This is a genomic window from Mesorhizobium sp. AA22 (assembly GCF_001672375.2).
Classification (GTDB): Bacteria; Pseudomonadota; Alphaproteobacteria; order Rhizobiales; family Rhizobiaceae; genus Mesorhizobium; species Mesorhizobium wenxiniae.
On the sequence record NZ_CP048406.1, the window covers coordinates 739,603 to 1,190,977 of the forward strand.

Consider the following 451,375-nt stretch of genomic DNA (forward strand, 5'->3'; position numbering starts at 1 on the left):
CGCGGCCGAGCAGCGCCAGTTCATCCTGACCTATGTGCAGCCGGGACTGGCCGGTCTGATGGACGGATCGGTGTCGACGCTGGCGCCGATCTTCGCCGCCGCCTTCGCCACGCACGACACGTTCCAGACCTTCCTGGTCGGGCTTGCCGCCTCGATCGGCGCCGGCATCTCGATGGGCTTCACCGAGGTCGCCTCCGACGACGGCAAGCTGTCGGGGCGCGGCTCGCCGGTTAAACGCGGCATTACCACAGGCGTCATGACGGCGCTGGGCGGTCTCGGTCACGCCTTGCCCTACCTCATTCCTTATTTCTGGACCGCGACAATTCTCGCGGTCGTGGTGGTGTTCTTCGAGCTGTGGGCGATCGCCTTTGTGCAGAACCGTTACATGCAGACGCCATTCTGGCGCGCCGCCTTCCAGGTGGTGCTGGGCGGCGCGCTGGTGTTTGCGGCTGGAGTGCTGATCGGGAATGCCTAGAAAGCGCTACCCATTCACCGCCCGGCTGTCCTCAGGCGCCTCGGCGCGTTCGGTCAGGCCGTAGTCGCGCACGACATGGGCGATGCGCAGACGATATCCGGCAAAGATGCCGCCACGGCCGGCCTTCTGCGCCTGCCTATGTTTCTCCGTGTTGCGCCAGGCCTTCACCGCCTCCTCCTCGCGCCAGAACGACAGCGACAGGATGCGGTTCGGGTCGGTGAGGCTCTGAAAGCGCTCGATGGTGAGAAACCCGTCTATGCCGTCGAGCAGCGGACGCAGGTCGGCTGCGAGGCCGAGATAGGCGTCGCGCTTGCCCGCTGCCGGCTCGACTTCGAAGATGACGGCGATCATAGTTTCACCTTTCCTTCAGGCATGATCTCGGTTTGAAAAGTCTGCAACTTCTGGGCATCATGCTTCGGTGCGTGCGGCCCGGACGCGAGTTTCAGAAACGTCCGATCCTCCTTCAGGATGAATCTTTCACGCCGGGCGAATTCGTAATTCGCCCGGCCGATCGGATCGGCGGCAAGCCTGATGCGGTAGGCTTCGTAAGCCGCCAGGCTGTCGATATTGTAAGCGGCGTAGGCGGTGGTGGCCGAGCCCTCATGCGGCGCAAAATAGCCGATCAGATCGGCGCCGCAGCGCGGGATGGCCTCGCCCCAGTTGCGGGCATATTCCTCGAATGCCGCCTTGCCGAACGGGTCGATCTCGTAACGGATGAAGCAGGTGATGGTCATCTTTTGTCTCCTTGCTGGATTTGTTTGCTGCAGCGACAGTTTGAGTGGGGTCGAAACGTTCGGCGGACCGATGTGCTAGGCAATTTCTCTGGTGGTCACGCCTGCCAGAAGCACTTCGCGCATTCGCGCCGAACGTCTTCTGGCATCAGGCCAACATCGCGCAAAAGGTGCTCGTCAATCTCGGCGAGGTCGAGGCGCTGCAGATGGCGGTCGTACCACCGCGCCAGGAGCCGCAGATGCAACCTGCGCAAGATAATGAACGGAAACGGCCGACGGCCGAAGCGCCTGACAAGCACGGTGTGGGAAATGGTTCTTGCGGTCATCGTTGTCTCCTTGATCTCAGCGGAGGATAGTGGTTATCTGACGACAATGCTTCGATGGGGAACGAACTATGCGTGAAGGACCAGATATAGCCCGCATCGCCAGCCTGGTCGGCGATCCGGCGCGAGCAAACATGCTGACCGCGCTAATGGGCGGCACGGCACTGACGGCGAGCGAACTGGCGCTCGAGGCCGGCGTTTCGCTGCCGACTGCCAGCTCGCATCTGTCGAAACTGATGGAGGGCGGGCTGCTGACGCTGGCAAGCCAGGGGCGGCATCGCTACTACGGCCTCGCCGGGCCGCAGGTGGCGGGCATGATCGAGGCGATCACCGGTGTCGCCGCTGCGGTCGGGCCGCAACGGGTGCGGCCGGGTCCGCGTGATGCGGCCATGCGCGCGGCGCGGGTTTGCTACGACCACCTCGCCGGAGAACAGGCAGTGGCGATGCTGGATCGCCTTGTCGGCAAAAAAGTCCTCATCCGCGACGATAAGGAGATCAGGCTGGGGCCGTCAGCCGCCGCGCATTTCGCCGAGATCGGCATCGATGTCGAGAGCAAGGCGCGGCGACCCGTGTGTCGGGCCTGCCTCGACTGGAGCGTGCGGCGCTCGCATCTCGCCGGCACGCTGGGCGCGGCCATTCTCGACAAGATCCTTTTGGAAAAATGGGCACGGCGCGAAAAGGACAGCCGCGCGGTGATCTTTTCGCCGATGGGCAAGCGGGCCTTCGAGACGGTTTTTCTCGGCTGAAAGATGATCAGCCGCCCTTGAGCGGCTTGCCCCGCTTGAAAAAATCCGCCCAGGGATCGGCTTTCGCCAACTGCTTCAGCGTCGTCTTGTCGCGGACCGGAAAGGCGTTCGGCGCCAACCCGGCCTCGATCTCCGCCCAGGTCGCCGGCATCGAGACCGTAGCGCCTTTCTTGGCCCGCGACGAATAGGGTGCCACCGTGGTCGAGCCGCGGCCATTGCGCAGATAGTCGACGAAGATCTTGCCGGTGCGCGCCTTCTTCGATAGCGTCGCTGTATACCGATCAGGGGCGGCCTGCTCGAGGGCGCGGGCGAAATCGTGAGCGAAGTCCTTCACCTCATCCCAATCCGCCGACGGTTTCAGCGGCACGACGACATGATAGCCCTTGCCGCCGGAGGTCTTGACGAAATGCGGCAATGACAGCTCATCGAGCTGGCCCCGGATTTGGAGCGCCGCCGCGCGCACCGCTTTCACGTCGACGCCTTCGTCGGGATCGAGATCGAAGATGATCTGGTCCGGCTTGTCCAGTTCGTCGATGGTGCAGCCCCAGATATGGATCTCGACCACGCCGAGCTGGACTAAGGCAGCGACACCATCGAAATCGCGGATGAACAATATCTCCTCGCCGTCCATCGGATCCTTCATCCTGGCGATTTTTTCGTGCATGCCTGCGGACGCATGCTTTTGGAAGAAGCGTTGGCCGCCGACGCCGTCCGGCGCCCGTACAAGGCTGAGCGGCCGATTGACGACGTATTGTTGCATGCGCGGCCAGACCAAAGCGTAATGATCGAGCAGACCCTGCTTAGAGACCTTCTCCTGCGGCCACAGAAGCTTGTCGGGATGAGAAAGTTTTACGACGGTTTTTGCCCTCCCGGCGGATTTGACAGAGATCTCCCCCTTGCCCCCGGCAGGCTTTGCCTTGGTGTCGGCCTTGCCTGCGGGTGCCTTCGGCTTTTCCTGCACGACTTCCTCCGCCGGTTTGTCCTCGCGCAATCTGGAACGAGGCGTGGCGCATTATACGGTCGACGTCCAGGTACGGAAAGTGAGGCAAAGCCGGGTTGTCCGGCCTTGCCTCGATCGCGAGTGCTATTCCGCGGCCTGAAGGTTGACCTTGGCTTCCGCAATCTCGGTAAGCTTGCGGTCGGTCGCCTGCTCTTCCTTGATGTTGTTGGCCAGGACATTGGCACAGTCGGTGCGGCCAAGCTGCTTGGCCCAGGCGATCAGGGTGCCGTAACGGGTTATCTCGTAGTGCTCGACCGCTTGCGCGGATGCGATCAGGGCGGCGTCGAGAACGTCCTTGTCGTCGATGTCGCCGCTGACTTCATCGGCTTCCTCGAGAATGCCGTCGATAGCCGGACAGTTGACCGTCTTGGCCTTCACGCCATGCAGTTCGAACACCTTCTCGACCCGCTCGATATGGCCTTTGGTCTGGCCGAGGTGCTTCTCCAGGCCGGCTTTCAGCTGCGGATCGGTAGCCTTGTCGATCATCTTCGGCAGCGACTTCTCGATCTGTTTTTCGGCGTAATAGATGTCGCGAAGCGTGTGGACGAAGAGGTCGTCCAGCGTCTTGATGTCTTTCGAAAAGAAACCCATGGCTTTGCCTTTCCATTGTTCTAGCTGTGCGAGGTCCTGGCGGCGGTTCCGCACGGAAGCCGCTGCCTGCTGGGCCGGGTTGGTCCCGGCTTTTAGCGTCAACGTGCGGCTATCGGACGGGTTCCTGGCTTTCCCCGAGCACGCACGGAAATTTCGCGGAGCCGGCCAAAGTTGAAACACAAGCGCGCCGCAGCGACATCCAAACGAAACATATGTGATGCAAAAGTCACACTAGCCGGAATGCCGACGAACTGCATGGAAAGACCCCGAATCAGCCGCATTCCAGCCACGAACCAAGGCCTTTTTGACCAAAGATTAACATCGTGTTCACCGACTATTCACGCCTCGACGCTATGATGCCCGCAATTCGGAAGGGACATCCGAAATCGGGACAGGGACAGGGACAATGAACTTCTTGACGCACCTCATCGGCTACGCTGCCGCCATCCGCGAATTCGTCGCGCCGACCTACCGGCCGGAGCGCTATTACATGCGCGGCCCCGGCCCCGCTTGCGCACGCCGCGGCCACACGCTCGGCATCAGCGCGCACTGATGACGACAATGGAAGGCCGTCACGACAGCCGGATCTGCAGGCCGGCCGCCGATCACCGTGCGACGACCTATCGCGCGGAACGTCCTGGGCTCGCCGACAGGCGGCGTGCGACAACGCCAAGGTTCTGAGATTCTATGGCTTTGAGATTCAGGGGCTTTGATCTCGCCGCCGGCAAGCTTAGTGTCGTTTGACACCAAGCAGCCGGGACTGGCGTGACCGCCCAGCCAGACCATCCTCCCGAAAAGCCAGCCTTCGATGCAAGCCAGCCGCTGATCGTGTTCGACGGCGTCTGCGTGCTGTGCTCTGGCTTTGTGCGCATGGTGGTCAGGCTCGACCGCAAAAGCCGCTTCCGTTTCGCCACGGCGCAGTCGCCGCTCGGCGAAGCGCTGTTCCGAAAATACGGGCTGCGGACGGACAGCTACGAGACCAATCTGGCCCTCATCGACGGTGCCGCCTTCACGCGGCTGGACAGTTTCATTGCCGTGATGGCGGAACTGGGCTGGCCGTGGCGGGCGGCGAGATCTTTACTCCTGCTGCCGCGCCCGCTTCGCGACTGGCTCTACGATCGCGTTGCGAAGAATCGTTACGCGCTGTTCGGCAGGAAAGAGAGCTGCGAGATCCCGTCCGCCGAGTTGAAAGGGCGGCTTATTGGCTAGGCCGGCCACTGCAAGGGTTCTATCCTGCACGACACCGCGGGCGGATCGGCACCCCCCTTTGCCAGAATCATCCGTTATCGCGGCTGGCTCGAAGCTTCGCAAGGCTCCAGCAAGATCGCGTCGCCTGCCGCCCTGGCGAGTTCGCGGCAGCCCTGAATCGTGCACAGCGTCCAGCCTTCACCCGTCGCGCCAGTGGCCGCGAGCACAAGGCGCCGCTGCGGCGCCATCTTGGGTCTATAGACCCACCAACCGTCCCGCAGCAACGAGCCTTCCGGCGGCTCCATGCCGGCGCCCGAGCCCTTGATCCGCGCCTCGGCGATCTGCAAGCCGGAAGGCATCACTTTCCAGTCTTCCTGCCAACGCGTCTTTTCCACCGAATGCGTCCAGGCGAGCGTGAACGCAGCCACAGTGAGCGTCACCGTCTTGCCGGCGGCGAGGATACAGAGGCTCATGCGGTGCCGGTGGCCTGCCGCGCACGCCAGCAATGCCAACCGATCCAGGCGACAGAGAGCGCCCAGCCAGCTTCGTCGGTGACTGGCAGCGCCGCAACCAGCAGCACGCCGGCGGCGAAGGCGACGAGACGTTCCCACCAGGCCATGCGCCGGGCGAGGAACCCGACGGTGGCTGCGCCCCACAGGGCAATGCCCACGCAAGCCTTGGCGACGACATAGGCGACCTCGACGGGATAGCCGAACTGGGCGGCGATCGGGCCGGGGTCCTGCAACATCAGCGCCGGGGTGTAGACCGCCATGAACGGCACGACGAAGCCGGCGACGGCAAGCTTGGTGGCTTGGATGCCGATCTTGAGGCCGCTCTCCTTGGCCATGGGCGCGGCGGCGAAGGCGGCCAGCGCCACCGGCGGTGTGAGGTCGGCCATGATGCCGAAATAGAAGACGAACATATGGCTGACCACCAGCGGCACGCCGAGCGACAGCAATGCCGGTCCGGCCAGCGACGAGGTGATGATGTAGTTGGGGATCGTCGGTATGCCCATGCCGAGCACCAGGCAGGTCAGCATGGTCAGCACCAGTGACAGGAACAGATTGTTCTCGCCGATGGAGATGATCCAGCCGATGAAAGTCGAGGCGATGCCGGTGAGCGTCAAAGTGCCGATGACGACGCCGACGATGGCGCAGGCGATGCCGACCGGCAGCGCGTTCTTTGCTCCCTCGGCAAGCGAATCTACGCATATCTGCAGCGTCTCGCGACCGCCCTTGAAGGTGACGCAGGCGACAATTAGCCCGGCGATCACAAGACTGAGGATATTGACGCCGAATTTCATGAAAGAGGCGGCGGCAAATCCCAACGCCAGCCAGAAGACGATGCGAAAGGCAAGCGGCCCGATCAACGCCGCCAGCGGCGTGCCGAGGATGAGCACGATGGTCAGCGCGAGACCCATGGTGCCGGCAAAGATCGGCGTATAGCCGGCAAACAGCAGATAGATAAGCGCGGCCAGCGGCAGCACCAGCGGCCAATGTCTTCTCACCGCGTCCCACGGATTGGGCAGGTCCGCCTTGGCCATGCCCTGTAGGCCGGCCTTGCCGGCTTCCAGGTACACCTGCCAGAAGCAGGCGCCGAAATAGAGCAGCGCCGGTATGATCGCCGCCTTGACCACCTCGGCATAGGGAATGTTCAGCGTCTCGGCCATGATGAAGGCGACCGCGCCCATCACCGGCGGCATGATCTGGCCGCCCATTGACGAGGTTGCCTCGACGGCGCCGGCGAAAGCCGAACGGAAGCCGAAGCGCTTCATCAGCGGGATGGTGAACTGGCCGGAGGCCACCACATTGGCGACGCCAGAGCCGGAAATGGTGCCCATCAACGCCGAGGACAGAACGCAGACCTGGGCCGGGCCGCCGCGCCACGAGCCGACCAGGCCAAGGGCGAAATCGTTGAACAGTGCGATCATGCCGGCGCGTTCGAGAAAGGCAGCGAAAACGACGAAGATGAAGATATAGGCGGCCGAGACGTAGACCGGCGTGCCGTATATGCCTTCGGTGCCAAACGCGAAGGTGTCGATGAGCTGGGCGAAATCATAGCCGCGATGGATGAAGGGCGGCGGCAGGTGATTGCCGAAGAAAGCGTAGGCGAGAAAGATCAGAGCGATCACGGCAAGCGGCAGCCCCATCAGCCGCCGCGCCGCCTCGAAGACCAGCACGACCAGCACCGTGCCGATGATCAGGTCCGGCGTGGTGAGGAAGCCGGAGCGGCGGATGAGGTCGGTATAGAACACCCAATTATAGAGGCCGGTGGCAAAGCCGAGCACGCCGAGCGTCCAGAAGGCTGCTTTCGCCGGTGTGCTTGTGGCGCGCAGATTGGCGATCAGGGCAAAGCCGAGCAACAGCAAGAAGCCGACATGCATGGCGCGCACCACCTGGCTCGGAAGGCTGCCATAGGCGGCGATGTAGATCTGGAAGATAGAAAAGGCGATGGCGATGAGAAAGGCGGCCTTGCCGGCGATGCCTTCGCCGAAACCCGACGGCAGGCCTTCGACCGGGGCTTCGGCGGTGGGGGAAAGAACGGTCGGGGCGTCGGTCATTGGCGGGGTTCCTGGCGGGGCGTTCCCCTCCCCCTTGAGGGGAGGGTGGACAGCCGCCGAAGGCGGATGGACGGGTGGGGTAACTTCAACTGCCTCGACCTTTGACTGAAAAGGCGGAGTGCGTCGCCGAGGACCCCTCCCGGCCCTGCGGGCCACCCTCCCCCTTGCGGGGCCCTCGAGGGGGAGGGAGTGCCCTACTTCACCAGCCCCTTTTCCTTGTAGTACCGCTCGGCGCCGGGATGCAGCGGCACCGGCATGCCGTCGAGCGCCTTGGCCATGTCGATCGCCTTGGCGGCGGCGTGGGCGGCGGCGAGCTGGTCGAGATTTTCGAACAGCAGCTTGGTCATCTGATAGGCGGTCTCGTCGGAGACGTCGGCATGGGAGATGAGGAAATTACCGACGGCGGCGGTCGCGACATCCTCGGTCTGGCCTTCATAGGTGCCCTTGGGAATGGCTACCGAAAGATAGGGCGAGCCGATCTTGGCGACGTCCTCCGCCGGTACTGCAACGACGTTGATCGGCACCGAGGTGGCGAGGTCGCGGATCGATGCGACGCCGAGGCCGGCCGATTGCAGCGTGGCGTCGAGCTGGCGGTTCTTGATGAGCTCGACCGATTCGGCGAAGGGCAGATACTCGACCCGTCCAAGGTCTTCGTATTTCAGCCCGGCGGCCGCGAAGATGGCGCGGGCGTTGAGCTCGGTGCCGGAGGCCGGCGCGCCGACAGACAGGCTCTTGCCCTTGAGGTCGGCAAGCGTCTTGATGCCGGATTCCTTGCTGGCAACGATCTGGATGTAGTTGGGATAGATGGCGGCGATGCCGCGCAGCTTGTCGAGCTTGCCCGGGTAGCCGGCTTCGGTATTGCCCTCGGCGGCCAGTTTGACGGCATCGCCGAGCGCGAAGGCGATCTCGCCTTTGCCCTGCTGCAGCAGGTTGAGATTCTCGACCGAAGCTTTCGTCGCCTGCACCTGGGTGCGGGCGCCTTCGATGCCCTTCCCGTAGATTTCCGACAGCGCGACACCGAGCGGATAATAGACGCCCGAGGTGCCGCCGGTCAGCACGTTGATGAATTCCTGCGCCTTGGCCGAAACCGCGCCAATGCCCAGCGACAGCGCCAGCGCGCCGGCGGCAACAAACTTCGTCCTGAAATTGAGCATGTGATTTCCTCCCTGAAATATTTGCCACGGCACGACCCGAGGCGAGTTTAGACAGCGGGCGGGAAATGCCAACCCGCAATTGCGCCGATTAGACCAACGGTCGATGCCGCTGGACATGCAGGCTTGCGCGAGATGCCATCCGGGCCGAAAGATTTTTGCAGCGCCTGTCGAATTCGGGCGAGGACGCGCGACATTGGTTCGGCCGGCAACGACGCGGCCTTCGAAACCACGGGAGAAGACCATGCGATACATGCTTTTGATCTACGGAAACGAAGCCGCAATGGCGAATGCGCCACGCGAGAGCACCGAGCAGACCCTCGCGGCTTATGGCGCTTATACCGAAGCGTTGAAGAAATCAGGCGTATGGCTTGCCGGCGACCGGCTGAGACCGACCCGGGCGGCCACCTCTGTACGGATGGCTAACGGCAAGACCAACGTGCTCGACGGCCCGTATGCCGATACCAAGGAGCAACTTGCCGGCTTCTACATGATCGAGGCGGCGGACATCGACACGGCCATCGAATGGGCTGCGCGCTGTCCAGCAGCCAGCACTGGCACGGTCGAGGTGCGACCGATCTGGGAAATGACGGAGTACTTATCTGAGAAATGACCATGTGATGGACAGTCGTCCGGAGATCGCACGGGCGGCGGCGGATGCAGCCGCCCGCCAAAGCTACGGCAAGCTGGTCGCCTATCTGGCCGCGCGCATCCGCGATGTGGCCGGCGCCGAGGACGCGCTGGCCGACGCCTTTGCGGCGGCGCTCGAACGCTGGCCGCAAACCGGCGTGCCTGAGAAGCCGGAAGCCTGGCTGCTGGCGGTGGCACGAAAACGTAGCGTCGACGCGATCCGGCGGCGGCTGACCAGCGAGGCGGGCCGCGACCATCTCAGGTTGATCGCCGAGGAGATCGAGGCCCGCATGGCCGATGAAGACCTGCCGGACGAACGGCTGCGGCTGATGTTTGCCTGCGCCCATCCGGCGATCGAGGCCGGCGTGCGCGCGCCGCTGATTCTGCAAGCCATTCTGGGCTTCGACGCCGCGACGATCGCCTCTGCCTTCCTGGTGTCGCCGGCAACGATGGGCCAGCGTCTGGTGCGCGCCAAAAACCGCATCCGCGAGACCGGCATTCCGTTCCGTGTGCCGGAGCGGGCCGAGCTCGGCGAGCGGCTGGATGCGGTGCTGGAAGCGATCTACGCGGCGTTCGCCGAAGGCTGGTCCGACCCGGCCGGCACCGAAACCCGGCGGCGCAATCTCGCGACCGAAGGCATCTGGCTCGGCCGGCTGGTGGCGTCGTTGATGCCGGATGAGCCGGAAGCGCTCGGCCTGCTGGCGCTGATGCTGTTTGCCGAGGCGCGGCGTGCGGCGCGGCGCAACGCCGCCGGAGACTATGTGCCATTGGCCGAGCAGGAGCTTGCGCTGTGGGACGGCGCCTTGATCGACGAAGCGGAGACGCTGCTCAGGCGCGCCGCGGCCAAGGGCGTTGTCGGTCGCTACCAGCTCGAGGCGGCCGTGCAATCCGCCCATACGACCCGGCGGCTGACCGGCCGGACCGACTGGATTGCGATCAAACATCTCTACGACGCGCTGTCGATGGTTGCCGGCTCGCCAGTGATTTCGATCAACCGCGCGGTGGCCATTGCCGAGGCCGACGGCGCCGCGGCGGGATTGAGTGCACTTGATGAGCTTGGCGACGACAAACGGCTGCATGATTATCAGCCTTATTGGGCCGCGCGCGCGGGCCTTCTGGCCAGGATCGGCAAAACCCGGGAAGCGGCCGCAGCCTATGACCGCGCGATCGGCCTCGAACGCGACCCGGCTGTGCGCCGGTTCCTGCAGGAACGACGGGCGGGGCTCGGCCGCGCGGAAGCAGACTGAGACAAGGCGATCGGTTCAGGCCGGCCACATGGCGTGGGAGGCGTTCAGCTTCCTCATCACCTGATGCTCCCGCAATTTGGCCCACATGCGTTCGATGTTCGGCCAGGCGGTGCGGACTTTTCCGACCTCGGGATGCCAGGCCACCAGCATGACGAGATAGATGTCGGCCAGCGAGAGCTGGTCGCCGACCAGCCAGTCGCGGCCTTCGAGGGCAGCATCGAGAATGGCCAAGCCGCGATCCAATTCCGAGATCGCCGCCTGCTTGACTGCGTCCACGCCGCCGGGATCGGCTGTGTAGCGATGAGCATAGAAGAACCGCAGGTCAGCCTGATAGATGACCGACGACATGAACGTCATCCAGCGCAGGAAGTCGGCGCGGTCAGGCGAGTTCGCTGCCGGCGCCAAGTTCGCTTCCGGGTGGCGCTCGGCAAGCAGGATGCAGATCGCCGCCGATTCGGTCATCGAACTTCCGTCCGGCAAGATCAGGACTGGCACCTGGTTCAAGGGGCTGATGTCGAGGAAGGCCTGGTCGGGCGGGTTCGACTTCGGAACATCGATCTGGTCGAAAGGCGCACCCGCCAGTATCAGCGCCGCCTCGACGACAACGCCGCCGGTATTGGCACGGGTATAGAGCTTGTACATGAAATCCTCCGCCAGCCGGTGCAAGGCCGGCGACGATCTGAACCGGAAGCGCCGCTCCACTCAAGCGAGCAACGGCGGCCACAGTTGTTTTTTCAGCGGTCCAGCACTGCCATCTGGGTCCTCGGCGCACGGCTGGAGCCTGTCGCTCCTTAGGTGGACTAGCGCAACTTTCGAGATTAGCTGAAGCCCACCTATCTCCGTCGAGGGACCTAAGCCCCCAGCCCTTCGAACAGGATCGTCGACAGATAGCGCTCGGCGAAGGACGGGACGACCACCACAAGGTTCTTGCCATTGTTCTCCGGCCGCGAGCCGACGACGATCGCCGCCTGCAGGGCAGCGCCCGACGAGATGCCGACCGGCACGCCTTCGAGGCGCGCGACGAGCCGCGCATTGGCGACCGAATCCTCGTTGGAGACCTTGACGATCTCGTCGTAGATCGTCGTGTCGAGTATCTTCGGCGCGAAGCCGGCGCCGATGCCCTGGATCTTGTGCGGACCGGGCTGGCCGCCCGACAGCACCGGCGAGGTTTCCGGCTCGACGGCGACGACATGCACGGAGGGCTTGCGCTGCTTCAGCACCTGGCCGACGCCGGTGATGGTGCCACCGGTGCCGATGCCGGCCACGAAGATGTCGACCTCGCCATGGGTGTCGTTCCAGATTTCCTCGGCCGTGGTGCGGCGGTGGATCTCCGGGTTGGCCGGATTTTCGAACTGCTGCGGAATAATGGCGTCGGGCAGCGTCGCGGCCAGCTCGTCGGCCTTGGCGATGGCGCCCTTCATGCCTTTCGGCCCTTCGGTCAGCACCAGTTCGGCGCCGAGCAGAGCCAGCATCTTGCGGCGCTCGACCGACATGGTTTCCGGCATCGTCAGGATCAGTTTGTAGCCCTTGGCGGCAGCGGCAAAGGCGAGCGCGATGCCGGTGTTGCCCGAGGTCGGCTCGATCAGCGTCGTCCTGCCGGGTGCAATCCTGCCCGATGCCTCCAGCGCCTCGATCATCGAGACGCCGATGCGGTCCTTGACCGAGGCGATCGGGTTGAAGAATTCGAGCTTGGCCAGCAGACTGGCAACGACGCCCTTTTCATTGGCGAATTTGTCGAGCCGTACCAGCGGCGTGTCGCCGATCGTCTCGGTGATCGAATTGTAGATGCGGCCGCGGCCCGGCGCGTGCGCGGTGGTGGCGGGCTTGTTCATTGGTTTCGCTCCCAAGAGTTAGGCGGGCAAGAGTCAGATGGGCATAAGTCTCGACAAGGCAGGATAAAGCCTTCGGCCGCGCAAGATAGTCTGCTGTTTGAAAATATCCGACTGGAACGCATTCTGAAAACGCCCTCGCCCGGGAAAAGCATTCAGGCGTGGCCAAAACTGGCCTATTGCCGGGCGGCGATCGCAGCCGCCGCCCCGACCATGAAGGTGGCGGCGGTGCGGTTCAGCGCCCTCAGCGCGCGCGGCGACTTCAGAAGCCCGCGCGCCTTGGCCGCCAGCGCCAGATAGGGCACCAGCACCACCAGCAACACGACGAGCGTCAGCGCGACGAGGATGCCGTAGTCGGCGAGCGTAATGGTCTTCAGATCGACGATGGTCGGCGTGATGGCGAGATAGAAGATCATCGTCTTCGGATTGCCGAGCGTGACGGCGAGGCCGGCAATAAAGCTCGACACCAGCCCGCCCCTGCCTTTCTTCGCCGCCACCGTTTCGGGCGCGATGCCGCTCGTCCAAAAGCGCCAGCCGAGGAAAGCGAGATAGGCGACGCCCAGCCATTTGATCGCCAGGAAGGCCATGCCGAAGGTCTGCGCGACGAGCGCGAGGCCGAGCACCACGGCGGTGAGGTAGGTGAGATCGCCGAGCATCAGCCCGAAGGACATGGCGAGCGCCGAGCGAAAGCCGGACCCAAGCGCACGCGCAATAAGCGCGGTGAGCCCCGGGCCGGGGATGGCAGCGGCGATGCCGAGGGCCGCGCTATATGCGAGGAATCCGGTGAGGGTCATGGTTTCGGCCTTAGCGCATGACCCCAAAAAACGGGATCGACCTTTTAGACTGAGCCTTTTAAGACTGGGGCCTTGTCGCACAAAGGTGGGCAGGCGTGTACTCCCTGAGGGAGGGTTTCGATTGCACCAGCGCCGCCGGCCAGGCGAACGCGCCGATCAAGACGGGCTTTGCCGTAAGTGACGCGCCAGCATGGTTTTTCGGGCTCAGTTTCCGGCTGCGTAGAAATCGTCGTCGAGGCGCTTTTCCAGCGCGACGAGATCGGCCGGCAGCGGCAGGCCCATGGCGCGCATCTCCCTCAGCTTTTCGCGCAGTTGTTCCTGCACTTCATGCTGATCCTCGGGCTGGTTGATCATCTGCTCGAGCAATAGGCTGATCTGGGCTTTGAATGATTCCAGCGCCATTTTTTTCTCCTTGAGGTCCCCGAAAGCGTGTCGCGTTTGAAGGGATACGGGCGACGCGCTTTGGTTTTGGGCGACATGTATTACCGCAGCATGCGCGAAATAAGCTGCGCGGTATAGTCGACCATCGGCACGATGCGTGCGTAGTTCAGCCGGGTCGGGCCGATGACGCCGAGCGCGCCGATGACGCGGGCGTCCTTGTCGCGATAGGGCGCCACGACCAGCGACGAGCCCGACAGCGAAAACAGCTTGTTTTCCGAGCCGATGAAGATGCGCACGCCGGAGCCTTCCTCGGCGAGGTCGAGAAGCTGGATCAGCCCGTTCTGCGTCTCCAGATCCTCGAACAAATGCCGCAGCAGCTCGATGTCAGCCTGCGCGGTGACATTTTCCAGCAGGTTGGCGCGGCCGCGCACGATGAGACGCGCCGGCAGGCCGCTCTCGGCGCCCGCCCAGACCGCAAGGCCCTTCTCCACCAGATCCTGCGACAGCGTGTCGAGGGCGGCCTTGGTCTCTTCCTTGATGCGGGCGATCTCGATCCGCGCCTCGGCCAGCGTGCGGCCACGGATGTGGGCATTGAGGAAGTTCGAGGCTTCATGCAATTGCGAGACGGTGATGCCGGCCGGCAGGTCGACGACGCGATTTTCGACGTCGCCGTTCTGCGACACCAGCACGGCCAGCGCCTTGGTCGGCTCGAGTTGGATGAATTCGATGTGCTTGAGCGCCACCTCGTTCTTGGCGGCAAGCACGAGGCCGGCGCCGCGCGACATGCCGGACAGCATCTGGCTGGCCTCGATGAGCATGTGCTCCAGCGTCGCGCCAGAGCCGGAGGCGCGCACCTGCGCCTCGATGGTGCGGCGCTCCTCGTCGGAGAGATCGCCAAGCTCCATGAAAGCATCGACGAAGAAGCGCAGGCCGGCCTGGGTCGGCAGCCGGCCGGCCGAGATATGCGGCGCATAGATCAGGCCGAGATGCTCGAGATCACTCATCACGTTGCGGATGGTGGCGGGCGACAGCGAAGACGGCAGGATACGCGACAGGCTACGTGAGCCGACCGGCTCGCCGTCCTTCAGATAGGAATCGACAATGCGCCGAAAGATGTCGCGCGAGCGCATGTCGAGCGACTGGAGTGCGGGCGACTGGAGTGCGGGCGATTGAAGCGCAGGGGACTGGAGCACTGCCGCCGACTGGGAATTGGGATCGACTGCCTTGGTCATTTCGAGCCAAACACCTCCGGCCCAAAGATATAGACTTCGGCCACGCCGGCGCAACTGGTCCATTTTCCTTTGCGCCTCTCGTCGCGTGCGGCTACAAGCCGGCCACGATTCCGAAAAATAGGATAAAAGCCTGAATGCGCCCTTCCAAACGCCAATTCGACGAAATGCGCGCCATCTCCTTCGAACGCGGCGTCTCCAAGCACGCGGAAGGTTCGTGCCTGGTGAAGTTCGGCGACACGCATGTGCTGTGCACGGCCAGCCTCGAGGAAAAGGTGCCGGGCTGGATGCGCAATTCCGGCAAGGGCTGGGTGACGGCGGAATACGGCATGCTGCCGCGCTCGACCGGCGAGCGCATGCGCCGCGAAGCTTCGGCCGGCAAGCAAGGCGGCCGCACGCTGGAAATCCAGCGGCTGATCGGCCGTTCGCTGCGCGCCGTGGTCGATCTGCAGGCGCTCGGCGAGCAGCAGATCACCGTCGACTGCGACGTGATTCAGGCCGATGGCGGCACGCGCACAGCCTCGATCACCGGCGGTTGGGTGGCGCTTTACGATTGCCTGCGCTGGATGGAAGCCCGGCAGATGGCCAGCGTCGCCAAGGTGCTGAAGGATCATGTCGCGGCTATCTCCTGCGGCATCCATGACGGCCAGCCGGTCATCGATCTCGACTATCTCGAGGATTCCTCGGCCGGCACCGACGCCAACTTCGTCATGACCGGCAAGGGCGGCATCGTCGAGATCCAGGGCACGGCCGAGGGCGAGCCTTTCTCAGAAGAGCAGTTCACGGCGCTAATGGAATTGGCCAAGAAAGGCATCCAGCGACTGGTCAGCCTGCAACAGATGGCTGTAGCTTAACCCTGTCATGACTCCTTCCGCCATCCTCGAATCAGCCCTCTACGTGACCGACCTCAATGCCGCGGAAGAATTCTATTCCGGCGTGCTTGGGCTCGATCTGCTGGGCAAGGTCGACGGCAGGCATCTTTTCTTCCGTTGCGGCGACGGCGTACTGCTCGTCTTCAACGCCGAGGCGACCAAGGTGCCGCCGGCGCCCGATGCCAGGCTGAAAGTGCCGCCGCACGGCGCTGTCGGCGACGGCCATCTCTGCTTTGCAGCAAGCGCGGACGAGATCGTGCGCTGGAGAGCGCATCTGGAAGCGAAGATGATTGCCATCGAAAGCGAGTTCGAATGGCCGCAAGGCGGCCGCTCGATCTATATTCGCGACCCTTCCGGCAATTCGATCGAATTCGCCGAGCCAAGAATCTGGGGCCTCTGATGCATTCGCTTGATGGGCACAGAATTGTCGTAGCCAGCCACAATGCCGGCAAACTGCGCGAGTTCGCCGATCTGATGGCGCCATTCGGCATAGAAGCGAAGTCGGCCAAGGAATACGGCCTGCCGGAGCCGGACGAGACCGGCACCACCTTCGAGGAGAACGCCTATCTCAAGGCTTTTGCCGCCGCCAAGGCGACAGGCCTGCCGGCATTGTCGGACGATTCTGGCCTGTGTGTCGATGCGCTAGGCGGAGCGCCCGGCGTCTATACCGCCAATTGGGCCGAGGCGCCGGACGGGTCCCGCGATTTCGGCATGGCGATGCAGCGGGCGGAAGTGGCGTTGCAGGAAGTCGGCGCGGCCACGCCTGCGCAGCGCAAGGGTCGCTTCGTCGCCGTCATCTGCCTGGCCTTTCCGGACGGCGCGGCCGAATATTTTCGAGGCGAGGTCGAGGGCACACTGGTATGGCCGCCGCGCGGCGAACTCGGCTTCGGCTACGACCCGGTGTTCGTGCCGGACGGTTTCGAAAAGACCTTCGGCGAGATTACCGCAGAGGAAAAACATGGCTGGAAGCCCGGCCAGCCGACGGCATTGTCGCACCGCGCCCGCGCCTTTCAGAAATTCGCGCACGCCAGACTGGATTTGGCACGATCGGGCGTGAAATGACCATGCTGCTCGACCGCAGCCCCGGCTTCGGCGTCTACATCCACTGGCCGTTCTGCGCGGCCAAATGCCCCTATTGCGACTTCAACAGCCATGTCCGCCACCAGCCGGTCGACCAGGAGCGTTTTGCGCGCGCCTTCGAGACCGAGCTTGCGACGATGCGCCACCGCACCGGACCGCGCGAGGTGACCAGCATTTTCCTCGGCGGCGGCACGCCATCGTTGATGAAGCCGGAAACCGTGGCGACGGTGCTGGACGCGGTGGCGAAGAACTGGACGGTGCCCGCCGGCATCGAGGTGACGCTGGAAGCCAACCCCTCCTCGGTCGAGTCCGAGCGCTTTCGGGGCTACCGGGCGGCAGGCGTCAACCGCGTGTCGCTCGGCGTGCAGGCGCTGAACGACAAGGATCTGCGCTTCCTCGGCCGCTTGCACAATGTCCATGAAGCGCTGCATGCGATCGGCCTGGCGCGTGAGATCTTTCCGCGGCTGTCCTTCGACCTGATCTACGCACGGCCCGGCCAGACACCTGAGGCGTGGCAGGCGGAGCTCGAACAGGCTATCGGCCGCGCCGCCGACCATCTGTCGCTCTACCAGCTGACCATCGAGGAAGGCACGCCGTTCCACGCGCTGCATGCGGCCAAGAAATTCGCTATTCCCAACAATGACCATGCCGCCGATCTCTATGCGCTGACGCAGGAGATCACCGCCGCACATGGGCTGCCGGCCTACGAGATTTCCAACCACGCCAGATCAGGCGCCGAAAGCCGGCACAATCTCACCTATTGGCGCTATGGCGAATATGTCGGCGTCGGTCCCGGCGCGCATGGCCGCTTCGTCGAGAATGGCCGCCGCGTGGTGACGATCGCCGAAAGAATGCCGGAAACCTGGGCCAATCTGGTCGAGGCCAAGGGCCATGGCGTCACCGGCGGCGAGACCCTGACGCGCTCGGAAGAGGCCGACGAGTTCCTCTTGATGGGGCTGAGGCTGGCCGAGGGCATCGATCTCTCGCGCTACGAAGCGTTTTCCGGGCGCAGCCTGTCGACGGCGCGGCTATCGATGCTGCAGGGCGAGGGGCTGGTGGCGCCGATCGGCAATGCCCGCCTGCGCGCCACCCCGGCCGGCATGATCGTGCTCGACGCCGTGGTGGCGGACCTGGCGCGGTAAAGCATAGGCCAGGAGCTGAACTGTCACAGACAATTTATCGACTCACGCGCGAGCTTGGCCGCGTTGGGTGTAATCCGGGAAACCAGAGGGCATCTGGGGTGGAAGAACCCGGGAGGCGTTGCGCCGTTTCGCTCGATACTCCGGCGCTGAAATCGACATGGCGAAACCGACAACAATTGCTTTGAAGAAATTGGAAGAAAGCACAGCTCGCGTGTGTCCGGTGGTTGCCCGGCCGAATTCGATAGAAGCACCCCGCCATGCGAACAACCCGAACACCCGGCCACGACCAATAGCGGAACAGAAGCGTGCCGCCGCTACTCCGAGCGCGAGCAGGCCAGCTCGCGTTTGCAGCGCCGGGGCTCGCCGGGGCAGCGGCTTCTGCCGCGATCCAATTACAATTTGCGAGTGATGTGTCGGCAGAGGTTGCCGATCTGGCGTCGCTGAGCGGCCACGAGCCGTGTTGAAGCCGGTGAGAACCGGTAAGCGGCAGCAGAGAGGTATGCTGGCGCTCCCATCTTCCACCTCGTCCTATCGAAACTCAATAATGTAGCCGTGCGAGCTGTTTTGCGGACCCATATCGTCCCACGTGCTCGCCTTGAGGTCGGCCGTGTCGCGGTTGCCGTCCAGATGAGCATAAAACATCGCAAAATCATCACCCTGCTTGTGCTCGTTGGGGTGGTTGGGAAGCCAATTGTTGTAAGTCATTGCCTCGCCGGTCAGCCATCGCCAGCCGCCACGAGGCTCGCGTCCCCCCGGATCCTGCTCAAGGCCGATCCACGGACCCATCTTGTAGGACACATTTCCGTCGAAGCCAGTTTCGAACATCCGGTCATCAGCCTCGAACAGTCCGTAAACAAAGTCGTTCTCCGCCTTTGACGAGATCGACGCCAGATGCGCTTTACACCGCTGGGCAGCAGATTTGGCGGTCTGCCAAGACGAGTGGCGATCGTAAACCGCCACATAGAGGCGGCTCCCAAACTCGCCGTAGATGATTTCTTTGCCCCTGAGGCATTGCGCGGCGCGAATAATGCGCTCATCGGTTTCGAGCCCTTTCAAATCCTCGGGTTCGAAGAGCCGCGCCTCGTCGGCAGATACGACGGAATTCGTGCTCGTGACGCCAACCAGTTCCAGCCTGTTGGCGACGACGCTATTGATATATCCGGTCTCGGTGAGCCCCAGCGCCTTCTGGTATCGAGAGATCGCCCTGCGAGTCTTTTGACCGAAATTCCCGTCCACCGCGCCTATGTCATATCCGAGGTCGGAAAGCGTCAGCTGGATTTCCTTGCGTTGAGACTGCGTCAGCCTCATACGGCTTTCAGCTTCCTGCGGCGACACGAGGCCATCGCCGCCACCTTCGAGCAGGCGCAGCGCAGCGCGCGCGCTGTCGGAGAAAGAGCCGGATTGGTGCTTGGCCAAGTAAAGCTGCCAGCCGCGTGCAGTGGCAATGCGCTCGGCTTTTTCGAAATCTATCCGGGCGAGAAAATCGGATGCGGGGACAGCGGTCGCCGGCGCGCTGGCGTTGAAGTAAAATTCAGCGGCAATGTTCGAGACAATCTGCGGCGATTGGACGTTGTTCGTCTTTATCCGGACATCGCGGATCACACGCTTGAAAGCCGTACCTACCTCTAGCGAAGGGCTGGCCAGATGTTCAACTAAGGCCGTCGTGAAAGGCGAGTTCTCACCGACTCCATCGTAGGCGACCTGGCCAGGCGAAGCGGAGAAGGCGATCATCGTTCCCGAGCCGGTGGAACTCACCGGCGCCAGCCCCTTCAACGCAGCGCCGCGGGTGACGCCTTCGACGCTTGCATTCAGCCGGTCGGCGATCGGATTATTGCGACAGGCATCGACGAAAAGAAGCGAGAGCGAGGCTTTCCGCTCCATAATGCTTATAATGGAATTCAGCGCGATGGCTTCGGCGTCGACATCAAACTCCGACAGCAGCTCGGCATCGAGCCCGAGCAGAAAATTTTCGCCTTTCAGCTGCATCCCGTGGCCAGCGAAGTAGAACAAGGCGGTGTCGGCTGGCCCGATCTTCTTTGAAAAATTAGAGAGTCCTCTCGCGAAACCGGCCCGGTCGACATTGATCAGACTGTCTACCTCGAAGCCGTTTTCCTTCAGGAACGCTGTAAAGGCACGGGCGTCGGCGGCGGCGTTCGCCAACGGCGTTGTCGCCGTGTAGGCAGAATTCCCGACTACCAACGCAAGGCGCTTACCTTCCGCAGCGCTTAGCGGCGCTGAAAGGCCCAGCACCATCAGAAGCAGAAAAAATAGAAATGTCTGAAGATTTCTGAGCCCCATGGCTGCCTCTCTGCCCTAGCAAAGCCTGAGCAGGAAAAGCATTGGTGTCAACATGGGAAGGTGTTAGGCGTGTGAGCTGCGTTTCGAAAATCCAACTGCTGGCGCGCCTATATTAGGCTGAATACCTCGATCAACTCGGCGCGCCCTTTGACCTCATGATAGCCGCAGGACTTGAAATATTGTCTACCTTCGGGCCACTGCTCGACGAACTGGGCGCTGACCAACAGCGGCTTGTCCAGTTTTCGCGTCAATCCCTCAATACGAAAGGCCAAATTGACCGCATCGCCCAGCGCGGTGTTGATGCCTTTGCCCAAAGCGCCGATAGCAACTTCACCCACATGAAGGCCAATGCGGCAGTCGAGTACGATGTCTTGTTGTTCCCTGACCAGTACTCGGGTTGGCGACGTAGCCGCGTCTTCCGCAGCGCGGAGCGCCTGGGCAGCCTGAACCGCAGAGACACAGACATCCGCTGCCGTCCCGTGCCAGTAAGCAAATACACAATCACCAATGAATTTGTCGATTGAGGCACCGTAGTGCTTCAAAATCATATTGCAGTCCATATACCACTCGGCCAGGAGGGCCGCCACCTGTTCCGGGGACAGCCTTGCGCTGATTCCGGTAAACCCCTTCAAATCAGCGACGAACAGGGTGGCCGGCCGGCTCTTGGGGGCTGCCGGGTTGCCCCATTGAGTTTTTGTGTTCGCCGCTTGCGAATCCAGATCGGGGGCAGTCGTGCCCTGTTCGAAAAGAAAAATCGATCTGCCGAACTGGACGCGATCGCCGCTGTGCAGCACACGCGCGGTTGTGAGCGCCACGTCATTCACATAACTGCCATTGGCACTGCCGACGTCAACAACCCAGTAGTTCGCGCCGTCGCGCCGGATCGTTGCATGCTGGCGCGAAACTTCCCCGTCGGCCAGGCGTATGGTGGCATGTTCGCCACGACCAATCAGGTTGAAATCTCCCAGTCTATAGGCCTCGCTGTTGCTCAGTGCGGTTAAAGTTGCCGACATGATCCTCTCCCGTACGCTCAAGCGCGCACGCAGGTGCAATATTAGCACGTTACGAACAGAGGCTGGCGGTCCATCATACAAAAGGCTCAGCGAGCGGAATTGCGGCCCGAGTTACATGGGGAGCGCCGAGCCTTTCAGACGAACAAAGTTTGAACCTCCGTCCGTGTTTAAAATAACGTCCTCTTCGCCTGCAGCCAGAATCGCTTGCGAAGCCCGACCGCGGAGCAGGTGTTTTCTGGCCGCAGGGATATCGAGGTCGCATATGCCAGCACCAACCACGATGCCGACAACCCGTTGACGCACGACCTCGTCTCGTGGGCCGACATCTTCGTGATGGAAAAGGCGCACCGCGCCAAACTGCAGAAGAAATTCAAGGCCAGCCTGAAGAAGGCTCGCGTGATCTGCCTCGACATTGCGGACGACTATGAGTTCATGGACCCAGGTCTGGTGCGTCTGATGGAAGCGCGCGTCTCGAAGCATCTGGGTTGAATGATGTGACCGAGCGTTTCCCCCCACGCTTTAGAGAGAAGTGTCTCGGTCAATCGCGCAGGTTGCGGTAGTCAGGCGTCATGCTTGTGGCGGCGCTTGGCGTGGTCTTTCTCGGCGTCCGCCTCACCGGAGCGAGCCGGCTTGGCATCGGCCTTGTCGCGGCGTGCGCGGTGTTGATCGCTCATCGGGTGTGGGGGCGCTCCGTTGCGGGAGCTTTTCGTTTCAAGGCGGGTGATGAAAATGTCGAAGCGATTGGGCATCGTCTGGTCAGTGCTCCATCGTGCTGCCGGTGCCGGTCGAAGGCTCGATTTTCAGCTTGGTTGCCTTTAAAGGACGACGCTTTCGCGGCTTTTTGGCCAAGCCGGTGCCGGCTTTGGCAGGCTGGCTCTTGTCCTTTTGCGCTGCAAAGCGCTTGCGCCCTGCATAGTAGGGTTCGAAAACGTCCTGTATCTTAAGGCTGTCCATCCTGCTCCTCCCGAGATCAGGCATTAATCCGCCGGGCACGGTTTCGTTCCGTACTGTGGCGAAGGCATGGCGACCGCTTCACTTCGGCACCGGTTTTGCAACCAGGCGTGAGCCGTGCGAAACAGGGCCGAATGCATTCAGTGTCAGAGGACGCTCTGATGGGGGACACCGGTGACCGGCGAGTTGGCAAAACGCAGCTACGTGATCGGCCAGACCGAGATATCGGTCCGGCCGCTCGAGCCGGCGCTCTACCTGGTTGCGACGCCGATCGGCAATCTCGCGGACATCACATTACGCGCGCTTGAGACGCTCGCCGCCGCCGATATCGTCGCCTGCGAGGACACGCGGGTCAGCCGTGTGCTGCTCGACCGCTACGGCATCCGCCGCCGCACGTCAGCCTATCACGAGCACAATGCCGGCGAGGCCGGGCCGAAGCTGATCGCAGCCTTGCTGGCCGGGCAGAGCGTGGCGCTGATCTCGGACGCCGGCACGCCGCTGATCTCCGATCCCGGCTACCGGCTGGTCGGCGAGGCGCTCGACCAGGGCATTCGCGTCGTGCCGATCCCCGGCCCCTCAGCGGCGCTTGCGGGCCTGACGGCGTCCGGCCTGCCCTCCGATGCCTTCCTGTTTGCCGGCTTCCCGCCAGTGAAGACCGGACAGCGGCTGGCGCGGCTGGAAGCGCTGAAAGCCGTGCCGGCGACGCTGATCTTCTTCGAATCGCCGCGTCGGCTGGCTGACACGCTCAGTGCCATGGTCGAGGCGCTGGGCGGCGCCCGCAAAGCTGCGATCGGCCGCGAGTTGACCAAGACCTTCGAGGAGGTGCGGACCGGCACCTTACAGTCGCTCGCCGATCATTACGCGGCCGCCGACACGCCGAGGGGCGAGATCGTCATCTGCGTCGGCCCGTCGGAAGCCACGGCCGACGAGCCTGAAGACATCGACCGGCTGCTGCTTTCGCTTGCCGCCGAGATGCCGGCCTCCAAGGCGGCGGCGGAAGCCGCCAAGATGACCGGCGGCCAGAAGCAGGCGCTTTACCGGCGATTGCTTGAACTCAGGGATACCGGGAAGGACGGCGACACCGGGAAAGACGGCGATGGCTGAACGCCCGGTCGCCAGCCGCCAACGAGCCTATCGGCACGGCCACCGCAGCGAGTGGCTGGCGGCTGCGGCATTGATGGTGAAAGGCTATCGGATCCTGGCGCGCCGCCACCGCACGCGGTTCGGCGAGATTGACCTGATCGCGCGCCGCGGCGACCTGGTGCTGATCGTCGAGGTGAAGGCGCGCCGCACACTGATGGAAGCCATGGAGGCTGTTCGCTACGAATCGGAGCGCCGCATCGAAAGCGCCGCCGATCTCTGGCTGTCGCGCCAGTCCGACTATGGACGATTGTCGGTGCGTTTCGACATGGTCGCGGTGCTGCCGTGGCGCTGGCCGGTGCATGTCGAGAATGTTTTCTACGGGCGAAACTAGACCTACCCCCAGACGAACAGCGCCGCCAGCCCGACGGTGCCGATGACCAGCCGCCACCAGCCGAACAGCGAATAGCCGTGGCGCGAGACGTAGTTGAGCAGGAAGCGCACGACGATAAGCGCCGCGACGAAGGCGGCGATGAAACCGGCGGCGATGACCGGCAGATCTGCGCTGGTCAGCACGTTGCGGTTCTTGAAGAGGTCGAAGGCGAAGGCGCCGACCATTGTCGGCATGGCGAGGAAGAAGGAGAATTCTGCAGCCGCGCGTTTGTCGACGCCCAGAAGCAGCGCGCCGACGATCGTCGAGCCGGAGCGCGACGTGCCGGGGATCAGCGAAAGGCACTGGAACAGTCCGATCTGCAGATAGAGCCTGAGCGGAAACCGCTCGACGTCATGGTAGAGCGGCTTCGGCTTGAAGCGATCCACCCACAGCAGGACCACGCCGCCGATGATCAGCATGATGCAGATCAGCCTCGGCGATTCAAACAGTACCGTCTTGATGAAGCCATGCGCCAGGGCGCCGATGACGGCGGCCGGCAGGAAGGCGACGAGGATGCCGAGGACGAAATGCCGCGTCACCCGATCACGCGGCAGATCGACCAGCATCTGCCATAGACGATGGAAATAGACGCTGAGGATAGCCAGTATGGCGCCGAGCTGGATCAGGATCTCGAATGCCTTGCCGGTCGAATGGAAGCCGAGAAAATGGCCGGCAAGCAGGATATGGCCAGTCGACGAGACCGGAATGAACTCGGTCATGCCCTCGATCATGCCGAGCAGCAGCGCTTCGACGATGGTCTGGCTTTCCATGGAAACCTCGGCGTTCGAGTGAGGGCTTTGAAGAAGGGCTTGCTTGTCATGGCGCGGAACTCCTCCTATAGGTCGCAGCACCCTGACGGCCACCTGAATTCGGGGCGGCCAAGACTTACCGGCGCAGCCGGCGCTTTGCCAGTGCGCTCTATTATCGCGGGACCATGCTGACGCTTTTCCACCACCCGATGTTCGCCACCTGCCGCTTCGTTCGCCTCGCTTTCGGCGAGTATGGCGAGGAGCTGGCGCTGATCGAGGAAAAGCCGTGGATGCGGCGCAAGGAATTCCTGGCGCTGAACCCGGCCGGCACGCTGCCGATCCTGCTTGCCGAGGGCGACGTGCCGATTGTCGGCGCGGTCGTCATCGCGGAATATCTCGACGAGACGCGCGGCGTCTTGAAGCGCGACAAGCGGCTGTTCGCCGAAGACCCGATGGAGCGTGCGGAAATCCGCCGGCTGACCGACTGGTATCTGAACAAGGCCGAGGGCGAGGTTACCCGGCATCTGGTGCGCGAGCGCGTGCTGAAGCCGGTCATGCCGGAAACGGCGGGCGGCGGTTCGCCCGATTCGGCGGCGATCCGCGCCGCGCGCGCCAATATCCGCCAGCACATGAAATACACCAACTGGCTGGCCGGCACCCGCCATTGGCTGGCCGGCAACAAGGTCACCTATGCCGACCTCGCCGCTGCGGCTGCGCTGTCCGTGCTCGACTATCTCGGCGAGATCGACTGGCGCGAACACGCTGCCGCGCGCGAATGGTACGCACGGGTGAAATCACGGCCATCGTTCCGGCCGCTTTTGTCCGACCGGGTGCGCGGCCTGTCGCCGGTGTCACATTATGCGGACCTCGATTTCTAGAGCGCAAAACCTGCGCGCGCTGATCGACCGCGAGGCACGGCGCGCCGGTTTCGATGCTGTTGCCGTCACCACGCCAAATGCCATCCCGCTGGCGCCGGCCCGGCTGGCCGAGTTCGTCGCCGACGGCTTTCAAGGCTCAATGGGCTGGATCGCCGAGACGCTCGAGCGCCGCGGCGAGCCGACAGCACTTTGGCCTGAGGTTCGCTCGATCATCGTGCTGGCCATGAACTACGGCCCCGACCACGACCCGCGCGAGATCCTTGCAAAGCGCGACCGTGGCGCGATCTCGGCCTATGCGCAGAACCGCGACTATCATGACGTCATGAAAGGCCGGCTGAAGGAGATCGCCGGCAAGATCGTTGCGCGCGCCGGCGGCGACGTTAAAGTGTTCGTCGACACCGCCCCGGTGATGGAAAAGCCGCTGGCTGAAGCCGCCGGCCTCGGCTGGCAAGGCAAGCACACCAATCTGGTCAGCCGCGAGCACGGCTCCTGGCTGTTCCTCGGCACCATCTTCACAACGGCCGAGCTTGCGCCCGATACGCCCGAGGACGACCATTGCGGCTCCTGCCGCGCCTGTCTCGACGTCTGCCCGACCGACGCCTTTCCGGCTCCCTACCGGCTCGATGCGCGACGCTGCATCTCCTATCTCACCATCGAGAACAAAGGCCCGATCCCGCATGAGTTCCGGGAAAACATCGGCAACCGCATCTATGGCTGCGACGACTGCCTGGCCGCCTGCCCTTGGAACAAGTTTGCCCAGGTTGCCTCGGAGGCGAAGCTTGTCGCCCGCGCGAATTTGCGCGAACCGCCGCTCGCCGATCTCTTGGAGCTCGACGACGCTGCCTTCCGGTCGTTCTTTAGCGGTTCGCCAATCAAGCGCATCGGTCGCGACCGCTTTGTCCGCAATGTGCTGATCGCTGCCGGCAATTCCGGCGAACCCTCGCTCGGCAACGCGGTGCGTGCACTGCTCGGCGATGCCTCGCCGCTGGTGCGCGGCGCGGCGGTATGGGCGCTGTCACGGCTTGTGCCCGAGACCGAATTTGCCAAACATGCCACCGCTGCAATGAAAGCAGAAAGCGACGAGGCCGTGCAACGCGAATGGCGCCTGGCGCTGGCAAATCAAATCGAGGCGCATGCATGAGCGAGAAGCTGATCTTTATTTTCGGCGCCGGCTATTCAGGCAAGGCATTTGCCCGAGCCAACAAGGATGCCGGCACAATCCTTGGGACCACACGCGCAGCGGATAAATTCGAAGCGCTGCGGCAAGCCGGAATCCAGCCGCTGCTTTTCGATGGCGCGCTGACACCCGAAATCGGCGACGCGCTGAAGAAAACAACCCATCTCGTCGTCTCGGTGGCGCCGGAAGAGGCCGGCGACCCGGTGCTGAATGCGGCGCGCGGGACAATCGCGACAGAGATGCCGGCGCTCGAATGGATCGCCTATCTCTCCACCGTCGGCGTCTACGGCGACCATGGCGGCGGCTGGGTGGACGAGACCGCCGAGTGCCGGCCGCTGTCGAAGCGCTCGATGCTGCGTGTCGCCGCCGAGCGGGACTGGCTGAAACTGGGTCAGGACATCGGCCGGCCGGCGGCGATCCTGCGGCTTTCCGGCATTTACGGGCCGGGCCGCAATGCCCTGGTCAATCTGGAAAACGGCAGCGCGCGGCGGCTGGTCAAGCCGGGCCAAGTGTTCAATCGCATCCATTGCGACGATATTGCCGGCGCGCTCTGGCATCTCGCCGAAGGCAATCGCGGCGGCATCTTCAACGTCACCGACGACCTGCCGGCGCCGCCGCAGGACGTCGTCGCCTATGCCGCGGGGCTGATGGGTGTCACACCGCCGCCCGAAATTCCGTTCGAGACCGCCCAGCTTTCGCCTATGGCGCGGTCCTTCTATGGCGAGAACAAGCGTGTCGCCAACACAGCGATCAAGGCGACCGGCTATCGCTTCCGCTTTCCCGACTACCGGACGGCCTTCGACCATATGTGGACTGACGGCAACTGGCGCGACGGCGAGGCGCGTAGCCCGATGAAGCGGTCGTGATCGAAACCGCGCGCCGGCCGTGATATGATTCGACTTAATTCGCAGAGGGGTTCTGCTTCATGAAAACGTTGAGCCGATTATTGCCCGGTAGAACGCTGCTGCTGACCGCAGCGCTCGCCGTTCTCGCCCTGACGGGGCTTGCAGCGCGACCCGCAGCGGCCGAGGAACTGGCAAAAAACCTGTTCGGCGCCAAAAAACTGCCGGCCGTGGCTGCGCCGCAGTCGATCGGCTTCTATTCCAAGGGCTGCTTTGCCGGCGGCGTCGCCATTCCCCTGGACGGCCCGAAATGGGAGGTTATGCGGCCTTCGCGCAACCGCCGCTGGGGCCATCCGACAATGATCGCGCTGATCGAGAAACTGTCGCGCGACGCCGCGGCCGACGGCTGGCCCGGCCTGCTGGTCGGCGACATTTCACAGCCGCGCGGCGGCCCGATGCTGACCGGCCACGCCTCGCACCAGATCGGCCTCGACGCCGACATCTGGCTGACGCCAATGCCCGACCGCAAGCTTTCGATCGAGCAGCGCGAGAACATGAGCGCCACCTTGCTTGTCGACGAAAAGACCCATCTGGTGAAAGATGCGCTCTGGGTTCCGGCGCATATGCGGCTCCTGAAGCGCGCGGCAAGCTATGTGGAAGTCGAGCGCATCCTGGTCAATCCGGGCATCAAGAAGAAGCTCTGCGACACCGTGAAAAGCGACCGCGCATGGCTGCGCAAGGTCAGGCCGTTCTGGGGCCACGACTATCACTTCCACATTCGCATCGGCTGCCAGCCCGGCTCGCCCAATTGCAAAGCGCAGGAAAACACGGCGCCCGGCGACGGCTGCGACCAGTCGCTGGCATGGTGGTTCACCGAGGAACCGTGGCGTCCCAACAAGAACCCGGATAGACCGAAAGCGCGCGACGTGATGACCATGGCGAGCCTGCCCGCAGCATGTCAGGCGGTGCTCGACGGGCCAGATCCGGCTTCGGCGGAGGCGGTCACCTATTATGGCGACGGCGTGCCGGTCGCGGCTGCACCCGTTCTCACAAAGGCTCCGTCGCCGGCGCGGGCATCCGCAAGCGGCGCGGCAGCGCTCCCGGCCTCGGTCAGCGCCTTCGCGGCAACGCCCGAGATCGGCATTCCGCTGCCGCGGCCGCGGCCGGGGAACTGACCGATATTAGGGAAAGGCGCTTGATCGATCGTCTGGAATCCTGCTCTGCGAAGGCGTTCAACGCAGCAGCGCTCGAAGATCTCGGCATGGATACTAGGGTCTCCGCGACGTCGCTTCGCTCCTGCTCCGCCCTAGGATCCATGCCGATACAGTGGTCGAGGAGTGCAGCGATCCGGGTTGCCCGCAGGCATGCCTTCGTACCCGGTTCGGCCTGACCTGAGGCCGCATCCGACCCCATCCTGCTCCGAATCCTGGCCGCCTCATTTCGAAAACCGATTTCCCTTTCCCGGGTCATGCGCTAGTCAACGAAAGAACGGCGGAACGCCACTTGAACCGGGACGGACGAGAGCATGCCAGGCGACGACGACACAGCGCTGCAGTTTCCGGTCCTGATCGGCGACATTGGCGGCACCAACGCGCGCTTTTCGATGGTGCTCGACGCGAACTCGGAACCAACCGAACCACAGATCGTCCAGACCGCCAATTTCAACACGATCGACGAGGCGATCCAGGCGGCGGTTCTCGACCGCTCGTCGGTCCGGCCCAACTCCGCTGTACTGGCAGTGGCCGGCCCGGTCGACAGCGACGAGATCCCGCTCACCAACTGCCCGTGGATCGTCAAGCCGAGAAAGATGTTTGCCAGCCTCGGCCTCAGCGACGTCGTGGTGCTCAATGATTTCGAGGCGCAGGCGCTGGCCGTGGTGGCGCTCGGCGAAGAGCATATGGAGAAGATCGGCGGCGATGCGCCGGAGCCCAATGTCGGACGGGTTGTGCTCGGTCCCGGAACCGGGCTTGGCGTCGCCGGCCTGGTCCACGCGCTGAACCACTGGATACCGGTGCCCGGGGAGGGGGGACACATGGATATCGGGCCGCGCTCGCCGCGCGATTTCGAGGTCTTTGTGCATATCGAGAAACTCGACGGCCGCATCTCCGGGGAACAGATCCTGTCCGGCCGCGGCCTGGTCAATGCCTATCGGGCGGTCGCCAAGGCGGACGGCAAGCCGGCCCCCTTCACCACGCCGGCCGAGGTCACGGCTGCGGCATTGGCGAAGTCAGATCCAGTGGCCGAGGAAGCGCTGGCGATGTTCGTCACCTGCCTCGGACGCACCGCCGGCGACCTTGCGCTGGTGTTCATGAGCCGCGGCGGCGTCTTCCTGACCGGCGGCATTGCGCAGAAAATCCTGCCGGCGCTGAAAACCGGCAATTTCCGCGCCGCCTTCGAAGACAAGGCGCCGCACAGCGAGCTGATGCGCACCATGCCCGTCTATGTGATCACCCATCCGCTGGCAGCGCTTTCCGGCCTTGCCGCCTATGCCAGGAACCCGTCCCTGTTCGGCGTCCAGACGGCAGGGCGTCGCTGGCGGGCTTAGATGACGACCGAAGCCGCGGCGAAGTTTTGCCGGCCTCTGCCATAGGCAAGCCGCCACTAGGGCGCTAAGAGGATTGCCGAATAATGCATGTCGCGCAAAAGTGTGTAGCGGTTTTGCGATCTCGACATGCATAAAACAACAACCTAAAGCGCGTCGCATGAGGCCGGCCGAACGCGACGCGCTTTAGCCCGGCCGCGGAGCCGAACCGACATCACGGAACGATCCCGACTTGAACCAGTCGCCAAACCACCAAGCCAAAGCCCGGCCCGTCGAGATCGTGGCGGTGATCCGCCGCATCATCGCCGAGAACAGCCGCGACTATCGCTGGTACTATGTTCTGGCCGTTCTGTGCCTGGTGACGGTTGCCGCCACGACCGCCTTCACTGCCTGGATCATGAAGGATGTCGTCGACCAGATCTTCTACGAACAGCGCGGCGATCTCATCGCGCTGATCTGCGTGTCGATCCTGGGCGCCTTCATGCTGCGCGGGCTGGCCACCTACGGCCAGGCCGTGACACTGGCCAGAATCGGCAACAATCTGGTGGCGCGCTACCAGCGCCGCATCTTCGCTCATCTGATGAAGCTTGACATCGGTTTCTTCAACGACACGCGCTCGGGGCGGCTGGCCGCCCAGATCAACGAGAACGTCAACGGCATCCGCGACCTGCTGTCGATGACGCTGACATCCGTGGCGCGCGACGCCGTATCGCTGGTCGCGCTGATCGGGGTCATGATCTGGCAGGATCCGATGCTGTCCCTGATGTCGCTGCTGATCGGGCCGCCGCTGATCTACACCGTCGTCTACCTGACCCGCAGAATAAGGCGCGCCACGCGCGAAGCCGTGCAGATAAACGCGCGGCTGATCGGCGCCATGCAGGAAGCGACGCAAGGCATCGCCATCGTCAAGGCCTTTACGCTGGAGGACGAGCTGTCGCGCCGCATCAGCGGCCTTGTCGACGGTGCCGAGCAGCGGGCAAACCGCATCGCCCGCGTCTCGGAACGATTGACGCCGATCTCCGAAATGCTGGCCGGCTTCGCCGTCGCCGGCGTCATCGCCTATTCCGGCTACCGGGCAGCCGTCGGCGGCCAGCCGCCTGGCGCGGTCTTTGCCTTCATCACCGCATTGCTGCTCGCTTACGATCCGGCCCGGCGGCTGGCGCGCATGCAGGTCGGCATGGAACGGGCGCTGGTCAATGCCCGCATGATCTACGAGCTGCTCGACCTCGAGCCGCAGCAGGGCGACGCGCCCGGAGCGGCCGAAGCGAAGATCCCCAGGGGCGAGGTGCGCTTCAACAACGTGTCGTTCGGCTATGTCGCCGGCGCTCGGGTGCTGCAGGATCTCAGCTTCGTCGCCGCCGCCGGCAAGATGACCGCCATCGTCGGCGCCTCGGGCGCCGGCAAGTCGACGCTGGTGGCGCTTCTGCAGCGTTTCCACGATGTCGAGGCGGGCAGCATCGAGGTCGACGGCCAGGACATTTTAGAGGTGACCAAGCAGTCGCTGCGCCGCTCGATCGCCTATGTCTCGCAGCAGCCCTATCTGTTCGAAGGCAGCATTCGTGACAATATCCGCTACGGGCGGCTGAGCGCCAGCGACGCCGAGATCGAGTTGGCCGCACAACAGGCCGAGGCCGACGGCTTCATCCGCCAGCAGCCGCTAGGCTATGACACCCCTGTCGGTGAAGGCGGCCTGACGCTGTCGGGCGGCCAGCGCCAGCGCCTGTCGATCGCCCGCGCCATCGTGCGGCAGGCGCCGATCCTGCTGCTCGACGAGGCGACCTCGGCGCTCGATAACGAGGCCGAAGCGCGCGTCCAGCAGGCGCTGACCCGGGTTATGCAAGGGCGCACCACCGTCGTCATCGCGCACCGGCTGTCGACCGTGGTCAATGCCGACCACATCATCGTGCTGGAACAGGGCCGGCTGGTCGAACAAGGCACGCATGCCTCGCTGATGGCCGACCCGCACAGCGTATATGCCCGTTTCCACCGGATCCAGGGCAACAAGGGGCTGGGGCTTGTCGATAATGGCAAGCCAATCCAAACTCGGCTGCGGCGCGCGAAGAAAGCGGTTGGGAGAAATTTATGAGCGGTACGGCCACAAACGACCCCCCCGTCAATGAAATGGGCCTGGTGGTGGTCGGCGCCGCCGGCCGGATGGGCCAGGCGCTGATCCGCGCCATCCACGCCATCCCGGGCGCCCGCGTCGCCGGCGCGATCGAGCGGGCCGGCTCGCCGCATCTCGGCAAGGATGCCGGCGAGCTTGCCGGCATCGGCAATATCGGCGTGACGATCGGCGACGATCCGCTGCCGGCCTTCGCCAGGGCCGACGGCGTGCTCGATTTCACCAGCCCGGCAGCGACGGTCGAATTCGCCGGCTATGCGGCGCAGGCGCGCATCGCCCATGTCATTGGCACCACCGGCTGCTCGGCGGACGACAATGCCAGGATCGCCGCGGCGGCGCGCCACGCGACGGTGGTCAAGTCAGGTAATATGAGCCTCGGCGTCAATCTACTGGCGGTGCTGGTGGAGCAGGCGGCGCGCGCCCTCGGTGCCGACGATTTCGATATCGAGATCCTGGAAATGCATCACCGGCACAAGGTCGACGCGCCGTCGGGCACGGCCCTGCTGCTCGGTGAAGCCGCCGCCGCCGGGCGCGGCATCACGCTTGCGGGCAACGATACGCGCGTGCGCGATGGCCATACCGGCGTGCGCAGGACCGGCTCGATCGGCTTCGCCACGCTGCGCGGCGGTTCCGTGGTCGGCGACCACAGTGTCGTGCTGGCCGGCACCGGCGAGCGCATCACGCTTGCCCATCACGCCGAGGACCGGGCGATCTTCGCCCGCGGCGCGGTCAAGGCCGCACTGTGGGCGCGCGGCAGGAAGCCGGGACTGTATTCGATGCGCGACGTGCTCGGACTCGCCTGAGACGATCTGATCCACAAACTGAAGGAGCAAAAATGTCGGGAACTCTCGTGCTCGTGCGCCATGGCCAGAGCGAATGGAACCTGAAGAACCTTTTCACCGGCTGGCGCGACGTCGACCTGACCGAGCTGGGCCACGCCGAGGCCAAGGCGGCGGGCGCCAAGCTGAAGGCGCGCGGCATGAAATTCGACGTCGCCTTCACGTCGTCGCTGATCAGGGCGCAGAAGACCTGCCAGCACATCCTCGACGCGGTCGGCCAGAGCGATCTCGAGACCATCCGCGACCAGGCGCTGAACGAACGCGACTATGGCGACCTCTCCGGCCTCAACAAGGACGACGCGCGCAAGAAATGGGGCGAGGACCAGGTGCATGTCTGGCGCCGCTCCTACGACGTACCGCCGCCGGGCGGCGAAAGCCTGAAGGACACCGGCGCGCGCGTCTGGCCCTATTATCTGCACGACCTGCAGCCGCATGTGTTGCGCGGCGGCACCGTGCTGGTGGCGGCGCACGGCAATTCGCTACGCGCGCTGATCATGGCGCTGGACGGCAAGTCGGGCGAGGAGATCGTCAGACTGGAGCTCGGCACCGGCGTCCCGGTCATCTATAAGCTCAACGCCGATTCCACGGTGGCTTCGAAGGAAGTGCTGGAGGACTGAGTCGGCGAGCGGGTTTCAAAAAAGCGCGTTGACACTCACCCCTTGCCCGCCTAAAGAGCCCGCACCAGCCCAGATGGCGGAATTGGTAGACGCGCACGGTTCAGGTCCGTGTTCCGCAAGGAGTGGAGGTTCGAGTCCTCTTCTGGGCACCAAATTGCTGTTTCGAACTGTTTGACATGGTTCAGAGACCCCTCAGAAAAAGCCCGGCTTTTTGTTGTCTGGTTGTCCGTCGGCGTCCAATGGGGTTCGTTTCGTCCGACATCATCGTATAAACGGTGGCCCTGCTGACCGGGAAGGCTGCCTGATGGCGATGCGCCGGCGCGTTTCGCATTCTTCTGTTGCCAGTCGCCCGCCTGGCTGTGGCGATCAGCCTGGTTCAGAAGCTCCGAGGAAAGTCCGGCCGACCGCAGCTTGCCTCAACCAAGCGCCATCATCGTGATTGGCACATTCGAGTGTTAGCTGTACCATTCCTACGCCGGTCGTCGACGTGGCGTGTTCCGGCGAGGGAGAAATGTCCATGTTACGATCAATTTCGCTTGCAGTTTTCCTGGCGGTCGTTCCTGCGACAGCCTTTGCAAATTCATGCCCGACCACTATGGCCGCGATCGACGCTGCGTTGCCGAGCGCGACGCTAGCCGAGGCCGATAAGACCAAAGTCAAGGAACTGCGCGCCCAGGGCGAGAAATTGCACGCCGCCGGCGATCACGCAGGATCAGAGGCTGCCCTCAACCAAGCAAAGACGATGCTCGGCATATAGCTGCGATCAACGCGGCTTTCCTGGCCGATTTTCTTGGCCGAATGCCGGGCTTTTGTTCGGGTGTCGGCCGCTGAGGATCGCGGCCTTGACCGGTTGGATCAGCCCAGCCCGATGCGCTTGGCACCTAGCCGGAACATGGCCTCGGCGTCCGGCTCGAAGCGGAAGGTGCCGATGAAATCGTCGGCGCAGTAGTTCGGTAGCGTCTTGCGCAGCGCGGCGGAAAAGTTTCGCGCCTCGTCGATCCGCCCCGCCAGCGCAAGGCAGTGGGCGGCGATCGCCAGGATGATGGCATGGGCGTTGGGACGGGCGGCTGCCTTCAGCGCCCATTCGGCAGCCTCGTCGAACTGGCCGAGGCGGACATGCGCCATCGCCCTGGCGCCAAGCATGCCGAACAGCAGCGGATCGAACGGGCTCAGATGGCGCGAGTGATCGGATGAACTGATCGCGGCGTTCGGATCACCCGACTGCGAGTGTACAAACGAAAGCGCGTAGTGGCCGAGCGCGAAGTTCGGGCTGAGGTCCACGGCCCGTTCCAGTTCGAGCAGGGATCCGTCCTGCTCGCCGCGCAGCCACAGAGCCCGGCCCATGGCCCAGTGGGCGGCCGGATTGTGATCGTCGACCAAAAGACTTTGGCCGGCCGCCTCGAACGCGAGCGCGCTTTCCCTGTCGCGGTCTCCCCAGCGCTGAAAAGCGTTTTGCCAATGGGTGAACGACAGGCCGGCATAGGCACGGGCGAAGGTCGGATCCAGCCTCAGGGCCATGTCGAAGAAATGCCGGGCCTGTTCGTTTTCCGTGCGGGTGAAGCGATACATATGCCAGAGGCCGCGATGGTAGGCCTCCCAGGCGTTCAACGAGTTGGGGGCTTTCAGCATGGCGCGGTTGCGCTCGACCATCTCGATCTCGGCCGAGATCGACGAGACGATGCTGTTGCCGATATCGTCGAGGATGGCAAAGATGTCGTCGGGCCTGCGTTGGAACGTCTCGGCCCAAACGATCCTGGCCGTGCGCACCTCGACAAGTTCGACGCTGACCACGACGCGGCCTGCCTGGCTGCGCACCGTGCCGGTGGTCACATAATCGACGTTGAGCCGCCGGCCGGCATCTTCTGGCGCGATGTTTTTTTCCGACAGCGCAAAGACCGAGCCGCGGGCGATGACGAAGAAATCCCTGAGCTTGGCCAAACGGGTGATGATGTCGTGGGTCAGGCCGTCGGCCAACCCGCCGCGAGAGGGGCCGCCGCGAGAGAGGTCGCCGCAAGGGTCGCCGACAGCCGCCTCCTCGACAAACGGCATTATCGCGAGTGAGGCCTTGCACGATGCGGCAACACCGGAATCGGGCAGCACAATTGACGCTTGCGGGGCCGCGGGCACAAGTGCCGGTCGCGCCCGGAGCGTCGCGGCAGGTCGCTCGCTGCGGATCGTCTGCCATGCCTCACGAACGGGTCCAAAATCCAGATTCTCCGAAGCAAACAGCTTCGCCGCGGAAGCGAGATGTTCCTCGCATGCGGCGATCTGGCCGCGCTGCGCCAACCTTGCCAGAAGAGCCACATGCGCACGCCCGTCGAACGGAGCGAGTTCCACCCACTTTTCCAGATGCGCTGACATTTCGTCGGCATCCGCCGGAAGCTTGTTGACGAGATGTTCCAGAATGGCGGCATGCCACGAGCGGAAGCGGCGGCGTTGCGCGATCAGCCAGCCGTTGAAATGCGGGTTGCGGTCGATCTCCAGCCCGTCGAGGAAATCGCCGACGAACAGCCCGAACAGGGCCTGCAGCCGCTCAAGACCGAGCGTCTCGATTCCTCCAGCGGCGGCCGAGGCGATGTCGATCGCGTCGACGGAAACGCCTTTCAGATCAAGCTCGATCGTGTCGCCAGGCGTTTCGATCCTGCGGCGACCCGGTTCGTCGAGAATGCCCCTGAGCTTACTGAGGCACCAGCGAAGCTCTCCCCTCGGATCGTTCGGCACATCCCACAGCAGCTCGCACAGACGGCTGCGGCCGACGGCATGCGGCGCAAGCGCCAGATAGGCGAAGAGCGCGCGCAACTTGCGCGATGCCGGCAGTTGCACGGTGGCGCCGTCGCGGATGACCGTCAGCGGTCCGAGCAGCCGCACGGACAGCCCGGCCGTTGCGCCGTCCAGGCTCGATCGAGCGGATTCCACGTGCGTTTCCACGCTTGCTCCCACGCTGGCCAGTTGTCCTCTGTTCTACCATCGAAAGCCATAGAGTGCATCCGGCAACGAATTTCCGCGCCGGACGTCGGCATTGCCGTTTTCCGGGCCGCATTGCCGACACAGGCACCTTACCGCGGCAAGGTCTCGAAACCTCGCCGCCCAAGCCGCCGGTTTGTAACCGGCTCGTGACGACAACAAAAAGAGGAGAGCAGACATGTTGCAGCAACGGAAAATCAGAACCACGGCGGGGCGCGGCCGCCTGTTCGACAGCATTGTCGACACGGTCGGCGATACGCCGGTGATCAGGGTCAACAATCTCGGCCCCGACCACGTGACGATCTATGTGAAGGCGGAGTTCTTCAATCCGGCGGCGTCGGTGAAGGACCGGCTGGCGCTCAACATCATCGAGGAGGGCGAGCGCAGCGGCGCCCTGAAGCCGGGCCAGACGGTCGTCGAGGCGACCAGTGGCAACACCGGCATCGGGCTGGCGATGGTCTGTGCGCAAAAAGGCTATCCGCTGGTGGTGACGATGGCCGACAGTTTCTCCATCGAGCGCCGCAAGCTGATGCGCATGCTGGGAGCCAAGGTGGTGCTGACGCCGCGCGCCCAGAAGGGTTTTGGCATGTACAACAAGGCGGTGGAACTCGCCGAGGCCAATGGCTGGTTCCTGGCCCGCCAGTTCGAGACCAAGGGCAATGCCGCCATTCACGAGGCGACGACGGCGCGAGAGATCATCAACGACTTCGCCGGATCGCGGCTCGACTGCTTCGTCACCGGCTACGGAACCGGCGGCACCGTCGTCGGTGTCGGGCGCGTGCTGCGCCGTGAGCGTCCCGAAACCCGGATCGTGCTGGCCGAACCCGCCAACGCCCAGCTCATCGGCAGCGGCAAGGCGCAGGAGCGCGGCGCCGACGGCGCGCCGGCCGCCAGCCATCCGGCGTTCGAGCCGCACCCGATCCAGGGCTGGACGCCGGATTTCATTCCGGACGTCTTGCAGGAGGCGGTCAATGCCAGCCTCTATGACGAGGTGATACCTGTTCCGGGGCCCGAGGGCATCAAATGGGCCAAGGCGCTGGCGCAAAAGGAAGGGATTTTCACCGGCATCTCCGGCGGGGCGACTTTTGCTGTGGCGCGCCAGATCGCGGAGAAAGCCGCACCCGGCTCGGTGATCCTGTGCATGCTTCCCGACACCGGCGAACGCTACATGACGACGCCGCTGTTCGACGGCATCGAAGCCGAGATGGACGCCGACGAGATCGCGCTGTCGCGTTCGACGCCGGGATGCCAGTTCCCGGCCGAATGATTGCAATCGGGAGCGACGCGGATGGACGCCATGCTGATGGCCGCCGGCACTGCCGGTATGGTTGCCGAAGAAACGCTCGACCCGGTCGACTGGGCCGATGTGCAGGCGCTGTCGCACCGGATCGTCGACGATGCCGTCGACTATCTGCGCGATGTCCGGGAACGCCCGGTGTGGCAGGACATGCCGGCGGAGGTGAGGGAATTCTTCGCGGCACCGCTGCCGCGGTCGCCTCAGCCGCTCGCCCAAGTCTATGGCGAGGTCACCGACAAGGTGATGGTCTATCCGATGGGCAACATCCATCCGCGCTTCTGGTCCTGGTATATGGGATCGAGCAATTTCACCGGGGCGCTCGGTGATTTCCTGGCGGCGATCCAGGGCTCAAACCTCGGCGGCGGCAACCATGCCGCCGCGCTGATGGACAGCCAGGTCGTCAACTGGTGCAAGCAGATGATGGGCTTTCCCCAATCGGCCAGCGGCACGCTGGTCAGCGGCGGCTCGATGGCCAACATCATCGGCCTGACGGTGGCGCGCAACGCCAAGGCCGGCATCGACGTGCGCGAGCATGGCGTTGCCGCCATCGCAAAGCCGCTGCGTTTCTATGGCTCGGACCAGCTTCACTCCTGCCACCGCAAGGCGATGGAGGCGCTCGGCCTTGGCAACCGAGCGCTGCGGCGCATCCCAACGGATGCCGGATTGCGGATCGACATCGAGGCCCTGCGGGCGGCGATCACCGAAGATCGTGCGGCCGGGTTCAAGCCGGCGTGCATCATCGGCAATGCCGGCACGGTGAACACCGGAGCGATCGACAATCTGCAGGCGCTTGCCAAGCTGGCGCATGAGGAAGACGTCTGGTTCCATGTCGACGGCTGCATTGGCGCGTTGATCGCCGTCGCGCCAGAGAATGGTCATCGCGTCGCCGGTATCGAATGGGCCGATTCGGTCGCGCTCGATCCGCACAAATGGCTGCATGCGCCGTTCGAGGTGGGCTGCGCGCTAGTGAGGGATGCTTCAGCGCATCGCAAAACCTTCGCGGTCACGCCGGAATATCTGGAATCGACGCCGCGCGGCCTCGCCTCCGGAGACTGGCTGCATGATTACGGCCTGCAGACGTCACGTGGCTTTCGCGCGCTGAAAGTGTGGATGGCGCTGAAGGAGCACGGCATCGAGAAGTTCGGCCGCCTGATCGACCAGAACATCGCACAGGGCCACACGCTCGGAACGCTAATCGAGGCCGAGCCGCTGCTGGAACTGGTCGCGCCACCGAACATCAACATCGTCTGTTTTCGCTATCGTGGCGACGGGATTACGGGAGAGCGGCAAAAGTCGATCAACACCGAAATAATGCTGAGGCTGCAGGAGGAAGGCATCGCCGCCCTTTCGGATACGACGGTGCACGGCCAGCATTGCCTCAGGGTAGCGATCAACAACCACCGCACCCGGCGCGAGGACCTGGACCTGCTGGTGCGGGAAATAGTGCGGCTTGGGCAGGAGATACTAAGGCTTGGCGTCGCCGGCTAAGGACCGTCAAACAAAGGCAATCGCTTCAGACAAATTCCAGCGCCCAATTCGTGTGGATGATCGACTGTTGATGTCGGCGCTGCCCCTCACCTGCCTGCCGGCAGGTGAGGGGCAGCGCAAACCTGAAACGACTACCCTGTGCCCCGCAACGAGGATCACGCGTCAAGCCAGACCTTCTCGAAATGCTGCTCGAGCGACTGGTGCTGCTCGCAGCCGTGCACGCCTTTGCGGAACGTGCGGTAGACCGAGCGCCAGTAGGGCTGGATGATGACGCCGGAGTCGCGCAAATTCTGTTCAATCTTGGCCATGATCTCCTTGCGGGCGCCCGCGTCGGGTGTGGCCAGCGCCTTGTCGAGCAAGGCGTCGAACTCCGGATTGGCGTAGGCGGTCTCGTTCCACGCGGCGCCGGATCTGTAGGCCAGCGCCAGCACCTGGACGCCCAGCGGCCGGCCGAGCCACTCGGTGCAGGAGAAAGGATATTTGCTCCAGTCGTTCCAGAACGTCGCCGCCGGCAGCACGGTGCGTTTGACCTTCAGCCCAGCGTCGCGCATCTGCGCGGCGATGGCGTCGCCGGTGTTCTTCTGCCAGTCGACATCGACGGAGATGAGGTCGTATTCGTGGTCGGATTTGCCGGCCTCGGCAAGCAGCGCCTTGGCTTGATCGACATTGCGGACGGCCGGGCCGATATCGGCGTATTCGGCGTGCATCGGGCCGACATGGTGGTTCTCGGCCGGCTTGCCGCGGTCGTCCATGCCGATCTTCAGGATCGCGGCATTGTCGACGGCGAGCTGGGCGGCCCGCCGCACCCTGATGTCGTCATAGGGCGGATTGCCGACGTTGAAGCGCGCGACGATGGTCGAGCCGGTGGCAAGCTCCGAATTGCTCAGCTCCATGGCGTCGGTTTGCGAAACCGTATCGGCGGCGGTTTCGTGGTTGGTGTCGATCTCGCCCGACTCAAATGCCGAAAACATCGCATTGGGATCGGAGCCGTAGTCGACCCATTGGATGCCGTCGAGATAGAAGTCGCCTTTCCACCATGGCTTGTCCTTGCGGCGGACCTCGGCGCCGACTTCGGCGTCCCATGCCACCAGTTCGCAAGGTCCGGTGGTGATCGCCAGCGCCTTCAGCGGATCGCCGTCGCCATCGTAGCTGCGATGCATGATCAGCGCCGGATAGTCGGTCATGCCGGCAATCAGCGAAATGTCGGGCTTCGGCAAATTGAGCCGGACTGTAAAGTCGTCGACACGCTCGATGCCGCCGTCGACCGGTTTCTTGGTGGCGGCGTCGACCAGCGCCCCCATGCGCTCGGCGACCGAATTGCCGGCAACGCCGGCATCGCACCAGCGCGTGAGATTGTGGACGACATCGTCGGCGTTGAAGGTGTCGCCGTTCGACCAGGAGATGCCCTTGCGGATGTGCAGCGTGAGCACACGCGCGTCGTCGCTGGTCTCCCAGCTCTCGAGCAGCCACGGCTCGAAGGTAAAATCGCGATTCCAGCGCACCAGATATTCGTTGCACTGGCGGGCGACGTTGGACATCTCGACGCCGTCGAAAGTGCGCGGGTCCTTCCAGCCTTTGACGTTCATGGCGACGCGCAGGACGCCGCCGCGCCTCGGCTCTTCGGCCGCCCTGGCAGGCGAGGGCGCAAGGCCGCCGAGCGCCAGCGCACCGGCGGCGCTGACGCCAAGTGCGGCCATGGTGGCGAGATACTCGCGCCGGTTCATGCTGCCTTTCCTGAAGCCGTCGGCGACGGGCTCAGCCTGCGGATGCAACGCTCTGTCGGTCAACATGAATTTCATCGTCGATCCTCCCTGTCGGCGCCCGGCCGGCCGCTTCGCGGGGGCGGATGCGGTCGGCCGGCGCGCCTTTGGCCATGGGCAATGATAGTGTGGGCTTGAGTGGAGAAGTGTTCGGGTTTCCGCAGTTGTTGTGCGCTGTTCCGCAGGGGCAATGAACAGAGAGAGTCAATATGAGGCAGCTGAGTCAGACAAAAGTGGGCATCCGACTCATATTGGAAATGATCAACTGTCGATCTCGGCGCTGCCCCTCAACCCCTGCCGGGACCTTCTCCCCGTGAAGGGCGGGGAGCGGCTTGGCCGCAACGCTGGCGATCCCCTCTCCCCGTTGTTCACGGGGAGAGGGTAAGGGGTGAGGGGCAGCGCCAACGCTCTGGTAAGGGCGACGGGGCAAGTCACACCAGCCTTGTCACTACAACCACTCGCCCTTGCCCAGCGTGGCGATGGCGGCGACGATGCGGGTGAACGCCTCGCTGGCCCGCGGCACGGTTTTGCGGGCGCGCATGAAGCTGTGCACCAGGCGCGGCTCTTCGTACCACCAGGCGCGACCGCCGGCGGCAAGGATGCGGTCGCGATAGGCTTCGCCGTCCGACGACAACGGGTCGCATTGCGCGGTGACGACGACCGTCGGCGGCAGGCCAGAGAAATCGCTGTCGCGCAGCGGCAGGAAGGTCGGATCGTCTGGTGACTGTGCCTTGCCGGAGCGGACCTGCCTGTAAAATTCGATGTCGCTGAGCGTCAGCAGCGGCGCCTCGGCGTGCTCGACATAGGAGCCGGCGCTCTTGTCACCGCCCAGCTCGGGATAGATCAGCACCTGGCCGATCGCGGGGCGAGGGTGGCGGCGCGCCGCATGTGCCACCCCAGCGGCAAGATTGCCGCCGGCGCTTTCGCCACACAGCACGATCGGCAGGGCCGTTGTTGTCGCCGCCCATTCGAACACCGCCAGCGCATCATCGAAGGCGGCCGGATGCAGATGTTCAGGCGCCAGCCGGTAGTCGGCGGACAGCACGGCAAAGCCGGTGCCGGCGCAGATCTCGGCGCAGATGTCGTCATGGCTGTCGAGCCCGCCAAGCACAAAGCCGCCGCCGTGATAATAGACGACCATCGCTTGCGGCGCCTTCCCCGCGAGCTGGTAGCGCCGGATCGGGATCGCATGGCTGCCGGCGGCAACCGTGCCGTCGCTAGCTTCGACACCTGCGGGAATGCCTGCGTGGAACGCCCGGCACATCGCGTCATAGACCGACCGCTGCTTGTCGACCGGCAGGTCCATGCCGGGCGGATACCATGCATTGACCCGGTCTATATAGGTCCACAGCGCCGGGTCGAGCAGCGTCGCGTATTTTCCGCGCTTTGCTGTCTCGGGCTTTGCGGCATCGCTGACCATCGCCATCCGGTCCCACCAAATCCGCTGGAAGCGTCAGAGCTCTTCGTAGAGCTGGGCCGCGTTTTCATAGGTAAAGCGCAAAGGCACCGAGCCCACGACCTGCCATGCATCGACCGTCTCGCCTGCCATCAATCGGCAAGCGCGTTCGGTCGTGGTCACGGCGCCGCCATAGAGCCGGTTGGCAAGGTTGAGGATCGCGGTCTGGTGCATCGCCGTGCTGCCGCTGCCGCAGGCATCCTTGACCAAAAGCACGCGAAAGCCTGACGATACCGCATCCCTGACGGTGGCGTCGATGCAGGCCTCGGTCCACACGCCGGCAACGACCAGCCACTCGATCCCTTTAGCCTTGAGCCGGCCGCCGGCAGGGCCCGCACCGAAGGCGCTGGCCTCAGTCTTGACCAGCATCATCTCGCCGGCGACCGGCGCCACTTCCGGACAGATCGCCGTCAGCGGATCGTCCTTGTCGGAGAAAGCCGACCTGCCATTCGCATCGACTGGATGGAACCGCCGCGCCTCCCTGGTGAGATCGACGATATAGGCCGAATGATAAAGCAGCACATCATTGGCCCGCGCCGTCGCCTGCAGGCGCTGGACGTTAGCGAGAATGTCGCCAAAACCCTCGACCAGATAGCGCTTGTCCTGCCGATGCTCCTCCTGGAGATCGACGAAAACCGCGGCCGCCGTGCCGCGTTTGATCGAGACCGGGCTCTTCATTCGGATACCTGAACTTCGTCATTCCAGGGCGAAGCAGCCGCGAAGCGGCGTCGCGAAGACCCTGGAATCCATGCCGTTACCTCCAGCGAAGAATGCAGCGGAACAGAGTTCTGCACCGTCTCAAAGCCTAGATGTAACGGCATGGATCCTAGGGTCTGCGCCGCGTCGCTGCGCTCCTTGCTCCGCCCTAGGATGACGAGAGCATGAGCGCCGCGGCTAGTCCCGAAGGTCTGCGATACCGCAGCGCGATTAGCGGTGGATGCTGGGATCAAACCTGTTTCTCCAGGAAATCGTCTTCATAGGGAAAGCGCGACAGTAGCTCGGTGCCGGTTTCGGTGACCAGGATCTCGTCCTCGAGCTTGACGCCCTCGCGGCCGCCTTTCTCGCCGATATAGCTCTCGACGCTGACCACCATGCCAGGCACGACAAAGCCGTCGCGGCCATAGGTCTCGTAGTCCATGGCATGCGCGATGAACGGCGTCTCGCCATGCATGCCGACGCCGTGCATGACAGACGTATAGCGCTGGTCGACGAAGCGGTCCGGTATCTTCCAGGCCTTTTCGGCAATCTCGCGAAACGCCATGCCCGGCTTGACGATCGAGATGTTGTGCTGAACCTGGTCGTGGGCCATGCGATACAGCGATTTCTGATAATCCGTCGGCTTGCCCGGCCCGCAGCGGAAGGTGCGCGAGAAGTCCGAATAGTAGCCGTAACAGCCGATCGTATCGGTATCCAGCGCCAAAAGTTCGCCCGGCCTGATCTTGCGGCCGCTGGCTTCGTTGAACCACGGGTTGGTGCGCTGGCCGGAGGTCAAGAGGCGGGTTTCGATGAACTCGCCGCCTTGCCGGATCACTTCATGATACATGATGGCGAACAGATCGTTTTCGGAAACGCCGGGTTTGATCGCCTCACGCACTGCATAGACGGCGGCCTCGGCGCCGGCCATCGACACCTGCAGGCATTTTACTTCCTCCGGCGTCTTCACTGCCCGCACGGCGAGAATTTCACCTTGGCAATCCCTGACCTCGCAGCCGCGCTTTTCCAGCGCCAGCGCCTGCAGATGGCCGCAGCGGTCGAGGCCGAGCTTCATCGAGCCGCCGCCATGCGCCTTGAGCAGTTCGGCGATCTCGTCGGCGAATGGACCTGCGGTTTCGTCGTCGCGGCCCGACACCGAAGACCACACCAGCTTGGACGGCCGCGCCTCGTCGATCGTGTCGAGCACCATCGAGACATGGTAGCTCTGCGGGTACTCGAACAGCACAATCGGCCCCGATGCTGGGATGAAGAAGTAGCGCGTCGAGTTCCGCAGGAAATAGCCGAACATGTTGCGCGAGCCGGTGGCGTAGCGCTGGTTGTAGGGATCGAACAGCACGACGGCGCCATAGCCGGCCTCGCGCATCCAGGCGCGCAGCCTGGCCAGCCGCCCCTTGCGCAGCGCGTCCGCATCGATGAAGGACGGCTCGGTATCGGACAGCCACATGCCGCCGGCCGGGTCGGCCGCCGGCGGGTGGCGCATGCGATCCCTAAAGTCGACGTCCTCGGTGCTGTCGGGGTCGAAAACGACGATGCTCATCGGGTGCCTCCTGGAGGTGGAGAAGATGAGCCATGCGCCGCGCAGAGGCTGTGCGGGATGCCGCAGATGTTGTGCCGGATGCCGCTTGAAGTCTTTCCGTAGCGCCGAAGGCCCCTGTCGCGCCAACGTCTCGCAAGACCTAATGCCTCCGCGCCACCTTCGGCGCGTGCCCATGCTCCTCCCGAAATGCCCGCGCAAAACTCGACATCGAGGCGAAGCCGCAGGCCAGCGCCACGTCGCGCACCATCAGCGTCGAATGCGCCAGGAGATCGGCGGCGCGCTTCAGCCGCAGGCGGCGGTAATAGCCGTTGGGCGAGATGCTGAGCTCTGAGCGGAAGTTTCGTTCGAGCTTGTCGGAGGAGACGCCCAGCTTCACAGCCAGCTCCGCCATCCCGAGCCGCTCCTCCACCGCATCCTCCATGATGGCGATGGCCGACAGCACCAGTTCGTTCTGGATGCCGGTGCGTAAGCGCAGCGGCATCAGCTTGCGGTCGACGCTGGAGCGCAGCGGGCTGTGCACGAACCATTCGGCGACGCCGGCGGCAAGTTCGGCGCCATAGTCTGATGAGATGATCTCCAGCATCATGTCGAGGCTGCCGACGCCGCCGGCCGAGGTGAAGCGCTTGCGGTCGATGACGTAGAGATCGCGCCTGAGCTCGATGTCCGGAAAGGCCTCGGTGAAGGCGGCCTGGCTGGTCCAGTGCAAGGTGCAGGCATGGCCGTCGAGCAGGCCGGCCCGCGCCAGGAAGAAGGCGGCATCCGCCACCGCGCCGATATGAGCGCCGCCGCGCAGGCTCCTGCGGATCCAGCCCACCGCGTCCTCCGCGACGAGATGATCGGCATCACCGCCCGAGCAGACGACGATGCGGTCGACCTTCGGCGCATCGCCGGCGAAAAAGCCCGGCTGGATGACGACGCCGTTCGAAGCCTCGACCGGCCCTTTGGCGGCGCCGACGATGATCCAGCGGTAGCATTCCCGCTTCGCCAGGACGTTAGCCGCACGCAGCGGCTCGATCACCGAACTGAACGCCATCATCGGAAAACCGGGGAAGACCAGCACCGCGAAGGTGAGGGGAGTGTCGGCTGCCATCGGCTGGTGGCGCTCGCGAATGGTCATGGCTTCAAGCGGCCTCTCGGCAATTGCAGGAAGGTCACAATTTCGCCAGATGCAGCGGAGGTCAACGGGGGTCAGTTTGAAAATTCCATCGCGCCTAGGTGTTGTCGCCTATCGGGCCGAACTCCTAAATGCTTGCCGAGCATTAGAGATAGTGGTGGGGGCGCTGCGCGGCCCGTGCAAGCAGCGGATTTAGGTAGCTACAATTAGCTTCATGACCTGTTTACGGTCTTCCGGCGACCATTGCTTCGGGTCTTCCCCGTGAGCGATCGCGCCATGAAGCTCGACATGCTTCATCACTTCCGCCTCGGTCTCTGCCGTGAACATCGCTGGACAGGCCTCGTTTCCCGGATAGTCCCTGCAACGATAAGAGTAAGCCATGACTTTCCCTCCAGGTTGACCCGATAGCAAAGCGAGGGTACGTTGCCCTTGTCAATTCACAGTTGGATGCGCCATTCAGCCGGGAAGTTTCAAACTGACCTCACTACCCAACGGGCATGGGCCCCGCTCAACTCGCTAGCGCCTGATCCAGATCCGCGATCAAATCATCGCCGTCCTCGATGCCAGCCGACAAGCGCACCAGCGAATCGGAAATCCCAATCTCGGCCCGCTTCCCGGCCGGGATCGAGCCGTGCGTCATCAGCGCCGGGTGCTCGATCAGGCTTTCGACGCCGCCGAGGCTCTCGGCGAGGGTGAACAGCTGCGTGTGTTCGAGGAAGCGTTTTGTCCCGGCAAGGTCGCGGTCGAGCTCGACTGTGATCATGCCGCCGAAGGCATGCATCTGCCGCCTAGCGATGGCATGCTGCGGGTGGCTGGCGAGGCCGGGATAGATGACCCGGCGGATGTCGGGGCGGCTTTCCAGCCAGTGCGCGATCTTCTGGCCGTTCGAGGAATGGCGCTCCATCCTCAGCGCCAGCGTCTTGAGGCCGCGCAGCGCCAGAAAACTGTCGAACGGCCCGGAAATGGCGCCGATGGCGTTCTGCAGGAATTTCAGCCGGTCGGCGAGATCCTTGTTGTCGCCGACCACGGCGACGCCGCCGACCATGTCGGAATGGCCATTGAGGTATTTCGTCGTCGAGTGGACTGATATGTCGATGCCGAGCTCCAGCGGCCGCTGCAGATAGGGGCTGCAGAAGGTGTTGTCGGCGACCGAGAGCACACCTTTGCGCCTGGCCAGTGCCGCGACAGCTTCGAGATCGACGACGCGCAGCAGTGGATTGGTCGGCGTCTCGACCCACAGCAGTTTGGTTTCCGGGCGGATCGCCGCTTCGACCGCGTCAAGATCGGTGAAGTCGACGAAGTCGACCTGGAGTTTGGCCGAGCGTTTGCGCACCCGCTCCAGCAGCCGGAAGGTGCCGCCATAGATGTCGTCGGTGGCGACGACATGGGCGCCGGAATCGAGCAGTTCGAAAATGGTGGCGATCGCCGCCAGACCCGAGGCGAAAGCGAAGGCGGCTGCGCCGCTTTCGAGATCGGCCACCGCGCGCTCGAAGGCGAAGCGGGTCGGGTTCTGGCTGCGGGCATATTCAAAACCCTTGTGCACGCCCGGGCTCTGCTGGCCATAGGTCGAGGTCGCATAGATCGGCACCATCACCGCGCCCGTCGTCGGGTCGTGGCTCTGGCCGCCATGGATCGTGCGCGTCGAGAAGGCCAGACGGTTCCTGCCCGATACGGTGGCTTTGATGGTCATCTTGCGCGGCGCCTCAGATGGTTGATCAGGTCGATGCGGGTTATCAGGCCGATGAATTCGTCGCCATCGAAGACGATCGCGACCTCGTTGCGGTCGAACACCGGCAGCAGCGCGTCCAGCGTCTGGCTGGCCTGCAGCGTGTGCAAATTGGCGGTCATGGCCGTGCGCACCGGGGCCTTGAAGCGGTCCCAGCGGCTGTCATAGGGGCCTTCGACGTGGGCGAGGATATCGCTTTCGTCGACGATGCCGACCAGCTTGCCGTCGTCCAGCACCGGCAATTGCGAGACATCCGAGCGGCGCATGCGGCCATAGGCGTTGAGCAGGCTTTCGTCCGGGCCGACAGACACGATGTCGCCGGTGCGGTGTGTGCGCATCACCAGATCGCGCAGGTCGCCATGCTGCTCGTGCTCGGCGAGGCCCTGCTCGATCAGCCAGAAGTCGTCGAACACTTTCGACAGATATTTGTTGCCGCTGTCACAGACGAAGGTGACGACCCGCTTCGGCACGGTTTGCTCGCGGCAATAGCGAAGCGCCGTCGAAAGCAGGGTGCCGGACGACGAGCCGGCGAGGATGCCCTCCTTGGACAGCAGGTCGCGCACCGCCAGCATGCTCTGCTTGTCGGTGATCGAGTAGGCCTTTTTGACCAGCGACAGATCGGCATTGGGCGGCACAAAATCCTCGCCGATGCCTTCCACGGTCCAGCTTCCGGCCTCTTGCATCTTGCCGGTCTTGATCAACGGCGCCAGCACCGAGCCGACCGGATCGGCGAGAATCATCTCGGTCTTCGGCGAGACCGCTGCGAAGTAGCGGCCAAGCCCGGTCAGCGTGCCGCCCGAACCGACGCCGACGACCACGGCGTCGACGTCGCCGTCAAGCTGCGAATAAATCTCGGGACCGGTCGTGGTTTCATGGGCGTCCGGATTGGCCGGATTGGCGAACTGGTTGGCATAGAAGGCGCCGGGCAGCTCGGCGGCGATCTTTTCGGCCATGTCCTGATAGTATTCGGCGTGACCTTTGCCGACATCGGAACGGGTCATGCGCACTTCCGCGCCGAGCGCCCGCAAATGCTGGATTTTTTCGCGCGACATTTTGTCGGGCACGACCAGGATGATGCGGTAGCCCTTGGGGATGCCGACCTGGGCGAGGCCGAGACCGGTGTTGCCGGCGGTCGCCTCGACGATGGTGCCGCCGCGCTTCAGCTTGCCCTGTTTTTCGGCGGCGGCAATCATCGACAGCGCGATGCGGTCCTTGATCGAGCCACCGGGATTCTGGCTTTCGAGCTTGATGAACAGTCGGCACTTGCCGACGTCGAATTTGGTTAGCTCGATGACCGGCGTCTGCCCGATCAGGTCGAGAACCGAAGCATAGGGCGGACGCAGACGAGACGATGCACTGTCCGAATAGGCACTGCCCGAGGGGGAACTGTCGGGTGCGGCGATCTTATGCTTGCTCATATCAGATGCTCCATGGTCAAGCGACCGCCTTGGGCAGGCTGTCAGCCTATCGTCTTTTCCAGCCGTTTGCAGTCTGAAAGAAGATAGATCGTGCCAATCCGTTGGCCAGACGGGGAATGGGATTCCAGTCTTCAGCTGCTGGTGGTCTCAACCCAAACACCTTCTGCAGTAATCCTTCCCATCCCCTCTGCCATCAACAGATTCTGCCTCACCCCAGCAACCGCTTGCTCAGACGCGCGCACTGGACGCGGATATCGGGAATGGCGTCGATCTCGAAGAAGGTGCCCCGCGTCAGCGGCCCGACCGCGAGGATCTTGGCCGATACGGTGCCGTCGCTGGCGATCACCTCGCAATTGTCTGATACGTCGAGGCCAAGGCGCAGCGGATCCGGCCGGGCCAGCCCGCGGTCTACCAGCGACCGCACCACGCTGTTCGAGGTGGTCGAGATGTCCCTGGCGATGCCGGTGCAATCGTAGATGCGGGCGACGTCGCATGTTTCGAGACGCTGCGTGTGGCGCGACTGGATTTGCACGGTGAATTCGTCGCCCGCCGCGATGCCAACGACACGCCCGGCGACAAGCCGGATGCGGCCCGATTGAACCGCCTCGCTGACGCGGGCGTAGACCTGTGGCGCCATGCGATGGCGGTGAATGTCCCACCATGCCTTGGTGTGCTCGACAAAGCGGCGCTTGGCCGAAGACGGCCAGTTCTGCCAGATCTTCTGGTTGAATGGCCTGAGCCCATCGACGACGTCGCGCCAGTCGATGCCGGCCTTCTGATTTTCCCGGATCAGGTCGCGAAACCAGCCGACAAAATAAGAAAGCTGGGTGCCGAGCGGAATGTCGGCGACGTCGAGCTTGATCGGATTGCCCTTGCGGTGCGGCGAAGGCAGCAGGCCGCGCCGTGACACCGCAATAATCTCACCGCGATGGCCGCGCTGTTCCAGCGACAGGAACGCATCGACCATGCTCAAGCCGGTGCCCAGCACCAGGACTCGGGCTTCCGGGTCGAGCGTGGTGTCGGCTTCCGATCCCATCCTGATCGCATGGCCCTGGGCGGCGCCCGGCTCCTCGTCGTGCCCGGTCGCCAGCACGGCAAGGTGGGCGACGACGCTGGTGCCGTTGGCCAGCGTCACCTCGGCCCCGGACCCGGTCGGCGAGATCGTCAGGCTTTCTTCGCGGATCAGGCGAAGACGCCCCGTCTCGCGAGCCTCGAGCTCGTCCAGCAGCTCCTTCAGGTAGCGGGCATAGACGCTGCGCGGGGCGTAGACCGGCGCCTGCTCTGGGGTTGCCAGGCCGCATTCAAGCAGCCAGCGCCAGAAATTGCCGGGATCGTCGGCATAGGCGCTCATGCCGGCCGCGCTGACATTCAGCACATGCGCCGACAGCAGCGTGGAATAGGCGATGCCCTGGCCGAAATGCGGGCGCTTTTCGATCAGGGTGACACGAAGATCCGGATTGGGCGATTTCAACAGATGCGCGGCAAGGACGACGCCGCTGGCGCCGCCGCCAACGATAACGATAGAATTCGGGACGGTCGAATTTGCGCGCCCGGTCATGAGCGCACCAATTGTCTCTGGAGCCGTCGGTTCCGGCTCAGGCCTGGATTTTCAACGCAGCCGAAAGGTCTTCGTCGCCGGCGATATCGCGCATCTCGGCGAGGCTGCGCTGATCCAGCACCTCGGCGATCGCTTGCCGGACCTCGAGCATCAGATGTCGGACTTGGCATGTCGCCTCGTTGCAGTCTTCACAGCGCTGATACCGGGTGCGGCTGGCGCAGGGAATGGGGGCAAGCGGCCCGTCGAGCACGCGCACGACGTGGCCGATCTTGATTTCATCCGCCGGCCGCGCCAGGCGATAGCCGCCCTCCTTGCCCTTGCGGCTCTGGACGAAACCGGCGTTGCGCAGCTCAACCAGGATGGCATCGAGAAATTTCTTCGGGATGTTGTTTCGGGTGGCGATATCGCCAACGAAGGCGAGCTGTCCAACCGGCAGCCGCGCAAGATGGACGAGCGCCTTGAGGCCGTACTTGCCCTTTTTCGTGAGCATAGACCGAACGTTTTCCTGTCGTGCGATGGCGCAGGGGCACCAGTTGCGAAGCGCCTGGCGTGCGTCCCACCGCGTCCAAGCCTGTATGACACATAAATTCTAGTATCATATACAAGCCGGGCACCGTTGATTTTGCTTCGTTTTCAGCCGTTGAGGCTATTTGCCGGACGTTCTTCCTCCTGCGAGAACGCCAATTGGACAGCCAGCCCTCGACATCATGCTCAGGCGATCGCCGCGATATGGACATCGCTAAGGTTCTCTCAATTCCTGCAATGTCGATAAGACTACTATACTCACCCCGAATACAGGGACCGGTTTTCAAATCCTCGGCTATTCGCAGCATCGATTTGCCTAAGGTGGGCGCAAAACAGGAAATGCTTGTTTGTGGCGGGCGCACATTCGCTGGTCGACCGAAACGCCGCCAACCCCTGAGGTGGTTCGAGTGTCAGGGGCGCGAACGGTTCGCCCACACCAGGCCGCCCAGACCGACCAGCGCAGTGATGATACCGATATAGAGCCATTGCGATTGGCCGGTCATGAAGCTGCCGCCGACGAGGCCGCTGCCCTGCAGCGACCACAACGCGCCGAGGGCGAGCACGACCAACGCCAGCAGATTCTTGATCAATCTCATCGCCGGAATTTCCTTTCCAAGTCGATCATCAATTCAGCCATGACCGCGATGGCAAAGCGAAAGGAGGCGACCCGATCGTATTCGCTTCTGCTTGTATATCGACGTCGGATATCGAGACGAAGACCATCGGGGATACGCGGCGACGCCGAATAACCTCTGACAAAGTGTTTCCCACCGTCTCCAAACGTGTACTGTAGTCATGGAACCGCCAGATGACTGCCGCATTTCGTGCCACATTCGATCCTTAACGGCCGGGTCTGTCAAACGGAGCCACTTGCCACAGATGACGAAACCAAACCGGACCGCGCTTGTCGCGGCGACGATCGCGGCTGGCCTGATGGTCGGCGCATCCACCTCCCCTGCCGCCGCGCAATGCGGCCGCGCCTCCTGGTACGCGCTGTACTCGAAGACCGCTTCCGGCGAGCGGATGAACCCGTCGGCGCTGACCGCCGCGCACCGTACCTTGCCTTTTGGCACAAAGCTGAAGGTGACCAACCGCAAGAACGGCCGCAGCGTCGTCGTGCGCATTAACGACCGCGGCCCGTTCATCAAGGGGCGCGTGATCGATCTGTCGAAGGGCGCCGCCAGGCGGCTCGGCTTCATAAGTTCGGGCCATACTTCCGTGTGCACCGACCGCGTGTAATGCTTGTAGTGTCCGGCCTGAGCCGGACACGCCTTGCCTCGTTACTCCTTCGCAACCGCACAATAAGCCGGCTGCCGCCGTTCAAGCCGGTTTTCAACACCTTAGACGAAAGTATCAGCATAAATCACGGCACTTGACGTATTGCATCGCAGCAGTTTGTTGTTAACCTCCCCGCGAGATTCAAGGCTCGGCACTGCTGTCGTCCCTTCGGTCGCAGCAGCGGGGTTCTCGATGTTCTACCAGTTCTACGAATTGAACCACGCCGCCGTGCAACCGGCCCGCTTCTATGCCGATGCGGTGCGTATGTTCTACACCAATCCGCTCAATCCATTCACGCACACGTCCTGGGGCCGCTCGATCGCGGCAACGGCCGAATTGTTCGAGCGCACGACGCGCCGCTACAGCAAGCCGCAATTCGGCCTGACCAAGACGGTGGTCGACTGGAAAAGCGTCGATGTCACCGAAAAGACGGTGTGGTCGCGGCCGTTCTGCAATCTCCTCCGTTTCGAGCGGGCGGTTCCCGCCGGCCGCCGGCCCGATCCGAAGCTGCTGATCGTGGCGCCGATGTCGGGCCACTATGCGACGCTGCTGCGCGGCACGGTCGAGGCGATGCTGCCCCATGCCGACGTGCACATCACCGACTGGGTCGACGCCCGCATGGTGCCGCTGGCGGATGGCAGTTTCGACCTCGACGACTACATCGACTACATCGTCGACATGCTGCATGCGCTGGGACCCGATACCCATGTCATGGCTGTATGCCAGCCTTCGGTGCCGGTGCTCGCGGCGGTGGCGCTGATGGAAACGCGCGGCGACCCGTTCGTTCCCTCGACAATGACGCTGATGGGCGGGCCGATCGATACCCGCCGCAATCCGACTGCGGTCAACCTTCTGGCCGAGGAAAAGGGCATCGACTGGTTCCGCGACAACGTCATCATGCAGGCGCCGTGGCCGGTGCCCGGCTTCGGCCGTGAGGTCTATCCCGGCTTCCTGCAGCTTTCTGGATTCATGAGCATGAATCTCGACCGCCACATCATCGCCCACAAGGACTTCTTCATGCATCTGGTGAAGCATGATGGCGACAATGCTGAAAAGCACCGCGACTTCTATGACGAATATATGGCGGTAATGGATCTGACGGCGGAGTTCTACCTGCAGACGGTCGACACGGTGTTTGTCCGCCATACCTTGCCCAAGGGCGAAATGATGCATCGCGGCGTCGCCATCGACCCCTCCGATATCCGCAATGTCGCCCTGTTCACGGTCGAGGGCGAGAACGACGACATTTCCGGTCTCGGCCAGACCCAGGCCGCGCACGACCTCTGCATCAACATCCCCGCGGACAGGCACGCTCACTACATGCAGCCGGCGGTCGGCCATTACGGCGTCTTCAACGGCTCGCGCTTCCGCTCCGAAATCGTGCCGCGCATCGTCGACTTCATCACCAGCTATGGCCGCCAGACCCGCGTCGCGGTGAGGCCGAAGCTGGTTCGCACCGCCAAAAAGTAAAGATGTAGCCTTGTGAGTCCCGGATGGCAGCCCAGTTCAAGTCGACCTGTTGCACAATAGCCGCTGTTTCGGCCGCGCGGGTAACCATGTCGCAAATCTGGCCGTTGGTATAATTGACAGGGACTGTAGATCGCCCTTAACCTTTCATTAACAACAAGGGACGAGGGGGACAATGATTTCCTCACCAATGGCGAGAAGGCTGCGCGCGTGCGCCCTGTTAGGGCTGGCATTTGCGGCAGGCTGGTCTACGGCGGCTTCGGCGGGACCAATGGCAACCGGCGGGCCGACATCGCAGCCGATCGGCCATTACGATTTCTGCAAGACCAGTCCGGCCGAATGCTCGATCCATCCGGGCAATCTCGCCCCGGCCACCATGAGCGGTGCGCTCTGGCGCAAGATGCTCAGCGTCAACGCCAGGGTCAACGCCGCCGTCAAGCCGATAAGCGACATCGACATTTATGGCAAGGACGAGGTCTGGGCCTATCCCGCTAGGGGCGTTGGCGACTGTGAGGACTATGTCCTGGAAAAGCGCCGCGAATTGAACCGCTTGGGCGTTTCCTACGCCAATCTTCTGATGACCGTCGTGCGCAAGCCGGACGGTGAGGGCCACGCCGTGCTGACCGTGCGAACAAGCAAGGGCGACTACGTCCTCGACAATCTGGACGGAAAGGTCCGCTCGTGGGACCGGACCGGCTATCGCTTCCTCAAGCGGCAGGCGATCGACAATACCGGCCGCTGGGTCTCGATCCGTGATGGCCAGCCGGTTCTGGTTGGCGCGGTTCAGTAGCAGGCCGTCACTTTGGCTGCTTCAGCGCGGCGCGGATCGATGCGGTGATGCGGCGAAGCTCCGCTTCGTCGAGTTTTTCGATGTTTTCGGCCAGAACATTGGCAAGCTCGGTGGCGGCGGGGCTGAGGCCCGACGTGTCGAGCTTCACCCGTGGGTGCGAGGTGTCCGCCAGCCGCTCGAGTTCTTCGGCATCGTCCCATATGACATTGAAATAGCCGATGATCTTCTGGATCAGCGTCCAGGTCGGCGCGCCACGGCGGCCATGCTCCAGCGCCGACAAATAGGCTGCGCTGACGCCGATCGCCTCGGCCATGGCCTTCTGACTGACACCGCGTTGGCTTCGCATGGCGCGAAGCTTTTCGCCGAACGGGGTCACAAGTGCATCCTCATGGGGTGCATCCTCATTAGCGCCCACGCCGCAGGCGGACATAGAGCGCGCCCGAGCCGCCATGGTTGCGGGCAGCATGGTCGTGACTGGAGACAAGCGGCCTGAAAGCGGGTGTCGACAGCCAGGCGGGCACGGCGCGCCGCAAGATGCCGTCGCCGCCCGACGACGAACCCTTGCCGGTGATGACCAGCACATAACGGATGCCCCCGGCATGCGCCCGGTGCAGGAAGGAAAACAGCAGCGAATAGGCTTCGTCCTGGCTCAGGCCATGGAGGTCGACGCGGCCTTCGATCGGCAATCGGCCCTTCGACAGTTTTTCCAGCGTCGGTTCGTCGATCACATGCGAGACATGCTGCGCCTTTGCTTTCGTGGCCGCAGCAGGAGCCATCGCCTGGACACGCGGCGGTGGCTTCGTGTCATCACCGACGTCCGGGCCGATAGCCGGGATGTCGCTGGCCGACTTGCCCTTCAGCGGCTTGGCCGTGCGCGCTACCAGGTTCCACAGGACCCGATCGTCCTCGCTCAGCCTGTCGATGCGCCGGGTCATCGCCCCGCTCCCGGTACAAGCGGGCGCGGTATCAGCGCGTAGAAATCGGCAGGGTTGCGGACAACGCCGGCGATCTCGCCGGCCGCATGTCCCGTTCCGGCGAACAGGTCGCCGCGGGCCGGCCCGGTAATGGCCGAGCCGGTATCCTGCGCGATCATCAGTCGCCGGAACGGCTTGTCGTCGAAAGCGGTCAGCGACGGCCCATCGATGTAGAACGGCGTGCCGAATGTATGCAGCAGACGGTCGACAGCGACGGAGCGGCCCGGCGTCAGCGGCACTTTTGCCCCAGCGATCGGCCCGAGTTCCGGGTCGTCGACAGCCGCCTCGCGGAAGAAAATATAGGAGCGGTTGCGCCACAGGATCTCGTCGATGCGATCCGGATGCGCCTTGAACCAGGCGCGGACCGACTGCATGGTCACCGCTTCGAGCGGGATTTCGCCTAATTCACTCAGGATCTTGCCGGGTCCGGTAAAGCGCTGGCCGGATTTGGCGGCATAGGTGACGCGGCAAAACCGGCCGTCGGTCATGGTGAGCCTGGCTGCACCTTGCACGTGAATGAAGAAGGCGTCGATCTTGTCGGCTAGCCAGGCGATTTCCAGACCCTTGCCAGCCAAACCCTTGCCGACGAGCGCGCCGCGCTCGATCTCGCCGCGGTCGAAATACTCGACCGGCCCGTTCGGCGTGGCGCGGCCGAAGGCGAGATAGGGATCCATGCCGGGCGGCCGGTTGACGTCGTCGATGTCGACGAGATCGGCCGGGCGCGACAGCAGCGGCACCGCAAATTGTTCGGTTCGCACCGATGAAGCGTCGACCACCGGTTCATAGAAGCCGGTGACGAGGCCGGTGCCGCCGCTTTCGCCCCCTATGTGCGCCGGGATGAAATGATGCTCGAAGAAGGCGCGGGCTTGCGCCCGGTCGGTTGGCGAAACGGTGCGGGCTGCAGCGTAGGCCTCGGTGAAGGCATTGAAATCGACGCCGAGCCCGCCGGAGCGATAGGGTTTTGTCAGGACATGAAAAGCCGAGCGCCGGAAAGCCGCGAACGCGGCCAGATGGTCGTCCTCGTCCCAACCGGGCAGATCGTCAAAGGATTTTTCGCGGAACGCCTGAGATAGCGACACCGGAGCCTCGCCGTGGTCCGGGCTCAGTCTTCTTCTTCGGTGGCGACGAGCTTCCAGTTCGGGTCGCGCGAGCGCGTATCGCGGGCGAAGGTCCAGACATCCTTGACCTCGGCGACGGTTTCGGGATCGCCGTCGATGACGGCGCCGGCCTTGTCGCGCGTCGCCGAAATCAGCTCGCTGACGATGCGCAGCGTGATATGCGCCTCGCTGCCCTTCATCTCGGCGGAAACGATGTCGGCCTTGTCGATGCCGACGAAGGAGGACTGGATCTTTTCCGATTTCGCCTCGCGGTCGCCGATGGCCGCGACAAAGCCGTCATAGACCTCGCGGGACAACAGGTTCTTCAGCGTCTTGCGGTCGCCATCGGCATAGGCCATCACGATCATTTCATAGGCCATCTTGGCGCCATCGACAAAGGTCTTCGGGTCGAATGCCGGATCATTGTCCTTGATCGCGCGCAGGCCCTTGTTGAGATCGGTGTCAGGCTTGGCGAAGGCGTCGATCGCCGCATAGGCGTCGATTGCCGGCTCTCCCGGCGCTCGCTTGCGCGGCAGCGAGACCACATTCTCCGGCTTCTGGGTGTCGTCGCGCGTCCGGCCCGCCGTATAGGGATCGAAGGGCGGGCGCTCACTGCCGGTGCGGCGGCCGAGCACATTGCGCAGCTGGAAAAAGATCACAACCGCCGCAACCAGAAAGAAAATCGTGCCGAAGTCGAAGAATCCCATATCTTCCGCCAATCAATCCCTACTCCGGCCGGACCGCCCGGCCAGGCAATGGCTGCGGTCGCATAGCGTTCAACATCCAAAGCATATAGAACGCAAGGTGCAATCATTCAAATTAAAGGCAGGCATACCTATCTAAAAGAGCCAGTGCCAGCGGCGATTGCCCGCAGGCCGGCAAAACATGGAAACGATCGGTCAAGATTTGCGCATTTCGCTGCTTCCCCTGTTCATCCTTGCGCTTCCGCTGCTGGAGATCGCTGGTTTCGTCGTTGTCGGCCGCCAGGTCGGCGCCCTGGCGACGGTCGGCCTGGTGCTGGCTTCGAGCATCGCCGGCGCGCTGTTGTTGCGATACCAGGGTTTCGGCGTCATGACCCGGGTCCGGGCCGAGATGGACGCCGGCCGTGATCCAAGCCGCCAGCTCGCGCATGGCGCCATGATCGTGCTGGCCGCGATCCTGCTCATCATTCCCGGCTTCATTACTGACATTTTCGGCATTCTGCTGTTCCTGCCGCCGGTTCGCGACCTTGCCTGGCGCCTGTTGAAAGGCCGCATCGTGCTGGCGACCAATTTCAGCACCGGCGGGTTCAGGGCCCGGCAACGCGACAAGACCATCGACCTTGACGACAGCGACTATTCGCGCGGCGACGACTACGAGCGCGGTCCGGATCACGATTCTCCCTGGCCCCGCCTCAAGGACGAATAGGTCGGCAACGCCTCAGGGACGAGTAGGTCGGGGCAATCGGGCGAAGAAAGAAAGTGCTGTATCCGGCCTCGCGCCGGCAGTGGAAACCATTTTCGCGTGCGCGAAAATGGCAAGGCCGACCGGCCGTCGCGCCTGTTGGCGCGCAAGCCAAGGTCGCGGATGCGACCGCCGGCGCTTGAGGCAGGAAAAAGACGAAGGGCAATCGGGTCACCCGATTGCCCTGGCGAGTAGGTCGGCAAACCTTGTCTTGTCATGCCGGCCATGGTAGCGAACGCCCGATTTCAATCCGGTCAGCAACGCTGCCCAGGCAAAAGGACAAAGGCTTATGGCCAGCAAAGACGACGCGCCGACCGGCGCGGCCAGTGGCAACGGCGACGCGACGCAGCCCTCGCTCAATGTGCTTGCCCAATATGTGAAGGACCTTTCCTTCGAAAGCCCCGGCGCGCCGAACTCGCTGCGCGGCCGCGACAAGGCCCCTGGCATCGCCATCAACGTCAATGTCAACGCCAACCCGCTTTCGGACAAGCAGTTCGACGTCAATCTGACGCTGAACGCCAAGGCGTCCTTCGACAAGGAAGTGCTGTTCAACGTCGAGCTGGTCTATGGCGGCGTTTTCGCCATCAGCGGCTTCCCGCAGGAGCACATGCTGCCGCTGCTGTTCATCGAATGCCCGCGGCTGCTGTTTCCGTTCGCCAGGCAGATCATCGCCGAGGCGACGCGCAATGGCGGCTTCCCGCCCTTGATGCTCGATCCGATCGATTTCGCGCAGATGTTCCAGCAGAAGCTGGCTGAGGACCAGGCCGCCGGCAAGGTCAAGGTGAGCTGAGGCAGTTGCTTGCTCGGTAGAATCCGGCTTCGCGCCGGGTTTTTTGCTTGAGACGAGCTCCTCGATCCTGACAGGTCGGAAGCCGATCGTTCCAGCGGCCAATTTCAGTGGCGGGTCGCAGACCTTGGAGATTACCACGGAACGAACCAATCGACGTTCGCTGCCGATCGCCTTCCTACCCGTCAAAATCGCTATGCCGCGGAACTTGCTTCCGCGGCGACGCGCAGCCAGAGCGCGTTTTCGCCTAATGTGCCGACCATGCTCGCGTGCGCGGTGCGCTCTGCGTCTGTCAGACGAGACGGCAGCGCTATTGGCCGCACGCCGATGCTGATGTCGATATCGTCGACATTTCTCCTGCCGCCGGCCGGCGCCGTGGCACTGTCGAGGATGAGGGCTGCCTGCTTGCCGCCGATGAGCTCGATATAGACCTCGGCCAGCAATTCCGAATCGAGCAAGGCGCCGTGCTTGGTGCGACGGGCATTGTCGATACCGTAGCGCCGGCAGAGCGCGTCCAACGAATTGGGTCCCATCGGATGCTTGCGGCGCGCCAGCGCCAGGGTGTCGACGACAAGTCCGGGGTCAACAAGCGGATGGCCAAGCCGGCCGAATTCGACATTGAGAAAAGCGATATCGAAAGTCGCATTGTGGGCGACCAGCTTGGCGCCGTCGATGAAGGCAAGAAACTCCTCGGCGATGTCGCTGAAGGTCGGCTTTCCCATGAGATCGGCGGCGCTGATGCCATGAACGGCCTGCGCCTCCGCATGAATCGGTCGTCCCTGCGGATTGATGTAATGGTGGAAGGTGCGGCCGGTCGGGAACCGATTGACCAGCTCGATGCAGCCAAGCTCGATGACGCGGTCATCGCGGAAATCGAGACCGGTGGTTTCCGTGTCGAAGATGATCTCGCGCATCGAATCGTTCCGTTGGGTCCGGCGTTATTCCAGCCGAATCATTATGGGAACAAATTGGCAACATATTCCGCCCGATGCAAGCGCGTTAAACAGGCTTGCCGGCCTTATCCCCCACCAGTTCGGCGACGATCGCATTGACCGCCGCGCGCGCCGCATCGAAGCCCTGTCCAGTGTCGATGATGAAATCGGCGCGCTTGCGCTTTTCGGCGTCGGGAACCTGCCTGGCCAGGATCGACACCAGCTTCTTTTCGCTCATGCCCGGGCGCGCCAGCACGCGGGCGCGCTGGATTTCGGCCGAGGCGGTGACGACCACGACCTTGTCGACCCGGTCGCGGCCACCGGTTTCGAACAGCAGCGGGATATCGAGAACGACAAGCGGCGCGCTGGCGGCACGGTTCCGAGCCAGGAAGGCGTCGGCGTCGGCGCGGACCAGCGGGTGGATGATCGCTTCCAGCCGTTTCAAGGCTGCGGCATCGCCGAGCACCCGCTCGGCCAGCTTCGTGCGATCGACCGACCCGGATTTTGTGGTTCCGGGAAAAGCCGCCTCCACCAGCGGAGCCGCCTTGCCGGCGTAGAGGCGATGCACAGCCTCGTCCGAATCGTGGACGGGCACGCCGGCTTCGGCAAACATCCTGGCCGTAGTCGACTTGCCCATGCCGATCGATCCGGTGAGGCCGAGCACGATCATGCCTTTCACTCCTAAGTCATTCTTTGGGCACCGAGATCGGCGACGATCATCTGCCGCAATTCGGCAGTGACCTCCGGCCTGATGCCGAACCAGCGCTCGAAGCCGGGCACCGCCTGGTGCAGCAGCATGCCGAGGCCGTCTACGGTCTTCAGGCCCCGCGCTTTGGCTGCGGCCAGCAATGGCGTTTCCAGCGGCACATAGACAATGTCGGTGACGATGGCATGGTCCGGCAGCCTGCGGGGATCGGCGGACAGGCCTTCATGGCCATGCATGCCGAGCGCTGACGTGTTGACCAGCAGGCCGGCGTCGGCAAGCAGCTCGCCGGTCGCCTGCGTGCCATGGGCCGAGACGCCGGCGCCGAAGCGGTGGCGCAATTCCTCGGCTCGGGCGAGCGTTCGGTTGACGATGCGGATGTCACTGATGCCGCGTTCCATCAACGCATGGATGACCGCGCGGGCGGCGCCGCCGGCACCGAGCACCACGGCCGGGCTATTTGCGGCCCAGCCCGGCGCATGTTCGTCGAGATTGGCGGCAAAGCCATGGGCGTCGGTGTTGCCGCCGCACAGACTTCCGCCTTCGAACCACAGCGTGTTGACGGCACCGATCTGTTCGGCCGCATCGTCGCGGTGCGTCGCCAGCGCGAAGGCGGCCTCCTTGTGCGGGATGGTGACGTTGCCGCCACGGTAGCCAGTCGCCTCGACCATTCTCACGAATTCGGCAAAAGCCTCCGGCGTGACGTCGATGGCCCGGTAGCTGCCGTCGATACCGTATTTCGCCAGCCAATAGGAATGGATCTTCGGCGACCGGGAATGCGCGACCGGGTGGCCGGTGACGAATGCCTTTTTCGCAGCCTCAGCCATCGATGGCGCCGAGGTCGCGCAGCTTGGCCAGAGCGGGCAGAAGCGGCAGGCCGACGATGGTGAAGTAGTCGCCTTCTATTCTTTCGAACAGCTGGATGCCTTCGCCTTCGATCTGGTAGGCGCCGACGCTGGACAGCGCCTTGGCGCCGACCCGCGCCAGATGGCGGCCGATGAAGGCCGGATCGAGCTTTCGCATGGTCAGGCTGGCAATGCCGACATGCCGCCACAGAACCGCACTGTTGCGGGCCAGCACCACGGCGCTGTTGAGCTGATGGGTCTTTCCCGACAGCGCCAAGAGATGGCGGCGCGCGCCTTCCATGTCGACCGGCTTGTGGAACAGTTCGTCGCCGAGCGACAGCGTCTGGTCGCAGCCAAGCACCAGGGCGCCGGGCTTTCGCTCGCTGACCTCGGTGGCTTTGGCCTCGGCAAGCACCAAGGCGACGTCTTCAGGCGAGATACCGCTGTCTTTTAGTGGCGCCTCAAGCGCGCGCTCGTCGACTTCTGCCGGAACCGCCTCGACCGGCACGCCGGCATGGACAAGCAGCGCTTTGCGGAACGGACTGCCCGAGGCAAGGATGATTTTTTCGGCCATTTTTACCGCCCGATTCCTGACGCTCACTACGGGTGTGTCGAGATCCAGGTCAGGCCGAGCCGAAAATGGTGGCTTCCGAGATCCGGAGCGGAGCGTACTTTTCGTACGTGAGCACCGGAAGCGCAGGAAGCCGCCTTTTGCAGGCCGGCATCACCTGAATATCACACGCCCTAGCGCGTCTTGCCGCGCAGGGCAACGATCGCCGCCGCCGTCTCCTCGATCGAGCGGCGGCTGACGTCGATCATCGGCCAGCCATGCCGGGTGCAGATCTGGCGGGCATAGGCGAGCTCTTCGGCGATCGCGGCGCGGTCGACATAGTCGGTCGGCTCGTAGGCGCTGGTGTTGCCGAGGATGCGGTTCTGGCGGACCTGAGAGATGCGCTCGGCGGTGGCGATCAGCCCGACGATCAGCGGTTTCGTGGCGTTGACCAAGCTTTCCGGTACCGGCACGCCGAGCACGATCGGGATGTTGGCGGTCTTGATGCCGCGATTGGCGAGATAGATGCTGGTCGGTGTTTTCGAGGTGCGCGAAATGCCAACGAGCACGATGTCGGCGTCGTCCATATTGGCGGGCAGCTGGCCGTCATCATGCTCCATGGTGAAATTGAGCGCGTCGATGCGGCGAAAATATTCGGCGTCGAGAACATGCTGGGCGCCGACGCGGCGGCCGGCCGGCGTGCCGAGATAGGACTGGAACACAGTCAGCACCGGTTCCAGCACGGAGACGCAAGGCAGGCCCATGGCGGCGCAGCGTTCGTCGATACCGCGGGCGAGCTTTTGGTCGACGACCGTATAGAGGATGATGCCCGGCTCCTCCTCGATGTCCTCGAACACTTTCGTCACCTGCTTTTCGGTGCGGATGAGCGGGTAGATATGCTCGATGGCGCGCGCATCCTTATATTGCGCGGAGGCCGCGCGGCCGGCCGCCAGCAGCGTTTCACCGGTGGCATCGGAAATCAGGTGAAGGTGAAAGAAGCTCTGGGGTTTGTTCACAGGGGTTCGTTCCAAGCTGTGGGCCGATGTGGATAAGGTCGGTCGGGAAGATCGGCCGGTCGGAGGCGACTGTATCAGATGCCAGTTTGTCCACAATTCGATGCGCTGTCGGCTTCGTCGGGCGGCTGGGGACAAGTTCGGGGACGGGCTTTTTTGACTCTGCCTCATCCACAGGCCCGTTTTCTTTGCTCTGGCCATAACGCATTGATTAAAATCCGAAATTTCCAACTGTCCCCAATCCCCTCCTATCCGGCAGAAGAAGCACGCGACAATATGCTGGCTGGCATTTTCCGGGGCAAAGCGGGACAGGAGACAACTACCGTTACCAACAGACTCTTAGAATCATAAGATTCCTAGAAATAGAATATTTAATTATAGAGAAGCCTGGAGAGGCGAGCGCTGAATGCCCGAAAACCGGATCATGCTGGACGTGTTGAAGGGCAAGGCTGCGTTTCCGCCGCCGCTCTGGATGATGCGCCAGGCCGGCCGCTATCTGCCGGAATATCGGGAGACACGCAGGCGGGCCGGATCGTTCCTCGATCTTTGCTACGATCCCGATCTTGCTGTGGAAGTAACGCTGCAGCCGATAGAACGCTTTGGCTTCGATGCATCGATCCTGTTTTCCGACATTCTGGTCGTGCCGCATGCGCTGGGCCGCGACGTGCGTTTCGAGGAGGGACGCGGGCCGCTGTTGACGCCGATCTCGGCGGCGGAGATTGCGGCTCTCGACGGCGAAACGTTTCACGTGAATCTCGAACCGATCTACGAGACGGTCAGACGGCTGCGGACAAAACTGCCTGATGAAACGACGCTGATCGGCTTCTGCGGCGCGCCGTGGACGGTGGCGACCTATATGATCGCCGGCCACGGCACCTCAGACCAGGCGCCGGCGCGGCTGTTCGCCTATCGCGAGCCGGCGGCTTTCCTGCAGCTGTTGAACGTACTTGTCGATCACTCGGCCGCCTATCTCATCCGCCAGATCGAAGCAGGCGCCGATGTGGTGCAGGTTTTTGACTCGTGGTCCGGCGTGCTCGACGAAGTGTCTTTCGAGGCCTTTTGTGTCAGACCGATGGCGGAGATCGTCAGGCAGGTACGGGCCGTGCATCCCAACGTTCCGATCATCGGGTTTCCCAAGGGCGCCGGCGCCCACTACCGGAGCTATCGCCAGAAGACCGGCGTGACGGGGCTGGGGCTCGACTGGACCGTGCCGTTGACGACGGCAAAGGAACTGCAGCGCGACGGAGCCGTACAGGGCAATCTTGATCCGTTACGGCTGGTGGCCGGCGGCAAGGCTCTAGCCGACGGCGTCGACGCTATCCTGAAAGCACTGAGCGATGGACCGCTGATCTTCAATCTCGGGCACGGCATCACGCCGGAAACGCCGATCGCGCATGTCGAGGCGATGGTGAAACTGGTGCGGAGCGCATCATGAGGATGATGGGGAATGGCACCGCGGAAGGTGGTGCTGGCGCAATGCGCCGCGCGGCGATCGGCATCATTATCTTCCTCGTCCTGGCTGGGCTTCTGTTCCTGTTCGGGCCGGATGATTTCTTGCCCTGGGCAAAGGCGATCCATGTCATTGCCGTCATCTCCTGGATGGCAGGCATGCTCTATCTGCCGCGGCTGCTGGTCTATCATGCCGATGCTGAGAAAGGCTCCGTCCAGTCGGAGACCTTCAAGGTGATGGAGCGCCGGCTGCTGCGTGGCATCATTAATCCGGCCATGATCATCACCTGGGTATTCGGCCTCTGGCTGGCCTGGAAAGGCTTTGGTTTTCAGGGCGGCTGGCTGCATGCCAAGATTGCCGCGGTGCTCGGGCTCTCGGCCGTTCATGGCTATCTGGCAGGCGCGGTCCGCAAATTCGCCGAGGACCGCAACGAAAAGCCCGCGAAGCACTGGCGGATCGTCAATGAGATCCCCACATTGCTGATGATCGTCATCGTCGTGCTGGTCATCGTGAAGCCTTTTTGACGCCGCCGCATCGGCCAGAAATCGGAATCGATTTTCGGAAAGTACGATGCGGTACTCGAAGAGTCTTACAGCGTCCCTGTGCGCGTCAAGAGAGACGCGCAGCGGCCACAAAAGGCGGCTTGCTCTTTTAGTCGACCGACGATAAAAGACGGGTCTTCCTTCCCGTCATGCGCCGCCCCATTCATCGCTTCGGCCGCGCCCGGCATTTGTCGCATCCCGCCGATATTTTCCCCATGCTTAGTCACTCAGAGTCCGTTTAATGATGCAAGAAATGAAACTCACCGAGTTCAAGAACAAGAAACCGCCAGAGCTGATCGCTTATGCCGAATCGCTCGAGGTCGAGAACGCCAGTGTGATGCGCAAGCAGGAGCTGATGTTCGCAATCCTGAAACGGCTGGCGACCCAGGATATCGAGATCATCGGCGACGGTGTGGTCGAAGTGCTTCAGGACGGTTTTGGCTTCCTGCGCTCGGCCAATGCCAATTACCTGCCGGGCCCCGACGATATTTATATTTCGCCGTCGCAGATCCGCCGGTTCTCGCTAAAGACCGGCGATACCGTCGAAGGCCCGATCCGCAGCCCGAAGGAAGGCGAGCGCTATTTCGCGTTGCTCAAGGTCAACACGATCAATTTCGACGACCCCGAAAAGATCCGCCACAAGATCCATTTCGACAATCTGACGCCGCTTTATCCGACCTCGCGGCTGAAGATGGAAATGGACGTTCCTACCTCGAAGGACATCTCGGCGCGCGTCATCGACCTGGTGGCGCCGCTCGGCAAAGGCCAGCGCGCCCTGATCGTGGCGCAGCCGCGAACCGGCAAGACGGTGCTGTTGCAGAACATCGCCCATTCGATCACCACCAATCATCCGGAATGCTATTTGATCGTGCTGCTGATCGACGAGCGGCCGGAGGAAGTCACCGATATGCAGCGCTCGGTGAAGGGCGAGGTCGTCTCCTCGACCTTCGACGAGCCGGCGGTGCGCCACGTCCAGGTCGCCGAAATGGTGATCGAGAAGGCGAAGCGCCTGGTCGAGCACGGGCGCGACGTCGTCATCCTGCTGGATTCGATCACCCGCCTCGGCCGTGCCTACAACACCGTCGTGCCGTCATCCGGCAAGGTGCTGACCGGCGGCGTCGACGCCAATGCCTTGCAGCGGCCGAAGCGCTTCTTCGGCGCAGCCCGCAACATCGAGGAAGGCGGCTCGCTGACCATCATCGCCACCGCTCTGATCGACACCGGCAGCCGCATGGACGAGGTCATCTTCGAAGAGTTCAAGGGCACCGGCAATTCGGAAATCGTGCTCGACCGCAAGGTGGCCGACAAGCGCATCTACCCGGCCATGGACATCCTCAAGTCCGGCACCCGCAAGGAAGACCTTCTGGTCGCGCGCCAGGACTTGCAGAAGATCTTCGTGCTGCGCCGCATCCTGGCGCCGATGGGCACAACCGACGCCATCGAGTTCCTGATCGACAAGCTCAAGCAGACCAAGACGAATGCGGATTTCTTCGATTCGATGAACACGTAAGGAAGTCAGGCGAGGCAGCCCCTCACCTATCCGCGCCGCAACTGCCGCTCGAGCTCCTCAGCGTCCGTTATCACCGGTAGGCAGACCTGCCCGGTGCACAGCCAGGCGCCCGGCTCGATCGTTGGCGGCAAAACGCCGCCTGGCAGCGTCGCCAGGTTTGTCGCCGAGCCGACCGACACGATAGTGTCGACCCGGCGGGGGTCCGGATTTCGATTCGCAACCGGAACAAGCCCGGGGTTCTCTTGGTCGTCCACCAGCACCAGTTTCAACGGCTCGGTCGCCAAGGCGCAGGCGTTGACGATACCTGCCTGGCCATAGGCCTGATGCGCCGCACGGCCGGCCGCGTGTTCGGCGACCTTCCAGGTCTTTTCCTGTAATTCAAGATCGCCCGAAAGCGAGGACAATCGGACCATGGCCTCGATGATCTGGCCGGTGGCTGACGGGATAGCCTCGTCGACATCGCCCCTGATACGGATCGGCACGTCGGCACTGTCCAACGCGGTTAGGTAGTAGCCGGTGTTGTTCTCATCGCTATGCCATTGATCGAGCTGCGCGATGAATTGGCCGGCCAGCTCGGTGTAACGCGATGTGCCGGTAGCTTCAAACAAGGAGATCGCGGCGTTGACCATGGCGGCGTAGTCGCTCGACATCGCCGGGAAAAGCCTCTTTGCGCCAAGCATCGAATGCGGCAAGCGACTGTCTCGACCCGCGCTGGCAATGGCAGCGAAGGCCTGCTCCGCCGCCTCGATCCAGTCGATCCGTTTCAGGGAACGACCGGCTTCGGCGAGAGCCGCGATGACCAGGCCGTTCCAATCGGTCAGGATTTTTCCGTCACGCCCGGGTCTGACGCGCTGCTCCCGGGCTGCTCGCATTTTTTCTTTTAAGGGAATGAGCCGGTCGCGATCGGCCACGCTTTGCGTTTGCTGGGCTTCGGTCTGGTGGATGATCGGCTTGCCCTCCCAGCCATGCGGGGCGACAATCGTAAAGTGTTTGAAAAATAAAGCTGAGTCGTCGCCAAGAGCGGTTTCTATCTCATCCTTGCTCCAGGTGTAGAACAGTCCCTCCTCGCCCTCGCTGTCGGCGTCGAGGCTGGCAGCGAATGCACTGCCGTCGACGCGCATCTCGCGCAAGAGCCAGTCGGTCGTCTCTTCGATTCGTAACCGGAACAATTCGTTGCCGGTGGCGGCATAGGCCCAATTGCACAGCCGAATGAGCTGCGCGTTGTCGTAAAGCATTTTTTCGAAATGCGGCACCAGCCACTCGGCATCGGTCGAGTAGCGGCTCAACCCACCGCCGATATGGTCATAGATGCCGCCGCGCAGCATCTGCTCGAGGCTGAGTAGGACGGCGTCGCGATGGGCTGTTTGGCGATCGCGCAGCCAGGACAGCCAGAGCGTTTGCATGAACGGTGCATTGGGGAATTTGGGCGCGCCGCGCATGCCGCCCAAATCCCTGTCGATCATGCCTTCGATGCCGCTGGCGAGTGTCGCCAGCGTGTCGCGGTCGAGCACCGCCTTGGCATGCGAGCCCGCCAGCCGCGCCTCGACGTGCGTGGTCAGCCCGTCAGCGCTTTGGTTAACGCTTTCTTTCTTCTCCCGCCACGCCTTGTCGACCGCCTCGAGTACCTGGACGAAGCCCGGACGGCCGTAGCGTGCCTCGCGCGGAAAATAGGTGCCGCCCCAGAAAGGCTTTCCGTCCGGCGTCAGAAACATGGTCAGCGGCCATCCACCCTGTTCGCCCATCGAGGACAGCGCCGCCATATAGATCTGGTCGATGTCCGGCCGCTCCTCGCGATCCACCTTGATATTGACGAAGAGACGGTTCATGACTGCGGCAACGTCGTCATTCTCGAAGCTTTCGTGCGCCATGACATGGCACCAGTGGCAGGCGGCGTAACCGACCGAGAGCAGGATCGGCCGCTCCAGCGCCCTTGCTTCGGCGAGCGACGCCGGCGACCATGCCCGCCAATGCACAGGGTTGCCGCTATGCTGCTGCAGATAGGGGCTGGCCTCTTCGGCAAGCAGATTTTGCGCGGGCAATGTCACCGTCGATAACTCGGCAATTGTCGATGAATAAGCGAAGCTAGGGCGGTTGTGCTGGGTCGGCAAATGATTTCAGGTGATTCCATTGTTGCCCTGTCGAGCGGTCGCCTGCCCGCCGGCGTTGCTGTGATCCGCATTTCCGGCCCACACAGTCGATTCGTTATCGAAACAGTTGCCGGTTCCATGGTTGAGAACCGTGTTGCGACCTATCGGAAGTTCAGGACGCCCGACGGATCGGTGCTCGACAGCGGCTTGGTCGTTCTCTTTGCCGGCCCCAACAGCTTCACTGGCGAAGATATCGCCGAATTCCATGTCCATGGCGGGCGCGCCGTTGTGGCAAAAATGCTGGAGACGCTCGCCGGCTTTGACGGCGTCAGGCATGCCGAGCCGGGTGAATTCACCCGCCGCGCCTTTCTCAACGGCAAGGTCGATCTGGTCGAGACCGAGGCGCTGGCCGATCTCGTCAACGCCGAGACGGAGGCACAGCGGCGCTTTGCCGTTCAGAATGCCGAGGGTGTGCAGAGCGAGCTCTATTTGGGCTGGCGCCGTCGGCTCATCCATGCGCGGGCGATGATCGAAGCCGAGATCGATTTTGCCGATGAAGACGATGTGCCGGGTTCCGTTGCAGAGATGGTCTGGTCGGACGTGTGGGCGATGATCGACGAGATCGAACGTCATGTCCGGGGGTTCCGGGCCGCCGAAATCATCCGCGATGGGTTCGAGGTCGTCATCCTCGGCGCGCCGAATGCCGGCAAATCGAGCCTGTTCAACGCACTGGCCCGGCGCGAGGCGGCGATCGTCACGGAAGAGCCCGGTACGACCCGCGATCTGCTCGAAGTGGTGCTGGACCTGGAGGGGATGCGCATAAGAGTGACGGATACTGCCGGTCTGCGGGAGAAGCCCGGCAGGATCGAGGCGATTGGCATCGAAAGGGCAAGGAGCAAGGCCGGAACCGCCGATCTGCTGCTCGTGCTGGAGGATATGGCGGAGCCGATTGCAGCGGGCGCACTGCCGGCCGGTGTTCCATCATTGAGGGTCGGGACGAAGGTCGATCTGTTGCAAGGCAAGCCGCGGGCGTCCTTGCTTGGGACACCTTATGATGCGGTTATCTCGACCAGGGACGGTACGGGGCTGGCGGAGTTGCTGGCGGAGATCGGCCATCGCGCCGCGGCGCAAATTGGCCAGGTAGGCGATATCCTGCCGTCGCGGCTGCGGCACGTCGAGCTTCTCAACGAGACGAAACGCTTCCTGCTTGCGGCAGTGACAGGCAATGAGCGCGGGCAGGAGCTGCGGGCCGAGGAATTGCGGCTTGCGGCGGATAGGCTCGGCCGGATTGTCGGCGCCGTCAACGTCGAGGACATGTTCGACGTCATCTTTGCGCAGTTCTGTATCGGCAAATGACTCACGTGAAACATTGCAGACCGGCCGGCTTCGGGTGATTCACGTGAAACGCTGAAGCGTTGCGGCAGGAGGAGACCGGTCCCGGCCCCTCACGTCTGCGATCGGCGCAGGCCCTCCATGGCTTCGTCATCCTTGGGTGGAGCGAACGCGAGGCGGGAGCATAGGCCCTAGGATCCATACCGTAACGCCAGCCGAACAATGCGGCGGCTTGGAAATGTCGGTTGCATTCGCAACGCCGCTGTCGGGTGCCGGTGCGGCCGTCAGATAAGGGCATGGATCCCAGGGTCTCCGCGACGTCGCTTCGCCCCTGCTCCGCCCTAGGATGACGAAGGGGGATACCTTGATCATCTCCGAAGGTTCGCGACACTCCGCGATGGACTGGTCGCCGCCCGGCCAAGACCGCAGTGCCAGCGCATCAGTTGCATTGTTTCACGTGAAACGATTCGTCGAGCGTCCTTGACAGCGCAGGCTGTCGGCGACATGTGTCGGTCGACTTGAATTCGGGATTCTGAAATGACCGATCGCTTTGATGTGGTTGTGGTGGGCGGCGGCCATGCTGGTTGCGAGGCGGCCAGCGCTGCCGCGCGCGCCGGCGCGAAAACGGCTTTGGTGACGCTGCGCTTCGAGACGATCGGCGTCATGTCCTGCAATCCGGCGATCGGTGGGCTCGGCAAGGGGCATCTGGTTCGCGAGATCGACGCCATGGACGGATTGATGGGGCGCGTCGCCGATGCGGCCGGCATCCAGTTCCGTTTGCTCAACCGCCGTAAGGGACCTGCCGTGCGCGGGCCGCGCACGCAGGCGGACAGAAAACTGTATCGGCTCGCCATGCAGGCGGCGATTCGCGAGCAGGCCGGTCTCGATGTGGTCGAGGGCGAGGTTCTGGATTTCGAAATCGACAATGGGCGCATCGCGGCCGCGCTGCTGACGGGTGGGCGCAGGCTTGCCTGTGGCGCCGTGGTGCTGACCACCGGCACGTTTCTCCGCGGGCTGATCCATATCGGTGAGAAGAAGATCGTCGCCGGCCGCATGAACGAACAGGCCACCCTTGGCCTGTCCGCCACCATGGCGCGCGCGGGCTTCAAGCTAGGGCGGCTGAAGACCGGCACGCCGCCGCGGCTGGATGGTAGAACCATCGATTGGGCGTCGCTGGAGAGCCAGGCGGCGGATGAGCATCCGGTGCCGTTCTCGCTGATGACGGACCGCATCGACAACCCGCAGATCCATTGCGGCATTACGCGCACGACCGCGGCGGCGCATGAGTTGATCCGCGCCAATCTGGGCCGTTCCGCCATGTATTCTGGCTCGATCGAAGGAGTGGGGCCGCGCTACTGCCCGTCCATCGAGGACAAGATCGTCAAGTTCGGCGACCGCGAAGGCCACCAGATTTTTCTGGAGCCGGAAGGGCTGGACGACGATACGGTCTATCCGAATGGCATTTCGACGTCGCTGCCCGAGAATGTGCAGCTTGCCATTTTGAAGACCATTCCAGGCCTTGAACGTGCAACCATGCTGCAGCCCGGCTATGCCATCGAGTATGATCATGTCGATCCGCGCGAGCTCAAGCCGACTCTGGAAACCAAGCGGGTTGGCGGTCTTTTCCTCGCCGGGCAGATCAACGGCACGACCGGCTACGAGGAGGCCGGGGCGCAGGGCCTGCTCGCCGGCCTCAACGCGGCGCGGCAGGCATCGGCAAGCGATCAGATCGTGCTCAGCCGCACCGAGGCCTATATTGGGGTGATGGTGGACGATTTGACCAGCCGCGGTATCGCCGAACCCTACCGCATGTTCACCTCACGTGCCGAGTTCCGGCTGTCGCTGCGGGCCGACAACGCCGATGAGCGGCTGACGCCGCTGGCCACGAAGCTCGGCATCGCCTCGCGGCAACGGATGCATCGGTTTAGCTATGTCGTCCAGGACCTTGAAAAGGCGCGCAAGGTTGCGCTTGGCACGACCATGACCCCCAACGAAGCGGCGCGTCATGGGCTCGAAATCAACAGGGACGGTGTGCGCCGCTCAGCTTATGAGTTGCTGGCTTATCCAGGCGTTGATGTCGCCTGGCTGGCCCGAATCGCTCCGGAGTTTGCGGCAATCAACGCCAAGACGGCCGAACGCCTCGAAACGGAGGCGAAATATTCGGTTTATCTCGACCGGCAGCAGGCCGATGTCACACAGATCAGACATGAGGAGAGCCGATTGATCCCCGCGTCGCTGGACTTTGCCTCTGTTCCGGGTCTGTCCAACGAGCTGAAGCAGAAGATGCTGGCGCGCCAGCCGCGCTCCATCGCCGATGCGCAACGCATGGAAGGCATGACGCCGGCGGCGCTGGCGATCATCGTCGCGCATGTTCGCAACGCCGAGGCCGCCGGGCGAAGGAATGTTGCGTGAGCGCTGCCTCATGGGCGAGCCTACAAGAGGCCGCCGGCCCGGTTTCACGTGAAACATTCGACCGCCTTATGGACTTCGAGACGGTCTTCCAGAAATGGAACCGCCGAATAAACCTGGCCGCGCAATCGACGCAGGACGATGTCTGGCGCCGGCACATCCTCGACAGCGCGCAGGTTGCGCGAATCAAACCGGAGGCGAAGCGCTGGGTGGATCTCGGCTCGGGCGGCGGTTTTCCCGGCTTGGTCATTGCCTTTCTGCTCGCCGAGCGTGACGGCGCCAGGATCGATCTGGTTGAAAGCAATCGGAAAAAGGCATCGTTTCTGCAAGCGGTCGTCGGCCAATTCAACCTGCCCGCCCGCATTATCGCGCGGCGTATTGACGACGCCTATGCGCTTGTTTCGAGACCTCAAATCGTCACGGCCAGGGCGCTGGCGTCGCTTCCGGTCCTGCTCGAACTGTCGGCGCCGTGGCTGACGGCGGGCGCGTGCGGCCTGTTCCACAAAGGCCGGGATTACCGCGCCGAAGTGGCAGAAAGCGCTCAACGATGGTCGTTCGATCTGATAGAACATGCCAGCGCGACCGACGCTCATGGCGTCATCCTCGAACTGTCTGATTTGCGCCAACTGACTTGAGATCGGCGACCTCGGAATGAATTTCTGGCATAGACCCATGATGAAGAATGGCCCCCGAATCATCACCGTAGCCAACCAGAAGGGCGGTGTCGGCAAGACGACGACGGCCATCAATCTGGCCACGGCGTTGGCGGCGATAGGCGAGCGGGTGCTGATCGTCGATCTCGATCCGCAGGGCAATGCCAGCACCGGCCTCGGAATCGACCGGCGCGACCGCACCGTTTCCTCCTATGACGTTCTGACCGGCGAACTCGATCTGGAGGCGGCGGCGATCCCGACGGCGGTGCCGGGCCTGTCGATCGTGCCGTCAACGCTCGATCTGCTCGGCATCGAAATGGAGATCGCGTCGGCGCCGGACCGGGTGCTGCGGCTGCGCAACGCCCTACGCGCGTCAGCCGAGCGCTCGGCGAATTTCGGCTATGTGCTGATCGATTGTCCGCCGTCGCTCAATCTTCTGACGCTGAACTCGATGGCGGCAGCCGATTCGGTGCTGGTGCCGCTGCAGTGCGAGTTCTTCGCGCTCGAAGGCTTGAGCCAGCTGCTGGAGACGGTCGAGCAGGTTCGCCGTTCGATCAATCCCGACTTGACGATCCAGGGCATCGTGCTGACCATGTTCGACGGGCGCAACAATCTCGCCAACCAGGTGGTGCAGGACGTGCGCGCGCATATGGGCGACAAGGTCTATGAAACCGTCATCCCGCGCAATGTGCGTGTCTCCGAGGCGCCGTCCTACGGCAAGCCCGCGATCCTCTACGATCTCAAATGCTCCGGCAGCCAGGCCTATCTGCAGCTTGCCTCCGAGGTGATCCGCCGCGAGCGCAAATTGCGCGCCGCCTAATGCATGTCGCCCTAAAGTGGGAACTAGATAGCGGCATGCAGAAGCTGATTCGATACCGAAACGATCTGGACAGACGATGAGCGAAGACCTTTCAAGAAAAAGACTGGGGCGGGGACTAGCCGCGCTGATCGGCGAAATCGATCGTCCGGCAGCAGTGGAAAAGCAGGGCATGAATGCCGACGGCAAGGTGCCGATAGAGTTCCTGAGCCCGAATCCGAAAAATCCGCGTCGGCATTTTGGTGACGCCGACCTGACCGATCTTGCCCAGTCGATCCGCGAACATGGCGTGGTACAGCCGGTGGTGGCGCGGCCGTCGCCGACGCAAGCTGGCCGCTACGAGATCATCGCCGGCGAACGGCGCTGGCGCGCGGCGCAACGCGCCGGGCTGGTCGAGATCCCGATCATCGTGCGCGATGTCAACGATCGCACCGCACTCGAACTGGCGATCATCGAAAACGTCCAGCGCACCGATCTCAATCCGGTCGAGGAGGCGCTCGGCTACCAGCAACTGATCGACGATCATGGCTACACCCAGGCCGATCTCGGCCAGGTAATCGGCAAGAGCCGCAGCCATGTCGCCAACACGCTGAGGCTCTTGAAGCTGCCCGACGTGATCCGCGACATGCTGGTCGACGGCGCGCTGTCGGCCGGCCACGCCCGCACATTGGTGACGGCGCAGGATCCGGCGGGCTTGGCCAAGCGGATCGTCGAGGACGGGCTTTCGGTGCGCCAGGCCGAAGCGCTGGCGCAGATGCCGGCCGGCGCTCCAACGGTAAAGCGACAGCCTGCAGCACCGGCACAGAAGGATGCCGATACGCTGGCGCTGGAAAAGCTGATGACCGGCACGATCGGCATGATCGTCACGATCGAGCACAAGGAACGCGGCGGCGTGATCAGCGTCGCTTACCGGACGCTGGAGCAGCTCGACGAGCTCTGCCGTCGGTTGAAGCAGGAGCGATAGGTGCTTGAGGCAACAAGATATTTAGCCGGCAAATAAGGTTCCAGCTTAGGATTAACGCATCGCGTCGATGGATAAGGAAAAAGGGCCGGGCACTGCGCCGGCCCTTTCTTTTGCGATGCTGGTGATTGGCGAAATCGTCAGAGCAATCAATCTCCCCGCTTGAGAGGCCTTGAGGGGGGAGATGGCCGGCAGGCCAGAAGGGGTCGTCTCACATAATTCGCCCACGTTCGTCTCTCGTCGCGGAAAGCGCTGGCACTTCACGCGCGGCGACCCCCTCTGTCACCTTCGGCGACATCTCCCCCTCAAGGGGGGAGATTAGGCTCTCTGCGCCAGCCTTGCGCTCTCAACAGCAATGCCGAGCAGCGCCTGCCGTGCCAGCGCGACCGAGAGATCCGGCCGCCGGCGGGTCTGCAGGACCGCCGTCTGTAATCGGGTCAAAGCGCGGCCAAGCGCCTCGCTGCTCCAACGTCCGAGGGCTTTCTCCACTAGCTTGCGCCGCGAGAAAAAAACCGGCGGGCGCGCCGCGGCAACGACGGAAGCGGCGTTGCGGCCGCCGGTGTCCATCAGGCCGCGCATCGCCTGGATCGCCTGCAGCTGCCGCATCGCCGAGGAAAGCACCAGAAAAGCTTGGCCGCCGGACTGGCAGTGGCGGGTGAAGGCCATGTCGAAATCGCCGACCTTGCCCTCGAGCAAGGCATCGACGGCGTCGTCGAAGGACAGACCGGAGACGTCGCCCGAAGTCGCCTTGACGTCGTCGAGGCCGATTTCGGTCTGGCCGTGGGCATAGAGCACCAGCTTCTCGATCTCGCCGCGCGAGGCCAGCCGGTCGCCGCCGAGGTTGCGGCGCAGCGCCTGGCGGGCCTCCAGCGTCATCGACATGCCGGCCTTGCGCAATTCGTCGTCGATGACCGTGTCGATGTCGCGGGCCTCGTCGGCATAGCACGGCAGCGCCATGGCAATGTCCGCCGCCTCAACGATGGCGCGCAGCCCGACGCCCTTCTTCAGGTCCCCGGCCTCGATCAGTATGATCGCGTCCCGCGCGGGCTCAGCAGTCAGCGCCTTGACGTCGTCGGCCAGCGCCTTCTGGCCGGAGGCATTGCGCACCCAGAGCAGGCGCCGGTCCGAAAACATCGGCACGGTGCGAGCCTCGTCGAGCAGGCGGCCTTCGTCGCGATCGACTTCCGAACCGTCCAGCCTGACCACCGAGAACGGATCGTCGAGCGGCAGGCCGGTTTTGCCGGCAAAGGCCTTTGCACGCTCGGCGACGAGACCACGATCGGGACCATAGAGCAGGACGACCGAGATGCGCGGATCCGGCCGCGCCAGCCACGAATCGACCTCATAACCTTTCTTCTGCGCCATGGGCTCTGGTTAGCATGAATGCGGGCGCGGGTGAACAAAAGGACGCCGCTATCTTCCGAAACACCTATAGCACAGCGCCCTCTCTGTCCCGCCGATATCTCCCCGGGTATAGGAATTTCGAGAGGTTTGCCGATCTTGCAGGACCAGGTTTCCTTCGCCCCGCAAAGCGGGGGAGAGGTGGCCGTTAAGCGGTCGGAGAGGGGGCAACCACGCTGGCGAGCCTCTGAATCATTCAGGTCGCGCCTTCCCCCCTCTCCGTTCGGCTTTGCCGAGCCGCCTCTCCCCCATTTCATGGGGGCGAGGAACCCGTTGCAAGCCCAAAAATACCGGCTCTTGCGCCAAATCAGGCCGGACCATTCGCCTAGTTGCGCGCGGCACCAGAAGATCGACAAGAAATTTCGGCGACATATCTGCATCTTGGCTGGCGGTGTCGGGGAGGCGGCCTTTCTGCGGTCGTTCCCGGTTGAAGCACCAGCCGGCGAATTGGCACTGGTCTGGCGGTGTGCAAAGATTGCACCGGGCAACATTGGAGGACGAAGGTCATGGCTGATGCGGGACTATTGCGCTTCCATGTGCCGGAACCGGAGGTGCGGCCGGGCGGGACGCCTGACTTTTCCAATGTGACCATCCCCAAGGCCGGCTCGGTGCCGCGTCCCGAGATCGACGTCGATCCGCGCACCATCCGCGACATGGCCTTCTCGATCATCCGCGTGCTCAATCGCGCCGGCGAGGCGGTCGGACCCTGGGCTGGCCTGCTTTCCGACGACGAATTGCTGGAAGGACTGCGCCACATGATGACGCTGCGCAGCTTCGATGCGCGCATGCAGATGGCGCAGCGGCAGGGCAAGACCTCCTTCTACATGCAGCATCTGGGCGAGGAGGCGGTGAGCTGCGCCTTCCGCAAGGCGCTGGCGCTGGGCGACATGAATTTTCCGACCTATCGTCAGGCAGGCCTGCTCATCGCCGACGGCTATCCGATGGTCACGATGATGAACCAGATCTATTCGAACGAGGCCGACCCGCTGAAGGGGCGGCAGCTGCCGATCATGTATTCGTCGAAGGAGCACGGCTTCTTCTCGATCTCCGGCAATCTGGCGACGCAATATATCCAGGCGGTCGGCTGGGCGATGGCTTCGGCGATCAGCAATGATTCGAAGATCGCCGCCGCCTGGATCGGCGACGGTTCGACGGCCGAGTCCGACTTCCATTCGGCGCTGGTGTTCGCCTCGACCTACAAGGCGCCGGTCGTGCTCAACGTCGTCAATAACCAGTGGGCGATCTCGACCTTCCAAGGCATCGCCCGGGGCGGCTCCGGCACTTTCGCCGCCCGCGGTCTCGGCTTCGGCATTCCGTCGCTGCGGGTCGATGGCAACGACTATCTCGCCGTCCATGCGGTGGCGAAATGGGCGGCCGAGCGCGCGCGGAAAAATCTCGGCCCGACGCTGGTCGAATATGTCACCTATCGTGTCGGCGCGCATTCGAGCTCCGACGATCCGTCGGCTTATCGGCCGAAGGCCGAGTCCGACGCGTGGCCGCTCGGCGATCCGATCGTCAGGCTGAAGAACCATCTCATCCAGCGCGGCGTCTGGTCGGACGAGCGCCACACCCAGGCCGAAGCAGAAATCCTCGAAACAGTGATCGCGGCGCAAAGGGAGGCCGAGCGCCATGGCACGCTGCATGCCGGCGGCAAGCCTTCGGCGCGTGACATGTTCGAGGGCGTCTATGCCGAGATGCCGCCGCATCTCAGGCGCCAGCGCCAGCAGGCCGGGGTCTGATCATGCCAAGACGGACAATGATCGAGGCGATCCGCGACGCCATGGACGTGTCGATGGCCCGCGACGAACGCGTCATCGTGTTCGGCGAGGATGTCGGCTTTTTCGGCGGCGTCTTCCGCTGCACGCAAGGCCTGCAGGCCAAATACGGCAAGAGCCGCTGCTTCGATGCGCCGATCAGCGAATCCGGCATCGTCGGCTCGGCCATCGGCATGGCCGCTTACGGCCTGAAACCTTGCGTCGAAGTGCAGTTCGCCGACTATGTCTATCCGGCCTATGACCAGATTGTCTCGGAAGCGGCGCGGCTGCGCTACCGGTCGAATGGCGACTTTACCTGTCCGATCGTGGTCAGGATGCCAACCGGCGGCGGCATTTTTGGCGGCCAGACCCACAGCCAGAGTCCGGAGGCGCTGTTCACCCATGTCTCCGGCCTGAAGGTCGTGGTGCCGTCCAATCCGCATGACGCCAAGGGTCTCTTGATTGCGGCGATCGAGGATCCCGACCCGGTGATCTTCCTGGAGCCGAAGCGGCTCTACAACGGGCCCTTCGACGGCCACCACGAGCGCCCGGTGACGCCGTGGTCGAAGCATGAACTCGGCGAGGTCGCCGACGGCCACTACACGGTCCCGCTCGGCAAGGCGGTGATCCGCCGGCCGGGTGCCGCTGTCACCGTGCTCGCCTATGGCACCATGGTATATGTCGCCGAGGCGGCGGCCGAGGAGACCGGCATCGACGCCGAGATCATCGATCTGAGGACGCTGCTGCCGCTCGATCTCGAGACGATCGTCGGCTCGGTGAAAAAGACGGGCCGCTGCGTGATCGTGCACGAGGCGACGCTGACATCCGGGTACGGCGCCGAGCTGTCGGCCCTGGTGCAGGAGAACTGCTTCTACCATCTGGAAGCGCCGGTGGCGCGGGTCGCCGGCTGGGACACGCCCTATCCGCACGCGCAGGAGTGGGACTATTTTCCCGGTCCCGCTAGGCTCGGCCGCGCGCTCGTTGAAACGATGGAAGCCTAAAAGGGGGAGGCCTGACGACGATGGGCGAATATGTGATCAAGCTGCCCGATGTCGGCGAAGGCGTCGCCGAGGCCGAGCTGGTCGAATGGCAGGTCAAGGTCGGCGATCTCGTGCGCGAGGACGCGGTGCTGGCCGCCGTCATGACCGACAAGGCGACGGTCGAGATTCCCTCGCCCGTTGACGGCGAGATCGTCTGGCTCGGTGCGGAGATCGGCGACACGGTGGCGATCGGCTCGCCCATCGTCAGATTGAAGGTGGCCGGCGAAGGCAATGTGAAGGCCGCTGCGGAATCGTCGGGAGGTGAGGCGAAAGCCACCGAGGCTACCCCCACCCCGGGCCCCTCCCCACAAGGGGGAGGGGGACGAGCTTCGGCCGCCAAAGCCGATGCCAAATCGGTCGCGCGCCCGTCCGCAAAAGTTTCCGCGCGTGAGGATGAACCGGCGACGGAATCCGCCTCCCCCTTGTGGGGAGGAGTTGGGGGTACTGCGGTCGGTGGGGGTTTCGCGGCCGTCTCCGGCGCGCCACGCCTCGAAGGCGAAAAGCCGCTGGCGTCGCCGGCCATCCGCCTCAGGGCGAAAGAGGCCGGCATCGATCTGCGTCAGGTCACAGGAAGCGGCCCGGCCGGCCGTATCCAGCATGAGGACATCGAGGCGTTTCTGGCGCGCGGGCCGCAGCTCGCGAAAATCTCCGGCCTCGCCCCCAACGAGACGATCGAGGACATCAAAATCATCGGGCTCAGGCGAAAAATTGCCGAGAAGATGACGCTGGCCAAGTCGCGCATTCCGCACATCACCTATGTCGAGGAGATCGATGTTACCGCACTCGAGGATTTGCGCGCCGCGCTCAACAAGGAGAAGCGCACCGGCGCGGAAAGGCCGAAGCTGACGCTGCTGCCGTTCCTGATGCGGGCGATGGTCAGGGCGATCGCCGACCAGCCCAACCTCAACGCGCTGTTCGACGACGAAGCCGGCATCATCCACCAGCATGGCGGCGTCCATATCGGCATTGCCGCGCAGACGCCTTCGGGGCTGGTGGTGCCGGTGGTCAAACACGCCGAGGCGCGCGACATTTGGGACTGTGCCGCCGAGCTCAACAGACTCGCCGAGGCGGCCAAATCAGGCACGGCGACGCGCGACGAGCTCTCGGGTTCGACCATCACCATCACCTCGCTCGGCGCCATGGGCGGTGTCGCGACGACGCCGGTGATCAATCATCCGGAAGTGGCGATCCTCGGCGTCAACAAAATGATGGTGCGGCCGGTGTGGGACGGCACCCAGTTCATTCCACGCAAGATGATGAACCTGTCCTCCAGCTTCGACCACCGGGTGATCGACGGCTGGGACGCCGCTGTGTTTATTCAACGGATCAAGGCGCTGCTGGAGTCCCCGGCGCTGATTTTTGTGGATTGAGGCTGTGGTGCAAGAAATGAGAGCGGCAGTGATCCTTCCCACCCCCCTCTGTCCTGGCAGGACAGAGGGGGTGCTGTCCTTCCGGCAGGAAAAATTTTGCACCGCTGCGACGCCTTGAGAGGAATCCCATGAAGGAAATCTCCTGCAAGCTGCTCGTTATCGGTGCTGGCCCCGGTGGCTATGTCTGTGCCATCCGCGCCGGCCAGCTTGGCATCGACACGGTTATCGTCGAGTTCGGCAAGCCGGGCGGCACTTGTCTCAATGTCGGCTGCATTCCGTCCAAGGCGCTGATCCATGCGGCCGAGGAGTTCGAGAAAATCTCGCATATGGCGGGCGGCAAGAGTCCGCTCGGCATTTCGATTGGAACAGCATCCATTGATCTCGAAACGACCATCGCCTGGAAGGATGGTATTGTTAGCCGGCTGAATAGCGGCGTGGCCGGCCTGCTCAAGAAGGCCGGGGTCAAGACCGTGCACGGCTGGGCGAAATTCCGTGACGGCAAGACCGTCGAAGTCCAGACCGAGACCGGAATGCAGGTGGTCCGCGCCGAGACGGTGGTCATCGCGACCGGCTCGGCGCCGGTCGAGTTGCCGTCGCTGCCGTTCGGTGGACCGGTGATCTCGTCGACCGAAGCGCTGGGGCTGAGCGAAGTGCCGGAAAGACTTGCCGTCGTCGGCGGCGGCTATATCGGGCTGGAGCTCGGCATCGCCTTCGCCAAGATGGGCGCCAAGGTGACCGTGGTCGAGGCTTTGCCGCGCGTACTGGCGCAATATGATGCCGAACTGACCCGGCCGGTGGTGAAGCGGCTCGCCGAGCTCGGTATCGAGGTGCTTGTGGGCGCCAAGGCCAAGGGGTTGTCGACCAAGGGGGATGCGCTGCTGGTCGAGACGAAGGACGGCAAGAATGGCAAGATCGTTGCCGACAGGATTCTGGTCACCGCCGGGCGCAAGCCGGTGGTCGAAGACTGGGGGCTGGAGCAGATCGACCTCGACATGGCGGGAAAATTCATCCGCATCGACGACCAGTGCCGCACCTCGATGCGCGGCATCTTTGCCGTTGGCGACGTCACCGGCGAGCCGATGCTGGCGCACCGGGCGATGGCGCAAGGCGAAATGGTCGCCGAGATCGTCGCCGGCCACAAGCGCGGCTGGGACAAACGCTGCATTCCCGCTATCTGCTTCACCGATCCGGAGCTGGTCACCGCAGGCCTGTCGCCGGAGGAGGCAAAGGGGCTCGGCGGCGACATCAAGGTCGGATTGTTCCCCTTCGCCGCCAATGGCCGGGCGATGACGAAGATGGGTGAGGAGGGCTTTGTCCGGATCGTTGCCCGCGCGGACAACCATCTGGTGCTCGGCATCCAGGCGGTCGGTCACGGCGTGTCGGAACTGTCGACGGCTTTCGGCCTGGCACTGGAAATGGGCGCGCGGCTGGAGGATATAGCCGGCACCATCCATTCCCACCCGACGCAAGGTGAGGGTTTTCAGGAAGCGGCGCTGAAGGCGCTCGGGCATGCGCTGCATATCTAGATGCAGGTGGCAGGGACGTTGATAGGGGCGGCCCCTATGCTTCGTCATTCCAGAGCGTAGCGAAGGCAAAGCGGAGCCAAGACCCTGGGATCCATGTCGTGAAGCGGTCGAAGAATGCGACGGAGCAGAATTTCGCACCGTGGATGCGCCCTTACATCACGGCATGGGTCTGCGCCGCGTCGCTTCGCTCCTTGCTCAGCCCCAGGATGACGAAGGCGTCGCCGGGAACTTAACCCGCCAGCCGGCTAACCATCTCGTGTTGCGCATAGGCGTGGCCGAAGCGGTTGGCTAGGAAGGCGTCGAGCGCGATGTCTTCCTGCTTGATGAAGCCCTTCGCCGGCAAGGTGCCGTCGGCCAGCATGTCAAGGACCGCGCAAATGGCTGACGCGGTGGTGATCTGGATGGCGCTGCGCACCATGTCGCCGACGCGCCTGGCGTAGATCTTGTTGGCGTAGGTTTCCTGCAGCAGGCGGCCGTTCTTGCGGCCGCTGACGGTGACGAAGACGATGACCACATCCTGCAGCGTCGCCGGCAGGGCGCTCTCGAAAATGTCCTTCAGCACGTCGCGTCGGTGGCGCAGGCCGAGATCGTTGAGCAACGCCTTCATGATCGCGGCGTGGCCGGGGTAGCGGATGGTGCGATAGTTCAGCGTGCGCACCTTGCCCTTCAGCGTTTCGGCCAGCGTGCCGAGCCCGCCCGAGGTGTTGAACGCCTCGTAGGTGACACCGTCGAGCGAGAATTCCTCGCGCTCCTCCAGCGGCGGCACCTCGATCAGTTCGCCTTCGACGATCGCCTCGCAAGGCTCACAATATTCATTGATGACGCCGTCGGTGCTCCAGGTCAGATTGTAGTTCAGCGCATTCGAAGGGTATTGCGGCAGCGCCCCGACCCGCATGCGCACGCTTTCCAGCGTGTCGAAGCGGCTGGCGAGATCGTTGGCGACGATCGAGATGAACCCCGGCGCCAGCCCGCACTGCGGAATGAAGGCGCTGTTGGCGGAGCGCGCCAATTGCTTGACGCGTCTGGTGCTGACGACGTCCTCGGTCAGGTCGAGATAGTGGACGCCGGCGCTGGCTGCCGCTTCGGCAATGCGCGCGGTCAGGTGGAAGGGGGCGGCGCTGAGCACGGCGAATTTGCCGGCCAAAGCGGCTTCGAGCGTGCCTGATGCTTCGATGTCGAGTTCCAGCGTCTTGACCGTTTCGGGCATTTCGGCCGCGCCGAGCTGCGCCGCCGAGCGGTCGACGAGGGTGACATGGTAGTCGCCGGTGGAAGCCAGCATCTCGGCGATGGTCGAGCCGATCTTGCCGGCGCCGACGACAATGATTTTCTTCATGACGGGTTTCCCTCGCCCTACCTTTGCTCAAGACGATAGAATCGCAGCTTGCCTGTCGAAAGGAAGCGTGGAATTGTGCGAAACGAAGCGTCTTATTGATCAAAATGCCGATGAGGTTCGTCGAAAGTGCTTAGCAACGCCGAACAGGCCCTGCTTTCCCTGCTACGGGTGAATGCGCGCGCCTCGACGGCCGAGCTGGCGCGGCGGCTGGGCGTGTCGCGGACAACCGTTCAAAGCCGGATCGAGCGGCTGGAACAGCGCGGCATCATCACCGGCTATGGGGTCAGGCTTTCGCCTGACTATGAACAGGGACTGGTGCGGGCGCATGTCCTGCTCACCGTCACGCCCAAGCTTGCCGACAAGGTTGTGCGCAGCCTGCAGGCGCTGTCGCCGGTGCGGACGCTGCATTCGGTGAGCGGCAATTTCGACATGATCGTCATCGTCGACGCGCCGTCGATTAGGGATCTCGACACGCTCCTTGACGAGATCGGCGCGATGGACGGAGTCGAGCGGACATCGTCCTCGATCATCCTGTCGACGCGGATCGATCGCTGACGGGCCTTCAGCCGACATGCCGTCGTAAAACAATGTTCGAGAGAGCGGGTGTCCGCTCCTTTGATCACTGGTGCCGCGCGGCGCGGCGGACACTCTGCACCAGGATGGCGAGGCAGCCGATTAGCAGCAGGATGCCACCAAAGAGCGGCGGCAGCGCCAGAAACTTCACCGCCGCCGTGATCGCCGCGATCAGCAGCAGGGCGAGCAGCGCCAGATTGCCGTCGTCGACGAACATGCCGATGAATTCCCTCACAGCAAGGCGAACGAGGTTCATCGGGCCAGCCCTCCGATGGCTGCGGGACAGGCGCTGCGCAGCCAGCGCACGATGGCAAAGGACGCCAGCGCGACGATCGCGAAGATCGCGAGCAAGGCCAGATCGTCGCCCGGCAGTGCGCATCGATGCCTTCGCCGGTCCAGAAGATGCCTAAGCTGGTCAGCATCAGCCCGATGACGAATTTGAGCGCATTTTCCGGGACGCGCGCCAGCAGCCGATGCAAAGCGAGGCCGATGAGCATCACCAGGACGAACGCCGCCAGGGCGCCGAGGCTCGCATAGAGCGTCTGCCCGTGTGCGGCGCCGACTGCGATGACGATGAACACCACTTCGACACCTTCGAGCAGCGGCCCGAACGTCATGACCAGTGCGGCGAGCAGCGCCAGCGCCAGTGTCGCGCCGAGCAGCGCCGGTCGCCAACTGCGCGTTACGCCGACCGCGAGCACGATGGTGAAAGCTTCGACGGCCTCGACGAAGGAAGCGAGAAAAGCGGCCGTGATGGTCGAGAAGATGGGTGTGAGCCGGTCATTTTTTCCGTCCTCGGGGGCTATGACCGCTTCTTAGCATGGACGCGGGGGCGGCATCCGACCCCGATTCTCACAAATTTGTACGCCATTTGAGCTTGTCGGCGCTGCCTCTGCCGCTTGGCGCTCAACCGCCGATCAGATCCAGAAACGGCAGATTGCTGGCCATCAGGCCAGCGTCGACATTCAAGGTGGTGCCGGTAATGCCGCTTGCAAAGGGCGACGCCAGGAATGCCGCGGCGCGGGCGACCTCGACGGGCTCGACCAGCCTGCCGAGCGGATAGAGCTTGCCGACGGCTGCGAGGATCTCCGGCTTGTGGGCGAGGCGATGCTCCCAGGCTCCGGTGCGGATCGAGCCGGGAATGACGGCGTTGGCGCGGATGCCGTTGCGGCCTTCCTCGGTGGCGATGGCGCGCATCCAGGCGTTGAGTGCTGCCTTGGCGGCGGCGTAGGCGGGATTGCCGAAATGGGCTTGCGCGTTCACCGAGGAGATGAACACGAAGGCGGCGCCTTGTGGCTGGTTGCGCATGACGGGAAGCAATGCCTGCGTCAGCAGGGCGGCGCTGCGGAAATTCAGATTCATTTCGCGGTCGAGGGCGGTCGTCGAGACATCGGCGAGCGTTTCCGCCCGCGTCCAGCCGGCGTTGGAGATGACCGCCGCCGGTGCCGCGCTTGCGCCGATGCGCTTGGCAAATGCCGTCACGGCTTCGTCATCGAGCAGGTCGAAATAATGCACTTCCTCTATTCCGGCACCGGTCAGGTCGGTTCCCTCACGGTCGCACGCAATAACCCTTGCCCCGCATGCGGACAGGACGGCGACCAGCGCGCTGCCGACGCCGCCAGCCGCACCTGTCACAACCACGCTGCGGCCACTGAAATCGATCATCCGGCTCCTCGCTTTTCCCTGGCCAATCCTCGCTTGCCGGATGACTTGACGCAACCACCTGCCACGCAGGATGCTGGTGCTCTTGTAATAAAGCAACATGAATTCCAAAAAATGTTGCTTTCCAACACGGCCTGTATGAGAATCGCCGGGGTCGGCGTAGACCTTGCGGCAGGAAACCGGAAACCGGCGCAGCGAAAGAGCCGAACCGCGCGGACTCTCCGGCGATTGCCGCCAATGTTTTGAACAGGAGACTTTCCTTGCCCAAGCAGTGTTTTGGAACTTCCCACGTGCCGCTGTCGCCGGCGGTCCGGGCCGGCGACATGGTCTATGTCTCCGGCCAGGTGCCGGTCGGCAGCGACGGCACCGTGGTTATGGGCGGCATCGCCGAGCAGACCGAGCAGGTGCTTTCGAACGTCAAGGCGGCGCTGGCGCTGGCCGGCTGCAGCATGGACGACGTGGTCAAGACGACAGTCTGGCTCGAGGACGCGCGCGACTTCAGCGCTTTCAATGCCGTCTATGCCAGGCATTTCCCAAAGGATCCGCCGGCCCGCACCACGGTCGAGTCACGGCTGATGATCGACATCAAGATCGAGGTCGAGGCTGTCGCCTACAGACCGATTTGACGAAAAACGGGAACGGAGCCGGACGCCGATGCAATTTGATCTTCTCCTGAAGGGCGGCCGCCTTATCGATCCGGCGTCCGGCCTCGACGCGCAACGCGATCTGGCCATCGCCGGTGGCCGCATCGCCGCGATCGATTCCGACATCCCGTTCGAGCGTGCCGCACGCGTCATCGACGCCACCGGTTCCATCGTCGCGCCCGGCCTCATCGACCTGCACAGCCACGTCTATTGGGGCGGCACTTCGCTTGGCGTCGATGCCGACCGCCTCGCCGCAAAAAGCGGCACCACCACCTTCATCGATGCCGGAAGTGCTGGCGCCGGCAACTTTCTCGGCTTTCGCCGCCATGTCATCGAGCGCTCGAAGGTCCGCATCCTGGCCTATGTCAACATTTCCTTTGCCGGCATTTTCGGCTTCTCGCAGACCGTTTCGGTCGGCGAGTGCAGCGATCTCCGACTCTGCGAACCGCGCGAGACGGTGGCGGCGGTGCGCGAGCACGCAGACGTGATCGTCGGCGTAAAAGTCCGCTCGGGTCGCCATGCCGGCGGCAGCAGCGGCATCGCGCCGGTCGATCTGGCGCTCGAGGCCGCCGACCAGGCCGGCCTGCCGCTGATGGCGCATATCGACGAGCCGCCGCCGGGCCGCTCGGAAGTGCTGCCGCGGCTGCGCAAGGGCGACATCCTCACCCACTGCTTCCGGCCGTTTCCCAACGCGCCGATCTTCGCCTCCGGCGCGGTGCGGCCCGACATGCGGCTGGCGCGCGAGCGCGGCGTCATCTTCGATATCGGCCACGGCATGGGCTCATTCGACTTCGAGGTCGCCAAGGCGATGCTCGGCGAGGGGCTGGCGCCGGATGTGATCAGCAGCGACGTGCATCTCTACTGCGTCGACGGTCCCGCCTTCGACATTCTGGTCTGCATGTCAAAACTGCTGGCGCTCGGCATGCCGCTCGTCGAGGTGCTGCGCGCCGCAACGCAGCGGCCGGCCGAGGCGATCGCAAGGCCCGAGCTTGGCACGCTGGCGGTCGGTGCCATCGGCGACGTCGCAGTGCTGCGGCTGCGTCCGGGCCGCTTCACCTTTGTCGACGCCGTCGGCGCGTCGCTGATCGCCGAGCAGAGGCTGGTCTCGGATGGTATCGTGGTCGGCGGCACCTGGTGGCCGAACGAGGCCGTGGACGATCTGAGCGATATCGAGCGCTTCGAAGCACATGCCCACGACACGCATGTCGATGTCGTGGCCAGGCATTTCGGGCATGGGCACGGGTGAGGCTGTGCGCTCTCCCCTTCTCCCCCTTGTGGGAGAAGGTGTCGCCGAAGGCGACGGATGAGGGATGTTCCAGAGAGCACCAGCGCCTCATTCCGTCCAGCACCCCTCAACCGTCTTGGTGCTGCGCGCCAATCCACCTTCTCCCACAAGGGGAGAAGGGAAGGCCTGGAGCTACCGCCCCGACGCCCCATAAACCGGCGTCGGAACTCCTTCCATCCGCGCCTTGATCTGCAGCGCGACGAACTTCGAATAGAAGCGCGATAGCGCCAAATTGCCGCCGTGGAACCATAGCGCTTCCTGCGCCGTCGGCTTCCACATGTTGCGCAATTCGCCTTGCCATGGTCCGGGGTCGCCTTTCACGCCCGAGCCAATCCCCCAGCACGGCCCGACCTTGTCGGCGACCTGGCGCGAGACGATCGCCGCCACGGTCTCGTTCATCGATTGATAGCCGGTGCAGGAGATGACCGCATCGGCCGCCAGTTCGGTGCCGTCGTCGAACAGGATGCCTGTCGGCGTCAGCGACTTGATCTCGACGCCACTGCGGATGCCGATCTCGCCGTCGATGATCAGATCGGAAGCGCCGACGTCGATGTAATACCCCGAGCCGGTGCGGTAGGCCTTCATCAGCAGCCCGGTCTCGTCGTCGCCGAAATCGATGGCGAAGCCGGCGTTGCGTAAGCGGTCGTAGAAGGCCGCGTCGCGCGCCTTGATGATGTCGTAGAGCGCCCGCTGGTTTTGCGGCAGCAGCGCGAACGGCGTCGAGGCGACGATCATGTCCGCTTTTTCGGTGGTGATGCCGCGCGCTAGCGCTTTTTCCGAAAAGATCTCGAACCCGACCTCCATCAGCGTGTCTGATTTGACCACCGTCGTCGGCGAGCGCTGGATCATGGTGACCTCAGCACCGCTTTCCCAGAGGTCGACCGCGACATCGTGCCCCGAACTCGCCGCGCCGAGGACCGCGACGCGTCTGCCCCGGAAATTCTCGCCGCTGGAATACTGGCTGGAGTGCAGGACCTCGCCCTGGAAAACATCGGCGCCGGGGAGGTCGATCTGCCTCGGTGGGCCATAGGCGCCGGTTGCGAAGACAATGTGCTTCGGCTTCAGCGTGATGCGCTCGCCGGCGCGATCGACCTCGACCGTCCAGACCTTTTCGGCCTCGTCATAGCTGGCGCTGACGCATTTCGTAGAGGTCCAGTAATTGAGCTCCATGACGCGCGTGTACATTTCCAGCCAGTCGCCCATCTTGTCCTTGGGCGTGAACACCGGCCAGTTTTCCGGAAACGGGATGTAGGGCAGATGGTCGTACCAGACCGGGTCGTGCAGCACGAGCGAGCGATAGCGGTTGCGCCAGGAATCGCCGGCCCGCGCATTCTTCTCGATGATGACGGCCGGCACGCCGAGCTGCCTGAGCCGTGCCCCCAGCATGATGCCGCCCTGGCCGCCGCCGATGACCAGACAGTAGGGCTGCTCAATGGCGCCGAGATCACGCGCCTCGCGCGCTCTCGCCTCTGCCCAAGTCTCGCGGTCCGGGTCGGCCTTGTGGCGTACACCCAAAGGCCGCGCCGGCCCTTTGCGCTCCTCAAAGCCCTTGAGGTCGCTCATCGCCGTGAACAGCGTTCGGCATCGGCCGTCCTGCAGGCGCATGATGCCTTGGCCCCACGCCGATGATGTCTCGAAGGTGAACCAGGCCTCGACGATGCCTTCGTCGGAGCTCGCCGCGCCACTAAGCTGCCAGGCTGTCGGCTTTGTCCTCGAAAGCGTGGCTTCCAGCATGTCGCGGACCGCCGCACGGCCTTCCATCGTCTTGATGTTCCAGGTGAAGGTCAGCAGATCGCGCCAGTAGCAGTCCTCGACGAACAGATTGACCGCGGCCTCGGCATCGCCCGCGTCGAGCGACCGGGCGAGGGAGGAAAACCAGGTGGCCGCCTGTTTCGATGGTGCCATGTCGAGCATTTGTGGTCCTTCTACCTTTCCAAGTCGGCGCCGCCGCGCCTTTCCTTCTTCCACAACAAGGGGAAAAGGAGAAGCCGCGCCCCTCAATCCCCCAGCGGTTCCATCTCCTTGCCCGTCCTGTGGATCTGGGCGTTGTATTTGATGCGGCGGGCCGTTTCGCGGGCCGAGCCGTCGAGCTTGTAGGCGGCCGCCACGGCCATCAGGTCGATCGCGGCGAGGAAAGCAAAACGCGAGGCGGTCGGCTTCAGCGTGTCGGGATATTCGGGAACCGCTACCGTCAGCCTGACGTCGCAGGCGCGGGCAAGGTCGGTGTCGGGCGCGGTCACGCCGATCGCGTTGGCGCGGTAATGCTTGGCGAGCTCGACGGCCTCGATCACTTCGCGCGTGCGTCCCGTAGCCGAGATGGCGATCACCAGATCGCTGGGCTTCAAGGTCGAGGCGGTCATCCGCATCAGATACGGATCGCATTGGGCGCTGACGGTGATGCCGTAGCGGAACAGCCGGTACTGGGTTTCCTGCGCCAGCGCCGACGAGCTGCCGCCAAGGCCGAAGACCGTGACCTGGCGCGCCTTAGCGATGAGCTCGGCGGCCTTCACCAGCTGCGCCGGATCAAGCTGCCGTTCGGCCTCCTGCAACGCCCGGCGGGCCTCGCCGAACACCGCATTCCAGAACGGCATGCCATTGTCGCTGCTGGTGGGCGGCGGCTTGCTCAGATAGAGCGCGCCGACGACGAGGCTTTGCGCCAGCTTCAGCTTGAAGTCGCGCACGCCCTCGCAGCCGATGGCGCGGCAGAACCGGGTCACCGTGGGTTCGCTGACCTGGGCGCGCTGGGCGAGCACGGCATTGGAGGCGTCGACCGCGAACCTGACGTCGTCGAGCACGACATCGGCGACGCGCCGCTCAGCCGGGCGCAATTCACCGTAAGAGTCCTTGACCAGCGAAATGATGTCGGGGATGCGCCTGACATGATCGCGCCCATCTGGATCGCGCCCATCCGGGTCGCCGTCCGAGGTCGGCCGCCCCTGGCCGTCAGCTTCGGTCATGAGTCATCCCTGCCGTTCGTGGAAGTCGACCTCTACCATGTTTGCGCACCGCTTGCCTGCTTCGCCTCACGCGGTCGGTGTCCCGAAGTATGTAGGAAAGCAACAAGCTTTTCAAGAAATAGAAAAGGCAATCCAAACAATGATGTAACCGTGGTACAAACGATCTCTCTGACTAGAGCAGCGGTCGCCGCTTGACAGTAAAGTAGGATAGTTACAGACTGATTTTTGCGACGAATGACCCAATGGATCATCGCGCAACCTGCGAGGGGCGCATGAACGCGGGCAGTGCAAAAACCCCGAAGCTTGGCGTGCAGGCCGCGACCAAGATCTATCATATGGCTTCCGGCGACCTCCTGGCGCTGGATCGCTGCAGCCTCGACGTTCACGCCAATGAGATCGTCTCGATCGTCGGCCCCTCCGGCTGCGGCAAGACCACGCTTTTGTGGTCGATGTCCGGCCTGCATCGCCTGTCCAGTGGGACAATCCGGCTCGACGGCAGAGAGATCACCGGGCCGCATCCGGATATCGGCATCGTCTTCCAGGAGGCAAACCTGCTGCCCTGGCGCAATCTTGACGCCAACATCCATTTTCCCTTCGAGATCAAGGGCGAGAAGCCGGATCGCGCCTGGATCGCCCACCTCGTCAATCGTGTTGGGCTCGACGGCTTCGGCGGCAAGTTTCCGCGCGAGCTTTCGGGCGGCATGCAGCAGCGAGCGGCAATCGTGCGGGCGCTGGCGCTGAAGCCCTCGGTGCTTTTGATGGACGAGCCGTTCGGTGCACTCGACAGTTTCACCCGCGAAGAGATGAACCGTCTCGTCGAGGAGATCTGGCTCGACACCAAAACCACCATCGTCTTCATCACCCACAGCATCGAGGAGGCGATCTTCCTGTCCGACAGAGTGGTGGTGCTGAGCGCGCGGCCGGGGCGCGTCGCCCAGGAATACCGCGTGCCGTTTGCACGCCCGCGCTCGCTGGAGATCATGGCGACAAAAGAAATCTTCGATCTCACCAACACGATCAAGATGGACATCGTCGGCGAACGCGTACGACCGAAGGCGCGGGAGCGCGGCACCGCAGAAATTGTGAGGATCAGGCCGTGAGCGGAGGCGACGCCATACCGGAATTCTCCAAAACCAAGGCAGGCGCCAAGGCCGGCGAAGGTCACGACGTCAGCCTGACCAATCTTTCGGCGTTTGCCAGCGGGCCCGGCATCAGGTCGGGCGCCGAGGTCGCGGCCATCATCGCTGTCGCGGTGGTCATCATCGGCGGCATCGAGCTGGCGCTGCGGCTGTTCAATGTGCCGCACTACATCATGCCGGGGCCAAGCGCGATCGCCTACGCGCTGTACGACGAGTTCCCGCTGATCGCGCCGCATCTCGGCTACACGCTGGTCGAGCTGGTCTCCGGCTTCTCGATCGGCGCCATTATCGGCTTGGTGATGGCCGCGGTGATCACGCAATTCCCGTTCGCCGAAAAGATCGTCGCGCCCTACATCCTGATCCTGGTCACCACGCCGATGCTGGCGCTGGTGCCGCTTCTTATCCTGCGCTTCGGCTTCGGTTACACGCCGCGCATCATCGCGGTCGCGCTTGCCGCCGGGCCGATGGTGATGATCAATGCGGCGACGGGCTTTCGCCGCGTCGACAGCGCCAAGATCGCGCTGGCGCGTTCCTATGGCGCCAGCACCTTGCAGATATTCTGGAAGATCCGCGCGCCGATGGCGCTGCCGATGATCCTTGTTGGCCTGATGATCGGCGCGATCTTTGGGCTGCTGACCGCGGTCGGCGCCGAGATGGTCGGCGGCGGCTTCGGCCTCGGCAACCGGCTGACCACCTATTCGTCGATGATCCAGATGCCGCAATTCTTCGCGGTAGTTCTGATCCTCTCGACCCTCGGCATCCTGATCTACGTGCTGTTCTTTCTGATCGGCAAGAAGTGGGCGAGCTGGGAGGCGTAGGGCATGTCGCCCAAAAGTGCGCCGCAATTTTGGAATAACGACATGCATAAAACGAGGACTTAGCGCGCGGGGCAATGATGGCGCCTGGGAGGCGGGCGAGAGAACTACCGGCCAACAAAAAAGGGGAAATGCCATGACCAAGGAAAGTCACATCGGTTTCAAGGCGGGGATCAGCCGCCGCTATTTTCTGCAAGTCACCGGAGCAGGCGTGGTGACCGCCACCGCGCTCGGCGCCTCGGCGTTCAGGGCACAAGCCGAGCCATACGGCAAGTTCACCTGGATTTCGCCGCGCGGCACGCTCGAAGTGCTCGACGACTATCCCTATTGGGCGGCCAAGAAGGCAGGCTATTTCGGCGACCTCGACACCGACATGCAGCCGGGCCCGTCGGACGGCACCGCGACGGTGAAGTTCGTCGATGTCGGCCAGGCAGACATGGGCTTTCCCTCGCCCGGCGTCTTCTCCTTCGCCATCCAGAACGGCATGAAGCTCAAATCCGTGTTTCACATGGGGGCGCGCGACACGTTCAGCTTCGCCTTCCGCAAGGGCGAGGGAACGAACGACCTGAAGACGCTCGAGGGCAAGACTATCCTGCTCGGCTCCGCCGCATGGCAGTCGATCACCGATCCGCTGCTGGCCTCGCAAGGCGTCGACATCAAGAAAGTCAAGTATGTCGAGGCCGGCTGGCCGACCTGGGGCACCGCACTGGCCGGCGGCCAAGGCGATGCGGCGCTGTCGTGGGAAGGTCTGCGGGCCGAATGGATCGCCAAGAACCTCGACTTCGAATACTGGCTCGGCGTGCAGAACTCGAAGCTGCCGGCGAACACTTTCGTCGTGCGGTCGGCCGATCTCGATGATCCCGACCGCAAGGCGTTCCTGGAGAAATACCTGCGCGGCTGGGCGATGGGCCTGGAATTCGGCTACCAGAATCCGCGCGCGGCCGTCGAAGCGGTGTTCGAGCAGTTCCCGACGCTGGCCAAGAATCTCGGGCCTGAGCTCGGCACCACCTCGATCCTGCAGCAGATCAACGTCTTCCGTGGCGACATGGATAAGCGCGAAGGCTGGGGTTCGCACGACATGGCGAGCTGGCAGGGCTTCTTCGACCAGATCCACAAGATCGGCCAGATCACCAACCCGGTGAAGGCCGAGGACGTCTGCACCAACGAACTGATCGGCCCGGCCAATGATTTCGACAAGGCCAAGGTCAAGGTCGATGCCGACGGCACCAAGCTGTCGGAGGGCTTTGCTGCGCTCGACGTCGAGAAGATCAAGGCGCATCTGTTCGACTCAGCGGTCAAGTAGGGCACTTGGTGACGATATGGGCGGCGACTGGGTCGCCGCCCCAACCAAATCAAAAAAGGGAGGTGGCTTTGACCGACAAGGTGAAAGTGCTGGTGATTGGTCTCGGCAATATGGGCGCGTCGCATGCCAGCGCCTATCACAGGCTCGACGGTTTTGAGATCGTCGGCATCATGAGCCGCACGATCAAGAGCAACACAAAGATCCCGGCGGAATTAGCCGGCTATCCGCTCTACGAGGATTTCGACCAGGCGCTGAACGAGACCAGGCCGGATGCCGTTTCCATCAACAGCTGGCCCAACACGCATGCCGAATATGCGCTGAAGGCGATTGCCGCGGGCTGCCACGTGTTCATGGAAAAGCCGCTCGCCACCAATATCGAAGACGCCGAAAAGGTCGTCGCTGCGGCCCGCGCCAAGAACCGCAAACTGGTGCTCGGTTATATCCTGCGCGTCCACCCGTCATGGATCAAGTTCATCGAGGTCGGCAAGACGCTCGGCAAGCCGCTGGTCATGCGCCTCAACCTCAACCAGCAGAGCAGCGGCAGCGCCTGGCACTGGCACAAGAACCTGATCGATTCGCTGATCCCGATTGTCGATTGCGGCGTGCACTATGTCGATGTGATGTGCCAGTTGACCGGCGCCAAACCGGTCCGCGTTCACGGCATCGGCGCGAAATTGTGGGCCGATGCCGCCAAGCAGAATTATGGCCATCTGCACGTCACCTTCGATGACGGTTCGGTCGGCTGGTATGAGGCGGGCTGGGGGCCGATGATGAGCGAGACGGCCTATTTTGTGAAGGACGTGATCGGCCCGAGGGGCGCGGTCTCGATCGTCGCCGGTCAGACGGCAAGCAGTGCAGCTGAACTCGCCGAGGTGTCGAACTCAGCCGATATCGACCGACACACCAAGACCGACGCGCTCAAGATCCACTATGCCGAGGTCGACGTCGACAAGAATTTCAAGAAGCCCGACGAGATCGTCAGCATGGAGGACGAGCCCGGCCACCAGGAGCTTTGCGACCGCGAGCAGGCATTCTTCCTGCGCGCCATCCGCGAGGATCTTGATCTGACCGAGCAAATGGATGCCGCGGTCAACAGCTTGCGCATCGTGCTTGCCGCCGAGCAGAGCATTGCGGAAGGGCGGACCGTCGAGTTGGGGTAAGATGTTCGGCTGCGGGCTCGAAGAAGAGATGCCAGCAAGGCCAGTCGCCTCAGACGAATGAGCGACCCCGTGTTGAGCGTTTAAGGGCCGATCCTGGCGCCGCCCCTCATCGCCCTGCCGGGCACTTCTCCCCGTATAGTGACGGGGAGAAGAACGCCTTCGCTAAGGATTTCCCCAATCTCTGGCGTTGCGGAGTGGAAACGGCCACGGTTAGTGGCCAATTGAGCGCCCACGCAAAAACGCACCACCGGCCCGAAGCCGGTGGTGCTCTCTGGACAGTCTGTAGGGGCAGGACCGTTCCAGGGATCCCTTAGGATCGGACTCAAATGTCGGCTTTTCCTTCACCCATGGCATCGGCCGAACAGATGAAGGAGCCTGCCAACTGGCTAAGAATCTCGACAGGGCGATGTGCCGCCGAGCAGCGCATGATTTGCAATATTATTCGGCCGCGTCAGGAATTTCGCCGGAGGTGTCGTCGGAAGTCTCTGCCGGATCAGCCTTTCTTGCCAGGAACTTGTCCAAGGCTGCCTGCAAGGACAGGGTGGCCTGCGGTGAGGCCGGCGTCGTAGAAACGACAGCCATCGCATGGGCAATTCCCCGAGTGGACTTGTCCTTGGCCGCCGCAGACGTTGCGGCTCCGTGTCCCTGCGATCCAGCCCCAGCCGAATTTCCGCCATTGCCGTTGCTTGCGCCGTTACCCTTCCCGCCGCCATTGCCGCCGGGTCCGGCGAGGACTGGAGACGCGACAAGGGCGAGAGCGGCGACCGTTGCGAACAGACTGGTTCGAGTTTTCATAATTCCTCCTTCGAGCCGCCCTCCCGCCAGGAAAGAATATGAGGACTCTCTAATATGAAAGGTCCACTATCGGCCAGTTTGACTTAAATCCACCTGTCCGCAAGGGACCTTGGTCCGAAATTGAAAGGCAAAGGTCCTAGACTCTACTTGGGGACGTATTTGGCGCGGCGAACAAAGCGCCTGCTGGCCACGGGCAGCTGGCAAGGACAAGCTCGCTCCGTCTTCTGGGTGATGCCGTGCTGCCGCCAAAACGAAAAAGCCGCGGCGAACCGCGGCTTTTCGATGCTTGATTCCTGGAAGGAAACTGGAGCGGGTGAAGCGATTCGAATGCTCGACCCCAACCTTGGATGAGTATGCTGGAGCTGATCGGCCCCCGAGCATTCAGATCTTCCGGTCGCTCCAACCTTAAAGTCAAACGCTCCGCTCCCTGGTTGTTGCCGGGCACACTACCTCTTCCGAGCTCCGGCGGCTGGTCGAGAAACTCGTAGCCAAGCCAAAAGAGGCTCAGTAGTAGCGACCGCCGCTGCTTGGCAGCACAAAGCGAGCAGCTGTGCTCTTTTAGAAAAAAGGGCTGCCGGTCCGCATGCTTGTTAGGAACGAATCGACATTGCACAATTGGATGCGCTGGCTTTAGCTCGCTGGCGCTTCCTTGTGACCCGATTCCAAGGTAGGAGCGAAGCCATTCCTCTCGAGCATACCCCGGAAGGAAACTGGAGCGGATGAAGTGATTCGAACGCTCGACCCAACCTTGAAAACGTCAATTTCTGCCAACGCCGCCCTATCCGAATTTCCGCTACCAGAATCCGAGATGATCAATACCAATGAAATGATGCAGGTTCTTCTGGACCACGTGGCAAGCGGGCAGCTGAGCAGACGCAGCTTCCTGGCTTCAGCATATGGACCCTCTTGGGTAATACGAATTGAAAATTGCGCCCTCATGTTTCAAAACAGGTCGGTAGACCCGCGAGGATGGTTTCGTGCGGGGTCGTCCACGGTCCTCAAGCCGAGAATTCTAAAAGACGTTCAACAATGACCCAGCACGTACAAAACGCTCGAATTCTCATGTACAGCCACGACACGTTCGGGCTCGGCCACTTGCAGCGCTGCCGGACGATCGCGCATTCGCTGGTCGAGGATTTCCGCGGTCTTCAGGTGCTTATCATTTCGGGTGCGACTATCGCTGGCGCCTTCGACTACCGCGCCCGTGTCGACTTCGTGAAGATCCCCAGCGTCATCAAGTTGCGCAACGGCGAATACACCTCGCTGGAAAAGGATATCGATCTGCATGAGACGCTAAGGATGCGCCAGTCGATCATCCGCCATACAGCCGAGACCTTCCGGCCGGATATCTTCATCGTCGACAAGGAACCGCTCGGCCTGCGCGGTGAGATCGAGGACACGCTGTCCTACCTCAAGACGCGGGGCACCACGCTCGTGCTTGGCCTGCGCGAGGTGATGGACGCGCCGCATCTGCTCGAAGCAGAGTGGGCACGCAGGGATGTGATGCGCAAGATAGGCCTGTTCTATGACAAGATCTGGGCCTATGGTCCGCCGGATTTCTACGATCCGTTGACCGGCCTGGAGGTGCCGCCGGCTATCAGGGCAAAGATGAAGTTCGTCGGTTTCCTGCAACGGAGCCTGCAGAAGAACGAGTTGCCCGGCCACCGGCCCGAGGGCGACTATATCCTCGTTACCACCGGTGGCGGCGGTGACGGCGCCGATCTGATCCACAGCGTCATCGATGCCTATCAGCAGGATCCGCAATTGCAGCATAGGGCGTTGATCGTGCTTGGGCCTTACATGCCGGCGCGCAAGCGCAACAAGCTGCTCAAGAAGGGGTCCAAGATCCCCTATATCAGGATCATCGAGTTCGACAACCGCATGGAAGAGCTGATTGCCGGCGCCAAGGCGGTCGTGGCGATGGGCGGTTACAACACCTATTGCGAGATACTGTCGTTCGACAAGCCGGCGCTGATCGTGCCGCGCGTCAAGCCCCGCGAGGAACAACTGATCCGAGCACGGCGCGCAGCCGAACTCGGCCTCATCGAAATGCTTTTGCCGGAAGAAGCCGAGGATTCCCAGCGGTTTGCCAATGCACTGGAGGTGCTGCCGGACCGGCCCGGCCCATCGCAGAGCCATCCGCATCTGACGCTGGAAGGGCTGCCTCACATTTCCGAAATCGTCGCGGAACTGCTCGACCGGCGGGGCGGCCATCACCTTTCGGTCATTGAAGGCATGAACTGAGTTGCAACATCGCAAGATCGTCGTGGTTCTGAAGGGCTATCCGCGGCTGTCGGAAACGTTCATCGCGCAGGAACTGCTCGGTCTGGAGCGTGCGGGGTTCGACCTGATACTGGTCTCGCTCAGGCGGCCGACCGACGCAAAACGCCACCCCGTGCATGACGAGATCAAAGCGCCCGTCCATTATCTGCCGGAATATCTGCATGAAGAGCCGCTACGCGTGGTTCGCTCGCTGTTTGCTTATCTGCTGCGGCCGGGCTTCTGGCGCGCGCTCCGATCGCTTGGTACCGATATCCGCCGCGACTTTACGCGCAATCGCGCGCGCCGCTTCGGGCAAGCGCTCGTGCTGGCCGCTGAATGGCCGGAAGGCGCGGGCTGGCTGCATGCACATTTCGCGCACACACCGGCATCGGTGACGCGCTATGCCAGCCAGCTTCGTGGCCTGCCCTGGAGCTGCTCGGCCCACGCCAAGGACATCTGGACTTCGGCGGACTGGGATCTGGCTGGCAAGCTTTCCTCGGCGCGCTGGACGGTCACTTGCACAAAAGCCGGCTTCGACCGTCTGAAAAAACTCGCTAACGGCAACTCGTCTGTGCATCTGAGCTATCATGGGCTCGACCTTGATCGCTTCGGCGATTTCGGCGAGGCGCGAAAACAGCATGACGGCTCGGCGCCGGATGAACCGGTTATCGTTCTGAGCGTCGGGCGCGCCGTTGAAAAGAAAGGTTACGATACGTTGCTGGAGGCCCTTGCCCTCTTGCCTGGTGATTTGGCCTGGCGTTTCGAGCATATCGGCGGCGGCGAGGAACTGGAACGGTTCAAGGCGCTGGCGCAAAAGCTCGGCCTGGATGGTCGCGTCTCCTGGAAAGGCGCGCTTGCGCAGGAGGAGGTGCTTGAGCACTACCGCTGCGCCGACATCTTCGCCCTGGCCTGCAGGATCGCCGCAAATGGCGACCGGGACGGTCTGCCGAATGTTCTGGTGGAGGCGGCTAGCCAGCGGCTTGCCTGCGTGTCGACCGATATTTCCGGCGTGCCGGAGCTTTTATCGCCGGATGAAACCGGGCTGCTGGTTCCGACGGAAGACCCAATTGCCCTGGCACGGGCGCTGGAGCGCCTGATCCGTGATCCCGTGCTGCGCGCCCGCCTCGGCGACGCCGCAGAGCGGCGCGTGCGCGGCAATTTCGATCATATGGCAAGCATTGGACAGCTCAAGGAACTGTTCGAGCGGGAGTGGCGGGCCGCCGAATGAAGCGGCTGCGCGCTTTCTTCTATGTCCAGCACCTGCTCGGTATCGGCCATCTCGCGCGCGCCAGCCGCATTGCGGCGGCTCTGGTCGATGACGGGTTTGACGTAACCGTCGTGACCGGCGGAGCGCCGATCGCGGGGTTTCCGGGATTGGGTGTAAAATCTGTAACCCTGCCGCCTGTCACCTCCGGTGATGAAGGATTTTCCGGACTTGTCGACCTGCAAGGCAAACCCATCGACGATGATTTCAAGAAATGGCGTTCAGAGATGCTGCTGCAGGCATTCCGAGATTGCAGGCCTGATATCGTCATTGTCGAGGCGTTTCCATTTGGACGCCGGCAGATGCGTTTCGAACTCCTGCCGCTGATCGAGGCCATCGACGCGGCGTCGCCCAGACCGCTGCTGGCGACGTCCGTCCGTGATATCCTTCAGGAGCGCGTCAAGCCAGGCCGAAACGAGGAAACGGTCGATCTCATCAACAGGCATTTCGACCTTGTTATGGTCCACGGCGATCCGGCTTTCGCAACCATCGACAAGACATTTCCACTGGCTGAGGCGATCAGGGCCGAGGTCACCTACACAGGGCTCGTTGCCGCGCCGCCATCGCCCGCCGCCTCCGAGCGCTTCGACGTTCTGGTGTCGGTTGGCGGCGGGGCTGCCGGAAAGAGCCTTGTCAGCTCCACCATCGCAGCGGCGCGGAATGCCCAAAACGCTTGGAAATGGTGCTTGATCACCGGCCCAAACCTGCCGCAAGACGAGTTTGACGCGATCGGACGCGATGCCTCGCCGGTCCTGTCCATCTTCCGGTTCCGCGAGGATTTCGCCAGCCTGCTCACCGGCGCCCGCCTGTCGGTCTCGCAGGCGGGTTACAACACGGTCTGCGATGTCCTGCGCGCGGGTTGTCGCTCCCTGCTCGTTCCATTTGCAGCCGGCGGCGAAACCGAACAGACGGTTCGCAGCCTCATGCTCGAAGAACTCGGTCTTGCAACGGTGCTGATGGAAAAGGACCTAACGCCTGAAGGTTTGGCGCAGGCGATCGAACAGGCGCTTGTGGGACCGACGCCAGCCGCGCATCGTCTTGATCTAGAAGGCGCGCATCGCTCGGCGCAAATCCTGCGCGAGCGGTATCGAACATGGTCCCTAAGTGGAGCCCGGTTTCGGAAAAGTTCATGATCAAACAGACGATAGATGCTAACGCGCGTCACGTCTGGCGAGGTTCGTGCGACGCACTACGCACTGTTGGGCGAAATGCATCAAACAGTTCCAATCAGCATGAAGCGGGTATAATTTTTTGTCGGCAGTTCGCCGGAGAACCGCACCTCCCGTAGCGCCGCCATTGCTTCGAAGGCTCCAAGTGAAGCCACGCAGTTGATGTGCGTCGGCTCGCTGAAATAATCGTTCGATTGCAGCAGTACAGTCGTGCCCCGCGGAAGCAGTGCAAGCCAGGCGCGCAGATCGGCTATGTGTTCGCAGCTCGTATTGACCACCAGGTCGGGCCGCCCGGCCGCATAGTCGAGTGCGTACATATCTGCCGTCAGCGCGCGGAACCGGTCGCCGGCTTCCCGGTTGAGGGTCCGGGCGACCGGCGCGACTTCGGGATCGATGTCGATGCTATCGACCGCCGCGATGTCGAAGCGGGCGTCGTTGAAAAGCATTGCCGGCAATACGCCGTACCATCCACCCAGAACCCATACGCGCCCGAACCGGCCGCCGCAGCTTTCGAACAGCCTGTCGAGCGCCCACATCTTGCAGGCGACCTGCTTGTGGTTGAAGGCGTTTGCGATATCGGCCTTCGGATGCTTGGTGATGACGCGCGCCAGCCCTGCCACGAGAGGGCAGTTGACATAGGCAGCAATTCCCCGCGTGAGGTCCAAGGCTTGCTCGTGCCAGCCCATGCCGGCATTGCGTGGTTGCGTGACATCCATCATATTCGTCTTGTATGTTGGGATTTCGGGCGACGCAATCTTGCCTCCCGCAAGGCTGTTTGATCCGCGGACGTGATTATGCTGCAAGCCGCTTCGCCATTGCCCGGTGCCGGAGAGAGCCGCTTGCATCTGTCCGGACCATCGGCGTCCGTCCGCCCGCACCAGCGGCGCAGCTGCGGCCTCGTGCTCGGCTATTCGCCAAAACCCTACGGAAGCCGCGAACCGTTCGGCCAGTTGCTTTCTTCGCGGATCAGCAATGCCCATGGCGTTGTCATCGACCATGCGCCGGAACTGGATCGCGCCGCCTCGCAGGGTCCTTCCATCGTTGAGCGCAGGACAATCTCCGTGCACTGCAGCTTCGAGCTTGTCGTTAGCGACGAAATTGCCGATACGCCATTCGCCAGCAGGTGCTTTTACATCCTGCATCCTTCCAACTGAAGGGTCCACAGTCGCATATGGAACCCAGCCTAGCCCGCTATATCTGGACGCACACCAAGAAGCAGCAGCTCTGGATATTGATGATCGTCGTGCTTTCGATGATCCCGTATTTCATGTCCTTCGACCTGCCGAAGCTGATCGTCAACGGCCCGATCCAAGGTGGCGGCTTCGAGCAACCGGGCGCGACCCAGCCATTCATGAGGCTACACTATAACCTGCCGATCATTGGAGAGGTCCAGTTCTTCTCCGGTTTTCAGCTCGACCGCAAGGAGACGCTGTTTGCCCTGAGCGTTGTGTTCCTCTTGCTAGTAATCATCAACGGCCTGTTCAAACTCTACATCAACACCTACAAGGGCCGCCTCGGCGAACGCATGCTGCGGCGTATCCGTTTCGATCTGGTCGATCGTGTGCTGCGGTTTCCGCCGGTTTACTTCAAGCGGGTGAAATCCGCCGAAGTGGCGACCATGGTGAAGGACGAGGTGGAGCCGCTGGGCGGCTTCATCGGCGATGCCTTCGTGCAGCCGGTACTGCTCGGTGGCCAGGCGCTGACGGCCATGGTGTTCATCATGGTCCAGAACGTCTGGCTCGGAATTATAGCGGCCGTGATCGTGGCGATCCAGATCGTGCTCATCCCGCGAATGCGGCGGCGGCTGATCGTGCTCGGGCGCGAGCGGCAGTTGACGGCGCGCGCGCTTTCGGGCCGGGTTGGCGAAATCGTCGACGGCATCGGCGCGGTTCACGTCCACGATACATCAAACTACGAGCGCGCCGACATAGCTGCCCGGCTCGGGCTCATCTTCAAGATCCGCTTCGATCTTTACCAATGGAAATTCATGGTGAAGTTCCTCAACAATTTTCTCGCGCAGGTCACGCCCTTTTTGTTCTACATGATCGGCGGGTATCTGGTCATCCAGGGGCGGCTGGACGTCGGCCAGCTCGTGGCCGTGATCGGCGCCTACAAGGACCTGCCCGGACCGATGAAGGAACTGATCGATTGGGATCAGGCGCGGCAGGATGTCCAGGTCAAATATCAGCAGGTCGTTGAACAGTTTACCGTTGAGGATCTCATTGCGCCGAGAATCGGGGCATTGACGATCGACGATCCCGCTCCGATGACCAACCCCCTGTCGGCCATCAGTCTGTCCATGGTAGACGAAGGCGGTGCGATGATCCTTAACCGTATCTCCCTCCAGATCAAGCCGGGTGAGACGGTGGCGCTGGTCAGCACCACAACAGGTGGAGCTGAGGCGCTTGCAGAAGCCTTCGCGCGGCTGAACCGGCCGAATAGTGGAAGGGTCGCTTCGGGTGCCGACGACCTGCTTGAACTCCCCGAAGCAGTGACCGGCCGGCGCATGTCCTATGCCTCGTCGGATGTTTTCCTGTTCCAGGCAAGCCTCCGCGATAACCTGCTCTACGGGTTGAAGCATGCGCCGCTGACATCGATGACTTATGACGGTGCTGCGGCAGACCAGCGCCGCTGGAACATCGACGAGGCGCGCCGGTCGGGCAATCCGGAGCTTGATATCCACAGCGACTGGATCAACTATGCTTCCGCCGGCGCTACCGGGCCGCACGACCTCTTCCAAGCCGTGCGCCGGGTGCTCGACGCGGTTGTTCTGTCGCGCGACATTCTGGATCTTGGCTTGCGCTCTTCGGCCGACCTGACGCGTCACACGGAGCTTGCCAGGCGGATCGTCGAACTGCGTGCGGCGCTGCGAACCCGGCTGGAACACGAAGGGCTGAGCGGACTGGTGGCTCCTTTCGAACCGGGCGCTTACAACAAGGAAGCAACGATCGGCCAAAACCTGCTCTTCGGCGCTGCCGCCGGCCCCGAACTGGCCGACAGGGCTCTGGCGGCCAATCCCTATTTTGCTTCTGTGCTGAAGCAAGCCGGCCTCGACCGCACGTTCTACGAAATGGGCATGGAGATCGCCGAACAGGCGATCGAGCTGTTCGCCGACCTGCCGCCCGATCACCCGTTCTTCCAGCAGCTCGCCTTCATGAGCGCCGAGGAGATACCCACCTACGAAAGCTTGCTGCAACGGCTCAAGAACCGTCCCTACGAGGCGGTTTCGGAGAACGACCGCGCCATGATCATCACCTTGAGCTTTACCTATATCGAGCCCCGGCATCGCTTCGGCCTGCTGAGCGACGAGCTCATGAGCAAGATCGTCGCTGCACGCAACCGGTTCTATGAAAATCTGCCGCCCGAGCTGCAAAATGCGGTCGAGCGGTATGATCCTGCCAAATACATTGCCGCGGCTACCGTCATGGACAATGTCCTTTTCGGGCGTGTGGGCACCAACCATCCCGACGCGCCGGACCGGATACGCTCCATCGTCTATGACATTCTTGACGAACTGGGGCTTTATGCCGAACTTCTGGATGTCGGCCTGGACTTCAACGTCGGCTCCGGTGGCAGGCGGCTGACCGGTGCACAGCGACAGAAGCTCGATGTTGCCCGGGCCCTGATCAAGCGTCCCGATTTTCTCATTCTCAACCGGCCGTTGTCGGCGCTCGACCAGCGCGTGCAGGATAAGGTGCTGCGAAACGTGCTCGAGGAAGCCAGACGCGACGGCTATTCGCCGGCAATTGTGTGGGTCGTGACGAATCCGGCAATGGCGATGATGTTCGATCGCGTTGTCGTCTTCGACTCGGGTCGTTTGGTGGAAGACGGAACACACGAGACACTTTTGGCAGGAAGCGGTATCTTTAAGGAACTGCTGTCATAGAGCTTTGGACATTCAGATGGGATCATTCTGCCGGTGGGAACTTGTTGCAACGTCAACGGATTGAGGTTTGCGCCTGATCGGGCTCGCCACCTTTCGCGTGGTTCGTCTCGCCATCCGGAAACAGAATTGATTCCATCTGGGTGTCGGTTGTTCTAGTCTCGCAGACGTGAATTTTGGGAAGGTTTGCGACAATGCTGCTCAAGGATGAGGTTGGAATGCTGCAACGCGTTCCCTTGTTCTCTGGCATAGAGCCGACAAAGCTCAAGCTGCTTGCGTTCACATCCGATCGTGTGAGCTACAGCGCCGGCCAGATCCTTTTCCGGCAGGGCGACGAGGGAGACGCCGCCTATGTCATCCTTTCCGGCAGGGCGGATATTCTGGTCGATTCCGACAGCGGACCAATAAAAGTTGCCGAACTGGAGTCAAATTCGATTGTTGGCGAGATCGCCATATTGTGCAACAGCTCCCGCACTGCCACCGTCAGAGCGGCAAGTCCGCTGGAAGCCTTGAGAATCCGCAAGGATCATTTCCTGAGGCTTATGAGGGAGTTCCCGGAAATGACCATCGAGATATTGCGGGTTCTTGCCGATCGCCTAAGCCATACGACCGCGGATCTGATCGACGCACGAAGCGCCAAATAACCGATGACGTCGCTCGATCCTCGCCGTCGTGATGGCACCGGCCTCTTGCTGAGAAGGTCACCCGGAGAAAACCTGTCTCGCCTAGCAGCAGTTGTTTGGCTACGATGGGCGACGGGGGACTGCGAAGGGGTAGTATGGACGACGACGTTTTACTGGTCAGGTTTTGGGGCGTTCGCGGCAGCATTTCGGTATCGGGGCCAGAATTCTCTCGCTATGGCGGCAACACAATCTGCATTGAGATGCGATGCGGTGAGCATACGCTTCTGTTCGACGCGGGCTCTGGCCTACGGCCTGCCGGTGGGGCGCTTCAGGCGTCGGGCGCGACCGATTTCGACCTGCTTTTCACCCATTGCCATTACGATCACATCATCGGGTTGCCGTCTTTTGCGCCGATTTATGACCGGAGCGTGAAGGTAACGCTTTGGTCCGGGCATCTTGCAGGACACATGACGACCCGGCAGATGGTCGATAAGTTCATGCGGCCGCCGTGGTTTCCGATGAAACTGGAGTTCTGCAAGGCAAGGCTCGACTATCGCGATTTCGTATCCGGAGACGTGCTTCGGCCGCGCAAAGGCGTGGTGGTCCGAACCGGCAGTCTTACCCATCCAGGCGGTTGCATAGGCTACCGGGTCGAATGGGGCGGCCGCGTCGTGGCGGTGATAACAGACACTGAGCACGAGCCGGACAAACTCGATCAGGCGGTGCTCGGCCTGATCGAAGATGCCGACCTCGTCATTTACGATTGCACCTACACCGAGGAGGAAATGGAACGCCGCCGCGGTTACGGGCACTCGACATGGCAACAAGGCGCCAAGCTCTGTGAGGCGGCCGGTGCGCGCGGGCTTGCGCTGTTTCACCACGATCCGACCCGCACCGACGAGGAACTGGACGAGATCGAGAAACTGGCCAAAGACAGGTTTACCGGCGCTTTTGCCGCGCGGGATGGCCAGACGCTCACATTTCCAGTCTCACTGCACAAAAAGCGCTGAGCTATTTTCCTCTACCGGCGCTGCGCCCGATCAGTGTCCTGATCGGAAGCCATGCGCAGGCTTCAGTCTGTGCTGTGACTGTGAACAGCCGTTCGAGGAAAAGCCAGGCCGATTCATCATGTACGAGATGGTGGGTGAGCAGGCCGACCGGTTCGCCGCCGTCGAATGCACGCTGCAATTGCGCGATGATAGCCTGAACCAATGAGCCATGATCGCGGCAGCCGCGGGTGCCATGCCAATCCATGATGTCGACATTGCTGTTGATGACCGCCAGTGAAGCCGGCTTCGGCGGCCCATAGACCGACAATGCCGCAAATCCTATCGATCCAAGGTCGGATACCAAGCCGGCGTCGATCCTGTTCCAGGGTGGCACCAGCATCGGAACGGCACGTGCGCCGTGCAGGCCGGTTACGTGCGACAGCCCGCGAGCCAGATCATCGAGCACCGCCTCGCGTCGCCGATGCGCGCCGAGTTCCTGCTTTTTCTGGTCCTCGGGCGCATGATTTCGGTGCGTCCAACCATGGATGGCGACCGTGGCATGCGGCGCCTCGTCAAGCCGAGCGACAAGCTTCTCACCAGTCAGGGCCGGAATGACGGCCAGAGTGACCGGAACCGCGAATTCACCGGTGAGGTCGAGCAGCCGATCAAGCGCCGGCGTCGGCTCCACGGCGTCGTCGTCACGCAGCCAGAACTCTGCCTTACGGTCCGCCCGTTGCCGGCACGCCAGTTCTTCCACCAAGGGCTGCCAGATCTGATCGGATGTCATGAAACCGGGATCCTCGCAAGAAGTTCGCCCAGACGCGCCGCTGCAACACCGAGGGAGCGTTCTTCGAGGATGAAACGTCTGGCTTCCGCGGCCATGATGGTTCTTTCGTCGTTACGGGCCAGAAGCCTTTCAATGGCAGAAGCGAACGCCGCCACATCGCCCGCCGGGGTGAGAAACCCGGTCTGGCCATCCCGCACGACCTCCGGCACGCCGGCGATGTCCTGAGCCACCACCGGAAGACCGGCGGCCTGGGCTTCAAGATAGGCAACACCATAGGCCTCGCCGTAACCCGGCCAGACGTAAATTCCCCCACCGTAGAGGACGTCCGGCACGGCGGCTGGCTCAATCGCGCCAAGCCATTCGATACGGTCGGCGGGCAAGCCGGAGAACTGCGCTTTGATCTCGTCACGGGCAGGCCCATCCCCGACCACCGACATGGTCCAGGGCAGGTGGCCGATCGGACCGAGCGCCTGCGCCAGCATGCGATAGCTTTCGACTTTGTCGCCCGGGCGCATCATGGCGACGGTAACGAGGCGCGTCGCACAACCCCTTGCCGGCATTTCCCGGAATTCCGATGTGTCGATGAAGGGCGAAAGCATACCGAGAGCGGCGTCGGGAATCGCATCTGTCAGTCCATGACGGTCCCTTTGCGTGAAGCAGATGTTCAGCGCTGCCTGTTCGACGGCTCGCGCCACCAACGCTTGCGTATCGCCCCACAAACCGACGTTGCGCCGCCTCGAATAGGAGGCTTCCGCTGTCACATAGGGGATAGCAAAGGCCGACGCCAGCTCGGGTCCGATCAGGTCGGGCGCCTTGTAATAGGGATGATAGGAGAACCAGAGATCGGGCTTGCCGTCACGATCCCAAAGCCTTGTCAGCCGCGCGGCTTCCTCTCGGGCCTCGATCTTGAGCGCAGCGAAACTTTTCGACTCCGGTTCGCGTAGATAGAAGCGCAATTCGGATGCTAGTTCGACGCTATGCCCTCCATGCTCCAGCGCCTTGACCAGCATCCGTGCCATCTGGCGGTCGCCGGAGGCAACGGGATGATTGGGCGACTTCAGCGGCGCGTAGAAGGCAATTCGCATCGCCGGACCCTATCATCGGAAAACCTGCGCAAGTCAATTTCGAAGCATGATCGACTTCACCTTCAAGCAGTGGAATGTGCTATCTGATGCTCATGGAAACAGCTGCCGCGTCCGACCCGTTTGTCGCTTCTTTGCCGGTCTTCGCAAAGTTCGAAAGCGTTGCCGATATCGATAACTATCAGCCTCTCCCGGATGGCTGGGCGCTGGCCACCGCCGACATCGTCGGCTCGACCAAGGCGATCGGGGCTGGGCGCTATAAAACCGTCAATATGGCTGGCGCCAGCGTCATTTCGGCGCTGCTCAATGCGCTGGGTCGGCAAGATCTTCCCTTTGTCTTCGGCGGCGACGGCGCGCTCGTGGCGTTTCCCGGCTCGGCTCTGGAGATCACCCGCAACGCGCTGGCGGTTGTCCAGAGATGGGTGGCGGACGAGCTGGACCTGACCTTGCGTGCCGCAATCGTGCCGATAAAGGATATAAGAGCACAAGGCCTCGACGTTCGCGTGGCGAGGTTCCGGGCCTCCGAAGCGGTCTTCTATGCCATGTTCGCCGGCGGTGGCGGCAGTTGGGCGGAAGCCGAGATGAAAGCGGGGCGCTACCGCATCGATCCTGCGCCAGCCGGCGCGCGGCCGGATCTGACCGGCCTCTCCTGCCGCTGGGACCCGATCGAAGCCCGGCATGGCGAAATCGTCTCGATCATAGCCGTACCAGGAGCGTCGCGCGACTTGCGCGGTTTTCAGTTTCTGGCTTCCGACATCATCGCCCTTGCCGGCAGGCAGGAACGCGATGGCCACCCGGTGCCGGTGAACGGGCCGGGCTTCAGTTTTCCGCCCGCCGGCCTCGATATCGAGGCGCGGGCCATGGCGCCGCCAGGATGGCGATGGCTGTCGAAGCTGTGGATATTGTTTCTGATGACGCTTACGGCTGTCACCGACAGGTATGGCTGGACGATCGGCAGTTTCGATCCGAAGGTCTACAAACGCGACGTGGCCAGCAATTCGGATTTCCGGAAGTTCGACGACGGCTTGAAGATGACCATCGACGTTGACGCGGATGTGTTGCAACGGATCGAGAACCGGCTGAAACAGGCGGAAGAGGCGGGCATCTGCAACTATGGCCTGCACCGCCAGAAATCGGCCTTGATGACATGCCTAGTCGCCTCGCCGCTGCAGCGCGACCACGTTCATTTCATCGATGGCGCCGCCGGCGGCTATGCGATGGCCGCCGCAAGCCTGAAGGCGAAGGTGCCGGTCTGACGACGGCTTGCGGAAATCGATTTTCCGCAATATGCCTCGGGGTTCTTGGCGAACCAGGTGAGCCTCGCCATGGGAGCGGACGGCCTGTCCGAATTGACGGAAAGCAGATTTTTGGACGCCTCACGATCGACATATGACCGTCTTCTGAACCGGATTTCGACGCGCGCCGCGCAAGTCGGCGTGATTGGACTGGGCTATGTCGGGTTGCCGCTGGCGGTTGCGATCGCACGCGCCGGCTTCCCGGTTTCCGGCTTCGACATCGAAGCCCAGAAGGTCGAGAACCTGAACAACGGCCAATCCTACATTGAGGCGGTGACATCGACAGCCCTTGCCGGCCAGGTGGCGAGCGGACGGTTCCGCGCCACTGCGGATTTTGCCGAACTGGCCGTCTGCGATGTCATCATCATCTGCGTTCCGACACCGCTGACGAAAAACCGTGAGCCGGACCTGTCCTTTGTCAGGAACACGGCAGGCACTATCGCGAAGCATCTGCGTCTCGGCCAACTGATCGTGCTGGAATCGACCACCTATCCCGGCACCACCGACGACGTGATCAAGCCCATACTGGAAGAAACCGGCTTGCAGTCGAGGATAGACTTCTTCCTCGGCTTCTCGCCCGAACGCGAGGATCCCGGCAACCGCAGCTTTGAAGTCGCGACGATCCCCAAGGTCGTGGCAGGCGACGGCATTGAAGCGGGGACGCTCGTGCAGGCTTTCTACCAGGGCGTGGTCAAGACCGTCGTTCCGGTTTCCACCACGGCGACCGCCGAGGCGGTCAAGCTGACGGAAAACATCTTCCGCTCGGTCAACATCGCCCTGGTCAACGAGTTGAAGGTCGTGCTCGGTGCGATGGGCATCGACATCTGGGAGGTGATCGAGGCGGCGAAGAGCAAGCCCTTCGGCTACATGCCTTTCTATCCTGGCCCCGGACTTGGCGGGCACTGCGTTCCAATCGATCCCTTCTACTTGACGTGGAAGGCGCGCGAATACGAACTGCCGACCCGCTTTATCGAGCTGGCGGCAGAGATCAACACGGCCATGCCGCGTCATGTGGTCGATGAACTGGCGAAGGCGCTGGACCGGCGCTGCGGCAAGGCGCTCAGCCGCTCGCGCATTCTCATCATCGGGTTAGCCTATAAGAAGAATGTGCCCGACATCCGCGAAAGCCCCTCATTGCGGCTCATTGAACTCATCGAGGAATGGGGCGGCAAGGCGGAATTCCACGATCCGCACGTTACCGAGATCCCGACCACACGGGAGCATATGGCGATCAAGGGGCGACGCTCGGTCGAATTGACCGAGGCGGCCTTGAAGGATTTCGACGCTGTCGTCGTTGCAACCGACCACGACGCGATCGACTATCAGGCGATCGCTGATCACGCTCTTCTGATCGTCGACACACGCAATGTTTTTGGCCGCCTCGGGCTAGCCCGAGAGACTGTGGTGAAGGCCTGACGGCGTCTGAGCCGGCGAATTTTTTAACTGATGGCAGGATCATGATTGCACTCCGCCGGCAGCCTCGCCACATAATGCCCTTCGCCGGCTTTTGCCGCCAAAGGGCACTATTGACTTCGAGGGTTTTATCTTTGGGTCATTAAAAAGGAGAATGGCTCGTCTTCGACGGGTCTCGAGATAGCATGAGCACAGCGCAAGCAGAAATTTCCACCATTCTCATGGATAAGGTTGCCGATTGGCTGACCCAATCGGCGCTGGCGGGCGACGACCTGGAAACATTGGTAAAGGGTTTTTGTGAACGGCTGGCTGCTGCCGGCCTGCCGCTGAAGCGGGTGCATTTGAGCTTTTCGATGCTTCATCCGCTTTATGACGCGCTTGGCTTCACCTGGCTTCGTGGCCAGGGCATGGAAGTGGAAGGCTTCCGCAAAGAGGACGGCGTTCATTCTGACAGGTTCCTGACCAGCCCGTACTACCATCTGCTCAGCAATAAGCTCGACCATCTGAGGCGCCGGCTCGACCCGTCGGTGCCGTCGGAATTTCCTATTTTCGATGAACTCAGGCTTATGGGCGTGACCGATTACATGGCTTTCGTCCATCCCTTCAACGGCAATACCAGTCAGGGCATGATCGGGTCCTGGTCCACCGACAGCGCTTCAGGCTTCAGCGACAGCATGATTTCAGCGCTGCTGCGCATCCAGAACCATCTCGCTATCGCAACCAAGATGGCGGTGCTCACCAAGCTGGCCGACAACATGATGACCACTTATCTCGGCGGCGACGCCGGCAGGCGCGTGCTGGACGGCCAGATCAAGCGCGGCGAGGGCGATACAATCCGGGCCGCACTGGTCATGGCCGATATGCGCGGGTCGACAAGGCTTGCAGAAACTGCCGGCCGCGAAATCTACATCGATACGCTGAACCAGTTTTTCGATGCCATTGCTGCACCTTTCAATCGCAGAGGCGGACAGATCATGAGTTTCATAGGTGATGGCTTTATTGCCGTCTTCCCTTGTGAAAGGCACCGTGCGCAGTCCGAGACCGCCTGCCAGGCTGCTCTTGCGGCAACGCACAAGGCCACCGCTCGCATGATGGATCTCAATCTGCGCAGAAAGGAGCAGGGATTGGGCGAGATAAAATTTGGCATCGGCCTGCATGTCGGCAATGTGATGTTCGGCAATGTCGGACTTACCGACCGGCTAACATTCTCTGTCTTCGGCTCGGCTGTAAACGAGGTCCAGCGCCTCCAGACCCTGACCAAGAAATATCCGCACAGCATTCTCGCCAGTAAGGACTTCGCCGGCTATTGCGGCGCCAACAGCTGGCTGACGCTCGGCAAGGAGGGACTGGCCGGTATCAAACAGAAGCTGACGGTGCTTTCACCCGATCTGTCGGGTGCTCTCGCACTCGATGAGGACGGCACGCTGGAGCCGATTTACGACCGAATGTCCGACGCCGAGCAGGTCATGATGCTTCATCGCGATGCAGCGCGGCTGTCGGCGGGCGCCCCGAGGAAGCTCCAGTAACCGCCCCGATCTGATCCGAACGCCTTTGGTATGCAGTCCGGTCGACGTTCCGCCAGGGAACTGGCGATTGTTTCGAATCCAAGTTGCTCTAGGCTGGCAATGCGCTAGTCTCGCCTTTTGGACCTGCCAGAGTGGGGCTGGTGTGAGAATGAATTCGGGCGTTGATCTGCTGCGGATCGAGGACGTTGGCATCTCTTTTGCCATTATCGGGGGACCGTTGCATGCCGTCAGGCGTGCAAATCTTCGCGTCCTCCCCGGCAAGGTTACCGCGCTTGTGGGCGAGTCCGGTTCCGGAAAATCGGTTATCAGCCAGGCAGTGATGGGCATTTTGCCGAACACAGCCCATGTTCGCGGCCGTATCCTGTTTTCCGATCCTGAAAAGCCCGGCACGACGCAGGATATCCTGCAGATGCCGCGTGACGGACCCGATATCCGGGCGTTGAGAGGCAGCCGTATCGGCAAGATCTTTCAGGAGCCGATGACATCGCTGTCGCCGCTGCACACGATCGGCAACCAGGTCAGCGAATCCCTGCAGATTCATACGCCCATGGCTCGAGCGGAGCGCAAGGCGCGGACCGAGGAAATGCTCGGCCTTGTCGGTTTTCCCAATCCCAAGCGCGCCTATGACATGTATCCCTTTGAACTTTCGGGAGGATTGCGTCAACGCGCCATGATCGCGATGGCGCTTATCTGCCGGCCCGCCTTGTTGATCGCCGACGAGCCGACGACGGCGTTGGACGTCACCATCCAGGCGCAAATCCTGCAATTGCTGCGCGGCCTTCAGACCAAGCTGAACATGGCGATGCTACTGATCACGCACGACCTCGGCGTGGTCGCCAATGTCGCCGACGAGGTGGTGGTCATCTACCATGGCGAGATCATGGAAGCGGGACCTGTCGAGGCGATATTCCGCCGGCCAGGTCACCCTTACCTGAAGGGCCTGATGGCAGCCGTTCCGCATTTCGATCTGAAGCCTGGCGAAAGGCTAAAAGCGCTCCGCGAGGTGCCGGTGAATGTCGAGAACCTGCTCGGCAAGCAGACGGCGCCGGCGTCGAAGGGGCCGGACGACGTCCTGCTGTCGGTCAGGGATCTCAAAAAGACCTTCACCACCCGCAAGTCCGAATGGTTCGGAGCGGGTCATCAAACCTCTGTTCGCGCCGTGGACAGCGTGAGCTTCGATATCAGGCGGGGTGAGTGCCTGGGTCTGGTCGGCGAAAGCGGCTCCGGTAAAACCACCGTCAGCAAGATCCTCATGCGGGCTGTCACCCCTAGCGGCGGCTCTGTGATCTTCAACGGCCGCGATGGACCAATCGACGTCTTGGAAGCCGAGGGAGACGCCCTGCGCATGCTGCGCGCGAAAATCCAGATGGTCTTCCAGGATCCGGTTTCGTCGCTTTCACCTCGCATGACGGTGGAGAACATCTTGAGCGAGCCGCTGGAAATCCATCAACGTGGCAATGCCGCGTCCCGACTCGCCACGGTCAAGAGCCTGATGCAGGCAATCGGGCTCGATCCGCGCTTCATCAAGCGTTATCCGCACAGTTTCTCCGGCGGGCAGCGTCAGCGCATCGGCATCGCGCGCGCGTTGGCGCTGGGGCCTGAACTCCTGATCTGCGACGAGCCGGTTTCGGCACTCGATGTCTCTGTCCAGGCGCAGATCCTGAACCTTCTGAAGGACCTGCAGAAGGAACTGGGCCTGACCTACCTGTTCATATCCCACAATCTGGCGGTGGTGGACTACATGGCAGACCGCATCGCGGTGATGTGCGGCGGGCGTATCGTCGAGCTCGCGCCGCGCGAAATCCTGCTTAGGAAACCGGTCCACCCCTACACCCGCTCACTGGTTGCCGCAGTACCTTTCCCCGATCTCGACAGGCCGATGGATTTCAAGACGCTACAGCTCAGCGGCGCTTCCGACACCAGCGCATGGGGACCGCAATTCCGCGACGAGGGCGACGAGGATATGCTGTCGCCGCTCGATCTTGGCGGCGGCCACCTCGTGCTGGCCCGACGTTCGGCCGATGTCAGCGAGCTACGCCATTGATCAGCCGACGCACCGTCCTTGGATTTATGGCTTCGGCATTTCTGCCGGGCACGTCGCGCGCCGGCGATCTGGAGCCGGAATTTCTTCAGCCACAGCTGAAGGCCAAGGCGCTGCCGGCACTCGCCGAACGCCTGCCCAAGAGCCCGCGCGCGTTGAACCTCGCCGCGATGGGCCGGCAGCCCGGCCAGTATGGCGGCACGCTGCGCACGATCATCGGCAGCCAGAAAGATATCCGGATGATGACGATCTACGGGTATGCTCGCCTGGTCGGCTATGACGAAAAGCTTAAGTTGCAACCCGACATCCTCGAAAGTTTCGACGTAGCGGATGATCGCGTCTTCACTTTCAAGATTCGGGAAGGGCATAAATGGTCTGACGGTAGCCTGCTGACGCCGGAGGATTTTCGCTATTGCTGGGAAGATGTCTGGCTGAACGATGAGCTTTCGCAAGGCGGGCTTGCCCCGGCCCTGCTGGCGGACGGCAAGCCGCCACGCTTCGAGATCGTCGATCCGTCGACGGTCCGCTATAGTTGGGATGCGCCCAATCCCGACTTCCTGCCCAAGCTTGCTGCTGCTTCGCCGCTGCCGCTTGTTCTGCCGGCCGCCTATCTTAAGCAGTTCCACAAGAAATACCAGGATCCATTCCGGCTCGCCGGCCTAATGAAGGAGAACCGGGCCAAGAAATGGACGCTCCTGCACATCCGCATGTCGCGGCAGTATCGCCCGGAGAACCCGGAACTGCCGACGCTCGATCCCTGGCGGAACCGGACCAAGCCGCCGGCCGAGCAATTCGTCTTCGAGCGCAACCCGTTCTTTCATCGAATAGACGAGAATGGCCGGCAACTGCCCTATGTCGACCGGATCGTCATGAATGTCAGCTCGTCGGCGATCATCTCCGCCAAGACCGGTGCGGGCGAGAGCGACCTGCAAAGCATGGGGATTGACTTCAGCGATTACGCCTTCCTGAAGGACGCGGAGAAGCGCTACCCTGTGAAGATGCATCTCTGGAAACGCACACAGGGTTCGCGCCTGGCGCTGCTGCCCAATCTGAATTGTGCCGACCGGACGTGGCGTGGCCTTTTGCGTGACGTGCGCGTGCGCCGCGCACTTTCGCTCGCTGTCGACAGGCGCGAGATCAATATGGCTGTGTTCTACGGACTGGCGCAGGAAAGTGCCGATACGGTCCTGCCGGAGAGCCCGCTCTACCGGCCGGAATTCGCGAAAGCCTGGGTCGCCCATGATCCCGACCAGGCCAATGCCTTGCTCGACGAGGTCGGGCTTCAGACGCGTGACGATGACGGCCTGCGGATACTTCCCGATGGGCGCCCTGCGCAGATCATAGTGGAAACGGCCGGCGAAAGCACGCTGGAAACCGACGCGCTCGAACTCATCACCGATCACTGGCGCAAGATCGGGATCGCCCTGTTCATCCGGACTTCGCAGCGCGACATCTTCCGCAGCCGCGCGCTTGGCGGCCAGATCATGATGTCGGTGTGGTCGGGCATCGACAATGGCGTGCCGACCGCCGACATGAACCCGTACCAGCTGGCCCCCACCATCGACGACCAGCTGCAATGGCCGCTCTGGGGTGCTCACTACTTGTCTCACGGCAAGGTCGGTGAGGCGCCCGATCTTCCGCCTGTGGTCGAACTGATGGTTTTGCTCAAGCGCTGGAACGCATCGACCGAAGCCGCGGAGCGCGCCGAAATCTGGAATTCGATGCTGTCGATCTACACCGATCAGGTGTTTTCGATCGGCACCGTTAACGGAACGCATCAGCCGGTCCTGGTGTCCTCGCGGCTCCGCAATCTGCCTGACAAGGCGCTCTACGGCTATGACCCGACCGCCTATTTCGGTGTCTACATGCCGGATACATTCTGGCTTGGAGAGTCCTGAGCGTGCTTCGATATCTTGTCTGGCGCATCGCCGTAATGGTTCCAACGCTGCTGGTCATATCGGCACTGGTGTTCACGATCATCGAACTTCCACCAGGCGACTATTTCGACAGCCATGTTGCCGAGCTTCGGGCTCTGGGCGAAGCGGTGGATTCCGATCGCATCGAGATGATGCGCAAGGACTATGGTTTCGACCAGCCACCGGTCATTCGCTACTTCTACTGGGTCGGCGGGATGCTACGCGGCGATTTCGGCTATTCCTTCGAATATGAGATGCCGGTTCGCGACGTCGTCGGGGACCGAATGTGGCTGACCGTGCTGGTTTCCTTCGTCACGATCATCTTCACCTGGCTCATCGCCTTTCCGATTGGCATGTACTCCGCCACGCATCAATACAGCTGGGGCGACTACGGCCTGACTTTCTTTGGCCTTCTCGGCATTGCCATTCCGAACTTTATGCTGGCGCTGATCCTGATGTATTTCGCCAACATCTGGTTCGGCACATCCATCGGCCATCTCATGGACCAGCAATATCTCGGCGAGCCGATGAGCTGGGCCAAGGCAAAGTCGATCCTCGCCCATCTCTGGATTCCGGTCTTGATCATCGGCACCGGGGGCACGGCAAGCATGATCAGGCGGCTGCGCGCCAATCTTCTCGACGAGCTACACAAGCAATATGTCGTGACCGCGCGCGCCAAAGGACTTCATCCGTTCAAGGCGCTGGTCAAATATCCGCTGCGCATGGCCCTCAATTTCTTCATTTCCGACATCGGCTCTATCCTGCCGGCCATCATTTCCGGCGCCGAAATCACGGCGATCGTGCTGTCTTTGGAAACGACCGGGCCGATGCTGATCAAGGCGCTGCAAAGCCAGGACATGTATCTGGCAGGGTCGTTCCTGATGTTTCTCGCCTTCCTGACCGTCATCGGTGTCCTGATTTCCGACCTGGCGCTGGCGCTGCTTGATCCACGAATTCGTTTGCAGGGCGGCAGCACCAAATGAACACGCTTTCGCCGCTGCCCGCTCCAGGTGCTCCACTGCAACACTACGTTTCCATCGCGCCCATTGACCTGCAGTCGGTCGAGGCGATGACGCCGGAGCAGTCGAAGGTCTTTCAGGCGTCGCAGTTGCGGCTGATGTGGTGGAAATTCCGAAAGCACCGGCTTGCCGTTATATCCGGCATGTTCCTGGCAGCGCTTTATTTCGGGATACTGATCTGCGAGTTCCTGGCGCCCTACGATCTGCACACACGCAACATGGACTACATCTATTCGCCGCCGCAGCGGGTGCACCTGTTCCACAACGGCCAGTTCGTTGGGCCGTTCGTCTATGGCCGCCAGATGAAGCTGGATATGGACACGCTGAAGCGGAACTACATCGAGAAACAGGATGATGTTCAGCGGATCCGTTTCTTCTGCAAGGGCGACAGTTACCGGTTCTGGGGCCTGATCGAAGGTGACAGGCATTTTGTCTGCCCTGCCGAAAACGGCCAGCTCTTTCTGGCCGGCACTGACAGGCTGGGGCGCGATGTGCTCTCGCGCATCATCTATGGCGCACGCATTTCACTGACAATCGGCCTCGTCGGCATCAGTTTCAGCTTCCTGCTCGGCATTGTGATCGGCGGACTGGCCGGCTATCACGGCGGTATCTTCGACCTGATCGTTCAAAGGATAATCGAAGTTCTGCAATCGATCCCCAGCATTCCGCTATGGCTGGCTCTGGCGGCGATCATGCCGGTAACCTGGAGTCCGATCCTGATCTATTTCGGCATCACCGTCATTCTCGGGCTGCTCGACTGGACCGGACTGGCGCGGGCCGTGCGTTCAAAGCTTCTAGCCTTGCGCGAGGAGGATTACGTTCTGGCCGCGCAATTGATGGGCGCCAAAAGCAGCCGCATTATCGGGCGGCATCTCATTCCCGGCTTCATGTCGCATCTGATCGCGACGGCGACGATCTCCATACCCGGCATGATCCTGGGCGAGACGGCGCTGAGCTTCCTCGGGCTCGGCCTGAGGGCGCCGATAACCAGCTGGGGCATCCTGCTCACCGAGGCGCGCAGCGTCAGCGTCATCGCGTTCTATCCATGGCTGCTTTTGCCGATGCTCCCCGTCATTCTCGTCATCTTGGCGTTCAACTTCCTCGGCGACGGGCTGCGGGACGCCGCAGACCCCTACAAGTGAGATCGCTATTCCGCCGCGCGCCGGGCCGCCGACTCCACCCGGTATGATCCTTGTCGGCAGCCTGTTCGGTTATTGCAGTGTTCATCGTTCGCTCCTATAGCTGGCGAGACGCGATCGGGGTTTAACATGTCGCCCTCGGGTTTTACCCGTGAACCGTTCTGGTCGCGGGCATTGCCGATCTCTTGAGCTGGTTCAGGACACACAAACGCATATGACTCGCCTCGATAATTTCATCAGCAGGATGACCGCACAGCGCGACATTCTCAATCAAGTTTGCCCCGAGGTGGCGAAGATGGAAGGGCTGGTGCTCGAGCTCGGCCTCGGCAATGGCCGGACGTTCCACCATCTGCGCGAGCGCCTGCCCGGACGCCGGATCGTGGTGTTCGACCGCGAACTTGGCGCACACGCCAGCTCAATTCCCGAAGCTGAAAACCTCGTGCTCGGCGAAATACGCGAGACGGCGAAAAGGTTCATTGGCATCGACGCGGCTCTTGTTCATGCCGACATCGGCACCGGCTATGACGATCGCGATGCAGTGACCTCTACCTGGCTTCCCGATCTGATTGCGCGCCTGCTTCGCGTCGGTGGCATCGCGGTCAGCGGCACGCCGCTCGATCACCCGCTGTTGCAACCCCTCCCGCCGCCGCCTTCGGTGCCCCCCGATCGGTATTTTGTCTCCAGGCGCGTCTGAGGGGCCGAGACGACCCAAATCTTCAGGGGCCAAGTCTTCAAGGGCCGAGTCTTCAGGGGATCGTATAGACTGCTATCTCCCGCTCAATGCCGCGCAGCGAGACCTCGTGGGGTACGGGCGTCAGCGCGTTCCTGTGCAACAGATCGGCGGTGAGATTGTCGCCGACCACCGCACGAGTGGCGAAGATCGCCTGTGCGTTCGCAAGGTTCTGGACCCGCGAAGCAATGTTGACCGTCTGGCCGAAATAGTCCTGTCGCTCGTTCATAGACACCGCGATGCAGGGGCCGGCATGGACTCCGATCTTGAGCAGCAGATCCTCGCGCCCGCTTTTGTCGTTGAGCTCACGCATGGCATCGCGCATCCTGAGGGCGGCAGCAATCGCACGATCAGGCGTCGCAAAGGTCGCCATCACCGCGTCACCGATCGTCTTCACCACCGCGCCCGCCTCCGCCGCGACGATCTCGTGCAGAACCTGGAAATGCTCGCGCACGAGATCGAAGGCTGAAAGGTCGCCCACCCGCTCGTAGAGCTCGGTCGATCCGCGCAGGTCGGTGAACAGGAAGGTCAGGCTGGTGATCTTCAGGCGCTGGTCGATGTCGAGTGTATCCGTGCGATAGAGGTCGCGGAACGTCTGGTTGGTGAGCAGGCGCTTGGCCGTCAGGAACGGCCGGCGTTTGCCCAGGAAATCATGCAATACCTGGCCGGCGATGAAGACCGTCGGCAGCACGCGGGTGTCGGTCCTGTTTTCCAGCGAAATGCGCAACGGGCCGGGTTGCATCTCCAGCGTCTGGTTCTGGACATGGTCGCGGTCGAAGACCAAAGAGAGGCTTCGGCGCTCTTTTGTTGGTTCGCCCTTCCCGTCGATGAACTGCGCTGAATGGGTGACCGGCTCGAAGACGATGATGAATTCCGACGGAAGCTGTATGGGCAGAACCGCCTTTTCACCGGGGGCAAGCTCGATATCCTCCAGCGAGAACGCTTCCATCTTGTTCGCGAAATCCTCTTCCGGCAGATCGACGCCGGACGCCCAGTAGATCTGGCGGAAATATTCCACAACCGGCAGTTCGTGCGGATTGTGTGCGGCAATCCTGCGCACGCGGGGACTGACCGTGAATGTCACCTCGACCATCTCGTCAAGGGTCGGCGAATAGCCCTCGGAGCACAGCGCGCAGGTGTATTCGTCCTTCTGCAGGGTTTTCAGCGTGGCGTTGGTGTCGAGCACGCCGCCACAGCCGGGGCACAGAACATTCCAGGAAATGTCGAAGATGCCCACCCGCGCTGCATGGAGAAAGGCGCTTATGGCGCGTTCCTCGTCGAGGCCATGCTTGCTGGCGAAGGCTGGCGCATTGATGCGGCAAAGTTCGCGGTCCTTGCCCTCCGCGATGGTTCGCTTGATCGCGTCGATTGCCTGTGGATCGACATCGGTCGATTGCCGCAGAAGCGAGAACAGATCCTGAGATTCGTTCATCGTGCAGGCTCCGGAAAATGCGCCCTCGAGGCGTCTTGGGCGGACCAGGTCTTTGGTCCGAGTGCTCCATCTTACTTCGAAACGGACCGTACGGCCATTCGAATGGCCAAGCCTGGTGACAGTTCAATTTCCATTCGGCGGATTTTCACCGGCCGCAAGCGGCACTATGATGGTCCATGGGGCCATTCATCGTTGGGGCTTTCTCCATGCCGACATCCAACAACCCGCCATTTCCCGCGGCCCTGCGCCTTTTCTCTGGGGTGGTCATCATCGTCCTGATCGTAGGCGCCGGCCTGTTTTTCGCGCCTGTGCTGGTCAAGCCGCGCTGGCTTTGGGCCGTCACGCCGTTCAATGCCCGCTTCCTCGGCGGCTTCTACACCACCGAAATGGTCGTGATGGCGGCGCTGGTGGTCTGGAATCGCTGGTCGCCCGGCAGGCTCGTGCTCGTCATGGCCTTCATCTTCACCGTCATCGTGTCGGTGGTTTCGTTCATCTCGGCTATTTCGACTTCCGGCGCAAAGCGCCCTGGCTCTGGTTTTTGGTCTATCTTGCTTCGGTCGCGGTATCCGGGCTGTTCCTGTGGCGGGCCAGGGCCCGTCCTTCTGCAAAAGGCGTGACCTTGAATCCCGCATGGCAAGGCTACATGCCGGTGGAATCGTCGATCCTCGGGCTCTATGGCGTCGGCCTGTTGCTGTTTCCCCTGACATTCGGCAGCATCTGGCCATGGCCGATCGATGCCTTCCACGCTCAGGTCTACAGCGCCATCTTCCTCGCCGGTGCGGGCGGCATATATCTCGTCTGGAGAAGCACGCCGCGCGAGGAACTGCTGGTGCTCGGCTTGGCGCAGTTCCTGATTGGCCTGCTTGCCATCCTTGGCATCGTCATCACCGACGCTGCGGTGCACCGGATCGACTGGACGGCGACCGGGACATTGTGCTGGCTCACCCTTTTCGGCTGGATCGGCGTCAGCGGCGTCTTCAAACTCTACGCCGCCTCCCGGTATTTTAGCTCGCAATCGGCATCATAGGTTGCAGAGACGGCTGGATTTTCAGGTGACGTCCGGTGCATCGTGCCGGGTCGATTGCCATCGCCGGAAAACGCCATGACCAGCACGACCTCGCCATCCCAAGAGAAAATCCAGCCGCAGCTCCGGTCCGTCCGGCCAAGCGATGCGGAGGCGCTTTGCGCTATCTTCAACATGCCGGGCTTCCGCTGGGGCACGCTGAGGATGCCCTTCGAGATGGTGGAGCAGGTGGAGCGGCGCATCGCCAAATCCGGCCAGGAAACCACTTGGATCGTTGCCGAGTTGGACGGCAAGGTCGTCGGCCATGGCAGCCTGGTCGTGCAGAGTTCGCCGCGCCGTGCGCATATCGGCGAGATCAATATCGGACTTGACGATGCGTATGTCGGCAAGGGTATCGGCTCTGCCATACTTGGCGCGCTGCTTGACGTGGCCGACAACTGGCGCGCCCTGAAGCGGGTCGAATTGACCGTCTTTGCCGACAACGAGCCGGCCGTCCGCCTCTACACAAGCCACGGCTTCGAGGTCGAAGGCCGGCATGTGAAGGCCGGTTTTACCGATGGGCAGTACCACGACCTCCTGAGCATGGCCCGGCTGCGGTTCTGAGAGCCGCTGTTTGGCCTTTAACTGTTTAGCCAATCTAACAATTCGTGTCGAATTGGCGACAGCGCTGCTCATGGAGAACTCCGTTGAATACGGTCAATTTCGTCTCACACCATCTTGATCGAGTTGACAATCTGTGTGTGGGCTATGTGTGGGCCGGCCGCAAGTCTGGTCTCCCTTGGCGTTTGCACCGCAAGCGGCTAGACGGGACCAATGACCGCCGTCTTTGACCCAACCACTACGCCTCCGGTGGAAATTCTGGCTGTGCTGTCGCTGCTCTGCCCGGAAGTCGCACGTGACATCGAGCAGAACTGGAATGCACCGGTTTCCGATTACGCCCGCCATCTGTGGCGGCCGGTGGCAAGGCCTGCATCGAGCCCGGCGATCGCTGCCCGCTCGATCCTGCGCGAAGTCCTGCATCAGCGCCTTGGTGCGATCATGCAGCCTGAAGAGATCGGCAAGGCCCTCGACGAGTTCGAGTACAGACCGGTGATTCAGTCCGGCCTGCACTGCATGCTTCTGATGGACCGGACCACCTTCGATGCCCTCCTGCTTGCCTGGCTCGGCGCGGTCGAAAACGGGCTGTCGGCCTTCTTCGGCTTCATGGGAACGACGATGACCATGGAGACAATTGGCCGGGAGGGGCCGGGATGGCTCGATGTCGGAGACGACAAGATCAACCTGTTTGGCATGGGGCGCCACAAACTGTGCCGCAAAAGCGCCTGCGTGGCCGGTCCCGTCACGCTCAACAAGCGCGCGCTCGAAGCGGTGGGCGACGAAACGGATACCAGCCGCTGGCTGGGCACACTGCTTGCCAGCCAGGACAAGGTGTTTGGAACCGCCGCCGATGCGCTGACAGCCCTCAACGAGGATCTGGTCGCCGATTGGGATCGTTCCGGCATGGCCCTGCCGGTTTTCATCGACGATCGGCTCGCCGCGGCTGCCATGGCGCGGCATCTAGAATACGACGGCAGCCTTCTTTCCAGGCTGCTCATTGAGCCCGCAAGGCGCCAGCGTCTCGAACGTGCCTTGCAAGAGGCCGCATCGAGCCCATTTGGCACATTCCTGCCCAATGCCACGGCCTATTTCTGGGGCATCCGCGAGGAGCGTGTGCGAAAGCTCGTCCTCGAGAACGGGCACCTGATCGAGCCTGACAGGCCGCATGGTCTTTCCATCCCGTTCGAGCGACCGCATCTCAAGCAGGCGCTGCTGGACGGCGTGCTGCTGCCGAACTTGTTCCTTATGTTCCTCGTCCTTGCCATATTGCCGCGCGTGCGGGTTGTGGGCGGCCTGAGACAGATTGGCTATGTAGCGCTTTTCCACTCGATCCTGCTGGCTGTGCTGGACGAAAGCGCGCCGGAAGAGCGCGATCTGGCTGCGGAGCTGCAGGTTCGGGAAAATGCCTGGGGCATGCGGGTCATCGATGAAAAGATCTCGGTCCGCGAGCAGCTTGCCGGCCTGCCGGAAGGGGCGCTCTTCCCGGACCTGCTCCGGCAATACCGTTTGCGGACATTTGCCGAGACGACCGACGGCCTGAAACTGGTTCGCGAAAACGCCCGATGGCGCAAGATCGGCCAGGCAGAGATCAAGGCGACCTGAGCCTCACTTCAGGCCTTATTTTAGGTTGATGTTTTAGAGCGGTTCACGTTTCACGGAAACGCAGAACCGCTCTATCTCTTTGTTTGACGCAATTCCTGACGGAAAACGGTACGCACTTTCCCTGGAATTCCTCTAGTGCGCAACCGCAAGCGACGGCGATCTATCGGTGAGCCTCTGGCGTCTGATCCGGCCGCATAGGCCTCACCTTTCATTGCACGTCACCGGCCTTGCGGAGCCCATCCACCACGTGTTCGAAATCGGCAGGGTTCTTGTGGGGCAAGACTTTGCGACGGTATTCCAGCGAATAGTCTGGATTGACGCGAAGCACCTCCTGCCATGCCGCGCGGGCCTCGGCGAAACGGCCCAGATGGCCGTAGCTGGCGGCCAGAAGTGCGCGCGAGACGTCGGTGACAGCGTTGCGAGCCAGCCGTTGCATCAAGAGGTCAACGGCCTCTTCGTACCTTCCTAGTTGAAACGAGGCCAAAGCCTGGAAGTGCAGAAGCACATCCGGAAAGTATGGATTCAAAGCCTTCCCCCGGCCGAAACTCTCGAGGGCTTCCTCGGATCTGCCCGAATAGTACAGCACCTCGCCGAGGGCGACGTGCCCTTCAGCGAAGTTCGGATTGAGGACTATCGCACGCTCGGCCTCGTTGATGGCCCCATCGTGCCGTCGTGAGTACAGCTTGGCTATGCCCAGCGCCCAGTGCGCCCAGGGATCGCTGCCATCCAGCGTTACCGCTCGCGTTGCGACCTCTTCCGCTTGCGCCATCGATTCTGGCGGCGACGCACTCCACCTGTTCAGGTAATCGAGTCCGTGCGTGAGGGCGAGGAAAGCGTGGGCAGAGGCAAACATCGGGTCCAGTTCGATGGCACGTTGCAAGAGGTCGCGGGCTGCGATGTTAGTCTCCTTCGTCAGCCGGTGCCACAGCTCCCGGCCCCGCAGGAAACAGTCATATGCCTCCGTGTTGCGCGGGTGCTCGGGCGCCAGCCGCTGACGATCACCCTCAGTCAGATTGAGCGCCAGCGCATCGACGATCTGCTGCGTCACGTCGTCCTGCACGGCGAATATGTCGGTCAGGTCGCGATCGAACCGCTCCGCCCAAAGATGGCCGCCCGTGGTTGCATCGATGAGCTGCGCGGTGATGCGTACCCGGTTCCCCGACTTGCGTACGCTGCCCTCAAGTACATGCCGTACGCCGAGCTTGGTGCCCACCTCCTGCACATGGACGTTCTGGCCCTTGAAAGTGAACGACGAATTGCGTGCTATGACGAAGAGCTGCGACAGTTTGGACAGCGCCGTGATGATATCTTCAGAGATGCCGTCGGCGAAGTAGTCCTGTTCGGCGTCACCGCTCATGTTGGCGAACGGCAAGACGGCGATCGACAGCTTTGGCGGCGCTGCCGGCGGCCGGCTCGGCGCGGTTTCCGTTGTCGCGGCCGCCTGGGTCCCGGCGCTGCCGACTTGCAGGGAATAGACCCGGATCGGCTCGGCGATGTTCTTGAGCTGTGTGCTGCCGAGATCGCTGACCGAGAGGTCGAGCCTCGCCTTTACCTGGCGATAGGCATCCTCGGACAGGCAGATGGCGCCGGGCGCCGCGACGCCCTCCAAACGCGAGGCGATGTTGACGCCGTCGCCCATCAGGTCGCCGTCGCTTTCTTCGACCACATCGGCCAAATGAATACCGATCCTGAACTCGATGCGGCGGTCCTGCGGCACGCCGGCATTGCGCTCAACCATACCATTCTGGACCTCAACGGCGCAGCGCACGGCGTCTACCACACTGCGGAACTCTACCAGCGTCCCATCCCCAGTGCGTTTGATCACCCGCCCGTGGTGCACTGCGATGGTCGGATCGATCAGGTCGCTGCGCAGTGCCCGCAACCTCGCCAAAGTACGATCTTCGTCCGCGCTCGCGAGCCGGCTGTATCCGACCACATCTGCAGCCAGGATTGCGACTAGCTTACGATTCTCGCTCATGGGTCCGTGTCCTCATCTCCACAATAGCAGGAAGACGGAGGGTAAGAGGGAACTTTCGCAAACGACGGCCACGCAGCCGCCCGAATCGGCAACGCTCTGCCACCGGACCCACGCGGATCGCTCGATGCCCATTTGCGCTGCCGCTTGCCGGTCGACGGCTATCGGTGCATCCTTGTTAATAGCCTGCCGTGAAGTGCGTGGCGAGATCACGGCGTCACGGCCTCTAGTGAGGTCTTGTTCGATGGACTGCTCGGGCTGCGGTTTCGAGGTTGAGGGCGGTTACGCCTTCTGTCCGAGGTGTGGCAGGCGCCAGCCCGTGCCATGCGTCAGTTGCGGCTACCTCTGCGCACCTGATTTCGAGTTCTGTCCGAAATGTGGGGCAAGCGTCGGTGCGCCCGCAAAAGCCGTTGAACGGCCTGCTCCGACACCAAACCGGACCGTTGTGCCGCCTTCTCGAACTCCGTCGCTGCTTCCGAACATCGAAAGCGAAGATGGGCTGCATCCCGTCTCCGACGCCGATCGACGGACGGTAACCGTCCTGTTCGCAGACCTTTGCGGCTTCACGACGCTCAGCGAGCAGCTCGACCCCGAGGTCATGCAAGCGCTGCAGAACCAACTGTTCAAGGAATTGACGGCGGCCGTGCGAAACTTTGGTGGTTTCGTCGACAAATTCATCGGCGATGCACTGCTCGCTTTGTTCGGTGCGCCAGTCGCGCATGAGGACGATCCGGAACGTGCGCTTCGCGCCGCTCTCGACATGATCGCCCGGACGGCGCGGCTCGGCGAAAGCACCCCCCACTCCGGCTCGCCTCTGTTACTCCACATCGGCATAAACACTGGTCCGGTCGTTACTGGCGGATTGGGCATCGGCACCGCCAAATCCTATTCGGTGACCGGCGACACAGTGAATACGGCGCAACGCCTGCAATCGCTGGCCGCACCGGGCGAGGTGCTGGTAGGCGAGCTCACTCACAGGCTGACCCGGCATGCCTTCTCCTACGAATCGCTCGGTGATGTCGTGTTTCGCGGCAAGGCTGGCAGTGTGCTCGTCCATCGACTGGATGCACCGCTCGCGACTCCGCGTGCAGCGCGTGGGCTTGAGGCGCTCGGCCTCAGTGCGCCGATAATAGGTCGTGGTGCGGAGCTCAATAGAATGATGGCGAGCCTTGACCAGGCGTGCAGCGGCTCGGCCCAACTTGTCCGCCTCGTCGGAGAAGCCGGTATCGGGAAATCGCGGCTGGTGAAGGAGTTCGTCGCCCGCGTCAGCGACGAGGATCGTTTTCGCAACGTCGCCGTGCGGCTGGCCACGTGCTCACCGCTGGGCGAACAATCATTTGGCGCCTTGGGCGCAGTGGTGCGCAGCGCTGCCGGGATGATGCAAAACGACAGTGGGGACGAAGTGCGGGGGAAGCTCGCAGGCTTGCTTACCGATCTCGGCCTGCAGGGCGAGGAGGCGAAACGACTGATGCCTTTGCTCTACCATGTGCTCGGCCTTGGCGACCCGGATGCCACCTTGCAGCATGTCGAGCCCGAGCAGCTGCGGCGGCAGATTCTCTACGCAGTCCGCACAATCATCGAACGGCGGCTTGCGCTGTCGCCGCTGTTGATTGTCGTCGAAGACCTGCACTGGGCCGACGCCGTGTCGCTCGAGGCACTACGTTTCGTGATGGACAGGTTGGAACGCACGCGGTTGATGTTGCTGGTCACGCATCGTCCGGCGCGGGACAACGGCCAGCTCGACTCAAGTCGGGTCAGTCACACAGCGCTCAGGCTTTCGCCGCTCAACAATGATGACGGACGCAGCCTGCTGGCGGCGCTTTTCGGCGAGAGCTGGGTAGACTCCGCAGGAGGGCTTCTCGACCAGATCCTTGAGCGCGCGGGCGGCAACCCCCTTTTTGTAGAGGAGATCGTCCGCGGCCTTGTCGATCGCGGTGTACTGATGCGCGAGGGCCAGCGATGGCGGACTGTGGCAGGCGAAGTCGCAACCGGCATTCCCGCCACCGTCCAGGCAATGTTGCTTGCTCGCGTCGACCGGCTGCCCCAAGAGGTGCGCCGGCTGGCCCAGGAAGCCGCGGTAATCGGCCCGCGCTTCGATGTCACACTTCTGAAAGCCGTGACAGCCGACCCCGGCCGGCTAGAAGCCGGCTGCGAACTGCTTTGCGATGCGGAAATCATCGAGGAAGTTGCCGGATCAGGCTCGGTCTCGTCGCAAAGCTACCGCTTCACGCAAACATTGCTGCAGGACGTGATCTACCAGAATATGCTCCTGCAACGCCGGACCGACATCCACGGGCGGGTCGGTGCTGCCTTGGAGCAAGTGTGCGGCGGCAAGCCGGAACGGCTCGAGGATTTGACCGTGCTCGGTCATCATTTCGCACAGAGCGCCGAGCGGGAGAGGGGCGCGCATTACCTGCAGGCGGCGGGCGATCGCGCTCGCATGATACACGCCAACGACGACGCCCTTCGTTTCTACGAGCTAGCACTGACTGCGTTGGGCGCGATCGGGCAAACACCGCTCAAACTGGCAATTGCAGAGCGCATTGCCGATTTGAGCGGCCCGATAGGCCGCCGCGAGATCGCGCACCACCACTACGAGACGGTGTTGCAGGCATACCGCGAGTCAGCCAATCGTGTGGCATCGGCGCGAGTTTTGCGTAAGATCGGTCGGCTGCTCTGGGACGTCGGCCAGCGGGACAACGCAGAATCCCGCTATGCTGAAGCGGCAGCGCTTCTCGATGGAGCGGATGCCCCGATCGAGCAGGCGCATCTCTGGCAAGAACGTGGCCGACAGGCGTTCCGTAGCGGAGATCACGCTCTCGCGGCAAAATGGGCAGACGCGGCGCTGGATTGCGTGCGCTCTCTGACAACCGAGCATGTCCCCGAGGTAGAGTGTGATGCCACTCTTGTGACCGCCGAGGCACTTAATACCAAGGCTGTTGCGTTGGCTCGCCTCGGGCGAAACCGTGAAGCCGTGCGTCAGGTTGAGCATAGCATAGAATTGGCCGAAGCCGCCGGTCTACTGGGCGCGGCCTGCCGCGGCTACACCAATCTCGGCGTGCTTTACACGACCATCGATCCGGCACAGGCAATGGAGGTCTGTCGGCGCGGTCTTGAAGTGGCGCGCCATATTGGTGACTTGGGTTTCCAGGCGCGCCTCCTCGCCAATCTGGCGGTCGCTTGTTGTACTTTCACGGATCGCTGTCCAACGGAGGGCGTGCCTGCTGCCGAGAAGGCCATCGAGATCGACCGGGCGCTCGACCAGCGCGAGCACCTGCCGGTGCCGTTGATCGTGCTTGGGCAGATCCACCAGTGCCACGGCCGTCCGGAACTGGCGGTCGGCTTGTTCCACGAAGCACTGGACGTAGCCCGCGAAACGGGCGAGCCCCAACTGCTGTTTCCGTGCTATGATGGTCTGGCAACGCTTAATCTCGACCTCGACAATCTGGCCGAGGCCGAACGCTACTTTTCCCTGGCGCAGGGCATATGCGCCCAGCACGGGCTCGACCCGGAAGCGCTTGTGGTGCTGCCTTTTCTCGATTAGCCGGGTTGGAGGTTGGAAATGTCCGCGCGTAGCGACTTGGTACCGCTTCAACCGGGCGACCGTGCGCCGAACGTGATACTCGACGCCATTACCAAGGAAGGCAAAATCGCGCTTGACGACTTTCGAGGACAAAGACCGGTGCTGGTCGGCCTGTTTCGAGGTCTGCATTGTGCGTTTTGCCGGCGCCATATCGCCGCCCAGGCGCGGCTTGATCCGGAGCTGCGCGAAAAGGGCGTGGAGAGCCTGACGGTGGTCAACACGCCGATCGAACGGGCGCGTCTCTATTTCCGTTACCACCCGATGCCGAATCTGCTTGCGGCCTCCGACCCTGAACGCACTTCACATCGTGCTTTTGGACTGCCCAATCTCGAATTCACCGAAAACGAGACCAACTGGCCGTACAAGGTCTCGATGGCAGCGGTAAAGGATATGCGGGTCGACATACCAAGCGAGTTGCCCGGTCCGATGGATCCTATTGCGGCCGGCGAGATCCTCGACAAGAGGGACCATTATGAACTGACCGAAGCCGACGAGCAGATGATGGCAACGGGACACGGACAACTGGTCGGTCAGTTCCTGCTGGACCGGCAGGGGATCGTCCGCTGGAGCTTCACGGAGGTTCCAGAGGGTGGGCGATACATGTTTGGGGCGCCAAACCCGAAGGAGCTGATGTCAGCGGTGTCCCAAGTCGCCCAATAGGGCTTGCGAACGAGGTAGACGGGCGGGACACTGACAAGTTCACCGTTTCATTCCAGCACGGCCTCGACCCTGGCAACAAAGTCATCGAGCGAGCGATCCCCGCGAATCTCGATGCGCGGAAGGTCGATGGGATCGCAATCGAGGTCCGCCGGGCCGTGTCTGCCGCCGAAGCCGATCCGATAGCCGCACTCCTTGGCCAGCCTGCCAAGCCGTCGGTCGGTGACAGAAAAGGGTGCCGCGAAGGCCGTGGTTAGCCGACCGGTCCACCGTTCGATGAACATACGAGAGCGAAGCAGCTCGCTGGCCAAGTCAGAGCTCGACAGACCATCTATCGCGCGATGCGTCGCCAGATGGCTTCCGAAGAATGCACCTTCGGCAGCGAGGCGTCGCACCGTCCCGGCGTCCATAAGCTGCGTTGGCGGACCGCTGTCGGCGTCCCACAGTGCACTTTCACCCACCAGGTCCGTCACCAGGAACACTTCCGCGGTCAGGTCGTTCGCGCGCAAGGTCGGCCAGGCATGGTCGGCAAAGTTCTGGAAGCCGTCGTCGAAGGTGATGAGTACTGGGCGGCCAACGAAAGGTTGACGGTTGACGATGAACCATTCCAGCTGCTCGGACCCAATCGCGTGAAAGCCATTGGCGCGCAGCCATCCCATCTGGCTGTCGAATGCGGCGGGCGTGAGCCGAAAACGGGCGAGCGCGGCGGGACCATCCTCGGAGACGCTGTGATACATGAGGACAGGGATACGCTGCCGGCGCTCGCTACGTGCGACGTCGCGGCGCAAGGCCCGCGCCCCGCCCCAGACGATATTTCGCGCGACCCCGATTTCGAGGGGCGCGCGGATTGGCACATGATCAATCATCGGTTCCGTCGCCACGTCGTCCGGTGACAGGCGGCGGAAGCGGTCTATGCGATAGAGCTCGGTCTGGATCGATTGATCGAGGACGAGGCCTTCGGTCACTGCCAGCGCCTCTGAGATCGCTTGTGCACCGAATGTGTTCCAGTCGAAGCCGGTCCTTTCAACATTGTCACGTAACACGAATGCGTGTGCGTTGATGAAACTGCCGCCGGGCGCCAACGCCTCAACGATTTTTTTGGCGATGCGCCGCAACTCGGCGAGATCATCCAGATAGTAGAGCACTTCCGAACAGACGATCAGGTCCATCTCACCCGGCAGCGTGTCCGCGCAGAAATCCAGTACGCTGAACTCAACATTCAGTTGGTCCCTGCATCGCGCTCGCGCGCGCTCGACGGCTACGGCGGAGATGTCGGTTGCGGTTAAATGGCCCACTCGCGGTGCCAGCTGCCGCGTGAAGTGACCCTCTGCACAGGCCAGCTCAAGCGCCCGTCCGATGGGACCGGCAGGCAGAATTTCGAGCTGCCGCTCATATTTTTCCTGCTCATAGGACGAACCGTAGTTCCAGGGATCCTCGGTCGCGAAATAGCCATTCCAGAACGACGTGCGATCCTTGTCGTGCCTGACCCGTGCGCGTCGCGGCGCCGCGGGTGGCTCCGCAGGTTCGGCGCTCGACCGAGCCAGCTCCCGCGCTTCCTCGGCCAATTGGGCGAGTTTGCCGAAGTGACTGTCCGGATCGGACTGGCGTTCAAGCCGCTCAGGGGGCACGAAATCCCGAGTCAATTCAATCCAATGGCGTCTTGTCACTTTCCCGAGTACGCCGAACTGCACGACAGCCTCGATCTGGCCATCCATCATCAGATAGGCATAGATTTGATCGATTCCTTCAGGCAATTCGATCGAGGTCGGATTTCGAGCGTCGACGCGAATTCCAAGCGTCCGCGCCAGCCTGCGCGGCGCGGCAAGATCGTCGACGTCGAGAAGCATTTGCTCAAGGTGATACTGGGCGCGGCGGCCCGCGACGGGATCGCCCCAGACCTTGCCGAGTTCGATGATCAACTCGGTGAGGGAGCCGCCGAACCTGTCCCAGCTGGCAGCCAATTGCGCTGGCACCGATAGGCTTCCTACCATAAGGCCATCGAAGGCCACCTTGCCGATCTCGCGCGCCCATTTACGTCCTGCCGGGAGCGCGCGCAGGGACTGCGGGTTGATCGAGCGGCGGCCGCTGCCGCAATCCGACGCGGCGTTCCACAACGCGAACCACGCGAGTGCTTCGGAAGCGGTGCGGCCGTTCGCCGAAACCGCTCCATTGGCGTGTGCCGATGCTGGGTTTTTGACCCTGGGATCAGCAGAAAAGCCGCGGGCGATCACGATTTCCGCATCGGCCAGCATCTGCGTCGAATTGCGGGTGAGCGAGTTGGGGCTGGTCCGATAAAAAGCCAGCGGCTCGTCGACCATCACCCAACGCTTGCCTAGACGTGCCAGGCGCTGCCACAGATCCCAGTCCTCGCAGGTGCGCAGCGATACCTCGAAGCCGCCCAACTCGACAATTATCTCCCGGTCGACGAGCAGCGCGTGACTGCAAATGGCACACCGGCGCGCGAATGTTTCGAAGGGCTGGATCGCAACCTCCGTCGGGATGCTCGACGGGGTGAGTTCGCCATCGGGCATCACGCGCCGGGAACCGCAATAGGCGGCGACCGCATCGGGCGCGGCTTCAAGTGCGGCCAGCATTTTCGCAAGGAAGCTGGCGTCCACCCAATCGTCCGCATCCAGGAACATGAGCCAGCGGCCGCGCGCTGTCGAGATCCCGCTATTGCGCGCGCCGGCGGCGCTATACGCGCAAGAGCTCAACGTCCGAAACCGGGCATCGCGCTTCACATAACCGGCGACAATCGCGGCGGTGGTGTCCGTGGAGGCGTCGTCGACGACGATCGCCTCCCAGTCCATTATTTCCTGATCGAGAAGGCAATCGAGTGCGCGCGCCAGCGTTACCTCCGCGTTGTGCGCAGGAACCACGATTGAAACCAAGGGATTATGCACCACGCCGTCTTACCCGCGCTTGGTTCGAATGTAGAACAAGAGTCCCGAAACATAGCCGGCGGTTCCTGCCAAAGGGAACGGTCCTCAGGGACGCTGCGTCCAAACAGTCTCCTGCGAACTCTTCCGAGCCGCCGCGACGCCGCCATTTGGCTGCGGAGCGAGCTTGCTCCTGTCGTGCTACCGATGCTGGAAGCCTGGCGCAGCATTCGCATCCGTGCCGCCGAGCTTGGGCGCCAGCTGTCGCAGATGCACGTCAAAGCCAAGCATGCCGCATACTCATGTCGATCTCCGGAGTCGGCACCATGACACAAGCTGCGGTCCCTGGCACCGTATGAGTGCAACAGCTACGGCAGACTGATGTCTTTTGCAATCGGGGGCGCCGTAAATGCAAGCCCACTGAAGCTTTGGTGTGAATGACTGCCGTTATTGGGCCAATTGCTCCCCTCCTGTCGACCGAAACGCCTCGATTCCGAGGTGCATTCTCGAACAGCCATTCTCCGTGCGAAAGAAGAACTCCCTTCTACCGTTGGGCCCGCATCGGAAGCGGATCGTCGCAGTATATAGCCGGGTGCGAGACAGTATGTGCGCGGCCAGACCAGCTAATTTAGATACTTCTAATGAATCTGCGCTACTTAATTGCGCTCCAGTAGCTATAGCCGGACATTGTATTACTCATTTCGATAGTAGATTGCGTCCAATGGTCGATCAGATTAGCCGGTTATGGCTGCTATCACAAAGAGATGCGAGAGCGACACCAATCGGAACTCGTGCATTTGCTGCTAGTCGAAGAGATGTAAAAGCGACGCACGAATTGGCTTACGTCAAGAAGATTCCGGCTTGCGAGCCGGGTATTTTGCTGACATGTTTGGGTGTTTTTGAGTTTTGCACTGTGGCAGGTGTTCAAATGAAGGGGCATAAGGATGGCTAAGGAATCTTCGAGTACCGCTTCTTCAGCAAATAAAGCGGACGAAAATCTGATAAGTAATGCAGACGGAAACGGGCTGGCCTTCATGGGGGTCCAGGCTCGCGAGAGCGGGGTCTCCGGCGACGCTGTAGGTGTCGACAAGATCCGTGATCTGCTGTTCGGCAACCAGATGCAGGACTACGACCGCCGTTTTTCCAAGCTTGAAGAACGGTTCTTGCAGCGCTTCAAGGATGTCGAATCCGAGGCCAAGCGCAATCTTGAAATGTACGAGTCAAATGCAAAGAAGCAGGTCGAATCGCTCGCGGCGCAATTGCGGAACGAAAAAGATGCACGAGCCGAGGCCGACAAGGAGATTGATCGGAATCTTCGCGAGCAAAACCAGGCGCTTGAAAAGCAGGTGCGCGCGTTGTCGGATCAATTGAGCGAGCTCGAGCGCGAAGTCGCGGACCGGATAAATCGAAGCGATCAATTGCTGCGTGAGGAAATCAAGCAAAAGAATGAAAGCATTCAGATGCTAATGGAGAAAATGTTTTCCGATCTCAGCAACGTCAAGACCGACCGAAATCTTTTGGCTGGCCTGTTTGTCGAGGTTGCAAAATGTCTAAATCAGGATCCCGTCGGCAGCAAGAGCAACTCGGAACGTAGTTGGAAAGTGAGTTGATCGGAACTTGACGTCGACCGTCGACCCAATCAGCCTTCCTCAAAGAGCAGCTTCGAACGATACAGAGATTGATCGCGAGGCCCTGGCTAATCTTTTGGTCGAAATTGCCCGGAACGTTGATCCGGACTATCGTGCGCGTTTCCACGGAGTTCCCACCGCCGATCCTCGCATGGAAACGCTGCGCCAGTTGCTGGTCGGCCGCGAAATTTCGGAGCTTTCACGAGTTTCGCACCTGCTCGACGAACCCGAGCAGCTTGCGTCTGCAGTTGGGGGTGTTCTCCCCAGTGCAGCCGCACGTGCGCCTCATGCGCAACTCGGCGAGGCACTTGCGCCAGCTGTCGAGAGGGCCGTGCAACGGTCCATCCAGAAGAGCCCGCGTACGCTTACGGACATACTATACCCGGTGTTTCTGCCGGCAATTCGCAAGTCGATCGGGGAAAAGATCGATCAGACCTTTCAGTCGCTGAATGAAACTTTAAGACATATATTTACTTGGCATGGGCTCAAATGGAGATTTGAAGCTTGGAGAACGGGCGCAAGCTTCTCGGAAGTTGTTCTTAAGCATTCTCTTGTCTATCGTGTAGAGCATGTCTTTCTTATTAACCGCAATTCCGGGCTTTTGATAGCGCATGTAACTGCCGACAATGCAACAAGCGAAGATCCGCAACTCATTTCTTCGATGCTTAGTGCAATTCAAGATTTTGTGAAAGACTCATTTAACGAGAAAGAACAGAGCGGCCTGGACACTATCCGTTTCGGGGAGCTTCGTCTCTGGTCGGAAGTTGGACCGTTTGCGACCTTGGTCGCGGTGATCCGGGGAAATCCCCCAGAGGAATTACATGAAATAGTTCGCGATGTGTTGCTTCGCATCCATGATGAATGCTCACAGGCTTTAGAGCAGTTTGACGGCGACAGTTCGCAGTTGGCCGGCGTAGAGATGCTGTTGCAGACCTGCGTTGAACTGAAGCAGGAGGACTCTAATCAGGGATTTCCTTGGCTGGTGGTGGCTGCAGTCCTGCTGGTTTTGATTCCGGCAGGCGGTTGGTTCTTTCTTTCCTGGCAGTCCGGGCAACGCTGGCAGGCCTATGTGTCGCGGCTGAGTACCCAGCCGGGCATCATCGTTGCCGAACAAAAGGTGGGCGATGGCCAATTCTATATTGCCGGCCTGAGAGACCCGCTTGCCGCCGACCCGCAGTCGCTGTTGTCGGGAACGCAGGTCGATCCCGCCCGCGTTCATTCGCAGTGGCAATTCTATCAGAGCCTTGAGCCGGAGTTCGTGCTGAAGCGGCTAACGGCGTCGCTGGTTCCGCCGGATTCAGTACGACTTTCGATCGTCAATGATCGCATCGTTGCCGAGGGTGAGGCTCCCGACACCTGGATAGATCGGGCGCGCGCAGCGGCGCGACAGCTTTCGGCAGGCGGACCGGTATTCGACATCTCCAGGGTCCGTGATGTGAGCCCCGAAGCACGCGCGGCGGAGCACTGGCAGGCCTATGTGTCGCGACTTGAGGTCCAACCGGGAATCATCGTTGCCGAACAAAAGGTGCGCGATGGCCAATTCTATATTGCCGGCCTGAGGGATCCGCTTGCCGCCGACCCGCTGGCTCTGCTGTCCGGAACGGAGGTCGATCCTGCCCGCGTTCATTCGCAGTGGCAATTCTATCAGAGCCTTGAGCCGGAGTTCGTGCTGAAGCGGCTAACGGCGTCGCTGGTTCCGCCGGATTCAGTACGACTTTCGATCGTCAATGATCGCATCGTTGCCGAGGGTGAGGCTCCCGACACCTGGATAGATCGGGCACGCGCGGCGGCCCGACAGCTTTCGGCAGGCGGACCGGTATTCGACATCTCCAAGGTTCGTGATGTGAGCCCCGAAGCACGCGCGGCGGAGCACTGGCAGGCCTATGTGTCGCGACTTGAGGCCCAGCCGGGCATCATCGTTGCCGAACAAAAGGTGCGCGATGGCCAATTCTATATTGCCGGCCTGAGAGACCCGCTTGCCGCCGACCCGCAGTCGCTGTTGTCCGGAACGCAGGTCGATCCGGCTCGCGTTCATTCGCAGTGGCAATTCTATCAGAGCCTTGATCCGAAGTTCGTGCTGAAGCGGCTAGCGGCGTCGCTGACCCCGCCGAAAACGGTTCGGCTTTCGATCGTCAATGATCGCATCGTTGCCGAGGGTGAGGCTCCCGACACCTGGATAGATCGGGCGCGCGCAGCGGCCCGACAACTTTCGGCAGGCGGACCGGTATTCGACATCTCCAAGGTTCGTGATGTGAGCCCCGACGCACGCGCGGCAGAGCACTGGCAGCATTATGTGTCGCGACTTGAGGCTCAACCAGGGATCATCGTCGCCCAACAAACGGCGAGGGGCGGGCATTTCTATATTTCCGGCCTGAGAGACCCGCAGGCCGCCGACCCGCAGGCTCTGCTGTCCGGAACAGGGGTTGATCCTGCTCGCGTTCATTCACACTGGCAATTCTATCAGAGCCTTGATCCGAAGTTCGTGGTGAAGCGGCTGATGGCGTCGCTGGCTCCGCCGGATTCAGTACGATTTTCGATCATCAAGGATCGCATCGTTGTCGTGGGTGAGGCTCCTGCCGCCTGGATAGATCGGGCGCGGGTCGCCGCCCAACAACTGGCCGCGGACGGACTCTCTCTAGAAATTTCCGAGCTGCGCGAGTTGACCCCTCAGAAACTCACGCATTTGAGGGAGGCTATTCAAGCGGTCGACATTTTCTTCGATTCCGGCAAGGCTGTACCGGGACCAGAGCAACTGCCGGTTCTCGACAAATTGGCAAATCAGTTGAAGGAATTGGCCAAGGACGCCCGCAAGGCAGGCGTAACAGCACAGTTCATGTTGACCGGCCATTCGGACGCGACGGGCCGTGAAACGGCCAACGTGTCGATCAGCGCCGCGCGCGCGGAGACAGTTCGTGCGCTTCTCAAGAAGCGCGGCGTCGATCCGGAACTGCTCTTGGTTCGCGGCGCGGGCACCTTTGAGCCAGCGGAGACTGAAACTAGCCGAACCGGGAGCTCCGCCAATCGCAGAGTTTCGGTTACGGTAAACTTCCACTAGGGCGGGAGCCCAGGATATTGCAAAAAAAGATCTGCATGTTGGGCGGGTTCGCTGTCGGAAAGACGAGTCTGGTTCGCAGGTTTGTGCAAAGCATCTTTTCAGAAACCTACTTGACCACGGTGGGAGTGAAAATCGACAAGAAGAGTGTTGTACTGCCGGATAAAACCGTGGATCTGATTTTGTGGGATTTGGCCGGCGAAGACGACATCGGCTCGTTCCGCGTCAGCTATGTGCGAGGCGCGAGCGGGCTCGTGCTTGTCGTCGATGGAACCCGCGCTGCTACTCTTGCCGTGGCGCTCACGTTGCGCGAGCGGGCCGAGGCCGAATTCGGCGCTATGCCGTTCGTATTGCTGTTCAACAAATCCGATTTGGCCGATCGGTGGGCAATATCGGATAGTGAGATTAACGAGCTGAGGCAACTTGGATGGCAAATCTATCTAACAAGTGCGCTTTCGGGCGAATTTGTTGATGATGCGTTTCGTCAGCTTGCTTCGATGGTTGCCAAATAGACCATGCATGGATTGCCAAGAGAAGTCAGAAGCTGGATTTACGATTTCTTCCACAACGAGCACTCTGTCGCATATCTGAAAATTGACGCCCAGCTTTGCATCGCTGCGAAGGGCGGTAGTGTTGAACATTACGGCCTATCATCACTTTGCGTTGGCAAGCCCGTAGCCGAGCAGCTTGAATTCATGGAAGGTTTGCTGCCTTGCCCGGAGCTTCCATATCATATGGCCATGGTCGAACTGCCCAACGGTCGTGTCGCGGACCTTCATCTTTTTGCTGACAATGCCTGCGTATGGCTGCTCTTTCTTGACGCCACTGCCGAACGCGACAATAGGCAGCGGCTTCAACAGAAGGCTTATGAAATGACACTCCTGCAAGAGAGGGAGCGTCAACTCAATGAAAAATTACAATTGACGAACGAGGCGTTGAGGCAGAGCCAAGAGGGATTGGCGCGTGAATACCAGCGCGCCGAAAGCCTACTCCTCAACATTCTTCCGGCGTCGATCGCGGAGCGGCTAAAAGCGGACGAACAAATTGCAGACAACCATGCTGACGTGAGTGTGCTTTTTGCCGACATCGTCGGCTTTACGGAAAGAGCGCGAAGCGTCGGAGCCGAGACAACGCTCGCTATTCTAAATTACTTCTTCAAGGCGGCGGATCTGCTCTCGGAACGATCCGGCTGCGAAAAGATCAAGACAATCGGCGATTGTGTGATGGTGGTCGCCGGCCTGCCCGTTGCGCGATCCGATCATGCAGAAGCCCTTGCGCACTATGCACTTGAACTTCGGAAGGCGGTTAAGCGCGAACGCTTCGCAGGAGAACCGATAAGACTCAGAATTGGAATTCACTCAGGACCGATCGTCGCGGGCGTCATAGGCAAAAGGCGGTTTGCCTACGACCTGTGGGGCGAGACCGTTAATCTCGCCGCACGTATTCAAACGTCAGCGGAGCCCGATGAAATCCGTATTTCGGATGCAACTCGCAAACTGCTTGGACCAAATTTTGCTTGCGACCCACTCGCGGAAACGGAATTGCGTGGTACAGGTCGTGTGCGAATGTGGCGGCTCCCGGCCTGATTTGTCGGTTGGCAATGCCGACGCTGGAGCGCATTGCAGCTCAAGCAGCATCATGGTTTCGAATGTCCGCAGAGGTGCAGTCGACCACCGAGCGGGGTCACGTGCCCATAGGTGGTGTAGCTCGGCGGTAGCGACGCCGCTCGCGAGCGCGCCTCGATAGCGCTGTAGCGAGCGGCTTTGCCATGGTCATCGCAATTCGCCGTTAAGGTCGGGTTGCTGACACCAACCTCGAAGGAACCATCGATGACCGATGGCATGATGAACCTGCGCGCTCGTGGAGAAGCGTCCAGATTCCGACCTCTTGCGCGAGATGATTGGCTTTGCCGCCGGGGCGGCTGATGGAGTTGGAGGTTGGTGGCCGCCACCGCGCCGCCTATGGCGAGAAGAACCCGTTGCGCACGGCCCAGCGCAACGCTATCGCGAGCGCGACTGGGAGACACGCGCGCCGGTTGCAACGCCATGTAAGCAAAAGGCGCCCCGAAAGGCGCCTCTTAATCGCTTGATTCCCCGTGGGAAACTGGAGCGGGTGAAGCGATTCGAACGCTCGACCCCAACCTTGGCAAGGTTGTGCTCTACCCCTGAGCTACACCCGCTCGCGCGGCCTTTGGACCGCAAGCCGCGCCTATATGGCTGAAGGGCGCGGCGATTGCAACAGGGGAATCGCAGGTTTTTTGGCCGCACCCGGCGACGTAACCGAGCCTTCCGTGGCGTGTATCGCACGGAATTCAGCGCGTCGCCGCGCAACGGTCTTGTCTCGGCCGCGTCATTGGCCGTAAACGGCATGATCCAAACCGCGACAGCAAGAAGTCCGATAAGAAACAACATGCCGAAAACCGAAGCCGAGCTTTTTGCCTTTCTCGCCGATCTCGGGATCGAGGTCTCGACCTTGCGCCATCCGCCGCTGTTCACGGTCGCCGATTCGCAGGCGCTGCGTGGAGAAATTGCCGGCGGGCACACCAAGAACCTGTTCCTCAAGGACAAGAAGGACAATTTCTTCCTGGTCAGCGTCGATGAGGAGGCGGTGGTCGATCTCAAGCAGATCCATCACGTCATCGGCGCCGCCGGGCGCGTTTCCTTCGGCAAGCCGGAGATGCTGATGGAGCTTCTCGGCGTCGTACCGGGCGCGGTCACGGTTTTCGGCGTGATCAACGATACGGAGTTGCGGGTCAAGGTCGTTCTCGACCAGGAGTTGATGCGCCATGCGGTCATCAATGCTCATCCGCTGACCAATGAGGCAACGACCTCGATCGCCGCTGCCGACCTCGTCAAATTCGTCGAGGCAACTGGGCATGATCCTGTTATCTTGAAAGTCACGGGATGATCGCCACATGGATGACGATAAACCGATTTCTGAGTGACAATAAAGGACGTTGGGCCGGGCCGGTGGCCGGCGGCGCGACCGAAAGGGCGACGAGATGAGCGACAACAATCAATTTGGCGGCCCATTTGGCAGCAATGGCGGACAGTATGCCACCACTGTGCAGTATGGCGGCACTGAGGCCACTCCCGCGAGAGTCGCGCTTGGCGAGCCGCCTGTCACCGTCGACGTCATCAAGGATACGACGACCGCCACATTTGCCGCCGACGTCATCCAGGAATCGCGGCGTCAGCCGGTGCTGGTCGATTTCTGGGCGCCATGGTGCGGGCCCTGCAAGCAACTGACGCCGCTGCTGGAAAAGGCGGTCACCGCCGCCGGCGGCAAGGTCAAGCTGGTCAAGATGAACATCGACGACCATCCTTCGATCGCCGGACAGCTTGGTATCCAGTCGATACCGGCGGTCATCGCCTTTAGGGATGGTCAGCCGGTCGACGGCTTCATGGGCGCCATTCCGGAGAGCCAGATCGCCGCGTTCATCCAGAAGGTCGGCGGCAAGAACAATGGTGCGCCGCAGGTGGCCGAGGCGCTTGCCGCGGCCGCGGAGGCGCGCGCCGCCGGCGATGTGCAGACCGCGGCGGACATCTACGACGCCGTCCTGGAACAGGCGCCGGACACGATCGAGGCGATTGCCGGGCTTGGCGATCTGCTGTTCGAGGCCGGTGATGCCGAGGGCGCCGAAGCGGTGCTGGCGCGGGCCCCGGAAGCCAAGAAGGATGCTCCGCCACTCGCCGCCGTACGCGCCAAGATGGCGCTTGCCGCGCAGGCAGCAGCACTTGGCAATCCGGCCGAACTCCAGCGGCGCCTGGCTGAGAACCCCGGGGACCACCAGGCACGTTTCGATCTTGCGATGATCCAGAACGCCAACGGCGAGCGCATGGCCGCGGCCGACAATCTGCTGGCGATCGTCAAGGCTGATCGCTCGTGGAACGACGACGGCGCCAAGACGCAGTTGCTGCAGTTCTTCGAGGCATGGGGCATGACCGACGAGGCAACGCTGGCGGCGCGGCGCAAATTGTCGTCGCTGCTGTTTTCCTGAACGCGCATAAAGCTGTTTTTTCCTGATGGCCTTGCGATCGACGACGGCTGCGCCAGATTAGGAGGCCTGACCGATCCGTTCTTCGCTTCGTGACGATTACGCGTCAGGTTGCGATGGGATGGGCGGGCTTCATGCGCTTCTTGAGGGAGCGACCGGAGGCTTGAAGTGCAGGCGGGAAACGCGCATTACCGACTCGATACGGATTTGCCGTCGACGGTGCCGATCTTCCCGCTCGAAGGCGCATTGCTGCTGCCGGGCGGCCGCATGCCGCTCAACATTTTTGAGCCGCGCTATCTTGAGATGGTGGATGAGGCGATCGCCGGATCGCGGCTGATCGGCATTATACAGCCCAGCCTCGACGGTGCACGGCGTGGCGATGGCGAGCCGGAACTCTGCAATGTCGGCTGCGCCGGACGTATCATCGCACTTTCCGAGAGCGGCGATGGCCGCTACCTGATTTCGCTGCAAGGTGTGTGCCGGTTCCGCATCGTGCAGGAGCTTGCGGTCAAAACGCCCTTCCGCCAGTGCCGGTTTGCGCCCTTTCTCACCGATCTCGACGAAGATCAGGCAGAGGCCGAGATCGACCGGCCAGCGCTGCTCAAGGCATTTCGCGCCTATTTGCAGGCCAATGATCTTGAAGCCGACTGGGAAAGCGTCAGCCGCGCCGAAAATGCCATGCTGGTCAATGCGCTGTCGATGATGGCTCCCTACGGGCCGGCCGAGAAACAGGCGCTGCTTGAAGCGGCGGACCTGAAGACACGCGCCGAAACGCTGATAGCCATCACCGAAATGGCACTGGCACGTGAGAATGAGGATTTCGGGTCGAGCCTGCAATAGGCGGCTTTTCCTTCTCCCCTTGTGGGAGAAGGAAGATTGGCGCAGCGCCAAGACGGTTGAGGGGTGCTGGACGGAGCGCCGTTGGTGCCAAGCTGGAACACCCCTCATCCGTCGCCTTCGGCGACACCTTCTCCCACAAGGGGAGAAGGGAGAGCCGCGCGAAACCTAAAGTGACCCCAGAGAAGGACAGACCGAATGGTGGATGGGCGTGATGGAAAGAAGGCCAATGTCGACCCCAAACTGCTGGAATTGCTGGCCTGCCCGCTGACCAAGGGCCCGCTTAGCTGGGATCCGGAGCGAGGCGAGCTCATCTCGAGGGTCGCACGGCTTGCCTATCCGGTGCGTGACGGCATCCCGATCATGCTGCCTTCGGAGGCGCGCTCGCTCCCCTTCGAGGACGGATTGCCGCCGCGCCTGGGCGGACCGTCCTGAACGGTGTAAGGCCTATTGAAAATTGCGCCCTTTGGGCATGACCTTCTCCGCCTTTCCCGACAGCGCCACGAGATCCCGCTGGACCGGCGCGGCTTGTGGGGCATGTGCGTCTGCAACGCCCTCTTCGCGGTTGTCATTCTCCATGCGCCCACTGGCCGAAGGCTCATTGACAGGCTGGCCGGTGCCGGCCTCCTCCAAAAGCACGGACAGCCACGGCGTCAAATCCTCGACCTTGTCGGCGACGATATGGATGACGTCCGATTCCGACTGCAGTTTGCCGGTGACACGGATTAACCGCGCGCCCATGACAATGGGCCGGTAGCGGTTGAAAGTTCTTTCCCAGAAAATGACGTTGGCCACCGCCTGCTCGTCTTCCAGCGTCAGGAAAATCGCTTTGGCGTTACCCGGCCGCTGCCGCACCAGGACAAGACCGGCGACCGAAACCCGCTTGCCGTCCCGAACCTGGCCGAGGCGCGCATTGGGCGTGACGCCGGAACGATCCAGCCGCTGGCGCAGAAAGGCAAGCGGGTGCGCCTTCAGCGACAGGCCGAGCGAACGATAGTCGTGGATGACATGCTCGCCGAGCGGCATTGTCGGCAGCCTGGTCGCGGGCTCAAGATCGCGCAAGCGGATCGCCGGCTGGTCGAACAGCGGCAGGGTCTCGGCGGCACTCTTGCTGTCGAGCGCGCGGACCGCCCACAGGGCGTCGCGGCGGTCGAGGCCGAGCGAACGGAAAGCGTCGGCTTGCGCCAGCTTCTCGATCTCATCGACATAGAGGCCTGAGCGCAGCCAGACATCGCGAACGGATTCGTAGCCGTCGCCGCGTCTGGCGACAAACACCTCCATGCGCTCCTTCGACAGGCCCTTGACCTGGCGAAAACCCAACCGGACGGCATGATTGGTCCGGATGACACCGCGCATTTCGGCATGGCGGCCGAGGATGCGGGCCGGGTCGAAGGGTGCGTCCTCCAATGCGCAGTCCCAACCGGAAAAATTGACGTCGACCTCGCGGATTTCGACGCCATGGTCGCGCGCGTCGCGGACAAGCTGAGCCGGCTGATAAAATCCCATCGGCTGGGAATTCAGGATCGCGGCGCAGAACACGTCTGGATAAAATGCCTTGAACCAGCAGGAGGCATAGACCAGCAGGGCGAAGGAGGCGGCATGGCTTTCGGGAAAGCCGTATTCGCCAAAACCCTCGATCTGCTTGAAGCAGCGCTCGGCGAAGTCCTTTTCGTAACCCCGCAAAACCATGCCATCGACCATCCGCTTGCGATAATTGCCGATCGTGCCGGTGCGCTTGAAGGTGGCCATCGCGCGGCGCAGTTCATCGGCCTCGCCCGGCCTGAAGCCGCCGGCGACGATGGCGATCTTCATCGCCTGTTCCTGGAACAGCGGAACGCCCAGTGTCCTGCCGAGTATTTCTTCCAGTTCCGGCTTGGGATATTCGGGCTTTTCCTTGCCCTGCCGGCGGCGCAGATAGGGATGGACCATGTCGCCCTGGATCGGGCCTGGTCGCACGATCGCCACCTCGATGACCAGGTCATAGAATGTTTTCGGCCTGAGGCGCGGCAGCATCGACATCTGGGCGCGGGATTCGATCTGGAAGACGCCGATCGTATCGGCGCGGCAGATCATGTCGTAGACATGTGTGTCCTCGGCAGGGAGGGTGGCCAGCACATAGGGTTGCCCATAGCCATCCCGCGCCTCCGGATAATGATCCTGGAGCAGGGTGAAGGCGCGCTGCAGGCAGGTCAGCATGCCAAGCGCCAACACGTCCACTTTAAGGATTTTCACCGCGTCGAGATCGTCCTTGTCCCACTCGACCATCTTGCGTTCGTCCATCGCCGTCTTGATGATGGGCACGATCTCGTCGAGCCGGTCCCTGGTGATGACGAAGCCACCGACATGCTGCGACAGATGACGGGGAAAGCCCATGATCTCGTTGGCGCATTCGATTACATGCCTTGTCGATTGGTCGGTCTGGTCGAGGCCGCCGGCCCTGGTCTCCTTTTCGCCGAGCTCCGAGGTCGACCAACCCCAGATCGAGCTGGACAACGCGCTCCTGACATCGTCCGACAGGCCCATCGCCTTGGCCACTTCGCGCATCGCCGAGCGGCCCCGGTAGCTGACGACGGCCGCGGCAAGCGCAGTGCGCTTGGCACTGTATTTCTCGTAGATGTACTGGATGACCTCTTCGCGCTTTTCATGCTCGAAATCGACATCGATGTCGGGCGGCTCGTTTCTTTCCTCGGAAATGAAACGCTCAAAAAGCGAGTCGATCCGCTCGGGTCCCACTTCGGTGATGCCGATGCAATAGCAGACCACCGAGTTAGCCGCGGAGCCACGCCCCTGGCAGAGTATGCCCTGGCTGCGGGCGAATTTGACGATGTCGTAGACAGTCAGGAAATAGCGCGCGTAGTTCAGGCGCTCGATCAAAGCAAGCTCTTCCCGGATCCGCCTAGTCACATCGGCGGGAACGCCTGAGGGGTAGCGCATCGCGGCTCCCTCTCGAGCCAGCCTTTCCAGTTCGGCCTGTGGCCCGAGGCCCGATTCTGTCGGTTCATCGGGATAATTGTATTGGAGGTCATTGAGAGAGAAGCTCAATTCGCCGGCAAAGCGCAGCGTTTCCGCCAGTGCTTGCGGATGCCGCCGGAACAGCCGCGCCATCTCCATTGGCGGCTTCAAATGGCGCTCGGCATTGGCCGCCAGTTCCAGCCCCGCTTCGGCAACAGGCACGTTGAGGCGGATCGCCGTCAGCACATCCTGCAACCGGCGCCGTTCGGAGGTATGGTAAAGAACGTCGTTGGTCGTCATCAGCGGAAGGCCTGATGCCTCAGCCATGGCAGCTGCCTGCTCGATACGGTAGTGGTCGTTGCCGCGATAATCCGGCGAAACGGCAAGCCGCAGATTCTTGCCGAAGCGATCTTTGAGCCGGCTAACCAGCCTGAGATCCTCCGCCGGCGTCGACAGATCCGGCAGGACCGCCAGGGACATGAGATCGCCCCATTCAAAAAAGTCGTCACGATAGAGAAGCGGTGCGCCCTTTTCGCTATCGTCGCGCATATTGGCTTGTGTCAGCATGCGGCACAGATGGCCCCAGCCCTTGCGGTCCTGCGGATAGGCGAGAACGTCGGGCGTGCCATCGCAAAAAACCAGGCGGCAGCCGGGATGATAGGAAAGACCTTCCACCTTGGCCTGCTGCCAAGCACGCACGACACCGGCCACCGTGTTGCGATCGGCAAGCCCGATCGACGAAAAGCCCAGAAACTTTGCGGCGACCACCAGCTCCTCCGGTTTCGAGGCGCCGCGCAGGAACGAGAAATTCGACTGGATGCCGAATTCGGCATAGGGAACGACCGTCAGCGCGTTCATGCGAAGACCCCATGCATGAACCAGCGCGGCGGGACTTGGGAGGCGCCGTAGAGACCCTGGCGGTAGAGCCAATAACGGCGGCCGTCGCTATCCTCGATGCGGAAATAATCCCGGGTCGGCGCGTCTTCCGGCCCCGACGTCTCCCGCCACCATTCCGGGGCGATGCGTTCCGGCCCTTCGGCGCGCGCGACCCGGTACAGCGCGCGCCGCCAGCGGAAGTTCATCGGCGGTCCCTCAGGCATTTCGGTGGCCGGCACCTCGATCGGTTCGGGCGAACGGAACAGCCGAATCGGCCGTTCCGGCCGAAAGACAGGCGTGGATGAAGTGTCTTGTATCTTGTCCGGCTTCTTCGGCGGAGAGACCCTTTGCGGCGCCTCCGCATAGGGAAGCGTGGCGACGGCGCGCTCCGGCAGATGACTCTCGACGGCAACCGGTTTCAAAACCGCGCTTTCGCCGAGCCGGGCGCGGATGCGGTCGGCGAAAAGGGCGATGTCGGCGCCATCATCGTGCGTTTCGCCGGCGAGATCCGCCTGCTGCATGTCGAAGGCCGCGGCCGACAGGACCGAGAGGCGCACGAGATCGAAGCCATAGCCGGCATCGATGTCCTGTTCGAGCGCGGCGAGCCTTTCGTGAAACAATTTCTGGATCAGCAACGGCTCGCGCAAGGGCCGCGACGTGCCGACGGCGATGCGGCTGACGGCGCCGTCAACGCGGAAAAGCAGCAGCGCCAGCCTTCTTGCGCCCTCGCCGCGGCGCTCGAGGTCCACCTTCAATGTCGTCGCCAGCATTTTCACCAGTCGCTCTAATTCGTCGGTCAGCATGATGGGTTCTGCGAGATGGCGTTCGACCGAAAGCGGTGCGACCGGCAGGCGCGGCGACACCGCCTCGTCAAGGCGGCCGAGCGCCTGGTCGAGGCGCAAAAGCAGCGATGTGCCGAAGCGGCGGGCGAGCGGCGCGCGCGGTGCTGCCATGACGGCGCCCGCCGTGCGCAGGCCGACGCTTTCCAGGCTGGCGCGGATATCAGGCTCGATGCGCAGCGCCGCCAGCGGCAAGGGTGCGAGTAGCGCTTCCTCCTCGCCACCGGGGACGATGCGGTCACTGGCAAACCGCGTTGCCGCCCAAGCAGCACCAGGTGTGGCGGCAACGCCGGCGCGGACATCGAAACCCTGATGGAAAAAGCGCGACAGAATGTCGTCCAGCATCGCCCGTTCACCGCCGAAAAGGTGGGTGCAGCCGGTGACGTCGAGAAACAGGCCGTCGGCTGCGTCGATCGCCACCAGCGGAGTGTAGCGGTCGCACCAGTCGGCGAGGCTTTCGAGCAGGCGGCGGTCGGCCTCGGGATCGGCTTCCACTACGTCGATCGATGGGTGCATGGCGCGCGCGTCGGCTATGCCCATGCCGCGCTTCAGATGAAGCGCCTCAGCCCGCTCGTCGAGGGCGGCGATGCGCTGCGCGTTCGCTTGGCGATGGCTGATCACCAGGGGCAGGTGATCCGACGGCCGCGAACGCCAGGACCGCCCCAGACGCTGCCGCAGGATCCTTTCCGCGGCGAGGTGCGGAAACCACAGGGACAGGATTCGCTGCCCGTTCTTCCCCGGCCCTTCTTTCCTCGAAATTGCGTTCATCCGGGTTCCACTCCAGTGTGAATTGTCCCGGCAAGGCCGTGCGGCTCTTGCCGATGCTGACGGTGAAGGCGGGGCGGCCGATCGAGCCGGCGAGCGGCCCGGCGAGCGTCTGGCGTGGTGCCGACGGCGCAGCCGACAGGACGAGGCGGACGGATGCCGCCGTCGGTTCGGCCTCGCCGGCCTGGCGCAGCAGGAACACCGGCCGGCCGGCGCTCTGTGCCCGGGCGTGCAGCCGCCGCGTCGCGGTGAGGTCCAGCCGCTGCGGGCTGCCGCGGATTTCGAGGATGACGGCGGCGAGCGCCGTCATCCGGGCGGCTTCCTCGGCGACCCACAGCCCATCGAGGAGCCTTGGCGCCTCGGAAAACAGCAATTGCTCCGGCTCGATCCCGAAAAGGCCATGAAGCCCTCTGGCATAGGGGAAGCCGGCCTCGCGGAAGACCTCCGCGGTGCCGATCCACAGGACCGGCAGTCGCGGCGGCTCCTGTTTGAGGATCAGGCTGACGAGCGACAGGGCGAAACCGGCGACAACCCCGGCATCACGTGTCGCGGCGCCATGGATCTCGCTCAGCGCCGCCTTCGGCAGGCCGCCGCTGAGCGCAGTATCGAGACCCTCCGCGCCGGTGCGCAGAAACGCATCGGGCGGCGCCACGGCGAGGCCGCGGCGGACGATTGTTAGATCCCGGGGCGTGACATCCGCATCAACGGGAGCTGCGCCGGCCGGCGCCTCCAGGCGCTCGGGCAGCGTTCCCTCGATCTTCGCGATCTGTCGGCGCAGGGCAAAAACAGTCTCCCGCGCCACGGCGCTTGTCGCCATGACGGTCAGCTTCCACTCACAATTGTTCCTGTTATGTTCCTATTGATTCCAGAGGCCGCCCGAAGAGTCAAGCGGAGTCATGGGGAATTTATTCCTGTCCGCGCAAAGGGCTGCAACCTGGCCATTTGCCGACTCCCGCTCGAAAGCCTATATGCCGGGATCAAAGGACAAAGCATGGCCCGCATCTACAAAACCCGCACCTGGCACGCCGAGCTTTCGCCGTCGATGGAGGAAATGGAGTTCCTGGCGCTGGAGGCCTATGCCCATCTGCCGGAGGAATTTCGCAAGCTGACCGGCGAGATCGTCATCCAAATCGCCGAATTCCCGACCGACGAGATCATGGACGACCTGTCGCTGGAAACGCCGTTCGACCTGCTCGGCCTGTTTGAGGGGCGCGGCATCGCCGAGCGCTGGAATCCGCAGACCGGCGAGGGGCCGAACCGCGTCACGCTCTACCGCCGCGCCATCCTCGACTACTGGGCCGAGAACGAAGAGACGCTGGGCGACATAGTCACCCATGTGCTGATCCACGAGATCGGCCACCATTTCGGCCTCTCGGACGACGATATGGAGCGGATCGAAGAGGCAGCTGAATAGTCTCCAGATGACGGAAGCAGAATTTGCCAATCGGATCGACTGCAATTGGGCCGTATAACGACATTTCACTGAGCCGCGAATTGATCCAAACCGCCATCGGCATTTCGCCGAATGCTGCATTTATTGCACTCGATGAGCTTTGCCGTCTACCCGCAAACACCGTTGTCGAGCCGCCATTCTCCTGGCGTTAGTCGATTTTGGCTGTCCAAATTCGACCATCCACTAGCACCGATGATATCGGAATGCGCGATATCCAGCATTAAACGCCAGCAACTGTCGGTTGCCGAAATTCTCATGAAGATGGATACCGTCTCCGGTTATCCAGGCCTTTATGCGGCGCTATCGATCCCTTATTTCAGCTGCGATGACGTCGACGGCCTTGCAGACGCAAGATTCAACGAAATCAGAGCTGCCTGGGAAAAGCTTCTGTAACGGTCGTATCCTACCAGTCGCTGAGCTTGGTGTTGGGCCTGTATTCCTGGCCCTCGACATCCTTCACCACGGCCTGGCCGCAGCGCATGCTCTTGGTCTGCTTGTCGTAGGCATAGGTCGGCGAACCGAACAGGTGCCAGCCCTTGTTCAGCGCCGCCGTCACCTTGTGGCAGAAGCTGGAATCGTCCGGACCGGACAGAAAGCGGTAGAGTTTCATTTTCATTCCTGTGGTGGGTTGCCAATCATGCCCCGATGGCGGCCGCCTTCGCCAGCAGTTTTTCGGCCTGCGCCAGATGCAGCCGCTCGACCATTTTTCCATTCAGTGCGATAACGCCCTTGCCGGCATTTTCGGCAAGTGCGAAGGCAGCTTTCACCAAGCGCGCCTCGGCCACGGCTTCGGCAGATGGCGCGAAGGCCCGGTTCGCGGCATCGATCTGAGCCGGGTGGATCAGCGACTTGCCGTCAAATCCCATGGCGGCCGCTTCCGTGCATTCGCGCGCAAAGCCATCCAGATCGCGAAACTCATTGAAGATACCATCGAGCAGGTCGAGGCCACCGGCGCGCGCGGCGAGCACCATCTGCATCAGCCACGGTGTGAGATAGCGCCGGTCGGGCGTGGCGAGGACGCCGGTCTCCTTGACCAGATCGTTCGTTCCGGCAACGAAACAGACCAGCCGCGAGGCCGGATCGCGGCCAAGCTCGGCAATTGGTCCGATGTTGAGCAGAGCCTTGGGCGTTTCGATCATTGCCCATAGTTTCACCTCGTCCGGCGCGAAATTGTCGTCGAGCACGTCGCCGGCCTCGAGGACGTCGCGCGGCGTGTCGACCTTGGGTAGCAGGATGGCGTCGGGCTCGCAGCGTGCCGCGGCCAGCAAATCGTCGGCGCCCCATTTGCTGGAGAGCGGGTTGATGCGCACGATCATCTCGCAGCGCCGGCCATTATGGTTGGCAACCGGGCGATTGGCGAAGATGCCGGCTAGTTTTTCGCGCGCAGAAACCTTATCGGCCGGGGCTACCGCATCTTCAAGATCGATGATGACGGCGTCGCAGGCCAGCGATGAGATCTTGGCCAGCGCCTTGTCGTTCGAGGCCGGGACGTAGAGCACCGAGCGGCGCGGGCGGTAGGTTTCGGTCGTCATGTCCGATCTATGCCGTCTGCGGCGGGTCGAGGCAAGCGGTCTTCGCCTGCACGAAAACTGCATAAAACTCCCGAAAATCTCCTCGGACCCGCCTCGCTGCCTGCATTTCGGCTGGCGAGAAGGGCGGCATGCAAGAGCGAGAAAAATCCCGTTGGTCCCTGCCTTACCGCCTCCACAATGACGGTTGGTGGCTCGTCGATCCGCCGCGGGCGCACCGTTCGGCTACTCTCTTCCCCTTCATCCGCAAATCTCCGCCCCGGTATGCCGCCCGGATCAAAGCCGCTGAGAAAGTCCGATCATGACATCGTTACTTACCGCCGCTCCGAGCTTTTGCGCGCGATTCGGCGTTGCGGTCCTGCTTGCCGCGCTGGCCGATTTCTTCTTCTACGGGCAGCCGGTCGGCATCACGCCTTTCCTGTTCGGCACTACGCTTGCCGCCGCAGTCGCGGCCATCCATCCCTCGGCGCTCAGCGCCCGCGGCCTGTGGCTCGGACTCGCCGCCCTGCTTGTCGGGCTGCTGCCGCTCATTGAAAATGTCAGTGCGCTGTCCGTCGCGATCGGGCTGGCGGCGATGGTCGTCTTCGCGCTTTGGCTGGTCGGCCGGCTGCGGCCTGGGCTTGCCCGCATTGCCGGCCAGGTCGCGCTCTTCCTGCTCGCGGCACCATTCCGGTTCGTCCACGATTTCTTCCGCTGGCGCAAGGCGGCGCGGCGGCTTGGCCAGCGGCGTATCCGCCTTGCGGCGATCGGCGTCTGGATCATGCCGCTGACCCTGGGCGCAGTGTTTCTCGCGCTGTTCGGCGCCGCCAATCCGGTTATCGAATACTGGCTGTCGCTGATCGATCTCCACGCACTGCTCGACCTCATCCAACTGCCACGGCTGGCGTTCTGGCTGGTCGTGCTTGCCGGCGTCTGGGTCTTTCTGCGCCCGCGCCTGCCGCGCTTTCTCCGCCGCATTGCACATCTCGCATTGCCTATCCCCCTCGGGGTTTCGACAAAACCCGCCAAGGCGATCGAGGACATCGTCTTCGGCAAGGCCGCCATCCTTCGCGCGCTGGTCGTCTTCAACATCCTGTTCGCGGTGCAGACCGCACTCGACGCCACCTATCTGTGGGGCGGCATCGCCCTTCCCGACGGGCTGACCTACGCCGCCTATGCGCATCGCGGCGCCTATCCATTGATCGTCACGGCGCTGCTTGCCGCCGGCTTCGTCCTGGCGGCGTTGCGGCCGGGAAGTGCTACCTCCAGCGATCCGCTCATCCGCCGGCTGGTCTATGTCTGGGTGGCGCAGAACATCGTGCTGGTCATCTCGTCGATCCTGCGGCTCGATCTCTATATCGGCATCTATGCGCTGACCTACTGGCGCGTCGCCGCCTTCCTCTGGATGGGGCTGGTGGCGACGGGGCTTGCTCTGATCATCGCCCGCATCGCACTCGAAAAATCCAATGAATGGCTGCTTTCCGCCAATCTTCTGACGCTTTCGGTGACGCTCTATGCCTGCTCCTTCATCAACTTCGCGGCGCTGATTGCCAACTACAATGTCGAGCACTCATTCGAAATGACCGGCCGCGGCACCAAGCTCGATTTCTGGTATTTGCGTTCGCTCGGTCCCAGCGCCTGGCCGGCGCTTGATCGCTTCCTCGAGCACCAGGCCGAGACGAATGCGGCCAGCGTTCCCTCGTACCGCCAACTCGCCCGTCTGCTTGGGCAGGACCAGGCCCGCTACCGCGCGGGCCAGGAAAACTGGCGCGCCTGGAGCTTCCGCGACTGGCGGCTACTTCGTACTCTCGATACATATATCCCGTTCGTGGTTCCTCAGGGCTCCGAACCCTTCGCGCCGGGCCGCTGATCCATGCCGCACAACATCCTTGTCGCCGACGATGATCCGCATATCCGCGAAATCATCTGCTTTGCGCTCGAAAAGGCGGGGATGAAGACGGTTGCCGTATCGGACGGCGCCGCCGCATTGCAGGCGATCGGGCGCCGCGCGCCCGATCTTGTCGTGCTCGACATCGGCATGCCGGAGATGGATGGGCTGGAGGTCTGCCGGCGGCTGCGGCATACATCGGATGTGCCGGTGCTGTTCCTGTCCGCGCGTGATGAAGAAATCGACCGCATCCTCGGGCTCGAAATGGGTGGCGACGACTATGTCACCAAGCCGTTCAGCCCGCGTGAACTGGTCGCACGCGTCAAGGTCATCCTGCGGCGCGCCCGCCCGACAAAGGCGGAACAGACCGACGACCGGCAATTCTCGCATGGCAGACTGGCTTTGCTGCCGGCTAGCCACGCGGCCAGCTTCGACGGCAGGCCGCTGGTGCTGACCTCGATCGAATTCGCCATCCTGAAAGGGTTTCTGGCGCGGCCAGCACATGTGCTCGGCCGCGACATGGTTATGGCCAATGCCTATGCCGCCAACATCCATGTCGCCGACCGCACCGTCGACAGCCATATCCGCAACATCCGCGCCAAGCTGGCGGCGGCCGGCTGCACGGATGCGATCGAGACCGTGCATGGCGTCGGGTTCCGGCTCGGCCGGTGCGGCGCGTGACCGCGCATAAATGGCGGCCGCGCCTCGCCACGATTGTTGTTGCCATCCTGATCATGGTGATGGCGCTGCCGCTGGTCGGCCTGTTCTTCTTCCGGCTCTACGAGAACCAGCTGATCCGCCAGACCGAGGCCGAGCTGATCGCGCAAGGTGCGGCCCTTGGCGCCATCTATGCGCAAGAGGTCCGCGACGCCGGCGTCGCCATCGAAAAGCTCGGCGCGGCCGTGCCTGCCGACAGTGCCACCGATCCGGACTCTCGCTACCGGCCGATCGAGCCGCGCCTCGATCTTGCCTCCGACTACGTTCTGCCGGCCCGGCCGCCCGCCATCACCGCGACCGCCCCGGATCCAGCCGTCGCGGCGATCGGCGCGCGGCTGTCGGGCATTCTTGCCGAGACGCAGAAAACCACGCTTGCCGGCTTTCGGCTGCTCGACCCCAAAGGCGTCGTCATCGCCGGGCGCGAGGAGATCGGCCTGTCGCTCGGCGCCGTCGAGGAGGTTCGCCAGGCGCTGGCCGGCCGCTATGCCAGCGCGCTCCGGCAGAGGATCTCCGACGAGCCGCCACCATCGCTCTATTCGGTCAGCCGCGGTACGAGAGTCCGCGTCTTCGTCGCGATGCCGGTCGCGGTCGCCGGCAAGGTCGCCGGCGTGGTCTATCTGTCGCGAACGCCGAACAACATCGTCAAGCACCTCTATGGCGAGCGCGGCAAGGTGGGGCTGGCGGCGATCGCCATCCTCGGCGGCACGCTGCTTATCGGCCTGGTCTTCCTGCGCACCGTCAGCCGACCGATCTACGCGCTGATGGAACGGACAAAGCGCATCGCGACCGGTGATCGCGACGCGATCAGGCCGCTCGATCATCACGGCACGCGCGAGATGGCGGCGCTTTCCGACGCCTTCCTCGACATGGCCGAAAAGCTGCATGCGCGCTCGGACAGCATCCAGACCTTCGCTACGCATGTCTCGCACGAGCTCAAATCGCCGCTGACGGCGATCCAGGGGGCGGCCGAACTGCTGCGCGATTCGGGCAGCGCCATGGATGAGGGCGAACGGCGGCGGTTTTCGAACAACATCGTCACCGATGCCGAACGGCTCAACCTTCTGGTGCGCCGTCTGCTCGACCTGGCGCGCGCCGAAAATCTTGCGCCCGGCGGCGAAAGCACGTCGGTTGGCGCCGCACTGGCGCTGCTGCCGGCCGAGGACAGGCTGGCGGTCCGTGTCGAGGGAGGCGGCGATAGCCGCCTGCGCATGTCGGCCGAGAACGCGGCCATCGTGCTCGCCAATCTCATCGACAATTCGGCGCGCCATGGCGCAACGCTCGTTTCGATCACGGCGGCGAGCGCGGGCGGCAAGGCGACGATTCTGGTGAGCGACGACGGCGCCGGCATTTCGCCCAGCAATCGGGGGCGAATATTCGAGCCGTTCTTCACCACGCGCCGCGATGCAGGCGGCACCGGCATGGGCCTCGGCATCGTGCTGGCCCTCCTGAAAGCGCATGATGGCACGATCCGCCTGGTTGACTCCGAGCGCGGCACGCGCTTCGAGATCATCCTGCCGACTGTATGAATTGGAGCCTGATTCCGAACCGGCTTTCGGGATCATGCTCTAGAACTGGAGACGCAAAAAAGTGCGCTACGACGTCGTCATCATCGGCGGAGCCATCGTTGGCTCCTCGATCGCCTATTATCTGCGCGAGGAAGGGTTTTCCGGTTCGATCGCGCTGGTCGAGCGCGACCCGCAATTCGCCCATGCGGCAACGACGCTGTCCTGTGCTTCCATCCGCCAGCAGTTTTCAATTCCCGAGAACATCCGCCTGTCGCAGTTCACGCTGAAACTGTTCCGGCGGCTGACGGAAGAGTTTGGAGCCGACGCCGATATCGGCTTTCGCGAAGGCGGTTATCTCATCCTCGCCGGCGAGAACGGACTGCCGATCCTCAAGGCGAACCACGAGGCGCAGATCGCCGAAGGCGCCGACATCGTCCTTGAGGATGCGGATGCGTTGGTGCGTCGCTTCCCATGGCTATCGGCCGAAGGCATCACCGCGGGCGCCTATGGCCGCAGCGGCGAGGGCTGGTTCGACGCGCATGCGATGCTGATGCTGTTCCGCAAGGCGCTGCGCGAGAAAAACATCGATTTCGTCACCGCTGATGTGACCGGCATCGAGCGGCAGGGCGACCGCATCACCAGCGTCAACCTCGACAATGGCGAGCGGCTCGAGGCCGGCATCGTCGTCAACGCCGCCGGGCCGAATGCCGGCAAGGTTTCTGCAATGGCCGGACTGGTACTGCCGGTGGAACCGCGCAAGCGCAATGTCTTCATCTTCGAGGCGCGCGAGAAATATGCCGACATGCCGCTGCTGGTCGATCCGAGCGGCATTTATGTCAGGCCGGAAGGCTCGGTCTACATCACCGGCGGCGCCGAGCCGCAAGAGGGCGACGGCCCCGCCGATCCCGGCGATTTCGAGCCCGACTGGCCGCTGTTCGAAGAGGTGATCTGGCCAGTGCTGGCGACCCGCATTCCCGCCTTCGAAGCGATCAAGCCGACGCGTGCCTGGGCCGGCCATTACGACTACAACACGCTCGACCAGAACGCGGTGATCGGCCCGCATCCGCAGGTCAGAAATTTCCTCTTCGCCAACGGTTTTTCCGGCCACGGCCTGCAGCAGGCGCCGGCGGTCGGCAAGGCGCTGGCCGAGCTGATCGTGCATGGCGGCTACCGCACGGTGGATTGCGCGGCGTTTGGGTACAGCCGTGTCGCAGAGGGGCGGGCGTTTCGCGAATTGAACGTGATCTGAGGCGCCATCGCGTCTATGGCAAGGGCGTTGCCGAGCGCATGGCCCTTAACCGTGTTGTCGAAAATGCACCAGACCTCAGCGCCCGCCGCACTCGCCGCATCCAGCCGCTGCCTGATCGCGATCAGGCTGTCAGTGTCATAGTCCGAGTAATAAATACGCGGCGCGCCATGCAGGCGGAAATAGACGAGGCCCGGCCAGCCGGATGGCGTGGCTGCAGCGGGAACGCGAGCCGGATCGGCTGCCACACGCGCTACACGGAAGCCGGTCAGAAGCGCATCGGCGTCCTGTTCGAACCAGCTCGCATGACGAGGCTCGCAAGCTATTTTCGAGCCGGTTTGCTTTCGCAACAAACCGAAGAACTCCTCGGTGACACGCGGCTCGAAGGACAGGCTGGGTGGCAACTGCACTAGCAGCACAGCGAGCTTCCGGCCTAGGCCTCCGGCCTGCCCGAGGAATGCCCCGATCAGGTCTTCGCAGTCGGCAAGCCGATGCTCGTGTGTCACGGCCCTGGGGACCTTCACGCAGAAGCGGAAATCTTCCGGGACCGAATGCGTCCAACGCTCATAGGTCTCACGGCGGTGCGGCTTATAAAAGGATGAATTGATTTCGACGCCGGCAAGACGGCCGGAGTAACGCTCGAGATGCGCCCCGGATCCCGGGAAAAGATCCTTGTAGCGCGACGGGATGCCCCAACCGGCCGTGCCCACGAAGCATCGATGCTTTTCCATGCTGGAGATGTGGACAGGGCACTGCGCAGGTCAAGGGAGCGGTACTAGGCCGAGACCATGCGGCCGGCGCTCACCTGTCAGCACTATTCCGCGTGCTCGGCCGCTGCTTGGCTCCCGCCGGCAGAAAAATGCGTCCGTCAGCGCTCGCGGGCGAACCAGAACGCGTCGGACATGCGCTTCATGCCGATCCGCTCGTAGAAGCCGACGGCGTCGGGCACGGAAATCAGTGACATGGCGACGGATGGCCCGAGCTGCCGCCGCGCTTCGTCGAGCAGGCCCTTGCCGATGCCGAGCCCTTGCGCCGATTTGCAGACGGCGAGCTCGGAAATATAGCACACCCACGAGAAGTCGGTGATGCCGCGGGCGAGGCCAATCAGCGGCTTGCCAGGCGTATCGAGCCGCGCCGTCAACACCAGATCGGCATTGGCAAGCATCGCCTTCAGACGGACGTCGTCATCGATAGGCCGAGTGACACCGAGGCCGGATTCCACCAGGACCCGGCGGAACTCGGCTGCGTCGAGGCTCGGTTCGCTGGCGTAGAGAACTTTGGGACGTGTTGTCATGCCGGCCAAGGTGCACCATAGGGCGGCGGTTTTGAAGCCGTCTATGCTCCAGGACCAAGGCCAGCCGAAAACAGCCGCCTTTTATTTGCCCGCAGCTTTGTGTAAACCGGGCGCCAACACATCCCCGCAGAGAAAAGAAGACGGGCAAAGACCATGGAAAAATTCACCAAGCTCACCGGCGTTGCCGCGCCGATGCCGATCGTCAATGTCGACACCGACATGATTATTCCCAAGGATTATCTCAAGACGATCAAGCGCACCGGGCTCGGCAGCGGACTGTTTGCCGAAATGCGCTACAAGGACGACGGTTCGGAAAACCCCGACTTCGTGCTCAACAAGCCCGCCTATCGCAAGGCGCAGATCCTGGTCGCCGGCGACAATTTCGGCTGCGGCTCGTCGCGCGAACATGCGCCGTGGGCGCTGCTCGATTTCGGCATACGCTGCGTCATCTCGACCTCGTTCGCCGACATTTTCTACAACAACTGCTTCAAAAACGGCATCCTGCCGATCACCGTCAGCCCCGAGGATCTGGAGAAGCTGATGGACGACGCCTCGCGCGGTTCCAACGCAACGCTGTCGGTCGACCTCGAAGCCAAGGAAATCCGCGGACCGGACGGCGGCGTGGTCAAGTTCGACCTCGACGACTTCAAGCGGCACTGCCTGCTCAACGGGCTCGACGATATCGGCCTGACCATGGAGAAGGCCGACGCCATCGCCTCGTTCGAGAAGAAGAACGCCGAGTTGCGACCCTGGGCCTGAACGGTACGATGAACCCGGCCGCGCCAGGCCGGGTTCGTGTCGGCTGAACGGAGGGACAGTCATGACACGTTCGCTTCTTGCCGGCGCCTGCGCGCTGGCGTGGATTCTGATGCCGGTGGCTGGCGCGCATGCACAGACCGACATGGTGCTCGTGCCGGCTGACGATGCGTCCGGGGCCGCCGACCTGGGCGCGTCGAGCAATGCGGCCCTAGCAGACGATAACAGCCAAGCACCGGTCTTGTTCGAGAGTGGGCAGCTGACCATCTCCCAGCAGGAAGAGTATGGCGAGAAGGTGCTGGCCTATGACGGCAAGCAGCTGGCCAGCAATTACGAGGTGTCCTTCGACAAGATCGTCAAGGTCGGCGCGGTCAACGTCGCGCTGGTCGATGTCGGCGATGGCGGCAACCAGTGCGGCCCGGCCAAGGTGATCGTCTGGAAGCCAGAAGGCGGCACCATCCAGAGCATCACGGTCGAGCAGGATGAATGCGGCGCACCGCCGGCTGCGATCTCCGACAGCGCGATCTATTTCGTGCCCTACCTGCTGCCGGGCGTTTCCAAGCCGGCGCTGCAATGGTCGCCGACGGACGGGCTGACGACTGCCGGCAATCTCACCTATATGCCGGAGCCCGGCACTGACTGGAAAGACGTCGATCCGTCGAAATACGACAACGTCGTCGACGCTTTCCACAATGAAGCCGTCTACAGGCTGGCCGAGACGCTGCTCGGCAAGGAGATGCCCGAGATGGCGACCAGCCTGCTGGTCGGCGGCGGCACCGAGAAAACCGCTTCGGGCGCCTTCTATGCCAGCGGCTGCGTGCCGCACGATTGCGGCGGCAATGACGGCTTCATGGCGGTCGATCCGGCCAACCACAAGCTCTATTTCGCCCGCCGGGGCGACAAGCCCGAGCCGGACGCGTGGCCAGCTGTGAACACGTGGCCCGCCGAGGTCAGGGAAGCGAGGGACAAGGCGCTCGGCTCGCCGAATTAGCGTCTTGCTTCGCGCCTTCGTTCCCGAGGCGGGGCCGAGCGGCGGCTGTCGTACCCTTGGAGCATCAACAAAAAAGCCCGGCGCATGGCCGGGCTTTCCGTCGAACAGAGATTTCTATCAATCGCCATCGATCGCCGTGGCCATGCGGGCGATGGCCTGTTGATAGACGCTCGCGGAATTCCAGCCAGCAATTGCGCCCATATTCGCCTGCGCGCTCGCGCCGGCCCGCCAACCATGACCTCTGAGGAAGTTGGCGGTGGAAGCCAACGCAGTGGCCTTGTCGCGCAGATTTTTGTTGCCAACTCCATATGTCAAAACGTTCCCCGGCAGGAACTGCGTGTGGCCGATCTCGCCATGCGCGGCACCGACCGACGAGGCGCTCAAAGCGCCGCTATCAACCAGCTTCAGGGCTGCAACAGCATGCGGGTAGAAGAACTCCGGGCGGCGGCAATCATAGGCTAGCGTTAAAATGGCGGAGACCGTATTCTGCTTGCCCAAGTAGGAACCGAAGCCGGTTTCCATACCCCAGATGGCGAGCAACACACCCGGCGACACGCCATAGGTCCGTTCGATCTTGCCGAACAGCGCCGCGTTCGACTTCTTCAGCGAACGGCCCTTGGAAATGATGGTGGACGCGCCACGGCGCTTCATGAAATTTTCCACCGAGCCGCTGAAAGCCTTATGGATGGCGCGGTCGACGCCGATCGTCTTTGTTGCGTAGGTCGCGCGAGCCAGAGCGGCCAGACCCTTCGAGCCTACACCGCTGGCCTTTGCTTCCTGCGCGAACTCTGCCTTCCACGCTTCGAAGCCCGCGCCCGTATTGCCGCATTGGGCGGCCTGTGCGCCTGTTGCCGCCGCAAGCATCATCGATGCCGCCGCCGCGAAAATCTTTCCCTTGGCAAAAAATGCCATGTTGCTCTCCTGGTTGCCTGGATCTTGTCCCGAATACGAATTTGCCAGCGAAACGCCCGCTTGTCACTGTTGGAGTGACGTGCGCCCACGTGGACGCAGTACGCTCCAGCACTTTACAATCTGCGCATCGTGCTTTCCGAGAATCGGAACCGATTTTCGAGCCGCCGCGCTAAGAACTCGTTTACGCATCCTCGCCGCAGCGCTGGCGAATGCCGGAGAACTTGCTTACGATCAAGTAATTATTGTGGCGGGGGCTAAAATATTCATGGAAGACGTTGACGTCGTGGTCATCGGCGCCGGTTCGGCGGGACTTTCCGCCGCCAAGACCCTGCGTTCGGCCGGCCTTTCCTTCAAGCTGTTCGAAGCGATGAACCGTATCGGCGGCCGCGCCTGGACCAGCGATCAGCATTTCGGCATTCCTTTCGATATCGGCTGCGCCTGGCTGCACGCGGCCGACCGCAATCCCTACTTTCCGGAGGCGCAAGCTGCCCGCTGGACGCTTCACCATCACGACATGAATGTCGATCATCTCTATTATCGCAATCGAAAGGCGAGCGAGGACGAAGAGGCCGCGATGAAAGCGGCCGATAGCAGGCTGTTCGAGCTTCTGGCGGCGCATGAGGTCAAGGTTGGCGACGACGACCGTCTTTCGGCGTTGCTCGCCAAAGGCCATGCGCCGCGCGCCGCCGCCACCTTTGCCGGGCCAATGGACTTCGGCGCCGACGAGGACGAGATCTCGATCCGCGACTTTCAGGCCGCCGCCGATCTCGATCCGAACTATTTCACCAAGGAGGGGTTCGGCGCACTGGTCGCCCGTTCCGGCGCCGACGTGCCCGTCGAGCTGTCGACGCCGGTGCGGAAAATCCTCTGGGACGTGCCTGGCGTCGCCTGCGTCACCGATCGCGGCACCATCCGCGCCAAGGCGGCCATCGTCACCGCCTCGCCGGCGGTGCTCGCCTTCGAGGAGATCGAATTCTCGCCGGCGCTGCCCGACACACATTTCGCTGCCTTCTTCGACCTGCCGATGGGCATGCTGACCAAGCTGCCGGTCGAAATCAGGGGCACAAGGCTCGGGCTGGCGCCCTTCGACGACCTGCTGATCGAGCGGCTGGCCAGGCACGACATCTACTTCCTTTGCTTTCCCTTCGACCTCGACCTGATGGTCGGCTTCGTCGGCGGCGATTTCGCCTGGGAGATGTCGGCGGCGGGCGAGGCGGCGGGCGTCGACTTCGTCGTCGACCGGCTGCGCGCTATATTCGGCGGCGACGTGCGAAAACATGTCGGGCGCGCCATGATGACCAATTGGGGCGGCGAGCGGTTCGTGCGCGGCGCCTATGCGGCGGCCCGCCCCGGCCGTTCGCAGGCGCGCGCCACGCTGATGCAGCCGGTGGCGGAAAAAATCTTCTTCGCCGGCGAGCATCTGGCCGGTCCGCTGATGCAGACCTGCGGCGGCGCCAGGCTGTCGGGCGAGGCGGTGGCGAGAACGGTCGCCGCCCAGCTAGCGGCAAAATAGCATTGGCAGGAACGCCGGCCGCCGACAGGCGTTTGGGCGATATGCCGCTCCGCACTATATCCGGACCTGATGATTTGAGACCTGATGATTTGAGATTGGGATGAAGCTCTTCGCTTGCCCGCATTGCGGCCACCGCCTCTATTTCGAGAACGCCCAGTGCCTGAACTGCGCCAGCCCCGTGCTGTACGATCCCGAGCATGCGGGCTTCGTGTTGTCCGGCGCCGGCGGCGTTTTCCAGTGCACCAATGCCGACGAGTGCGCCTGCAACTGGATGGCGGAACCTGGCCATGCCTTCTGCCGCGCCTGCGAGCTGAACCAGTTGATCCCGGACCTTTCGGTCGATGGCAACCGCCGTCGCTGGATCCGCGTCGAAGCGGCTAAGAAACGGGCAATCTATTCGCTGCTCGCCGCCGGACTGCCGGTCGTACCCAAGCGGAACGCCGGCGACGAGGCCGGCCTCGCCTTCGACTTCCTCGCCGATCCGATCGGCGGCCCAGGGGGCGCGCGCATCCTGACCGGCCATGACAACGGCCTGATCACACTGAATGTCGCCGAGGCGGACTCGGCCGAGCGCGAAAGACGGCGCGTCGAGATGGGCGAGAACTACCGTACGTTGCTCGGGCATTTCCGCCACGAGCTCGGCCACTATTACTGGGACCGCCTGATCCGCGACGACCCGCAACGGCTTGCCGCCTTCCGCGCATTGTTCGGCGACGAGCGCATCGATTACGAGCAGGCGCTGAAGACCTACCATGCCGAAGGTGCTGTGCCCGACTGGCAGCAGGACCACATTTCCGCCTATGCCACGTCTCATCCCTGGGAGGACTGGGCCGAGACATGGGCACACCACCTGCACATCACCGATACGCTGGAGATGGTGCATGCACTGAATTTCCCGCTCGGCCGACTGGAAACGGTAGAGGCCAACGAGCTGTCGCGCAGCGACACCGGCGGCGAACTGCAACCGGCGCCGTGGGAACCTGCCGCCGTTCCCGAACCGTTCGAAAAGATCCTGGCCCGCTGGCTGGTGCTGTCGGAAGCGTCCAACTCGATCAACCGCTGCATGGGCCTGCCGGACCTTTATCCCTTTGTCATCTCGGAGGTGACAGCACGGAAGCTGGCCTTCGTCCATGAACTGCTGGCTGACGTGAAAGAAACCGGAACAAAACGTGAGCCGGCCGAGGCGTTTTAGCCGGAACGCATGAAGCCCTGTTTCGTTTTCGTTCGTGAGGGACCATCAAAACGGAGCGAAACCATGAACCGCATACTGTTTCCTGCTGTCGCCGGAGCGCTTGTCGCGATGTCGGGTACAGCCTTGGCCGATACCGCTGTCTCGGCTGTCGCCGATCTCAACATTCGAGCCGGCCCCGGCCCGCAATACCCGGTCATCGGCGTGCTCGCCGCCGGCCAGTCGGCAACGCTTGAGGGCTGCATCCAAAACAGCAAATGGTGCACCATAGCCGAGGCCAATGGCCAGGGCTGGATTTATTCCGACTATGTGACGGCCGATTTCGGCGGCAACGAGGTCGTCCTGACCCGGCGCCCGGCCGACGCAGACATTACCATCGTCGAAGCGCCCGCCGACGTCGACGATCCCGACGTCTATACCGGAGCGATCGTCGCTGGCGAGCCGATCGAGCCGATCAGGCGGCCTCCGGCCGAGGTCCGCACCTACATCGAGACCAACCGGGTCGACCCGGTCTATCTCGAGGGCGAGGTGGTTACCGGCGCGACCTTGCCCGATACCGTCGAGTTGCGCGAGATTCCGGACTACGACTACCGCTATGTCTATGTGAACGGTCAGCCGGCACTGGTCGATCCCGGCACCCGACGCATCATGTACGTCGAGCGCTGACATCAGCGAGCAATCAGGCGGCCGCCCGGCACGAGCCGACGGCGGCCGCCTCTGTCCGATATCGTTAACCTGAGTTTTGTGCTGGAGCGGCGTGCCCGCCGCTCCAGCCTTTTGTTCGAGCGTCGGATTTTCCCAAAACCGGTTCCACTTTCGGGTCCGATGCTCTAGACCATGCGACCCCATGCATCAGGCAAGGAGCCCGCGTGATATCAGACCCTGCCGCCTTCGAGCGCTACCGGCATACTCCCAACGCCAAGACGACCCTGCCGCGGCTCCTGCTCGGAACGGCGATCGTCGTCCTGTTCTGGGTCGCGACAACCATCGCCGTGCTGTTCGGCGGCGCCTATGTTTTTGTTATCTGGCAGGCATCGTCTGGCGCCCCGATGGAAGGAGGGGCGGTGCAGAATTTCATGGCCTCGCCCGCCGGGATCCTCGCCGCGCTCGCCTCCTTTGCCGGGGTCTGGCTCGGCCTGTGGGCTGCCATGCGCTGGGTCCATCGCGAGCCACTGACGGCGTTGATCGGTACCAGCCGCCGCGTTTCGCGCTCGGGATTTCTTAGGGGATTGGCCGCGGTGTTGATCACATCGCTGCTCTCCGAGATTCTGCTCTATCTCCTGCAGCCCGAGATTGCGCGCGGCGCGATCGGCCTGTCGTCCTGGCTGCTGTTCCTGATCCCGATCGCTGCGCTGACCTTGCTGCAGACCTCGTCCGAAGAGGTGCTGTTTCGCGGCTATCTCCTGAGGGGCCTGGCCCACCGGTTTCAAAACCCCTTCATCTGGGCGCTGCTGCCAGGACTTCTGTTCACTTCGATGCATTGGAGCCCAAGTTCGACGGCCGCCATCAACGCCTGCGTGCTGGCCTCGATCGCCGCTTTTGCGCTGCTCCTGACGCTTGTGGTCTATGCCACGGGCAATCTCGGCGCGGCATTCGGCGCCCATCTCGGCAACAATCTGACCGGTTTCCTGCTGATTTCGCATCAGCAAAGCTACAATTCCTTCGCCCTGTTCAACGCCAAGCCGCTCGAAGGCCCCGGCTGGACGACGCTTGATGCCGTCCTCATCGCGGCGATCGGCATCGTCTGTAGCCTGTTGACTGTTCTGCTGCTGCTGCATCCGCGCTCGCCGCTGAAGGTCGAGCCGGATATTTCGTACCCCGGCGGCCCAAGCTGATGCGCATCACGCCGGTGGTGCTGCCATAAACCGAACCGGCCCGGTTCAGCGTATTCGGCCCGCGCCTTGACTCCGCGACCGATTTCCTGTCTACACGCCGCGAATTCCGCGACGAGTATCCCTCCGAGCAAGCCGACCGGGACGCCGAAGCCTCTTTGAGGTGACGTGCTGTAAATCGATCCTGGAGGCCAACATCCGGCAGCGCTGTGCGCCCCCGGGTGCTTTTTGGCTTTGGGCTTTACTTGGACACTGGGCGCGAACGCATTACTTCTCGGGCATCATCCGGGTGCCAGGGAAAAGGAAAAAGAATGTTTGAATCGCTGCAAGAGCGTCTTGGTTCGATCCTGAACGGCCTCACCGGCCGCGGTGCCCTGTCCGAGGCCGACGTCTCGGCGGCGCTGCGCGAGGTGCGCCGTGCGCTGCTCGAGGCCGACGTTGCGCTGGAAGTGGTGCGTTCCTTCACCGACAAGGTACGCGAGAAGGCCGTCGGCGCCGCCGTGCTGAAGTCGATCAAGCCCGGCCAGATGGTCGTCAAGATCGTCCATGACGAGTTGGTCGAGATGCTGGGCGCCGAGGGCGTCGCCATCGACCTCAATGCGCCGGCTCCGGTCGTCATCATGATGGTCGGCCTGCAGGGCTCCGGCAAGACCACGACATCGGCCAAGATCGCCAAGCGCCTCAAGGAACGCCAGAACAAGAAGGTCCTGATGGCCTCGCTCGACACGCGGCGTCCCGCCGCGCAGGAGCAGCTCCGTCAGCTCGGCGAACAGGTCAAGGTCGCCACGCTGCCGATCGTCGAGGGCCAGATGCCGGTCGACATCGCCCGCCGCGCCGTGCAGGCAGCAAAGCTCGGCGGCCATGACGTCGTCATCCTCGACACCGCCGGCCGCACCCATATCGACGAGCCGCTGATGGTCGAGATGGCCGACATCAAGAAAATGTCGTCGCCGCACGAAATCCTTTTGGTCGCCGATTCGCTGACCGGCCAGGACGCCGTCAATCTGGCGAAAAGCTTCGATGAGCGCGTCGGCATCACCGGGCTGGTGCTGACCCGCATGGACGGTGATGGCCGTGGTGGTGCAGCACTTTCCATGCGCGCCGTCACCGGCAAACCGATCAAGCTGATCGGCACCGGCGAGAAAATGGACGGGCTGGAGGAATTCCATCCCAAGCGCATCGCCGACCGCATCCTCGGCATGGGCGACATCATCAGCCTCGTCGAAAAGGCTGCCGAAAACATCGACGCCGAGCAGGCGGCGGCGATGGCCAAGAAGATGCAGTCGGGCAAATTCGACCTGAACGACCTTGCCGGCCAGCTTCAGCAGATGTCGAAGATGGGCGGCATGGGCGGCATCATGGGGATGATGCCGGGCATGGGCAAGATGAAGGACCAGATGGCCGCCGCCGGTCTCGACGACAAGATGTTCGGCCGCCAGCTCGCCATCATATCATCGATGACCAAGGCCGAGCGCGCCAACCCCGATATTCTGAAGCACTCGCGCAAGAAGCGCATTGCCGCCGGCTCCGGCACCGATGCGGCCGAGATCAACAAGCTCCTGAAGATGCACCGCGGCATGGCCGACATGATGAAGGCGATGGGCGGCAAGGGCAAAGGCGGTGGCCTGATGCGCGGCATGATGGGCGGTCTGGCGCAGAAGATGGGCCTCGGCGGCATGATGCCAGGGGGTATGGGAGGCATGGGTGGCCCAGGCGGCATGATGGGCGGCGGCATGCCGGATCTGTCCAAGATGGACCCCAAGCAGCTCGAAGCCTTGCAGAAGCAGGCGCAGGCAGCCGGTCTCGGCGGCATGAAGGGCCTGCCCGGTGGCCCTCCCAGTGGGGGTGGCGGCCTGCCCGGGCTGCCCGGCGGCATGAAGCTTCCTGGCTTGGGCGGTGGCGGGCTTCCCGGCCTTGGCAAGAAGAAGTGAGGGCGCCATGAACGAAGAAAAGGACATGGCCGACGCACGTGCGGCGCTGGTCGACTACCGCGCCTCGATCGACAACATCGACGCAGCGCTCATCTACATGCTGGCCGAGCGTTTCCGCTGCACCAAGGCGGTCGGCGAGCTGAAGGCGTCGCATGGCCTGCCGCCGGCCGATCCGGCACGCGAGCAGCAGCAGATCGCCCGCCTTCGCCAACTGGCGAAGGATGCCCATCTCGACCCGGATTTCGCGGAGAAATTCCTGAACTTCGTTGTCCGCGAAGTGATCCGACATCATGAGCACATCGCCGCATCCAACGGCGTAACGAAAACCGGCTGAGGACCAGCCGTAAACCCGGAAATCAGAGTTTTAGGAGAAAAGAAATGCCATTGAAAATCCGGCTGGCCCGTGCGGGCTCGAAGAAGCGCCCCTATTACCACGTCGTCGTCGCCGACGCCCGTTCGCCGCGCGACGGCCGTTTCATCGAGTCGCTCGGCTCGTGGAACCCGCTGCTGCCCAAGGATGGCGAGCGCGTCAAGGTCGACGCCGACCGCGTCAAGCATTGGCTCTCGCACGGCGCCCAGCCGACCGACCGCGTGCTGCGCTTCCTCGACGAGGCCGGCATTGCCAAGCGTGAGGCCCGCTCCAATCCGAAGAAGGCCGAGCCCGGCAAGAAGGCGCAGGAACGCGCCGCACTTCTGAAGAAGGCGCAGGACGATGCAGCCGCCGCTGTTGCCGCCGCGGCAGGCGCGCCGGCCGAGGCGGAAGCCGCGACCGCCGAATAATTCGCTTTCTATCCCCTATGAACGGCGGGCGCTTTGTCCGCCGTTTTGCTGTTCCGTCCGACTTATGATCAATAGCCTTCAGGGCAGCGAGCGATGTAGACGCGCCCATCGCGACCGCGATAGCGGCACCGTCCGGGTTCGGTGGCACGACCGATCAGTGCGCCGGCGAGGGCGCCGACAGCACCACCGATCACCGCCCCTTCAACGTCGTCATCGGCCACTGCGGCGCCGACAGCAGCGCCACCCAAGCCACCGACCGCCGCGCCCTGTTCGGTCCGGGAACAGGCTGCGAGCGAGGTTGCCAATATCATCAGGACTACCAGTTTCTTCATTGTCGTTCCTCTCAAACGGGTTTTTCCGTCCTCGCCGCCACATCTTCTAACTCGCAACCAGGCGATTTGATCCGAAGACAAAGGAGAAGGGCGGCGGCAGACCGCGCCCTCTCCGGCGACGCGACCGCCATCGAACGGCTTTTGAAGCCGCCACTATCGGCTGAACGGGATCAGCGCGCGCACCCTGGGATTGCGCAGGAAAAGGCCGCCCCACAAGATGAAACCGAGATAGACGCCGAACAGTGTGTGCGAAAACAGCGGGCTGCCGATACGTATATGCGTCGCGATGGCGCCACCGAGGTAGGCGGTGAGCAGGATGGCGCCGAGCACCGAGGTGCGCGGCACCGCATAGAGCGCGGTCGAGACCAGTCCGATGATGCCGAGCATGCGCGAGGCATCGGGATCGGCCGGCCAGCCGAGCTGCACCATGGTCTGGGTAACGATATCGAGCGGCGGCAGCTTGATGAGGCCGTCGAAGATCATGAACAGCACGATGAGGGCGCTGAGCCCGCGGCCGGTCCACAGCGCGCCCGGCGTGACGGATGCAGTTTGAGACATGGTCATTGGTCCTCCGGTTGTTTCAAGCGCTGGCCGCTCTTCGCCAGGGTCGAACCAAGGACGCGGCGTGAGGCGGCGATCCGACACGCCTACGGCCTTTTGAGCGCACAGCGCTGCCAGGACCTTGGGAACAAACCCTAGGAGAAATAGTATTTTTCGGCGGGGATCATTTTTGGCGGCGGCTCGCCGAGCGATTCGAACACCGAGATTTCACAAACGCGGCACAGGCCGTCGAGGGCGAGGTCGTTGGCCTCGGTGCCGAACGGGTCCTCGAGTTCCTCCGAGAGCGCGTCGAGGCCGAAGAAGGTGTAGGCGATCAGCGCCGTGAACAGCGGCGTCGCCCAGCCGGCAGTCGAGGCGAGCCCAAACGGCAGCAGCAGGCAGAAGATATAGGCGGTGCGCTGCAGGAGCAGCGTGTAGGCAAACGGAAGCGGTGTTCCCATGATGCGCTCGCAACCGGCCTGCGCTGCGGCGATTTGCGACAGGCGCTCGTCGAGGATGCGGTACCCCATGACGTCGATCGAGCCGGCCCTGTACAGCGCGGCGGCTCGCTCGCCCATCCGCCGCACCATGGCGTCGGGCGGGTTGGCCAGCTTGGCGGCACTTTCGGCCTCTTCGCCGATGAACGCGCGTGCGTCCGATGTTGCGTCCACCCGCCGAAGCAGGCCGCGCAGGAAGTGGCAGAAGGCGATCGCCTCCATCAACATCCCGCGCAGTTCGATGCGATCCTCGATCAGCCCGGTGCTGGCGCGCGCCAGATTGCGAATGTCGAAGACAAGCTGGCCCCACAGCTTGCGCGCTTCCCACCAGCGGTCATAGGCGGCATTGTTGCGGAAACCGAGATAGATGGACAGCGCCACACCGAGTAAGGCAAACGGCGCGGGGCCGGCATCGCCGAAGTCGAGCTTCAGCGCCCCGACCGCCAGCACCACCAGCGCGCCATAGACACCGAAGCCGAAGATCTGCGGCAGGATGCGCGGCACCACCGAGCCGCGCATGATGAAGAACAGATGCAGGAATCCCGGGCGCGGGCGAACGATCATCGAAACCCCTTTCACGGACCGGCAATGATCCTGATCGGCTCCATTGTGCGATGCAATACACCCGCAAGCCCAGCCGCCAGCGACATGGCGATGTCGTCTTGCCGGTTTGAGGGTAGAGCAGAGCCAGAGGCGGTGCCGGCCCGATGTGATCTAACTGAGACGCCGGTGCCGCCCCCCATCCCCCTGCCGGCACCTTCTCCCCGTGAACGGGGAGAAGGGAGCTAACGGCCGGAGGCCGAGCCCGCGACCGCGGGCCGCCGGTTGTCCGGCGCCCCCGCGGAGGGCCCGCCGCGGCAGCGGCGATACGGCCCGTGAGCGATAACTATGCCGCCTTTTTCTTCGGCTGGATCAGCCCGCGCTCGATCAGCAGCTCCGCGATCTGCACCGCGTTGAGTGCCGCGCCCTTGCGCAGATTGTCGGAGACAATCCACATCGACAGGCCGTTGTCGACGGTCGAATCCTCGCGGATGCGCGAAATGAATGTGGCATCTTCGCCGGCCGAGTCCAGCGGCGTGATGTAGCCGCCGTCCTCACGCTTGTCGAGAACCTGGCAGCCGGGGGCATCCCGGAGAATTTCCCGCGCGTCGTCGGCGGTGATCGGCTTTTCGAACTCGATGTTGACGGCTTCCGAATGGCCAATGAACACCGGCACGCGCACGCAGGTCGCCGTCAGCTTGATCTTGGGATCGAGCATCTTCTTGGTCTCGGCGACCATCTTCCACTCTTCCTTGGTGAAGCCGTCGTCGAGGAAGACGTCGATATGCGGGATGACGTTGAAGGCAATGCGCTTGGTGAATTTCTTGACGTCGACCTGGTCGGCGACGAACACGGCCCGCGTCTGCGTGAACAATTCGTCCATGCCTTCCTTGCCGGCGCCGGATACCGACTGGTAGGTGGCGACGACGACGCGCTTGATGGTGGCGAAGTCGTGCAGCGGCTTCAGCGCCACGACCAGCTGCGCGGTCGAGCAGTTCGGGTTGGCGATGATGTTCTTGCGCGTGAACAGCGAAATCGCGTCCGGGTTCACTTCCGGCACGATCAGCGGCACGTCCTGGTCGTAGCGGAAGGCCGACGAATTATCGATGACGACGCAGCCCTGCTTGCCGATCTTCGGCGACCATTCCTTCGAGACATTGCCGCCGGCCGACATGATGCAGATGTCGGTGTCGGAAAAATCATATTGGTCGAGCGCCCTGACCTTCAGCGTGCGGTCGCCGAACGACACTTCCGTGCCCTGGCTGCGCCGCGAGGCCAGCGCCACCACCTCGCTCACCGGAAAGCCGCGCTCTTCCAGTATGTTGAGCATTTCCCGGCCGACATTGCCCGTGGCGCCGACGATTGCAACCTTGAAACTCATCGAAATCTCCTGTCCTCTCCGCTCGGTTTTTGGAGAAAACCCGCCGACCGATGCGGGTTTCAACCCCCGGGCCGGACCCGGGAGAGGGTGGTTAGGCCAAGGGAATCAGACCGTTTTAGTGGTCGTTTTAGCCGTAGTTTTGCTGGAACGAGGAGACGCGCCGACACGCCCGGCCCAATGGTTCGCATTGCGGCCGGGGAGGTCGAATGCAAGAAGCGCCATCAAAAGGCCGCGCATCGAAACTATCCCGTTCGGTGCCGGCTTTTACGCGGTTTGCGCAAAGAGTCAATCGCGACCCGGCGAGGCGGCTTGCCCTGTACAATGGCGGCGGCGCGAAGTACGAACGATTGGATCGTTTGGCTCGTGGCGCTCCTGGCTCTCCTGGCGCTCGCCGACGGATGACCCATTACGGGCACAAAAGAATCCGAATTCCGAAAGAAGCATATGTCCAATTTCGAAGCTATTGTCCCCGCGCTTGCAAAGGCGCTGGAAAAACGCGGCTATGTCGAGCTGACGCCGGTGCAGAAGGCGGTTCTCGAGCTCGGGCAGGCCGATGCGCTGGTTTCGGCGCAGACCGGCTCTGGCAAGACCGTTGCCTTCGGGCTGGCTCTGGCGCCGACTCTTCTCGACGGAGCGGAGCGCTTTTCCCATGCCGCAGCACCGCTGGCGCTGGCCATCGCGCCGACGCGGGAGCTCGCTTTGCAGGTGACGCGCGAGCTCGAATGGCTCTACGAACCGACCGGCGCAGCGATAGCGTCCTGCGTCGGTGGCATGGACATGCGCACCGAACGGCGCGTGCTGGAGCGCGGCGCCCATATCGTTGTTGGCACGCCCGGCCGGCTGCGCGACCACATCACCCGCAATTCGCTCGACATGTCTGAACTGAAGGCAGTGGTGCTCGACGAGGCCGACGAGATGCTCGATCTCGGCTTTCGTGAGGATCTCGAATTCATCCTCGACGCCGCCCCTGCCGAGCGCCGCACGCTGATGTTTTCGGCTACCGTGCCGCGCGCCATTGCCACGCTAGCCAAAGGCTACCAGCGCGATGCGGTGCGCATCTCGGCCTCCGGCGAGGAGAAGCAGCATCTCGACATCGAATACCGGGCGCTGAGCGTAGCTCAGCCCGATCGGGAAAACGCCATCATCAACCTGCTGCGCTATTACGAGGCGAAGAACGCACTGGTGTTCTGCAACACGCGCGCCGCCGTCAATCACCTGACCGCGCGCTTCAACAACCGCAACTTTTCCGTCGTCGCGCTTTCGGGCGAGTTGAGTCAGAACGAGCGCAGCCACGCGCTGCAGGCGATGCGCGACGGCCGCGCCAAGGTCTGCATCGCCACCGACGTGGCGGCACGCGGCATCGACCTGCCCAACCTCGAACTGGTGATCCATGCCGACCTGCCAACCAATCCGGAGACGCTGCTGCACCGAAGCGGGCGGACGGGACGGGCGGGACGCAAAGGTGTCAGCGCGCTGATCGTGCCCAACAGTGCCCGCAGGCGCACCGAACGGCTGCTGCAAAGTGCCGGCCTTGCGGCGGCATGGGCAAGCCCGCCTTCGGCCGACGACGTGCTGCGCCGCGACGACGAGCGCATCCTCGCCGACCCGGTCCTCAGCGAACCGGTGAAGGAAGAGGAGCGCGGCTTCATCAATGCGCTTCTCGAGCAGCACGGCCCCGAACAGGTGGCCGCCGCGTTCGTGCGCTTGTGCCGCTCCAGCCGCTCGGCGCCCGAGGATCTTCTTGACGTCGCGCCGTTCACGCCGTCGGGCGACAAGTTTGCGCGCAGGGACGAGGCGCCCGGCCGCCGCGACGATTTCGGCGACAGCGTCTGGTTCTCGCTGTCGGTGGGACGCCGGCAGAATGCCGAGCCGCGCTGGCTGATCCCGATGCTGTGCCGGACCGGCGGGATCAGCAAGCGCGAGATCGGTGCCATCAAGATGCAGCCTGAGGAAACCTTCGTGCAGATCGCGGCGGATTGGGCTGACCGGTTTCACCAGGCGATCGGCCCCGACCGCAAGCTGCAGAACAACATTGCCGTGAAGCGGCTGGACGGCACGCCCGACCTGTCGCGGGCCGGCTATCAGGAACCGCGACCCGACAAGAAGCCTCACCGCGGCAAGCGGACGTTCGACCAGAATGCGCCCAAATTCGAGAAGCGCACACCGTCAGCCGATCAGCGCGCTGAAGCGTTCGAGGCAAAGCCCTGGGCGGGGAAGTCAGCAAAGGCGAAGTTCGAAAAGACCGGACCCGCCAAGAACAAGAAATCGAAGAAGCGGCCGGCTTAGCGACGTGCCGGCATCGTTGGCTTGTCATAGCCTGCAAGGGGCTGTCTTTCGCTCGATTCAGGTCTGCGCTGCCCCTCATCCGCCTGCCGGCACCTTCTCCCCGTAAACGGGGAGAAGGGCGCTGCGCGGCGCAGACTTCGACGGTTGGTCGTCTCCCAACATTAGTGGGCGTTATCTTTTGTCTGAAGCGATTGCTTCCCCATTTCCGCGCATACTCCCTTGCGATCTGCCGGAACTTTGAACAGTCTGGCGAGACGCGAATGGGGTGGGCAGGACATGCGCGGCGAAGTTCTTCACTATGACGAGGACCAGGGCTTCGGTTTCATCACCGGAGCCGATGGCAACCGCTACACGTTCGCGCGCGAGGATCTGCGTCGAGAAGCGTCGATGGCCAGGGGCACGGCCATCGAGTTCGAGCCGGCTGGCGGACGGGCACGCGACGTTTTTTCGATCCGCGCCCAAACCGCCAGTCCGCCGGCCGCCGCAACCGCCGCCCCGGCTCAAACCGCCAATGCGCCCGGGGCGCCGCAACATTTCGGCCGTTCCGCTGGAAATCGTCCCGCCGCGGCTACCGGATTGTGGGATTATTTCTGGCGGGGCCTGACTGAAAATTACTTCAATTTCGCCGGCCGTGCCCGCCGCAAGGAATATTGGGGCTTCTGCCTGTTCTGGACGATCGCGCTGATCGTGGTCGTCGGCGCCGGTCTCTTCATCGACGACACCATGGGCAATCTCGATGGCAGCGAATTGCCGGTGGTGACGGTCGGCCTTTGCGGAATCTTCCTGCTGGCGACAGCGCTGCCATGGATCGGACTGAACGTGCGTCGCCTGCACGACATCGGCTTGACCGGCTGGCTTTTTCTGGTGGTGTTCCTCCCGACCATCGGCTGGCTGATTATCCTGGTCTTCGCGCTGATCCCGACGCAGGCCCGTGAAAACCAATGGGGTCCGGTGCCGACAGGCGTCGGGATTTAGCCGAAAAGTGTATCTTGCCACTACATACAACTGTAGGTAGCAATAGGCGATTCAGGGAAGGCAATGCGCGGCACAGTGTACCGCTATAGGCAATGGCGGGAGAAAGCCGATCAACGCCCGACCGACACCCGCGTTGGCGGGCATTCTCGCGCCCGAAGAGGTCCTTGAGAAACAGCAGCCGCTCAAGATCAATGCCGGGATTGCGCGATCGCGACCGAGGCACCCCGCAGACATCGCCCTCGACGAAGGCGAGCGCAAAATGCGGATAGGCAGGGCTTTCGTCGCCGAGCCATTTTTTGCAGGCGATAGAGCGCGGTCGGCGTCGAGCGGCGGCAGCCGGTATTGCACCGCCATCTCAAGCGCGAGTGCCGCCGGATCCCGGTCGTCGGCCAGCGGACGTCGACCGCCATGGGTTCAGCCCAGGAACTTGGCGATGATCGCATCGCCCATCTCAGTGGTGCCGACTTCGGTCATGCCGTCGGACAAGATATCCCTGGTGCGCAAGCCTTGGTCGAGCACGGCAGCGATGGCGCTTTCCAGCTGGTCGGCCTCGGCGACCATGCCGAAGGAATAACGCATGCACATGGCGAAGGAGGCGATCATGGCAATCGGGTTGGCGATGCCCTTGCCTGATATGTCGGGCGCCGAACCGTGCACCGGCTCGTAGAGCGCCTTGCGCTTTTTCGTTCTGGCATCCGGCGCGCCGAGCGACGCCGAAGGCAGCATGCCGATCGAGCCGGTCAGCATGGCGGCGATGTCCGACAGCATGTCGCCGAACAGATTGTCGGTCACGATGACGTCGAACTGCTTGGGCCAGCGCACCAGCTGCATGCCGCCGGCATCGGCCAACATGTGATCAAGCTTGACGTCGGCATAGCGCGCCTTCTGGGTCTGCGTGACGACCTCGTTCCACAATACGCCTGTTTTCATCACATTGCGCTTTTCCATCGAGGTCACATGGTTGCGGCGTGTCCGCGCGAGCTCGAAGGCGACGCCCGAAATGCGCTCGATCTCGAACGTGTCGTAGACCTGTGTGTCGATGCCGCGCTTCTGGCCGTTGCCGAGATCGATGATCTGCTTCGGCTCGCCGAAATAGACGCCGCCGGTGAGCTCGCGAACGATCAGAATGTCGAGACCCTCGACCACATCCTGCTTGAGCGAGGAGGACGCCGCCAGCGCCGGATAGCAAATGGCGGGTCTAAGATTGGCGAACAGTTCCATGTCCTTGCGCAGCCGCAGCAGTCCGGCTTCCGGGCGCACTTCATAAGGCACCGCGTCCCATTTCGGCCCGCCGACGGCGCCGAACAGCACCGCGTCGGCGGCCATCGCCTTGGCCATGTCGGCATCCGAAATCGCCGCGCCATGCGCGTCATAAGCGCAGCCGCCGACCAGCCCCTCATCGGTGATGAAGCCGCTACCGAGCTTGTCGTTCATGGCCGCGATCAGCTTCTTCACCTCGGCCATCGCCTCGGGGCCGATGCCGTCGCCGGCGAGCAGGAGAAGATTTTTCGAAGCCATCAGAACCGTCCTAAACTGTGGCGCATGACCCCGAAATCGGAATCGATTTCGGAAAGGATCATGCGCAGAACCAAAATTCTACAGCGTTCCTTTGCGCGTCCAAAAGGACGCGCGGCGCTGTCGTGAGCCGCGGTCTTGCTAAACGCCAAGCGGGCTATGCGCAAGCTCTGGTTCGGAGCATCTTGGCGATCCTCGTGCTCCATCAATCTTGCCGGACAGCGGGGCGCTGTCCAGCCGACATCGCGCAAGCTTCTGCTCCGCCGCCACGCTCAGGCCGTGCGCTTGAGCGCCGTCACTTCGATCTCGATCTTCATTTCCGGCTTGTTGAGCTGGCAGACGATCATCGTCGCAGCCGGCCTGATGTCGCCAAAGGCTTCGCCGAGGATCGGAAAGACGATGTCCACGAAAGCCGCGTCGGTGATGTAGTAATGCGCCCGCACCACATCGGCCATTTCGAAACCGCCGTCCTGCAACGCGTTGGCGATCGTCGCCAGGCAATTGCGCGTCTGCGCCTCAACCGTCTCCGGCATCGACATGGTCGCATAGTCATAGCCGGTCGTTCCGGAAACGAAACACCAGTCGCCCTGTACCACGGCGCGCGAATAGCCGGCGGTCTTCTCGAAGGGCGAGCCGGTGGAGATCAGTTTTCGCATGGTTCCCTCGCATATTCTTGGGGCAATGTTGAGCCGAAGAAGTGTCATCCCGAGTTGTGAATCGACGGTCGATACATTAAGCGCAATGCGCGTGGAAATGTCATGCCGTCGGCTTTCTCGTTGGCGCGGCATTCGATCAGCGCGGCGGAGGTCGAGCGAGGCGGGATCGAATTTCCCCGTCTGGCCGCCGTAGGGCCTGCCAGAAGATCAGCGGAGCCTTCGCGGCCTATCGCAAACGAGACATCGCCTGTCACTTGCCCTTAATGACCTTCCAAACGTCGGTGGATTGGTTGAGCTGGAGGTTGTTTATGTCGGATAAGGTAATTCGTCCGCTGAGCATCGCGTCGACCAGGCGCCGACAGAAGAAGGCCGGCATGCTTTCCTGGGAAACACCCATGAAAGCGGCAGCCTCATGTTTTGCCGTATTGTTCCATGCGGCGACCCGCGCGATGCATCGGTCGAATGCTGCCTTGGGGTCCTGCTTCACACTGTGTTGTCCGGTCTGGCAGCCTGCCAACGCGCCGACCATTGCAGGCAAAATCAAAAAGCTCAGTCTCATTAGCAATCCCCTCCCGTTGCGAAAAGCAGTTTGACAAGATTGCCAAAAGGTCAAGCGAGAAAGCGCCGAGTCTAGTCTTTTGCAGTATATTAGGAGATACAAATAAAGAACCCGGCTTTCGCCGGGTTCTACATGTCCTATTCTGGCTAGCTTTTTCGATTACGCGCCGCCAGCGTCCGCAGCCTCAGCGCATTGAGGCGGATGAAGCCTTCGGCGTCCTTCTGATCATAAGCGCCACGATCGTCCTCGAAGGTGACCAGCGCGTCGGAATAGAGCGTCTTCTTCGACTTGCGGCCGGTGACGATGACGTTGCCCTTGTAGAGCTTCAGCCGCACCGTGCCTTCGACATCTTCCTGGCTCTTGTCGATCATCGCCTGCAGCATCAGGCGCTCGGGCGCGAACCAGAAGCCGTTGTAGATCAGCTCGGCATAGCGCGGCATGAACTCGTCCTTAAGGTGGGCAGCACCCCGGTCGAGCGTGATCGATTCGATCGCCCGGTGGGCTGATATCAGGATGGTGCCGCCAGGGGTCTCGTAGACGCCGCGCGATTTCATGCCGACGAAACGGTTCTCGACAAGGTCTAGCCGGCCGATGCCGTTGTCGCGGCCGAGATCGTTGAGCGCCGCCAGCATCGTCGCCGGTGACAGCTTCTTGCCATCGAGCGCGATCGGATCGCCCTTCAGGAATTCGATTTCGATCTCGGTGACCTTGTCCGGCGCGTCCATCGGCGAGATGGTGCGCTGATGGACGAATTCCGGCGGCTCGCTCCACGGATCTTCCAGCACTTTGCCTTCGGAGGACGAATGTAGCAGGTTGGCGTCGACCGAAAACGGCGCGTCGCCCCTCTTGTCCTTCGGCACCGGGATCTGGTGCTGCTCGGCGAAGTTGATCAGGTCGGTGCGCGACTTGAACGACCAATCGCGCCATGGCGCGATGACCTTGATGTCGGGGTTGAGCGCATAGGCCGAAAGCTCGAATCGGACCTGGTCGTTGCCCTTGCCGGTGGCGCCGTGGGCGATCGCATCGGCGCCGGTTTCTTTGGCGATCTCGACGAGGTGCTTGGAGATCAGCGGCCGCGCGATCGAGGTGCCGAGCAAATAGGTGCCTTCATAGACGGCATTGGCGCGGAACATCGGGAACACGAAGTCGGAAACGAACTCCTCGCGGACATCCATGATACGGATGTCCTTGATGCCCATCATCTCGGCCTTGCGCCGCGCCGGCTCCAGCTCGCCGCCCTGGCCGAGATCGGCGGTGAAGGTGACCACCTCGGCGCCGAGCTCGGTCTGCAGCCATTTCAGGATGATGGAAGTGTCGAGGCCGCCGGAATAGGCGAGCACGACCTTCTTGACGGCTTTTGCTTTTGACATGCTGGGGGACATTGTTGGCGGTTCCGCGACAAGGGTTCTCGGCGGGCGAGGTATCACGCCAATTCCGGCTAGTGCAAGGGACGAAGGGTGCGACAGGCACGCTGGATCAGCTATTGCGCGGTCCAGTCTCTGGCGCAGGCACCCTGCCTGCGCTATAGGCTTCGCCGTCTTACGCCTCCAAAGGCCCGCCCATGTCCTTCATTCCCGACACCTCGACGCTGATCCAGTTCGCCATCGCCACCGTGATCCTGGCGATCACGCCGGGGCCTGATATGACGCTGTTCGTGTCGCGCACGCTGAGCCAGGGCCGCGCCGCCGGCTTTGCCTCGATGGCCGGCGCGCTGTGTGGTACGCTGATCCACACGACGCTGGTGGTGGTCGGCGTCTCGGCGCTGATCGTCGCCTCGCCGGGGGCCTTTCTCGCGCTCAAGGTTTTCGGCGCCGGCTATCTCGTCTTCCTGGCCTGGCAGGCGATCACCAGGGGGTCGGCCTTTTCGCCGGAGAAGAAGAGCGGGCCTGAGATTTCTCTGTTCCGCGCCTGGGCGGCAGGGCTCGGCGTCAATCTACTCAACCCGAAGATCATCCTGTTCTTCATGACCTTCCTGCCGCAGTTCGTCTCCGCCCATGATCCGAACGCGCCCGGAAAGCTGTTCTTCCTCGGCGCGATGTTCGTCGTTTTGTCGATCCCGGTAACAGCGCCGATGGTCTTTGCGGCAGAGAAATTCTCGACGGCGATGAAGGCCAGCCCGCGGGTGACGCGCGGCGTCGACTATTTGTTCGCCGGGGTGTTTTCGGCCTTCGCGCTCAAGATCCTGACCGCCCAGGCGAAATAGGGTTTCCGATTTTGCGCCAGCTTCCGGCCCAGCGCCCGGCGCTCAGCCAGTAGAAAATGCCGCCGACCATGCCGCAGCCTACCACGGCAGCGACGACGCGCGGATCGGTGATCTCGAAATTGGCATCGGCGGTCTGGTAGGCGAAGCCGAGGAAAACCGCAGCGACCACCGCACCCGCCAGCGCGTAGAACAGCCAGTCGCGCCGGCCGAAGATCTCGGAGACGAGGATGGCGATGGCCGCCGGCATGAAGGCGAAATAGGCGACGAACAGCGCGACGAAGGGAACGGAAAACCATAGCGAGGCCTGCGCCGCCGGTTGCGTCTCGTCCGTCATCAGTCCCAGCGACGCCAGAAACATGATGTTGAGGAAGGCGCTGGCCGCCAGCGCGGCGACGGCATAGCCGATCAGGATGACGGCGAAGCGAATGAGATAGGCGACAAGGCGGTTCACGCCTCGCCGTGCCCCGCGATCATCATCGCTTCCAGCGCCAGCCGGTCGACCTTGCGCATGCGCTCGGACTCCGACTTGAGCTGGCCGCAAGCGGCGAGGATGTCGCGGCCGCGCGGCGTGCGGATCGGCGAAGCATAGCCGGCATTGTTGATGTAGTCGGCGAATTTCTCGATCGTCTCCCAATCCGAGCACTGGTAGTTGGTGCCTGGCCACGGGTTGAACGGGATCAGATTGATCTTGGCGGGAATGCCCTTGAGCAGCCTGATCAGCCCCTTGGCGTCCTCGATCGAATCGTTGACGTCCTTCAGCATCACATATTCGAAAGTGATGCGGCGGGCGTTCGACAGGCCGGGATAGGCGCGGCAGGCGGCGATCAGCTCTTTCAACGGATATTTTTTGTTGATCGGCACCAAAAGGTCGCGCAGATCGTCGTTGGTGGCGTGCAGCGAGATCGCCAGCATGACGCCGATCTCCTCGCCGGTGCGGAAGATTTCCGGCACGACGCCGGAGGTCGACAGCGTGATGCGTCTTTTCGATAGGGAAAGCCCGTCGCCGTCGGACGCGATCAGCAGCGCCTTCTTCACCGCCTCGAAATTGTAGAGCGGCTCGCCCATGCCCATCATGACGACGTTGGACACTTTCCGACCCTCGGCCGGCACGATGGCGCCGTCCGGCGTGTCGCGGTCGGGGAAATCGCCGAGCCGGTCGCGGGCGGTCAAAAGCTGGGCGAGAATTTCCTCTGATGTCAGGTTGCGCACCAGCTTCTGCGTGCCAGTGTGGCAGAAGGAGCAGGTCAGCGTGCAGCCAACCTGCGAGGAGATGCAGAGCGTGCCGCGGCCTTCTTCGGGAATGTAGACGGTCTCGATTTCGACCGGCCGGCCGGCGCCGCGCGGCGGAAAGCGAAACAACCATTTGCGCGTCCCGTCGGAGGAAATCTGCTCCTCGACGATCTCGGGCCTGGCGACGGTGAAATGCTTGTCGAGCTCGGCGCGCAAATCCTTGGATATGTTGAACATGCTGGCAAAGTCGGAGACGCCGCGCACATACATCCAGTGCCAGAGCTGTTGGGCGCGCATTTTAGCCTGGCGCTCCGGCACGATGCCTGAGGCAACGAGGGCTGCGCCAAGCTCGGCCCGGGTCAGGCCGATCAGCGACGGTTTTTCGGCCGGCGTGGCGCGGGCGCGCAACGCGTCACGGGCGCCCTCAGTGGTAAGGTCGAATGAAAGGGTCATTGTTGCGCCAATATAAGCGATTTGCGGCCGATTACAGCATCGTGCTGGAAATGAAGCGCGGCGCATAGCACAGGTTGATGGCCGAGTCATGGGTGGCGGCGGCGCAAGGCCCGCCGCGATGTGGCCGCCGACGGCGTTTTAAAGAGCAGAAAGCCGGGCTTGCCGCCCGGCCCTTACTCAAACTTTGCTTCGCCTATGGCTATTTGCACCTGGCGATGGACGACAGCGCCGCCGAAATGCCTTTCAGCGAAAACACATAGGTAGTGGTGTTGCCGCGGCCGGATTTCGCCTGCACCCTCATGTCGCTGCCGGACTTCATCGCGGCGATGAGCACCGGCTCCTCGGCGGCATTCTCGACCCAGGCCGACTTGCCGCGGGTGAACATCGAAAAGCTCTTGCCGTCGATGGTGACGGTGGCCTTGGAGTTTTCCTGGAAATTGTAGCCGGCGATGAATTGCGGTTCATAGGACACCTGTTGTCCCGGCCGCTGGCTGACGAAGAAGAACATGTCGCCATGGTCAAGCGTCGGCGGCTGCTTGTCGGTCGGCACGGTCAACACGTAGCAAACCTTGCCGCCCGACGCCTGGTAGCTGTAAGTGCCCCAGGCATTGTGCTGGCCGATCTTGGTCGCCGACTGCGCCAGAGCCGGCGCTGTCACGGCCACCAAGACCAGGCTCGAAATTGTAGCAATCAATCCGCGCATCGCTTTTCCCATATATGGTGCGGAAGCAGGCCGGCTCGGCGTCCTGCCCGTCGCTTCATTTTGATTTAATCTGGGTTACCAAACGGTGAACTTCCCTTCAGGAAAAGGAGATCCACCCAGGAAACCGCCGCCATCCTCGCGCCCGTCGCTCCAAAAGCGGCAGTTGCAACGTCCCTTTCGCGACTTGGATGCCACGAAAGCGGCAAGAGTTTGACTTTTCTGCCTTATCGCCGGCTCAGCTGTTGTCGGCAATCGCCTGCTTGGCGGCGCGCCGATGCGCGGGTGTGATATGGGCTTTGACGGTGGTGATGGCGGCGGTCAGCACCGCGATGTCGTCGGTAAAGCCCAATCCGAAGACGAAATCGGGGATGACGTCAGCCGGCAGCACGAAATACCCGAGCGCCGCCACCAGGATGCCCTTGGCGCGCAGCGGCGTGTTCTTGTCCATGGCGCAGTAGTAGGCGGCGACCAGCTCTTCCATGAACGGGATATGCCGGGCAGCCCTCTTGGCCGTGCGCCAGAATTTCTCGCGCACTTCGCTCGCATCGCCCGCCTTGCCGCCAAAGCCGAAGAAATCAAAACCGGATTTTTGCGCCATCAGTCTCTCCTTGCCGGCCGTCGCGTGGCTCCACGCGCGACCGCGAATGGAAATGTGGTGAAACCAGAACCGGGCTGCAAGATGCTGTCTTTCATGCATGTCATTAGCTAAGCAACTCGGGTCGAGCCCCGGGACAGGCTTTGGTGCATTGGCTCAGCCGTCGAAATAGCGGTCCATCGTCCTGGCCAGTTCGAAATCGAGCGCCGTGAGGCCGCCGGCATCATGGGTGTTCAGCGTCACGCTCACGGTCTTGTAGACGTTCGACCAGTCGGGGTGATGGTCCATCTTCTCCGCCGCCAGGGCAACGCGGGTCATGAAGGCGAAGGCTTCGGAAAAATTCCTGAAAGTGAAGGTGCGCGCGATCGAGCCGCCGTCCCTGGCCAGCGACCAGCCGTCGAGCCCGGCCAGCGCCTCGGCGACCGCCTCCTTGCCCAGTTTCTCTCTCGTCATGGTCGTTTCCCGTGCTATCTGGATTCGCAGTCTTCAGCATAGTGCCGGATCGATGAGCGCAAAGCCGATAAAATCCATTCTTTTCGTCTGTCTCGGCAATATCTGCCGCTCACCGTTGGCGGAGGGCGTGTTGCGCGCCGTCCTGGCGGAGCGCGGCCTCGATCGGGATATCCTGCTTGATTCGGCCGGAACCAGCGACTGGGAGGCCGGCTCGGCACCCGACCCGCGCTCGATGTCGATCGCAGAGCGGCACGGCATCGATATTTCCAGACAGCGGGCGCGCAAGCTGACGCCGGACGATTTCTCGCGTTTCGACCTGATTCTCGCGATGGACCGATCGAATCTCCGGGATTTGAAAGCGCTGGTGCCTGCCGCCATGCGCGACCGGGTCCATCTGTTCCTGGAGTTCGCGGAGGGAACGGTGAGCGACGTGCCGGACCCCTATCACGAGGGGCCGGAGGCGTTTGCCTCGGTCTACCGCATGATCCGCGAAGCGTCGGAGGCGCTGGCGACGCGGCTCGAGGCACGGCTGTCGGCGCCCGACAGCGGCCAGGCCTCCTCGACGATATAGGGTCCGCCGCCGACCGAATCGCGCGACGACATCAGGACGAAGCGGCCGACACGGAAGGGCAGCGTTGAAAAATTGCCGCGTGCCGAAAGATATTGGGCGACGTCGAGCGGGCTCGAATTGCGTAAGCGCGCCAAGGTCACATGCGGCATGAACTTGCGCGGATCGGCGGGGATGCCGAGGCGCTGGCAGATGCGCTCGATTTCGGCTTGCAGTGCCGAAAGATCGGGCGAGGCGGAAACGCCGGCCCATACCGCATGCGGTTTCTTCTGGCCGAAGGCGCCGACGCCGGACAGCGTCAGCGGGAAGGATGGGCGGTGGACTCGGTCGAGCGCGTTGGCGATCTCGTCGGCGACATGGCCCTGGACATCGCCGATGAAGCGCAACGTCAAATGGTAGTTCTCGACGTCGATCCAGCGGGCCCCGGGCAGGCCGCCCCGGAGCAGGGACAGCGAAAGGGCGGCGTCACGCGGTATTTCGAGGGCGGTGAAAAGACGCGGCATGGTAAGCCTCCTGTCCTCGAATCGAACTCTTGTCCTAGCGAATCATCGAAAATCAAGCGGGGCAAGCGGATTGTTGATCGCACCTGGCCTAAATCGCAGGGGAATTCGGACCCTCATCGAAATTCAGTCCTTCAAGAGTTGCCCTTAACTACGGCAATGGCTTTTTCGACCTCCGGCAGTATGCGCTCGACCATGCGGTCGATGCCCTTGGCATTCGGGTGCAGGCCGTCCTCGAGCTGAAAAGTGGCGTCGCCGGCGACGCCCTCGAGGAAGAACGGATAGAGCGGGACGCCGAATTTTTCCGCCAGTTTCGGAAAGATCGCGTCAAAGCTGCTCTGGTAGTCGGCGCCGAGATTGGGTGCGGCGCGCATGCCGGCCAGCAGCACGGCGATCTTGCGCTGCCTCAGCTTCGCCAGCATGGCGTCCAGATTCTTTTGCGTCATGGCGGGAGAAACGCCGCGCAGCATGTCGTTGGCACCGAGTTCTAGGATGACCAGCTGCGTGCCGTCCGGCACCGACCAGTCGAGCCGCGACAGGCCGCCACTCGACGTATCGCCAGAGACACCGGCATTGGTTACGGTCACATCGTGGCCCTTGGCGCGAAGTGCTGCCTCAAGTTTTTGGGTGAAGCCTTCGTCCGGTCCGAGGCCAAAGCCCGCCATCAGGCTGTCGCCGAAACCGACGATCTTCAGGGGCTCGGCGCGCGCCGACGAAAGGGCGCCGCAAATTCCAAGGAAAAGGATCAAGGCTGCGGCAAGTGTGTGTTTGAAAGCCATGCGGCAGGCCCCATATGACGAAGGACATTTGTTGGCGGCAGGCAGAATTCCAGCCTTCCCCTTTCCCATATAGGACGATTTTATTTTGACAGAAGCCGTCATCGCGCTGAAAAACGTATCGCTGACGCTCGGCGAAGGAGCGTCTTCCGTCCATGTGCTGAAAGGTGTCAGCCTCGATGTGGCTGCCGGAGAGGCGACCGGCATCGTCGGTCCTTCTGGCTCGGGAAAGTCGACGCTGCTGATGGTCCTTGCCGGCTTGGAAAGGGTCGATTCGGGGATGGTACGAATTGCGGGCGAATTGCTGAACGGCAAGAGTGAAGATCAGATCGCATCGTTTCGGGGGCGAAATATTGGCATCGTTTTCCAGTCCTTCCACCTCATCCCGAATATGACGGCGCTCGAAAATGTCGCAGTACCGCTGGAATTAGCCGGCCATAGCGATCCGTTCGGGGTGGCGGCGCGGGAGCTGGAGGCGGTGGCCTTGAGCGACCGCGTCACTCATTATCCCGGCGAATTGTCCGGTGGCGAACAGCAGCGTGTGGCGATCGCCCGGGCGCTGGCGCCTTCGCCGCGCATTCTGATCGCCGACGAGCCGACCGGCAATCTTGACCAGACAACTGGGCGGCAGGTCGCCGATCTTCTGTTCGCCAAGGCGGCCGAGCGCGGCATGACGCTGGTGCTGGTCACTCATGATCCGGCGCTCGCTGCACGCTGCTCCCGGCAGGTATCGATGCGGTCGGGCCGGATCGAGGACGCGCCAGAACCAGCTCTAAAGCCCGGTAAGGTGCCGGCCTGATGCCGCTGTCGCGCACGCTGAAGCTCGCCTTCCGCTTCTCGCTGCGCGAGATGCGCGGCGGGCTGTCCGGCTTCCTAATCTTCCTTGCCTGCATTGCGCTGGGTGTCGCGGCGATCGGCGGCGTCAACTCGGTGGCCCGGGCGATTACCGCCGGTGTCGCCAATGAAGGCCAGTCGCTGCTTGGCGGCGATCTTCGTTTCCAGCTCAATCAGCGCGCCACGACGCAAGCCGAGCATTTCTTTCTTAACGGGCTGGGCACGGTCTCGCACAGTGCCAGCATGCGCTCGATGGCGCGGCTCGAGGACGGTTCCGACCAGGCGCTGGTCGAGGCCAAGGCGGTCGATGGAGCCTATCCGCTCTATGGCGCGCTGGTCACCGAGCCGGCGCTTTCGAAGCAGGAATTGTTCGGCGAAAAATCCGGTGTTTTCGGCGCCGCCGCACCCGACCTTTTGTTCGAGCGGCTGAACCTTGCGATCAGCGACCGGCTGAAGCTGGGCAGCGCCATCTTCGAACTGCGCGCCAGGCTCGTCAACGAGCCGGACGCGGTGTCCGACGGCTTCGGCTTTGCGCCGCGGCTGTTGATCTCGACGGGCGGGCTTGCCGCTTCCGGTTTGATCCAGCCGGGCAGCCTGGTCGAGAACGCCTACAAGGTCCGCCTCCCCGGCGGCACCGGAGAGGCTCGCATAAAAGCCATTCAGGATCAGGCGGCGGAGGATTTTCCCGAGTCCGGCTGGTCGATCCGCACGCGCAGCAACGCAGCACCGGCGTTGTCTTCCAACATCGAACGGTTTTCGCAGTTCCTGACGCTGGTCGGGCTGACGGCGCTGGTGGTCGGCGGCGTTGGCGTCGCCAATGCGGTGCGCGCCTATCTCGACGGCAAGCGCGGCGTCATCGCCACCTTCAAGAGCCTGGGGGCTTCGGGCGGTTTCGTCTTTGCCGTCTACCTCGTGCAGATCCTGATGATCGCCGCGCTCGGCATCACGCTCGGCGTTGTGCTTGGCGCGCTGATGCCGTTTGCGGCGAGCGCGGTTCTCCAGTCGGTTATTCCGGTGCCGGCGGAAGGTGGGTTCTATCCCGGCGCGCTCGGCATGGCGGCGCTGTTCGGGCTGCTGGTCACGCTGGCTTTCGCCTTGCTGCCGCTCGGCCGTGCGCGCGACGTGCCGGCGACGGCGTTGTTTCGCGAAATGGGTTTTGAGGGCCGCGGTTTTCCGCGCCCGCTCTACACGGCGGCGGCGCTCGGCATCGCGCTGCTCCTGGCGGCGCTGGCCATTCTGTTTTCCGGCGACCGCTATATCGCCTCGATCTTCGTCGGCGCCACCATTTTCGCTTTCCTGGTGCTGCGCGTCGTCGGCGCGCTGGTCCAGTGGGCCGCCAAAAGAAGCCCGCGCGTTGGCTCGACGGCGCTTAGGCTCGCCGTCGGCAATATCCATCGGCCAGGTGCCTTGACGCCGTCAGTGGTGCTGTCGCTGGGACTGGGATTGACGCTTCTGGTGACGCTGGCGCTGATCGACGGCAATCTCAGGGGGCAGATTTCCGGCAGCCTGCCGGAACGGGCGCCGAACTTCTTCTTCGTCGATATCCAGAGCAGCGATGTCGATGCGTTCTCTGCGCTGGTCAGCAGGCAAGCGCCGCAGGGCACGCTGGTCAAGGTGCCGATGCTGCGCGGCCGGGTGATGGCGCTGAACGGCGTCGACGTCGACAAGGTCAAAGTTCCGGCGGAAGGAGCCTGGGTGCTGCGCGGCGATCGCGGGCTGACCTACGAGGCCAGCATTCCCGCGAATGCGACGCTGACCGAAGGCACATGGTGGCCGCACGATTATGCCGGCGAGCCGCTGGTGTCGTTTTCGGCCGAGGAAGGCAAAGAGATCGGGCTGAAACTCGGCGATACCATCACCGTCAACGTGCTTGGCCGCAACGTGACGGCGAAGATCGCCAATTTCCGCCAGGTCGAGTGGGAGACGATGGGCATCAACTTCGTCATGGTGTTCTCGCCCAGCACATTTGCCGGCGCGCCGCATAGCTGGCTGGCGACGCTGACCGAAAAGGGCGCGTCGCCGGCCGACGATGCCCGTCTTCTCAACGCGGTCACCCGTGCTTTTCCCGCGGTGACGACAGTCAGGGTCAAGGACGCGCTCGACATAGTCAACCGGCTGGTGGCGCAACTCGGCACCGCAATCAGGGCCGCGGCCGGCGTGGCGCTGATCGCCTCGGTGCTGGTGCTGGCCGGCGCGCTGGCCGCCGGCAACCGCGCCCGCATCCACGATGCGGTGGTGCTGAAGACGCTGGGCGCCACCAGGAAGACGCTGATCGCGGCGTTTTCGCTGGAATACATGCTGATCGGCCTCGCCACCGCGATCTTCGCGCTGGCGGCAGGCGGGATTGCGGCGTGGTTCGTTGTCGCGCGCGTCATGACGCTGCCGTCGCATTTCATGCCTGATGTGGCGGTGGCGACCATCGTCTTTGCGCTAGTGGTCACGGTCGGGATCGGCCTCGCCGGCACCTGGCGGGTGCTGGGCCACAAGGCGGCGCCGGTGCTGCGCAATCTCTGATCTGCAAGCATATACAGGCTGAACGCGACCAGGATTCGGTTAAATCTTGTTAATGTTGGCTTCGGAAGGCCGATAAATGCAGATTTTCGGGTCTTCACGAAGCATTACGTTCGGTTACGGTCTTGTTCTTGACGCCAATAACCATCATATTTCGCAGCAGGCATGCTGGAGCCCCGCCAGCGGCGCCGCGGTCCAAATGACCGGACACCGGACGGGGCAGAAGCAATATGAGGATTTCAATGGCTGAACCCGTTCGCAATTATCAGACGCGTGCCGTGCCCGGCGCCGGCGTCGATGCTGCTATCGACCAGGGCCTGCGCGCCTATATGATCAAGGTCTACAATCTGATGGGGCTTGGCCTCCTCATCACCGGCCTCGCCGCGGTCGGAACGATCATGCTGGCCACCACCACCGATCCGGCTTCGGCGGTCGCCACCCTGCCGAACGGCGACATGCTGACCTCCTTCGGCTACGCGATCTTCGGCTCGCCGCTGAAATGGCTGGTGATCTTTGCCCCGCTCGCCGCCGTGCTGTTCCTGTCGTTCCGCGTCCAGTCGATGAGCGTTTCTGCCGCGCAGACGACGTTCTGGGTCTATGCCGGCCTGGTCGGCCTGTCGCTGTCGTCGATCTTCTTGGTCTACACGACGGCCAGCATTTCGCAGACCTTCTTCGCCACCGCAGCGGCTTTCGGTGCGCTGTCGCTTTACGGCTACACGACCAAGCGCGATCTGACCGCGTTCGGCTCGTTCCTGGTGATGGGCGTGTTCGGCCTGATCATCGCGATGGTGATCAACATCTTCCTGCAGTCGTCGGCCCTGTCCTTCGCCGTTTCGGCGCTCGGCGTGCTGATCTTCTCGGGCCTCACCGCCTATGACACGCAGAAGATCAAGGAGATGTATTTCGAGGGCGACGCCACCGACGTTGCCGGCCGCAAGGCGATCATGGGCGCTCTGACGCTCTATCTCGACTTCATCAACCTGTTCATGTTCCTGCTGCAGTTCATGGGCGACCGCCGATAACAGGCTTTTGTTTTGAACCATGATCTTCCGAAAACCGGGGAATCATAGTCTGACTGGACTAGCGAGTTTGATAAGGGCGGCCCCACGGCCGCCCTTTTCTTTTGTCCCGGTCTTTGATGAAAATGGCGGGCAGATGATAGACGTGCATAAATTATGACCAGCATCACCATACGGGCGGCTACGCCGGCGGACCTCGACCGGATCACCCATATCTATGCCGACGCGGTGACCCATGGCACGGCGAGCTACGAGCTGGAGCCGCCGAGCCGCGCCGAAATGGGCCAGCGCTTCGAGAGTTTGATAGCGGGGGGCTTCCCCTATCTGGTGGCGGAAAAAGACGGCATTGTGCTCGGCTATGCCTATGCTGGCGCCTTCCGACCACGCCCTGCGTATCGCTTCGTCGTCGAGGATTCTGTCTATCTCGCGCCGGAGGCCAAGGGCCATGGCATCGGGTTCAAGCTCATGCAAAGGCTGATCGAGGCGGCCGAGGCAGCGGGCTTCCGCCAGATCATCGCGGTGATCGGCGACGGTCGGCCGGACAGTGCCTCGGTGCGGCTGCATGAAAAGCTCGGCTTCCGCCATTCGGGCCGCCTGGAAGGCTCCGGCTACAAGCACGGACGCTGGCTTGACACGGTGTTCATGCAACTGCCGATCAATGATGGAGCTCTGGTTCCGCCCGATCCCAACTCGTTGCCGGAACAGAAATTCCGCCAGCAAAATAAGTAGTTAGGCCTCGACCAGCTTCAGCGTGCGGTCGAAGACGCCAAGCACGCGGCCAAGTTCCTGGCCACGCTTGAGGATGCGGCCGCCGGTGGCAATGACGGCGAATGCGCCTTGCCGGCGCGCCAGCTTGGGATCCTTGACGATCTGGAATAGCGGTACCTCGCTGGTGCGACGGAACACGGAAAAGACGGCGCGGTCGGTGAGATGGTCGATGGCGTAGTCACGCCATTCATTGGCGGCGACCATACGCCCGTAAAGCCTCAGGATCTGGTCCAATTCACGCCGGTCGAACCGCACCGGCTCGAGGCGTTCGCGTCTTGCCTCATGCAGCGGGATCAGTATTGCGGATGCGTCCCCATCCTCCGTCCCGCTGCCGTGATCAGTCATGCCTCGATCCCTTCGAATGAATCTTACGCCAACCAAAGTTTGCGCTTTCGCCGTGGAATTGCAAGCCCAGCCGGACAAAGGCGGCGGCGCACCGTTTCCGCAGTGTCCAGTCACGTTTATAAAAACGCCCGTTGGAATTGGTGATGCTTCGCCACAATCCTGCCATCTTTTATCCGCGCTCATGCCCCAATGTCCGACGAATTTACGGGTGTTGCCTGAGACGGTTCGGTCCGGCACTGGCTCGTAAACCCCAAGCCCCCCGCCCACGGGTCTGCGTCGGATCGAACCAACCTCGGTTTTTCCCTGTGAAAAATCGGGTGCGACGATCCCAAAACCTAATAGACCGGCGTCAGAAGCAAGCTGACGCCGGTTTTTTCTGCCTGGATGGAAGTTGACGGCTAGAGCGCTTTGCGTTTTGGTGGACCCAAAACCGCGCTCTCTTTATTATTGACGCATTTTGTCGGACGCCAAACGAAGACGTTTGGCTGCAAAATGCTAAGGGCGAGAATGCGCGGGCTTGTGGATTAAGGCGGCGCCCAGAATGGGACCCGGCAGGCCGTCCTTGCCCACCGATTGCAGCAGCACGGCGCAGCCCCCTTTCTTGGAAATCACGCTCATCGGCAATTCGTAGCGCTGCGCCTTGCCGTGCCACATACCGGCGGTCTGGATGCCGGAGACGGCGTTCCAATAAGTCATGCTACGGCCGGTGTTTTCGCCTTTGCCGATCTTGATCGTCTGCGGCGGGTCGAAATAAACGATGACGACATGGGCATCGCTGGGGCCGGTCCCGGCATCGCCGGCGTCGATCGTGACGCGGTCATTGGTCCGGCTGACCTTGACGCTGACCCGCATGCCTTCGCCCGATCTTTCCATGCGGGCGAGCGCGCCGTCGACTTCCTTGCGGTTGGCGCCGCTGACATGGCTGCGGCCATTGATGACGGCCTGCGGCGTATAGACCGAGCGGCTGCCGAAGGCGCGCATATACTCATATTGCCGCTCGGTGTTCTCCTTGCGGCTCAGCGTGTCCTTCCAACCGAGATAATCCCAGTAGTCGACATGATAGGCGAGCGCGACGATGTTCTCCTTGGCGGCAAGCTCGGCGAAGAATTCATCGGCGGGCAGGCAGGAATTGCAGCCCTGGCTGGTGAAGAGCTCGACCACGCCCAAGGGTTGGTCGATCGAGGCTTTGTCAGCCTGGGGTTTGTCGGCCTCGCCGGCGATCGCATTGCCGGCAAGTCCAGCGCCGGCAAACACCGAGAGGGCCAGCGCCAATGCCGCAAGCCGCAATGGTCTTCGAGGTGTCATAGCCGTTTCGACTCCCGCCGGTGATGGCCGGCTTTATTCTGATTGGCGAAATATGTGGCAGAAGCGGCAGTCAACGGGAAGTCACGTTGCGGTGAAATTTTACCGTTGTAACCAACTGCAAGGGCGCAATAGGACGGGCTACACTTCTGAGTAGATATAGATTCGGGCAACAATCAGCATGTGGCAAACTCTCCTGACGCCGGTCGACCTGTACTGCGAGCGGGTCGGGCCGGAGCTCTGGGCCGAGCCGGTCAACGCACTGACCAATCTGGCTTTTCTTGTCGCCGGGCTGTGGGGTGTCCGAGAGGTGCGCCGGCGTGGCACCGGCATCTTCGCCGAAGTGCTGGCCTGGTGGGTGGTGGCGATCGGCGTCGGCTCGGCGCTGTTCCACACCTTTGCCAACCATGGCACGGTCTGGGCCGACGTGCTGCCGATCGCCGGGTTCACGCTGGCCTACACGCTGTTCAACCTGCGCCGTTTCCTCGGCATGAAATGGGGCAAGGCGATCGCCATCTTCGTCGCCTTCTATGCCGTCACCGGGTTATTGACCTGGGCCGTGCCGGACTGGCTGCGCCAGGCATCGAACGGCACGACCGGCTATCTGCCGCCCTTCCTGGCGCTTGCCTTCTTCGGCGTCTTAGTGGCGGCGGGCGGCAACCGCGCCGGCTGGTACAATCTGGCAGGCTCGGCGATCTTCGTCGTGTCGGTCATCTTCAGGATGATCGATCCGCTGGTCTGCGGCAGCTTCCCGCTCGGGACGCATTTCCTGTGGCACATCCTCAACGGGCTGATGCTCGGTGTGCTGCTGGCGGCGGCGGCGCGCTTCGGGGCGCCAAAGGAATAGGGGAATAGGGGAATAGGGGAATAGGGGAATAGGGGAATAGGGGAATAGGGGAATAGGGGTCTTCCCTACTCCCTTACTCCCCTAATTTCCTATGCCGCCAGATCGCGCAGCACATATTGCAGGATGCCGCCGTTCTTGAAGTAGTCGAGCTCGTCCAGTGTATCGATACGGCAGATGATCGGAATGTTCTTCACCCTGCCGTCGCCATAGGTGATCTTCGCGACCATCTTCTGGCGCGGCTTGATGGCGCTCAGTCCGTCGATCTCGACCAGTTCGTCGCCCTTGAGATTGAGCGACGCCCATGAGGTGCCCTCCTCGAAGACGAAGGGGATGACGCCCATGCCGACCAGGTTCGAGCGGTGGATGCGCTCGAACGACTGAGCGATGACGGCGCGAACACCCAGGAGGTTGGTGCCCTTGGCCGCCCAGTCGCGCGACGAGCCGTTGCCGTATTCGACACCGGCGAAGATGACCAGCGGCACGCCTTCCTTCTTGTACTCCATTGCGGCGTCGTAGATCGATTTCTCTTCCTTCGACGGATAGTGGATGGTGTAGCCGCCCTCGCGGCCGTTCTCGCCCAGCATGTGGTTGCGGATGCGGATGTTGGCGAAAGTGCCGCGCATCATCACCTCGTGATTGCCGCGCCGTGTGCCGTATTGATTGAAGTCGGCAACGCCGACGCCATGGTCGGTTAAGTATTTGCCGGCCGGCGAGGCCGCCTTGATCGAGCCGGCCGGCGAGATATGGTCGGTGGTGATCTTGTCGCCGAACAGGCCGAGCACCCGGGCGCCCTTGATGTCGCCGATTGTCCCGAAGCCTGATGTCATCCCGGCAAAATAAGGCGGGTTCTGCACATAGGTCGAATGGTCGTCCCAGGCGTAGGTCTGGCCTTCCGGCGCCTTGACGTTCTGCCAGTATTCGTCGCCCTTGAAGACGTCGGCATATTTGCGGGCGAACAGTTCGCGCGTCACGTTCTTCTCGATGAACTCCTGGATCTCGACCGAGCTCGGCCAGATGTCCCGGAGGTAGACCGAGTTGCCGTCACGGTCCTCGCCAAGCGGTTCGGTGGTCAGATCCTTGGTCACGGTCCCGGCCAGCGCGTGGGCGACGACCAGCGGCGGCGAAGCGAGGTAATTCGCCTGCACATCGGGCGAGACGCGGCCTTCGAAATTGCGGTTGCCGGAAAGCACCGCGGCGGCAATCAAACCTTTATCGTTGATGGTCTTGGAGATCGGCGCCGGTAACGGGCCGGAATTGCCGATGCAGGTGGTGCAGCCGAAGCCGACCAGGTTGAAGCCGATCTGGTCGAGTTCCTTCTGCAGGCCGGATTTCTCCAGATATTCGGCGACGACCTGGCTGCCCGGCGCCAGCGATGTCTTGACCCACGGCTTCTGCTTGAGCCCGAGCCGGTTTGCGTTGCGCGCCAAAAGCCCGGCGCCGATCAGCACGCTCGGGTTCGAGGTGTTGGTGCAGGAGGTGATGGCGGCGATCACGACATCGCCATGGCCGAGATCATAGTTGGTGCCTTCGACGGCATAGCGCTTGTCGATTTCGGCGGCTTTCTTGTATTCGGTCTCCATCGCCTTGGCAAAGCCGTCCGGAATGCCTTCAAGTGCTACGCGACCTTCCGGACGCTTGGGGCCGGCCATCGACGGCACGACACTGCCGAGATCGAGCTCGAGCAAGTCGGTGAAGACCGGGTCGGCCGAGCCGGTATCGCGCCACATGCCTTGCGCCTTGGCGTATGCCTCGACCAGCGCGATGCGGTTTTCCTCGCGGCCGGACATGGTGAGGTAGCGGATGGTTTCGCCATCAACCGGGAAGAAGCCGCAGGTGGCGCCATATTCGGGCGCCATGTTGCCGATAGTAGCGCGGTCGGCCAGCGTCATGTTGGACAGACCCGGACCGAAGAACTCGACGAATTTGCCGACGACGCCCTTCTTGCGCAGCATCTGGGTGACGGTGAGCACGAGGTCGGTGGCGGTGACGCCTTCCCTCAGTCTGCCGGTGAGGCGGAAGCCGATAACTTCGGGCAACAGCATGGAGACGGGCTGGCCGAGCATGGCGGCCTCTGCCTCGATGCCGCCGACGCCCCAGCCGAGCACGCCAAGGCCGTTGATCATGGTGGTGTGCGAATCGGTGCCGACGCAGGTGTCGGGATAGGCGGTGGTTTCGCCGCTTTCAGTGTTGGTCCACACGACCTGGCCGAGATATTCGAGATTGACCTGATGGCAGATGCCGGTGCCAGGCGGCACGACGCGGAAATTGCGGAAGGCCTGCTGGCCCCATTTCAGGAATTTGTAGCGTTCTTCGTTGCGCTCGTACTCGAGCTCGACATTGCGGGCGAAAGCCAGCGGCGTGCCGAACTCATCGACGATGACCGAGTGGTCGATGACCAGATCGACCGGCACCAGCGGATTGATCTTTTGCGGGTCGCCGCCAAGCGAGGCCATGGCATCGCGCATGGCGGCCAGGTCGACCACGGCCGGAACGCCGGTGAAATCCTGCATCAGCACACGGGCCGGCCGATAGGCAATCTCGACGCCCGCGGTTCCCCTGTCGGTCAGCCAGCCGGCGACCGCCTGGATGCTCTCCTTGGTGACGGAACGGCCGTCCTCGTTACGCAGCAGGTTCTCTAGCAGCACCTTCATCGAATAGGGCAACTGGGCGATGCCGGTGAGGCCGTTCTTCTCGGCCTCGACAAGGTCGTAATAAACATAGTCGGTTCCGCCTGCGGTCAGCGTGCGGCGGCAATTGAAACTATCGAGGAATTTTGACACGTGCGATCCGTCCTTGTCTGTTCAGCCTGAAAGGGAACGGACGCCGATGGCATGCAATCACGCGCAAAGGTGCGGGTACGGCCATTTCCGCTGTCCGTTCCCAGCCAACCCGAGCCGTTCAAGGCGGCGCGTGCGCTGGTTCGGCGCTAATTCGCTTCCCGTGCCGACCGCTGGCACGGATGACCCGGATATAGAGAATTTCCTGGAATAGTTCTAGACAGTCGAAAGGCTATTTTGTGCGATGCGGCAGCTGCCGTGACGCGGTGTTCTCGGGACGGGCAAGGAATGCGGCTGATCGCCGAAAATCTGGGCGGCGAACGCGGCGGCGAGGCGGTTTTTTCCGGCATTAACTTTGCCCTTAAGAAAGGCCAGGCGCTGATCGTCACCGGGCCGAACGGCGCGGGGAAATCGACACTGCTCAGGGTGGTCGCAGGGCTGCTGCCGGTGGCGACGGGCCGTTTGCTTATCGAAGGTGGCGGCGAGGATCTCCCCTCGGTCGCCTCGGCCTGCCACTATCTCGGTCACCAGAACGCGATGAAAACGGCGTTGAGCGTGACTGAAAATCTGCGCTTCTGGCGCGATTTTTCGGGCGCGGATTTTTTGAGCGCTGAAGCGGCGCTGGAAATGGTCGGGCTTGATGGTATCGGCCATCTGCCGTTCGGCTATCTCTCCACCGGGCAACGCCGCCGCGCGGCGATCGCAAAATTGCTGGTCAGCCGGCGACCGCTGTGGCTGCTCGATGAACCGACGGCCGGGCTGGACAAGGCTTCAGAAGAGCGATTCGCCCGATTGATGACGCAGCATCGCGGAGAAGGCGGGATCATCATTGCGGCAACGCATCTGCCACTGGGGCTCGAGGGGGCACAAGCGCTGGTGATGGGGGAAACTGGGTAATGTCGGCATTCCTTCGCGCCCCCCTCTGTCCTGGGCAAGGGCGTCTCACACCATGCTAGCCCTCTTCCTGCGCGATATCCGCCTGAGTATCCGGGCCGGCGGCGGGGCGCTGACCGGCGTGATCTTCTTTCTCGCGGTGATCGCGACGATCCCCTTCGGTGTCGGACCGGATCTCAATCTGCTCGCCCACATCGGCCCGGCGATCCTGTGGATCGGCGCCTTGCTCGCTTGCCTGCTCGGTCTCGACCGATTGTTCCAGGCCGACCGGGAAGACGGCTCGCTCGATCTGCTGGTGCTCGGCAACGACCGGCAGATGCTGGCGCTGACCGTGCTGACGAAATGCCTGGCGCATTGGGCGGGAAGCGTGCTGCCGCTAGTCATCGCGGCACCCTTGCTCGGCCTGTTCATGAATATGGAGCCGATCGGCATCGGCGCCACGGCGCTGACCCTTCTGGTCGGCACGCCGGCGATCACCTTCATCGGCGCTGCCGGTGCGGCGGTGGCGGTGGCGCTGCCGCGCGGCGGGCTGCTGATCTCGGTGCTGGTGCTGCCGCTGACCATTCCCGTGCTGATCTTTGGCGTGTCGGCAAGCTATGGCGCGGTGGCCAACCCCGATCCGTTCCTGCAGCCTTTCCTCATCCTCGCCGCGCTGACCTTGTTTCTTGCCGTGCTGGGGCCGGTTGCGGCAGCGTTGGCGCTGCGTCATGGGGCGGACTGATGTGGCCGCTACGCATAGAAAATCCGATCTTTCTCCAGACCATCTACGGCAACTATCCGGACCTGTCTTCTGTCGAGATCACCAAGGCCGAAATCAGTCGAGACGGGCCTAGCCTGCACCTGCATTTTATATCGACCCGTCTCCCCTACCGGCCTCCCGTCAAATGGGGAGCATTCAACGCGGTGTATTTTGAACTCGGGTTCGAAGGTGTCGAGTCGATCAGCGTTCGGAAGTTCCAGAGTCATGACAGGAGCGCAGTCAGAATGTGGGACGACGCGGGCAAAATTCTGCTCACCTGCGAAGGAGCCGTCAGGCTGTCCGTGACATGCCAGTTCATGCGCATCATCAAAATATCCGGTCTGCTGCAGTCGCAATAGATGAACTTCCGATTCCGAGTGACCGCAAATCCGCCGCAGACGCCGTTCATTGCGACGAACAGCCAGTGCAGCTATGAACTTCGCGGCAAGAAGCCTTGGATCGAGCAATGAGCGTACACGCCCTTTATGTGACCGCTGCCTATGCCATCACGGCCGTGGTTCTGGCCGGGCTGATCGGCTGGATCCTGTTCGACCAGCGTGCGCGCAAGAGGGACCTCGCCGAGTTGGAAGCGTCCGGCGTGCGGCGGCGCTCCGACAAGGCGGGGAGATCATGAGCATGCAAACGGAAACGCCAGCGCCCGCGCGGCGCCTGATCGTGCTTTTGCCGCTGCTGATTTTCCTCGGGCTGGCGGGACTGTTCCTGACGCAGCTGCTGTCCGGCCGTGACACTTCGGAAGTGCCATCGGCACTGATCGGCCTGCCCGCGCCGCCGACCAACCTGCCGGCGCTGGAGGGCATGAATTTGCCCGGGCTCGACTCCAAGCAGTTCGCCGGCGAGGTTACGCTGGTCAACGTCTTCGCGTCGTGGTGCGGGCCGTGCCGCGACGAGCATCCGGTGCTGCTGGCGCTGTCGCAGGACAAGCGCTTCGTCATCGCCGCGCTCAACTACAAAGACCAGCCGGAAAACGCCCGCCGGTTCCTCGGCAATCTCGGCAACCCGTTCCAGGCGATCGGCGTCGACGCGGCGGGGCGCGCGGCAATCGACTGGGGCGTCTACGGCGTGCCGGAAACCTTCGTCGTCGGCAAGGACGGCAAGATCGCCTACAAGCATGTCGGCCCGCTGACGCCAGGCTCGGCGCAGACGCTGCTTTTGCCGGAGGTGGAGAAGGCGCTGGCCGCTCCGGACTGAGACACCGGAAACGCGATGGACGAGCGAGACATCCGCGAGCATTTTCTGGCGCAGGCGAAAGCCTGCGATGGACTTGGCTCGCCTTTCACCGCGAATTTATGCCGTGCGCTGGCCAAGGTTCTCGACGCAAACACCAGGACCGGGCGGGCGGTGCTCGGCTGGCCGGGCGACGCGCGCGCCGACGGCCTCGCATTGCGAGTGTGCGGCGCGCTGCATGCGTTGGTCCTGACGGGTGCCAGTGAGCGGCTGGCAATGATCTATCCGCCCAACCAGACAAGCGTATCCGAGATCGCGGCGGTGCTGCCGGAGGCAATTGCGCGATCCGACGAGCAGATCGTCGCCGGCCTCGCCGGCGCGCCGCAGACCAATGAAATCGCCCGGTCGGCGATGCTGCTGCCTGGATTTCTGACGATCGCGCGGGAAACCGGCCTGCCGCTGGACTTGTGCGAGATCGGTGCCAGCGCCGGGCTCAATCTCCTGTTCGACAGCTTTCACTACCGCTACGGCGATGCCGAGTGGGGAGACCCGGCCTCCCCCGTCCGGTTGGCACCGGAGGTGCGCGGCCACGCTGTTCCACTTGGAGGAGCGATCAACGTCCGCCATCGGGCTGGCTGCGACATCGCGCCGGTCGATGGCGCCGACGCAGCAACGCGGGTACGGCTTCGGTCTTACGTCTGGGCCGATCAGGCGGCACGGCTGGCCCGGCTCGACGCCGCGCTGTCACTTGCCGAAAAGTTTCAACCGCTGCTTGTCAAAGCGGACGCGGCGGATTTTGTCGAGAAGGCACTGGCCGCACGGCAGCAGCAGGGCGGCGCCTTGGTGCTCTATCATTCGATCATGTGGCAATACCTGCCGAGGGCGACCAAGGATGCCATCACCGCCACGCTGGAGCAGGCGGGCAGAGAGGCCACGGCCGTTGCGCCTATCGCAAGGCTGAGAATGGAGCCGCGCGATCCCACAAAGCAGTGGGCGGTACTCAGCCTCACTCTATGGCCCGGCGGCGAGACACGCCGCCTAGCCAATTGCGATTACCACGGCCGCTGGATCGAATGGATTGGCTAGGCCCAATCAAACCGTTCTGGTTGCGCATGATCTCGTCCGAAAGTCTGCAATTTTTTGCTGCGCTGACCTTCGGTTCGGGATCATGCGTTCGCCTCAGCCGTAGATCTGCTTGTGGACCTGGTAGAGCATTTCGCTGCGGTCGGCGCGCATGTCGGCAAGATCGCGGCTGGAAAAGGAGTCTATTTCGGCGATGAGGCGGTTGTATTGCCGGCGCTTGGCGATGCTGGCGCGAGCGCGGCTCATGAGGTTGTCGAGAATCATAGCGAGGTTCCTTCTGTGCCGCATTGTTGCGGCAGGTTGTTCCTCCCTGATCGATATGGAACATGACATAGTTGTAGTGCGTTGCAAAAAGAAGATGTTGCAATGCACCATTGCGCTGAGCGCATAGCCGGTTAACGGCCATGAGCGCCGCCGTCATTGAGCAAGGGCGGCCTTGCCGCGTTTTGCCCCAATGTCTCAAGATCCGACATCGACGATCTTGCCATATCGATCTCCGGCTGGCTTGATCGCCCCGGCACTAGCGATTTGCATGACCGGGAGGAAACCATGGCCGCCGAAGACTACGAGATTTTCGATCCGCGTTTTGCGCGACTGTTCAACAGCAACGCGCAGGTGGACAGGCTGTTCACCGGATGCCGGTGGGCGGAAGGGCCGGCCTGGTTTGCGGCCGGCCGTTATCTGGTGTGGTCCGATATCCCCAACAACCGCATGCTGCGCTACGACGAGACCGATGGCCGCGTCAGCGTGTTCCGGCAGCCGTCCGGCAATTCCAACGGCAACACCGTCGACCGGCAGGGTCGGCTGGTCACTTGCGAGCATTCGGGCCGCCGCGTCAGCCGCACCGAGCATGACGGCTCGATCACCACCATCGCCGACAAATGGCGCGGCAAGCGGCTGAACTCGCCCAACGACGCGGTGGTCAAGTCCGATGGTTCGATCTGGTTCACCGACCCGACCTACGGCATCGATACGGATTATGAGGGCGACAAGGCCGAGAGCGAGATCGGCGCCTGTCATGTCTACCGGGCTGACCCCGGCACCGGTGAGATCGAAGCGGTGATCACCGATATGGTCAGGCCCAACGGGCTTGCCTTCTCGCTTGACGAGAGGAAGCTCTATGTCGTCGACACCGGTCGCACGCATGGCGCCCAGAATCCGGCGCATATGCGGGTATTCAATGTCGACGAGGGCGGCAGGCAAGTATCCGGCGGAAATGTCTTCGCCGACTGCACGGCCGGCCTGTTCGATGGCTTCAGGCTCGACGATCAAGGGCGGATCTGGACGAGTGCCGCCGACGGCATCCATTGCTACGATCCGGACGGAACGCTGATCGGCAGGATCAAGGTGCCGGAAGTCGTCGCCAATTGCGTGTTCGGCGGCAACAAGCTGAACTGCCTCTACATCGCCGGCACGACCTCGCTCTACATGGTCCGGCTGATGGTCAACGGCGCAAAGACCTACTGAGCGGCCGCCAAGCAATTTGCAAGCGAGCACATTGCTATGTCTTCTCGGGCGGATCGCGCCCGAGCAGATTTACCACATGGTGTGTTTGTATTCTTCGTCCAGCCAGCGGTCGGTCGCCTCGGCCGAATCGGCGAGCGCCAGCTGGTCGCGCAGGATCTGGCCGAGCGTCGGCAACGTCGCGCGGTCGTACCAGGTTTCCGGCTTCCACAAATCGGAGCGCATGAAAGCCTTGGCGCAATGCATGTAGGCGGCCTTGACCGTCACCAGGACGACGCTTTGCGGTTCCTTGCCGTCGACGGCGAGCCGCTCGCGCAAAGCCGCATCGACGGTGATGCGGGCATCGCCGTTGACGCGCAGAGTCTCATTCATGCCTGGAATGAGAAAGAGCAGCCCGACCGAGGGGTTGAGAAGAATGTTCTCCAGCGTGTCGAGCCGGTTGTTGCCGGGCCGGTCGGGGATGGCAATGGTCTTCTCGTCAAGCACGGCGGCGAAGCCCGGTCTGTCGCCCTTCGGCGTCACATCGGCATTGCCGGCGCCGTCGGAGGAGCCGATCAGCACGAACGGGCTTTTGCCGATGAAGGAACGGCTGTGGCCATCCAGCGCCTTCAATTCCTTGCGGATCGAGCCGTCGGTCGGCCGAGGCGTCTTGTAGATCGTTCTCAGCACCTCGCGCGTGGTGACGAATTCCATGCCCTCTCCTTAACCGTTACTTGCCGGCCTTCTCTTCTTGTCCGGTCTTACCTTCAAGCGAATGGCGCATGATCAGCGGCATCTGGCTGAAGGTGAAAAGAAGCGTGATCGGCATGATCCCCCAGACCTTGAAGGTAACCCAGGTGTCGGTGGAAAAATTCCGCCAGACCACTTCGTTGACAAGGGCCAGAAACAGGAAAAACAGGCCCCAGCGGAAGGTGAGCTTCTTCCAGCCCTCGGCATCGAGGCTGAAAGCCGAATCGAAGACGTAGCCGAGCAGCGACTTGCCGAAGAACAGCCCGCCGAGCAGCACGCCGCCGAACAGCATGTTGACGATGGTCGGCTTCATCTTGATGAAGATGTCGTCCTGCAGATAGAGCGTCAGCGCGCCGAAGACGAAGACGACGACGCCCGAGACCATCGGCATGATAGGCAAGGTGCGGGTGAGCAGCCAGGAAGCGATCAGAGCGATCGCCGTCGCGGCCATGAACAGGCCGGTGGCGACGAAGATCGGCCCACCGAATTCGGCCAGCGCCGGAAATTTCTGCGTCAGCCATGCGCCACGCGCGTTGGCGAAGAAGAACACCATCAACGGGCCGAGCTCCAGCACCATCTTGAGCAGCGGATTGACGCCTTCCTTCTTCTGTTTCTGCGGGTCGGACGGGTCGCGTTCGAGGATGCGCGGGTTCATAGGCTTTCCTTCTTGCGCATGATCCTGTCCAAAAAGTCTGCGACTTTTGGGATCATGATTGTTACGCCACTCCAGCGATCGCCCTGGCGAACTCGCTTGCGGAGAATGGTTCGAGGTCGTCGACCTGTTCGCCGACGCCGATGAAATAGACCGGCAATTTGTGCTTTGCCGCGATCGCCACCAGAATACCGCCGCGTGCCGTGCCGTCCAGCTTGGTCATCACCAGGCCGTTGACACCGGCGACATTGCGGAAGATCTCGACCTGGTTGAGCGCGTTCTGGCCGGTGGTGGCGTCGACCGTCTGCAGCACGGTGTGCGGCGCCTCCGGATCGAGCTTGCCCAGCACCCGGACGATCTTTTCCAGTTCCGCCATCAGCTCGGTCTTGTTCTGCAGCCGCCCGGCGGTGTCGATGATCAGCACGTCGGAGCCGGCTTGCTTGGCCTGTTCGAAGGCGTCGTAGGCAAGACCGGCCGCATCGGCGCCAAGCTTCGAGGCGATGACCGGCGACTTGGTGCGCTCGCCCCAGATCTTCAACTGCTCGATCGCCGCGGCGCGGAACGTGTCGCCGGCTGCGAGCATCACCGATAGGCCGCCATCGGTGAGCTTTGCCGCCAGCTTGCCGATGGTCGTGGTCTTGCCGGTGCCGTTGACGCCGACGACAAGGATGACATGCGGCTTGTGGCTGAGGTCGAGCTCCAGCGGCAAAGCGACATGGGTCAGCACCTTCTCCACTTCGGTCGCCATGATGGCACGGACTTCCGCCTCGGAGACGTCCTTGCCGTGGCGGCTGGCGGCCAGTGAATCGGTGATGCGCAGGGCCGTTTCCATACCGAGATCGGCGCGGATCAGCACGTCCTCCAGATCCTGGAGCGTGTCCTCATCGAGCTTGCGCTTGGTGAAGACGCCGGCGATGTTGCCGGACAGTTCCCGGGAAGAGCGGGCTAGCCCCTCCTTCATGCGCTGGAACCAAGAGCGTTTCGGTGCCGGTTCCGGCGCCTTCTGCGGCCCGGCTTTCTGCTCGACCTTCTTGGTTACGGTGACCTTGCCGGGGGCGGGCTTTGGCTCCGGCGGCGGCTGCGGAACGGCCTCGCGCTTTACCTCCCCCTCGATGGGGGAGGTCCCGAGCGAAGCTCGGGGGTGGGGGTGACTGGCGCCGGCGCTGTCACTCCACCCCGCCGCTTCGCGGCCACCCTCCCCATCGAGGGGAGGGTGGGGCGCTGGCACGGCTTCAGGCTCGGGCGCGATCTCGGCACGGACCGGCTTCGCCTCGACCGGCGCCGGCTGGCGAATGGGGGGCGGGATTTCGGCTGGCGGCGCTTCAGACTTGGGCGCAGTTGAGGGGGGCTCGGCCGGCGGTGCGGCATCTTGCGCAGGTCCGCGCTGCCCCTCACCCTTACTCTCTCCCCGTGAAGGACGGGGAGAGGGGGGCGTCAGCGTAGGAGCTTCTTCTTTGCCGCTTTCAAAAGGAGGCTCGGCGTGACGATCAGCACCCTTCTCCCCGTCCCTATACCGGGAGAAGGTGCCGGCAGGCGGATGAGTAGCAGCGCCACGTTCGGATGACGGACGCTCAGACTGGACGATCTCCTGCGTCGGCTCTGGCTCAGGAATTTCCTCCGGCTCTGGCTCCCGAGCTGGCTGGCGGATGACGGGAGCGACCGGAATCTCCTTTGGCGCCGCCTGTTCGGCGGGCGCCTCCGGCTCCTCGACCGGCGCAGGTTCCGGCTGGATGTCCGCCTCGGGCCGAATGGTCGGCGCAGGTTCGGGCTCAGCCTCCTCAACAGGCGCCGGCTGCGGCGCGGGCGGTGCTTCCGGCTCGACTGGCGGCGGAGGCACAGCTTCTGCTTGGGGCCGAGGCTCTTCGCGTATCAAAAATTCCGGAACAGTCTGTTCGGCGGCCGGCTTCAGCGCCTCCAGCGCGTCCCATTTGATCGGAGGCAGGGGTGCTGACTCGTCGATCCGCTCCTCGACCACTTCCTTCTTGCCGAACGAAAATATCTTCTTGAGAAAACCAGCCATGTTCCTGCGTCTCAGGCGGCGCGGGCGGAAAGCGGCGCCGCGATCAGGCGCGCGCCATCATGGCCGGCGATATCAGCCTCAACGATTTCGCCCGGCGCGCCCTCGGAGATCGTGGCAAGCGTAAAGCCTTCGGTGCGGCCGAGCCTGTCACGCTCGACCAGGATCGACTGGCGTGTTCCGGCGAGTGCAGCGAGGTGGCGGCGATAAGCGGCGTCACCGGCGGCGCGCAGCCGTGCCGCACGCTGCTTGACCAGTTCGCGGCGAAGCTGCGGCATGCGCGCGGCGGGGGTGCCTTCGCGCGGCGAGAACGGGAAGACGTGGAGATGCGTCAGCCCGCATTCCTCGACGATCTCCAGCGATTTTTCGAACATAGCGTCCGTCTCGGTCGGGAAGCCGGCAATGATGTCGGCACCGAAGACGATGCCGGGACGCAATTTGCGCAAATCCTCGCAAAAACGGATCGATTGATCCCGGTTGTGCCGGCGCTTCATCCGCTTCAGGATCATGTCGTCACCCGCCTGCAGCGACAGATGCAGATGCGGCATCAGCCGGGGCTCGGTGGCGATGGCGTCGAGCAAGTCGTCGTCGGCCTCGATCGAATCAATCGACGAGAGGCGCAGGCGTTTCACGCCAGGCACCTGCTTCAGGATCGTCTTGACCAGTTTGCCGAGTTTCGGGCTGCCAGGCAGGTCGGCGCCGAAACTGGTCATGTCGACGCCGGTCAGCACGATCTCGGCATAACCATTGCCGCTCAGCCGCTCGACCTGCTCGACCACGGCGCCCATCGGCACAGAGCGCGAATTGCCGCGGCCATAGGGGATGATGCAGAAGGTGCAGCGGTGGTCGCAGCCGTTCTGCACCTGGACGAAGGCCCGTGCCCGGCCCTCGATGGCGTCGACCATGTGGCCGGCCGTCTCGCGTACCGAAAAAATATCGTTGACGCGAGCCTTCTCGGTATCGTTGACGCCGAAATCCGGCAGCGCGCGATAGGAATGCGCCTTCAGCTTCTCTTCGTTGCCAAGGACGAGATCGACCTCGTCCATGGCAACGAAATTCTGCGGCTCGGTCTGCGCCGCGCAGCCGGTGACGATGATGCGGGCGGCTGGGTTCTCGCGCCGGGCCTTGCGGATCGACTGTTTTGCCTGGCGCACCGCCTCGCCGGTGACGGCGCAGGTGTTGAAGATGATTGCGCCGCCTTCCAGCGCGCCAAGGCCGGCGCTCTCCGCCTCCCGCCGCATCACCTCGGATTCGTAGGTGTTCAGCCGGCAGCCGAAGGTGACGACGTCTACACCTTTCGGAATTGTGGGGCCCTTGGAAAGAGCGGGACCCCTCTTGGCAAGAGGAGCCATCAGGCGGCGCTTTCGGTGTCGCGGGCCCACACGCCGGTCGACGGGTCGAAGCTGCCGGAAAATTCCCATTCGGCGGCGCCGGTGAGGATGACGTGGTCGTCGCCGCGCCACTCGACGTGCAGCGAACCGCCGCCGGGTGTCACCAGAGAGACGCTGCGTCCGGTCCGCTTGGTGCGCGCGGCAGCGACGACGGCGGCACAAGCCGCCGTACCGCAGGCCTTGGTCAGGCCGGCGCCGCGCTCCCAGGTGCGGATGACCATCGTCTCGGGCGAGGTCACCCGCGCGATGGTGATGTTGGCGCGTTCGGGGAAGATCGGGTGGTTTTCGAGCAGCGGGCCGAAGCGGTCGAGTTCGTAGGACCAGACGTCGCGGTCGACCCAGAAGATAGCGTGCGGATTGCCCATCGACACGACCGAGGGCGAGTGCAGCACAGGCGCGTCGATCGGGCCGATCTGCAGCTCGATCATGCGGGTATCGCGAAATTCCTCGGCGAGCGGAATATCCTGCCAGCCAAAACGCGGCTTGCCCATGTCGACCGAGATCAGCCCGTCGGCATGTTCTTCGGCGTTGAGGATGCCGGCGACGGTCTCGAAGGCGAATGTCTTCTGGCCGGTTTCGGCGGCAAGTGCCTGCACCACGCAGCGCATGCCGTTGCCGCAGGCCTGCGCGCCGGTTCCGTCGGAATTCAGGATGGCGATGAAAAAGGCGGTGCCCGGCGTCCTGGCGTCGTGGATCGCCATGATCTGATCGAATTTCGTCGCGGCATCGGCACTGAGCGCAAGGGCGGCAGCCGGCGTCACCCGATCGGCGCGACCGCGCATGTCGGCAACGATGATCTCGTTGCCAATGCCGTTCATCTTGGCGAAGGGGGCAGTGCTTGCCATGGATCGAAAGGTCTCATGCCGGTTTGGCGCCTATATGGCGGATACCGGCCGAAATTACCAGTGTGCGGACGTCAGAGCGACGTGCGTCCATTTGGACGCACAAAGTACGCTCTGACATTTTTGAACCAGCGCACGTGCTTTCTGCTGCGCACTTTCGCCCGACATGCATTAGGCCACCGCGAAGACGCCAAGCACGATCAGCAGGAAGATGATCAGCACGATGCCGATGAGAATACGGGCGCCGGTGGCGGCGGCTCCGGCCAATGCCGGCATGCCGAGCAGGCTGGCCGCGGCCGCGACAATCAGAAGAATGACAATCCATTTGATCATGGGGAGACCCCTGCAGCCGACGGTTGTGGAACTACCCACAAACGCATCTGCGATGGCTTGGGTTCCGATTCCTTAAGTTCCCCTACGCCGCGAAGCCGGTTGCCTAGACCGCCGGCACGTCCCAGACCTCGCCGGGACGCAGGGCGCGAAAGCGTTCGCGAGGGACGCCCTGGTCATCCAAGGCCTCGCCCAGCCTTCTGGCCGGCTCGTCGATCGGCTCGTTGGTAAGCCGGAACGTGCCCCAATGGCAGCCGGCGGCATAGGCGGCGTTGCACAAAAGCATGCCCTGCACCGCCTCCTCCGGGTTCTGGTGGTGAGGCGCCATGAACCAGCGCGGCTCGTAGGCGCCGATCGGCAGGATGGCAAGGCGGAAGCCGGCGTGCCTTTCGGCCATCAGCCGGTAGTTGATGCCGTCGTGGAAACCGGTGTCGCCGGCGAAATAGACCTTTCCGCCCGGCGTCTCGACCACAAAACCCGCCCACAGCGCCATACGCCGGTCGCGGGTGCCGCGCGCCGACCAGTGGTGCACCGGCTCGACATAGACGGCGACGTCCTTGCCGATATCGACCCGCTCGCCCCAGTCATGCGCGGAAAGTCGCGTTCCGGGAACGTCATCATCGATGATGGCGTCGTTGCCGAGCGGCGTCAGCACCAGCGGGTCATGCTTCGTCTTCAGCCGCTTCAGCGTGGCGAGGTCGAGATGGTCGTAGTGGTTGTGGCTGACCAAAACGAGGTCGATCGGCGGCAGGTTGGAAAAGGCGATGCCCGGCAGATTGACCCGTTTCGGCCCGGCAAAGGACAGCGGCGAGACGCGCCGCGACCAGACCGGGTCGGTGAGGATGTTCAGGCCGGCTGTCTGGATGAGCAGCGTGGAATGGCCGACCATGGTCAGCTTCAGCCCGGAGCCGTCGATCCGTTTGGCCGGTGTCGCTTGATGAAACGGACTCGGATTCGCCGCCGGCCATTTCGAGCGCTCGCCGCCCAGCTGCCACTTCAAAAGATCGGAAAAGCGGGCAGGCGGCTTGCCGTTGGGATTGAAAAACAAGGCGCCGTCGAAATGATCGCTCGGTGGGCCGCTGTAATAGCGATTGGCGGCTCTTTTTCTCGCAGCCAAGGTTTCGCCTCCGGCAGGGGTCCGTTTCATCAGAGATAGGACCGAAGCCGATTGACGCAAGCATTTGGTGACCGGAATGCCAAGGGCATGCTTGTCCTGGTAGACCCCTGGCAGCCTCGGGTCAGGCCCCGAAGTGCAGGCTGGGCGGCATGTATTTGTGGTAAAATTGCAACAGTTGTTGCCACAAATGGTATTTTAACCATATCGGGTTGAAATTTCGCCACCTTCCCCATCTTGGTGGGGGAGATTGTGCGGACGGCGGCCCCAAGCCGGATCCGACGGAGGTTTGAAATGAATTTATCGAAAGCCGGTCTGCTGGCCGTATCGCTTGCCGCGCTCGTTGCGAGCGGCTGTTCAACGTCACGGTTCTCGTCGATGGACCAGCAGCCGTCGCCGCTTGAGGCCGCGCCCTCCGGCACGGTGACCGCAAATCAGCTGCCGCCGCCGGCGGCGCCCGGCACGGCCGACCCGTCGAAATTTCCGACGGCGCCGCAAGGCCCTCAGGTTGCCTCGCTGCCGCCGGACGGGACGGCTCCGGCCGGAGCGCCGGATCTTACCGCCTCCAGCGTCGCCGGCGTGTGGAAGGCCAGCGTGTCCGGCCAGAGCTGCCAGGTGGCGACGCCGCAGACCAAGTTCGGCGCCGGCTACCGGGCCGGGCCGCTGCATTGCCCGGCGCCGATCAACGGTATTAAGTCCTGGAACGTCGCCGGCAAGCAGTTGACGCTTTACGACGAGAACGGCGGCACGCTGGCACGGCTCTATTCCTCGGGCGGAGAGAAATTCGACGGCCAGACTTCCAACGGCCTGCCGATCTCACTTACAAGAGGCTGACCCGCCGCTTATTTTGTTTTACGCAATTCCGAACGGAAAACCGCTACACACTTTTCCTGGAATTGCTGTCTTTTGTTTATACGCAATTCCGGATCGAAAACCGCTAAGCACTTTGCCGGAATTGCTCTAGAACGACGTGACCGATGCATCTGCGTGACGGCCTTCAGACCCATGCGACCGTCCGGCAGCGCTACGACCATCTGGTCGATACCGGCCTGATCGACCGCGATCCGGCGCAGGAGCGGATCGTCGCGGCACTCGACCGGCTGATCGATGAGATCTCGGCAAAGCGGCTGGCGCACAAATCGAGCGCGCTGGGCTGGCTGTTCGCCCGCAAGCGTGAAACGCGCGAGGCCGTCAAGGGCCTCTACATCCATGGCGGCGTCGGCCGCGGCAAGACCATGCTGATGGACATGTTCTTCGAGCTGGTGCCGGTCAGGCGCAAGCGTCGTGTGCATTTCAACGACTTCATGGCCGATGTGCAGGATCGCATCCAGAAGCACCGGCAGGCGCGTAAAGAGGGCGCCGTCAGGGAAGACGACCCGATCGCGCCGGTGGCCCGCGCGCTGGCCGAGGAGGCCTGGGTGCTGTGCTTCGATGAGTTTTCCGTCACCGACATCGCCGATGCGATGATCCTGTCCCGGCTGTTCTCGGCGCTGTTTGCCAACGGCGTCGTGCTGGTCGCCACGTCCAATGTCGCGCCGCAGGATCTCTACAGCGACGGCTTGAACCGCCAGCTTTTCCTGCCCTTCATCGGCATCCTGGAGCGGCATGCGCAGGTGCTGGCGCTGGATGCCGACAAGGACTATCGGCTGCACAAGCTCAGCCGCCTGCCAGTGTATGTCACCCCTGCCGATGCCGCCGCCGATGCTGTCCTCGACGAGGCCTGGGAAGTAATGACGCGTGGCCGGCGGACAGCCGAGGCGGCATTGACGGTAAAGGGCCGGCAGGTCGTGGTGCCGCGAGCCGCCGGCGAAGCGGCGCGGTTTTCCTTTGCCGATCTCTGTGAAAAACCGCTCGGTGCCCGCGATTTCCTGGCGATTGCCAGCCGCTTCTCGACCATCTTCATCGATCATGTGCCGGTGCTCGGCGAAGGCATGCGCAACGAGGCCAAGCGCTTCATCCTGCTGATCGATACGCTCTACGATCATCATGTGCGGCTGGTGGTGAGCGCCGCTGCACCGCCACCGCAGCTGTACACGGCCAGGCGCGGCAACGAGGTCTTCGAGTTCGAGCGCACCGCGTCACGCCTGATCGAGATGCAGAGCCATGAATGGCTGGAAGACTGGGCGGGGAGGCAGAGGGGGAAGGTGGTGCCTGTGGAGGCGAGGCAGGCGCAGGGCTAAACCTCGTTTCGTAGCGTCCCGTCACACCCCTCTCTGTCCTGCCGGAACAGAGGGGGTGCTGTCCCGCCATCGCCAAAAGGTTCGGTCCCGCTGTGATGCCCTACAACTCAAACACATACATCACGAACTCCTCCGCCGCCCCATGCGGTTCCTTCCGCGCCTCGCGGGCCGCAATATTGTCCGGCTCAGTGCCGACCCCGGCCCCCTCGCAACCAAGCTCGCGGCCGAGCTCAACATGGCGTCGAGCATCTTCGTCGCGATGCCCTGGCGCAGGAAGGCCGGCGATACGCCGACTTCGTCGATGTAGAGTTCGCTCACCTTGTCCGGGTGGCGGTGGATGACGGCGGCGCATGACCGAGGACTATGCCTTCGGCCACGGCGACGACCATAAAATGGTCGGGTTCGCGGAGATACGCTGCCAGCCGATCCGGCCTGACCGGTTCATCGAACACATCCTCGGCGACCCGCATCATAAGGGCGTCATCGCCTTGGTTGAGCCTTACGATTTCCACATGCATTGTGTAAAATCTCCCAAGTCGGCTTATAAACTTTAACGTTTACGTAAATCCCAATCGATCTAACCGATTGAAAAAACTCACTCCGAAATAATCGTTTGAATATTTTGTGCGCCGGGGCTATTGGGTGCGGCGAAATCTTTGCGGCTTCCCCGCAGCATTCCGGCCTGCTTCCTCGACGCCGTCATCAAATTCGTGAAGGATTTGGGCGCCGTCACAGTCTAAAGGGAAAACCTCCTCACATGGCACGCAACAAGATAGCGCTTATCGGCTCGGGCATGATCGGCGGCACGCTCGCCCACATGATCGGCCTCAAGGATCTCGGCGACGTTGTGCTGTTCGATATCGCCGAGGGCATCCCGCAAGGCAAGGGGCTGGATATCGCGCAGTCGTCGCCGGTCGATGGGTTCGATTCCAGGCTGACCGGCGTCAACGATTACGCCGGCATCGAGGGAGCCGACGTCTGCATCGTCACCGCCGGCGTGCCGCGTAAGCCCGGCATGAGCCGCGACGACCTTCTCGGCATCAACCTGAAGGTCATGGAGCAGGTTGGCGCGGGTCTCAAGAAATACGCGCCGAAAGCCTTTATCATCTGCATTACCAACCCGCTCGACGCCATGGTCTGGGCGCTGCAGAAGTTTTCCGGACTGCCGAAGAGCCATGTCGTCGGCATGGCCGGCGTGCTGGACAGTTCGCGCTTCCGCTATTTCCTGGCCGAGGAATTCAAGGTCTCGGTCGAGGATGTCACCGCCTTCGTGCTCGGCGGCCATGGCGATTCCATGGTGCCGATGATCCGCTATTCGACGGTCGCCGGCATCCCGCTGCCCGACCTCGTCAAGATGGGCTGGACCTCGAAGGAAAAGCTCGACCAGATCGTGCAGCGCACCCGCGACGGCGGCGCCGAGATCGTCGGCCTGCTCAAGACCGGTTCGGCCTTCTATGCGCCGGCCGCCTCGGCGATCTCGATGGCCGAGGCCTATCTCAAGGACAAGAAGCGCGTGCTGCCCTGTGCTGCGCATCTCTCCGGCCAGTATGGTGTCAAGAACACCTATGTCGGCGTGCCGGTGGTGATCGGTGCCGGCGGCGTCGAGCGCATCATCGAGATCGAGCTCAGCAAGCCCGAGCAGAAGATGTTCGACAGTTCGGTGGCGGCGGTGCAGGGCCTGTGCGAGGCCTGCGTCAAGATCGCTCCGCATCTCGCCGCCAAGTGACCCGCCGCCAAGTGACCTGGAGACAACGCGCATGAACATCCATGAATATCAGGGCAAGGCGCTGCTGAAGGGCTTTGGCGCACCGGTGGCCGAAGGCGTGCCGGTGTTCGAGGCAAGCGAAGCGGAAGCCGCCGCCAAGGCGCTGCCCGGCCCGCTCTATGTGGTGAAGAGCCAGATCCATGCCGGCGGCCGCGGCAAGGGCAAGTTTAGGGAGCTCGGCCCCGACGCCAAGGGTGGTGTCAGGCTGGCAAAGTCGGTGGCCGACGTTGTTGCCAACGCCAACGAGATGCTCGGCCACACGCTGGTCACCAAGCAGACCGGCCCGGCGGGCAAGCAGGTCAACCGCCTATACATCGAGGACGGCGCCGACATTGACCGCGAGCTCTACCTGTCGCTGCTGGTCGACCGCTCCGTCGGCCGCATCGCGTTCGTCGTCTCGACCGAGGGCGGCATGGACATCGAGGCGGTCGCCCATGACACGCCGGAAAAGATCATAACCGTCACCATTGACCCGGAAAAGGGTGTGACGGCGGACGATTTGAAAGAACTCAACGGCGCGCTGAAGCTCGACGGTGAGGCCGCCAAGGACGGCGAGACGCTGTTCCCGATCCTCTACAAGGCCTTCGTCGAGAAGGACATGAGCCTGCTCGAGGTCAACCCGCTGATCGTCATGAAGAATGGCCGGCTGCGCGTGCTCGACGCAAAAGTGTCGTTCGACAACAACGCGCTGTTTCGCCATCCCGACGTGATGGAGTTGCGCGACATCACCGAAGAGGACGAGAAGGAGATCGAGGCGTCGAAACACGACCTCGCCTATGTCGCGCTCGACGGCAATATCGGCTGCATGGTCAACGGCGCCGGCCTCGCCATGGCGACGATGGACATCATCAAGCTTTATGGCGCCGAACCCGCCAACTTCCTCGATGTCGGCGGCGGTGCGTCGAAGGAGAAGGTGACGGCGGCGTTCAAGATCATCACCAAGGATCCGGCGGTCAGAGGCATCCTGATCAACATTTTTGGCGGCATCATGAAGTGCGACATCATCGCCGAGGGCGTGATCGCAGCAGTCAAGGAAGTCGGCCTGCAAGTGCCGCTGGTGGTGCGGCTCGAAGGCACCAATGCCGAGCTCGGCAAGAAGATCATCAACGACAGCGGGCTCAACGTCGTCTCGGCCGACGACCTCGACGACGCCGCCAAGAAGATCGTGGCGGCGGTGAAGGGCTGATCTGGTGCCTCCGCACAAGATAAATCTGGTCGAGGCGGCGGATCAGAAGATCAAAAAGGTCTTCGATCCGCATATCGCCGGCGACGTCAATGACGCCCAGGTCAAGATCGCCAAGTTTGGCGATGTCTTCGACTGGCATGCGCATGACAATGAGGACGAAGCGTTTCTGGTGCTGCGCGGCCGCATCGCTATCGATTTCCGCGACGGCACGGTGGAGCTTGGCAGCGGCGAGTTCATCGTCGTGCCGCGGGCGGTTGAGCATCGGCCGCGCTCGCTGAGCGAAGAGCCGGTGGTGCTGATGTTCGAGCCGGCGACGACGCTCAACACCGGCAATGCCAAGAGCGACCTCACCGTCGCCGATCTCAAGCGGCTCTGACCTGACGATGACCGCGCAGCCTTCCTCCATCAACGGTTTGTAAAAAGGACCACCATGTCCATTCTCGTCGACAAGAACACCAAGGTCCTCGTGCAGGGCCTGACCGGCAAGACCGGCACGTTCCATACGGAGCAGGCGCTGGCCTATCACGGGACAAAAATGGTCGGCGGCATCCATCCCAAGAAGGGTGGCGAGACGTGGACCGGCGCCAAGGGCGAGAGTCTGCCGATCTTTTCCACGGTTGCCGAAGGCAAGGCAACGACCGGCGCCAATGCTTCCGTTGTCTATGTGCCGCCGGCGGGCGCCGCAGAGGCGATCCTGGAAGCGATCGAAGCCGAGATCCCGCTGATCGTCTGCATCACCGAGGGCATCCCGGTGATCGACATGATCAAGGTCAAGGCAAGGCTCGACCGCTCGACATCGCGGCTCATCGGTCCCAACTGCCCCGGCGTGCTGACCCCCAACGAATGCAAGATCGGCATCATGCCCGGCAACATCTTCCGCAAGGGCTCGGTCGGCGTTGTTTCCCGCTCGGGAACGCTTACCTATGAGGCAGTGTTCCAGACCACCAATGTCGGCCTCGGGCAGACCACCGCCGTCGGCATCGGTGGCGATCCCGTCAAAGGCACGGAGTTCATCGACGTGCTGGAGATGTTCCTCGCCGACGACGAGACCCAGTCGATCATCATGATCGGCGAGATCGGCGGCTCGGCCGAGGAAGACGCCGCGCAGTTCCTCAAGGACGAAGCCAAGCGTGGCCGCAAGAAGCCGATGGCCGGTTTCATCGCCGGGCGCACGGCACCGGCCGGCCGCACCATGGGTCATGCCGGCGCGGTGATTTCCGGCGGCAAGGGCGGCGCCGAGGACAAGATCGCGGCGATGGAATCTGCCGGGATCAAGGTATCGCCGTCGCCGGCCCGGCTCGGCACGACGTTGGTCGAGGCGATAAAAGGAAAGTAAGGCAGTAGGGGAGTAGGGCAGTACGGCAATAGGGGAACCGGGCGTATCTTGCCCTACTGCCGTACTGCCCTACTCCCCTACTCCCCTAAAAAAGGAGACGGAGCAGGCGCTCCGCTGAGAAAATGGCAAGACAAGATCAGGCCAACGACCAATTCTCGCTTACCTCTTTCCTCTATGGCGGCAATGCCGACTATATCGACGCGCTCTACGCCGCCTATGAGGACGATCCCGCTTCAGTCGATCCCGAATGGCGGGATTTCTTCGCGGCGCTGAAGGACGACGCCGGCGATGTTCGCAAGAATGCCAAGGGCGCCTCTTGGGCCAAGCCCTCATGGCCGCTGCAGGCCAATGGCGAATTGGTGTCGGCGCTCGACGGCAATTGGGGCATCGTCGAGAAGCACATCGAGAAGAAGGTCCAGCACAAGGCGGTGATGAACGGCGTCTCCCTTTCCGACGCCGACGTGCATCAGGCGACGCGCGATTCCGTGCGCGCCATCATGATGATCCGTGCCTACCGCATGCGTGGCCATTTGCACGCCAATCTCGATCCGCTCGGCATCGCCAAGCCGCTCGAGGACTATAACGAGCTGTCGCCGGAAAATTACGGCTTCACCGCCGCCGATTACGATCGCCCGATCTTCCTCGACAATGTGCTCGGCCTCGAATTCGGCACCATCCGGCAGATGCTCGATATCCTGACCCGCACCTATTGCTCGACGCTCGGCGTCGAGTTCATGCATATTTCCGATCCTGAGGAGAAGGCCTGGATCCAGGCGCGCATCGAGGGCACCGACAAGGAGATCTCCTTCACCGCCACCGGCAAGAAGGCGATCCTGCAGAAGCTGGTCGAGGCCGAAGGTTTCGAGCAGTTCATCGACGTCAAGTATAAGGGCACCAAGCGCTTCGGTCTCGACGGCGCAGAGGCGCTGATCCCGGCGCTGGAGCAGATCGTCAAGCGCGGCGGCCAGCTCGGCATGAAGGAAATCGTGCTCGGCATGGCGCATCGCGGCCGGCTGAACGTGCTCTCCCAGGTGATGGCCAAGCCGCACCGCGCCATCTTCCACGAGTTCAAGGGCGGCTCGGCCGCACCTGACGAGGTCGAGGGCTCGGGCGACGTGAAGTACCATCTCGGTGCTTCGTCGGACCGCGAGTTCGACGGCAACAAGGTGCACCTGTCGCTGACCGCCAATCCGTCGCATCTGGAAATCGTCGATCCGGTGGTGATGGGCAAGGCGCGGGCCAAGCAGGACTCCCTGTTCGGCCGCAGCCGCGAGGAGATCGTGCCGCTGGAAGAGCGCGCCAAGGTGCTGCCGCTGCTCCTGCACGGCGACGCCGCCTTTGCCGGCCAGGGCGTGATTGCCGAAATCCTCGGCCTGTCGGGCCTGCGCGGCCACCGCGTCGCCGGCACGCTGCATTTCATCATCAACAACCAGATCGGCTTCACCACCAATCCGCGCTTCTCGCGCTCGTCGCCCTACCCATCGGATGTGGCCAAGATGATCGAGGCGCCGATCTTCCACGTCAACGGCGACGATCCGGAAGCCGTGGTCCATGCCACCAAGGTGGCGATCGAATTCCGCATGAAGTTCCACAAGCCTGTCGTGGTCGACATGTTCTGCTACCGCCGCTTCGGCCACAATGAGGGCGACGAGCCGGCTTTCACCCAGCCGATCATGTACAGCAACATCCGCAGCCACAAGACGACGGTGCAGATCTATGCCGACCGGCTGATCGCCGAGGGCCACCTTACCCAGGCCGAATTCGACAAGATGAAGGCCGACTGGCGGGCCCATCTCGAGCAGGAATTCGAAGTCGGCCAGCATTACAAGCCAAACAAGGCGGACTGGCTGGATGGCGCCTGGTCGGGCCTGCGCACGGCCGACAACCAGGACGAACAGCGGCGCGGCAAGACCGCCGTGCCGGTCAAGACGCTGAAGGAAATCGGCAAGAAGCTGACCGAGGTGCCGAAGGATTTCGAGGCCCACAAGACGATCCTGCGGTTTCTCGAGAATCGCCGCCAGGCGATCGAGTCGGGCGAAGGCATCGACTGGTCTACAGCCGAGGCGCTGGCCTTCGGCGCCATCCTGCTCGACGGCAATCCGGTCCGGCTGTCCGGACAGGATTCGGAGCGCGGCACGTTCTCGCAACGCCACTCGGTGCTCTACGATCAGCGCGACGAGACGCGCTACATCCCGCTCAACAATCTGTCGGCGGCGCAAGCCGGCTTCGAGGTCATCAACTCGATGCTGTCGGAAGAGGCCGTGCTCGGCTTCGAATACGGCTACAGCCTGGCCGAGCCGAAGGCGCTGACGCTCTGGGAAGCCCAGTTCGGCGATTTCGCCAACGGCGCCCAGGTGGTGTTCGACCAGTTCATCTCGTCGGGCGAGCGCAAGTGGCTCAGAATGTCGGGCCTCGTCTGCCTGTTGCCGCATGGCTATGAAGGCCAGGGGCCGGAACATTCGTCGGCCAGGCTCGAGCGCTTCCTGCAGCTTTGCGCCGAAGACAACATGCAGGTGGCCTACTGCACGACGCCGGCCAACTACTTCCACATCCTGCGCCGGCAGTTGAAGCGGGATTTCCGCAAGCCGCTGATCCTGATGACGCCGAAGTCGCTGCTGCGTCACAAGCGGGCGGTGTCGACGCTGCCGGAGATGTCGGGCGAAAGCGCGTTCCACCGGCTGTTGTGGGACGATGCCCAGCAGCTCCCCGGCCAGGCGATCAAGCTCACCAAGGATTCGAAGATCCGCCGCGTCGTGCTCTGCACTGGCAAGGTCTATTACGACCTCTACGAGGAGCGCGAGAAGCGCGGCATCAACGACATTTATCTGCTGCGCGTCGAACAGCTCTATCCCTTCCCGGCCAAGGCGCTGATCACCGAGCTGTCACGCTTCCGCAACGCCGAGATGGTGTGGTGCCAGGAGGAGCCCAAGAATATGGGCGCCTGGTCGTTCATCGATCCGTATCTGGAATGGGTGCTGGCGCATATCGACGCCAAGCATCAGCGGGTGCGCTATACCGGCCGGCCGGCCGCCGCGTCGCCGGCCACCGGATTGATGTCGAAGCATCTCGCCCAGCTTGCCGCCTTGCTCGAAGACGCGCTCGGTGAATAGAACAGAGCTCGGCGAATAGAACAGAACCGACAGAAAAACGGACAGGCACAATGGCTACCGAAATCCGCGTCCCCACTCTTGGCGAATCCGTCACCGAGGCGACCATCGGCAAATGGTTCAAGAAGGTGGGCGACGCGATCGCCACCGACGAGCCGCTGGTCGAGCTCGAAACCGACAAGGTAACGGTGGAAGTGCCGGCCGCGGCCGCAGGAACGCTCAGCGAAATCGCCGTCAAGGAAGGCGAGACGGTCGAGGTCGGCGCTTTGCTCGGCATGATTTCGGCGGGCGACGGGGCAAAAGCGGCAGCACCCGCGAAGGCGTCAACTCCTGAAACGAAGCAGGACGCGGTATCGCAGGCCTCGGCTCCGACCGCCGCATCCACAGTCGAGCAAGCCGCGGCCGAGACCGCCAAGATCGCCGGCGATGCCGGGCCGATCGAGGCGCGCGCGATGCCGCCGGCGCCGGCGGCGGCGAAGCTGCTGGCCGAGAGCAATCTCGCGGTCGACCAGGTCTCGGGCTCCGGCAAGCGCGGCCAGGTGCTGAAGGGCGACGTGCTCGACGCGATCGCCAGGGGCGCGCCGTCGCAGCCGGCCGAGACGCCGAAGGCCCCTGCACCGGTTGCTGCCCGTGCGCCGTCCTCGGCCGACGACGCGTCGCGCGAAGAGCGCGTGCGCATGACCAAACTGCGGCAGACCATCGCGCGCCGCCTCAAGGAAGCGCAGTCGACCGCCGCCATGCTGACCACCTTCAACGAGGTGGACATGAGCGCGGTGATGGCGCTCAGGACCAAATACAAGGACGTGTTCGAGAAGAAGCACGGCGTGAAGCTGGGCTTCATGGGCTTCTTCACCAAGGCCGTCACCCATGCGCTGAAGGAGATCCCCTCCGTCAATGCCGAAATCGACGGCACCGACATCATCTTCAAGAACTACGCCCATATCGGCGTCGCCGTCGGCACCGAAAAGGGCCTCGTCGTGCCGGTCGTGCGCGACGCCGACCAGATGTCGATCGCCGAGATCGAGAAGGATATCGGCAGGCTGGGCGTCGCCGCGCGTGACGGCAAGCTTTCCGTGGCGGATATGCAAGGAGGCACGTTTACGATTTCTAACGGCGGCGTCTACGGCTCGCTGATGTCGACGCCGATCCTCAACGCGCCGCAGTCGGGCATTCTGGGCATGCACAAGATCCAGGAGCGGCCGGTGGTGGTCGGCGGCCAGATCGTGATCCGGCCGATGATGTATCTGGCGCTCTCCTACGATCACCGCATCGTCGACGGCAAGGAAGCGGTGACCTTCCTGGTCCGGGTCAAGGAAAGCCTGGAGGATCCCGAGCGGCTGGTGCTCGACCTCTAAGGTAGGTCGAGGTGAGCCGGAGAATGGATCTGCGCCACCGAATGAGCTCCTCTCGTTTGCGCTCCGGATTATTTTTCACGCTGTGCACGGCCGGTGTTGCGCAGACGGGATCGGCAGCCTTTGCCGCCTGTCCGCTCGAGCTTGCCGTCTATAGCGATGCCGAAAGCGCGGCCGAGATCGATTTCAGGCCGACCGGGGGATCGGCTGTCGTCACCAACACCTTCAAGATGGTGCTCGACAACAGCGTCGTACTCGACGGTATCGTCATGTGGACGGAAGGCGTGGCGCGGCCGCATGGTTCGCTGATGTACAAATGCCCGACAGGCGACGTCACCGGCGACGAGCTCGCCGCCTGCACGGTGTGGGAGGGGGTCGTCTACAGTGCTGACGAGAAGGGCAACATCGCTTTGCTGCCGGCCGAAGGCGTGGACGCGCCGAAGGCCCTGATCTTTCCCGACCTCGGGCCGTCGCTGCAGATGTCGTCCGCCTATGGTGCCAACGGCTTTTCGAAAGTGCCGTGGGACGTTTTTTCGCTGAAAGGCTGCCAGGAATGAGCGCGACGAAAAAAGTCCTGCTGGTCACCGGCGGCGGCCGCGGCATCGGCGCCGCCATCTGCCGGCTGGCAGCCAAGGCCGGCTACCGCGTGGCGGTCAACTACGCGACGAACCAAAGCGCCGCCCACGCACTGGTCGCTGAAATAGCGGCGGCAGGCGGCGAGGCTTTGGCGGTCAAGGGCGATGTCGGCGTCGAGGCCGATGTCGTGGCCATGTTCGAGGCAGTGGACCGCGCCTACGGCCGGCTCGACGCCCTTGTCAACAATGCCGGAGTGGTCGACGTCAAGGCACGCGTCGACGAGATGAGCGTTGCGCGGCTGGAGCGCATGATGCGCATCAACGTCATCGGCCCGATGCTGTGCGCCCGCGAGGCCGTGAAGCGCATGTCGAGCAGCCATGGCGGCAGGGGCGGCGCGATCGTCAACATTTCGTCCGCCGCCTCAGCGCATGGCTCGCCGGGCGAATATGTCGACTACGCGGCGTCCAAGGGCGCGATCGACACCTTCACCCTTGGGTTGGCCCGCGAGGTGGCAACCGAGGGCGTGCGCGTCAATGCGGTGCGTCCTGGCATCATCGGCACCGAGATCCATGCCTCGGGCGGCCAGCCCGACCGCGTCGAGCGGATGAAGGACATGCTGCCGATGAAACGGGCGGGCACGTCAGATGAAGTCGCGCATGCGGTTCTTTATCTTTTGTCGGACGACGCGTCCTATACGACGGGCGCGATCCTGAATGTGAGCGGCGGCCGCTGAGTGCCAGACCAGAAGGACAGTATCATGGCTTATGACGTCGTTATCATCGGATCGGGACCGGGCGGTTATGTCTGCGCCATCAAGGCGGCACAGCTCGGCCTCAAGACGGCGGTGGTCGAGAAGAACCCGACCTTCGGCGGCACCTGCCTCAATATCGGCTGCATCCCGTCCAAAGCGCTGCTGCATGCTTCCGAAATCTTTGCCGAGGCCGGTCATTCCTTCGACGCGCTCGGCGTCGAGATCGGTGCGCCAAAGCTCAATCTAGGGAAGATGATGGCGCACAAGGATGCGACCGTGTCGTCCAACGTCAACGGCGTCGCCTTCCTGTTCAAGAAGAACAAGATCGACAGCTTTCGCGGCACCGGGAAGGTCCTGTCCGCCGGCAAGGTGTCGGTGACCGGCGAGGACGGCAAGGTCGAGGAGATCGAGACCAAGAACATCGTCATCGCCACCGGCTCCGACGTCGCCGGCATTCCGGGCGTCAAGGTCGACATCGACGAGAAGGTCATCATGTCCTCGACCGGCGCGTTGTCGCTGGCCAAGGTGCCGGGCCATCTGGTGGTGGTCGGCGGCGGCGTCATCGGGCTGGAGCTCGGCTCGGTATGGGCGCGGCTCGGCGCCAAGGTGACCGTCGTCGAGTTCCTCGACACCATTCTGGGCGGCATGGACGGCGAGGTTGCCAAACAGTTCCAGCGCATGCTGTCCAAGCAAGGCGTCGAGTTCAAGCTCGGCGCCAAGGTCACCGGTGTCGCCAAGGCCAAGAAGGGTGCCACCGTGACGTTCGAGCCGATCAAGGGCGGTGCGGCCGAGACGATCGAGGCGGATGCGGTGCTGATCGCGACCGGACGCCGGCCCTATTCGGACAGTCTCGGGCTGAAGGAAGCCGGTGTCGAGGTCGACGAGCGTGGCCGGGTCAAGACGGACGGCCATCTCAAGACCAATGTACCCGGCATCTACGCCATCGGCGACGTCATCGTCGGGCCGATGCTCGCGCACAAGGCCGAGGACGAGGGGGTGGCGGTGGCCGAGATCATTGCCGGCCAGGCCGGCCATGTGAACTATGAGGTGATCCCGAACGTCGTCTACACCAGTCCGGAAATCGCCTCAGTGGGAAAGACCGAGGAAGAGCTGAAGAAGGCCGGCATCGACTACAAGGCTGGAAAATTTCCGTTCAGCGCCAATGGGCGGGCGCGCGCCATGCTGCATACCGACGGCTTCGTGAAGATCCTGGCTGACAAGCAGAGCGACCGCGTGCTCGGCGTCCACATCGTCGGTTTCGGCGCCGGCGAGATGATCCACGAGGCGGCGGTGCTGATGGAGTTCGGCGGCTCGTCGGAAGATCTTGCCCGCACCTGCCACGCCCATCCGACGATGTCGGAAGCGGTGAAGGAAGCGGCACTGGCGACCTTCTTCAAGCCGATCCACATGTAGGCCTTCCCAAGCTACTCCGGCAGCCATCCTACGGCTCAAGGCAAACGGCCCGCTTTTCAGCGGGCCGTTCGTATCTGGAGTCAGCAGCCGATCACTGCGGGGCTGGTGCGGGCGCCGGAGCAGGCGCTGGCTCTGCAGGCGCAGGAGCAGGTGCCGGAGCGGGCGCTGGAGCTGGCTCTGCAGGTGCCGGAGCTGGCGCAGGCTCTGCCGGAGCAGGCGTCGGTTCAGCGGGCGCCGGGGCCGGCGTCGTGGCGGCCGGCGGTTCAGCAGGCGCTGGCGCTTCGTCGCTTCTTCCAAAAACATAGTAAGCGACAATAGCCAGAATAACGACAACCAGGGCAATCAGCCAGCCGGTGCTGCCGCCACCCGACCTGGGAGGGGGTGTCGGAGTGGTGTACGGGTCGTTTGGATTCGCCATAAAAGTGTCCTCCGTGGGATGAAAGGTATCAATCAACACACATCAACGCGCAATCGCCGAACAGGTTTCACGCTAGGGATCGAAACCGCCGAAAACAGGGCAATCTTCGCCGGGAATCGTTTGTCCGCACGCACTTTACTCGCAAAATTCGCAGCAATCGAGCCAAAATAAACCTTTCGACCTTCCTGTACTGAGACAAGCTTTCCGTGATTCGGGAAAGGCATCGCCCCGAATCACGTCTTGCTGGATTCGCAACTCAACCGTGCAACTCAATCGACGGCAGTGACGGTGTAGCCGGCCTTGCGGAAATCCTCGACCAAACCTTCCGCGCCCGGAAGGTGCAGGGCGCCGACCGCCATGAACGCGTTGCCCTTGGCGAGGATCGGCCCGGCATGATCGATCATCGCCTTGTTGCGGCTGGTGATCATGGTTTCCTCGAAGGCGGCATAGCCCGCCGAATCGTCTTTGTCGCCGGGAAGGACGGCACGAAATAGCGGCCAGAGCATGCCGATGTCGCCGCGCTGGTAAAGCACGATCATGGTTTCGTTGACGTCGTTCACCCTGTTGCCGAGCTTCAGTGTGTCGACGAGGCCCTTCATGTGAAAAGCGAGCGGCAGCGAGGCCATGGCGCGAAGCTGGTCGGCGATGGTCTCCAACCCATCGACGGCTTTGCCTGAGGCTTTGGCGTCCTGCGCAAGCTTGATGTCGAGCACCGGCGTGCCGCCGGCCTGGCGGGCCAGTTCACAGGCCGGGAGCGCGACCATGGTCGACAGCATCCACGGTTTCATCTTGGCGACACTCGCCGGCGGGATGCCGCGCGAGTCGAGCGCCTTGTTCACCGCCGCCGCATCGTCCGGCGACAGCAGCGAGGACAGCGTGGTGCTGTCGGTGAACATCATCAGTTCCGGCTCTTTCAGGAACGCCGCCATCATCTTCTGCTGATCGAGCACCTCCGTGGTCTCGATGACGATAGTGTCGGCGGCGTCAAAGGCCTTTTGCGCGGCGGGCGGCAGAGTGGTCACGCGCGGGTCGGACATATGCATGGTGCCGAACAGGAAGGACGGTCTTTCGCCCGCCTTTTCCAGTTTCCACAACAGGCCCTTGCCGTTCGGTGTCGCAGCCGCTTCGGTCTCGAACTTGCGGTAGGTGGCCGGGTCGTCCTTCTGCAAGGCCGACAGCATGTCGGCGCCGGCGCAGGCCGGGGTTTCGGCCCGCGCCTTGCCGGCGGCGAGCAGCGCGATGATGAGGAAAGAGAGAAAAAACAGGACGTTGAGCGCCACGAGCAGCCTCAACGAGGCAAGGGCCGTGCGGTCGGCGATGGCAATGACGCGTTTCATGGTCCGCTTTTTAGAGACAAAGAACGGCGAAACGGTTAACCGGCGCAGCAAAATTGTCTTGGACATGGCTCCACGGCTCATATCTTGGCTGCAACTTTGCGAAATCATGCGTCGGTTACGCCCGCGGATGGGCCGCTTCATAGATTTCGAGCAGCCTCGCCGTGTCGACGCCGGTGTAGATCTGTGTCGTCGACAAGCTGGCGTGGCCCAAAAGTTCCTGGATGGTGCGCAGGTCGCCGCCGCGTCCAAGCAGATGCGTGGCGAAGGAATGGCGCAAGGCGTGCGGCGTGGCGGTGTCGGGCAGATTGAGCGCCGAGCGCAGCCTGGCCATGTCGCGCTGGACGATGGCCGGGTTGAGCGGGCCGCCGCGGGCGCCGCGAAACAGCAGGCCCTTCGGGTCGAGATGATAGGGGCAAAGCCGGCGGTATTCGGCGATCGCCCGCAGCGCCACCGGCAGCACCGGCACCAGCCGCGTCTTGCCGCCCTTGCCGGTGACGCGCAGCACCGTTTCATCGGGCGACGACAGATCGGCGCCGGACAGGCCGAGCGCCTCGGAAATGCGCAGGCCCGAGCCGTAGAGCAGCGTCAGCACGGCGCCGTTGCGGGCAGCGATCCACGGTTCCTCCGCCAGCTGGCCCTCCACCGAAACGACGTGTTTCGCATCGCTTGCCGTCAGCGGCTTGGGCAGCGACTTCGGCTGCCGTGGCGCGCGCAGTGCCGCAGCACCCGCCGCATTGACGAGGCCGCGCCGCTCCAGAAAGCGCAGCAGCGAGCGGATGCCGGCCAGCCCGCGTCCGAGCGTGCGGGCGCCGGCGCCTCCGGCGCGGCGGGCGGCGAGAAAGCCGCGCAGATCGGCCGGGCGCAGATCGGCGATATCCGAAATTCCGGGCGAACCGCCGCAATGGTCAGTCAGGAAGTGCAGGAACTGGCGCGTGTCGCGCTCATAGGCTTCCACGGTTTCCGGCGACATCCGGCGCTCGCGCGCCAGCATCTTCAGCCAGCTTTCGCGGGCCGCCTGAAGGTCTGGTTTGGCCGGGATAAGGAATTCCTGCATTGCGCTCTTCCGATATGCCGTTCTTCCATTCTGGGCCATCTTCCGGCAGCCGGGTTAGGAAGCCGTGAAGAGCCGCGTCATTGAAATGACAAGAGGGTGGAGCTAGAGCAAGGCAAAGGATTTTTCCGATGACCAAACCGCAAAACCCCGTCCAGATGGCCGTGATCGGCGCCGCCCACGGCATCAAGGGCGAATTGCGCGTGAAGACCTTCACCGGCGATCCGCTGGCGCTGGCCGACTACGGGCCGCTCTATGCCAGGGACGGCCGCGCCTTCCAGATCATCGACATCAGGCCGGCCAACAACGTCGTGGTGGTGCGTTTCAAGGGCATCAGCGACCGCAACGCCGCCGAGGCGCTTGCCGGCACGGAATTGTTCGTCGACCGCTCGATGCTGCCTGACGATGGCGAAGAGGACGAATTCTATCATGCCGATCTCGTCGGGCTGGCGGTCCGGGACGATACCGGTGCTGACATCGGCAAGGTCGTCGCCGTGCATAATTTCGGCGGCGGCGACATTCTCGACGTGACGTTGGCGGGCCGCAAAGGCGTGCTGATCCCGTTCACCCAGGCCGCCGTTCCTGACGTGTCGATCAAAGACGGCTTCGTTCGCATCGATCCGGCGGCGGCGGGCTTGATCGATGACGAAGACGGCGATGAACCCGGCCGCGCCGGTTTCGACCCGAAGGGCAGGCCGCGCGGGCCCAAGGACGCCGGGGGAAACCGGTGAGTTTTTCCGCCTCGGTGCTGACGCTTTATCCCGAGATGTTTCCCGGCGCGCTCGGCCTGTCGCTGGCCGGCCGGGCGCTGGTATCAGGCACATGGTCGCTGGAAGCAATCCAGATCCGCGATTTCGCCAGCGACCGCCATCGCACCGTCGACGATACGCCGGCCGGCGGCGGCGCCGGCATGGTGATGCGCGCCGATGTGCTGGCTAGCGCCATCGACCACGTCTCGCCGCAGGGCGATCCGCGCCCGCGCCTGCTGATGAGCCCGCGTGGCAAGCCGCTGACGCAGGCCCGCGTGCGTGAACTGGCCGCCGGGCCGGGTGTCGTCATCGTCTGCGGACGCTTCGAAGGCGTTGACCAGCGGGTGATTGACGCGCGTGGGCTGGAAGAGGTCTCGGTCGGCGACTTCATCCTCTCCGGCGGCGAGCCGGCGGCCCTTGTGCTGCTCGACGCTGTCGTGCGGCTGTTGCCCGGCGTGATGGGCAATGCGGTGTCGGGCGATGAAGAGAGTTTTGAAAACGGCCTGCTCGAACATCCGCACTACACGCGGCCGCAGGAATTCGAGGGCCGGCAAATCCCCGAAGTGCTGATCTCCGGCAATCACAAGAAGATCGCGGCGTGGCGGCGTGCCGAGTCGGAAAGGCTGACCAGGGAAAGGCGGCCGGACTTGTTGGCCGCTCACCCCTTGGTGAAATAGTAAAAGGCCAGGAACACGCCGACCCCGACGACGAAGCCGCGCACGGCAATTTGCGGCACGCGCCTGGCGATCCAGACGCCGGCATAGCCGCCCAGCGCGCCGCCCGGTATCATGATGATCGCCTGCCGCCAGGCGATGACATCGCCGGAGATGAAGACCAGGATGGCTACCGCCGCGATGACCACTGCCAGCATGTTCTTCAGCGCGTTCAGTCGGTGATAGTCGCCGGCCTGGGTGAGGCCGAGCGTCGCCAGCATCATGACGCCCATGCCGGCGCCGAAGAAGCCGCCATAGACGGCGGTGGCGAATTGCGCCAGGGAACCGACCAGCGAACCCACCGCGGCCTCATGCCCCGGCTTGGGCGCCGGCTTCAGCCACGGCCCGGCGGCGAACAGCGCGGTGGCCGCCAGCAGCAGCCAGGGCACCAGGACGCGAAACGACGGATTGTCGAGCGCCAGAAGGATGAGCGCGCCGGCCAGCGCGCCGAAGGCCGATATGACCCCGAGCAGCAACGCTGTGCGCCAGAAATGCTTGATGTCGGACCAGTAAGCGAGCGTCGAGGTGATGTAGCCGGGAAACTGTGTCAGCGACGAGGTGGCGTTGGCGACGACCGGCGGCAAGCCGACCAGCGACATGGCGCCGAAGGTTATAAACGTCCCGCCGCCGGCTATGGCGTTGACGGCACCTGAGAGAAAGCCCGCGAAAAAGAGCAGGGTCGCATCGAGAACTGGCATGGAGGGTGTGGCCGCCGGAGGAAAGTCACGTTCCACCCGGCTTAAAAAGCTTGGGCCTTCGACGCAACCCCTTGCGCTGAAAGATTGCAATGTCGGCCAACGACCAAAAAAGACAGGCGAAGGCGTGACAAAGCGTCGAAATAGCTGTATGTGCGCGCCGAACCGGAAGAACAATCTGGCAAGAGCGATCTTCTGGCCCGTCAACAATGACGGTGTAGTCGCCCCTGCCCGATGTCTCGCGACAAAGGGCATAGCCGAGCGGTCGATGGAACTGCAAGGCGAGTGCCGGACGCTCTGACTGTCGGAAGAACAAGAAGTGGATTTGTAGAGATGGATATCCTCCGTCAGCTCGAGGCCGAACAGGCCGCCAAGATCGAAGCCAAGCGCAAGCTTCCCGAATTCCAGCCCGGCGATACCGTGCGTGTCCAGGTCCGCGTGACCGAAGGCACCCGCACCCGCGTCCAGGCTTATGAGGGCGTTGTCATCGCCCGCGCCGGCGCCGGCTTCCAGGAGAATTTCACCGTTCGCAAGATTTCCTACGGCGAAGGCGTGGAGCGCGTGTTCCCGGTCTTTTCGCCGATGGTCGAAGGCGTCGAGATCGTGCGCCGCGGCAAGGTGCGCCGCGCCAAGCTCTATTACCTGCGCGATCGCCGCGGCAAGTCGGCCCGCATTTCCGAAAACACCGGCGTCCGCGCCCGCAAGCTGAACGATGAGGAGCGCGATGCGCTGAACGCCGAGAAGGCCCGCATCGAGGCCGAGAAGGTGGCCGCCGCCCAGGCGCTGGCCGCCGAGAAGGCGGCGCAGGACGCCGCTGAGAAGAAGGCCGCCGACGAGGCCGCCAAGGCTGCGGAAGCGGCCGTCGCCGAATAAGGCGTCTTTAAAACCGATGTTTCGGAAAGGCGGCTTCGGCCGCCTTTTTGTTTCGCGTGATGGATTCGATCTTGCCGGGCCGCATCAGTGCGCAATCGAAACGGATCGTTTCGTAATCCCGGCGTTGAAAGCATCGGAATCCATTTTCGGGTCGAACGGCGCATCGGACCGGCTTGCAAGGTGCCTGCGGAAAGCTAAAGTCGGCGCCGGATTTCCTGCAAGCCTCGACAATGTCGAGGCCGTTCAAATTCTCGGGGTGTACCATGACCAAATCGAAACTGCTGTTAGCCGGCCTGTTGGCTTTGATTCTTGCGCCCGTCGCCGCCCTGGCGCAGGCGCTGCCCGATCTCGGCGGCAAGAAGGTGGTGGTTGTGACGGAAAACGCCTATCCGCCGCTGCAGTTTATCGATGCCAAGACCGGCAAGCAGATCGGCTGGGAATATGACGCAATGAACGAGATTGCCAAGCGGCTGAATTTCCAGGTCGAATACCAGAATACCTCTTGGGATGCGATGATCCAGGCGGTTTCCGACAATCAGTACAACATCGGGATGACCGGCATCACCATCAAGGACGACCGCAAGCAGAAGGTCGATTTCTCCGACCCCTACATGCGCTCGGAACAGTTCATGCTGGTGCGTGGCGATGAGAAGCGCTTCACCGACGCCAAGACGTTCGGCGCCTTCAAGGATGGGCTGATCGGCGCACAGGCCGGCACGACGCCGTTCTACACCGCCGTCTACAGCGTGCTCGACGGCAATGAGCAGAACCCGCGTATCAAACTGTTCGAAACGTTCGGCGCGACGGTGCAGGCGCTGAAGACCGGCGACGTCGATGTCGTGCTGACCGATGGCACTGCCGGCAAGGGCTATGTCGAGGCGTCCAATGGCGGGCTGAAGCTGATCGGCGGACCGCTCGGCACCGAGGATTTCGGCTTCATCTTCCCCAAGGGCTCGGATCTGGTGAAGCCGGTCAATGCAGCGATCGCCGCACTGAAGGCCGACGGCACGCTCGACGCGCTAAACAAGAAATGGTTTCTTGATTACAAGATGGGACAGTAAAACTTTTGTCGCGCGCGTTGCGTGACGGTAGTGCGCCGGAACTCGCGCTGACTCTGCGCTCGTACACCCCCCTCTGTCCTGCCGGACATCTCCCCCTCAAGGGGGGAGATTGGATGCCGCACCGGCTTTCGCCAATTTCCAATCTTGCAGAATGGGCGGCGAGGTCAAAGCTGCCGATCTCCCCCCTTGAGGGGGAGATGGCCGGCAGGCCAGAGGGGAATGGCTTGGCGCTTAGCTTCGGCAAAGCATGCTTTGCCGGTATCGGTTAAATGGCAACGCCCGCATCGTCCACGTCCAAAACCGACTTCCCGTGGTGGCTTGCCGTGGCTGCGGCGCTCGCCGTGGCAGCCGCTATCTTCATCGCCGCAAGCGACCTCTATGCCCAGGTTTTCGCGACCGTCGCCAAGGGCATCGGCATCACCGTCTTCGTCACGATGGTCGCCTTCGCGCTGGCCTCGGCAATCGGGCTCGGCATTGCGCTGATGGGGCTGTCGGGATCGCGCTGGCTGCGCCAGATCGCTCGCTTCTATGTCGAGATCATCCGCGGCGTGCCGATGCTGGTGCTGTTGTTCTGGATCGCCTTCGCCGGGGCGCCAGCCTTCGTAGCGGCGTGGAACGCAGTGACCGCGCCATTGCAAAATGCGGGTCTCTTCGGAGAACTGCTGGTGCGCGACGTGTCGTTGCTGTGGCGCGCCATCATGGCGCTGACCATCGGCTACTCCGCGTTCATCTCGGAGGTCTTCCGCGCCGGCATCCAGGCAGTCGAGAAGGGCCAGATCGAGGCCGCGAAGGCGCTGGGGCTGACCCGCACGCAGCGTTTCCGTCTGATCGTCTTTCCGCAGGCGATCCGCACCATCCTGCCGCCGCTCGGCAATGATTTCGTCGCCATGGTCAAGGATTCCTCGCTGGTCTCGGTGCTCGGCGTCGCCGACATCACCCAGATGGGCAAGATCTACGCCGCCGGCTCGTTCCGCTTCTTCGAAACCTATTCGATCGTCGCCTATATCTATCTTATCCTGACGGTCGGCCTGTCGCTGGCCTTGCGGGGTTTGGAGAAGCGGCTGCGCCGCCAGCATGAGCAATAGCCGGCGGGCGAAGTCGGCGCTACGATTGACCTGTCGGGTTGCAGAGGAATTGATCCATGAACATCGACAAAGCCAACGCGGCACTGGATTCCGTCTATACGGCAGATACGCCGAAAGCGCTGGCGGAGGCCTATGCCGCATGGGCTGCGACCTATGACAGCGAAACCGCCTCGCTCGGCTATCTCCTGCCGTTCCTGATCGCCGCCTGGGTGGCGCGCCATGTGCCATCAGGCGAGGGGCCGCTGCTCGACGCCGGCTGCGGCACCGGTCTGTCGGGACCGTCGCTCAAGGCGCTCGGCTATCGGGACATCGCCGGGCTCGACCTGTCGGAGGACATGCTGAAAATCGCCGGCAGCCGCCAGGCCTACAGCGAGCTGAAGCAGGCGACGCTTGGCGGTCCGCTGCCTTGGCCGGACGGCTATTTCCGCGCCTTCTTCTCGACCGGCGTGTTCACCATCAGCCACGCGCCGGCCTCCGGCCTGTATGAACTGGTGCGCATCACGAAAAAGGGTGGCCACGCCATCTTCAGCGTTCGCGACCAGGTGTTCGAGAGCGGCGGTTTTCGTGATGTCTTTGCCGAACTGGAGCACAACGAAAAATGGCGGCCGATCGAGGAAAGCCCGTGGTTCCGCTGCTATGCGATTGCCGAGCCCGAGGCGCTGGTGAAGACCTTCGTGTTCGAGGTGGTTTGAGCACCGGTTTGCAGGACTTGCGTTCCTCGCCCCCGCGCAGCAGGGGCGAGGAACCCAGGTTCTGCGAGGCAGCCGCGATTGCCGAAAACCCAAAACATTGGTATGAGCCACGCCATGGAACAGCTTTTTGGCGATCCGGCCTACAAGGGTTTCGTGCTGCAGGACAGAAAACGCCTGCCGTCGCGATTCTCGGCGCGCGTTTCCGGCGCTCTGACCAGCCGACTTCGCTAGGCCGTGTTCGCCGGCTAGCCGGCGCTTGTCCTTTCCCATTTTCATATCGACGGATTTACGCACATGAGCGCACCTCGCACCCTCTACGACAAGATATTCGACGACCATGTCGTCGATCGCCAGGACGACGGCACCTGCCTGCTCTACATCGACCGCCATCTCGTCCATGAAGTGACCAGCCCGCAAGCCTTCGAAGGCCTGCGCATGACCGGCAGAAAGGTCCGGCATCCGGAAAAGACGCTGGCCGTGGTCGATCACAATGTGTCGACTTCGCCGGAGCGCAAGTTCGGCATCAAGAATGAGGAAAGCCGCATCCAGGTCGAGGCGCTGGCCAAGAACGCCAAGGATTTTGGCGTCGAGTATTATTCCGAGAAGGATATCCGCCAGGGCATCGTCCATATCATCGGTCCTGAGCAGGGCTTCACGCTGCCCGGCATGACCATCGTCTGCGGCGACAGCCACACCTCGACGCATGGCGCTTTCGGCGCATTGGCGCACGGCATCGGCACCTCGGAAGTCGAGCATGTGCTGGCGACGCAGACGCTGATCCAGCGCAAGGCCAAGAACATGCTGGTGCGCGTCGACGGCGTATTGCCGGAGGGCGTCACCGCCAAGGACATCATATTGGCGATCATCGGCGAGATCGGCACTGCCGGCGGCACCGGCTATGTCATCGAATATGCCGGCGAGGCGATCCGCGCGCTGTCCATGGAAGGCCGCATGACCATCTGCAATATGTCGATCGAGGGCGGCGCCCGGGCCGGTCTGATCGCGCCTGACGAGACGACCTTTGCCTATGTCAAGGACAAGCCGCGCGCGCCGAAGGGCGAGGCGTGGGATGCCGCGCTCGCCTACTGGAAGACGCTGCAGTCCGACGAAGGCGCGCATTTCGACAAGGTGGTCGTGCTCGACGCGGCGAAATTGCCGCCGATCGTGTCCTGGGGCTCCTCGCCCGAGGATGTCGTCTCGGTCCAGGGCATCGTGCCGAACCCCGACGAGATCACTGATGAGAACAAGCGCACCTCCAAGCAGCGCGCGCTCGACTATATGGGCCTGACGCCGGGCACCAGGATCACCGATATCGCGCTCGACCGCGTCTTCATCGGCTCCTGCACAAACGGCCGCATCGAGGATCTGCGCGCCGCCGCCAAGGTGATCGAGGGCAAGACGGTCAATCCGCGGGTCAATGCGATGATCGTGCCGGGCTCCGGTCTGGTCAAGGAGCAGGCGGAGGCCGAGGGTCTCGACAAGATCTTTGTCGCCGCCGGCTTCGACTGGCGTGAGCCGGGCTGCTCGATGTGCCTTGCCATGAATGACGATCGGCTGAAGCCGCATGAGCGCTGCGCCTCGACCTCGAACCGCAATTTCGAGGGCCGTCAGGGCTTCAAGGGCCGCACCCATCTGGTGTCGCCGGCCATGGCGGCGGCAGCGGCGATCGCCGGCCATTTCGTCGACATCCGCGAGTGGAAATAACTCAGGCTGCCACTGTCCGCATATGAGTGCCTACCAGAGCCCGAACCGCGATAAGGTTCGGGCTCTTTTCACGCCGGGCGCCTGACGAGTTCATGGAATTGCTCACGCCGGCCGGGTTGCTCTGCGGCGACCACCAGCGCCAGTTGGCGTTCGTCGAACAGCTTGAACCACTCGTCCCATTCAACCAGTTCGTAGCCGCCCGCGTTGGTCGGGCGTTCGGCCTGATCCTGGTCCTGATAGGCGTGCTGGCCGAAGACCAGCCTCAGCAGGGCTTGGGTCCCTGCTTCGGGCGACACGTCGACGATCGCCGGAAATCCAGCGCGCGCCGCGGCCCATGAACGAATTGCGTCGTGGTCGGTCAGCATGATCGTATCGGCCATGAAAGCGTCTCCTCTTGGCTGCTGCCGGAAAACGCCGGCCGCGGTTTCAAGTTCCGTACAGCAGCTTCATCGGCGACCTTGCGCATAGTCGACTTTGCTTAACCGCTTGTTCGGGCTTCCGCTCTAAGGTCTTGCCTGACGGAAGCGTGGGGGGTCACGGTCCTTTGGACACCGGTCTGCTGATAGGGTTGCTCAACCCGACAATCGCGCTTGCGCTCGGCACGGTGTTTCTCGTGCTGTGGTTCTATCAGCGTCACCGTCCCTATCTGGCCGTGCTCGCCGCCAGCTACTGGCTTTCGGCGGCCGGTTTCCTGTTGCAGTATTTCACGCTGCCCATCGGCATGGCGCCGACCAAGCTACTCTCCAACCTCTGCTTCACCATCGCCGCCTGTGGTCTCGCTGGCGCGATCGTGACGCGTTATGGACGGCGCGTGCCCTTTGTCGCGATCGGCGTCCTGGCGAGCGGCGGCCTGGCCGCTTTTTGCTGGTTCATGTTCTTCCAGCCGGATCTCACCTGGCGAATCCTGGTGATGAATTTCGCTTTCGGCGGCCTCAGTCTGGTTGTCGCCGCCGAACTGCGCGTGGTGCGCGACAAGGGCCCGACGGAAATGATCCTGTTCGTGCTGTCGCTGCTTTCCGGGTTGAACTTCTTCGTGCGCACCCTCGTAATCGTCATCGCGCATGGACCTTACCAAAGCTATGACGGGTTCTATGCCTCGTCCTACTGGACAACGGCGCTGCTGTCGCATGCGCTGCTGTCTTTGCTCATCGCGCTTTGCCTGTTTTGCGCGGCTGCACTCGACGTGATGAAAGCGCTGAAGGCCGAGGCGTACACCGACCCGCTGTCGGGCCTGCTCAACCGCCGCGGTTTCGAGGAGCGCGCCACGCTGCTCCTGCAGCACTGCGCCACCGCCAAACTGCCGGTCGCGCTGGTGCTCGCCGACCTCGATCATTTCAAGGCGCTCAACGATCTGCACGGGCATGCCGCGGGCGATCGCGTGATCGCCGACTTCGCCGCCAAGCTTCTATCGGCTGCCGGCACCAGCGGCGTCGCCGGCCGCATCGGTGGCGAGGAGTTCGCCGTGCTTTTGCCGCTGAGCGACCTTGGCGCGGCAAGGCTGTTTGCCGAAGCCATTCGCACGCTCTGTTCGGCGGGCAGCATCGACGGGCTTCCGCACGGTACAAGAGTGACGGCGAGCTTCGGCGTGGCGGCCCGCACCGGCGAGGAAGGGCTGGAGCCGCTGATGCGCCGCGCCGACGAGGCGCTTTACAAAGCCAAGAGGAACGGCCGCGATAGCGTGCAGCTATCCCATGAACGGTCGGAAACGGTGCTCGTTGTGGAACCGCTCAAAGCCGCTGATCATCCCGCTCCAGGCCGACGTTAACGTCTTTTTCGCCCGTTCATGATTTGCTGGCGCAGGGAGTGCGAAAACCACATGGGCGGCGGCGCAGAGTTCATCCTTGGAATCAACTTGCTCGTCGCCGGCCTGTTGGCGGCTGCCTTCATGACCATCTCGTTCAACGATGTGGCGCGCGCTCCGGCGCGCTGGCTGGTCTTCGGTTATCTGCTCGGGATGGCCTATTTCGCCATCGAGTTCAGCATTCCGATCTTCGAAAATGCGCGACCGGCAGTCGTCGCGGGTTTCGCCGTGTTCCTGGGCGCCACCATCGCCTTCAATGGCGGGCTTGCCCATAAATACGGCGTGGCGCCGCGCTGGGCGCCGATGCTCGTCTTCCTGTTTGCGGCCACCGTGGCCGTGTATTTCGTGCAGGCCCTGCCGCGCCAGTCGCTTGCCCGCATGATGGCCTACCAGCTTCCCTATGCGGCCATGCAGTTCGTCGGCGTCGGCATCGTCTGGTCGTCCAGGCAAAGACGCGACTGGCTCGACCATGCGTTGATGGCCGTTCTGACGGCCAGCGCCCTGCAATTCGTCAGCAAGCCGTTCATCGCCCATGCAATGGGCGGCTGGGGTGTCAATCCGCAGGCCTATCTGCAGAGCAACTACGCTCTGGTGTCGCAATCGCTCGGCACGGTGTTCGGCCTGACAATCGCGCTTCTCATTCTGGTCATCCTGGTCCGCGACGTGCTCGCCGAGGCGACGTCGAAGTCGGAGACGGACACGCTATCGAGGTTGCTCAACCGCGGCGGCTTCGAACGTCATGCCGAGCTGGCGATGCGTGACGCCGTGCGCAAGGGTATTCCGGTCGCCCTGGTCATCGCCGACCTCGATCATTTCAAGAGCATCAACGACAGTTTCGGCCACGCGTCCGGCGACCGGGTCATCGAAGCCTTTGCCGGCTTCCTGCGCGATGCCGCCGCCGATCATCACGTCGCCGGTCGCATTGGTGGTGAGGAATTCGCCATCATCCTGCCGGGAACCAACCTCGCCGCCGCGCGGCTCTTCGCCGAAGGGACGCGCAGCGCTTTCGGGGCCTTGCCGATCGACTGTCTGCCGGCGGACCATCGTTGCACCGCCAGCTTCGGCGTTGCCGAGCTTCACCCGGCCGAAGGGTTTACCGACCTGCTGCGGCGCGCCGACGAAGCGCTCTATCAGGCGAAGGGCAGCGGACGCGATTGCGTGCGCATCTCGATAGGATCAATCGCCGCCCGGCAGACGGCTGTTGCCAACGCCGGGCCGAAGATCAGCGGCAGGGGCTGAGTTCCGGCATCTCGCCGTCGGAAAGCCCATACATATAACTGCGGCCCTTCACGAAAACCGGCGGCCTGTAGCAGTCGCGGCTGCTGACGTCATCCGCGTCGTTTTCATGGATTTTGGGCTGGCCGGCGCCGGTGTAGTCCGACAGTTCCTTGGCCAGGCTGCCCTCGCCAACGAGGATGCGCTTGTAGCCGGCGGCGCTTTCGATGACGAGATTGCCAAAAGAATCGGCGTAGACGCGGTCGCGCGTCCCGGCGAGTGCCGGTGCTGCGAGGCCCATGGCCACCGCCACCAGGATGAGCGCCGTAGGGCGCGATCCGCCTGAATTCGAATGCATGGCGTCCCCATTTGTCAGAGGCGAGTCTTCCTCGAATCATAAATTAACCTTTTATTAACCTTTGTTAAGAGGCCAGGCCTGCTGGCAGCCAGATCTCGGCAAACATGGTTAATATCCGGCGCCTTGGAAGCCTGCGGCCATCTTTCGGCCATGCTTGCCCGCACCATCGCGGCCGGCGCGGGTGATCTTGGCCACGCATCGCGGCTGGATTGACGCGTAGGGAGGCAGCAGCATATGGCGTTAAGCCGGACGTTTCGGGTGACGCTTGTCCATGTTCCATTGCTGATCACCGTTGCCTGCGTCTCGCAGACCAATGCGCCGGCCACCGCGACCGATTCACCACAGCCGCGCACCGCCACTTACACTTGCGCTGATGGCACAAGGATCACCATCGAAAACCTCGGCACTTCGGTGCGCGTGCTTGGCCCGGACGGCGCCAGCGAGGACCTGCCGGCCTCGCCCGCCAATCAAAGCAGCCGCTTCGGCGCGGCGCATGACGCAATCGTGATCGACGGGCGCGACGCGCTGGTGATGAAGGGCGGGAAGACGCCGCTGACCTGCACCCGCTGACCGGGTGTGTCGATATTCAGGTGATGCCGGCCTGCAAATGGTGGATCCCTGCCCTTCCCTACAGCGCTGCCTCTTAGGCGCGCAAAGGACGCCGCTCCGGTTCTCGGCATCCACCATTTTCGGCGCGGCCTGACGTGAATCTCAACGCATCGGGCAGATATGCCGCACTGCAGCGAACATTGCGCCGGCTTTGGCTCGCGCCCTAATCGATTGAAGCGAAATACCGCCCTTTTGTCAGACTAAATTACGTTCTCGAAACGATTTTCCGGCTTTGACGCGGTGCAAAAAGCGCATTAGAAACCGGCTGTCCGAAGTCGCAACCGGAAGCGGTAACGCCGCATTTCCCCTGGGGCTCCAGAGACGCCGAACTGGGGGAGCCATGAGCAAATCACCAGCCACCCGCGAATTTGCCAGACGTGAACGGCCGCTTTCGCCGCATCTGACCGTCTATCGGCCGCCGATCACGATGACAATGTCGATCATCCATCGCATCACCGGTGGGGCGCTTTATTTCGGCACGCTACTGGTCGCGCTGTGGCTGATGGCGGCGGCGAGCTCGCAATCCACCTTCGATGCCGTCAACTGGGCCTTCGGCTCGTGGCTGGGACGGCTGGTGCTGTTCTTCTATACCTGGGCGCTGATGCACCACATGCTGGGCGGCGTGCGCCATCTGATCTGGGATACCGGGGCCGGTCTTGAAAAGGACACGGCCTCCAGGATCGCCTGGGCGACGCTGGCCGGCTCGATCGTGCTGACGCTGCTGATCTGGATCGCCGGCTACATGGCACGGGGAGCCTGATCGTGAGCCACCGCAACACCGACATGCGCACGCCGCTGGCGAAGGTCCGCGGCCTCGGCTCCGCCCGCGAGGGCACGGAGCATTTCTGGCGCCAGCGCCTGACGGCGATCGCCAACATCCCGCTGATCCTGTTCTTCGTCGGCTTCCTGATCGCGTTGAACGGCGCCGGCTATGCGGAAGTGCGCGCCGCACTTGCCAACCCGTTCGTGGCGCTGGTCCTGGCCCTGGTGCTCTTGTCCGGGCTCTACCATATGCGCCTCGGCATGCAGGCGATCATCGAGGACTATGTACATGGCGAGGGCATGAGGCTGGCGCTGCTCGCACTCAACACATTCTTTCCCGTGGTGGTCGGCGTCGCCTCGATCTTCGCCCTGCTCAAACTGGCATTTGGAGGCTGAAAATTTTGGCCAAGGACGCGAAAAACGCCAACACGGCGTCCGCCTATAGCTACGTCGACCACAAGTTCGACGTGGTGGTCGTGGGCGCCGGCGGCGCCGGCCTGCGCGCCACGCTCGGCATGGCCGAACAGGGACTGCGCACCGCCTGCATCACCAAGGTTTTCCCGACGCGGTCGCATACGGTCGCCGCTCAAGGCGGCATCGCCGCCTCGCTGTCCAATATGGGCCCCGATTCCTGGCAGTGGCACATGTACGACACCGTCAAGGGGTCGGACTGGCTCGGCGATGTCGACGCCATGGAATATCTGGTGCGCGAAGCACCTGCCGCCGTCTACGAGCTTGAGCATTACGGCGTGCCGTTCTCGCGCACCGAAGAAGGCAAGATCTACCAGCGGCCGTTCGGCGGCCACATGATGAATTTCGGCGACGGCCCGCCGGTGCAGCGCACCTGTGCGGCGGCCGACCGCACCGGCCACGCCATCCTGCATACGCTCTACGGCCAGTCGCTGAAGAACAACGCCCAGTTCTTCATCGAGTATTTCGCGCTTGACCTGATCATGGAGCCGGACGGCACCTGCACCGGCGTCGTCGCCTGGAACCTCGACGACGGCACCATCCACCGCTTCTCGGCAAAAATGGTGGTGCTGGCGACAGGCGGTTATGGCCGCGCCTATTTCTCGGCGACCTCGGCGCACACCTGCACCGGCGACGGCGGCGGCATGGCAGCGCGGGCCGGGCTGCCGCTGCAGGACATGGAGTTCGTGCAGTTCCACCCGACCGGCATCTACGGCGCCGGCTGCCTGATCACCGAGGGCGCGCGCGGCGAGGGCGGCTATCTCGTCAACTCCGAAGGCGAGCGCTTCATGGAGCGCTACGCGCCGTCGGCCAAGGACCTTGCCTCGCGCGACGTGGTCTCGCGCTGCATGACGCTGGAGATTCGCGAGGGACGCGGCGTCGGCAAGAGCAAGGACCATATTTTTCTCCACCTCGACCACCTCGATCCGGCCGTTTTGCACGAGAGACTTCCGGGGATTTCGGAATCGGCAAAAATCTTTGCCGGCGTCGACCTGACTAAGGAGCCGATCCCGGTGCTGCCGACGGTCCACTACAATATGGGTGGCGTGCCGACCAATTACTGGGGCGAGGTGCTCAACCCCACCGCCTTGAACCCGGACCAGGTGTCGCCAGGGCTTATGGCGGTCGGCGAGGCTGGCTGCGCCTCGGTGCATGGCGCCAACCGGCTGGGCTCCAACTCGCTGATCGATCTGGTGGTGTTCGGCCGCGCTGCGGCGATCCGGGCAGGCCAGGTGATCGACCGCAACGCCGCGATCCCGTCGCCCAACGAAGCCGCGGTCGAGAAGATCATGGACCGTTTCGACCGGCTGCGTCACGCCAACGGCTCGACGCCGACGGCTGTTTTGCGTGAAAAGATGCAGAAGGCGATGCAGGACGATGCGGCGGTGTTCCGCACGCAGGATTCGCTGGAAAGCGGCTGCAAGCGCATTTCGCAGATCTGGGCCGAGCTCAAGGACGTAAAAGTGTTCGACCGCTCGATGATCTGGAACTCCGACCTGGTCGAGACGCTTGAGCTGGAAAATCTGATGGCCAACGCCATCACCACCGTCTACGGCGCCGAGGCGCGCAAGGAGAGCCGCGGCGCGCATGCGCGGGAAGATTTTTCGGCTCGTGATGATCTGGCCTGGCGCAAGCATACGCTGGCCCGGCTCAGCGAAGACGGCGAGGTGTCGCTCAGCTACCGGCCGGTGCACACCGAGCCGCTGCTTAGCGAAGCAGACGGCGGCATCAACCTGGCCAAGATCGCTCCCAAGGCGAGAGTGTATTGACGATGGCCGCCGTGAACGGGACTTGGTCCGGGCTGAAGCTCGTCATCCGAAAGGACCTGAGGTAATGGTCGAACTCACGCTTCCGAAAAACTCGAAGATCAAGGCCGGGAAAACCTGGCCGAAACCGGAGGGCGCGACCAATCTGCGCGAGTACCGCATCTACCGCTGGTCGCCGGACGATGACGAGAACCCGCGCATGGATACCTATTTCGTCGACATGGACGATTGCGGGCCGATGGTGCTTGATGCGCTGCTCTACATCAAGAACAAGATCGACCCGACGCTGACGCTGCGCCGCTCCTGCCGCGAGGGCATCTGCGGCTCCTGCGCCATGAATATCGACGGCTCGAACACGCTCGCCTGCACCAAGGGCTGCGACGACATTTCCGGCGCGATCAAGGTCTATCCGCTGCCGCATATGCCGGTGGTCAAGGATCTGGTGCCCGATCTCACCAATTTCTACGCCCAGCACGCCTCGATCGAGCCATGGCTGAAGACGGTGTCGCCCGAGCCGGCCAAGGAATGGCTGCAGAGCCATGAGGACCGCGAAAAGCTCGACGGGCTTTATGAATGCATATTATGCGCCTGCTGCTCGACCTCTTGCCCGAGCTATTGGTGGAACGGCGACCGCTATCTTGGCCCGGCGACGCTGCTTCAGGCCTATCGCTGGCTGATCGATTCCCGGGACGAGGCCACGGGCGAACGGCTCGACAACCTCGAAGACCCGTTCCGGCTCTATCGCTGCCACACCATCATGAACTGCGCCCAGACCTGCCCCAAGGGGCTCAATCCGGCCAAGGCGATCGCCGAGATCAAGAAGATGATGGTGGAGAGAAGGGTGTAGCTTCGGCGGCGCATGTCGCGATCCAGCCTAAAAAGGATAGCCGACCTATGACCGACACCGAACTGCCCATCCTTTCTCCCATCGAAGCGCGCGTGCTCGGTTGCCTGATCGAAAAGAAGGAACTGACGCCCGATATCTACCCGCTGACGCTCAATGCGGCACTTGCCGCCGCCAACCAGAAGACGGCGCGCGAGCCGGTGATGTCGGTCGAGCTTGTCGAGGTAAGACGAGCGCTTGGCCAGCTTGAGCACAAGGGCTTGGTCAGGCAGGTCTTTGCTTTGCGCGTCGAGCGCTACGAGCATGTCGTCGCGCAGCGCTTTTCGCTGACCTCAGCGCAGATTGCGCTGCTTGGGCTGCTGTTGCTGCGCGGTTCGCAGACCGCCTATGAATTGCTGGCGCGGAGCGAGCGTATGGCGCGTTTGCCCTCCATCGACGAGCTTCGCAGCAATCTCGACCTGTTGATCGGCCGCAAGCCGCCGCTCGTTCAGCAGATCGATCGTGGACCCGGCCAGCGTGAGGACCGCTATGTGCATCTCTTGAGCGGGCCGGTGCAGACGCCGGTGGTGGCTGGAACGCCCCAATCACCTTCGCCGGCCTCGGATCTCGAAGCACGCGTGCAAGCTCTCGAGGAAGAGGTCGGACAGCTGCGCGCACGCATCAACGCGCTGACCGGCGAGGGACAGTAGCGCCCCGCCGGTCCATTGCGCTGCCGGTTCGCGAGGTTCGGCCGCTCAGCCGAGCTTGGCGTCGAGTGACACTTTTATCGCGCCGAGCGCCTTCGAGACCGGACACCCGGCCTTTGCCTGTTCAGCCAGCTCCTGGAATTTCGCGGCATCGATGCCTGGCACTTTGCCGACCAGCGTGAGCGCGCTGCCGGTGATGCCGGTGCCCGGAATCAGCGTCACCACGGCCTTGGCGTCGAGTTCGGTGGCGGGGGTGCCGTTCTCAGCCAGGACATGCGAAAGCTGCATGGCAAAGCAACCGGCATGCGCCGCTGCGATCAGTTCCTCCGGATTGGTGCCGGATTTGCCGCTCTCGTCCTCGAAGCGCATCTTGAACGAGTAAGGCGTGCCTTTCAGAGTCCCGCTCTGCGTGTCGAGCGTGCCCTTGCCCTCTTTCAGATTGCCTTTCCAGACGGCGTTTGCGGTGCGGTCCATGAATTCCTCCTTGATGCGGTGGCTGAGCCGTGATCGGCGTCTGATCGACTATAGCGCGCGCGGGCACGAAGGCCACCCGTGCTTTTCGCGCCAATGGCGACGCAAAAAATCCGCGTGCAAAAATGTCGACTTCCATCTGCCTCGGCCGTCCTGCGGGCGGCCACGGGTTTCGTGGCCGGATGGAGGATCACATGAATGTTTTGTTTTCTGCCCACTGGAGAGACACCGGCCGAAAGGCGGCTGAACAAGAAGCCGACTGGTTGCATCGGTCACCTTCCGGTTTCGGTCGACTGCTTGCGGCGGTCGCCATCATCGGGATTGCGGTTTCCCTTGTCGATCATGCGGCGGTCAAAAGCCCGGCTGAGACCTCGGTTGCCAACGGTTCGTCCTAACAAGGAAGATGAGAGATGAAATATGTTTGCCTGGTCTACGGTGAGGAAAAGGACCTTTATGCAATGAGCCCGGAGAGGTTGGCCAAGCTCGACGACGACTCGCTGGCTTATGACAAATCGGTGGAGCAAAGCGGCCGGCTGATCATCGCGCAGGCGCTGCAATCGGTGAATACCGCGAAAAGCGTGCGTCGGCGCAAGGGCAGGCGGCTGGTCACCGACGGCCCTTTCGCCGAGACCAAGGAGCAATTGCTCGGCTTCGTCATGATCGAGGCCGGGGATATCGACGAGGCGATGGAGATTGCCGGCGGCATCCCTCTGGCCGAAATCGGCACGATCGAGGTCAGGGCGATCTACAACGTGCCGGGGTCCTAGAGATCATTCTGTTTTGCGTCCGGCGGAATCAGTTTCTTCTGCGGGCGCAACTTTTGCGTGTTGAAGCGAGGCTGCACTTCTCCTATCGTCGCTGCGGTTTGGGGATCACGGGCATGCATATACTGATTGCTGCAATTGGGCTGTTGGGAGCGGCGGCGTTCTGGTGGTATCGGATGAAGGCCATGAACGATGCGGCGCGCGAGGTCGCGGACGTCGTCGGCCGTGTGCAAGGGAACATTCGCCGCAAGAGACTGCGCAAGCAGGCGGCGCTCTCACCGCTGACGGCGATCGACGATCCGGTCGTGGCGGCCGCGACGCTGATCACCGCCATCGTTTCCGAGAACGGCCCTGTCCTGCCGCAGCGCGAAGCCGCGATTCGGTCGATGATCTCAGAGATTGCGGACGACAAGAAGACCGATGAGGCCGTGGTCTACGCCAAATGGGCGGCGTCACAGATCGACGATGCCACTGTTGTCATCGACAAACTGGCGCCGTTCCTGCGCGAACGTCTGGATGTGACTGAGCGAAACGATTTGCTGCAGATGGTGAACCGCGCGGCGCAGGCTGGCGAGCAACCCCTGAAGATATCCGACCAGCGGATACTGCGGCTGCGGCAGAAGCTGGGCTTCGAGGTCAATTGAACGAAATTGCCTGGCTCAATATTGGTTGCTGCCCTTCCGGGCTCAGATCGCCTCGCCCTTGAGCAGCTTCGGCGTGTCGCCGGACAGACCGGACGCCTGGCGGATGAAGAAATCCTTCAGCCGCGGCATGCGTTCGACCAGGCCTAGGCCGATGTCGCGGACGGCGCGCAACGGGCTGATGTCGTTGGAAAACAGCCGGTTCAGGACATCGGTGGTGATGCCCATCTGCAGCGTGTCGAAGCGCCGCCACTGCTGATAGCGTTCGAGCACGTCGAGCGCACCGATATCCTGGCCGAGCCGGTCGGCCTCGACCACCACTTCAGCCAGTGCCGCCCCATCCTTGAAGCCGAGATTGAGGCCCTGGCCGGCGATCGGGTGGATACCGTGGGCGGCGTCGCCGGCGAGCGCAATGCGCGGCGCGACGAAGGCGCGGGCAAGCGTCAGGCCGAGCGGCCAGGCGCGCGGCTTGTCGGCGACGCGGATTTCGCCGAGCTTCAGGCCAAACCGCTGTTCGAGCTCGTGCTCGAAGACGAGGTCGTCGCCGTCGACCAGTTTTTCGGCATCTTCCGACCGCTCGACCCAGACGATCGACGAGCGGTTGGTCCCGTCCTTGTCCGGCTTGAGCGGCAGCGTGGCAAAGGGGCCGGCTGGCAGAAAATGCTCTTCGGCGCGGCCATTGTGCGGCCGTTCATGCGTCACGGTGCAGACGATGCCGGACTGGCCGTACTGCCATTTCACCGTCCTGATGCCGGCCATGTCGCGCAGCTTCGAGTTCACGCCGTCGGCGGCGACCAGCAGCCGCGCCTTCAGCGTCGCGCCGTCGACAAGATGCACGGTGATGCCGGCGCCGTTCACGTCGAAGGCACTGACGGCGACGCCTTCGATGATGTCGATGCCTAGTTTTTCAGCGCGCCGGCGCAAGGCGCCGTTCAAATCCCGGTTGGCGACCATATGCGCAAAGGCTTCGCCGGGCGCGACCTCGCCATCGAAGGTGAGAAACACCGGGCGCACCGGATCGGAAGCGCGCGAATCGGTGACGATCATTTCGGTGATCGCCTGCGCTTCGGGCGCGATTTCGGCCCAGACGCCGAGCTGGTCGAGCATGCGGCAAGCGGCAGCGGCGATGGCCGAGGCGCGGCCGTCCTTTTGCCAGACGCCGGCGGGCGCGGCGTCGACGACAGCGACCCCCAGGCTCGGTCGCGCCTGTTTCAGCGATACGGCGGCGGCAAGCCCGACATAGCCGGCGCCGGCGACCAGAATGTCGAGCGCGGTTCGGTTTTTTGCATCCTCCTTGCGATCCACCATGGCAAATTCCTTTCCGGCCAAATTCCCTTCCGGCCTTGACTGCCCGCCATTCCTGTCGGAAACCGCCATAACACTTTGCGGCGAGGGCGCGAAACATGACGGCGGCCATGGACGAGCTTCTCGGCATTCTCGACCTCGAGCAGCTGGAACACAACCTGTACCGTGGTCGCAGCCCCAAACTTGACTGGCAGCGCGTATTCGGCGGCCAGACCATCGCCCAGGCGCTGGTCGCCGCCCAGCGAACGGTGGAGCCCGAACGCCGCGTACATTCGCTGCACGGCTATTTCATGCGGCCCGGCGACACCAAGGTGCCGATCATCTACCAGGTCGACCGCATCCGCGACGGCGGCTCCTTCACTACGCGCCGTGTCGTGGCTGTCCAGCACGGCCAGGCGATCTTTTCGCTGGAAGCCTCGTTCCAGCAGGATGAGGCCGGGCTCGAGCATCAGGTGCCGATGCCGCAGGACGTGCCGGCGCCCGACACATTGCTGTCGCAGCGCGAACTGATTGGCAAGTTCGGCCAGGCCGTGCCCGACGGCATCAGGCGCTACTGGGAGCGTGACCGGCCGATCGAGATGAAACCGGTGATGCTTGAGCATTACACCAGCCGGGAAAAGCTGGAGCCGAAGCAGAACATCTGGATCCGCACGACCGGCCCGGTTCCGGCCGATCGCGCCACGCAGGCGGCAGTGCTTGCCTATCTCTCCGACATGACGCTGCTCGATACCTCGACCTTTGCGCATGGCCGCGCCATTTTCGATAGCGACATCCAGGCGGCGAGCCTCGATCACGCCATGTGGTTCCACCGCAGCCATTCGCTCGACGACTGGATGCTCTACACGCAGGACAGCCCGTCGACGCAAGGGTCGCGGGGGTTCACTCGTGGGTCGCTGTTTGCCCGCGACGGCACGCTGATCGCCTCGGTTGCCCAGGAGGGCCTGATCAGGCTGAAGCGGCCGCCCGCCAAATAGGCATTTTTGCAAAATTGCCTATTTTTTAATCAACTGCGTTGTCGCGACTATGCACAGTCAGCCGACAAACCTTCCCCAATCCCTTATGTAACAACAGGTTAACGCCCTGCTTCGGCAACTGGCACGGAGCTTGAATCCTAGCGGGCACTCTCCGGCTCTCATGGGGATCGGCGACGTCGTACAAACGCGGGGGACCGCAACAGCAAAGGGTGAAACCTTATGAAAATCGTGATGGCAATCATCAAGCCGTTCAAGCTTGACGAGGTGCGCGAAGCGCTCACCGCAGTCGGCATCCAGGGCCTGACCGTCACCGAAGTCAAAGGCTACGGGCGTCAGAAGGGACACACGGAAATCTATCGCGGGGCGGAATACGCGGTCAGCTTCCTGCCGAAGATCAAGATCGAAGTCGCGGTCGGCCTGGACATGGTCGACAAGGCCGTCGAAGCCATCACCGCGGCGGCCAAGACCGGTCAGATCGGCGACGGCAAGATCTTCGTTTTCGGCATCGACCAGGCGGTGCGCATTCGCACCGGCGAAACAGACACCGACGCGCTTTGAGCTGCGGACACGTATTCCAATGGAGAGTTCAATGAATATTCCTTCTACCTTGAAGTCGGCGGCGCGCACCGCGCTGCTGGGCTCGCTCGCTATCGCAGCACTGGGCACGGTCGCCGCATTCGCGCAAGAAGCGGCTCCGGCCGCACCGGCAGCGCCAGCGGCGCCGGCCTTCACCGTCGACAAGGGCGACACGACCTGGATGATGATTTCCACCATCCTGGTGCTCTTGATGACCATTCCCGGCCTTGCCCTTTTCTACGGCGGTCTGGTTCGCGCCAAAAATATGCTGTCGGTGCTGATGCAGGTCTTCACCATCACCAGCGTGGTCATGATCGTCTGGGTTTTCTACGGCTACAGCCTTGCCTTCACCCCCGGCAATGCCTTCGTCGGCGGCCTTTCCAAGATGTTTCTTGCCGGTGTCGACGTGACGACGGTGTCGGAAACCTTCACCAAGGGCGTCGCCATTCCTGAACTGGTGTTCGTCATCTTCCAGATGAGCTTCGCCTGCATCACGCCCGCCCTGATCGTCGGCGCCTTCGCCGAACGCGTCAAGTTTTCGGCCGTGATCCTTTTCACCATCCTGTGGGTCACATTCGTCTACTTTCCGATCGCGCATATGGTCTGGTTCTGGGGCGGCCCGAGCGCTTATAGCGACCCGTCGGGGCTCATCTTCGGCTTCGGCGCCATCGACTTCGCCGGCGGCACGGTCGTTCACATCAATGCGGGCATCGCCGGCCTTGTCGGCGCGCTGATGATCGGCAAGCGCATCGGCTACAACAAGGACATCATGGCGCCGCACTCGATGACGCTGACCATGGTCGGCGCTTCGCTACTGTGGGTCGGCTGGTTCGGCTTCAACGCCGGTTCGAACCTCGAAGCCAACGCCTACGCGGTGCTGGCCATGGTCAACACCTTCGTCGCCACGGCGGCGGCGGCAGTGACCTGGATCGTGCTCGAAACGCTGCTGCGCGGCAAAGCGTCGATGCTTGGCGCTGTTTCGGGCGCGGTTACCGGCCTTGTCGCCGTCACACCCGCTGCCGGCTTTGCCGGACCGATGGGCGCCATCGTGCTCGGCATCGTCGCCACCTGCGTCTGCTACTTCTTCGTCTCGGTCGTGAAGAACAAGTTCGGCTACGACGACAGCCTCGATGTCTTCGGCATCCACTGCGTCGGCGGCATCATCGGCGCGCTCGGCACCGGCATCCTGGTCAACCCCGCCCTCGGCGGCGCTGGCATCGTCGATTATTCGACAGCCGACTTCGCCGCCGGCTATGCCGGCACGGCGACCCAGCTGTGGTCGCAGTTCAAGGGTGTCCTGGTAACCGTCCTGTGGTCGGGCATCGGCAGCGCCATCCTCTACAAGATCGTCGATATGATCGTAGGCTTGCGTCCGACAGCCGATGCAGAGCGTGAAGGGCTCGACCTCACCGCGCATGGCGAAGCGGCCTATCACCCGTAAGCCTTGCACCCGTAAGTCTTGTCTGGGCGGCCTCGGCCGCCCTGCATCCTCCCATCCCGTCGTGACGCTCCTGCAAGGGCTCACGCATTGAGGCCCGGACCCGTTCCGGGCCTCTTTTTTGCGCGCAGACGGCCAGGCCAGATACTCGCCGCAAGATACTTCCCCCAACCCCTTATAGTTAATGCTGCCTTAACCTTCCCGCCGATAGTCTGGTGCCCGAATCTGCCGAGCTGCGCGCACGCTATCGGGCAGGCAACGACAGACGGGGAAGAGCATGCGTTCAGGGGCTTCAGCACCGCTCGCGCTGGCCGATACGGGGTACGGCATCCGGGTGTTCGCGCGGCGTCAGGTCGGCCGGCTGGTCGGTGCCGGCCTGTTTGCGCTGGTCGCCTTCGGTATCGCCAGCCTCGCCACCTGGAACGTCGCCGACCCAAGCTTCTCCCACGCCACCGATAATATCGTCAGCAACGCCATGGGCTATGTGGGCGCTGTCTTCTCCGACCTTGCCATGCAGTTCTTCGGCCTCGCTGCCGTCGCGGCGCTGGTGCCGGCGGTGGTCTGGGGATTTCTGCTGTTTTCGGCGCGCGGCGTCGACAGGCTGCCGAAGCGCGGGCTCGCCTGGTTTGGCTACGCGGTGCTTGCCGCGGCCATCGCCGGCTGCGTGGTGCCCCCCAAGACCTGGCCGCTGCCGACCGGTCTCGGCGGCGTGTTCGGCGACATGGTGCTCAAGATTCCCGGCTTCGTAGTTGGCGGCTACCCGACCGGTCTCATCGCCAGCGCGCTCGCTGTGCTTCTCGCCGCGCCGGCACTGTGGCTGTTTGCCTACGGCTCGGCGCTGATTGCACGCCAGAACGGGTTCGCGGTCCTAGAGCAACCGGCTGCGCCCGATCCCCGGGACCAGGACGAACTGCTTTTCGACAATGATGAGGACGAGGGCGACGAGGGCATTCTGGCGCTTGGCGCGATCACGCACTGGTGGCTGTCGTTGCGCGCGTATCTCCGCCGCCGTGCCGCGCGCCGCCGGGAGCACGATGACTTCGAACCAGAGATGGAACCGCGCGCCAGCGCCTGGCGGCGCGCTGCCGAGCGGGTCGAATCGGCCGAATTTGCCGAATCGCGGATGAGTGCCGATGGCCGGGCCCGCGTCGAGCCGGAATTCTTCGCCGCCATGGTCAACGACCGCAGCGCCTCGCTCGATCCCGACGACGCCGATGTTTTTGACGATGACGACGACATGGATTTTGCGCCGGAGCCCGTGGGCCAGCGCAGCACTGCGCCCAATGCGAAGGTGCAGCCGTTCCGCTCCGACGCGGCCACCCGCGTCGCTGCGCCGGCGCCCCGGCCCGTTCCGGGCGCCCGTGTCCAGCGCGAAGCCCAGACCTCGCTGATCGGCTCCGAACAATTCGAAATGCCGTCACTGCATTTCCTGTCCGAGCCGAAGAACGTCGTGCGCGATGCCAGCCTGTCCAAGGACGCGCTGGAGCAGAATGCCCGCCTGCTCGAGGGCGTGCTGGAGGATTTCGGCGTCAAGGGCGAGATCATCCATGTCCGCCCGGGCCCCGTCGTCACGCTTTATGAGCTGGAGCCGGCGCCCGGCATCAAATCGTCGCGGGTCATCGGGCTGTCCGACGACATCGCCCGCTCGATGAGCGCGATCGCCTGCCGCGTCGCCGTGGTGCCGGGCCGCAACGCCATCGGCATTGAGCTGCCGAACGCCAAGCGCGAGACCGTCTATCTCAGGGAAATCATGGCCAGCCGCGATTTCGAGACCACCAAGGCCAAGCTGGCGCTGGCGCTCGGCAAGACCATCAATGGCGAGGCGGTCATCGTCGACATCGCCAAGATGCCGCACGTGCTGGTCGCCGGCACCACCGGTTCGGGCAAGTCGGTCGCCATCAACACTATGATCCTGTCACTGCTCTACCGGCTGACGCCGCAGGACTGCCGGCTGATCATGATCGACCCGAAAATGCTGGAGCTCTCTGTCTATGACGGCATCCCGCATCTTTTGACGCCTGTTGTCACCGATCCGAAGAAGGCGGTGGTGGCGCTGAAATGGACCGTGCGCGAGATGGAGGACCGCTACCGCAAAATGTCAAAGGTCGGCGTCCGCAACATCGACGGTTTCAACGCGCGGGTGCAGCAGGCGGAGAAGAAAGGCGAGAAAATCTCGCGCACCGTGCAGACCGGCTTCGACCGCCAGACCGGCGAAGCGATCTACGAGACCGAAAACCTCGATCTCGAGCCGATGCCCTACATCGTCGTCATCATCGACGAGATGGCCGATTTGATGATGGTCGCTGGCAAGGACATCGAAGGCGCGGTGCAGCGCCTTGCGCAGATGGCGCGCGCCGCCGGCATCCACGTCATAATGGCGACGCAGCGGCCGTCGGTCGACGTCATCACCGGCACGATCAAGGCCAACTTCCCGACCCGCATCTCCTTCCAGGTGACGTCGAAGATCGACAGCCGCACCATCCTGGGCGAGCAGGGCGCCGAACAGCTGCTTGGAATGGGCGACATGCTCTACATGGCCGGCGGCGGCCGCATCCAGCGCGTACACGGCCCCTTCGTTTCCGATGACGAGGTCGAGAAGATCGTCGCGCATCTGAAGCTGCAGGGCGTGCCGGAATATCTCGATGCGATTACCGAGGATGACGATGAGGACGACGACGAGCCGCCGGGCAAGGGTGGCTCGGGCGGTGGCGGCGGCAATTTCGAGGATTCCGACGATCCCTACGACCAGGCGGTTGCGGTGGTGCTGCGCGACGGCAAGGCCTCGACCAGCTACATCCAGCGCCGGCTCGGCATCGGCTACAACCGCGCCGCCTCGATCATCGAGAAGATGGAGAAGGAAGGTATTGTCGGCCCGGCGAACCATGCCGGAAAACGCGAGATTCTAGTGCCGACGGAGGACGACAAGTTCTGATCCGACCGGCAAGAACCATGGGATTTGCCCGGCTGCAAGGTCGACGGCGGCAACTATGACCCTTCTGGCGCGTTTGCAACGACGAAGCGCTGTTAGGTCGCCAAACTTAAGCCCAACTGGGGGGCCAAACACTGCGACAACAGATAAACCAGACGAGAGTGACCGGCATGAAAAACTCCTCTTTCGCTACGACCAGCGATTTTGCCCCGACCCGCCGCCAGCTGCTTGGCCTCGGCCTGGTCCTGGCAGGTGCTGTGGCCATCAACGTCGTGCCCGGGGTCCAGTTGCTGGCGTCGGCGCAAGCGGCGGTGCCACCCACCGCGCAGAAGATCGCCGACCATTTTTCCTCGGTCAAATCGATGACCGGCGAATTCGTGCAGTTCGGACCCAAGGGCGAGCAGACCGGCGGCAAGTTCTTTCTGGAACGGCCGGGCAAGATTCGGTTCAACTATGACGGGACGTCGAATTTCAGGGTGATTTCCGACGGCAAGTCGGTGGTCATCCTCAACAAGCGGCTGAAAACCTCCGATCTCTACCCACTGTCGAAAACGCCGCTCAAGCTGCTGCTCGACACCAAGATCGACCTCTCCGGCGGCCGCGTCAAAAGCGTCAAGGAAGAGAACGACGTCACCACCATTCAACTCGCCGACAAATCGGTGTTCGGCAGTTCGAAGATAACTATGATGTTCGATCCGAAAACCTACGATTTGCGCCAATGGACGATCACCGATGCGCAAGGCAAGGACACGACGGTGATGATCTTCAACGTCAGGGAAGGCGTGAGCTTCGCCCCCGACACCTTTGCCATCGACTATACGGCGAACCGCGAGCTGAACACCAAGTCGCGCTGAGGCATGGTGATGTTCAGATAATGCCGGCCTGCGAACGGTAGTTTCCTGCGTTTCGTCGTGGGAAGCCTTTCTGGACGTCAGCGCTGCCCCTCATCTGGCTACCGCCATCTTCTCCCCGTAAACGGGGAGAAGGACGCTGTAATCGACGATTTCGCCATCCACCATGGTTGAAAGAAAGGCGCCGCGGCTGGAGCCAGCGTCTTTCTCCGGGGAGAAATGCCCGGCAGGGCAATGAGGGGCGGCGCGAGGGTCAACGATTGCGCCCGGCTTGTTTTTGCAGCGTATGGCTGGCAGTAGTTTCCGGAACTGCCTTGCCAAAAAAGCACCAGCCCGTCGGAGCTAACCAGGTTCCTGCGGTCCCGTGCCGTCCGGACCCTCCGTATGCCCTTTTCCATCGCCACCTGGAACATCAATTCCGTCCGCTTGCGCATGCCGATCGTCGAACGCCTGCTTGTCGAACAGGCACCGGACGTGCTCTGCCTGCAGGAAACCAAAGTTCCCGACGAACTGTTTCCCGAGAAGGCCTTTCGCAAGCTCGGCTACGAGCATATCGCCTTCCACGGCCAGAAGGGCTATCACGGCGTGGCGACGGTGGCGCGCCGGCCGATCGCGATTGTCGAAAAGCGCCGCTTCTGCGAGATCGAGGACTGCCGGCATCTGTCGGTCACCGTGCGGGCCGGCGGAAAGGCGATCCTGCTGCACAATTTCTACGTCCCGGCCGGCGGCGACGAGCCCGATCCGATCATCAACCGCAAGTTCAAGCACAAGCTCGATTTCGTCGCCGAAATGAACGCCATCCGCGCCGAGCACGACGAAGTGTCCGGTTCGATCCTGGTCGGCGACCTCAACATCGCGCCGCTCGAGCACGATGTCTGGTCGCACAAGCAGCTCCTGAAGGTGGTCAGCCATACGCCGGTCGAGACGGAAAATTTCGAGGCGATGCGGCTCGCCGGCGACTGGGTCGACCTGATGCGGCTCAACGTGCCGTATGAGCAGAAGCTCTACACCTGGTGGAGCTATCGCGCGCAGGATTGGGAAGCGTCGGATCGCGGCCGGCGGCTCGACCATGTCTGGTCGTCGCCAAACCTGGTGCCGAGCTTTGCCGGCTACGAGATCCTGCGGCCGGCGCGCGGCTGGGAACGGCCGTCGGATCATGTGCCGGTCATAGCGCGGTTCGACCTGGATTAGGTGTATCGATATTCAGATCAGGCCGGCCTGCGAATGGTGGTTTCCTGCGCTTCCGGTGCTCACGTACCCAAAAGTACGCTCTGCTCCGGTTCTCGGATCCCACCAGTCTCGGCTAGGCCTGATCTAAATCTCGATACACCTCAGCCTTGCCGCCCTGATTCGATGGCTTTCACGGGTCATTGGTTGCGACAGCGAGTTGAGATCCGGGTTCAGTTCTCGAAACGCGGCGCCAGCTCCTCGATGCGGCGGATCATTGCCAGAAAATCCTCGGAGATGCGCTGGTGCAGATGGACCGCGATATCCGGATATTCCTCCAGGATGCGGTGGAACATCTTGCGGCTGACCCGCAGCACTTCCGAATCGATCTGGGCGGATGCGCTGGTCAGCCGGTTGGTATCGGCGATCAGCGCCAGTTCGCTCAGCATCGTACCGGGACCGGCCGTGCCTATCGGGACGCGGGCGCCATCCTGCTCGCGATACAGCACGATGCGCCCGCTGACGACGATATAGGCACAATCGGCCTCGTCGTCCTCGCGGTAAAGCTTGTGGTCGGCCTGCAGCTTGGTGGTTTCCGCGCCAAAGGCGAGCAGACGCAACTGTTCCTCCGTGAAGCCCTCGAAGAGCCTCACGGCGGACAGGATGCGGATGTCGTCATCCAACGCCATCTAGCTAGGTCCCCGAACGGCCAGTCCAATCCCTCCCTTACAGCGCCGAGCAACCCTTTGAACGCGCAAAGGACGCGCTAAACGCTTTGAAATCGACGCACCATGCTTTCGAAAAAAGATTCCGATTTTTGGTCCGATGCGTCAGCGAGTTCGATCCAGAACCACCTCCAGTCTCAGGATCGTACCCGAAAACGGCCCCTGCCCCGACCGCTGATTGAATGATTAAATGTTTAAGGAACCAGCTTGTAGCCGCCGCTTTCTGTCACAAGAATTTCTGCGTTAGAAGGATCGCGCTCGATCTTCTGGCGCAGCCGATAGACATGGGTTTCCAGCGTGTGCGTGGTAACGCCGGAATTGTAGCCCCAGACTTCCTCGAGCAGCACGTCGCGCGTCACCACCTTCTGGTCGGCGCGGTAAAGATACTTGATGATCGAGGCTTCCTTTTCGGTCAGCCGCACCTTGGCGCCGCGCTGGTCGATCAGAAGCTTCTGGCTGGGCTTGAAAGTGTAGGGGCCGACCGAAAAGGTGGCGTCTTCGCTCTGCTCATGCTGGCGAAGCTGGGCACGGATGCGGGCCAGGAGAACCGCGAATCGGAACGGTTTGGTCACATAGTCGTTGGCGCCGGCTTCGAGGCCGAGAATCGTGTCGGAATCGGTGTCGTGTCCCGTCAGCATGATGATGGGCGACTTATAGCCGCCCTTGCGCAGTATCTTCACTGCCTCGCGGCCATCCATATCGGGGAGGCCGACATCCATGATGAGCAGATCGATGAGGCCGCCGCGGGCCGTGGCGACACCTTTGGCGGCGGTTGATTCCTGCAGGACGTCGAATTCCTCATAGAGAGACAATTGCTCGACGAGCGTGCCGCGCAGGTCGTCATCGTCATCGACGATCAGAATGGTGCGTGAAGTCATGGATCAATCCGTTGTTTTGAAAAGAAAATTCAGTTGACCGCTGCCTGTTTATGCGGAAGCTGACCGACACAACAGCCGATCACAATGATTTGTTCCGTGGCACGATCATACAAGAAAAAACGCGCGTGCAATGAGGCGGGCGCATTTTTGCGAAAAGGGCTTCGTGTTCTCACCGTGCGCGCCAGGCCCGGCCACGCCAGCCAGGGGCTTCTGCAGGCTGGCAAGCTGGTGTTTTCATGTGCGCTGGGACGCGGCGGCATATCGGCCGGCAAGCGCGAAGGCGACGGCGCCACGCCGCTTGGTTCGATGCGGATCCTGTCGGGATACTTTCGTAACGATCATTTTTCCGGAGGCCGCAAAACCCGGCTGGCGATGACGCCGATCGGTCCGGATCTCGGCTGGTGCGAAGTGCCTGAGGACCGCAACTACAACCGTCCGATCAGGATTCCCTATGGCGCCAGCCACGAGCGGATGCTGCGCACCGACCGGCTCTATGATGCCTGCCTGGTGCTCGACTGGAACATTTCGCCGCGTCGCCGCGGGCGCGGCAGCGCCATCTTCTTTCATCTGGCGCGCCCCGGCTTCACGCCGACGCAAGGCTGCGTCGCGGTGACGGCGCGCACGATGGCACGGCTGCTGCCGCTGCTGTCGGATCGCACGGTGATGAAGGTGGTGAGGTAGGGAATAGGGGAATAGGGGAATAGGGGAATAGGAAAGTGTCAGTAGGATCGCGCAGGCGCGCCGCTTACCTTTTAGCTGCCCTACTGCCCTACGTCCGCGGCCTCTGCCAGCCGATGTCGAGCAGACCCAACCGGCCGAGTTCCCGGTCCATCACGCGCGCGACATCCTTGCGTTCGGCGCCGATGTCGCGCAATTGGCGGTCCGCAAGATCGTCGACGTTCTGATGCGGGAGATTGACCGCAACTTTCGCATGGCGAAACCAGTCAAGCGTCGCGCGCAGCCAGGCCGACCGGGCGATTGCAGGAGTCATAACCATGTGGGACATGGCACAATCCACTTCATTCGGATGTCAAATCCGGTTTGACGTTATTTCGATGGTCCCATCATGCCGGATTGAAATCAAAACGTGAAACGAGTAGTTTTCTCAGCATCTTCAAGTTTTATTTGAGGATTGGAAAATGATCGACCGGCCTCTCCTCGTCCTACTGTGATGGCTCGCCTGCTGCCGGGAACCCGTGCACTGAGGACGCTGGAGGCGGCGGCCCGGCACCTCAATTTCACCCGCGCCGCAGATGAGCTCGGCCTGACGCCGGCTGCGGTCAGCCACCAGATCAAGGAAATCGAGGATCAGCTCGGCATCGTGCTGTTCACGCGCACCAGCCGCACGATCCGGCTGACGGAGGCGGGCGCGGTGCTGTTCGAGGCGTCGACCGACGCGCTGGATCTGCTTGGCCGGGCCGTCTCACGGGCGCACAAGATGGCGCGCGGAACGGCGCTGCTGAAAGTGACCCTCGACGCGCAGTTCGCGACAAAATGGCTAATGCGGCGCGTCGATGACTTTCGCAAGCAGCGGCCGGGCATCGAGCTCCGCTTCGACATTGCGTCCGAATTGCGCGATTTCGACCTGGACGACGTCGATGTCGGCATCCGATTCGGCGCGGGAAAATATCCGGGCCTTTGCACCCACCGGCTGTTCGACAACATCATCATTCCTGTGTGCAGCCCCAGCCTGCTGGCCTCCGGCCCACCGCTGCGCGAGCCGCGCGATCTCTTCCATCACACGCTTGCCCATATCGAGTGGGCGCGACAAGGCGTGACGTGGCCGAATTGGCGCATGTGGATGGCGGCGGCCGGCGTCGACGATTTCGACGACAGCCGGACGATCGTGTTCGGCACCTCGACCGACGCCGTTCAGGCCGCGCTCGACGGCAATGCCGTCGCGCTCGCCGATTTTGCCATGGTGGCAAACGATCTTTCCGAGGGCCGGCTGATCCGGCCCTTCGAACTTGGCATCAGGGTTCCGCCCGACTTCGCCTATCATCTGGTCTACCCCATCGGATCGGCCAACGACGCCAGGATCGAGGCGTTCAGGGATTGGCTCCTGAACGAAGTTCACAACCCGCAGCCGGACCAACGCTTGGATGAGTTTTAGGCCGCTCTGAGTGATCAGCCGGCGGTCGTCGACCTATTTCGTGGCGGCAGGATCAGCCCGCGACTTCCCCTGCGCCGAACCAGCCGATCACCGCGCCGATGATAAGCAGCACGCCGAGCCAGTGACCGCAGTCTATGATGGTCAGGTCCCAGCCGAACCCTTCGTAGCGATGATTGACGGATAACGTCGTGGCGACGAATCCGAACCAGAGAACGAAGCCGAAGACGAGCCCGGCAACGAGGCTCGGTTCGCCACCGGTCATCGCTCCGATCATCAGGGACATGACGAGCGCCATGACAAGTTCCGCAATGAAGCTGATGACGAAGGGCAGCGGCGATTTACTCATGGTCGCCGGATCAAGCCTGGCGGCCTTGAGCCACGGCTTGCTCAGGCGCATGTACCATGCAGCGCCGAACAACCACGCCACCACCGCGGCGACGATCACCGCCAGCCAGTTCACTGCTGAAAAATCCATGATTCCCTCCCCGGAAGCATGTCGCCCAAAAGTGCCCAGCGGTTTTGGGACAACGCTATGCGTACTCTCAAATCGATGCGTGATGGAACGCCCGTTCGGCGATGCCGTCAAGCAAACCGCCAGACGGTCGTGCGCTTGACCAGGGCGTCTTCCAGCGCCCGGGTTACCGCCACTTCATAGACGGCAAGCGGCTCCAGTCCTGCTTGCGGCATATAGGAACGGCCGGGATCGCCGACGATAATGTCGGCGCCGCGCGCCTTCAGCGTCGCGAACCATGGAATCAGCCGTTCGGCGAAGGATTTGTCGTAGAAGACGTCGCCGGCCAGAACCACATCCCAGCCCGCATCGGCTCCGATGCAGTCCGAGCCGAGGAACTTTATCCCGACATCATTGGCCTCGGCGTTGAGGCGGATCGCGGTCGCGCAGAACGGGTCGATGTCGGCGGCGATCACCTCTGCCGCGCCGGCCTTCGCCGCGGCGATGGCGACAAGGCCGGAACCGGAGGCAAAGTCGAGCACGCGCTTGCCCTGTACATCAGACGGATTGTTGAGGATATAGCGGGCAAGGCCTTGGCCGCCGGCCCAGGCGAAAGCCCAGAAGGGCGGCGGCAGGCCGATCTCGGCCAGTTCGTCCTCGGTCCGCTGCCACAGATCGTGCGCTTCGTCGGCCAGATGCAGCAGGATCTCCGGCACATGCGACGGCGCCATCAGCGCCGTGTTGTCGAGGATGAAGCTTTTCGCGCTGTTCGGCGTCAGCGCCGTCACGGAGCCGGGGTCAGGCCGCCCATGCGGCAGACCTCTTTCCATTCGGCCGGCGTCACCGGCTGCACGGAAAGCCGTCCGAGCCGGACCAGTGCCATCTCGGCAAGCTTGGGATTGGCCTTGACCTGTTCCAGCGTCACCGGCTTCGGCATATCCTTTACGGCGCGGATATCGACGCATTCCCAGCGCGGATCGTCGGAAGTCGTGTCCTGATGAGCCAGCGCGCAGACCTCGGCGATGCCGACCACATCGAGCCCGTCATTGGAGTGGTAGAAGAAGCCGAGGTCGCCGATCTGCATCGCCTTCATATTGTTGCGCGCCGCATAATTGCGCACGCCGTCCCATTGCGTGCCGGCTTTGCCCTTCGCCTTGAGGTCCTCGAAGGAGAAGACCGAGGGTTCAGATTTGAACAGCCAGTAGTTCATTTTTGCTCCTCCTGGCAGCTGGCGATCAGGCAGCCGCCGGCTTGTTGAAGGTCCAATTCCATTGCCGGATTTCGACGCTTTCGAACAGCCCGGCCTTGGCATAGGGGTCTGCCGCCGACAGCGCTTGTGCCGCGGCCAGATCGGGCGCCTCGACCACGACGAGGCTGCCGTTCGGCTTGCCGTCGGCCTCGAGGAACGGACCGGCGAAGGCCAGCTTCTTCTCGCCGTTCAATCCTTCCAGGAAGGCAACATGCTCGGGCCGGGTATCGAGCCGCACCTGCAGGCTTCCAGGCTTGTCCTTGCAAATCAACGCAAACAGCATCTTCCATCTCCGGATTGTTCGAAATTACACGTCGGTTTCGGTCTTCAGCGGCCTTGTCATCAGCGCCGCGACAGCCTGGCGGATGGTGATCGTGCCGTCCAGGATGGCGGCAACGGCGGTGATGATCGGCGCATCGATCTTGCGCTCGGCGGCAATGCGGGCGGCGATCGCCGCCGTCGGCACGCCTTCGGCCAATGGCAGGCCGGCAAGTGGCTTGCCTTGTCCCAGCGCCAGCCCGTAGGCGAAATTGCGCGACTGGGCGGACGAGCAGGTGAGCAAAAGATCGCCGAGGCCGGAAAGTCCCATCAGCGTTTCCGGCCTGGCGCCGAAGGCAGCACCGATGCGGCGCAATTCGACGAAGCCGCGGGTCACCATGGCGGCTTGGGCGCTGGCGCCGAGCGCGGCGCCGGTGACGGCACCGGCGGCAATGGCGAAGACGTTCTTCAGCGCGCCGCCGATCTCGACGCCGATGAGATCGTCGCTCGAATAGCAGCGCAGGTTCTGCGCCGAGAAGCGGGCGGCAAGCTCGGCCGCCAGATCCTCGTCGCGGGCGGCGACCACCACGGCCGTCGGCAGGCCCCTGGCGACGTCCGTGGCGAAGCTCGGGCCGGACAGGGCGGCGACCGGATTTTCAGGCAGGATCTCTCTAGCGATGGCCGACAGCGGCGCGCCGGTGTCGCGCTCGATGCCCTTGGCGCAGAGAACCAGCGGGGCGCCTTTCGGCATATGGGTTTTCGCGGTGGCCAGCATGGCGCGCAGCGACTGCGCCGGCGCCACCGCCAGAACGCAGTCGGCGCCGTCGAGCGCGGCCTCGATGTCGCTCGTTGCCACGATGCCGGCCTGGAGCGCGATGCCCGGCAGATAGCGCGGATTTTCGCCACGGTCGATCGCGGCGACGGTCTCCGGGTCGCGCGCATAGAGGCGGACGAAATGACCGGCTCGCAGCATGGCCAGCGCCAGCGCCGTGCCCCAGGCACCGCCGCCGAGCACGGCAATGCGCCAACCGCTTGGCGCCTTGTGCCCGCTACCGGTCATGCCTTGGCTCCGCGCCGGCCCGAGCCGACCATCGGGGCAGAGATACTGTCCAGCGGCCAGCGCGAGCGCGGCACGAAATCGGCGGCGTTCTCACCCGCGATGCCGACGCGCAGCCGTTCGATGCCGGCCCAGGCGATCATCGCCGCATTGTCGGTGCAGAGTTTGAGCGGCGGTGCGACGAAAGCAAAGCCGGCTTTCTCGCATAGGGCTTCGAGTGTCGCCTTGATCGTCCGGTTGGCAGCGACGCCGCCGGCGACGACGAGCGCAGGCTCCATCTCGCCTGGAAACTCCTGACGGAATCGGTTCAGCGCCCTCGAAACACGATCGTCCAGTGCATCCGCCACCGCCGCCTGGAACGAGGCGCAGATGTCGGCGACGTCCTGGTCGCTCAACGGGGCAATGGCCGTTGCTGCCTGACGCACGGCGGTCTTCAGCCCGGAAAAGGAGAAATCGGGCTGCGCCGATCCCTTCATCGGCCGCGGGAAGGCGAAGCGTGCGGCGTCGCCGGTCGCCGCCGCCTTCTCGACATTCGGCCCGCCAGGATAGGGCAGGCCGAGCATCTTGGCCGTCTTGTCGAAGGCTTCGCCGAGCGCATCGTCGATGGTTGTCGCCCAGCGCTGATAGTCGCCAACGCCACGCACCGCGACGATCTGCGTGTGGCCGCCGGACACCAGCAGCAACAGGTAGGGAAAATCGAGCCCGTCGGTCAGCCGCGCGGTCAGCGCGTGGCCTTCGAGATGGTTGATGGCGATCAGCGGCTTGTTCGCCGCGGCGGCGATCGCCTTGGCCGTCATCAGCCCGACGATCAGCCCGCCGACCAGGCCGGGCCCGGCGGTCGCGGCGATCGCGTCGATGTCGGCGAGATCGACGCCCGAATCGGCGAGCGCTGCCTCGATGATGCCGTCCAGCGCCTCGACATGGGCGCGCGCGGCGATTTCCGGCACGACGCCGCCGAAGGCGGCATGCTCCTCGATCTGGCTGAGCACGATATCGGACAGGATTTTCGGCGCGCCGCCGCCGTCCAGCGCCACCACGCTCGCGGCGGTCTCGTCGCAACTCGTCTCAATGCCCAGAACGCGGATCAATTCGTCGCTATCCCCTAGAGATTGTGCAACCAGTCTTTCCCCATTAGGAGGAAGCCCGGAAAACGGCCTCCATCTGCCGGGGGTTATCACGGACGGCGCGCCATGCAAACAACCTTGAAAATCGGAACACGCGGCAGCCCGCTGGCGCTGGCGCAGGCGCATGAAACGCAGGCGCGACTGATGGCCGCGCACGGCATGCCGGTTGAGGCATTTGAAGTGGTCGTCATCTCGACCAGCGGCGACCGCATCCAGGACCGGCCGCTGTCGGAAGCCGGCGGCAAGGGCCTGTTCACCAGGGAGATCGAGGAAGCGCTGCTAGCGCGCCGTATCGACATCGCCGTGCATTCGTCGAAGGACATGCCGACGGTGTTGCCCGACGGGCTGCAACTGTCCGCCTTCCTGCCACGCGAGGACGCCCGGGACGCTTTCGTCGGCAAGGCGGCGAAAACGATCGCCGGATTGCCGCACGGCGCAAAGGTCGGTTCGTCGTCGCTGCGGCGCCAGGCGCTGATCCGGCGGATGCGGCCGGACCTCGACGTGGTGATGTTCCGCGGCAACGTGCAGACGCGGCTGCGCAAGCTCGACGAGGGCGTTGCCGACGGCACCATCCTTGCCTATGCCGGGCTGAAGCGGCTCGGGCTCGAAAATGTCATCACCGACCTCATGCCGCTCGACACCTTTCCGCCGGCGCCGGGGCAGGGCGCGATCTGCATCGAAAGTCGCATCGGCGACCTCGATGTGGAAAAGATGCTGACAGCAATCCATGATTTGCCGACCGGACAGGCGCTGGCCTGCGAACGGGCTTTCCTGGCTGCGCTCGACGGGTCGTGCCGCACGCCGATCGCCGGCCATGCGACGATATCGGGCGGAACGGTTGTCTTTGCCGGCCTGATAATCTCGCCGGACGGTACGCAGTCCCATGAGGTCAAGGCGGAAGGCCCGGTGCAGGATGCCGCCCACATCGGCGAGGATGCCGCCAGGACCGTACGGGCCAAGGCTGGCGAAAAATTCTTCGACGGCTGGGCCTGACATGGTTCGTGTCCTGGTGACGAGGCCGGAACCGGGCGCCTCGCGCACGGCGCAGCGGCTTTTGGACCAGGGTTTTCAGCCGATCCTGCTGCCATTGACCGAAACGGTCGCTCTGCCGGTCGATGCGGACGGGGTCGCAGACAATGCCGTGGCCGTTGCCGTCACCAGCGCCAATGCCGTGCGTCACGCGCCGAAGGAAATCATCGCAGCGCTCGCCGGCTTGCCCTGCCATGCCGTCGGTAAAAGGACCGCGGAAGCGGCCCACACTGCGGGATTCTTCTCCGTCAGCGAAGGCCCTGGCGATGCCCAGGCGCTGGCGGATGCGCTTGCCGGCGATTACGCCGGACAGACCATCGTCTATCTGTGCGGGCGCGTGCGGTTTTCGGGTTTCGAGCAGCGGCTGCAGGCCGCAGGCGTTCACGTCCGCACCGTTGAGACCTATGACACCGTCGCGCTGGACTATTCCGACGAAGCCGTTCTTGCGCGCTTGTCCGGCCTGCCGGTCGAGGCGGTGCTGCTCTATTCGGGCAACGCGGCCAAAGCGATGCAGGCACTGGCCGGCCGGCCGGCGCTGCTTGGCGCTTTTGAGAGGACAATTTTTTTCGCTTTGTCGGCGCGCATTGCCGCGGCGTCGGACGATGTCGCCGGCGACAGGATCCGGATAGCGCCTGAGCCCAGCGAAGATGCGCTGCTGGGCCTTTTGCAGGCGCGGCGCTGACCGGCGCCTGCCGCTGCTTGCCTGCCCGTCCCGGGGCGTCAGCGCTGGGGCGACTGCCTGGATCGGCATGTTTGTTCTTGCTTTGTGCCGGCAGCTGTGCTAACAAATGCTTGTCGTGCCCATTCGCGCCGACGACCCGCCGCCAAGGCGGGTTTTTTGTTTCTGATCTCCCTGAAGCGCAGACACGGGCCCTGCGGCGTCTCGCCAAAACCGACCCCGGCGTCATCACGCCGCCCTTTTCATCGCTTGGTGATGTGCTAGACCCTTTCTGAACCATCCCGAAGCGAATTTTGTGGAGCCCAAGCATGGTCAAGACGCCGAAGATGCGGCATTCGAAAAGCCGTCGTGAGCCGGTGACCATCGAGCTCGAACCCGGCGCCGTCTCGCGCGTTGCCGACGAGGATGCCGCCAACGGGCGGACCGACGAGGCGAAGGCGGAGGAAGCGGCAAACGCGTCGCAGCCGGAAGCGCCTGATGAACCCGTGCATGCCGATCAGACCGACATCGAGCCGTGGGAACATGCCGACGCGGCCCCGCCGGCCGGCTCGGAAGAGCCCGCAGAGGGTGGCGCCAAAGGTGCCGAAGGACCCAAACCGACTTATCCGGCCGGCTCGGAGGCGTCGGCGAACCGGGCCTTCGACTACAGTTTCGACGACGCATCCGCCAAAGCCAGCGGGACGGGGACCAGCAGCGGGACCGATGAAGCGCCGAAAGAAACCCAGACAGGGAATGAATACATGGCGCAGCCGAAGCGTGGCGGCATCATCGCTGCCGGCTTTATCGGCGGCGTCATCGCACTCGCCGCCGCCGGAGGGCTGCAGTTTGCCGGCTTGCTCGGCGCGCCAGGGGCCGGCGATGCCTCCTCGGGCGGCGTATCGCTCGATGGCATCAATGGCGAAATCGCTTCGCTAAAGAGCGAGATCGCCGGGCTCAAGGACACAGGCGGCAACAATGATGCGTCGGCCAAGGTGGACGGACTGTCGTCGGCCCTGGATCAGGTCAAGACGGATGTCGCTGCGCTGAAATCGGCGGTCGAGCAGGGTGGAGCAGGCGACAGTGCCGGGCTTGCAGCCCTTGGCGACAAGGTCAGGCAGATCGAGACGGAGATTGCGGCTCTTGGCCAAACCGGCAATACGGCGCCGGTCGATCTCGGCCCGCTCAACGAAAAGCTGGTCGGGCTCGACGCACTGGTGAAATCCGCCGGCGAGACGGCGAAAGCGCAGGAAGGCCGGCTTGCGGCGCTGGAACAATCCGTGTCGCAGCTTTCCGGCAAGCTCGAGGCACAGGCAGCGCAACCGAAGATCGCGCTCGCCATTGCCGCATCGGCGCTGAAGGCAGCACTCGACCGCGGTGCGCCTTTCGCGGCCGAACTCGAAACCTTTGCGGCGATTTCACCCGATGCGCCGGAGCTCGCGACCTTGCGTAGCTACGCCGAGAAGGGCGTTCCGACCCGGGCTGAGATCGCCGCCGAAATGCCCGCCGCGGCCAATGCCATGGTCGCTGCCTCGGAGCCCGTCGACCAGAATGCCGGCTTCCTGCAAAACCTGTTGTCGAGCGCCGAATCGCTGGTCAAGGTCCGGCCGATCGGCGCCGTCGAAGGCGCCGGGGCGCCGGAAACCGTCGCGCGTATGGAGGTGGCGGTCAACCAGGGCGACTACGCCAAGGCGCTCAGCGAATACGACACACTGCCCGAGGCGGCCAAGGCCGCCGGCGCCGAATTTGCCGGCAAACTGAAGGCGCGGACCGAAGTCGAGACGCAGATCGAGGCGCTGATCGCCAGTGCGATGAAGGCGTGAGGAAAACCCGATGATTCGCATTCTGCTTTTCCTCGCCGTCGTTTTCGTGCTCGGGCTGGGTTTCGCCTGGCTGGCTGACCGGCCGGGCGAGATGGTCGTCACCTTCAGCGGCTATCAATACCAGGTCAGCCTGATGGTGGCGGCGGTGGCGGTTGTCGCCGTGGTCGCCGCGGTGATGATCGTCTGGTGGCTGCTCAAGGCGCTGTGGAACAGCCCCTACACCATATCGCGCTATTTCCGCGTGCGCCGTCGCGACCGTGGCTATCAGGCGCTGTCGACCGGCATGATCGCCGCCGGGGCCGGTGACGGAGCGCTCGCCCGCAAGAAGACCAAGGAAGCGGCAAAGCTCATTCGCTCCGACCAGGAGCCGCTGATCCACCTGCTCGAGGCGCAAGCCTCGCTGCTCGAAGGCGACCATGAGGGTGCCCGCGAAAAGTTCGAGACCATGCTCGACGATCCCGAAATGCGGCTGCTCGGCCTGCGCGGGCTCTACCTCGAGGCCGAACGCCTCGGCGATCGCAACGCGGCGCGGCACTATGCCGGCCGCGCCGCCGCGATGGCGCCGCAGCTGGCCTGGGCCGCCGAATCGACGCTGGAAGATCTGACCGGGCGCGGCGACTGGGACGGCGCGCTGAAACTGGTCGAGGCGCAGAAATCGACACGCCAGATCGAACGCGACGCCGCCAACCGGCGTCGCGCCGTGCTGCTCACTGCCAAGGCGCAGGCGCTGATCGACAGCGATCCCAATGCCGCCAAAACCGCTGCTCTTGAGGCCAACCGGCTGCGGCCGGATTTCGCGCCGGCGGCGGTGATCGCAGCCAAACTGCTGTTCAGACAGAATGATGTGCGCAAGGGCGCGAAGATACTGGAAGCGGCGTGGAAAGCCGAGCCGCATCCGGAGATCGCGGAGCTCTACACCCACGCCCGGCCGGGCGATGCCGTGCTCGACCGCCTGAACCGGGCGAAGAAGCTGCAGGAGATGAAGAAGAACCACGCCGAATCATCGCTGGCGGTGGCACGCGCCGCACTCGACGCGCAGGACTTTTCAACCGCCCGCAAAGAGGCCGAGGCAGCCATACGCATGGATCGCCGCGAAGGCGCCTATCTGCTTCTGGCCGACATTGAGGAGGCCGAGACCGGCGATCAGGGCAAGATTCGGCAACTTTTGTCCAAGGCAGTGCGTGCACCGCGCGATCCGGCCTGGGTTGCCGACGGCGTCGTCTCCGAACGCTGGGCGCCGGTGTCGCCGATCACCGGCAAGCTCGACGCCTTTGAGTGGCGGGCGCCGATGGAGCGGCTCGGCCAGCTCATCGACAGTGATGAGGACGCGCCGGACGCCGCAGTGCCGACGATTGCGGGGCCCATCGAACCGGCAAAAGAAAATGTGATCGAGCTGAACCCCGCTGGTTCGGCCGAAAGACCGACCGCCGCGGCGGCCTCGGAAAGTGGCGAAGACGATGTTGCGCCGGTCAACGCCACGGCGTTTGCCGCGGTGCCACCGGATGCCGAAGCTGTCGAACCGGCGGAGGAACTGGCGCGGCTGCCCGACGATCCCGGCGTCGATCCGGACGACCAAGACCAAAAATCACCACGCAAGTTTCGATTGTTTTGATTCGGCTGAGCTTGATAGTTTTGGCTGATGGGAAGTAGGAATCACATGTTCGAACGCGTTCTGTCGTTTCTGAAGGACCTGCCGGCAGCTGGCAGCGCCCGCAACAACGCCGATGATCCGCGCATTGCGGCTTCCGCCCTTCTCTACCATGTGATGAGTGCCGACGGCGTGCGTCAGGATGCCGAATGGGAGCGGTTCAAGGCGGTGCTGGCGGAAAGCTATTCGATCAGCGGCGACGAGCTCGACGCGCTTGCCGCTGCCGGCGAGCGGGCCGACAATGAGGCGATCGACCTCTACGCCTTCACCAGTGTTTTGAAGCGTCAGCTCGATCCGGACGCGCGAAAAGCCTTCATCGGCCTGATGTGGCAGATCGTCTATGCCGATGGCGAATTGCACGAACTCGAGGACAATATCGTCTGGCGGGTCGCCGAGCTGATGGATGTCGAACGCCACGACCGCGTCGAGGCACGCCGCAAGGCGGCCGCCGAAGCGCCGGGTGCTACTGGAACGTCGAGCGACGAATAGACAGGATACCCATGCCATCCACGCCGAGGCCGAGACCAAAAATCCTGATCGTGCTGCATCAGGAGAGTTCGAGCCCCGGGCGCGTCGGCCACATGCTTATCGAAGAGGGGTTCGACCTCGATCTCCGCTGCCCGCCGCTCGGCGACGCCTTGCCGGAAACACTGGACGGTCATGCCGGAACCGTTGTGTTCGGCGGACCGATGAGCGCCAATGACGAGGATGACTTCGTCCGCCGCGAGACCGACTGGCTGAAAGTTCCGCTCCGGGAGAACCGGCCGTTGCTCGGCATCTGCCTCGGCGCGCAGATGCTGGTCAAACATCTTGGCGGCAAGGTCGAGGGGCATGGCGAGGGGCTGGTCGAGATCGGCTGGTATCCGCTGAAAGCGACGGAGGATGGCAGGAAGCTGATGCGCTGGCCTGAGATGGTCTACCAGTTTCACCGCGAGGGCTTCTCGCTGCCGAGGGACGCGACGCTGCTGGCGACGGCCGAAACCTATCCCAACCAGGCCTTTCGTTATGGCGACAATGCCTGGGGCATCCAGTTCCATGGCGAATTGACCAGGGCGATGATGCAGCGCTGGGTCGTTCGCGGCGCGCATCGCTTCGAACTGCCCGGCGCGCAGCCCGGCCGCGACCATCTCGGCGGCCGGCTAATCTGGGACATGCATCTGAAGCGCTGGCTCGGCGAATTCCTGCAGACGATCTTCGGTAAGCCCGCGCTGTCCTGATCTAGTTTTGCGTCTATAAACGCAAACTATTGATCTAATTTTGTATCGCCGTTTTTGGGGGACGAGGCGCTGCGGCTTCAGGTGTCCGGATTCGTGCCACCAATTCCAAGTCCCGCCACCGACGGAGCCGACAATGCGCCAAGAGTTTCGTCAGCCCACCGGACGGCAAGGTCTGCCTGCCGAAGCGGTGAACCGAGCGACAGTAGCCTGCCGTGGTTTGCCGGTTCGACCGAAGCAGCAGTCGTTGACGTGGACGTCAGACCGGCAGCCCGTTCTGCTTACGCAGGCTTTTGTCGAATGCGGATGCCGGGACGAAACGGCGCAGGAAACTGACCTGGCGCGCCATTTTTCCCGCCGGATAGCGCCTCTTAGGAGTGGGATCAGTCGCAGCCGCCAACACGGTCTTGGCTACCACTTCGGGCGCATCGCCTTTTTCCATCGCCTTCCGCACGGCTACATTCATGCCAGCGCGCGCAGAGTCATAGATATCCAGCAACTGATCCGGCCTGGCGAGATTGTCTTCGAATAACGTACGGGTATAGGCGGGCTCGACCAGCACGACGCGAACTCCGAACGGGCGCAGTTCGTGGTCGAGCGATTCGGAATAGCCTTCAATGGCATGTTTGGTCGACGCATAAAGCGCGAAATAGGGGGCTGGGATGAACCCCTGCACCGAGCTCAAATTGACAATCCTGCCCTTTCCTTGGCGGCGCATTGTCGGCAACACCGCGTTGGTCACGCGGAAAACGCCGAAGACGTTCACGTCGAACAACGACTGAGCCTGGGCCATCGAGGACTCCTCCGCGCCGCCAAGCAGACCCATGCCGGCATTGTTGACGAGCAGATCAATACGCCCGGCCTCGGCCAGAACGTCATCGACCAGTTTCGCCACGGATGCGTCATCGGTGACGTCGCAGGTCAGCATGGTGATGCCGTCGGACCGTTCGGCGACCGCGCGACGGCTGGTTCCGAACACGCGAAAGCCGGCATTCTGTAGGGCTTTGGCCGTTGCGTGGCCGATGCCGGAAGACGCCCCCGTCACCAGGGCGACGCCAAGATTGGTCTTGTTCATGGAAATCACTTTCTTTGTGCTGGATTACCGGCTGCAGGCGTGCGCACAAATGGAGATGTGGCGCACGCCCCGGCGACCTAGTGAAGCCATTACTCGGCAATGGCCCCAGTTTTCTGGTCGGACACCGATCCCACCTCGGTGACGGTAAGCTTGTCGCCCGAGCGCGACACCTCGAGGCTTTGGTCAGGTTCGCCCAATTTTCCCGGCACCGATATGGTGGCCGACTGCCCTTCGGCGAGGGTGGCCGAGAAGCGCACCGGAGCCCCGGCCTCACCATCCGCCATCGTTGCGATCACCCGATAGCCGTCATTGTCGTTGGTGTAGTAGAGGACGCCATGAAGGCCGCCGATACGGATACTCTCCCCCGCCATGGCCGACAGCTCACCGGCATGCAGCGGAGACGCGGCCAGGCCGAATGCCACCACACCACCGATGAGGTTGATCATCGCGAGGCTCCGTTTGGACTGTGCCGCTCTCGGCCGGTCAGGGAGGGCAGGATGCGCCGATCGCGCGCGCTGATGAGTAAGGGCGAGGCGGGTTCCGACTTCATTTGCAACGGTGTTCATAGCAGGCTCCAATGTTGACAGCGTTAACTTCCAGGCATTGACATAAGCCCGAAAGTAGGCAATGTCAACAATGTTTCTGATGATAACTTTGTGAGCCAGCATGCAAGAAGCCACCGATCGTCCCTACCACCACGGAAATCTGAGGTACGCGATCATCGAGACCGCCATGGCCATGCTGCACGAGGAAAAAGGCTGGCAGTTCACTCTGAGGGAAGTGGCGCGCCGTGCCGGCGTCAGCCATGCCGCTCCCTACAAGCACTTTCCGGACAAGGCCGCCCTGCTTGCCGAAATGGCGCTGCTGGGATTCGACAGGCTGCATGAGGCAATGACGACGGCAAAGCCAAGAGGGGCAAATTCCTGGCGGGACGAATTTCTCGCCGTCGGCCGGGCCTATGTTCGGTTTGGAACTTCAAATCCGGGTCTCTACCGGCTCATGTTCAGCGCGGAGGCCGGCAAGGCAACGGACGTGCATCTGAGCGAGAGGGCGCTCGCTGTGTTTGGCGTGGTGATCGCATTGTTGGAGCGGGGCGAGGCCGAGGGCGTGCTGCGCAAGCGCGACGTGCGGGGTCGCGCGGCAGCCTGTTGGGCGCAAGTCCATGGCATCACCATGTTGACCATGGAAGGTTTGTTCCAACTCGAAAAAGTCGGCCCAAATCCCCTGGACGCCGCCCTCCTCACGCTGCTCGAAGGTCTGGAGAACTGACTGTTTCTGGTTGGGAATGCCGCGGTTCGCTGCCGCGTTATTCGGCTTGCCCCGGATCAGTTTCGCCCGTTGAGGTGGCGCACCTTGCGCAGCTGCGGGAACAGCAGCGCCCACAATCCGGCGACAACGACTGCGCCGACGCCGCCAATCACCACCGCGGGCACGGTGCCGATCAATGCCGCCATGGTGCCCGCGCGGAATTCGCCCAGCTCGTTGGAGGCACCGACAAAAACCTGATTGACGGCGTTGACGCGGCCGCGAACCTTGTCCGGCGTCCATAGCTGGATCAGCGTCTCTCTGATGTAGACGCTGAACATATCGGTGGCGCCGAGCAAGGCGAGCGCTGCGATCGACAGCCAGGTGATTGTGGAGAGGCCGAACAGCACGGTAAAGGCGCCGAACAGCGCGACGAAGCCGAGCATGACAACGCCGGCATGATTGCGGATCGGATGTCCGGCCAGCCAGATGGCAACGCAGATGGCGCCGATCCCCGGCGCCGAACGCAACAGTCCCAAGCCCCATGGGCCGAGTTCGAGGATGTCGCGCGCATAGACCGGCAGCAGTGCCGTGGCGCCGGACAAAAGCACGGCGAACAAATCGAGCGAAATGGCGCCGAGCACGATCTTTTCGTTCCAGATATAGCCGAAGCCGGCAAACAGGGTCTGCATCGTCGGCCTGTCGGTCTCGCTGCGCTGGGCAGGCTTCGGGATGCTGAAGACCAGCACTGCGGCGACAAACATCAGAACGGCTGCGGTGCCGTATGCCGCTTCCGCCGAAAGCCCGTAGAGCAGGCCGCCGGCGACCGGTCCGACGATGGTCGCTGTCTGCCAGGCTGACGAATTCCAGGCGATCGCGTTGCCGAAATCCTCTGGCGGCACGAGGTTGGCGAACAGCGACGCCGCGGCCGGTCCGAAGAAGGCGCGCGCGATGCCGAACATGGCGAGCACGCCGAAGATCAAGCCCGGCCCGCTAAGGCCGCGCAGCGTCAGCAGCAACAGGGCCAGTGCGCAGATCGCCTCCAGCAGAACCGTCAGCGCCATGATCAGACGGCGTCCGAAACGATCGGCGATCACCCCGGTGACCAGCACCAGCAGTAGCGAAGGCAGGAACTGGACAATGCCGACAAGCCCGAGATCGAACGGATCGCGGGTCAGGTCGTACACCTGCCAGCCAACGGCGACGGATACGATCTGGGTGGCGAATGTGGAGAGGAAGCGCGCCGCCCAATAGCTCAGGAAGGGTTTGTGGCGGAAGGCGGCATAGCGCGATGCATCGGATTCGGATGTCATTTGTGAATCGCCCCGGCGAGATTGTGTATCGGCCGGCGGGGCGCTGGTCCGACCACAGCGCTTTTAGCGCAGTTCGGTGCGGGGCGCGCGCAAAAATCGGCGCTGGATCAAAGATTTCGCGCTACCATGCTAATTGTAAATGGCGGAGGTGGAGAGGTTATTGGCGCACAGGTCGAGTTCCTTCGCGCCAATCTTCGAGGCTTCCATTTGCCGGTCTTCGAATGACGTGTCAGACCGTGGCCTTGGGCTTCCTGGTCTTCTTGACCGGCGCCGGCGGGGCGGCCTTGCGGCCAAGACCGATCGCCTTCGCCAACTGCGAGCGCGAGGCCGCGTAGGTGGGGGCAACCATCGGATAGTCGGCCGGCAAGCCCCATTTGGCGCGGTAAGCATCCGGCGTCAGCCCGAAATGAACGCCGATATGGCGCTTCAGGGATTTGAACTTCTTGCCGTCTTCGAGGCAGATAATGTAGTCCGGCGTCACCGATTTCTTGGGATTGACTGCCGGAATCAGCGGCGCTGCCACCGGAGCGGCGGGTTGTCCGAGCCCACCTATCGACGCGCTGACGCTGGCGATGAGATCGCCGAGGCCGGAAGCGGGCAAGCGGTTCTTCTCGACGTAAGCGGACACGATGTGAGCGGTCAGCTCGAGAAGGTCGATGTCCTTGCGGGCTTTGTTGCTGTCGTCGGTCAATCTATTTTCTCCGTTAGTGGGGTCGCAGAATTCCTAGTCGGCAAATCTGCGTAACGCAATGACGGCGCACCACGCCACACATTATTTTGAATAACAATACTAACGGCTGGGCCAGATCAACAGGTCTGGCCCTAAACCCCCATAATATCAGACGATCAGGGATTTGTCGCGCCACAGTCGAAATCCACCTTCGAAGGCGCGTGTGTTGTCGCCGCGCCTGCAACCGGCAGGCAATTCGTCCAGTTTGTCGACATTGCCGCCGCCGATGACCACATAGTCAGGCTGCATGGCGGCGCGCAGCCGCTCGACGACGTCGAAGACGTGCTTGCGCCATTTCTTCTTGCCGCGCTTTTCAAGGCCGCGTTCGCCGATATAATCCTCGAAACTGCCGCCCTTCTTGTAGGGAAGATGCGCGAGTTCCATCGGCTGGGCGACATTGTCCACAATCATCGCAGCACCGAGCCCCGTCCCGAGGCCGAGGAACAGCATCCGCCGGCCTTCGTAACTGCCGACGGCCTGCATCAGCGCGTCGTTGACCACCTTTACCGGCTTGCCGAACTGCGCTGCGAAGTCGCATCCGACCCAGCCCTTGCCGAGATTGGCGGGGTCGGTCAGCGGCCTGTTGTGGTGCACCGGGCCGGGATAACCCATCGAGATGACGTCGTAGGGCAAACCGTCGGCGAGCGTCTGCACGGCCGCGATCATCTGCTGCGGCGTCAGGCCGGGTCCGGAATCTGTTCTGCGCTCCTCGCCGCCGGCGCTGGTGAGGATCTTGACATGGGAGCCGCCAATATCGATCGCAAGTACGATCTTCTCGCTGTCCGGTGCAGGCTTTTTCGCCGCTTTGGCCATGGCGTCGCCTCTTGAGTTCATTTCGCCGGATTGATCCAGCCGTTCGGCGGTCCGAACCCGGCCATCGCATCGGCGGGCCCCCATGTCCCCGGCTCATAGAGATGAGGCGGCGTGGTGTCGCCGAGCACCGGGCCGACGATTCGCCAGGCGAGTTCGCTGGCGTCCTGGCGGGTGAACAACTGGCCGTTGCCGTTCATCGCGTCGCCGATCAGCCGCTCATAGGGCGGCATGTCGCCCTTGCTGTCGTCGAGCGCGGTGAGTTCGACCTGCTCGCCGATCATGTCGTCACCGGCAGCCTTGCGCTGGGCGCCGATCGAGATCGCCACCTGCGGGTCGATGCGGAAGCGCACGTAGTTGGCATCGTCGGGCTTGATCGGGTCGAAGACATTAAGCGGCGGCCGCTTCAGCCGGACGATGACCTCAGTGGCGTGGACCGGCATTGATTTGCCGGCGCGGATGAAAAAGGGCACGTCCTGCCAGCGCCAGGTGTCGACGAAAAACCGCACCGCCGCAAAGGTCTCGACCGGCGAATCCGGCGCGACGCCCGGCTCGCGGAGATAGCCCTTGAATTGGCCGCGCACGACATCGTCCTTGGTCAGCGTCCGGATCGCCCGCAGCACCTGCACCTTCTCGTCGATCAGATCGTCGGCCGAGCGGCCAACGGGCGGCTCCATGGCAAGCAGCAGCAGGATGTTGAGCAGATGGTTCTCGATGACGTCGCGGATGCAGCCGACCTCGTCATAGAAGCGGCCGCGGCCTTCGACGCCGAAATCCTCGGCCATGGTGATCTGCACGCTCTCGACGAAATTGCGGTTCCAGATAGGCTCGAGAAAAGAATTGGCGAAGCGAAAATAGAGCAGGTTCTGGATCGCCTCCTTGCCGAGATAATGGTCGATGCGAAAGATCGACTGCTCTTCGAATACCAGGTGCAGGACCCGGTTCAGCCAGCGCGCCGATTGCAGATCGTGGCCGAAAGGCTTTTCCACCATCAGGCGCGCGCCCTGGGCCGCGCTCGACTGTTCCAGCCCCTGGATGACCGTCTCGAACATGGTCGGCGGCACCGCCAGATAATGCAGCGGGTGCTGTGCGGTTCCCAGCGCGCTTTTCAGCTTCTCGAAGGTCGCGGCGCTTCGGTAGTCGCCGCTGACATAACGAAGCAGCGACGCAAGTTTCGCGAAGATCTTTTCGTCGACCTTGCCGATGGCCTTGACGATGCCGTCGCGGGCGCGCGCCTGCAACTGCTTCACGTCCCAGGCGTCGAAAGCGACGCCGATCACCGGCTCGGTCAACGTTCCCTTGGCGACCATGGTGTAAAGTGCCGGGAATATCTTCTTGTGGGCGAGATCGCCGGTCGCCCCGAAAAGCACCAGCGTGTCGGACCGTTCCTGGTTCATGAGCGTGCCTTCCCTGTCACGAGCCGGTCTTCGGCTTTTCGACATGGCCGCCAAAGGCATAGCGCATGGCGGACAGCAGCTTGTCGGCGAATTCGGATTCGCCTTGCGAGGAGAAGCGGTCGAACAGGGCCGAGGACAGAACCGGCGCCGGCACGCCGGTGTCGATCGCCGCCTTCAAGGTCCAGCGGCCTTCGCCTGAATCCGAGACTCGTCCGCCGAACTGCGTCAGCGCCGAGTCGGCCTTCAACGCGCCGGCCGTGAGGTCGAGCAGCCAGGAGCCGATGACGCTGCCATGCCGCCAGACCTCGGCCACCTCTGCGATATCGATGTCGAACTGGTAGTATTGCGGGTTTTCCAATGGACTGGTTTCAGCGTCGGCCGTCCGCTGTCTCTTGCCCGCATTTGCCGACTTCAGGATGTTCATGCCCTCGGCATAGGCGGCCATGACGCCGTACTCGATGCCGTTGTGGACCATCTTGACGAAATGGCCGGCGCCGCTCGGTCCGCAATGGAGATAGCCGAAGGGGGCCGTTCCTGCATCTTTGCCGGGGGCGGGCCCTCCGGCGTCGGCGCCCGGCGCCAGGGTGGCGAAGACCGGGTCGAGATGCTGGACCGCGCTGTCAGGGCCGCCGATCATCAGGCAATAGCCGCGTTCGAGGCCCCAGACGCCGCCGCTGGTGCCGACATCGACATAGTTCAGGCCTTTCAATGCCAGGCGGGCTGCATGGTCGACAGCCTCGTGATAATAGGAATTGCCGCCGTCGATGATGATGTCGCCCGGCTCCATCAGGTCGGCGACCTGGTCGACGATCCGGCTGGTGATCGCCGCTGGTAGCATCAGCCAGGCGGTGCGCGGCTTGGTCAGCTTGCCGACGAACTCCTCCATCGAACCCGCTCCGATCGCGCCAGCCGTCACAAGGGCTGCAACGCTGGCCGGGTTGATGTCGTAGACCACGCATTCGTGGCCATCGCGCAGCAGGCGCCGCACCATGTTGGCGCCCATCCTGCCCAGTCCCATCATTCCGATCTGCATGTTTCTCGTCCTGGTTCTTGAGGGATAGAAGATCTACTGGCTCTGTCGTTGGAGCATGATCTTTTCCGAAACCGGTTTCCACTTGTTGCTACGCTGACCTTCGGTTCGGGATCATGCTCTAGTCCGGCTCGCCGATGCCGACGAAAAAGTCGACATTCTCCCAACGGTCGGCATCGGACCAGAAAAAAGTAAAGACGATCGTATTGCCCGGCGAAGCATCGGCAACGGGCAGGTCCGTAAAATGGATGCCGAAGGCATTCTCGATCGTCGCGGTATCATGGGCGGTCGCCCAATCGTCGCTGCTCCAATGCACCACCGCCCGCGCCAGCAGCTCGACGCGCAGCAGCTTGCCGGCGGGCATAGTGCGGACTTTGTGGTTGAAGCGCCATGTCCGTCGCGGCGCCACGGTACTGTCCTCGATGTAGCGCCTCACGCCTTGCGGCGGTATGTCGAAGACCGCGCCGTCACTGAGCGAACGCAGCAGCTTGATGTGCTCCGAATGCGCCCAGACCAGCGGCATGGCGCTGCCCGACGGTCGGCCGTGCCACAGCTCGCGTTCCGGCATGTCGGGACCATCCCAGACCTGCTCCGGCAGCAGGCCGCCAGCCCCGGCCGAGCCTTCAAACGTCTTCAGCAGGCTCGCTGCTTTGTCCTCGCGGCCCGCCGCCAGTTCGTAATGGGCGCGCTCGCCGACCAGCAGCGGCCAGGGCCGGCCCTGGCCGGTCCCGTCGAACGGCGCGCCGTCGGTATGTTCGCCATAGCCGTCGCCGATATAGCGATACCAGACGGGCCCCCGCGGCAGGTCGCAACGCAGCCGCGCATCGATGACCTTGACGGTGTCGACGATGCGCGGATCGCCGGCAGCCCTGAGGCCGAAGCGGACAAGCGCCAGCGCATCCGGGCTGACGATCGCCTCGGCCGGCCGGTCGGTATCGCCGGGCGGCCGGTTCTTGATCGGCACATAGCCGTCCTTCGGCGACGCCGCGCCGGCGGTGTCGGGCGGCGCGATGCGGACGTAGTAGCCCGCGACGCCGACCTCTTCGCCGAGTGGAGTGCCGGTGACATAGGTCCAGCGCTCGATCTGGTCGTTCCAGACATCGGCGGTTTCACGCAAATAGTTTGCCGGCTCTTCTTTGCCGCAAACGTCGAACATGTCGGCCGCGGCGAGCAGTGCTGCGATCTCGACGGCGAGCGTGAACGGGCTGTAGCCGGCATCCTCTTCCCAGCGGTCTTCGCCGGTGACCGGACCGTTGCGCACGACATAGGAAGCGGCGCGCTCGATCATCGGCATGAAGGAGAGCAACGCGGCGTCTGCCAGGTGCCCTGCGCGGCGGAGCGCGTCGGCGAGCAGCAATGGAAAGGCGCATTCGTCCATCTGGATGCCGGGCCAATAGGCTGATCCGTCGAGCCAGGCGTTCTGCGGCCAATGCCCATCCGGCTGCTGGATAGAGCGGAGATAGGCGAGGATCTCAAGCGCTTGCGCCGGATCGCCGGCGGCCAGGAAACCGCCCGCGGTTTCGACCAGATCGCGCGGCCAGACCAGATGATAACCGCCGAGATCGTCGTCGCCCATGCTGAAGCCCCATGGGATCGACAGGCTGGCGACGGCTGCTCCGTCGGACGACCGGTGCGTCGCCAGAACCGCTGTGCTGACGCGAAAGGTGTTGATCCCTGCTACATGCCGGTCCAGCGGCAGCAAGCCAGCCTGCCAATCCCGCCATTTTTTGACATAGGATTTGGCTGCGGGCTCAAAACCCCGCTTCAGGCTGGCCGAGGCATTTTCCGCCGCCTCTTGCGGCGTCGTTCCGAAACCCAGGGCCAGCAAGGCCTTTGGGTTCACAGCCGAAAAGCCGATCTCTCCGGTCAGCGCGACATTGCCGTCTTCGGCCCTTCGGCAGGCCGGGTCGAGCCGGCCGTCACGACGCAGGTGCTGCCAGCCGTCGGAGACACCGACATAGCCGGCCGAGCATGCTCCCCAGGGCAGCGACGAGGCGAGCGCCAGGCAGACGCGACGCCCGGACGCAAACAAAACAGGCCTTCCCTCGTAGTCGCCGACCCAGGCGGTGTTGCCCATGCCGGCGTTGACCAGGTGCGGTGCCAGCAGTGCGTAGACGCGGTGGTCGGCAACCGGGCCTCTCAGCAGCGTGAAGCTGATTTCCTGCAGCAAAACGGGACGTTCCGTATCCGTGATGATACGCTTTTCGATCCGGTAGGTGTCGTCAGCGGCGGTGTTGACCAGCCAGTAGGCGGGCACTCCATCCTCGAACGGCTCAGTGCTGTGCACGGCATCGCGCTTTTCTTCCGAGAAATAGCCGCCGGGGCCGGTGACGACCAGCCCCATGTCGCGGGTGCAGGCGCTGTCGAGGCTGGGATAATAAACCTCGTTGAGAATGCCGTGGCTGATCGTGAACCAGATAGGGCAGGCCGGAGAAAGCGCGGTTCCGACGCCGCTCTTGGCGCTTGACGTCCAGCGCGCCGGAATTCCGGGTGCGCCCAGCGCATCAGTCGGCGTCACTGCCATCTCGATTTCGGTCTCCTGCCCCACCCCTAGACCAGGAGCCGAAGCCTTTTCAATAATTGCACCGCAAGTTGATCGTCAAACCGTCACCGATCGCTGTTGACAAGTGCGCCCATCTAAATTTGTCTGACAATATTGAAACGAGGGTCATCATAACAGCACAGCAGCCAACAGCGATCAGCAATCCATGGGAGGATAACACATGAAGAAGATACTCGTCTTGAGTGCCCTTGCGGCGATGCTCGCGTCAGGTAACGCGCTTGCCGACACCAGCGACAAGAAGATCGCCTTTTCCAACAATTATGCCGGTAATTCGTGGCGACAGGCGATGCTCAACAGCTATGCCATCGTCACCAAGAAGGCGGTCGCCGACGGGGTGGTGGCAGCCGCGGACATCTTCACGACGGCCGACAAGGAAGTGCCGACCCAGGCGGCCCAGGTGCAGAACCTGATCCTGCAAGGCTATGACGCCATCGTCATCAACGCCGCCTCGCCGGACGCGCTCAACGGCGCCATCAAGCAGGCCTGCGATGCCGGCATCGTCGTCGTCTCCTTTGACGGCATCGTTACCGAGCCCTGCGCTTATCGAGTGGTCGTCGACTTCAAGGACATGGGCAGGCAGGAAGTCGAGCAGATGGCCAAGTTCCATCCCGAGGGCGGCAATCTGCTGGAAATCCGCGGCCTTGCCGGCACGTCGATCGATGACGCCATCCATGCCGGGATTCTGGAAGGCGTCGCCGCTCATCCCAAGTTCAAGATCGTCGGTTCGGTGACCGGCGACTGGGATCAGACCACAGCACAGAAGGCTGTCGCGACAATCCTGCCGTCGCTGCCTGAAATCGTCGGCGTCGTCGATCAGGGCGGCGACGGCTATGGCGCGGCACAAGCCTTTGCCGCCGCCGGCAAACCGCGCCCGACCATCATCATGGGCAATCGTCAGGATGAGCTGCAATGGTGGAAGGAACAGAAGGACAAGGACGGCTACCAGACCTGGTCGGCATCGATTGCGCCAGGCGTATCGTCGCTGGCCTTCTGGGTGGCGCAACAGGTGCTGGACGGCCGCACGGATGTGCCACATGATCTCTTGGTGCCATACCTCGCCTTCACCCAGGATACTTTCGAGGCCGCGCTGCCGAAAATCCCCAAGGGTGGTGTGGCCAGCCACGAATACACGCAGGAAGACGCCATCGCGGCGATCAAAGCCAACATCAAGTGAGCGTGGCACGTTGTCAGCTGCATTGCTAACTGGACATCGCTAGGGATGCCCGAGGATAACTCAGACATCGTCGGACTGAACGGCGCCGAAAAAGGTTTCGGCGCCTCCAATATGGACATCATCAGATTGGACGGAGCCGAAAAAGATTTCGGCGCCGTCAGGGCGCTCGCCGGCGTCGATTTCCACGTTGGCGCCGGCGAGTGCGTCGGCCTCGTCGGCCATAATGGCGCGGGCAAGTCGACGCTCATGCATATGGTGGCGGGCACACTCGTGCCCGACAGCGGGCGGATCGCGGTGCGCGGCCATGTCGAGGACAATTATTCGGTGCCGCGCGCGCAACAGCTCGGCATACGCTGCGTGTTCCAGGAACTCTCGCTCTGCCCGAACCTCAGCGTCGCCGAGAACACGCGTATCAACCACCCGGCGCTGCGCGGCCTCCGTTGGCGGCGCAAGGCGGCCGATCTGATCGCGGCCAAGCTCGACGAGATATTTCCGGGCCACAGCATCTCTGCCTCCGACATCGCCAGCGACCTTTCCATCGGCAGGCGGCAGATGGTCGAGGTGGCGCGTGCCTTCACGGTGACGCAGGATCCGCTCGAGCTGGTGATCCTCGACGAGCCGACGTCCTCGCTCGACGCGCATACGGCCGGCCAGTTGCTGGCTTTCGTCCGGCGCTTTGTCGCAACTGGCCGGAGCTGCATCCTGATCTCGCATCTTCTGGGCGAGGTGCTGCAGCATGCCGACCGCATCGTGGTGATGCGCGACGGCAAGGTCGTTGCGTCAGATGCGGCGAAGGCTTTCGATCGCGACAGGCTGGTGACGACCATGGGTGGAGCGGAAGCGCGTGAGAAGATAGCGGCCGAGATCGCGACCCAAAAGCCGGAGACCGGGCCGTTGCGGGTCCGGGCCCGCCCAGCGCGCCAACAGGACGGCAACGAACTTATGGCGCATGCTGGCGAGATCATCGGCCTTGCAGGGTTGGCCGGCCATGGACAGACCGATCTGCTGCTCGCGATTTTCGCCGCCGCGGCGCGCTCCAAAACCGGCATCGAGGTCACCGCGCCGGTGGCCCTGGTGGCCGGGGACCGGCAGTCGGACGGGATTTTCCCGCAATGGTCGATTGCGCAAAACATCGGCATCCGCTCGCTGAAGCGATTGCGCAACGGCCTGCTGATCTCGCCGCAGCGCGAAGCCGAACTCGCCGACTTTTGGCAAAAGAAAATCGGCATCCGCACCCCCGACATGAACAATAACATCTTCTCGCTGTCCGGCGGCAACCAGCAGAAGGCCCTGTTTGCCCGGGCGCTCGGTTCCGACGCAAAGATTGTGCTGATGGATGACCCGATGCGCGGCGTCGATATCGGCACCAAGCTCGAGGTCTACGACCTCGTGCGCGAAGAGGCCGGCCGCGGCCGCACCTTCCTCTGGTACACCACGGAAACCGAAGAGCTCGACAATTGCCACCAAATCTACGTCTTCAAGAACGGCCGGATTGTCGCCAACCTTCGTCGCGACGAGCTGACGGAGAAAAAGATCATCCAGTCCTCGTTCGGCGACGCTGCCTGAGATGACGGCAGCACCCATCGAGACCGGCCTCAAAGGTTCCTCCGAGCGTGACAGGCTGGCGCGGGCGCGCCTGCTGCGCGGCTTGCTGCCGGCATTGTCGCTGGTACTGGTGCTGCTGGCGATCGCCTGGCTCAACCCGCGCGCCATCAGCTATTTCGGCTTCAGCCTGATGCTCAATTTGGCGATCCCGATCGCCCTGGCGACGATCGCGCAGATGTTCGTCATCGCCGGCAACGAGCTGGACCTGTCGATCGGCACCTTCGTCGGTTTCGTCGGCTGCGTCACCGCGACTTGGCTGAAGGACACGCCGCTGGTCGGCGTCTTGATCCTGCTCGGATCGATCGGCGTCTATGCACTGCTCGGCGCGCTGATCTATCTGCGCAATTTGCCTTCAATCGTCGTGACGCTCGGCATGAGCTTTGTCTGGCAGGGTCTGGCCATCCTCATCCTGCCGAAGCCCGGCGGCAAAGCGCCGGACTGGCTGCTGTCGCTCATGGCCTTCAAGCCGCCTCTCATCCCCTTTCCGATCATTGCGGCGCTGCTGATCGCGGCGGTCGTCCATTTCGGGCTGATGCGTACCTCCTATGGCGTGATCCTGCGCGGATCGGGCGGCAATGCCGCCGCACTCGAACGCGCCGGCTGGTCGCTGCTCAAGACCAAGGTCGTGCTGTTCGCACTCGCCGGCCTGTTCGGGGCGCTGTCCGGCATGGCCCTGATCGGCATCACCACCTCGGCCGACGCCAATATCGGCAATGGCTACACGCTGCTTGCGATCGCCGGCGTCATCCTCGGCGGCGGCGAATTCGTCGGCGGCCGGGTATCGCCGATCGGCGCGGTCATCGGGGCGCTGACGCTGGCGCTCGCCGCGTCGCCGTTGCTCACCTTCATGCACATCCCGCCCGACTGGCAGGTTGCCGCCAATGGCGCCATCCTCATCATGGTGCTGGCGGCCCGTGTGCTGATCAGCCGCAGGGAGAGATGAGCGATGGCGTCGTTGCGATTGCTGCTCACCAAACCCTGGATCTGGTCCTTCATCGGCGCGCTGCTGGTGTGGTTGGCGACGATCACCTTCACCGGCGGATATGGCGGCGGCGGCATGATCACGGCGGCACTTTCTCTGGCCGTCTTCACCGTCATTGTCGGTGTCGGCCAGATGTTCGTCATCACGCTCGGACCAGGCAATGTCGACCTGTCGCTGCCGGCCAATATCGGCCTCGCCAGCGCCGTCGCCATGAAGGTGATGGACGGGAATGATGCGATGATAGCTGTCGGGCTGCTGGCGGCGGTGGCCTGCGGCATGGCCGTCGGCGCCGCCAATTATCTCTTGATCTGGGCGCTGCGCATTCCGCCGATCATCGCCACTCTGTCGGCGAGCTTCATCATCCAGTCGATCGACATCAGCTATGGCCGCGGTTTGCAGATCAAGCCGCCGCCGGGCTTCGCCGATTTCACCAACCGGCAGATTCTGGGCATTCCGGTGCTGGCGATCCTCACCGTGCTGTTTACCATCGGCGCTGCAATCGCGCTGCAGCGCATGATCTATGGTCGTTCGGTGCTGGCGATCGGCCAGAACATCCGCGCCGCATGGCTGGCCGGCGTCAATGTCGGCCTCATCCGCTTCCTTACCTACACGCTGTCGGGCGCGCTCGGCGGCCTCGACGGGGCGCTGCTTGCCGGTTATTTCCGTGGCGCCAACGTCGATATCGGCAACGAGTACCTGCTGGCCTCGATCGCCGTCGTCGTCATCGGCGGCACGTCGGTGGCCGGCGGCAAGGCCAACGTACCGGGCGTCTGGGGCGCGGCCCTGTTCCTGGTGCTGCTTTTGACCATGCTCAACACGTTCGGCGTCAGCGCCGGCGTCCGGCTGCTGCTGACGGGGCTGATCATCGTCGGCGTCATCACCGCCGCGGGCGGCCAGAAGGCGCTGCGCTGAAGTAGCGTCAGTGTCGGCCGTCCTGACGAGAGCCTGCTGCAAAACATCCCGGTTCCCATGCGGGCATCGGCCCTGTAAACGGCGCGGTTCGGCCGTCACCATTGCGAGAGATTTGCGTGTCCAATTTCGTGAGCGTTACAAGGGACGGCGGCGTCGCGGTCGTGACCATCGACAATCCGCCGGTCAACGCGCTGAGCTTCAATGTTCGCGAGCCGCTGATGCGGGCGCTTGTTTCCTTGCGCGACGAGCCCAATGTCGCGGCCATCGTCATCGCCTGTGCCGGGCGGACCTTCGTCGCCGGCGCTGACATCACCGAGTTCGGCAAGCCGGTGCAGCACCCGGATCTGCGCGCCATCATTGCCATGCTGGAAACCATTGCCAAGCCGACGGTTGCCGCCATTCACGGCACCGCGCTCGGCGGCGGCCTGGAACTGGCACTCGGCTGCCATTTTCGCATTGCCGACAGCCAGGCCACGCTCGGCTTGCCGGAGGTCAAGCTCGGCCTGCTGCCTGGCGGAGGCGGCACTGTTCGGCTGCCGCGCCTCGTCGGGCCGCTCAAGGCGCTCAGCATGATCGTTTCGGGAACGCCGATCGGCGCGGCCGAGGCGCTTGCCGCCGGCCTGATCGACGCTGTCTTCGACGGCGCCCTGACCGGGCAGGCGGTTCGTTTCGCCATCGAAATGGATGGCAAAGGTGGACCGTTCACGCCGGTGCGCGACCGTGATGGCCGTCTCGACAAGGCTGAATTGGCTGCATTCGACAAGGCGGCGGCGGGACTCGCCAAAAAGGCGCGCGGCCTCGAAGCGCCGATCGCCTGCGCGCAGTCGGTCCGCAACGCCATGACGATGCCGTTCGAAGAAGCGCTTGCGGCGGAACGCGAACTGTTCGCCAAGCTCGTTGCAGGCGACCAGTCGCGCGCGCAGCGTCATCTGTTCTTCGCCGAGCGGGAGGCGGCGAAGGTTGCCGGCAAGGATATTGTCAGGCGCAAGATCGCGCGGGTCGGCGTCATCGGCGCCGGCACATGGGCGGCGGCATTGCCATGGCGTTCGCCAATGGCGGTTTCTCCGTCACCGTGCTGGAGGCGACGCAGGAAGCGCTGCAACGCGGGCTGGCGATGATCGACAAGAACTACGCCGTGTCGGTCAGCCGCGGCTCGCTCAGCGAAGACAACAAGCGTCAGCGGCTCGGCCTGTTCAAGGGTTCCACCGCCTATGACGACCTCGCCGATTGCGACCTGATCGTCGAGGCGGTGTTCGAGGAGATGGCGGTCAAGAAGGAGGTGTTCGGCAGGCTCGACGCGGTGGCCAAACCAGGCGCGATCCTGGCCACCAACACCTCCTATCTCGACGTCAACGAAATCGCCGCCTCGACCTCGCGCCCGCAGGATGTCGTCGGCATGCATTTCTTTTCGCCGGCCAACGTCATGAAGCTGTTGGAAATCGTGCGCGCCGAGAAGACCGCGCCCGATGTGCTGGCGACAATCGTCCAACTGGCGCGTCGGATCGGCAAGGTGCCGGTCGTGGTCGGCGTCTGTCATGGCTTCGTCGGCAACCGCATGTTGGCTGCGCGGAGCACGGAATCCGAGGCGCTTTTGCTGGAAGGTGCAACGCCACAGCAGATCGACCGCGTGTTCACCGATTTCGACTGGCCGATGGGGCCGTTCCAGATGGGTGATCTCGCCGGCCTCGACATAGGCTGGCGCAACCGCAAGGCACGCGGCCAGACGGCAATGATCGCCGACACGCTGTGCGAACAGGGGCATTTCGGCCAAAAAACCGGCAGAGGCTTTTATCTCTACGAGAACGGCTCGCGTACGCCGGCTCCCAATCCCGAGGTCGAAGCGCTAATCCGCGACAAGGCTGCCGAGAAGGGCATCGCGCCGCGCGCGATCGGCGCTGACGAGATCATCGAGCGGACGCTCTATCCGATGATCAATGAGGGGGCGAAGATCCTCGAGGAAGGGATCGCTGCCCGCGCCTCCGATATCGATGTCGTCTGGGTAAACGGCTACGGCTTTCCGGTGGGCAAGGGCGGGCCGATGTTCTGGGCGGGCCTCGAAGGACTCGACAAGATCATCGGACGGCTGGACCACTGGCACGAGCGGACCGGCAAGGATTTTTTTAAGCCGGCGCCGCTGCTCAGACAGATGGCTGAAACCGGCGCCTGGGAAGGCGTCGCCAGCTAAACTGAGCGACGCCATTTTAGAAAATCGTGGACTACCGAATCCGCGCGTCCATGATCTCGACAAAACGCGCGAAAAGACCAGCCTGCGATTTGATCTTGAGCTTGCGATAGATGTTGCGGCGGTGGACCTTTACGGTTCCCGGTACGATGCGCATCGCCCTGGCTATCGATTCCGTCGAATGTCCCTGAAGCACCAGATCGACGACATGCTTTTCGCGCGGTGTGAGCGAAAGGCTCTTCCAGATATGAGCACGTTCGAACTCGTTGACCGGCGCAATCGCCTCGTCCTGCTTCGTCTCTGCCGGTTCGTCGGCCGGAAGGGCCGGCCAGCGCAGCCTTGCGAAACCGATCACCGCCGGCGCCATATCGCGCAGCAATCTGGCATCGGCGGTTCCGAAGGGTCCCGAAGCATGCAGTCGCATCAGCGAGACGACCAGCGCGTCTTTTCCCGGCAGCGGCACGAAGAAGCCGACCTCTTCGGCCAGTTTGGTCTGGCTATAGTAGGAGCGGTAATATTCGCTGGCATAGAAGCGGTCCGGCGCCAGCTCGCGCATGCGCCAAAAACCTTCCTTGCGCTCGACCGCCGCATGGTGGAACGGGTCGAGCAGATAAGGCCCCTCCTGATAGAGCGCGACGAAGACGTGGCTTTCGGCTGGCGAGAACGTCTCGAACAGCAGCGGCGGCCGCGAGGCGCCGCGATACCCGAAGACCACACAGTGATCGAAGCTGACATGCTGCCGCAGCCAGGTGACCATCGCCTTGCCGAAAAGCTCGCCGCTCGTCTCCCGTGTCGCAGCGATGAGCGCAGCGAGCTGGTTGTATTCGTCGCTGCGCGATACGTTCAATTTATACCCCTTTAAATGAGAAAATAGACCAAGTATACCACCCGCGAGGTATATACTAGTCACCGTTGGCTCTGATAGCGTCGTGAAAATCGCCTTCGCTGGAGCCCGCAGCTTTGACCGCAGTACCCGATATCGAGTTTCGCGGGGTCACCAAACGCTACGGCAGCGTGACTGCGGTCAGCGGCATCGATCTTGCCATCCCGCCATCTGCCTTTGTCGCTCTGCTCGGGCCGTCCGGCTGCGGCAAGACAACCTGCCTGCGCATGATCGGCGGCTTCGAACAGCCGAGCGAAGGTGCGGTGTTCATCCGCGGCCGCGATATGGCCGGCACGCCGCCTTACCGGCGGCCGGTCAACATGGTGTTCCAGCAATATGCGCTGTTCCCGCATCTGGATGTCGAGGACAACATCGCCTATGGGCTGCGCCAGGCGCGGCCGCGGTTGGCGTCGCGGGAGATCAGCCTGAGGGCAGGCGAGGCGCTCGCCATGGTGCGGCTTGCCGGCTACGGCCGCCGCAAGATCCACGAGCTTTCCGGCGGCCAGCAGCAGCGTGTCGCCTTGGCGCGCGCGCTGGTCAACAAGCCGGCGGTGCTGCTGCTCGACGAGCCGCTGGCGGCGCTCGACAAGAAGTTGCGCACAGACATGCAGATAGAGTTGCAGAACCTGCAGCGCGAGATCGGCATCACCTTCGTCCTTGTCACGCACGACCAGGAAGAAGCCCTGTCGATGAGCGATTTCGTCTGCGTCATGAATGGCGGGCGCATCGTCCAGCTCGGACAGCCCAGCGAAATCTATGACGAGCCCGCCGACCTGTTCGTCGCCGACTTCGTCGGCAAGACCAATCTCTTGAGCGGCAAGGTCGCCGGGCATTCGGGCAACCTCGTCGAGGTAGCGCTTGCCGACGGTACCGTCATAGCCGCGCGCAAGCGGACTTCGCTGCTGCAGGACGAAGCCGTTGCGGTCAGCCTGCGTCCTGAATCTTTAAGCCTCGGCGCGCCCGGAAGCGGCCGGCTCAACGGCATTATCCGCAACCGGATCTTTCTGGGCTCGACCGCGGAATATGCGATCGAGGTCGGGGGTATCGGAACGCTGCTCGCCAAGGCCGATCACCTGATCGGCAGTAAAAATCTCTTCAAGCCGGGTGAACCCGTCGCCATCGGCTTTACAGCCGGAACGCCGCTCGCGTTTCCTGATACCAAGAACAACGGGACCAACCAGAGGGAAAACAAACATGTCGAAATCATATCGTGACGGACTGCCGATAAGCCCCGAAAAATTCGTCGATCAATTGATGCGCCTCAAGCGCGGTTCCATCGGCCGCCGCGAATTCCTTGGCCTCACCGGTCTTGGCGTCGCAACGGCAGTGATGGCCCGCGAACTCGGCATCATGCCGTCGCCGGCCTTCGCCCAGGAGGGTCTTGGCGACCGCATGTCGATCGCCACCTGGCCCAATTACCACGACCCGGCGACGTTCGAGAATTTCAAGGCCGAGACGGGCGTCGCCGTCGAGGTCAATGTGTTCGGGTCAAACGAGGAGATGCTGGCCAAGCTGCAGGCCGGCGCTTCTGGCTGGAGCCTTTTCGTGCCGACCAACTACACGATCTCCACCTATAAGAAACTCGACATCATCGAAGCGCTCGACATGGCCAAGCTCGCCAATTTCGACGGCTCGCAACAGGACCCACGCTTCACTGGGGAAGGCACGATCGACGGCGTGGCCTACGCAGTGCCGAAGAATTGGGGCACCACCGGCTTTGCCGTCAACACCAAGAAGCTCACCAAGCCGATGACGAGCTGGAAGGAATTCTGGGACACGGCCATGGCGGAAGGCGACGGCCGGACCATGGTTCATGATTACCAGCTCACCACGATCGGCAATGCGCTGAAATATTTCGGCTTCTCGTTCAACTCGCTGAAGCAGGACGAACTCGCCAAGGCGGAAGAATTGCTGCTGAAGGTCAAGCCGCATCTGTTCGCGGTTTCCAGCGATTATCAGCCGTCGATGCGTGCCGGAGACGCCTGGATGACGATGTGCTGGACCAATGACGGGGCGCAGCTTCACCGCGACATTCCGGAGATCGCTTATGTGCTTGGCAAGGAGGGCGGCGAGATCTGGACCGACTTCTACGCCATTCCGAAGGATGCGCCCAACAAGCCCGCCGGCTATGCCCTGCTCAACTACCTGATGGACCCAAAAGTCGCGGTCAAGGAGCACCTGGCCAACGGTGCGCCCTCCACCGACGCCCGGGTCAATGCGCTGCTGCCAAAGGAAGTGCTGGCCAATCCGATCCTCTACCCGGCGGCGGATCTGCTGAAGCCGCTGGAATTCGGTGCGGCTGCGACGCTGACCGATCCGGGCCGGGCCGAACTGATGGCGCGCTTCAAGTCGGCTTGAACCGGGCGGGCCATAGGTCCGATGCAGGCAACTCTACCGGCGGGCAGATGTCCGCCGGCACCGGGGCGGTTTTTCAATGCGCAGCAATGTCCTTCGTCATAATCTGCTGACCGCGCTGCTGCTCGGTCCAGCAACCGCCTGGCTGGTGGTGTTTCTGGTCCTGCCGTTCGTCGCGATCGCCGTTTTCAGCGTCGGCGAGCGGGCGCCGGAAGGCGGCTATCAGGCCGCTTTCACCTTGGCGCAATATGTCAATCTTCCGGCGCGGGCGACGGCCTTCTGGAATACGATGGTGCTGGCGCCGGCGGGCGCACTGGCCTGTCTTCTCGTCGCCTATCCGGTCGCCTACTACCTCGCCTTGCGCGCGCCGGAGCGGTGGCGGCTGATCCTGCTTGCGCTTGTCGTCATCCCGTTCTGGACCAGCCTACTGATGCGAACCTACGCCTGGATGTATATTCTGGGCGGGCGCGGCATCCCGGCATTGCTGGCCTATGTCGGGTTCGAAGATGTGCGGCTGATCAACACGCCGGGCGCAGTCCTGCTCGGCATCGTCTATGGCTATCTGCCGCTGATGATCCTGCCGATCTATGTCAGCCTCGAGCGGCTCGATCGCCGGCTGCTGGAAGCCTCCGCCGATCTCGGCGCGACACCAGTTTCAACATTTCTTGGTGTGACGCTGCGGCTGTCGCTGCCGGGTGTGATGACCGGCTTCTCGCTGGTCATGATCCTGCTGCTCGGCGAATATCTGATTCCGACGCTGCTCGGCGGCGGCAAGGTCTTCTTCATCGGCAACGCGCTGGTCGACCTTTTCCTGCAATCGCGCAACTGGCCGTTCGGATCGGCAATCGCGATCACGCTGGTTCTGGTTTCGGTGGTGGTGCTGCTTGCCGCTAACCGCATTTCGACCCGGCTTTCGGGCGCGCGTCGGGTGGACCTGATCTGATGCGCGCCTTCGTCGTTGCGGTCTTTGCCTTCCTGTACCTGCCGATCGCGCTGGTGGTGCTGTTCTCCTTCAATGCCGGCCGTCACGCCAGCGAGCTCACCGGTTTTTCGGTGCAATGGTACGGCAAGGCGCTGTCGAACCCTTTCCTGGTCGAAGCGCTGAAGAACAGCCTGTTCATCGCCACCACCAGCGCGTTGCTCGCGGCGCTGTGCGGCACGGCGGCGGCGCTGGGCCTGGCGCGTGTCGGCGCGCGAACACGCGCCGTTTTCGATGCGCTTCTCGGTGCTGCGATCGTCGTTCCGGGCGTCGTCATCGGCATCTCGACGCTGGTCGCGCTCGTCCAGCTATTTGGGGTCGTCAATCCGTTTCTAGCGTCGCTGTGGCCGAACGACCAGCCGCCGCGGCTGGCGCTCGGCTACGGGTCGATCATTGCCGCGCACGGCCTGTTTTCGATGGCGCTGGTGGCAATGATCGTCGGCACACGCCTCGGCAGCCTCGACCGCAATCTGGTCGAGGCTTCGAGTGATCTTTATGCCACCCCGCTGACGACTTTCCGCAGCATCGTGTTGCCGCAGATCATGCCGGCGGTGATCGCCGGCTTCCTGCTCGCCTTCACATTCTCCTTCGACGATTTCATCGTCGCCTTCTTCGTCGCCGGCGCACAGACGACGTTGCCGATCTATGTCTTTGCCTCGATCCGGCGCGGCGTGACGCCCGAAATCAACGCCATCGCAACGATCGTGCTCGTCGCCTCGGTGCTGCTTGTGGTGCTTGCCCAATGGCAATTGCGCCAACGCAAACCATCCAACTGAAAGTCGCATCATGATTCTGAAAGATCGCATCGCCGTGGTGACGGGCGCCGGGTCGGGCATCGGGCGCGCCGGTGCCATGATCATCGCCAGGGAAGGCGCGGTGGTGGTGATCGCCGACAGGGATCAGGCTGCCGGCGAAGCCGCCGCTTTCGACATCCGTGCCGCCGGCGGCCGGGCCGAGGCGATCGCCACGGATGTCGGCGAGGACGCGGCGGTCGAGCAGCTCATCGCTGGAACGCTGGGCAAACATGGCCGGATCGATATCCTGCACAATCACGCCGGAGTCCAGGTCGGCGGTACGCTGACCGAAGTCGGCGTCGACGGCATGGATGCCTCGTGGCGGATCAATGTGCGGGCGCAGTTCCTCGCTGCCAGGCTCGTCATGCCGTCGATGATCGAACAGGGCGGCGGCGTCATCCTGAATACCGCCTCGAATTCAGGTGTGTTCTACGACCGCGAGATGATCGCCTACGCAACCTCAAAACATGCCGTGGTGGCGATGACCCGGCAGATGTCGCTCGACTATGCCACGCACAATGTCCGCGTCAACGCACTCTGTCCGGGCTGGGTCGATACGCCCTTCAACGAGCCCTTCATCGCCCAGATGGGCGGGCGGGATGCGATCGAACGCTATGTCCGCACCAAGATTCCCATGCAGCGCTGGGCCAGCGCCGAAGAAATAGCCGAAGCGATCCTGTTCCTCGTCTCCGATCGTTCGTCCTTCATGACCGGCCAGGCTTTGGTGATTGACGGCGGCGAGAGCATCGGCTGACATTTCGCGACAATGCGCTTGGCCGTGCCACCTCATACGTGCTTGCGGCCGCCGGCTTCGCGGAACCAGCTGTCGGGATAGGGATACCACCAGTCCTGGATCACTGGCTTGTGGTCGATGATGACCATCTTCGAGCGGCGGAAGGCATCCAGTCCTTGGCGTCCAAGTTCGCGGCCGAGGCCAGACGCCTTCCAGCCGCCGAACGGCAGCGCGTCATTGTCGATCAGCGGATTGTTGACCCAGACCATGCCGGCCTCGAGCCGCTCCGCAGCCTCATGCGCTTCGGCTAGATCGGTGGTGAACATGGAGGCGCCGAGCCCGAACGGGCTGTCATTGGCAAGCTCTATCGCCTCGTCGAAATCCTTGACCCGGCAGATCGCGGCGACCGGTCCGAAACACTCTTCGCGCACGATCGCCATGTCTGGAGTGATGCCTGTCAGGATTGTCGGCTCGTAGAACCAGCCGACATTGTGCGCCGGCGGAATGCGCCCGCCGGTGACCGCCTTGGCGCCGCTTCGGATCGCATCGTCGACCAGCCGCATGACTTTCGCCCGCGCCGCCTCGCTGACCAGCGGCCCGATCTCGGTCTTGTCGAGGCCGTTGCCGATGCGCAGCGTCCGTGTCTTCTCGGCAAACAGATCGACAAAGCGATCGTGAACGGCATCGACGACGAAGAATCGTTCGGCCGAAGTGCAGACCTGGCCGGTGAGGTGGAACGCGGCGGTGACGCTGCCCGCCGCCGCCACGTCCAGCGGGGCGTGTTGGCTGATGATCAGCGGATCGCTGCCCCCGGCCTCGATCACGCAAGGCTTCATGCGCTCGGCGCAGGCGACGGCGACGGCCTTGCCGGCAGCGACCGAGCCGGTGAAGGCGACCGCATGGGTACGGTCGGAAGCGATCAGCGCCTGAGCGGTGGCCGCCCCGCCGGGGAGGCAGGAAACCAGGCCCTCCGGCAGTGAGCGGAACACCTTGATATAATCCAGTGTCGACAATGTCGTCGCCTCGGCCGGCTTGATCACGCAGGCATTGCCGGCGGCAAGCGAAGCGGCGACGGTCCAGCACATCAACAGGATCGGAAAGTTGTAGGGCATGATATGCACCGAGGTGCCGTAGGGCTCGTAGCGCGCATACTGGAACGAACCGGCCTGCGTCGTGCCGGCGACCTTGCCGGCGTCGTCACGCGCCATTTCGGCGTAATAGCGGAAGATCGGTGCGCAATTGGCGATCTCGCCGATCGCTTCCGGATAGGGCTTGCCCATCTCGCGCACCATCAGCTCGGCGCAGCGCGTGAAGTCGGCCGCCTCGATAGCGTTGGCGACAGCATGCAGATGTCTGGCGCGGCTCTTGGCGTCGAGCTTCTTCCACGCCGTTTGCGCCTTGGTCGCCGCGGTGAGCACGGCATCGATCTCGCCGTCGGCTGCGGCAGCGATGGCGCCCACGGTTTCCAGCGTCGCCGGATCGATTACTGGTTTTGCCACACCGGTCATCGGCCGATAATCCGGATTGACGAAAAAGGTTGGCCGGTCAGCGGAGAATTCCATGGTCTTCCTTTCAACCCGCTCAGCGGATCATGTAGACCTTCTTGATCGTCTCGTGGACAGTGCAAACGCCCTTCCAGTCCTGCGGAAAGAACGCCGCAGTATCTGGTTCGATCTCGATAACCTCGCCGGATTCGTGGACATAGGTGCAGCGTCCCTCGAGGAAATGGCAGAACTCGTCGCGGGTGACATGGCAGTGCCATTTGCCTGGGGTGCAGACCCACAGCCCGCATTCGGAGCGGCCCTCCGGTCCCTTGTGCAGCAGCTTGCCGGAGGTGCGGGATTCGCCCTCGATCATGGTGGGGATGACGCCCCAGTCGACCAGGTCGGTGAGGGCGAGCGGCGATTTCATGATCGGTGTCGGCATGTCGTGAAGCTCCAGTGGCTGGCTTCAGGCCAGCATGTAGATGTTGCGAATGGTTTCGTGGACGGTGCATTCACCCGCCCAGCCGGCCGGGAACATGACCACCGTCGCGGCGGAGACGTCTATCACCTCGCCGTCATCTGATCGGTAGGTCGCGCGGCCGGCAACGAAATGGCACAATTCGTCGCGCGGAATCGCCAGCCGCCAACGGCCGGGCGTGCAGACCCAGATGCCGGATTCCGGCTGGTTGTTCGGCCCCTTGTGGACCAGCCTGCCGGTCGAGTGCGAAGCACCTTCCAGCGCATTGGGCTGGGTGCCCCAGTCGATGAGGTCGGCGCGGGTGGAAGCCTGGTGGAGATGTGGCGCGGAGGAGGTCATGTGGGTACTCCGTTGGTGCGACGCTCATTTTCGAGAGGCCTTCGCTCTACGGCGCCCCCCTCTGTCCTGCCGGACATCTCCCCCACTTGGGGGGAGATCGGCAGCCTCGCCGAGAGCGCCCCATTTGCGAAGTTGGCGATTGGCGAAAGCACTGATGCCATACCCATATGCCCGGTCACAGAAGTTTCTCCAGCAGCCCCGCCGCTCTCTCCGGGCCGTTCTGCGATTGCATCTGCGCCGATGTTTTCGCCAGCTTAGCCTTGATTGCCGGGTCCGTCAGACAGGTTTCGATCTTGGCGATCAGCTCGGCATCGCTCCAGTTGTAGCGCGGCATGCCGAAGCCGTGGCCGGTCTCCTCGACCCTCGTCGCGTTGTCGTGGCCATCCCAGACATAGGGCATGATGATCGCCGGCTTGCCAAAGTAGAGACACTCGGTGAACGAGTTGTTGCCACCATGGTGGATCACCGCATCGACCTGCGGGATGACCGAGGGCTGCGGAAACCAGCTCTCGACGATGACGTTTTCGGGCACTTGCGCGTACTGGTCCTTGTATCCCCCGACATTGACCAGCGCCCGGTAGCGCGTCTTGCCCAGCGTCGCGATGATGCGCTTCAGCAGATCGACATCGCCGGCGCCAAGGCTGCCGAAGGAAACATAGAGCAGCGGCCCGTCATTGTTTTTCGCGAAGGTCGGCACGGTGTAGGGCTTCTCCTGCCGCACGCAGCCTTCCAGATACTGAAATTTTGCCGGGTCAAGCGGATGGCGGCGCTTGAACTTTGCCGTCTCGGGATAGAGCAGCAAGTTGAGATAGGGCGAAGCCTCGAAGAACTGGCCGATCGGATACGGCGCCTCGTTGTTCGCCTTTAGGAACGCGTTGAAGTCGTCATGGATCGGCTTGATGACAGCGTTGAAATGATCGCGGTAGCGCCGATGGCAGGCGTGGTCATTCTCACCGCAGCCGGACAGATGCGGCGGGATATCCTCGTCCTCGATTTCGTTTTCCGAGCAGGAGATGACGCGCACCCACGGCTTGCCATACTGCTTGATCGCCGGGAACAGGATGACGTTGTCGACGCAGATAACATCCGGCTTGATCGTCGCAAGTACACCAGGCAGGTCCTTCTCTGCCCATTTGGCGCTGTCAACAATCGCCGCCCAGCAATCCTTCACGTAGTTGTCGACCTGGTGGTAGGGCGACTTGCGGAAGTTCGGGATGTGGCCGTTGATGAAGTCTTCCCAGAACTTTGCCATCTGCTCGGGCGGCATCGGCTCGGACAGGTTCACCGGATGAGCTTCGAAGCCGTAGCCCTTGTAGACATCGAGGAAACCAGGGTCCGACAGGAACACCGCTCTGTGGCCGTGCGCCTCGACCGCCTGGGCGATGCCGACCGAATTGAGCGCCGGGCCGTAGGCTGCTTCCGGAAAAAACGCGATCGTCTTCTGAGCCATCAAGCTTCTCCTTCCAATCAATCTGCGAAAATTCTGACGTCGGCGGCATCCCAGCCGAGTTCGACCGCATCGCCTGACGAGACCGGGCGCCGGTCGGCGGCGTCGGCGGTGACGCGCACCAGGAACGGCTTTGGCGACAGAGCGGTGCGGACATGCAGTTGCAGGTCGAGCCCGTGATAGGCGAGCGCCTCGACGGTGCCGGCGATCCGGTTGGCTGTCTCTGGCGACGGGAAAAGCCGGATTCGCTCGGGCCGCACTGAAGCGACCGCCGCTGCGCCGGAAGCCAGAGGCGAGGGAACGGTTCCGACGATCCGTGTGCCGTCCGCTGCCTTCACCCCGTCGGCGGTGGCCTTGCCCGGCACGAAATTCATCACGCCGATGAAGTCGGCGACGAAACGGTCGGCGGGATGCTCGTAGACTGCATGCGGCGTGTCGCATTGCAGCAGCTTGCCGTCTCTCAGCACCGCCATGCGGTCGGCCATGACAAGCGATTCCTCCTGGTCATGGGTGACGATGACGAAGGTGATGCCGACCTCGTGCTGCAGGCGCTTCAGCTCCAGCTGCATGGCGCCGCGCAATTTCTTGTCGAGCGCGCCGAGCGGCTCGTCGAGCAGCAGCAGCCGCGGCCGCTTAACCAACGCCCGGGCAAGCGCGACGCGCTGCTTCTGCCCGCCCGACAGTTGCTCCGGCTTGCGGTCGGCGAAAGGAATGAGCTCGGTCGTCGCCAGGATGGCGTCGACGCGGGAGCGGATTTCCTTTGCCGGCAAGCGTTCCATTTCGAGGCCGTAGGAGACGTTGGCCCTAACGCTCATATGCGGAAACAGCGCATAAGACTGGAACATCAGATTGACCGGCCGCTTGTTGGGCGGCGTCCTGGCGATGTCGCGCCCGTCGAGCAGGATGCGCCCGTCATTGGGCGTCTCGAAGCCGGCCAACATGCGCAGTAGCGTGGTCTTGCCGCAGCCCGACGGCCCGAGCAGGGCGAAGAACTCGTTCTCACGGATATCGAGCGAAATGCGGTCGACGGCGGTCACCCGGCCGAAATTCTTCGACACCTTGTCGATCGCCAGCAGCGTGCGGGGTTCGCTCATTGGCCGATCACCCCGCGGTTGAGCCGCTGCGACAGGGTTAGCGCGGTGATGCTGACCGCCATGACGATGGTCGCCAATGCGTTTATCTCTGGGGTGATGCCGAAGCGGATCATCGAATAGATCTGCATCGGCAGCGTGGTCGAGGCGCGGCCGGCGCCTGATGTGAAGAAGGCGATGATGAACTCGTCGACCGAAAGCGTGAAGGCGAGCAGCGCACCGGCGACGACCGCCGGCAGGATGACCGGCAATGTCACCCGCCTGAAGGTGGTGAGCGCGGAGGCGCCGAGATCGGCGGAGGCCTCGACGATCGACCAGTCGAAGCTCTTCAGCCGCGCGCGCACCACCGAACAGACGAAGGCGAGGTTGAAGACGACATGGGCGAGGATGATGGTGTGCAGGCCCAGGGTGAAATCGAGCAAAGAGAAGAAGCTGAGCAGCGCGATCGCCAGCACGATGTCGGGAATGATCATCGGCGCAAAGATCAGCGCCTCCAGGCCGCTCCCATATTGCCGGCGTATTTCGACACCGATCGCCAGCAGCGTGCCGAGCAAGGTGGCGATTGCCGTCGAGACGAGCGCCACGATCAGCGTGTTGAGGGCAGCGGAAAGGATCGCGGCGTTTCCGACCAACGAGGCATACCATTTCAGTGAAAAGCCCGACCAGACGGTCGGCAGCCCGCCTTGGTTGAAAGACAGCGCCACCAGCACCGCGATCGGGATGTAGAGAAAGGCAAAGACCAGCGAAAGCACAAGCCAGAGCGTGCGCCGCGTGGCGGGGGAGCGCTCAGCCATCGGCGCCTCCTTTCGCCTCGGCGGCACGGCCTGCGGCGCGATCCGCAGCCAGGGCCTGCGCCGTCAGCACTAGCAGCATTATGGCGATCAGCGCCATGGCAAGTGCGGCGCCGAAGGGCCAGTCATTGGCGGTCAGGAACTGGTCGTAGACGAGATTGCCGATCATCTGGAAGCGGCCGCCGCCGAGCAGCGCCGGCGTGACGAAATTGCCGATCGACAGCACGAAGACGAACACCGCCCCGGCGGCGATGCCCGGCACCGTCAACGGCAGGATGACCCGGCGAAATGTGGTCAACGCCGAAGCGCCGAGGTCGCGTGAGGCCTCGGCGAGCTCCGGGTTGAGCCGCGACAGCGGTGCGTAGCAGGCCAGGATAACGAAGGGCAGATAATTGTAAACCAGACCGGCGATGACGGCGCCTTCGCTGTAGAGCATCGACGGCGGCTCGCCGGTGTAGCCAAGCCAGCGCAAGAGCTGCGTGATCAGGCCCTCGCGGTTGAGCAGCACGATCCAGGCGTACGTGCGGATCAGGTAGTTGGACCAGAAAGGCAGGACGGCGAAGAACAGGAATACCGGCTGCCACCGCCGTGGTGCCGCCGCGATCGCATAGGCGGCGGCATAGCCGATCACCACCGCGATCAGCGTTGCCGTGCCGGCGATGCGCGCCGAATTGAGGAAGATGCCGGCATAGAGCGGGTCGAACACCAGCCCGAAATTCTCCAGCGTGAAGGTGTATTCAATGCCGCCATAGATGCCGCGCCGGAAGAAGGCGAGCGCTAGCACCAGAGCGCATGGCACCACCATCAAGGCGGTGAGCCAGGCCAGCGCCGGCGCCATCAGCAAGGAGGAGCGAAATCTGGTTTGGGACACGATTGCGATACCGCACTCAGCGGCCGGCGGCGGAGGCCCGCCGTCGACCGCGATCTCTGACCTTGATACTGGTTACTGCGCGGCCTTGATCTCGCTGACGATCTTCGAATAGTCGCGCTGGGCGTCGCCGACGTCGCGCAACTGCTCAAACTTGACCAGCTCGGCCACCGGCATGCTCATATTGGGGAACTTGGCGAGGAAATCCGCAGGCAGACTTTCCATAGCCGGCTTGTTCGGCACCTTGTAGTCGATGTTCTGCGCTGCCCAGGCGTGGTTCTTGGCGTCCAGCATGAAGTTGATGAACTGGAAGGCGGCGTCCTTGTTGGCCGAAGCCTTCATCACCACCATCGTGTCGACCCACAGATCCGAGCCCTCTTTGGGGATGACGTATTTGATCTCAGGCTTCTCGGCGATGCCGTAATTGCACCAGCCGTCCCATGCCTGCACCAACAACGCCTCGCCGGAGACCAGCTTCGAGTAGAAGGTGGTGTCGTCATAGGCGAGCAAGGTCTTCTTGGCCGAGATCAGCAGGTCCTTGACCTCGGCGAGCTTGGCCGGATCGGTCTCGTTGACCGAATAGCCCTTGGCGAGTTGGCCGGCGGCCAGCAGCCAGCGGTCGGTCGCCAGCATCGTGGTCTTGCCCTTGAGGTCGTCGGAGGGGGCGAGAAGATCGTTCCAGCTGGCCGGCTCGGTCTTGACCAGATCCGAGCGGTAGCAGAGGCCGGTGGTGCCCCAAGTGTAAGGCACGGAGAAATTGTTGCCGGCATCGTGCGGCAGCTTCGTCGCCTCGGGATAGAGATTGGCAAGGTTGGGGATCTTCGCCTGGTCGATCGCCTCGATCAGGCCGAGCTTGTTCAGCACTTCGGCGAAGGGCGAGGAGACGAAGACCACGTCATAGCCCTTGCCGCCCGAAGCCACGAGCTTGCCCATGATCTCCTCATTGGTGGCGTGAACCACGACTTCGCCGGAAACGCCGGTTGCGGCCTTGAAGGCGGCCATGGCATCCGGCGCCATGTAGCCGTCCCAGTTGGAAATGACGAGGTCGGCGGCGGCCGCCGGCGCCGACAGCGCCAGGGCGAGACCAAGCGCGACCGAAGATATCTTTAACGGATGGCGCAGGCGGGTTGAGGCGGTCATTACAGACTCCCATTCTGGTTGATCGTCGAATTCAATCAATCGTCGGACCAGCGCTTGCGACCCATGCCGCCGCTTCGATCCTGTTCCCCGGTCTTTTTGTTGCCGTTTGACCTCACAGTACTATTGCAGAAAAAAGTACGTCAATCCATAATTTGGCACGTCGCTGCGAAATCGCCGAACGCCCTATGGCGCGCTCGGTCACGCCGTAGTGGTCACCGTTCATGAGAAATCGCCATGCAAGCCGCCGCCAGACGACCGCGCACCAACCATCTCGATCTCGCTCAGCGCATTCTCGATGTGGCCCGGCAGCGCGGCTTCGAGGCCGGCGCTCATCTCCCGGAACAGCAGATCGCCTCGCTGTGCAACGTATCTCGAACCCCGGTGCGCGCCGCTTTGCGCCTGCTCACCGAAAGGGGTGTCGTGCGCTGGGAGGCTGAATCGGGCTATCGGCTGGCCGTCGACCTCACCAACCAAACGACCGTTTCAGCCGACCTGCCGAGCGCCGAGGAAGACGAGCTCGCGGAGATGATCCTGCGCGATCGATCGGCGCGCCGGCTGGATCAAACGGTGACCATCGGCGCGCTGATGCGGCGCTATGGCGCCGAACGAAAGACGGTACTAAAATCGCTAAAGAAACTGACGGAGGAAAATCTTCTGGACCGTGCACCGGGGCAGGCTTGGCTGTTCAGGCGGGCGCCTGACGATCCGGAGGCACAAGGGGAAAGCTATGAGTTCCGCCTGCTGCTGGAACCCGCCGCCATTCTGGCGCCCGGCTTTCGGCTGGACGGGACGCGCGCGGCAGCCTTGCGCCAGGGCATGGAAACGCTGCTGGCGCTGCCCGATGCCGCATTCGATATCAGAGAGTTCCAGCGGCTGGACATCGATTTTCACGGAATGATCGCCGACGGCGCCGCCAACCGGTTCGTCACCGACGCGCTGTCCGACCATCTCAGGCTGCGCCGGCTTCCGGGAACCTATGCCGGCGTCAACGTCTTCCGGCTGAAGCAATCGCTGCGCGAGCACCTGACCATACTCGACCAATTGGAAAGCCGGCAGTATGAGGTTGCAGCCGATCTGCTTCGCGTCCACCTGCGGCTCTCCCGCAGCCAGCGGCCGCAGGCGGCCAGTCGCGGGGCCCCCGCATTGTTTGGCATGATCAGCCGGCCGGACTCACGAGGACCGTAGTGACGCGCAAAGCCAGCCCGACCATCGCGCTGTTTCCCGAAGCGAGCTTCGGCGCCGCGCTCAATTGCGTCGGTATCGCGCAAGCCTTGCGCGCCCGGGGCGCCCGGCCGGTGTTCATCTGTCACGCCGGCTTTTCCGGTGTGTTCGCCGACTATGGTTTTCAGGAATACCAGTTGCCGACCGACGAGCCGCTGACCGACAGCGAACGCCAGAGCTACTGGCAAGCTTTCGTGCGCCGGCATCTGCCGCATTTCAGGCTGAGCCCGATCGATCAGCTCGAAACCTACGTCGCCCCGACCTGGGAAGCGATCGTCGATACCGCGGTCAATGCCGAGGCGCCGCTGCGCCAATTGCTGGCCCGGCTGAAGCCGGACGCCGTGGTGCTCGACAATGTCATCATGTTTCCGGCGCTGGCCGCCGCCGGCTGCCCATGGGTGCGCGTCGTCTCCTGCGCCGAGACCGAGCTTCCCGACGCCGATGTACCACCCTATCTGTCCGGTCTCGCCGCCGACGACCCAAGCCGCGCGGCTTTCGAGGCGCGCTATCTGGCAGCGGTCGCTCCGGCGCATGATCGGTTCAACCGGCTTCGGATCGACGCCGGTCTTGCGCCCTTGCCGAAGGGCCTTTTTCTCGAAGCTTCGCCCGACCTCAATTTGCTGCTGACCCCAACGATCGTGCGCAGGCAGCGCGCCGAGCAGCTCGACCCGGCCCGCTTCGTCTATCTCGAAGGCTGCGTCCGTTCGGAAGGGCCGTTCGATCTGCCGGTCTTTCCGCGCAATGACGGGCCGCTGGTTTATCTAAGCTTCGGCAGCCTGGGCGCCATGGATGTCGGCCTGATCGAGCGCATGCTTGCGGTGTTCGACCGGCTTCCGGCTCGTTTCATCGTCAATGTCGGCGGTCTGCGCGACACCTATCGCGCGGTTCCGGACAATGTCTATCTCGACGCCTGGTTTCCGCAGCCGTCGGTCGTCGCGAAATCCGATCTCTTCATCCATCACGGCGGCAACAACAGCTTTTGCGAAGCGCTGCGTTTCGGCGTGCCGTCGCTGATCATGCCCTATTGCTGGGACGGGCATGACAATGCGCGACGCGCTGAGGAAACCGGCGTTGGCCGCCACATCAGCCGCGACGGCTGGAGCGACGATGAACTGGAAAATGCCATCCTTGGCCTAATGGCCGACAGCGGGATGCGCTTTCGCCTCAAAGACAATGCGGTCACCATGGCACGGGCGCCGGGAACCGAAATCGCCGCCGAAGCCATTCTCGCCCTCATAAGGACGTGACCTGATGCTCAACACCACGACAACGGATGCACCGCAAATGACCCCGACGGACGATCCGAAGGGGTGGCTGGAGCAGCAGGGGATCAGGGAAGTCGAGTGCCTGGTGCCGGATGTGAACGGCGTGCTGCGCGGCAAGACCTTGCCGACGGCCAAGTTCCTGAAGTCGCTCGAAGATCGCGCGCTCTACCTGCCGAGCAGCGCCTTCCTGGTCTGCATCGACGGCCGCTATTCCGGTTCCAACGACGAGGGCTTCGGCTATCAGGACCCCGACATGCGGATGGTGCCGGACGTTGCGACGCTCTGCCTGGCACCCGGTGCCGGAGCAGGGAAAGCCTATGTCTTTGCCGATGCGTTTCACATGGACGACCGGCCGTGGATGGCCTCGCCGCGCCACGTCTTGAGGGCCGTGCTCGATCTCTACCGCCAGCGGGGATGGCGGGCGGTGGTGGCTCCGGAACTCGAATTCTACCTGACCGCGCCTAATCCCGATCCTGATCGGCCGTTGAGCGCACCGGTCGGGCGCAATGGCCGTTCCGAAACAGTGCAGCATCCTTATGACATGGCGGCGTTGGAGGAATTCGAGCCGGTGATCCGGCGCCTCTACGATTATGCCGCGGCGGCCGGGCTGCCGCTCGACACGCTGATCCATGAATCGGGCACGGCGCAGCTCGAGATCAATTTCCTGCATGGCGACGCGCTGCCGCTGGCCGACAAGGTGCTGCTGTTCAAGAGGATGACGCGCCAGGCCGCACAGGAATTCGGCATGCACGCGACCTTCATGGCCAAGCCGATCGCCGCACAGGCCGGCAGCTCCATGCATCTCCATATGTCGGTCGTCGACGAGGCCGGGAATACGCTGTTTGCCGGGCGCGACGATGCCGACACCGAAATGTTCGGGCATTTCGTCGGCGGCCTGCAGAAATACCTTCCCGAGGTGATGCCGCTGTTTGCGCCGAATGTGAATTCGTTCCGCCGCATCCGGCCGAACCACAGCGCCCCGGCCAACATCGAGTGGTCGCATGACAACCGCTCCTGCGGCCTGCGCGTGCCGGCCGGCGGGCGCGCCGCGCGGCGGGTGGAAAACCGGCTGCCCGGCGCCGATTCCAATCCCTATCTGGCGATGGCCGGCTCGCTGCTCTGCGGCTATCTCGGCGTCGAAGAAAAGCTCTCGCGCTCGCCAGAGGCATCGGGCAATGCCTATCGCAGCAAGAGCACGCTGCCGAAAACCATGGAGGAGGCGCTCGACCGTTTCGCTGCGTGCAGTCCGGTTCGGGAGTTGCTCGGCGAGGATTTCTTCCAGACCTATCTGCGCGTCAAGAGCGTCGAGCTTGACCTGTTCCAGAGCGTCGTCACCAGCTGGGAACGCGACCACCTGCTGCTCAAGGTATGATGATGAGCTTCAACTCCGGCCTGGATATCGGCAAATCCTACTATGTCGCGACGGCCAATCCGGCTCTGGAGCATTCGGCGCTGCAGGGCGACATCGACGCCGATCTGGTGGTGGTCGGCGGCGGCTGCACCGGCCTGTCCGCAGCCCTTCATACGGCCGAGCGCGGGTTGAAGGTGGTGCTCCTCGAAGGCGGCAAGATCGGCTGGGGGGCGTCCGGGCGCAATGGCGGCCAGATAATCCCCGGGCTGCGCAAGGGCGCCAAGGGTCTGGTCAAGCTGTATGGGCCCGAACGGGCGCGGGCGCTGTTCGATCTCGCCTTCGAGGCGTGCGGACTGGTGCTCGACCTGATCGAGCGCCACGCCATCGATTGCGACCTCCGGCTGACCGGCCACCTCGCCGGTGCGGTCAACAGCTCCGACCTGCGCGACCTCGAAGAAGAGGCTGAGTGCCTTGCCAGCGTGATGAATTTTCACGACGTCGAGATGCTGTCGGCGGCGCAGGCGCGTGGAATGGTGAACACGCCCTATCACGGGGCGATGTACGAGAAGCTCGGCGGCCATATGCATCCGCTGAACTACACGCTGGGTCTTGCCCGCGCCGCGGCAGCGGCGGGCGTCAGCATCCATGAGAATTCGGTGGCGCTGCGGCTGGAGCGGGAACCTGCCATCAGGGTTGCGACGGCCAAGGGCTCGGTCCGGGCCAGGCATGTCGTGCTGGCCGGCGATGCCCTCCTCCAAGGGCTCGAGCCGCGCGTCAACAGCCGCATCATGCCGGTCGGCAACTACATCGTCGCCACCGAGGCGCTGGACGACCCGAGCGACGTCATCCCAAGCAATGTCGCCGTTTCCGACACCCGCTTCGTGGTCAACTACTACCGGCTGTCGGCGGACGGACGCCTGTTGTTCGGCGGCGGTGAGCGCTACACGCCGTCGCCGCCCGCCGACATTGCCGGCTTCGTGCGGCCGCATATGGAAAAGACCTTTCCGCAATTGCGCGGCCGCCGCATCGACCATGCCTGGGGCGGGCTTGTCTCGGTGACGACATCGCGCCTGCCTGATGTCGGCCACTATGGCGAGGTCTATTTTGCGCATGGCTATTCCGGCAAGGGCGTGATCCTGTCGACACTGTCGGGAAAGCTGCTCGCTGAGGCGATCACCGGCAATAATTCGCGGCTTGATCTGTTTTCGACGCTGAGGCCGTTGCCATTTCCCGGCGGCACCGCCCTGCGCGGTCCGCTTTATGTGCTCGGCATGCTCTGGTACGCCATGCGCGACCGCATCAAGCATTGAGCGCAAGCGAGCGGGGCCGTAGCAGGGAAACGCAAAAGAGAGCTGTTAGATGGCCGAGGCCTATATCTGCGACTACAGTCGCACGCCGATCGGACGCTTTGGTGGGTCATTGTCTTCGATCCGCACCGACGACCTTGGCGCGATCCCCCTGAGAGCATTGGTCGAGCGCAACCCCGGCATCGATTGGGCCGCGATCGATGACGTCGTCTATGGCTGCGCCAACCAGGCCGGCGAGGATAATCGCAATGTCGCGCGCATGGCACTGCTGCTGGCCGGGTTGCCCAAGGAGGTTTCCGGCTCGACCGTCAATCGCCTCTGCGGTTCGGGCATGGATGCCATCATCATCGCCGCACGCGCTATCAAGGCGGGCGAGGCGGAGCTGATGATATCAGGCGGCGTCGAATCGATGAGCCGCGCTCCTTTCGTCATGCCCAAGGCGGAGACGGCCTTCTCCCGCAATGCCGAGATTCACGACACCACCATCGGTTGGCGTTTCGTCAACCCGCTGATGCAGGCGCAGTACGGCATCGATTCGATGCCGGAGACCGGCGAGAATGTCGCGGAAGAGTTCGCCGTCTCCCGCGCGGACCAGGATGCGTTTGCCGTACGCAGCCAGGACAAGGCGGTGGCCGCGCAGGCCAATGGCCGGCTGGCGAAGGAGATCATTCCCGTAACGATCCCGCAGCGCAAGGGCGACGCGGTCGTCTCGAAGGATGAGCATCCACGCGGGGGTACGACGATCGAGGCGCTGGCGAAACTGCCGACGCCGTTCCGGCAAGGCGGCACGGTCACGGCCGGCAATGCGTCGGGTGTCAACGATGGTGCCGCGGCGCTGATCGTCGCTTCGGAAGCTGCCGTGAAGAAATATGGGCTGACGCCGATCGCCCGCATCCTCGGCGGTGCGGTCGCCGGCGTAGTGCCGCGCATCATGGGCATCGGCCCCGTGCCAGCGACACAGAAGCTGTGTGCCCGGATCGGGCTGAAGCCAGCAGATTTCGACGTCATCGAACTCAACGAAGCCTTTGCCTCCCAAGCCATCGCCGTGCTCCGCCAGCTCGGCATTGCCGAGGACGCGGAGCACGTCAACCCGAATGGCGGCGCCATCGCACTCGGCCATCCTCTCGGCATGTCGGGTGCGCGCATATCAGGCACTGCGGCGCTGGAGCTCAGGGAGCGCGGCGGCCGCTATGCGCTCGCCACCATGTGCATCGGCGTTGGCCAAGGCATCGCCGTGGCGCTGGAACGGCAGTAAAACAAGATCGAGCGCCGGCCGCGGTCTGCCACGGCGGGCGGCAGCTGCTGCTCCCCCGAAAAATTTGACCATGTGGACAAAGGTGAGGCTCCGTTCCATAGTTCCCCAGCTGACACTTCAAAGAAACAGCCGGCTCGCCACGGCGCCAATCAGAGGGGCATGCGATGGAAAACGGGAAGAGCAAAGTCCAGTCGAAATGCAAAGGGCTTTCGCGACGCAGCGTTCTGGAACTGGGCGCGCTCGGCCTGGCAGCAACCATGCTGCCGGGTCTGGCCTTAGCTCAGGACAAGAAACTGAAGGTGGCGGCGATCTTCGCCACGCCGACCGAGGAGCCATGGGTCCACCAAATCCATGTCGCCCTGCAGAGGGCCGAGAAGGAACTCGGCATCGAGTACAAATGGTCGGAGAAGGTTCAGACGGCGGATTTCAGCCGTGTCATGCGCGAATATGCGCAAGGCGGCTATGAGCTGGTAATGGGCGACGCCTTCGCCGCCGAACGGGAATCCCGCCGGACCGCCAAGCAGTTCCCGAAGGTTGCCTTCCTGTTCGGCTCCGGCGCCGGGCCGGCCGAGCCGAATTTCGCAGTCTTCGACAATTGGATCCACGAGCCGGCTTATCTCTCCGGCCTGATCGCCGGAAAGATGTCGAAATCAGGCACGATCGGCGCCGTTGCGGCGATGGGCATTCCGGAAGTGAACCGGCTCGTCAATGCCTTCTTTGCCGGCGCCCGGGAGGTCAATCCTGATATCAAGAGAAAGGTTGCTTTCATCGGCTCCTTCTTCGACCCGCCAAAGGCCAAGGAAGCGGCTATCGCCCAGATCGACGCCGGTGTCGACGTGATCTATGCCGAACGTTTCGGCGTCATCGAAGCGGCGGTCGAGAGGAAGATCCTCGCCATCTCCAACATGTCCGACCAGTCCAACCTGGGCCCGGACACGGTGATAACCGGCCCGGTGTGGGACATGTATCCGACGGTCGAGCACGCGATCAAACTGGTCAAGGCCGGCGTCTTCACCGCCCAGGATTACGGTGATTTCTCGCGCATGGCTAAGGGCGGCTCGTTTCTGGCGCCGTACCACAAATTCGACAAGACGTTGCCCGCCGACGTCAAGGAGCTGGTCGAGAAGAAAAAGGCCGAAATCCTCGACGGCAATTTCCGCGTCGATGTCGACGAGAACACGCCGGTTTCGGATTGAGTTTTTTACCCTCCCCCTTGTGGGGAGGGTCGATCCGCGAAGCGGAGCGGGGTGGGGGTCGGCGCCGTACCCCCACCCCGTCTCTCGATCTTCGCTACGCTACGACCGTAAGCCGACCCTCCCCACAAGGGGAGGGTGAAGAGTCGCGCCATCTCCCACCAGGAGCACCCTTGTCAACATCTGCCCCACTCATCGAAATGCGCGGCATCTCCAAGAGCTTCGGCGCCGTCAAGGCAAACGAAGCCGTCGATCTCAGCGTCGCGCCGGGTGAGATTCTCGGGCTGCTGGGTGAAAACGGCGCCGGCAAGACGACGCTGATGAACGTGCTGTTCGGCGCCTATGCGCCCGACGGCGGCGAGATCCTGGTTCAGGGCCGGCCGGTGACGATCAACAGCTCGGCCGACGCGCTTGCCGCCGGCATCGGCATGGTGCACCAGCACTTTCATCTCGCACCGCGGCTTTCGGTGCTGGAAAACCTGCTGATCGGCATCCCCGGAAAGTCGGGCCGGATCGACCGCGCCGGCGGGCTGGCGCGGCTCAACGAGATCGGCCGGCAGCATGGACTCACGCTCGATCCGGACCTTCCCGTCTCGGTGCTGTCAATCGGCGAGCAGCAGCGGCTCGAAATCGTCAAGGCGTTGTTTCGCGGTGCAAGGCTGCTGATTCTAGACGAGCCGACGGCGGTGCTGGCGCCGACAGAGGTCGACGGGCTGTTTTCGGCGCTGCGCTCGATGGCGGCCCAGGGCCTCGGCATCATCTTCATCTCGCATAAGCTCAACGAGGTTAGGGCGCTCACCCATCGCTGCGTGGTGCTGCGGCATGGCCGCGTGACCGGGCGCGTCGATACCCCCGCAAGCACGACATCCTCGGAGATGGCGAGGCTGATGTGCGGCCACGAAATCGTTCCGCCGGCCAGGGGACCATCGACGCCAGGTGCCCCGGTGCTGACCCTCGACGGCATCTCGACGTCGCGGCATTCCGGCATGGCGCTGCGCGACGTGTCGCTCTTCGTGCGTGCCGGCGAGATCCTCGGCATTGCCGGTGTCGCGGGCAATGGCCAGCGGGCGCTTGCCGAGGTGATCTCCGGCGTTCGCGCGCCCGATGCCGGCCGGATGACGATAGCCGGCAAAATCGTCTCGCGGTTCTCGCCGCGCGAGGTGCAGGCGCTCGGTCTCGGGCGCATCCCGGAAGACCGGATGACGACCGGTCTGGTCACCAATTTGCCGCTGGCGGATTCGATGGTGCTGCCGCGCATCGGCACGGGGGCGTTCAGCCGCAACGGCCTGCTCAGGCCGGATGCGATCCGCGCCTTCGCCGAAGCGCAGATCAAGGCCTATGACATACGCTGCCCCGGACCGATGACGCGGGCCGGAGCGCTGTCCGGTGGCAATCTGCAAAAGGCGCTGCTGGCGCGCGAGCTCGCCTTCGACCCCAAGGTGCTGATCGTGTCGCAGCCGACGCGCGGTCTCGACATCGGTGCGGCGCGCTTCATCCACGAAAAGTTCCTCGACATGCGTGGCAGGGGCTGCGGCATCATCGTCCTCGGCGAGGATCTCGAAGAACTGATCATGCTCTGCGACCGCATCGCGGTGATGTATGAGGGACGGATCGTCGGCACGCTCGACAGCGCCGACGCCACCATTGCGCGGCTCGGCCTGATGATGACCGGGGCGGAGGGGACAGCCTGATGTTTCGCCTCGAAGCCCGCACCAGCACCCCCGGCTGGTTCAATCTCGCTCTGCCACTGCTGGCGATCGGAGCAACGCTGGTGCTGTGCAGCGGCCTCATCGCGCTGGCCGGTGCCGGTGTCATCGAAGCCTATGGTGTGATGTTCTCGGCGTCGCTGGGCGACAGCTACGCCATCACCGAAACGCTGGTGCGCGCGACCCCGATGATCTTTACCGGGCTGGCCGTCGCCGTCGCCTTCCGTGCCAAATTCTGGAACATCGGCGCCGAGGGGCAGTTGCTGGCCGGTGCGGTGGCGAGCTGCGCGGTCGGCGCCATCCCGATGCCGGGGCCGCTCGCCATGCTTCTCATGGCGGCGGCAGGCGCTGCCGCCGGTGCCGCAGTCGCCTTGGTGCCGGCGACGCTGCGCGTCAAATTTAGTGTTGATGACGTGGTCAGCTCGCTGCTGCTCAACTCGGTCATCTTCTACGCCCTGATGGCGCTGATCGAGGGCCCGTGGAAAGACACATTCAGCGGCTACCCGATCTCGCCGCCGATCGAGGATTCCGCGAATTTCCCGGTGCTGCTCGAAGGGACGCGGCTGCATCTCGGCGTTGTGGCGGCGTTCCTTGCTGCGCCGGTCATCTGGTTCCTGATCGCGCGCACGACGCTCGGCTTCAGGATCAGGGTCATCGGCGAGAATCCCGAAGCTGCGCGCTATGGCGGCATCCATGTCGAGCGCGTGCTGATCTCGACGGCGCTGCTGTCCGGCGCGCTGGCCGGGCTTGCCGGCGTCGGCGAGGTCGGCGGCGTGCATTTCCAGGTGATGAGCGACATCTCGCCGGGCTATGGCTATTCCGGCATCGTCGTCGCCATGCTGGCGAGGCTCAACCCGCTCGGCGTGGTGCCAGCGGCGCTCTTCCTCGCCGCCGTCATGACCGGCGCTGAGGCGATGTCGCGAGCCACCGGGGTTCCGGCCTTCCTCAGTGATGTCATCCAGGGAACCGCGCTGCTCGCCATGCTGGTGGCGCTGCTGTTCACCGCCTACCGCGTCCGCCGCGTCGGAGCCGCACGATGAGCGTGGTGCTCGAACAGATCTTTCAGGTAGGCTTCCTGGCTGCGATCATCCGGATTGCCACGCCGCTGGCTTTCGCAACGTTGGGCGAGATGTTCTCCGAGCGCGCCGGCGTGCTCAATCTCGGCATAGAAGGCATCATGCTGTTGTCGGCGATGACCGGCTTCACCGCGACCAGCCTCAGCGGCAGCCTGTGGCTCGGCGTGCTAGCGGCAGTTGTAACCGGTGCGCTGATGGGTGCCGTGCATGCGCTGTTCACGGTGGCACTCGGCCTCAGCCAGCATGTCTGCGGCATCGGCGTGACGCTGTTCTCGTCGGGCCTCGCCTATTTCCTCTACCGGCTGATCTTCGGCCAGCAATCGGTGCCGCCCAGCATCAAGAGTTTCAAGACGCTGCCGATCCCTGTTCTCTCCGACATCCCGGTGCTCGGACCGGCGGTATTCAACCAGTTTTCGCTGGTTTACATGGCGATGGCAGCCGTTCCCCTGGCCGCCTTCGTGCTCTACCGGACGCCGTGGGGCCTGTCGGTGCGCATGGTCGGCGAAAATCCGCGCGCCGCCGATTCGGCCGGCGTAGGCGTTATCGCCACGCGCTTCCAGGCGGTGATCCTCGGCGGCGCCCTGATGGGGCTGGCCGGGGCTTTCCTGTCGATGGTGCAGTTCAACGCTTTCACCTTCGGCCTTGTCTCCGGACGTGGCTGGGTGGCGATCGCGCTCGTCGTCTTCGGTCGCTGGGACCCCTGGCGTTCGGCAGGAGCCGCCCTGCTATTCGCCTTCGTCGATGCCTTGCAACTGCGCATGCAGGCGAGCGGGCTCGGCCACATCCCCTATGAGGCGTTCCTGATGCTGCCCTTCATCTTCACCATCGTCGCCATGGCGGTGATGTCGCGCAATGCCGTCGCGCCTTCGGCGCTGCTCAAGCCGTTCCGCCGGGAAGAACGCTGACAGGCTGGTGCGGGAAATTCTCAGCCGCCGCTTAGCGCCCGCATGACATTCGGCAGCGCCGGCAGCGTCAACAAAACCGTGCCGGCAAGCCAGATGGACGAGACGACGATGCTCCTGGGGTACGCCGACCAGCGCTCATAGAGCGCGGCCGGGACGCCGGCGAGCATGATGGTCATCGTCGACAGGATCAGCGCACTTGCCATGTAAACGATCTGGCTTAAGGGAGGCGCCCAGCCCGGATACCAGACCGGATAGAACAGGAACACCAACAGCACCCACGGCGAAAAGATACCGTTGACGATGGCGACCGCCATGACCGGCACAAGAGCGTTTCTGTTCATTGCCTCAACCCCCTTGTGAAGCCATCGGCGCAATGCCGAAATTGATCAGAAAAACGAGATAGCCGACGCGCAAGGCCATAAGCCAGAGCACGCTGAAGACGATCACCACCGGCTGGGTCAGGATCGACGGCGTGATGGTCCGCACGATCCGCAGGACCGGGTCCGTGACGGACTTGAAGAAGCGCCAGATGTAGTTGTCCCAGCTTTCGGGCACGAAGAGGCCGAGCAGGAGACGCCCCATCAGCGTGTACATCACCGCGGCGAGGATGAAATTCGGTATGTGGAAATACCAATAGGACCAGAAATCGTTCATGGGCGATTTTCCAAGCGGCGGCGGCGCCGCGTTATGCCAGCGACGTCCCCGAAATGAAAGCGGGGTCCGTCACCGGACCCCGCCTCTTGCGCCGATCGCTATGCGCAATCAGGCAATCTTTTCTTCCATCATCTGCTTGCCGCGAGGGACACGGATTTCCTCGATGAAATCCTGCATATCCCGTGACGGCGCCCTGGTGAGAAGGCTGACAATGATCATCACGGCGAAGCCCACCGGCAGTCCAAAAGTCGCCGACGAGATGTTTTTCACCCCCCACCACAATTCCATGTTCGGCGTCGCCTTGTCGAAATCGGCGCCGTACTGGGTCATCACCAGATAGAAGAGGGTAATGCCGAAGCCTGCGATCATGCCGGCGACAGCGCCGGTCGAATTGGCCCGCTTCCACCAGACGCCGAGCACCAGCGCCGGGAAGAGCCCGCCGGCGGCAAGAGAGAACGCCCACGACACCATCGACAGGATGTCCGACGGCTTGGTTGACGCGACGTAGGCGGCCAGCACCGCGACCATAACCAGCAAGATGCGGGACACGATCAGACGCCGCGACGTAGGCGCATTCTGGTCGATCATCTTGTAGTAGATGTCGTGGCTGAGCGCGTTGGCGATGGCCAGCAGCAGGCCGTCCGCAGTCGACAGCGCGGCGGCAAGGCCGCCGGCGGCGACGAGGCCCGAGATGACATAAGGCATGCCGGCCATTTCCGGCGTGGCCAGCACGATCATGTCGGCGTTGAGGTTAATGTCGGCAAACGAAAGGGCCGTGACGCCCTTTTCGGCGCAGGCCGCGACGATCGCCGCGGTGTCTGTCGCCGCCTTGCCGCAGATCTGCACGAGCGTATTGTCGGCAGCGGCCCAGCGCATCATCCATCCGGCTTTCTCGGCGATGTTTTCAGGCGTCAGGCCCGACGCCACCAGGTCGAGCATCGTCCACTTGGCGAATGCCGCATAGGCGGGCGCGGTGAAGTACAGGATGAAGATGAACAGCAGCGACCAGGCAACCGAGACACGCGCTTCCCGCACCGACGGGGTGGTGAAGTAGCGCATCAGGACGTGCGGCAATGACGCCGTTCCGACCATCAGGCAGAGAATGAGCAGGAAGTAGTTCTTGGCGTCATAGCCGCCATGCACAAATGGCGTGATGTGGTGCACCGCGATGCCCTGCGCCGTCTCAAGCGCGGTGATGTTCGCCAGCGCCTGGCCCTGCATCAATTGCGGGATAGGAATGCCCGTCTTCACCGTGGACATCCAGATGGCGGGGATCAGGTAGGCGATGATCAGCACGATGTACTGGGCGACCTGCGTCCAGGTGACGGCGCGCATGCCGCCGAGCATCGAGCACACCAGGATGCCGGCGAGGCCGACATAGACTGCTACGTTGAAGTCGATGCCAAGGAAGCGAGCCGAGATCAATCCGGTGCCGAAAATCTGCGCGACCACATAGGTAAACGAGCATGAGAACAGAACGATCACGCCGATGAAGCGGGCGAGATTGCCGCCGTAGCGCGCCGACAGGAAGTCGGGAACCGTGTAGGCGCCGAACTTGCGCAGATAGGGCGCAACGAGGATGGCCACGAGCACGTAGCCGCCAGTCCAGCCGAGCACGAAACCGAGGCCGTCATAGCCAAGCAGGTAGAGCGAGCCGGCCATGCCGATGAAGGAAGCCGCCGACATCCAGTCGGCGCCCGTCGCCATGCCGTTGTAGAGCGCCGGTACGCGACGCCCGGCGACGTAGTATTCGCCGACATGCATGGTGCGGCTCAGGACGCCGATCACCGCGTAGATGACGATGGTAAAGCCCATGAACAGGTAGCCGATTACAACATTTTCGACGCCTATGGCGCTCAAGATGGCCATCAGGATGATGAAGGCTATGAAGCCGCCGGTGTAGAGGCCGTAGATGCGGCCAAGATTGGAGGTGAAGTCGCCTCCGCTTGCGGTGGTAGATGTCGTGTTAGCCATTGACGTTCCCCCCGATCAATCTTCATTGACATGATGCTCTTCGTCGATCGCGTTCTGGCGCCGTGCGAACCAGAACAGCATGACGACGAAGGCGATAAGCGAACCCTGGGCGGCCATGTAGAAGCCGAGCGGAAAACCAAAAATGACGATGGTGTTGAGTTGCTCCACGAACATGTGGATGACGTAACCGAAGAACACCCACAGGCCCAGCATGACGAACATGAGGCTCTTGGTCTTGTTCCAATAACTTACGCGGTCTGGTGTCGCCATAGCGTTGAACCTCCCTTGGTTGGCAGCTTGCGAACCGTCTCGACCGCAAGGCGCCGTTTATAGCTTGCCTCTTCCGCTAAGGCGGAAGCCCTCCGGCATGTGTAGCGGTCAGGTATAGAATCAGTGACCGTAACTTTATAGGAGTAACACTTCTTGCCGCTTCTGTTCATACGACTTTAGAATCGGTGAGAGGACTGGAGAACCGGTGAGAGGACTTGAATCGGTAGGAGGGCTGGCGGTGCGGCGTCGCGGAGGCTAAACGATCAACATCGGTTGGAAACAAAACCGAAGGGAGAGCGTCATGGGCCTGCTGACCAACCTGTTGCCCGAGTTCTTGCGTAAGCCGCACCCGATCGGCAGCGTCAGCGACCTGGCTGACTTCATGGATTCGCGCGCCGCCTTCCTGGCGCAGAAAAGCATCGTCGAGTTCTGCCGCGTCAGGGCAGGGGTCTACTGGCAGAAGCTGTTCAGCGAGAAGGAGTTCCAGGCGGCGCTCAACCATTCACGCTGGCGCGCCTACCCTGCCTGCTATGCCATCGTGGCGGAAATGGTGGAGGGTGCGCTGCGCGAACCCGCCGGCTTGCGCCAGCGAGGCCTGCCAGCGGCGCTGGAAAAAGTGGCCTTGGCAAGCTTCTCCAAATATGCCGTTCCGGACGGCTCGCCCCCGACTTTCTGGGAGGACGCCACCGAGCTCACACGTCAACGTCTCGCCGCCACGCAGATCGGTCCGCCGCGGCCGGTGCGCGAAATCCCCGAGCCGCTGGCGCGAACGGTTTTCGAGATGGTCCCGATCCACCCCAATCTCCTGACCAACGACTATGACTATATCTTCAACTTCCTGAGGATGAATCTGCTGCGCGCGCATGAGGATTTCCTTGCGCAGGCTGACCGCAGCGCCCTCGTCGACGAGTTGCTGGGTGCCGCGCGCATCTGAGCTTTGTTCCGGCGCGCCGATATCCAGGGCTCCCCGTTCGGCCTCGCACCGTCCGAGCGTCGCCGGCTATGCGAACATCAGATCCCGCACCAGGTCGGGTGCCGACTGGAGGCGCTTGATGAGGCTCTTGAGCTCTGCCTGCTGCTCGCGCGTCAGGGCATTGATCTCGATACGGTTGGATACAGGTATACCAGCGTAGATGTCATGCGTCTGCTGAGCGAGCAGCAAGCCGATCAGCATGGAATGGCCGGCCAGCATCGCCTTCATGTCGCGCTCGCCGCCGATATCCTGCGCGATCAGTCTCTCGAGCCGGGCACGCGTGCTCCGCTCGCGGATGCCGTGGCGAATTGCAAGCGTGCGTGCGGTCGCGACGATCGGAAAAAGGCCATACTTCTTGATGTCCAGCCGGCCATTTTCAAGCTGAAAGCCACCAAAAACAGTGAAGGGATTGCCGGTTGTCATCTGCTCGCCGAGAAGCTTCGCGAATACCGGCTCGGCGTGGCCACGGTCATACGCATATTCGATGAACTGCGCGGCCAGCGCCGTATCACCGTGAACCGGCCGCAGATCGTAGACGATATCGACGTTGAGCAGATCCTCCGGCCGTAGGCGGTGAACCCAATCTTCGACGCGCCCCTTCCAGGTGTCGAGACTTCCGCGGAATGCGGCGTTCGCGGCCATTACCCCGCCTTTGCAATACGGCACGCCTGAGATGTCGAGCATGTCGGCGAGCTTGGTGCCGAGCTTTTTGAACCAGCTGTCTTCGGCCCCGCCCGGCTCGCCATCTGCGAAGACGATTGCATTGTCCTGGTCGGGGGCTATCAGGCTTTCGCCACGGCCGCCTGAGCCGAGCACGAGCACGGCGTAGGCGCAGGGCGGCGGGCCGTGACCTTCGATCTGCATCTGTTGTTCGGCAAGCACGGCAGCGCGGCGGGTAAGCGAGCAAAGTTCATCGCTGATGATTTCCGCCACCGCGCGCGGGTCGATCGCTTCGCCGATGAGCGAACGTACCACGCCCGGCAGCATCGACCAGGTGGCGGCCAGTTCGGCGGCGTCCTTGGCATGTTCGATCGTGTCGTCGAGATCGATGGCAGCGGCGGCACGCAGCCTCAGCAGGTCACGCGCCGAAAGCACGCCGACCAACACGCCCCCATCGTGGACGGCGAGATGGCGGACTTTCAGCCGATCCATGCGGCCGATCGCCCGATAAGCGAAGGCGGCGGCGCGGATGCTTATCAGCGGTCGCGTTGCGATGCTTCCGACCGGCATGTCAAAAGCCCGCTCGGCGTCGGACGATATGCGGCGCAGCAGGTCACGCTCGGTAACGATGCCATACTCCTCAATCGGTCGATCCGGCGTTCCTCGGTCGGACACCAGGACCGAGCTGATCTTGCGCTTGACCATGAGGTCGATGACCTGCCTTGTCGGTTTGGTCGATTTCACCACGACTGGCGGGCTGCTCATGAGGCTGCCGACGCGATGCCGATAGGCATAGGGATCAACCGGCTGAAACGCGGGAGCCTGGGGTCGCGACACCGGCTCGGCCCAGCCGGCGCGATGGCCGGCTTCGAGAGCATCCGAAAGGGCAAGGCAGGCGACTTCGGCCTCTCCGAGTGTTCGGATGTTGCGCTTGCGCAACTCCGGTATCAACCCGGCAAAGATGTCTCCCGCCGCGATCGCATCGCCCAGAGCCGAATGGCGGCCAGCTATCTCCAGGCGAAGCCAGGCGGCGATCGTCTCCAGCGAATGGTCCGCCAGATTGGGATTTGCTATGGTTGCAAGAAGCCGGACGCACAGCGCCCGAGGCTTTTTCCAGGGCAAACCGGCGCGGCGGCATTCGCGCTCCAATACCGCCAGGTCGAAGCCGATCGAGTGGCCGACAAGGATGCGGTCGCCGACGAACTCCTGGAATTGCCCCCATGCATCCGGGAAGCTCCCGGCGCCGTCAACATCGCCATCCGTGATGCCGTGGACGAGCGAAGCCTCGGACGGGATTGCTTCGCCAGGATCGATGAGGAGATCGAACCGAGGTTGCCGGACGACCTTGCCATGCGCGATGCCGATCGCGCCAATCTGGATTACGCGCGCCTTGGTGGCGTCGGGCCCGGTTGTTTCGGTGTCAACAGCGGCAGCCGCTATTGCTATCAGCGGTGTCGCGCCGGTCGCCGGCTTCAATTCCGTCCCCTTCGGCATAGCCGATAGCCTTCCTCTGCCGGATTTCTTGCCGAGACAGCGCCCTGTTGATGCCGGAAAGGTCGATCCTGCTTGCCCTGCAGCATAGAGCGCGCCGGCGGGCCGCGTCGATGGCCGAATTTCATGCTGTGGCGTTCGCAAAGATGCCCCGGTCGGCCTGGAGCTGCGCGCCCGCATGGCCATACTGAATCCCGGAGGACCACCCGTCCAGGCGGCACATTCGCCTTAAAGTGATTTGATACGGTCGCAGCGCTCGCGCACTGTCGGCGAGTTTGTTGCCGAGGCAGCCGATGGATGAGATCAGGCGGATTGCTGTGGAGTGTATCGGGCGCGCCGTAATGTTCGGATCGCTTGCCATCGGCTGTGTCATGGTCGGCTTCTCCTTCAACCCGGTATCCGCATTCCGCTCCGGCGCGTTCCTCACGCTGACGATGGTTCTGGCCCTGATGTGGAAAGCTATGACCGCAGCCAGCAAGAATCCCAAGCACACCGAAGTCTGGCTCTACCTTGATGAGAAATCGCGCCCAGCCGATGGTCCGGCGCGACGGGTGTTCGGCACCATCATGGGCGACGTTTATAAACTCTACGCCAAGATCGCGCTTGGCGTGGCGGTCGGGTTCTTCCTGGTGTCGCTCGTGCTGATGCTGTTCGGCCTGGAAGCTTACAGGCCGCCCGCCAAATAGGCGGCCGCTCCGCCCATCCCTGTCCCTCCGCCCGCACGAGCCTGGCGTTTTGCCATCGGGCATCGGCCCGGAAAGTGCCGCGCTAAGCAGCAAACAAACCAAATTGTCATCCCGTTTGAGAAAAATATTCCAAGGATCGCTGGAAAATAGCACTCGACAAAGTCTACCGATTTTATAGATTAACCGCCGAGACGGAGGTCGATATGTCCTATTTCCAGAACGCCCGGACTGCCCGCAAAGGCCAAAGGCTCGGTTCTGACCAGACCTGGCGGCCGGCCTATGCGGGCGCCTTTGCCTATCTCGTCTTTGCCCTTGCGTTCGTGTTCACCGGGGCAGTCGTTCTGGGTCTTATTCCCTGATCATGGCGCCCCGAGTGATCGGGGCCTGACTTACAGGGATAGCGATCTGCCGTTTCGCAATATCGGAGTTGAATGAACCGAATGCCGGTGTGCTTTTGCGCGCCCTGATCTCAACGTGATGGAGGAGATGGCAATGCCGATCGAGTTCACGCATGTTCCCGGTAAAACTCACCCCGCCGACCTTACCGTGCCGTTTTTCTACGATTTCGCGGAAACCGCGACAAAGCTGTCGCTGATCGAGGACGCCGGCTTCCAGAAGATCGTCGTTGATGATCCGGCCGGGCTGCTGACCAATATGGATATTGCCGCCCGGGCGCTGGACCGCACGTCCTCACTCGAGGTCGTTCTCACGCATTGGGCCGGTGTGATCGAGCCGACGGTGGCGGCACGGCAACTGGCGGCGCTCGACGCGAAAAGCGGCGCGCGGTTGTCGCTCAGGATGCTCAGCGAGCCGCTGAACGATGACGATGCCGAAACACGTCCGGTCGGTCATACGGTCGTCTGGCAGCGGATCGACGAATATCTGGTGCTGCTGAAACGGTTGTGGTCGAACGACAGGCCGTTCGATCATGAAGGCGCCTTCTACAGCGTCACGGGCGGCTATGTGCCGCGCAAGGGGCCGACTGTCGCTGACGTGACCATCCGCATGGGCGGCCAGTCCGGAACGGCCCTCAAGGTGGCCGGGCGGCATGCCGATGTCTTCGAACTGGCGCCAGGTTCGCTCAACGAGATCCGCCAACTGATGGAGCGGGTGCGCAGTGCCGCCGCCGAACACGGCCGGGCCGGCAAGCTGCGTTTCGCACTTCCCGTCCGGATCCGTTCGGAGGACAACGCCTCCTGCCAGAAGGCGGTCGAAATTGCTGGACCGCCGGCGCAGATCGCGTTGTCGCTGCTTCCTTATGCGGCCCTGGGAATCGAGGAATTCATGATCGTCGGCATCGACAGGCCACGCGAGATCGCAATGGCTGGCCGCGAGGTGATCGCGCTGCTGCGCAACACTCTGGGGCGCCGCGAAGCCGATGTCCCTCAGCCTGGGGCGTTTGCGCCTCGGGTGATTCGGGAAGCACGCGCCGGCGGAACAGCAGCGACTTGTCTGCGTTGACAGCCCCGCTGAAGTCGAACTTTCCTTCATAGCGGTTGAAGCTTCCGGCGCCGAGCTCGACCTCGGGTCGAGAGTGATGGTCGTTTCTTGCGCGGCGCGTGGCCGCCGCCAAGCAGCACCGGCCGCGACATCGAGGCGATCAGGAGGTTTCGGCGCGCAGTCACCCCGTCTTGAGTTCAGCCGCGACCTGAACCAACGACCATCTCGGCGCGCTCCACATTTTCGAATTTCGACGCAAATCCGAGGCGTCACGACATTTTGTCGATTCAAAAAGCCATCATCATTGTTGACTAGTAAACTCATGTTTCATAGTCAACGAGCATCGGCGCCGAAAATCGGATTTCGAAATGCGCGCGCGAAGCCAAGAGAGGCCGAGACCGTGGCTGGAATTCATGCCCAGACTGCCTTCCATGTCGAAGCGGTACGGTTCGCCGTCGGCGAGCGGACGCTGCTCGATCGCGCTGAAGGACGGCAGGCTGCTGACGCGCGGCACGCCGGACCAGATCATGCAGGGCGACGTGCTCAAGGGAATTTCGGTGTCGAGATGGGCGTGTTTGCGCACCCCGTCACCGGCCAGCCGATCGGCTATGTGCAATGAGACCACTGTGAGAATAAGGAAGAAGCCCTTGTCCAGAAATGGTTTGTTCGCGGCCTTGCTCGCATCCGTCATCCTGTTCGCTGGCGGCGCGGCCGCCCAGGAGCAACCGGGCGCAGTCCCGGCGATCGAGGCACCGGCTCCCGCGCCCGGGGAGGCTGCGCCGGACGCGGTCGTGCCACCGGCGCAGCCCACCGTGACCACGCCCACCGAGACCACGCCTATCGAGACTGGTCCTTCGACGGCGACGTCTTTGACCCTGCCGCATGATCTGTCGCCAAGGGGGATGTTCATGGCGGCCGACATCGTCGTGAAAGCGGTGATGATCGGGCTGGCTTTTGCGTCCTTCGTCACCTGGACGATATGGCTGGCCAAATCGCTGGAGATCCTTGGCGGCAAGCTGCGCGCCCGCCGCGCGGCACAAGCGATCGGCAATGCCGCGACGCTGAACCAGGCGGGGCGCGCGCTTGGCCACAATAGCGGTCCCGGCGCCCTGCTGGTGCGGGCAGCCGAGGAAGAGGCAGCACTTTCGGCCGGCTCGCTCGACCATGTGTCCGGCGACGGGCTGAAGGAGCGGGTCACCTCGCGCCTGTCGCGCATCGAGGCGGCGGCGGCGCGGCGCATGTCGCGCGGCACCGGCGTGCTGGCGACGATCGGCTCGACCGCGCCCTTTGTCGGCCTTTTCGGCACGGTCTGGGGCATCATGAACGCCTTCATCGGCATCTCGCAGGCACAGACCACCAATCTCGCCGTCGTTGCCCCGGGAATCGCGGAAGCCTTGCTGGCCACCGCGATGGGCCTTGTCGCGGCGATCCCGGCGGTGGTCATCTACAACGTCTTCGCGCGATCGATAGCCGGCTACAGGCAGATCCTTGCCGATGCATCGGCAGGGGTCGAACGGCTGGTCAGCCGGGATCTGGATTTCCGCACGGTCGCGCCGGCAAAGCAGATGGCCGCGGAATGAACACGGAACGACGCCATGGCAGCTAGAATTCGAGAGAACATCGACGGCGATCTCGCGGAAAACCACGAGATCAACGTCACGCCGTTCATCGACGTGATCCTGGTCCTGCTGATCATCTTCATGGTCGCGGCGCCGCTGGCGACGGTGGATGTCAATGTCGACCTGCCGGGCTCGACCGCGACGCCGGCTCCCCGGCCGGAGACGCCGCTGTTCCTGACGCTGAAAAACGATCTCAGCCTGGCGATCGGCAACGACACCGTGCCGCGCGAAGCCTTCGCCGCCACGCTCGTCGGCAGGACAAAAGGCGACAGGCAGACGCGCATCTTCCTGCGCGCCGACAAGGCGGTCGGCTATGGCGATCTGATGGAGGCGATGAACCTTCTGCGGGGCGCCGGTTATCTGAAGATCGCGCTGGTCGGCCTCGAGACCGCGCCCGGCGATGCCGCGGCGCCACAAGTCGGAACGGGCCAATAATGTCGCCGGCGGCCGCCCTGCCGGTGGCCGATCAGCGGCGTTTCGGCATGCGCGAGATTGCCTGGTGGGCGGCCGCGGCTGCGCTGGTTCTGGTGGCGCATGCCGCGATCGGCTATGCGATGCAGAGCTGGCGCCCGGCCGAGCCCGATGGCGGGCCGCCGCAGGCGCAGGTGATCGAGTTGTCGCCGATGGCGTTCACGCCAGCCATGCCGGCCCCGATACCGGACGAGGTGGCGCCCGATCAGCCGGATCCGGCCGAGGAGCCCGTAGCCGAAACGGAGCCTCCGCCCGAATCGCCCGTCGAGCAGGCAGAGCCGGTCACCGAGCCGTCGGAAACCGCTCCGGCCGACACAGTCGAGCCCACGCCGCCGACCATGGCGGAACGGGTCGACCAGCCGCCGCTCGAGGAGGTCGTGCCGGACGTTGCCGAGGCCGTCACGCCGGAAGTGGTCATCCCGCTGCCGCAGCCGAAACCGGTCGAGGCACCCGCCGAGGCCAAGACAAAGAAGCAGGCAAAGACTGAGGTAAAAGAGCCGGCTGAGGCCAAGGCGAAGAAGCCGGTCGAAAAGGCCAAAAACCGTCCGAAAAAGGAGAAAGCCGCACCGCCGCGGACGACGGCCAGTCTCGCTGCGACACCCGCAGCCAGGGCGGCCGCACCGAAGTCGGCCAAGGCGGTGGCTGCGTCCCGAGGGGACGCCAAGAAGTGGAACTCGCAACTGACAAGGTGGATCAATCGGCACAAGCGCTACCCGAAGGCCGCGAGAGCCCGCCGTTCGGAAGGAACCGTAAGGGTCTCCTTCATGGTGGCCGGCTCCGGCCGAGTGACGTCCGTTCGCATCACCGGTTCATCCGGCGACCCTGATCTCGACCGCAGTGTACTGGACCTGCTGCAGGGCGCTACAGTGCCGGCGCCGCCGGAAGGCGTTAGCTCGCGTGTCGATGTGCCCTTGACGTTCAGCCTGCGGTAATCGTCGAGAATGGCGCCAAACGGCTGAATCAGGAAACCGCATCGAAAACCACTTTCTGGGAAAGGCCGCCGCCCGGGCGGTTCTCCAGTGTGATGGCGCCGCCGTGGCGTTCGATGATTTCCTTGGCAATGGCGAGGCCGAGGCCGGCGCCTGGAATGGACTGCCTGCGGCCGGGATCGACGCGAAAGAAGGGCTCGAACGCCTTGCCGAGCAGCTCGGGCGGAATGCCGGGTCCGCGATCGGCGATGGTGAGGGTGGCGCGGTTGTCGGCTGCGGACAGGGAGATGCCGCAGCCCTTGCCATGCGTGGCGGCGTTGACGATCAGGTTGCGCAGCGCGCGGCGAAGGCCGAGCGCGCCTGCCCTGACCGAGACCTTGTCGAGATGGCCGACCGACACGGCATGGCCGAGCGAAACCATCTCGGCCTCGATGTCGCGAACCAGCCGGTCCAACTCGACCGGCTCGACGGCATCCTGGTCAACCTCCTCGCGCACCAGTCGGATGGCGCTGTCGGCGATGCGATCGAGCTCATCGAGGTCGTGCAGCCATTTCTCGCGTTCTTCGTTGCCAGCCAGGAATTCGGCGCGCAGCCGCATGCGCGTCATCGGCGTTCTCAAATCATGCCCGGCGGCGGCGACCAGGCGCATGCGGCTTTCCATAGCGGTCTTCAGTCGCGACGAAAGCTGGTTCAGCGCGTGCGCCGTCGCCTTGACCTCGGCCGAACCCACCTCTGGCACCGCCGCCAGCACGCCATCCGACCCGATCTTGGAAACGGCGGCCTCCAGCATCTCGACCGGCCGGATCAGCACGGAGGTGAAATAAACCGAGACGGCCGTGGCGCCGGCCACAATCAGCGAGATCCAGCCGGCGAGAACCAGCCACTCGCGCTTTGGCGGCGTGATGTGGGGAACTTCGATGATCGCCCAGCGATTGTCGTGCAGGCGTACCGACGCAAGCTGACCGGGCTCTCCAGCTTTGTCGTTGACGACGGCCAGGACGTCGAGACCCCGGCGGCGCAGGATGTCGTTGAGCATCGCCGTTTCGTCCCGGTCCACCCTGCCGCCGGCCGGATGGTCGCTCAGTTGCACCGGCAGCACATCTGGAATCTGGCTGGGCAGAAGCCGCACTACGAGTTCCATCTGTTGGGCAACCCAGGGCATGATCAGTTCCGGTGGTGGCCCCCCGCCACGCACGCTGATGACGGCGGCCGTCGCCAGGCCGACCACACCGACGATCGAAGCGACCAGCAGCAGGATGAGGCGGCGGCGCAGTGAGGTCACGCGTGGTTCTCCGCCGTCTCGACCCTCGCGGTGAGCTGGTAGCCCCCATTGCGCACCGTCTTGAACAGCGGCCCATCGCCGGCGTCGGCGAATTTACGCCGCAGCCGGCTCATCAACACGTCGACCGAGCGTTCGAGCGGGTCGCGCTCGCGGCCCTGCGTCAGGTCGAGCAGCTGGTCGCGCGTCAACAGTCGGCCGGGACGGTCAAGAAACACCTGCAAAAGATCGAACTCGGCGCCGGTGAGGTCGATGGCCACGCCTTGCGGATCCGTCACCTTGCGGGTGTCCGGCTCCAGCCTGTAGCTGGCAAACTGATAGACGCGCATGCGAGGGGGAGCAGCCTCTTCCGGCGCCGAGCGACGCAGCACGGCGCGGATGCGGGCGGTGAGCTCGCGCGGATTGAATGGCTTGCCGAGATAGTCGTCGGCGCCGAGCTCCAGCCCGATGATGCGGTCGACATCCTCCTTGAGCGCGGTCAGCAGGATCACCGGGGTATGCGGTTTGCGGTCACGCAGGCTCCGGCAGATATCGAGCCCCGAACCATCGGGCAGCATGACGTCGAGCACGATCAGGTCGAACTGGCCGGTGGCAAGTCTGTGCTCGCATTCGCGCCGATCCGCCGCCGCCGAGACGCGAAATCCCTGGCCGTCGAGATAGCGCCCGAGCAGCGTCCTGATCTCGCGATCATCGTCGACGACGAGAATATGGGGTTGTGACTGCATTTGCATGCCCTTGCTTGCTCTTGATTATAGGGAGAGCCGCGCCTGAAAGGCATGGAAATTTGCAACCAATTGTTTCCGGCCCGGGCGCGGAAACATTCGGAAACAAATCTCCTTCTTCCGGAAACCTTCGGCAACACGCCGAAGCGAAGCGGAAAAAGACGCCTCCTATCCTCCTGCCGTCCGAAGCATGAGAGAAAGGAACACCATCATGCAAAGCAGATTTCTTGCGCTCGGCCTGTTTTCGCTTGCCGCCATCCATCCCGTGCTGGCGGCGCAGCCCGACCCCGCCGCCGCGCCCGGCGACGAACCGCCGGCGATGGCCCGGCAGGACGATGCGGACCATGGCCCGATGCCCTGGCCCGGCCGGCGCGGGCCGATGCGGCATGGACCGGACGGTTTTGGTCCCGGCCGCATGGGGCCGCCGCCGGAAATGCTCGCCGCCCGGCTTTCCGCGCTTGAGACCCGCATCGGCATCAGGACGGAGCAACTCGACGCTTGGCGGGACTATACCAGCGCGCTGCAGGCGATGCTGGCGCGGCCCGATCATGGCCCGGATGGCGCCGACGCGGAAGCGCCCGGCGCCAAGGCGCCGCGCGCCTTCGCTGTCCAGGAAAGACTGGCAGACGATCTAACCCAACGTGCCGCCTCGGCAGCAAAGCTGAAGGAGACGATTGCCGCGCTTCGCGTCGAGCTGACGCCCGAACAGCTCGAAATCCTTGCTTCGGCGGACAGACCTCATGGACCACCCCAAGGCCCATGGGACAATCCGCCGGATGATGCAGCCGGCCCCGAAGGCCTGCCCGATTCTGGCAGGCCGCTTCCGCCACCCCTGCCCCGGACGGGCGGGCAACTCTGACCGGCTGCACCGGCCGGCCCGTTTGGCCTACCCCGCGATCGGGCCGGCCGGTGCTTTTGTAAAAGAGACTTCCATGTGGGAGATGTTCCTGATGCTGCGGCTGCTGATGGCGGCCGCGCCGGAGCAGCATCGCCGCGGTTCGGCGGCGACGCTGCGGTCGCTGCAGGCCTTCACCGGCGCCACCAGACTCGTCTTCTTTCGCGCGGCATTTCCCATCCTGGGAAAGGGTTCAACCGACGGCGAAATGACTGATGGCCGCTAGTTCGTCGCGAGGAAATACCTGCTGTTTGCGCCATCATTCTTGCCATGCGGTTGCGCGCTGATCGGCATATTGATGCTGATGGGCATCGCAGCCAGAAACTCGACCCTGCTCAGCCTCGTCGACATGCCGGTGGTCCATGCCTTCATGGACGAGCGCTTCCTCGGCCGGCATCTCAGCCGGCTCCTGGTGGAACCATCCGATGCCGGCAGCCAGGCGGCTTCAGTAATTTCAGGGAAAGATCCAGGCCATGCGCATCCAGTCTAGTCAGTCTCCGCTGCCGGTACGCCGGCTCCCGCCCTGGGCCGGAATGCTGTGCGCGGCGCTTCTTCTGGCTGCCTGCTCGCAGGAGCACAGCAACGCCCCTGCAGGCATGGGCGGTGTCGGCAAACCCGAGGTCGGCGTCGTCACCCTGCACCCGCAATCGGTGGCGATCACCGCCGAGCTGCCGGGCCGGACCGCTGCCTCGCTCGTAGCCGAGGTCCGGCCGCAGGTCGACGGCATCATCCGGCAGCGGCTGTTCCAGGAAGGCGCCGAGGTGGTGGCGGGGCAGCCGCTCTACCTCATCGACCCGGCGAGCTATCAGGCCGCCTATGACAGCGCCGTCGCGGCCCGGCAGAAGGCTGAAGCCGCGGTGCCCACCGCCCAGGCCAAGTTCGACCGCTATGCCGGGCTGCTGAAGCAGAACGTCGTCTCGAAGCAGGATTACGATGATGCCGCGGCGACGCTGGCGCAGGCGCAGGCCGACGTCGCGTCGGCCAAGGCCAGCGTCGAAACCGCGAAGATCAGCCTCAATCGCACCTCGATCACCGCGCCGATCGCCGGCCGTATCGACAAATCGACATTGACGCCGGGCGCGCTGGTCACCGCCAACCAGGAAACGGTGCTGACCACCATTCGCGCGCTCGATCCGATCAATGTCGACGTTACGCAGTCGAGCACCAACCTGCTCAATCTGCGCCAGGCGATCAACGAAGGCCGGCTGAAATTCAGCGGGACCAATGTCAGCGTCAAGCTGAAGCTCGACAACGGCACCATCTACGCGCAGAACGGCAAGCTGGAATTCGCCGGCGCCAATGTCGACCAGTCGACCGGCACCTTCGCGCTCAGAGCCCAGTTCCCCAATCCCGACCGGCTGCTCTTGCCCGGCATGTATGTGCGCGCCATCGTCGAGGAAGGCGTCGCCCAAAACAGTTTCCTGGTGCCGCAGCGCGGCGTCAGTCGCAATGCCAAGGGCGAGGCGACGGCAATGGTCGTCAATGCCGAAGGCAAGGTCGAAACGCGCGTGCTCGCCGTGCGCAACAGCGTCGGCAACAACTGGCTGGTGGATTCCGGCGTCGGCGATGGCGACCGCGTCATCGTCGAGGGCATGCAGCTCGTGCGCCCCAGTGGCGATGCAACCGCGGTCGAAGTGACGATCGACGAGGCGACCGGAGAGATCGAGGAGCGTCAATCCTCGGCCGCGCCCGCTCCCATGCAAGCAGCCGAAAGCAGCCAGAAACCGGCGCAAGGCGCTTCAAGCAACAACTGAGGCACATCATGTCCGCGTTTTTCATCAACCGGCCAATCTTTGCCTGGGTGATCGCCATCGTGATCATGCTGGGCGGCCACTTGGCGCTGCAATCGCTGCCGATCTCGCAGTATCCGCAGATCGCGCCGACCACGGTGAGCATCAGCGCCACCTATCCCGGCGCCGACGCCCAGACCGTCGAGAACTCGGTGACCAAGGTCATCGAACAGGGCATGACCGGTATCGACAATCTCGACTATATGACGGCGACGTCGACCTCGACCGGAGAGGCCTCCATCACGCTGACCTTCACCAGCGGCGCGAACGCGGACACCGCCCAGGTTCAGACGCAGAACAAGCTGCAGCTCGTGCAGTCGCAGCTGCCGCAGGTGGTCCAGAACAACGGCATCACCGTCTCCAAATCCTCGACCGGCTTCCTGATGGTCATCGGCTTCGTCTCCAGCGATGGCAAGATGAACTCGACCGATCTCGCCGACTATGTCGACGCCACCGTCAACGACACGCTGAAGCGCGTCGAGGGTGTCGGCACGACGCAGCTTTTCGGCTCGGGCTATGCCATGCGCATCTGGCTCGATCCGGACAAGCTCGCCAAATATGCCTTGATGCCGAGCGACGTGGCCTCGGCGATCGAGGCGCAGAACACGCAGGTCTCGGCCGGCCAGCTCGGCGGCCTGCCGGCGCGCAAGGGCCAGCAGCTCAATGCCACGGTGACGGCCAAGAGCCGGCTGCAGACCGCCGAACAGTTCCGCAACATCATCCTGAAGAGCCAGACCGACGGCTCGCTGGTCCGCCTCAACGATGTCGCCACCGTCGAGCTCGGCGCCGAAAGCTATACGACGCAAGCCCACTACAATGGCAAGCCGGCGGCGGGCGTCGCCGTCAGCCTGGCGACCGGCGCCAACGCCATCAACACCGCCGAGGCCGTGCGCACGACGATCAACCGCCTGAGCTCGACCCTGCCGCAAGGCGTCGAGGTCGTCTATCCCTACGACACCTCGCCCTTCGTGCGGCTGTCGATCGAGGAGGTGGTCAAGACGCTTGCCGAGGCGATCGTGCTGGTGTTCCTAGTGATGTTCGTCTTCCTGCAGAACCTGCGCGCCACCATCATCCCGACGATCGCCGTGCCGGTGGTGCTGCTCGGCACGTTCGGTGTGCTGTCGCTGTTCGACTATTCGATCAACACGCTGACCATGTTCGCCATGGTGCTCGCCATCGGCCTGCTCGTCGACGACGCCATCGTCGTCGTCGAGAATGTCGAACGCGTGATGCAGGAGGAGGGCCTGCCGCCGAAGGAGGCGACGCGCAAATCGATGAACGAGATCACCGGCGCGCTGATCGGCATCGCCACCGTGCTGTCGGCCGTGTTCGTGCCGATGGCTTTCTTCGGCGGCTCCACCGGCATCATCTACCGGCAATTCTCCGTCACCATCGTCTCGGCGATGGTGCTCTCGGTGCTGGTGGCACTGGTGCTGACGCCGGCGCTCTGCGCCACCATCCTGCGCCCTGCCAAGGACCATGCGACGCAAAGGGGTCCGTTCGGCTGGTTCAACCGCATGTTCGATCGCGGCACCATCGCCTACCGCGACGGCTCGCACGGCATCATCAACCGTTCCTGGCGCTTCCTCGCCGTGTTCCTCGCCATCGTCATCGCCATGGGCTGGATGTTTGCCCGGCTGCCGAGCTCGTTCCTGCCGGATGAGGATCAGGGCATCCTGATCACCAGCGCATCGCTGCCGGTCGGCGCGACGCAGGACCGTACCGAGCGCGTGCTGGCTGAGGTGACCAACCACTATCTCAACGAAGAGAAGGACGCGGTCGAAGGCGTGTTCACGGCTTCCGGCTTCGGCTTCGGCGGCGCCGGGCAGAATGTCGGCATCGCCTTCGTGCGGATGAAGGATTTCGACCAGCGCAAGACCTCGGCCCTTTCCGTGTCTGCGGTCGCCGGCCGCGCCATGGGCGCCTTCTCCAAGATCAGGGATGCCCAGGTTTTCGCACTCGCCCCACCCGCCATCCAGGGTTTCGGCAACACCAACGGCTTTGATTTCTACCTGCAGGACGTCAACGGCGCCGGCCATGAGGCGTTGATCCAGACGCGCAACCAGCTTCTCGGCTTGGCCGCGAAGAGCACGCTGCTCGCCAACACACGCCCGAACGGCCAGGAGGACCAGCCGCAATTTTCGGTCGATATCGACCAGGAAAAGGCGAGCGCGCTCGGCATCAGCCTCGCCGACATCAACAACACGCTTTCGACTGCCTGGGGCAGCGACTACGTCAACGACTTCATCGATCGTGGGCGGGTGAAGCCGGTCTATCTGCAGTCGGACGCGGACTTCCGCATGCAGCCGGAGGATCTCGACAAATGGCAGGTCCGCAATTCCAACGGCGCCATGGTGCCGTTCTCGGCCTTCGCCTCCAGCCACTGGACATTCGGCTCGCCCAGGCTCGAACGCTATAACGGGTCGGCGGCGGTCGAGATCCAGGGCGCGGCGGCCACGGGCGTCAGTTCGGGTGCGGCGATGGACGAGATCGACAGGCTGGTGGCGCAGCTGCCCGCCGGATATTCCCACGAATGGACCGGACTGTCGCACCAGGAGCGGCTTTCCGGCAACCAGGCGCTGTCTCTCTATGCGATTTCGGCGCTGGTCGTGTTTCTGTGTCTGGCCGCGCTCTATGAAAGCTGGTCGATCCCGTTCGCGGTCATGCTCTCGGTGCCGATCGGCATCTTCGGCGCGTTGCTGGCGGCGACCCTGTTCGGCCAGACCAACGACGTCTATTTCAAGGTCGGGTTGCTGACCACGATAGGGCTTGCCGCCAAGAACGCCATCCTCATCGTCGAGTTCGCCATCGAGCGGCAGACTGCCGGCATGGGTCTTGTCGAGGCGACGCTGGACGCGGCGCGACAAAGGCTGCGACCGATCCTGATGACGTCGCTGGCCTTCATCCTCGGCGTGACGCCGCTGGCGATCGCCAGCGGCGCCGGCTCGGGGGCGCAGAACTCCGTCGGCATCGGCGTCATGGGCGGCATGATCGCTGCGACCGTGATCGGCGTGTTCCTCGTGCCGCTGCTGTTCGTCACGGTGCGACGCATCTTCAAGGGCAGGGCGGCCAAACAGGACACTGGGCAGGATACGGGCGAGACGCCGACAATAGCCAAACAGCAATAGGGTTCTTCATATGACAGGTTTTGAACGTGGCTCGGTGGCCGCGAGGCGGACGATTGTGCCTATTCTCACCGCCGTCCTGCTCGCGGGATGCGTTGTCGGCCCGGATTATCAGACGCCGATCCTGCCGGTGCCGGCGAACTGGAGCGGTCAGAACCCGGCCAAGGTCATCAGGCCGGCGCAACTGTCGAAGTGGTGGCGACGCCTGCGCGATCCGGAGCTGAATACACTTGTCGAGCAAGCGGTTGCCGGCAATCTCGATGTGGCAACCGCAAAAGCCAGGATCCGCGAGGCGCGCGCCAGCTACCGCCAGAGCGTCGGTACATTGTTCCCGTCCGCCGACGGCTCCGGTTCCGCCACGCGCAACAAGACGGCTGCGACCACATCGGGCGGAACTGCCAGCGATGCCTACAGTCAATACCAGGCCGGCTTTGACGCCAGTTGGGAACTCGACCTGTTCGGCGCCAACCGCAGAAGCGTCGAGGCCGCGCGCTATGGGCTGGACGCCTCCGAGGAGGAACTGCGCTCGACGCTGCTGACGCTCGTCGGCGACGTGGCGTCCAGCTATGCGCAGGCGCGCGGCTATCAGGCTCGCATTCAGCTCGCCCGGCGCGCAGCCGCCTCGCAGAAGCAAACGGCGGTGCTCACCCGCGCCATGGCGCAAGCCGGCACGGCGACAGCGGCCGATGTCGCCAAGGCGATGGGACAGGCAAGCAGCACCGAGGCAGACGTTCCGTCGTTGGAAGCAGGCTACGCCGAAGCGGTGCATCGCCTTGCGGTGCTCACCGGCCGTCCGCCTTCCGCCTTGAACGAGCGGCTGAGGCGCATCGCGCCGATTCCCACCCCGCGCCTGCCGATCCCGGCCGGGATTCCGGCCGACATTCTGCTAGCCCGCCCCGACGTGCGCATGGCCGAGCGGCAATATGCGCAATACACCGCCAAGATCGGCCAGGCCGAGGCGGCGCGCTATCCCTCGGTCAGCCTGACGGGAGACATCGACACGTCAGCCTTCAAGCTCGGCGATCTCGGCAAGAACTCCTCGATCGGCTGGTCATTCGGGCCGGCGCTCAGCGTGCCGCTGTTCAATGCCGGTCAGCTGAAGGCGGCCGTCGAGGTCGCCAAAGCCCAGCGCGATCAATATTTCATCGCCTACCGGGCCTCCGTGCTGACGGCGCTCGAGGATGTGGAAAACGCGCTCGTTGCGCTACGCCAGGAGCGCATCAGGAACAGCAAGCTCGCTGCTTCCGCGAAATCCTACGCGGACACGGCACGCCTTGAAGGCACGCTTTACAAGGCCGGGGAGACAAGCCTTCTCGAGGTGCTGGACGCGGAGCGCTCGCTCTACTCGGCCGAGGACGATCTGCTGCAAAGCCGCATCGCCATCGCCACCGACTACATCGCGCTCAACAAGGCGCTCGGCGGCGGCTGGGACGGTGCGATCGATGCTGGCAAGCCGGAGGTGGTCGACGTCAAGACCGGTGCGCGGCTGGCATCGAAACCCTGAGGCCAAGCCGAGAATCGCCCCTCCGTCCAGACAGGACATCGGCGAAATCTGGATATCGGGGCTCTTGCCTGCCGTCATCCAGCTGTCATATGTTGGCGCTAAATATCCTTAACTCTGGATGTATAGATACATGGACAAGAAAGCCGCCCTCCTTGCCTTTGCAGCGCTTGGCCAGGACACCAGGCTCGAAGTGTTTCGCCTGCTGGTCCGGGCGGGCGCAGACGGTGTGCCGGCCGGCGAGATCGCCTCGCGCCTCGATACGGTGCAGAACACCATGTCGGCGCATCTGAAGGTCCTCGACCATGCCGGCCTGGTCCGTGCCGAGCGCGACGGCCGGACAATCCGCTACGTCGCCGATATGACCGGCTTTCGGAATCTCCTTGCCTATCTCATGGAGGATTGCTGCAGCGGCGCGCCGGAGCTCTGCCAGCCGGTCATTCAGGCGGTGACCTGCAACTGTTAGAAGGGACTACGCCATGAGCGAGCCATACAATGTGCTTTTTCTCTGCACCGGCAATTCGGCGAGGTCGATCCTCGCCGAAGCGATCCTGAACCGTGTCGGCGCCGGCAAGTTCAGGGCCTATTCGGCCGGATCGCACCCGAAGGGAGAGGTCCATCCCTACGCGCTCCAGCTGTTGAAAACCCTCAACCACGACACGTCCTTCGCCCGTTCGAAGGACTGGCAGGAATTCGCGGCTCCCGGCGCGGCCGAGATGAATTTCGTTTTTACCGTCTGCGACAATGCCGCCAATGAATCCTGCCCGGTGTGGCCGGGACAGCCGATGACGGCGCACTGGGGCGTGCCCGACCCGGCCGCCGTGGAAGGCACCGACGCCGAAAAACATCTGGCCTTTGCCGAAGCCTATCGCATGCTCAACAATCGGATCTCGATCTTCGTCAGCCTGCCGATGAACACGATCGACAGGCTCGCCCTGCAGAAACGGCTGGACGAAATCGGCCGCGATCTACCGAAGGCCGGCTGATTATGGCGGCTGACCTGTCCCGTCGCATTGTCGCGGAAGCGCTCGGCACGGCAATGCTTGTCGCGACGGTTGTCGGGTCCGGGATCATGGCCGACAGGCTGACGGGCGACGTCGCTGTTTCCCTGCTCGGCAACACCTTGCCGACTGGAGCGACTTTGGTGGTGTTGATCACCATACTCGGACCGATTTCGGGGGCGCATTTCAATCCGGCGGTGACGCTGGTTTTCGCCCTCAGGCGGGGAATCGAAGCGAACGCCGCACTGGCCTATGTCATCGCCCAGCTTGTCGGCGGCGTTGCCGGGACGCTGCTGGCGCACGCCATGTTCGAACTGCCGATTCTACAGATCTCGCAAACCGTGCGGACCGGAAACGGACAATGGCTCGCGGAGTTGGTGGCCGCCTTCGGCCTGGTCTTCACCATTCTGGCGGGACTTCGCTTCCGTTCGGATGCGATTCCCTGGCTGGTCGGCCTCTACATCACCGCGGCCTATTGGTTCACCGCATCGACGTCGTTCGCCAATCCGGCGGTCGCCATTGCGCGAGCGGTTTCAAACACGTTCGCGGGCATCCGTCCTGTTGACCTGCCGGCGTTCATCGTCGCCGAGCTGCTGGGCGCGCTGCTTGCCATGGCCTTGGCAGGATGGCTGCTCAGCGAGCCCAAACCAATCAGACAGATGGGAGCCGCGAAATGACCATCACCATCTACCACAACCCCGACTGCGGCACCTCGCGCAACACGCTCGCCATCATCCGGCAGTCCGGCGAAGAGCCTGATGTGATCGAGTATCTGAAGAACCCGCCGTCGCGCGAACGGCTGGTCGAGCTGATCAAGGCGACGGGAATGACGCCGCGCGAATTGCTGCGCGAGAAGGGTACGACGTACGCCGAGCTCAATCTCGGCGATCCCAAATGGACCGACGACGAGATTGTCGATTTCATGCTGGCGCATCCGATCCTGATCAACCGGCCGATCGTGGTGACGCCGCTCGGCACCATGCTTGCTCGGCCGTCCGAAGCCGTTCTCGATATCCTGCCCAATCCGGATATCGGGCCGTTCACCAAGGAAGACGGCGAAGTGGTGATCGATGCATCGGGGCGGCGCGTCTGAAGGTATAATCCAGTTCTTCGATAATCTTGGAAATAGAACTTGACGACACCCGGCAGCGGGAGCTAGCGTATTTCCATGAAACTCGAACAAGCAGCAAAACAGCTCGAGGCGCTAGGCAATCCGACGCGGCTGAAGCTTTATCGCACGCTGGTGAGGGCAGGCGAAACCGGACGACCGGTCGGTTATCTGCAGGAAGCCCTCGGCATCGCTGCGTCGACCCTGTCGCATCATCTCCACCGGCTTGTCTTGACCGGCCTGGTCACCCAGGAACGCCAGGCAACGACGCTGATCTGCCGTGCCAATTACCCTGTCATGAACGATCTCCTCGGCTTTCTTGCCGATGAATGTTGTGCCGATGCCGTATGCGGCCTGGCTGTCGGCGAGGCTGCTGCGTAACTCTTTTTGGCCTATATTTCTATAATCCTAGAAGCACAGAAGGTGCATCATGGTTCCCAACAGCAAACTCCCGGTCGCCATCATCGGCGGCGGACCGGTCGGCCTGGCGGCTGCCGCCCAACTTGTAAGCCGCGGCCTTTCGGTCAAGGTTTACGAGGCTGGTTCCGCGGTCGGGTCGAACCTTCTGGATTGGGGTCATGTGCGGGTTTTCACGCCGTGGCGCTATTGTGTCGATGCGGTCGCCCGAAAACTTCTCGAGAGCCACGGCTGGCAGATGCCGGAGCCGGAGGCGTTCCCCACGGCTGGCGAGATCGTCGACCAGTATCTCGCGCCGCTGGCAAAGCTTTCCGAACTGGCGCCGTCGATCGAGACTAATGCCCGCATTGTCGCCATTTCCCGGTGGGGAGCCGACAAGGTGTTGAGCAAGGCGCGGGAGACGCGGCCGTTCCTGCTTCTGGTCGAAACCGCCGAGGGCACGCGCCGGGACAGCGCCCGTGCCGTCATCGATGCGTCCGGCACCTGGCAAACGCCGAACCCGCTCGGTGCGGGCGGCTTGCCGGCCGAAGGTGAGAAGGAATTTGGAAACCGCATTGCCTACGGCATACCGGATGTCCTCGGACGGGACCGTCATCTCTATGCAGGCCGCACGACATTGGTCGTGGGCGCCGGCCATTCCGCTGCCAATGCCTTGCTCGAATTGATGGAGCTTGCGCAAACCGAACCGGGCACCTCGGCACTTTGGGTGACGCGCGGCACCGACCTTGTCCGCATCTACGGCGGCGGCGATGCCGACGCCTTGCCGGCGCGGGGCGAGCTCGGTTCGGATGTCCGGCATCTCGCCGAGAGCGGCCGCGTGCGGCTGGTGACGGGCTTTGCCACGGTTGCCATTCGCGAGGTCGACGGCCGCCTGGTTGTCGAAGGCCAGACAAAAGACGGATTGCGCACGCTCGGCCCCGTCGACAGGATTATCGCCGCGACCGGTCAGCGCCCTGATCTCACCTTGACCCGCGAGCTTCGGCTGGACCTTGATCCGTGGCTCGAAGGCGTCAAGGCGCTGGGGCCGCTCATCGACCCCAATGAACATTCCTGCGGCGATGTCCCGCCGCATGGTCATCGCGAGCTCAGCCACCCCGAGCCCGATTTCTACACGGTCGGCGTCAAAAGCTACGGCCGGGCGCCGACGTTCCTGCTGCTGACCGGCTATGAGCAGGTCCGCTCGGTCGCCGCGGCGCTCGCCGGCGACATGGCTGCGGCCGATGCCGTGCAGCTGGAGTTGCCCGAGACCGGCGTCTGCACTGTGCCGGCGTCACTTTCAGGCGCGTCGTCCCAGGGTTGCTGCGGCGGGCCGGCGCCGGCTGCTGTCGATGCCTGTTGTGTCGACGACGCCAAGGCGAAGGCGAGCGGCAAGTCAGGCTGCGGCTGCGGCAGCACGCAAGCGATCGCAGCAGTGCGCAGCGGCGATCTCGAGATCGCCGCTCGATGAGCGACCGGAAGATCCCGGCTGCCGCGCTCTGGGCGTTGGGGCTGACGCAGATCATCGGCTATGGCACGCTCTATTACAGCTTCAGTATCCTGGTGCCGTCGATCGCGCTCGAATTCGCCTGGCCGGAACAATGGGTTTTCGGCGCCCTGTCGGCGTCGCTGCTGGTGGGTGGCCTGTTTGCACCGACAGCCGGGCGCTGGGCCGATCGTTTCGGCGCCGGCCGGGTGATGACCTTTGGTTCGCTTGCTGCCGCAGCAGCGCTCGTCGCTTGCGCGCTAGCACCCGGCCGGGTGAGCTTTGTGCTGGCTCTGGTGGCGATGGAGCTGGCGTCCGCCTTCGTGCTTTACAGCGCCGCTTTCGTCGCGATCGTCCAGATCGGCGGAGCCTGGGCGCAGCGCAGCATCACCCATCTGACGCTGATCGCCGGCTTCGCCTCCACCCTGTTCTGGCCGTTGACGGCTGCGCTGCACGAACACCTGACCTGGCGCGAGGTCTATTTGGTCTTTGCCGGCATCAATGTCGCCATCTGCCTGCCTATCCATGCCTGGCTGGCACGGCTGTCGCGTCGGACAGACGAAAGCGCCTCACCGACACCTGCGGCCGTCGCGCCGGCAGGCCGTGCCTTCACGCCACGCGACCGCAGCAGAGTGTTTCTGCTCATGCTTGGCGGCTTCGCGATCGAGGGGTTCGTGCTGTCCTCGATTCTCGTTCACATGGTGCCGCTGACGACGGCGCTCGGGCTTGGCTCCGCCGGGCTCGTCGTAACCACGCTTTTCGGGCCCTCCCAGGTGGCGAGCCGGTTGATCAACATGCTGTTCGGCGGCCGGCTGGCACAGACTTGGCTCGCGGTGATCGGCGCGACATTGCTGCCGCTCGGCCTTGTCGTCCTGCTGGCGATGACACCATCGCTGCCAGGCGCCATCGCCTTCGTCATCCTGTTTGGATTGGGCTCGGGCCTCGCCAGCATCGTCGGCGGCACGCTGCCCCTGGAACTGTTCGGGCGGGAGCGCTACGGCGCCCGGCTCGGCTGGGTGACGGCCGCGCGTCAGTTTTCTTCAGCGCTTGCGCCCTTTGCCCTTGCCATGGCGATGGCAGGCATCGGCGTCCAACCATCGCTCTGGTTGACCGCTGCGGTCGGCATGCTCGGCATACTGGCTTTCTCGGCAATCATCCTGATCAGGCGGCAGCCTCTCGCGCATGATCGCGTGATGCTTACCTCGGCGAACTGACGTCGCGTGCAGCGTACAGCTGTGCGCAACAGCGAGCGGTCGGCCATGGGCGCTCGACGGGCTGTGATGCGGTTGATAAGCCCTCTCCCCAAGGAGAGTCGAGACATGACCGTTGCGATCGAGATGGGCCACACGACCGCAGGCGCCCCGGCGGCACTGGATCTTGAGGAACTGCTGGCGACCCGCCTTTTGGTGCAGGGCAATTCGGGCTCCGGCAAATCGCATCTGCTGCGCCGGCTGCTGGAGCAGAGTGCCCCCTGGGTGCAGCAGACCATCATCGATCCCGAAGGCGACTTCGTATCGCTGGGCGACCGTTTCGGCCATCTGGTAATCGATGCCGAGGAGCATACCGAGCGCGGCCTGCAGAGCGCCGGCGAGCGGGCGCGCATCCATCGCGTTTCCACGGTGCTCAATCTCGAAGGGCTCGACGCCGAGAACCAGATGCGTCGCGCCGCTGCCTTCCTCGGCGGACTGTTCGACGTCGCCCGCGACCACTGGTACCCGATGCTGGTGGTGGTGGACGAGGCGCAGCTCTTCGCGCCGGCCGTCGCCGGTGAGGTTTCGGACGAGGCGCGCAAACTCTCGCTCGGCGCCATGACCAACCTGATGTGCCGTGGCCGCAAACGCGGGCTTGCCGGGATCATCGCCACCCAGCGGCTGGCCAAGCTCGCCAAGAATGTCGCCGCCGAAGCCTCCAATTTCCTCATGGGCCGAACTTTTTTGGACATTGATATGGCCCGCGCGGCCGACTTGCTGGGCATGGAGCGGCGGCAGGCCGAGGCTTTCCGCGACCTGGAGCGCGGGCAGTTCATGGCGCTCGGCCCGGCGCTGTCGCGCCGACCGCTGGGCTTGCGCATCGGCCCGACCGATACAAGTCCACGCAACGGCACCCCGCGGCTGATGCCGCTGCCGGAAGCAGCACTGGAGGATGCCCGCGCCATCATCCTGGCAGCGCCGCCGCCGGAAACTGTCCGGCCGCAGCGCCGGTCGTCGCCGGACCTGCTCGACCAGCTGATGGCGGCGAAATCGGCGGCACTGGAAATCCGCCCCGAACCGGTGGAGCCGCCGATCAGCGCCGAGGACTTGGCGGAGCGGCGGGAGCGGGTGGACCGGGTCCTGCGCGCCGTGCTGGCGCAGCCCGACGCCGGCTTCCGTGTCATCGGCGTGCTCTATCAGGAGTTCGTGGTCCGCTGCCGAATCGAGGGCCTCGCCTCAGTCGTGCCGGACCTGCCCGCCTTCCGCCGCATGCTGACGCGCGCCCGCGCCGGCCTCGGCTCCGACATGGCTGGGGATGACGCCTGGCAGGATGTCTCGGCGCGCGCCTCGCTGCTGCCCGAGGATATGCAGGGTGTGTTCATGATGATCGCCCGCGCGGCGAAGGAGGGCTGGCCCTGCCCGAGCGACGCGGCGATCGCCCGCGCCTACGGCTCGCACTCGCTGCGCCGCGCCCGGCGCCTGCTGACCTATATCGAGGAACAGGGCCTGATCGTATGCCAGCTTGACGGTCTCGGCCGGCGGGTCGTGACGCTCGTCGAATTGGCCTGGGCAACGGCACCGGGCGACCCCAACGCCGAGGAGGCGGAGCAGGGCAGTTTGGCTGTGTGAGGCGGCGGCCGAGTGCGCAAAGGGAATGCCACGCATCAAGGCGATGTATTGCCAAGCGGCAGGTACAGCGGCGAGTCTTTTTTGCGCAGATAGGGCCTCGCTGGCCCGCCACAGCTCATCTGCCCGGTCTTCATCATACGACGACGAATTGGCGCGACGCAGATCCGCCTATTGTAAGTTCTTCGATGCTACAGCACTCCCTCCTGCCGACGGCGCTTTACATATGTTCTAAATTACCCGCGGGTCGGTTTGCTAATAAAGAGATCAGCCCCGATCAACTGACGAAGGACAAGAAATACGGCAGGACTGTAGCGCAAATATCCGCCGAAACTACGCTACCGCCGCCTATTACCCCCTTCGGTTCATTCTGTTGACATCTCCTGCTTCTGGAGAGATGGTAAGATACTACGCCCGGCCCTTTTTCCGAAGATTTTATTCTGCAGCTTTATCAAAGGATTTTGGCGATGCGTTTGTCTCGATCGCGCCGACTTGTGGCCATCGCTTTGACGGCAATCGCAGCCGTCACCCTTCCCTCTTATGGACATGCCGAGGACAAGCTGCTGACGGAAGCGGTGCAGTTCAACGGTACGATCCTGTATCTCTCCACTGAAGTGCCTGGCCTGATCTTCGGCGCCGTGCGCAACGGCGAGACGGCCTTGGCGGGTTTCGGCAAGATTGCCGACGGAAGTGAAAAAGTGCCCGACGGCGACACAATGTTCCGAATCGCGTCCGTGAGCAAAGTGTTCTGCGGCAATGTGCTTTCCTCGCTCGCGATCGACGGCAGGTACAGCTCACCGACCGGCTGCAGGATCGCCTTGGCTGGGACGTCACGCTCCCGGAGAAAGATGGCCGCGCCCTCCGCCTGATCGATCTCGTCGCGCAAGCTTCCGGCCTTCCGCGGGAGGTGCCAGTGGCCGAGGCGCCTCCCTCCGACCCCTTCTCTACCAACACGAAAGAGGCGCAGATTGCCGCCCTCAAGGACAATCCGCTGCTGTTCGCGCCGGGCACCGCCGTTCTCTATTCAAACTTCGGATACGACCTCCTCGGAGCGGCGCTCGCGAATGTCTCTGGAAAGCCTTATGCCGAGGTTCTTCGGGAGCGTGTCCTCGATCCCCTCGGCATGAAAGACACGGTTTTCAACCCAAGACCGGAGGATGAACCGCGCCTGATGCAGGGCCATAACTTCGATGGCAGCGCCATGCCCATCGTGCCGACGAGCACAGCCATGGAATGCGCCGGTGGGTTGTACTCGACCGCGGACGACCTGCTGCGCTGGATGAACTGGCATGTCGACAACAAGCCTTCCGCGGCCGACGCCGAGTTCCGCCTCGTGAACCACGCGGCTTTTTTGTACCGGGACGGGCTCGCGTCGGTAGTGGGACTGGATGACGGCGGCCCGATGGACGCCATGGGTCTCGGATGGGTCATCATGCTCCCCAACGAGCATCGCCCGCTCATCCTCCAGAAGAGCGGCGGCCTGCAAGGGATGTTTCTCTATGTTGCGATTGCACCGACACGCGGCGTCGGCGCTTTCTTCGTCATGAACGAATTCAATGCCGCCGGCTTCATGGCCGGGGTTAAGACGACGAACGATCTCGTCGCAGAGATCGCTCCGCGCTGATTTCGCGCTTATCGGTAGAACGTGCGCGATCATTAATGCTGTGGAGGGGCCTGACGGACGGCATGTTTCGCGGCCAGGCAAGCGCGACAACGGCTATTTCCGGCCGACCGCTTAGCTATCCATTGCTGAGGACTTGCCGGCGCCGACCCGCTTCATCGCTGCTCACGGCCTGCTCAAGCGGCGGCCAAGGTTCTGCCTCTCGACTCTTTGGCATCCCGTTTTCGTAGCCGACCGCGAATGCCGCGCTGCTCGCAGTCCCGACAGCATCAGCCGCCTCCTGGCGCAACCCGACGCGGGTTCCGTGTCATCGGCGTGCTTTATCAGGAGTTCGTGGTCCGCGGCCGCATAGAGGCCTCGCCTAGGTTGTGCCTGACCTGCCCGCCTTCCGCCGCATGCTGACGCGCGCCCGCGCCGGCTTGGGTTCCGATATGGCAGGGAATGATGCCTGGCAGGATGTCTCGGTGCGCCTCGCTGCTGCCCGAGGACTATGCAGGGTATGTTCATGATGATCGCCCGCGCAGCGAAGGAGGGCTGGCCCTGCCCGAGCGACGCAGCAATTGCCCGCGCCTATGGCTCACACTCGCTGCGCCGTGCCCGGCGTCTGCTGACCTATATCGAGGAGCAGGGCCTCATCGTCTGCCAACTCGACGGGACTGGGCGGCGGACGGTGACGCTCGTCGAACTGGCCTGGGCGACCGCACCGGGCGACCCTAATGCGGCGGAGGCCGAGCAGGGGCGTTTGGCTGTGTGAGGGCGGATGGGGCGCCCGGGCTCAGCCAGAAGATGAGGTCAGCCCAGAAGATTGCGCGCCGCTCGCATGAATATTTTCGACCCGATCGGGATCAAATCGTCCGGAAAGTCATAGTCCGGATTGTGCAACGCAGGGTGCCGCTCGCCCGCACCCAGGAAGAACATCGCCGACGAGGCGCTGTGGCCGAACAAGCCGAAATCTTCCGAAGCACGCATTGGCAGGGCTTCTTCTCCGTGCACGACGCCTTCTTCATCGAGAGCTCGCCGCAGATGCTCTACGGCGTCCGGCGCATTGACGCTGGCCACAAATATCTCTTGATAGTCCCACCGGGCAGAAAGGCCATGCTGGCCAGCGATCTGTGTGACCAGCGATTCAGCGGCGGCGCACAGGTTTGCCATGCGCTCGTCGCGCCGGGTGCGCAGCGTCGCCCAGACCTCTGCATGGCCGGGCGCAATGCCGAACACCGCTTCGCCCATCGCGGCATGGGTGACGGTCAGCATGCTGAAGTTGTCGTCGGCAAAAGTTCCGCTGCCAAGTGCCGGGAGTGCCGGCATCAACTGGCTGATTGCCATCATCGGCGAGACGCCGGTCTCGGGCATGGACGAATGCGCGGTCTTGCCCTCTAGCACGATGCGCATGCCGCGTGAAGCGCAGTTCACCACTCCGGTCTTGAGCCGCACCTCGCCGAACGGCACGCCCGGCAGATTGTGCAGCGAGAAGGCGAAATCCGGGGCGATCTCCCCAAAGCGCGGATCGGCGACGACACCGGCAGCACCATTGCCGGTTTCTTCCGCCGGCTGGAACATCAGCACGACGCGACCGCGGGCAGGTTTTTCGCGCCCCAACTGACGGCCAAGTGCCGCCAGGATCGCGGTATGTCCGTCATGGCCGCACATATGCGACTTGCCCGGCACGAGTGATGCATGATCTACGCCAGAAAGTTCATAAATCGGCAGCGCATCGAGTTCCGAACGAAACATCACCGTCGGCCCCGCCTTGCCGCTTTCGTAGATCGCCGCCACGCCATGCCCGCCCAATCCGGTCAGCACCTTGTCCGGCCCCGTATCGGCAAGGAAGTCGGCGACCTCTTTAGCGGTCTTCTCCTCTTCATTCGAGATTTCGGGGTTCTGGTGCAGCTTGCGCCGCCACGCTATAAGCTCGACGATGTCTCGATTGGTAAGGGTCACGTGTTCCAACTCCGTTTGCGCTCCATTCTAAGCAAAAGCAGCCATTGCTCCAGGGTCAACGAGTCTCGAAATGGAAGACCGGGAGCTCGGAGTGCCCTTGGGTTGTAAGAACCAGTATTTCGGCGATCCGTTCGAGCCTGGGCCTTCTCGCGCACAATGGGTCGAGCGGATGCCGTGAAGCCTGGCCGACATGATCATCCGCCGCTCGCCCGCGCGGAGCTGCCTGAAGATACGGCCGCTCTTGCCCACTATCTCATCGGCAAGCTGGTGGTGCGGGCGTTGCCGGAAGGCATCGTCAGCGGCCGCATTGTCGAGACCGAGGCCTATGTCGCCGGCGATGCCGCCGGGCACGGTTACCGGGGAATGACCCCGCGCAACCGTTCGCTGTTTCTTGAGCGCGGGCACGCCTACGTCTATCTCGCCTATGGCCTCTCATACATGCTGAATGTTTCGAGCGAGACGGCTGGGATCGGAACCGGCGTGCTGATCAGGGCGCTCGAGCCGCTCGAAGGCGTGGGAGTCATGCGGTTCCATCGCGGCGTCGAACGCTTGCGCGACCTGGCGCGAGGACCGGGTAGGCTGGCTGCCGCGTTGCGAATCGACCGTTCGCTCGACGGGCTCGATCTTTGCCGGGAAGGCCCGCTATGGCTGGCACGAGACGACCACAAAGCAGGCGAAATCGGGAAGAGCATTAGGATCGGCATTTCGAAGGACGCGGATCGGCTATTGCGATTTTATGTCAGGGGGAGTGCGTTTGTCAGCGGCCCAAGATCGCTGAGCCAGGGGCAGCGGTAGTAGCAGAGTTGCAGGTAAAGCATCGGAGTCTGATTGCGCCCAGAAGCGGACAATCGAGTGCGATTTATGTGGTAACCCGCAATGGGCCGTCTGCTGTCCTTCCGGTTTCGGGCGCGATGCGTTAGAAAGCTGACGTTCCTCTTGCGACTTCGAGTCCGTCATCTGGTGGGAGGCGGCAGAGCCCCAAAGGCGGACGATCGACAGCTTTTCGAGGTGAGCGTAACGAGATTCGTCAACGGACGGATGCCGAAAGACGGCACCGACCCGAGAACAGTAGCTTTATCATTTTTTTGAGTCCTGCGCGGTAAGGTTCCGTGCATGTGGTTGAAGACTTACTTGATCATCACCGGCATCGGCGCGTTCGTGGCGCTGACAATGCCCTGGCTGGTCATCATCGGCAGTTTCCTGATTATCCCGGGGATCATCCTCGCGTCGATGCCAACGGCTTTCATGTATGGCGTCGCCTTCGCGCTGTTCCGCTTGCTGCTCGGAGCTTTCCTTTCAGGGGTTTCTCTGAACGTCATGTCGGGCGCTGCGACGCTGGCACTGTTCTGGACCATCCCCCAGCCAGGCCTCACCTGGGCGAGGGGCATGCTGGCCAGCCTGAAGGAGCCGGACATTCAGGCGAGCGCACCGATTGCGCTCAAGGGCGACATTCTCCTCGCCCGCCCGTTCGAGGGCCGTTGCGATGCACTGTGCGCGGCCTTGCTCAAGACCCCGGGCGTCACTTCGGTCCGCGTCCAGACCCCTCGCGGTCATTCCAATACCTATCGCATCGTGCCGGACTCGACGCCCGGCAAACGAAGCACCGTCATCGGGCATGGCCTGCTGGAAGAGTGGCGCTACGATGCCTCCGATCCGCTCGCCCCTCAGCGCGCGCTGGAAGCCGAATGGAACCTGATGATGTCAGAGGGCAAGGCGCTGCTGCAAAGCGACGACGCCCTCGAACCCGACTTCACCATCGCGATCGAGGACGGCCCTGCCGTGCCCGATGCCAAGCCCCGATGGGGACGGGTGGATTGGTCGCTCGAACCCTCCGCACCCCACCGCAAGGCGCTCACCATCACCGACGCCGGTGAACAGGTGCTGCTGCGGCAGTCGATCCTGTCGATCTTTGCCCCGGCGGCGCCGATGCTGATCGGGACTTCGGGCGGGATCGAGACCTTCCGGTTCGGCTGGGCGCGTCGGCGGCTCGGTGACGGAAGGATGTACGCCGAGGTTCCGGTCAACCGGTTGCTACTCGACCACACCAGCGTTTCGCGCGGCGTGGATATGGAAGCGGCGAAAACGAGAACGCGCGAGGAACTTGCCAGAGCGCTCGACGATTCGCGTAAGCCGGTGAGCGATCCCGCGTTCGCGCTCGCCAATCAGTGGATGGACTCGTTCCGCGCGAACGACCAGCCGCTCGGCGAGAGCGACCGCCGTCTGCTGGTTCGCATCTTGGAGGATCCGCGGGTGCGATCCTCAGACGGGCTGTGGGCGATCATCAAACAGGTCGATGGCGACTCCGCCGGTCTGCGGCGGCTCGCCGCCCGCCGCTACCTCGCGGCCACCGACAAGAAGGAGGCGCGCCATTGGATCAATGCCCTGGCCGGCCTCCCTGTAGGTGCATACGCCGATCCTCTGCCGGAAGAGCGCGAGATTCTCGCCGATCCGGCGGTCAGCCGCTTTGCCACCGGCCTGATCAAGCGCCAGGGCGACCGCGGCGTCGATGCCGTGCCCGACCTGTTGCGGATGCTGCGCGAGTACTCCGTCCACGATCCGGGCAAGTATGGCTTCAGCGACCTGACCGCGGCTACCGATGCCGTGCGAAGCGGCTTTCGCCGCATTGGCCCTGCGGCCTCTTTCGCGCGGCCTGAGATCGAGCAGCTCCTGGCTTCGCCGGGTCTGGAGTACCGCTACAAGACGCTCGGCCAGGAAGAATGGGACACGCTGCTGGTCGTCCTCGGGAAGCCTGTCGAAACGCTTACCAAGCCAGAAAACCGAGGTGGTACCGACGCGAGGTACCGCGAGCGCGTCGCTCAACGGGCCGCCAAGCCTTACGATCCGCGCCGGGATTGATCGCCGAAACGGGAAGAAGAATCTTCGGGGACAGAGCTACGTCCGGCGACAGGATGGATGATGGGCTGGCCCATTCGGGGTGTCGCGCGGTCTGAATGTCCGGATCGTTTTCAGTGTCGATCAATAGCTGCCATTCCGCTTTCCACCATGAGCGGTCGCTATCCCTCTGGGGTCCGGCCACGCGGTTGGGTAAAAGCCAATCAGCGTACTGCTGGGACTGTCCGGGAATGGGCAGTCAGAGCGGCCGCTAGTACGTTGGCGTGACGGTGAAGCTGTAAAGGTCAATCCAAGCACACCACAACCCTCGTAGCCGGACGTGATCACCGGCGGGCCGACGGGATCTGCCGGCTGCGCGGAGACGATCGCCCCAACTCAAGAAACGCTCGCCGCGCAATGCTGATCGATGGTAGGCGCCGTGCAAATGCAATGCCACCGTAGGTGGTTCAGCTCGTGAGGCATTCCGATGCATCGCTGCCCGCCTCGAAGCACTCGCGCCAGCGGGCGGCATCCTGATCTCCGGCAAAGTGCACGACGAAGTCGAGGGCAAGCTGAATTGCGGCTTTGAGGATCGAGGCTCAAGATCGGTCAAGAACATCGCTTGGCCGGTTAGGACTTACCTCGTCCAACGTGAAGAACCGGCCGCGGCTCGCTCGATACGCGGTGCCGCCCTGCAGCAGGAGATCGAATATTGCCGTGCCCCCGACGGCGTGCGCCTCGCCTGGGCCAAGGTCGGCACGGGACCGCCGATCGTGAAGGCGGCCAATTGGCTCAACCATCTCGAATACGATTGGGAGAGCCCGGTATGGCGCGCCTTTCTGGAGCGGCTGGCGAGAGGCAACACGCTGATCCGCTACGACGCTCGCGGCAACGGCCTCTCGCATTGGGATGTACCGGACGTCTCCCTCAACGCATGGGTGAGCGATCTTAAGGCTGTGGTGGACGACGCTCGACCGCTTTGCCCTGCTCGGCGTCTCGCAGGGCTGTGCGGTCTCGATTGCCTTCGCGGAGCGCTATCCCGAGCGGGTGTCGCACCTCATCTTGTATGGCGGGTTCGCGCTTGGCGCTTGCAAACGCTCGCCTGAGAGCAGGGGCGAAGCGAGACGCCATGGCAACCCTGATGTGTTTTGGGTGCGGATGAGCCAGTCTTCCGCCAATGTTCACCTCGCAGTTCATGCCCGACGCCACAAAGGAGCAGGCGGACGTCTGGAACGAGCTTCAGCGGCGGACGACCTCGCCCGAGTGCGCGGTCCGCTACTTCGAAACGGTAGGTGACCTCGACGTGCGCGATCTCCTGTCTCGGGTGCAGGCACGGACCCTCGTAATGCACGTCCGCGGCGACCTCATCGCTCCGCTCGAGAGCGGGCGCTAGGTGGCGGCCGGCATACGGGACGCACGGTTCGTTGCGATGGAGGGGCGCAGCCATTTGGTCCAGGAGAGCGAGCCTGCCTTCGAACGGCTATTCTTATCGAGGTGACGCCCTGAATCTTCTCTGCTTCGAGCGAGCTAGGCGGTGTGGACGGATTTGACGGAGATGAAGCCGGCGGCGAGTGCGACGGAACGACGCCCATTTCAGCTTCGTTGAAACACCCCTGCTGGAAAGGGTTGAGTGGCTACAGCCGAACGTCCGCTTGTGTGCAAACGTGCCGCCTCGCCTGTTCACTCGGATGTCGGCTTTTGGATGCGGCTAGGGTCTACTCAACGACCGACATGCGGCGCAAAGCAGCCATGCCGCCGTCGCGTGTGAGACTCTGCTTCGGGTCACAAGCAGAACAGCAGCCCCCTACGGCTCGTCCCTCTCATCGCGCAAATTAGACACAACGCGGCGGTTCTGCGACCTGCAGGCGGTGTCGGGGCAGTCGCGGACGAGCCTGTCCTTGCCGTAGCCCTTGGCCCACATGCGGTTGCGGTCTATGCCGCCGGCGGCGAGGTAGTCCATCACCGCATCGGCGCGCTGCTGCGACAGCGCCGTTTCACTTGCGCCGGGATCGTCGGCGAAACCCTGCAGCTTGAGCAGCCAGCGCGGATGCTTTGCTAACCAGGCGATCTGGGTGTCGAGGGTGGCCTTGGCGACAGAATCGAGCGCGGCCGAACCTTGCGTGAAATAGGTGCGGCGGCCGACATTGAGTATAAAATCCTCCTCGCTGCCCGGCTGCACGTTCTGGAAGCCGGCAACCTCGGTGTTGGTGATGTTGGGCGTGGAAGGGGCCAGCGTGTTGCTGGTCGAGCAGGATGCGGCCAGCACCAGCAGGCCGGCGGCGAGCAGCCGGCGCGTGTTTTCAATCATGCGGTTCATGAGGCGCCAATCATTCGACAGTGGTGGAAGCGGGCGCCTGGTCGGCGATGTGCGGCAGGACCTGCACCGCTGTGCCGATCGGGCAGCGCTGGTAGAGGTCGATGATGTCTTCCGGGAACATCCGGATGCAGCCGCTGGAAGCGTCGGTGCCGATGCTCCATGGCTCCAGCGTGCCATGCAGGCGGTAGCCGGTGTCGGCGCCGTTGCGGTGCAGATAGAGCGCGCGCGGCCCGAGCGGATTGTTGGACGCGCCGCCTGCGACCATGTGCGGTAGGTCCGGCTTGCGCTTACGCATTTCGGGGGGCGGTACCCATTGCGGCCACAGCGCGCGGCGGTCGATCGTCGCGCGGCCGTACCATTTGAAGCCGTCCTTGCCGACGCCGACGCCGTAGCGGATGGCGGTCTTGTTTTCCATGATGACGTAGAGGAAGTGGTGGCGGGTATCGACCACGACGGTGCCGACCGGCTCGCTACTGAAATACTTGACGATCTGGCGATGCCATCTCTTGTCGATCTTGGCGAAGTTGGTCTTGCGATAGACAAAATTGTTGTCGCTGGCGGTACCGGCGAAAAAGGATTTTGCCGCCGCGGCTTGAGCAATATTGCTGGTTGCACCCACCGCGACCATCGCCAGGCCGCCGAGCACGACACCCCTGCGTGATAAAACCATCGGCAATTTTCCCCCCATGCCAAAAGCCTGGCGCACCATAGTTGAGAATTACTTCGCCTCAAAGTGGAAAATGCTGCGTTGCTTCAGTCCGCCATGTCCGGACATTCGGCAATTTGGCGGCGAGTGACCGTTGTGGCAATCTTGCCGAGGACGAACGTCTAACCTAAACCCCATCCAGGATCTTAACCAAATTGGCGCGACTGTTTGGGACCGGGCGTAGTTGCGACATTTGCCCTATCCGGACGTGTGAGCGATGCCGTGGGCATGATGCATGCTGTTTTTCGTTCGCTTGCTGCGATGATCGCGATGTCCGGCGTGGCAGGTTGCACCAGCATTTCCTACTACGCACAATCCTTGAAGGGTCACGTGGAGATCATGGCGGCGCGCCAGGATGTCGGAGAGCTGATCGACAATCCTTCGACCCCTGGGACATTGCGCGCTCGAATGGCATCGGCGAATGCCATCCGACAGTTTGCGATAGATGAATTAGCGCTGCCGGACAACAATAGCTACCGCAGCTATGTTGACGTTGGTCGGGACGCGGTGACATGGGCCATCTTCGCAGCGCCGGAATTCTCGCTGACGCCACGAACATGGTGCTTTCCGGTGTTCGGATGCGTTCCGTACCGAGGATACTTCTCCAAAAGGTCTGCAATTGAAACCGCTGTCGAACTTCAGAGACAGGGCCTGGACGTCTATGTGACGGGCATCACTGCATATTCCACGCTCGGCTGGTCAAGTGACCCGCTGCTAAGCACCATGCTCAGCCAAGATGAAGCGGGTCTTGCAGGGCTGGTGTTCCATGAGCTGGCCCACCAGCGCGTCTACGTACAGGACGATTCCGCGTTCAACGAAGCGTTCGCTGCCGCTGTCGAAACAACCGGTGTAAGAAAATGGCTGCGCGCGAATGGGGATACTGCCGGTTTGCGCCGTTACGAAGCCGACCGGAGGCGCAGAGCTCAATTTCTTGCGCTGGTGTCGCAGACCCAAGACGAGCTAAGGCACGTCTATGACGACAGCGCTACCTCTGAGCAGAAGCGGGCCGCAAAGATAGCCGCGATCGAACGGCTGCGGATGCGCTACCGAGAGATGCGCGACAGTCGCTGGCGTGGATACCGGGGATACGATGTCTGGTTCGATTCTCCGATTAACAACGCGAAGCTCGCCGCGACTTCCGTCTACGGCGATCGGGTGGCGACGTTTCTCCGCTTGTTCGATTTGTGTTCGGGCGACTATCCACGATTCTTCGCGTCGGTTCGACGGATAGGAGCGTTAGACAAATCTGACCGCGCCGAAGCGCTCAAGGCGGCAGATTCATGCGATTGATCCGGTCAAATCCGAAGGCCAGAAGCGGCGAATCGGTCGCTGATGTGCTCGGCAAGCCGGCGCAGGTGATTGAATTGACCATTTGTCGGCCGATTTCCTAGGTACTTTGAGGTCGGCGGGGCCGGAAGCCGCATGTCGGCCTACAGAAGCCAAAAGCGGACTCGCCTGAACTCCCCGCGGGATCTTGGACCACAATGATTGCCGGCGGGCCGTGGCGCCTCAGTGTGCGCCCCTACGAGGCCGAAAACCTCACGCTCACGCCGCGCTGCCGAAAATAAGCCTGCATTAGCTTGCGGCCCGAACGGTTGTTCTGCGCCAGCCTGGTTGGATCGAACACCGCTTGTTCTACCCCCTCTCGCGCCAGCGCTGCTTTGAGCGCCGCGATATGTGCGTCGATGTCGGCATTGTTCGCCCGGAGCGATGCATAGATGCTGTCGGTCGCCTCGGCCACGGTCGGCTCGCTCACGGGTGTACTCCTTTGGCTATTCGGGCGGCGGCTTACCACAGATCAGCGGCTTCGCCGATACCGATAAGACGGCTAGATGGGCGGCAACAGTGTTCCTTGGGGTCGGTTGTGAATCATGGGTTCCGCCTGAGTCGGAGACGCACGCCATGTCGAGACGAACGAGTGAGGAGGATAGGACGCACACGTTCGAGTGTCCGGGCTTGCCTGCCGCGACGCGGGCGGGCGTGAGGAAGTTCACCTCAAATTGCTCTTCGGAAACAGCACGCGATCGGGTTTTGCATTCATTCGCGCCAGCATTTCCTTGATCAAGCGTGTTTTGGTGCGCCCCGCTTCCTTCGGCGGCACGAGGTAACGCACGATGGCCTCGAGCCAGGTGTTTTCACTGACGCGAAAATGAACCACGGGATGCTCCTTCACTTCGAGTTCGTCCACCGGCGTTTGTGACAGGATGTGCTTATAGACCTTCACCTTCTGGCTCATGATGTCGCCGATCTGCTCGTCAACGACCTCTCTCATGGTTTTCGCTACGAATTCCAGATCGCTTTCATAAGCGAGCTGGAACTTGATTTCGTTCCAGACATAGGGAAACAGCGGCCAGGAATAGTTGAAGACCGGCGTGTCAAACACGGTGGAGTTCGGAAACTTGATGACGCGTCCGCTTGGATGATCGGTCCAAAGATGTTCGCCGCCGAATTCCCATAACGTCGTGTCGAGATAGCTGACATCAATGACATCGCCATGGGCATCGCCGATGCGAATGCGGTCGCCAACGCGATAAGGCGCCCTGGCCAGAATATAAATCCAGGCGATGAAACTGGAGATCGGCATTTGCAGCGCAAAGCCGAGAATCAGTGAAATCAGGCCGAGTGAAACAACCGCAGCGTACCAGTTCACAAATAAGACCGAAATGGCCACGAAGACGATGGCGACGACGACGACCAATCGAAAAATACGTTGCAGGTTGAAACGCGAAACACGATTGGGAATTCGGCCAATGAGAAAGACTTCGATAACATTGGCAACGGTCAGCATAACGAAAATGAGAAGGCCGCCCCTGACGTAGTTCAGCACGCGAACGCGCAAAGACGCATCAAGCCATTCTAAGCGCCAATTGATCAGGACTTGGATGCCAAAAAGCAGCAAGGCGGCGGCAGCGAAACCAACCGTCCACCAGACATCTTGCTTGCGAAGGCTGAAGCGGAATTTTTCCTCGGGCTTTTTCGCCTTCTGTTCCAAAGTTTCTGGATCAGCAGTCTGTTGCGCGGCCCGTTCGAGTCGGGAAAGGTTCTCCTGTTCCTTGGCGCGCGGTTCCATGGGTTCACCTCCCGATGTGGCCATCAACACCCAGCCAGTGCCTTCTCGTTCCTCGACGGCGGCATTCCGGCAACGACGCAATGTCAGTCGCTGACCGGTTCCTTGCCGGTCCCCGAAAGCTGGCCTTCATTCCGGCGGCCCCGTCCTTAATGAAATAGGGCGGCAAGCAGAAAGATGCGACGGCGCCGCCATATTCGGCAAATGCCTTATAGCCCGATCCGAAACTAAGTTGAGTTTGGTATCAGCAGCTCCCGATAGCTCACCGGTAGCGATCTCGAGCGTTATCGAGCGGCCGTTGCTTCGAATTCGCTCTTCCGGCGGGATCATGCCGGCGGATGCCGCCAATCCATTGGATTGCGCGGTATTGACTCGAGCCCATCACAACGACTGAGCGAACGGCGGGATTCGGGATCGAGCTGAGCGTCGACGAACGGCAGAGATTAAGGCGCAAAGCGCCCATCCGCAGTCTGACAGACATAAGTCGCCTTCGGTGCAAGAGCAGCCGTACGTCTCGACGCCCCCTACCGATCCTCGATAATCCGCAAATAAGCCGCCGTCACAAACAGCACGATCAGCCCAAACAGAATCCGCCGCGCGCCTTCGGGCATTTGCAGGATGGTCAGCAGTGTCGTCAGAACGGTGAGGATCAGCGCCCCGATGATGGTGCCGGTGTAGCCGCCGCGGCCGCCGAAGATCGAGGTGCCGCCGATCACGGCGGCGGCCACCGAAGGCAGCACCAGCGGTTCGGCCAGCGACAGCGACGGCGCCTTGATCAGGCCGATATAGAGCAGCCCGGTAATGCCGGCGAGCACGCTCGAGATGACGTAGAGCGCTGTGATGACTTGCCAGTAGCGGACGCCGGACAGGCGTGCTGCTCCTTCATTGTCGCCGACTGCGTAAAGCAGGCGGCCAAAGCCGGTGCGGCGCAAGGTGAAGACGATGAGGACGGCGATGGGCACGAACAGCAGCAGCGCATTGGGCACGCCATAGGTGAGGCCGGTGCCGAGCCAGGCCAGGAAGGGCGGGATCTTGGCGCCCGAAGCGATCACGGTGCGCTGATAGACCTGCAGGCAGCCGGTGCCGATCAGGCTGGTGCCGAGCGTCATGATCAGTGGGTGCACGCGAAAGACGCCGACACCGATGCCGTTGACCAGGCCGATCAGCACCGCCGGCACCAATGCGATGAGGATCGCCACCGCCGGGTCGTGATTGACGACCTGCGTCGCCATGATGAAGGCGCTCATCGTCGCTACCGTACCGACCGACAGGTCAATGCCGCCGGTCAGCATGGTCATGGTCTGGCAGCCGGCAAGAATCGCCAGCGGGATGGCGAACTTCACGGTGTTGGCGAGCCACCGCTCATTGACGATGCCGGGACGCAGGATCTGCAGGATCACCACCAGCATGACCAGCAGGATGATCAGCGGGATCAGCGGCCGGTCGGCCATGAACCGCTTGAGGCGGCGACCGAAGGGGACGGGTTGAGAGACCGTGGCGGCATTGCTCATGATGGGCGGCTCCGCATTGTGATGAAGGCGCCGAACATGACGACGGCGACCATGATCGCGCCCTCGATGATCGCGGTGACGTTGGGATCGATGGCCAGCAGCGTCAGGTCGGTGCGTACCAGCCGCAGCACGAAGACCGCGACGATCGGGCCGAGCAATCCGCCCTTGCCGCCGCCAAGTGCGACGCCTCCGAGCACGACCGCCGCCACGCTGGCAAGAAGATAAGGGCCGGGAATGGGGGCGCCGATGCCTGTGCTCATGGTCAGCGCCAGCCCGCCCATGGCAGCGAAAAGCCCCGACAGAGCATAGGCGATGATCCTGGTGCGCGCGACAGGCACGCCGCTGCGAAATGCCGCGAGCTCGCTGCTGCCGATGGCGTAGATCGAAAGGCCGAGTTTTGAGCGCTTGAGCGGTATCCAGATGATGCAGAGGCAGACCACCAGCAGCACCAGCGCCTTCGGTATCCAGGCAGAAATCCCGGGCAGCCCCGGGATCGGGACTGTCCCGACGATGGTCGCCCTCAGCCATTCGGCCACCGCGCCGCCGGGCGCACCGAGGACCAGCAGCGCCGCGCCCTGCAGGACGAAGAGGGTGGCCAGCGTGACGACGATGTCGGGCACGCGGGTGACGACGATCAGCATGCCGTTGACGGCGCCCAGCACCAGTCCCATGGCCAGCACGAACGGCACGACGAAAAGCGCGTATTCCTCGCTGGCGCCATCCATCATCGATGCAGCGGTGACGCTGGTCAGCGCCATCATGGCGCCGACGGAAAGATCGATGCCGCCGGCGATGACGACAATCGTCTGGGCGGCGACGGCAAAGGCGTAAGGCTGCACCGCGCGCACCAGCGAGCCGAAATCGCCGCTGCCATAGCCCGGTTGGATGAGCCTGGTGATCACAAACAGGACCACGAACAGGACAAGCAGGCCGGCGACCCAGCCCTGACGGCGGACGAGGCGGGTCAAGGTTTCGCCACCGGGCTCGAGTGGATATCGGCAAGGATGCCGACGTCCTCCTTGGCGCCGCGCGGCAAGCCATAGGCGGCGCGCATCAGTGCCGGCTCGTCGGCGAGTTCGACGGGGAAGACATCGACGACGCGCCCCCCAAAGATGACGATGACGCGATCGCAGACACGCTGCACCTCCTCGAGCTCGGATGTATAGAACAGCACCGACTTGCCCTGGTCGGCGAGTTCGCGCAGCAGCTTGTAGATCTCCTGCTTGGTGCCGACATCGATGCCGCGCGTCGGGTCGAAGCAGAGGATGGTCTGTGCTTCGGCGGCGATCCAGCGGGCGATCGTCACCTTCTGCTGGTTGCCGCCGGACAAACGCTGCACCTCGCGCTGGGCGCGCGTGTCGATCTGCAGCCGCTCGATCGCACTGACGACCCTGGAGCGTTCCTGCGCCATGTTGATCGGTCCCCAGTTGCGCAAGGCGGCGCTGAAGGGGAGCGCGATGTTTTCGCGCACCGAGCGCTGCATGGTCAGGGCTTCGGTGCGGTCGCCGGGGACATAGGCGATGCCGGCGCGGATCGCATCGGCCGGATGCGCGAATTTCACCGGCTTCCCGTCCACTTCGATGGTGCCGCCGGACGGGCGGATGGAGCCGGCCAACGCGGCGAAGAGCTCGTCCTGGCCTTGCCCCTCGAGCGCGACGATGCCCGCGACCTCGCCGTTGGCCAGATCAAACGAGACGTCGTTGAGCTTGGTGCCGACACGAAGGTTCGCCACGCCGAGACGCGGGCGGCTATCCCCAGGCGAAGCGGCCTGGCTCGCCTGGCGCGCCGCCACGCGTGTTTTCTCGATCCTGGCGCCGAGCATCATCTCGACGATGCGCTCCTCGACGCCCGGCTCGATGTCGACGACGCCGACGGTCTCGCCGTCGCGAAGCACTGTGGCGCGGTCGCACAGCGCCGATATCTCGACAAAGCGGTGGGAAATGAAGATCACCGAACGGCCGCTGTCGCCCTGGCTGCGCACGACTTCGAGCACCTTTTCGGCCAGGTTTGCCGGCAGTGCCGCGGTCATCTCGTCGAGCAGCAAAACGTCGGGCTCGACCGCCAAAGCCCGCGCCAGATCGAGCACGCGCAGCACGGCAAGCGGGATGTCGCGCGCAGTCTCGCGGATGTCGAGGTCGGGAATGCCGAGTTCGCGCACCCAGGCGCGGAACGGCTCGACCGGCGTGTCGGTCAGGCGAAGGTTGGAGGCGACGTCGAGATCGGGGATGAGCGACGGTTCCTGATAGACGGGAAGCAGGCCGGCGCGGCGCGCATCGGCGGGCGAGCGCACGTCGCGGGTTTCGCCGCGGATCAGGATGTGCCCGGCATCGGCGCGGATGGCGCCGGTCAGGATCTTGACGAGCGTCGATTTGCCGGCGCCATTGGCGCCCATCAGGGCGTGAACCTCACCCGGCAGGACTGACAGCGACGCGTTGCGCAGCGCCACCACGGCGCCGTAGGTCTTCACGACGCCGGTGGCGTCCAGGAGGGGGTTGGTGGTCAAAATCGCGTTGCTCTCGATTTATCCGGCTCAAATCACTCGCGCTGGCGCCGCCCCTCACCTGCCTGCCAGCATCCTCTCCCCGTATAGAGACGGGGAGAGGACGATGTCATCGCCGGTTTCGCCAATCATCACCGTCGCAGGAAGAGCGCCGGAGTTGCGGCCGGCCCCCTTCTCCCCGTCACTATACGGGGAGAAGTGCCCGGCAGGGCGATAAGGGGCGGCGCCAACCTCGGCAATTGACCGTCTCCGCACAAGTTGGAAACGGTCATGGTCTGCAGCGAAAGCCCATATTTACTCGCCCGGGCCCTTGCAGGCGATGATCTGGTCCTTGGTGTAGGTGGTCCACTCCGGAATGGAGATCGAGACCGGCCATTCCGGGCTTAGCGACGGATCGGCTACGCTCTTCAGCTTGGCCTTGCCCTCCTCGGTGGCGTTCTGCCAGAGCTGCGGCTCGACCAGCACGGTCTGCTCCGCCGGCTTCTTGCCGTTCAGGATCTGCAGAGCCAGCGTCACGCCGGCACCGCCGATCGAACCGGGATTGGTCACCGCCGCGCCGACAAGGCCTTCGACCGAGTTCAGCTGGCCGACGAAGCCGGCATTGTCGGCGCCGACCACCGGCACCAGCGGCGTCTGCGACTCGACCAGCGCATCGACGATCACATTGTCGATGCCCGAGGTCCAGATGCCGTTGAACGGCGATCCGGTGGCGATGAAATCGAGGATCTGCTGCTTGCCCTGATCCTGCTGCCAGCCGGTGAAGACCTCATGCACGACCTTCACATCGGGGAATTCGGCAAGCGCCTTCTTAAAACCCTTGTCGCGATCGCTGTCGGCCGAGGCGCCGGCGGCACCGCGCATATAGACGACGTCGCCCTTGCCGCCGATCTGCTGGAACAGCCATTTGGCGCCGAGATAGGCGTACTGCTCCTGGTTGTTGGAGATGATATAGGCCGAGGGTTCGGTGACCGCCTGGTCGACGGCGACGACGACGATACCGGCCTTGGTGGCTTCTTCGAGGGCTGACTTGATGCCGGCCGGATCGGCCGGGTTGACGACGATGGCGTTGACCTTGGCGCTGATCAGGTTGCGGATGTCCTCGAGCTGGCCGGCGGCGTCGGTGTTGCGATGGGCGATGTTCAGTTTCGTGACTTCGCCGGAGGCGAGCGCCTGCGCTTTGATGGCGCAGATCATTTCCTCGCGCCAGCCATTGCCTTGCACCGTGTTGGAAACGCCGATCGTGTATTTGGCTTCAGCGGACGAGACGCCCACCGAAGCCAGGAACGCCGCGCCGGCAAGCAGCGGGACCATTGCCAGATATTTTTTCATTCCAGTCTTCCTCCCATTGATCTCGTTTCAGTTCGAAAAGCGGCTCATTTCACGAAGGGGCGCAGCACGTCGCGGGCCAGCAGAAAGCCGCGCTTGAGGCTTTCATCGCTCCCCTCAAACCGCCGGTCCTCGTGCTCGATGATGATGGGCCCGTCGTAGCCGGCCCGGTAAAGGCCGGAGAAGATCACATTCCAGTCGACATCCCCAAGCCCCGGCATGCGCGCCACTTGCCAGCCCATGCCGGCCGAGAGAATACCGCGTTCGTAAAGTCCATCATGATCGATCATCAGGTCCTTGGCATGAACATGCAGCATGTGCGGACCGAATTCTTTGATGAAGCGGGCCTGGTCGATCATCTGCCAGACCAGATGCGATGGGTCGAAGTTCATACCGACGTCGCCGCCCCACGCCTCGAGGATGCGGCGCCAGATATAAGGCGAATAGGCGATGTTGTGCCCGCCCGGCCACTCGTCATAGCTGAAGATCATCGGGCAGTTCTCAAATGCCAGCTTGACGCCGTTGTCGCGCGCATGGGCGATGATATCGGGCCAGACTGTCAGTGCCTCTTGCCAGTTGGCGTCGATGGTTTTTGCAGCGTCACCGCCGCAGAAGGTGTTGACCAGCGGAACGCCCATATGGCTCGCCAGCACGATCACCTCCTTCAGATGGTCGATGACGGTCTTGCGGTGGGCGGCATCGGGATGCAGCGGATTGGGGTAGAAGCCGAGGCCCGAGATCGACAGCTTGTTTTCCGTCAGTGCGGCCGCGATTTCCTTCGCCTTCGAGGCCGAGGTCGAGGCGGCGTCGATATGGCTGGTGCCGGCATAGCGCCGGGCGGCGCCGGAGGATTTCGGCCAGCAGGCGATCTCCAGCGCCTCGAAGCCGGCAGAACTTGCCCAGTCGGCGACATCGGCGAGGGGGGTATCGGCAAACGGTGCGGTGAGCAGTCCGAGCTTCATATTGCTCTCCCCTGGTCGTGGCGACCTACTATGCCGATTGTGCGGTCCGCTTCAACCGTGTGACTGGTCGGCAATGCGCAAAGCTGTCTGACGAATGCCATCGGATCGTCGCAGAGCAGGCCGTCGAGACCGGCTGTGACAGCCGTGCGGAAATCGTTGATGGCGATCCAGTCCGCCAGGCTATTTCCTGCGGGCCAGCGCCGTCCGGTCGTAAGACGGTTTTTGGACCCGGGGAAGGAACCCGGCTAAGCAGTGCCGGGCCGATTGCCTCGAGAGCTGCGACAGTAGCCTTCACCGGTTCGCCCCTACGACCCATTGCTCCTGGTCGATCAAGGCGCCGGTCATCGGCCCGGAGGCGTCGGAGAGCAGGAAGACGGCGAGGTTCGCCACCTCGTCGGCCGCCAGCAGGCGCCCGAAAGGCTGCGACGCGTTGGCGGCGTCGATCCAGCCCGGGCCGTGCCCGAGCGTCTCGGCCTGCATGATGCGCTCGGCCGGGGTGTCGGTCCAGCCGACATTGATGCCGTTGACGCGGATGCGGTCGAAACGATGCGCATTGGCGGCGTTGCGGGTCAGCGTAGCGAGCGCCCCCTTGGTGGCCGAATAGACGGCGAGTTCGGGCGAACCGCAATGCGCGTTGATCGACAGGATGTTGACGATGGCACCGCCTTGACCTTGCTTGCGCATCTGCGTGATGGCTGCCTGCATCAGGAAGAACGGCGCCCGCGCGTTGACGGCAAACAGCGCCGCCCAGTCGTCGAGGTCGGCATCGAGGAATGAGGCGCGGTTGGTCAGGCCGGCGGCGTTGACCAGCGCGTCGATGCGTCCGAAGCGGCTGATACATTCGTCCACCAGCCGCGCCGGCGCCGTGGTATCAGCCAGATCTGCGGCAACGAATGTGGTTGGCGTGCCTGCCTGGGAGAGCGCCGTCGCCACGTCGTTGCCACGCATGGGCTCGCGGCCGGTGACCAGCAGGCCGCCGGCGCCAGAACGGGCGAGCGTCTCGGCGATCGCCCGGCCAATGCCTTGCGTCGCGCCGGTGACCAGCACCACCTTGCCTTCCAGCCGAAGCTCCATTCCTCCTCCCGGAACAAAGTTTCCATTTTTTCCAGAATAGGGAACGCCAATTCCCGATAGTCAATCTTCAGGAGGGAGTTTTCAAATCATGGTCTTACGCAATTGCTGACGGATCCATGCGTGAATGCTTGCGGGGTCGGCATGTGCGTGCGTGGCAGCCGCAACGCCTTTATCGGCACCGTGCACCGGCTGGCCATGCGCCTCGACGACCAGATTGCGCTGGTTGCCGGCGCATTGTCCTCGGATCCCGAAAAGTGCCTGACAGGCTTGGTGCTATATCACTGCGGTGACCCTGCCTGCCGCATCGAGGCGACAGCCGACTCGCGCCTGCCGAACTTCGATGCCGCCTTGTCTTGCGTAGTCTATTCGCACCGCGATCGGCGCCGTGAGGGCGCCTCGACGTTCACGCAAGGCACCTGCGCTTGCCGCGTGGACACGGACGGCGCCAAGCGGCGTCGCGGCGGACATGATCGCCGCGCGGCAGGCTTGCACGACCGCAGCTGGCGTACCGGGTTTCGCTTTCAGCGATCCAACAGATCGAAAGGGATACCCGTTGGTGGAGTCACCCTCACCAGGTTTAGAAGGCATGAGGACGGGTGGCAGGACGATCGATTGCCTGGCGGTCTTGGCAGGGGCAGTGGTTGTGGTGACTGCGGCCGGACTACCGGGAGTGGCCTTACCTGCGCCGACCGAAACTCCAACGTTTGCTCCACTCGCACCGCCGACGCTTGTGCCCGCCCCCACAGATGCGCCTTGCGAACCGGCGCTCACGCCAGCACCGACCCCGAGACCGCCGACGCTCGCGCCCGCCCCCACAGATGCGCCTTGCGAACCGGCGCTCGCTCCAGCACCGACCCCGGCACCGCCGACGCTCGCACCCACCCCCACAGATCCGCCTTGCGAACCGGCGCTCACTCCAGCACCGACTCCGAGACCGCCGACCTTACCGCCGATGCCCGTGTCTTGAGCCGGGGCAGGCCCGATTGCGATCCCGATCGTCAACGCGGCCGCGATGTACTTTTTCATCATCATACTCCTCTGCGGCGTACGCTCCCTGATCTTTCTACTGGCGCAGGTTGAGCTTTTTCGGTGGTCGCGTTGGAAGCAATGCGGCGGGAAGAGCGATCGTTTCCGGCAGAACAAGATGCGGTGACTTTTGGACCTTTACTTTCCGTTTTTCCTGCAACCCCGGTTTACGGGCTGGTTGGCCGTCGGAACGCGATAATGTTTTCGGCGCGCGCTCCACAGCCGCAGTGCGACGCTTCTCCTTCACGATGTCAATTGCCTTACGCGCGGCACTGAGGTTGCGGGCAAGACCGATAGCCCTTTCACGCTCTTGTTCCAGCGCCGCACTCAACTCTGCCGAGAACCGCCTTGAAGCGTAAAGTTCCTGGCGAACGATATCGACGTCGCGTACGACTGAATCTGCTCGTTCGCGTTCCAGTTCGAGTGCTTCTCCAGCTTGCTTGAGAGCGGTCTCGGCCACCGATCGGTCCTTCATGGCGTTGGCCTTCTCGACCGCTGCCAGGTTTGCGCCTGTCTTAAGAGCGTCGATAGTTTGGCGAGCCGTAGTGAGTTCTTGTTCCAAGAGTTCAACCTTGCGCCTCTCCTCATCAAGCGCTCGCTTCGCAGCAAGCTGAGAGGCTGCCACAGAGGGGTGCGCTCCGGCGGCCCTTTCACGCTCTTGTTCCAGCGCCGCACTCAACTCTGCCGAGACCTGCTTTGAAGCATCGCGTTCCTGGCGGACGATATCGAGGTCGCGTACGGCTGAATCTGCTCGTTCGCGTTCCAGTTCGAGTGCTTCTCCAGCTTGCTTTAGAGCGGTCGCGGCCACCGATCGGTCCTTTATGGCGTTGGTCTTCTCGACCGCGGCGAGGTTTGCGCCTGTCTTAAGAGCGTCGATAGTTTGGCGAGCCGTGGTGAGTTCTTGTTCCAAGAGTTCAACCTTGCGCCTCTCCTCATCAAGCGCTCGCTTCGCAGCAAGCTGAGAGGCTGCCACAGAGGGGTGCGCTCCGGCGGCCCTTTCACGCTCTTGTTCCAGCGCCGCACTCAACTCTGCCGAGACCTGCTTTGAAGCATCGCGTTCCTGGCGGACGATATCGAGGTCGCGTACGGCTGAATCTGCTCGTTCGCGTTCCAGTTCGAGTGCTTCTCCAGCTTGCTTTAGAGCGGTCGCGGCCACCGATCGGTCCTTTATGGCGTTGGTCTTCTCGACCGCGGCGAGGTTTGCGCCTGTCTTAAGAGCGTCGATAGTTTGGCGAGCCGTGGTGAGTTCTTGTTGCAACACTTCAACCTTGCGCCTCTCCTCATCAACCGCTCGCTTCACAGCAAGCTGAGAGGCTTCCATGGAGGGGTGCGCTCCGGCTGCCTGCTCGCGGTCCCAGAGAATGGCTTCGGCCCTAAAGTCTTCGATAACGCGCTGCGCCGTCTCCAGGGCTTCGTTTATTTGCTGCTGCTCTTTCAGGGTTTGTGCTGCCTGCTTAGCCACCGTGGTTGCCAATGCGTGTGCCTGGGCGCTTGCGTCACGTACCGCGCGCTGCATAATTTCTAGCTCCGCTCGTGCTGCGGCCAGTTCGCGGCGTAAAGCCACTTCATGCCCGCCGGGCGGCGTTTGCACACCCTCCTTGAGTTGCGCGGCGCTGGCAATGCCGACTCCCGCGGCGACGATGACGCCAACCGCGACTGCACGAAATCTGGACGAGATCTTCATGATGAGAGACTCCTCAAGATCAACGGCTAGCTGGCGGGACAGGGCACTTGCCACAGTCCGGCTGGCAGACACCTTCGCGGTAAAGGTTCTCTGCGCCGTAGCTGCCTTTCGCCCCTTCCAGCACAACCCAAGGTAGAATCACCGGGGCATCTGTGAAGACCGACTGCTGCCATCCGCGTGCCATCCGCGGTGTTCCCTATTTTCCCCCTCCGGACAGGATGATCACGTACACGCCTGCGAATGTCGCCCTTCATTGTGATGACGAGACGCGCCGATCCGCACGTGCCCTAGCGCAGAGGCCGGCGTGCAACGGGCCACACCCTTGAAGAAAGGAAAATAACGGCTTACCCACTGAGAACAGTGCCCGAACAGTGGGGATTTGCCTGCGCGACAGCCAACTGAAACAGTTGCGGAACAGTTGGACATGCAGCTGAAGCCTCGGCGCCATCACCGCTGAAAACAGTGGAGGAACACTGGGAATTCAGCGGGCCTTGATGATGCCTTTCGCGCTGAAAACAGCGGCTTAACAGCTGGAGAGAATACCGTTTCGGCAACTGGCTTTCGGTAGGCATTCTTTTCCCGACCTAGGAGAGGCCAATTTGGCCGCGCACGAACAGCTGAAATGGGGATGGAAGTGGCGACGCCAAAATCTGCCGCGAAAAGCAATTGCTAGTTCAATCGGTTATGATATCCCGCTGGTGGAGCTGAGGAGGATCGAACTCCTGACCTCGTCATTGCGAACGACGCGCTCTCCCAGCTGAGCTACAGCCCCGTCCAGCGGATGGGCGCATTTATCGGGCGCTGCGGTTTCCTGTCAAGACTGCCTTTTGCCAAAGCCGGACGGCCAGCCACCGGCCTGGCGTGCCGCGGAAGCTGGCTCTTGCCGCCTTCGCCCGCAATGGCTACATGTCGCGAAATCAAATGGAGCTTTGGATGAACGCGCTTATCGACACGCTGATCTTCGCGCTCAGCATTTACTGGTGGATCATCATAGCCGCCGCCATTTTTTCCTGGCTTTACGCCTTCAACGTCGTCAACTCGCGCAATCAGTTCGTCGATAGCGTCAGCAACATGCTCTATCGAGTGACCGAACCGGTCTTTCGCCCCATCCGGCGCTTCATGCCTGATCTCGGCGGAGTCGATATATCGCCGATCATCGTGCTGCTGATTATCTTCTTCCTGCAGCGATTTCTTAACAGCACCGTCAGAGACATACTTACTGGCTATTAAGCAGTGCATCCGGTCGAAGTCTTCCGATTGCGGCCGGACAGCGTCGACCTGTCCGTCCGGCTGACGCCGAAAGCGGCTATGGACAGGCTCGAAGGCATCGAGATCTCGGCAGACGGGCGAAGCCACCTGAAGGCGCGCGTCCGCGCCGTGCCGGAAAACGGCGCCGCCAACCAAGCGCTCGAACGGCTGGTCGCCAAGGCGCTGGGAGTGCCGCGATCGGCCGTCTCGGTCGCCGCCGGCGGCACGGCCCGGTTGAAGATGCTGCGCGTGCTCGGCGATCCGGCGGCGCTGGCGAGAGGCATCGAGGCGCTCAGCAGCGCTTGAGGCGCCAGTCGGCCCCAACGAGCGCTGAAGCCATCAAACGACGCTGCCAAGCAATCTTGGATAGATGGGCCAGTTCCGCGACACAGTTATGTTGACTTGTCGGGAGCCGATCGGCATCCGACCTGTCAAAATCGCTCTATCGCGGAGCTAGTCTCTACACCAATCCGCGCTTGGCCATCATCGCTTCGGGCGACGGCATCTTGCCGCGGAAGGCGGTGTAGAGCTCTTCCGGGTCCTTCGAACCGCCGGCGGCATAGATGTTCTTCCTGAGCCGCTCGGCCAGCGCCGGATTGAACGGGTCGCCGGTCTCCTCGAAAGCGGCGAAAGCATCGGCGTCGAGCACCTCCGACCACATGTAGGAATAGTAGCCGGCCGAATAGCCGTCGCCGGCAAAAATGTGGCCGAAATGCGGGGTGCGGTGGCGCATGGCGATGGTGTCGGGCATGTTGAGTTTCACGAGTGTTTCGGCTTCGAAACGAAGCGGCTCCTCCGGTGCATCCGGCCGCGCATGGTAGGCCATGTCGACCAGCGCCGAGGCGGTGAACTCGACCGTGGCGAAGCCGGCGCCGAAGGTGCGCGCCGCCAGCATCTTGTCGACCAGCGCCTTCGGCATCGGCTTGCCGCTCTTCACGTGCAGCGCATGCTTTTCCAGCACCGCCGGCACGGTCAGCCAGTGCTCGTAGAGTTGCGAGGGCAATTCGACGAAATCGCGGCTGACCGAGGTGCCCGAAACCGACGGCCAGGTGACGTCGGTCAGCAAGCCGTGCAGGGCATGACCGAATTCGTGGAACAGGGTCTTGGCTTCGTCGACCGACAAAAGTGCTGCCTCGCCCTCCGGCGGCTTGGCGAAATTCATGATGTTGTAGATGACCGGCTTGGAGCCATGGCCGAGCTTATAGCCGGATTTCAGCGCGCTCATCCAGGCGCCGGAGCGTTTGGAGGGCCGCGCGAAATAGTCGGCAAGAAAGAGTCCGCGCTCGCTGCCGTCGGCATTCCTGACGACGAAAACGCGTGCGTCCGGATGCCAGGTGGCGATGCCTTTCTTCTCCTCGAAGGTGATGCCGAACAATCGTGTCGCCACGTCGAAACAGGCATCGATGATGCGGTCGAGTTGCAGATAAGGCTTCAGTTCGGCCTCGTCGAAGGCGAATTTCTCGGCGCGAAGCTTCTCCTGATAGAAGCGCCAGTCCCAGGCGGCGAATTTTTCGTTGCTGCCGGCCTCGGCCGCCAACCGCTGCAACTCCGCCTGGTCGCTTGCGGCCTTTTCCAAGGCTTTTTCCCAGACCGGGTCGAGCAGCATATGCACCGCCTCCGGCGTCTTTGCCATGGTATCGTCGAGCTTCAGCGCCGCGAAGGAAGCGTAGCCGAGCAGCTTCGCCTTTTCGGCGCGCAGGCGCAGCATGTCGCGCACCACGGCGGTGTTGTCGGTGGCGCCGCCATTCTGGCCACGCATGGTGAAGGCGCGGAAGGCGATCTCGCGCAGGTCGCGGCGCTCGGAGAAGGTCGAGAACGGCTCGTAGATCGAGCGCGACAGGGTGACCGCGTAGCGGCCTTTCTGGCCGCGCATTTCGGCAGCCTCCGCCATCGCGCTTTTCAGGAATTCCGGCAGGCCGACAAGGTCGGCCTCGTCGAGGAACAGCGCCCAGTCGCGCTCGTCGGCAAGCAGGTTTTGCCCGAACGTGGTGCCGAGCGACGACAGTTCCTCATTGATCGCCGCTAGCCGCTTCTTGCCGTCCGCGTCGAGCCTGGCGCCGGAGCGGACAAAACCTTTCCAGGTCTTTTCCAGCACCCGCAGCGTCTCGGCATCGAGCTTTAGGGTTTCCCGGCGCTGATAGAGATCGTTGATGCGGGCAAACAGCCTTTCGTTCATCGAGATCGCCGAGAAATGCCGCGACATCTTTGGCGAGATGTCCCGCTCCAGCGCCTGGATCGCCTCGTTGGTGTGGGCGCCGGCCCGGCACCAGAAGATCGACGAGACATGGTCGAGCGCCTCGCCGCCAAGCTCCAGTGCTCCAAGCGTATTCTCGACGGTCGGCGCCTCGGCATTGCCTGATATTGCCTCGATCTCGGCCTCATGCGCCTTCCATGCCGCATCGAAAACCCCGGAAAAATCGCCGTCGCCGATGCGGGTGAAATCAGGCAGGCCGAGCGGCCCTTGCCAGATGGTCAGCGGATGGGCGGCGAGGTCGACGGCGGACGGCATGGGCAATCTTTCGCTGAGTGAGGGGCTTTCGCTGAGTGGCTGTAGAGGCAGGGCGAGATCATCACCGATGTAAGGCGCTGGCTTGCCGTACGCAATATCGGTAACCGCTCAATAGGCGTCGCAGTTTTCCGCGATCGCCGCCTGCGAACTGGCGGTGATGCGGTTGTCGGCGATCGCTAAGGTTTCCTGCATCAGCGCGTCGTTGTTGGGGAAATCATAGCAGGCGATCACCGTGGTGACGCCACCCTCGGTCTTCTCGATCCGATGCCGGATTTCAGCCCCGGCGACAGCGCCTTGCCAGTCGTCGATCGAGGCGATGAATTCCTGCTTGGTCTGGACGACGCCGAGATCGTCGAGTTTTATCCGGACGTCGTCGGCAAGCAGGTCCGCCAATTCCGTGCGATCGGCGACCAGCAGCGCCGCATACCAGCGGCCGATGAGCGCGCCGTCGTCGGCGCGAGCGGATGTGACTGAAAACAGCAGCGCCGCTGCCGCCACGGCGATCGAACGGCATGCCATGCAACCCTCCTATGTCATCTCCGGCCGCTCGAAGTCGCCGGTATCCTTGTTCATCACCCAGAGCTCGCCGGTCGATATGTCGAACCAGGCACCATGCAGCGACAGCCGTCCCTTGCCTTCCAGGATCGAGACGCAAGGAAAGGTCCTGAGATTGGCGATCGAATAGCGGATCGAAATGCGCTCCAGCGCGGTCTGGCGCTCCGTCGCCGTCATGAACGTGCTGGAGGACACGGTCTCGGCCGCCGGCGCAATCAGGCTCATCCACTTGCCGATAAAGTCGCCGGGCGACAAGGGCGCGGCCGTGGGGTCGAGTGCGGCGCGGATGCCGCCGCAGCGGCCATGGCCCATGACCACGATATTCTTCACCTTGAGGCTCTGCACGGCGAACTCGAGCGCCGCCGAGGTCGAGTGGAACTGGTCGTCGGGCGCATAAGGCGGCACCAGATTGCCCACGTTGCGCAGCACGAAGAGTTCGCCGGGGCCAGCATCGAAGATTGCCTCGGGAGCCGCGCGGGAGTCGCAGCAAGCAACGATCATCGTTTCGGGGGACTGGCCCTCGCGAGCGAGCGAGCGATAGCGTCCGCTTTCGGCGAGATAGCGGCCGCTCATGAAATTGCGGTAGCCGGTGAGCAGATGGTCAGGGAGGTGAGGCATAGGCGGCGTCTGGAGCCTTTCCGGGTTAGGCGGCAGCTCTTTCAAGTCAGGAAGGCTCTAGCGGCAAAAGCCGGTCACGGGCAATGCCGAATCGCAGAGGACTGGCTGCAACAGGCATGCAGCAAACAAGCCTCGGCCTGGTGAGGTCATGTCCTTGCAAGCCAGGTTGTCATGCCCAGATCGCCACAGGGATGCCAAAACGGTCGGCGAGCGGCGGATCCGGAAACGGCTTTGCCTCGCCGCTGGCGATACGGCCGGCAATCAGCATCATCACCGCTGCGTCTAGAAAGTCGTCGGCAGCAGCGCCTCGCGGCGGCGTCCGGTCTAAAAAGTCCCTGATATAACCGTGCTGGCAAAGCAGCGCCTTGCGTTCCGCCATGCCGGCCGGGTTGATGACGCCCTTGATCTTCTTCGGCAAGCACATTGCCTGATCGCTATTCAGTCGGCAGAAGGCGACCTCCGGATGCGATTCGAACACGCGGCTGCGCAGTTCGGGACGCGCGATCAGCACGGCATCGATCTCGCGGATCTTGGCAAAAATGCCGAAGGCCTGGATCGAGACGCCGCGCGGCGGATCGGAGGTTGCCTTCGCCACTTCGCTTGCCTGGCGATGCGCGGCATACCAGGCCTCGATCGTGGTGAAGCCGTCTGTATGCGCGTAAAGCGCCGCACGCGAGGGGATGGCGAAGACGCTGGATTGCCTGTTACCAAGCAGCGGCCGCACCAGCGCTTCGGGCCCGCGTCCGCCCCTTAGCGAAAGATCGGGCAGGCCGATCGGCATGTCGACGGCGACTGTCGTATCGGCCGGCAATGCGTCGAGCAGTGCTGCGAAGTTTGGAAAAACGGCCGCCGAGGGCACTGCGCCCGGATCGCGGCGAACGGCGATCCAGCCGGCCTTGCAGCCGTCGACTCCGACAACAGTCACGCTCTTTTGTCCCGCCCCGGATGCAGGAGATGGCGAAGTTGCACCATCGCCATCGGGTGCGACAGGCTCTGCGCGTCGGTTTCGAGCTGCAATTCGTCGCCGCCGCGCTTGGCGGTGCGCGCCAGGATTTCGTAGACCGCCGCCGTGGTCGACTGCAGTGCCTTGACCGCCGGCTGGCCGGACAGGATGCGCGCCAGATAGACGGCCGCCGTCAGGTCGCCGAGCCCATTGGGCGGCTTTTCGATGAGGCGATGTTCGGCGAGCAGCGCCTGGTTGCCGTTGAGCAGGAGATTGCCGGTGCCGCCGGCCATCATCGCCGGCGCCGAAGTGACCAGCATGGTCGACGGCCCGGCATCAAGGGCGGCCGCCATCACCGCCTTGAGATCGGGCAGCGGCGCTCCCGCCATCCATTCCAGCTCGTAGCGGTTTGGCGTGGCGATGTCGGCGATCGGCATCAGCCGGTCGCGCATGGCAATGGCGGTGGTCTCCGGCACATAGAGCCCGTCCGAATCGCCCATCACCGGGTCGCAGATATAGACGGCGTCCGGCGTCTTCGCCTTGACCGCGCCGACCAGCGAGGCGACGGCGTCGGCCTGGCCGCCTTCGCCGAGGTAGCCGGACAGCACCGCGCCGACCTCGCCCAGCCACGGCGCGCGCTCGAGATCGGCCATCAGGGCCTTGAATTGATCGAGCGGCGGCACAATGCGCGTCGCCCGTCCATGGCCCGGATGCCAGGGCAGGATGACGGTCGGCACCGCCCACACCGGAAAGCCCAGCGTCTCCAGCGCAAAGACCGCGGCGCGGTTGCCGACCGAACCGCGCGCAACATGGCTGGAAATGACGATGACCGCGCGCGGCGCGTCGTGTTCTTCGGTGCTCACGAGGTTCCTAACTTTGGCTGATGAAAAGCACGAGCCAGATCAACAAGCCAATGGCGACAACGAGCCCTAGCACCCGGCCAATGCGCGTGCCCCAATATTCGATCGGGTCCGACTGGTAGGCGTCTGCTGCAGTGACGTGATCGCGCGCGCCCTTCGCGGTCCGCGCCATGAACGAGGTGCCGCCCGGGTCGGTTTCACGTGCCACGCGCTCGATGATGCGGCGCGATTCGTCGTCACTGTCCTGGCGTTCCGCCATGGCGATGCCCTGATTTCGCGGCGACTTTAACCTGTTCGCCCGGGCAATTACAGGGCCTGGCAGTGAATGATAAAGAACCAGCAAGGCTCCCAGGCGGAGGTCATGTTCTTGCACGCGGATTGTGGTACTGCTTCGGCTGCCAGTCATATTGAGGGATCTTTCCATGCTTGCTCAGCGTCTTTCCTCCCCTTTCTCCTTCCGCAATCTGCCTGCCTTGCTGATGATGACGATCGTGCTGCCGCTGCTTGCCGGCTGTGGCTACAACACCATCCCGACAGCGGAGGAAAGCGCCAAGGCCGCATGGAGCCAGGTGCTGAACCAGTACCAACGCCGCGCCGATCTCATCCCGAACCTGGTCGAGACGGTCAAGGGCTATGCCGCGCACGAGAAGGATACGCTCGATGCCGTGGTCGAGGCGCGCGCCAAGGCGACGCAAGTGACGGTGACGCCCGAAACGCTGAGCGATCCGGAAGCCGTCAAGAGATTCCAGGACAGTCAAGCCGGGTTGACCAGCGCGCTGTCGCGGTTGCTGGCAGTGGTGGAGAATTATCCCGACCTCAAGGCCAACCAGAATTTTCTGGCGCTACAGGCGCAGCTCGAAGGCACCGAGAACCGCATTGCGGTCGCCCGCCGCGACTATATCGAGGCGGTGCGGGAGTACAATCTGACGCTGCGGACGTTCCCTTCGGTGATTTGGGCCGCCCTGTGGTTCCGCGGCAATCAGCCGTTCGCGAACTTCACCATCGAGGAAGACAAGATGCAGACGCCGAAGGTCGATTTCGGCACGAACACGACGCAGGGTGGGTGATCAGCGAAACCTAAGTCCTCGTAGTGCTAATCCTTGCGACGAGACGGACCGCAGGACAGAGGGGGGCGCGAAGGAATGCAAACCCTTCATTGCTGCGCTTCCTTCTCGGCCTTTTTTTCCTGACGCTCTTCCTCCCCCTCACCGCTCTCGCCGCCGAATTGCCTGTTCTGACCGGGCGGGTTGTCGATAATGCCGATATCATCGATGCCGCGACCGAGGCGGCGCTGACCCGGAAGCTTGCGGATTTCGAGGCCAAGAGCTCTGACCAGATCGTCGTCGCGACAGTTCCTAGCCTCGACGGCGAGGAGATCGAGCCCTACGCCAATCGTCTGTTTCGCGCCTGGAAGCTCGGCCAGGCCGGCGAGGACAATGGCGTGCTTTTGCTGGTCGCCAACAACGACCGCAAGATGCGCATCGAGGTCGGCTACGGGCTGGAAGGCACGCTGACCGACCTGCACACCAGGCTGATCATCGAAAACGACATGGTGCCGGCCTTTCGCGCCGGCGACTTCTCCGGCGGCATAGCCAAGGCCGTCGACGACATGGTCATGGTGCTGCAAGGCAATCCGGAAGAGCTGGAAGCGCGCGGCGAACGCAACCAGCAGCCGCCATTCAACACCGACGATCTGTTCTTTGCGATCTTCATAAGCATCTGGGCGATCATCTTCTTCGGCAGCATCGCCGCCTCCATCCTGCCACCGATCTTCGGCCGGAAACTCGGTCCTGGCCGCTATCGCTGGCTGGGCATGACCTTCGAGCCGAACCGGCGGTCTTCCGGCGGCTGGTCGGGAAGTTCTGGCGGGGGATGGTCGTCGGGTTCAGGCGGCGGCGGCTTTTCCGGCGGCGGTGGCTCGTCCGGCGGCGGCGGCTCATCGGGAAGCTGGTGACGACATGACAAGACGCGCCATCTGTCCCCCAGGTTCCGGCCATTTTGCCGCGACGGTCGGCGCTGCTTTGGCGGCCATGGCGGTGCTGCTGGTCGGCTTCACCGCTCTCGCCGCCGAATTGCCTGTTCTGACCGGGCGGGTTGTCGATAATGCCGATATCATCGATGCCGCGACCGAGGCGGCGCTGACCCGGAAGCTTGCGGATTTCGAAGCCAAGAGCTCTGACCAGATCGTCGTCGCGACAGTTCCTAGCCTCGACGGCGAGGAGATCGAGCCCTACGCCAATCGTCTGTTTCGCGCCTGGAAGCTCGGCCAGGCCGGCGAGGACAATGGCGTGCTTTTGCTGGTCGCCAACAACGACCGCAAGATGCGCATCGAGGTCGGCTACGGGCTGGAAGGCACGCTGACCGACCTGCACACGAGGTTGATCATCGAAAACGACATGGTGCCGGCCTTTCGCGCCGGCGACTTCTCCGGCGGCATAGCCAAGGCCGTCGACGACATGGTCATGGTGCTGCAAGGCAATCCGGAAGAGCTGGAAGCGCGCGGCACCCGCAATCCGGCCGACAGCAATTCTGTCGATCCCATTGTCGCGCTGTTCATCATCGTGTGGGCGATGCTGTTCTTAGGCGGCCTGGCGATGGCATTCCTGCCGCCGATCTTCGGCACAAAGCTGTCGCCGGGCGTGTATAAATGGCTGGGCATGACATTTCGTTATGGCCAAAGATCGGGCCGCTATGGCCAAAGGTCGGGTTCCGCGTCCTCGGGCGGCGTCTGGACAACCGGCACCGGCAGCGGCTGGTCGTCGGGCCGTTCCGGTGGCGGCTGGTCGTCGGGCGGTGGCGGCGGCGGGTTTTCGGGCGGCGGCGGCTCGTCCGGTGGTGGCGGTTCTTCAGGAAGCTGGTGAGACACAACATGGCAACACGACCGATCAGCCCCGGGGATCATGACCGCATCGCCAAAGCGATCCGCGCCGCCGAATCAAAGACCGACGGCGAAATCTACTGCGTCGTGGCCTATGCCAGCGACGGCTATTTCTTTCCGGCGGCCTTTATGGCGACGCTGGCCATGCTCGTCGTCAGCCTCGCCGTCAGCTACGGGCTGGAAGCATGGTGGCTGTCGATCCGCGTGCCGCATTTCGTCATCGCGCAGCTTCTGGCGATGGTCTCGGTGCTTGTCCTGTTGTGGGCGGTGCCCGGCTTGCGCATCTACCTGGTGCCGAGGCGGCTGCGCTACCAAGCCGCGCATGCCAATGCGATAAAGCAGTTCCTCGCCCGCAACGTCCACCGCACCACGGCGCGCACCGGCGTGCTGGTGTTCGTTTCGATTGCCGAGCACTACGCCGAAGTGATCGCCGACAGCGGCATCGACAGCCGTGTCGGCCAGGATGTCTGGGACAGCGTCGTCCGCGACCTTACCGCGCATGCTGGCGACGATCGTCTCGCCGACGGCTTCATCAGGGCAATCGAAGCGACGGGCGCGGTCCTGGCCGAGCATTTCCCGGTTTCTACCGGCGACAGCAACGAGCTGGACGACCATCTGGTCGAGATCTAAGAGCCTGCCTGCAAACGCTACTCTGCCGGACGCCTGACGCGATTTTCTGCGCTTCAGATGCTCACGGACTCAGCGCATGACCCCGGAAACCGAGATCGGTTTCTGGAAAAGGATCATGCGCAATTGAAAGCGTTAGAGCGTCCTATGCGCGTCCAATTGGACGCGCGGCGCTCTAATGTCCGCTGCGCTTCGGTTCTCGAAAACCGCGCCATTTGCCTCGGCAGAGCGCGTTTTCAGACAGGCTCTTTCGTGTCGCAGGCACGTCTATCGTCTGTGCGAAAGCTTGGGAGCCGGTGACCGGACTCTTGCAATCGGGCGATGCGGGTTTATGGTTAACCAATCATGAAGACGCTGAGTATCGACATCAGGAAAGCCGAGCCGCGCGACGCAAGCGCCATCGCCGACGTGCACCTGCTGGCCTGGCGCGGCGCCTACTCCGGCATCATCCCGCATCGCACCCTGACATCGATGATCAACCGCCGCGGCGCCGACTGGTGGGCGAACGCCATCCGCCGTGCCGCCACCGTTCTGGTCGTCGAGATCGGCGGCAAGGTCGCCGGCTACGCCACGATCGGCAAGAACCGCGCCCGCGAGCTCAAGCAGCAGGGCGAGATTTACGAACTTTACGTGCGCCCGGAATACCAGGGCATCGGGCTCGGCAGCCGGCTATTCTCGGCCGCACGGGCGCGACTGGCGGATCATGGCCTGAAAGGCATGGTGGTGTGGGCGCTGGAAGACAATCAGAACGCGCTCGCCTTCTATGCCGGCGCCGGCGGCCGCGACGTCGCCGAGGGCGTCGAGGTCTTCGAGCAGAAGGCGCTGAAGAAGGTCGCCTTCGTCTGGGAATGACGGCTCGACACGCCTCTCGCTAACACCCCCTCAGCTGCTTTCAGTACCATTCGCCGCATTGCACCATGCGCCGCTGCCCGCTATCGGTCTCCTATCGAAAGAGGGACAAAAGCCATGCGTATCGAAGCCATTGCCATCGGAAAGAACCCGCCGGAGGACATCAACGTCATCATCGAGGTGCCGATCGGTGGCGAGCCGATCAAGTACGAGATGGACAAGGAGGCCGGCACGCTGTTCGTCGACCGCTTCCTGCATACCTCGATGCGCTATCCCGGCAATTACGGCTTCGTGCCGCACACGCTGTCAGGTGACGGCGACCCGATCGACGTGCTGGTCTGCAACACGCGCGCGCTGGTGCCGGGCTGCGTCATCAATGTGCGGCCGATCGGCGTGCTGGTGATGGAGGACAATTCCGGTCTGGACGAAAAGATCATCGCGGTGCCTTCGCCCAAGCTGACGCTGCGCTACGAGAACGTCACCGAATACACGCACCTGCCCGACATCACCCGCCAGCAGGTGCAGCACTTCTTCGAGCACTACAAGGATCTCGAACCCGGCAAATGGGTCAAGATCGAGGGCTGGCACGACGCCGCCTATGCCAAGAAGATGATCATCGAGGCGATCGAGCGGGCTAAGGCAAGCAAGTAGCCGAAGCCTGGAGTGTTCGAAGAAATGGGCTATCGCAACCATGGAGGTTGGCAGAGGCCCTCAGCTTCGTCATCCTGGGGTCTGCGCTCCGCTTCGCGTCGCTCCGCCCAGGGATGATGACGAAGTCAGTTATCGACGCGGCCGAAATCGGGTGCGTTGCCGATCACCACGCGCTTGTCCTTGCCGCAGGCAAAGGTGCGTGCCTTCTCGTCGGCGAGTTTTCGCGCCTCATCATTGGCGGCCGGATTGCCGGTGGCCAGCACCAGGCCGACGGTGCAGCCCTCATAGTTCTCCGGCTGGGCGACCTTGGCGACGATCAGCACGCCGGTTGGTTTGTTCTCCCCCTCGGGATTGCTGATCGAGCGACGGTGGATGACCGCGAAAGGAATGGCAAGATCGCCGTTCGTCTCGATGCGCCACTCGAGTTTGGGTGCAGCCGAATTGAAGGCGATGAAACTTTCCCAGACCGTGGTCATGTCGCTGGGCGGAAAACCGTAGAACAGCGATTCCCGGGCATCGTCGTAGGCGATCAGCACCGGGTAGCCGCGATAGCCCGAACAGGCAAGACTGGCCCAGTCGCCTTCGCCTTCTGTCGCTTGCGCGTAGGTCACGCAGTCCTTCTTCCAGTCGAGATCGGTGTAGGCGCTGGAAATGTCGCCGGCCTGGGCAGCCTGGCAGAGGCCGGCAAGGGCAAGCGGGATCATCAAAAGGCTACGCATCGCGGACAACTCCGTTTCGGGCTGCCGCACGGTATCGTTAAACGCTATTTCTTCAAGCTCGCTTCGATCAGCAGGTCCGCGTTCCGGGCTACAGACTTCGCCGGTCCGCCGGCACCGAACAGCTGGCCGCTGATATAGGCGCCTTCGATCAGAAGCAGCAGCCCGTCGCCCAGCGTATCGGCGTCGCCGGCACCCATTGCCGCCGCCATGGCGCGCAGGCGTCGTCGCAATTGCTGCTTGTTGGCCTCACTCACCACGCGGGCCGGGTGGCCGTGCTCGGGATATTCGACGGCCGCATTGGTCATGCCGCAGCCGCGATAGTCTGGCTTTTGCGTGCGCTTGCCGATGCGTGTCAGGAAGGCAGCGATCTGCGCGCGCGGATCGCCGGGATGGGCAGCCACCGCCTCGTCGAAGCGGGCCCAGAACTCCAGGTCGTATTGCCGGAGATAGGACGCGGCCAATTCGTCCTTGGAGGGAAAGCTTCGATAGAGGCTGGGCTTGGTGACGCCGGCACGCCGCACGATCTCGTCGACGCCGATCGCCCTGATGCCTTGCCGATAGAACAGGTCGCGGGCTACGCGAAGGATTTTTTCGCCGGCGCGGGGCTGTGCCAATTCATCCGCTTTGATCCTTGGTTCAATGCTTTTCATCTAGGATGTGCCGTGGCCTGCTTGACAATGTTACCGATCGGTACGTATACCTCGGTGCAATTGCAACGTACCGGTCAGTAACATGATAGCTCAATCCCGTCCGTTTGGCCAGCGCTACGCTTTCGTCGTGGTCGCCGTCATTTTCCTCTGTCTGCTGATCGCGGCAGGCCTGCGGTCGGCGCCGGCCGTCATGATGCTGCCGCTGGAGGAGAGTTTCGGCTGGCGGCGCGATGTCGTTTCGCTCGCCGCGGCCATCGGCATCTTCCTCTACGGCCTGACCGGGCCGTTTGCCGCGGCACTGATGGAACGGATCGGGCTGCGCCGTACGCTGCTGGCGTCGCTGGTGTTGATGTCGGGTTCGACGGCGATCAGCCTGTTGATGACCGAGCCGTGGCACCTGCTTCTCACCTGGGGCGTATTCTCCGGCGTCGGTTCCGGCGCGGTCGCCACGGTGCTCGGCGCCACCATCGTCAATCGCTGGTTCAAGACCAATCGCGGCCTGGTGATGGGACTGATGTCGGCCTCCGCCGCCACCGGCCTGCTGGTGTTCCTGCCGCTGCTCGCGGCGCTCGCCCAGTCGGGCGGCTGGAAGCCTGTCGCCATCGCCATTGCGGTCGCCACCGCCTGCCTCGTGCCGCTGGTCTGGCTGCTGGTGCCGGAGCGTCCGGCCTCGATCGGCATGGTGCGTTACGGCGCTGAGGCCGATGACGTGCCGCCGGTTCCGCCGGCCTCGCAGGGCAATTTCTTCACGCACACACTCAGCACGCTGCGCCGTGCCGCCGGCACCCGCGTGTTCTGGTATCTGTTCGCCACCTTCTTCATCTGCGGCTTCACCACCAACGGACTGGTCGGCACGCACCTGATCGCGTTTTGCGGCGACATGGGTATCGGTCAGGTGCAAGCCGCCGGCCTGCTGTCGCTGATGGGCATCTTCGATCTGATCGGCACGACGCTGTCGGGTTGGCTCACCGACCGCTTCGACCCGCGCAAGCTGCTCGGCGTCTATTATGGCATCCGCGGCCTGTCGCTGATCTATCTGCCTTATTCCGGCTTCTCGTCGACCAGTCTGATCATCTTCGCCGTGCTCTACGGATTGGACTGGATCGCCACCGTGCCACCGACGCTCAGGCTGTCGAACGAGGCGTTCGGCGACCGCAGCGGGCCGATCGTCTTCGGCTGGATCGTCGCGGGCCATCAGGTGGGCGCTGCGGCTGCCGCCTTCTTCGGCGGCACCATGCGTGAATTGCAGGGCAATTACGAGCTTGCCTTCCTCATCGCCGGCATGACGGCGATAGCCGCAGCCTGCATCTCGCTGTTGATCAACACCAGCCGTCCAGCCTTCGAGCCGGAACCGCAGGCGGCTTGAGTTGTGACGGCTGAGCGCTAATCTCCCCCTTGAGGGACCCTTGAGGGGAGATGGCCGCGAAGCGGCCAGAGGGGGGTCGGTCCGACCAGGCTCGGCGCCTTATCGCAGACGCAGGTGGTCGGTGCTCCACGCGAGACGACCCCCTCTGTCGCCTTTGGCGGCATCTCCCCCCAAGAGACCCTCAAGGAAGAGATTCGCTGGTCTGTTGGTTGTAACGAAACCTTCATGGTTTCGAGATGTGCCTGAAACATTGAGGCTGGACCTTGGCGGCGACGTTCAACGCCATCCAGGAGACAGCCATGAACAAGATTTCGATGACCCGGCGCGCCTTCGTCACGTCCGTGAGCGCCGCCGGCCTCGTCGGCGTATCGGGCCTCGCGCTTCCCTATTATTCGCGCGCCAATCAGCGGCCCGTCTTCACCCATGGCATCCAGTCGGGCGATGTCGACGCAACCAGCGGCGTAGTGTGGACTCGCACCGACCGCCCTTCGCGCGTGATGTTCGAAGTGTCGTCAACGGAAAATTTCGCCAACGCCGTCCGTCTTGCGCCGCTCGATACGTCGCCGGCCAGCGATTACACGGTAAAGCGGCTGCTCACCGATCTCGCCTCCGACCAGGACATCTTCTACCGCATGATCGCGGCCGATCTCGCCGACATCAACGCCGTCTCCGAGCCGATCGTCGGCCGCTTCCGCACGGCGCCGGCCTCGAAGCGCGACATTCGCTTCGCCTGGTCGGGCGATACCGCCGGCCAGGGCTGGGGCATCGACGACACCGGCATGAAGACCTATGCCACGATCGGCAAGCATACGCCCGACTTCTTCCTGCATTCCGGCGACACCATCTATGCCGACGGCCCGATGAAGGACGAGGTCGACCTTTCCGGTGGCAGCAAGTGGAAGAACAGCGTCCTGATCGACGAAAAGCGCAAGGTTGCCGAGACGCTGGACGAGTACCGGGGTCAGTGGAAATACAACATGATGGACAGGAATGTGTTGGGGCTCAACGCCATCTGCCCGACCTTTTACCAGTGGGACGACCACGAGGTGGTGAACAACTGGTCGGATTCGAAGGACCTGAGCGCCGACGACCGCTACTCGGAAAAAAACATCCATGTGCTGGCGGCACGCGCGGCACGCGCCTTCCACGAGATGACGACGATCCGCTACGAGCCGTCGGAACCGGGCCGCGTCTATCGCAAGATCGCCTACGGGCCGCTGCTCGACGTGTTCTTCCTCGACATGCGTTCCTATCGCGGCTCCAATGGTCCTGGCATGCAGGATACGGTGACGCCGCAATCGCGCATCCTCGGCGAACAGCAGATGAAATGGCTGAAGCGCGAACTGGCAAACTCCAACGCGACCTGGAAAATCATCGCCGCCGACATGCCGCTCGGTCTCGTCGTCTGGAACGACGCCACCAAGAAGGCCGGCGCCGAGGCCATCAGCAATGGCGACAATGGTCCGGTTAAAGGCCGCGAGCTGGAGATTGCCGACCTCCTTCGCTATATAAAGAATGCCGGCATCACCAACACCGTCTGGCTTACCGCCGACGTGCACTACACGGCGGCGCACTACTACAATCCTGATAAGGCGCAGTTCCAGGATTTCAATCCGTTCTGGGAATTCGTCTCCGGTCCGCTCCACGCCGGTACATTCGGTCCCAACGATTTCGACATGACCCTCGGCCCGGAGCTGAAATTCATCAAGGCGCCAACCGCCGAGCAGGGGCAGAACCTGCCACCCTCGGCCGGCCTGCAGTTCTTCGGCCTCGTCGACATCGATGGCGCCACTGAACAGATGACGGTGCGGCTGATGGATCGCGACGACAACGAACTCTACAAGGTCACGCTCGATCCGGTGCAGTCGGCGTGAGAGGGAACTTCGCGATTAGCGGAAGCGCAGGCAGGGCAGAGGGGGCGTGAAGGATCACTGCGGAACGGACCTTGCGGATCTCAGTGTGGCCGCGACGTCGCTACGCTTGCTAATCTGGATAGCAGACGGTTGGAATGTTGGGCCAGACCGCGCGGTCGCAGTTGGCAGCCTCCTGCCTCTGCTTGAAGGCGGTGCTAACCGGCCCGGTCACCACCGGGTCGACGCCATCGGGAGCATCGGCAAATAACTGCTCCGCCGTTCGTGTGTCGGACGGCAGGGCAGGCCGCGTTTCCTTCGACGTCGCGGCCGATTGTGCCGCGCCTACCGCAAAGAGGACGGCGAGGGCCGCCCATGCGAAGATTGGCCGGTATCTGGTGCCCGTATTGCTCATGAAATTTGAACTGTCCCGACCGCGAAAGGTTCCGCTTTGGTTAATAATTCCATTTCACACCAAGACGCTTAAGATTTGGTGACCATGTATTTGGTGGCGCGCATCCTCTTTCGCAATTGCGAAAAACCCTGTATGAGCCGCCCAACCGAAAGAGGCAGCGCCTTTTGGCCTGCTGCCTGCAACGCTCCCGAGACCACAACATGAAAATTCGTAATATCGCGATCATCGCGCACGTCGACCATGGAAAAACCACCCTCGTCGACCAGCTCCTGAAACAGTCCGGCTCGTTCCGCGACAACCAGCGCGTCGCCGAACGCGCCATGGATTCGAACGACTTGGAAAAGGAGCGCGGCATTACCATCCTGGCCAAGGCGACCTCGGTCGACTGGAAGGACACCCGCATCAACATCGTCGACACCCCCGGCCACGCCGATTTCGGCGGCGAAGTCGAGCGCATTCTGTCGATGGTGGATTCGGCCATCGTGCTGGTCGACGCCGCCGAAGGGCCGATGCCACAGACCAAATTCGTCGTCGGCAAGGCGCTCAAGGTCGGATTGAAGCCGATCGTCGTCATCAACAAGATCGACCGGCCGGACGCCCGCCACGTTGAGGTGGTCAACGAAGTGTTCGACCTGTTTGCAGCGCTCGACGCGACCGACGAGCAGCTCGACTTCCCGATCCTTTACGGCTCGGGCCGCGACGGCTGGGTCTCGGAAAACCCCGAAGGTCCGAAGGACCAGGGCCTGGCGCCGCTGTTCGACCTCGTCATCAAGCATGTGCCGGCGCCGACCGTCCATCCCGGCCCGTTCCGGATGATCGGCACCATTCTGGAAGCCAATCCGTTCCTCGGCCGCATCATCACCGGCCGCATCGAATCCGGCACACTGAAATCCAACCAGGCGGTTAAGGTTCTGCATCATGACGGTGCCCAGGTCGAAACCGGCCGCATCTCGAAGATCCTGGCTTTCCGCGGGCTCGAGCGCCAGCCGATCGACGAAGCGCAGGCGGGCGACATCGTCGCCATCGCCGGCCTGTCGAAGGGCACCGTCGCCGACACGTTCTGCGACCCGTCGGTGACCGAACCGCTGCATGCGCAGCCGATCGATCCGCCGACCGTGACGATGTCGTTCCTCGTCAACGATAGCCCGCTGGCCGGGACCGAGGGCGACAAGGTGACCAGCCGCGTCATTCGCGACCGCCTGCTGCGCGAGGCCGAAGGCAATGTGGCTCTGAAGATCGAGGAGTCGCCGGACAAGGATTCGTTCTTCGTCTCCGGCCGCGGCGAATTGCAGCTTGCCGTGCTGATCGAGACGATGCGCCGCGAAGGTTTTGAGATCGCCGTGTCGCGACCGCGCGTCGTGATGCAGCAGGGTGACAACGGCGAATTGCTGGAGCCGGTCGAGGAAGTCGTTATCGACGTCGACGAGGAGCATGCCGGCGTCGTCGTGCAGAAGATGTCGGAGCGCAAGGCCGAGATGGTCGAGTTGCGCCCCTCAGGCGGCAACCGCCAGCGCATCGTCTTCCACGCGCCGACGCGCGGCCTGATCGGCTACCAGTCGGAACTGTTGACCGACACGCGCGGCACCGCTGTCATGAACCGGCTGTTCCACGCCTACGAGCCTTACAAGGGTGAGCTGCCGGGCCGCACCAACGGGGTGCTGATCTCCAATGAGCAGGGTGAATCAGTGGCTTATGCCATGTGGAACCTGGAAGACCGCGGTCCGATGGTCATCGATCCCGGCGTCAAGGTCTATCAGGGCATGATCATCGGCATCCATTCGCGCGACAACGACCTCGAAGTGAACGTGCTGAAGGGCAAGAAGCTGACCAACATCCGCGCCGCCGGCAAGGACGAGGCGGTGAAGCTGACGCCGCCGATTCGCATGACGCTGGAACGCGCGCTGGCCTGGATCCAGGACGACGAACTGGTCGAGGTGACGCCGAAGACCATCCGCCTGCGCAAGCTCTATCTCGACCCGAACGAGCGCAAGCGTTTTGAGAAGTCGGCGAAAGTGGTCGGCGCGGCCTAAGGGCAACACCGCGCAATGAGCGGCAAACTCGTCACGGCTGTCATATACGACAATCGGCCCAAGGCCGAAGTTTGCGTTTCGATGCTCGCAGCGTATGGGATCTATGCCTCGCGACTCATATGACCGACAGCAGGCTCGGCCTGATCCATGTGCAAGTCGTTGACAGTGATGTCGAAGCGGCCAAGGGTTTGATTGGCTCGGTCCCCGAAGAGGGCGACTGACCCCTGGTCGCAGTTATCTCGCCTTATCCACCTGCAGCCGAGATGATGGCTTCTCGGTCGGGCTCACCGACGAGCTCGATGCGGATCACCATCCCCGCTCGAGGCGGCTTGCGCAAAGCTTTGGCCCGGTCCGGACCAACGACCAGCAATCGCTTCTCTTCCCAGGCCTGAAGCCGCGATCGCGAGATGCCGAGTTCGCTGGCGAGCAACCGGTCTAGCCGCAGCGCTGTCGGCGTTTCGAGCCCGAGTTGGAGTTCGAGAGCGGTGGTGTTTTCCGGCCTGTCGCCGAGCACCTCCTTGTGAATGGCGGCTTCAGGAAACTCCTCGACGCGCCCGATCCTGCTGCGCAGTGCGGCAACATCGAAGGCATGGCGACGCGCCAGGGCCGGGTCGTTGCTTTCGAGCGCCTGCAGCAACGCAGGCTCGATGTCGCGGCGGTTGCACCGCTCCAGAATGCCGAAATTCCAGGAATTGTCGCAACCGACGCATCGGTAGATCAGCCACGCATCGATGCGTTTGGCGTTGGCGTTGACGCGGAATTTCCCACTGCTGTGGTAAGCCTTGAGGCCGTTGCAGCGGTTGCAATTGATCAGAGGTCGAGGTGCGGTTTTGGGCGCGATCGCGCAGCGGATAAGCAGTATCGAAGACATGCCGAGAAGCCCTTCCCGTCGGGAAGTTCGTCAGATCGGCGATGTCGAGATGCCCATGTGGGCCACGGCGTGGCGAGAGGCTGCGGTGGTCGGAAATCAGGTGTCGCGGGTGGTGAAACGCAACAACGGTTCAGCAGTGCCAAACCGGTCTCGAACCGCCACCCTGAGGAACACATGTATGAAGCAGACGTCGCGAAAACGGCGCCATGCATTGTGTCGGGGGAGTTGACGAGACCGGCGGTTACGTAGGCAAAGTGAAGCTCGAAAATGTGTCGGGACGGAACTTCTAGCCGCGAGAAGTTTGGCCGGCAAGGCTCTTCTCGGTGAGCGCTACCGTTGCCCGGCCAGTTGGGCTAGTCTTGCGTAAGAGCCAACGCCCGAAAACAGAGATATCGGTCATGCACTTCACATCGCTTCTGATCTTCGCCGCCGCCCTGTTCGTCGCCGCCGGCTCGCCCGGCCCCTCGATTGCCGCTCTGGTGGCGCGGGTTATCGCAAAAGGCTTTCGCGATGTGTTTCCGTTCCTGCTCGCCATGTGGATCGGCGAGGGTATCTGGCTGTCGCTGGCGGTGTTTGGGCTGGCGGTGGTGGCGCAGACCTTCCATCTCGCCTTTGTCGTGCTGAAGTGGGTCGGCGTCGCCTATCTCGCCTACCTCGCCTGGAAGATGTGGACGGCGCCGGTCGAGGCGCGCGAGGGCGAGATGCCGCGCGAAGAGTCGGCCGTCAAACTGTTCTTTGCCGGCATGGCGGTGACGCTCGGCAATCCCAAGATCATGATGTTCTATTTGGCGCTGCTGCCGACCATCATCGATCTCGCCTCGGTGACGATCGTCGGCTGGGTCGAGCTGACGGCGACCATGGCCGTGGTTCTGGTCGCCATCGATCTGGCCTGGGTGCTTGCCGCAGCGCAGGCGCGAAAACTGCTGAAGAGCAAGCGGGCGATGAAGATCGCCAACCGCGTCAGCGCCGGCACCATGGCCGGCGCTGCGGCGGCGATCGCGGCGCGGTCCTGAGCATGATCCCGAAAAGTGGAAACCGGTTTTCGGAAAGATCATGCTCAACCAAGCTACGCGTCAGCCCATTTCGATGATGGGCGCGATCTCGATGCTGAAAGCCGGGTCCTTCAGGATAGGACAATCCTTGGCCTTGCTGACGGCATCGTCAATGTCTTTCGCCTCGATGATTGTATAACCGGCGGTTGGATTGCTGCCGCCATTGTTCTCGACCTTGCCGCCAGGCAGCACCGTCTTCGACATGCCGACCGGATTGCCGCCGTCGACTACGGCCGAGCCAAGCTTGCCGTACCAGCCATTCCAGGCCTCCATCGCCGCTTTCCGTTCGGCCTCCTCGGTCGGCATCTTGCCCGAGCCATGATAGACGTAGAGAAATTTCGCCATGGTCTCCTCCTTGATCCAGCGGCATCGAACCGGCATGCGGTCGCGCCGCATTGCGATCATCGGACCAAAACGGCGAACACGCAACGAGAATGCGCGGCAGCTAATATAAAGATCATCACCGCGCCATCGCATGGTATTCATCGTTCGGCCGCATGTCGATTGCCGCCGCCACCCGGTTCGACATGTTGAAGAAGGCGGCGGTCGAGGCGATGTCCCAGATATCGCGATCCGAAAAGCCGGCCTGACGCAGCGCTGCACGATCGGCCTTGACGATCTTGTCCGGCTGCTCGGTCAGCTTCACCGCGAATTCAAGCATCGCCTTCTGTCTCGCGGAAAGATCGGCGGCGCGGAAGTTCATCACCATGATCTCGCCAAAGGCCGGGTCGCCGGAAAGCTGGCGCACCGCCGCGCCATGGGCGGCGAGGCAATAATAGCAATGATTGATGGAGGAGACGGCGACCGCGATCATCTCGCGCTCCAGCTTGGACAGGCCGGATTGCCCAGCATCAGATCGTTGTACATATCGGTGAAGGCACGCAGCTTCGTCTCGTCGAAAGCGTAGGCCAAAAGCACATTGGGAACGATGCCGAGCTTCTCCTCGCATTTGGCGAAATAGGCCTTCGTCGCTTCGCTCAGTTCCGCGGGCGCGAGGTCAAGTGCGGTGATCTTGTCTTTCATGGCGGATTTTCTCCTCATTTTCGGTGACCCACCGGCGAATCCCGACATTTCGTCGCAAGCGGTCAAACCTTTGTCGCCAAATATCGGTCATCTGCTAGCATAGTCGCAAAACATATGACGGGAGGGATTAGCGACATGGCCGGCCTGAAATCTGCAAGCCAGTTGAAAAAGATGAGCACGGCCAAAGGCAGCGAGAAACCCGGCAGGCTTGCCGATTACCTGCTGGCCCGTGCGCCGGCCGAAGATGTCGCCGCCTATGAGGTGACCGCCCTCGAACGCGCCGCCGATCTCGCCGGACGCGCCGTCGCCAGGCACAAGAAAGGCGATTGCCTCGTCGCCATAGAGGTCGATTCCGGTGTCGTGCGCCAAGGCAGGCCGATGACGGTGATCACCGTCGTCAACGACAACATGCCATTCCTGTTCGATTCCGTCCTCGGCGAGATCACCGAGAGCGCCGGCGAACCGCTGCTGGTCACCCACCCGGTCATCGTCGTCAGGCACGGCAAGAGCGGCGTCGACGAGATCCTCGGCGATGGCGGCTTTGCCAAGGGCGATCACAGTCATGAGCGGCTGAGCGTCATCCACGTCCATATCGCCCGTCTTTCGGCCGATCAGGCCGACGCATTGGCCGAGCGGTTGAAGAAAATATTAGGCCAGGTGCGCGCCGCTGTCACCGACTGGAAGCCGATGCTGGCCCGCCTCGACCAGGCAATCTCCGAGTTCCGTTACGCTCCGGTGCCGCTCGACAAGGCCCACGTCGCTGAGGCGATCGCCTTCCTCGAATGGCTACGCGACGACAACTTCACCTTCCTCGGCATGCGCGAGTTCAAATATACCGGCGGCGAGAAGAGCGGCATGCTGGAGCGCACCGAAAAGCCCGGCCTCGGCATCCTCTCCGATCCGGACGTGCTGGTGCTGCGGCGCGGCACCGAAGCGGTGTCGACGACGCCGGAAATCCGCGCCTTCCTGCACGGGCCGGAACCGCTGATCGTCACCAAGGCCAACGCCAAATCGACCGTGCATCGCCGCATCTATCTCGATTACATCGGCGTCAAGACCTACACCGCCAAGGGCGTGCTCGCCGGCGAACTGCGCATTGTCGGCCTGTTCACCTCGACTGCCTACACGCGCTCGGTGATGAAGATCCCTTATCTCAGGTCGAAAGCCGAAACCATCATCGCCAAATCCGGTTTCAACCCTGAAGATCACTCCGGCAAGGCACTGATCAACGTGCTGGAGAGCTATCCGCGCGACGAGTTGTTCCAGGTTCCGGTGCCGATCCTGCGCAAGCACGCCGAAGCCATTTTGGGGCTGATCGAGCGGCCGCGCGTCAGAGCGCTGGTGCGCGCCGATCAGTTCGACCGCTTCGTCTCGATCCTCGTCTTCGTGCCGCGCGACCGCTACGACAGCGTCGTACGCGAGAAGATCGGCACCTATCTGAAGACGGTGTTCCAAGGCCGGCTGTCGGCCTACTACCCCGCCTTTCCGGAAGGCGGGCTGGCGCGTGTCCACTTCATCATCGGCCGTTCCGGCGGCAGGACGCCGAAGATCGACCAGGCGACGATCGAGGCAGCGATCCGCGCCATCGTGCGGACCTGGGACGACATTCTGCGGGAGACCGCGGCCGAGAGCGGCGCCGATGCGGCGCTCACGGCGATCGCCTCGCGCTTCTCGGGAAGCTATCGCGACAGCTTCTCGCCGGCGGAGGCGTTGGCCGATGCCAGGCGCATCGCCAGGATCAGTGCGGCTAACCCGATCGCCATCGACTACTACCGTCATGTCAACCAGGAACCGCATCAGGCGGCGCTGAAGATCTATCACCATGGCAGCCCGGTGGCGCTGTCGCGGCGGGTGCCGGTGCTGGAGAACATCGGTTTCCGCGTGATCAGCGAGCGCACCTTCGAGGTCGGGGACGAGGCTTCCGGCATGGTCTTCATCCACGACATGGAGCTCGAAAACAGCTACGGCAAGCCGATCGACCTTGCCGACCGCGGCGCGCTGTTCGAGGACGCGTTCCTTTCCGTCTGGCGCGGCGAGATCGACAATGACGGCTATAACGGCCTTGCCCAGACCGCCGGCCTGTGGTCGAGCGAGGTCACCATCCTGCGCGCCTATGGCCGCTATCTGCAGCAGGCCGGGATCCCGCAGAGCCAGGATTTCATTGCCGCCGCACTCAACCGCTATCCGGAGATAGCGCGTGGCCTGCATGAGCTGTTCGTCGCCCGCCTCGGACCGACGGCGGAGACGGAAGGGGTGGTCGCGGCCAAGCACCTCAAGGCCAAGATCAGGGATGCGTTGGAAGAGGTTCCCAACATCGATGACGACACCATCATCCGTCGTTACCTCAACCTGATCGAAGCCTCGCTACGCACCAATCATTTCGTTCCCGATACGAAGGAGAAGGGCCAGTCGCTGGCGATCAAGCTCGACTCGCACGCGGTTGACGGTCTGCCGGCGCCGCGGCCGTGGCGGGAGATCTTTGTCTACGGTTCCGAGGTCGAGGGCGTGCATCTGCGCTTCGGCCCGGTCGCCCGCGGCGGCCTGCGCTGGTCGGACCGCGCCCAGGACTACCGCACCGAAGTGCTCGGCCTGGTCAAGGCGCAGCAGGTCAAGAATGCGGTGATCGTGCCGGTCGGCGCCAAGGGCGGTTTCTATCCGAAGAAGCTGCCGATGGGCAGCGGCCGCGACGCCATCTTCGAAGCCGGCGCGTCCGCCTACAAGAACTACGTCTCCAGCCTGTTGTCGATCACTGACAATATCGGCCTGGACGGCGTCATTCCGCCAGCCGATGTGACCAGGCGTGACCAGGATGATCCCTACTTCGTCGTCGCCGCCGACAAAGGCACGGCGACTTTCTCCGACACCGCCAACGCCATCAGCGAGAAGCATGGCTTCTGGCTCGACGACGCCTTCGCCAGCGGCGGCTCGGCCGGCTACGACCATAAGAAGATGGGCATCACCGCCAAGGGCGCCTGGGAAGCAGTCAAGCGGCATTTCCGCGAGATGAACCGCGATATCCAGGCCACACCCTTCACCGTCGTCGGCGTCGGCGACATGTCGGGCGACGTGTTCGGCAACGGCATGCTGCTGTCCGAGCAGACCCGGCTTATCGCCGCCTTCGACCATCGCGACATCTTCATCGATCCCGCTCCAGACATGGCGGCTTCGATGGCCGAGCGCCGGCGCATGTTCGCCCTCGCCCGTTCGAGCTGGCAGGACTACGACAAGACAAAACTGTCCGAAGGCGGCGTCATCGTCTCGCGCAGCCAGAAGTCGATCACGCTGCCGCCGGCCGCGGCCGCGGCGATCGGCCTCGGCAAGACGACCGCCTCGCCGGTCGAGATCATGAATGCCATCCTCAAGGCGCCGGTCGACCTTTTATGGTTCGGCGGCATCGGCACGTATCTGAGGGCATCGACGGAAACCAACCAGGACGTCGGCGATCGCGCCAACGATGCCATCCGGGTGACCGCGCCCGAAGTGCGCGCCAAGGTCATCGGCGAGGGCGCCAATCTCGGCGCGACGCAGCGGGCCCGCATCGAGTTCGGGCTGAATGGCGGGCGCTGCAATTCCGACGCCATCGACAATTCGGGCGGCGTCAACTGCTCCGATGTCGAGGTCAACATCAAGATCGCGCTGGCTCCCGCCATGCGCAAGGGGGCGCTGACCCGCCCAGCGCGCAACAAGCTTCTCGCCGAGATGACCGACGATGTGAGCGCGCTGGTGCTGTCCAACAATTACGAGCAGACGCTGGCGCTGTCCCTTGCCCGCAAGCGCGGCCTTGCCGATATCGCCCATCAGAGCCGTTTCATGGCAGCGCTCGAGGCGCGCGGCCTGCTCGACCGCACTGTCGAAGCTCTGCCGTCGCCGGCAGCCCTTGCCGAGCGCGAGGCGCGCGGCGAGCCGTTGACCAGGGCCGAGCTCGGCGTGCTGTTGGCCTATGCCAAGATCGCGTTGTTTTCCGACATCGTCGCCAGCGACGTGCCGGACGATTCGCATTTCGACCGTGACCTGATGGGCTATTTTCCGGACCGTATGGCGAAGAAATACGCGGCCGAGATCCATGGCCATCGCCTGCGCCGCGAAATCATCGCCCGTGTCGTCGCCAACGATCTGGTCAATCGCGGCGGACCATCCTTCGTCAACAGGCTGCAGGAAGCGACCGGTCGCAGCGCGGCCGACGTGGTCCGGACCTTCGCCGTGGTGCGCGACGGGTTTGGGTTGCCGGCGCTCTATCGCCAGATCGATGCACTCGACAACCAGATCGACGGACAGGTGCAGCTCGACCTTTATCAAGCTGTTAGCCGGCTCACTTATGTGGCCAGCGGCTGGTATCTCAAGAACGATACCAGCACCGCACCGCTCGGCCAGCGGATCGCTGAATTGCTGGACGCGCGCAAGGCACTGGAGCCGAAGCTCGTTTCGCTGCTGCCGGCCTTCTCGCGCGAGCGGATCGAGGAGCGGCGGCATGGTCTGTCCAAGGGCGGCGCGCCCGAAAAACTGGCAGAACAGCTGGCGCTGACCGATGTGGCGGGCGTCGTCCCTGACATCGCGCTGACGGCCCGAACGGCGAACGCCGACATCGTCGTCGCTGCGAAGGCGTTTTTCGCGGTCAGCGATGCCTTCCGCATTCCGCGCGTCGAGGATGCGGCGCGCTCGATCGCGCCGTCCGACTACTACGACCAATTGGCGCTGTCCCGCGCCACCGACACGATCGGCGCGGCCAGGCGCGGCATCGCGGTGGCGGCGCTCACCGGCCACGCCAAGGCGGCGGATCCGGTGACGGCGTGGCTGGAGGCCGGCGGCGAGAGGGTCGGGCGCATCCGCGAGCGGCTGCAGGCGCTGACCGAGGGCGGCGACATCACCGTGTCGCGGCTGTCGGTGGCATCGGGGCTGATCAGCGACCTGACGGTGCTGTGAGAAGCCTTCCAAATCGCGCGCGATTGCCGGCAGGAACTGCGCTATAGAGCGAAGCGGTTCCCCGCTTCGGGGCACCGTTTCGTGGGAGGGGATATGGCCGAAATAGCAGTGCAGCGGACGTCGAGACGCGGCATCTGGGGGTGGATGCTGTTCGACTGGGCGGCGCAGCCGTTTTTCACGGTCATCACCACCTTTATCTTCGGACCCTATTTCGTCTCGCGCATGGCGAGCGATCCCGAAACTGGACAGGCGGCCTGGGGTTACGGCATCGCCGCGGCTGGATTTGCTATCGCCATTTTGTCGCCGGTCCTCGGCTCGATCGCCGACCAGACCGGCCCACGAAAGCCGTGGATCGCGCTCTTCGCCGCGATCAAGATCATCAGTCTTTGCCTTCTGTGGTTCGCTGCTCCCGGTTCGAACCTTTTCCTGGTCGTGCTGTTCTTCTCCCTGGCCTCGGTCGCGGCGGAATTCTCGACCGTCTTCAACGATTCGATGATGCCGCGTCTGGTGCCGAAGAGCGAAATCGGCCGAATCTCGAATATGGCATGGGGCCTTGGCTATCTCGGCGGCATGATCGCGCTGATCTTTGTCGTCGCCTTCATGGCCAGTTCGCCGGAAACCGGCAAGACGATCGTCGGCCTCGACCCGGTCCTCAGGCTCGACCCGAAACTCGGCGAGGACGCACGGGCGACCGGACCCCTGTCGGCGGCATGGTATTTCCTGTTCATCCTGCCAATGTTCTTTTTCACACCGGATGCGGCGAAGGGCATTCCCCTTGGCCCGGCGGTGCGCGAGGGGCTGTCGGAATTGAAATCGACGCTGGGCGAAATACGCAAGCGCAGCGGCATCTTCCGCTTTCTCGTCGCCCGCATGATCTATCAGGATGGCGTCAATGCGTTGCTTGCCCTGGGCGGTGCCTTTGCGGCGGCGATGTTCCACTGGTCGATCACCGAGATCGGCCTGTTCGGCATCCTCCTCAACGTCGTCGCCATCGTCGGCTGCCTGGTTGCCGCACGCCTCGACGTGGCGCTCGGCTCCAAGACCATAGTGATGATTTCGCTTGTCTTGCTCAGCATTGCCACGATCGGCATCGTCTCGACGGGGCCGGGTTACACGCTGTTCGGTGCCTGGATGATGCCCGGAGCCGATAGCGGCGGGTTGTTCGGTACACCCGCCGAAAAAGCCTACATCTTTTTCGGTCTGCTGATCGGGCTTGCCTTTGGGCCGGTGCAGGCATCGTCGCGCTCCTACATGGCGCGCAGCGTCACCGCTGCCGAATCGGGCCGCTATTTCGGCATCTATGCGCTGGCCGGACGGGCGACCAGTTTTGCTGCGCCATTCATGGTGGCCACGATCACCTTAGCCAGCGGCTCGTCGCGGCTAGGCATGGCGGCAATCGTGCTGTTCCTCGGCGTCGGCCTGGCGATCCTGGTCCGCACGCCTTATCCAGCGGACCAGCCGGCAGAGTGAACTGCTCTTCCAGTTCTCCCGTGGGAGAAGGGTGGATCGGCGCGATAGCGCCGAGACGGATGAGGGGTGCTGGAAGAAACGAGACGTGAAAACATCGAGGGATTTGAATCGTTTACGTCTTCATTGTGGCGATCCTGCCAACACCCCTCATCCGACCGAGCTTCGCTCGGCCTCCTTCTTCCGCAAGGGGAGAAGGAGGGGTGCTCAATGCCTGAAATGCCTCACGCCGGTAAACACCATAGCGATGCCGTGGGCGTCGGCGGCGGCGACGACATCGTCGTCGCGCATCGAGCCACCCGGCTGGATGACGGCGGTAGCGCCGGCTTCGATCGCAGACAGCAGCCCGTCGGCAAACGGGAAAAAGGCATCCGAAGCGACGACAGAATTTTTGGTCAGCGGCTCGGCCAGGCCGGCAGCTTCGGCCGCGTCGAGCGCCTTGCGCGCGGCGATGCGCGAGGAATCGACCCGGCTCATCTGGCCGGCGCCGATGCCGACGGTGGCACCGTCTCTGACATAGATAATGGCATTCGACTTGACGTGCTTTGCGATGCGAAAGGCGAATTTGAGATCGGCCATCTCGGCCGGCGTCGGCGCGCGCCTGGTCACCACTTTCAGGTCGAGGTCATCGACCACCGCATTGTCGCGGCCCTGGACGAGCAACCCGCCGGAAACGGATTTCACGGTGGAGCCGGCCGCGCGCGGATCGGGCAGGCCGCCGGTGACAAGCAAGCGCAGATTCTTCTTGGCGGCGACGATGCCGATTGCTTCTTCCGAGGCGCCCGGCGCGATGATGACCTCGGTGAAGGTTTTGACGATCTCTTCGGCGGCCTCGGCATCGAGGGTACGGTTCATCGCGACAATGCCGCCAAAAGCCGAGACAGGGTCGCAGGCAAATGCCTTGGCGTAGGCCGCCTTCAGCGAAGCGCCCTCGGCGACGCCGCACGGGTTGGCGTGCTTGATGATGGCGACAGTGGCGGAGCGGCCTGGATCGAACTCGCCGACCAGTTCGAAGGCGGCGTCGGTGTCGTTGATGTTGTTGTAGGAAAGCTGCTTGCCCTGAAGCTGGCGCGCCGTCGCGACGCCCGGCCGCTTATCGCCATCGACGTAGAAGCCGGCACTCTGGTGCGGGTTTTCGCCGTAGCGCATCACCTGGTCCAGCCTGCCGCCGAAGGCGCGCCAGGTGGGATGCTCGACCTCCAGCGCTTCGGCGAACCAGCCGGAGATCGCCGCATCATAGCTGGCGGTGCGGGCGAAAGCCTTGGCCGCCAGTTTCTTGCGGAAATCCAGCGAGAGCGAGCCGAAATTCATCTCCAGTGCGTTGAGCACCGAGGCATAGTCCTCGGGGTCAGTGACGATGGCGACATAGGCGTGGTTCTTGGCCGAGGCGCGGATCATCGCCGGGCCGCCTATGTCGATGTTCTCGACGATCGAGGCGTAAGCCGCGCCGGAGCGGCGGACATCCTCGAAGGGATAGAGATTGGAGACGACGAGATCGATCGGCTCAATGCCATGATCGCGCATCGCCGCGGCGTGTTCGGGATCGTCGCGCACGCCGAGCAGCGCGCCGTGCACGGACGGATGCAGCGTCTTGACGCGGCCGTCCATGATCTCGGGAAAGCCGGTAAGGTCGGAGACGTCGCGAACGGCCATGCCCGCCTCGGCGATCGCCTTTGCCGTGCCGCCGGTGGAGACCAGCTCGACGCCGGCCGCGGCCAGAGCCCTGGCGAAATCGATGAGCCCGGTCTTGTCGAAGACGGAGAGCAGCGCGCGGCGAACGGGAACGAGGTCAGGCGCGGGAATGTTCTTGGCGGCGACGGCCATGGGCTGGCGGCCTTTCACGGCTGGTTGGGAAAGTGTCCGCGCGCCGTAGCACATGGCGACCGGAAATCAAGCCGTTAGAGCGACGTGCGTTCACTTGGACGCACAGAGTACGCTCTAACACTTTTCGGCCTACACATCGTACTTTCCGAAAATCGTTCCAATTTTCAGGCCGATGCGTTACAGCATCCTTTGCTCCAGGCCTGGATCATTCGCTCCGCTGCCACCTGCAGTCTCAGCTTTTTGCAGGATGACCGGCGATGGCCGTTCGCGTCAGTTGCCAATGGACTTCGGAAACCTCCGATGCCTTGAAGGCCAGCACGATCTGCCGGCTGCGGCGCGGGCCGCCAAGACCGGCGAAATAAATCGATTCCTCGACCTCGGGGGCTACCTCGGTGCAGGTGAACACCCATGTGTCGGCCTGTTCGGCGGTCAGCACCAGGCGGCAGTGCTCGTCCTGGAGCAGGCCTATGTCGGGATGGATGTGGAAGCGTACGGTGACGAAATCGCGGCCGTTGTTGCGGATCGCCGCGCCGCCCCGCCGCAGAAGGCGATCCCTGCCGGCGAGCACATTGCCGTTCGTCGACAATTTCAGTTCGCGCTCATGCAGGAAGCCGAAGCGCGCGACATAGCCGTCGTGGCGAGCCAGAAAACCCTGGCTGCCTTGCTGGTCGGTGCGCTTGCAAAGCACATGCTGCGGGCCGCCGATCAACGGCGTGCCGAGCAGATCGTTGACGCGCAGCGAGTGGCTGAAACGCGCCGACGAGGTGTCGTTGATGGTGGCGGTCGAATGGGCGGCCGTGGTGCGGGCAAGCGGCCGGAATTCGGCGGCGCCATAGGTATCGACGCCGGCGTTGACGACATAGTGGCGGCGGCCGGAAGACAGCTCGAAGGCCAGGCATCCGGCGTGCGCCGCGTTGGAAACATCGATAGGCGGTGGCGGGCCGGTATCGGCGATCACGGTGACGCCGCCGATGGAGAGGCGCTCGTAGCCCGAATGCGGTGCGTGCAGCAACGGCGCGCCGGCGGTGTCGTCGTGGCGCAGAATGGTGGCGATGCGGTCGTGGATGGTCGCGCCCATGCCGTTGAAGCGCGCGAGGCTGCCGTCCTGGTGGCGAAAGAAGCGAAGCGCAGGCAGCATACGGTCGATGGCGCCCATCAGCGCCGCCGGCGGCGTTTCGGCTTGATTGGCATAGGTCTGGCGCAGCGGCAGAAGATCGGCGAGCGTTTCAAGAACGGCCATCGGATTGCGGGAAATATGACCGCCATCCGGCAGAATCTGACGGTCGAGCTCCTCGGCGAGGTTGCGTGTCGCACCACGCAGCGCCGATGGCGGTGCCGGCAGTGACAGAGCGGCGAAGGCAAGCGCGATGCGGGCGCGCAGCCTGTCCTTGCCGTCCGGCATTTCGCGTGCCATCGCCCTGAGATAGCGGATCTGCATGGCCAGCGATTTCAGGAAGGCGCGGTAGAAGGGAAATTCAGCGCCTTGCAGCACCACCGAGGAATGCTGCAGCCAGGCAATGACTCGCTTGGCCGTCGTGCCGGGCTCCCAGGCGACACCGGAAATGTTGCTGCCATGGATAGTGATCCAGTCGGAGACCAGCGCGCGGGCATTGGCTGCGGCAAGCTCAGTGCCGGCGGCGCGCATATGGCGCAGCCAGCGAAAACCGTGCAGCGCCTTTTGCCAGCCGGGATTGGGCACGGCAATCTGGAAGGGCGACTTGCCGCCGGTCTCGACCAGATGCCCCGACAGCGGATAGCGGCCATAATAGATCTCGAGCGCGATCTGTGGGTCGGCCAGGCGCAGGTCCGGCGGAGCGATCAACACCCGTTCCGGCGTGCGGCCGGAGTAGCGCCAGCGATGGAGCGGCCCGGCACGCAGGCGCCGGCGCGTCTTGCGCCAGAACTCCTTCGCGACAAGCGTCCACAGACGCGTCGTGCTGCCGGCGGCGATCGCCAAAAGCCCTCCTCATACCCCTCAACCCGAAGACAAGTTATATGCTTCAAGAACCTATGCGAAGGCGAATTCCATGGAGGCCTTGGCGTTCAGCCTGTTTTCCGCAGGATTCTTCCTAAAATACTCGACAAATTGTCGGCATTAGCCGGCTCTGCGAAAGCGGGCGGCGAAGAAGCCGTCCAGGCCGGACCGTTCCGGTGAGCCGAGCTCCAGATCGGCGGGCGTGGTGCGCAGCGTGCCTTGCGGCGTCAGGAACGGATCAATGCCGGCGATCTCGCCCGGGCGGAGCGGATCGTCGACGATGTCCGCCGTCCCGGCGAGGAAGGCGCGGTAAAGCGCCTCGCCTTCGAGCGGGTCAAGCGAACAGTTGGAAAAGACGATGCGGCCGCCGGGCTTGACCAGGGTGACGGCTCGGGCGAGCAGCCTTCGCTGCAGATCGGCGAGTTTTTCGATGTCGGCCGCTGTCTTCGTCCAGGGCACGTCGGGATGCCGCCGCACCGTGCCGGTCGAAGAGCACGGTGCATCGAGGAGAACGGCGTCGAACAGTTGTTCCGGCTCATATTTGAGCAGATCGGCCTGGACGATCTCTGCGGACAGACCAAGCCGTTCGAGATTCTGCGATAGCCGCGCCAACCGGTTCTTCGAGATATCGACGGCGGTTACATTGGCGCCGCCGAGAATGAGCTGAGCGGTCTTGCCGCCGGGGGCGGCGCAGAGGTCGGCGACGCGCAAACCCTTGATGTCGCCGAAGAGCCGGGCTGGAAGGCTTGCGGCGGCATCCTGAACCCACCAGGCGCCGTCTTCGAAGCCCGGCAATTCGGTGAAGGAGGCGCTGAGCTTTTCCACTCGCACCGTGCCGGTCGGCAGCACGATGCCGCCGAGCCGCTCGGCCCACAGCGCGAGGTCGGACTTGATGGTGAAGTCGACTGGTGCCTCGTGCCGGTGAGCGGCGAGAATTTGCCTGGCCTTGTCGACGCCATAGGCGGCTCTCAGCCGGTCGGAAAACCACTTCGGCGCTTCGTCGGTGGCGGCAAGCGCTGCAGCCAACTCGGCCTGCTTGGACCGCGCCAGCGTGCGCAGCACGCCGTTGACGAGACCGGAGAAGCGCACTGTGCGCGGATCGGATTTGGCGTGGGTCACGGCAAGGTCGACGGCGGCGCTGTCGGGAATGTCGAGGAACAGTATCTGTGCCGCTGCTACATGCAGAATGTGCGAAAGCGCGGTGGCGTTGGGCGGCAGCGGCTTTTCCAGGCGACGGGCCAGCAACCCTGATATGGTCATGCGGAAGCGCAGCGCAGTAACCAGTATGGCGCGCACCAGCGCTCGATCACGCAGGTCGAGCGCCTTGTATTGCGGATGGCCGTTCTCATGGTCGGTCAGTCCGTCTAGCGGCGTCCTCGCATCGATGACGGCGGCAAGCAGCCGTGCCGCCGCCTTGCGCGCGGCGAGACCAGCGACGGGCTCGTCGGGGCTCGCTGCATTATTTTCATGATCGCCTGAAATTCGGTGCCGGCGTTTCGCTTCGCTCACGACCACGGACCCTTGGGTCCGGTCGGATTGCGGCCCCAGGGATTGGATTTCGGCCTGGCCGGTTCAGTCGACTGCTCAGGCTGCTCGGCAGCCCTCTCCCACGGGCCCGACGGACGCTGCCCGTCCGCCTGCCGCGGCATCGGGGCCTGCCGCTGAGCGGGGGCGGATGCCATATCCCGCGCCATCGCCTGCAGCGCCGCGATGCGGTTGTCGGTGCTCGGGTGGGTGGAAAACAGGCTATCCATGCGCTCGCCGGAAAGAGGATTGATGATGAAGAGGTGGGCGGTCGCCGGATTGCGCTCGGCATCCGGGTTGCGGATGCGTTCGGCGCCGCGGGCGATCTTGTCAAGGGCCGAGGCAAGCCAAAGCGGCTGTCCACAGATCTCGGCGCCGCGCCGGTCGGCTTCGTATTCGCGGGTGCGGCTGACCGCCATCTGCACGATCATCGCGGCAAAGGGCGCCACGATCATCGCCACCAGCACGCCAATAATGCCAAAGGAATTGTTGTTGTCGCGGTTGCCGCCGAAAAAGAAGGCGAAATTGCCGAGCATCGAGATCGCGCCGGCGAGCGTGGCGACGATTGTCATGGTCAGCGTGTCGCGGTGCTGCACATGGGCGAGCTCGTGCGCCATGACAGCCGCGACCTCCTCATGCGAAAGTTGCTGCAACAGTCCGGTGGTGGCGGCGACCGCGGCATTCTGCGGGTTGCGACCGGTGGCGAAAGCGTTGGGCTGCGGGTTGTCGATCAGATAGGTTTTCGGCATCGGTAGGCCGGCCTGTCTGGCGAGGCTCTGCACGATGGCGTAATATTCCGGCGCGTTCCTTTCGTCGACCTCGACAGCGCGGTTCATCGACAGCACCATCTTGTCGGCGTTCCAATAGCTGAACAGGTTCATAGCGGCGGCAATCAGCAAGGCAATCACCATGCCGCCCGACCCGCCGATCAGATAGCCGACGCCCATGAACAGCGCCGTCATCGCTGCCAAAAGCATAGCGGTGCGAAGTGTGTTCATTGTCTGCTCCGTTTCTGCCGGCGGTGCGGAAAAATGGTCGATCCTTGTCGGCTCATCGCTATATGATGGGAAACGTGTGGCCCTGTTTCAATCCGCCGGGAAATCGCATGATCGACGAAACCAGTAAAACAGGCGAAGCCAGCAATACAAACGCCGATCCCGGTTACGGCGCGCCGCAAAAGACGCTGACGCCGGCAGCCCGCCGCGCTTTGGCGGAGGCGGAAGCACGGCGCGAACGCTATCGCCAGCAGGAAGCCGCGGTGCCGAAGGAGATCGGCGGCCGTGGCGGCAAGGAACCGGGCCGTTATGGTGACTGGGAGGTCAAGGGCCTGACCAGCGATTTTTAGGCACGACAGGATACCGGAGGGTCAGCAGACCTCGGCGGTGCTCTCCGGCTCAATGGCGATCCAGCCGCGGTCGTCGACAGCAATGCCGATCGCGTCATAACCGGCGATCGCAGCATGCGGCGTTTGCAACGGATGCTGGTGCGTGGCGCTGATCACCACGACCGCAGCACCTGCGGCCTCGGCCGCCGATATGCCGGCGGGCGCATCTTCGAAAACGAGACAGTCGCGCGCATCGACGCCCAGCCGCTCGGCCGCCAGCTGGAAGCAATCGGGGGCCGGTTTGCCGTGGGAAACGTCCTCGGCCGCGACAAGGATGGCGGGAAGCGGGATGCCAGCGGCCGCAATGCGCAGGAGAGCCAGCTCGCGCGGCGCGGATGTGACGATGGCCCAGCGCTCGGGCGGCAGCGACGCCAGAAACGCCGCGGCGCCGGCGATCGGATGGATGCCGTCGATATCGGCCGCCTCTGCCTGCAGAAGCGCATCGGCCTCGCGCATTGGTTCGACGCCTGGAAGCGCCAGCCGAGCGATGGTCTCGATCGCCCGCACGCCGTGAATCGTCGGCAGGAATGCGGCAACGTCGAGACCTTGCCGGCGTGCCCAATCCGCCCAGACCCTTTCTGCGGCGGCAATCGAATTGACCACCGTGCCGTCCATGTCGAACAGGAAGGCTGCGAATTTCTTGCCTGCGAACATCTGCTATCCCGGGAGGTTGTTTCGGAGGGACCAAAAGTCTGTCGATCGACCGTAACGTCCCGTCGGCTGCATGGGAAGGCGCGAGATCGCCTTTTCGACAATACCAGGGAACCACGGCGAGCCGTCTCGCGTTGATCAAACCGCCTTCCACGATGCTCAAAAGCGGGGGAACCGCGATGCTGATTCGGCTCGGCTACGAAATCGCCATCGACTGTGCTGAAGCCACCCCGGTGATTTCGCTGCTCGAGATCCACAAGGAGCGCCAGGCCGACATCAAGCGTCAGACGCGCGTGCTGACCTCGCCTTCCGTCCCAACCCGGCTCTATCACGATCTCTATGGTAACACCTGCCGGCGCTTCACGGCGCCGGGCGGCGGCTTTCGCATTCTTTACGATGCCGTCGTCGAGGACAGCGGCGACACCGACGAGGTCAACCCGCTGGCCAGGCAAGTGCCGGTGGCGGAGTTGCCCGACGACGTGCTCTGCTATCTGCTCGGCAGTCGCTATTGCGAAACCGATCATCTCAGCGATCTGGCCTGGCAGGTTTTCGGGCCTGTTCCATCCGGCTGGGCGCGGGTGCAGGCGATCGTCGACTATGTCCACAACCGCCTGTCGTTCGGTTACGGCTATGCGCGCTCGACCCGCACGGCGGCGCAGGCGCATGAAGAGCGCGTCGGCGTCTGCCGCGACTTCGCTCATCTGGCGATCACGCTCTGCCGCTGCATGAACATCCCTGCCCGCTACGTGAACGGCTATCTCGGCGACATCGGCGTACCGGTCGACCCGGCACCGATGGATTTTTCGGCGTGGCTGGAAGTGTTCCTCGACGGCAAATGGTACACGTTCGACCCCCGCCACAACGTGCCGAGGATCGGCCGCGTCGTCATCGCGCGCGGTCGCGACGCGACCGACGTGCCGCTGCTGCACAGTTTCGGCCCGCACCGGCTCAGCCTGTTCAAGGTCTGGACCTACGAGCAGGAAAGCAATCTGTTCAACCCGCCCCATCGCGGCGTCGATAGGACCGCCAGCGCGCAGATGCTGGCATAGAAACGCAAGCGTGAACGGCGTGCGTCCCGCTGTAACGATCATCCGGGCTGTCCTACGGATCTGGTGTGCCTGATCCGATCCGGCACAGAACCTCTGTGCCGGATCGGGATCGAGTTCTTGTGCTCCACGGCAGACGTCGGGATCATGGTAAGCGCTTCGTAAACGAAACTGCCGCAGCGGCTTGTCGTTTCCCGATTGTTCACCCTGCCGCATTTCGAAAGCAAGCAGAAACAACGATTTGAGATGAGCCGCCGGCTTTTGGTGCGTTGACGGCGCCATCCGGCCGGAATCCTGCAATGCGCCCTCACACGGCTTCGAGGTCGTGGTGAATGGAGGCGAAAGCATGCGGCATCTTGGGGGTTTTGTTCACGCGATCGGCGGCTTTGCCAGAGATCGAAGCGGAAACTTAGCGGTTCTGTTCGGCATGGTTGCGTCGGTGCTGGCGCTGGGTGTCGGCTTTGCCGTCAACGTTGCCCAGCTCTACAACGCCAAGTCGAGCCTTCAAGGCGTGGTCGATGCGGCGGTGACCTCGACGGCGCGCGACCTGACGACCGGCGTCATCAAGGAGGCCGATGCCAACAAGTCGGTGCAGGCGTTTCTCGATGCCAACAGCCGAGCGGGCATCCTGCAGGCAGATCGGATCGTCCTCGACAAATTGACCATCGACAGGACCGCCAAGACGGTTCAGGCGGACGCCCATGTCGATCTCGGTCTTTATTTTCCGCTTTTCAGGATGGGTGACATGAAGCGCGTTGCCGCATCGACGACAGCGCTCTATTCGGACAAGACGATCGAAGTGGCGATGATGCTCGACGTCACAGGGTCGATGGCCGGCCAGAAAATCATCGATCTGAGGACAGCTGCAAAGAACGCGGTCGACAGCTTCCTGGACGGTCAGGACTCCTCCAACCCCCGGGTGCGTGTCTCCATCGTACCATACGCTAATTCGGTGAATGCCGGCGCGCTTGCCGCCAGCAGCGTCTATGTCGAAACCTCGACCAGCCAGCGCAAGCAGGCGCCAGGCAATGGCGCCATACAGTACGTCTCCGGCTTAATGCGTCCGGACAATTGCGCCACCGAGCGCAAGGGCACCTATCAATATTCGGATGTAGGTCCCGACATCAGCATGGTCAATCGCGATTACCTGTTGTCTTCCTTTGCCTGGCAGACCGGCACGGCTGCCTGCCCGGCCGCCGCGTTGAAGCCGCTGACGGCGGACGCCGCGGCGCTCAAGAATGTCATCAAGAACTTTGTCGCATCGGGCGGCACCGCGGGCCATATCGGCGTGCAGTGGACTTGGTACATGCTTTCGGAAAGCTGGGGCAGCGTGATGAATGCTTCGCAGCGGCCGGCCAAGGCGGATCCGAACAAGGTCGCCAAAATCGCGATCCTGATGACCGACGGCGAGTTCAATCTGTCCTATTTCGATGCCAGCACTGTTGGTGAGGTCTACAACGATGCCGGCAAGGAACCGACCCGCACGTCAGCCAAGACGCTCTGTACCGCCATGCGCGACAAGGGCATCGAAATCTTCACCATTGGTTTCGATCTCAACGAGGAGAATGCCAAGGCGACACTGCAGAATTGCGCGAGCCCGGATACGGCCAAGATCAAGCACTTCTATCAGGCCGCCAACGGGGCGGAACTCAATCAGGCTTTCCAGGACATAGCGCGCAACATCGAAAGCTTGGCATTGACCAAATAGAGGGCATTGACCAGACAGGATCCGGACAAGGAAAAGGCCGCCGCTTCTTCGAAGCCGGCGGCCTTCCGTGTTTCCGTCCATGGCGCGGCTCATGGCAGCGACGGTTTGCGTCGCCAGCCGCGCATCTCGCGCCTTAACGGGAAGACTGCTTCCCGAAAGTGCAATCCGCTGAGGCCACGTTCTGGAAAACGAAATCACTCGACATCGGATCACCTCCTTTCGATTTGTTGAACACGCCCTCATGATGGGGTGTCGATCCGCAAATGGCAAGGCGCGATGGTGAAAATGCCGTGCGAGCTTGTTGCTGGCGGCTTGCGGCTGTCCGATCGGACAGGCAAAGTCGCCGTGGACCGCCAGCGTACTGAGCAGGAGAGGACGGGGATGGAGGCAGCCGAGAGAGCCGCACGGATCGTTCGAACGGTTATCGAGACGTTGCAGCCGGGTTTCGCGGTCAAGCTGTGGACTGGCGAGCGGATCGGGCCCGCCACGGGACCCGTGCTCACCATAAACGACCAGGACATCGTCTGGCAGGTGATGCGTCGGCCCAACCTCTCGACGCTGATCGAAATGTGGATTTCCAAGACCATCGACGTGGAAGGCGGATCGCTGTTCGATTTCTACGCTCTGCCTGCGCACGGCAAGCTCAGGACGAAGCTAAAGTCGTTGCCCAAGCTCGCGGTCCTGCGCGACCTGCCGGCCGTGCTGTTTTCGAGAAAACAGATGACGGCGCGGACCGACCTTTCCGGGCGCAACCCCTTCGTCAGCGGGTCGAACAGGCAAGCGATCCGGCACCACTACGACATTTCGAACGCCTTCTACCGGCTCTTCCTCGACGAACGCATGGTCTATAGCTGCGGCTATTTCACCGATTTCGCCAACGGCATCGACCAGGCGCAGAAAGACAAGCTTGATCATATCTGCCGCAAGCTCCGGCTGAAGCCGGGCGAAAGACTGCTCGACATCGGCTGCGGCTGGGGAGCCATGCTCATCCATGCCGCGAAAAATTACGGCGTCGTCGGCCACGGCGTCTCGCTGTCGGAAGCCCAGACCGAACTTGCCCGCGAGCGCATCCGCTCCGAGGGGCTGGAAGATCGCATCACCATCGAGATAAAATCCTACGCCGAGCTGTCCGGCTCCTTCGACAAGATATCCTCTATCGGCATGTTCGAGCATCTGGGGCTCGCCAACCACGCCGCCTATTTCTCGACCATCCATCGCCTGCTCAAACCGGGCGGCATCTACCTGCATCATGCCATCACCCGGCGCGACAAGGGCAGCATGAAGAAGACCTTGCGCAAGGGCCCGGAATTCAAGGCGCTGATCAAATACATCTTTCCCGGCGGTGAGCTCGACACGATCGGCATGACGCTCGGCAATCTCGAAGCGCACGGCTTCCTCGTCTACGATGTCGAGAATTTGCGCGAGCACTACGCCCGCACCTGCCGTCTGTGGGCCGAGCGCCTCCACGCACGCTTCGACGAAGCGATCGCCGAGGTCGGCGAAGCCAAGGCGCGCCTGTGGCTGCTTTATCTCACCGGATGTTCGATCACTTTCGAACGCGCCTCGGCGCAGATTTTCCAGACCGTCGTCACCAAGCGCGCGCGGGGCCCGAGCGGACTGCCGGCGACGCGAGCGGATCTTTATCGGTAGCGCGGGGACGAGCCGATCTCATCCAATTGGGTTTCTGCCGACCGTCGATCGGATGTTTCTTATCCCCTCTTGTTCTGCCGGTTGGCGACGAGGTCGTCGACGACCGCCGGGTCGGCCAGCGTCGAGGTATCGCCGAGCGCGGCAAAATCGTCCTCGGCGATCTTGCGCAGGATGCGTCGCATGATCTTGCCCGAGCGGGTTTTCGGCAGACCCGGAGCGAACTGGATCTTGTCGGGCGTGGCGATGGCGCCGATGTCCTTGCGGACATGGGCGACGAGTTCCTTGCGCAACTCCTCGCTCGGCTTCTCGCCGGCCATCAAAGTGACGTAGCAGTAGATCCCCTGGCCCTTGATGTCGTGCGGATAGCCGACGACGGCGGCTTCGGAGACTTTCTCGTGCGAAACCAGCGCGGATTCGACCTCGGCCGTGCCCATGCGGTGGCCGGAAACGTTGATGACGTCGTCGACGCGGCCCGTGATCCAGTAGTAGCCATCAGCGTCGCGCCGGCAGCCGTCGCCGGTAAAATATTTGCCCTTGTAAGTGGAAAAATAGGTCTGCACGAAGCGCTCGTGATCGCCATAGACGGTGCGCATCTGGCCCGGCCACGAATCGGCGATGCAGAGGTTGCCGCTGGCAACACCTTCCAGCACCTTGCCGTCGCCGTCCACCAGTTGCGGCTTGACGCCGAAGAACGGCCGCGTCGCGGAACCTGCCTTAAGGTGGGTGGCGCCGGGCAGCGGCGTAATCAGGATGCCGCCGGTCTCGGTCTGCCACCATGTGTCGACGATCGGCACCTTGCCGTTGCCGACGACGTTGAAATACCACTCCCAGGCCTCCGGATTGATCGGCTCGCCGACCGTGCCGAGCACGCGCAGCGATTTGCGCGACGTCCTGGCGACATGGGCGTCGCCGGCGCCCATCAGCGCCCGCAACGCCGTCGGGGCGGTGTAGAAGATGTTGACCTTGTGCTTATCGATGACCTCCCAAAACCGGGACTGCGACGGGTAGTTCGGCACGCCTTCGAACATCAGCGTGGTGGCGCCGTTGGCGAGCGGCCCGTAGACGATGTAGCTGTGGCCGGTGACCCAGCCGACATCGGCGGTGCACCAGTAGATGTCGCCGTCATGGTAGTCGAAGGCATATTGGTGGGTCATCGAGACATAGACGAGATAGCCGGCCGTGGTGTGCAGCACGCCCTTCGGTTTGCCGGTCGAACCCGATGTGTAGAGGATGAACAGCGGGTCCTCGGCCTTCATCTTCTCGGGTTTGCACTCCGCTTTCACCGTCGCGACCTCGTCGTGGTACCAGACGTCGCGTCCGGCGACCCAGCCGGTCTTGCCACCGGTACGGCGCACGACGACGACCTTCTCGACTTTCGTTCCGGCCTTGGCGGCGATCTCAATCGCCTTGTCGGTATTGTCCTTCAACGGGATGGGCTTGCCGCCGCGCAGGCCTTCGTCGGCGGTGATGACGAAGGTTGATTTGCAGTCGTCGATGCGGCCGGCCAGCGCGTCCGGTGAAAAGCCGCCAAAGACCACCGAATGGATAGCGCCGATGCGCGTGCAGGCGAGCATTGCATAGGCGGCTTCCGGGATCATCGGCATGTAGATGGTGACGCGGTCGCCTTTCTTGACGCCGTGCTTCTTCATCACATTGGCGAGCCGGCAGACATGCGCGTGGAGCTCGTTATAGGTGATCTTCCTGTCATCGTAGGGATTGTCGCCTTCCCAAATGATGGCGGTCTGATCGCCGCGCTTCTTCAGATGCCGGTCGATGCAGTTCCACGAAACGTTGGTCTCGCCATCCTCGAACCATTTGATCGAGACCTTGCCGTCGAAGGAGGTGTTCTTGACCTTGCTGTAGGGCTTGAACCAGTCGATGCGCTTGCCGTGCTTGCCCCAGAATTTATCCGGGTTCTTCACGCTGTCGGTGTACCATTTCAAATAGGTGTCATTGTCGATCAGCGCGTTCTTCTTCCACGCCGGCTGGACGCGATGGACATGAACCTCGGACATTTTTCCATTCCCTCCCAAGACCAACTGCCAGCTTGCCCGCCGAGCAGCATCGCGGCGCAGCGGCCGCGAATTCGCGCGCATTATTAACAGTTCCGCAGTGACGGCAACATTAGACGTTGGATTCGCGCGGCGGGATGCCGCAGACGTCGTTTTCGCCGCTATCAGCACTCGACTACGATCGCTGCTAAATACATGTTTTTGCGTCGTAAACCTGGCCTCTAACTACGAAATATCAATAGACGATTAAGCAAATAGCGCGCACAATTTCAAATTGGGAGGAAAGGAGAATCAACCAGGGGACCGCGATGCGTGACCATTCCGAAATGGACCTGATGCTCAAGGGCTATGGCTTGACCACGGCCAAGATCCTTTATCATTTTCCCGATCATCCGCATCTGCTGCAGAGCTTCATCTGGCAGGACTACGACATCGCTCCGAAATTTCCGGTGCTGATCCGGTTCATCGAGTTCTGGCAGACCAAGCTCGATGGCCCGCTGCATTCGGTGAGCTATACGCACCAGAAGCTGATCGCGCCCAACGAATGGCACAAGGTCGACGGCGAGTTCGTGCTGCATTAGGGCGTGTCGATATTCAGGTCAGGCCGGCCTGCGAATGGCGGCTTCCTGCGCTTCCGGGGCTCACGTACTTTAAGTACGCTCCGCTCCGGTTCTCGGAAGCCACCATTCTCGGCGCGACCTGACCTGAATCTCAACATGCCCTGTCGCCGGGCGTTTGAAATATCGAGCGGGGTCAGACCGCAGCCGGGCTCAGCCGGGCAAAACCCTCCTGCCGGCGATAGGGGAAATACGGATAGGGTGCGGTGACCGCGCTTGCCGCGTCAAGCTTCTTGATCTGGTCTGATGTCAATGACCAACCGACGGCGCCGAGGTTCTGGCGCAGCTGTTCCTCGTTGCGTGCGCCGATAATGACAGAGGCGACGGTCGGCCGCTGCAGCAACCAGTTGATGGCGACCTGCGGCACCGTCTTGCCGGTTTCCTTGGCGGCGGTGTCGAGCGCATCGACGACCCTGTAGAGTTGCTCGTCCTCGACAGGTGGCCCGAAGCTTGCGGTGTCGTGCAACCGGCTTTTTTCCGGCAGTGGCTCGCCGCGGCGGATCTTGCCGGTCAGGCGGCCCCAGCCGAGCGGGCTCCACACCAGCGCACCGAGGCCCTGGTCGAGGCCTAGCGGCATCAACTCCCATTCATAGTCGCGCCCGACCAGCGAGTAATAGACCTGATGGGCAACGTAGCGCGGGTAGCCGTGCTTGTCCGCCAGGCCGAGCGATTTCATCACTTGCCAGCCGGAAAAGTTGGAGACGCCGACATAGCGCAGCTTGCCGGCGCGCACGAGACTGTCCAGCGTCGACAGCACCTCCTCGATCGGCGTTGCGGCGTCGAAAGCGTGCAGTTGCAGCAGGTCGATGTAATCGGTGCCGAGACGCTTGAGCGCGTCCTCGACGGCTTTGATGAGACGCGAACGGGAGGAGCCGGCATCGTTGGGTCCGTCGCCCATCGGCAGCGAGGTCTTGGTCGAGATCAGCACGGCATCGCGGCGGCCCTTGATGGCCGCGCCGAGCACCTCTTCGGAGGCGCCGTTCGAATAGACGTCGGCGGTGTCGAACAGGTTGACGCCGGCCTCCAGGCAGATGTCGACCAGCCGCCGCGCTTCCGTCGCATCGCTATTGCCCCAGGCGCCGAACAGCGGCCCCGAACCGCCGAAGGTTCCAGCGCCGAACGAGAGCGCCGGGACCTTCAGGCCCGAGGCGCCAAGACGTCGATAATCCATGGTTTTGCTCCTTGTATTTTGGATTTGTTTGGGATCGTCACGACTGGGCGGATGCCGGTACGCCGAGCACCGAGCTGCGCATGACCCCGAAAATCGGAACCGATTTTCGGACAAGGATCATGCGCAAAATCACGTGCTACAGCGTCCTTTGCGCGTCCAAGAGGACGCGCGGCGCTGTAGTATCGAGGCGCAGCGCCAGCGCCGCCACGGCCAGCGCCGAGAGCGGCAGCAGGGCGGCGACCCAAGTCACGGCGCTGAGGCCGGGGCCATGGGCGATGACCACGCCGCCGAGCCAGGCGCCGGCGGCGTTGCCGAGGTTGAAGGCGGCGATGTTGAAGGACGAGGCGAGGCTCTGGCCGGCGCCTTCAGCCTTTTCCAGCACCCACATCTGCAGCGGCGCCACGGTGGCGAAGGCGGCGGCGCCGAGCAGGCCGACATAGACGACGGCCATCGCCTGGCTGTGCAGGGCGAAGGTCATCGAGCCGAGCACCAGCGCCAGCACAACGAGACTGCCGAGAACGGAAGGCACCAGCCGGCGGTCGGCGACCTTGCCGCCGGTGAGATTGCCGGCGATGAGGCCGCCGCCGAAGACAAGCAGGATCGGCGACACGGCTGCTTCCTCAAAACCGGTGATCTCGGTCAGCAAGGGGGCGATATAGGTGAAGACGGCGAAGACGCCGGCATAGCCAAGCACAGTGGTGGCGAAGCCAAGCAGGACCGGCGCGCGGCCGAGCACAGCGAGATCGCCGCGCAGGTCGCTCTTCTCAGGCGCCGCCTGGCTGCGCGGCACCAGCAGGAGAATGATGGCGAAGGCGACGATGCCGACCAGGGTTACCGCCCAGAAGGTCGCCCGCCAGCCGAAGGCCTGGCCGAGCCAGGTGCCGAAGGGCACGCCGAGGATGTTGGCGATGGTCAGGCCGGTGAACATCAGGGCGATCGCCGAGGCCTTCTTGTTAGGCGCCACCAGTCCGGTCGCAACGACCGAACCAACGCCGAAGAAGGTGCCGTGGGCAAAGGCGGTGAGCACTCGGGCACCCATCAGCGTCCAGTAGTCGGGGGCCAGCGCGCAGGCGAGGTTGCCGAGCGTGAAGATCGCCATCAGCCCCAGAAGCACGGTCTTGCGCGGCCAGCGGCCGGTGGCGATCGTCAGCAGCGGCGCGCCGACAACGACGCCGAGCGCATAGCCTGAGATCAGCTGGCCGGCGGCCGAGATCGAGACGCCGAGATCGGCGCTGACGTCGAGCAGCAGGCCCATGATGACGAATTCGGTGACGCCGATGCCGAAGGCACCGGCGGCGAGAGCGTAAAGAGCAAGAGGCATGGCGGTTCCCACTTCGATGACAGCCAGTTTTGACGACGGGACGCCGTGTCCTCCACGCCCCGACCCGGAAGATCGTGTCGCGATGTGCTGTGAACCAGCCTTGCGCCAGGCACATCGTCTGTGAAATAGATTCACGAATGGCGAGACCCGACATCAATCGCTCAGGCGAGATCGAAGTGTTCGTCCGCGTCGTTGAGGCGGGGAGCTTTTCGGCCGCCGCTCGCACGTTGCGGATGACGCCGTCGGCGGTGAGCAAGCTGATCGCGCGGCTGGAAGCACGTCTTGGCGCGCGGCTGGTCAGCCGTTCGACGCGCAAGCTGCAACTGACCCCAGAAGGCGCGGCCTTCTTCGACAGCGGCGCGCGCATCCTGGCTGACATGGCGGCCGCGGAGCGTGAGGCGGCGGCCGGTGCTGCCCCGCGTGGACGGCTGCGCGTCAACAGCTACGTGCCGTTCGGGCAGCACCGGCTGATCCCGCTCATGCCGCGGTTTCTCGAACGCTATCCGGAAATCGCCATCGATCTGGTTTTGACCGACAATGTCATCGACCTGATGGAGGAGCGCGCTGATGTCGCCATCCGCGCCGGGCCGCTCGGTGAATCACGTTTGGTGGCGCGCAAGCTCGGGCAGAGCCGGGTGGTCGTCGTCGCCGCGCCACCTTACCTGAGGAAGCACGGCGCACCCCGAACGCCGGCCGATCTCGATCATCACAACCGGATGGGTTTCTGCTTCGTGCGCCATGTCGACGGCTGGCCTTTTGTCGACGCGGCCGGCAAGGCGGTTGTCGTCCCGATCACCGGAAACGCGCTGGTCAGTGACGGCGAGGCGATGCGGCTGATGGCGCTCTCGGGCACGGGCATCGCCCGGCTGGCGCGCTGGCATGTGGAGCCCGACATCGCCGCCGGGCGGCTGATACCGCTTCTGGAAGACTTCAACCCCGGCGACGAGGAACTCACCCACGCCGTCTATGTCGGGCAGGGCAAGCACTTGCCGGCACGGGTGCGGGCCTTTCTCGACTATTTGGTCGAGACTGTCCGGCTGACCTGAGCCTAAAGAAGATCGGGAGCCCAAAGAAGGTCGGGAGCCGCCAGCTCCCGAAAATCGAAGATCAGATTGAATTACTTTTTCGGCGCAAAGGGCGCCGGACGCCGGCCCGCTGCCTGACGCTCAAGCATCCAGCCCGGATATTCAGCCGGCAGCGCGCTGACCTCGTCGAGGCGAACAAGATCGTCGTTGTCGAGCTTCAACTCGGTGGCGGCAAGGTTCTGTTCGAGCTGCTCCATGCGGCTGGCGCCGATGATCACGCTCATCACGAAGGGTTTGGCCAGCACATAGCCCAAAGCGACCGTGGCGACGCTGACGCCATGCTTGACGGCGATCTCGCGCATGACGGCAACCGCCGCCCAGGCGCGGTCTTCATTGACCGGCGGGAAATTGAAGCTGGCGCGACGGCCCTCGCCATTGCCGGGGGCACCGGGTCCGTATTTGCCGGAGAGCAGACCACCCGCCATCGGCGACCAGACCATCAGCCCAAGCTTCTCCTCGTTGAGCAGCGGAACGATCTCGCGCTCCAGATCACGGCCGGCGATCGAATAGTAGGACTGGACCGTCTCAAAACGGGCGAAGCCCTTGCGGTCGGCGATGCCGAGCGCCTTGGCGATGCGCCAGGCCGCCCAGTTCGAGACGCCGACATAGCGGACCTTACCGCTGGCAACCAGATCGTCGAGCGCCCGCAGCGTCTCCTCGATCGGCGTCACCGCATCGGTGCCGTGAAGCTGATAGAGATCGATATGGTCGAGCTGCAGCCGTTCGAGGCTGCTCTCGACCGAGTCCATGATGTGGCCGCGCGAGGAGCCGCGCTGGTTGGGGCCGTCGCCCATGGCGCCATGGACCTTGGTGGCGATGATCACATCTTGCCGCTTGACGCCGAGATTCCTCAGCGACTGGCCAAGAAGCCGTTCCGATGCGCCGAAGGAATAGACGTCCGCCGTGTCGAAGAAATTGACGCCGGCGGCGAGCGAGCGGGCGACGATCTCGTCGACGGCCTTCTGGTCGAGGCTGGCGATCAGGCCCCATTGGGCGTTTTCACCTGCGGCGCCGAAGGTCATGGTGCCGAGGCAAAGTTCGGAGACGAACATCCCCGTGTGTCCAAGTTGATTATAGCGCATGGTGCAGCTCCGGAAAGTTTTGGATGACCCGGCCGATATAGGAACGATACGGTTCGTTTCCATTGTTGGCGTAACCGACTTAGTGGTTCTGGACCAAGTTCCGCGTCCATGAACTGGCACCTTCAGGATGCGAAAAACAACATTTCCAAAGTGGTTCAGCGCGCCCGCAGCGAGGGACCGCAGACGGTGACCCTGCGTGGCGAGCGCGCGGTGAACTCGACACGCCTGGATATCAAGGCGGGAGCCAAAATGGATCCCTAAGCCAAATGCCCGCTAGCGGCTGCCGAAAATCGCCGATCCCACCCTGACGCTTGTCGCGCCGAAGGCGATCGCGGTTTCGTAGTCGCCGGACATACCCATCGAAAGCTCCTCCACACCTGCCTCCGTGCTGAGCTTTTCCAGCAGCGCGAAGTGCGGACCGGGATTCTCATCGGCCGGCGGAATGCACATCAGACCTTCGATGGCGAGGCCGTGGACGTCGCGGCAGCGGGTGACGAAGGCGACGGCTTCGCGGGGTTCGATGCCGGCCTTTTGCGGTTCCGAGCCGGTGTTAACCTGAACGTAGAGCCTTGGTGATCGGCCTTGTCTGGCGATTTCCTTGGCGAGTTCGGCAGCGATCTTCTCGCGATCGACCGTCTCGATGACGTCGAACAGCGCGACGGCTTCCTTCGCCTTATTCGATTGCAGTGGACCGATCAGATGCAGTTCGATGTCGGGGAAGGCTTCCTTCAGCGCCGGCCATTTGGCTTGTGCTTCCTGGACGCGGTTCTCGCCGAAGATACGCTGGCCGGCTTCGATGACCGGGCTGATATCGGCGGCGTCGAAGGTCTTCGAGACCGCGACCAGCGTCACCGCGCCGGCTTGCCGTCCTGCCTCGCGCTCGGCGGCGGTGATCTTCGCCTTGACCGTGAAAAACTGTTCGACGGCGCTCGCCATGCCTATATCTGCCCCTAGTTTCTATCCTCACCGGATCGCCGCAGTTGACGGGTCCGGCAATCCATGGTGAACACCGCGACGTCATTTCCTGAGCCGCCGGGCATTGTCCGGCCGTTCGCGCCTGCTTTTTAAGTGAAAAACATCCGATGGCAACCGAACGATACAATCCGCGCGCATCAGAGCCCAAATGGCAGAAGGCCTGGGACGCCAAGAAGCTGTTCGAGGCTGACAACGACGACCCGCGCCCGAAATACTACGTGCTCGAGATGTTCCCTTATCCGTCGGGGCGCATCCATATCGGCCATACCCGCAACTACACGATGGGCGACGTGGTGGCGCGCTACAAGCGAGCCAAGGGTTTCAACGTGCTGCACCCGATGGGCTGGGATGCCTTCGGCATGCCGGCCGAGAACGCGGCGATGCAGAACAAGGTCCATCCCAAGGACTGGACCTACCAGAACATCGCCGCCATGCGCGAGCAGCTCAAGGTCATGGGTCTGTCGCTCGACTGGGCACGCGAATTCGCCACCTGCGATGTCGACTACTACCACCGCCAGCAGATGCTGTTCCTCGATTTCGTCGAGAAGCGGTTGGTGACGCGCAAATCCTCCAAGGTCAATTGGGATCCGGAGGACATGACGGTGCTTGCCAACGAGCAGGTCATCGACGGACGCGGCTGGCGCTCGGGCGCGCTGGTCGAACAGCGCGAGCTGACGCAGTGGTTCTTCAAGATCACCGATTATGCGCAGGATCTGCTGGACTCGCTGGAAGGCCTCGACGAATGGCCGGAAAAAGTGAAGCTGATGCAGGCGAACTGGATCGGCCGTTCGGAAGGCCTGCTGATCCGCTGGCCGCTGGCCACTCCAGTCGACGGCGAAGATGAGCTGGAAGTCTACACGACGCGGCCCGACACCATCTTCGGCGCCTCCTTCATGGCGGTCGCAGCTGATCATCCGCTGGCGAAGAAGGCGGCCGAAAGCAATCCGGCGCTGGCCAAGTTCATCGACGAGGTTCGCCATATGGGCACTTCAGTGGCGGCACTGGAGACAGCCGAGAAGAGGGGTTTCGATACCGGCATCCGCGTCGTCCATCCGATCGACGAGGCGTGGACGCTGCCTGTCTATGTCGCCAATTTCGTGCTGATGGAGTACGGCACCGGCGCCATCTTCGGCTGCCCGTCCGGTGACCAGCGCGACCTCGACTTCGCTAACAGATACGGCCTGCCGGTCATTCCGGTGGTGATGCCGGAAGGCGAGAACCAGGGAAACTTCCAGATCATCGACGAGGCCTATGTCGGCGACGGCGTGATGATCAATTCGCGCTTCCTCGACGGCATGAAGCCTGATCAGGCGTTCGACGAGGTGGCGAAGCTGCTGGAACAAAAGACCATCGGTAATCGGCCGATGGCCGAGCGCAAGGTCAACTTCCGCCTGCGCGACTGGGGAATTTCGCGCCAGCGCTACTGGGGCTGTCCGATCCCGATGATCCACTGCGAGGATTGCGGCGTGGTGCCGGTGCCGAAGGCGGACCTGCCGGTCAGGCTGCCTGACGATATCGAGTTTGACCGGCCGGGCAATCCGCTCGACCGCCATCCGACATGGCGGCATGTGAAATGCCCGCAATGCGGCAAGGATGCACGCCGCGAAACCGACACGATGGACACGTTCGTCGATTCGTCCTGGTATTTCGCGCGCTTCACCGCGCCCTGGGCGAACGACCCGACCGATCCCAAGGCAGCTACCGAATGGCTGCCGGTCGACCAGTATATCGGCGGCATCGAGCACGCCATTTTGCACCTTCTCTATTCACGCTTCTTCACCCGCGCCATGCGCGAGACCGGACATGTCGATCTGGCCGAGCCATTTAAGGGCCTGTTCACGCAAGGTATGGTGGTGCACGAGACCTATCGGGTCGGCAGTGGCTCTAACAGCCGCTGGCTTGCGCCCAGCGAGGTTCGGCTAGAGGACGTCGACGGCAAACGCCGGGCCATCGAAATCGCGACCGGTGAAGAGGCGGTGATCGGCCCGCTCGAAAAAATGTCGAAGTCGAAGAAGAACACGGTGAGCCCGGAAGAGATCACCGACGGCTACGGCGCCGACACCGCCCGCTGGTTCATGCTGTCGGACTCGCCGCCCGAGCGTGACGTGGAATGGACCGACGAGGGTGCTGCCGGCGCGCACCGCTTCATCCAGCGGATCTGGCGCTTGGTGTCGACAGCTGCCGAATCGCTCGCTGCAGTCCAGCCGTTAGCGGCGAAGGAGGGCGAGGCAGGAACTGTTTCCAAGGCCGCGCACAAGGCGTTGAAATCGGTCGGCGAGGATATCGAAAAGCTCGCCTTCAATCGCGCCATCGCCCGCATCTACGAGCTCGCCAACGCGCTCACCACGCCGCTCAACGAGGCGGCCGAAGGCAAGGCCGATCCGGCGCTCAACGCTGCGTGCCGGCAAGCCGTCGACATCCTCGTGCATCTGATTGCGCCGGTCATGCCGCATCTGGCCGAGGAATGCTGGCAGACGCTCGGCGGCACCGATCTGGTCGCCGAACGGCCCTGGCCTGTCTATGATCCGTCGCTTGTCATCGACAGCGAGATCGTGCTGCCGGTCCAGGTCAACGGCAAGAAACGCGGCGATTTGACAATTGCCCGCGACGCGGACCAAGGTGCCGTCGAAAAAGCGGTTCTGGCTCTCGACTTCGTGCAGAAAGCGCTCGAAGGTAAGGCACCGCGCAAGGTGATCATCGTCCCGCAGAGGATCGTCAATGTCGTTGCCTGATCCGAGGAAGACAGAAGTGGCGCATTTGCTGCGCCGTACCGCGCTGTATGGCCTGGTCGCTTCGGTTGCGCTGGTTTCGGCCTGCACGGTGCGCCCGCTCTATTCAAGCGCGCCGCTGTCGGCCGGTTCGCAAGTCGGGGCTGCCGCCGAACTTGGGTCCATCTCGGTCAAGCCGGTCCACACCCGCTACGCCCAGCAGGTCCGCAACAATCTGATCTTCGCGCTTGGCCAGGGCGCGGGCGAGCCGGCGTCGCCAGCCTATTCGCTCGATCTCGGCGTTACCGAACTTGTTGAATCCGCTGCGACCGTGCAGGTCACGACCGATGACGACGAGCCGACAGCGGGCACGGTGACACTGACCGCGAATTATGTGCTGACCGACGCCAAGACCGGCAAGACCATCGCGACCGGCAGGCGCTCGATAGCGTCGTCCTTCGACAGGCCCCGTCAGGAATTTGCCTCCTACCGGGCGCAAATCGACGCCGAAAACCGCGCGGCGCGTGAACTGGCGGACCTGCTGCGCCTGTCGACCGCCCAGGATCTGGTCAAGCACGGCAAGACAGTGGCGGGTTAAAACTTTTCGGCGTGGATCGAGGCGTTCCGGCTACGCCGAAGTCTAGCTGCTCGCGCACAAAAAAGGCCGATTGCTCGGCCTTTTTACGGGAACGCGGCGTCTTAATTTCAGCCGATCTTCTGGCCGGTCTTGGCCCAGTCTGCGAGGAACTGCTCCAGGCCCTTGTCGGTCAGCGGGTGCTTGACCAGCGCCTTCAGCGTCGCCGGCGGGGCGGTGATGACGTCGGCGCCGATCAGTGCGGCCTGCTTGACATGGTTCACCGTGCGCACCGAGGCGGTCAGGATTTCGGTCTGGAAATCATAATTGTCGTAGATGGTGCGGATATCCGCAATCAGCTCCATGCCATCCCAGCCGCTGTCGTCGATGCGGCCGACGAAGGGCGAGATGAAGGAGGCGCCGGCCTTGGCGGCGAGCAGCGCCTGGGTGGCCGAGAAGCACAAAGTAACATTGACCATGCGGCCCTCCGACCGGATGTCCTTGCAGGCCCTCAGCCCGTCGAGCGTCAGCGGCACCTTAATACAAACATTATCGGCGATCCTGGCCAGGATCTTGGCCTCCGCCATCATGTCCGTGTATTCGGTGGCGACGACTTCGGCCGAGACCGGGCCCTTGACGATCTCGCAGATCTCTCTGGTGACGTCGGCGATCTTGCCGCCGGATTTGAGGATCAGCGAGGGATTGGTGGTGACGCCGTCGAGCAGCCCCAAATCGTTCAGCTCACGGATTTCCTTGACATCGGCGGTGTCGACAAAAAATTTCATGACGGTCTCCTGAGAATTTTTCATGTGCATGTCATGCACATTTGGGGTCGGACTTTGATCTAGACCAAAGTCGGGGCAAGGTCACGCCTCATGATCGAAGATTCGCCCTTTGTCGCGGCCGCACCGGTGCTGGTGCCGATGCCCGCCGAGCGGCCTTACACCTACGCCGTGCCCGCCGGCATGCGCGTGGTGCCGGGCTCGATCGTGCGCGTTCCGCTCGGTCCGCGCCAGGTCGCCGGCATCGTCTGGGACGTCGCCGTCGAAAAGGTCGAAGCCAAGAAGCTGCGCCCGATCGAGCAGGTCTTCGACTGCCCGCCGATCGACCGCGCCATGCGCCGCTTCGTCGACTGGATCGCGCAATACACGCTGTCGCCGCCCGGTATGGTGGCGCGCATGCTGCTGCGGGCACCGGAGGCCTTCGACCCGGAACCGTGGATCGAAGGGCTGCAACGCACCTTCGCCAAACCCGATCGGATGACGGGTGCGAGGATGCGCGTGCTGGAAACAGCCGAAGGCGGGCTCGCCTGGACGCGGTCCGGTCTGGCGCATGCCGCCGGCGTCTCGTCGACCGTTATCGACGGGCTGAAAGCGCAAGGCGTGTTCGATACGGTTATGATCCCGCCGCGACCGGTGGTCGCAGCACCCGATCCGAATTACGCCCAGCCTTCGCTGATGCCGGACCAGAGCGATGCGGTCGAGATGCTGCGCACCAATGTCGCCGCCGGCGCATTCGGCGTCACGCTGCTCGACGGGGTGACCGGATCGGGCAAGACGGAGGTCTATTTCGAGGCAGTTGCGGCGGCGCTCGACCGTGGCATGCAGGTTCTGATCCTGCTGCCGGAGATCGCGCTGACCCATGCCTTCCTCGAGCGCTTCCAGGAACGGTTCGGCGCCAAGCCGGCGGAATGGCACTCGGACCTGCCGCCAAGGATGCGCGAGCGCGTCTGGCGGCAAGTGGCGGAAGGTGGCGTCCGCGTCGTTGCCGGCGCGCGTTCGGCGCTGTTCCTGCCGTTCAGGGAACTCGGGCTGATCGTCGTCGACGAGGAGCACGACCCGGCCTACAAGCAGGAAGACCGCGTCTTCTACAATGCGCGCGACATGGCGGTGGTGCGCGGCCATATCGGCGGCTTTCCGGTGGTGCTCGCCTCAGCCACGCCGTCGGTCGAAAGCCGGGTCAATGCGAGCCAAGGCCGCTATAGCAGGGCGGTGCTTTCGGCGCGCTTCGCCGAGGCGGCGCTTCCCGACCTGAAGACGATCGACATGCGCCGCGCTCCGCCGGCGCGCGGCGGTTTCCTGTCGCCGGTGCTGCTTGGCCATATGCGGCAGACGTTGGAGAAAAAGGAACAGTCGCTGCTGTTCCTCAACCGGCGCGGCTATGCGCCGCTGACGCTGTGCCGGGTCTGCGGCCATCGCTTCGGCTGCCCGGTCTGCTCGGCCTGGCTGGTCGAGCACCGCTTTCGCGGCCAGCTCGTCTGCCACCATTGCGGACACAATGAGCGACGGCCCGAGGCCTGCCCGGAATGCGGCACGCTTGATCATTTGGTGGCGTGCGGGCCGGGCGTCGAACGCATCGCCGAAGAGGTCGTCGCGCATTTCCCCGACGCCCGAACCATCGTCTTGTCGTCCGACCTGATGGGCGGCGTGCGGCGGCTGAGGTTAGAGCTTGAAGCCATCGCCAACGGCGAGGCCGACATAGTCATCGGCACGCAGCTCGTCGCCAAGGGCCACAATTTCCCAAACATGACCCTGGTCGGCGTGGTCGACGCCGATCTTGGCCTGGCCAATGGCGATCCGCGTGCCGCCGAGCGCACCTTCCAGCTGCTCAGCCAGGTGACCGGCCGCGCCGGCCGTACCGGTAAGAAGAGCCTTGGCCTGCTGCAGACCTTCCAGCCCGACCATCCGGTGATGCGGGCGATCGTCTCCGGCGATGCCGAGGCCTTCTACGAACGCGAGATTGCCGAGCGCGAGCGGGCGGCGCTGCCGCCCTTCGGCCGGCTCGCCGGCGTCATCGTCAGTGCGGCGACGCGGGCGGAAGCCGAAGGGCACGCCCGCGGCCTGCGGCGGGCGGCGCCCCAGGCCTCCGACCTGTTCGTGCTCGGCCCGGCCGAGGCGCCGCTGTCGCTGATCGGCGGCCGCCATCGCTTTCGCCTGCTGATCCAGGGCGAGCGGCGCGCCGACATGCAGGGGTTCATTCGCACCATGCTGGCCGAGGGACCGAAGATACGGGGCTCGGTGCGGGTGCAGGTCGACATAGACCCGCAGAGCTTTTTGTGAGAGGCCGTCAGCTCACAGGCTTTTCGTAAATTGCCGACGCCATCTGGCGCATGTCTCTTCCTTCGCTAGAATGCCCGAAATTTCGAACCAGCCATTTTCGAGGGGGCAGTATGGAATTTGCGTTTCCGTGGCCGATGAGCCAGGGCGAGTGGCTGGCGTGGTCGAGCGCCGTCGTGACCTTGCTGTTCGGCCTGCTGCTGTTCCTGGCGCCGGGGCTGGCCTTCCGGATTCTGCGGCTGCAGGTCAAGCCTGAGAAGGCGGCAGCGATCGCCGAAGGCCGCGGCCGGATGTCGGGTTTTTATCTTGGCGTCAGCCTGTGCTGCATTCTGCTGGCGCAACCGCTGCTCTACATGGCGCTTGGCTTTTCCTGGCTGTTCACCGCCTTCGGCCGCCTGCTGTCGATGATGTCGGACGGCGCCAACACGCCTTTCAACTGGGCGTCCATCGTGGTGGAACTGGTGCTGGCGGCGCTGCCGCTTGCCTTCGCCTTCGGCTTTGTGCCTTGAATCAAAGGCTAATTCGGGACCGACGGTCGAACCGCACCGCCGGATGCGACAATAGTGCCTGAAAACCATGCGGGACGACGCATTGCGGTCTTAAAATGCCTGTGCTAGACGGCAATCGACTTTCGGCCGGGGATAGCGGAAGCCGCGCCTCCGTGCTTGGAAAAACGCAGTAAGGTCAAAGATTTAGCTAGAGTTTTCGCTCGCGCCAACAATCTGCGGCCTGTCAGACAAGAGAAAAGACGGTCCGTGGCCCAATCGTCATCGCCAATCTCAGGTGTCGCAGAGCGCTATGCGGGTTCGCTGTTCGAGCTCGCGCTCCAGGCGAATTCGGTGGCCCAGGTCGAGGCCGACCTCAACAGTTTCGCGGCAATGCTCGAAAGCAGTGCGGAACTTGCCCGTCTGATCAACAGCCCGGTGTTCTCCAGCGAGGACCAGGCCAAGGCCATTGCGGCGATCGCCGACAAGGCAGGGATCACCGGCCTCACCGGCAATTTCCTGCGCGTCGTCGCCCAGAACCGCCGTCTGTTCGCAATCCCTGGCATGATCAAGGCATTCCGCCAGGTCGCCGCCGAGCACCGTGGCGAGACCGCCGCTGAAGTTACCTCGGCGCATGCGCTGACCGATGCCCAGCAAACCGAGCTGAAGGCGGCGCTGAAAAGCGTTGCCGGCAAGGATGTCGCGATCACCGTGACCGTCGATCCGTCGCTGCTCGGTGGGCTGGTGGTGAAGATTGGCTCGCGCCAGATCGATACGTCGCTTAAAACCAAACTCAATTCGCTCAAGCTTGCACTGAAAGAGGTCGGCTGATGGACATCCGCGCCGCGGAAATTTCCGCAATTCTGAAAGACCAGATCAAGAATTTCGGCAAGGAGGCCGAGGTCTCCGAAGTCGGCCAGGTTCTGTCCGTCGGTGACGGCATCGCCCGCGTCTATGGCCTCGACAATGTCCAGGCCGGCGAGATGGTCGAGTTCCCCGGCGGCATCCGCGGCATGGCGCTCAACCTCGAAGCTGACAATGTCGGCGTCGTCATCTTCGGCGCCGACCGCGACATCAAGGAAGGCGACATCGTCAAGCGCACCGGCGCTATCGTCGACACGCCTGTCGGCATGGGCCTGCTCGGCCGTGTCGTCGACGCGCTCGGCAACCCGATCGACGGCAAGGGCCCGATCCAGGCGACCGAGCGCAAGCGCGTCGACGTCAAGGCGCCCGGCATCATACCGCGCAAATCGGTGAACGAGCCGATGTCGACCGGCCTCAAGGCCATCGACGCGCTGATCCCGGTCGGCCGCGGCCAGCGCGAGCTGGTCATCGGCGACCGCCAGACCGGCAAGACCGCGATCATTCTCGACACGATGCTCAACCAGAAATCGGTGCACGAACACGGGCCGGAGAAGGAAAAGCTCTACTGCGTCTACGTCGCCGTCGGCCAGAAGCGCTCGACCGTCGCGCAGTTCGTGAAAGTTCTCGAAGAGCGCGGCGCGCTCGACTATTCGATCATCATCGCCGCCACCGCTTCCGATCCGGCGCCGATGCAGTTCCTGGCGCCGTTCACCGCCTGCACCATGGGCGAATATTTCCGCGACAACGGCATGCATGCGCTGATCAGCTACGACGACCTGTCGAAGCAGGCCGTCGCCTACCGCCAGATGTCGCTGCTGCTGCGCCGCCCGCCCGGCCGCGAAGCCTATCCGGGCGACGTCTTCTACCTGCATTCGCGCCTGCTGGAGCGGGCCGCCAAGCTCAATGACGACAATGGCGGCGGTTCGCTGACGGCGCTGCCGATCATCGAGACCCAGGCCAACGACGTGTCGGCCTACATCCCGACCAACGTCATCTCGATCACCGACGGCCAGATTTTCCTGGAAACCAATCTGTTCTTCCAGGGCGTCCGCCCGGCGGTCAATGTTGGCCTGTCGGTGTCGCGCGTCGGCTCCTCGGCGCAGATCAAGGCGATGAAGCAGGTCGCCGGCTCGATCAAGGGCGAGCTCGCGCAGTACCGCGAAATGGCGGCCTTCGCCCAGTTCGGCTCCGACCTCGACGCCGCCACGCAGCGCCTGCTCAACCGCGGTGCGCGCCTGACCGAACTCCTGAAGCAGCCGCAATTCTCGCCGCTCAGGGTCGAAGAACAGGTCGCGGTGATCTTCGCCGGCGTGAACGGCTATCTCGACAAGCTGGCAATCGACCAGGTTAGCAAGTTCGAGCATGGCTTGCTCAGCCACATGCGCTCGGCCGGCAAAGAGGTGCTCGACGGCATCCGCAAGGAGAAGGCGCTGTCGGACGATCTGCGTGCCAAGCTGAAGGCGGAGATCGACACTTTTGCCAAGACCTTTGCTTGAACGAAGCCGGACGGACGGGATCAGGTTTGAAGCATGCCTTCACTAAAAGACCTTCGTAACCGTATCGCCTCGGTCAAGGCGACGCAGAAGATCACCAAGGCGATGCAGATGGTCGCCGCGGCGAAGCTGCGTCGCGCGCAGGAAGCGGCGGAAGCTGCGCGCCCCTATTCGGAGCGCATGGGCGCTGTGCTGGCCAACATAACCCAGGCGATCGGCGGCGGTGGCGAGGCCCCGGCGCTGATGACCGGCACCGGCAAGGACGACGTGCATCTGCTCGTCGTCTGCACCGCTGAGCGTGGTCTGTGCGGCGGCTTCAATTCGCAGATCGCACGCCTTGCCCGCGACCACATCCGCAAGCTTCTGGCCGACGGCAAGCAGGTCAAGATCATCTGCGTCGGCAAGAAGGGGTTCGACATCCTGCGCCGCGACTACGCGGCGCTGATCCTCGAACGCGTCGACCTGCGCGAAGTGAAGACGCTCGGCTTCATCAACGCCGATGCCATTGCCAAAAAAGTCATCCAGCTCTTCAACGAGGGCGGCTTCGACATCTGCACGCTGTTCTATTCTCAGTTCAAGTCCGTTATCAGCCAGGTTCCAACGACGCAGCAGATCATTCCGGCAGGCGTGGCTTCCGCCCCCGCCGAGGTGGCCGGTGGCGGCAATGCCGTCTATGAATACGAGCCGGAGCCGGGCGAAATCCTCTCCGACCTCATTCCGCGCAACATTTCCGTACAGGTCTTCCGTGCGCTGCTCGAAAACGCGGCCGGCGAGATGGGCGCCAAGATGAGCGCCATGGACAATGCGACGCGCAACGCCGGCGACATGATCAACAAATTGTCGATCACCTACAACCGCCAGCGGCAGGCGCAGATCACCAAGGAATTGATCGAAATCATTTCGGGCGCCGAGGCGCTCTAGGCGCGCTCCGATGAAGGTCAGCGACCTTCAGGCGGATTGCGTGAGAAACAAAGAGACGAAAAGGGTAAAGACGATGGCGAAAGCAGCGACCCCCCAGAAGGCGGCCCCGAAGGCTGCCGCGACGGCGGCAGCGCCGGCAAAGGCTCCGGCAGCGGCAGCGAAGGCCGCTCCGGCCAAGAAAGCGGCCGCGCCCGCCAAGGCTGCCGCGGCGAAGGCGCCGACCGTTGCCATCAACAAGACTGGCTTGGCCGGCAAGGTTCGCCAGGTCATCGGTGCCGTTGTCGACGTGCAGTTCGGCGAACATCTGCCGGCGATCCTGAACGCGCTGGAAACGTCCAATGTCGGCAGTCGCCTCGTGCTCGAGGTGGCTCAGCATCTCGGCGAAAACACCGTGCGCTGCATCGCCATGGACTCGACCGAAGGTCTGGTTCGCGGCCAGGACGTCTATGACACCGGCGCACCGATAACCGTGCCGGTCGGCCCCGGCATGCTCGGTCGCATCATCAACGTCATCGGCGAACCGGTCGACGAGGCAGGCCCGGTCGACGGCATCGAGATGCGCTCCATCCACCAGCCGGCTCCGACCTATGTCGAGCAGTCGACGGAAGCGCAGATCCTGGTCACCGGCATCAAGGTTCTCGATCTGCTTGCGCCCTATGCCCGCGGCGGCAAGATCGGCCTGTTCGGCGGCGCCGGCGTCGGCAAGACGGTGCTGATCCAGGAACTGATCAACAACGTTGCCAAGGCGCATGGCGGCTTCTCGGTGTTCGCCGGCGTCGGTGAGCGCACCCGCGAAGGCAACGACCTCTATCACGAGTTCATCGAGTCCGGCGTCAACAAGAAGGGCGGCGGCGAAGGATCCAAGGCGGCGCTCGTCTACGGCCAGATGAACGAGCCGCCGGGTGCGCGCGCCCGCGTCGGCCTGACCGGGCTGACGGTTGCCGAGTATTTCCGCGACCAGGGCCAGGACGTGCTGTTCTTCGTCGACAACATCTTCCGCTTCACGCAGGCTGGCTCCGAAGTGTCGGCGCTGCTCGGCCGTATTCCTTCGGCCGTGGGCTACCAGCCGACGCTGGCCACCGACATGGGTGCGCTGCAGGAGCGCATCACCACGACGACCAAGGGCTCGATCACCTCCGTGCAGGCGATCTACGTGCCGGCCGACGATCTGACCGACCCCGCGCCGGCGACTTCGTTCGCCCACCTGGACGCGACGACCGTGCTCAACCGCGCGATTTCGGAAAAGGGCATCTATCCGGCCGTCGATCCGCTCGATTCGACCTCGCGCATGCTCGACCCGATGGTCGTCGGCGAAGAGCACTACCAGGTCGCGCGCCAGGTGCAGTCGATCCTGCAGCGCTACAAGTCGCTGCAGGACATCATCGCCATCCTGGGCATGGACGAGCTGTCCGAAGAGGACAAGCAGACGGTGGCCCGCGCCCGCAAGATCGAGCGCTTCCTGTCGCAGCCCTTCTTCGTCGCCGAAGTGTTCACCGGCGCGCCGGGCAAGCTGGTCGACCTCGCCGACACCATCAAGGGCTTCAAGGGCCTCTGCAACGGCGACTATGACCACCTGCCGGAAGCCGCCTTCTACATGGTCGGCGGCATCGAAGAAGCCGTCGAGAAGGCACAGCGCCTGGCGGCCGAAGCGGCGTAATTGGTGAATGGTCAGTAGTGAATTGTGAATGGGGAGTAGCGGACTGGAAATCGGGGCTGAGTGAAGGTCTTTCGGACCATTCACCATTCACCATTCACCATTCGCTGAATTAATCATGGCTGAAGCTTTCCAATTCGAACTGGTCTCGCCGGAGCGCCTGCTGGTTTCCGAGCAGGTCGAGTCCGTCGTCATTCCGGGCGCCGAAGGCGAAATGACCGTCATGGCCCATCACGCGCCGGTCATGACCACGATCAAGCCGGGCGTCGTCACGGTGAAGACCGCGGCAGGCAAGGAAGAACGCTACGTCGTGTTCGGCGGCTTTGCCGACATCGTTCCGGCCGGCTGCACGCTGCTCGCCGAATCGGCGGTAGCCGTCGGCGACATCGATCGCGCCGACCTGACCCGCCGTATCCAGGAAGCCAGGGAAGACGTCGCCGACGCCAAGGACGACCAGACGCGCAGCAAGGCCGAGCAGTTTCTTAGCCAGCTCACCACACTCGAAGGCGCCATCCTGCCTGCTTGAAGCGAAGATCATTCCGGCAATTGCAAAGCGAGGCTTGCCTCGCTTTTTTGTTTGAGGGACAGTCCGACTTTGCTTGCCGTGGGGGCGGTAGCCGGTGACTGAAGACACAAGGTCGAGATCCAGATGGTCGGCGGCCCTGGTGTCGGCCTTTGGCGGCCCGTTCGGCGGATTTCTTTGGATCGGAAGCGGCAAGCTGGCGGTCGTAAGTCTGGTCGCGATCAGTGCCGCAAGCATCGCCCTTTGCTACATCGGGTTCCCGGTTTTGCCGGGCATCGATCTTTCCGGATTGGCCAATCTTTCAAGTATCGGCATAGCGATATTTTCGGTGGTGCTCGTTGTTCCCTTTGCGCATCGATTCAAGCCGGACAAGTGGTACGCGCAAGGACTTTCGGTTCTGGTGCTGGCCTTTCTGGCCTCGTCTCTGGCTGCGTTTGCGATCCGGTCGTTCCTGTTTCAGCCATTCTCAATACCGGCGAGCAGCATGGTGCCAACGCTTGAGGTCGGCGACTATCTGTTCGCGTCCAAATTTGCTTACGGCTACAGCCGCCACAGCGTCCCCTTTGGCTTGCTGCCGATCGAAGGGCGGACGTTTGACACGGCGCCGGCGCCAGGCGATATCGCAGTCTTCAGGCGGCCGTCTGATCCCAGTACCGACTACATCAAGCGCATTGTCGGCCTTCCTGGCGACAAGATCCAGATGATCGACGGCGTCCTTCACATCAACGACCAGGCGGTGAAGCTTGAAAAGACCGGTTCTTACTCCTCCGATGAAATCCGGTCGGCCAAAGTGCAGCGCGAAACATTGCAGAACGGCGTCTCCTACTCGGTCCTCGACGTGATCGACGGATCGACGGGCGACAACACCCAGCCTGTTGTCGTTCCGGCTGGCCGCTACTTCATGCTTGGCGACAATCGCGACAGTTCCGCCGATAGCCGTTTTGATATGGGCACTATTCCGTATGAGAATTTGGTCGGCAAGGGCGTTCGCCTGTTTTGGAACTCCAGAGGTGTCGACTACTCGTCACGGCACACCTTGGACGGTCTGACAGGCAAATAGCTTCAAGTCGTCGCCGCCTCCACCGCACGCACGACGGCGCGCGGTTCTGCCTCATGTTTTCGCACCCTGTATGCCCAGCGCTGTGAAAGCGGCAGCCACGCCGCCCTGGCGCAAGCGTTCGAGATGGGCGGCCGCGAGGTCGATCAGCGTCAGGCGCTCAGCACCGCCCTTGGCGAAGCCGGCCAGGTCGAACACCGCCGCCACCGTTTCGCCCGCCGACAGATGCCGAGTGTCGAGTGCAGCCAGGGCCAAGTCGAGCGGGTCGGTGAAATGGCTTCCCGGCAAGGCTTCGCCGCGCGCCTCGCAGGCAGCGATCCAGGCGGCTACCACCAGCATCAGATGCGCAGGCGGCGCACCGGCACTCATCCGCTCCATTGCCGCGGCAACGATGCGCTGCGGCAGTTTCTGGCTGCCGTCATTGGCGATCTGCGCCGTCCGATGGGCGAGCGCGGTGTTCGAATAGCGCTTGGCAAGCTGGGCGGTGTAGTCGGCCGTGTCGAGCCCGGCGTCTTTCGGTAGCGTTGTGATGGCTTCGGCCCACAATCCGTCGACGAATTGCCGGATCGCCGGATCGGCGAAGGCGCGGTCGACCGTCTCGTAGCCGCTAAGCAGGCCGAGATAGGCGATGGCCGAATGCGAGCCGTTGAGCAGGCGCAGCTTCATGTCCTCGAACGGCCCGACATCACCGACCATGGTAACGCCGAACCTTTCCCAGTCCGGCCTGCCCGCCGGGAAATCATCTTCGACCACCCATTGGCAGAACGGCTCGGTCATCACAGGCCAGGCGTCCTCGATGCCGAGCTGGCCTGATATCCGTGCCCGGTCGGCATCGGTGGTCGCCGGCACGATGCGATCCACCATGCTCGACGGAAACGCCACCTCGTCGGCGATATGGCGGGCGAGATCGGTGCCGCGCAACGCGGCGAATTCGACCAGCAGCCGGTGCAGCGTGGCGCCATTGGCCGGGAGGTTATCGCAGCACAGCACGGTGAATGGCTGGATACCGGCGGCGCGGCGGCGCGCAAGCGATTCGACGAGAAAACCATGCGCCGTTCGCGGCGTGCGCGGGTTGGCCAGATCGTGGACAATGTCGGGATGGGCTGTGTCCAGTCCGCCACCCGCCGCCCTGAGATAGGCCTTTTCGGTGATCGTCAGCGTGACGATGGAGGTGCGCGGGTCAGTCAGCGCGGCCAGCACCGCACCCGGACCTTCCGGGGCCACCAGCATCGACACGATCGAGCCTACGACGCGCAGGCTTTCGCTGTCGCTGCTCCTGACCGCCAGCGTGTAGAGCCCGTCCTGCGGAGCCAGCGCGTCGCGTGTCTCGGTGCTGCGCAGCGAGACGCCGACAATGCCCCAATCCATCTCTCCCGCCGCCAGGCAATCGTCGACATAGGCTGCCTGATGGGCGCGGTGGAATGCGCCGACGCCGAGATGGACGATGCCGGGTAGGACACGGTTGCGGTCGTATCCTGGGACCGCGACCGGGGCCGGCAATGCCTGCCGCGTAGTGTTGGAAAGGCGTCTGTCTGTCATCGTGCGATGGGTCTGATCGAGCTGGTGCCGGGGTTGGCCGGCATGCGGCGTAACATCCGTTTCCTTCCCGCACAATGGGCTGACGCTGCGTAAAAGTCATCATACAACAATCTATTTTTTGTATGTTGACATAATTTCTTTCGGATCCTACCGATGGCCGGGTTGGGAGGAACGACGTGGCCGCATTGACCGATCCGGATTTGCTGTTTCCCGCGGAGCCGCGTCCGCGTTCGGTTGCCCGCGAGCTTTATGCCGGGGTGAAGGACCTGCCGATCGTCAGCCCGCATGGTCACACCGATCCGCGCTGGTATGCGCTCAACGCGGCGTTTCCCGATCCGGCGCAATTGTTGATCGTGCCGGACCATTACATCTTCCGCATGCTGTTCAGCCAGGGCGTCCGGCTCGAGGACCTTGGTGTGCCGACGCTCGACGGCTCACCGGTGGAGACCGACGGCAGGACGATCTGGCGGTGCTTCGCCGAGCACTATTATCTGTTCCGCGGCACGCCGACGCGCCTGTGGTTCGACCATGTGCTTGCCCATCTGTTCGGCATTGAAGAGCCGCTGAACGGGGCGACGGCCGACCGCCACTACGATATAATTGCGACGCTGCTGCAGTGGGAGAATTTTCGCCCGCGAGCACTGTTCGAGCGCTTCAACATCGAGGTCATCGCGACGACCGAAGGCGCGCTCGACGATCTCAGATGGCACCAGATGATCCGCGACAGCGGCTGGGAGGGCCGCGTCGTCACCGCCTACCGGCCGGATGCAGTCGTCGATCCCGACTTCGAAGGCTTTTCGGCCAATCTCGATCGGCTCGGCGACATCACCGGCTGCGACACCGGCACCTGGGCCGGCTATCTCGATGCGCATCGCCAGAGAAGGGCCTTCTTCAAGAGTTTTGGCGCGACCGCGTCGGATCACGGCCATCCGACAGCGGAGACCGCCAATCTGTCGGATGCCGCCGCACAGGAGCTGTTCAACCGCATCCGCCGGGGCTCGGACGACGAGCGCGAGCGAAAGCTGTTTCGTGCCCAGATGCTGACCGAAATGGCCAAGATGAGCCGCGACGATGGGTTGGTCCTGCAGATCCATCCCGGCTCCTGGCGAAATCATTCGCCTGCCGTCTTCCAGAGGTTCGGCAGGGACAAGGGGTTCGATATCCCGATCCGAACCGACTATGTGACGGCGCTGAGGCCGCTGCTCGACTGCGTCGGGCTGGAGCGCGACCTCACCATCATCCTCTTCACGCTCGACGAGACCAGCTATGCGCGCGAACTGGCGCCGCTCGCCGGCGTCTACCCGGCGCTGAAGCTCGGGCCGGCCTGGTGGTTCCACGACAGCCCTGAGGGCATGCGCCGGTTTCGCGAGATGACCACCGAGACGGCCGGCTTCTACAACACCGTCGGCTTCAACGACGACACCCGCGCCTTTCCATCCATCCCGGCTCGTCACGAGGTGGCGCGTCGGGTCGATTGCGCCTTTCTTGCGCGTCTCGTCGCCGAGCATCGGCTCCGCGAAGACGAGGCGCACGAGCTGGCGCAGGAACTTGCCTATACGCTCGCAAAAAAGGCGTACCGGCTCTAACGGCGCTTGCCGCCATCGTTCAACGGGAGGAAACCAATGCTGCATCTTTCTAGACTGGCGGGAGCTACGCTAATGGCCGCCGCACTGATGGCCGGAACGGCAAGCGCCCAGACGGTTCTGCGCTCGTCCGACACGCACCCGGACGGCTATCCGACGGTCGAGGCGGTCAAATATTTTGGCGAGCTTGTCAAAGAGCGCACGGCCGGCCGCTATTCGGTCGATGTCTATCATTCCGCGCAGCTCGGCGAGGAAAAGGACACGATCGAGCAGGTGCGCTCCGGCGTGATCGACCTCAACCGCGTCTCGATGGCGCCGTTCAACGGACTTATCCCGGAAACCACCGTGCCCTCGCTGCCCTACATCTTCCGCTCGGAAGACCATATGCACAAGGTCATGGACGGGCCGGTCGGCGACCAGATTGCGGCGGCGTTCGAACAGGTCGGGCTGGTGCTGCTCGCTTTTTATGACGGCGGCGCGCGCTCCTTCTACAATTCGAAGAAGCCGATCAACACTGTAGCCGATCTGGCCGGCATGAAGTTCCGCGTCATCCAGTCCGACATCTTCGTCGACATGGTGGCTGCACTCGGCGCCAACGCGACGCCGATGCCGTATGGCGAAGTGTATTCGGCGATCGAGACCGGGGTCATCGACGGCGCGGAGAACAATTTTCCGAGCTACGACACCGCCAAGCATGCGGAAGTCGCCGAGTTCTATTCGCTCGACGAGCACACGATGGTGCCGGAAGCCTTCGTCATGGCGAAGTCGAGCTGGGACAAGCTGACGCCGGAAGACCAGGCGATCTTCAAGGCGGCCGCCAAGGAAAGCGTCGCCAAGCAGCGTGAGCTGTGGGCCGCCAAGGTCAAGGAATCGCGTGCCAAGGTCGAGGCGGCCGGTTCGCAGATCACGACACCGGACAAGCAGCCCTTCATCGACGCGATGGGCCCGGTCTACGAAAAGCACGTCAAGGACGACAAGCTGAAGGCGATGGTCGAGGCCATCAAGGCCGTGCAGTGATCAAGCGGCGGCGCGGGCATTCCGCGCCGCCATCCTCTTGCGGAGAGAACCGGTGACCTCCAGCTCAGAACAGAGACTGCCCCTGCCCGGCATCGCGCGGGTGATGTCGCGCGTCAGCACGGCGGCGCTGTGGATCGCTGGCGTCGGGCTGGTGCTGATGACCGCCTTCGTCGCCTGGCAGGTGTTCGGCCGCTATGTTCTGAACCGGTCGCCGAGCTGGACCGAGCAGGGCTCGGTGATGCTGATGAGCTGGTTCATTTTCCTCGGCGCTGCCGTCGGGGTGCGCGAGAACTATCACCTCGGCTTCGACGTCCTGCTCTACGTCCTGCCGAAAGGCGGCAAGCGTTGGCTGAGGATGATCTCGGACCTCGTCGCGCTCGCCTTCGGCATCGGCATGATCTGGTATGGCAGCCAGCTGGTTGCATTGACCTGGGGTGCCACCTTGCCGTCGCTCGGCATATCAGGAGGCTGGGACTACGTCCCGCTTGTCGCGGGAGGCGCGCTCATCGTGCTCTTCACGCTGGAGCGCATCGTGCTTCGCCTTTCCGGTGCGCCGATCGACGATGCGCTCGATGAACTGCCGCCTGCCGAAGTCGCAGCCGAACTCGACACAGCGAACGTGAAGGTCTGACGCCATGGAACTCTGGATACTCTTCGGCGTCTTCACCGTTCTGATGCTCATCGGCACGCCGATCGCTTTCTGCCTCGGCGTCGCAAGCTTTGCGACCGTCCTCTACATGGGCCTGCCGCCGCTCATCGTGTTCCAGCGCCTGAATTCCGGCATGAGCGTCTTTTCGCTGCTGGCCATTCCGTTTTTCATCTACGCCGGCGACTTGATGGTGCGCGGCGGCATCGCCAGCAAGATCGTTGCCTTCGCCGGCTCGCTTGTCGGCCACATGCGTGGCGGCCTCGGGCAGGTCAACATCGCGACCGCTACACTGTTCGGCGGCATTTCGGGCTCCGCGGTGGCGGAGGCAGCGGCGGTAGGCGGCTTGATGATCCCGCAGATGAAGGCGCGTGGGTATGGAGCGGATTACGCCGTCAACGTCACCTCGATGGCGGCGCTGATCGCGCTGCTCCTGCCGCCGTCGCACAACATGATCATCTACTCGATCTCGGCAGGCGGAAAGATTTCGATCGCCGACCTGTTCACGGCCGGCATTATCCCGGGGCTGCTACTGGCGCTCGCACTGATGATCACCGCCTATTTCGTGGCGCGCTCCCGCGGTTATCCGACCGAGCCGTTTCCAGGCTTCGCCGCCGTCGCGCATCTCTTTGCTGTCGCGGTGCCCGGCCTGCTGCTGATCGCGATCATCTTCGGCGGCGTGCGATCGGGCGTTTTCACGGCCACCGAGAGTTCCTGCATCGCCGTCATCTATGCGTTGCTCGTGACGGTCCTGGTTTACCGGCAGATGACCTGGGAAGGTTTCGTTCATGCCACCCATGGCGCGGTGCGCACCACGGCCATGGTGCTGCTTATCATCGGCATGGCGGCGGCGTTCTCGTGGTTGATGGCCTTCCTGAAAGTGCCGGCAGCGCTGATAGCCTCGATGAACGCGATCTCAGAGGATCCGCTGGTCGTGCTTCTCCTGCTCAATCTCTTGATGCTGTTCCTCGGCACGTTCATGGACATGGGGCCGACGATCATCATCTGCACGCCGATCTTCCTGCCCGTCGCGCAGGCCTACGGCGTCGATCCGGTGCATTTCGGCGTCATCATGATCCTCAACTTCGGCATCGGGCTGAACACGCCGCCGGTGGGCGCGGTGCAGTTCGTGGCGTGCGCAGTGGGCAAGATATCCGTCTGGGAAGCGATGCGCTCGATCTGGCCATTCTATGGCGCAGGCCTCGTGGTGCTGGGGCTCGTCACTTACATTCCGGCCATCTCGCTATGGCTGCCGAGCGTCTTCAAATAGGGGTTGGCAATGGCATCGGATACGGCGATCAGCCTGAAGGTCGAACGCAAGCCCAAGCTGTCGGAGACCGTGGTCGCGTCGATCCGCAAGCAGTTGCAGGCGGGCGAGATCCAGCCGGGCCAAAAGCTGCCGACCGAGGGCCAGCTGACCGAAACCTTTGGGGTCAGCCGCACCGTCATCCGCGAAGCGCTGGCCAAGCTTGCCGCCGACGGTCTGGTCGAGCCGCGGCAAGGCGCCGGGGTCTTCGTCACCGAGCATATCTCGACGATGTTCGGCACGCTGGCCGCGGATATGGGCAGCAAGGATTCGATCGCCCTCAACGTGCTCGAGGTGCGCCTGGCGATCGAGATCGAGTCCGCGGGGCTCGCCGCTATCCGTCGCAATGCCGCGCAGGAAGCAGCGATCCAGGAGGCGTTCTTCGAGTTCGAGCGGCTGCTCTTGAACAGCGAGCCGACAGGTCCGGCCGACCTTGCCTTCCACCGCGCGATCGCCAGCGCCACCAACAATCCGTTCTATGTCGAGATGCTCGACGTGCTCGGACGGCGCGCCATTCCTTGCGACGTGACGTCGCCGTGGTCCACCGAGCTCGCCCAGTCGGACGCCTATCAGCGCGGACTGCAAGGCGAGCATCTGGTGATCCTGAACGCCATTATGACAGGCGATGCCGAGTCCGCTCGCGAAGCCATGCGCGCCCATCTCACCGCGAGCCAGCAGCGCTATCGCGAGCGCCTGCACGCACGTCAGAATTTTTATGCCGACTCGGTCAAGGCCGCGGCAACCGAATGACCAATGAGGCAGCCCAATGGGACAGCAATGAATCACACTGACAATCACACCGACTTCACTTCGCGTTTCGCCATCGACCCTGTTACTGCCGCGGCGATGGGGACGGACGAGCTTCGTCATAATTTCCTGATCGAAGGCCTGTTCCAGCTCGGCCGCATCGGCCTGACCTACACTCATTACGACCGCATGATCGTCGGCGGCGCCATGCCCGCGGGCGTCCCGCTGCCGCTGGAAGCGATCAAGCCGACCGGGACAAAGAATTTTCTCGATCGCCGCGAACTGATCGCCGTCAACATCGGCGGCGCCGGCATCGTGAAAGCTGGCGGCCGATCCTACGAGCTGCAGCCGCGCGACATGCTGTATCTCGGCATGGGCGCCAATGAGGTGTCGTTCGCTTCAGTCAACCCAGCCGAGCCGGCTAAATTCTATCTGCTCAGCGCGCCGGCGCATCAGAGCCATCCCAGCCAGCTGATCCGCATCGGCGATGCCAAGCGGCTCGATCTCGGCAGCCAGGCGACCTGCAACGAGCGCTCGATCTTCCAGTTCATCCATGCCGAAGGCGTCAAAACCTGCCAACTCGTCGTCGGCATGACCCAGCTTGCGTCAGGCTCGGTCTGGAACACCATGCCGTGCCATGTGCATGACCGGCGCATGGAGGCTTATCTCTACTTCGATCTGCCGGAAGCGGCGCGCGTGTTCCATTTCATGGGCGAACCGGATGAGACACGCCATCTCGTCATGCGCAATGAAGAAGCGGTGCTGTCGCCGGGATGGTCGATCCATTCGGGCGCCGGCACGTCCAACTATGCCTTCATCTGGGCGATGGCCGGCGACAATGTCGACTATACCGACGTCGATCCAGTCGCGATGGAAGAGCTGCGGTGAGCGATCTTTCCGCTTTTAGCCTGGCCGGCAAGCGCATCCTCGTCACCGGGGCCAACACCGGCATAGGCCAAGGTATCGCCCTGTCGATCGCCCGCGCCGGTGGTGCGGTGGTCGGCGTCGGCCGTTCGGCGATGGACGAGACGGCGGAAAAGGTCGCTGCGTCGGGCGGACGCTTCGAGGCGGTGCGCTGCGATCTTGCCGACCATGCCGCTGCCCAGGCGATGCTCGATCGCATCTGGGACGAAACCGGACCGCTCGACGGACTGGTCAACAATGCCGGCATCATCCGGCGCGCCGACGCCGTCGATCTGACGCAAGCCGATTGGGACGACGTCATGGACGTCAATCTGAAGACAGTCTTTTTTCTCAGCCAGAGCTTCGCCACGCGCGTGCTTGCCGATCCGGAACGGCGCGGCAAGATCGTCAACATCGCGTCGGTGCTGAGCTTCCAGGGCGGCATCCGCGTCGCCTCCTATACGGCGTCGAAGCATGGCGTGCTCGGCATCACCCGGTTGCTCGCCTGCGAATGGGCGTCGAAAGGCATCAACGTCAACAGCATTGCGCCCGGCTACATCGAAACCAACAATACCGAGGCGCTGCGTGCCGATCCAGACCGCAGCGCCGCCATTCTGGCGCGCATTCCAGCCGGGCGTTGGGGCGGGCCGGATGATATCGGCGACGCGGCCGTCTTCCTGCTGGCGCCAGCGTCAAACTACATGCATGGCGCAGTGGTGCCGGTGGACGGCGGCTGGTTGGCGCGATGAGGCCAGATGAGGATTTGGCGATGACTGGAACCAAGATATTTTCGCACGCCGGCGAGGGCGCATGGACGCCGACCCCGGATGGCAATCGCAGGCGCGTGCTGCTGCACACGGACGAGTTGATGATGGTCGAGTTCGGTTTCGATAAGGGCGGTGTCGGTGCGCTGCATTCGCACCCGCATGTCCAGGCGAGCTACGTCGCCGAAGGTCGCTTCGAGGTCACCATCGACGGCAGGACCGAGATCCTGGAAACGGGGAGCAGCTTCATCGTCCCATCCAACTTGGTCCATGGCGTCAAGGCGCTCGAGGCCGGGCGCCTGGTCGACAGCTTTACGCCGCACCGCGCCGATTTCCTCGCCTGACGTTACAAGAACGAACGCAGGTCACTACGCAGCGGCAGCTATCTTAACAAACGAAAAGCCCGCGCCTCCGGAGAGACGCGGGCGTGTTGCCTGGGCGCTTGTGGCGCCGCGGTACTCAAAACATCACCGCAGAACCTGAACCTGCCGAATTATGATGAAGATAGGATTAACCGGCCCGAGCCGACGCGATATTCACAGGCAAAGCGAATAGGGGCTGGAATCATGATCCCATATCCGCCAATGAGGGGATATTCTTTCAGACGGCGCCGACGGAGACAGGACTTGAGGGGTGATCAAGTATTCGAATCCGTGGTCAAGCCAGTCACCTGGGGATTTGCCAGGGAGCTTTGGCAAGTCATGTCGCCGCAGTTCCTGGCCGTTCCCATGCTGACTTCTCAAGCGGCGCCGATCGTAGAATTTCCCTGATGCAGGTATCGACGGCCAGCGTCCGGGCGGAGGATCCCAAGCGGCGTGTCCTGAAGGATGTGTTCGGCTTCGATAATTTTCGTCCCGGCCAGGATGCTGTGACGGAGGCACTGCTGGCTGGGCGTCATGTGCTGGCTGTGATGCCGACCGGCGCCGGCAAATCGCTCTGCTACCAGGTCCCGGCGCTGGTCCTTGGCGGGCTCACCATTGTCGTTTCGCCGCTGGTGGCGCTGATGCAGGACCAGGTCGCCGCATTGCGCCTTGCCGGCGTGGCGGCCGATACGATCAATTCCTCGCTCGATCGGGACGCCAATGTCGCCGCATGGCGCCGTGTTGCGGCGGGCCAAACGCGCCTGCTCTATCTTGCGCCGGAGCGGCTCATGACCACACGTATGCTCGAGGCGCTGGCCAGGCTCGACATCCGGCTGATCGCTGTCGACGAGGCGCATTGCATCTCCCAATGGGGTCCGGCGTTCCGGCGCGAATATGAAGAGTTGTCGCGGCTGCGCGGCATCTTTCCTGATGTGCCGATCATTGCGCTGACGGCGACAGCGGACGAGACGACGCGCACCGACATCGCCGCACAGCTGTTCGCTGGCTGCGTCGAAACCCTGGTGCTGGGCTTCGACCGGCCGAACATCAAGCTTGGCATCGAGGCCAAGCAGGACGGCAAGCGCCAATTGCTGAGCTTCGTGCAGCGTCATGCCGGCCGCAGCGGCATCGTCTATTGCCTGTCGCGCAAGAAGACCGAGGAGATGGCGGCGTTCCTCGAGAAGAACGGCGTGCGCGCGCTCGCCTATCATGCCGGCATGAGCAAGGACGCGCGTGAAGCGAATCAAAACGCATTCATGACCTTGTCCGGCGTCGTGATGGTGGCGACCATCGCCTTCGGCATGGGGATCGACAAGCCTGACGTCGCCTATGTCTTCCATACCGATCTGCCGGGCAGCCTCGAAGCCTATTATCAGGAAATCGGCCGTGCTGGCCGCGACGGGCGGGCTGCCGAGGCCCATATGCTCTTCGGTCTCGGCGATATCCGCATGCGGCGGCTTTTCATCGACGACGAGGACGCACCGGCGGAGCATAAAAGACGCGCGCATGGCCGGCTCGACACGCTGATCGGTTATTGCGAAACGGCCCAGTGCCGTCGCCAGATCCTGCTTGGCTACTTCGGCGAAACAGCAATGCCTTGCGGCAATTGCGACAACTGCCTTGACCAGACGCCGCAAGCGGATGGCGAGGCAGAGGCGCGGATCGTCTTCGCGGCCATCGCGCAGACCGGCGAGCGCTTTGGCGCTGCCCATATCGTCGACGTTCTGCTCGGCCATGAAACCGAGAAGGTCCTGGCCAGGAACCACCACAGGCTTGCCAGCTTCGGGACCGGTGTGGCGCACAAGAAGGATGTCTGGCTGTCCTTGGTCCGCCAACTCGTCGCGGGAGGATTTCTGACACTGGACTCAGGCGGCCATGGCGGCCTCGCCATCGCCGAAAAAGGTCGTGAGCTGGCCCGTGGTGACGTCTCTTTCCGCTATCGCGTCGAGGTGCGGAGCCGCGCGTCGCGTGGTAAGACGCGTCCCGCTGCTGCGGGTACGGACGACCTGGATACCGCCCTCTTGGCCACGCTCAAGGCGGTACGGCTGCGTCTTGCCCGGGAGCGCCAGGTGCCAGCGTTCGTGATCTTCTCCGATCGTACACTGATCGATATGGCCGAACGCTGCCCGCGCGACCTCGACGCCTTCGCCGCAGTCAATGGCGTCGGCGCCGCGAAGCTCAGGGAATTCGGCCAGATATTCCTTGGCGCAATCGCCGCGCACCAGTCCGGGGTGTCGGTCTGAAGATTGCATCAAGGCGATCGCGCCGACGGGTAGCCACATAGAGCGGTTCATCGTTTCACGGAAACGCCGAACCGCTCTATCTCTTTGTTTTTGCGCAATTCCGGACGGAAAACCGTTCACACTTTTCCTGGAATTGCTCTAGACCACTGCGGCGGCGCAATCAGCACTTGCTTCGTCTCACCGCCGCGATCGCAGCCTCCTGCAGCCGCAGCTGCTCGATTTTTGCGCTCTGGCGGGCAGTGACGGCAGAGGCGACACGCCGGGCGCCCCATAGCCAGTCCGGAATATTGCTTTTCGCGACTTTGCCCCGAGTGATCGCTGTCGCCGACATCTCCTTGGCGACTTCGCCCATGGCCACGTTGAGTTCGACGCAGCTCATCTTGTCGTATTTCGCGGCATCAAAGGATGCGTGGAAGGGCGATGCGCAACCTCCGATAAATACGAGGCTACAAATCAGGGGCGTGGCTGCAGTGATCGCCTTCATTTTTTATCAAGCAGGTTTGACGCCGACCGGGCGAGTATCAGAGGGTTCTCGATCTCGGGCCGCGGAGCGTTCCCGAGGTTTTGCGTAACGGAAGCATGTAGACCTCTACAATACTCTGTTCGACGCGTCATTCCCTCTATTATGGTCGAAGAACTTCGAGAGAGCCGCTCCGGTCTGGTGAGGGTGCTCTTCGGGAAAGAAGTGCCCGCCCGGAACAGGGCGTCCTTCAACCCTGTCGGCCCATTCTCTCCAAATAGCCAGCGGTCCGCCTTCCCTTGCATACCAGGTCTCAAGGCCGCCTTCGCTACTCCACAGTGCCAGTAGCGGGCACTCAATGCGACGACCATTTGCCTGGTCCGCCGCGTCATGCTCACGATCGATCGTGGCAGCGGCCCGATACTCTTCGCAAATCGCATGAATATGAACGGGATCGCGAAGCGCCTCGACATAGGCGTCCCTGACCTCCGTAGAGAACATTTCTGCCGGCGACCCCCACTGCACAATCGCATTGTCGACGATGGCATCCGGCGCGGCGCCTATCAGTCGCTCTGGCAGAGGCTCCGGTTGCGCAAGAAGGCTCCAGGGCCAGAAGCCGAGAGCCAGTCTGGCGTCCGCCCTATCCCACGCGGCGGCGGTGGGGATGACGTCGAGGACCGCGATCTTGGAGATTTCATCGGGGTGATCGAGCGCCAGACGATAGGCGACCCGCCCGCCACGATCATGTCCAGCAACCATGAACTGCTTAAATCCCAGCTGTTTCATGACTTGAACCATGTCGCCGGCCATGGCGCGCTTGGCGTATGGGCTATGATCGGCAGAGGAGACCGGGCACCCGCTTTGCCCATAACCTCGAAGATCGGCGGCGATCACCGTAAAGTCGGGCGCCAAGGCCACGGCGATATCCCTCCACATCAGATGCGTTTCGGGAAAACCATGAAGCAGCAGCAGCGGCGGACCGGTTCCGCCGACCCTTGCGAAAATGGTCGTGTCGTCCAGTTGCAAGCTGGTGGCTCTGAAACCTGCAAACACCGTTCGTCTCCTCAGTGTGCCTCAGGCGACAACGCACAAGGTGGCAGAAGGATCACGGTCGGCTGCCGTGGCTGGAGTCGAGGCGGCCCCGGAATTCTCCTCAATGGCTGAATATGGAGGGTGGGCCCACTGATATTTCGATCGGCGCACCCCATATGAGCGCGAAGAGTATCGCCTAGGGATTTGCCATGATGATTTCGCGTTCGAGCCGGTTTGCAGTTTTGTTTGCAGGACTGTTCCTGGCATTGTCCATGGTCACGGCCGATTACGCCGAGGCGCGGCGTGGCGGCAGCTTCGGCAGCCGCGGCACGCGCACTTTCCAGTCGGTCCCGCCGACCAGGACGGCGCCACAGCCGGCCGCGCCGGTCGAGCGCTCGATGACGCCCGCAACGAACAATGCGGCCCGCCAGACACAGGCACCCCAACGACCAGGGCTCTTCAGCGGCCTCGGCGGTTCGATGATGCGCGGCCTGCTGCTCGGCGGTCTGATCGGACTTCTTTTGGGCCAAGGGTTCGGCGGCTTGGCCGGCATGTTGGGCCTGCTGCTTCAAGGGCTGCTGATCGGCGGCGCGATCATGTTGGCCATCCGCTTTTTCCGGTCGCAATCGGCACGCAACCAAGCGCCCGCCATGGCCGGTGTTCCGCGGAGCATGGGGAACTTTGGGCGAAACGCGGCAGCCCAGCCCGAGTCGGACAACGTCTCATCTTTCCCCATTCCAGGCATCGGATCTGGATTTGGCCGGACGGCTCAAGCCGTCGATGAAATTACAATGACGCAGGCCGACCTCGATATATTCCAGCAGCGGTTGACGGAGGTTCAGGAAGCATTCGGGCGCGAAGATCATGCTGGCTTGCGCCGGCTGGCAACCCCCGAGATGGTGTCGTACCTGTCCGAAGAACTTGCCGACAATGCCAGAAAGGGCATCAGGAATGATGTCTCGAATGTCAGCCTGTTGGAGGCCGACATTGCGGAGAGCTGGCGGGAAGATGATCGCGACTACGCGACGGCTGCCTTGCGCTACGAGTCTCACGATGTGATGCGCGATCGCGCCAGCGGCAAGATCGTCGCGGGCGAAGCCGATCGACCGACGGAAACAACCGAACTGTGGACCTTCACGCGCCAGAACGGTGGCGACTGGAAGCTCGCAGCAATACAGCAACCCTGACTGATACACTGCAGCCGCGGCCGTTCAGGTCCTCTTGCGCGCCACGATGTAGGGGCGATTGTCGTTGCCCTTCGTTGCGTGGCTTTCAGTGGCAAGGACGTTGAAGCCCGCGGCAGATATATGCTGGCTCAGGTCTGCAGCGCGAAAGACGCCAGCATAGGGTGCTTTGCCGATCGCGCGCATCGCGGGCAACAAGGCAAGCCGGATGAGTGGGTTCATATCGCCGACGCAAGGTGTCTTGGAGATAAACAGGCCCTCCGCTGCAAGCAAGGCGTGGATGTGGCGCAGCGTGCCAGGCAGGTCGCGGACCAGATGGAGATAGTTGAATCCCAGAACCGCGTTAAACTGCGCCGCGTCAGGCGTAAGCGCTTCTACGGTCGCGGTGCGGAAGACAAGCGCCGGGATGGGGCCAGCGGCGTGTTTCTCATTGGCAATCGCGATCATTCCAGCGGAAATATCCGTCGCCAGATAGTCTTGAACATCGCGCGCGAGCCGGAGCGCGGTCATTCCTGTTCCACAGCCCAGTTCCAACACCTTGTCGCCTGGTTCCAACAGGGCGCGGGTCCGGTCCAGCGTGCGCTCATATGCGGCCTGATCTGCAATCGCACCCATGGCGTACTTCCGTGAACTCCGGTCCCAGAAACGGGCGTCGCTCGCTATGCTCATGGTAGTTGCTCCTCAGATCGCGACCCGGCATTAAGAATGGTCGGAGGCGAGTCATGTCCGCTCAAGTCACGCCCCGCAAAAGCTCGTACGGCTATCGGCGGTGATTGGGTAGCTATCTGGCAGAATAGCCTAGAATCGGCGGAATGGCGGAGAGGGAGGGATTCGAACCCCCGATGGGCTTGCACCCATGCCGCATTTCGAGTGCGGTGCATTCGACCACTCTGCCACCTCTCCGCGGTCATGGTCCGCCGTTGCCGGCGCGGCGCACTAGATAACGGCTGGGCGGACAGGTTACAAGGCCCAATCTGCCCGGCGAACCGGCTTCTTGTCAGGCTGCCGCCCGGCTCTGTGTTGTCGGCGCCTGGCTTGAATGCGTCCGTGGCTCGCATGCTGGCCGCTTGCCTTGACTTGCGGCCAACCTTCGGTTAGGGACAGCGCGCAATCGGCGTGGAGGGTTCTTCCGCGCCGCTTGCTTTTTGAACCCGCAGACTGACAAAAAGACGGCCGAACCGCCTGAAGCGGTTCATCAAGGCCGACCGAACAGCGAAAGGCAAAAAATGTTCGCAGTCATCAAAACGGGCGGCAAGCAGTATCGCGTCGCCGCCAACGATCTCCTGAAGATCGAAAAAGTCGAAGGCCAGGTCGGCGATATCGTCGAGATCGGCCACGTGCTCGCGCATGGCGAGGGCGAGAATGTGACGTTCGGCGCGCCGTTCGTCGACGGCGCCCTGGTCACCGCTGAGGTCGTCGAACAGGGCAAGAACCGCACCGTCATCGCCTTCAAGAAGCGCCGCCGGCAGAATTCGCGCCGCAAGATCGGCCATCGCCAGCTTCTGACCACCGTGCGGATCGCCGAGATCCTGCTGGGTGGCGCCAAGCCGACGAAGAAGGCCGCGGCCAAGACCGAGGCGAAGGCCGAAGTTGCTGCAAAGGCCGAGGCGAAGGCTGAAGCCGCGCCGAAGAAGGAAGCCAAGGCAGAGGCTGCGCCGAAGGAAACCGAGGCCAAGGCAAGCGAAACCGCGGCGCCGCTGTTCAAGGCGCCGAAAGGCGAGCCGGACGATCTGACCGTGATCAAGGGCATCGGCCCGGTTGCGGCCGGCCAGTTGAACGAACAGGGCATCATGACCTTTGCCCAGATCGCCAAGCTGTCCGACAAGGATGTCGCCAAGATCGACGAGCATATGCCGTTCAGCGCCGACCAGATCATGGACTGGCGCGAGCAGGCCAAGGAACTGGTGAAGAAGTAAAGCGAGCCGGCGCAATCGTCGCCGGATCGGACTTGAAACGGAACGCGAACGCGTTCATAAGACCTTTTAAGCGCCCTTGCGGCGCATCGGAGTTAGTTAGATGGCACACAAGAAAGCTGGCGGTTCGTCGCGCAATGGTCGCGACTCCCATTCCAAGCGGCTCGGCGTGAAGAAGTTCGGCGGCGAAGCCGTGATTCCGGGCAACATCATCATTCGTCAGCGCGGCACGACGTGGCATCCCGGCACCAATGTCGGCATTGGCACGGATCACACGCTGTTTGCGCTCGAAGCTGGCGCAGTCACCTTCAACAAAAAAGCCAATGGCCGAACCTACGTATCGGTGAACCCGATGACGAAGGCCGCGGAGTAGCCGGTTCCGTACGAGAACACCGGCACCCATCTCGGGAACCGGTGTCTGGCCAAGCCAGGAAATGGATCAGGGGAGATGGGTTTCCATCTCCCCTTTTTCTTGTGCCTGGAGGACTGACATGGTTGCCGAAGCGGAAGACACAGACGGTGAAAGTTACGCGATAGATTGCCCGGTCCTGGTGACCGAGCGGCTGGTCCTGCGGGCGCCGCGCGAAAGCGATATCGAGCAACTGGTGGTGCTCGCCGACAACCGCCACGTCGCCGAAATGCTGGCCCGCATGCCCCACCCCTATGGCGAGGCCGAGGCACGCGCCTTCCTGGCGATGACGGCATCGCGCCGGGCCGGGATTGCCTATGCCTTAACGCTGGCCGGTACCGAAACCTTCGTCGGCTGCGCCGGCCTCAACACCACCGATCGCGGGCTGGAGCTCGGCTACTGGATCGGCGAGCCCTACTGGAAGCGCGGCTATGCGACGGAGGCCGCACATGCGCTCGTCGACCTCGCCTTTCAGAAGACGGCAATTCAAGTGCTGCATGCCTCGACGCGGGTCATCAATCCGGCCTCACGCCGGGTCATCCACAAATGCGGCTTCCAATATGCCGGCCAAGGCATGCTGAACTCGATCGTCGCCGGCCAGGTGCCGGTCGAGCGCTACCGCCTCGATCGCAGGACCTGGACGAGCCTGCGAAACTGGGTGCACTTCTAGGCATGTTGAAATTCAGGTGAGGCCGGCCTGCAAATGCCGGTTTCCTGCGCTTCCGGTGCTCACGTACTTCAAGTACGCTCCGCTCCGGTTCTCGAAAACCGTCATTTTCGACTCGGCCTGACCTGAATAGCAACACGCCTAGGTGCCGGGCCTCGCAGCATAGGTCAAAAGCCGGTCAGCCGAGCTCGACCCAGACCGGCAGGTGGTCCGAACCGACCGCTTGCCGGTCGACCCACAGGCGCTTCAGCGATTTGGTCAGCGAGGCGCTGGTGAAGACATAGTCGATGCGCTTGTAGCGGCTGGCGTCGTCAGGTCGCTTGGGGTCGATCCAGGTGACGAGATCGGCGCCTGCGGCGGCAAGGCGCAGGGCGACATCGAGGGCAAGATCGGCGGTCATGGGTATGCCGAATTCGTGATCCAGGCGGCCGGCGAGTTCGACATATTCCGGCGATCCTGCCAGCATGTTGAAATCGCCCATGATGACGAAGGCTTCGGGATAGGGCAGGTCAGTCAGGCCGACCTCGGCAAGCCCCGACAGCGCGCCGCCCTCGATCGCATAGTTCAACAGGCGCTGGCGCAGAAACCGGATCTGGCTGGCGCGTTCGACCGGGCTGCGATGGTCGAGATGGGTGGAATAGAAGCGGATGAAACCAAGCGGCGTCTCGATCAGCGCCTCCAGCGCGCCGCGCTGGAAATTCATCACTTCGAAACTGCGGCTGCGCGGCAAGAGGAGATTGCGCGACAGATGAACGGGCGTTTTCGACAGCACCATGTTGCCGAGCTGGAAGGTGGTGGTGATGGCGCGGCCGTTTTCCAGGCGCGAGCCGACATTGGCCTCGAAATTGCTGCCATAGACGGCGAAGTATTCGGGCAGCGCCTCGCCGAGCTCGGCCACCATGTCGCGGCCGCCATTGTTGGGGTTGTTGCGCGAGACCTCCTGCAGCGCGATCACGTCGGCGCCGCGCACGGCATCGGCGATGCGGCCGACATCGTAGCGGCCGTCGAGGCCGACGCCGTAGTGAATGTTGTAGGTTACGAGCCTCATTGCGACTCCGGCCATGTTCATAAACAGCCTCGCCCTTCGCCCCGCCTTGGTTTAGAGCAGTGCCGAACGTTTAGAGCAATGCCGCAAGGCCACTAGCAGAAACTCAGCAATCCGATGAAATTTCTCGATCAAGCCAAGGTCTACATCCGCTCCGGCGACGGCGGCGCCGGCTCGGTTTCGTTCCGGCGCGAAAAATTCATCGAGTTCGGCGGTCCCGATGGCGGCGACGGCGGCCGCGGTGGCGATGTCTGGGTGGAGGCGGTCGATGGGCTGAACACGCTGATCGATTATCGCTATCAGCAGCATTTCAAGGCCAAGACCGGTACGCACGGCATGGGCCGTAACATGACCGGCGCCAAAGGTGCCGACGTCACGCTGAAAGTGCCCGCGGGAACGCAGATCTTTGCCGAGGACAACGAGACGCTGATTTGCGACCTGACCGTGGTCGGCCAACGCTTCCTGCTTGCCAGGGGCGGCAATGGCGGCTTCGGCAACCAGCATTTCAAGACCTCGACCAACCAGGCGCCGCGCCGCGCCAATCCCGGCCAGCCGGGCGAAGAGCTCAACATCTGGCTCAGGCTCAAGCTGATTGCCGACGCCGGCCTGGTTGGCCTTCCCAATGCCGGCAAGTCGACCTTTTTGGCCGCCGTCACCGCGGCTAAGCCGAAGATTGCCGATTATCCCTTCACTACGTTGCATCCTGGCCTCGGTGTCGCCCGCATCGATGGGCGCGAGTTCGTCATCGCCGACGTTCCCGGCCTGATCGAAGGTGCGCATGAGGGCGTCGGCATCGGCGACCGTTTCCTCGGACATGTCGAACGCACGCGCGTCCTTCTGCACCTCGTTTCCGCGCAGGAAGAAAATCCGGGGAAGGCCTACAAGATCGTGCGCACCGAACTCGACGCCTATGGCCATGGGCTGGTCGAGAAGATCGAGATCGTAGCACTTTCCCAGGTCGACACGCTCGATGCCGACGCACGCAAGAAGAAGGTCGCTTCGCTGAAACGCGCCGCTGGCCGTGCGCCGATGCTTTTGTCCGCGGTCACCGGCGAAGGCGTCGAAGCCGTTCTGCGGGCGCTGATGGCGGTCGTAGCCGAGGCACGCGAAGCTGTCGCCACTCCGGTCGAGACGCGCTGGAGATAGCGATGGACGCGCAGTCGCTGAGAAAATACCGGCGTATTACCGTCAAGATCGGCTCGGCGCTGCTTGTCGACCGCACGACGGGCCTGAAGCGCGACTGGCTGGCCTCGCTTGCCGGCGACATCGCCGTGCTGGCCAAAGGTGGCGCCGAGATCCTCGTCGTGTCGTCCGGCGCCATCGCGCTTGGCCGCACCATTTTAGGCCTCGGCAAGCGGGCACTGAAGCTCGAGGAGAGCCAGGCGGCGGCGGCCGTCGGGCAGATCGCGCTGGCCGGCGCCTGGTCGGATGCGCTCGGCAAGGGCGGCCTGAAATCCGGCCAGATCCTCCTAACGCTCGGCGACACTGAAGAGCGGCGCCGCTACCTCAACGCGCGGGCGACGATCTCGACGCTGCTCAAGATGAAGGCGGTGCCGGTCATCAACGAGAACGACACGGTGGCGACCTCCGAAATCCGCTATGGCGACAATGACCGGCTGGCGGCGCGCGTCGCCACCATGATGGGCGCCGATCTCTTGGTGCTGCTCTCCGACATTGACGGGCTCTACACCGCGCCGCCGGCGCGCGACCCGCAAGCCCGGTTTATTCCGGTCGTTGACCGCATCACCCCCGAGATCGAGGCGATGGCAGGTGCGGCCGCTTCTGAGCTTTCGCGCGGCGGCATGCGCACTAAGCTCGACGCCGGCAAGATTGCCACCGCCGCCGGCACCGCCATGATCATCACATCAGGTACGCGGTTGTCGTCGCTGCTGGCGATCGAGCGTGGCGAGCGGGCGACGTTCTTCCGGCCGAGCGCCAATCCGGTCAAAGGCTATAAGACGTGGATCGCCGGGCAGCTCGAACCGGCTGGCCGGCTGACCGTCGATGCCGGCGCCATCGGTGCGCTGCTGTCGGGCAAGTCGCTGCTGCCGGCCGGCGTCAAACTGGTCAGCGGCAATTTCTCGCGCGGCGACACGGTGGCGATCCTGTCGCCCGAAGGCCGCGAGATCGCGCGCGGACTGGTTGCCTACGATGCCGCCGATGCCGTAAGGATCGCAGGGTTGAAGACAGCCGAGATCGAAACGGTGCTCGGCTACGAGGCGCGATCGGCGATGATCCACCGCGACGACCTTGTGGTGAGCCATCCCGCAGACCAAGTATGGGCCGGTGACCAAGTAACCAGCGGAGGATGAGCCATGCTGAAGCTGCATGAAAAATCCCGGGACGACACTGCCGCGCTGATGGCCGATATCGGCCGCCGCGCGCGGGCCGCCGCGCGACCGCTGGCCGTCGCCACAGCCGAGCGCAAGCACGCCGCGTTGATCGCCATGGCGCAGGCGATCCTTCGCCGCGAGCGCGACATTCTCGATGCCAATGCCATCGACATCAGGAATGGCGGGGAGTCCGGGCTGTCGGCGGCGTCAATGGACCGGCTGAAGCTCGACCCGGCGCGCATCCGCACCATGGCCGCCGGGATCCGCGAAATCGCCGAATTGGGCGATCCGGTCGGCGATGTCATTGCCGAATGGGACCGGCCGAACGGCCTGCATATCGAGCGCGTGCGCACGCCGCTCGGCGTGGTCGGCGTTATCTACGAGAGCCGGCCGAACGTGACGGCCGATGCCGGCGCGCTGTGCCTCAAGGCCGGAAATCCGGTGATCCTGCGCGGCGGCTCGGATTCGCTCAACTCCTCGGCGGCCATCCATGCCTGCCTGGTCGAAGGGCTGAAGGCGGCCAAGCTGCCGGAGGATGCCATCCAGCTGGTGCCGACCGCTGACCGCGCCGCTGTCGGCGAGATGCTGAGGGGGCTTGGCGGTGCGCTCGACGTGATCATTCCGCGCGGCGGCCGCAGCCTGGTCGAGCGCGTGCAGAACGAGGCGCGGGTGCCGGTCTTTGCCCATCTCGAAGGCATCTGCCATCTCTATATCGACCGCTCGGCCAAGCTCGACATGGCGGTCAGGATTGCGGTCAACGCCAAGATGCGGCGCACCGGCGTCTGCGGCGCGGCCGAGACGCTGCTGGTCGACCGCGCTGTTGCCTCCACCCATCTGGTGCCGATCCTTGAGGCGCTACGCGCCGCGGGATGCGCAATCCACGCCGACGCCGAGGTGCTGAGAGTGTTCGCCGACGCCAAACCGGCGAGCGACGCCGACTGGGTGACCGAATATCTCGATGCCATCATCGCGGTAAAACTGGTCGACGGCGTTGTCGGCGCGATCGAGCATATCGAGACGTTCTCCTCGCACCATACCGAGGCGATCATCGCCGAGGATGCGAACGCCGTCGAACGGTTCTTCAGCGAGATCGATTCGGCGATCCTTCTGCACAACGCCTCGACGCAATTCGCCGATGGCGGCGAATTCGGCATGGGCGCCGAGATCGGCATCGCTACCGGCAAAATGCACGCGCGCGGCCCGGTCGGTGTCGAGCAACTGACCTCGTTCAAGTACCGCGTGCGCGGGACGGGACAGGTGCGGCCTTGACGTTATTTGCCGTTAGAGCCTGAGGGCGCTACTCGTGTCAGAGGGGGGCGCCTAGCGCGATGCTGTCATCTTCCGAGCCCGCCGTCTCCTCCCACTATCTGAAGATGCCACATGCCGGAAAAGGCCTGGCCGTCGGGCTGTTCGGCGGTTCGTTCAACCCGCCGCATGCCGGCCATGCACTGGTCGCCGAGATCGCGCTCAGACGTCTGGCGCTCGATCAGTTGTGGTGGATGGTGACGCCGGGCAATCCGCTCAAGAGCGCGCGGGAACTGGCGCCGCTGGCCGAGCGGCTGCGCCTGTCCGAGCAGGTCGCCCGGAACCCGAAGGTCAAGGTCACCGCCTTCGAAGCGACCCATTATGTCCGCTTCACCGCCGACACGCTGGCCCTGGTCAAGGCGCGCAATCCGGGCGTCGACTTCGTCTGGATCATGGGTGCCGATTCCTTGCGCGATTTCCATCGCTGGCAGCGCTGGCGCCAAATCGTGATGACGTTTCCGATCGCGGTGATCGATCGCCCTGGCGCGACGCTGTCGTTCCTGTCGTCGGTTGTCGCCAAGACCTTCGATTACGCGCGTGTCGACGAAGGCGACGCGCCGCGGCTGGCCCGGATGAAGGCGCCGGCCTGGACGTTCATCCACGGCCCGCGCTCGTCGCTGTCGTCGACCGCGATCCGCAAGATGGCTAAGGGATAGGCGTCACCTTCTCCCACAGGGGAGAAGGGAAGACCGCTGATGTCGCATTTGCGGCTGCTTTTCCCTGATCCGTGGGCGATCCTGCGCGGGCATGACGATTCTCGAGCGAAGCCAGACCCAACGCGATCCGGCGCAGGGCAGCCCGCCAGCCCCGGCGATCGCCATTGCCAGCATCGTCGCGTCGATGGCGCTGGTTGCGGTCGGCAACGGACTGATGTTCGCCTATATTCCGGTCCGGCTCGGTGCCGAGGGCTTCGATCCGACCTGGGCCGGGCTAATCGTCACCGGCCTTTCGGCCGGCGGCCTGGCAGGCTGCATCTTGACCGGTCCGCTGGTGCGGCGCGTCGGCCATGCTCGCGCGTTCATGGTGCTGTCGGCGCTGATCGTGCTGTCGAACGCCGCCGTCGGGGCTGGGCCGCACCCGCTGTCGTGGATCGCGGCACGCGCGCTCTATGGCTTTGCCATATGCGGCCTGTTCATCGTCGCGCAAAGCTGGCTGAACGACGTCGTCGCCAACGCGATACGCGGCAGGGTCATGGCCTTCTTCTACGTCGCCTATGTCGCCGGGCTCGGCGTCGGCTATTCTACACTGGCGCTGATCGATATAAGGGCTGCGGACGCGCCCTTGATCGGCATCGCCTTCACCGCACTGTCGATCCTTCCTGTCGGCCTGACACGGCTCGCTCAGCCACCGCCGCCGCAAGCGGCGTCGGTCGCGCTTGGCCGGGCCTGGCGGATTTCGCCGGTGGGCGTCGCCGGCATGCTTGCCGTCGGCGGCCTGTCGATGACGATTTCGGGCTTCGCGCCGATCCATGCCACGGCCAAGGGCTACAGCCAGGCAGATGTGGCACTGCTTTTGTCGGCGATGCCTGTCGGCACTTTGATCCTGCAGATCCCGCTCGGTTGGATTTCCGACCGCACCGATCGGCGATTTGTGCTGGTCGCCGCTTCGGCGCTCGCCATGGTGGCGGGCCTGGCCGCGCTCGGCTTTGATGGTGGTGCGCTGGCGGCGCTGGTCGTCATCTATGTGGTCTGGGCCGGCGCGTCGGAATCGATCTATTCGCTGGCCAGCGCACATGCCGCCGACCGCGCCGGCAAGGACGACATGGTGGCGCTGTCCAGTTCGCTTCTTTTTGCGTGGTCGCTGTCCGGCTTCATCGTACCCGGCATCGTGACCGGGCTTTCCGCCAGCTATGGAACGCAGGCTTTCATCTATGCGGCCATCGCCATTGCCACTGGTTTTTGCCTGTTCGTGCTGTGGCGCGTTGTGGCGATGTCGCCTGTTCCCGCCGCCGAAACCGGCAATTTCGCCCCGATGACGGCGCAGGCACCGCTGCCGGTAGACCTCGCTTTCCCATCCGAAGAACAGCGTCGCGCGGACAAGTAGACCTGGAGCAATTCCAGAAAAAGTGTGAACGGTTTTCCGTCCGGAATTGCGCAAAAACAAAGAGACAGAACGGTTCGGCGTTTCCGTGAAACGATGAACCGCTCTACGCCGGCAATTGATCATATCACTGTCTGGTGGCGGCTTCCTGCCGTGGCGCTTCCGGTGGCGGCGCCGGTATAGAAACGCCTTCGCTGTCGAAAGCCTGCTTGGCGCGTTTGGTGAGATCGATCTGGGTGGCGAAGAAATCCGCAGCCGAGGTCCAGTAGCGCAAGGTGATGGCGACGTTGCTGTCGCCGACGGTCGCTACAAAGGCAATCGGCGCCGGCTCCCGCCTGACGCGTCGGTCGGCGGCGGCGACGCCGAGCATGGTCTCTTGAGCGAAATCGATGTCGTTCCAGGAGCCGATGGTCAGCGTGATGTCGCCACGTCGGGCACCGTTGCGTGTATAGTTGCGGACAGGCTGGTTCCACAGCGTCGAATTGGGGGCGAGGATGTAGACGCCGTCGACGGTTCTCAACGTGGTGGCGAACAGGCCGATTTCCTCGATGGTCCCGGCGATGGCGCCGACCTCGACATATTCGCCGATGCGGAATGGCCGCAACGCCAGCAGCATGATGCCGGCGGCAATGTTCTGCAGCGTGCCCTGCAGCGCCAGGCCGATGGCCAGGCCGATGGCACCAATGGCGGCAATGATCGAGGTCGTCTGGACGCCGAACTGGCCGAGCACCATGACGACGACGAGGATCAGTATGGCGTAACGGACGATCCTCGAGAAGAAGTGGCGCAGCGTCGTGTCGAAGCCATGGATATGGCCGAGACCGGCATAGATCGAGCGCTGGGCAAGGCCGGCGACGGTATAGCCGAGGACCAGCAGGATGACGGCGCCGATGGCCGAGAAGGAGTACGAGACGACCAGCGCGCTGAGCTGCGCAAGGCCGGACTGCACGGTGAGGAGAGCGTTCTGAGGGTCGATAGGCATGAGGGGGATCCGGTTGGTCAATGCGCCGATAACCCAGGCCAGGCGACAAGAGTTCCGTTTTTTCTTCAACTACGGAACCGGAAGAACGGTTCTTGGTTGGCTGCAGCAGGGCTGCCGTCTTGAAACTGCAACGCAACTCTGCCTATCTAAGGGGTGTCACCTGCTTTGAAGGGTGATTTGGTTGTTCTTGCTGCGAAAGGAAATACACTGAGAACAGCACTGTGGAAGAAGGCCGACATCGTGCCTTCGCCGGCCGGGATCAGCGTAAACGACGCCGTGTCCCGCGCCATCAAGACAGTCCTTGCCAGTCTGGAAGACTCCAAGGCCGAAAACATCGTCTCAATCGACATTCAGGGAAAATCGAGCCTCGGTGACTATATGGTCATCGCGTCCGGCCGATCGCACCGTCATGTCTCGGCTGTCGCCGATCATCTCCTCAAGGCGCTCAAGGATGCCGGGCTCGGCACGGCGCGCGTCGAGGGACTGGCCAGCGCCGACTGGGTCCTGATCGATTCGGGCGACATCATCGTCCATGTTTTCCGTCCCGAAGTCCGCGACTTCTATAATCTCGAAAAGATGTGGCAAGCGCCGGACCTCGAGGAAGAGACCCTTCACTGAGCCGTATTTGATTGATGCATGTCGTTCCCAAAACCGGTGACCACTTTTGGTGACATGCATTAGCGGCTCTTCGAGGCAGGGATGAAAATCACCGTTCACGCCGTGGGCCGAATGAAAGCCGGCCCCGAGAAGCAGCTCGCCGACAGGTATTTCGAGCGCTTCGCCAAGAGCGGGCAGGCCGTGGGGCTCGAATTCTCAGGGGTTGTCGAGATTCTGGAGGGCCGCGCACAGACCGCCAACGAGCGTCGCCGCGAAGAAGGCCAGAAGCTGCAGACGCAGCTACAGCCCGGTACCGCGCTGATGCTGCTCGACGAGCGCGGCAAGAACTTTTCCTCCGAGGATTTCGCCGGGCGCATCGGCCTGTTGCGTGATGGCAGCCGCAAGGCACTCGTCATCGCCATCGGCGGTGCCGACGGTCACGACCAGTCGCTGCGCGATCAGGCCGATCTGATGGTGTCGTTCGGCGCGCTGACATGGCCGCACCAACTGGTCCGGGTCATGTTGGGCGAGCAGCTTTACCGGGCCGTCACTATTCTTTCGGGTCATCCCTATCATCGTTCGTGAGTCCTTGCCCGCAAATCCATGGGCAGCTTCCAACCCAAAACCGGTGGATTGGCGTGAGCCGCCCGGATTTTCGCCTCAATGCGTCACGAGGCTGTTTGTGGTCGGCAGGGCTCTCGAACATGGTTGATGGTTCGTTAACGAAGCCACGCATAGAGTCGGGCTTCAATGTCTGAAGATTGGAAATCGCGAACGGGCTTTTGGCGCGCACGCTGCGGCTTGGCAGCGGCGCTGCTTATGCTGTCGCTTGGTGCCGCGCGGGCTGAGAACAGGCTCGATATGGCGCCTGATCCGGACCAGAGCCGTGCCGAATACGAACGGGTGTCGAAGGAGATCACGCTGTCGTCGGAGCGGTTGGCCAAGCTCGCCGCCGACATGGCGACGGTCAAGAAGGACCATGCCTCGATCACCGCGGCGCTGATCCAGTCGGCGATGACCGAGCAGAAGCTCGGCCAGGACATCGAGGACATCGGTGCCAAGCTGGAAGGGTTGAAGGGCGAGGAGCAGAAAATCCGCGCCTCGCTGGCCGCTAGACGCGACGTTCTGGCCGAGGTGCTGGCCGCGCTGCAGCGTATGGGGCTCAATCCGCCGCCGGCCATCCTGGTCAAGCCGGAGGACGCGCTGTCGTCGGTGCGCAGCGCCATCCTGCTCGGCGCCGTGGTGCCGGAACTGCGCCAGCAGACCGAGATATTGCTGGCGGACCTCAAGGAGCAGTCGCGGGTGACCGCTTCGATCGAGGCGGAGCGGGCGCGGCTAACGGCGGCAGTCGGCGAACAGACGGCGGAAAAGAAGCGGCTCGGCATGCTGCTCGAAGCCAAGCAGAAGCTCGAGGCCGAGACGCAAACGGCACTGGCGGCGGAAAGGCAGCGATCCGCAGCACTGGCGGCCAAGGCCGGCAGCCTGAAGGAACTGATCGCCTCGCTCGAGGCCGACAAGGCCCGCAAAGCGGCGGACGCGGCGAAGGCAGCCGAGCAGAAGGCCGCGGACGCCGACAAGGCTCCGGCACAGACGGCTCCGGCACAGACGGCCCCGGCACAGAAGGCCCCGGCACAGACGGAACTGGCGGCCCTGCCGGTCCCGGAAGCCAACCGGCTCACCGCCGCTGCACCGTTTTCGGCGCTTCAGGGGCAGATCGCGCTGCCCGTCACCGGCAAGATCAAGCGGCGGTTCGGGGCCAGCGACGGTAACGGCGCAGTGATGCTCGGTGACATGGTTGCGACACAATCGGGAGCCATCGTCACCGCGCCAGCGGACGGAAATGTGCTTTATGCGGGACCATTTCGCTCCTATGGTCAACTCTTGATCCTGAACGCGGGTGACGGCTATCATGTCGTTCTCGCGGGGATGAGCAGAATCAGCGTCGCGTCTGGCCAGTCGGTGCTCGCAGGAGAGCCGGTCGGCGCGATGGGAGAGGCCCGGGTGGCGAGCACCTCGGCATCGAAGAATGGAAATGCCACGCCGGAGCTCTATGTTGAGTTCCGCAAGGATGGAAAACCCGTCGATCCGACCCCATGGTGGGCGGACCGTTTCTCTGGAAGGACGTGAGATGATGCGGAAACTTTCGCTTCTGTTTGCCGGTGCGCTGATGGGCGCATCCGCGATGAGCCTGGTCTATGGCGCCCCCGGCTCGACGGCGAACGCTGCGGGCTCCGAGACGTATAAGCAACTGGCGATCTTCGGTGACATCTTCGAGCGGGTGCGGGCGCAGTACGTGACGCCGCCCGACGACAAGTCGCTGGTCGAAAATGCTATCAACGGCATGCTTACCTCACTCGACCCGCACTCCTCGTATATGAACGCCGAAGAGGCGCAGGACATGCGCGTGCAGACCAAGGGCGAGTTCGGCGGCCTCGGCATCGAGGTCACCATGGAGAACGACCTGGTCAAGGTGATCACGCCGATCGACGATACGCCGGCCGCCAAAGCGGGCGTGCTTGCCGGCGACTATATTGCCAAGATCGACGGCGAGGAGGTTCGCGGCCTGAGCCTCAACGACGCGGTCGAGAAGATGCGCGGGCTGGTCAACACGCCGATCAAGCTCACTATCCTGCGCGAGGGCGCCGACAAGCCGATCGAACTGACGGTGGTGCGCGACATCATCAAGGTCAAAGCGGTCAAGTTCCGGGTCGAGAACGACATCGGCTACATGAAGATCACCTCCTTCACCGAAAAGACGCATGACGACCTCGAGAACGCCATCGACACCATCAAGAAGCAGGTGCCGGACGAAAAGCTCAAGGGCTACGTGCTCGATCTGCGCCTCAATCCGGGCGGGTTGCTCGACCAGGCGGTGAGCGTGTCCGACGCCTTCCTCACCCGTGGCGAGATCGTCTCGACGCGCGGCCGCGATCCGAAGGACGTCACCCGCTTCGACGCGCGGCCGGGCGACGACATCGACGGCAAGCCGCTGGTCGTGCTCGTCAATGGCGGCTCGGCCAGTGCGTCCGAAATCGTCGCCGGCGCGCTGCAGGATCTGCGCCGCGCCACGGTGGTCGGCACGCAGTCCTTCGGCAAGGGTTCGGTGCAGACCATCGTCCCGCTCGGCGAGAACGGCGCGCTGCGCCTGACGACGGCGCTCTATTACACGCCGTCCGGCAAGTCGATCCAGGGCAAGGGCATCACGCCCGACATCAAGGTCGACCAGCCGTTGCCGCCGGACCTGCAGGGCAGGGATTTGACGCGCGGCGAGTCGGACCTCAAGGGCCACATCAAGGGCAGCGACGAGGGCGATACCGGTTCGGGCTCGGCAGCCTATGTGCCGCCGGAGCCGAAGGACGACCTGCAGCTCATCTTTGCCCAGCAATTGCTGCGCGGCGAGAAGACCGATCCGGCGTTCCCGCCGAATCCGGACAAGGCCGTCTTGAACCAGTAGGGCCGTGCTGAACCTGTAAAGATCGATCAGCCGGACAACAGGTCTGGCTGCCTGATCGAAGCGATGTAATGCTGCCGGGGCCGCAAGGCCTCGGCAGTTTGATTCGGGGAACCGCGGCTGGGGATGCGGCTTGGCTGACATCGGCAACGACATCGAACGCCCACTCGGGCAGGCCGTGCGGCCGCCGCGCGCGCCCCGCAGGATCAGCGCGGGTGTGGTCGCGGCCACGCTCCTGGTGCTGGCCGTGATCGGCGTCTCCGGCGCGATTGCGCTGCGCGAAAGGCCGTTTCGAAAGCCGCAAGAAGTCGCCGTTTCGACGCCGAAGACGACACCGGTGGTCGAATCCGCAGCGCCGGCCGCTGAGCCGACATTGAAGGCGGAAGCGGTACCCAACACGAGCGGGTCCAAGACAGGCGGGCCGGAGATCATCAACCTGCCGACCGAAGCGGGCGATGGTCCGCCCAGGGCGGCCATTGTCATTCGCGACCCTTCGACGATCGGCCAAAACCTGAGGATCGCGCATATTCCCGACAGGGCGCTGGTCGAGGCCGGCGGAACCGGCCCATTGCCGGTTCGTGCCGCTGACGGCAGGCGGCCGTTCGATGTCTATGCGCGGCCGTGGTCCGGTTCACGCGGTGCGCGCGTGGCGATTGTCATCGGCGGGCTTGCCGTGTCGCAGACCGGCACGCAGGCGGCCATCGCAAAGCTGCCGGCCGAAGTGACCCTGGGCTTCGCGGCGCAAGGCAACAGCATCGGCCGATGGATGCAGGCGGCGCGGCAAAGCGGCCATGAGATCGTCATGCAGGTGCCGCTCGAACCGTTCGACTATCCGAACGTCAATCCCGGCCGCAACACGCTGACGGTCGCTGCGACGGCGGACGAGAATTTGAAGAATTTGCGCTGGGCGCTGTCGCGGACGACCAACTACACCGGCGTCATGAACTATATGGGCGCACGTTTTTCGGCCGATGCGGCGGCGATGGGGCCGCTGATGGCAGAGCTCGGCAGGCGCGGCCTGGCCTATGTCGACGACGGTTCGTCGGCGCGTAGCCTGGCACCCGACCTGGCGTTGAAAAACGGCGTGCCGTTCGTTGCCGGCGACACGTCGATCGACGCGGTGCGGGACCGCGGCGCCATTTTGAAGAAGCTGGACGAACTGGAAGCCACCGCGCGAGCGAAAGGCTTTGCCGTCGGCATCGGCTCGGCCTTCGACCTGACGGTCGACACCGTGTCGGCCTGGGTGGTCGAGGCCAAGAAGCGCGGCATCGAGATCGTGCCGATTTCGGCAGTGGCGGTGGATCCGGAAAAAGGTTGAGCATGACGAAGAAAGAACCGGTCGATCCCGAGACGCTGCCTTATCGTCGCTGTGTCGGACTGATGGTCCTCAACGGCGACGGGCTGGTCTGGGTCGGGCATCGCATTGCCGAGCCGGACAGCGAATTCGCCGGCACGACGCAGCTCTGGCAGATGCCGCAGGGCGGCATCGACAAGGGCGAAGAGCCGCTGCAGGCGGCGCAGCGGGAACTCTACGAAGAAACCGGCATGCGCAGCGTCTCGTTGCTGGATGAGGCGCCGAACTGGATATATTACGACCTGCCGGCCCATCTGGTCGGCATCGCCTTCAAGGGGAAATATCGCGGCCAGACGCAGAAATGGTTCGCCTTCCGCTTTCACGGCGACGTGAGCGAGGTTGAGATCAATCCGCCGCCGGGCGGCCACACCGCCGAGTTCGACAAATGGGATTGGCGGCCAATGGAGGAATTGCCCGACCTGATCGTGCCGTTCAAGCGTCAGGTCTATGAGGATGTGGTTGCGGCGTTCCGGCATCTGGTTGCGTAACTTGGCGCAAGCCGCGCTCGCGCCGACCACGGTTGCCGCGTCAGCGCGGTGGCCTTATTGATGGCCAATCCGCTGCAGACGGGGTTGGCATGAACGGCGCTTCCAAAAAATCTCTTTCTGAAAGGGTCGCCGTCAAAGCCGCGCCGATCAGCGAAGCGGCGGCCGGCGCCATATTGACTGTCGATCTCGGCGCCATCCGCGAAAATTACCGGCGGCTCAAGGCGCGTTTAGGCGATGTTGGCTGCGCGGGTGTCGTCAAGGCCGACGGCTACGGGCTCGGCGGGGCCCAGGTGGCGGCGGCGCTGGCGGCCGAGGGCTGCGCTACTTTTTTCGTCGCGCATCTGGCCGAAGGTGTCTTGCTGCGCCAGGCGCTCGGCGCACGGCCGGCGATCTATGTGCTGAACGGCATTCAGCCGGGCGCTGAAAGCGAAGCCGTCGAAGCGGAGCTGGGCGTGGTCATCAACAGCGCCGGCCAACTCGCCGCCTGGCGCTCGGCGGCGCAGCGGGCCGGCCGCAAGCTCAAGGCTGGAATTCAGGTCGACAGCGGCATGTCGCGGCTCGGCATGGCGGCAGCCGAGGTGGAGGCCGTCACTGCCGATCCGCGGGCTTTCGACGGCATCAACGCCACCTTCGTGATGAGCCATCTCGCTCGCGCCGACGAACCCGAGCATCCGGCCAACGAGCAGCAGCGGCTGGAATTCGAGCGGCTGCGCAGGATGCTGCCACCGGTGCCGGCCTCGCTGGCCAATTCCTCCGGCATCTTTCTTGGGCAGCCCTTTCACTACGACCTCGCTCGGCCCGGTGCGGCGCTCTACGGCATCAATCCGACGCCAGCCGAGGAAAATCCGATGCTGCCGGTGGTGCGGCTTCAGGCAAAGGTCATCCAGACGCGCAGCCTCGTTAGGGGCGCCGGCGTCGGCTATGGCCATATTTTTCACGTGACCGATTCGCTGGTCGCCGCAACGATCTCGCTTGGCTATGCCGATGGCTGGCATCGTCGCGCGGCTTCCGCCGCCTGGGTCGAAAATGTGCGTTTGCCGTTCGTGGGCCGTATATCGATGGATTCGATCGTTCTCGACATTTCGGCCCTGCCGCCCGACAGGCTGAAGGCGGGCGACCTCGTCGAACTGATCGGACCGTCGCAGACGGTGGATCAGGCGGCCGGCCATGCCGGCACCATCGGCTATGAAATCTTGACCAGCCTCGGACACCGTTTTCACCGGCGTTATGTGAATGGATAGCGCGCGGGCTTTTTTACGCATCGCGATGTCCAAAACCGCTGCGTACTTTTGGGCGACATGCTTGGGCACTTGGCGGACGGCGTAAAATCCGGCAGACAGATGGCCACGATGCCCCGCCCCCAAAATCCCTGACAAGACGTCGTTCTGGAGAACTATGCGATGAAGATATTCGTGCTGGGCGGCGGCGTCATCGGGGTCACCACCGCTTATTATCTGGCCGAGGCCGGCCATGAAGTGACGGTGATCGACCGCCAGAAGGGTCCGGCGCTGGAAACCAGCTTTGCCAATGCCGGCGAGATTTCGCCCGGCTACGCCTCGCCCTGGGCCGGTCCCGGCGTCCCGCTGAAGGCGATCAAATGGCTGTTGATGAAGCATGGTCCGCTGGTGGTGCGGCCGACTCTCGATCCGCATATGTGGGTATGGCTGGTCAGGATGCTGCGCAACTGCACGGCTGAGCGCTATGCGGTGAACAAGGCGCGGATGGTGCCTTTGGCCGAATACAGCCGCGACACGCTGAAAGCGTTGCGCGAGGCGAGCGGGATCGCCTATGACGAGCGCGCCAAGGGAACGCTGCAGCTTTTTCGAACTCAACAGCAGCTCGACGGCACTGCCGGCGATGTCGAAGTGCTGAAGGCATATGGCGTTCCCTACGAGATTCTCGATCCCGACGGCTGCATCTCAGCCGAGCCGGGGCTGGCAGGGGTGCGTGAAAAATTCGTCGGAGGCCTGCGACTGCCGGGCGACGAAACCGGTGACTGCAAGGTGTTCACCGACCGTCTGGCCGAGCTCTGCGTGGCGCGTGGCGTCACCTTCGAATACGACACGGAGATACGGCGCGTCGTCAAGAAGCGCAACCGTATCGCCAACCTCAATACGAGCAAAGGTTGGAAGGCTGCCGACGCCTATGTGATGGCGATGGGCAGCTGTTCGGCCAAGTTCATGCGCACGCTGAAACGACCCGTCCCGGTCTATCCGGTCAAGGGCTATTCGATCACTGTGCCGATCAAGGATGCTGCCGCAGCACCGGTGTCGACGGTGATGGACGAGACTTACAAGGTGGCGATCACCAGGCTCGGCGACCGCATCCGGGTCGGTGGCACGGCGGAGATTTCCGGCTTCGACCTGACGCTGCATGAATCGCGGCGGCGCACGCTCGAACATTCGCTTGGCGACCTTTTTCCGGGCAGCGGCGATATGAAGTCGGCGACCTTCTGGTGCGGGTTGCGGCCGATGACGCCGGACGGGCCGCCGCTGATCGGCCGCACCGAGTTCTCCAACCTCTATCTCAACACCGGCCATGGCACGCTCGGCTGGACCATGGCCTGCGGCTCGGCCAAGGTCCTGGCCGACATCATTTCGAGCCGGGTGCCGGATATCAATGTCCGCGACCTCGGACCGGAGCGATACCAGCGGTAGGACCGGAAGTGTCATTTTGAGCGCGGTGAGGAACGAGTTCATCACACTTCGCCGCGTCAGATGAATATCATCAGACGAATAGGCTTCGCTCCCGTTCCACCGCCTTGGTGATGAAGCTCGCGACGATCTGGACGCGGCGCAGCGGCCTGACCGATTCGTGATAGACCAACCAGTAGGCGCGGCGGATGGGCGCGACAATGTCGACAGCCACCAGTTCCGGCATCGAACGGGCGACGAAGGTGTGCAGAATGCCGATGCCGGCGCCGGAGCGCACCGCTTCGGCCTGGCCGAGCGCCGAGGAGATGGCGAAGCTCGTGCGCCAGTCGGCGCTGAACTCGGCCGCATAGTCGAGCGACGGGCTGACGATGAGGTCCGGCACATAGCCGATCAGCGTGTGCCGGCCGAGCTCGGCGGGCGTCTGGGGCAGGCCATGCGTTTCGGTATAGGCGCGGGACGCGAACAGGCCGAGCGTGTAGTCGACCAGCTTCCCCGCCACCAGCCTGCCTTCGGTCGGCCGCTCCACGGTGATGGCGATGTCGGCTTCGCGCCTGGACAGCGAGAAGGAACGCGGCACCGGCACCAGCTGGATGGTGAGTTCGCGGTGAAGCGCCGTCAGTGCGCCGAGGCGTTTGGCCAGGAAGGCGACGCCGAAACCATCAGGCGCGCCGATGCGCACCGTGCCCGAAACATCGTCGCCTTCGCCCGCCACGGTCGCGCGCGCGGCGATCATGTCGCCTTCCATGCGCTCGGCGATGTCGAGAAAACGCTCGCCCGCCGGCGTCAGCTCGCTGCCGGTGGTCAGCCGACGAAAAAGTTTTGTGCGTAGCGCATCCTCGAGTGCGGCGACGCGGCGCGAGACGGTGGCGTGGTTGAGCTCCAGCCGCTTGGCCGCGCCAAGGATCTGGCCGGCACGCGCCACGGCGAGGAAGATGCGGACGTCATCCCAGTTCATGAGGATGTTCCGGATGACGATGATTACGGCAGCGCTCCAAGGCGCCCCCCTCTGTCCTGCCGGACATCTCCCCCACTTGGGGGGAGGTCGGCC

420 protein-coding genes, 4 tRNA genes and 10 pseudogenes (1 of these 434 cut by a window edge) are annotated in these 451,375 nt (G+C 63.2%); 259 read left to right on the top strand and 175 right to left on the bottom strand.

Translation table 11 applies throughout. The features are described 5' to 3' along the window. A protein-coding gene (mbfA, locus tag A9K68_RS03495) for an iron exporter MbfA (RefSeq protein WP_065006448.1) crosses the window boundary here: on the top strand, window positions 1-475 show its final stretch. It extends 509 nt beyond the left edge of the window; 475 of the gene's 984 nt are visible here — the last part of the coding sequence; its start codon lies beyond the left edge, outside the window; its stop codon occupies window positions 473-475. 6 nt (window positions 476-481) lie between these two features. Here the strand turns inward: mbfA and A9K68_RS03500 are convergent, their stop codons facing one another. The 3 genes from A9K68_RS03500 to A9K68_RS03510 all read right to left on the bottom strand — a co-directional run bounded on the left by A9K68_RS03500 (window position 482) and on the right by A9K68_RS03510 (window position 1,532). Then, entirely contained in the window at window positions 482-826 is a 345-nt protein-coding gene (locus A9K68_RS03500) for an antibiotic biosynthesis monooxygenase (protein ID WP_065006449.1), read from the bottom strand. Continuing rightward, entirely contained in the window at window positions 823-1,209 is a 387-nt protein-coding gene (locus A9K68_RS03505; protein WP_065006450.1) for an NIPSNAP family protein, read from the bottom strand. Before A9K68_RS03505 ends, A9K68_RS03500 begins: the two co-directional genes overlap by 4 nt. Before the next feature lie 95 nt (window positions 1,210-1,304). Continuing rightward, on the bottom strand, window positions 1,305-1,532 hold the full coding sequence (locus A9K68_RS03510; protein ID WP_065006451.1) for a DUF1127 domain-containing protein: 228 nt from the start codon (window positions 1,530-1,532) through the stop codon (window positions 1,305-1,307). A gap of 68 nt (window positions 1,533-1,600) precedes the next feature. Between A9K68_RS03510 and A9K68_RS03515 the strand changes: the two genes are divergently transcribed. After that, window positions 1,601-2,275 (top strand): winged helix-turn-helix domain-containing protein, encoded by a 675-nt coding sequence (locus A9K68_RS03515; protein WP_065006452.1) that lies wholly within the window; start codon window positions 1,601-1,603, stop codon window positions 2,273-2,275. A gap of 7 nt (window positions 2,276-2,282) precedes the next feature. Here the strand turns inward: A9K68_RS03515 and ligD are convergent. Together ligD and A9K68_RS03525 are read right to left on the bottom strand one after the other, a co-directional pair. After that, window positions 2,283-3,297, bottom strand: a pseudogene (ligD, locus tag A9K68_RS03520) (DNA ligase D); the annotation flags it as partial. Between the two features lie 62 nt (window positions 3,298-3,359). Continuing rightward, complete coding sequence (locus A9K68_RS03525) at window positions 3,360-3,866, bottom strand: ferritin-like domain-containing protein (protein WP_027154740.1); 507 nt, start codon at window positions 3,864-3,866, stop codon at window positions 3,360-3,362. Between the two features lie 406 nt (window positions 3,867-4,272). Here A9K68_RS03525 and A9K68_RS31220 point away from each other — a divergent pair, with 406 nt between their 5' ends. Both A9K68_RS31220 and A9K68_RS03530 read left to right on the top strand, forming a co-directional pair. After that, complete coding sequence (locus A9K68_RS31220) at window positions 4,273-4,419, top strand: hypothetical protein (protein ID WP_023801394.1); 147 nt, start codon at window positions 4,273-4,275, stop codon at window positions 4,417-4,419. A 212-nt stretch (window positions 4,420-4,631) separates the two neighbouring features. Next, window positions 4,632-5,075 (top strand): DCC1-like thiol-disulfide oxidoreductase family protein, encoded by a 444-nt coding sequence (locus A9K68_RS03530; protein ID WP_065006453.1) that lies wholly within the window; start codon window positions 4,632-4,634, stop codon window positions 5,073-5,075. A gap of 74 nt (window positions 5,076-5,149) precedes the next feature. Here A9K68_RS03530 and A9K68_RS03535 read toward each other — a convergent pair whose 3' ends face one another. The 3 genes from A9K68_RS03535 to A9K68_RS03545 form a co-directional block, all read right to left on the bottom strand. Beyond that, entirely contained in the window at window positions 5,150-5,527 is a 378-nt protein-coding gene (locus A9K68_RS03535; RefSeq protein ID WP_065006454.1) for a DUF1850 domain-containing protein, read from the bottom strand. Next, window positions 5,524-7,614 carry a TRAP transporter permease gene (locus tag A9K68_RS03540; protein WP_065006455.1) on the bottom strand — a complete coding sequence of 697 codons (2,091 nt, stop codon included), beginning with the start codon at window positions 7,612-7,614 and terminating at the stop codon, window positions 5,524-5,526. Before A9K68_RS03540 ends, A9K68_RS03535 begins: the two co-directional genes overlap by 4 nt. A 194-nt stretch (window positions 7,615-7,808) precedes the next feature. Next, entirely contained in the window at window positions 7,809-8,768 is a 960-nt protein-coding gene (locus tag A9K68_RS03545; protein ID WP_065006456.1) for a TAXI family TRAP transporter solute-binding subunit, read from the bottom strand. Between the two features lie 241 nt (window positions 8,769-9,009). Here A9K68_RS03545 and A9K68_RS03550 point away from each other — a divergent pair, with 241 nt between their 5' ends. Continuing rightward, entirely contained in the window at window positions 9,010-9,378 is a 369-nt protein-coding gene (locus tag A9K68_RS03550) for a YciI family protein (protein WP_065006552.1), read from the top strand. A 7-nt stretch (window positions 9,379-9,385) separates the two neighbouring features. Next, window positions 9,386-10,642 carry an RNA polymerase sigma factor gene (locus A9K68_RS03555; protein WP_065006457.1) on the top strand — a complete coding sequence of 419 codons (1,257 nt, stop codon included), beginning with the start codon at window positions 9,386-9,388 and terminating at the stop codon, window positions 10,640-10,642. A 15-nt stretch (window positions 10,643-10,657) separates the two neighbouring features. Here the strand turns inward: A9K68_RS03555 and A9K68_RS03560 are convergent, their stop codons facing one another. The 5 genes from A9K68_RS03560 to hrcA all read right to left on the bottom strand — a co-directional run bounded on the left by A9K68_RS03560 (window position 10,658) and on the right by hrcA (window position 14,776). Further along, window positions 10,658-11,284, bottom strand: a complete 627-nt coding sequence (locus A9K68_RS03560) for a glutathione S-transferase family protein (protein WP_065006553.1) — start codon at window positions 11,282-11,284, stop codon at window positions 10,658-10,660. 209 nt (window positions 11,285-11,493) lie between these two features. Then, complete coding sequence (cysK, locus tag A9K68_RS03565; protein ID WP_065006458.1) at window positions 11,494-12,474, bottom strand: cysteine synthase A; 981 nt, start codon at window positions 12,472-12,474, stop codon at window positions 11,494-11,496. 173 nt (window positions 12,475-12,647) lie between these two features. Next, window positions 12,648-13,265, bottom strand: coding sequence for a LysE family translocator (locus tag A9K68_RS03570; RefSeq protein ID WP_065006459.1), 618 nt, complete (start codon window positions 13,263-13,265; stop codon window positions 12,648-12,650). A 204-nt stretch (window positions 13,266-13,469) separates the two neighbouring features. Then, window positions 13,470-13,667: a hypothetical protein gene (locus tag A9K68_RS03575; protein ID WP_029347942.1), complete on the bottom strand. Its 198-nt coding sequence runs from the start codon at window positions 13,665-13,667 to the stop codon at window positions 13,470-13,472. A gap of 80 nt (window positions 13,668-13,747) precedes the next feature. After that, window positions 13,748-14,776 carry a heat-inducible transcriptional repressor HrcA gene (gene hrcA, locus A9K68_RS03580; RefSeq protein ID WP_051695677.1) on the bottom strand — a complete coding sequence of 343 codons (1,029 nt, stop codon included), beginning with the start codon at window positions 14,774-14,776 and terminating at the stop codon, window positions 13,748-13,750. 236 nt (window positions 14,777-15,012) lie between these two features. Here hrcA and rph point away from each other — a divergent pair, with 236 nt between their 5' ends. Genes rph through hemW form a run of 4 tightly spaced genes read left to right on the top strand, consistent with a single transcriptional unit; the run spans window position 15,013 to window position 17,969 of the window. After that, complete coding sequence (rph, locus tag A9K68_RS03585; RefSeq protein WP_029347945.1) at window positions 15,013-15,729, top strand: ribonuclease PH; 717 nt, start codon at window positions 15,013-15,015, stop codon at window positions 15,727-15,729. 7 nt (window positions 15,730-15,736) lie between these two features. Next, window positions 15,737-16,147, top strand: coding sequence for a VOC family protein (locus tag A9K68_RS03590; protein WP_065006460.1), 411 nt, complete (start codon window positions 15,737-15,739; stop codon window positions 16,145-16,147). Further along, window positions 16,147-16,809, top strand: a complete 663-nt coding sequence (gene rdgB, locus A9K68_RS03595; protein WP_065006461.1) for an RdgB/HAM1 family non-canonical purine NTP pyrophosphatase — start codon at window positions 16,147-16,149, stop codon at window positions 16,807-16,809. The genes A9K68_RS03590 and rdgB overlap by 1 nt, the downstream gene beginning before the upstream one ends. Then, entirely contained in the window at window positions 16,806-17,969 is a 1,164-nt protein-coding gene (hemW, locus tag A9K68_RS03600) for a radical SAM family heme chaperone HemW (protein ID WP_065006462.1), read from the top strand. Before rdgB ends, hemW begins: the two co-directional genes overlap by 4 nt. A 528-nt stretch (window positions 17,970-18,497) precedes the next feature. Here hemW and A9K68_RS03605 read toward each other — a convergent pair. Continuing rightward, complete coding sequence (locus A9K68_RS03605) at window positions 18,498-20,267, bottom strand: caspase family protein (RefSeq protein ID WP_065006463.1); 1,770 nt, start codon at window positions 20,265-20,267, stop codon at window positions 18,498-18,500. 107 nt (window positions 20,268-20,374) lie between these two features. Continuing rightward, a complete protein-coding gene (locus A9K68_RS03610; RefSeq protein WP_065006464.1) occupies window positions 20,375-21,280 on the bottom strand; it encodes an adenylate/guanylate cyclase domain-containing protein in 906 nt (301 codons plus the stop codon). A 228-nt stretch (window positions 21,281-21,508) separates the two neighbouring features. On the opposite strand from A9K68_RS03610, the gene A9K68_RS03615 reads away from it, so the two are divergent. Next, a complete protein-coding gene (locus A9K68_RS03615; RefSeq protein WP_246811289.1) occupies window positions 21,509-21,769 on the top strand; it encodes a protein tyrosine phosphatase in 261 nt (86 codons plus the stop codon). A gap of 267 nt (window positions 21,770-22,036) precedes the next feature. Here the strand turns inward: A9K68_RS03615 and A9K68_RS03625 are convergent, their stop codons facing one another. Further along, the gene (locus tag A9K68_RS03625; protein WP_065006467.1) at window positions 22,037-22,234 is read right to left on the bottom strand and encodes a hypothetical protein; all 198 of its coding nucleotides are present in this window, start codon (window positions 22,232-22,234) and stop codon (window positions 22,037-22,039) included. Window positions 22,235-22,405: 171 nt separating this feature from the next. On the opposite strand from A9K68_RS03625, the gene rsmI reads away from it, so the two are divergent. After that, on the top strand, window positions 22,406-23,335 hold the full coding sequence (rsmI, locus tag A9K68_RS03630; protein WP_065006468.1) for a 16S rRNA (cytidine(1402)-2'-O)-methyltransferase: 930 nt from the start codon (window positions 22,406-22,408) through the stop codon (window positions 23,333-23,335). Further along, window positions 23,328-23,705, top strand: a complete 378-nt coding sequence (locus A9K68_RS03635) for a YraN family protein (RefSeq protein WP_065006469.1) — start codon at window positions 23,328-23,330, stop codon at window positions 23,703-23,705. Before rsmI ends, A9K68_RS03635 begins: the two co-directional genes overlap by 8 nt. Window positions 23,706-23,707: 2 nt before the next feature. On the opposite strand, the gene A9K68_RS03640 is transcribed toward A9K68_RS03635, so the two are convergent. After that, entirely contained in the window at window positions 23,708-24,514 is an 807-nt protein-coding gene (locus A9K68_RS03640) for an undecaprenyl-diphosphate phosphatase (RefSeq protein WP_065006470.1), read from the bottom strand. A gap of 164 nt (window positions 24,515-24,678) precedes the next feature. Here A9K68_RS03640 and A9K68_RS03645 point away from each other — a divergent pair, with 164 nt between their 5' ends. The 10 genes from A9K68_RS03645 to A9K68_RS03690 all read left to right on the top strand — a co-directional run bounded on the left by A9K68_RS03645 (window position 24,679) and on the right by A9K68_RS03690 (window position 34,267). Next, a complete protein-coding gene (locus tag A9K68_RS03645; protein ID WP_029347960.1) occupies window positions 24,679-25,371 on the top strand; it encodes a glutathione S-transferase family protein in 693 nt (230 codons plus the stop codon). Then, window positions 25,352-26,512: a tRNA epoxyqueuosine(34) reductase QueG gene (gene queG, locus A9K68_RS03650; RefSeq protein WP_065006471.1), complete on the top strand. Its 1,161-nt coding sequence runs from the start codon at window positions 25,352-25,354 to the stop codon at window positions 26,510-26,512. The genes A9K68_RS03645 and queG overlap by 20 nt, the downstream gene beginning before the upstream one ends. Next, window positions 26,509-27,414: an SDR family oxidoreductase gene (locus tag A9K68_RS03655; RefSeq protein WP_065006472.1), complete on the top strand. Its 906-nt coding sequence runs from the start codon at window positions 26,509-26,511 to the stop codon at window positions 27,412-27,414. Before queG ends, A9K68_RS03655 begins: the two co-directional genes overlap by 4 nt. 59 nt (window positions 27,415-27,473) lie before the next feature. Further along, complete coding sequence (gene mepA, locus A9K68_RS03660) at window positions 27,474-28,565, top strand: penicillin-insensitive murein endopeptidase (protein WP_065006473.1); 1,092 nt, start codon at window positions 27,474-27,476, stop codon at window positions 28,563-28,565. A gap of 350 nt (window positions 28,566-28,915) precedes the next feature. Then, window positions 28,916-29,935 carry a glucokinase gene (locus A9K68_RS03665; RefSeq protein WP_065006474.1) on the top strand — a complete coding sequence of 340 codons (1,020 nt, stop codon included), beginning with the start codon at window positions 28,916-28,918 and terminating at the stop codon, window positions 29,933-29,935. Window positions 29,936-30,164: 229 nt separating this feature from the next. Next, window positions 30,165-32,018: an ABC transporter ATP-binding protein gene (locus A9K68_RS03670; protein WP_065006475.1), complete on the top strand. Its 1,854-nt coding sequence runs from the start codon at window positions 30,165-30,167 to the stop codon at window positions 32,016-32,018. After that, complete coding sequence (gene dapB / locus A9K68_RS03675) at window positions 32,015-32,857, top strand: 4-hydroxy-tetrahydrodipicolinate reductase (RefSeq protein WP_065006476.1); 843 nt, start codon at window positions 32,015-32,017, stop codon at window positions 32,855-32,857. Before A9K68_RS03670 ends, dapB begins: the two co-directional genes overlap by 4 nt. Window positions 32,858-32,889: 32 nt before the next feature. Next, complete coding sequence (locus A9K68_RS03680) at window positions 32,890-33,510, top strand: 2,3-bisphosphoglycerate-dependent phosphoglycerate mutase (protein ID WP_065006477.1); 621 nt, start codon at window positions 32,890-32,892, stop codon at window positions 33,508-33,510. 67 nt (window positions 33,511-33,577) lie between these two features. After that, a tRNA-Leu gene (locus A9K68_RS03685) sits at window positions 33,578-33,662 on the top strand. A 365-nt stretch (window positions 33,663-34,027) separates the two neighbouring features. Next, a complete protein-coding gene (locus A9K68_RS03690) occupies window positions 34,028-34,267 on the top strand; it encodes a hypothetical protein (RefSeq protein ID WP_065006478.1) in 240 nt (79 codons plus the stop codon). A 98-nt stretch (window positions 34,268-34,365) separates the two neighbouring features. On the opposite strand, the gene A9K68_RS03695 is transcribed toward A9K68_RS03690, so the two are convergent. Then, window positions 34,366-36,426: a transcriptional regulator gene (locus A9K68_RS03695; protein ID WP_065006554.1), complete on the bottom strand. Its 2,061-nt coding sequence runs from the start codon at window positions 36,424-36,426 to the stop codon at window positions 34,366-34,368. A 226-nt stretch (window positions 36,427-36,652) separates the two neighbouring features. Between A9K68_RS03695 and A9K68_RS03700 the strand changes: the two genes are divergently transcribed. Together A9K68_RS03700 and A9K68_RS03705 are read left to right on the top strand one after the other, a co-directional pair. Continuing rightward, window positions 36,653-37,741 carry a pyridoxal-phosphate dependent enzyme gene (locus A9K68_RS03700; RefSeq protein ID WP_065006479.1) on the top strand — a complete coding sequence of 363 codons (1,089 nt, stop codon included), beginning with the start codon at window positions 36,653-36,655 and terminating at the stop codon, window positions 37,739-37,741. A 30-nt stretch (window positions 37,742-37,771) separates the two neighbouring features. Continuing rightward, complete coding sequence (locus A9K68_RS03705; protein WP_065006555.1) at window positions 37,772-39,259, top strand: aspartate aminotransferase family protein; 1,488 nt, start codon at window positions 37,772-37,774, stop codon at window positions 39,257-39,259. A 155-nt stretch (window positions 39,260-39,414) separates the two neighbouring features. Here the strand turns inward: A9K68_RS03705 and A9K68_RS03710 are convergent, their stop codons facing one another. From A9K68_RS03710 to A9K68_RS03760, 11 genes are all read right to left on the bottom strand, one after another. Continuing rightward, entirely contained in the window at window positions 39,415-41,058 is a 1,644-nt protein-coding gene (locus A9K68_RS03710; RefSeq protein ID WP_065006480.1) for an ABC transporter substrate-binding protein, read from the bottom strand. Between the two features lie 409 nt (window positions 41,059-41,467). Next, entirely contained in the window at window positions 41,468-42,445 is a 978-nt protein-coding gene (locus tag A9K68_RS03715) for an alpha/beta hydrolase (RefSeq protein ID WP_246811290.1), read from the bottom strand. 27 nt (window positions 42,446-42,472) lie between these two features. Next, a complete protein-coding gene (locus A9K68_RS03720) occupies window positions 42,473-43,153 on the bottom strand; it encodes an isochorismatase family protein (RefSeq protein WP_065006481.1) in 681 nt (226 codons plus the stop codon). A 268-nt stretch (window positions 43,154-43,421) separates the two neighbouring features. Next, window positions 43,422-44,726 carry a Xaa-Pro peptidase family protein gene (locus A9K68_RS03725; protein ID WP_065006482.1) on the bottom strand — a complete coding sequence of 435 codons (1,305 nt, stop codon included), beginning with the start codon at window positions 44,724-44,726 and terminating at the stop codon, window positions 43,422-43,424. A 139-nt stretch (window positions 44,727-44,865) separates the two neighbouring features. Next, window positions 44,866-45,843 carry a GlxA family transcriptional regulator gene (locus tag A9K68_RS03730; protein ID WP_065006483.1) on the bottom strand — a complete coding sequence of 326 codons (978 nt, stop codon included), beginning with the start codon at window positions 45,841-45,843 and terminating at the stop codon, window positions 44,866-44,868. 189 nt (window positions 45,844-46,032) lie between these two features. Then, a complete protein-coding gene (locus tag A9K68_RS03735) occupies window positions 46,033-46,221 on the bottom strand; it encodes a DUF1059 domain-containing protein (protein WP_065006484.1) in 189 nt (62 codons plus the stop codon). Between the two features lie 127 nt (window positions 46,222-46,348). After that, window positions 46,349-47,530, bottom strand: a complete 1,182-nt coding sequence (locus A9K68_RS03740) for a cystathionine gamma-synthase (RefSeq protein ID WP_065006485.1) — start codon at window positions 47,528-47,530, stop codon at window positions 46,349-46,351. Continuing rightward, on the bottom strand, window positions 47,527-48,984 hold the full coding sequence (locus A9K68_RS03745; protein ID WP_065006486.1) for a pyridoxal-phosphate dependent enzyme: 1,458 nt from the start codon (window positions 48,982-48,984) through the stop codon (window positions 47,527-47,529). Before A9K68_RS03745 ends, A9K68_RS03740 begins: the two co-directional genes overlap by 4 nt. A 208-nt stretch (window positions 48,985-49,192) precedes the next feature. Beyond that, window positions 49,193-50,542, bottom strand: coding sequence for an FAD/NAD(P)-binding protein (locus A9K68_RS03750; RefSeq protein ID WP_065006487.1), 1,350 nt, complete (start codon window positions 50,540-50,542; stop codon window positions 49,193-49,195). 37 nt (window positions 50,543-50,579) lie between these two features. Then, window positions 50,580-51,032 carry an Rrf2 family transcriptional regulator gene (locus A9K68_RS03755; RefSeq protein WP_065006488.1) on the bottom strand — a complete coding sequence of 151 codons (453 nt, stop codon included), beginning with the start codon at window positions 51,030-51,032 and terminating at the stop codon, window positions 50,580-50,582. A gap of 445 nt (window positions 51,033-51,477) precedes the next feature. Continuing rightward, on the bottom strand, window positions 51,478-51,663 hold the full coding sequence (locus A9K68_RS03760; protein ID WP_029348051.1) for a hypothetical protein: 186 nt from the start codon (window positions 51,661-51,663) through the stop codon (window positions 51,478-51,480). Window positions 51,664-51,946: 283 nt separating this feature from the next. Between A9K68_RS03760 and A9K68_RS03765 the strand changes: the two genes are divergently transcribed. The 3 genes from A9K68_RS03765 (at window position 51,947) to A9K68_RS03775 (ending at window position 54,602) form a co-directional block, all read left to right on the top strand. Further along, window positions 51,947-52,306 carry a septal ring lytic transglycosylase RlpA family protein gene (locus A9K68_RS03765; RefSeq protein WP_029348050.1) on the top strand — a complete coding sequence of 120 codons (360 nt, stop codon included), beginning with the start codon at window positions 51,947-51,949 and terminating at the stop codon, window positions 52,304-52,306. A gap of 231 nt (window positions 52,307-52,537) precedes the next feature. After that, window positions 52,538-53,815 (top strand): polyhydroxyalkanoate depolymerase, encoded by a 1,278-nt coding sequence (locus tag A9K68_RS03770; protein ID WP_065006489.1) that lies wholly within the window; start codon window positions 52,538-52,540, stop codon window positions 53,813-53,815. Window positions 53,816-53,987: 172 nt separating this feature from the next. Beyond that, window positions 53,988-54,602 (top strand): transglutaminase-like cysteine peptidase, encoded by a 615-nt coding sequence (locus tag A9K68_RS03775; protein WP_065006490.1) that lies wholly within the window; start codon window positions 53,988-53,990, stop codon window positions 54,600-54,602. A 7-nt stretch (window positions 54,603-54,609) separates the two neighbouring features. Here A9K68_RS03775 and A9K68_RS03780 read toward each other — a convergent pair whose 3' ends face one another. The 4 genes from A9K68_RS03780 to A9K68_RS03795 are packed head-to-tail and all read right to left on the bottom strand — an operon-like array spanning window position 54,610 to window position 57,380. Then, entirely contained in the window at window positions 54,610-54,978 is a 369-nt protein-coding gene (locus tag A9K68_RS03780) for a helix-turn-helix transcriptional regulator (protein WP_065006557.1), read from the bottom strand. Window positions 54,979-55,006: 28 nt separating this feature from the next. Beyond that, window positions 55,007-55,537, bottom strand: a complete 531-nt coding sequence (locus A9K68_RS03785; protein ID WP_029348044.1) for a Smr/MutS family protein — start codon at window positions 55,535-55,537, stop codon at window positions 55,007-55,009. Beyond that, the gene (locus A9K68_RS03790) at window positions 55,534-56,655 is read right to left on the bottom strand and encodes a murein transglycosylase A (protein WP_065006491.1); all 1,122 of its coding nucleotides are present in this window, start codon (window positions 56,653-56,655) and stop codon (window positions 55,534-55,536) included. The genes A9K68_RS03785 and A9K68_RS03790 overlap by 4 nt, the downstream gene beginning before the upstream one ends. A 23-nt stretch (window positions 56,656-56,678) precedes the next feature. Beyond that, a complete protein-coding gene (locus A9K68_RS03795) occupies window positions 56,679-57,380 on the bottom strand; it encodes a Tim44/TimA family putative adaptor protein (protein WP_065006492.1) in 702 nt (233 codons plus the stop codon). Between the two features lie 199 nt (window positions 57,381-57,579). Here A9K68_RS03795 and A9K68_RS03800 point away from each other — a divergent pair, with 199 nt between their 5' ends. Together A9K68_RS03800 and secB are read left to right on the top strand one after the other, a co-directional pair. After that, window positions 57,580-58,080 (top strand): FxsA family protein, encoded by a 501-nt coding sequence (locus A9K68_RS03800; RefSeq protein WP_082982162.1) that lies wholly within the window; start codon window positions 57,580-57,582, stop codon window positions 58,078-58,080. 325 nt (window positions 58,081-58,405) lie between these two features. Next, complete coding sequence (gene secB / locus A9K68_RS03805) at window positions 58,406-58,906, top strand: protein-export chaperone SecB (RefSeq protein ID WP_029348040.1); 501 nt, start codon at window positions 58,406-58,408, stop codon at window positions 58,904-58,906. A 191-nt stretch (window positions 58,907-59,097) separates the two neighbouring features. On the opposite strand, the gene dnaQ is transcribed toward secB, so the two are convergent. The 5 genes from dnaQ to A9K68_RS03830 form a co-directional block, all read right to left on the bottom strand. Next, the gene (dnaQ, locus tag A9K68_RS03810; protein WP_065006494.1) at window positions 59,098-59,817 is read right to left on the bottom strand and encodes a DNA polymerase III subunit epsilon; all 720 of its coding nucleotides are present in this window, start codon (window positions 59,815-59,817) and stop codon (window positions 59,098-59,100) included. 85 nt (window positions 59,818-59,902) lie between these two features. Continuing rightward, window positions 59,903-60,505 carry a dephospho-CoA kinase gene (gene coaE, locus A9K68_RS03815; RefSeq protein ID WP_065006558.1) on the bottom strand — a complete coding sequence of 201 codons (603 nt, stop codon included), beginning with the start codon at window positions 60,503-60,505 and terminating at the stop codon, window positions 59,903-59,905. 11 nt (window positions 60,506-60,516) lie between these two features. Further along, a complete protein-coding gene (locus tag A9K68_RS03820) occupies window positions 60,517-61,365 on the bottom strand; it encodes a shikimate dehydrogenase (RefSeq protein WP_065006495.1) in 849 nt (282 codons plus the stop codon). Next, entirely contained in the window at window positions 61,358-61,957 is a 600-nt protein-coding gene (locus A9K68_RS03825; protein WP_065006496.1) for a Maf-like protein, read from the bottom strand. The genes A9K68_RS03820 and A9K68_RS03825 overlap by 8 nt, the downstream gene beginning before the upstream one ends. Window positions 61,958-62,127: 170 nt before the next feature. Next, window positions 62,128-62,949: a pyruvate, water dikinase regulatory protein gene (locus A9K68_RS03830; RefSeq protein WP_029348035.1), complete on the bottom strand. Its 822-nt coding sequence runs from the start codon at window positions 62,947-62,949 to the stop codon at window positions 62,128-62,130. A 403-nt stretch (window positions 62,950-63,352) separates the two neighbouring features. On the opposite strand from A9K68_RS03830, the gene hemE reads away from it, so the two are divergent. The 3 genes from hemE (at window position 63,353) to rho (ending at window position 66,448) form a co-directional block, all read left to right on the top strand. Beyond that, a complete protein-coding gene (hemE, locus tag A9K68_RS03835; RefSeq protein WP_065006497.1) occupies window positions 63,353-64,381 on the top strand; it encodes a uroporphyrinogen decarboxylase in 1,029 nt (342 codons plus the stop codon). After that, window positions 64,378-64,920 (top strand): protoporphyrinogen oxidase HemJ, encoded by a 543-nt coding sequence (gene hemJ / locus A9K68_RS03840; RefSeq protein ID WP_065006498.1) that lies wholly within the window; start codon window positions 64,378-64,380, stop codon window positions 64,918-64,920. The genes hemE and hemJ overlap by 4 nt, the downstream gene beginning before the upstream one ends. A gap of 262 nt (window positions 64,921-65,182) precedes the next feature. Continuing rightward, window positions 65,183-66,448, top strand: a complete 1,266-nt coding sequence (gene rho, locus A9K68_RS03845; RefSeq protein WP_027153631.1) for a transcription termination factor Rho — start codon at window positions 65,183-65,185, stop codon at window positions 66,446-66,448. A gap of 26 nt (window positions 66,449-66,474) precedes the next feature. On the opposite strand, the gene A9K68_RS03850 is transcribed toward rho, so the two are convergent. Then, the gene (locus A9K68_RS03850; protein ID WP_065006499.1) at window positions 66,475-68,493 is read right to left on the bottom strand and encodes a thioredoxin domain-containing protein; all 2,019 of its coding nucleotides are present in this window, start codon (window positions 68,491-68,493) and stop codon (window positions 66,475-66,477) included. Between the two features lie 63 nt (window positions 68,494-68,556). On the opposite strand from A9K68_RS03850, the gene mnmE reads away from it, so the two are divergent. From mnmE to A9K68_RS03875, 5 genes are all read left to right on the top strand, one after another. Continuing rightward, window positions 68,557-69,891, top strand: coding sequence for a tRNA uridine-5-carboxymethylaminomethyl(34) synthesis GTPase MnmE (gene mnmE / locus A9K68_RS03855; protein WP_065006500.1), 1,335 nt, complete (start codon window positions 68,557-68,559; stop codon window positions 69,889-69,891). 513 nt (window positions 69,892-70,404) lie between these two features. Then, the gene (gene mnmG, locus A9K68_RS03860) at window positions 70,405-72,279 is read left to right on the top strand and encodes a tRNA uridine-5-carboxymethylaminomethyl(34) synthesis enzyme MnmG (RefSeq protein ID WP_065006501.1); all 1,875 of its coding nucleotides are present in this window, start codon (window positions 70,405-70,407) and stop codon (window positions 72,277-72,279) included. Then, a complete protein-coding gene (rsmG, locus tag A9K68_RS03865; protein WP_065006502.1) occupies window positions 72,276-72,911 on the top strand; it encodes a 16S rRNA (guanine(527)-N(7))-methyltransferase RsmG in 636 nt (211 codons plus the stop codon). Before mnmG ends, rsmG begins: the two co-directional genes overlap by 4 nt. A 37-nt stretch (window positions 72,912-72,948) precedes the next feature. Continuing rightward, window positions 72,949-73,749 carry a ParA family protein gene (locus tag A9K68_RS03870; RefSeq protein WP_082982163.1) on the top strand — a complete coding sequence of 267 codons (801 nt, stop codon included), beginning with the start codon at window positions 72,949-72,951 and terminating at the stop codon, window positions 73,747-73,749. Window positions 73,750-73,825: 76 nt separating this feature from the next. Beyond that, on the top strand, window positions 73,826-74,710 hold the full coding sequence (locus A9K68_RS03875; RefSeq protein ID WP_065006503.1) for a ParB/RepB/Spo0J family partition protein: 885 nt from the start codon (window positions 73,826-73,828) through the stop codon (window positions 74,708-74,710). A 315-nt stretch (window positions 74,711-75,025) separates the two neighbouring features. Here A9K68_RS03875 and holA read toward each other — a convergent pair whose 3' ends face one another. Further along, window positions 75,026-76,072: a DNA polymerase III subunit delta gene (gene holA, locus A9K68_RS03880; protein WP_065006504.1), complete on the bottom strand. Its 1,047-nt coding sequence runs from the start codon at window positions 76,070-76,072 to the stop codon at window positions 75,026-75,028. Between the two features lie 542 nt (window positions 76,073-76,614). Here holA and A9K68_RS03885 point away from each other — a divergent pair. The 4 genes from A9K68_RS03885 (at window position 76,615) to lpdA (A9K68_RS03900) (ending at window position 81,798) form a co-directional block, all read left to right on the top strand. Beyond that, on the top strand, window positions 76,615-77,847 hold the full coding sequence (locus A9K68_RS03885; RefSeq protein WP_065006505.1) for a 3-methyl-2-oxobutanoate dehydrogenase (2-methylpropanoyl-transferring) subunit alpha: 1,233 nt from the start codon (window positions 76,615-76,617) through the stop codon (window positions 77,845-77,847). A gap of 2 nt (window positions 77,848-77,849) precedes the next feature. Further along, window positions 77,850-78,863: an alpha-ketoacid dehydrogenase subunit beta gene (locus tag A9K68_RS03890; protein WP_065006506.1), complete on the top strand. Its 1,014-nt coding sequence runs from the start codon at window positions 77,850-77,852 to the stop codon at window positions 78,861-78,863. Window positions 78,864-78,883: 20 nt separating this feature from the next. After that, window positions 78,884-80,272 (top strand): dihydrolipoamide acetyltransferase family protein, encoded by a 1,389-nt coding sequence (locus A9K68_RS03895; RefSeq protein ID WP_065006507.1) that lies wholly within the window; start codon window positions 78,884-78,886, stop codon window positions 80,270-80,272. Window positions 80,273-80,400: 128 nt separating this feature from the next. Next, entirely contained in the window at window positions 80,401-81,798 is a 1,398-nt protein-coding gene (lpdA, locus tag A9K68_RS03900; RefSeq protein WP_065006508.1) for a dihydrolipoyl dehydrogenase, read from the top strand. A 229-nt stretch (window positions 81,799-82,027) separates the two neighbouring features. Here lpdA (A9K68_RS03900) and A9K68_RS03905 read toward each other — a convergent pair whose 3' ends face one another. Further along, complete coding sequence (locus A9K68_RS03905; protein ID WP_065006509.1) at window positions 82,028-83,131, bottom strand: saccharopine dehydrogenase family protein; 1,104 nt, start codon at window positions 83,129-83,131, stop codon at window positions 82,028-82,030. A gap of 126 nt (window positions 83,132-83,257) precedes the next feature. Here A9K68_RS03905 and A9K68_RS03910 point away from each other — a divergent pair, with 126 nt between their 5' ends. Further along, window positions 83,258-83,686, top strand: a complete 429-nt coding sequence (locus tag A9K68_RS03910; protein WP_065006510.1) for an Lrp/AsnC family transcriptional regulator — start codon at window positions 83,258-83,260, stop codon at window positions 83,684-83,686. Between the two features lie 64 nt (window positions 83,687-83,750). Here the strand turns inward: A9K68_RS03910 and A9K68_RS03915 are convergent, their stop codons facing one another. The 3 genes and pseudogenes from A9K68_RS03915 to A9K68_RS03925 form a co-directional block, all read right to left on the bottom strand. Then, window positions 83,751-83,960: a hypothetical protein gene (locus A9K68_RS03915; protein ID WP_065006511.1), complete on the bottom strand. Its 210-nt coding sequence runs from the start codon at window positions 83,958-83,960 to the stop codon at window positions 83,751-83,753. Next, window positions 83,957-84,510 (bottom strand): annotated as a pseudogene (locus tag A9K68_RS03920) (hypothetical protein). The gene A9K68_RS03915 and the pseudogene A9K68_RS03920 overlap by 4 nt, the downstream one beginning before the upstream one ends. Window positions 84,511-84,610: 100 nt before the next feature. Beyond that, entirely contained in the window at window positions 84,611-85,369 is a 759-nt protein-coding gene (locus A9K68_RS03925) for an SDR family oxidoreductase (RefSeq protein ID WP_065006512.1), read from the bottom strand. 257 nt (window positions 85,370-85,626) lie between these two features. Here A9K68_RS03925 and A9K68_RS03930 point away from each other — a divergent pair, with 257 nt between their 5' ends. Further along, complete coding sequence (locus A9K68_RS03930) at window positions 85,627-85,992, top strand: RidA family protein (protein ID WP_065006513.1); 366 nt, start codon at window positions 85,627-85,629, stop codon at window positions 85,990-85,992. 28 nt (window positions 85,993-86,020) lie between these two features. Next, window positions 86,021-87,256, top strand: a complete 1,236-nt coding sequence (locus tag A9K68_RS03935; protein ID WP_065006514.1) for an amidohydrolase/deacetylase family metallohydrolase — start codon at window positions 86,021-86,023, stop codon at window positions 87,254-87,256. A 171-nt stretch (window positions 87,257-87,427) separates the two neighbouring features. Here A9K68_RS03935 and A9K68_RS03940 read toward each other — a convergent pair whose 3' ends face one another. Together A9K68_RS03940 and A9K68_RS03945 are read right to left on the bottom strand one after the other, a co-directional pair. Further along, window positions 87,428-89,209, bottom strand: coding sequence for an NAD(P)/FAD-dependent oxidoreductase (locus tag A9K68_RS03940; RefSeq protein WP_065006515.1), 1,782 nt, complete (start codon window positions 89,207-89,209; stop codon window positions 87,428-87,430). A gap of 83 nt (window positions 89,210-89,292) precedes the next feature. After that, window positions 89,293-90,252, bottom strand: coding sequence for a MurR/RpiR family transcriptional regulator (locus tag A9K68_RS03945; protein ID WP_065006516.1), 960 nt, complete (start codon window positions 90,250-90,252; stop codon window positions 89,293-89,295). 272 nt (window positions 90,253-90,524) lie between these two features. Here A9K68_RS03945 and A9K68_RS03950 point away from each other — a divergent pair, with 272 nt between their 5' ends. The 4 genes from A9K68_RS03950 to A9K68_RS03965 all read left to right on the top strand — a co-directional run bounded on the left by A9K68_RS03950 (window position 90,525) and on the right by A9K68_RS03965 (window position 94,669). Beyond that, window positions 90,525-91,352, top strand: coding sequence for an ABC transporter ATP-binding protein (locus A9K68_RS03950; RefSeq protein WP_065006560.1), 828 nt, complete (start codon window positions 90,525-90,527; stop codon window positions 91,350-91,352). Beyond that, on the top strand, window positions 91,349-92,209 hold the full coding sequence (locus A9K68_RS03955) for an ABC transporter permease (RefSeq protein WP_065006517.1): 861 nt from the start codon (window positions 91,349-91,351) through the stop codon (window positions 92,207-92,209). The genes A9K68_RS03950 and A9K68_RS03955 overlap by 4 nt, the downstream gene beginning before the upstream one ends. A gap of 133 nt (window positions 92,210-92,342) precedes the next feature. Continuing rightward, window positions 92,343-93,509: an ABC transporter substrate-binding protein gene (locus tag A9K68_RS03960; protein WP_065006518.1), complete on the top strand. Its 1,167-nt coding sequence runs from the start codon at window positions 92,343-92,345 to the stop codon at window positions 93,507-93,509. 68 nt (window positions 93,510-93,577) lie between these two features. Continuing rightward, window positions 93,578-94,669 carry a Gfo/Idh/MocA family oxidoreductase gene (locus A9K68_RS03965; RefSeq protein ID WP_065006519.1) on the top strand — a complete coding sequence of 364 codons (1,092 nt, stop codon included), beginning with the start codon at window positions 93,578-93,580 and terminating at the stop codon, window positions 94,667-94,669. Window positions 94,670-95,107: 438 nt separating this feature from the next. Here the strand turns inward: A9K68_RS03965 and A9K68_RS03970 are convergent, their stop codons facing one another. Further along, a complete protein-coding gene (locus A9K68_RS03970) occupies window positions 95,108-95,464 on the bottom strand; it encodes a hypothetical protein (RefSeq protein ID WP_065006520.1) in 357 nt (118 codons plus the stop codon). A gap of 1,029 nt (window positions 95,465-96,493) precedes the next feature. Between A9K68_RS03970 and A9K68_RS03975 the strand changes: the two genes are divergently transcribed. Genes A9K68_RS03975 through A9K68_RS03985 form a run of 3 tightly spaced genes read left to right on the top strand, consistent with a single transcriptional unit; the run spans window position 96,494 to window position 100,123 of the window. Next, complete coding sequence (locus A9K68_RS03975) at window positions 96,494-97,708, top strand: glycosyltransferase family protein (protein ID WP_065006521.1); 1,215 nt, start codon at window positions 96,494-96,496, stop codon at window positions 97,706-97,708. 1 nt (window position 97,709) lies between these two features. Next, window positions 97,710-98,954, top strand: a complete 1,245-nt coding sequence (locus tag A9K68_RS03980; RefSeq protein WP_065006522.1) for a glycosyltransferase — start codon at window positions 97,710-97,712, stop codon at window positions 98,952-98,954. Continuing rightward, entirely contained in the window at window positions 98,951-100,123 is a 1,173-nt protein-coding gene (locus A9K68_RS03985; protein ID WP_065006561.1) for a glycosyltransferase family protein, read from the top strand. Before A9K68_RS03980 ends, A9K68_RS03985 begins: the two co-directional genes overlap by 4 nt. A gap of 80 nt (window positions 100,124-100,203) precedes the next feature. Here A9K68_RS03985 and A9K68_RS03990 read toward each other — a convergent pair whose 3' ends face one another. Continuing rightward, a complete protein-coding gene (locus tag A9K68_RS03990) occupies window positions 100,204-100,875 on the bottom strand; it encodes a class I SAM-dependent methyltransferase (protein ID WP_082982164.1) in 672 nt (223 codons plus the stop codon). Between the two features lie 455 nt (window positions 100,876-101,330). Here A9K68_RS03990 and A9K68_RS04000 point away from each other — a divergent pair, with 455 nt between their 5' ends. From A9K68_RS04000 to A9K68_RS04010, 3 genes are all read left to right on the top strand, one after another. Next, on the top strand, window positions 101,331-104,045 hold the full coding sequence (locus A9K68_RS04000) for an ABC transporter ATP-binding protein (RefSeq protein ID WP_065006525.1): 2,715 nt from the start codon (window positions 101,331-101,333) through the stop codon (window positions 104,043-104,045). Window positions 104,046-104,236: 191 nt separating this feature from the next. After that, complete coding sequence (locus A9K68_RS04005) at window positions 104,237-104,686, top strand: cyclic nucleotide-binding domain-containing protein (RefSeq protein ID WP_065006526.1); 450 nt, start codon at window positions 104,237-104,239, stop codon at window positions 104,684-104,686. Between the two features lie 134 nt (window positions 104,687-104,820). Then, window positions 104,821-105,675: an MBL fold metallo-hydrolase gene (locus tag A9K68_RS04010; protein ID WP_065006527.1), complete on the top strand. Its 855-nt coding sequence runs from the start codon at window positions 104,821-104,823 to the stop codon at window positions 105,673-105,675. Between the two features lies 1 nt (window position 105,676). Here A9K68_RS04010 and A9K68_RS04015 read toward each other — a convergent pair whose 3' ends face one another. Together A9K68_RS04015 and A9K68_RS04020 are read right to left on the bottom strand one after the other, a co-directional pair. Further along, complete coding sequence (locus A9K68_RS04015) at window positions 105,677-106,441, bottom strand: polysaccharide deacetylase family protein (protein WP_065006528.1); 765 nt, start codon at window positions 106,439-106,441, stop codon at window positions 105,677-105,679. Further along, window positions 106,438-107,526, bottom strand: a complete 1,089-nt coding sequence (locus A9K68_RS04020) for a glycosyltransferase family 4 protein (protein ID WP_065006529.1) — start codon at window positions 107,524-107,526, stop codon at window positions 106,438-106,440. Before A9K68_RS04020 ends, A9K68_RS04015 begins: the two co-directional genes overlap by 4 nt. A gap of 92 nt (window positions 107,527-107,618) precedes the next feature. On the opposite strand from A9K68_RS04020, the gene A9K68_RS04025 reads away from it, so the two are divergent. The 8 genes from A9K68_RS04025 (at window position 107,619) to A9K68_RS04060 (ending at window position 118,566) form a co-directional block, all read left to right on the top strand. Next, on the top strand, window positions 107,619-108,779 hold the full coding sequence (locus A9K68_RS04025; protein WP_065006562.1) for a DUF3095 domain-containing protein: 1,161 nt from the start codon (window positions 107,619-107,621) through the stop codon (window positions 108,777-108,779). 111 nt (window positions 108,780-108,890) lie between these two features. Then, a complete protein-coding gene (locus A9K68_RS04030) occupies window positions 108,891-110,234 on the top strand; it encodes a nucleotide sugar dehydrogenase (protein WP_065006563.1) in 1,344 nt (447 codons plus the stop codon). Window positions 110,235-110,416: 182 nt separating this feature from the next. Next, window positions 110,417-111,757, top strand: coding sequence for an adenylate/guanylate cyclase domain-containing protein (locus A9K68_RS04035; RefSeq protein ID WP_065006530.1), 1,341 nt, complete (start codon window positions 110,417-110,419; stop codon window positions 111,755-111,757). A gap of 148 nt (window positions 111,758-111,905) precedes the next feature. Beyond that, window positions 111,906-113,801 carry an ABC transporter ATP-binding protein gene (locus tag A9K68_RS04040; RefSeq protein WP_065006531.1) on the top strand — a complete coding sequence of 632 codons (1,896 nt, stop codon included), beginning with the start codon at window positions 111,906-111,908 and terminating at the stop codon, window positions 113,799-113,801. Beyond that, on the top strand, window positions 113,798-115,696 hold the full coding sequence (locus A9K68_RS04045; protein WP_065006532.1) for an ABC transporter substrate-binding protein: 1,899 nt from the start codon (window positions 113,798-113,800) through the stop codon (window positions 115,694-115,696). The genes A9K68_RS04040 and A9K68_RS04045 overlap by 4 nt, the downstream gene beginning before the upstream one ends. A gap of 2 nt (window positions 115,697-115,698) precedes the next feature. Next, on the top strand, window positions 115,699-116,697 hold the full coding sequence (locus A9K68_RS04050) for an ABC transporter permease (RefSeq protein WP_065006533.1): 999 nt from the start codon (window positions 115,699-115,701) through the stop codon (window positions 116,695-116,697). Further along, window positions 116,694-117,875 (top strand): ABC transporter permease, encoded by a 1,182-nt coding sequence (locus A9K68_RS04055; protein WP_065006534.1) that lies wholly within the window; start codon window positions 116,694-116,696, stop codon window positions 117,873-117,875. The genes A9K68_RS04050 and A9K68_RS04055 overlap by 4 nt, the downstream gene beginning before the upstream one ends. A 211-nt stretch (window positions 117,876-118,086) precedes the next feature. Continuing rightward, window positions 118,087-118,566 (top strand): class I SAM-dependent methyltransferase, encoded by a 480-nt coding sequence (locus A9K68_RS04060; protein WP_065006535.1) that lies wholly within the window; start codon window positions 118,087-118,089, stop codon window positions 118,564-118,566. A 52-nt stretch (window positions 118,567-118,618) separates the two neighbouring features. Here A9K68_RS04060 and A9K68_RS04065 read toward each other — a convergent pair whose 3' ends face one another. After that, window positions 118,619-120,034 carry an adenylate/guanylate cyclase domain-containing protein gene (locus A9K68_RS04065; RefSeq protein ID WP_065006536.1) on the bottom strand — a complete coding sequence of 472 codons (1,416 nt, stop codon included), beginning with the start codon at window positions 120,032-120,034 and terminating at the stop codon, window positions 118,619-118,621. 206 nt (window positions 120,035-120,240) lie between these two features. On the opposite strand from A9K68_RS04065, the gene A9K68_RS31540 reads away from it, so the two are divergent. The 4 genes from A9K68_RS31540 (at window position 120,241) to A9K68_RS04080 (ending at window position 123,257) form a co-directional block, all read left to right on the top strand. Beyond that, window positions 120,241-120,651 (top strand): hypothetical protein, encoded by a 411-nt coding sequence (locus tag A9K68_RS31540; protein WP_246811291.1) that lies wholly within the window; start codon window positions 120,241-120,243, stop codon window positions 120,649-120,651. After that, window positions 120,648-121,061 carry a hypothetical protein gene (locus tag A9K68_RS31545; RefSeq protein WP_246811292.1) on the top strand — a complete coding sequence of 138 codons (414 nt, stop codon included), beginning with the start codon at window positions 120,648-120,650 and terminating at the stop codon, window positions 121,059-121,061. The genes A9K68_RS31540 and A9K68_RS31545 overlap by 4 nt, the downstream gene beginning before the upstream one ends. A gap of 75 nt (window positions 121,062-121,136) precedes the next feature. Next, window positions 121,137-121,661 carry a GNAT family N-acetyltransferase gene (locus tag A9K68_RS04075; protein WP_065006564.1) on the top strand — a complete coding sequence of 175 codons (525 nt, stop codon included), beginning with the start codon at window positions 121,137-121,139 and terminating at the stop codon, window positions 121,659-121,661. 210 nt (window positions 121,662-121,871) lie between these two features. Beyond that, window positions 121,872-123,257, top strand: coding sequence for a hypothetical protein (locus A9K68_RS04080; protein WP_065006537.1), 1,386 nt, complete (start codon window positions 121,872-121,874; stop codon window positions 123,255-123,257). A 208-nt stretch (window positions 123,258-123,465) separates the two neighbouring features. Here the strand turns inward: A9K68_RS04080 and A9K68_RS04085 are convergent, their stop codons facing one another. Then, window positions 123,466-125,235 carry an adenylate/guanylate cyclase domain-containing protein gene (locus A9K68_RS04085; RefSeq protein ID WP_065006538.1) on the bottom strand — a complete coding sequence of 590 codons (1,770 nt, stop codon included), beginning with the start codon at window positions 125,233-125,235 and terminating at the stop codon, window positions 123,466-123,468. 241 nt (window positions 125,236-125,476) lie between these two features. On the opposite strand from A9K68_RS04085, the gene A9K68_RS04090 reads away from it, so the two are divergent. Both A9K68_RS04090 and A9K68_RS04095 read left to right on the top strand, forming a co-directional pair. Further along, entirely contained in the window at window positions 125,477-128,776 is a 3,300-nt protein-coding gene (locus A9K68_RS04090; RefSeq protein ID WP_065006539.1) for an adenylate/guanylate cyclase domain-containing protein, read from the top strand. A gap of 18 nt (window positions 128,777-128,794) precedes the next feature. After that, a complete protein-coding gene (locus A9K68_RS04095) occupies window positions 128,795-129,475 on the top strand; it encodes a peroxiredoxin-like family protein (protein ID WP_065006540.1) in 681 nt (226 codons plus the stop codon). A gap of 47 nt (window positions 129,476-129,522) precedes the next feature. On the opposite strand, the gene A9K68_RS04100 is transcribed toward A9K68_RS04095, so the two are convergent. Further along, complete coding sequence (locus A9K68_RS04100; protein ID WP_065006541.1) at window positions 129,523-132,378, bottom strand: trifunctional glycosyltransferase/class I SAM-dependent methyltransferase/polysaccharide deacetylase; 2,856 nt, start codon at window positions 132,376-132,378, stop codon at window positions 129,523-129,525. Between the two features lie 159 nt (window positions 132,379-132,537). Here A9K68_RS04100 and A9K68_RS31550 point away from each other — a divergent pair. The 6 genes and pseudogenes from A9K68_RS31550 to A9K68_RS31555 form a co-directional block, all read left to right on the top strand. Then, window positions 132,538-132,683 (top strand): annotated as a pseudogene (locus tag A9K68_RS31550) (IS110 family transposase); the annotation flags it as partial. 612 nt (window positions 132,684-133,295) lie between these two features. After that, complete coding sequence (locus A9K68_RS04105; protein ID WP_029349544.1) at window positions 133,296-133,961, top strand: hypothetical protein; 666 nt, start codon at window positions 133,296-133,298, stop codon at window positions 133,959-133,961. A 7-nt stretch (window positions 133,962-133,968) separates the two neighbouring features. After that, a complete protein-coding gene (locus tag A9K68_RS04110; protein WP_163602984.1) occupies window positions 133,969-137,034 on the top strand; it encodes an OmpA family protein in 3,066 nt (1,021 codons plus the stop codon). Between the two features lie 17 nt (window positions 137,035-137,051). Next, window positions 137,052-137,543 carry a Rab family GTPase gene (locus A9K68_RS04115; RefSeq protein ID WP_246811293.1) on the top strand — a complete coding sequence of 164 codons (492 nt, stop codon included), beginning with the start codon at window positions 137,052-137,054 and terminating at the stop codon, window positions 137,541-137,543. A 3-nt stretch (window positions 137,544-137,546) separates the two neighbouring features. Further along, window positions 137,547-138,617, top strand: coding sequence for an adenylate/guanylate cyclase domain-containing protein (locus tag A9K68_RS04120; protein WP_065007325.1), 1,071 nt, complete (start codon window positions 137,547-137,549; stop codon window positions 138,615-138,617). 243 nt (window positions 138,618-138,860) lie between these two features. Continuing rightward, window positions 138,861-139,062, top strand: a pseudogene (locus A9K68_RS31555) (IS256 family transposase); the annotation flags it as partial. Window positions 139,063-139,135: 73 nt separating this feature from the next. Here the strand turns inward: A9K68_RS31555 and A9K68_RS04130 are convergent. After that, window positions 139,136-139,210, bottom strand: a tRNA-Gly gene (locus tag A9K68_RS04130). A gap of 230 nt (window positions 139,211-139,440) precedes the next feature. Here A9K68_RS04130 and A9K68_RS04135 point away from each other — a divergent pair. From A9K68_RS04135 to A9K68_RS04150, 4 genes are all read left to right on the top strand, one after another. Beyond that, on the top strand, window positions 139,441-139,938 hold the full coding sequence (locus tag A9K68_RS04135) for a prolyl-tRNA synthetase associated domain-containing protein (RefSeq protein ID WP_065007342.1): 498 nt from the start codon (window positions 139,441-139,443) through the stop codon (window positions 139,936-139,938). Window positions 139,939-140,032: 94 nt separating this feature from the next. Further along, entirely contained in the window at window positions 140,033-141,031 is a 999-nt protein-coding gene (trxA, locus tag A9K68_RS04140) for a thioredoxin (protein ID WP_065007341.1), read from the top strand. A 165-nt stretch (window positions 141,032-141,196) separates the two neighbouring features. Continuing rightward, window positions 141,197-141,868 (top strand): LON peptidase substrate-binding domain-containing protein, encoded by a 672-nt coding sequence (locus A9K68_RS04145; RefSeq protein ID WP_065007324.1) that lies wholly within the window; start codon window positions 141,197-141,199, stop codon window positions 141,866-141,868. A gap of 195 nt (window positions 141,869-142,063) precedes the next feature. Then, entirely contained in the window at window positions 142,064-142,300 is a 237-nt protein-coding gene (locus A9K68_RS04150) for a Trm112 family protein (protein WP_065007323.1), read from the top strand. A gap of 12 nt (window positions 142,301-142,312) precedes the next feature. Here the strand turns inward: A9K68_RS04150 and A9K68_RS04155 are convergent, their stop codons facing one another. Genes A9K68_RS04155 through A9K68_RS31560 form a run of 3 tightly spaced genes read right to left on the bottom strand, consistent with a single transcriptional unit; the run spans window position 142,313 to window position 148,114 of the window. Further along, a complete protein-coding gene (locus A9K68_RS04155) occupies window positions 142,313-145,675 on the bottom strand; it encodes an error-prone DNA polymerase (protein ID WP_065007322.1) in 3,363 nt (1,120 codons plus the stop codon). Further along, complete coding sequence (locus A9K68_RS04160; RefSeq protein WP_065007321.1) at window positions 145,672-147,153, bottom strand: DUF6504 family protein; 1,482 nt, start codon at window positions 147,151-147,153, stop codon at window positions 145,672-145,674. Before A9K68_RS04160 ends, A9K68_RS04155 begins: the two co-directional genes overlap by 4 nt. After that, entirely contained in the window at window positions 147,095-148,114 is a 1,020-nt protein-coding gene (locus A9K68_RS31560; RefSeq protein ID WP_065007320.1) for a hypothetical protein, read from the bottom strand. The genes A9K68_RS04160 and A9K68_RS31560 overlap by 59 nt, the downstream gene beginning before the upstream one ends. 174 nt (window positions 148,115-148,288) lie before the next feature. Between A9K68_RS31560 and A9K68_RS04170 the strand changes: the two genes are divergently transcribed. Together A9K68_RS04170 and A9K68_RS04175 are read left to right on the top strand one after the other, a co-directional pair. Further along, window positions 148,289-148,711 (top strand): metallopeptidase family protein, encoded by a 423-nt coding sequence (locus A9K68_RS04170; protein ID WP_029349504.1) that lies wholly within the window; start codon window positions 148,289-148,291, stop codon window positions 148,709-148,711. Between the two features lie 111 nt (window positions 148,712-148,822). Next, entirely contained in the window at window positions 148,823-149,143 is a 321-nt protein-coding gene (locus A9K68_RS04175) for a hypothetical protein (protein ID WP_156768242.1), read from the top strand. A gap of 10 nt (window positions 149,144-149,153) precedes the next feature. Here the strand turns inward: A9K68_RS04175 and A9K68_RS04180 are convergent, their stop codons facing one another. Then, a complete protein-coding gene (locus tag A9K68_RS04180) occupies window positions 149,154-149,360 on the bottom strand; it encodes a DUF1737 domain-containing protein (RefSeq protein ID WP_065007340.1) in 207 nt (68 codons plus the stop codon). 25 nt (window positions 149,361-149,385) lie between these two features. Further along, on the bottom strand, window positions 149,386-150,282 hold the full coding sequence (locus A9K68_RS04185; protein WP_065007318.1) for a CoA ester lyase: 897 nt from the start codon (window positions 150,280-150,282) through the stop codon (window positions 149,386-149,388). Between the two features lie 298 nt (window positions 150,283-150,580). Between A9K68_RS04185 and A9K68_RS04190 the strand changes: the two genes are divergently transcribed. The 4 genes from A9K68_RS04190 (at window position 150,581) to A9K68_RS04205 (ending at window position 155,617) form a co-directional block, all read left to right on the top strand. Continuing rightward, on the top strand, window positions 150,581-152,128 hold the full coding sequence (locus tag A9K68_RS04190) for a DUF4173 domain-containing protein (RefSeq protein ID WP_065007317.1): 1,548 nt from the start codon (window positions 150,581-150,583) through the stop codon (window positions 152,126-152,128). Window positions 152,129-152,131: 3 nt separating this feature from the next. After that, window positions 152,132-152,827 carry a response regulator transcription factor gene (locus A9K68_RS04195; RefSeq protein ID WP_065007316.1) on the top strand — a complete coding sequence of 232 codons (696 nt, stop codon included), beginning with the start codon at window positions 152,132-152,134 and terminating at the stop codon, window positions 152,825-152,827. A 59-nt stretch (window positions 152,828-152,886) separates the two neighbouring features. Beyond that, a complete protein-coding gene (locus tag A9K68_RS04200) occupies window positions 152,887-154,389 on the top strand; it encodes a HAMP domain-containing sensor histidine kinase (protein ID WP_163603103.1) in 1,503 nt (500 codons plus the stop codon). Window positions 154,390-154,450: 61 nt separating this feature from the next. After that, window positions 154,451-155,617: an FAD-binding oxidoreductase gene (locus A9K68_RS04205; RefSeq protein ID WP_065007314.1), complete on the top strand. Its 1,167-nt coding sequence runs from the start codon at window positions 154,451-154,453 to the stop codon at window positions 155,615-155,617. On the opposite strand, the gene A9K68_RS04210 is transcribed toward A9K68_RS04205, so the two are convergent. Both A9K68_RS04210 and A9K68_RS04215 read right to left on the bottom strand, forming a co-directional pair. After that, on the bottom strand, window positions 155,536-156,324 hold the full coding sequence (locus tag A9K68_RS04210; RefSeq protein ID WP_348640703.1) for a DUF72 domain-containing protein: 789 nt from the start codon (window positions 156,322-156,324) through the stop codon (window positions 155,536-155,538). The genes A9K68_RS04205 and A9K68_RS04210 overlap by 82 nt on opposite strands. 158 nt (window positions 156,325-156,482) lie before the next feature. Then, window positions 156,483-156,908, bottom strand: a complete 426-nt coding sequence (locus A9K68_RS04215; protein WP_065007312.1) for a GNAT family N-acetyltransferase — start codon at window positions 156,906-156,908, stop codon at window positions 156,483-156,485. 153 nt (window positions 156,909-157,061) lie between these two features. Here A9K68_RS04215 and leuD point away from each other — a divergent pair, with 153 nt between their 5' ends. Both leuD and A9K68_RS04225 read left to right on the top strand, forming a co-directional pair. Next, window positions 157,062-157,667 (top strand): 3-isopropylmalate dehydratase small subunit, encoded by a 606-nt coding sequence (gene leuD, locus A9K68_RS04220; protein WP_065007311.1) that lies wholly within the window; start codon window positions 157,062-157,064, stop codon window positions 157,665-157,667. 61 nt (window positions 157,668-157,728) lie between these two features. Further along, window positions 157,729-158,655, top strand: coding sequence for a hypothetical protein (locus A9K68_RS04225; RefSeq protein WP_065007310.1), 927 nt, complete (start codon window positions 157,729-157,731; stop codon window positions 158,653-158,655). A gap of 117 nt (window positions 158,656-158,772) precedes the next feature. On the opposite strand, the gene A9K68_RS04230 is transcribed toward A9K68_RS04225, so the two are convergent. Then, on the bottom strand, window positions 158,773-159,567 hold the full coding sequence (locus tag A9K68_RS04230) for a lytic transglycosylase domain-containing protein (RefSeq protein ID WP_065007309.1): 795 nt from the start codon (window positions 159,565-159,567) through the stop codon (window positions 158,773-158,775). Window positions 159,568-159,832: 265 nt separating this feature from the next. On the opposite strand from A9K68_RS04230, the gene A9K68_RS04235 reads away from it, so the two are divergent. The 7 genes from A9K68_RS04235 (at window position 159,833) to rpsP (ending at window position 166,812) form a co-directional block, all read left to right on the top strand. After that, window positions 159,833-161,080, top strand: a complete 1,248-nt coding sequence (locus tag A9K68_RS04235; protein WP_065007308.1) for an NAD(P)/FAD-dependent oxidoreductase — start codon at window positions 159,833-159,835, stop codon at window positions 161,078-161,080. Between the two features lie 100 nt (window positions 161,081-161,180). Beyond that, complete coding sequence (locus A9K68_RS04240) at window positions 161,181-162,272, top strand: putative zinc-binding metallopeptidase (protein ID WP_065007307.1); 1,092 nt, start codon at window positions 161,181-161,183, stop codon at window positions 162,270-162,272. Window positions 162,273-162,335: 63 nt separating this feature from the next. Beyond that, complete coding sequence (locus tag A9K68_RS04245) at window positions 162,336-162,935, top strand: DUF1236 domain-containing protein (protein WP_065007306.1); 600 nt, start codon at window positions 162,336-162,338, stop codon at window positions 162,933-162,935. A gap of 203 nt (window positions 162,936-163,138) precedes the next feature. Beyond that, window positions 163,139-164,104 carry a type II CAAX endopeptidase family protein gene (locus A9K68_RS04250; RefSeq protein WP_065007305.1) on the top strand — a complete coding sequence of 322 codons (966 nt, stop codon included), beginning with the start codon at window positions 163,139-163,141 and terminating at the stop codon, window positions 164,102-164,104. Window positions 164,105-164,412: 308 nt separating this feature from the next. Further along, window positions 164,413-166,032 (top strand): signal recognition particle protein, encoded by a 1,620-nt coding sequence (gene ffh, locus A9K68_RS04255; RefSeq protein WP_065007304.1) that lies wholly within the window; start codon window positions 164,413-164,415, stop codon window positions 166,030-166,032. 7 nt (window positions 166,033-166,039) lie between these two features. Then, window positions 166,040-166,366 (top strand): chorismate mutase, encoded by a 327-nt coding sequence (locus A9K68_RS04260; RefSeq protein ID WP_065007303.1) that lies wholly within the window; start codon window positions 166,040-166,042, stop codon window positions 166,364-166,366. 44 nt (window positions 166,367-166,410) lie between these two features. Continuing rightward, window positions 166,411-166,812 (top strand): 30S ribosomal protein S16, encoded by a 402-nt coding sequence (rpsP, locus tag A9K68_RS04265; protein ID WP_065007302.1) that lies wholly within the window; start codon window positions 166,411-166,413, stop codon window positions 166,810-166,812. Between the two features lie 68 nt (window positions 166,813-166,880). Here the strand turns inward: rpsP and A9K68_RS04270 are convergent, their stop codons facing one another. The 4 genes from A9K68_RS04270 to A9K68_RS04285 all read right to left on the bottom strand — a co-directional run bounded on the left by A9K68_RS04270 (window position 166,881) and on the right by A9K68_RS04285 (window position 170,102). Continuing rightward, on the bottom strand, window positions 166,881-167,144 hold the full coding sequence (locus A9K68_RS04270) for a YMGG-like glycine zipper-containing protein (RefSeq protein WP_065007301.1): 264 nt from the start codon (window positions 167,142-167,144) through the stop codon (window positions 166,881-166,883). A 153-nt stretch (window positions 167,145-167,297) separates the two neighbouring features. Continuing rightward, entirely contained in the window at window positions 167,298-167,708 is a 411-nt protein-coding gene (locus A9K68_RS04275; protein ID WP_065007300.1) for a DoxX family protein, read from the bottom strand. Window positions 167,709-167,839: 131 nt separating this feature from the next. Next, complete coding sequence (locus A9K68_RS04280) at window positions 167,840-168,745, bottom strand: bestrophin family ion channel (protein WP_065007299.1); 906 nt, start codon at window positions 168,743-168,745, stop codon at window positions 167,840-167,842. A gap of 322 nt (window positions 168,746-169,067) precedes the next feature. Then, window positions 169,068-170,102 carry an aspartate-semialdehyde dehydrogenase gene (locus tag A9K68_RS04285; protein WP_065007298.1) on the bottom strand — a complete coding sequence of 345 codons (1,035 nt, stop codon included), beginning with the start codon at window positions 170,100-170,102 and terminating at the stop codon, window positions 169,068-169,070. A 444-nt stretch (window positions 170,103-170,546) separates the two neighbouring features. Between A9K68_RS04285 and A9K68_RS04290 the strand changes: the two genes are divergently transcribed. Together A9K68_RS04290 and A9K68_RS04295 are read left to right on the top strand one after the other, a co-directional pair. Next, window positions 170,547-172,388, top strand: a complete 1,842-nt coding sequence (locus A9K68_RS04290) for a DEAD/DEAH box helicase (protein WP_065007296.1) — start codon at window positions 170,547-170,549, stop codon at window positions 172,386-172,388. Window positions 172,389-172,664: 276 nt separating this feature from the next. Continuing rightward, a complete protein-coding gene (locus tag A9K68_RS04295) occupies window positions 172,665-173,363 on the top strand; it encodes a DUF805 domain-containing protein (RefSeq protein ID WP_065007339.1) in 699 nt (232 codons plus the stop codon). 414 nt (window positions 173,364-173,777) lie between these two features. On the opposite strand, the gene leuB is transcribed toward A9K68_RS04295, so the two are convergent. From leuB to A9K68_RS04315, 4 genes are all read right to left on the bottom strand, one after another. After that, entirely contained in the window at window positions 173,778-174,881 is a 1,104-nt protein-coding gene (gene leuB / locus A9K68_RS04300; RefSeq protein ID WP_065007295.1) for a 3-isopropylmalate dehydrogenase, read from the bottom strand. A gap of 269 nt (window positions 174,882-175,150) precedes the next feature. Then, window positions 175,151-175,534 (bottom strand): RidA family protein, encoded by a 384-nt coding sequence (locus tag A9K68_RS04305; protein ID WP_065007293.1) that lies wholly within the window; start codon window positions 175,532-175,534, stop codon window positions 175,151-175,153. Window positions 175,535-175,784: 250 nt separating this feature from the next. Beyond that, window positions 175,785-176,093 (bottom strand): hypothetical protein, encoded by a 309-nt coding sequence (locus A9K68_RS04310; RefSeq protein WP_065007292.1) that lies wholly within the window; start codon window positions 176,091-176,093, stop codon window positions 175,785-175,787. Between the two features lie 146 nt (window positions 176,094-176,239). Beyond that, on the bottom strand, window positions 176,240-177,463 hold the full coding sequence (locus A9K68_RS04315) for an argininosuccinate synthase (protein ID WP_029349459.1): 1,224 nt from the start codon (window positions 177,461-177,463) through the stop codon (window positions 176,240-176,242). A gap of 191 nt (window positions 177,464-177,654) precedes the next feature. On the opposite strand from A9K68_RS04315, the gene A9K68_RS04320 reads away from it, so the two are divergent. Further along, window positions 177,655-178,296 carry a LysE family translocator gene (locus A9K68_RS04320; RefSeq protein ID WP_065007291.1) on the top strand — a complete coding sequence of 214 codons (642 nt, stop codon included), beginning with the start codon at window positions 177,655-177,657 and terminating at the stop codon, window positions 178,294-178,296. On the opposite strand, the gene A9K68_RS04325 is transcribed toward A9K68_RS04320, so the two are convergent. The 5 genes from A9K68_RS04325 to A9K68_RS04345 form a co-directional block, all read right to left on the bottom strand. After that, a complete protein-coding gene (locus A9K68_RS04325; RefSeq protein WP_065007290.1) occupies window positions 178,268-178,747 on the bottom strand; it encodes a hypothetical protein in 480 nt (159 codons plus the stop codon). The two genes, A9K68_RS04320 and A9K68_RS04325, sit on opposite strands and share 29 nt — an antisense overlap. Further along, a complete protein-coding gene (rlmN, locus tag A9K68_RS04330) occupies window positions 178,744-179,979 on the bottom strand; it encodes a 23S rRNA (adenine(2503)-C(2))-methyltransferase RlmN (RefSeq protein WP_029349452.1) in 1,236 nt (411 codons plus the stop codon). The genes A9K68_RS04325 and rlmN overlap by 4 nt, the downstream gene beginning before the upstream one ends. A gap of 199 nt (window positions 179,980-180,178) precedes the next feature. Continuing rightward, window positions 180,179-180,682, bottom strand: coding sequence for an invasion associated locus B family protein (locus A9K68_RS04335; protein ID WP_029349450.1), 504 nt, complete (start codon window positions 180,680-180,682; stop codon window positions 180,179-180,181). Between the two features lie 235 nt (window positions 180,683-180,917). After that, entirely contained in the window at window positions 180,918-181,280 is a 363-nt protein-coding gene (locus tag A9K68_RS04340) for a YkvA family protein (RefSeq protein ID WP_065007338.1), read from the bottom strand. Between the two features lie 153 nt (window positions 181,281-181,433). Continuing rightward, a complete protein-coding gene (locus A9K68_RS04345; protein WP_065007289.1) occupies window positions 181,434-181,730 on the bottom strand; it encodes a 4a-hydroxytetrahydrobiopterin dehydratase in 297 nt (98 codons plus the stop codon). A gap of 52 nt (window positions 181,731-181,782) precedes the next feature. Between A9K68_RS04345 and A9K68_RS04350 the strand changes: the two genes are divergently transcribed. Beyond that, a complete protein-coding gene (locus tag A9K68_RS04350; protein ID WP_082982268.1) occupies window positions 181,783-182,301 on the top strand; it encodes a low molecular weight protein-tyrosine-phosphatase in 519 nt (172 codons plus the stop codon). Here the strand turns inward: A9K68_RS04350 and thpR are convergent. Together thpR and A9K68_RS04360 are read right to left on the bottom strand one after the other, a co-directional pair. Then, a complete protein-coding gene (gene thpR / locus A9K68_RS04355; protein WP_065007287.1) occupies window positions 182,205-182,801 on the bottom strand; it encodes an RNA 2',3'-cyclic phosphodiesterase in 597 nt (198 codons plus the stop codon). The two genes, A9K68_RS04350 and thpR, sit on opposite strands and share 97 nt — an antisense overlap. 131 nt (window positions 182,802-182,932) lie before the next feature. After that, window positions 182,933-183,577 (bottom strand): arylesterase, encoded by a 645-nt coding sequence (locus A9K68_RS04360; protein ID WP_065007286.1) that lies wholly within the window; start codon window positions 183,575-183,577, stop codon window positions 182,933-182,935. 85 nt (window positions 183,578-183,662) lie between these two features. Between A9K68_RS04360 and A9K68_RS04365 the strand changes: the two genes are divergently transcribed. From A9K68_RS04365 to A9K68_RS04380, 4 genes are all read left to right on the top strand, one after another. Next, on the top strand, window positions 183,663-184,373 hold the full coding sequence (locus A9K68_RS04365; RefSeq protein WP_065007285.1) for an ABC transporter ATP-binding protein: 711 nt from the start codon (window positions 183,663-183,665) through the stop codon (window positions 184,371-184,373). Further along, complete coding sequence (locus A9K68_RS04370; RefSeq protein WP_065007284.1) at window positions 184,373-186,922, top strand: ABC transporter permease; 2,550 nt, start codon at window positions 184,373-184,375, stop codon at window positions 186,920-186,922. The genes A9K68_RS04365 and A9K68_RS04370 overlap by 1 nt, the downstream gene beginning before the upstream one ends. Window positions 186,923-187,161: 239 nt before the next feature. Further along, window positions 187,162-187,941 carry a Bax inhibitor-1/YccA family protein gene (locus A9K68_RS04375; protein WP_029349432.1) on the top strand — a complete coding sequence of 260 codons (780 nt, stop codon included), beginning with the start codon at window positions 187,162-187,164 and terminating at the stop codon, window positions 187,939-187,941. 153 nt (window positions 187,942-188,094) lie between these two features. Continuing rightward, complete coding sequence (locus A9K68_RS04380) at window positions 188,095-188,667, top strand: GNAT family N-acetyltransferase (RefSeq protein ID WP_065007283.1); 573 nt, start codon at window positions 188,095-188,097, stop codon at window positions 188,665-188,667. On the opposite strand, the gene A9K68_RS04385 is transcribed toward A9K68_RS04380, so the two are convergent. Then, the gene (locus tag A9K68_RS04385) at window positions 188,668-189,051 is read right to left on the bottom strand and encodes a DUF2794 domain-containing protein (protein WP_065007282.1); all 384 of its coding nucleotides are present in this window, start codon (window positions 189,049-189,051) and stop codon (window positions 188,668-188,670) included. Between the two features lie 495 nt (window positions 189,052-189,546). After that, window positions 189,547-190,356: a thioredoxin family protein gene (locus tag A9K68_RS04390; protein WP_065007281.1), complete on the bottom strand. Its 810-nt coding sequence runs from the start codon at window positions 190,354-190,356 to the stop codon at window positions 189,547-189,549. 178 nt (window positions 190,357-190,534) lie between these two features. Here A9K68_RS04390 and A9K68_RS04395 point away from each other — a divergent pair, with 178 nt between their 5' ends. Continuing rightward, entirely contained in the window at window positions 190,535-191,200 is a 666-nt protein-coding gene (locus A9K68_RS04395) for a ceramidase domain-containing protein (RefSeq protein ID WP_065007280.1), read from the top strand. Between the two features lie 89 nt (window positions 191,201-191,289). Here the strand turns inward: A9K68_RS04395 and acnA are convergent, their stop codons facing one another. Beyond that, window positions 191,290-193,980 (bottom strand): aconitate hydratase AcnA, encoded by a 2,691-nt coding sequence (gene acnA, locus A9K68_RS04400; RefSeq protein ID WP_065007279.1) that lies wholly within the window; start codon window positions 193,978-193,980, stop codon window positions 191,290-191,292. A 285-nt stretch (window positions 193,981-194,265) separates the two neighbouring features. On the opposite strand from acnA, the gene ccmA reads away from it, so the two are divergent. The 6 genes from ccmA (at window position 194,266) to A9K68_RS04430 (ending at window position 197,881) form a co-directional block, all read left to right on the top strand. Continuing rightward, a complete protein-coding gene (gene ccmA, locus A9K68_RS04405) occupies window positions 194,266-194,874 on the top strand; it encodes a heme ABC exporter ATP-binding protein CcmA (RefSeq protein WP_065007278.1) in 609 nt (202 codons plus the stop codon). 52 nt (window positions 194,875-194,926) lie between these two features. Then, window positions 194,927-195,592 (top strand): heme exporter protein CcmB, encoded by a 666-nt coding sequence (ccmB, locus tag A9K68_RS04410; protein WP_065007277.1) that lies wholly within the window; start codon window positions 194,927-194,929, stop codon window positions 195,590-195,592. Beyond that, window positions 195,592-195,969: an Imm50 family immunity protein gene (locus A9K68_RS04415; protein WP_065007276.1), complete on the top strand. Its 378-nt coding sequence runs from the start codon at window positions 195,592-195,594 to the stop codon at window positions 195,967-195,969. The genes ccmB and A9K68_RS04415 overlap by 1 nt, the downstream gene beginning before the upstream one ends. Before the next feature lie 107 nt (window positions 195,970-196,076). Beyond that, complete coding sequence (gene ccmD / locus A9K68_RS04420) at window positions 196,077-196,244, top strand: heme exporter protein CcmD (protein ID WP_065007275.1); 168 nt, start codon at window positions 196,077-196,079, stop codon at window positions 196,242-196,244. Further along, window positions 196,241-196,819, top strand: coding sequence for a DsbE family thiol:disulfide interchange protein (locus A9K68_RS04425; protein ID WP_082982267.1), 579 nt, complete (start codon window positions 196,241-196,243; stop codon window positions 196,817-196,819). The genes ccmD and A9K68_RS04425 overlap by 4 nt, the downstream gene beginning before the upstream one ends. Window positions 196,820-196,834: 15 nt before the next feature. Further along, window positions 196,835-197,881, top strand: a complete 1,047-nt coding sequence (locus tag A9K68_RS04430; RefSeq protein WP_065007273.1) for a DUF2332 family protein — start codon at window positions 196,835-196,837, stop codon at window positions 197,879-197,881. Between the two features lie 93 nt (window positions 197,882-197,974). Here the strand turns inward: A9K68_RS04430 and A9K68_RS31225 are convergent, their stop codons facing one another. Continuing rightward, window positions 197,975-198,142 carry a hypothetical protein gene (locus tag A9K68_RS31225; protein ID WP_082982266.1) on the bottom strand — a complete coding sequence of 56 codons (168 nt, stop codon included), beginning with the start codon at window positions 198,140-198,142 and terminating at the stop codon, window positions 197,975-197,977. A 285-nt stretch (window positions 198,143-198,427) separates the two neighbouring features. Between A9K68_RS31225 and A9K68_RS04435 the strand changes: the two genes are divergently transcribed. Then, on the top strand, window positions 198,428-199,345 hold the full coding sequence (locus A9K68_RS04435) for an SMP-30/gluconolactonase/LRE family protein (RefSeq protein ID WP_065007337.1): 918 nt from the start codon (window positions 198,428-198,430) through the stop codon (window positions 199,343-199,345). Window positions 199,346-199,414: 69 nt separating this feature from the next. Here the strand turns inward: A9K68_RS04435 and A9K68_RS04440 are convergent, their stop codons facing one another. The 7 genes from A9K68_RS04440 to A9K68_RS04470 all read right to left on the bottom strand — a co-directional run bounded on the left by A9K68_RS04440 (window position 199,415) and on the right by A9K68_RS04470 (window position 206,450). Further along, on the bottom strand, window positions 199,415-200,035 hold the full coding sequence (locus A9K68_RS04440; RefSeq protein ID WP_065007272.1) for a pyridoxamine 5'-phosphate oxidase family protein: 621 nt from the start codon (window positions 200,033-200,035) through the stop codon (window positions 199,415-199,417). Window positions 200,036-200,051: 16 nt separating this feature from the next. Further along, complete coding sequence (locus A9K68_RS04445) at window positions 200,052-200,726, bottom strand: septation protein A (RefSeq protein WP_065007271.1); 675 nt, start codon at window positions 200,724-200,726, stop codon at window positions 200,052-200,054. 61 nt (window positions 200,727-200,787) lie between these two features. After that, entirely contained in the window at window positions 200,788-202,560 is a 1,773-nt protein-coding gene (gene ftsY, locus A9K68_RS04450) for a signal recognition particle-docking protein FtsY (protein ID WP_348640723.1), read from the bottom strand. Window positions 202,561-202,754: 194 nt separating this feature from the next. Then, complete coding sequence (gene mtaB, locus A9K68_RS04455) at window positions 202,755-204,092, bottom strand: tRNA (N(6)-L-threonylcarbamoyladenosine(37)-C(2))-methylthiotransferase MtaB (RefSeq protein WP_065007336.1); 1,338 nt, start codon at window positions 204,090-204,092, stop codon at window positions 202,755-202,757. Further along, window positions 204,092-204,976: a diaminopimelate epimerase gene (dapF, locus tag A9K68_RS04460; RefSeq protein ID WP_065007269.1), complete on the bottom strand. Its 885-nt coding sequence runs from the start codon at window positions 204,974-204,976 to the stop codon at window positions 204,092-204,094. The genes mtaB and dapF overlap by 1 nt, the downstream gene beginning before the upstream one ends. Window positions 204,977-205,144: 168 nt before the next feature. Continuing rightward, on the bottom strand, window positions 205,145-205,306 hold the full coding sequence (locus A9K68_RS04465) for a DUF1328 family protein (protein WP_065007268.1): 162 nt from the start codon (window positions 205,304-205,306) through the stop codon (window positions 205,145-205,147). Between the two features lie 103 nt (window positions 205,307-205,409). After that, a complete protein-coding gene (locus A9K68_RS04470) occupies window positions 205,410-206,450 on the bottom strand; it encodes an MBL fold metallo-hydrolase (protein WP_065007267.1) in 1,041 nt (346 codons plus the stop codon). 261 nt (window positions 206,451-206,711) lie between these two features. Between A9K68_RS04470 and A9K68_RS04475 the strand changes: the two genes are divergently transcribed. Beyond that, entirely contained in the window at window positions 206,712-207,251 is a 540-nt protein-coding gene (locus A9K68_RS04475) for an AprI/Inh family metalloprotease inhibitor (protein ID WP_065007266.1), read from the top strand. A gap of 143 nt (window positions 207,252-207,394) precedes the next feature. After that, on the top strand, window positions 207,395-208,597 hold the full coding sequence (gene zapE / locus A9K68_RS04480) for a cell division protein ZapE (protein ID WP_065007265.1): 1,203 nt from the start codon (window positions 207,395-207,397) through the stop codon (window positions 208,595-208,597). 120 nt (window positions 208,598-208,717) lie between these two features. Here the strand turns inward: zapE and A9K68_RS31565 are convergent, their stop codons facing one another. Then, window positions 208,718-208,915, bottom strand: coding sequence for a GNAT family N-acetyltransferase (locus A9K68_RS31565; RefSeq protein WP_246811294.1), 198 nt, complete (start codon window positions 208,913-208,915; stop codon window positions 208,718-208,720). Between the two features lie 32 nt (window positions 208,916-208,947). On the opposite strand from A9K68_RS31565, the gene A9K68_RS31570 reads away from it, so the two are divergent. The 11 genes from A9K68_RS31570 (at window position 208,948) to A9K68_RS31230 (ending at window position 220,401) form a co-directional block, all read left to right on the top strand. Beyond that, window positions 208,948-209,151 carry a hypothetical protein gene (locus tag A9K68_RS31570; protein WP_246811295.1) on the top strand — a complete coding sequence of 68 codons (204 nt, stop codon included), beginning with the start codon at window positions 208,948-208,950 and terminating at the stop codon, window positions 209,149-209,151. Between the two features lie 203 nt (window positions 209,152-209,354). After that, window positions 209,355-210,323, top strand: coding sequence for a malate dehydrogenase (mdh, locus tag A9K68_RS04490; protein WP_065007264.1), 969 nt, complete (start codon window positions 209,355-209,357; stop codon window positions 210,321-210,323). A 31-nt stretch (window positions 210,324-210,354) separates the two neighbouring features. Then, window positions 210,355-211,548, top strand: coding sequence for an ADP-forming succinate--CoA ligase subunit beta (gene sucC / locus A9K68_RS04495; protein ID WP_065007263.1), 1,194 nt, complete (start codon window positions 210,355-210,357; stop codon window positions 211,546-211,548). 4 nt (window positions 211,549-211,552) lie between these two features. After that, complete coding sequence (locus A9K68_RS04500; RefSeq protein WP_065007262.1) at window positions 211,553-211,924, top strand: cupin domain-containing protein; 372 nt, start codon at window positions 211,553-211,555, stop codon at window positions 211,922-211,924. Window positions 211,925-211,978: 54 nt separating this feature from the next. Beyond that, window positions 211,979-212,884 (top strand): succinate--CoA ligase subunit alpha, encoded by a 906-nt coding sequence (sucD, locus tag A9K68_RS04505; protein ID WP_065007261.1) that lies wholly within the window; start codon window positions 211,979-211,981, stop codon window positions 212,882-212,884. A 122-nt stretch (window positions 212,885-213,006) separates the two neighbouring features. Further along, complete coding sequence (locus tag A9K68_RS04510; protein ID WP_065007260.1) at window positions 213,007-215,994, top strand: 2-oxoglutarate dehydrogenase E1 component; 2,988 nt, start codon at window positions 213,007-213,009, stop codon at window positions 215,992-215,994. A 50-nt stretch (window positions 215,995-216,044) separates the two neighbouring features. Beyond that, on the top strand, window positions 216,045-217,346 hold the full coding sequence (gene odhB, locus A9K68_RS04515; protein ID WP_029349373.1) for a 2-oxoglutarate dehydrogenase complex dihydrolipoyllysine-residue succinyltransferase: 1,302 nt from the start codon (window positions 216,045-216,047) through the stop codon (window positions 217,344-217,346). Between the two features lie 41 nt (window positions 217,347-217,387). Beyond that, window positions 217,388-217,900 carry a hypothetical protein gene (locus A9K68_RS04520; RefSeq protein ID WP_246811296.1) on the top strand — a complete coding sequence of 171 codons (513 nt, stop codon included), beginning with the start codon at window positions 217,388-217,390 and terminating at the stop codon, window positions 217,898-217,900. Then, window positions 217,897-218,652 (top strand): SDR family oxidoreductase, encoded by a 756-nt coding sequence (locus tag A9K68_RS04525; protein WP_065007258.1) that lies wholly within the window; start codon window positions 217,897-217,899, stop codon window positions 218,650-218,652. The genes A9K68_RS04520 and A9K68_RS04525 overlap by 4 nt, the downstream gene beginning before the upstream one ends. Before the next feature lie 24 nt (window positions 218,653-218,676). Continuing rightward, complete coding sequence (gene lpdA / locus A9K68_RS04530) at window positions 218,677-220,083, top strand: dihydrolipoyl dehydrogenase (protein ID WP_065007335.1); 1,407 nt, start codon at window positions 218,677-218,679, stop codon at window positions 220,081-220,083. Between the two features lie 105 nt (window positions 220,084-220,188). Next, entirely contained in the window at window positions 220,189-220,401 is a 213-nt protein-coding gene (locus A9K68_RS31230) for a hypothetical protein (protein ID WP_065007257.1), read from the top strand. 369 nt (window positions 220,402-220,770) lie between these two features. Here the strand turns inward: A9K68_RS31230 and A9K68_RS04540 are convergent, their stop codons facing one another. Both A9K68_RS04540 and A9K68_RS04545 read right to left on the bottom strand, forming a co-directional pair. Next, window positions 220,771-221,838, bottom strand: coding sequence for a TraB/GumN family protein (locus tag A9K68_RS04540; protein WP_065007334.1), 1,068 nt, complete (start codon window positions 221,836-221,838; stop codon window positions 220,771-220,773). 115 nt (window positions 221,839-221,953) lie between these two features. Next, window positions 221,954-222,892, bottom strand: coding sequence for a tyrosine recombinase XerC (locus tag A9K68_RS04545; protein ID WP_065007256.1), 939 nt, complete (start codon window positions 222,890-222,892; stop codon window positions 221,954-221,956). Between the two features lie 128 nt (window positions 222,893-223,020). On the opposite strand from A9K68_RS04545, the gene rimM reads away from it, so the two are divergent. Beyond that, on the top strand, window positions 223,021-223,620 hold the full coding sequence (gene rimM / locus A9K68_RS04550; RefSeq protein WP_065007255.1) for a ribosome maturation factor RimM: 600 nt from the start codon (window positions 223,021-223,023) through the stop codon (window positions 223,618-223,620). After that, window positions 223,617-224,315: a tRNA (guanosine(37)-N1)-methyltransferase TrmD gene (gene trmD / locus A9K68_RS04555; protein ID WP_065007254.1), complete on the top strand. Its 699-nt coding sequence runs from the start codon at window positions 223,617-223,619 to the stop codon at window positions 224,313-224,315. Before rimM ends, trmD begins: the two co-directional genes overlap by 4 nt. Here the strand turns inward: trmD and A9K68_RS04560 are convergent. After that, window positions 224,297-225,049, bottom strand: coding sequence for a sulfite exporter TauE/SafE family protein (locus A9K68_RS04560; RefSeq protein WP_065007253.1), 753 nt, complete (start codon window positions 225,047-225,049; stop codon window positions 224,297-224,299). The genes trmD and A9K68_RS04560 overlap by 19 nt on opposite strands. Before the next feature lie 330 nt (window positions 225,050-225,379). On the opposite strand from A9K68_RS04560, the gene rplS reads away from it, so the two are divergent. The 5 genes from rplS (at window position 225,380) to leuC (ending at window position 230,461) form a co-directional block, all read left to right on the top strand. After that, window positions 225,380-225,919, top strand: coding sequence for a 50S ribosomal protein L19 (rplS, locus tag A9K68_RS04565; RefSeq protein WP_029349353.1), 540 nt, complete (start codon window positions 225,380-225,382; stop codon window positions 225,917-225,919). 263 nt (window positions 225,920-226,182) lie between these two features. Beyond that, window positions 226,183-226,980, top strand: a complete 798-nt coding sequence (locus A9K68_RS04570; RefSeq protein WP_029349350.1) for a transporter substrate-binding domain-containing protein — start codon at window positions 226,183-226,185, stop codon at window positions 226,978-226,980. 269 nt (window positions 226,981-227,249) lie between these two features. Beyond that, window positions 227,250-228,065 carry an amino acid ABC transporter permease gene (locus A9K68_RS04575; protein ID WP_065007251.1) on the top strand — a complete coding sequence of 272 codons (816 nt, stop codon included), beginning with the start codon at window positions 227,250-227,252 and terminating at the stop codon, window positions 228,063-228,065. A gap of 56 nt (window positions 228,066-228,121) precedes the next feature. Further along, a complete protein-coding gene (locus A9K68_RS04580; protein WP_065007250.1) occupies window positions 228,122-228,757 on the top strand; it encodes a class I SAM-dependent methyltransferase in 636 nt (211 codons plus the stop codon). Window positions 228,758-229,051: 294 nt separating this feature from the next. Next, window positions 229,052-230,461 carry a 3-isopropylmalate dehydratase large subunit gene (gene leuC / locus A9K68_RS04585; RefSeq protein WP_065007249.1) on the top strand — a complete coding sequence of 470 codons (1,410 nt, stop codon included), beginning with the start codon at window positions 229,052-229,054 and terminating at the stop codon, window positions 230,459-230,461. A 68-nt stretch (window positions 230,462-230,529) separates the two neighbouring features. On the opposite strand, the gene A9K68_RS04590 is transcribed toward leuC, so the two are convergent. Next, complete coding sequence (locus A9K68_RS04590) at window positions 230,530-230,841, bottom strand: hypothetical protein (RefSeq protein ID WP_029349343.1); 312 nt, start codon at window positions 230,839-230,841, stop codon at window positions 230,530-230,532. A 164-nt stretch (window positions 230,842-231,005) separates the two neighbouring features. On the opposite strand from A9K68_RS04590, the gene A9K68_RS04595 reads away from it, so the two are divergent. After that, window positions 231,006-232,226: a GGDEF domain-containing protein gene (locus A9K68_RS04595; RefSeq protein ID WP_065007248.1), complete on the top strand. Its 1,221-nt coding sequence runs from the start codon at window positions 231,006-231,008 to the stop codon at window positions 232,224-232,226. 51 nt (window positions 232,227-232,277) lie between these two features. Continuing rightward, window positions 232,278-233,501, top strand: a complete 1,224-nt coding sequence (locus tag A9K68_RS04600) for a GGDEF domain-containing protein (protein WP_082982265.1) — start codon at window positions 232,278-232,280, stop codon at window positions 233,499-233,501. Here A9K68_RS04600 and A9K68_RS04605 read toward each other — a convergent pair. Continuing rightward, entirely contained in the window at window positions 233,485-233,835 is a 351-nt protein-coding gene (locus tag A9K68_RS04605) for a hypothetical protein (RefSeq protein ID WP_065007246.1), read from the bottom strand. The genes A9K68_RS04600 and A9K68_RS04605 overlap by 17 nt on opposite strands. 234 nt (window positions 233,836-234,069) lie before the next feature. Between A9K68_RS04605 and A9K68_RS04610 the strand changes: the two genes are divergently transcribed. From A9K68_RS04610 to A9K68_RS04635, 6 genes are all read left to right on the top strand, one after another. Continuing rightward, on the top strand, window positions 234,070-234,405 hold the full coding sequence (locus A9K68_RS04610; protein WP_065007245.1) for a hypothetical protein: 336 nt from the start codon (window positions 234,070-234,072) through the stop codon (window positions 234,403-234,405). A gap of 379 nt (window positions 234,406-234,784) precedes the next feature. Then, window positions 234,785-235,204 carry a succinate dehydrogenase, cytochrome b556 subunit gene (gene sdhC / locus A9K68_RS04615; protein ID WP_065007244.1) on the top strand — a complete coding sequence of 140 codons (420 nt, stop codon included), beginning with the start codon at window positions 234,785-234,787 and terminating at the stop codon, window positions 235,202-235,204. A 2-nt stretch (window positions 235,205-235,206) separates the two neighbouring features. Continuing rightward, window positions 235,207-235,602 (top strand): succinate dehydrogenase, hydrophobic membrane anchor protein, encoded by a 396-nt coding sequence (gene sdhD / locus A9K68_RS04620; protein ID WP_065007243.1) that lies wholly within the window; start codon window positions 235,207-235,209, stop codon window positions 235,600-235,602. Window positions 235,603-235,607: 5 nt separating this feature from the next. Beyond that, on the top strand, window positions 235,608-237,446 hold the full coding sequence (gene sdhA / locus A9K68_RS04625; protein WP_065007242.1) for a succinate dehydrogenase flavoprotein subunit: 1,839 nt from the start codon (window positions 235,608-235,610) through the stop codon (window positions 237,444-237,446). A gap of 64 nt (window positions 237,447-237,510) precedes the next feature. Then, complete coding sequence (locus A9K68_RS04630; protein ID WP_065007241.1) at window positions 237,511-238,290, top strand: succinate dehydrogenase iron-sulfur subunit; 780 nt, start codon at window positions 237,511-237,513, stop codon at window positions 238,288-238,290. Window positions 238,291-238,337: 47 nt separating this feature from the next. Beyond that, the gene (locus A9K68_RS04635) at window positions 238,338-238,976 is read left to right on the top strand and encodes a DUF480 domain-containing protein (RefSeq protein ID WP_065007240.1); all 639 of its coding nucleotides are present in this window, start codon (window positions 238,338-238,340) and stop codon (window positions 238,974-238,976) included. Window positions 238,977-239,021: 45 nt separating this feature from the next. Here the strand turns inward: A9K68_RS04635 and A9K68_RS04640 are convergent, their stop codons facing one another. Continuing rightward, window positions 239,022-239,447, bottom strand: a complete 426-nt coding sequence (locus tag A9K68_RS04640; RefSeq protein ID WP_065007239.1) for an OsmC family protein — start codon at window positions 239,445-239,447, stop codon at window positions 239,022-239,024. Window positions 239,448-239,854: 407 nt separating this feature from the next. Between A9K68_RS04640 and A9K68_RS04645 the strand changes: the two genes are divergently transcribed. Continuing rightward, entirely contained in the window at window positions 239,855-240,211 is a 357-nt protein-coding gene (locus A9K68_RS04645; RefSeq protein WP_065007238.1) for a YciI family protein, read from the top strand. Window positions 240,212-240,324: 113 nt separating this feature from the next. Further along, window positions 240,325-240,852 (top strand): hypothetical protein, encoded by a 528-nt coding sequence (locus A9K68_RS04650; protein WP_065007237.1) that lies wholly within the window; start codon window positions 240,325-240,327, stop codon window positions 240,850-240,852. Window positions 240,853-240,894: 42 nt separating this feature from the next. Here the strand turns inward: A9K68_RS04650 and A9K68_RS04655 are convergent, their stop codons facing one another. After that, window positions 240,895-242,157: a ubiquinone biosynthesis hydroxylase gene (locus tag A9K68_RS04655; protein WP_082982270.1), complete on the bottom strand. Its 1,263-nt coding sequence runs from the start codon at window positions 242,155-242,157 to the stop codon at window positions 240,895-240,897. A gap of 95 nt (window positions 242,158-242,252) precedes the next feature. Here A9K68_RS04655 and tesB point away from each other — a divergent pair, with 95 nt between their 5' ends. The 6 genes from tesB to A9K68_RS04685 all read left to right on the top strand — a co-directional run bounded on the left by tesB (window position 242,253) and on the right by A9K68_RS04685 (window position 250,113). Then, window positions 242,253-243,128 (top strand): acyl-CoA thioesterase II, encoded by an 876-nt coding sequence (tesB, locus tag A9K68_RS04660; RefSeq protein WP_065007236.1) that lies wholly within the window; start codon window positions 242,253-242,255, stop codon window positions 243,126-243,128. 219 nt (window positions 243,129-243,347) lie between these two features. Then, complete coding sequence (locus A9K68_RS04665) at window positions 243,348-243,686, top strand: P-II family nitrogen regulator (RefSeq protein ID WP_023800571.1); 339 nt, start codon at window positions 243,348-243,350, stop codon at window positions 243,684-243,686. Window positions 243,687-243,717: 31 nt separating this feature from the next. Next, window positions 243,718-245,145: an ammonium transporter gene (locus A9K68_RS04670; protein ID WP_065007235.1), complete on the top strand. Its 1,428-nt coding sequence runs from the start codon at window positions 243,718-243,720 to the stop codon at window positions 245,143-245,145. Window positions 245,146-245,419: 274 nt separating this feature from the next. After that, window positions 245,420-248,074 (top strand): DNA translocase FtsK, encoded by a 2,655-nt coding sequence (locus A9K68_RS04675; protein WP_065007234.1) that lies wholly within the window; start codon window positions 245,420-245,422, stop codon window positions 248,072-248,074. Window positions 248,075-248,241: 167 nt separating this feature from the next. Then, window positions 248,242-248,925 carry an outer membrane lipoprotein carrier protein LolA gene (locus tag A9K68_RS04680; RefSeq protein ID WP_065007233.1) on the top strand — a complete coding sequence of 228 codons (684 nt, stop codon included), beginning with the start codon at window positions 248,242-248,244 and terminating at the stop codon, window positions 248,923-248,925. Window positions 248,926-249,306: 381 nt separating this feature from the next. Then, a complete protein-coding gene (locus A9K68_RS04685) occupies window positions 249,307-250,113 on the top strand; it encodes an exodeoxyribonuclease III (protein WP_065007232.1) in 807 nt (268 codons plus the stop codon). 209 nt (window positions 250,114-250,322) lie between these two features. On the opposite strand, the gene A9K68_RS04690 is transcribed toward A9K68_RS04685, so the two are convergent. Both A9K68_RS04690 and A9K68_RS04695 read right to left on the bottom strand, forming a co-directional pair. Then, window positions 250,323-250,778 carry a cyclic nucleotide-binding domain-containing protein gene (locus tag A9K68_RS04690; protein WP_065007231.1) on the bottom strand — a complete coding sequence of 152 codons (456 nt, stop codon included), beginning with the start codon at window positions 250,776-250,778 and terminating at the stop codon, window positions 250,323-250,325. A 230-nt stretch (window positions 250,779-251,008) separates the two neighbouring features. After that, a complete protein-coding gene (locus A9K68_RS04695) occupies window positions 251,009-251,692 on the bottom strand; it encodes a response regulator transcription factor (protein WP_029349304.1) in 684 nt (227 codons plus the stop codon). 84 nt (window positions 251,693-251,776) lie between these two features. On the opposite strand from A9K68_RS04695, the gene A9K68_RS04700 reads away from it, so the two are divergent. Beyond that, on the top strand, window positions 251,777-252,373 hold the full coding sequence (locus tag A9K68_RS04700) for a L,D-transpeptidase (protein ID WP_065007230.1): 597 nt from the start codon (window positions 251,777-251,779) through the stop codon (window positions 252,371-252,373). Between the two features lie 88 nt (window positions 252,374-252,461). On the opposite strand, the gene A9K68_RS04705 is transcribed toward A9K68_RS04700, so the two are convergent. Beyond that, window positions 252,462-252,698 carry a hypothetical protein gene (locus tag A9K68_RS04705; protein WP_065007229.1) on the bottom strand — a complete coding sequence of 79 codons (237 nt, stop codon included), beginning with the start codon at window positions 252,696-252,698 and terminating at the stop codon, window positions 252,462-252,464. Window positions 252,699-252,863: 165 nt separating this feature from the next. Here A9K68_RS04705 and gcvA point away from each other — a divergent pair, with 165 nt between their 5' ends. Beyond that, window positions 252,864-253,805: a transcriptional regulator GcvA gene (gene gcvA / locus A9K68_RS04710; protein WP_065007228.1), complete on the top strand. Its 942-nt coding sequence runs from the start codon at window positions 252,864-252,866 to the stop codon at window positions 253,803-253,805. Window positions 253,806-253,857: 52 nt separating this feature from the next. Here the strand turns inward: gcvA and A9K68_RS04715 are convergent, their stop codons facing one another. The 6 genes from A9K68_RS04715 to tsaD form a co-directional block, all read right to left on the bottom strand. Then, window positions 253,858-254,280 carry a DUF1761 domain-containing protein gene (locus A9K68_RS04715; protein WP_065007227.1) on the bottom strand — a complete coding sequence of 141 codons (423 nt, stop codon included), beginning with the start codon at window positions 254,278-254,280 and terminating at the stop codon, window positions 253,858-253,860. A gap of 107 nt (window positions 254,281-254,387) precedes the next feature. Next, window positions 254,388-254,987: a methyltransferase gene (locus tag A9K68_RS04720; RefSeq protein ID WP_246811395.1), complete on the bottom strand. Its 600-nt coding sequence runs from the start codon at window positions 254,985-254,987 to the stop codon at window positions 254,388-254,390. A gap of 53 nt (window positions 254,988-255,040) precedes the next feature. Beyond that, window positions 255,041-255,466, bottom strand: a complete 426-nt coding sequence (locus tag A9K68_RS04725) for an EVE domain-containing protein (RefSeq protein ID WP_065007225.1) — start codon at window positions 255,464-255,466, stop codon at window positions 255,041-255,043. A 25-nt stretch (window positions 255,467-255,491) separates the two neighbouring features. After that, a complete protein-coding gene (locus A9K68_RS04730) occupies window positions 255,492-255,788 on the bottom strand; it encodes a YciI-like protein (protein ID WP_065007224.1) in 297 nt (98 codons plus the stop codon). 24 nt (window positions 255,789-255,812) lie between these two features. Continuing rightward, window positions 255,813-256,823: an NAD(P)H-dependent glycerol-3-phosphate dehydrogenase gene (locus A9K68_RS04735; RefSeq protein WP_065007223.1), complete on the bottom strand. Its 1,011-nt coding sequence runs from the start codon at window positions 256,821-256,823 to the stop codon at window positions 255,813-255,815. Next, window positions 256,820-257,905: a tRNA (adenosine(37)-N6)-threonylcarbamoyltransferase complex transferase subunit TsaD gene (tsaD, locus tag A9K68_RS04740; protein WP_203546919.1), complete on the bottom strand. Its 1,086-nt coding sequence runs from the start codon at window positions 257,903-257,905 to the stop codon at window positions 256,820-256,822. The genes A9K68_RS04735 and tsaD overlap by 4 nt, the downstream gene beginning before the upstream one ends. Window positions 257,906-258,010: 105 nt before the next feature. Here tsaD and hemC point away from each other — a divergent pair, with 105 nt between their 5' ends. From hemC to A9K68_RS04770, 6 genes are all read left to right on the top strand, one after another. After that, the gene (hemC, locus tag A9K68_RS04745) at window positions 258,011-258,937 is read left to right on the top strand and encodes a hydroxymethylbilane synthase (protein ID WP_065007221.1); all 927 of its coding nucleotides are present in this window, start codon (window positions 258,011-258,013) and stop codon (window positions 258,935-258,937) included. Window position 258,938: 1 nt separating this feature from the next. Then, a complete protein-coding gene (locus tag A9K68_RS04750) occupies window positions 258,939-259,655 on the top strand; it encodes a uroporphyrinogen-III synthase (protein WP_065007220.1) in 717 nt (238 codons plus the stop codon). A gap of 305 nt (window positions 259,656-259,960) precedes the next feature. Further along, window positions 259,961-261,451, top strand: coding sequence for a COG4223 family protein (locus A9K68_RS04755; protein WP_065007219.1), 1,491 nt, complete (start codon window positions 259,961-259,963; stop codon window positions 261,449-261,451). A 10-nt stretch (window positions 261,452-261,461) separates the two neighbouring features. After that, window positions 261,462-263,063, top strand: coding sequence for a heme biosynthesis protein HemY (locus A9K68_RS04760; RefSeq protein ID WP_065007218.1), 1,602 nt, complete (start codon window positions 261,462-261,464; stop codon window positions 263,061-263,063). A 45-nt stretch (window positions 263,064-263,108) separates the two neighbouring features. Further along, window positions 263,109-263,588, top strand: a complete 480-nt coding sequence (locus A9K68_RS04765) for a TerB family tellurite resistance protein (RefSeq protein WP_065007217.1) — start codon at window positions 263,109-263,111, stop codon at window positions 263,586-263,588. Window positions 263,589-263,599: 11 nt separating this feature from the next. Continuing rightward, on the top strand, window positions 263,600-264,316 hold the full coding sequence (locus tag A9K68_RS04770; RefSeq protein ID WP_065007216.1) for a glutamine amidotransferase: 717 nt from the start codon (window positions 263,600-263,602) through the stop codon (window positions 264,314-264,316). Window positions 264,317-264,572: 256 nt separating this feature from the next. On the opposite strand, the gene A9K68_RS04775 is transcribed toward A9K68_RS04770, so the two are convergent. Both A9K68_RS04775 and A9K68_RS04780 read right to left on the bottom strand, forming a co-directional pair. Then, entirely contained in the window at window positions 264,573-265,388 is an 816-nt protein-coding gene (locus A9K68_RS04775) for an oxidoreductase (RefSeq protein WP_065007215.1), read from the bottom strand. A gap of 89 nt (window positions 265,389-265,477) precedes the next feature. Further along, window positions 265,478-265,834 carry a hypothetical protein gene (locus A9K68_RS04780; RefSeq protein ID WP_065007331.1) on the bottom strand — a complete coding sequence of 119 codons (357 nt, stop codon included), beginning with the start codon at window positions 265,832-265,834 and terminating at the stop codon, window positions 265,478-265,480. Between the two features lie 220 nt (window positions 265,835-266,054). On the opposite strand from A9K68_RS04780, the gene A9K68_RS04785 reads away from it, so the two are divergent. Further along, window positions 266,055-266,657, top strand: coding sequence for a TetR/AcrR family transcriptional regulator (locus tag A9K68_RS04785; protein ID WP_065007214.1), 603 nt, complete (start codon window positions 266,055-266,057; stop codon window positions 266,655-266,657). A 56-nt stretch (window positions 266,658-266,713) separates the two neighbouring features. Here the strand turns inward: A9K68_RS04785 and A9K68_RS04790 are convergent, their stop codons facing one another. The 6 genes from A9K68_RS04790 to A9K68_RS04815 all read right to left on the bottom strand — a co-directional run bounded on the left by A9K68_RS04790 (window position 266,714) and on the right by A9K68_RS04815 (window position 274,437). After that, entirely contained in the window at window positions 266,714-267,946 is a 1,233-nt protein-coding gene (locus A9K68_RS04790) for an MFS transporter (RefSeq protein ID WP_065007213.1), read from the bottom strand. A 229-nt stretch (window positions 267,947-268,175) separates the two neighbouring features. Continuing rightward, a complete protein-coding gene (locus A9K68_RS04795; RefSeq protein ID WP_029349266.1) occupies window positions 268,176-268,637 on the bottom strand; it encodes a MucR family transcriptional regulator in 462 nt (153 codons plus the stop codon). 147 nt (window positions 268,638-268,784) lie between these two features. Beyond that, window positions 268,785-269,489, bottom strand: coding sequence for an ROK family protein (locus tag A9K68_RS04800; protein ID WP_065007212.1), 705 nt, complete (start codon window positions 269,487-269,489; stop codon window positions 268,785-268,787). A 17-nt stretch (window positions 269,490-269,506) separates the two neighbouring features. Then, window positions 269,507-270,883, bottom strand: coding sequence for a glucose-6-phosphate dehydrogenase (gene zwf / locus A9K68_RS04805; RefSeq protein ID WP_065007211.1), 1,377 nt, complete (start codon window positions 270,881-270,883; stop codon window positions 269,507-269,509). 16 nt (window positions 270,884-270,899) lie between these two features. After that, entirely contained in the window at window positions 270,900-271,916 is a 1,017-nt protein-coding gene (gnd, locus tag A9K68_RS04810) for a phosphogluconate dehydrogenase (NAD(+)-dependent, decarboxylating) (protein ID WP_065007210.1), read from the bottom strand. A 118-nt stretch (window positions 271,917-272,034) separates the two neighbouring features. Then, window positions 272,035-274,437 (bottom strand): glucan 1,4-alpha-glucosidase, encoded by a 2,403-nt coding sequence (locus A9K68_RS04815; protein WP_065007330.1) that lies wholly within the window; start codon window positions 274,435-274,437, stop codon window positions 272,035-272,037. A 199-nt stretch (window positions 274,438-274,636) separates the two neighbouring features. On the opposite strand from A9K68_RS04815, the gene A9K68_RS04820 reads away from it, so the two are divergent. The 5 genes and pseudogenes from A9K68_RS04820 (at window position 274,637) to A9K68_RS04840 (ending at window position 281,334) form a co-directional block, all read left to right on the top strand. Next, a complete protein-coding gene (locus A9K68_RS04820; RefSeq protein WP_065007209.1) occupies window positions 274,637-275,650 on the top strand; it encodes a substrate-binding domain-containing protein in 1,014 nt (337 codons plus the stop codon). 45 nt (window positions 275,651-275,695) lie between these two features. Beyond that, window positions 275,696-277,216 (top strand): sugar ABC transporter ATP-binding protein, encoded by a 1,521-nt coding sequence (locus tag A9K68_RS04825; RefSeq protein ID WP_082982264.1) that lies wholly within the window; start codon window positions 275,696-275,698, stop codon window positions 277,214-277,216. Between the two features lies 1 nt (window position 277,217). Next, window positions 277,218-278,198, top strand: coding sequence for an ABC transporter permease (locus A9K68_RS04830; protein WP_065007208.1), 981 nt, complete (start codon window positions 277,218-277,220; stop codon window positions 278,196-278,198). Between the two features lie 3 nt (window positions 278,199-278,201). After that, complete coding sequence (locus A9K68_RS04835) at window positions 278,202-279,149, top strand: ABC transporter permease (protein ID WP_065007207.1); 948 nt, start codon at window positions 278,202-278,204, stop codon at window positions 279,147-279,149. 116 nt (window positions 279,150-279,265) lie between these two features. Beyond that, window positions 279,266-281,334: pseudogene (locus tag A9K68_RS04840) on the top strand (3-hydroxyacyl-CoA dehydrogenase NAD-binding domain-containing protein). Window positions 281,335-281,365: 31 nt separating this feature from the next. Here A9K68_RS04840 and A9K68_RS04845 read toward each other — a convergent pair. Next, window positions 281,366-282,178, bottom strand: a complete 813-nt coding sequence (locus A9K68_RS04845) for a LuxR C-terminal-related transcriptional regulator (RefSeq protein WP_029349248.1) — start codon at window positions 282,176-282,178, stop codon at window positions 281,366-281,368. Between the two features lie 113 nt (window positions 282,179-282,291). Here A9K68_RS04845 and A9K68_RS04850 point away from each other — a divergent pair, with 113 nt between their 5' ends. The 5 genes from A9K68_RS04850 (at window position 282,292) to A9K68_RS04870 (ending at window position 287,096) form a co-directional block, all read left to right on the top strand. Further along, window positions 282,292-283,428: an ABC transporter ATP-binding protein gene (locus A9K68_RS04850; protein WP_065007206.1), complete on the top strand. Its 1,137-nt coding sequence runs from the start codon at window positions 282,292-282,294 to the stop codon at window positions 283,426-283,428. Continuing rightward, window positions 283,409-284,572 (top strand): spermidine/putrescine ABC transporter substrate-binding protein, encoded by a 1,164-nt coding sequence (locus tag A9K68_RS04855; RefSeq protein ID WP_065007205.1) that lies wholly within the window; start codon window positions 283,409-283,411, stop codon window positions 284,570-284,572. Before A9K68_RS04850 ends, A9K68_RS04855 begins: the two co-directional genes overlap by 20 nt. 76 nt (window positions 284,573-284,648) lie before the next feature. Further along, window positions 284,649-285,512, top strand: a complete 864-nt coding sequence (locus A9K68_RS04860) for an ABC transporter permease (protein WP_065007204.1) — start codon at window positions 284,649-284,651, stop codon at window positions 285,510-285,512. Then, window positions 285,512-286,324, top strand: coding sequence for an ABC transporter permease (locus A9K68_RS04865; protein ID WP_065007203.1), 813 nt, complete (start codon window positions 285,512-285,514; stop codon window positions 286,322-286,324). The genes A9K68_RS04860 and A9K68_RS04865 overlap by 1 nt, the downstream gene beginning before the upstream one ends. 10 nt (window positions 286,325-286,334) lie before the next feature. Beyond that, window positions 286,335-287,096, top strand: a complete 762-nt coding sequence (locus A9K68_RS04870; protein WP_065007202.1) for a glucose 1-dehydrogenase — start codon at window positions 286,335-286,337, stop codon at window positions 287,094-287,096. A 32-nt stretch (window positions 287,097-287,128) separates the two neighbouring features. Here the strand turns inward: A9K68_RS04870 and A9K68_RS04875 are convergent, their stop codons facing one another. The 8 genes from A9K68_RS04875 to A9K68_RS04910 form a co-directional block, all read right to left on the bottom strand. Further along, window positions 287,129-288,637 carry an aldehyde dehydrogenase family protein gene (locus tag A9K68_RS04875; protein WP_065007201.1) on the bottom strand — a complete coding sequence of 503 codons (1,509 nt, stop codon included), beginning with the start codon at window positions 288,635-288,637 and terminating at the stop codon, window positions 287,129-287,131. 19 nt (window positions 288,638-288,656) lie between these two features. Next, entirely contained in the window at window positions 288,657-289,001 is a 345-nt protein-coding gene (locus A9K68_RS04880; protein ID WP_023800538.1) for a cupin domain-containing protein, read from the bottom strand. A 24-nt stretch (window positions 289,002-289,025) separates the two neighbouring features. Then, window positions 289,026-289,376, bottom strand: a complete 351-nt coding sequence (locus A9K68_RS04885) for a cupin domain-containing protein (protein ID WP_065007200.1) — start codon at window positions 289,374-289,376, stop codon at window positions 289,026-289,028. Between the two features lie 175 nt (window positions 289,377-289,551). Further along, window positions 289,552-290,826, bottom strand: a complete 1,275-nt coding sequence (locus A9K68_RS04890; protein ID WP_065007199.1) for a glycosyltransferase — start codon at window positions 290,824-290,826, stop codon at window positions 289,552-289,554. A 17-nt stretch (window positions 290,827-290,843) separates the two neighbouring features. After that, a complete protein-coding gene (locus tag A9K68_RS04895) occupies window positions 290,844-291,917 on the bottom strand; it encodes an ABC transporter ATP-binding protein (protein ID WP_065007198.1) in 1,074 nt (357 codons plus the stop codon). Next, a complete protein-coding gene (locus A9K68_RS04900) occupies window positions 291,914-292,708 on the bottom strand; it encodes an ABC transporter permease (RefSeq protein ID WP_065007328.1) in 795 nt (264 codons plus the stop codon). Before A9K68_RS04900 ends, A9K68_RS04895 begins: the two co-directional genes overlap by 4 nt. Then, window positions 292,701-293,543, bottom strand: a complete 843-nt coding sequence (locus A9K68_RS04905) for an ABC transporter permease (RefSeq protein ID WP_065007197.1) — start codon at window positions 293,541-293,543, stop codon at window positions 292,701-292,703. Before A9K68_RS04905 ends, A9K68_RS04900 begins: the two co-directional genes overlap by 8 nt. A gap of 105 nt (window positions 293,544-293,648) precedes the next feature. Beyond that, the gene (locus A9K68_RS04910) at window positions 293,649-294,713 is read right to left on the bottom strand and encodes a spermidine/putrescine ABC transporter substrate-binding protein (protein WP_065007196.1); all 1,065 of its coding nucleotides are present in this window, start codon (window positions 294,711-294,713) and stop codon (window positions 293,649-293,651) included. Window positions 294,714-294,947: 234 nt separating this feature from the next. Here A9K68_RS04910 and A9K68_RS04915 point away from each other — a divergent pair, with 234 nt between their 5' ends. The 9 genes from A9K68_RS04915 to A9K68_RS04955 all read left to right on the top strand — a co-directional run bounded on the left by A9K68_RS04915 (window position 294,948) and on the right by A9K68_RS04955 (window position 305,992). Then, entirely contained in the window at window positions 294,948-295,898 is a 951-nt protein-coding gene (locus A9K68_RS04915; protein ID WP_065007195.1) for a GntR family transcriptional regulator, read from the top strand. Then, window positions 295,898-297,181, top strand: coding sequence for a glycosyltransferase (locus tag A9K68_RS04920; RefSeq protein ID WP_065007194.1), 1,284 nt, complete (start codon window positions 295,898-295,900; stop codon window positions 297,179-297,181). The genes A9K68_RS04915 and A9K68_RS04920 overlap by 1 nt, the downstream gene beginning before the upstream one ends. Window positions 297,182-297,218: 37 nt before the next feature. Next, window positions 297,219-298,571, top strand: coding sequence for a glutamine synthetase family protein (locus A9K68_RS04925; RefSeq protein ID WP_156768241.1), 1,353 nt, complete (start codon window positions 297,219-297,221; stop codon window positions 298,569-298,571). Then, a complete protein-coding gene (locus A9K68_RS04930; RefSeq protein ID WP_156768240.1) occupies window positions 298,568-299,860 on the top strand; it encodes an FAD-binding oxidoreductase in 1,293 nt (430 codons plus the stop codon). The genes A9K68_RS04925 and A9K68_RS04930 overlap by 4 nt, the downstream gene beginning before the upstream one ends. 49 nt (window positions 299,861-299,909) lie before the next feature. Next, complete coding sequence (gene pcaF / locus A9K68_RS04935) at window positions 299,910-301,112, top strand: 3-oxoadipyl-CoA thiolase (RefSeq protein WP_065007192.1); 1,203 nt, start codon at window positions 299,910-299,912, stop codon at window positions 301,110-301,112. A gap of 164 nt (window positions 301,113-301,276) precedes the next feature. After that, complete coding sequence (locus A9K68_RS04940; protein ID WP_065007191.1) at window positions 301,277-302,308, top strand: BMP family protein; 1,032 nt, start codon at window positions 301,277-301,279, stop codon at window positions 302,306-302,308. A 197-nt stretch (window positions 302,309-302,505) separates the two neighbouring features. Then, window positions 302,506-303,996, top strand: coding sequence for an ABC transporter ATP-binding protein (locus tag A9K68_RS04945; protein WP_065010253.1), 1,491 nt, complete (start codon window positions 302,506-302,508; stop codon window positions 303,994-303,996). After that, entirely contained in the window at window positions 303,996-305,051 is a 1,056-nt protein-coding gene (locus tag A9K68_RS04950) for an ABC transporter permease (RefSeq protein ID WP_065010252.1), read from the top strand. Before A9K68_RS04945 ends, A9K68_RS04950 begins: the two co-directional genes overlap by 1 nt. Further along, entirely contained in the window at window positions 305,048-305,992 is a 945-nt protein-coding gene (locus A9K68_RS04955) for an ABC transporter permease (protein ID WP_065010251.1), read from the top strand. The genes A9K68_RS04950 and A9K68_RS04955 overlap by 4 nt, the downstream gene beginning before the upstream one ends. A gap of 20 nt (window positions 305,993-306,012) precedes the next feature. On the opposite strand, the gene A9K68_RS04960 is transcribed toward A9K68_RS04955, so the two are convergent. From A9K68_RS04960 to A9K68_RS04975, 4 genes are all read right to left on the bottom strand, one after another. Continuing rightward, window positions 306,013-306,333 (bottom strand): hypothetical protein, encoded by a 321-nt coding sequence (locus tag A9K68_RS04960; RefSeq protein WP_065010250.1) that lies wholly within the window; start codon window positions 306,331-306,333, stop codon window positions 306,013-306,015. A 4-nt stretch (window positions 306,334-306,337) separates the two neighbouring features. After that, window positions 306,338-306,646, bottom strand: a complete 309-nt coding sequence (locus A9K68_RS04965) for a YggT family protein (protein ID WP_029349200.1) — start codon at window positions 306,644-306,646, stop codon at window positions 306,338-306,340. Window positions 306,647-306,754: 108 nt separating this feature from the next. Next, window positions 306,755-308,620 carry a sodium:solute symporter family protein gene (locus A9K68_RS04970; protein ID WP_065010249.1) on the bottom strand — a complete coding sequence of 622 codons (1,866 nt, stop codon included), beginning with the start codon at window positions 308,618-308,620 and terminating at the stop codon, window positions 306,755-306,757. A 15-nt stretch (window positions 308,621-308,635) separates the two neighbouring features. Further along, window positions 308,636-308,890: a DUF4212 domain-containing protein gene (locus A9K68_RS04975; protein ID WP_065010248.1), complete on the bottom strand. Its 255-nt coding sequence runs from the start codon at window positions 308,888-308,890 to the stop codon at window positions 308,636-308,638. Window positions 308,891-309,191: 301 nt separating this feature from the next. Here A9K68_RS04975 and A9K68_RS04980 point away from each other — a divergent pair, with 301 nt between their 5' ends. Beyond that, the gene (locus A9K68_RS04980) at window positions 309,192-309,824 is read left to right on the top strand and encodes a hypothetical protein (RefSeq protein ID WP_065010247.1); all 633 of its coding nucleotides are present in this window, start codon (window positions 309,192-309,194) and stop codon (window positions 309,822-309,824) included. 66 nt (window positions 309,825-309,890) lie between these two features. On the opposite strand, the gene A9K68_RS04985 is transcribed toward A9K68_RS04980, so the two are convergent. After that, window positions 309,891-312,017, bottom strand: a complete 2,127-nt coding sequence (locus A9K68_RS04985) for a DUF294 nucleotidyltransferase-like domain-containing protein (protein ID WP_246811297.1) — start codon at window positions 312,015-312,017, stop codon at window positions 309,891-309,893. 290 nt (window positions 312,018-312,307) lie between these two features. Here A9K68_RS04985 and A9K68_RS04990 point away from each other — a divergent pair, with 290 nt between their 5' ends. From A9K68_RS04990 to A9K68_RS04995, 3 genes are all read left to right on the top strand, one after another. Beyond that, on the top strand, window positions 312,308-312,700 hold the full coding sequence (locus A9K68_RS04990) for a hypothetical protein (RefSeq protein ID WP_065010246.1): 393 nt from the start codon (window positions 312,308-312,310) through the stop codon (window positions 312,698-312,700). A 203-nt stretch (window positions 312,701-312,903) separates the two neighbouring features. Further along, complete coding sequence (locus A9K68_RS31235; RefSeq protein ID WP_082982575.1) at window positions 312,904-313,059, top strand: hypothetical protein; 156 nt, start codon at window positions 312,904-312,906, stop codon at window positions 313,057-313,059. Window positions 313,060-313,192: 133 nt separating this feature from the next. Further along, entirely contained in the window at window positions 313,193-314,161 is a 969-nt protein-coding gene (locus A9K68_RS04995) for an LLM class flavin-dependent oxidoreductase (protein WP_065010260.1), read from the top strand. A 280-nt stretch (window positions 314,162-314,441) separates the two neighbouring features. On the opposite strand, the gene A9K68_RS31575 is transcribed toward A9K68_RS04995, so the two are convergent. Further along, window positions 314,442-315,050 (bottom strand): hypothetical protein, encoded by a 609-nt coding sequence (locus A9K68_RS31575; RefSeq protein WP_246811442.1) that lies wholly within the window; start codon window positions 315,048-315,050, stop codon window positions 314,442-314,444. Between A9K68_RS31575 and exbB the strand changes: the two genes are divergently transcribed. From exbB to A9K68_RS05015, 3 genes are read left to right on the top strand one after another with little or no spacing between them, the layout of a single operon-like run. Next, window positions 314,953-315,720 carry a tonB-system energizer ExbB gene (exbB, locus tag A9K68_RS05005; RefSeq protein WP_246811298.1) on the top strand — a complete coding sequence of 256 codons (768 nt, stop codon included), beginning with the start codon at window positions 314,953-314,955 and terminating at the stop codon, window positions 315,718-315,720. The genes A9K68_RS31575 and exbB overlap by 98 nt on opposite strands. 15 nt (window positions 315,721-315,735) lie before the next feature. Continuing rightward, window positions 315,736-316,194: a TonB system transport protein ExbD gene (gene exbD / locus A9K68_RS05010; protein ID WP_065010245.1), complete on the top strand. Its 459-nt coding sequence runs from the start codon at window positions 315,736-315,738 to the stop codon at window positions 316,192-316,194. Then, a complete protein-coding gene (locus A9K68_RS05015) occupies window positions 316,194-317,162 on the top strand; it encodes an energy transducer TonB (RefSeq protein ID WP_065010244.1) in 969 nt (322 codons plus the stop codon). Before exbD ends, A9K68_RS05015 begins: the two co-directional genes overlap by 1 nt. A 28-nt stretch (window positions 317,163-317,190) precedes the next feature. Here the strand turns inward: A9K68_RS05015 and A9K68_RS05020 are convergent, their stop codons facing one another. Both A9K68_RS05020 and A9K68_RS05025 read right to left on the bottom strand, forming a co-directional pair. Next, window positions 317,191-318,441 (bottom strand): ATP-binding protein, encoded by a 1,251-nt coding sequence (locus tag A9K68_RS05020; RefSeq protein ID WP_065010243.1) that lies wholly within the window; start codon window positions 318,439-318,441, stop codon window positions 317,191-317,193. After that, window positions 318,438-319,163 carry a response regulator transcription factor gene (locus tag A9K68_RS05025; protein WP_065010258.1) on the bottom strand — a complete coding sequence of 242 codons (726 nt, stop codon included), beginning with the start codon at window positions 319,161-319,163 and terminating at the stop codon, window positions 318,438-318,440. The genes A9K68_RS05020 and A9K68_RS05025 overlap by 4 nt, the downstream gene beginning before the upstream one ends. 208 nt (window positions 319,164-319,371) lie before the next feature. On the opposite strand from A9K68_RS05025, the gene A9K68_RS05030 reads away from it, so the two are divergent. The 16 genes and pseudogenes from A9K68_RS05030 to A9K68_RS05105 form a co-directional block, all read left to right on the top strand. Then, window positions 319,372-320,019, top strand: coding sequence for a hypothetical protein (locus A9K68_RS05030; protein WP_065010257.1), 648 nt, complete (start codon window positions 319,372-319,374; stop codon window positions 320,017-320,019). Window positions 320,020-320,110: 91 nt separating this feature from the next. Further along, window positions 320,111-320,281 (top strand): hypothetical protein, encoded by a 171-nt coding sequence (locus A9K68_RS05035; protein WP_156768456.1) that lies wholly within the window; start codon window positions 320,111-320,113, stop codon window positions 320,279-320,281. A gap of 78 nt (window positions 320,282-320,359) precedes the next feature. Further along, the gene (locus A9K68_RS05040) at window positions 320,360-320,545 is read left to right on the top strand and encodes a hypothetical protein (protein ID WP_203546886.1); all 186 of its coding nucleotides are present in this window, start codon (window positions 320,360-320,362) and stop codon (window positions 320,543-320,545) included. Next, a complete protein-coding gene (locus A9K68_RS05045; protein WP_082982574.1) occupies window positions 320,529-321,809 on the top strand; it encodes an efflux RND transporter periplasmic adaptor subunit in 1,281 nt (426 codons plus the stop codon). The genes A9K68_RS05040 and A9K68_RS05045 overlap by 17 nt, the downstream gene beginning before the upstream one ends. 8 nt (window positions 321,810-321,817) lie before the next feature. Then, entirely contained in the window at window positions 321,818-324,973 is a 3,156-nt protein-coding gene (locus A9K68_RS05050; protein ID WP_065010239.1) for an efflux RND transporter permease subunit, read from the top strand. Between the two features lie 10 nt (window positions 324,974-324,983). Then, on the top strand, window positions 324,984-326,474 hold the full coding sequence (locus tag A9K68_RS05055; protein ID WP_065010238.1) for an efflux transporter outer membrane subunit: 1,491 nt from the start codon (window positions 324,984-324,986) through the stop codon (window positions 326,472-326,474). 130 nt (window positions 326,475-326,604) lie between these two features. Continuing rightward, window positions 326,605-326,937, top strand: coding sequence for a helix-turn-helix transcriptional regulator (locus A9K68_RS05060; RefSeq protein WP_065010237.1), 333 nt, complete (start codon window positions 326,605-326,607; stop codon window positions 326,935-326,937). Between the two features lie 13 nt (window positions 326,938-326,950). Beyond that, window positions 326,951-327,457: an arsenate reductase ArsC gene (locus A9K68_RS05065; protein WP_065010236.1), complete on the top strand. Its 507-nt coding sequence runs from the start codon at window positions 326,951-326,953 to the stop codon at window positions 327,455-327,457. A gap of 2 nt (window positions 327,458-327,459) precedes the next feature. Beyond that, complete coding sequence (locus tag A9K68_RS05070; protein WP_065010235.1) at window positions 327,460-328,149, top strand: MIP/aquaporin family protein; 690 nt, start codon at window positions 327,460-327,462, stop codon at window positions 328,147-328,149. Beyond that, complete coding sequence (arsC, locus tag A9K68_RS05075) at window positions 328,146-328,565, top strand: arsenate reductase (glutaredoxin) (protein ID WP_065010234.1); 420 nt, start codon at window positions 328,146-328,148, stop codon at window positions 328,563-328,565. The genes A9K68_RS05070 and arsC overlap by 4 nt, the downstream gene beginning before the upstream one ends. Before the next feature lie 75 nt (window positions 328,566-328,640). Beyond that, window positions 328,641-328,961, top strand: a complete 321-nt coding sequence (locus tag A9K68_RS05080; protein ID WP_065010233.1) for a metalloregulator ArsR/SmtB family transcription factor — start codon at window positions 328,641-328,643, stop codon at window positions 328,959-328,961. Window positions 328,962-329,010: 49 nt separating this feature from the next. Next, complete coding sequence (locus A9K68_RS05085) at window positions 329,011-330,444, top strand: NAD(P)-binding domain-containing protein (protein ID WP_065010232.1); 1,434 nt, start codon at window positions 329,011-329,013, stop codon at window positions 330,442-330,444. Then, on the top strand, window positions 330,441-331,673 hold the full coding sequence (arsK, locus tag A9K68_RS05090) for an arsenite efflux MFS transporter ArsK (RefSeq protein WP_065010231.1): 1,233 nt from the start codon (window positions 330,441-330,443) through the stop codon (window positions 331,671-331,673). The genes A9K68_RS05085 and arsK overlap by 4 nt, the downstream gene beginning before the upstream one ends. A gap of 105 nt (window positions 331,674-331,778) precedes the next feature. Further along, window positions 331,779-333,278 carry an ATP-binding protein gene (locus A9K68_RS05095; protein ID WP_065010230.1) on the top strand — a complete coding sequence of 500 codons (1,500 nt, stop codon included), beginning with the start codon at window positions 331,779-331,781 and terminating at the stop codon, window positions 333,276-333,278. A gap of 464 nt (window positions 333,279-333,742) precedes the next feature. Beyond that, window positions 333,743-334,899 (top strand): annotated as a pseudogene (ampH, locus tag A9K68_RS05100) (D-alanyl-D-alanine-carboxypeptidase/endopeptidase AmpH). A gap of 294 nt (window positions 334,900-335,193) precedes the next feature. Further along, a pseudogene (locus A9K68_RS05105) lies at window positions 335,194-335,650 on the top strand (ATP-binding protein); the annotation flags it as partial. A 38-nt stretch (window positions 335,651-335,688) separates the two neighbouring features. On the opposite strand, the gene A9K68_RS05110 reads toward A9K68_RS05105, so the two are convergent. After that, window positions 335,689-336,837 carry an amidohydrolase gene (locus A9K68_RS05110; RefSeq protein WP_065010256.1) on the bottom strand — a complete coding sequence of 383 codons (1,149 nt, stop codon included), beginning with the start codon at window positions 336,835-336,837 and terminating at the stop codon, window positions 335,689-335,691. A 156-nt stretch (window positions 336,838-336,993) separates the two neighbouring features. Here A9K68_RS05110 and A9K68_RS05115 point away from each other — a divergent pair, with 156 nt between their 5' ends. From A9K68_RS05115 to A9K68_RS31580, 3 genes are all read left to right on the top strand, one after another. After that, window positions 336,994-337,632: a DNA-3-methyladenine glycosylase gene (locus A9K68_RS05115; RefSeq protein ID WP_065010228.1), complete on the top strand. Its 639-nt coding sequence runs from the start codon at window positions 336,994-336,996 to the stop codon at window positions 337,630-337,632. Window positions 337,633-337,968: 336 nt separating this feature from the next. Beyond that, on the top strand, window positions 337,969-339,693 hold the full coding sequence (locus tag A9K68_RS05120) for a hypothetical protein (RefSeq protein WP_203546887.1): 1,725 nt from the start codon (window positions 337,969-337,971) through the stop codon (window positions 339,691-339,693). A 524-nt stretch (window positions 339,694-340,217) separates the two neighbouring features. Further along, window positions 340,218-340,775, top strand: a complete 558-nt coding sequence (locus A9K68_RS31580; protein WP_065010226.1) for a hypothetical protein — start codon at window positions 340,218-340,220, stop codon at window positions 340,773-340,775. 698 nt (window positions 340,776-341,473) lie between these two features. Here A9K68_RS31580 and A9K68_RS05130 read toward each other — a convergent pair. Next, a complete protein-coding gene (locus A9K68_RS05130) occupies window positions 341,474-341,986 on the bottom strand; it encodes an OmpA family protein (RefSeq protein ID WP_065010224.1) in 513 nt (170 codons plus the stop codon). Window positions 341,987-341,996: 10 nt separating this feature from the next. After that, a complete protein-coding gene (locus A9K68_RS05135; RefSeq protein ID WP_065010255.1) occupies window positions 341,997-342,656 on the bottom strand; it encodes a L,D-transpeptidase in 660 nt (219 codons plus the stop codon). Window positions 342,657-342,923: 267 nt separating this feature from the next. Between A9K68_RS05135 and A9K68_RS05140 the strand changes: the two genes are divergently transcribed. After that, complete coding sequence (locus tag A9K68_RS05140) at window positions 342,924-343,982, top strand: aminopeptidase (RefSeq protein WP_065010254.1); 1,059 nt, start codon at window positions 342,924-342,926, stop codon at window positions 343,980-343,982. Window positions 343,983-344,214: 232 nt separating this feature from the next. Here A9K68_RS05140 and A9K68_RS05145 read toward each other — a convergent pair whose 3' ends face one another. From A9K68_RS05145 to A9K68_RS05180, 8 genes are all read right to left on the bottom strand, one after another. Then, window positions 344,215-344,448, bottom strand: coding sequence for a hypothetical protein (locus A9K68_RS05145; protein ID WP_065010223.1), 234 nt, complete (start codon window positions 344,446-344,448; stop codon window positions 344,215-344,217). A gap of 234 nt (window positions 344,449-344,682) precedes the next feature. Then, the gene (locus A9K68_RS05150; RefSeq protein WP_065009871.1) at window positions 344,683-345,762 is read right to left on the bottom strand and encodes a mechanosensitive ion channel family protein; all 1,080 of its coding nucleotides are present in this window, start codon (window positions 345,760-345,762) and stop codon (window positions 344,683-344,685) included. Window positions 345,763-346,283: 521 nt separating this feature from the next. After that, on the bottom strand, window positions 346,284-347,270 hold the full coding sequence (locus tag A9K68_RS05155) for an ABC transporter permease (RefSeq protein WP_065006571.1): 987 nt from the start codon (window positions 347,268-347,270) through the stop codon (window positions 346,284-346,286). After that, entirely contained in the window at window positions 347,267-348,238 is a 972-nt protein-coding gene (locus A9K68_RS05160; protein WP_065006572.1) for an ABC transporter permease, read from the bottom strand. Before A9K68_RS05160 ends, A9K68_RS05155 begins: the two co-directional genes overlap by 4 nt. After that, a complete protein-coding gene (locus tag A9K68_RS05165; protein ID WP_065006573.1) occupies window positions 348,235-349,773 on the bottom strand; it encodes a sugar ABC transporter ATP-binding protein in 1,539 nt (512 codons plus the stop codon). The genes A9K68_RS05160 and A9K68_RS05165 overlap by 4 nt, the downstream gene beginning before the upstream one ends. Window positions 349,774-350,064: 291 nt before the next feature. Continuing rightward, entirely contained in the window at window positions 350,065-351,099 is a 1,035-nt protein-coding gene (locus A9K68_RS05170; protein WP_065006575.1) for an ABC transporter substrate-binding protein, read from the bottom strand. Between the two features lie 44 nt (window positions 351,100-351,143). After that, a complete protein-coding gene (locus A9K68_RS05175; protein ID WP_065006576.1) occupies window positions 351,144-352,058 on the bottom strand; it encodes a sugar phosphate isomerase/epimerase in 915 nt (304 codons plus the stop codon). Between the two features lie 291 nt (window positions 352,059-352,349). Next, on the bottom strand, window positions 352,350-353,132 hold the full coding sequence (locus tag A9K68_RS05180; RefSeq protein ID WP_065006577.1) for an SDR family oxidoreductase: 783 nt from the start codon (window positions 353,130-353,132) through the stop codon (window positions 352,350-352,352). 116 nt (window positions 353,133-353,248) lie between these two features. Here A9K68_RS05180 and A9K68_RS31585 point away from each other — a divergent pair. Further along, window positions 353,249-353,384 (top strand): annotated as a pseudogene (locus tag A9K68_RS31585) (gfo/Idh/MocA family oxidoreductase); the annotation flags it as partial. Between the two features lie 21 nt (window positions 353,385-353,405). Here A9K68_RS31585 and A9K68_RS31590 read toward each other — a convergent pair. The 3 genes from A9K68_RS31590 to A9K68_RS05190 all read right to left on the bottom strand — a co-directional run bounded on the left by A9K68_RS31590 (window position 353,406) and on the right by A9K68_RS05190 (window position 356,614). Then, the gene (locus tag A9K68_RS31590) at window positions 353,406-354,158 is read right to left on the bottom strand and encodes a hypothetical protein (RefSeq protein ID WP_082982167.1); all 753 of its coding nucleotides are present in this window, start codon (window positions 354,156-354,158) and stop codon (window positions 353,406-353,408) included. 37 nt (window positions 354,159-354,195) lie between these two features. Beyond that, window positions 354,196-355,842, bottom strand: a complete 1,647-nt coding sequence (locus A9K68_RS05185) for a hypothetical protein (protein ID WP_163602986.1) — start codon at window positions 355,840-355,842, stop codon at window positions 354,196-354,198. A gap of 696 nt (window positions 355,843-356,538) precedes the next feature. Beyond that, window positions 356,539-356,614: transfer RNA gene (locus tag A9K68_RS05190), tRNA-Ala, on the bottom strand. A gap of 161 nt (window positions 356,615-356,775) precedes the next feature. On the opposite strand from A9K68_RS05190, the gene A9K68_RS05195 reads away from it, so the two are divergent. Further along, window positions 356,776-357,072 (top strand): YggT family protein, encoded by a 297-nt coding sequence (locus A9K68_RS05195; protein ID WP_065011319.1) that lies wholly within the window; start codon window positions 356,776-356,778, stop codon window positions 357,070-357,072. A gap of 3 nt (window positions 357,073-357,075) precedes the next feature. Next, window positions 357,076-357,396, top strand: a complete 321-nt coding sequence (locus tag A9K68_RS05200) for a DUF167 family protein (protein WP_065011151.1) — start codon at window positions 357,076-357,078, stop codon at window positions 357,394-357,396. 154 nt (window positions 357,397-357,550) lie between these two features. Here A9K68_RS05200 and A9K68_RS05205 read toward each other — a convergent pair whose 3' ends face one another. The 6 genes from A9K68_RS05205 to A9K68_RS05230 all read right to left on the bottom strand — a co-directional run bounded on the left by A9K68_RS05205 (window position 357,551) and on the right by A9K68_RS05230 (window position 362,834). Continuing rightward, window positions 357,551-359,605 carry a M3 family metallopeptidase gene (locus A9K68_RS05205; protein ID WP_065011152.1) on the bottom strand — a complete coding sequence of 685 codons (2,055 nt, stop codon included), beginning with the start codon at window positions 359,603-359,605 and terminating at the stop codon, window positions 357,551-357,553. A 102-nt stretch (window positions 359,606-359,707) separates the two neighbouring features. After that, a complete protein-coding gene (locus tag A9K68_RS05210; RefSeq protein WP_065011153.1) occupies window positions 359,708-360,118 on the bottom strand; it encodes a hypothetical protein in 411 nt (136 codons plus the stop codon). A 9-nt stretch (window positions 360,119-360,127) separates the two neighbouring features. Beyond that, a complete protein-coding gene (locus A9K68_RS05215) occupies window positions 360,128-360,772 on the bottom strand; it encodes a carbonic anhydrase (RefSeq protein ID WP_065011320.1) in 645 nt (214 codons plus the stop codon). A gap of 169 nt (window positions 360,773-360,941) precedes the next feature. Continuing rightward, the gene (locus A9K68_RS05220) at window positions 360,942-361,697 is read right to left on the bottom strand and encodes a DUF429 domain-containing protein (RefSeq protein WP_065011154.1); all 756 of its coding nucleotides are present in this window, start codon (window positions 361,695-361,697) and stop codon (window positions 360,942-360,944) included. Beyond that, window positions 361,694-362,578 carry a pyridoxal kinase PdxY gene (gene pdxY / locus A9K68_RS05225; RefSeq protein WP_065011155.1) on the bottom strand — a complete coding sequence of 295 codons (885 nt, stop codon included), beginning with the start codon at window positions 362,576-362,578 and terminating at the stop codon, window positions 361,694-361,696. Before pdxY ends, A9K68_RS05220 begins: the two co-directional genes overlap by 4 nt. A 7-nt stretch (window positions 362,579-362,585) precedes the next feature. Beyond that, complete coding sequence (locus A9K68_RS05230) at window positions 362,586-362,834, bottom strand: hypothetical protein (RefSeq protein WP_065011321.1); 249 nt, start codon at window positions 362,832-362,834, stop codon at window positions 362,586-362,588. 163 nt (window positions 362,835-362,997) lie between these two features. Between A9K68_RS05230 and A9K68_RS05235 the strand changes: the two genes are divergently transcribed. From A9K68_RS05235 to ppa, 6 genes are all read left to right on the top strand, one after another. After that, on the top strand, window positions 362,998-363,642 hold the full coding sequence (locus A9K68_RS05235) for a LemA family protein (RefSeq protein ID WP_065011156.1): 645 nt from the start codon (window positions 362,998-363,000) through the stop codon (window positions 363,640-363,642). 89 nt (window positions 363,643-363,731) lie between these two features. Then, entirely contained in the window at window positions 363,732-364,529 is a 798-nt protein-coding gene (locus tag A9K68_RS05240; protein ID WP_065011157.1) for a YgcG family protein, read from the top strand. Window positions 364,530-364,533: 4 nt separating this feature from the next. Continuing rightward, window positions 364,534-365,436 (top strand): YgcG family protein, encoded by a 903-nt coding sequence (locus A9K68_RS05245; RefSeq protein ID WP_163602987.1) that lies wholly within the window; start codon window positions 364,534-364,536, stop codon window positions 365,434-365,436. A gap of 8 nt (window positions 365,437-365,444) precedes the next feature. Then, a complete protein-coding gene (locus A9K68_RS05250; protein ID WP_065011158.1) occupies window positions 365,445-366,083 on the top strand; it encodes a TPM domain-containing protein in 639 nt (212 codons plus the stop codon). Between the two features lie 342 nt (window positions 366,084-366,425). Further along, complete coding sequence (locus A9K68_RS05255; protein WP_065011159.1) at window positions 366,426-366,932, top strand: GNAT family N-acetyltransferase; 507 nt, start codon at window positions 366,426-366,428, stop codon at window positions 366,930-366,932. A 114-nt stretch (window positions 366,933-367,046) separates the two neighbouring features. After that, window positions 367,047-367,580 (top strand): inorganic diphosphatase, encoded by a 534-nt coding sequence (ppa, locus tag A9K68_RS05260; protein ID WP_029349108.1) that lies wholly within the window; start codon window positions 367,047-367,049, stop codon window positions 367,578-367,580. A gap of 125 nt (window positions 367,581-367,705) precedes the next feature. Here the strand turns inward: ppa and A9K68_RS05265 are convergent, their stop codons facing one another. Further along, on the bottom strand, window positions 367,706-368,299 hold the full coding sequence (locus A9K68_RS05265; RefSeq protein ID WP_065011160.1) for a hypothetical protein: 594 nt from the start codon (window positions 368,297-368,299) through the stop codon (window positions 367,706-367,708). A 44-nt stretch (window positions 368,300-368,343) separates the two neighbouring features. Then, entirely contained in the window at window positions 368,344-368,949 is a 606-nt protein-coding gene (locus tag A9K68_RS05270) for a TetR/AcrR family transcriptional regulator (protein WP_065011161.1), read from the bottom strand. 82 nt (window positions 368,950-369,031) lie between these two features. On the opposite strand from A9K68_RS05270, the gene A9K68_RS05275 reads away from it, so the two are divergent. Next, a complete protein-coding gene (locus A9K68_RS05275; RefSeq protein ID WP_065011162.1) occupies window positions 369,032-370,315 on the top strand; it encodes an MFS transporter in 1,284 nt (427 codons plus the stop codon). Window positions 370,316-370,614: 299 nt separating this feature from the next. Further along, window positions 370,615-372,189, top strand: coding sequence for an alkaline phosphatase (locus A9K68_RS05280; protein ID WP_065011322.1), 1,575 nt, complete (start codon window positions 370,615-370,617; stop codon window positions 372,187-372,189). A 109-nt stretch (window positions 372,190-372,298) separates the two neighbouring features. Here A9K68_RS05280 and A9K68_RS05285 read toward each other — a convergent pair whose 3' ends face one another. Continuing rightward, window positions 372,299-372,580 carry a hypothetical protein gene (locus A9K68_RS05285; protein WP_065011163.1) on the bottom strand — a complete coding sequence of 94 codons (282 nt, stop codon included), beginning with the start codon at window positions 372,578-372,580 and terminating at the stop codon, window positions 372,299-372,301. A gap of 200 nt (window positions 372,581-372,780) precedes the next feature. On the opposite strand from A9K68_RS05285, the gene typA reads away from it, so the two are divergent. Next, window positions 372,781-374,610 carry a translational GTPase TypA gene (gene typA, locus A9K68_RS05290; protein WP_065011164.1) on the top strand — a complete coding sequence of 610 codons (1,830 nt, stop codon included), beginning with the start codon at window positions 372,781-372,783 and terminating at the stop codon, window positions 374,608-374,610. A 244-nt stretch (window positions 374,611-374,854) separates the two neighbouring features. On the opposite strand, the gene A9K68_RS05295 is transcribed toward typA, so the two are convergent. Further along, window positions 374,855-375,481 carry a DUF1062 domain-containing protein gene (locus A9K68_RS05295; protein ID WP_065011165.1) on the bottom strand — a complete coding sequence of 209 codons (627 nt, stop codon included), beginning with the start codon at window positions 375,479-375,481 and terminating at the stop codon, window positions 374,855-374,857. 398 nt (window positions 375,482-375,879) lie between these two features. Between A9K68_RS05295 and A9K68_RS05300 the strand changes: the two genes are divergently transcribed. Then, window positions 375,880-376,494, top strand: a complete 615-nt coding sequence (locus A9K68_RS05300; RefSeq protein ID WP_065011166.1) for a LysE family translocator — start codon at window positions 375,880-375,882, stop codon at window positions 376,492-376,494. Between the two features lie 60 nt (window positions 376,495-376,554). On the opposite strand, the gene A9K68_RS05305 is transcribed toward A9K68_RS05300, so the two are convergent. Further along, window positions 376,555-376,878: a YciI family protein gene (locus tag A9K68_RS05305; RefSeq protein ID WP_065011323.1), complete on the bottom strand. Its 324-nt coding sequence runs from the start codon at window positions 376,876-376,878 to the stop codon at window positions 376,555-376,557. A 115-nt stretch (window positions 376,879-376,993) separates the two neighbouring features. Further along, a pseudogene (locus A9K68_RS05310) lies at window positions 376,994-377,556 on the bottom strand (peroxidase-related enzyme). Between the two features lie 135 nt (window positions 377,557-377,691). On the opposite strand from A9K68_RS05310, the gene A9K68_RS05315 reads away from it, so the two are divergent. Both A9K68_RS05315 and A9K68_RS05320 read left to right on the top strand, forming a co-directional pair. Then, entirely contained in the window at window positions 377,692-382,476 is a 4,785-nt protein-coding gene (locus tag A9K68_RS05315) for an NAD-glutamate dehydrogenase (RefSeq protein ID WP_065011167.1), read from the top strand. A gap of 93 nt (window positions 382,477-382,569) precedes the next feature. Continuing rightward, window positions 382,570-383,946: an MFS transporter gene (locus tag A9K68_RS05320; RefSeq protein WP_065011168.1), complete on the top strand. Its 1,377-nt coding sequence runs from the start codon at window positions 382,570-382,572 to the stop codon at window positions 383,944-383,946. 204 nt (window positions 383,947-384,150) lie between these two features. On the opposite strand, the gene purH is transcribed toward A9K68_RS05320, so the two are convergent. The 4 genes from purH to htpX all read right to left on the bottom strand — a co-directional run bounded on the left by purH (window position 384,151) and on the right by htpX (window position 390,264). Further along, window positions 384,151-385,767 carry a bifunctional phosphoribosylaminoimidazolecarboxamide formyltransferase/IMP cyclohydrolase gene (purH, locus tag A9K68_RS05325; protein WP_065011169.1) on the bottom strand — a complete coding sequence of 539 codons (1,617 nt, stop codon included), beginning with the start codon at window positions 385,765-385,767 and terminating at the stop codon, window positions 384,151-384,153. A 232-nt stretch (window positions 385,768-385,999) separates the two neighbouring features. Next, window positions 386,000-387,724 (bottom strand): heparinase II/III family protein, encoded by a 1,725-nt coding sequence (locus A9K68_RS05330; RefSeq protein ID WP_065011170.1) that lies wholly within the window; start codon window positions 387,722-387,724, stop codon window positions 386,000-386,002. Window positions 387,725-387,862: 138 nt separating this feature from the next. Then, window positions 387,863-389,257 carry an RsmB/NOP family class I SAM-dependent RNA methyltransferase gene (locus A9K68_RS05335; RefSeq protein WP_065011171.1) on the bottom strand — a complete coding sequence of 465 codons (1,395 nt, stop codon included), beginning with the start codon at window positions 389,255-389,257 and terminating at the stop codon, window positions 387,863-387,865. Next, window positions 389,248-390,264 (bottom strand): zinc metalloprotease HtpX, encoded by a 1,017-nt coding sequence (gene htpX, locus A9K68_RS05340; protein WP_065011172.1) that lies wholly within the window; start codon window positions 390,262-390,264, stop codon window positions 389,248-389,250. The genes A9K68_RS05335 and htpX overlap by 10 nt, the downstream gene beginning before the upstream one ends. A 107-nt stretch (window positions 390,265-390,371) precedes the next feature. Between htpX and A9K68_RS05345 the strand changes: the two genes are divergently transcribed. Beyond that, complete coding sequence (locus tag A9K68_RS05345; protein ID WP_065011324.1) at window positions 390,372-390,611, top strand: DUF1674 domain-containing protein; 240 nt, start codon at window positions 390,372-390,374, stop codon at window positions 390,609-390,611. Window positions 390,612-390,632: 21 nt separating this feature from the next. Here the strand turns inward: A9K68_RS05345 and A9K68_RS05350 are convergent, their stop codons facing one another. Beyond that, complete coding sequence (locus A9K68_RS05350) at window positions 390,633-391,304, bottom strand: HAD-IA family hydrolase (RefSeq protein WP_065011173.1); 672 nt, start codon at window positions 391,302-391,304, stop codon at window positions 390,633-390,635. 176 nt (window positions 391,305-391,480) lie between these two features. Here A9K68_RS05350 and A9K68_RS05355 point away from each other — a divergent pair, with 176 nt between their 5' ends. The 3 genes from A9K68_RS05355 (at window position 391,481) to A9K68_RS05365 (ending at window position 395,705) form a co-directional block, all read left to right on the top strand. Continuing rightward, window positions 391,481-392,350 carry a transglutaminase family protein gene (locus A9K68_RS05355; RefSeq protein WP_065011325.1) on the top strand — a complete coding sequence of 290 codons (870 nt, stop codon included), beginning with the start codon at window positions 391,481-391,483 and terminating at the stop codon, window positions 392,348-392,350. A gap of 343 nt (window positions 392,351-392,693) precedes the next feature. Then, the gene (locus A9K68_RS05360; RefSeq protein ID WP_065011326.1) at window positions 392,694-394,055 is read left to right on the top strand and encodes a pilus assembly protein; all 1,362 of its coding nucleotides are present in this window, start codon (window positions 392,694-392,696) and stop codon (window positions 394,053-394,055) included. 381 nt (window positions 394,056-394,436) lie between these two features. Beyond that, on the top strand, window positions 394,437-395,705 hold the full coding sequence (locus A9K68_RS05365; protein ID WP_065011327.1) for a cyclopropane-fatty-acyl-phospholipid synthase family protein: 1,269 nt from the start codon (window positions 394,437-394,439) through the stop codon (window positions 395,703-395,705). A 59-nt stretch (window positions 395,706-395,764) separates the two neighbouring features. Here A9K68_RS05365 and acs read toward each other — a convergent pair whose 3' ends face one another. Next, complete coding sequence (gene acs, locus A9K68_RS05370; RefSeq protein WP_065011328.1) at window positions 395,765-397,720, bottom strand: acetate--CoA ligase; 1,956 nt, start codon at window positions 397,718-397,720, stop codon at window positions 395,765-395,767. Between the two features lie 305 nt (window positions 397,721-398,025). Between acs and A9K68_RS05375 the strand changes: the two genes are divergently transcribed. After that, window positions 398,026-398,298 (top strand): usg protein, encoded by a 273-nt coding sequence (locus A9K68_RS05375; RefSeq protein ID WP_065011174.1) that lies wholly within the window; start codon window positions 398,026-398,028, stop codon window positions 398,296-398,298. A 172-nt stretch (window positions 398,299-398,470) separates the two neighbouring features. Here A9K68_RS05375 and A9K68_RS05380 read toward each other — a convergent pair whose 3' ends face one another. Both A9K68_RS05380 and A9K68_RS05385 read right to left on the bottom strand, forming a co-directional pair. Beyond that, entirely contained in the window at window positions 398,471-399,505 is a 1,035-nt protein-coding gene (locus tag A9K68_RS05380; RefSeq protein ID WP_065011175.1) for an aldo/keto reductase, read from the bottom strand. Window positions 399,506-399,641: 136 nt separating this feature from the next. Continuing rightward, the gene (locus tag A9K68_RS05385) at window positions 399,642-400,826 is read right to left on the bottom strand and encodes an MFS transporter (RefSeq protein WP_065011176.1); all 1,185 of its coding nucleotides are present in this window, start codon (window positions 400,824-400,826) and stop codon (window positions 399,642-399,644) included. 137 nt (window positions 400,827-400,963) lie between these two features. Here A9K68_RS05385 and A9K68_RS05390 point away from each other — a divergent pair, with 137 nt between their 5' ends. Beyond that, window positions 400,964-401,872: a LysR family transcriptional regulator gene (locus A9K68_RS05390; RefSeq protein ID WP_029349064.1), complete on the top strand. Its 909-nt coding sequence runs from the start codon at window positions 400,964-400,966 to the stop codon at window positions 401,870-401,872. A gap of 71 nt (window positions 401,873-401,943) precedes the next feature. On the opposite strand, the gene A9K68_RS05395 is transcribed toward A9K68_RS05390, so the two are convergent. Beyond that, the gene (locus tag A9K68_RS05395) at window positions 401,944-402,993 is read right to left on the bottom strand and encodes an aldo/keto reductase (RefSeq protein ID WP_065011177.1); all 1,050 of its coding nucleotides are present in this window, start codon (window positions 402,991-402,993) and stop codon (window positions 401,944-401,946) included. 108 nt (window positions 402,994-403,101) lie between these two features. On the opposite strand from A9K68_RS05395, the pseudogene A9K68_RS05400 reads away from it, so the two are divergent. Next, window positions 403,102-403,200 (top strand): annotated as a pseudogene (locus A9K68_RS05400) (type II toxin-antitoxin system prevent-host-death family antitoxin); the annotation flags it as partial. 66 nt (window positions 403,201-403,266) lie between these two features. Here the strand turns inward: A9K68_RS05400 and A9K68_RS05405 are convergent. Then, entirely contained in the window at window positions 403,267-403,929 is a 663-nt protein-coding gene (locus A9K68_RS05405; RefSeq protein WP_065011178.1) for a YggS family pyridoxal phosphate-dependent enzyme, read from the bottom strand. A gap of 146 nt (window positions 403,930-404,075) precedes the next feature. On the opposite strand from A9K68_RS05405, the gene leuS reads away from it, so the two are divergent. Continuing rightward, window positions 404,076-406,700 carry a leucine--tRNA ligase gene (gene leuS / locus A9K68_RS05410; protein ID WP_065011179.1) on the top strand — a complete coding sequence of 875 codons (2,625 nt, stop codon included), beginning with the start codon at window positions 404,076-404,078 and terminating at the stop codon, window positions 406,698-406,700. Then, window positions 406,687-407,274: an LPS assembly lipoprotein LptE gene (gene lptE, locus A9K68_RS05415; RefSeq protein ID WP_065011180.1), complete on the top strand. Its 588-nt coding sequence runs from the start codon at window positions 406,687-406,689 to the stop codon at window positions 407,272-407,274. The genes leuS and lptE overlap by 14 nt, the downstream gene beginning before the upstream one ends. Before the next feature lie 107 nt (window positions 407,275-407,381). On the opposite strand, the gene fsa is transcribed toward lptE, so the two are convergent. Next, complete coding sequence (gene fsa / locus A9K68_RS05420) at window positions 407,382-408,035, bottom strand: fructose-6-phosphate aldolase (protein WP_029349054.1); 654 nt, start codon at window positions 408,033-408,035, stop codon at window positions 407,382-407,384. A gap of 90 nt (window positions 408,036-408,125) precedes the next feature. Between fsa and A9K68_RS05425 the strand changes: the two genes are divergently transcribed. The 8 genes from A9K68_RS05425 to lepB all read left to right on the top strand — a co-directional run bounded on the left by A9K68_RS05425 (window position 408,126) and on the right by lepB (window position 417,306). Beyond that, window positions 408,126-410,309: a primosomal protein N' gene (locus A9K68_RS05425; protein ID WP_065011181.1), complete on the top strand. Its 2,184-nt coding sequence runs from the start codon at window positions 408,126-408,128 to the stop codon at window positions 410,307-410,309. Window positions 410,310-410,419: 110 nt separating this feature from the next. Then, window positions 410,420-410,815: a DUF4345 family protein gene (locus A9K68_RS05430; protein ID WP_065011182.1), complete on the top strand. Its 396-nt coding sequence runs from the start codon at window positions 410,420-410,422 to the stop codon at window positions 410,813-410,815. Window positions 410,816-411,061: 246 nt separating this feature from the next. Beyond that, a complete protein-coding gene (locus A9K68_RS05435; RefSeq protein ID WP_065011183.1) occupies window positions 411,062-411,622 on the top strand; it encodes a F0F1 ATP synthase subunit delta in 561 nt (186 codons plus the stop codon). Next, entirely contained in the window at window positions 411,622-413,151 is a 1,530-nt protein-coding gene (gene atpA, locus A9K68_RS05440; RefSeq protein ID WP_023800086.1) for a F0F1 ATP synthase subunit alpha, read from the top strand. Before A9K68_RS05435 ends, atpA begins: the two co-directional genes overlap by 1 nt. Before the next feature lie 33 nt (window positions 413,152-413,184). Continuing rightward, window positions 413,185-414,069 (top strand): F0F1 ATP synthase subunit gamma, encoded by an 885-nt coding sequence (locus A9K68_RS05445; protein ID WP_029349044.1) that lies wholly within the window; start codon window positions 413,185-413,187, stop codon window positions 414,067-414,069. Window positions 414,070-414,142: 73 nt separating this feature from the next. Beyond that, the gene (gene atpD / locus A9K68_RS05450; RefSeq protein ID WP_065011329.1) at window positions 414,143-415,726 is read left to right on the top strand and encodes a F0F1 ATP synthase subunit beta; all 1,584 of its coding nucleotides are present in this window, start codon (window positions 414,143-414,145) and stop codon (window positions 415,724-415,726) included. 115 nt (window positions 415,727-415,841) lie between these two features. Beyond that, the gene (locus tag A9K68_RS05455; RefSeq protein ID WP_029349043.1) at window positions 415,842-416,249 is read left to right on the top strand and encodes a F0F1 ATP synthase subunit epsilon; all 408 of its coding nucleotides are present in this window, start codon (window positions 415,842-415,844) and stop codon (window positions 416,247-416,249) included. Window positions 416,250-416,343: 94 nt separating this feature from the next. Continuing rightward, a complete protein-coding gene (lepB, locus tag A9K68_RS05460) occupies window positions 416,344-417,306 on the top strand; it encodes a signal peptidase I (RefSeq protein WP_246811299.1) in 963 nt (320 codons plus the stop codon). Window positions 417,307-417,357: 51 nt separating this feature from the next. Here lepB and A9K68_RS05465 read toward each other — a convergent pair whose 3' ends face one another. Further along, window positions 417,358-418,842: a mannitol dehydrogenase family protein gene (locus A9K68_RS05465; protein ID WP_065011331.1), complete on the bottom strand. Its 1,485-nt coding sequence runs from the start codon at window positions 418,840-418,842 to the stop codon at window positions 417,358-417,360. Window positions 418,843-419,018: 176 nt separating this feature from the next. Between A9K68_RS05465 and uxaC the strand changes: the two genes are divergently transcribed. The 9 genes from uxaC (at window position 419,019) to recQ (ending at window position 428,413) form a co-directional block, all read left to right on the top strand. Next, window positions 419,019-420,428, top strand: a complete 1,410-nt coding sequence (uxaC, locus tag A9K68_RS05470; protein ID WP_065011184.1) for a glucuronate isomerase — start codon at window positions 419,019-419,021, stop codon at window positions 420,426-420,428. A gap of 36 nt (window positions 420,429-420,464) precedes the next feature. Continuing rightward, a complete protein-coding gene (locus A9K68_RS05475) occupies window positions 420,465-421,442 on the top strand; it encodes a TRAP transporter substrate-binding protein (RefSeq protein ID WP_065011185.1) in 978 nt (325 codons plus the stop codon). Between the two features lie 103 nt (window positions 421,443-421,545). Further along, on the top strand, window positions 421,546-422,073 hold the full coding sequence (locus A9K68_RS05480; protein WP_029349033.1) for a TRAP transporter small permease: 528 nt from the start codon (window positions 421,546-421,548) through the stop codon (window positions 422,071-422,073). Between the two features lie 4 nt (window positions 422,074-422,077). Beyond that, window positions 422,078-423,358, top strand: coding sequence for a TRAP transporter large permease (locus tag A9K68_RS05485; RefSeq protein ID WP_065011186.1), 1,281 nt, complete (start codon window positions 422,078-422,080; stop codon window positions 423,356-423,358). Window positions 423,359-423,367: 9 nt separating this feature from the next. Then, entirely contained in the window at window positions 423,368-424,144 is a 777-nt protein-coding gene (locus tag A9K68_RS05490; protein ID WP_065011187.1) for a FadR/GntR family transcriptional regulator, read from the top strand. A 27-nt stretch (window positions 424,145-424,171) separates the two neighbouring features. Next, on the top strand, window positions 424,172-425,029 hold the full coding sequence (gene kduI, locus A9K68_RS05495) for a 5-dehydro-4-deoxy-D-glucuronate isomerase (protein WP_065011188.1): 858 nt from the start codon (window positions 424,172-424,174) through the stop codon (window positions 425,027-425,029). Next, the gene (gene kduD, locus A9K68_RS05500; RefSeq protein ID WP_065011189.1) at window positions 425,026-425,793 is read left to right on the top strand and encodes a 2-dehydro-3-deoxy-D-gluconate 5-dehydrogenase KduD; all 768 of its coding nucleotides are present in this window, start codon (window positions 425,026-425,028) and stop codon (window positions 425,791-425,793) included. Before kduI ends, kduD begins: the two co-directional genes overlap by 4 nt. Window positions 425,794-425,813: 20 nt before the next feature. Then, window positions 425,814-426,152, top strand: a complete 339-nt coding sequence (locus A9K68_RS05505) for a cupin domain-containing protein (protein ID WP_065011190.1) — start codon at window positions 425,814-425,816, stop codon at window positions 426,150-426,152. Between the two features lie 425 nt (window positions 426,153-426,577). Beyond that, window positions 426,578-428,413 carry a DNA helicase RecQ gene (gene recQ / locus A9K68_RS05510; protein ID WP_065011191.1) on the top strand — a complete coding sequence of 612 codons (1,836 nt, stop codon included), beginning with the start codon at window positions 426,578-426,580 and terminating at the stop codon, window positions 428,411-428,413. Between the two features lie 160 nt (window positions 428,414-428,573). Here recQ and A9K68_RS05515 read toward each other — a convergent pair whose 3' ends face one another. Next, window positions 428,574-428,897 (bottom strand): hypothetical protein, encoded by a 324-nt coding sequence (locus A9K68_RS05515; protein WP_065011192.1) that lies wholly within the window; start codon window positions 428,895-428,897, stop codon window positions 428,574-428,576. A gap of 105 nt (window positions 428,898-429,002) precedes the next feature. Beyond that, window positions 429,003-429,926, bottom strand: coding sequence for an alpha/beta hydrolase (locus A9K68_RS05520; protein ID WP_065011193.1), 924 nt, complete (start codon window positions 429,924-429,926; stop codon window positions 429,003-429,005). A 191-nt stretch (window positions 429,927-430,117) separates the two neighbouring features. On the opposite strand from A9K68_RS05520, the gene A9K68_RS05525 reads away from it, so the two are divergent. Then, complete coding sequence (locus A9K68_RS05525) at window positions 430,118-431,092, top strand: Tim44 domain-containing protein (protein ID WP_065011332.1); 975 nt, start codon at window positions 430,118-430,120, stop codon at window positions 431,090-431,092. 24 nt (window positions 431,093-431,116) lie between these two features. Here the strand turns inward: A9K68_RS05525 and A9K68_RS05530 are convergent, their stop codons facing one another. Next, window positions 431,117-431,758, bottom strand: a complete 642-nt coding sequence (locus A9K68_RS05530) for a class I SAM-dependent methyltransferase (protein ID WP_065011194.1) — start codon at window positions 431,756-431,758, stop codon at window positions 431,117-431,119. A gap of 144 nt (window positions 431,759-431,902) precedes the next feature. Next, window positions 431,903-431,992 (bottom strand) — tRNA-Ser (locus A9K68_RS05535). 323 nt (window positions 431,993-432,315) lie between these two features. Here A9K68_RS05535 and A9K68_RS05540 point away from each other — a divergent pair. The 3 genes from A9K68_RS05540 to A9K68_RS05550 all read left to right on the top strand — a co-directional run bounded on the left by A9K68_RS05540 (window position 432,316) and on the right by A9K68_RS05550 (window position 434,081). Beyond that, the gene (locus tag A9K68_RS05540) at window positions 432,316-433,005 is read left to right on the top strand and encodes a 50S ribosomal protein L21 (RefSeq protein WP_065011333.1); all 690 of its coding nucleotides are present in this window, start codon (window positions 432,316-432,318) and stop codon (window positions 433,003-433,005) included. A 100-nt stretch (window positions 433,006-433,105) separates the two neighbouring features. Next, window positions 433,106-433,375, top strand: coding sequence for a 50S ribosomal protein L27 (gene rpmA, locus A9K68_RS05545; RefSeq protein WP_023678077.1), 270 nt, complete (start codon window positions 433,106-433,108; stop codon window positions 433,373-433,375). Window positions 433,376-433,493: 118 nt separating this feature from the next. After that, entirely contained in the window at window positions 433,494-434,081 is a 588-nt protein-coding gene (locus A9K68_RS05550) for a GNAT family protein (RefSeq protein ID WP_065011195.1), read from the top strand. Window positions 434,082-434,256: 175 nt separating this feature from the next. Here the strand turns inward: A9K68_RS05550 and A9K68_RS05555 are convergent, their stop codons facing one another. Continuing rightward, complete coding sequence (locus A9K68_RS05555; RefSeq protein WP_065011334.1) at window positions 434,257-435,126, bottom strand: endonuclease/exonuclease/phosphatase family protein; 870 nt, start codon at window positions 435,124-435,126, stop codon at window positions 434,257-434,259. Between the two features lie 114 nt (window positions 435,127-435,240). On the opposite strand from A9K68_RS05555, the gene obgE reads away from it, so the two are divergent. From obgE to A9K68_RS05580, 5 genes are all read left to right on the top strand, one after another. Further along, on the top strand, window positions 435,241-436,269 hold the full coding sequence (gene obgE, locus A9K68_RS05560; protein WP_065011196.1) for a GTPase ObgE: 1,029 nt from the start codon (window positions 435,241-435,243) through the stop codon (window positions 436,267-436,269). A 2-nt stretch (window positions 436,270-436,271) separates the two neighbouring features. Further along, entirely contained in the window at window positions 436,272-437,435 is a 1,164-nt protein-coding gene (gene proB / locus A9K68_RS05565) for a glutamate 5-kinase (protein WP_065011197.1), read from the top strand. Between the two features lie 3 nt (window positions 437,436-437,438). Next, complete coding sequence (locus tag A9K68_RS05570; protein WP_065011198.1) at window positions 437,439-438,725, top strand: glutamate-5-semialdehyde dehydrogenase; 1,287 nt, start codon at window positions 437,439-437,441, stop codon at window positions 438,723-438,725. Between the two features lie 59 nt (window positions 438,726-438,784). Then, on the top strand, window positions 438,785-439,417 hold the full coding sequence (locus A9K68_RS05575) for a nicotinate-nucleotide adenylyltransferase (RefSeq protein ID WP_245485831.1): 633 nt from the start codon (window positions 438,785-438,787) through the stop codon (window positions 439,415-439,417). Window positions 439,418-439,508: 91 nt separating this feature from the next. Continuing rightward, window positions 439,509-440,804: an MFS transporter gene (locus tag A9K68_RS05580; protein ID WP_065011199.1), complete on the top strand. Its 1,296-nt coding sequence runs from the start codon at window positions 439,509-439,511 to the stop codon at window positions 440,802-440,804. Between the two features lie 124 nt (window positions 440,805-440,928). On the opposite strand, the gene A9K68_RS05585 is transcribed toward A9K68_RS05580, so the two are convergent. Further along, window positions 440,929-441,783 (bottom strand): mechanosensitive ion channel family protein, encoded by an 855-nt coding sequence (locus A9K68_RS05585; protein WP_065011200.1) that lies wholly within the window; start codon window positions 441,781-441,783, stop codon window positions 440,929-440,931. A 240-nt stretch (window positions 441,784-442,023) separates the two neighbouring features. Here A9K68_RS05585 and rsfS point away from each other — a divergent pair, with 240 nt between their 5' ends. From rsfS to A9K68_RS05625, 8 genes are all read left to right on the top strand, one after another. Next, window positions 442,024-442,401 carry a ribosome silencing factor gene (rsfS, locus tag A9K68_RS05590; protein ID WP_065011336.1) on the top strand — a complete coding sequence of 126 codons (378 nt, stop codon included), beginning with the start codon at window positions 442,024-442,026 and terminating at the stop codon, window positions 442,399-442,401. Between the two features lie 81 nt (window positions 442,402-442,482). Beyond that, window positions 442,483-442,965: a 23S rRNA (pseudouridine(1915)-N(3))-methyltransferase RlmH gene (rlmH, locus tag A9K68_RS05595; RefSeq protein WP_065011201.1), complete on the top strand. Its 483-nt coding sequence runs from the start codon at window positions 442,483-442,485 to the stop codon at window positions 442,963-442,965. Between the two features lie 165 nt (window positions 442,966-443,130). After that, window positions 443,131-444,507 (top strand): murein hydrolase activator EnvC, encoded by a 1,377-nt coding sequence (locus A9K68_RS05600; protein ID WP_065011202.1) that lies wholly within the window; start codon window positions 443,131-443,133, stop codon window positions 444,505-444,507. 1 nt (window position 444,508) lies between these two features. Beyond that, on the top strand, window positions 444,509-445,834 hold the full coding sequence (locus A9K68_RS05605) for a S41 family peptidase (RefSeq protein WP_065011203.1): 1,326 nt from the start codon (window positions 444,509-444,511) through the stop codon (window positions 445,832-445,834). A gap of 130 nt (window positions 445,835-445,964) precedes the next feature. Further along, on the top strand, window positions 445,965-447,149 hold the full coding sequence (locus tag A9K68_RS05610) for a divergent polysaccharide deacetylase family protein (RefSeq protein ID WP_065011204.1): 1,185 nt from the start codon (window positions 445,965-445,967) through the stop codon (window positions 447,147-447,149). A 2-nt stretch (window positions 447,150-447,151) separates the two neighbouring features. Beyond that, complete coding sequence (locus A9K68_RS05615) at window positions 447,152-447,673, top strand: RNA pyrophosphohydrolase (protein WP_065011205.1); 522 nt, start codon at window positions 447,152-447,154, stop codon at window positions 447,671-447,673. An 89-nt stretch (window positions 447,674-447,762) separates the two neighbouring features. Next, window positions 447,763-448,914: an alanine racemase gene (alr, locus tag A9K68_RS05620; protein WP_065011206.1), complete on the top strand. Its 1,152-nt coding sequence runs from the start codon at window positions 447,763-447,765 to the stop codon at window positions 448,912-448,914. A gap of 159 nt (window positions 448,915-449,073) precedes the next feature. After that, window positions 449,074-450,330 carry a D-amino acid dehydrogenase gene (locus tag A9K68_RS05625; protein WP_065011207.1) on the top strand — a complete coding sequence of 419 codons (1,257 nt, stop codon included), beginning with the start codon at window positions 449,074-449,076 and terminating at the stop codon, window positions 450,328-450,330. A gap of 70 nt (window positions 450,331-450,400) precedes the next feature. Here the strand turns inward: A9K68_RS05625 and A9K68_RS05630 are convergent, their stop codons facing one another. Then, window positions 450,401-451,282: a LysR family transcriptional regulator gene (locus tag A9K68_RS05630; protein ID WP_065011208.1), complete on the bottom strand. Its 882-nt coding sequence runs from the start codon at window positions 451,280-451,282 to the stop codon at window positions 450,401-450,403. Window positions 451,283-451,375: the final 93 nt, after the last annotated feature.

What these genes read in the sequence shown, in the direction of transcription:
- rph (WP_029347945.1), top strand. Translation starts at nt 15,013, where the DNA reads ATGCGCCCTTCCAAACGCCAATTCGACGAAATGCGCGCCATCTCCTTC.
- A9K68_RS04180 (WP_065007340.1), bottom strand. Translation starts at nt 149,360, where the DNA reads ATGAAACTCTACCGCTTTCTGTCCGGTCCGGACGATTCCAGCTTCTGC.
- leuC (WP_065007249.1), top strand. Translation starts at nt 229,052, where the DNA reads ATGAGCGCACCTCGCACCCTCTACGACAAGATATTCGACGACCATGTC.
- A9K68_RS04605 (WP_065007246.1), bottom strand. Translation starts at nt 233,835, where the DNA reads ATGCATTCGAATTCAGGCGGATCGCGCCCTACGGCGCTCATCCTGGTG.
- A9K68_RS03510 (WP_065006451.1), bottom strand. Translation starts at nt 1,532, where the DNA reads ATGACCGCAAGAACCATTTCCCACACCGTGCTTGTCAGGCGCTTCGGC.
- A9K68_RS04435 (WP_065007337.1), top strand. Translation starts at nt 198,428, where the DNA reads ATGGCCGCCGAAGACTACGAGATTTTCGATCCGCGTTTTGCGCGACTG.
- A9K68_RS04930 (WP_156768240.1), top strand. Translation starts at nt 298,568, where the DNA reads ATGATGATGAGCTTCAACTCCGGCCTGGATATCGGCAAATCCTACTAT.
- A9K68_RS04645 (WP_065007238.1), top strand. Translation starts at nt 239,855, where the DNA reads ATGAAATATGTTTGCCTGGTCTACGGTGAGGAAAAGGACCTTTATGCA.
- ccmA (WP_065007278.1), top strand. Translation starts at nt 194,266, where the DNA reads ATGCGGCTGATCGCCGAAAATCTGGGCGGCGAACGCGGCGGCGAGGCG.
- A9K68_RS03625 (WP_065006467.1), bottom strand. Translation starts at nt 22,234, where the DNA reads ATGGACAGCCTTAAGATACAGGACGTTTTCGAACCCTACTATGCAGGG.
- A9K68_RS04010 (WP_065006527.1), top strand. Translation starts at nt 104,821, where the DNA reads ATGGACGACGACGTTTTACTGGTCAGGTTTTGGGGCGTTCGCGGCAGC.
- A9K68_RS05255 (WP_065011159.1), top strand. Translation starts at nt 366,426, where the DNA reads ATGAAGACGCTGAGTATCGACATCAGGAAAGCCGAGCCGCGCGACGCA.
- A9K68_RS05135 (WP_065010255.1), bottom strand. Translation starts at nt 342,656, where the DNA reads ATGGTTTTATCACGCAGGGGTGTCGTGCTCGGCGGCCTGGCGATGGTC.
- A9K68_RS04600 (WP_082982265.1), top strand. Translation starts at nt 232,278, where the DNA reads ATGGGCGGCGGCGCAGAGTTCATCCTTGGAATCAACTTGCTCGTCGCC.
- A9K68_RS05505 (WP_065011190.1), top strand. Translation starts at nt 425,814, where the DNA reads ATGACTGGAACCAAGATATTTTCGCACGCCGGCGAGGGCGCATGGACG.
- A9K68_RS03505 (WP_065006450.1), bottom strand. Translation starts at nt 1,209, where the DNA reads ATGACCATCACCTGCTTCATCCGTTACGAGATCGACCCGTTCGGCAAG.
- ffh (WP_065007304.1), top strand. Translation starts at nt 164,413, where the DNA reads ATGTTTGAATCGCTGCAAGAGCGTCTTGGTTCGATCCTGAACGGCCTC.
- A9K68_RS04925 (WP_156768241.1), top strand. Translation starts at nt 297,219, where the DNA reads ATGACCCCGACGGACGATCCGAAGGGGTGGCTGGAGCAGCAGGGGATC.
- A9K68_RS04990 (WP_065010246.1), top strand. Translation starts at nt 312,308, where the DNA reads ATGGATGAGATCAGGCGGATTGCTGTGGAGTGTATCGGGCGCGCCGTA.
- A9K68_RS04025 (WP_065006562.1), top strand. Translation starts at nt 107,619, where the DNA reads ATGGAAACAGCTGCCGCGTCCGACCCGTTTGTCGCTTCTTTGCCGGTC.
- A9K68_RS04715 (WP_065007227.1), bottom strand. Translation starts at nt 254,280, where the DNA reads ATGGATTTTTCAGCAGTGAACTGGCTGGCGGTGATCGTCGCCGCGGTG.
- A9K68_RS04855 (WP_065007205.1), top strand. Translation starts at nt 283,409, where the DNA reads ATGTCGAAATCATATCGTGACGGACTGCCGATAAGCCCCGAAAAATTC.
- secB (WP_029348040.1), top strand. Translation starts at nt 58,406, where the DNA reads ATGGCCAGCAAAGACGACGCGCCGACCGGCGCGGCCAGTGGCAACGGC.
- A9K68_RS04705 (WP_065007229.1), bottom strand. Translation starts at nt 252,698, where the DNA reads ATGTCCCACATGGTTATGACTCCTGCAATCGCCCGGTCGGCCTGGCTG.
- A9K68_RS04995 (WP_065010260.1), top strand. Translation starts at nt 313,193, where the DNA reads ATGCCGATCGAGTTCACGCATGTTCCCGGTAAAACTCACCCCGCCGAC.
- ccmD (WP_065007275.1), top strand. Translation starts at nt 196,077, where the DNA reads ATGAGCGTACACGCCCTTTATGTGACCGCTGCCTATGCCATCACGGCC.
- A9K68_RS05485 (WP_065011186.1), top strand. Translation starts at nt 422,078, where the DNA reads ATGGAACTCTGGATACTCTTCGGCGTCTTCACCGTTCTGATGCTCATC.
- A9K68_RS04525 (WP_065007258.1), top strand. Translation starts at nt 217,897, where the DNA reads ATGAGCGCGACGAAAAAAGTCCTGCTGGTCACCGGCGGCGGCCGCGGC.
- A9K68_RS04825 (WP_082982264.1), top strand. Translation starts at nt 275,696, where the DNA reads ATGCCCGAGGATAACTCAGACATCGTCGGACTGAACGGCGCCGAAAAA.
- A9K68_RS03760 (WP_029348051.1), bottom strand. Translation starts at nt 51,663, where the DNA reads ATGAGATTGATCAAGAATCTGCTGGCGTTGGTCGTGCTCGCCCTCGGC.
- A9K68_RS04650 (WP_065007237.1), top strand. Translation starts at nt 240,325, where the DNA reads ATGCATATACTGATTGCTGCAATTGGGCTGTTGGGAGCGGCGGCGTTC.
- A9K68_RS03870 (WP_082982163.1), top strand. Translation starts at nt 72,949, where the DNA reads ATGATGAAGAATGGCCCCCGAATCATCACCGTAGCCAACCAGAAGGGC.
- sucC (WP_065007263.1), top strand. Translation starts at nt 210,355, where the DNA reads ATGAACATCCATGAATATCAGGGCAAGGCGCTGCTGAAGGGCTTTGGC.
- A9K68_RS05055 (WP_065010238.1), top strand. Translation starts at nt 324,984, where the DNA reads ATGACAGGTTTTGAACGTGGCTCGGTGGCCGCGAGGCGGACGATTGTG.
- A9K68_RS04320 (WP_065007291.1), top strand. Translation starts at nt 177,655, where the DNA reads ATGTCCTTCATTCCCGACACCTCGACGCTGATCCAGTTCGCCATCGCC.
- A9K68_RS04905 (WP_065007197.1), bottom strand. Translation starts at nt 293,543, where the DNA reads ATGGCGCCGGCGCTGGCCTGGCTCACCGCCTTGATGGTGGTGCCATGC.
- A9K68_RS05425 (WP_065011181.1), top strand. Translation starts at nt 408,126, where the DNA reads ATGATCGAAGATTCGCCCTTTGTCGCGGCCGCACCGGTGCTGGTGCCG.
- A9K68_RS03710 (WP_065006480.1), bottom strand. Translation starts at nt 41,058, where the DNA reads ATGAAATTCATGTTGACCGACAGAGCGTTGCATCCGCAGGCTGAGCCC.
- obgE (WP_065011196.1), top strand. Translation starts at nt 435,241, where the DNA reads ATGAAATTTCTCGATCAAGCCAAGGTCTACATCCGCTCCGGCGACGGC.
- A9K68_RS04375 (WP_029349432.1), top strand. Translation starts at nt 187,162, where the DNA reads ATGGCTGAACCCGTTCGCAATTATCAGACGCGTGCCGTGCCCGGCGCC.
- A9K68_RS05305 (WP_065011323.1), bottom strand. Translation starts at nt 376,878, where the DNA reads ATGGCGAAATTTCTCTACGTCTATCATGGCTCGGGCAAGATGCCGACC.
- A9K68_RS05350 (WP_065011173.1), bottom strand. Translation starts at nt 391,304, where the DNA reads ATGTTCGCAGGCAAGAAATTCGCAGCCTTCCTGTTCGACATGGACGGC.
- A9K68_RS04350 (WP_082982268.1), top strand. Translation starts at nt 181,783, where the DNA reads ATGAGCGCAAAGCCGATAAAATCCATTCTTTTCGTCTGTCTCGGCAAT.
- A9K68_RS04655 (WP_082982270.1), bottom strand. Translation starts at nt 242,157, where the DNA reads ATGGTGGATCGCAAGGAGGATGCAAAAAACCGAACCGCGCTCGACATT.
- A9K68_RS05285 (WP_065011163.1), bottom strand. Translation starts at nt 372,580, where the DNA reads ATGAGCAATACGGGCACCAGATACCGGCCAATCTTCGCATGGGCGGCC.
- mnmE (WP_065006500.1), top strand. Translation starts at nt 68,557, where the DNA reads ATGATTTCAGGTGATTCCATTGTTGCCCTGTCGAGCGGTCGCCTGCCC.
- A9K68_RS03755 (WP_065006488.1), bottom strand. Translation starts at nt 51,032, where the DNA reads ATGCTCACGAAAAAGGGCAAGTACGGCCTCAAGGCGCTCGTCCATCTT.
- A9K68_RS05295 (WP_065011165.1), bottom strand. Translation starts at nt 375,481, where the DNA reads ATGTCTTCGATACTGCTTATCCGCTGCGCGATCGCGCCCAAAACCGCA.
- A9K68_RS04780 (WP_065007331.1), bottom strand. Translation starts at nt 265,834, where the DNA reads ATGATCAACCTCATCGGTGGTGTGGTGGCATTCGGCCTGGCCGCGTCT.
- rimM (WP_065007255.1), top strand. Translation starts at nt 223,021, where the DNA reads ATGACCAAACCGCAAAACCCCGTCCAGATGGCCGTGATCGGCGCCGCC.
- A9K68_RS04225 (WP_065007310.1), top strand. Translation starts at nt 157,729, where the DNA reads ATGACACGTTCGCTTCTTGCCGGCGCCTGCGCGCTGGCGTGGATTCTG.
- arsK (WP_065010231.1), top strand. Translation starts at nt 330,441, where the DNA reads ATGAGCGACCGGAAGATCCCGGCTGCCGCGCTCTGGGCGTTGGGGCTG.
- A9K68_RS04975 (WP_065010248.1), bottom strand. Translation starts at nt 308,890, where the DNA reads ATGGCGACACCAGACCGCGTAAGTTATTGGAACAAGACCAAGAGCCTC.
- A9K68_RS03560 (WP_065006553.1), bottom strand. Translation starts at nt 11,284, where the DNA reads ATGTACAAGCTCTATACCCGTGCCAATACCGGCGGCGTTGTCGTCGAG.
- A9K68_RS05480 (WP_029349033.1), top strand. Translation starts at nt 421,546, where the DNA reads ATGTCGCGCGTCAGCACGGCGGCGCTGTGGATCGCTGGCGTCGGGCTG.
- A9K68_RS05065 (WP_065010236.1), top strand. Translation starts at nt 326,951, where the DNA reads ATGAGCGAGCCATACAATGTGCTTTTTCTCTGCACCGGCAATTCGGCG.
- A9K68_RS04800 (WP_065007212.1), bottom strand. Translation starts at nt 269,489, where the DNA reads ATGGCCAAAGCGGCGAAAAAGCCTGCACCGGACAGCGAGAAGATCGTA.
- A9K68_RS05045 (WP_082982574.1), top strand. Translation starts at nt 320,529, where the DNA reads ATGCGCATCCAGTCTAGTCAGTCTCCGCTGCCGGTACGCCGGCTCCCG.
- exbD (WP_065010245.1), top strand. Translation starts at nt 315,736, where the DNA reads ATGGCAGCTAGAATTCGAGAGAACATCGACGGCGATCTCGCGGAAAAC.
- A9K68_RS04960 (WP_065010250.1), bottom strand. Translation starts at nt 306,333, where the DNA reads ATGAACAGAAACGCTCTTGTGCCGGTCATGGCGGTCGCCATCGTCAAC.
- A9K68_RS03665 (WP_065006474.1), top strand. Translation starts at nt 28,916, where the DNA reads ATGCCAGGCGACGACGACACAGCGCTGCAGTTTCCGGTCCTGATCGGC.
- A9K68_RS04785 (WP_065007214.1), top strand. Translation starts at nt 266,055, where the DNA reads ATGCAAGAAGCCACCGATCGTCCCTACCACCACGGAAATCTGAGGTAC.
- A9K68_RS05405 (WP_065011178.1), bottom strand. Translation starts at nt 403,929, where the DNA reads ATGGCGAGCGCCGTCGAACAGTTTTTCACGGTCAAGGCGAAGATCACC.
- tesB (WP_065007236.1), top strand. Translation starts at nt 242,253, where the DNA reads ATGACGGCGGCCATGGACGAGCTTCTCGGCATTCTCGACCTCGAGCAG.
- A9K68_RS04015 (WP_065006528.1), bottom strand. Translation starts at nt 106,441, where the DNA reads ATGACATCCGATCAGATCTGGCAGCCCTTGGTGGAAGAACTGGCGTGC.
- A9K68_RS03775 (WP_065006490.1), top strand. Translation starts at nt 53,988, where the DNA reads ATGATTTCCTCACCAATGGCGAGAAGGCTGCGCGCGTGCGCCCTGTTA.
- A9K68_RS05235 (WP_065011156.1), top strand. Translation starts at nt 362,998, where the DNA reads ATGCTTGCTCAGCGTCTTTCCTCCCCTTTCTCCTTCCGCAATCTGCCT.
- dapF (WP_065007269.1), bottom strand. Translation starts at nt 204,976, where the DNA reads ATGGCAAGCACTGCCCCCTTCGCCAAGATGAACGGCATTGGCAACGAG.
- A9K68_RS04915 (WP_065007195.1), top strand. Translation starts at nt 294,948, where the DNA reads ATGCAAGCCGCCGCCAGACGACCGCGCACCAACCATCTCGATCTCGCT.
- A9K68_RS04690 (WP_065007231.1), bottom strand. Translation starts at nt 250,778, where the DNA reads ATGGCGTTGGATGACGACATCCGCATCCTGTCCGCCGTGAGGCTCTTC.
- A9K68_RS04865 (WP_065007203.1), top strand. Translation starts at nt 285,512, where the DNA reads ATGCGCGCCTTCGTCGTTGCGGTCTTTGCCTTCCTGTACCTGCCGATC.
- A9K68_RS05095 (WP_065010230.1), top strand. Translation starts at nt 331,779, where the DNA reads ATGACCGTTGCGATCGAGATGGGCCACACGACCGCAGGCGCCCCGGCG.
- A9K68_RS04790 (WP_065007213.1), bottom strand. Translation starts at nt 267,946, where the DNA reads ATGACATCCGAATCCGATGCATCGCGCTATGCCGCCTTCCGCCACAAA.
- A9K68_RS04755 (WP_065007219.1), top strand. Translation starts at nt 259,961, where the DNA reads ATGGTCAAGACGCCGAAGATGCGGCATTCGAAAAGCCGTCGTGAGCCG.
- A9K68_RS04630 (WP_065007241.1), top strand. Translation starts at nt 237,511, where the DNA reads ATGGTCGAACTCACGCTTCCGAAAAACTCGAAGATCAAGGCCGGGAAA.
- A9K68_RS05380 (WP_065011175.1), bottom strand. Translation starts at nt 399,505, where the DNA reads ATGGATTATCGACGTCTTGGCGCCTCGGGCCTGAAGGTCCCGGCGCTC.
- A9K68_RS31235 (WP_082982575.1), top strand. Translation starts at nt 312,904, where the DNA reads ATGTCCTATTTCCAGAACGCCCGGACTGCCCGCAAAGGCCAAAGGCTC.
- A9K68_RS03875 (WP_065006503.1), top strand. Translation starts at nt 73,826, where the DNA reads ATGAGCGAAGACCTTTCAAGAAAAAGACTGGGGCGGGGACTAGCCGCG.
- A9K68_RS04870 (WP_065007202.1), top strand. Translation starts at nt 286,335, where the DNA reads ATGATTCTGAAAGATCGCATCGCCGTGGTGACGGGCGCCGGGTCGGGC.
- A9K68_RS04910 (WP_065007196.1), bottom strand. Translation starts at nt 294,713, where the DNA reads ATGACCGCCTCAACCCGCCTGCGCCATCCGTTAAAGATATCTTCGGTC.
- A9K68_RS31225 (WP_082982266.1), bottom strand. Translation starts at nt 198,142, where the DNA reads ATGATTCTCGACAACCTCATGAGCCGCGCTCGCGCCAGCATCGCCAAG.
- A9K68_RS03985 (WP_065006561.1), top strand. Translation starts at nt 98,951, where the DNA reads ATGAAGCGGCTGCGCGCTTTCTTCTATGTCCAGCACCTGCTCGGTATC.
- A9K68_RS04580 (WP_065007250.1), top strand. Translation starts at nt 228,122, where the DNA reads ATGAACATCGACAAAGCCAACGCGGCACTGGATTCCGTCTATACGGCA.
- A9K68_RS04370 (WP_065007284.1), top strand. Translation starts at nt 184,373, where the DNA reads ATGCCGCTGTCGCGCACGCTGAAGCTCGCCTTCCGCTTCTCGCTGCGC.
- A9K68_RS05085 (WP_065010232.1), top strand. Translation starts at nt 329,011, where the DNA reads ATGGTTCCCAACAGCAAACTCCCGGTCGCCATCATCGGCGGCGGACCG.
- A9K68_RS04815 (WP_065007330.1), bottom strand. Translation starts at nt 274,437, where the DNA reads ATGGCAGTGACGCCGACTGATGCGCTGGGCGCACCCGGAATTCCGGCG.
- A9K68_RS05170 (WP_065006575.1), bottom strand. Translation starts at nt 351,099, where the DNA reads ATGAAAAAATATCTGGCAATGGTCCCGCTGCTTGCCGGCGCGGCGTTC.
- A9K68_RS05360 (WP_065011326.1), top strand. Translation starts at nt 392,694, where the DNA reads ATGCGGCATCTTGGGGGTTTTGTTCACGCGATCGGCGGCTTTGCCAGA.
- gcvA (WP_065007228.1), top strand. Translation starts at nt 252,864, where the DNA reads ATGGCTCGCCTGCTGCCGGGAACCCGTGCACTGAGGACGCTGGAGGCG.
- A9K68_RS05600 (WP_065011202.1), top strand. Translation starts at nt 443,131, where the DNA reads ATGTCTGAAGATTGGAAATCGCGAACGGGCTTTTGGCGCGCACGCTGC.
- A9K68_RS04440 (WP_065007272.1), bottom strand. Translation starts at nt 200,035, where the DNA reads ATGGAATTCGTCACCACGCGCGAGGTGCTGAGAACGATCTACAAGACG.
- A9K68_RS03715 (WP_246811290.1), bottom strand. Translation starts at nt 42,445, where the DNA reads ATGGCGATGGTCAGCGATGCCGCAAAGCCCGAGACAGCAAAGCGCGGA.
- purH (WP_065011169.1), bottom strand. Translation starts at nt 385,767, where the DNA reads ATGGCCGTCGCCGCCAAGAACATTCCCGCGCCTGACCTCGTTCCCGTT.
- pcaF (WP_065007192.1), top strand. Translation starts at nt 299,910, where the DNA reads ATGGCCGAGGCCTATATCTGCGACTACAGTCGCACGCCGATCGGACGC.
- A9K68_RS03770 (WP_065006489.1), top strand. Translation starts at nt 52,538, where the DNA reads ATGTTCTACCAGTTCTACGAATTGAACCACGCCGCCGTGCAACCGGCC.
- A9K68_RS04735 (WP_065007223.1), bottom strand. Translation starts at nt 256,823, where the DNA reads ATGACCGGTAGCGGGCACAAGGCGCCAAGCGGTTGGCGCATTGCCGTG.
- A9K68_RS31560 (WP_065007320.1), bottom strand. Translation starts at nt 148,114, where the DNA reads ATGGCGACAAGCGCCGTGGCGCGGGAGACTGTTTTTGCCCTGCGCCGA.
- A9K68_RS05395 (WP_065011177.1), bottom strand. Translation starts at nt 402,993, where the DNA reads ATGCGCTATAATCAACTTGGACACACGGGGATGTTCGTCTCCGAACTT.
- A9K68_RS05320 (WP_065011168.1), top strand. Translation starts at nt 382,570, where the DNA reads ATGGCCGAAATAGCAGTGCAGCGGACGTCGAGACGCGGCATCTGGGGG.
- A9K68_RS04260 (WP_065007303.1), top strand. Translation starts at nt 166,040, where the DNA reads ATGAACGAAGAAAAGGACATGGCCGACGCACGTGCGGCGCTGGTCGAC.
- A9K68_RS05080 (WP_065010233.1), top strand. Translation starts at nt 328,641, where the DNA reads ATGAAACTCGAACAAGCAGCAAAACAGCTCGAGGCGCTAGGCAATCCG.
- A9K68_RS03680 (WP_065006477.1), top strand. Translation starts at nt 32,890, where the DNA reads ATGTCGGGAACTCTCGTGCTCGTGCGCCATGGCCAGAGCGAATGGAAC.
- A9K68_RS04185 (WP_065007318.1), bottom strand. Translation starts at nt 150,282, where the DNA reads ATGACGACCGAAACCTACCGCCCGCGCCGCTCGGTGCTCTACGTCCCG.
- A9K68_RS04680 (WP_065007233.1), top strand. Translation starts at nt 248,242, where the DNA reads ATGAAAAACTCCTCTTTCGCTACGACCAGCGATTTTGCCCCGACCCGC.
- A9K68_RS04020 (WP_065006529.1), bottom strand. Translation starts at nt 107,526, where the DNA reads ATGCGAATTGCCTTCTACGCGCCGCTGAAGTCGCCCAATCATCCCGTT.
- A9K68_RS05530 (WP_065011194.1), bottom strand. Translation starts at nt 431,758, where the DNA reads ATGAGCATAGCGAGCGACGCCCGTTTCTGGGACCGGAGTTCACGGAAG.
- A9K68_RS05070 (WP_065010235.1), top strand. Translation starts at nt 327,460, where the DNA reads ATGGCGGCTGACCTGTCCCGTCGCATTGTCGCGGAAGCGCTCGGCACG.
- sdhC (WP_065007244.1), top strand. Translation starts at nt 234,785, where the DNA reads ATGAGCAAATCACCAGCCACCCGCGAATTTGCCAGACGTGAACGGCCG.
- A9K68_RS03590 (WP_065006460.1), top strand. Translation starts at nt 15,737, where the DNA reads ATGACTCCTTCCGCCATCCTCGAATCAGCCCTCTACGTGACCGACCTC.
- A9K68_RS05445 (WP_029349044.1), top strand. Translation starts at nt 413,185, where the DNA reads ATGCCTTCACTAAAAGACCTTCGTAACCGTATCGCCTCGGTCAAGGCG.
- zwf (WP_065007211.1), bottom strand. Translation starts at nt 270,883, where the DNA reads ATGAACCAGGAACGGTCCGACACGCTGGTGCTTTTCGGGGCGACCGGC.
- A9K68_RS04065 (WP_065006536.1), bottom strand. Translation starts at nt 120,034, where the DNA reads ATGAACGAATCTCAGGATCTGTTCTCGCTTCTGCGGCAATCGACCGAT.
- A9K68_RS04075 (WP_065006564.1), top strand. Translation starts at nt 121,137, where the DNA reads ATGACCAGCACGACCTCGCCATCCCAAGAGAAAATCCAGCCGCAGCTC.
- A9K68_RS04610 (WP_065007245.1), top strand. Translation starts at nt 234,070, where the DNA reads ATGGCGTTAAGCCGGACGTTTCGGGTGACGCTTGTCCATGTTCCATTG.
- A9K68_RS04675 (WP_065007234.1), top strand. Translation starts at nt 245,420, where the DNA reads ATGCGTTCAGGGGCTTCAGCACCGCTCGCGCTGGCCGATACGGGGTAC.
- fsa (WP_029349054.1), bottom strand. Translation starts at nt 408,035, where the DNA reads ATGAAATTTTTTGTCGACACCGCCGATGTCAAGGAAATCCGTGAGCTG.
- A9K68_RS03690 (WP_065006478.1), top strand. Translation starts at nt 34,028, where the DNA reads ATGTTACGATCAATTTCGCTTGCAGTTTTCCTGGCGGTCGTTCCTGCG.
- A9K68_RS04590 (WP_029349343.1), bottom strand. Translation starts at nt 230,841, where the DNA reads ATGGCCGATACGATCATGCTGACCGACCACGACGCAATTCGTTCATGG.
- A9K68_RS04195 (WP_065007316.1), top strand. Translation starts at nt 152,132, where the DNA reads ATGCCGCACAACATCCTTGTCGCCGACGATGATCCGCATATCCGCGAA.
- A9K68_RS04980 (WP_065010247.1), top strand. Translation starts at nt 309,192, where the DNA reads ATGGGCCTGCTGACCAACCTGTTGCCCGAGTTCTTGCGTAAGCCGCAC.
- A9K68_RS05375 (WP_065011174.1), top strand. Translation starts at nt 398,026, where the DNA reads ATGCGTGACCATTCCGAAATGGACCTGATGCTCAAGGGCTATGGCTTG.
- A9K68_RS05555 (WP_065011334.1), bottom strand. Translation starts at nt 435,126, where the DNA reads ATGAGGCTCGTAACCTACAACATTCACTACGGCGTCGGCCTCGACGGC.
- A9K68_RS03655 (WP_065006472.1), top strand. Translation starts at nt 26,509, where the DNA reads ATGAGCGAGAAGCTGATCTTTATTTTCGGCGCCGGCTATTCAGGCAAG.
- A9K68_RS03725 (WP_065006482.1), bottom strand. Translation starts at nt 44,726, where the DNA reads ATGAGCATCGTCGTTTTCGACCCCGACAGCACCGAGGACGTCGACTTT.
- A9K68_RS04395 (WP_065007280.1), top strand. Translation starts at nt 190,535, where the DNA reads ATGTGGCAAACTCTCCTGACGCCGGTCGACCTGTACTGCGAGCGGGTC.
- rlmN (WP_029349452.1), bottom strand. Translation starts at nt 179,979, where the DNA reads ATGACCCTTTCATTCGACCTTACCACTGAGGGCGCCCGTGACGCGTTG.
- A9K68_RS05630 (WP_065011208.1), bottom strand. Translation starts at nt 451,282, where the DNA reads ATGAACTGGGATGACGTCCGCATCTTCCTCGCCGTGGCGCGTGCCGGC.
- A9K68_RS04215 (WP_065007312.1), bottom strand. Translation starts at nt 156,908, where the DNA reads ATGACAACACGTCCCAAAGTTCTCTACGCCAGCGAACCGAGCCTCGAC.
- A9K68_RS05430 (WP_065011182.1), top strand. Translation starts at nt 410,420, where the DNA reads ATGGAATTTGCGTTTCCGTGGCCGATGAGCCAGGGCGAGTGGCTGGCG.
- A9K68_RS03720 (WP_065006481.1), bottom strand. Translation starts at nt 43,153, where the DNA reads ATGAAGAGCCCGGTCTCGATCAAACGCGGCACGGCGGCCGCGGTTTTC.
- A9K68_RS04640 (WP_065007239.1), bottom strand. Translation starts at nt 239,447, where the DNA reads ATGGACCGCACCGCAAACGCCGTCTGGAAAGGCAATCTGAAAGAGGGC.
- A9K68_RS05050 (WP_065010239.1), top strand. Translation starts at nt 321,818, where the DNA reads ATGTCCGCGTTTTTCATCAACCGGCCAATCTTTGCCTGGGTGATCGCC.
- A9K68_RS04235 (WP_065007308.1), top strand. Translation starts at nt 159,833, where the DNA reads ATGGAAGACGTTGACGTCGTGGTCATCGGCGCCGGTTCGGCGGGACTT.
- A9K68_RS03950 (WP_065006560.1), top strand. Translation starts at nt 90,525, where the DNA reads ATGAACGCGGGCAGTGCAAAAACCCCGAAGCTTGGCGTGCAGGCCGCG.
- A9K68_RS04950 (WP_065010252.1), top strand. Translation starts at nt 303,996, where the DNA reads ATGTTTCGCCTCGAAGCCCGCACCAGCACCCCCGGCTGGTTCAATCTC.
- A9K68_RS05625 (WP_065011207.1), top strand. Translation starts at nt 449,074, where the DNA reads ATGAAGATATTCGTGCTGGGCGGCGGCGTCATCGGGGTCACCACCGCT.
- A9K68_RS04895 (WP_065007198.1), bottom strand. Translation starts at nt 291,917, where the DNA reads ATGAGCGAACCCCGCACGCTGCTGGCGATCGACAAGGTGTCGAAGAAT.
- A9K68_RS03605 (WP_065006463.1), bottom strand. Translation starts at nt 20,267, where the DNA reads ATGGGGCTCAGAAATCTTCAGACATTTCTATTTTTTCTGCTTCTGATG.
- A9K68_RS04230 (WP_065007309.1), bottom strand. Translation starts at nt 159,567, where the DNA reads ATGGCATTTTTTGCCAAGGGAAAGATTTTCGCGGCGGCGGCATCGATG.
- A9K68_RS03550 (WP_065006552.1), top strand. Translation starts at nt 9,010, where the DNA reads ATGCGATACATGCTTTTGATCTACGGAAACGAAGCCGCAATGGCGAAT.
- A9K68_RS03500 (WP_065006449.1), bottom strand. Translation starts at nt 826, where the DNA reads ATGATCGCCGTCATCTTCGAAGTCGAGCCGGCAGCGGGCAAGCGCGAC.
- A9K68_RS03640 (WP_065006470.1), bottom strand. Translation starts at nt 24,514, where the DNA reads ATGGAAAGCCAGACCATCGTCGAAGCGCTGCTGCTCGGCATGATCGAG.
- A9K68_RS05025 (WP_065010258.1), bottom strand. Translation starts at nt 319,163, where the DNA reads ATGCAGTCACAACCCCATATTCTCGTCGTCGACGATGATCGCGAGATC.
- recQ (WP_065011191.1), top strand. Translation starts at nt 426,578, where the DNA reads ATGCAGGTATCGACGGCCAGCGTCCGGGCGGAGGATCCCAAGCGGCGT.
- A9K68_RS04545 (WP_065007256.1), bottom strand. Translation starts at nt 222,892, where the DNA reads ATGCAGGAATTCCTTATCCCGGCCAAACCAGACCTTCAGGCGGCCCGC.
- A9K68_RS04360 (WP_065007286.1), bottom strand. Translation starts at nt 183,577, where the DNA reads ATGGCTTTCAAACACACACTTGCCGCAGCCTTGATCCTTTTCCTTGGA.
- A9K68_RS04315 (WP_029349459.1), bottom strand. Translation starts at nt 177,463, where the DNA reads ATGTCAAAAGCAAAAGCCGTCAAGAAGGTCGTGCTCGCCTATTCCGGC.
- A9K68_RS04425 (WP_082982267.1), top strand. Translation starts at nt 196,241, where the DNA reads ATGAGCATGCAAACGGAAACGCCAGCGCCCGCGCGGCGCCTGATCGTG.
- A9K68_RS04090 (WP_065006539.1), top strand. Translation starts at nt 125,477, where the DNA reads ATGGACTGCTCGGGCTGCGGTTTCGAGGTTGAGGGCGGTTACGCCTTC.
- A9K68_RS05230 (WP_065011321.1), bottom strand. Translation starts at nt 362,834, where the DNA reads ATGGCGGAACGCCAGGACAGTGACGACGAATCGCGCCGCATCATCGAG.
- A9K68_RS05140 (WP_065010254.1), top strand. Translation starts at nt 342,924, where the DNA reads ATGCATGCTGTTTTTCGTTCGCTTGCTGCGATGATCGCGATGTCCGGC.
- A9K68_RS04345 (WP_065007289.1), bottom strand. Translation starts at nt 181,730, where the DNA reads ATGACGAGAGAGAAACTGGGCAAGGAGGCGGTCGCCGAGGCGCTGGCC.
- A9K68_RS03705 (WP_065006555.1), top strand. Translation starts at nt 37,772, where the DNA reads ATGCTGATGGCCGCCGGCACTGCCGGTATGGTTGCCGAAGAAACGCTC.
- A9K68_RS04000 (WP_065006525.1), top strand. Translation starts at nt 101,331, where the DNA reads ATGGAACCCAGCCTAGCCCGCTATATCTGGACGCACACCAAGAAGCAG.
- A9K68_RS04700 (WP_065007230.1), top strand. Translation starts at nt 251,777, where the DNA reads ATGATTTGTTCCGTGGCACGATCATACAAGAAAAAACGCGCGTGCAAT.
- A9K68_RS05300 (WP_065011166.1), top strand. Translation starts at nt 375,880, where the DNA reads ATGCACTTCACATCGCTTCTGATCTTCGCCGCCGCCCTGTTCGTCGCC.
- A9K68_RS04005 (WP_065006526.1), top strand. Translation starts at nt 104,237, where the DNA reads ATGCTGCTCAAGGATGAGGTTGGAATGCTGCAACGCGTTCCCTTGTTC.
- A9K68_RS05525 (WP_065011332.1), top strand. Translation starts at nt 430,118, where the DNA reads ATGATTTCGCGTTCGAGCCGGTTTGCAGTTTTGTTTGCAGGACTGTTC.
- A9K68_RS04415 (WP_065007276.1), top strand. Translation starts at nt 195,592, where the DNA reads ATGTGGCCGCTACGCATAGAAAATCCGATCTTTCTCCAGACCATCTAC.
- sucD (WP_065007261.1), top strand. Translation starts at nt 211,979, where the DNA reads ATGTCCATTCTCGTCGACAAGAACACCAAGGTCCTCGTGCAGGGCCTG.
- A9K68_RS04385 (WP_065007282.1), bottom strand. Translation starts at nt 189,051, where the DNA reads ATGACTGATCACGGCAGCGGGACGGAGGATGGGGACGCATCCGCAATA.
- A9K68_RS04190 (WP_065007317.1), top strand. Translation starts at nt 150,581, where the DNA reads ATGACATCGTTACTTACCGCCGCTCCGAGCTTTTGCGCGCGATTCGGC.
- A9K68_RS04175 (WP_156768242.1), top strand. Translation starts at nt 148,823, where the DNA reads ATGCTGCATTTATTGCACTCGATGAGCTTTGCCGTCTACCCGCAAACA.
- A9K68_RS31220 (WP_023801394.1), top strand. Translation starts at nt 4,273, where the DNA reads ATGAACTTCTTGACGCACCTCATCGGCTACGCTGCCGCCATCCGCGAA.
- leuD (WP_065007311.1), top strand. Translation starts at nt 157,062, where the DNA reads ATGGAAAAATTCACCAAGCTCACCGGCGTTGCCGCGCCGATGCCGATC.
- hemC (WP_065007221.1), top strand. Translation starts at nt 258,011, where the DNA reads ATGCAAACAACCTTGAAAATCGGAACACGCGGCAGCCCGCTGGCGCTG.
- A9K68_RS31540 (WP_246811291.1), top strand. Translation starts at nt 120,241, where the DNA reads ATGCCGACATCCAACAACCCGCCATTTCCCGCGGCCCTGCGCCTTTTC.
- mepA (WP_065006473.1), top strand. Translation starts at nt 27,474, where the DNA reads ATGAAAACGTTGAGCCGATTATTGCCCGGTAGAACGCTGCTGCTGACC.
- A9K68_RS04295 (WP_065007339.1), top strand. Translation starts at nt 172,665, where the DNA reads ATGCGCGGCGAAGTTCTTCACTATGACGAGGACCAGGGCTTCGGTTTC.
- A9K68_RS04310 (WP_065007292.1), bottom strand. Translation starts at nt 176,093, where the DNA reads ATGAGACTGAGCTTTTTGATTTTGCCTGCAATGGTCGGCGCGTTGGCA.
- A9K68_RS05270 (WP_065011161.1), bottom strand. Translation starts at nt 368,949, where the DNA reads ATGAAAAGCATTGAACCAAGGATCAAAGCGGATGAATTGGCACAGCCC.
- atpA (WP_023800086.1), top strand. Translation starts at nt 411,622, where the DNA reads ATGGACATCCGCGCCGCGGAAATTTCCGCAATTCTGAAAGACCAGATC.
- A9K68_RS05580 (WP_065011199.1), top strand. Translation starts at nt 439,509, where the DNA reads ATGACGATTCTCGAGCGAAGCCAGACCCAACGCGATCCGGCGCAGGGC.
- A9K68_RS05615 (WP_065011205.1), top strand. Translation starts at nt 447,152, where the DNA reads ATGACGAAGAAAGAACCGGTCGATCCCGAGACGCTGCCTTATCGTCGC.
- A9K68_RS05130 (WP_065010224.1), bottom strand. Translation starts at nt 341,986, where the DNA reads ATGAACCGCATGATTGAAAACACGCGCCGGCTGCTCGCCGCCGGCCTG.
- A9K68_RS04820 (WP_065007209.1), top strand. Translation starts at nt 274,637, where the DNA reads ATGAAGAAGATACTCGTCTTGAGTGCCCTTGCGGCGATGCTCGCGTCA.
- A9K68_RS03960 (WP_065006518.1), top strand. Translation starts at nt 92,343, where the DNA reads ATGACCAAGGAAAGTCACATCGGTTTCAAGGCGGGGATCAGCCGCCGC.
- mtaB (WP_065007336.1), bottom strand. Translation starts at nt 204,092, where the DNA reads ATGGCTCCTCTTGCCAAGAGGGGTCCCGCTCTTTCCAAGGGCCCCACA.
- A9K68_RS03645 (WP_029347960.1), top strand. Translation starts at nt 24,679, where the DNA reads ATGCTGACGCTTTTCCACCACCCGATGTTCGCCACCTGCCGCTTCGTT.
- A9K68_RS04570 (WP_029349350.1), top strand. Translation starts at nt 226,183, where the DNA reads ATGACCAAATCGAAACTGCTGTTAGCCGGCCTGTTGGCTTTGATTCTT.
- A9K68_RS03895 (WP_065006507.1), top strand. Translation starts at nt 78,884, where the DNA reads ATGGGCGAATATGTGATCAAGCTGCCCGATGTCGGCGAAGGCGTCGCC.
- kduI (WP_065011188.1), top strand. Translation starts at nt 424,172, where the DNA reads ATGAATCACACTGACAATCACACCGACTTCACTTCGCGTTTCGCCATC.
- A9K68_RS05570 (WP_065011198.1), top strand. Translation starts at nt 437,439, where the DNA reads ATGCTGAAGCTGCATGAAAAATCCCGGGACGACACTGCCGCGCTGATG.
- A9K68_RS05215 (WP_065011320.1), bottom strand. Translation starts at nt 360,772, where the DNA reads ATGCCTCACCTCCCTGACCATCTGCTCACCGGCTACCGCAATTTCATG.
- A9K68_RS03795 (WP_065006492.1), bottom strand. Translation starts at nt 57,380, where the DNA reads ATGGGATTCTTCGACTTCGGCACGATTTTCTTTCTGGTTGCGGCGGTT.
- rlmH (WP_065011201.1), top strand. Translation starts at nt 442,483, where the DNA reads ATGAAAATCACCGTTCACGCCGTGGGCCGAATGAAAGCCGGCCCCGAG.
- A9K68_RS05605 (WP_065011203.1), top strand. Translation starts at nt 444,509, where the DNA reads ATGATGCGGAAACTTTCGCTTCTGTTTGCCGGTGCGCTGATGGGCGCA.
- thpR (WP_065007287.1), bottom strand. Translation starts at nt 182,801, where the DNA reads ATGCCGCGTCTTTTCACCGCCCTCGAAATACCGCGTGACGCCGCCCTT.
- A9K68_RS03925 (WP_065006512.1), bottom strand. Translation starts at nt 85,369, where the DNA reads ATGATCGATTTCAGTGGCCGCAGCGTGGTTGTGACAGGTGCGGCTGGC.
- A9K68_RS04695 (WP_029349304.1), bottom strand. Translation starts at nt 251,692, where the DNA reads ATGACTTCACGCACCATTCTGATCGTCGATGACGATGACGACCTGCGC.
- A9K68_RS03575 (WP_029347942.1), bottom strand. Translation starts at nt 13,667, where the DNA reads ATGGCGCTGGAATCATTCAAAGCCCAGATCAGCCTATTGCTCGAGCAG.
- A9K68_RS04155 (WP_065007322.1), bottom strand. Translation starts at nt 145,675, where the DNA reads ATGAACGCGCTGACGGTCGTTCCCTATGCCGAATTCGGCATCCAGTCG.
- lpdA (WP_065006508.1), top strand. Translation starts at nt 80,401, where the DNA reads ATGAAGGAAATCTCCTGCAAGCTGCTCGTTATCGGTGCTGGCCCCGGT.
- A9K68_RS03535 (WP_065006454.1), bottom strand. Translation starts at nt 5,527, where the DNA reads ATGAGCCTCTGTATCCTCGCCGCCGGCAAGACGGTGACGCTCACTGTG.
- A9K68_RS05575 (WP_245485831.1), top strand. Translation starts at nt 438,785, where the DNA reads ATGCTGTCATCTTCCGAGCCCGCCGTCTCCTCCCACTATCTGAAGATG.
- A9K68_RS05355 (WP_065011325.1), top strand. Translation starts at nt 391,481, where the DNA reads ATGCTGATTCGGCTCGGCTACGAAATCGCCATCGACTGTGCTGAAGCC.
- A9K68_RS05465 (WP_065011331.1), bottom strand. Translation starts at nt 418,842, where the DNA reads ATGACAGACAGACGCCTTTCCAACACTACGCGGCAGGCATTGCCGGCC.
- A9K68_RS05455 (WP_029349043.1), top strand. Translation starts at nt 415,842, where the DNA reads ATGGCTGAAGCTTTCCAATTCGAACTGGTCTCGCCGGAGCGCCTGCTG.
- atpD (WP_065011329.1), top strand. Translation starts at nt 414,143, where the DNA reads ATGGCGAAAGCAGCGACCCCCCAGAAGGCGGCCCCGAAGGCTGCCGCG.
- A9K68_RS04730 (WP_065007224.1), bottom strand. Translation starts at nt 255,788, where the DNA reads ATGCTGTTTGCGTTGATTTGCAAGGACAAGCCTGGAAGCCTGCAGGTG.
- A9K68_RS04670 (WP_065007235.1), top strand. Translation starts at nt 243,718, where the DNA reads ATGAATATTCCTTCTACCTTGAAGTCGGCGGCGCGCACCGCGCTGCTG.
- A9K68_RS05365 (WP_065011327.1), top strand. Translation starts at nt 394,437, where the DNA reads ATGGAGGCAGCCGAGAGAGCCGCACGGATCGTTCGAACGGTTATCGAG.
- A9K68_RS04875 (WP_065007201.1), bottom strand. Translation starts at nt 288,637, where the DNA reads ATGGAATTCTCCGCTGACCGGCCAACCTTTTTCGTCAATCCGGATTAT.
- A9K68_RS03915 (WP_065006511.1), bottom strand. Translation starts at nt 83,960, where the DNA reads ATGAACCTCGTTCGCCTTGCTGTGAGGGAATTCATCGGCATGTTCGTC.
- A9K68_RS04240 (WP_065007307.1), top strand. Translation starts at nt 161,181, where the DNA reads ATGAAGCTCTTCGCTTGCCCGCATTGCGGCCACCGCCTCTATTTCGAG.
- A9K68_RS04635 (WP_065007240.1), top strand. Translation starts at nt 238,338, where the DNA reads ATGACCGACACCGAACTGCCCATCCTTTCTCCCATCGAAGCGCGCGTG.
- A9K68_RS03970 (WP_065006520.1), bottom strand. Translation starts at nt 95,464, where the DNA reads ATGAAAACTCGAACCAGTCTGTTCGCAACGGTCGCCGCTCTCGCCCTT.
- A9K68_RS03945 (WP_065006516.1), bottom strand. Translation starts at nt 90,252, where the DNA reads ATGACCGAAGCTGACGGCCAGGGGCGGCCGACCTCGGACGGCGACCCG.
- A9K68_RS04765 (WP_065007217.1), top strand. Translation starts at nt 263,109, where the DNA reads ATGTTCGAACGCGTTCTGTCGTTTCTGAAGGACCTGCCGGCAGCTGGC.
- A9K68_RS03885 (WP_065006505.1), top strand. Translation starts at nt 76,615, where the DNA reads ATGGCTGATGCGGGACTATTGCGCTTCCATGTGCCGGAACCGGAGGTG.
- A9K68_RS04985 (WP_246811297.1), bottom strand. Translation starts at nt 312,017, where the DNA reads ATGCCGAAGGGGACGGAATTGAAGCCGGCGACCGGCGCGACACCGCTG.
- A9K68_RS04685 (WP_065007232.1), top strand. Translation starts at nt 249,307, where the DNA reads ATGCCCTTTTCCATCGCCACCTGGAACATCAATTCCGTCCGCTTGCGC.
- A9K68_RS04290 (WP_065007296.1), top strand. Translation starts at nt 170,547, where the DNA reads ATGTCCAATTTCGAAGCTATTGTCCCCGCGCTTGCAAAGGCGCTGGAA.
- A9K68_RS04890 (WP_065007199.1), bottom strand. Translation starts at nt 290,826, where the DNA reads ATGGCTCAGAAGACGATCGCGTTTTTTCCGGAAGCAGCCTACGGCCCG.
- A9K68_RS04725 (WP_065007225.1), bottom strand. Translation starts at nt 255,466, where the DNA reads ATGAACTACTGGCTGTTCAAATCTGAACCCTCGGTCTTCTCCTTCGAG.
- A9K68_RS03890 (WP_065006506.1), top strand. Translation starts at nt 77,850, where the DNA reads ATGCCAAGACGGACAATGATCGAGGCGATCCGCGACGCCATGGACGTG.
- dnaQ (WP_065006494.1), bottom strand. Translation starts at nt 59,817, where the DNA reads ATGCGCGAGATCATCTTCGACACGGAAACCACCGGTCTCGATTTCCGC.
- A9K68_RS05275 (WP_065011162.1), top strand. Translation starts at nt 369,032, where the DNA reads ATGATAGCTCAATCCCGTCCGTTTGGCCAGCGCTACGCTTTCGTCGTG.
- A9K68_RS04665 (WP_023800571.1), top strand. Translation starts at nt 243,348, where the DNA reads ATGAAAATCGTGATGGCAATCATCAAGCCGTTCAAGCTTGACGAGGTG.
- A9K68_RS04760 (WP_065007218.1), top strand. Translation starts at nt 261,462, where the DNA reads ATGATTCGCATTCTGCTTTTCCTCGCCGTCGTTTTCGTGCTCGGGCTG.
- A9K68_RS31570 (WP_246811295.1), top strand. Translation starts at nt 208,948, where the DNA reads ATGACCGAGGACTATGCCTTCGGCCACGGCGACGACCATAAAATGGTC.
- A9K68_RS04750 (WP_065007220.1), top strand. Translation starts at nt 258,939, where the DNA reads ATGGTTCGTGTCCTGGTGACGAGGCCGGAACCGGGCGCCTCGCGCACG.
- typA (WP_065011164.1), top strand. Translation starts at nt 372,781, where the DNA reads ATGAAAATTCGTAATATCGCGATCATCGCGCACGTCGACCATGGAAAA.
- A9K68_RS03785 (WP_029348044.1), bottom strand. Translation starts at nt 55,537, where the DNA reads ATGACCCGGCGCATCGACAGGCTGAGCGAGGACGATCGGGTCCTGTGG.
- A9K68_RS03735 (WP_065006484.1), bottom strand. Translation starts at nt 46,221, where the DNA reads ATGGCTTACTCTTATCGTTGCAGGGACTATCCGGGAAACGAGGCCTGT.
- A9K68_RS04085 (WP_065006538.1), bottom strand. Translation starts at nt 125,235, where the DNA reads ATGAGCGAGAATCGTAAGCTAGTCGCAATCCTGGCTGCAGATGTGGTC.
- hemE (WP_065006497.1), top strand. Translation starts at nt 63,353, where the DNA reads ATGCCCGAAAACCGGATCATGCTGGACGTGTTGAAGGGCAAGGCTGCG.
- A9K68_RS05250 (WP_065011158.1), top strand. Translation starts at nt 365,445, where the DNA reads ATGGCAACACGACCGATCAGCCCCGGGGATCATGACCGCATCGCCAAA.
- A9K68_RS05035 (WP_156768456.1), top strand. Translation starts at nt 320,111, where the DNA reads ATGCTGCGGCTGCTGATGGCGGCCGCGCCGGAGCAGCATCGCCGCGGT.
- A9K68_RS04095 (WP_065006540.1), top strand. Translation starts at nt 128,795, where the DNA reads ATGTCCGCGCGTAGCGACTTGGTACCGCTTCAACCGGGCGACCGTGCG.
- A9K68_RS04510 (WP_065007260.1), top strand. Translation starts at nt 213,007, where the DNA reads ATGGCAAGACAAGATCAGGCCAACGACCAATTCTCGCTTACCTCTTTC.
- A9K68_RS05030 (WP_065010257.1), top strand. Translation starts at nt 319,372, where the DNA reads ATGCAAAGCAGATTTCTTGCGCTCGGCCTGTTTTCGCTTGCCGCCATC.
- A9K68_RS04135 (WP_065007342.1), top strand. Translation starts at nt 139,441, where the DNA reads ATGCCGAAAACCGAAGCCGAGCTTTTTGCCTTTCTCGCCGATCTCGGG.
- rpsP (WP_065007302.1), top strand. Translation starts at nt 166,411, where the DNA reads ATGCCATTGAAAATCCGGCTGGCCCGTGCGGGCTCGAAGAAGCGCCCC.
- coaE (WP_065006558.1), bottom strand. Translation starts at nt 60,505, where the DNA reads ATGATCGTGCTCGGCCTCACCGGATCGATCGGCATGGGCAAGTCGACT.
- A9K68_RS04470 (WP_065007267.1), bottom strand. Translation starts at nt 206,450, where the DNA reads ATGAAACGGACCCCTGCCGGAGGCGAAACCTTGGCTGCGAGAAAAAGA.
- A9K68_RS05115 (WP_065010228.1), top strand. Translation starts at nt 336,994, where the DNA reads ATGGGTCGAGCGGATGCCGTGAAGCCTGGCCGACATGATCATCCGCCG.
- A9K68_RS04055 (WP_065006534.1), top strand. Translation starts at nt 116,694, where the DNA reads ATGAACACGCTTTCGCCGCTGCCCGCTCCAGGTGCTCCACTGCAACAC.
- A9K68_RS04390 (WP_065007281.1), bottom strand. Translation starts at nt 190,356, where the DNA reads ATGACACCTCGAAGACCATTGCGGCTTGCGGCATTGGCGCTGGCCCTC.
- A9K68_RS05210 (WP_065011153.1), bottom strand. Translation starts at nt 360,118, where the DNA reads ATGGCATGCCGTTCGATCGCCGTGGCGGCAGCGGCGCTGCTGTTTTCA.
- A9K68_RS05585 (WP_065011200.1), bottom strand. Translation starts at nt 441,783, where the DNA reads ATGCCTATCGACCCTCAGAACGCTCTCCTCACCGTGCAGTCCGGCCTT.
- rplS (WP_029349353.1), top strand. Translation starts at nt 225,380, where the DNA reads ATGGATATCCTCCGTCAGCTCGAGGCCGAACAGGCCGCCAAGATCGAA.
- A9K68_RS03820 (WP_065006495.1), bottom strand. Translation starts at nt 61,365, where the DNA reads ATGGCTGAGGCTGCGAAAAAGGCATTCGTCACCGGCCACCCGGTCGCG.
- htpX (WP_065011172.1), bottom strand. Translation starts at nt 390,264, where the DNA reads ATGAACACACTTCGCACCGCTATGCTTTTGGCAGCGATGACGGCGCTG.
- rho (WP_027153631.1), top strand. Translation starts at nt 65,183, where the DNA reads ATGCAAGAAATGAAACTCACCGAGTTCAAGAACAAGAAACCGCCAGAG.
- cysK (WP_065006458.1), bottom strand. Translation starts at nt 12,474, where the DNA reads ATGAACAAGCCCGCCACCACCGCGCACGCGCCGGGCCGCGGCCGCATC.
- proB (WP_065011197.1), top strand. Translation starts at nt 436,272, where the DNA reads ATGGACGCGCAGTCGCTGAGAAAATACCGGCGTATTACCGTCAAGATC.
- A9K68_RS05280 (WP_065011322.1), top strand. Translation starts at nt 370,615, where the DNA reads ATGAACAAGATTTCGATGACCCGGCGCGCCTTCGTCACGTCCGTGAGC.
- A9K68_RS04540 (WP_065007334.1), bottom strand. Translation starts at nt 221,838, where the DNA reads ATGAAACGCGTCATTGCCATCGCCGACCGCACGGCCCTTGCCTCGTTG.
- A9K68_RS03825 (WP_065006496.1), bottom strand. Translation starts at nt 61,957, where the DNA reads ATGGCCGAAAAAATCATCCTTGCCTCGGGCAGTCCGTTCCGCAAAGCG.
- hemW (WP_065006462.1), top strand. Translation starts at nt 16,806, where the DNA reads ATGACCATGCTGCTCGACCGCAGCCCCGGCTTCGGCGTCTACATCCAC.
- A9K68_RS04285 (WP_065007298.1), bottom strand. Translation starts at nt 170,102, where the DNA reads ATGAGTTTCAAGGTTGCAATCGTCGGCGCCACGGGCAATGTCGGCCGG.
- A9K68_RS04080 (WP_065006537.1), top strand. Translation starts at nt 121,872, where the DNA reads ATGACCGCCGTCTTTGACCCAACCACTACGCCTCCGGTGGAAATTCTG.
- leuS (WP_065011179.1), top strand. Translation starts at nt 404,076, where the DNA reads ATGGCAACCGAACGATACAATCCGCGCGCATCAGAGCCCAAATGGCAG.
- A9K68_RS05515 (WP_065011192.1), bottom strand. Translation starts at nt 428,897, where the DNA reads ATGAAGGCGATCACTGCAGCCACGCCCCTGATTTGTAGCCTCGTATTT.
- A9K68_RS04170 (WP_029349504.1), top strand. Translation starts at nt 148,289, where the DNA reads ATGGCCCGCATCTACAAAACCCGCACCTGGCACGCCGAGCTTTCGCCG.
- lptE (WP_065011180.1), top strand. Translation starts at nt 406,687, where the DNA reads ATGTCGTTGCCTGATCCGAGGAAGACAGAAGTGGCGCATTTGCTGCGC.
- A9K68_RS04035 (WP_065006530.1), top strand. Translation starts at nt 110,417, where the DNA reads ATGAGCACAGCGCAAGCAGAAATTTCCACCATTCTCATGGATAAGGTT.
- arsC (WP_065010234.1), top strand. Translation starts at nt 328,146, where the DNA reads ATGACCATCACCATCTACCACAACCCCGACTGCGGCACCTCGCGCAAC.
- A9K68_RS05015 (WP_065010244.1), top strand. Translation starts at nt 316,194, where the DNA reads ATGTCGCCGGCGGCCGCCCTGCCGGTGGCCGATCAGCGGCGTTTCGGC.
- A9K68_RS04835 (WP_065007207.1), top strand. Translation starts at nt 278,202, where the DNA reads ATGGCGTCGTTGCGATTGCTGCTCACCAAACCCTGGATCTGGTCCTTC.
- A9K68_RS04475 (WP_065007266.1), top strand. Translation starts at nt 206,712, where the DNA reads ATGAATTTATCGAAAGCCGGTCTGCTGGCCGTATCGCTTGCCGCGCTC.
- A9K68_RS04770 (WP_065007216.1), top strand. Translation starts at nt 263,600, where the DNA reads ATGCCATCCACGCCGAGGCCGAGACCAAAAATCCTGATCGTGCTGCAT.
- A9K68_RS04380 (WP_065007283.1), top strand. Translation starts at nt 188,095, where the DNA reads ATGACCAGCATCACCATACGGGCGGCTACGCCGGCGGACCTCGACCGG.
- A9K68_RS03905 (WP_065006509.1), bottom strand. Translation starts at nt 83,131, where the DNA reads ATGAAGAAAATCATTGTCGTCGGCGCCGGCAAGATCGGCTCGACCATC.
- ppa (WP_029349108.1), top strand. Translation starts at nt 367,047, where the DNA reads ATGCGTATCGAAGCCATTGCCATCGGAAAGAACCCGCCGGAGGACATC.
- A9K68_RS05245 (WP_163602987.1), top strand. Translation starts at nt 364,534, where the DNA reads ATGACAAGACGCGCCATCTGTCCCCCAGGTTCCGGCCATTTTGCCGCG.
- A9K68_RS04970 (WP_065010249.1), bottom strand. Translation starts at nt 308,620, where the DNA reads ATGGCTAACACGACATCTACCACCGCAAGCGGAGGCGACTTCACCTCC.
- A9K68_RS04275 (WP_065007300.1), bottom strand. Translation starts at nt 167,708, where the DNA reads ATGACCATGTCTCAAACTGCATCCGTCACGCCGGGCGCGCTGTGGACC.
- A9K68_RS05175 (WP_065006576.1), bottom strand. Translation starts at nt 352,058, where the DNA reads ATGAAGCTCGGACTGCTCACCGCACCGTTTGCCGATACCCCCCTCGCC.
- A9K68_RS05180 (WP_065006577.1), bottom strand. Translation starts at nt 353,132, where the DNA reads ATGGAGCTTCGGCTGGAAGGCAAGGTGGTGCTGGTCACCGGCGCGACG.
- A9K68_RS04880 (WP_023800538.1), bottom strand. Translation starts at nt 289,001, where the DNA reads ATGCCGACACCGATCATGAAATCGCCGCTCGCCCTCACCGACCTGGTC.
- A9K68_RS04305 (WP_065007293.1), bottom strand. Translation starts at nt 175,534, where the DNA reads ATGCGAAAACTGATCTCCACCGGCTCGCCCTTCGAGAAGACCGCCGGC.
- A9K68_RS05060 (WP_065010237.1), top strand. Translation starts at nt 326,605, where the DNA reads ATGGACAAGAAAGCCGCCCTCCTTGCCTTTGCAGCGCTTGGCCAGGAC.
- acs (WP_065011328.1), bottom strand. Translation starts at nt 397,720, where the DNA reads ATGTCCGAGGTTCATGTCCATCGCGTCCAGCCGGCGTGGAAGAAGAAC.
- A9K68_RS03935 (WP_065006514.1), top strand. Translation starts at nt 86,021, where the DNA reads ATGCAATTTGATCTTCTCCTGAAGGGCGGCCGCCTTATCGATCCGGCG.
- A9K68_RS03540 (WP_065006455.1), bottom strand. Translation starts at nt 7,614, where the DNA reads ATGACCGACGCCCCGACCGTTCTTTCCCCCACCGCCGAAGCCCCGGTC.
- dapB (WP_065006476.1), top strand. Translation starts at nt 32,015, where the DNA reads ATGAGCGGTACGGCCACAAACGACCCCCCCGTCAATGAAATGGGCCTG.
- A9K68_RS04830 (WP_065007208.1), top strand. Translation starts at nt 277,218, where the DNA reads ATGACGGCAGCACCCATCGAGACCGGCCTCAAAGGTTCCTCCGAGCGT.
- A9K68_RS31575 (WP_246811442.1), bottom strand. Translation starts at nt 315,050, where the DNA reads ATGAACATCCCCCTTGGCGACAGATCATGCGGCAGGGTCAAAGACGTC.
- A9K68_RS05195 (WP_065011319.1), top strand. Translation starts at nt 356,776, where the DNA reads ATGAACGCGCTTATCGACACGCTGATCTTCGCGCTCAGCATTTACTGG.
- odhB (WP_029349373.1), top strand. Translation starts at nt 216,045, where the DNA reads ATGGCTACCGAAATCCGCGTCCCCACTCTTGGCGAATCCGTCACCGAG.
- A9K68_RS03730 (WP_065006483.1), bottom strand. Translation starts at nt 45,843, where the DNA reads ATGACCATTCGCGAGCGCCACCAGCCGATGGCAGCCGACACTCCCCTC.
- A9K68_RS05315 (WP_065011167.1), top strand. Translation starts at nt 377,692, where the DNA reads ATGGCCGGCCTGAAATCTGCAAGCCAGTTGAAAAAGATGAGCACGGCC.
- A9K68_RS04150 (WP_065007323.1), top strand. Translation starts at nt 142,064, where the DNA reads ATGGTGGATGGGCGTGATGGAAAGAAGGCCAATGTCGACCCCAAACTG.
- A9K68_RS05540 (WP_065011333.1), top strand. Translation starts at nt 432,316, where the DNA reads ATGTTCGCAGTCATCAAAACGGGCGGCAAGCAGTATCGCGTCGCCGCC.
- A9K68_RS04060 (WP_065006535.1), top strand. Translation starts at nt 118,087, where the DNA reads ATGACTCGCCTCGATAATTTCATCAGCAGGATGACCGCACAGCGCGAC.
- A9K68_RS04940 (WP_065007191.1), top strand. Translation starts at nt 301,277, where the DNA reads ATGGAAAACGGGAAGAGCAAAGTCCAGTCGAAATGCAAAGGGCTTTCG.
- A9K68_RS04885 (WP_065007200.1), bottom strand. Translation starts at nt 289,376, where the DNA reads ATGACCTCCTCCGCGCCACATCTCCACCAGGCTTCCACCCGCGCCGAC.
- A9K68_RS03975 (WP_065006521.1), top strand. Translation starts at nt 96,494, where the DNA reads ATGACCCAGCACGTACAAAACGCTCGAATTCTCATGTACAGCCACGAC.
- rdgB (WP_065006461.1), top strand. Translation starts at nt 16,147, where the DNA reads ATGCATTCGCTTGATGGGCACAGAATTGTCGTAGCCAGCCACAATGCC.
- A9K68_RS04280 (WP_065007299.1), bottom strand. Translation starts at nt 168,745, where the DNA reads ATGATCGTTCGCCCGCGCCCGGGATTCCTGCATCTGTTCTTCATCATG.
- A9K68_RS05040 (WP_203546886.1), top strand. Translation starts at nt 320,360, where the DNA reads ATGGGCATCGCAGCCAGAAACTCGACCCTGCTCAGCCTCGTCGACATG.
- A9K68_RS04430 (WP_065007273.1), top strand. Translation starts at nt 196,835, where the DNA reads ATGGACGAGCGAGACATCCGCGAGCATTTTCTGGCGCAGGCGAAAGCC.
- A9K68_RS04270 (WP_065007301.1), bottom strand. Translation starts at nt 167,144, where the DNA reads ATGAAGAAACTGGTAGTCCTGATGATATTGGCAACCTCGCTCGCAGCC.
- A9K68_RS03570 (WP_065006459.1), bottom strand. Translation starts at nt 13,265, where the DNA reads ATGACCCTCACCGGATTCCTCGCATATAGCGCGGCCCTCGGCATCGCC.
- A9K68_RS05185 (WP_163602986.1), bottom strand. Translation starts at nt 355,842, where the DNA reads ATGAAGATCTCGTCCAGATTTCGTGCAGTCGCGGTTGGCGTCATCGTC.
- holA (WP_065006504.1), bottom strand. Translation starts at nt 76,072, where the DNA reads ATGGCGCAGAAGAAAGGTTATGAGGTCGATTCGTGGCTGGCGCGGCCG.
- A9K68_RS04445 (WP_065007271.1), bottom strand. Translation starts at nt 200,726, where the DNA reads ATGAACCCGCGCATCCTCGAACGCGACCCGTCCGACCCGCAGAAACAG.
- A9K68_RS05150 (WP_065009871.1), bottom strand. Translation starts at nt 345,762, where the DNA reads ATGGAACCGCGCGCCAAGGAACAGGAGAACCTTTCCCGACTCGAACGG.
- queG (WP_065006471.1), top strand. Translation starts at nt 25,352, where the DNA reads ATGCGGACCTCGATTTCTAGAGCGCAAAACCTGCGCGCGCTGATCGAC.
- A9K68_RS04860 (WP_065007204.1), top strand. Translation starts at nt 284,649, where the DNA reads ATGCGCAGCAATGTCCTTCGTCATAATCTGCTGACCGCGCTGCTGCTC.
- A9K68_RS04340 (WP_065007338.1), bottom strand. Translation starts at nt 181,280, where the DNA reads ATGGCGCAAAAATCCGGTTTTGATTTCTTCGGCTTTGGCGGCAAGGCG.
- leuB (WP_065007295.1), bottom strand. Translation starts at nt 174,881, where the DNA reads ATGGCTTCGAAAAATCTTCTCCTGCTCGCCGGCGACGGCATCGGCCCC.
- A9K68_RS04900 (WP_065007328.1), bottom strand. Translation starts at nt 292,708, where the DNA reads ATGGCTGAGCGCTCCCCCGCCACGCGGCGCACGCTCTGGCTTGTGCTT.
- A9K68_RS05550 (WP_065011195.1), top strand. Translation starts at nt 433,494, where the DNA reads ATGGTTGCCGAAGCGGAAGACACAGACGGTGAAAGTTACGCGATAGAT.
- lpdA (WP_065007335.1), top strand. Translation starts at nt 218,677, where the DNA reads ATGGCTTATGACGTCGTTATCATCGGATCGGGACCGGGCGGTTATGTC.
- A9K68_RS04105 (WP_029349544.1), top strand. Translation starts at nt 133,296, where the DNA reads ATGGCTAAGGAATCTTCGAGTACCGCTTCTTCAGCAAATAAAGCGGAC.
- A9K68_RS04335 (WP_029349450.1), bottom strand. Translation starts at nt 180,682, where the DNA reads ATGCGCGGATTGATTGCTACAATTTCGAGCCTGGTCTTGGTGGCCGTG.
- A9K68_RS03940 (WP_065006515.1), bottom strand. Translation starts at nt 89,209, where the DNA reads ATGCTCGACATGGCACCATCGAAACAGGCGGCCACCTGGTTTTCCTCC.
- trxA (WP_065007341.1), top strand. Translation starts at nt 140,033, where the DNA reads ATGAGCGACAACAATCAATTTGGCGGCCCATTTGGCAGCAATGGCGGA.
- rpmA (WP_023678077.1), top strand. Translation starts at nt 433,106, where the DNA reads ATGGCACACAAGAAAGCTGGCGGTTCGTCGCGCAATGGTCGCGACTCC.
- A9K68_RS05390 (WP_029349064.1), top strand. Translation starts at nt 400,964, where the DNA reads ATGGCGAGACCCGACATCAATCGCTCAGGCGAGATCGAAGTGTTCGTC.
- A9K68_RS03750 (WP_065006487.1), bottom strand. Translation starts at nt 50,542, where the DNA reads ATGACCGGGCGCGCAAATTCGACCGTCCCGAATTCTATCGTTATCGTT.
- gnd (WP_065007210.1), bottom strand. Translation starts at nt 271,916, where the DNA reads ATGCAGATCGGAATGATGGGACTGGGCAGGATGGGCGCCAACATGGTG.
- A9K68_RS03745 (WP_065006486.1), bottom strand. Translation starts at nt 48,984, where the DNA reads ATGAGCAAGCATAAGATCGCCGCACCCGACAGTTCCCCCTCGGGCAGT.
- A9K68_RS03990 (WP_082982164.1), bottom strand. Translation starts at nt 100,875, where the DNA reads ATGGATGTCACGCAACCACGCAATGCCGGCATGGGCTGGCACGAGCAA.
- A9K68_RS03545 (WP_065006456.1), bottom strand. Translation starts at nt 8,768, where the DNA reads ATGCTCAATTTCAGGACGAAGTTTGTTGCCGCCGGCGCGCTGGCGCTG.
- A9K68_RS04560 (WP_065007253.1), bottom strand. Translation starts at nt 225,049, where the DNA reads ATGCCAGTTCTCGATGCGACCCTGCTCTTTTTCGCGGGCTTTCTCTCA.
- A9K68_RS04200 (WP_163603103.1), top strand. Translation starts at nt 152,887, where the DNA reads ATGGCGCTGCCGCTGGTCGGCCTGTTCTTCTTCCGGCTCTACGAGAAC.
- A9K68_RS04965 (WP_029349200.1), bottom strand. Translation starts at nt 306,646, where the DNA reads ATGAACGATTTCTGGTCCTATTGGTATTTCCACATACCGAATTTCATC.
- A9K68_RS03515 (WP_065006452.1), top strand. Translation starts at nt 1,601, where the DNA reads ATGCGTGAAGGACCAGATATAGCCCGCATCGCCAGCCTGGTCGGCGAT.
- A9K68_RS05385 (WP_065011176.1), bottom strand. Translation starts at nt 400,826, where the DNA reads ATGCCTCTTGCTCTTTACGCTCTCGCCGCCGGTGCCTTCGGCATCGGC.
- A9K68_RS04040 (WP_065006531.1), top strand. Translation starts at nt 111,906, where the DNA reads ATGAATTCGGGCGTTGATCTGCTGCGGATCGAGGACGTTGGCATCTCT.
- mdh (WP_065007264.1), top strand. Translation starts at nt 209,355, where the DNA reads ATGGCACGCAACAAGATAGCGCTTATCGGCTCGGGCATGATCGGCGGC.
- A9K68_RS03765 (WP_029348050.1), top strand. Translation starts at nt 51,947, where the DNA reads ATGACGAAACCAAACCGGACCGCGCTTGTCGCGGCGACGATCGCGGCT.
- A9K68_RS04955 (WP_065010251.1), top strand. Translation starts at nt 305,048, where the DNA reads ATGAGCGTGGTGCTCGAACAGATCTTTCAGGTAGGCTTCCTGGCTGCG.
- ccmB (WP_065007277.1), top strand. Translation starts at nt 194,927, where the DNA reads ATGCTAGCCCTCTTCCTGCGCGATATCCGCCTGAGTATCCGGGCCGGC.
- A9K68_RS03740 (WP_065006485.1), bottom strand. Translation starts at nt 47,530, where the DNA reads ATGACCATCAAAGCCACCGTATCGGGCAGGAACCGTCTGGCCTTCTCG.
- A9K68_RS05490 (WP_065011187.1), top strand. Translation starts at nt 423,368, where the DNA reads ATGGCATCGGATACGGCGATCAGCCTGAAGGTCGAACGCAAGCCCAAG.
- A9K68_RS05265 (WP_065011160.1), bottom strand. Translation starts at nt 368,299, where the DNA reads ATGCGTAGCCTTTTGATGATCCCGCTTGCCCTTGCCGGCCTCTGCCAG.
- A9K68_RS05475 (WP_065011185.1), top strand. Translation starts at nt 420,465, where the DNA reads ATGCTGCATCTTTCTAGACTGGCGGGAGCTACGCTAATGGCCGCCGCA.
- A9K68_RS05345 (WP_065011324.1), top strand. Translation starts at nt 390,372, where the DNA reads ATGATCGACGAAACCAGTAAAACAGGCGAAGCCAGCAATACAAACGCC.
- hemJ (WP_065006498.1), top strand. Translation starts at nt 64,378, where the DNA reads ATGAGGATGATGGGGAATGGCACCGCGGAAGGTGGTGCTGGCGCAATG.
- A9K68_RS04720 (WP_246811395.1), bottom strand. Translation starts at nt 254,987, where the DNA reads ATGGCGCCGTCGCATGTGCCGGAGATCCTGCTGCATCTGGCCGACGAA.
- A9K68_RS05155 (WP_065006571.1), bottom strand. Translation starts at nt 347,270, where the DNA reads ATGAGCAATGCCGCCACGGTCTCTCAACCCGTCCCCTTCGGTCGCCGC.
- alr (WP_065011206.1), top strand. Translation starts at nt 447,763, where the DNA reads ATGAACGGCGCTTCCAAAAAATCTCTTTCTGAAAGGGTCGCCGTCAAA.
- A9K68_RS04575 (WP_065007251.1), top strand. Translation starts at nt 227,250, where the DNA reads ATGGCAACGCCCGCATCGTCCACGTCCAAAACCGACTTCCCGTGGTGG.
- A9K68_RS04775 (WP_065007215.1), bottom strand. Translation starts at nt 265,388, where the DNA reads ATGAACAAGACCAATCTTGGCGTCGCCCTGGTGACGGGGGCGTCTTCC.
- mnmG (WP_065006501.1), top strand. Translation starts at nt 70,405, where the DNA reads ATGACCGATCGCTTTGATGTGGTTGTGGTGGGCGGCGGCCATGCTGGT.
- A9K68_RS04520 (WP_246811296.1), top strand. Translation starts at nt 217,388, where the DNA reads ATGAGCTCCTCTCGTTTGCGCTCCGGATTATTTTTCACGCTGTGCACG.
- A9K68_RS03525 (WP_027154740.1), bottom strand. Translation starts at nt 3,866, where the DNA reads ATGGGTTTCTTTTCGAAAGACATCAAGACGCTGGACGACCTCTTCGTC.
- A9K68_RS04465 (WP_065007268.1), bottom strand. Translation starts at nt 205,306, where the DNA reads ATGATCAAATGGATTGTCATTCTTCTGATTGTCGCGGCCGCGGCCAGC.
- A9K68_RS04120 (WP_065007325.1), top strand. Translation starts at nt 137,547, where the DNA reads ATGCATGGATTGCCAAGAGAAGTCAGAAGCTGGATTTACGATTTCTTC.
- zapE (WP_065007265.1), top strand. Translation starts at nt 207,395, where the DNA reads ATGCATCTGCGTGACGGCCTTCAGACCCATGCGACCGTCCGGCAGCGC.
- A9K68_RS03610 (WP_065006464.1), bottom strand. Translation starts at nt 21,280, where the DNA reads ATGTCGGCAACTTTAACCGCACTGAGCAACAGCGAGGCCTATAGACTG.
- A9K68_RS03635 (WP_065006469.1), top strand. Translation starts at nt 23,328, where the DNA reads ATGGCTGAACGCCCGGTCGCCAGCCGCCAACGAGCCTATCGGCACGGC.
- A9K68_RS04245 (WP_065007306.1), top strand. Translation starts at nt 162,336, where the DNA reads ATGAACCGCATACTGTTTCCTGCTGTCGCCGGAGCGCTTGTCGCGATG.
- A9K68_RS04945 (WP_065010253.1), top strand. Translation starts at nt 302,506, where the DNA reads ATGCGCGGCATCTCCAAGAGCTTCGGCGCCGTCAAGGCAAACGAAGCC.
- A9K68_RS03555 (WP_065006457.1), top strand. Translation starts at nt 9,386, where the DNA reads ATGGACAGTCGTCCGGAGATCGCACGGGCGGCGGCGGATGCAGCCGCC.
- hrcA (WP_051695677.1), bottom strand. Translation starts at nt 14,776, where the DNA reads ATGCGCTCGCGCGACATCTTTCGGCGCATTGTCGATTCCTATCTGAAG.
- A9K68_RS31590 (WP_082982167.1), bottom strand. Translation starts at nt 354,158, where the DNA reads ATGAAAAAGTACATCGCGGCCGCGTTGACGATCGGGATCGCAATCGGG.
- A9K68_RS03700 (WP_065006479.1), top strand. Translation starts at nt 36,653, where the DNA reads ATGTTGCAGCAACGGAAAATCAGAACCACGGCGGGGCGCGGCCGCCTG.